At 67.2% G+C, this 461,373-nt stretch carries 404 protein-coding genes, 1 tRNA gene and 6 pseudogenes (2 of these 411 only partly in view); 214 read left to right on the top strand and 197 right to left on the bottom strand.

Going from position 1 to position 461,373, the window contains the following annotated elements; translation table 11 throughout:
• Positions 1 to 653, bottom strand: the 5' portion of a protein-coding gene (locus LU699_RS09735; protein WP_232136803.1) for a LytTR family DNA-binding domain-containing protein. It extends 223 nt beyond the left edge of the window; 653 of the gene's 876 nt are visible here — the first part of the coding sequence; the start codon lies at positions 651 to 653; the stop codon falls past the left edge of the window.
• 154 nt (positions 654 to 807) lie between these two features.
• Between LU699_RS09735 and LU699_RS09730 the strand changes: the two genes are divergently transcribed.
• Positions 808 to 2,049 (top strand): acyltransferase family protein, encoded by a 1,242-nt coding sequence (locus LU699_RS09730; RefSeq protein ID WP_232136802.1) that lies wholly within the window; start codon positions 808 to 810, stop codon positions 2,047 to 2,049.
• A 49-nt stretch (positions 2,050 to 2,098) separates the two neighbouring features.
• Here LU699_RS09730 and LU699_RS09725 read toward each other — a convergent pair whose 3' ends face one another.
• The 3 genes from LU699_RS09725 to LU699_RS18325 all read right to left on the bottom strand — a co-directional run bounded on the left by LU699_RS09725 (position 2,099) and on the right by LU699_RS18325 (position 5,650).
• Entirely contained in the window at positions 2,099 to 2,464 is a 366-nt protein-coding gene (locus LU699_RS09725; protein WP_232136801.1) for a hypothetical protein, read from the bottom strand.
• Positions 2,465 to 2,620: 156 nt separating this feature from the next.
• On the bottom strand, positions 2,621 to 4,510 hold the full coding sequence (gene mnmG, locus LU699_RS09720; protein WP_232136800.1) for a tRNA uridine-5-carboxymethylaminomethyl(34) synthesis enzyme MnmG: 1,890 nt from the start codon (positions 4,508 to 4,510) through the stop codon (positions 2,621 to 2,623).
• Between the two features lie 384 nt (positions 4,511 to 4,894).
• The gene (locus LU699_RS18325; protein WP_269781261.1) at positions 4,895 to 5,650 is read right to left on the bottom strand and encodes a hypothetical protein; all 756 of its coding nucleotides are present in this window, start codon (positions 5,648 to 5,650) and stop codon (positions 4,895 to 4,897) included.
• A 140-nt stretch (positions 5,651 to 5,790) separates the two neighbouring features.
• On the opposite strand from LU699_RS18325, the gene LU699_RS09710 reads away from it, so the two are divergent.
• From LU699_RS09710 to LU699_RS09700, 3 genes are read left to right on the top strand one after another with little or no spacing between them, the layout of a single operon-like run.
• Positions 5,791 to 6,771 (top strand): pyridoxal-phosphate dependent enzyme, encoded by a 981-nt coding sequence (locus LU699_RS09710; RefSeq protein WP_232136799.1) that lies wholly within the window; start codon positions 5,791 to 5,793, stop codon positions 6,769 to 6,771.
• A 16-nt stretch (positions 6,772 to 6,787) separates the two neighbouring features.
• Complete coding sequence (locus LU699_RS09705) at positions 6,788 to 7,414, top strand: YdcF family protein (protein ID WP_232136798.1); 627 nt, start codon at positions 6,788 to 6,790, stop codon at positions 7,412 to 7,414.
• Positions 7,411 to 7,827 carry a ketosteroid isomerase-related protein gene (locus LU699_RS09700; protein ID WP_232136797.1) on the top strand — a complete coding sequence of 139 codons (417 nt, stop codon included), beginning with the start codon at positions 7,411 to 7,413 and terminating at the stop codon, positions 7,825 to 7,827. The genes LU699_RS09705 and LU699_RS09700 overlap by 4 nt, the downstream gene beginning before the upstream one ends.
• 16 nt (positions 7,828 to 7,843) lie before the next feature.
• Here the strand turns inward: LU699_RS09700 and LU699_RS09695 are convergent, their stop codons facing one another.
• The 3 genes from LU699_RS09695 to LU699_RS09685 all read right to left on the bottom strand — a co-directional run bounded on the left by LU699_RS09695 (position 7,844) and on the right by LU699_RS09685 (position 9,766).
• Entirely contained in the window at positions 7,844 to 8,155 is a 312-nt protein-coding gene (locus tag LU699_RS09695; RefSeq protein WP_232136796.1) for a hypothetical protein, read from the bottom strand.
• Positions 8,156 to 8,360: 205 nt separating this feature from the next.
• Entirely contained in the window at positions 8,361 to 8,972 is a 612-nt protein-coding gene (locus LU699_RS09690) for a hypothetical protein (protein ID WP_232136795.1), read from the bottom strand.
• Positions 8,973 to 9,079: 107 nt separating this feature from the next.
• Positions 9,080 to 9,766 (bottom strand): YitT family protein, encoded by a 687-nt coding sequence (locus tag LU699_RS09685; RefSeq protein ID WP_425491159.1) that lies wholly within the window; start codon positions 9,764 to 9,766, stop codon positions 9,080 to 9,082.
• Between the two features lie 205 nt (positions 9,767 to 9,971).
• On the opposite strand from LU699_RS09685, the gene LU699_RS09680 reads away from it, so the two are divergent.
• The 4 genes from LU699_RS09680 to LU699_RS09665 all read left to right on the top strand — a co-directional run bounded on the left by LU699_RS09680 (position 9,972) and on the right by LU699_RS09665 (position 15,493).
• Entirely contained in the window at positions 9,972 to 10,694 is a 723-nt protein-coding gene (locus LU699_RS09680; RefSeq protein WP_232136793.1) for an ABC transporter ATP-binding protein, read from the top strand.
• A complete protein-coding gene (locus tag LU699_RS09675) occupies positions 10,691 to 12,130 on the top strand; it encodes a DUF3526 domain-containing protein (RefSeq protein WP_232136791.1) in 1,440 nt (479 codons plus the stop codon). Before LU699_RS09680 ends, LU699_RS09675 begins: the two co-directional genes overlap by 4 nt.
• Positions 12,127 to 13,386 carry an ABC transporter permease gene (locus LU699_RS09670; RefSeq protein ID WP_232136789.1) on the top strand — a complete coding sequence of 420 codons (1,260 nt, stop codon included), beginning with the start codon at positions 12,127 to 12,129 and terminating at the stop codon, positions 13,384 to 13,386. The genes LU699_RS09675 and LU699_RS09670 overlap by 4 nt, the downstream gene beginning before the upstream one ends.
• A gap of 64 nt (positions 13,387 to 13,450) precedes the next feature.
• The gene (locus LU699_RS09665; RefSeq protein ID WP_232136787.1) at positions 13,451 to 15,493 is read left to right on the top strand and encodes a TonB-dependent receptor; all 2,043 of its coding nucleotides are present in this window, start codon (positions 13,451 to 13,453) and stop codon (positions 15,491 to 15,493) included.
• Here LU699_RS09665 and galE read toward each other — a convergent pair.
• The 3 genes from galE to LU699_RS09650 form a co-directional block, all read right to left on the bottom strand.
• On the bottom strand, positions 15,477 to 16,592 hold the full coding sequence (gene galE / locus LU699_RS09660; RefSeq protein ID WP_232136785.1) for a UDP-glucose 4-epimerase GalE: 1,116 nt from the start codon (positions 16,590 to 16,592) through the stop codon (positions 15,477 to 15,479). The genes LU699_RS09665 and galE overlap by 17 nt on opposite strands.
• On the bottom strand, positions 16,589 to 20,386 hold the full coding sequence (locus LU699_RS09655) for an NAD(P)-binding protein (protein WP_232136784.1): 3,798 nt from the start codon (positions 20,384 to 20,386) through the stop codon (positions 16,589 to 16,591). Before LU699_RS09655 ends, galE begins: the two co-directional genes overlap by 4 nt.
• Positions 20,387 to 20,660: 274 nt before the next feature.
• Positions 20,661 to 21,824 (bottom strand): mandelate racemase/muconate lactonizing enzyme family protein, encoded by a 1,164-nt coding sequence (locus LU699_RS09650; RefSeq protein ID WP_232136783.1) that lies wholly within the window; start codon positions 21,822 to 21,824, stop codon positions 20,661 to 20,663.
• A 192-nt stretch (positions 21,825 to 22,016) separates the two neighbouring features.
• Here LU699_RS09650 and LU699_RS09645 point away from each other — a divergent pair, with 192 nt between their 5' ends.
• Positions 22,017 to 22,919 (top strand): LysR family transcriptional regulator, encoded by a 903-nt coding sequence (locus LU699_RS09645; RefSeq protein WP_232136782.1) that lies wholly within the window; start codon positions 22,017 to 22,019, stop codon positions 22,917 to 22,919.
• 223 nt (positions 22,920 to 23,142) lie between these two features.
• Positions 23,143 to 24,582, top strand: coding sequence for an amino acid permease (locus LU699_RS09640; RefSeq protein ID WP_232136781.1), 1,440 nt, complete (start codon positions 23,143 to 23,145; stop codon positions 24,580 to 24,582).
• Between the two features lie 54 nt (positions 24,583 to 24,636).
• Here the strand turns inward: LU699_RS09640 and bioC are convergent, their stop codons facing one another.
• Genes bioC through bioB form a run of 6 tightly spaced genes read right to left on the bottom strand, consistent with a single transcriptional unit; the run spans position 24,637 to position 29,982 of the window.
• Positions 24,637 to 25,539 carry a malonyl-ACP O-methyltransferase BioC gene (gene bioC, locus LU699_RS09635; RefSeq protein ID WP_232136780.1) on the bottom strand — a complete coding sequence of 301 codons (903 nt, stop codon included), beginning with the start codon at positions 25,537 to 25,539 and terminating at the stop codon, positions 24,637 to 24,639.
• Complete coding sequence (gene bioH, locus LU699_RS09630) at positions 25,536 to 26,297, bottom strand: pimeloyl-ACP methyl ester esterase BioH (RefSeq protein ID WP_232136854.1); 762 nt, start codon at positions 26,295 to 26,297, stop codon at positions 25,536 to 25,538. Before bioH ends, bioC begins: the two co-directional genes overlap by 4 nt.
• A gap of 23 nt (positions 26,298 to 26,320) precedes the next feature.
• Positions 26,321 to 27,325: a multidrug resistance efflux transporter family protein gene (locus LU699_RS09625; protein ID WP_232136779.1), complete on the bottom strand. Its 1,005-nt coding sequence runs from the start codon at positions 27,323 to 27,325 to the stop codon at positions 26,321 to 26,323.
• Positions 27,322 to 28,596 carry an 8-amino-7-oxononanoate synthase gene (gene bioF, locus LU699_RS09620; RefSeq protein ID WP_425491218.1) on the bottom strand — a complete coding sequence of 425 codons (1,275 nt, stop codon included), beginning with the start codon at positions 28,594 to 28,596 and terminating at the stop codon, positions 27,322 to 27,324. Before bioF ends, LU699_RS09625 begins: the two co-directional genes overlap by 4 nt.
• Entirely contained in the window at positions 28,547 to 28,909 is a 363-nt protein-coding gene (locus tag LU699_RS09615; RefSeq protein WP_232136778.1) for a hypothetical protein, read from the bottom strand. The genes bioF and LU699_RS09615 overlap by 50 nt, the downstream gene beginning before the upstream one ends.
• The gene (bioB, locus tag LU699_RS09610; RefSeq protein WP_232580146.1) at positions 28,906 to 29,982 is read right to left on the bottom strand and encodes a biotin synthase BioB; all 1,077 of its coding nucleotides are present in this window, start codon (positions 29,980 to 29,982) and stop codon (positions 28,906 to 28,908) included. Before bioB ends, LU699_RS09615 begins: the two co-directional genes overlap by 4 nt.
• Positions 29,983 to 30,031: 49 nt before the next feature.
• Between bioB and LU699_RS09605 the strand changes: the two genes are divergently transcribed.
• Positions 30,032 to 30,772: a ComF family protein gene (locus LU699_RS09605; RefSeq protein WP_232136775.1), complete on the top strand. Its 741-nt coding sequence runs from the start codon at positions 30,032 to 30,034 to the stop codon at positions 30,770 to 30,772.
• Positions 30,773 to 30,775: 3 nt separating this feature from the next.
• Here the strand turns inward: LU699_RS09605 and LU699_RS09600 are convergent, their stop codons facing one another.
• Both LU699_RS09600 and ubiA read right to left on the bottom strand, forming a co-directional pair.
• The gene (locus tag LU699_RS09600; protein WP_232136773.1) at positions 30,776 to 32,545 is read right to left on the bottom strand and encodes a putative bifunctional diguanylate cyclase/phosphodiesterase; all 1,770 of its coding nucleotides are present in this window, start codon (positions 32,543 to 32,545) and stop codon (positions 30,776 to 30,778) included.
• A gap of 389 nt (positions 32,546 to 32,934) precedes the next feature.
• On the bottom strand, positions 32,935 to 33,903 hold the full coding sequence (gene ubiA, locus LU699_RS09595) for a 4-hydroxybenzoate octaprenyltransferase (protein ID WP_232136772.1): 969 nt from the start codon (positions 33,901 to 33,903) through the stop codon (positions 32,935 to 32,937).
• 694 nt (positions 33,904 to 34,597) lie between these two features.
• Between ubiA and glmS the strand changes: the two genes are divergently transcribed.
• The 21 genes from glmS to LU699_RS09490 all read left to right on the top strand — a co-directional run bounded on the left by glmS (position 34,598) and on the right by LU699_RS09490 (position 60,578).
• Positions 34,598 to 36,430, top strand: coding sequence for a glutamine--fructose-6-phosphate transaminase (isomerizing) (gene glmS, locus LU699_RS09590; protein WP_232580145.1), 1,833 nt, complete (start codon positions 34,598 to 34,600; stop codon positions 36,428 to 36,430).
• 560 nt (positions 36,431 to 36,990) lie between these two features.
• On the top strand, positions 36,991 to 37,785 hold the full coding sequence (locus LU699_RS09585; protein ID WP_232136770.1) for a tyrosine-protein phosphatase: 795 nt from the start codon (positions 36,991 to 36,993) through the stop codon (positions 37,783 to 37,785).
• Positions 37,786 to 37,813: 28 nt separating this feature from the next.
• Positions 37,814 to 38,509, top strand: coding sequence for a polysaccharide biosynthesis/export family protein (locus LU699_RS09580; RefSeq protein WP_232136769.1), 696 nt, complete (start codon positions 37,814 to 37,816; stop codon positions 38,507 to 38,509).
• 29 nt (positions 38,510 to 38,538) lie between these two features.
• The gene (locus LU699_RS09575; RefSeq protein WP_232136768.1) at positions 38,539 to 40,827 is read left to right on the top strand and encodes a GumC family protein; all 2,289 of its coding nucleotides are present in this window, start codon (positions 38,539 to 38,541) and stop codon (positions 40,825 to 40,827) included.
• A 16-nt stretch (positions 40,828 to 40,843) separates the two neighbouring features.
• Positions 40,844 to 42,292 (top strand): DnaJ domain-containing protein, encoded by a 1,449-nt coding sequence (locus tag LU699_RS09570; protein WP_232580144.1) that lies wholly within the window; start codon positions 40,844 to 40,846, stop codon positions 42,290 to 42,292.
• Entirely contained in the window at positions 42,289 to 43,491 is a 1,203-nt protein-coding gene (locus LU699_RS09565; RefSeq protein WP_232136766.1) for a tetratricopeptide repeat protein, read from the top strand. The genes LU699_RS09570 and LU699_RS09565 overlap by 4 nt, the downstream gene beginning before the upstream one ends.
• 401 nt (positions 43,492 to 43,892) lie before the next feature.
• Positions 43,893 to 44,210, top strand: a complete 318-nt coding sequence (locus tag LU699_RS09560; RefSeq protein WP_232136765.1) for a hypothetical protein — start codon at positions 43,893 to 43,895, stop codon at positions 44,208 to 44,210.
• Positions 44,211 to 44,317: 107 nt separating this feature from the next.
• Complete coding sequence (locus LU699_RS09555; RefSeq protein WP_232580143.1) at positions 44,318 to 45,697, top strand: O-antigen ligase family protein; 1,380 nt, start codon at positions 44,318 to 44,320, stop codon at positions 45,695 to 45,697.
• A 52-nt stretch (positions 45,698 to 45,749) separates the two neighbouring features.
• Positions 45,750 to 47,033 carry a Vi polysaccharide biosynthesis UDP-N-acetylglucosamine C-6 dehydrogenase TviB gene (gene tviB / locus LU699_RS09550; RefSeq protein ID WP_232136763.1) on the top strand — a complete coding sequence of 428 codons (1,284 nt, stop codon included), beginning with the start codon at positions 45,750 to 45,752 and terminating at the stop codon, positions 47,031 to 47,033.
• Between the two features lie 34 nt (positions 47,034 to 47,067).
• Positions 47,068 to 48,426, top strand: a complete 1,359-nt coding sequence (locus tag LU699_RS09545) for a UDP-glucose dehydrogenase family protein (protein ID WP_232136762.1) — start codon at positions 47,068 to 47,070, stop codon at positions 48,424 to 48,426.
• Positions 48,426 to 49,433 carry an NAD-dependent epimerase gene (locus tag LU699_RS09540; RefSeq protein ID WP_232136761.1) on the top strand — a complete coding sequence of 336 codons (1,008 nt, stop codon included), beginning with the start codon at positions 48,426 to 48,428 and terminating at the stop codon, positions 49,431 to 49,433. The genes LU699_RS09545 and LU699_RS09540 overlap by 1 nt, the downstream gene beginning before the upstream one ends.
• 2 nt (positions 49,434 to 49,435) lie before the next feature.
• Positions 49,436 to 50,770, top strand: a complete 1,335-nt coding sequence (locus LU699_RS09535; RefSeq protein ID WP_269781260.1) for an oligosaccharide flippase family protein — start codon at positions 49,436 to 49,438, stop codon at positions 50,768 to 50,770.
• A gap of 1 nt (position 50,771) precedes the next feature.
• Entirely contained in the window at positions 50,772 to 51,959 is a 1,188-nt protein-coding gene (locus tag LU699_RS09530) for a polysaccharide pyruvyl transferase family protein (protein WP_232136758.1), read from the top strand.
• A 7-nt stretch (positions 51,960 to 51,966) separates the two neighbouring features.
• On the top strand, positions 51,967 to 53,064 hold the full coding sequence (locus LU699_RS09525) for a glycosyltransferase (RefSeq protein ID WP_327058890.1): 1,098 nt from the start codon (positions 51,967 to 51,969) through the stop codon (positions 53,062 to 53,064).
• 2 nt (positions 53,065 to 53,066) lie between these two features.
• Positions 53,067 to 54,275 carry a glycosyltransferase gene (locus LU699_RS09520; protein WP_232580142.1) on the top strand — a complete coding sequence of 403 codons (1,209 nt, stop codon included), beginning with the start codon at positions 53,067 to 53,069 and terminating at the stop codon, positions 54,273 to 54,275.
• Positions 54,272 to 55,351, top strand: coding sequence for a glycosyltransferase family 4 protein (locus LU699_RS09515; protein ID WP_232136752.1), 1,080 nt, complete (start codon positions 54,272 to 54,274; stop codon positions 55,349 to 55,351). The genes LU699_RS09520 and LU699_RS09515 overlap by 4 nt, the downstream gene beginning before the upstream one ends.
• Complete coding sequence (locus LU699_RS09510; RefSeq protein ID WP_232136750.1) at positions 55,348 to 56,388, top strand: EpsG family protein; 1,041 nt, start codon at positions 55,348 to 55,350, stop codon at positions 56,386 to 56,388. Before LU699_RS09515 ends, LU699_RS09510 begins: the two co-directional genes overlap by 4 nt.
• Positions 56,389 to 56,404: 16 nt before the next feature.
• Positions 56,405 to 57,538 carry a glycosyltransferase family 4 protein gene (locus LU699_RS09505; RefSeq protein ID WP_232136748.1) on the top strand — a complete coding sequence of 378 codons (1,134 nt, stop codon included), beginning with the start codon at positions 56,405 to 56,407 and terminating at the stop codon, positions 57,536 to 57,538.
• A 52-nt stretch (positions 57,539 to 57,590) separates the two neighbouring features.
• Positions 57,591 to 58,088: a VanZ family protein gene (locus tag LU699_RS09500; RefSeq protein WP_232136747.1), complete on the top strand. Its 498-nt coding sequence runs from the start codon at positions 57,591 to 57,593 to the stop codon at positions 58,086 to 58,088.
• 49 nt (positions 58,089 to 58,137) lie between these two features.
• A complete protein-coding gene (locus tag LU699_RS09495) occupies positions 58,138 to 59,253 on the top strand; it encodes an MraY family glycosyltransferase (protein WP_232136745.1) in 1,116 nt (371 codons plus the stop codon).
• 587 nt (positions 59,254 to 59,840) lie between these two features.
• On the top strand, positions 59,841 to 60,578 hold the full coding sequence (locus tag LU699_RS09490; RefSeq protein ID WP_232580141.1) for an XAC0095 family protein: 738 nt from the start codon (positions 59,841 to 59,843) through the stop codon (positions 60,576 to 60,578).
• 798 nt (positions 60,579 to 61,376) lie between these two features.
• Here LU699_RS09490 and LU699_RS09485 read toward each other — a convergent pair.
• The 3 genes from LU699_RS09485 to LU699_RS09475 form a co-directional block, all read right to left on the bottom strand.
• A complete protein-coding gene (locus LU699_RS09485; protein ID WP_232136741.1) occupies positions 61,377 to 61,664 on the bottom strand; it encodes a helix-turn-helix domain-containing protein in 288 nt (95 codons plus the stop codon).
• Positions 61,664 to 62,935 (bottom strand): type II toxin-antitoxin system HipA family toxin, encoded by a 1,272-nt coding sequence (locus LU699_RS09480; RefSeq protein WP_232148230.1) that lies wholly within the window; start codon positions 62,933 to 62,935, stop codon positions 61,664 to 61,666. Before LU699_RS09480 ends, LU699_RS09485 begins: the two co-directional genes overlap by 1 nt.
• Positions 62,936 to 63,009: 74 nt before the next feature.
• On the bottom strand, positions 63,010 to 63,636 hold the full coding sequence (locus LU699_RS09475) for a phosphatase PAP2 family protein (protein ID WP_232136739.1): 627 nt from the start codon (positions 63,634 to 63,636) through the stop codon (positions 63,010 to 63,012).
• A 187-nt stretch (positions 63,637 to 63,823) separates the two neighbouring features.
• On the opposite strand from LU699_RS09475, the gene LU699_RS09470 reads away from it, so the two are divergent.
• Positions 63,824 to 63,900 (top strand) — tRNA-Arg (locus tag LU699_RS09470).
• A 135-nt stretch (positions 63,901 to 64,035) separates the two neighbouring features.
• A complete protein-coding gene (gene crcB / locus LU699_RS09465; protein ID WP_232136738.1) occupies positions 64,036 to 64,431 on the top strand; it encodes a fluoride efflux transporter CrcB in 396 nt (131 codons plus the stop codon).
• 344 nt (positions 64,432 to 64,775) lie between these two features.
• On the opposite strand, the gene LU699_RS09460 is transcribed toward crcB, so the two are convergent.
• From LU699_RS09460 to gpmI, 4 genes are all read right to left on the bottom strand, one after another.
• Positions 64,776 to 66,431: a S41 family peptidase gene (locus LU699_RS09460; protein ID WP_232136737.1), complete on the bottom strand. Its 1,656-nt coding sequence runs from the start codon at positions 66,429 to 66,431 to the stop codon at positions 64,776 to 64,778.
• Positions 66,432 to 66,677: 246 nt separating this feature from the next.
• On the bottom strand, positions 66,678 to 67,067 hold the full coding sequence (locus tag LU699_RS09455) for an endonuclease domain-containing protein (protein ID WP_232136736.1): 390 nt from the start codon (positions 67,065 to 67,067) through the stop codon (positions 66,678 to 66,680).
• Between the two features lie 356 nt (positions 67,068 to 67,423).
• A complete protein-coding gene (locus tag LU699_RS09450) occupies positions 67,424 to 68,671 on the bottom strand; it encodes a murein hydrolase activator EnvC family protein (protein ID WP_232580140.1) in 1,248 nt (415 codons plus the stop codon).
• A gap of 2 nt (positions 68,672 to 68,673) precedes the next feature.
• On the bottom strand, positions 68,674 to 70,224 hold the full coding sequence (gene gpmI / locus LU699_RS09445) for a 2,3-bisphosphoglycerate-independent phosphoglycerate mutase (protein ID WP_232136734.1): 1,551 nt from the start codon (positions 70,222 to 70,224) through the stop codon (positions 68,674 to 68,676).
• Positions 70,225 to 70,328: 104 nt separating this feature from the next.
• On the opposite strand from gpmI, the gene LU699_RS09440 reads away from it, so the two are divergent.
• The 4 genes from LU699_RS09440 (at position 70,329) to LU699_RS09425 (ending at position 74,918) form a co-directional block, all read left to right on the top strand.
• Entirely contained in the window at positions 70,329 to 71,072 is a 744-nt protein-coding gene (locus LU699_RS09440) for a DUF4097 family beta strand repeat-containing protein (RefSeq protein WP_232136732.1), read from the top strand.
• Between the two features lie 813 nt (positions 71,073 to 71,885).
• Positions 71,886 to 73,583: a M28 family metallopeptidase gene (locus LU699_RS09435; RefSeq protein ID WP_232136730.1), complete on the top strand. Its 1,698-nt coding sequence runs from the start codon at positions 71,886 to 71,888 to the stop codon at positions 73,581 to 73,583.
• Positions 73,584 to 73,887: 304 nt separating this feature from the next.
• Positions 73,888 to 74,283, top strand: coding sequence for an MAPEG family protein (locus LU699_RS09430; RefSeq protein ID WP_232136728.1), 396 nt, complete (start codon positions 73,888 to 73,890; stop codon positions 74,281 to 74,283).
• Entirely contained in the window at positions 74,280 to 74,918 is a 639-nt protein-coding gene (locus LU699_RS09425; protein WP_232136726.1) for an HAD-IB family hydrolase, read from the top strand. The genes LU699_RS09430 and LU699_RS09425 overlap by 4 nt, the downstream gene beginning before the upstream one ends.
• A 186-nt stretch (positions 74,919 to 75,104) precedes the next feature.
• On the opposite strand, the gene LU699_RS09420 is transcribed toward LU699_RS09425, so the two are convergent.
• Positions 75,105 to 75,413: a hypothetical protein gene (locus tag LU699_RS09420; RefSeq protein ID WP_232580139.1), complete on the bottom strand. Its 309-nt coding sequence runs from the start codon at positions 75,411 to 75,413 to the stop codon at positions 75,105 to 75,107.
• A 200-nt stretch (positions 75,414 to 75,613) separates the two neighbouring features.
• Here LU699_RS09420 and egtB point away from each other — a divergent pair, with 200 nt between their 5' ends.
• The 5 genes from egtB to LU699_RS09395 all read left to right on the top strand — a co-directional run bounded on the left by egtB (position 75,614) and on the right by LU699_RS09395 (position 79,703).
• Positions 75,614 to 76,915 (top strand): ergothioneine biosynthesis protein EgtB, encoded by a 1,302-nt coding sequence (egtB, locus tag LU699_RS09415; RefSeq protein ID WP_232136723.1) that lies wholly within the window; start codon positions 75,614 to 75,616, stop codon positions 76,913 to 76,915.
• A complete protein-coding gene (gene egtD, locus LU699_RS09410) occupies positions 76,912 to 77,895 on the top strand; it encodes an L-histidine N(alpha)-methyltransferase (protein WP_232136722.1) in 984 nt (327 codons plus the stop codon). The genes egtB and egtD overlap by 4 nt, the downstream gene beginning before the upstream one ends.
• Before the next feature lie 4 nt (positions 77,896 to 77,899).
• Entirely contained in the window at positions 77,900 to 78,175 is a 276-nt protein-coding gene (locus tag LU699_RS09405; protein ID WP_232580138.1) for a DUF3253 domain-containing protein, read from the top strand.
• A gap of 45 nt (positions 78,176 to 78,220) precedes the next feature.
• Positions 78,221 to 78,838, top strand: coding sequence for a DUF938 domain-containing protein (locus LU699_RS09400; RefSeq protein ID WP_232136720.1), 618 nt, complete (start codon positions 78,221 to 78,223; stop codon positions 78,836 to 78,838).
• Positions 78,839 to 79,067: 229 nt separating this feature from the next.
• Entirely contained in the window at positions 79,068 to 79,703 is a 636-nt protein-coding gene (locus LU699_RS09395; protein WP_232136719.1) for a tetratricopeptide repeat protein, read from the top strand.
• A 293-nt stretch (positions 79,704 to 79,996) separates the two neighbouring features.
• Here LU699_RS09395 and LU699_RS09390 read toward each other — a convergent pair whose 3' ends face one another.
• From LU699_RS09390 to LU699_RS09310, 17 genes are all read right to left on the bottom strand, one after another.
• Positions 79,997 to 80,650, bottom strand: a complete 654-nt coding sequence (locus LU699_RS09390) for an ankyrin repeat domain-containing protein (protein WP_232580137.1) — start codon at positions 80,648 to 80,650, stop codon at positions 79,997 to 79,999.
• Positions 80,651 to 80,864: 214 nt separating this feature from the next.
• Positions 80,865 to 82,514: a Tle-like phospholipase domain-containing protein gene (locus tag LU699_RS09385; protein WP_232136717.1), complete on the bottom strand. Its 1,650-nt coding sequence runs from the start codon at positions 82,512 to 82,514 to the stop codon at positions 80,865 to 80,867.
• A gap of 109 nt (positions 82,515 to 82,623) precedes the next feature.
• A complete protein-coding gene (locus LU699_RS09380; RefSeq protein WP_232136715.1) occupies positions 82,624 to 83,286 on the bottom strand; it encodes an ankyrin repeat domain-containing protein in 663 nt (220 codons plus the stop codon).
• A gap of 114 nt (positions 83,287 to 83,400) precedes the next feature.
• Positions 83,401 to 84,963 carry a Tle-like phospholipase domain-containing protein gene (locus LU699_RS09375; protein WP_232136714.1) on the bottom strand — a complete coding sequence of 521 codons (1,563 nt, stop codon included), beginning with the start codon at positions 84,961 to 84,963 and terminating at the stop codon, positions 83,401 to 83,403.
• A 388-nt stretch (positions 84,964 to 85,351) separates the two neighbouring features.
• Positions 85,352 to 86,074: an ankyrin repeat domain-containing protein gene (locus tag LU699_RS09370; protein ID WP_232136713.1), complete on the bottom strand. Its 723-nt coding sequence runs from the start codon at positions 86,072 to 86,074 to the stop codon at positions 85,352 to 85,354.
• A 50-nt stretch (positions 86,075 to 86,124) separates the two neighbouring features.
• Positions 86,125 to 87,066: a Tle-like phospholipase domain-containing protein gene (locus LU699_RS09365; protein WP_232580136.1), complete on the bottom strand. Its 942-nt coding sequence runs from the start codon at positions 87,064 to 87,066 to the stop codon at positions 86,125 to 86,127.
• A 107-nt stretch (positions 87,067 to 87,173) separates the two neighbouring features.
• Positions 87,174 to 88,736 (bottom strand): peptidoglycan-binding protein, encoded by a 1,563-nt coding sequence (locus tag LU699_RS09360; protein WP_232136711.1) that lies wholly within the window; start codon positions 88,734 to 88,736, stop codon positions 87,174 to 87,176.
• Positions 88,737 to 88,818: 82 nt separating this feature from the next.
• Positions 88,819 to 89,469, bottom strand: coding sequence for a hypothetical protein (locus LU699_RS09355; protein WP_425491217.1), 651 nt, complete (start codon positions 89,467 to 89,469; stop codon positions 88,819 to 88,821).
• Positions 89,470 to 89,541: 72 nt separating this feature from the next.
• The gene (locus LU699_RS09350; protein WP_232136709.1) at positions 89,542 to 90,039 is read right to left on the bottom strand and encodes a hypothetical protein; all 498 of its coding nucleotides are present in this window, start codon (positions 90,037 to 90,039) and stop codon (positions 89,542 to 89,544) included.
• Positions 90,040 to 90,360: 321 nt separating this feature from the next.
• On the bottom strand, positions 90,361 to 91,944 hold the full coding sequence (locus LU699_RS09345; RefSeq protein WP_232136707.1) for a serine hydrolase: 1,584 nt from the start codon (positions 91,942 to 91,944) through the stop codon (positions 90,361 to 90,363).
• 32 nt (positions 91,945 to 91,976) lie between these two features.
• Positions 91,977 to 93,092: a YkvI family membrane protein gene (locus LU699_RS09340; RefSeq protein ID WP_232136706.1), complete on the bottom strand. Its 1,116-nt coding sequence runs from the start codon at positions 93,090 to 93,092 to the stop codon at positions 91,977 to 91,979.
• Positions 93,089 to 94,129, bottom strand: coding sequence for an N-acetyltransferase DgcN family protein (locus LU699_RS09335; RefSeq protein ID WP_232136705.1), 1,041 nt, complete (start codon positions 94,127 to 94,129; stop codon positions 93,089 to 93,091). Before LU699_RS09335 ends, LU699_RS09340 begins: the two co-directional genes overlap by 4 nt.
• Positions 94,130 to 94,149: 20 nt before the next feature.
• Positions 94,150 to 96,480, bottom strand: coding sequence for a TonB-dependent receptor (locus tag LU699_RS09330; protein ID WP_232136704.1), 2,331 nt, complete (start codon positions 96,478 to 96,480; stop codon positions 94,150 to 94,152).
• Between the two features lie 102 nt (positions 96,481 to 96,582).
• Positions 96,583 to 98,292 (bottom strand): N-acyl-D-amino-acid deacylase family protein, encoded by a 1,710-nt coding sequence (locus LU699_RS09325; RefSeq protein ID WP_232136703.1) that lies wholly within the window; start codon positions 98,290 to 98,292, stop codon positions 96,583 to 96,585.
• 29 nt (positions 98,293 to 98,321) lie between these two features.
• Positions 98,322 to 99,584: a peptide MFS transporter gene (locus LU699_RS09320; protein ID WP_232136702.1), complete on the bottom strand. Its 1,263-nt coding sequence runs from the start codon at positions 99,582 to 99,584 to the stop codon at positions 98,322 to 98,324.
• Complete coding sequence (locus LU699_RS09315; RefSeq protein ID WP_232136701.1) at positions 99,581 to 100,591, bottom strand: dipeptide epimerase; 1,011 nt, start codon at positions 100,589 to 100,591, stop codon at positions 99,581 to 99,583. Before LU699_RS09315 ends, LU699_RS09320 begins: the two co-directional genes overlap by 4 nt.
• Positions 100,592 to 100,655: 64 nt before the next feature.
• Entirely contained in the window at positions 100,656 to 102,680 is a 2,025-nt protein-coding gene (locus tag LU699_RS09310; protein WP_232580135.1) for a serine hydrolase domain-containing protein, read from the bottom strand.
• A 177-nt stretch (positions 102,681 to 102,857) separates the two neighbouring features.
• Between LU699_RS09310 and LU699_RS09305 the strand changes: the two genes are divergently transcribed.
• From LU699_RS09305 to LU699_RS09285, 5 genes are all read left to right on the top strand, one after another.
• A complete protein-coding gene (locus tag LU699_RS09305) occupies positions 102,858 to 103,562 on the top strand; it encodes a helix-turn-helix domain-containing protein (protein WP_232136699.1) in 705 nt (234 codons plus the stop codon).
• A gap of 160 nt (positions 103,563 to 103,722) precedes the next feature.
• Positions 103,723 to 105,435, top strand: coding sequence for a gamma-glutamyltransferase (gene ggt, locus LU699_RS09300; protein WP_232136697.1), 1,713 nt, complete (start codon positions 103,723 to 103,725; stop codon positions 105,433 to 105,435).
• A gap of 53 nt (positions 105,436 to 105,488) precedes the next feature.
• Positions 105,489 to 106,526, top strand: a complete 1,038-nt coding sequence (locus LU699_RS09295; protein WP_232136696.1) for a hypothetical protein — start codon at positions 105,489 to 105,491, stop codon at positions 106,524 to 106,526.
• Between the two features lie 60 nt (positions 106,527 to 106,586).
• Complete coding sequence (locus tag LU699_RS09290) at positions 106,587 to 107,627, top strand: hypothetical protein (RefSeq protein WP_232136695.1); 1,041 nt, start codon at positions 106,587 to 106,589, stop codon at positions 107,625 to 107,627.
• Positions 107,628 to 107,742: 115 nt separating this feature from the next.
• Positions 107,743 to 108,561 (top strand): hypothetical protein, encoded by an 819-nt coding sequence (locus LU699_RS09285; RefSeq protein ID WP_232136694.1) that lies wholly within the window; start codon positions 107,743 to 107,745, stop codon positions 108,559 to 108,561.
• Between the two features lie 39 nt (positions 108,562 to 108,600).
• On the opposite strand, the gene LU699_RS09280 is transcribed toward LU699_RS09285, so the two are convergent.
• Both LU699_RS09280 and LU699_RS09275 read right to left on the bottom strand, forming a co-directional pair.
• Positions 108,601 to 109,125 (bottom strand): energy transducer TonB, encoded by a 525-nt coding sequence (locus tag LU699_RS09280; protein WP_232136693.1) that lies wholly within the window; start codon positions 109,123 to 109,125, stop codon positions 108,601 to 108,603.
• An 89-nt stretch (positions 109,126 to 109,214) separates the two neighbouring features.
• The gene (locus LU699_RS09275; RefSeq protein ID WP_232136692.1) at positions 109,215 to 110,699 is read right to left on the bottom strand and encodes an AAA family ATPase; all 1,485 of its coding nucleotides are present in this window, start codon (positions 110,697 to 110,699) and stop codon (positions 109,215 to 109,217) included.
• Positions 110,700 to 110,813: 114 nt separating this feature from the next.
• On the opposite strand from LU699_RS09275, the gene LU699_RS09270 reads away from it, so the two are divergent.
• The 13 genes and pseudogenes from LU699_RS09270 (at position 110,814) to LU699_RS09210 (ending at position 121,316) form a co-directional block, all read left to right on the top strand.
• Positions 110,814 to 111,446 carry a ParA family protein gene (locus LU699_RS09270; protein ID WP_232136691.1) on the top strand — a complete coding sequence of 211 codons (633 nt, stop codon included), beginning with the start codon at positions 110,814 to 110,816 and terminating at the stop codon, positions 111,444 to 111,446.
• A 76-nt stretch (positions 111,447 to 111,522) separates the two neighbouring features.
• Positions 111,523 to 111,999 (top strand): SixA phosphatase family protein, encoded by a 477-nt coding sequence (locus LU699_RS09265; RefSeq protein ID WP_232136689.1) that lies wholly within the window; start codon positions 111,523 to 111,525, stop codon positions 111,997 to 111,999.
• Between the two features lie 38 nt (positions 112,000 to 112,037).
• Entirely contained in the window at positions 112,038 to 112,634 is a 597-nt protein-coding gene (locus LU699_RS09260; RefSeq protein WP_232136688.1) for a YceI family protein, read from the top strand.
• Positions 112,634 to 114,580, top strand: coding sequence for a phospholipase D family protein (locus LU699_RS09255; protein ID WP_232136686.1), 1,947 nt, complete (start codon positions 112,634 to 112,636; stop codon positions 114,578 to 114,580). The genes LU699_RS09260 and LU699_RS09255 overlap by 1 nt, the downstream gene beginning before the upstream one ends.
• 357 nt (positions 114,581 to 114,937) lie before the next feature.
• Positions 114,938 to 115,084, top strand: coding sequence for a hypothetical protein (locus tag LU699_RS09250; protein ID WP_232136684.1), 147 nt, complete (start codon positions 114,938 to 114,940; stop codon positions 115,082 to 115,084).
• Positions 115,085 to 115,123: 39 nt separating this feature from the next.
• Positions 115,124 to 115,288, top strand: coding sequence for a hypothetical protein (locus LU699_RS09245; protein WP_232136682.1), 165 nt, complete (start codon positions 115,124 to 115,126; stop codon positions 115,286 to 115,288).
• Positions 115,289 to 115,319: 31 nt separating this feature from the next.
• The gene (locus LU699_RS09240) at positions 115,320 to 115,484 is read left to right on the top strand and encodes a hypothetical protein (RefSeq protein ID WP_232136680.1); all 165 of its coding nucleotides are present in this window, start codon (positions 115,320 to 115,322) and stop codon (positions 115,482 to 115,484) included.
• A 55-nt stretch (positions 115,485 to 115,539) separates the two neighbouring features.
• Positions 115,540 to 115,713, top strand: coding sequence for a hypothetical protein (locus LU699_RS09235; protein WP_232136678.1), 174 nt, complete (start codon positions 115,540 to 115,542; stop codon positions 115,711 to 115,713).
• Between the two features lie 132 nt (positions 115,714 to 115,845).
• Positions 115,846 to 116,262 (top strand): hotdog fold thioesterase, encoded by a 417-nt coding sequence (locus LU699_RS09230; protein WP_232136676.1) that lies wholly within the window; start codon positions 115,846 to 115,848, stop codon positions 116,260 to 116,262.
• Positions 116,263 to 116,350: 88 nt separating this feature from the next.
• Positions 116,351 to 117,154 (top strand): lysophospholipid acyltransferase family protein, encoded by an 804-nt coding sequence (locus LU699_RS09225; protein WP_232136675.1) that lies wholly within the window; start codon positions 116,351 to 116,353, stop codon positions 117,152 to 117,154.
• A gap of 53 nt (positions 117,155 to 117,207) precedes the next feature.
• A pseudogene (locus LU699_RS09220) lies at positions 117,208 to 118,191 on the top strand (YheT family hydrolase); the annotation flags it as partial.
• A 413-nt stretch (positions 118,192 to 118,604) separates the two neighbouring features.
• Positions 118,605 to 120,677 carry a tetratricopeptide repeat protein gene (locus tag LU699_RS09215; protein WP_232136674.1) on the top strand — a complete coding sequence of 691 codons (2,073 nt, stop codon included), beginning with the start codon at positions 118,605 to 118,607 and terminating at the stop codon, positions 120,675 to 120,677.
• 21 nt (positions 120,678 to 120,698) lie between these two features.
• On the top strand, positions 120,699 to 121,316 hold the full coding sequence (locus tag LU699_RS09210; RefSeq protein ID WP_232136673.1) for a YbhB/YbcL family Raf kinase inhibitor-like protein: 618 nt from the start codon (positions 120,699 to 120,701) through the stop codon (positions 121,314 to 121,316).
• A 265-nt stretch (positions 121,317 to 121,581) separates the two neighbouring features.
• Here LU699_RS09210 and LU699_RS09205 read toward each other — a convergent pair whose 3' ends face one another.
• Positions 121,582 to 122,406 carry an META and DUF4377 domain-containing protein gene (locus LU699_RS09205; RefSeq protein ID WP_232136672.1) on the bottom strand — a complete coding sequence of 275 codons (825 nt, stop codon included), beginning with the start codon at positions 122,404 to 122,406 and terminating at the stop codon, positions 121,582 to 121,584.
• 163 nt (positions 122,407 to 122,569) lie between these two features.
• Between LU699_RS09205 and LU699_RS09200 the strand changes: the two genes are divergently transcribed.
• From LU699_RS09200 to LU699_RS09190, 3 genes are all read left to right on the top strand, one after another.
• Positions 122,570 to 122,983, top strand: a complete 414-nt coding sequence (locus tag LU699_RS09200; protein ID WP_232136671.1) for a VOC family protein — start codon at positions 122,570 to 122,572, stop codon at positions 122,981 to 122,983.
• Positions 122,984 to 123,017: 34 nt separating this feature from the next.
• Entirely contained in the window at positions 123,018 to 123,425 is a 408-nt protein-coding gene (locus LU699_RS09195) for a VOC family protein (protein ID WP_232136670.1), read from the top strand.
• A 104-nt stretch (positions 123,426 to 123,529) separates the two neighbouring features.
• On the top strand, positions 123,530 to 124,810 hold the full coding sequence (locus tag LU699_RS09190; protein ID WP_232136669.1) for an RNA polymerase sigma factor: 1,281 nt from the start codon (positions 123,530 to 123,532) through the stop codon (positions 124,808 to 124,810).
• A 178-nt stretch (positions 124,811 to 124,988) separates the two neighbouring features.
• Here LU699_RS09190 and ubiB read toward each other — a convergent pair whose 3' ends face one another.
• From ubiB to oleD, 4 genes are all read right to left on the bottom strand, one after another.
• On the bottom strand, positions 124,989 to 126,677 hold the full coding sequence (ubiB, locus tag LU699_RS09185; RefSeq protein WP_232136668.1) for a ubiquinone biosynthesis regulatory protein kinase UbiB: 1,689 nt from the start codon (positions 126,675 to 126,677) through the stop codon (positions 124,989 to 124,991).
• Complete coding sequence (locus tag LU699_RS09180; protein WP_232136666.1) at positions 126,674 to 127,318, bottom strand: ubiquinone biosynthesis accessory factor UbiJ; 645 nt, start codon at positions 127,316 to 127,318, stop codon at positions 126,674 to 126,676. Before LU699_RS09180 ends, ubiB begins: the two co-directional genes overlap by 4 nt.
• Positions 127,319 to 127,456: 138 nt before the next feature.
• The gene (locus LU699_RS09175) at positions 127,457 to 127,615 is read right to left on the bottom strand and encodes a DUF1328 domain-containing protein (protein ID WP_082387634.1); all 159 of its coding nucleotides are present in this window, start codon (positions 127,613 to 127,615) and stop codon (positions 127,457 to 127,459) included.
• 72 nt (positions 127,616 to 127,687) lie between these two features.
• Entirely contained in the window at positions 127,688 to 128,683 is a 996-nt protein-coding gene (gene oleD, locus LU699_RS09170) for a 2-alkyl-3-oxoalkanoate reductase (protein WP_232136664.1), read from the bottom strand.
• Positions 128,684 to 128,865: 182 nt separating this feature from the next.
• On the opposite strand from oleD, the gene LU699_RS09165 reads away from it, so the two are divergent.
• Entirely contained in the window at positions 128,866 to 129,972 is a 1,107-nt protein-coding gene (locus LU699_RS09165; protein ID WP_232136662.1) for a serine hydrolase domain-containing protein, read from the top strand.
• On the opposite strand, the gene LU699_RS09160 is transcribed toward LU699_RS09165, so the two are convergent.
• Together LU699_RS09160 and oleC are read right to left on the bottom strand one after the other, a co-directional pair.
• Positions 129,956 to 131,539 carry a winged helix-turn-helix transcriptional regulator gene (locus LU699_RS09160; protein ID WP_232136661.1) on the bottom strand — a complete coding sequence of 528 codons (1,584 nt, stop codon included), beginning with the start codon at positions 131,537 to 131,539 and terminating at the stop codon, positions 129,956 to 129,958. The genes LU699_RS09165 and LU699_RS09160 overlap by 17 nt on opposite strands.
• A complete protein-coding gene (gene oleC / locus LU699_RS09155; protein WP_232136660.1) occupies positions 131,529 to 133,193 on the bottom strand; it encodes an olefin beta-lactone synthetase in 1,665 nt (554 codons plus the stop codon). Before oleC ends, LU699_RS09160 begins: the two co-directional genes overlap by 11 nt.
• Before the next feature lie 77 nt (positions 133,194 to 133,270).
• On the opposite strand from oleC, the gene LU699_RS09150 reads away from it, so the two are divergent.
• The 4 genes from LU699_RS09150 (at position 133,271) to LU699_RS09135 (ending at position 135,859) form a co-directional block, all read left to right on the top strand.
• Positions 133,271 to 133,714 (top strand): hypothetical protein, encoded by a 444-nt coding sequence (locus tag LU699_RS09150; RefSeq protein WP_232136659.1) that lies wholly within the window; start codon positions 133,271 to 133,273, stop codon positions 133,712 to 133,714.
• An 88-nt stretch (positions 133,715 to 133,802) separates the two neighbouring features.
• Positions 133,803 to 134,240 (top strand): rhodanese-like domain-containing protein, encoded by a 438-nt coding sequence (locus tag LU699_RS09145; protein WP_232136658.1) that lies wholly within the window; start codon positions 133,803 to 133,805, stop codon positions 134,238 to 134,240.
• A gap of 78 nt (positions 134,241 to 134,318) precedes the next feature.
• Complete coding sequence (gene secB, locus LU699_RS09140; protein WP_232136657.1) at positions 134,319 to 134,846, top strand: protein-export chaperone SecB; 528 nt, start codon at positions 134,319 to 134,321, stop codon at positions 134,844 to 134,846.
• A gap of 2 nt (positions 134,847 to 134,848) precedes the next feature.
• Entirely contained in the window at positions 134,849 to 135,859 is a 1,011-nt protein-coding gene (locus LU699_RS09135) for an NAD(P)H-dependent glycerol-3-phosphate dehydrogenase (RefSeq protein ID WP_232136656.1), read from the top strand.
• Between the two features lie 360 nt (positions 135,860 to 136,219).
• On the opposite strand, the gene LU699_RS09130 is transcribed toward LU699_RS09135, so the two are convergent.
• From LU699_RS09130 to LU699_RS09120, 3 genes are all read right to left on the bottom strand, one after another.
• Positions 136,220 to 136,798 (bottom strand): porin family protein, encoded by a 579-nt coding sequence (locus tag LU699_RS09130; protein ID WP_232136655.1) that lies wholly within the window; start codon positions 136,796 to 136,798, stop codon positions 136,220 to 136,222.
• A gap of 298 nt (positions 136,799 to 137,096) precedes the next feature.
• Positions 137,097 to 137,561 carry a tRNA (cytidine(34)-2'-O)-methyltransferase gene (locus LU699_RS09125; protein ID WP_232136653.1) on the bottom strand — a complete coding sequence of 155 codons (465 nt, stop codon included), beginning with the start codon at positions 137,559 to 137,561 and terminating at the stop codon, positions 137,097 to 137,099.
• 34 nt (positions 137,562 to 137,595) lie between these two features.
• A complete protein-coding gene (locus LU699_RS09120; RefSeq protein WP_232136652.1) occupies positions 137,596 to 138,300 on the bottom strand; it encodes an SDR family oxidoreductase in 705 nt (234 codons plus the stop codon).
• A 467-nt stretch (positions 138,301 to 138,767) separates the two neighbouring features.
• Between LU699_RS09120 and LU699_RS09115 the strand changes: the two genes are divergently transcribed.
• From LU699_RS09115 to LU699_RS09085, 7 genes are all read left to right on the top strand, one after another.
• Positions 138,768 to 141,638 carry a M16 family metallopeptidase gene (locus LU699_RS09115; protein ID WP_232136651.1) on the top strand — a complete coding sequence of 957 codons (2,871 nt, stop codon included), beginning with the start codon at positions 138,768 to 138,770 and terminating at the stop codon, positions 141,636 to 141,638.
• Positions 141,639 to 141,784: 146 nt separating this feature from the next.
• Complete coding sequence (locus LU699_RS09110) at positions 141,785 to 142,096, top strand: DUF4156 domain-containing protein (RefSeq protein WP_232136650.1); 312 nt, start codon at positions 141,785 to 141,787, stop codon at positions 142,094 to 142,096.
• A gap of 121 nt (positions 142,097 to 142,217) precedes the next feature.
• The gene (locus LU699_RS09105; RefSeq protein WP_232136649.1) at positions 142,218 to 143,531 is read left to right on the top strand and encodes a M20 family metallopeptidase; all 1,314 of its coding nucleotides are present in this window, start codon (positions 142,218 to 142,220) and stop codon (positions 143,529 to 143,531) included.
• A 465-nt stretch (positions 143,532 to 143,996) separates the two neighbouring features.
• Entirely contained in the window at positions 143,997 to 144,830 is an 834-nt protein-coding gene (gene queF, locus LU699_RS09100) for an NADPH-dependent 7-cyano-7-deazaguanine reductase QueF (protein WP_232136648.1), read from the top strand.
• Positions 144,831 to 144,908: 78 nt separating this feature from the next.
• On the top strand, positions 144,909 to 145,106 hold the full coding sequence (locus tag LU699_RS09095; protein ID WP_232136647.1) for a LysM peptidoglycan-binding domain-containing protein: 198 nt from the start codon (positions 144,909 to 144,911) through the stop codon (positions 145,104 to 145,106).
• A gap of 25 nt (positions 145,107 to 145,131) precedes the next feature.
• The gene (locus LU699_RS09090) at positions 145,132 to 145,596 is read left to right on the top strand and encodes a hypothetical protein (RefSeq protein WP_232136646.1); all 465 of its coding nucleotides are present in this window, start codon (positions 145,132 to 145,134) and stop codon (positions 145,594 to 145,596) included.
• 272 nt (positions 145,597 to 145,868) lie between these two features.
• Positions 145,869 to 148,100, top strand: coding sequence for an NADP-dependent isocitrate dehydrogenase (locus tag LU699_RS09085; RefSeq protein ID WP_232580134.1), 2,232 nt, complete (start codon positions 145,869 to 145,871; stop codon positions 148,098 to 148,100).
• Positions 148,101 to 148,109: 9 nt separating this feature from the next.
• On the opposite strand, the gene LU699_RS09080 is transcribed toward LU699_RS09085, so the two are convergent.
• From LU699_RS09080 to LU699_RS09055, 6 genes are all read right to left on the bottom strand, one after another.
• Positions 148,110 to 148,343 carry a hypothetical protein gene (locus tag LU699_RS09080; RefSeq protein ID WP_232580133.1) on the bottom strand — a complete coding sequence of 78 codons (234 nt, stop codon included), beginning with the start codon at positions 148,341 to 148,343 and terminating at the stop codon, positions 148,110 to 148,112.
• Between the two features lie 464 nt (positions 148,344 to 148,807).
• On the bottom strand, positions 148,808 to 149,560 hold the full coding sequence (locus LU699_RS09075; RefSeq protein ID WP_232136642.1) for an N-acetylmuramoyl-L-alanine amidase: 753 nt from the start codon (positions 149,558 to 149,560) through the stop codon (positions 148,808 to 148,810).
• A 57-nt stretch (positions 149,561 to 149,617) separates the two neighbouring features.
• Positions 149,618 to 149,878, bottom strand: a complete 261-nt coding sequence (locus LU699_RS09070; RefSeq protein WP_232136640.1) for a hypothetical protein — start codon at positions 149,876 to 149,878, stop codon at positions 149,618 to 149,620.
• Between the two features lie 51 nt (positions 149,879 to 149,929).
• On the bottom strand, positions 149,930 to 150,229 hold the full coding sequence (locus LU699_RS09065) for a hypothetical protein (protein WP_232136638.1): 300 nt from the start codon (positions 150,227 to 150,229) through the stop codon (positions 149,930 to 149,932).
• Between the two features lie 55 nt (positions 150,230 to 150,284).
• A complete protein-coding gene (locus LU699_RS09060; protein WP_232580132.1) occupies positions 150,285 to 152,147 on the bottom strand; it encodes a S8 family peptidase in 1,863 nt (620 codons plus the stop codon).
• A gap of 80 nt (positions 152,148 to 152,227) precedes the next feature.
• Entirely contained in the window at positions 152,228 to 155,941 is a 3,714-nt protein-coding gene (locus LU699_RS09055) for an ESPR-type extended signal peptide-containing protein (protein WP_232136636.1), read from the bottom strand.
• 223 nt (positions 155,942 to 156,164) lie between these two features.
• Here LU699_RS09055 and LU699_RS09050 point away from each other — a divergent pair, with 223 nt between their 5' ends.
• Positions 156,165 to 157,517: a sensor histidine kinase gene (locus tag LU699_RS09050; RefSeq protein ID WP_232136635.1), complete on the top strand. Its 1,353-nt coding sequence runs from the start codon at positions 156,165 to 156,167 to the stop codon at positions 157,515 to 157,517.
• On the opposite strand, the gene LU699_RS09045 is transcribed toward LU699_RS09050, so the two are convergent.
• From LU699_RS09045 to LU699_RS09020, 6 genes are all read right to left on the bottom strand, one after another.
• Entirely contained in the window at positions 157,501 to 158,205 is a 705-nt protein-coding gene (locus LU699_RS09045) for a response regulator transcription factor (RefSeq protein WP_232136634.1), read from the bottom strand. The two genes, LU699_RS09050 and LU699_RS09045, sit on opposite strands and share 17 nt — an antisense overlap.
• Positions 158,206 to 158,365: 160 nt before the next feature.
• Positions 158,366 to 159,742, bottom strand: coding sequence for an ammonium transporter (locus LU699_RS09040; RefSeq protein ID WP_232136633.1), 1,377 nt, complete (start codon positions 159,740 to 159,742; stop codon positions 158,366 to 158,368).
• A 19-nt stretch (positions 159,743 to 159,761) separates the two neighbouring features.
• Positions 159,762 to 160,100, bottom strand: coding sequence for a P-II family nitrogen regulator (locus LU699_RS09035; protein ID WP_159681228.1), 339 nt, complete (start codon positions 160,098 to 160,100; stop codon positions 159,762 to 159,764).
• A 28-nt stretch (positions 160,101 to 160,128) separates the two neighbouring features.
• Complete coding sequence (locus tag LU699_RS09030) at positions 160,129 to 160,833, bottom strand: TorF family putative porin (RefSeq protein ID WP_232136632.1); 705 nt, start codon at positions 160,831 to 160,833, stop codon at positions 160,129 to 160,131.
• A gap of 279 nt (positions 160,834 to 161,112) precedes the next feature.
• Positions 161,113 to 162,522, bottom strand: coding sequence for a type I glutamate--ammonia ligase (glnA, locus tag LU699_RS09025; RefSeq protein ID WP_232136631.1), 1,410 nt, complete (start codon positions 162,520 to 162,522; stop codon positions 161,113 to 161,115).
• Positions 162,523 to 162,687: 165 nt separating this feature from the next.
• A complete protein-coding gene (locus LU699_RS09020; RefSeq protein ID WP_232136629.1) occupies positions 162,688 to 163,161 on the bottom strand; it encodes an Lrp/AsnC family transcriptional regulator in 474 nt (157 codons plus the stop codon).
• Between the two features lie 130 nt (positions 163,162 to 163,291).
• Between LU699_RS09020 and phhA the strand changes: the two genes are divergently transcribed.
• Positions 163,292 to 164,194 carry a phenylalanine 4-monooxygenase gene (gene phhA, locus LU699_RS09015; RefSeq protein ID WP_232136627.1) on the top strand — a complete coding sequence of 301 codons (903 nt, stop codon included), beginning with the start codon at positions 163,292 to 163,294 and terminating at the stop codon, positions 164,192 to 164,194.
• 305 nt (positions 164,195 to 164,499) lie between these two features.
• Here phhA and LU699_RS09010 read toward each other — a convergent pair whose 3' ends face one another.
• The 4 genes from LU699_RS09010 to LU699_RS08995 all read right to left on the bottom strand — a co-directional run bounded on the left by LU699_RS09010 (position 164,500) and on the right by LU699_RS08995 (position 169,089).
• Positions 164,500 to 166,638 carry a TonB-dependent receptor family protein gene (locus tag LU699_RS09010; RefSeq protein WP_232136625.1) on the bottom strand — a complete coding sequence of 713 codons (2,139 nt, stop codon included), beginning with the start codon at positions 166,636 to 166,638 and terminating at the stop codon, positions 164,500 to 164,502.
• A complete protein-coding gene (gene azu / locus LU699_RS09005; RefSeq protein WP_232136624.1) occupies positions 166,638 to 167,093 on the bottom strand; it encodes an azurin in 456 nt (151 codons plus the stop codon). The genes LU699_RS09010 and azu overlap by 1 nt, the downstream gene beginning before the upstream one ends.
• Before the next feature lie 158 nt (positions 167,094 to 167,251).
• Positions 167,252 to 167,890 carry a response regulator gene (locus tag LU699_RS09000; protein WP_232136622.1) on the bottom strand — a complete coding sequence of 213 codons (639 nt, stop codon included), beginning with the start codon at positions 167,888 to 167,890 and terminating at the stop codon, positions 167,252 to 167,254.
• A complete protein-coding gene (locus LU699_RS08995) occupies positions 167,887 to 169,089 on the bottom strand; it encodes a sensor histidine kinase (protein ID WP_232148637.1) in 1,203 nt (400 codons plus the stop codon). Before LU699_RS08995 ends, LU699_RS09000 begins: the two co-directional genes overlap by 4 nt.
• Before the next feature lie 49 nt (positions 169,090 to 169,138).
• On the opposite strand from LU699_RS08995, the gene LU699_RS08990 reads away from it, so the two are divergent.
• Genes LU699_RS08990 through LU699_RS08980 form a run of 3 tightly spaced genes read left to right on the top strand, consistent with a single transcriptional unit; the run spans position 169,139 to position 171,952 of the window.
• The gene (locus LU699_RS08990; RefSeq protein WP_232136620.1) at positions 169,139 to 169,573 is read left to right on the top strand and encodes a DUF2141 domain-containing protein; all 435 of its coding nucleotides are present in this window, start codon (positions 169,139 to 169,141) and stop codon (positions 169,571 to 169,573) included.
• Positions 169,574 to 169,598: 25 nt separating this feature from the next.
• Complete coding sequence (locus tag LU699_RS08985) at positions 169,599 to 171,116, top strand: carotenoid oxygenase family protein (RefSeq protein WP_232136618.1); 1,518 nt, start codon at positions 169,599 to 169,601, stop codon at positions 171,114 to 171,116.
• Positions 171,113 to 171,952 carry a CPBP family intramembrane glutamic endopeptidase gene (locus LU699_RS08980; protein WP_232136617.1) on the top strand — a complete coding sequence of 280 codons (840 nt, stop codon included), beginning with the start codon at positions 171,113 to 171,115 and terminating at the stop codon, positions 171,950 to 171,952. The genes LU699_RS08985 and LU699_RS08980 overlap by 4 nt, the downstream gene beginning before the upstream one ends.
• Here the strand turns inward: LU699_RS08980 and LU699_RS08975 are convergent.
• Positions 171,939 to 173,144: an amino acid aminotransferase gene (locus LU699_RS08975; protein WP_232136615.1), complete on the bottom strand. Its 1,206-nt coding sequence runs from the start codon at positions 173,142 to 173,144 to the stop codon at positions 171,939 to 171,941. The two genes, LU699_RS08980 and LU699_RS08975, sit on opposite strands and share 14 nt — an antisense overlap.
• Before the next feature lie 169 nt (positions 173,145 to 173,313).
• Between LU699_RS08975 and LU699_RS08970 the strand changes: the two genes are divergently transcribed.
• Complete coding sequence (locus tag LU699_RS08970) at positions 173,314 to 174,348, top strand: class 1 fructose-bisphosphatase (RefSeq protein WP_232136613.1); 1,035 nt, start codon at positions 173,314 to 173,316, stop codon at positions 174,346 to 174,348.
• Positions 174,345 to 175,052 (top strand): 2OG-Fe(II) oxygenase, encoded by a 708-nt coding sequence (locus LU699_RS08965; RefSeq protein WP_232136612.1) that lies wholly within the window; start codon positions 174,345 to 174,347, stop codon positions 175,050 to 175,052. Before LU699_RS08970 ends, LU699_RS08965 begins: the two co-directional genes overlap by 4 nt.
• Positions 175,053 to 175,825: 773 nt before the next feature.
• On the opposite strand, the gene LU699_RS08960 is transcribed toward LU699_RS08965, so the two are convergent.
• From LU699_RS08960 to LU699_RS08950, 3 genes are all read right to left on the bottom strand, one after another.
• Positions 175,826 to 176,260 (bottom strand): response regulator, encoded by a 435-nt coding sequence (locus LU699_RS08960; RefSeq protein ID WP_159681218.1) that lies wholly within the window; start codon positions 176,258 to 176,260, stop codon positions 175,826 to 175,828.
• Positions 176,257 to 177,324, bottom strand: a complete 1,068-nt coding sequence (locus LU699_RS08955) for an ATP-binding protein (protein ID WP_232136611.1) — start codon at positions 177,322 to 177,324, stop codon at positions 176,257 to 176,259. Before LU699_RS08955 ends, LU699_RS08960 begins: the two co-directional genes overlap by 4 nt.
• A gap of 81 nt (positions 177,325 to 177,405) precedes the next feature.
• Positions 177,406 to 178,500 (bottom strand): PA0069 family radical SAM protein, encoded by a 1,095-nt coding sequence (locus LU699_RS08950; RefSeq protein ID WP_232148307.1) that lies wholly within the window; start codon positions 178,498 to 178,500, stop codon positions 177,406 to 177,408.
• 197 nt (positions 178,501 to 178,697) lie between these two features.
• Here LU699_RS08950 and LU699_RS08945 point away from each other — a divergent pair, with 197 nt between their 5' ends.
• Positions 178,698 to 180,017, top strand: coding sequence for a sigma-54 interaction domain-containing protein (locus tag LU699_RS08945; RefSeq protein WP_232136609.1), 1,320 nt, complete (start codon positions 178,698 to 178,700; stop codon positions 180,015 to 180,017).
• 192 nt (positions 180,018 to 180,209) lie between these two features.
• Here the strand turns inward: LU699_RS08945 and LU699_RS08940 are convergent, their stop codons facing one another.
• From LU699_RS08940 to LU699_RS08915, 6 genes are all read right to left on the bottom strand, one after another.
• A complete protein-coding gene (locus LU699_RS08940; protein ID WP_327058760.1) occupies positions 180,210 to 181,520 on the bottom strand; it encodes a transporter family protein in 1,311 nt (436 codons plus the stop codon).
• Positions 181,521 to 181,635: 115 nt separating this feature from the next.
• A complete protein-coding gene (locus LU699_RS08935; protein ID WP_232136607.1) occupies positions 181,636 to 182,397 on the bottom strand; it encodes a hypothetical protein in 762 nt (253 codons plus the stop codon).
• Positions 182,398 to 182,410: 13 nt separating this feature from the next.
• Positions 182,411 to 183,106 carry a C39 family peptidase gene (locus tag LU699_RS08930; RefSeq protein WP_232580560.1) on the bottom strand — a complete coding sequence of 232 codons (696 nt, stop codon included), beginning with the start codon at positions 183,104 to 183,106 and terminating at the stop codon, positions 182,411 to 182,413.
• A 184-nt stretch (positions 183,107 to 183,290) separates the two neighbouring features.
• Positions 183,291 to 184,874 (bottom strand): adhesin, encoded by a 1,584-nt coding sequence (locus tag LU699_RS08925; RefSeq protein ID WP_232136605.1) that lies wholly within the window; start codon positions 184,872 to 184,874, stop codon positions 183,291 to 183,293.
• A gap of 53 nt (positions 184,875 to 184,927) precedes the next feature.
• A complete protein-coding gene (locus tag LU699_RS08920) occupies positions 184,928 to 185,545 on the bottom strand; it encodes a hypothetical protein (protein WP_232136850.1) in 618 nt (205 codons plus the stop codon).
• Positions 185,545 to 186,066 (bottom strand): hypothetical protein, encoded by a 522-nt coding sequence (locus LU699_RS08915; RefSeq protein ID WP_232136604.1) that lies wholly within the window; start codon positions 186,064 to 186,066, stop codon positions 185,545 to 185,547. The genes LU699_RS08920 and LU699_RS08915 overlap by 1 nt, the downstream gene beginning before the upstream one ends.
• A gap of 298 nt (positions 186,067 to 186,364) precedes the next feature.
• Here LU699_RS08915 and cls point away from each other — a divergent pair, with 298 nt between their 5' ends.
• From cls to LU699_RS08900, 3 genes are all read left to right on the top strand, one after another.
• Positions 186,365 to 187,807 carry a cardiolipin synthase gene (cls, locus tag LU699_RS08910; protein ID WP_232136603.1) on the top strand — a complete coding sequence of 481 codons (1,443 nt, stop codon included), beginning with the start codon at positions 186,365 to 186,367 and terminating at the stop codon, positions 187,805 to 187,807.
• 509 nt (positions 187,808 to 188,316) lie between these two features.
• On the top strand, positions 188,317 to 188,598 hold the full coding sequence (locus LU699_RS08905; RefSeq protein ID WP_232136602.1) for a hypothetical protein: 282 nt from the start codon (positions 188,317 to 188,319) through the stop codon (positions 188,596 to 188,598).
• Entirely contained in the window at positions 188,595 to 189,356 is a 762-nt protein-coding gene (locus LU699_RS08900) for a pyridoxine 5'-phosphate synthase (protein ID WP_232136601.1), read from the top strand. The genes LU699_RS08905 and LU699_RS08900 overlap by 4 nt, the downstream gene beginning before the upstream one ends.
• A gap of 255 nt (positions 189,357 to 189,611) precedes the next feature.
• Here the strand turns inward: LU699_RS08900 and LU699_RS08895 are convergent, their stop codons facing one another.
• From LU699_RS08895 to dnaA, 10 genes are all read right to left on the bottom strand, one after another.
• Complete coding sequence (locus tag LU699_RS08895; RefSeq protein WP_232136600.1) at positions 189,612 to 190,025, bottom strand: ExbD/TolR family protein; 414 nt, start codon at positions 190,023 to 190,025, stop codon at positions 189,612 to 189,614.
• A gap of 15 nt (positions 190,026 to 190,040) precedes the next feature.
• Positions 190,041 to 190,463, bottom strand: coding sequence for an ExbD/TolR family protein (locus tag LU699_RS08890; protein WP_232136599.1), 423 nt, complete (start codon positions 190,461 to 190,463; stop codon positions 190,041 to 190,043).
• 37 nt (positions 190,464 to 190,500) lie between these two features.
• A complete protein-coding gene (locus LU699_RS08885) occupies positions 190,501 to 191,250 on the bottom strand; it encodes a MotA/TolQ/ExbB proton channel family protein (RefSeq protein WP_425491058.1) in 750 nt (249 codons plus the stop codon).
• A gap of 100 nt (positions 191,251 to 191,350) precedes the next feature.
• Positions 191,351 to 192,016 carry an energy transducer TonB gene (locus LU699_RS08880; protein WP_232136598.1) on the bottom strand — a complete coding sequence of 222 codons (666 nt, stop codon included), beginning with the start codon at positions 192,014 to 192,016 and terminating at the stop codon, positions 191,351 to 191,353.
• Between the two features lie 135 nt (positions 192,017 to 192,151).
• Positions 192,152 to 193,387 carry a tetratricopeptide repeat protein gene (locus tag LU699_RS08875; protein ID WP_232136596.1) on the bottom strand — a complete coding sequence of 412 codons (1,236 nt, stop codon included), beginning with the start codon at positions 193,385 to 193,387 and terminating at the stop codon, positions 192,152 to 192,154.
• 110 nt (positions 193,388 to 193,497) lie between these two features.
• Positions 193,498 to 194,307: a M48 family metallopeptidase gene (locus tag LU699_RS08870; RefSeq protein WP_232136595.1), complete on the bottom strand. Its 810-nt coding sequence runs from the start codon at positions 194,305 to 194,307 to the stop codon at positions 193,498 to 193,500.
• 104 nt (positions 194,308 to 194,411) lie between these two features.
• A complete protein-coding gene (gene gyrB / locus LU699_RS08865) occupies positions 194,412 to 196,850 on the bottom strand; it encodes a DNA topoisomerase (ATP-hydrolyzing) subunit B (protein ID WP_232136594.1) in 2,439 nt (812 codons plus the stop codon).
• Between the two features lie 226 nt (positions 196,851 to 197,076).
• Positions 197,077 to 198,174, bottom strand: a complete 1,098-nt coding sequence (gene recF / locus LU699_RS08860; RefSeq protein WP_425491214.1) for a DNA replication/repair protein RecF — start codon at positions 198,172 to 198,174, stop codon at positions 197,077 to 197,079.
• A 139-nt stretch (positions 198,175 to 198,313) separates the two neighbouring features.
• Positions 198,314 to 199,414, bottom strand: coding sequence for a DNA polymerase III subunit beta (gene dnaN, locus LU699_RS08855; protein ID WP_159681201.1), 1,101 nt, complete (start codon positions 199,412 to 199,414; stop codon positions 198,314 to 198,316).
• 254 nt (positions 199,415 to 199,668) lie between these two features.
• The gene (gene dnaA, locus LU699_RS08850) at positions 199,669 to 201,006 is read right to left on the bottom strand and encodes a chromosomal replication initiator protein DnaA (protein WP_232136593.1); all 1,338 of its coding nucleotides are present in this window, start codon (positions 201,004 to 201,006) and stop codon (positions 199,669 to 199,671) included.
• A 207-nt stretch (positions 201,007 to 201,213) separates the two neighbouring features.
• On the opposite strand from dnaA, the gene rpmH reads away from it, so the two are divergent.
• From rpmH to LU699_RS08825, 5 genes are all read left to right on the top strand, one after another.
• Positions 201,214 to 201,354 (top strand): 50S ribosomal protein L34, encoded by a 141-nt coding sequence (gene rpmH / locus LU699_RS08845; RefSeq protein WP_047138036.1) that lies wholly within the window; start codon positions 201,214 to 201,216, stop codon positions 201,352 to 201,354.
• Positions 201,355 to 201,415: 61 nt separating this feature from the next.
• Positions 201,416 to 201,832, top strand: coding sequence for a ribonuclease P protein component (gene rnpA / locus LU699_RS08840; protein WP_232136592.1), 417 nt, complete (start codon positions 201,416 to 201,418; stop codon positions 201,830 to 201,832).
• Positions 201,833 to 201,845: 13 nt separating this feature from the next.
• A complete protein-coding gene (gene yidC / locus LU699_RS08835) occupies positions 201,846 to 203,558 on the top strand; it encodes a membrane protein insertase YidC (protein WP_232136591.1) in 1,713 nt (570 codons plus the stop codon).
• A gap of 66 nt (positions 203,559 to 203,624) precedes the next feature.
• The gene (mnmE, locus tag LU699_RS08830) at positions 203,625 to 204,962 is read left to right on the top strand and encodes a tRNA uridine-5-carboxymethylaminomethyl(34) synthesis GTPase MnmE (protein ID WP_232136590.1); all 1,338 of its coding nucleotides are present in this window, start codon (positions 203,625 to 203,627) and stop codon (positions 204,960 to 204,962) included.
• A 144-nt stretch (positions 204,963 to 205,106) separates the two neighbouring features.
• Complete coding sequence (locus LU699_RS08825) at positions 205,107 to 206,174, top strand: energy transducer TonB (RefSeq protein ID WP_232136589.1); 1,068 nt, start codon at positions 205,107 to 205,109, stop codon at positions 206,172 to 206,174.
• 617 nt (positions 206,175 to 206,791) lie between these two features.
• Here LU699_RS08825 and LU699_RS08820 read toward each other — a convergent pair.
• The 7 genes from LU699_RS08820 to LU699_RS08790 form a co-directional block, all read right to left on the bottom strand.
• Positions 206,792 to 207,973, bottom strand: coding sequence for an ABC transporter permease (locus LU699_RS08820; protein WP_232136587.1), 1,182 nt, complete (start codon positions 207,971 to 207,973; stop codon positions 206,792 to 206,794).
• Positions 207,970 to 208,716 carry an ABC transporter ATP-binding protein gene (locus LU699_RS08815; protein ID WP_232136586.1) on the bottom strand — a complete coding sequence of 249 codons (747 nt, stop codon included), beginning with the start codon at positions 208,714 to 208,716 and terminating at the stop codon, positions 207,970 to 207,972. The genes LU699_RS08820 and LU699_RS08815 overlap by 4 nt, the downstream gene beginning before the upstream one ends.
• Positions 208,717 to 208,762: 46 nt before the next feature.
• A complete protein-coding gene (locus LU699_RS08810; RefSeq protein WP_232136584.1) occupies positions 208,763 to 210,289 on the bottom strand; it encodes an alpha/beta hydrolase in 1,527 nt (508 codons plus the stop codon).
• Positions 210,286 to 210,486, bottom strand: coding sequence for a helix-turn-helix transcriptional regulator (locus LU699_RS08805; RefSeq protein ID WP_232136582.1), 201 nt, complete (start codon positions 210,484 to 210,486; stop codon positions 210,286 to 210,288). Before LU699_RS08805 ends, LU699_RS08810 begins: the two co-directional genes overlap by 4 nt.
• A 10-nt stretch (positions 210,487 to 210,496) precedes the next feature.
• Positions 210,497 to 211,072, bottom strand: coding sequence for a hypothetical protein (locus LU699_RS08800; protein ID WP_232136581.1), 576 nt, complete (start codon positions 211,070 to 211,072; stop codon positions 210,497 to 210,499).
• A gap of 89 nt (positions 211,073 to 211,161) precedes the next feature.
• Positions 211,162 to 212,361 (bottom strand): site-2 protease family protein, encoded by a 1,200-nt coding sequence (locus LU699_RS08795; RefSeq protein ID WP_232136580.1) that lies wholly within the window; start codon positions 212,359 to 212,361, stop codon positions 211,162 to 211,164.
• A gap of 10 nt (positions 212,362 to 212,371) precedes the next feature.
• Positions 212,372 to 213,121 (bottom strand): ferredoxin--NADP reductase, encoded by a 750-nt coding sequence (locus tag LU699_RS08790; protein ID WP_269781357.1) that lies wholly within the window; start codon positions 213,119 to 213,121, stop codon positions 212,372 to 212,374.
• 228 nt (positions 213,122 to 213,349) lie between these two features.
• Here LU699_RS08790 and LU699_RS08785 point away from each other — a divergent pair, with 228 nt between their 5' ends.
• The 4 genes from LU699_RS08785 (at position 213,350) to LU699_RS08770 (ending at position 216,690) form a co-directional block, all read left to right on the top strand.
• Positions 213,350 to 214,312, top strand: a complete 963-nt coding sequence (locus LU699_RS08785; protein ID WP_232136579.1) for an ABC transporter ATP-binding protein — start codon at positions 213,350 to 213,352, stop codon at positions 214,310 to 214,312.
• On the top strand, positions 214,309 to 215,118 hold the full coding sequence (locus LU699_RS08780; protein WP_232136578.1) for an ABC transporter permease: 810 nt from the start codon (positions 214,309 to 214,311) through the stop codon (positions 215,116 to 215,118). The genes LU699_RS08785 and LU699_RS08780 overlap by 4 nt, the downstream gene beginning before the upstream one ends.
• A 52-nt stretch (positions 215,119 to 215,170) precedes the next feature.
• Positions 215,171 to 216,127 carry a 2-dehydropantoate 2-reductase gene (gene panE / locus LU699_RS08775; protein ID WP_232136577.1) on the top strand — a complete coding sequence of 319 codons (957 nt, stop codon included), beginning with the start codon at positions 215,171 to 215,173 and terminating at the stop codon, positions 216,125 to 216,127.
• Positions 216,128 to 216,192: 65 nt separating this feature from the next.
• Positions 216,193 to 216,690: a hypothetical protein gene (locus tag LU699_RS08770; RefSeq protein WP_232136576.1), complete on the top strand. Its 498-nt coding sequence runs from the start codon at positions 216,193 to 216,195 to the stop codon at positions 216,688 to 216,690.
• 512 nt (positions 216,691 to 217,202) lie between these two features.
• Here LU699_RS08770 and LU699_RS08765 read toward each other — a convergent pair.
• On the bottom strand, positions 217,203 to 219,926 hold the full coding sequence (locus LU699_RS08765; RefSeq protein ID WP_232136575.1) for a M16 family metallopeptidase: 2,724 nt from the start codon (positions 219,924 to 219,926) through the stop codon (positions 217,203 to 217,205).
• 84 nt (positions 219,927 to 220,010) lie between these two features.
• Here LU699_RS08765 and LU699_RS08760 point away from each other — a divergent pair, with 84 nt between their 5' ends.
• From LU699_RS08760 to LU699_RS08670, 19 genes are all read left to right on the top strand, one after another.
• On the top strand, positions 220,011 to 220,700 hold the full coding sequence (locus LU699_RS08760; RefSeq protein WP_232136573.1) for a pseudouridine synthase: 690 nt from the start codon (positions 220,011 to 220,013) through the stop codon (positions 220,698 to 220,700).
• Positions 220,701 to 220,889: 189 nt separating this feature from the next.
• Positions 220,890 to 221,960: a YrzE family protein gene (locus tag LU699_RS08755; protein ID WP_232136572.1), complete on the top strand. Its 1,071-nt coding sequence runs from the start codon at positions 220,890 to 220,892 to the stop codon at positions 221,958 to 221,960.
• 256 nt (positions 221,961 to 222,216) lie between these two features.
• Positions 222,217 to 222,627: an alternative ribosome rescue aminoacyl-tRNA hydrolase ArfB gene (gene arfB / locus LU699_RS08750; RefSeq protein WP_232136571.1), complete on the top strand. Its 411-nt coding sequence runs from the start codon at positions 222,217 to 222,219 to the stop codon at positions 222,625 to 222,627.
• Between the two features lie 32 nt (positions 222,628 to 222,659).
• Positions 222,660 to 223,268: a lysophospholipid acyltransferase family protein gene (locus LU699_RS08745; RefSeq protein ID WP_232136570.1), complete on the top strand. Its 609-nt coding sequence runs from the start codon at positions 222,660 to 222,662 to the stop codon at positions 223,266 to 223,268.
• Between the two features lie 248 nt (positions 223,269 to 223,516).
• Positions 223,517 to 225,673, top strand: coding sequence for a peptidyl-dipeptidase Dcp (dcp, locus tag LU699_RS08740; RefSeq protein ID WP_232580559.1), 2,157 nt, complete (start codon positions 223,517 to 223,519; stop codon positions 225,671 to 225,673).
• Positions 225,674 to 225,975: 302 nt separating this feature from the next.
• Positions 225,976 to 226,455, top strand: a complete 480-nt coding sequence (locus LU699_RS08735) for a hypothetical protein (protein ID WP_232136568.1) — start codon at positions 225,976 to 225,978, stop codon at positions 226,453 to 226,455.
• A 451-nt stretch (positions 226,456 to 226,906) separates the two neighbouring features.
• The gene (locus tag LU699_RS08730; protein WP_232136567.1) at positions 226,907 to 227,563 is read left to right on the top strand and encodes a hypothetical protein; all 657 of its coding nucleotides are present in this window, start codon (positions 226,907 to 226,909) and stop codon (positions 227,561 to 227,563) included.
• A 97-nt stretch (positions 227,564 to 227,660) separates the two neighbouring features.
• Complete coding sequence (locus LU699_RS08725; protein ID WP_232136566.1) at positions 227,661 to 228,572, top strand: restriction endonuclease; 912 nt, start codon at positions 227,661 to 227,663, stop codon at positions 228,570 to 228,572.
• A gap of 87 nt (positions 228,573 to 228,659) precedes the next feature.
• Complete coding sequence (locus LU699_RS08720) at positions 228,660 to 229,127, top strand: hypothetical protein (protein WP_232580558.1); 468 nt, start codon at positions 228,660 to 228,662, stop codon at positions 229,125 to 229,127.
• Positions 229,128 to 229,172: 45 nt separating this feature from the next.
• Positions 229,173 to 229,649, top strand: a complete 477-nt coding sequence (locus LU699_RS08715; protein WP_232580557.1) for a hypothetical protein — start codon at positions 229,173 to 229,175, stop codon at positions 229,647 to 229,649.
• 72 nt (positions 229,650 to 229,721) lie between these two features.
• Positions 229,722 to 230,294 carry a hypothetical protein gene (locus LU699_RS08710; RefSeq protein ID WP_232136562.1) on the top strand — a complete coding sequence of 191 codons (573 nt, stop codon included), beginning with the start codon at positions 229,722 to 229,724 and terminating at the stop codon, positions 230,292 to 230,294.
• Positions 230,295 to 230,637: 343 nt separating this feature from the next.
• The gene (locus tag LU699_RS08705; protein WP_232136561.1) at positions 230,638 to 231,189 is read left to right on the top strand and encodes a hypothetical protein; all 552 of its coding nucleotides are present in this window, start codon (positions 230,638 to 230,640) and stop codon (positions 231,187 to 231,189) included.
• Positions 231,190 to 231,258: 69 nt separating this feature from the next.
• Complete coding sequence (locus LU699_RS08700) at positions 231,259 to 232,041, top strand: S1 family peptidase (RefSeq protein ID WP_232136560.1); 783 nt, start codon at positions 231,259 to 231,261, stop codon at positions 232,039 to 232,041.
• A gap of 390 nt (positions 232,042 to 232,431) precedes the next feature.
• Entirely contained in the window at positions 232,432 to 233,112 is a 681-nt protein-coding gene (locus LU699_RS08695) for an XAC0095 family protein (protein ID WP_232580556.1), read from the top strand.
• A gap of 36 nt (positions 233,113 to 233,148) precedes the next feature.
• Complete coding sequence (locus LU699_RS08690; RefSeq protein WP_232136558.1) at positions 233,149 to 233,568, top strand: hypothetical protein; 420 nt, start codon at positions 233,149 to 233,151, stop codon at positions 233,566 to 233,568.
• A 107-nt stretch (positions 233,569 to 233,675) separates the two neighbouring features.
• Positions 233,676 to 234,017 carry a YciI family protein gene (locus tag LU699_RS08685; RefSeq protein WP_232136557.1) on the top strand — a complete coding sequence of 114 codons (342 nt, stop codon included), beginning with the start codon at positions 233,676 to 233,678 and terminating at the stop codon, positions 234,015 to 234,017.
• Positions 234,018 to 234,338: 321 nt separating this feature from the next.
• The gene (locus tag LU699_RS08680) at positions 234,339 to 234,518 is read left to right on the top strand and encodes a hypothetical protein (RefSeq protein ID WP_232136556.1); all 180 of its coding nucleotides are present in this window, start codon (positions 234,339 to 234,341) and stop codon (positions 234,516 to 234,518) included.
• A 112-nt stretch (positions 234,519 to 234,630) separates the two neighbouring features.
• Entirely contained in the window at positions 234,631 to 235,278 is a 648-nt protein-coding gene (locus tag LU699_RS08675) for a DUF3833 family protein (RefSeq protein ID WP_232136555.1), read from the top strand.
• A gap of 70 nt (positions 235,279 to 235,348) precedes the next feature.
• On the top strand, positions 235,349 to 235,888 hold the full coding sequence (locus tag LU699_RS08670; RefSeq protein ID WP_232136554.1) for a DUF1697 domain-containing protein: 540 nt from the start codon (positions 235,349 to 235,351) through the stop codon (positions 235,886 to 235,888).
• Between the two features lie 54 nt (positions 235,889 to 235,942).
• Here LU699_RS08670 and LU699_RS08665 read toward each other — a convergent pair whose 3' ends face one another.
• From LU699_RS08665 to LU699_RS08655, 3 genes are all read right to left on the bottom strand, one after another.
• Positions 235,943 to 236,620, bottom strand: a complete 678-nt coding sequence (locus LU699_RS08665) for a hypothetical protein (RefSeq protein ID WP_232148349.1) — start codon at positions 236,618 to 236,620, stop codon at positions 235,943 to 235,945.
• Positions 236,621 to 236,673: 53 nt separating this feature from the next.
• Positions 236,674 to 237,330, bottom strand: coding sequence for an energy transducer TonB (locus tag LU699_RS08660; protein ID WP_232136552.1), 657 nt, complete (start codon positions 237,328 to 237,330; stop codon positions 236,674 to 236,676).
• Positions 237,331 to 237,437: 107 nt separating this feature from the next.
• Positions 237,438 to 238,208, bottom strand: coding sequence for a CPBP family intramembrane glutamic endopeptidase (locus tag LU699_RS08655; protein ID WP_232136551.1), 771 nt, complete (start codon positions 238,206 to 238,208; stop codon positions 237,438 to 237,440).
• Between LU699_RS08655 and LU699_RS08650 the strand changes: the two genes are divergently transcribed.
• The 10 genes from LU699_RS08650 (at position 238,198) to LU699_RS08605 (ending at position 247,493) form a co-directional block, all read left to right on the top strand.
• Entirely contained in the window at positions 238,198 to 238,662 is a 465-nt protein-coding gene (locus tag LU699_RS08650; protein WP_232136550.1) for a hypothetical protein, read from the top strand. The genes LU699_RS08655 and LU699_RS08650 overlap by 11 nt on opposite strands.
• Positions 238,659 to 239,054, top strand: coding sequence for a GFA family protein (locus LU699_RS08645; RefSeq protein WP_425491213.1), 396 nt, complete (start codon positions 238,659 to 238,661; stop codon positions 239,052 to 239,054). The genes LU699_RS08650 and LU699_RS08645 overlap by 4 nt, the downstream gene beginning before the upstream one ends.
• Before the next feature lie 567 nt (positions 239,055 to 239,621).
• Entirely contained in the window at positions 239,622 to 240,026 is a 405-nt protein-coding gene (locus tag LU699_RS08640; protein WP_232136549.1) for a hypothetical protein, read from the top strand.
• A 124-nt stretch (positions 240,027 to 240,150) separates the two neighbouring features.
• Positions 240,151 to 240,597, top strand: a complete 447-nt coding sequence (locus LU699_RS08635; RefSeq protein WP_232136548.1) for a hypothetical protein — start codon at positions 240,151 to 240,153, stop codon at positions 240,595 to 240,597.
• 94 nt (positions 240,598 to 240,691) lie between these two features.
• Positions 240,692 to 241,774: a catalase family peroxidase gene (locus LU699_RS08630; RefSeq protein WP_232136547.1), complete on the top strand. Its 1,083-nt coding sequence runs from the start codon at positions 240,692 to 240,694 to the stop codon at positions 241,772 to 241,774.
• The gene (locus LU699_RS08625; protein WP_232136546.1) at positions 241,771 to 242,361 is read left to right on the top strand and encodes a cytochrome b; all 591 of its coding nucleotides are present in this window, start codon (positions 241,771 to 241,773) and stop codon (positions 242,359 to 242,361) included. The genes LU699_RS08630 and LU699_RS08625 overlap by 4 nt, the downstream gene beginning before the upstream one ends.
• A gap of 54 nt (positions 242,362 to 242,415) precedes the next feature.
• Positions 242,416 to 242,835, top strand: a complete 420-nt coding sequence (locus tag LU699_RS08620) for a DUF1801 domain-containing protein (RefSeq protein WP_232136545.1) — start codon at positions 242,416 to 242,418, stop codon at positions 242,833 to 242,835.
• A gap of 109 nt (positions 242,836 to 242,944) precedes the next feature.
• Complete coding sequence (gene htpG / locus LU699_RS08615) at positions 242,945 to 244,846, top strand: molecular chaperone HtpG (RefSeq protein ID WP_232136544.1); 1,902 nt, start codon at positions 242,945 to 242,947, stop codon at positions 244,844 to 244,846.
• Between the two features lie 706 nt (positions 244,847 to 245,552).
• Complete coding sequence (locus LU699_RS08610; protein ID WP_232136543.1) at positions 245,553 to 246,080, top strand: hypothetical protein; 528 nt, start codon at positions 245,553 to 245,555, stop codon at positions 246,078 to 246,080.
• A 24-nt stretch (positions 246,081 to 246,104) separates the two neighbouring features.
• Positions 246,105 to 247,493 (top strand): phospholipase effector Tle1 domain-containing protein, encoded by a 1,389-nt coding sequence (locus LU699_RS08605; protein ID WP_232136542.1) that lies wholly within the window; start codon positions 246,105 to 246,107, stop codon positions 247,491 to 247,493.
• A 174-nt stretch (positions 247,494 to 247,667) separates the two neighbouring features.
• On the opposite strand, the gene LU699_RS08600 is transcribed toward LU699_RS08605, so the two are convergent.
• From LU699_RS08600 to LU699_RS08580, 5 genes are all read right to left on the bottom strand, one after another.
• On the bottom strand, positions 247,668 to 249,134 hold the full coding sequence (locus tag LU699_RS08600) for an efflux transporter outer membrane subunit (protein WP_232136842.1): 1,467 nt from the start codon (positions 249,132 to 249,134) through the stop codon (positions 247,668 to 247,670).
• Positions 249,134 to 249,883, bottom strand: a complete 750-nt coding sequence (locus tag LU699_RS08595; protein ID WP_232136541.1) for an SDR family oxidoreductase — start codon at positions 249,881 to 249,883, stop codon at positions 249,134 to 249,136. The genes LU699_RS08600 and LU699_RS08595 overlap by 1 nt, the downstream gene beginning before the upstream one ends.
• A gap of 85 nt (positions 249,884 to 249,968) precedes the next feature.
• Positions 249,969 to 253,148, bottom strand: a complete 3,180-nt coding sequence (locus tag LU699_RS08590) for an efflux RND transporter permease subunit (RefSeq protein WP_232136540.1) — start codon at positions 253,146 to 253,148, stop codon at positions 249,969 to 249,971.
• 208 nt (positions 253,149 to 253,356) lie between these two features.
• Positions 253,357 to 254,541: an efflux RND transporter periplasmic adaptor subunit gene (locus LU699_RS08585; protein ID WP_232136539.1), complete on the bottom strand. Its 1,185-nt coding sequence runs from the start codon at positions 254,539 to 254,541 to the stop codon at positions 253,357 to 253,359.
• A complete protein-coding gene (locus tag LU699_RS08580; RefSeq protein WP_232580555.1) occupies positions 254,538 to 255,320 on the bottom strand; it encodes an SDR family oxidoreductase in 783 nt (260 codons plus the stop codon). The genes LU699_RS08585 and LU699_RS08580 overlap by 4 nt, the downstream gene beginning before the upstream one ends.
• Before the next feature lie 429 nt (positions 255,321 to 255,749).
• On the opposite strand from LU699_RS08580, the gene LU699_RS08575 reads away from it, so the two are divergent.
• Positions 255,750 to 256,802 (top strand): LysR family transcriptional regulator, encoded by a 1,053-nt coding sequence (locus LU699_RS08575; protein WP_425491059.1) that lies wholly within the window; start codon positions 255,750 to 255,752, stop codon positions 256,800 to 256,802.
• A gap of 602 nt (positions 256,803 to 257,404) precedes the next feature.
• Here the strand turns inward: LU699_RS08575 and LU699_RS08570 are convergent.
• From LU699_RS08570 to LU699_RS08555, 3 genes and pseudogenes are all read right to left on the bottom strand, one after another.
• Complete coding sequence (locus tag LU699_RS08570) at positions 257,405 to 258,427, bottom strand: NADP-dependent oxidoreductase (protein ID WP_232136537.1); 1,023 nt, start codon at positions 258,425 to 258,427, stop codon at positions 257,405 to 257,407.
• Between the two features lie 69 nt (positions 258,428 to 258,496).
• Positions 258,497 to 258,927, bottom strand: a pseudogene (locus LU699_RS18380) (VOC family protein).
• On the bottom strand, positions 258,924 to 259,874 hold the full coding sequence (locus LU699_RS08555) for an aldo/keto reductase (RefSeq protein ID WP_232136533.1): 951 nt from the start codon (positions 259,872 to 259,874) through the stop codon (positions 258,924 to 258,926). Before LU699_RS08555 ends, LU699_RS18380 begins: the two are co-directional and overlap by 4 nt.
• Before the next feature lie 181 nt (positions 259,875 to 260,055).
• Here LU699_RS08555 and LU699_RS08550 point away from each other — a divergent pair, with 181 nt between their 5' ends.
• From LU699_RS08550 to LU699_RS08540, 3 genes are all read left to right on the top strand, one after another.
• Positions 260,056 to 260,910, top strand: coding sequence for a class I SAM-dependent methyltransferase (locus LU699_RS08550; RefSeq protein ID WP_327058887.1), 855 nt, complete (start codon positions 260,056 to 260,058; stop codon positions 260,908 to 260,910).
• Positions 260,911 to 261,011: 101 nt separating this feature from the next.
• Positions 261,012 to 261,548, top strand: a complete 537-nt coding sequence (locus tag LU699_RS08545; RefSeq protein ID WP_232136532.1) for a pseudouridine synthase — start codon at positions 261,012 to 261,014, stop codon at positions 261,546 to 261,548.
• A 118-nt stretch (positions 261,549 to 261,666) separates the two neighbouring features.
• The gene (locus LU699_RS08540; protein WP_232136531.1) at positions 261,667 to 262,812 is read left to right on the top strand and encodes a hybrid sensor histidine kinase/response regulator; all 1,146 of its coding nucleotides are present in this window, start codon (positions 261,667 to 261,669) and stop codon (positions 262,810 to 262,812) included.
• A gap of 76 nt (positions 262,813 to 262,888) precedes the next feature.
• On the opposite strand, the gene LU699_RS08535 is transcribed toward LU699_RS08540, so the two are convergent.
• Entirely contained in the window at positions 262,889 to 263,245 is a 357-nt protein-coding gene (locus tag LU699_RS08535; RefSeq protein WP_232136530.1) for a hypothetical protein, read from the bottom strand.
• A 125-nt stretch (positions 263,246 to 263,370) separates the two neighbouring features.
• Entirely contained in the window at positions 263,371 to 265,923 is a 2,553-nt protein-coding gene (hrpB, locus tag LU699_RS08530; RefSeq protein WP_232136529.1) for an ATP-dependent helicase HrpB, read from the bottom strand.
• Positions 265,924 to 266,015: 92 nt separating this feature from the next.
• Between hrpB and LU699_RS08525 the strand changes: the two genes are divergently transcribed.
• Both LU699_RS08525 and LU699_RS08520 read left to right on the top strand, forming a co-directional pair.
• Positions 266,016 to 267,791 carry an endonuclease gene (locus LU699_RS08525; RefSeq protein WP_232136527.1) on the top strand — a complete coding sequence of 592 codons (1,776 nt, stop codon included), beginning with the start codon at positions 266,016 to 266,018 and terminating at the stop codon, positions 267,789 to 267,791.
• A gap of 146 nt (positions 267,792 to 267,937) precedes the next feature.
• Positions 267,938 to 268,726: a TatD family hydrolase gene (locus LU699_RS08520; RefSeq protein ID WP_232136526.1), complete on the top strand. Its 789-nt coding sequence runs from the start codon at positions 267,938 to 267,940 to the stop codon at positions 268,724 to 268,726.
• 3 nt (positions 268,727 to 268,729) lie between these two features.
• Here LU699_RS08520 and LU699_RS08515 read toward each other — a convergent pair whose 3' ends face one another.
• The 4 genes from LU699_RS08515 to LU699_RS08500 all read right to left on the bottom strand — a co-directional run bounded on the left by LU699_RS08515 (position 268,730) and on the right by LU699_RS08500 (position 271,456).
• Entirely contained in the window at positions 268,730 to 269,524 is a 795-nt protein-coding gene (locus LU699_RS08515; protein WP_232136523.1) for an undecaprenyl-diphosphate phosphatase, read from the bottom strand.
• Positions 269,525 to 269,602: 78 nt separating this feature from the next.
• Entirely contained in the window at positions 269,603 to 270,253 is a 651-nt protein-coding gene (locus LU699_RS08510; RefSeq protein ID WP_232136522.1) for a hypothetical protein, read from the bottom strand.
• A 34-nt stretch (positions 270,254 to 270,287) separates the two neighbouring features.
• Positions 270,288 to 270,947, bottom strand: coding sequence for an orotate phosphoribosyltransferase (gene pyrE, locus LU699_RS08505; RefSeq protein ID WP_232136521.1), 660 nt, complete (start codon positions 270,945 to 270,947; stop codon positions 270,288 to 270,290).
• The gene (locus LU699_RS08500) at positions 270,944 to 271,456 is read right to left on the bottom strand and encodes a GNAT family N-acetyltransferase (RefSeq protein WP_232136520.1); all 513 of its coding nucleotides are present in this window, start codon (positions 271,454 to 271,456) and stop codon (positions 270,944 to 270,946) included. Before LU699_RS08500 ends, pyrE begins: the two co-directional genes overlap by 4 nt.
• Before the next feature lie 374 nt (positions 271,457 to 271,830).
• Between LU699_RS08500 and LU699_RS08495 the strand changes: the two genes are divergently transcribed.
• The 3 genes from LU699_RS08495 (at position 271,831) to LU699_RS08485 (ending at position 274,436) form a co-directional block, all read left to right on the top strand.
• Entirely contained in the window at positions 271,831 to 272,649 is an 819-nt protein-coding gene (locus LU699_RS08495) for an exodeoxyribonuclease III (protein ID WP_232148370.1), read from the top strand.
• Entirely contained in the window at positions 272,646 to 274,040 is a 1,395-nt protein-coding gene (locus LU699_RS08490; protein WP_232136518.1) for an AmpG family muropeptide MFS transporter, read from the top strand. The genes LU699_RS08495 and LU699_RS08490 overlap by 4 nt, the downstream gene beginning before the upstream one ends.
• A 129-nt stretch (positions 274,041 to 274,169) precedes the next feature.
• Complete coding sequence (locus LU699_RS08485) at positions 274,170 to 274,436, top strand: hypothetical protein (RefSeq protein ID WP_232136516.1); 267 nt, start codon at positions 274,170 to 274,172, stop codon at positions 274,434 to 274,436.
• A 156-nt stretch (positions 274,437 to 274,592) separates the two neighbouring features.
• Here LU699_RS08485 and LU699_RS08480 read toward each other — a convergent pair whose 3' ends face one another.
• Positions 274,593 to 275,726, bottom strand: a complete 1,134-nt coding sequence (locus LU699_RS08480; protein ID WP_232136515.1) for an anhydro-N-acetylmuramic acid kinase — start codon at positions 275,724 to 275,726, stop codon at positions 274,593 to 274,595.
• Positions 275,727 to 275,795: 69 nt separating this feature from the next.
• Positions 275,796 to 277,262, bottom strand: a complete 1,467-nt coding sequence (locus LU699_RS08475) for a M23 family metallopeptidase (RefSeq protein WP_232136514.1) — start codon at positions 277,260 to 277,262, stop codon at positions 275,796 to 275,798.
• A 174-nt stretch (positions 277,263 to 277,436) separates the two neighbouring features.
• Between LU699_RS08475 and tyrS the strand changes: the two genes are divergently transcribed.
• Entirely contained in the window at positions 277,437 to 278,654 is a 1,218-nt protein-coding gene (gene tyrS / locus LU699_RS08470; RefSeq protein ID WP_232136513.1) for a tyrosine--tRNA ligase, read from the top strand.
• Between the two features lie 228 nt (positions 278,655 to 278,882).
• On the opposite strand, the gene LU699_RS08465 is transcribed toward tyrS, so the two are convergent.
• Complete coding sequence (locus tag LU699_RS08465; RefSeq protein ID WP_232136512.1) at positions 278,883 to 280,598, bottom strand: M28 family metallopeptidase; 1,716 nt, start codon at positions 280,596 to 280,598, stop codon at positions 278,883 to 278,885.
• Positions 280,599 to 280,700: 102 nt separating this feature from the next.
• Between LU699_RS08465 and LU699_RS08460 the strand changes: the two genes are divergently transcribed.
• A complete protein-coding gene (locus tag LU699_RS08460; protein WP_232136511.1) occupies positions 280,701 to 281,141 on the top strand; it encodes an I78 family peptidase inhibitor in 441 nt (146 codons plus the stop codon).
• Positions 281,142 to 281,228: 87 nt separating this feature from the next.
• Here LU699_RS08460 and LU699_RS08455 read toward each other — a convergent pair whose 3' ends face one another.
• From LU699_RS08455 to LU699_RS08440, 4 genes are all read right to left on the bottom strand, one after another.
• Complete coding sequence (locus tag LU699_RS08455) at positions 281,229 to 281,456, bottom strand: hypothetical protein (RefSeq protein WP_232136510.1); 228 nt, start codon at positions 281,454 to 281,456, stop codon at positions 281,229 to 281,231.
• Positions 281,457 to 281,741: 285 nt separating this feature from the next.
• On the bottom strand, positions 281,742 to 283,007 hold the full coding sequence (locus tag LU699_RS08450; protein WP_232136509.1) for a lytic murein transglycosylase: 1,266 nt from the start codon (positions 283,005 to 283,007) through the stop codon (positions 281,742 to 281,744).
• 88 nt (positions 283,008 to 283,095) lie between these two features.
• Positions 283,096 to 283,494 (bottom strand): YchJ family protein, encoded by a 399-nt coding sequence (locus tag LU699_RS08445; protein WP_232136508.1) that lies wholly within the window; start codon positions 283,492 to 283,494, stop codon positions 283,096 to 283,098.
• 150 nt (positions 283,495 to 283,644) lie between these two features.
• Entirely contained in the window at positions 283,645 to 284,190 is a 546-nt protein-coding gene (locus LU699_RS08440; protein WP_232580554.1) for a winged helix-turn-helix transcriptional regulator, read from the bottom strand.
• Positions 284,191 to 284,252: 62 nt separating this feature from the next.
• On the opposite strand from LU699_RS08440, the gene LU699_RS08435 reads away from it, so the two are divergent.
• Both LU699_RS08435 and LU699_RS08430 read left to right on the top strand, forming a co-directional pair.
• Positions 284,253 to 284,681 carry an ester cyclase gene (locus LU699_RS08435; RefSeq protein ID WP_232136505.1) on the top strand — a complete coding sequence of 143 codons (429 nt, stop codon included), beginning with the start codon at positions 284,253 to 284,255 and terminating at the stop codon, positions 284,679 to 284,681.
• 63 nt (positions 284,682 to 284,744) lie between these two features.
• Positions 284,745 to 285,716: a quinone oxidoreductase family protein gene (locus LU699_RS08430; protein ID WP_232136503.1), complete on the top strand. Its 972-nt coding sequence runs from the start codon at positions 284,745 to 284,747 to the stop codon at positions 285,714 to 285,716.
• Between the two features lie 189 nt (positions 285,717 to 285,905).
• On the opposite strand, the gene radC is transcribed toward LU699_RS08430, so the two are convergent.
• Positions 285,906 to 286,580 (bottom strand): RadC family protein, encoded by a 675-nt coding sequence (radC, locus tag LU699_RS08425; protein ID WP_232136502.1) that lies wholly within the window; start codon positions 286,578 to 286,580, stop codon positions 285,906 to 285,908.
• Positions 286,581 to 286,753: 173 nt separating this feature from the next.
• On the opposite strand from radC, the pseudogene coaBC reads away from it, so the two are divergent.
• The 4 genes and pseudogenes from coaBC to LU699_RS08405 all read left to right on the top strand — a co-directional run bounded on the left by coaBC (position 286,754) and on the right by LU699_RS08405 (position 291,997).
• Positions 286,754 to 287,970, top strand: a pseudogene (coaBC, locus tag LU699_RS08420) (bifunctional phosphopantothenoylcysteine decarboxylase/phosphopantothenate--cysteine ligase CoaBC).
• The gene (gene dut, locus LU699_RS08415) at positions 287,967 to 288,440 is read left to right on the top strand and encodes a dUTP diphosphatase (RefSeq protein ID WP_232136500.1); all 474 of its coding nucleotides are present in this window, start codon (positions 287,967 to 287,969) and stop codon (positions 288,438 to 288,440) included. The pseudogene coaBC and the gene dut overlap by 4 nt, the downstream one beginning before the upstream one ends.
• Positions 288,441 to 288,452: 12 nt before the next feature.
• The gene (locus LU699_RS08410; RefSeq protein WP_232136498.1) at positions 288,453 to 290,789 is read left to right on the top strand and encodes a phosphomannomutase/phosphoglucomutase; all 2,337 of its coding nucleotides are present in this window, start codon (positions 288,453 to 288,455) and stop codon (positions 290,787 to 290,789) included.
• A 332-nt stretch (positions 290,790 to 291,121) separates the two neighbouring features.
• Positions 291,122 to 291,997: a DNA ligase gene (locus LU699_RS08405; protein WP_232136496.1), complete on the top strand. Its 876-nt coding sequence runs from the start codon at positions 291,122 to 291,124 to the stop codon at positions 291,995 to 291,997.
• A gap of 404 nt (positions 291,998 to 292,401) precedes the next feature.
• Here the strand turns inward: LU699_RS08405 and LU699_RS08400 are convergent, their stop codons facing one another.
• The 3 genes from LU699_RS08400 to LU699_RS08390 all read right to left on the bottom strand — a co-directional run bounded on the left by LU699_RS08400 (position 292,402) and on the right by LU699_RS08390 (position 295,892).
• Positions 292,402 to 293,442, bottom strand: a complete 1,041-nt coding sequence (locus tag LU699_RS08400) for a patatin-like phospholipase family protein (protein ID WP_232136495.1) — start codon at positions 293,440 to 293,442, stop codon at positions 292,402 to 292,404.
• A gap of 101 nt (positions 293,443 to 293,543) precedes the next feature.
• Positions 293,544 to 295,238, bottom strand: coding sequence for a M28 family peptidase (locus LU699_RS08395; protein WP_232136493.1), 1,695 nt, complete (start codon positions 295,236 to 295,238; stop codon positions 293,544 to 293,546).
• A 48-nt stretch (positions 295,239 to 295,286) separates the two neighbouring features.
• On the bottom strand, positions 295,287 to 295,892 hold the full coding sequence (locus LU699_RS08390) for a hypothetical protein (protein ID WP_232136491.1): 606 nt from the start codon (positions 295,890 to 295,892) through the stop codon (positions 295,287 to 295,289).
• Between the two features lie 107 nt (positions 295,893 to 295,999).
• Between LU699_RS08390 and LU699_RS08385 the strand changes: the two genes are divergently transcribed.
• Both LU699_RS08385 and LU699_RS08380 read left to right on the top strand, forming a co-directional pair.
• On the top strand, positions 296,000 to 296,737 hold the full coding sequence (locus LU699_RS08385) for an ATP-binding cassette domain-containing protein (protein ID WP_232136489.1): 738 nt from the start codon (positions 296,000 to 296,002) through the stop codon (positions 296,735 to 296,737).
• Between the two features lie 35 nt (positions 296,738 to 296,772).
• Positions 296,773 to 298,209, top strand: a complete 1,437-nt coding sequence (locus LU699_RS08380) for an ABC transporter permease/substrate-binding protein (protein ID WP_232136838.1) — start codon at positions 296,773 to 296,775, stop codon at positions 298,207 to 298,209.
• 6 nt (positions 298,210 to 298,215) lie between these two features.
• Here the strand turns inward: LU699_RS08380 and LU699_RS08375 are convergent, their stop codons facing one another.
• The 3 genes from LU699_RS08375 to ku are packed head-to-tail and all read right to left on the bottom strand — an operon-like array spanning position 298,216 to position 302,439.
• Positions 298,216 to 298,851 (bottom strand): hypothetical protein, encoded by a 636-nt coding sequence (locus LU699_RS08375; protein WP_232136487.1) that lies wholly within the window; start codon positions 298,849 to 298,851, stop codon positions 298,216 to 298,218.
• A gap of 35 nt (positions 298,852 to 298,886) precedes the next feature.
• Entirely contained in the window at positions 298,887 to 301,502 is a 2,616-nt protein-coding gene (gene ligD / locus LU699_RS08370; RefSeq protein ID WP_232136485.1) for a DNA ligase D, read from the bottom strand.
• Position 301,503: 1 nt separating this feature from the next.
• Complete coding sequence (ku, locus tag LU699_RS08365; RefSeq protein WP_232136484.1) at positions 301,504 to 302,439, bottom strand: non-homologous end joining protein Ku; 936 nt, start codon at positions 302,437 to 302,439, stop codon at positions 301,504 to 301,506.
• Positions 302,440 to 302,587: 148 nt separating this feature from the next.
• Here ku and LU699_RS08360 point away from each other — a divergent pair, with 148 nt between their 5' ends.
• The 4 genes from LU699_RS08360 (at position 302,588) to LU699_RS08345 (ending at position 306,413) form a co-directional block, all read left to right on the top strand.
• Positions 302,588 to 302,767: a hypothetical protein gene (locus tag LU699_RS08360; RefSeq protein WP_232136483.1), complete on the top strand. Its 180-nt coding sequence runs from the start codon at positions 302,588 to 302,590 to the stop codon at positions 302,765 to 302,767.
• A 104-nt stretch (positions 302,768 to 302,871) separates the two neighbouring features.
• The gene (gene bglX / locus LU699_RS08355) at positions 302,872 to 305,049 is read left to right on the top strand and encodes a beta-glucosidase BglX (RefSeq protein ID WP_232580553.1); all 2,178 of its coding nucleotides are present in this window, start codon (positions 302,872 to 302,874) and stop codon (positions 305,047 to 305,049) included.
• Positions 305,050 to 305,068: 19 nt separating this feature from the next.
• The gene (locus tag LU699_RS08350) at positions 305,069 to 305,770 is read left to right on the top strand and encodes an alpha/beta fold hydrolase (protein ID WP_232136481.1); all 702 of its coding nucleotides are present in this window, start codon (positions 305,069 to 305,071) and stop codon (positions 305,768 to 305,770) included.
• Between the two features lie 184 nt (positions 305,771 to 305,954).
• On the top strand, positions 305,955 to 306,413 hold the full coding sequence (locus tag LU699_RS08345) for a hypothetical protein (protein WP_232580552.1): 459 nt from the start codon (positions 305,955 to 305,957) through the stop codon (positions 306,411 to 306,413).
• On the opposite strand, the gene LU699_RS08340 is transcribed toward LU699_RS08345, so the two are convergent.
• Positions 306,383 to 307,351 carry a LysR family transcriptional regulator gene (locus LU699_RS08340; RefSeq protein WP_232136480.1) on the bottom strand — a complete coding sequence of 323 codons (969 nt, stop codon included), beginning with the start codon at positions 307,349 to 307,351 and terminating at the stop codon, positions 306,383 to 306,385. The two genes, LU699_RS08345 and LU699_RS08340, sit on opposite strands and share 31 nt — an antisense overlap.
• Positions 307,352 to 307,474: 123 nt before the next feature.
• On the opposite strand from LU699_RS08340, the gene aceB reads away from it, so the two are divergent.
• The 3 genes from aceB to LU699_RS08325 all read left to right on the top strand — a co-directional run bounded on the left by aceB (position 307,475) and on the right by LU699_RS08325 (position 310,920).
• A complete protein-coding gene (aceB, locus tag LU699_RS08335; RefSeq protein WP_425491060.1) occupies positions 307,475 to 309,091 on the top strand; it encodes a malate synthase A in 1,617 nt (538 codons plus the stop codon).
• 74 nt (positions 309,092 to 309,165) lie between these two features.
• A complete protein-coding gene (aceA, locus tag LU699_RS08330; RefSeq protein ID WP_232136479.1) occupies positions 309,166 to 310,497 on the top strand; it encodes an isocitrate lyase in 1,332 nt (443 codons plus the stop codon).
• A 111-nt stretch (positions 310,498 to 310,608) separates the two neighbouring features.
• Positions 310,609 to 310,920 carry a hypothetical protein gene (locus LU699_RS08325; protein WP_232136477.1) on the top strand — a complete coding sequence of 104 codons (312 nt, stop codon included), beginning with the start codon at positions 310,609 to 310,611 and terminating at the stop codon, positions 310,918 to 310,920.
• Between the two features lie 310 nt (positions 310,921 to 311,230).
• Here LU699_RS08325 and LU699_RS08320 read toward each other — a convergent pair whose 3' ends face one another.
• The 4 genes and pseudogenes from LU699_RS08320 to ubiK all read right to left on the bottom strand — a co-directional run bounded on the left by LU699_RS08320 (position 311,231) and on the right by ubiK (position 318,561).
• Positions 311,231 to 311,671: a YbbD-related protein gene (locus LU699_RS08320; protein WP_232136476.1), complete on the bottom strand. Its 441-nt coding sequence runs from the start codon at positions 311,669 to 311,671 to the stop codon at positions 311,231 to 311,233.
• A gap of 17 nt (positions 311,672 to 311,688) precedes the next feature.
• Complete coding sequence (locus LU699_RS08315; protein ID WP_232580551.1) at positions 311,689 to 316,359, bottom strand: RHS repeat-associated core domain-containing protein; 4,671 nt, start codon at positions 316,357 to 316,359, stop codon at positions 311,689 to 311,691.
• Between the two features lie 1,061 nt (positions 316,360 to 317,420).
• A pseudogene (locus LU699_RS08310) lies at positions 317,421 to 318,263 on the bottom strand (YifB family Mg chelatase-like AAA ATPase); the annotation flags it as partial.
• A gap of 10 nt (positions 318,264 to 318,273) precedes the next feature.
• Positions 318,274 to 318,561, bottom strand: a complete 288-nt coding sequence (gene ubiK, locus LU699_RS08305; protein WP_232136473.1) for a ubiquinone biosynthesis accessory factor UbiK — start codon at positions 318,559 to 318,561, stop codon at positions 318,274 to 318,276.
• A 217-nt stretch (positions 318,562 to 318,778) separates the two neighbouring features.
• Between ubiK and LU699_RS08300 the strand changes: the two genes are divergently transcribed.
• Positions 318,779 to 319,117, top strand: a complete 339-nt coding sequence (locus tag LU699_RS08300; protein ID WP_232136472.1) for a P-II family nitrogen regulator — start codon at positions 318,779 to 318,781, stop codon at positions 319,115 to 319,117.
• Positions 319,118 to 319,196: 79 nt separating this feature from the next.
• On the opposite strand, the gene speE is transcribed toward LU699_RS08300, so the two are convergent.
• The gene (gene speE / locus LU699_RS08295) at positions 319,197 to 320,048 is read right to left on the bottom strand and encodes a polyamine aminopropyltransferase (RefSeq protein ID WP_232136471.1); all 852 of its coding nucleotides are present in this window, start codon (positions 320,046 to 320,048) and stop codon (positions 319,197 to 319,199) included.
• A gap of 157 nt (positions 320,049 to 320,205) precedes the next feature.
• On the opposite strand from speE, the gene LU699_RS08290 reads away from it, so the two are divergent.
• Both LU699_RS08290 and speA read left to right on the top strand, forming a co-directional pair.
• A complete protein-coding gene (locus LU699_RS08290; protein ID WP_232580550.1) occupies positions 320,206 to 322,083 on the top strand; it encodes a M48 family metalloprotease in 1,878 nt (625 codons plus the stop codon).
• Between the two features lie 83 nt (positions 322,084 to 322,166).
• On the top strand, positions 322,167 to 324,056 hold the full coding sequence (gene speA / locus LU699_RS08285) for an arginine decarboxylase (RefSeq protein ID WP_232136469.1): 1,890 nt from the start codon (positions 322,167 to 322,169) through the stop codon (positions 324,054 to 324,056).
• Positions 324,057 to 324,068: 12 nt separating this feature from the next.
• Here speA and LU699_RS08280 read toward each other — a convergent pair whose 3' ends face one another.
• A complete protein-coding gene (locus LU699_RS08280) occupies positions 324,069 to 324,512 on the bottom strand; it encodes an EF-hand domain-containing protein (protein WP_232148381.1) in 444 nt (147 codons plus the stop codon).
• 219 nt (positions 324,513 to 324,731) lie between these two features.
• On the opposite strand from LU699_RS08280, the gene LU699_RS08275 reads away from it, so the two are divergent.
• Entirely contained in the window at positions 324,732 to 325,688 is a 957-nt protein-coding gene (locus LU699_RS08275) for an MBL fold metallo-hydrolase (protein ID WP_232136467.1), read from the top strand.
• 405 nt (positions 325,689 to 326,093) lie between these two features.
• Here LU699_RS08275 and LU699_RS08270 read toward each other — a convergent pair whose 3' ends face one another.
• The 6 genes from LU699_RS08270 to argS form a co-directional block, all read right to left on the bottom strand.
• Positions 326,094 to 326,846 (bottom strand): SDR family NAD(P)-dependent oxidoreductase, encoded by a 753-nt coding sequence (locus tag LU699_RS08270; protein ID WP_232136465.1) that lies wholly within the window; start codon positions 326,844 to 326,846, stop codon positions 326,094 to 326,096.
• A gap of 96 nt (positions 326,847 to 326,942) precedes the next feature.
• Positions 326,943 to 327,716 carry a UPF0149 family protein gene (locus LU699_RS08265; protein WP_232136464.1) on the bottom strand — a complete coding sequence of 258 codons (774 nt, stop codon included), beginning with the start codon at positions 327,714 to 327,716 and terminating at the stop codon, positions 326,943 to 326,945.
• A gap of 57 nt (positions 327,717 to 327,773) precedes the next feature.
• Positions 327,774 to 328,337 (bottom strand): methyltransferase family protein, encoded by a 564-nt coding sequence (locus tag LU699_RS08260; RefSeq protein ID WP_232136463.1) that lies wholly within the window; start codon positions 328,335 to 328,337, stop codon positions 327,774 to 327,776.
• Positions 328,338 to 328,376: 39 nt separating this feature from the next.
• The gene (locus LU699_RS08255) at positions 328,377 to 328,748 is read right to left on the bottom strand and encodes a hypothetical protein (protein ID WP_232136462.1); all 372 of its coding nucleotides are present in this window, start codon (positions 328,746 to 328,748) and stop codon (positions 328,377 to 328,379) included.
• Between the two features lie 302 nt (positions 328,749 to 329,050).
• Positions 329,051 to 329,839 carry an SPOR domain-containing protein gene (locus tag LU699_RS08250; protein WP_232136461.1) on the bottom strand — a complete coding sequence of 263 codons (789 nt, stop codon included), beginning with the start codon at positions 329,837 to 329,839 and terminating at the stop codon, positions 329,051 to 329,053.
• Entirely contained in the window at positions 329,839 to 331,539 is a 1,701-nt protein-coding gene (argS, locus tag LU699_RS08245) for an arginine--tRNA ligase (protein WP_232136460.1), read from the bottom strand. Before argS ends, LU699_RS08250 begins: the two co-directional genes overlap by 1 nt.
• 289 nt (positions 331,540 to 331,828) lie before the next feature.
• Here argS and LU699_RS08240 point away from each other — a divergent pair, with 289 nt between their 5' ends.
• Complete coding sequence (locus tag LU699_RS08240) at positions 331,829 to 332,620, top strand: sulfite exporter TauE/SafE family protein (protein WP_232580549.1); 792 nt, start codon at positions 331,829 to 331,831, stop codon at positions 332,618 to 332,620.
• A 19-nt stretch (positions 332,621 to 332,639) separates the two neighbouring features.
• Here LU699_RS08240 and folE read toward each other — a convergent pair whose 3' ends face one another.
• The 3 genes from folE to LU699_RS08225 all read right to left on the bottom strand — a co-directional run bounded on the left by folE (position 332,640) and on the right by LU699_RS08225 (position 335,227).
• Complete coding sequence (gene folE / locus LU699_RS08235) at positions 332,640 to 333,251, bottom strand: GTP cyclohydrolase I FolE (protein ID WP_232136458.1); 612 nt, start codon at positions 333,249 to 333,251, stop codon at positions 332,640 to 332,642.
• Positions 333,252 to 333,317: 66 nt separating this feature from the next.
• Entirely contained in the window at positions 333,318 to 333,692 is a 375-nt protein-coding gene (locus tag LU699_RS08230; protein ID WP_232136457.1) for a hypothetical protein, read from the bottom strand.
• Positions 333,693 to 333,823: 131 nt separating this feature from the next.
• A complete protein-coding gene (locus tag LU699_RS08225) occupies positions 333,824 to 335,227 on the bottom strand; it encodes a serine hydrolase domain-containing protein (protein ID WP_232136455.1) in 1,404 nt (467 codons plus the stop codon).
• A 136-nt stretch (positions 335,228 to 335,363) separates the two neighbouring features.
• Here LU699_RS08225 and LU699_RS08220 point away from each other — a divergent pair, with 136 nt between their 5' ends.
• The 3 genes from LU699_RS08220 (at position 335,364) to dbpA (ending at position 338,781) form a co-directional block, all read left to right on the top strand.
• On the top strand, positions 335,364 to 335,897 hold the full coding sequence (locus LU699_RS08220) for a DUF1190 domain-containing protein (protein ID WP_232136836.1): 534 nt from the start codon (positions 335,364 to 335,366) through the stop codon (positions 335,895 to 335,897).
• A 1-nt stretch (position 335,898) separates the two neighbouring features.
• Positions 335,899 to 337,080: a glutathionylspermidine synthase family protein gene (locus tag LU699_RS08215; protein ID WP_232580548.1), complete on the top strand. Its 1,182-nt coding sequence runs from the start codon at positions 335,899 to 335,901 to the stop codon at positions 337,078 to 337,080.
• A 318-nt stretch (positions 337,081 to 337,398) separates the two neighbouring features.
• On the top strand, positions 337,399 to 338,781 hold the full coding sequence (gene dbpA, locus LU699_RS08210) for an ATP-dependent RNA helicase DbpA (RefSeq protein WP_232136452.1): 1,383 nt from the start codon (positions 337,399 to 337,401) through the stop codon (positions 338,779 to 338,781).
• Positions 338,782 to 338,914: 133 nt separating this feature from the next.
• Here dbpA and LU699_RS08205 read toward each other — a convergent pair whose 3' ends face one another.
• The gene (locus LU699_RS08205) at positions 338,915 to 339,793 is read right to left on the bottom strand and encodes a DUF3800 domain-containing protein (RefSeq protein WP_232580547.1); all 879 of its coding nucleotides are present in this window, start codon (positions 339,791 to 339,793) and stop codon (positions 338,915 to 338,917) included.
• A gap of 80 nt (positions 339,794 to 339,873) precedes the next feature.
• Here LU699_RS08205 and LU699_RS08200 point away from each other — a divergent pair, with 80 nt between their 5' ends.
• Positions 339,874 to 341,103, top strand: a complete 1,230-nt coding sequence (locus tag LU699_RS08200) for a glycosyltransferase (RefSeq protein ID WP_232136449.1) — start codon at positions 339,874 to 339,876, stop codon at positions 341,101 to 341,103.
• Between the two features lie 91 nt (positions 341,104 to 341,194).
• Positions 341,195 to 341,668, top strand: a complete 474-nt coding sequence (locus tag LU699_RS08195) for a hypothetical protein (RefSeq protein ID WP_232136448.1) — start codon at positions 341,195 to 341,197, stop codon at positions 341,666 to 341,668.
• A 178-nt stretch (positions 341,669 to 341,846) separates the two neighbouring features.
• On the opposite strand, the gene LU699_RS08190 is transcribed toward LU699_RS08195, so the two are convergent.
• Positions 341,847 to 342,743 carry a LysR family transcriptional regulator gene (locus tag LU699_RS08190; protein WP_232136447.1) on the bottom strand — a complete coding sequence of 299 codons (897 nt, stop codon included), beginning with the start codon at positions 342,741 to 342,743 and terminating at the stop codon, positions 341,847 to 341,849.
• A gap of 109 nt (positions 342,744 to 342,852) precedes the next feature.
• Between LU699_RS08190 and LU699_RS08185 the strand changes: the two genes are divergently transcribed.
• Genes LU699_RS08185 through LU699_RS08175 form a run of 3 tightly spaced genes read left to right on the top strand, consistent with a single transcriptional unit; the run spans position 342,853 to position 345,551 of the window.
• A complete protein-coding gene (locus tag LU699_RS08185; protein WP_232136446.1) occupies positions 342,853 to 343,590 on the top strand; it encodes an SDR family oxidoreductase in 738 nt (245 codons plus the stop codon).
• Positions 343,590 to 344,096 carry a nuclear transport factor 2 family protein gene (locus tag LU699_RS08180; protein WP_232136444.1) on the top strand — a complete coding sequence of 169 codons (507 nt, stop codon included), beginning with the start codon at positions 343,590 to 343,592 and terminating at the stop codon, positions 344,094 to 344,096. Before LU699_RS08185 ends, LU699_RS08180 begins: the two co-directional genes overlap by 1 nt.
• A 54-nt stretch (positions 344,097 to 344,150) precedes the next feature.
• The gene (locus LU699_RS08175; RefSeq protein WP_232136443.1) at positions 344,151 to 345,551 is read left to right on the top strand and encodes a hypothetical protein; all 1,401 of its coding nucleotides are present in this window, start codon (positions 344,151 to 344,153) and stop codon (positions 345,549 to 345,551) included.
• Positions 345,552 to 345,555: 4 nt separating this feature from the next.
• Here LU699_RS08175 and LU699_RS08170 read toward each other — a convergent pair whose 3' ends face one another.
• Both LU699_RS08170 and LU699_RS08165 read right to left on the bottom strand, forming a co-directional pair.
• Complete coding sequence (locus LU699_RS08170; protein ID WP_232136442.1) at positions 345,556 to 345,948, bottom strand: barstar family protein; 393 nt, start codon at positions 345,946 to 345,948, stop codon at positions 345,556 to 345,558.
• A 112-nt stretch (positions 345,949 to 346,060) separates the two neighbouring features.
• On the bottom strand, positions 346,061 to 346,522 hold the full coding sequence (locus tag LU699_RS08165) for a hypothetical protein (RefSeq protein ID WP_232136441.1): 462 nt from the start codon (positions 346,520 to 346,522) through the stop codon (positions 346,061 to 346,063).
• 166 nt (positions 346,523 to 346,688) lie between these two features.
• Between LU699_RS08165 and LU699_RS08160 the strand changes: the two genes are divergently transcribed.
• Both LU699_RS08160 and LU699_RS08155 read left to right on the top strand, forming a co-directional pair.
• The gene (locus tag LU699_RS08160) at positions 346,689 to 347,834 is read left to right on the top strand and encodes a helix-turn-helix domain-containing protein (protein ID WP_232136440.1); all 1,146 of its coding nucleotides are present in this window, start codon (positions 346,689 to 346,691) and stop codon (positions 347,832 to 347,834) included.
• Between the two features lie 85 nt (positions 347,835 to 347,919).
• Entirely contained in the window at positions 347,920 to 349,431 is a 1,512-nt protein-coding gene (locus LU699_RS08155) for a S41 family peptidase (protein WP_232136439.1), read from the top strand.
• Positions 349,432 to 349,464: 33 nt separating this feature from the next.
• Here LU699_RS08155 and LU699_RS08150 read toward each other — a convergent pair whose 3' ends face one another.
• Positions 349,465 to 350,019: a YdeI/OmpD-associated family protein gene (locus tag LU699_RS08150; RefSeq protein WP_232136438.1), complete on the bottom strand. Its 555-nt coding sequence runs from the start codon at positions 350,017 to 350,019 to the stop codon at positions 349,465 to 349,467.
• A 279-nt stretch (positions 350,020 to 350,298) separates the two neighbouring features.
• On the opposite strand from LU699_RS08150, the gene LU699_RS08145 reads away from it, so the two are divergent.
• From LU699_RS08145 to LU699_RS08135, 3 genes are all read left to right on the top strand, one after another.
• On the top strand, positions 350,299 to 350,439 hold the full coding sequence (locus LU699_RS08145; protein WP_232136437.1) for a hypothetical protein: 141 nt from the start codon (positions 350,299 to 350,301) through the stop codon (positions 350,437 to 350,439).
• A 463-nt stretch (positions 350,440 to 350,902) separates the two neighbouring features.
• Positions 350,903 to 351,664, top strand: a complete 762-nt coding sequence (gene tam, locus LU699_RS08140) for a trans-aconitate 2-methyltransferase (RefSeq protein ID WP_232136436.1) — start codon at positions 350,903 to 350,905, stop codon at positions 351,662 to 351,664.
• 37 nt (positions 351,665 to 351,701) lie between these two features.
• Positions 351,702 to 352,943: a DUF418 domain-containing protein gene (locus LU699_RS08135; protein WP_232136434.1), complete on the top strand. Its 1,242-nt coding sequence runs from the start codon at positions 351,702 to 351,704 to the stop codon at positions 352,941 to 352,943.
• Between the two features lie 127 nt (positions 352,944 to 353,070).
• Here the strand turns inward: LU699_RS08135 and LU699_RS08130 are convergent, their stop codons facing one another.
• Positions 353,071 to 353,367 carry a zinc ribbon domain-containing protein gene (locus LU699_RS08130; protein WP_232136433.1) on the bottom strand — a complete coding sequence of 99 codons (297 nt, stop codon included), beginning with the start codon at positions 353,365 to 353,367 and terminating at the stop codon, positions 353,071 to 353,073.
• Positions 353,368 to 353,539: 172 nt separating this feature from the next.
• Between LU699_RS08130 and LU699_RS08125 the strand changes: the two genes are divergently transcribed.
• Entirely contained in the window at positions 353,540 to 353,986 is a 447-nt protein-coding gene (locus tag LU699_RS08125) for a DUF3597 domain-containing protein (RefSeq protein ID WP_232136432.1), read from the top strand.
• A gap of 88 nt (positions 353,987 to 354,074) precedes the next feature.
• Here the strand turns inward: LU699_RS08125 and LU699_RS08120 are convergent, their stop codons facing one another.
• On the bottom strand, positions 354,075 to 354,707 hold the full coding sequence (locus tag LU699_RS08120; protein WP_232136431.1) for a hypothetical protein: 633 nt from the start codon (positions 354,705 to 354,707) through the stop codon (positions 354,075 to 354,077).
• Positions 354,700 to 356,370 carry a hypothetical protein gene (locus tag LU699_RS08115; protein WP_232136430.1) on the bottom strand — a complete coding sequence of 557 codons (1,671 nt, stop codon included), beginning with the start codon at positions 356,368 to 356,370 and terminating at the stop codon, positions 354,700 to 354,702. Before LU699_RS08115 ends, LU699_RS08120 begins: the two co-directional genes overlap by 8 nt.
• A 278-nt stretch (positions 356,371 to 356,648) precedes the next feature.
• Between LU699_RS08115 and LU699_RS08110 the strand changes: the two genes are divergently transcribed.
• The 3 genes from LU699_RS08110 to LU699_RS08100 all read left to right on the top strand — a co-directional run bounded on the left by LU699_RS08110 (position 356,649) and on the right by LU699_RS08100 (position 359,965).
• Positions 356,649 to 357,518: a type II toxin-antitoxin system RelE/ParE family toxin gene (locus tag LU699_RS08110; protein WP_232136429.1), complete on the top strand. Its 870-nt coding sequence runs from the start codon at positions 356,649 to 356,651 to the stop codon at positions 357,516 to 357,518.
• 71 nt (positions 357,519 to 357,589) lie between these two features.
• The gene (locus LU699_RS08105) at positions 357,590 to 358,789 is read left to right on the top strand and encodes a VWA domain-containing protein (RefSeq protein ID WP_232136428.1); all 1,200 of its coding nucleotides are present in this window, start codon (positions 357,590 to 357,592) and stop codon (positions 358,787 to 358,789) included.
• A 93-nt stretch (positions 358,790 to 358,882) separates the two neighbouring features.
• Positions 358,883 to 359,965: a DUF1615 domain-containing protein gene (locus LU699_RS08100; RefSeq protein ID WP_232136426.1), complete on the top strand. Its 1,083-nt coding sequence runs from the start codon at positions 358,883 to 358,885 to the stop codon at positions 359,963 to 359,965.
• A 177-nt stretch (positions 359,966 to 360,142) separates the two neighbouring features.
• Here the strand turns inward: LU699_RS08100 and LU699_RS08095 are convergent, their stop codons facing one another.
• The 5 genes from LU699_RS08095 to LU699_RS08075 all read right to left on the bottom strand — a co-directional run bounded on the left by LU699_RS08095 (position 360,143) and on the right by LU699_RS08075 (position 367,547).
• Positions 360,143 to 362,350 carry a TonB-dependent receptor gene (locus tag LU699_RS08095; protein WP_232136424.1) on the bottom strand — a complete coding sequence of 736 codons (2,208 nt, stop codon included), beginning with the start codon at positions 362,348 to 362,350 and terminating at the stop codon, positions 360,143 to 360,145.
• Positions 362,351 to 362,403: 53 nt separating this feature from the next.
• Positions 362,404 to 362,583 carry a hypothetical protein gene (locus LU699_RS08090; protein ID WP_232136423.1) on the bottom strand — a complete coding sequence of 60 codons (180 nt, stop codon included), beginning with the start codon at positions 362,581 to 362,583 and terminating at the stop codon, positions 362,404 to 362,406.
• A gap of 11 nt (positions 362,584 to 362,594) precedes the next feature.
• Positions 362,595 to 363,761, bottom strand: a complete 1,167-nt coding sequence (locus LU699_RS08085; RefSeq protein ID WP_232136422.1) for a PepSY-associated TM helix domain-containing protein — start codon at positions 363,759 to 363,761, stop codon at positions 362,595 to 362,597.
• A 187-nt stretch (positions 363,762 to 363,948) separates the two neighbouring features.
• The gene (locus tag LU699_RS08080; protein WP_232136835.1) at positions 363,949 to 364,962 is read right to left on the bottom strand and encodes a zinc-dependent alcohol dehydrogenase family protein; all 1,014 of its coding nucleotides are present in this window, start codon (positions 364,960 to 364,962) and stop codon (positions 363,949 to 363,951) included.
• Positions 364,963 to 365,342: 380 nt separating this feature from the next.
• Positions 365,343 to 367,547 (bottom strand): putative bifunctional diguanylate cyclase/phosphodiesterase, encoded by a 2,205-nt coding sequence (locus LU699_RS08075; RefSeq protein ID WP_232580546.1) that lies wholly within the window; start codon positions 367,545 to 367,547, stop codon positions 365,343 to 365,345.
• Between the two features lie 191 nt (positions 367,548 to 367,738).
• Here LU699_RS08075 and LU699_RS08070 point away from each other — a divergent pair.
• A pseudogene (locus LU699_RS08070) lies at positions 367,739 to 368,314 on the top strand (DUF1615 family protein); the annotation flags it as partial.
• A gap of 238 nt (positions 368,315 to 368,552) precedes the next feature.
• Here LU699_RS08070 and LU699_RS08065 read toward each other — a convergent pair.
• From LU699_RS08065 to LU699_RS08050, 4 genes are all read right to left on the bottom strand, one after another.
• Positions 368,553 to 368,735: a CsbD family protein gene (locus tag LU699_RS08065; protein WP_232580545.1), complete on the bottom strand. Its 183-nt coding sequence runs from the start codon at positions 368,733 to 368,735 to the stop codon at positions 368,553 to 368,555.
• 156 nt (positions 368,736 to 368,891) lie between these two features.
• Positions 368,892 to 369,656: a helix-turn-helix transcriptional regulator gene (locus tag LU699_RS08060; RefSeq protein WP_232580544.1), complete on the bottom strand. Its 765-nt coding sequence runs from the start codon at positions 369,654 to 369,656 to the stop codon at positions 368,892 to 368,894.
• A gap of 81 nt (positions 369,657 to 369,737) precedes the next feature.
• Positions 369,738 to 370,055 (bottom strand): PAS domain-containing protein, encoded by a 318-nt coding sequence (locus LU699_RS08055; RefSeq protein ID WP_232580543.1) that lies wholly within the window; start codon positions 370,053 to 370,055, stop codon positions 369,738 to 369,740.
• Between the two features lie 9 nt (positions 370,056 to 370,064).
• A complete protein-coding gene (locus tag LU699_RS08050) occupies positions 370,065 to 370,391 on the bottom strand; it encodes a PAS domain-containing protein (protein WP_232136419.1) in 327 nt (108 codons plus the stop codon).
• A gap of 246 nt (positions 370,392 to 370,637) precedes the next feature.
• Here LU699_RS08050 and LU699_RS08045 point away from each other — a divergent pair, with 246 nt between their 5' ends.
• Positions 370,638 to 371,690, top strand: a complete 1,053-nt coding sequence (locus LU699_RS08045) for a hypothetical protein (protein ID WP_232136418.1) — start codon at positions 370,638 to 370,640, stop codon at positions 371,688 to 371,690.
• Between the two features lie 226 nt (positions 371,691 to 371,916).
• On the top strand, positions 371,917 to 372,174 hold the full coding sequence (locus LU699_RS08040; protein ID WP_232148425.1) for a hypothetical protein: 258 nt from the start codon (positions 371,917 to 371,919) through the stop codon (positions 372,172 to 372,174).
• 84 nt (positions 372,175 to 372,258) lie between these two features.
• Here LU699_RS08040 and LU699_RS08035 read toward each other — a convergent pair whose 3' ends face one another.
• The 7 genes from LU699_RS08035 to LU699_RS08010 all read right to left on the bottom strand — a co-directional run bounded on the left by LU699_RS08035 (position 372,259) and on the right by LU699_RS08010 (position 378,760).
• The gene (locus LU699_RS08035; RefSeq protein WP_232136416.1) at positions 372,259 to 372,432 is read right to left on the bottom strand and encodes a hypothetical protein; all 174 of its coding nucleotides are present in this window, start codon (positions 372,430 to 372,432) and stop codon (positions 372,259 to 372,261) included.
• 337 nt (positions 372,433 to 372,769) lie between these two features.
• Positions 372,770 to 373,486: an XAC0095 family protein gene (locus LU699_RS08030; protein WP_232136414.1), complete on the bottom strand. Its 717-nt coding sequence runs from the start codon at positions 373,484 to 373,486 to the stop codon at positions 372,770 to 372,772.
• 490 nt (positions 373,487 to 373,976) lie between these two features.
• Positions 373,977 to 375,239, bottom strand: coding sequence for a S8 family serine peptidase (locus LU699_RS08025; protein WP_269781356.1), 1,263 nt, complete (start codon positions 375,237 to 375,239; stop codon positions 373,977 to 373,979).
• Positions 375,157 to 376,401: a S8 family serine peptidase gene (locus tag LU699_RS18320; RefSeq protein ID WP_269781355.1), complete on the bottom strand. Its 1,245-nt coding sequence runs from the start codon at positions 376,399 to 376,401 to the stop codon at positions 375,157 to 375,159. Before LU699_RS18320 ends, LU699_RS08025 begins: the two co-directional genes overlap by 83 nt.
• A 24-nt stretch (positions 376,402 to 376,425) precedes the next feature.
• The gene (locus LU699_RS08020) at positions 376,426 to 377,409 is read right to left on the bottom strand and encodes an AAA family ATPase (protein WP_232136410.1); all 984 of its coding nucleotides are present in this window, start codon (positions 377,407 to 377,409) and stop codon (positions 376,426 to 376,428) included.
• 177 nt (positions 377,410 to 377,586) lie between these two features.
• On the bottom strand, positions 377,587 to 377,880 hold the full coding sequence (locus tag LU699_RS08015; RefSeq protein ID WP_232136409.1) for an excalibur calcium-binding domain-containing protein: 294 nt from the start codon (positions 377,878 to 377,880) through the stop codon (positions 377,587 to 377,589).
• 52 nt (positions 377,881 to 377,932) lie between these two features.
• Positions 377,933 to 378,760, bottom strand: coding sequence for a restriction endonuclease (locus tag LU699_RS08010; protein ID WP_232136408.1), 828 nt, complete (start codon positions 378,758 to 378,760; stop codon positions 377,933 to 377,935).
• Between the two features lie 246 nt (positions 378,761 to 379,006).
• On the opposite strand from LU699_RS08010, the gene LU699_RS08005 reads away from it, so the two are divergent.
• Positions 379,007 to 380,803, top strand: coding sequence for a hypothetical protein (locus tag LU699_RS08005; protein ID WP_232136407.1), 1,797 nt, complete (start codon positions 379,007 to 379,009; stop codon positions 380,801 to 380,803).
• 177 nt (positions 380,804 to 380,980) lie between these two features.
• Here LU699_RS08005 and LU699_RS08000 read toward each other — a convergent pair whose 3' ends face one another.
• Complete coding sequence (locus LU699_RS08000) at positions 380,981 to 381,880, bottom strand: LysR family transcriptional regulator (RefSeq protein WP_232136406.1); 900 nt, start codon at positions 381,878 to 381,880, stop codon at positions 380,981 to 380,983.
• 154 nt (positions 381,881 to 382,034) lie between these two features.
• Between LU699_RS08000 and LU699_RS07995 the strand changes: the two genes are divergently transcribed.
• Together LU699_RS07995 and LU699_RS07990 are read left to right on the top strand one after the other, a co-directional pair.
• Complete coding sequence (locus LU699_RS07995) at positions 382,035 to 383,090, top strand: SDR family oxidoreductase (protein WP_232136405.1); 1,056 nt, start codon at positions 382,035 to 382,037, stop codon at positions 383,088 to 383,090.
• Positions 383,091 to 383,296: 206 nt separating this feature from the next.
• Positions 383,297 to 384,610, top strand: coding sequence for an NTP/NDP exchange transporter (locus LU699_RS07990; protein WP_232136404.1), 1,314 nt, complete (start codon positions 383,297 to 383,299; stop codon positions 384,608 to 384,610).
• A 39-nt stretch (positions 384,611 to 384,649) separates the two neighbouring features.
• Here the strand turns inward: LU699_RS07990 and LU699_RS07985 are convergent, their stop codons facing one another.
• The 5 genes from LU699_RS07985 to LU699_RS07965 all read right to left on the bottom strand — a co-directional run bounded on the left by LU699_RS07985 (position 384,650) and on the right by LU699_RS07965 (position 396,947).
• Positions 384,650 to 384,835, bottom strand: a complete 186-nt coding sequence (locus LU699_RS07985; RefSeq protein WP_232136403.1) for a hypothetical protein — start codon at positions 384,833 to 384,835, stop codon at positions 384,650 to 384,652.
• Between the two features lie 8 nt (positions 384,836 to 384,843).
• Entirely contained in the window at positions 384,844 to 386,943 is a 2,100-nt protein-coding gene (recD, locus tag LU699_RS07980; RefSeq protein ID WP_232136402.1) for an exodeoxyribonuclease V subunit alpha, read from the bottom strand.
• A 322-nt stretch (positions 386,944 to 387,265) separates the two neighbouring features.
• Positions 387,266 to 390,883, bottom strand: coding sequence for a UvrD-helicase domain-containing protein (locus LU699_RS07975; RefSeq protein ID WP_268739076.1), 3,618 nt, complete (start codon positions 390,881 to 390,883; stop codon positions 387,266 to 387,268).
• On the bottom strand, positions 390,880 to 394,260 hold the full coding sequence (gene recC, locus LU699_RS07970; protein ID WP_232136400.1) for an exodeoxyribonuclease V subunit gamma: 3,381 nt from the start codon (positions 394,258 to 394,260) through the stop codon (positions 390,880 to 390,882). Before recC ends, LU699_RS07975 begins: the two co-directional genes overlap by 4 nt.
• A gap of 98 nt (positions 394,261 to 394,358) precedes the next feature.
• Entirely contained in the window at positions 394,359 to 396,947 is a 2,589-nt protein-coding gene (locus LU699_RS07965) for a hypothetical protein (RefSeq protein ID WP_232136398.1), read from the bottom strand.
• Positions 396,948 to 397,230: 283 nt separating this feature from the next.
• Here LU699_RS07965 and LU699_RS07960 point away from each other — a divergent pair, with 283 nt between their 5' ends.
• The 6 genes from LU699_RS07960 to LU699_RS07935 all read left to right on the top strand — a co-directional run bounded on the left by LU699_RS07960 (position 397,231) and on the right by LU699_RS07935 (position 401,468).
• Complete coding sequence (locus LU699_RS07960; protein ID WP_232136397.1) at positions 397,231 to 398,028, top strand: ABC transporter ATP-binding protein; 798 nt, start codon at positions 397,231 to 397,233, stop codon at positions 398,026 to 398,028.
• Positions 398,025 to 398,768: an MlaE family lipid ABC transporter permease subunit gene (locus LU699_RS07955; protein ID WP_232136396.1), complete on the top strand. Its 744-nt coding sequence runs from the start codon at positions 398,025 to 398,027 to the stop codon at positions 398,766 to 398,768. The genes LU699_RS07960 and LU699_RS07955 overlap by 4 nt, the downstream gene beginning before the upstream one ends.
• A 69-nt stretch (positions 398,769 to 398,837) precedes the next feature.
• Positions 398,838 to 399,392, top strand: a complete 555-nt coding sequence (mlaD, locus tag LU699_RS07950; RefSeq protein WP_232136395.1) for an outer membrane lipid asymmetry maintenance protein MlaD — start codon at positions 398,838 to 398,840, stop codon at positions 399,390 to 399,392.
• 5 nt (positions 399,393 to 399,397) lie between these two features.
• Positions 399,398 to 400,060, top strand: a complete 663-nt coding sequence (locus tag LU699_RS07945; RefSeq protein WP_232580563.1) for an MlaC/ttg2D family ABC transporter substrate-binding protein — start codon at positions 399,398 to 399,400, stop codon at positions 400,058 to 400,060.
• A complete protein-coding gene (locus tag LU699_RS07940) occupies positions 400,060 to 400,347 on the top strand; it encodes an STAS domain-containing protein (RefSeq protein ID WP_232136394.1) in 288 nt (95 codons plus the stop codon). Before LU699_RS07945 ends, LU699_RS07940 begins: the two co-directional genes overlap by 1 nt.
• Before the next feature lie 38 nt (positions 400,348 to 400,385).
• Complete coding sequence (locus LU699_RS07935; RefSeq protein ID WP_232136393.1) at positions 400,386 to 401,468, top strand: MlaA family lipoprotein; 1,083 nt, start codon at positions 400,386 to 400,388, stop codon at positions 401,466 to 401,468.
• Positions 401,469 to 401,873: 405 nt separating this feature from the next.
• Here LU699_RS07935 and LU699_RS07930 read toward each other — a convergent pair whose 3' ends face one another.
• Positions 401,874 to 402,419 (bottom strand): glutathione peroxidase, encoded by a 546-nt coding sequence (locus LU699_RS07930; protein ID WP_232136392.1) that lies wholly within the window; start codon positions 402,417 to 402,419, stop codon positions 401,874 to 401,876.
• A 150-nt stretch (positions 402,420 to 402,569) separates the two neighbouring features.
• On the bottom strand, positions 402,570 to 404,021 hold the full coding sequence (locus LU699_RS07925; RefSeq protein ID WP_232136391.1) for a DNA recombination protein RmuC: 1,452 nt from the start codon (positions 404,019 to 404,021) through the stop codon (positions 402,570 to 402,572).
• Positions 404,022 to 404,103: 82 nt separating this feature from the next.
• Between LU699_RS07925 and LU699_RS07920 the strand changes: the two genes are divergently transcribed.
• From LU699_RS07920 to LU699_RS07895, 6 genes are all read left to right on the top strand, one after another.
• Complete coding sequence (locus LU699_RS07920) at positions 404,104 to 404,349, top strand: hypothetical protein (RefSeq protein WP_232580542.1); 246 nt, start codon at positions 404,104 to 404,106, stop codon at positions 404,347 to 404,349.
• A gap of 27 nt (positions 404,350 to 404,376) precedes the next feature.
• Positions 404,377 to 404,613 (top strand): DUF1653 domain-containing protein, encoded by a 237-nt coding sequence (locus LU699_RS07915; protein ID WP_232136389.1) that lies wholly within the window; start codon positions 404,377 to 404,379, stop codon positions 404,611 to 404,613.
• A 93-nt stretch (positions 404,614 to 404,706) separates the two neighbouring features.
• Positions 404,707 to 405,138, top strand: a complete 432-nt coding sequence (locus LU699_RS07910) for a hypothetical protein (protein ID WP_232136388.1) — start codon at positions 404,707 to 404,709, stop codon at positions 405,136 to 405,138.
• Positions 405,135 to 405,533, top strand: a complete 399-nt coding sequence (locus LU699_RS07905; RefSeq protein WP_232136387.1) for a VOC family protein — start codon at positions 405,135 to 405,137, stop codon at positions 405,531 to 405,533. Before LU699_RS07910 ends, LU699_RS07905 begins: the two co-directional genes overlap by 4 nt.
• A gap of 53 nt (positions 405,534 to 405,586) precedes the next feature.
• Positions 405,587 to 406,711 carry an alpha/beta hydrolase family protein gene (locus tag LU699_RS07900; protein ID WP_232580541.1) on the top strand — a complete coding sequence of 375 codons (1,125 nt, stop codon included), beginning with the start codon at positions 405,587 to 405,589 and terminating at the stop codon, positions 406,709 to 406,711.
• Between the two features lie 70 nt (positions 406,712 to 406,781).
• Positions 406,782 to 407,318: a nucleoside 2-deoxyribosyltransferase domain-containing protein gene (locus LU699_RS07895; protein WP_232136385.1), complete on the top strand. Its 537-nt coding sequence runs from the start codon at positions 406,782 to 406,784 to the stop codon at positions 407,316 to 407,318.
• Between the two features lie 21 nt (positions 407,319 to 407,339).
• Here the strand turns inward: LU699_RS07895 and LU699_RS07890 are convergent, their stop codons facing one another.
• Positions 407,340 to 408,488, bottom strand: a complete 1,149-nt coding sequence (locus tag LU699_RS07890) for an aldo/keto reductase (RefSeq protein WP_232136384.1) — start codon at positions 408,486 to 408,488, stop codon at positions 407,340 to 407,342.
• A 148-nt stretch (positions 408,489 to 408,636) separates the two neighbouring features.
• On the opposite strand from LU699_RS07890, the gene LU699_RS07885 reads away from it, so the two are divergent.
• Complete coding sequence (locus LU699_RS07885) at positions 408,637 to 409,299, top strand: LysE family translocator (protein WP_232136383.1); 663 nt, start codon at positions 408,637 to 408,639, stop codon at positions 409,297 to 409,299.
• 27 nt (positions 409,300 to 409,326) lie between these two features.
• Here LU699_RS07885 and LU699_RS07880 read toward each other — a convergent pair whose 3' ends face one another.
• The 5 genes from LU699_RS07880 to LU699_RS07860 form a co-directional block, all read right to left on the bottom strand.
• On the bottom strand, positions 409,327 to 411,300 hold the full coding sequence (locus LU699_RS07880; protein WP_232136382.1) for an alpha/beta hydrolase family protein: 1,974 nt from the start codon (positions 411,298 to 411,300) through the stop codon (positions 409,327 to 409,329).
• Complete coding sequence (locus LU699_RS07875) at positions 411,297 to 412,280, bottom strand: alpha/beta hydrolase (protein ID WP_232136380.1); 984 nt, start codon at positions 412,278 to 412,280, stop codon at positions 411,297 to 411,299. Before LU699_RS07875 ends, LU699_RS07880 begins: the two co-directional genes overlap by 4 nt.
• The gene (locus LU699_RS07870; protein WP_232136378.1) at positions 412,277 to 412,909 is read right to left on the bottom strand and encodes an FMN-binding negative transcriptional regulator; all 633 of its coding nucleotides are present in this window, start codon (positions 412,907 to 412,909) and stop codon (positions 412,277 to 412,279) included. The genes LU699_RS07875 and LU699_RS07870 overlap by 4 nt, the downstream gene beginning before the upstream one ends.
• Positions 412,909 to 414,369, bottom strand: coding sequence for an amidase family protein (locus LU699_RS07865; RefSeq protein ID WP_232136377.1), 1,461 nt, complete (start codon positions 414,367 to 414,369; stop codon positions 412,909 to 412,911). Before LU699_RS07865 ends, LU699_RS07870 begins: the two co-directional genes overlap by 1 nt.
• A gap of 76 nt (positions 414,370 to 414,445) precedes the next feature.
• Positions 414,446 to 416,698, bottom strand: a complete 2,253-nt coding sequence (locus LU699_RS07860) for a TonB-dependent receptor (protein ID WP_232136375.1) — start codon at positions 416,696 to 416,698, stop codon at positions 414,446 to 414,448.
• A 301-nt stretch (positions 416,699 to 416,999) separates the two neighbouring features.
• On the opposite strand from LU699_RS07860, the gene LU699_RS07855 reads away from it, so the two are divergent.
• Positions 417,000 to 417,491 (top strand): Lrp/AsnC family transcriptional regulator, encoded by a 492-nt coding sequence (locus tag LU699_RS07855; RefSeq protein ID WP_232136374.1) that lies wholly within the window; start codon positions 417,000 to 417,002, stop codon positions 417,489 to 417,491.
• Between the two features lie 7 nt (positions 417,492 to 417,498).
• On the opposite strand, the gene LU699_RS07850 is transcribed toward LU699_RS07855, so the two are convergent.
• Both LU699_RS07850 and LU699_RS07845 read right to left on the bottom strand, forming a co-directional pair.
• On the bottom strand, positions 417,499 to 419,604 hold the full coding sequence (locus LU699_RS07850) for an NHL repeat-containing protein (protein WP_232136373.1): 2,106 nt from the start codon (positions 419,602 to 419,604) through the stop codon (positions 417,499 to 417,501).
• 9 nt (positions 419,605 to 419,613) lie between these two features.
• Positions 419,614 to 420,783 (bottom strand): class I SAM-dependent rRNA methyltransferase, encoded by a 1,170-nt coding sequence (locus tag LU699_RS07845; protein WP_232136372.1) that lies wholly within the window; start codon positions 420,781 to 420,783, stop codon positions 419,614 to 419,616.
• A 246-nt stretch (positions 420,784 to 421,029) separates the two neighbouring features.
• Here LU699_RS07845 and LU699_RS07840 point away from each other — a divergent pair, with 246 nt between their 5' ends.
• Positions 421,030 to 421,989, top strand: coding sequence for a TerC family protein (locus tag LU699_RS07840; protein ID WP_232136371.1), 960 nt, complete (start codon positions 421,030 to 421,032; stop codon positions 421,987 to 421,989).
• An 11-nt stretch (positions 421,990 to 422,000) separates the two neighbouring features.
• On the opposite strand, the gene LU699_RS07835 is transcribed toward LU699_RS07840, so the two are convergent.
• On the bottom strand, positions 422,001 to 423,197 hold the full coding sequence (locus LU699_RS07835) for a GGDEF domain-containing protein (protein WP_232136370.1): 1,197 nt from the start codon (positions 423,195 to 423,197) through the stop codon (positions 422,001 to 422,003).
• A gap of 134 nt (positions 423,198 to 423,331) precedes the next feature.
• Here LU699_RS07835 and LU699_RS07830 point away from each other — a divergent pair, with 134 nt between their 5' ends.
• From LU699_RS07830 to LU699_RS07810, 5 genes are all read left to right on the top strand, one after another.
• Positions 423,332 to 424,138: a rhomboid family intramembrane serine protease gene (locus LU699_RS07830; protein ID WP_232136369.1), complete on the top strand. Its 807-nt coding sequence runs from the start codon at positions 423,332 to 423,334 to the stop codon at positions 424,136 to 424,138.
• 125 nt (positions 424,139 to 424,263) lie between these two features.
• Positions 424,264 to 425,346, top strand: a complete 1,083-nt coding sequence (locus tag LU699_RS07825; RefSeq protein ID WP_232136368.1) for a two-component system sensor histidine kinase NtrB — start codon at positions 424,264 to 424,266, stop codon at positions 425,344 to 425,346.
• Positions 425,343 to 426,764 (top strand): nitrogen regulation protein NR(I), encoded by a 1,422-nt coding sequence (gene ntrC / locus LU699_RS07820; RefSeq protein ID WP_232136366.1) that lies wholly within the window; start codon positions 425,343 to 425,345, stop codon positions 426,762 to 426,764. Before LU699_RS07825 ends, ntrC begins: the two co-directional genes overlap by 4 nt.
• A 45-nt stretch (positions 426,765 to 426,809) precedes the next feature.
• Positions 426,810 to 427,361, top strand: a complete 552-nt coding sequence (locus LU699_RS07815; RefSeq protein ID WP_232136365.1) for a superoxide dismutase family protein — start codon at positions 426,810 to 426,812, stop codon at positions 427,359 to 427,361.
• Positions 427,362 to 427,462: 101 nt separating this feature from the next.
• Positions 427,463 to 428,095, top strand: coding sequence for a superoxide dismutase family protein (locus LU699_RS07810; protein WP_232136363.1), 633 nt, complete (start codon positions 427,463 to 427,465; stop codon positions 428,093 to 428,095).
• A 722-nt stretch (positions 428,096 to 428,817) separates the two neighbouring features.
• Here the strand turns inward: LU699_RS07810 and LU699_RS07805 are convergent.
• Positions 428,818 to 429,535: pseudogene (locus LU699_RS07805) on the bottom strand (hypothetical protein); the annotation flags it as partial.
• 92 nt (positions 429,536 to 429,627) lie between these two features.
• Between LU699_RS07805 and LU699_RS07800 the strand changes: the two are divergent.
• Together LU699_RS07800 and LU699_RS07795 are read left to right on the top strand one after the other, a co-directional pair.
• A complete protein-coding gene (locus LU699_RS07800) occupies positions 429,628 to 430,905 on the top strand; it encodes an acetyl-CoA C-acetyltransferase (RefSeq protein WP_232136361.1) in 1,278 nt (425 codons plus the stop codon).
• 17 nt (positions 430,906 to 430,922) lie between these two features.
• Complete coding sequence (locus LU699_RS07795; RefSeq protein WP_232136360.1) at positions 430,923 to 431,498, top strand: hypothetical protein; 576 nt, start codon at positions 430,923 to 430,925, stop codon at positions 431,496 to 431,498.
• A gap of 269 nt (positions 431,499 to 431,767) precedes the next feature.
• On the opposite strand, the gene LU699_RS07790 is transcribed toward LU699_RS07795, so the two are convergent.
• Positions 431,768 to 433,054 carry a heme biosynthesis HemY N-terminal domain-containing protein gene (locus LU699_RS07790; protein WP_232136359.1) on the bottom strand — a complete coding sequence of 429 codons (1,287 nt, stop codon included), beginning with the start codon at positions 433,052 to 433,054 and terminating at the stop codon, positions 431,768 to 431,770.
• Between the two features lie 85 nt (positions 433,055 to 433,139).
• Positions 433,140 to 433,916, bottom strand: coding sequence for a uroporphyrinogen-III synthase (locus tag LU699_RS07785; protein WP_232136358.1), 777 nt, complete (start codon positions 433,914 to 433,916; stop codon positions 433,140 to 433,142).
• Between the two features lie 66 nt (positions 433,917 to 433,982).
• Here LU699_RS07785 and LU699_RS07780 point away from each other — a divergent pair, with 66 nt between their 5' ends.
• Together LU699_RS07780 and LU699_RS07775 are read left to right on the top strand one after the other, a co-directional pair.
• Entirely contained in the window at positions 433,983 to 434,453 is a 471-nt protein-coding gene (locus LU699_RS07780) for a YiiD C-terminal domain-containing protein (RefSeq protein ID WP_232136357.1), read from the top strand.
• Positions 434,454 to 434,589: 136 nt separating this feature from the next.
• Positions 434,590 to 435,024: a YkgJ family cysteine cluster protein gene (locus LU699_RS07775; protein WP_232136356.1), complete on the top strand. Its 435-nt coding sequence runs from the start codon at positions 434,590 to 434,592 to the stop codon at positions 435,022 to 435,024.
• Positions 435,025 to 435,160: 136 nt separating this feature from the next.
• Here the strand turns inward: LU699_RS07775 and LU699_RS07770 are convergent, their stop codons facing one another.
• Positions 435,161 to 436,063: an alpha/beta fold hydrolase gene (locus LU699_RS07770; protein ID WP_232136355.1), complete on the bottom strand. Its 903-nt coding sequence runs from the start codon at positions 436,061 to 436,063 to the stop codon at positions 435,161 to 435,163.
• Between the two features lie 162 nt (positions 436,064 to 436,225).
• Between LU699_RS07770 and LU699_RS07765 the strand changes: the two genes are divergently transcribed.
• A complete protein-coding gene (locus LU699_RS07765; RefSeq protein WP_232136353.1) occupies positions 436,226 to 436,810 on the top strand; it encodes a biliverdin-producing heme oxygenase in 585 nt (194 codons plus the stop codon).
• Entirely contained in the window at positions 436,807 to 438,528 is a 1,722-nt protein-coding gene (locus LU699_RS07760; protein ID WP_232136351.1) for a GAF domain-containing protein, read from the top strand. Before LU699_RS07765 ends, LU699_RS07760 begins: the two co-directional genes overlap by 4 nt.
• 69 nt (positions 438,529 to 438,597) lie before the next feature.
• On the opposite strand, the gene LU699_RS07755 is transcribed toward LU699_RS07760, so the two are convergent.
• The 5 genes from LU699_RS07755 to LU699_RS07735 form a co-directional block, all read right to left on the bottom strand.
• Positions 438,598 to 438,849: a hypothetical protein gene (locus LU699_RS07755; protein ID WP_232136349.1), complete on the bottom strand. Its 252-nt coding sequence runs from the start codon at positions 438,847 to 438,849 to the stop codon at positions 438,598 to 438,600.
• Between the two features lie 42 nt (positions 438,850 to 438,891).
• Positions 438,892 to 439,908, bottom strand: a complete 1,017-nt coding sequence (locus LU699_RS07750; RefSeq protein WP_232136347.1) for a 3-oxoacyl-ACP synthase III — start codon at positions 439,906 to 439,908, stop codon at positions 438,892 to 438,894.
• A 167-nt stretch (positions 439,909 to 440,075) separates the two neighbouring features.
• Positions 440,076 to 441,374 (bottom strand): amidohydrolase, encoded by a 1,299-nt coding sequence (locus LU699_RS07745; RefSeq protein WP_232136346.1) that lies wholly within the window; start codon positions 441,372 to 441,374, stop codon positions 440,076 to 440,078.
• Between the two features lie 112 nt (positions 441,375 to 441,486).
• Positions 441,487 to 443,439 carry a S8 family serine peptidase gene (locus tag LU699_RS07740; RefSeq protein WP_232136345.1) on the bottom strand — a complete coding sequence of 651 codons (1,953 nt, stop codon included), beginning with the start codon at positions 443,437 to 443,439 and terminating at the stop codon, positions 441,487 to 441,489.
• A gap of 47 nt (positions 443,440 to 443,486) precedes the next feature.
• Positions 443,487 to 447,071, bottom strand: a complete 3,585-nt coding sequence (locus LU699_RS07735) for a YadA-like family protein (RefSeq protein WP_232136344.1) — start codon at positions 447,069 to 447,071, stop codon at positions 443,487 to 443,489.
• 163 nt (positions 447,072 to 447,234) lie between these two features.
• Between LU699_RS07735 and LU699_RS07730 the strand changes: the two genes are divergently transcribed.
• Positions 447,235 to 448,599, top strand: a complete 1,365-nt coding sequence (locus LU699_RS07730) for a sensor histidine kinase (protein WP_232136343.1) — start codon at positions 447,235 to 447,237, stop codon at positions 448,597 to 448,599.
• Positions 448,600 to 448,674: 75 nt separating this feature from the next.
• On the opposite strand, the gene LU699_RS07725 is transcribed toward LU699_RS07730, so the two are convergent.
• Complete coding sequence (locus LU699_RS07725; protein ID WP_232136342.1) at positions 448,675 to 449,406, bottom strand: response regulator transcription factor; 732 nt, start codon at positions 449,404 to 449,406, stop codon at positions 448,675 to 448,677.
• A 264-nt stretch (positions 449,407 to 449,670) separates the two neighbouring features.
• On the opposite strand from LU699_RS07725, the gene LU699_RS07720 reads away from it, so the two are divergent.
• From LU699_RS07720 to LU699_RS07685, 8 genes are all read left to right on the top strand, one after another.
• Positions 449,671 to 450,549 (top strand): HpcH/HpaI aldolase/citrate lyase family protein, encoded by an 879-nt coding sequence (locus LU699_RS07720; RefSeq protein WP_232136341.1) that lies wholly within the window; start codon positions 449,671 to 449,673, stop codon positions 450,547 to 450,549.
• Complete coding sequence (locus LU699_RS07715; protein ID WP_232136340.1) at positions 450,546 to 453,023, top strand: sodium:solute symporter; 2,478 nt, start codon at positions 450,546 to 450,548, stop codon at positions 453,021 to 453,023. Before LU699_RS07720 ends, LU699_RS07715 begins: the two co-directional genes overlap by 4 nt.
• 148 nt (positions 453,024 to 453,171) lie before the next feature.
• A complete protein-coding gene (locus LU699_RS07710) occupies positions 453,172 to 454,071 on the top strand; it encodes a LysR family transcriptional regulator (protein ID WP_232136338.1) in 900 nt (299 codons plus the stop codon).
• 258 nt (positions 454,072 to 454,329) lie between these two features.
• Positions 454,330 to 456,555 carry a TonB-dependent receptor gene (locus tag LU699_RS07705; protein ID WP_232136336.1) on the top strand — a complete coding sequence of 742 codons (2,226 nt, stop codon included), beginning with the start codon at positions 454,330 to 454,332 and terminating at the stop codon, positions 456,553 to 456,555.
• A gap of 126 nt (positions 456,556 to 456,681) precedes the next feature.
• A complete protein-coding gene (locus tag LU699_RS07700; RefSeq protein WP_232148508.1) occupies positions 456,682 to 457,923 on the top strand; it encodes a serine hydrolase domain-containing protein in 1,242 nt (413 codons plus the stop codon).
• Positions 457,920 to 458,864, top strand: coding sequence for a ribokinase (locus tag LU699_RS07695; RefSeq protein WP_232136333.1), 945 nt, complete (start codon positions 457,920 to 457,922; stop codon positions 458,862 to 458,864). Before LU699_RS07700 ends, LU699_RS07695 begins: the two co-directional genes overlap by 4 nt.
• A 25-nt stretch (positions 458,865 to 458,889) precedes the next feature.
• Positions 458,890 to 461,112 (top strand): formylglycine-generating enzyme family protein, encoded by a 2,223-nt coding sequence (locus LU699_RS07690; RefSeq protein ID WP_232136332.1) that lies wholly within the window; start codon positions 458,890 to 458,892, stop codon positions 461,110 to 461,112.
• Positions 461,109 to 461,373, top strand: partial view of a glycoside hydrolase family 127 protein gene (locus tag LU699_RS07685; protein ID WP_232136331.1) — the 5' end (the start) only. It continues 1,646 nt past the right edge of the window; the window shows 265 of its 1,911 coding nt (coding positions 1-265); the start codon lies at positions 461,109 to 461,111; its stop codon lies beyond the right edge, outside the window. Before LU699_RS07690 ends, LU699_RS07685 begins: the two co-directional genes overlap by 4 nt.

Raw genomic sequence — 461,373 nt, 5'->3', positions numbered from 1 at the left:
CGCACGTGCAGGTTGGCGTAGTTGCCCGCGGCCTGCACCCACTCGATGTCGTCGGCGGCCACCAGGAATTCGCGGCCGAGCTTGCGGACCAGGAATCGCGAGGGGCGCTCGACCGGCTCCACCGGCGCGCTGTCGTCGTCCGGCGCGGCCAGCAGCGAGGCCTCGCCCTGCAGGCGACGCACCAGCAGACGATAGCCATGCAGCACCACGACGATGCCGAGAAAGGTGCGCGCATCCTTCAGGTATTCGTAGACGAAGGCATCGCCGAAGACATAGCTGCCGCCGTGCCATGCGTAGATCAGCTTGCGGATGGCCACCATCAGTCCGACGTGCAGCGCCGACCAGACCAAGCTCGCCACCGCGTACAGCGGCAGGCGCCGGCGCCAGTTGTCCAGATGCACCGGCCAGCGCGCGGTGAACCACACCATCGCCGGCACCAGCATCAGCAGCGCGACGGCGCTGCTGCCTTCCCAGCTCGCCACTTCCCAAGCGGCGTAGCCCAGCCCGAGGCGCTCGACGTCCATCCAGGTGGTCACGCTGTTGCCCAGCCCGGACAGCAGATAGGTGATGAGCCAGTAGCCGACCTCGACCGGTCGACGGATGGCGAGATAGCGCTCGGCGCCGGTGGGCGGCGCGGGGGAACGTGCGGACATGCCCGCATTCTAGGCAGCCGCCGCGCGTCGGCCCGTCCCATTCGTCCCTGCCGGCCCACGGTTCGTCCCTGGAGACGCGCCCTGAAGCCCTCGGCGGGACCGCGCGTCACTGCGACCCGGCACCGTGGCGGCCCCTTCCGTATCGCAGACCGCCATGGACCGACGCCACGACATCGACGCGCTGCGCGTGATCGCCTTCGCCCTGCTGATCCTCTATCACCTGGGCATGGTCTACGTGGTCGACTGGGGCTTCCACATCAAGAGCCCGACGCTGCTCGGCTGGGTCGAATGGCCGATGGTGCTGATCAACCGCTGGCGGATGTCACTGCTGTTCCTGCTGTCGGGTATCGCGCTGGGTCTGGTGCTGGCGCGGAAATCACCGGGCCGCCTGATCGGCAATCGCAGCTGGCGCCTGCTGTTGCCGCTGGCGTTCGGCATCCTCGCCGTCGTGCCGGTGCAGGCTTGGTGCGAGGCGCGGATGCTCGGGACCTACGACGCCGGCTTCGGCACCTTCCTGTTGCGTTACCTGCAACTGCAGCCGTGGCCGGCCGGCACATTCACCGGCGCCGAGTACGGCTTCACCTGGAATCATCTCTGGTATCTGCCGTACCTGTGGGTCTACACGATGCTCGCGTTGATCGCCTTGCCGGTGCTGCGCGCGATCGGTGGTACACGCATCGCCGGATGGCTGACCACGCGGGGTCGCTGGCTGCTGTGGACGGTGCCGCCGCTGTGGTACCTGTTCGCGCTGATCGTGCTGGCGCCGCGGTTTCCGACGACCCATGCCTTGGCCGGCGACTGGTTCAGCCATGCCAAGTACGTTCCGGTCTTCGCGTTCGGCGTCCTGATCGCATCGCGCGCATCGATGTGGGCCGCACTCGACGCGCGCCGCTGGGTGCTGACGGCGTGCGCGCTGACCGGCGCGTGCGTCTACATGGCATTGCGCGTGATCGGACGCCTGCTCGACAGCGGCGTCCTGTCGCCCGACAGCTTCGACGCCCTGATGCCGCTGTCGGCATGGAAGCTTGTATCGGTCTGCGCACACGCGCTGTATGCGTGGACGGCGCTGCTCGCACTGCTGGCCTGGGGCGCCCGTCTGTTGAACCGGCCGTGGCCGGGTCTGCGCTACGCCAGCGAAGCGGTGTATCCCTGGTACATCCTGCACCAGAGCCTGATCGTGCTCGCCGCGTACTGGCTGATTCCGCTGCGCCTCGGTGCGTTGTGGGAACCGCTGCTCGTGCTGGCTATCACCGTGGCCGGCTGCCTGCTGATCCACGAACTGCTGATCCGGCGCATCCGCTGGCTGCGCCCGCTGTTCGGACTGCCGATGCGCACGCGCGTAATGCCAGCACCACGCACGGAAGGCGTCAGATCGCCAGCGTTGCGTGGCGCCTGAGCATCGGTTGCGTGGCGCCTGAGCATCGGCAGCAGAGGCGCGCGTTGTCTCAGTGAGGCGCCACGCCACGCATGCGGCGCCGGATCCATCCGGCGACACCCGAGATCACTGCAGCCGGAATCGACAGCACCGCCGCATAGAGCACGCCTGCGAGCAGCAACGGCCCAGCGCCTGCCACGGCGATCACGACCGGCACCTGGGCGAAAACCACGATCGGACCCCAGAGCCAGGCGCGTACCGGCATCGCGAATCCGAGGATGGCAGACAGCAGCAGCGCGCCCGGATAGACCAGCGTCCAGTACGCGGCGGCGTCCCAGGGCTCGCCACCGCCCGTCATCCCGGACACGACCGCCCAGTACGCGATGCCAGTGATGGCGGCAATGCACGCGCCGACGAGTACGGGTCTCTTCGTCATTCCTGTCGCCCTTCCTGATCGAAGTCCGTACCAGACCACAGGTGCGCGGAACGTCGGATGATCGACAGACGCAAACGCGGCGTACGCCGCGCACGCGTCGGTGTCGAGACGCACGCGTTGCGGTGCAACGACACGCTGTGGTGCCGCGACGTTTGCTCAGGCCGCGTGCGTGCGCCGTGCACGTTCCAGATGCACCAGCAGCAGCGAAATCGCAGCCGGTGTCATGCCAGGAATGCGCTGCGCCTGACCGACGGTCAGCGGTCGCACCTGCACGAGCTTCTGCGCGAGTTCGGCCGACAGGCCACGCACCTGCGCGTAGTCGAAACTCTCGGCGATCGCCGTGGTCTCCTGGCGCTGCTGGCGTTCGATCTCGACGCGCTGTCGATCGAGGTAACCCGAGTACTTGGCTTCGATCTCGACCTGCTCGGCGACATCAGCTGCCTCGACACCCGGACCGATCGCGGGCACGCGCATCAGATCGGCGTAGCCGAGTTCGGGGCGACGCAGCAGGTCGATGCCGTTGCTCTCGCGGCGCAGTTCGATGCCCAGCGTCGCGAGGACATCGTGGCCGATCGTGTTCCGCGGCGACGCCCACAGGCCGCGCAGACGTGCGGTCTCGCGTTCGACAGATTCACGTCTGGCGTCGAAACGGGCCCAGCGCGCGTCGTCGACGAGACCGAGACTGCGACCGGCTTCGGTCAGGCGCAGATCCGCATTGTCCTCGCGCAACTGCAGCCGGTATTCGGCGCGGCTGGTGAACATGCGGTACGGCTCCTTGGTGCCGTGCGTGATCAGATCGTCGACCAGCACACCGATGTAGGCCTGATCGCGGCGCGGACTCCAGGCATCGAGACCACGCACCTGGCGCGCGGCGTTGACGCCGGCGAGCAGGCCCTGCGCCGCAGCTTCCTCATAGCCGGTGGTGCCGTTGATCTGGCCGGCGAAATACAGACCGGCGACGGCGCGCGTCTCCAGCGTGTTCTTGAGTCCACGCGGATCGAAGAAGTCGTATTCGATCGCGTAGCCGGCGCGGGTGATGTGTGCGTTTTCGAAGCCGGTGATGCTGCGCACGAGCTCCAGCTGCACGTCGAACGGCAGCGAAGTCGAGATGCCGTTGGGATAGATCTCGGCGACATCGAGCCCTTCGGGCTCGACGAAGATCTGGTGGCTGGCCTTGTCGGCGAAGCGCACGACCTTGTCTTCGATCGACGGGCAGTAACGCGGACCGATACCTTCGATCTGGCCCGAGTACATCGGCGAGCGGTGCAGCGCACCGCGGATGATCTCGTGCGTGCGTGCAGTGGTATGCGTGATCCAGCACGGCACCTGGCGAGGATGATCGTCGCGCGTGCCCATGAAGGAGAACACCGGACGCGGATCGTCGCCCGGCTGGATGGTCATCGCGTCGTAGTCGAGCGTGCGACCGTGGATACGCGGCGGCGTGCCGGTCTTCAGACGGTCGACGACGAACGGACGCTCGCGCAGGCGCGCGGCAAGTGTGGCCGCAGGCGGATCGCCCGCGCGGCCGCCGGCCGACTGCGTTTCGCCGATATGGATGCGCCCGGCGAGAAACGTGCCCGCGGTCAGCACCACCGCCGGCGCGTCGAAGCGCAGGCCGGTCTGGGTGATCGCGCCGCGCACGGCGTCGCCTTCGATGACGAGATCATCGACCGCCGACTGGAAGATCGTCAGGCTGGGCTGCGCTTCGACGGCGCGACGCACGAACGCACGGTAGAGGTTGCGGTCGGCCTGGCAGCGCGTCGCGCGTACCGCCGGGCCTTTCGATGCATTGAGCCGACGCCACTGGATGCCTGCCGCGTCCGCCGCGCGCGCCATCACACCGCCGAGCGCGTCGATCTCGCGCACCAGATGGCCCTTGCCGATGCCGCCGATCGCCGGGTTGCAGCTCATCACGCCGATGGTTTCGACGTTGTGGGTGAGCAGCAGCGTGCGGGCGCCGGCGCGCGCGGACGCGAGCGCGGCTTCGGTGCCGGCATGGCCGCCGCCGACGACGATGACGTCGTAGCTGTGGAAGTCGTTGGACATGGAGCGATTATCCGCGAGTTCGGCGGCGCACGTCAGACACCGCGCCACAGTTGGCACAGTTTCTGCGTGGTTGTCGGGGCACCCGCAGCGGCAAGCGTCTGAAAGGGGGGCGCGGCCGGAATTGGAACAGGGCTGGCCAAGTACGCTGCGGGGAAGCACGGGGCCGGATGTCGGGGGACATCCGGCCCCATCTTTTTGTGGCTCGTGAGCGGCGCATCGGGGGAGATGCGCGGATCAAGAGCCGACACCCGGCGGAGGCGGAACAGGGGGGATCCGGTATTCCCCCGCCGGGAGTCGACAGCTGGTGTGACCATTTCGTCGGAAACCGACGCAGCCGGTCACTCGGGGAGTGAGCTTCCTCCGCCACTCCAGCCAGCGCAAGTCCTAAATCGGCTCGACTTCCCGGGGTGTGATCGTGGTCCGCCTTTCGCCGCGCGGACTCGGACGCGACTCGGTACGTGCCGGCTGCGGACGGCTCACGGGCGCGGCCTGCGGCGGACGCTGGAAGTCCGGACGCGGCTGGCCTTCCGGCCGGCCGGGACGCTGGCCACCGGGACGCGAGTCCGGACGCCCCTGCCCATCACCACGCGGCGGACGACCGCTCCAGCCACCACCGGGACGGCCCGGACGACCGGCATCTCCACTGTTCGGCGGACGACCACCAAAGCCGGGACGGTCCGGGCGATCGGGACGACCGATGCCGGGACGATCGGGACGGTCCGGCCTTCCATCGCCCCAGCCGGGACGGTCCGGGCGATTCGGACGACCATCGCCCCAGCCCGGCCGGTCGGGCCGATCCGGGCGTCCATGTCCGTACGGGGGACGATCCGGTCGATGGCCGCCCGGACGACCCGGATAGACCGGGCGCACGATTACCGGTGGCGGCCGGTAATAGCCGCCGCCGTAGCCATAGGGATAGCGGTTCCACGCGTCGTAGCGACCGTAGGGCGCGCCGTAACCGGCGCCGCCGTACCAGCCGTAACCGCGTCCGTAGCCGAGGCTGCCGTAGGGCGCGCCGTAGTGACGGTACGTGGTGCCGGGCGAGCCGTAGTAGTAATCGCCACTGCCGCCGCGGTAGCCGTAGGTCGCACAGCCGGCCAGCGTCATGCAGGCAACGAGCAGAAAAGCCTTGCGGATCATGTCGGTCCACCCCTGTCGATCAGGGGTCCAGAATCCGCCCGCGGCATTGAATCCGCCCTTAAGCGTTTCGACCACGTGCGGGTCGCTTCATCCCGCGTCCGGCCTGTGAATCCCGAGGGTCGCTCCGTTACGCTTGCGCCATGACGGACACGATTTCCCTGCCGACACCGGACGATGTGCTGGCCGCGGCCGCGCGCATCGCCGGCCGCGCGCATCTGACCCCGGTGCTGCGCGCCCGCACGCTGGACGACGCGGCCGGCTGCATGCTGCATTTCAAGGCCGAACATCTGCAGCGCGCGGGCGCGTTCAAGTTCCGCGGCGCCGCCAATGCGGTGTGGTCGCTGGATACCGACGCAGCCGCGCACGGCATGGTGACCCACTCCTCCGGCAATCACGGCGCGGCCCTGGCGCTGGCGTCCGCGTCGCGCGGCCTGGTCTGCCATGTGGTGGTGCCCAATGGCGCGGTGGCGGCAAAACTCGCGGCGATCGCCGGCTACGGCGCCGTGCTGCACCACTGCGCGCCGACGCTCGCCGCGCGCGAGGCGGCCTGCGAACGGCTGCGTGTGCAGACCGGCGCGACGCTGATCCATCCGTACGCACACCACGACGTCATCGCCGGCCAGGGCACGGCGGCGCTGGAACTGCTGCACGCGGCCGGGCCGCTGGACGTACTGGTGGTGCCGGTCGGCGGTGGCGGCCTGGCGTCCGGCACGGCGTTGGCGCTGCAGCACGCGTCGCCGGCCACGCATCTGGTGCTGGCCGAGCCGCGTGGCGCCGACGACACCCTGCGTTCGCTGCAGGCCGGCGCGCGCGTCGACGATCTGGTGCCGGACACCGTCTGCGACGGACTGCGCGGCCTGCTGGGCGCGCCGAACTTCGAGATCCTGCGCGCGCATCGCAGCAGCGACGGCACGCCGGTCGAGGTGATCGCGGTGGACGATGCCGACACCGTGGCGGCGATGCGCCGGATCGCGGTGCACACCAAGCAGCTGGTCGAACCGTCGTCGGCCATCGCGCTGGCGGCCGTGCTCGCCAACCGCTCGCGCTTCGCCGGGCTGCGCGTGGGCCTGGTGCTCAGCGGCGGCAACGTCGATCCCGATCGCCTGCCGTGGCTGTCATGACCGGCGCGCGCAGTCCATGAAGCGCAAACGCGGCCCCATGCGCCGCTTCTTCCGTTTCGTCTTCTGGCTGGTGCTGCTGCTGGCCATCTGGCTGCTGGGCGTGGCCGCGTGGATCGTGCACGTCGGCAATCGCGACGAGGCGGGTCCGGCCGATGCCATCGTCGTACTCGGCGCGGCGGCCTACGACGCGCAACCGTCGCCGGTGTTCGAAGCCCGCATCGATCACGGCCTCGATCTCTATCGCGCCGGCCATGCGAAGACGCTGATCTTCACCGGCGGCTATGGCGGTGCGAAAGCGCGGTTCTCCGAGTCGCAGGTCGCGCGGCGGTATGCGCTGCGCCGGGACATTCCCGAATCGGCGATCCTGATCGAATCGCGTTCGCGCACGACGCTGGAAAACCTCGTCGAGACCCGGCGCCTGCTGCAGGACCATCGCCTGCATCGCGTGATCATCGTCAGCGATCCGCTGCACATGGCGCGCGCGCTGCGTGCCAGCGAACGGCTGGGCATCGACGCGCTCGGTTCGCCGACGCCATCGACCCGCTTCCGCACCTTCCGCACCCAGCGCGAGTTCCTGCTGCGCGAGGTGTACTTCTTCCATCGCGACCTGTGGGACGCGGCCCAGGAGACGCTCCGACAATGACCGGAACCGCACAGACCACCACGCTGCAGCTGGTGGAGGCCTACTACGCCGCGTTCAATGCCAATGATCGCGACGCGATGCTGGCGCTGCTGACCGACGACGTCGCGCACGATCTCAACCAGGGCGCACGCGAAACCGGACGCGCGGCCTTCGTCGCCTTCATGCAGCGCATGGATGCGAGCTATCGCGAGCGGCTGGAAGACATCGTGGTCATGGCGTCGATGGACGGCGCACGCGCCGCTGCCGAGTACGTGGTGCACGGCGCGTACATCGCCGACGACGCCGGCCTGCCGGCCGCGAACGGCCAGCGCTACGTGCTGCCGGGTGGCGCGTTCTTCGACATCCGCGACGGGCGCATCGCGCGCGTCACGAATTACTACAACCTCGAAGACTGGATCGCGCAGGTCGGCTGATTGCACCAACGCGCGCTCACCAGCGCAGGATGAAATGCGCGAATCCGGGGATGTCGTTGGGCGTGTACTCGGCGCGGTATCCACGCGCGGCCAGCATCGCCACCGTCTCGTCGAAGCCCGCGTCGGTCATGCCGCGCACGTCGACGGTCCACTCGAAGGTCCGCGCGCCGTTGAACGGTCGGCTCTGCAATTGCTTGAGAAGATCGCGCACCACCTGACGTGGTGTGCGGACCCGCCCGGCCCGGGCAGGGGGATCTGTCGCGTCTTGCATGAGGCAGCCGCCTTTCGTGATCGTGCGCAGACGCGAATGCCCGCGGTCCGCGGACACGATCAATCGGACTGGACGTACTCCGAACAGTCGGGCTGGATCAGGCGTGAAATACACGCAGGCCTGTTGCGCGTGACACTTCGATCGAAGTGCACCGGATGGCCGACGTGTGAAGAGCGTTCAGTGTACGCGAGCGGTCTCGATCCAGGTATGACGATCAGGTGACGCATCACGCGATCGCCAAGCGCATCACACGCACGTCGAATCAACCGGCCGGTTGCCCATCCGCGACGAGCGTCAGCCCTTCGTTGAGCAACCAGCGCGTGGCCAGCACACGTTGCGGTTGCGGCTGGTCCTTGAGCACGTCGACCATCTGCCGGAACGACAGACAGCGCGCGCGACGACTCGCATCGTCCGTACCGGTCGAAGTCATGCCCAACATGAAACCGTCGTGCAGCAAGGTCGCAGTGATCGCCGCGGAACGCAGCACCTGCTGCGCGATCGCCGGATCGTAGGTCTGCAGTTGTCCCTGCAGACCGCTCATCGCGACATTGGTGAAGGCATTCGCGAAGCGGTTGCGGCTAGCCGGGCCGAGCGTGTCGACGGTGCGCTGGAACGCGGCGAGATCGCGGCGAGCATCAGGTTCGAACAGCGCGCACAGCGCACGCGCTTCCTTGGGCTCGCGCGAGGACTGCAGCACGGCTTGGAAGAGTTCGTCGACCGATTGCGTCGAGGCGCGTCGCAACACGTCGCCACCGGTCGACAGCACCGCGGCCGGGTCGAGACGCGACAGGTCGATTTCGTACTGCTGCGCGGACGCGATGCCCGGCGCGGCGAGGGCAAGACACAGCAGAGGTGCGAGGACGATCCGGCGCATCGATGACTTCCCGTGGGCCCGACGGGCCGATGGATCCGAGTCTAGGCAGAGCAAGCTGAATGTCCGAGGTGGAGGCGCATCCCGTCGTGACCGCAGAAGCGTCGCGCTCAGGCGCCCATGTAGCGCCCGGGACGGTGATTGAACAGCAGCACCAGATTGAGCACCAGGACGCCGAGCGCGGAGTACAGCACCTGCGCGGGCGGCACGATCATCAGCGCGACCAGCATCAGCACGGTGTCGAACCCCATCTGCAGTTTGCCGGCGCTCCAGCCGCGGCTGCGCTGCAGCCAGACCACGACGATGCCCACGCCGCCGAGACTCGCGCGATGGCGGATGAAGGACAGAATGCCCATGCCCACCAATGAACCGCCGAAGATCGCCGAGAACGCGGGGCTCATCGATTCGAACGGCGCCCAGCGCGGAATCGCGTCGGCGACGAAGCCGGTCACGCCGACCGCCAGAAAGGTCTTGAGGGTGAATTCCCAGCCCATGCGCCGCACCGCGATCCAGTAGAACGGCAGGTTGATCAGCACGAACAGCAGACCGAAGTTCCAGCCGCTGGCGTAGTGCACCAGCAGTGACACGCCGGCGATGCCGCCCACCAGCAGGCCGCCGGTGGCCAGGATCGACATGCCCAGCGCGCCGACCAGACTGGCAAGCACCAGGCCCTGCACATCTTCGACCAGCGTGTGCCGCTGCGCCGACGCCTCGGGCGCGGCCACGGCAACGGCCGCTTCGGCTTCGGCGGCATCGTGGGGATCGGGCTGGGACGGTTTAGCGTGGATGGCGGACACGGGCGCGAACGATGGATGTTGCGTTGCAGCATAACCGACTGCCGCAGAAGCGGTCGTCAGGCCGCTCTGGCGCCGTGCAGGCCGTGGCAGCGCCTCGTCTTGATCGCGCCAGATCGATGGCCCCCTGCTGAAGACACGCCCAGCGCGCCTTAAATGTAATATTATTACATGATAGAGTGCGGCCCCGTTCATCGAAGGGCCTGCCGTGACGCCTCCCACCGCCGTCGTCGACATCCATGCGCTCTCCGTTGCGTTCGCGGGCCGCCCGGTCCTCACCGACCTCGAACTCCAGGTCCGGCGCGGCGACATCTACGCCCTGCTGGGCGGCAACGGCGCCGGCAAGTCCACCACGCTGTCGGTGCTCCTCGGCTTTTTGAAGCCGACCTCGGGCACGGTACGCGTCGCCGGTGTGGACCCGGCGCAGGCCCCCGACGCGGCGCGCGCGCAGCTGGCCTATCTGCCGGAGAACGTAGCGCTCTACGAGCATCTCTCCGCTTTCGAGAACGCCGACTATCTGCTGTCGCTGGCAGGCCGGCGCGCAGGGGCCGGGGCGATCCGCGATGCCCTGCGCGCGGCCGGCCTGCAGGAAGCGGCTTGGACGCAGCGGCTGGCCGGATTCTCCAAGGGCATGCGCCAGAAGGTGGCGATCGCGATCGCGTCGATGCGTGAAGTGCCGCTGCTGCTGCTCGACGAGCCGACGTCGGGCCTCGATCCGGGCGCGAGCGCCGATTTCCACACGCTGCTCGAATCGGTCCGCGCACGCGGCACGACGGTACTGATGGTCACCCACGATCTGTTCGGCGCGGTCGAAGTGGCCGATCGCGTCGGCGTGCTCGACCACGGCCGCATCGTGCACGAGGCCGCGCGCGCGCAGTTTGATCTGCCGGCGCTGCACGCGCACTTCTCCGGACGGGCCCGCGCTGCATGAGTGTCGTGGTCGCGGTGATGCGCAACGAACTGCGCGCGATGGCGCGGACCCGGACCGCGGTCGCCGGCATCGTTCTGCTGGCGATGTTGGCCACCGTCGCCACCGTGGTGTCGCTGCACCACATGGCGGACGCCGCGGACTATCGCGAACGGCAACAGGCAGCCGCGCAGGCGGACTTCGATGCGCAACCCGACCGCCATCCGCATCGCGTGGTCCATTACGGCCACTTCGTCTATCGCCTGCCTTCGGCACTCGCGGCCTTCGACGCCGGCGTCGACCCGTTCACCGGCAGCAGCATGTTCCTGGAGGGACATCGCCAGAACACCGCGAACTTCGGCGACGTGATGCAGGGCTCGGTGCTGACGCGCTTCGGCCAGCTCACGCCCGCCTTCGTGCTGCAGATCCTCGCGCCGCTGGTGCTGATCTTTCTCGGCCACGGCGTGCTGGCACAGGAACGCGAGCGCGGCACATTGCGGCAGTTGATGCTGCAGGGCGCGCGCCTGCGCGACATCGTCGCCGGCAAGCTCGCCGCCCTTTCCGTGGCCGCGACGATCTTCATGCTGCCCGCCTTCGCAGGTCTGGCGATCATGGCCGCCAGACCCGGCGCTTCGGTCACCGTGGCCGTCGTGTTGATGCTGGCGTATGCCGCATATCTGGGCATCTGGTGCGTACTGATCATCGCGCTGTCGACGCTGGCCGGTCGGCGCCGCGATGCGTTGCTCGGACTGGTCGGCATCTGGGCGGTCATGGCGTTGCTGGTGCCGCGTCTGGCCACCGACGCGGCGTATGCCGCGTTCCCGCTGCCCGACCGCTTGCAGACCGATGTCGGCATCGCCGCCGATCTGCGCGCGATCGGCGACAGCCACGATCCCGACGATCCCTACTTCGCCGACTTCAGGCGCGGCGTGCTCGAGCGCTACGGCGTCGACCGCATCGAAGACCTGCCGGTGAATTATCGCGGCCTGGTCGCGGTCGAAGGCGAACGCCTGACCTCGGGGCTGTTCGATACCTACGCCGCGCGCAGCGCCGCGATCCAGGATCGCCAGAACACGCGCGTCGCACTGTTCGGCGCATTGAGTCCGGCCATCCCGTTGCGACAGCTGTCGATGGCCGCGGCTGCGACCGACCTGTCCGCGCATCTGCGCTTCCTCGCGCAGGCCGAAGCGCATCGCTACGCGATGGTGCAGCAGCTCAACCAGCTGCAGGCCGACGCCGTGGACTACGCCGACGACACGGCCCGCGATGCCGACGCCGACCGCCGCAAGCGGGTGGACAGCGCGCACTGGCAGGCCATTCCCGAATTCGCGTTCGTGCCCGAACCGGCCGGGCGCCTGCTGCAGACGATGCTGCCTGCGGCCGCGGTGCTGCTGGGCTGGCTGCTGGTCGCCGCCCTGCTGCTGGCGCTGGCGACGCGTCGACTGGGAGCCGCCCGATGACCCTCTGGCGCTACGAATGGACGTTGCTGCTGCGCGCACGTGTTGCCGTCGCCGGACTCGCGCTGCTGGCCGTGCTCACGTGCGCGAGCCTCGTCTCGGGCGTGCAGCGTATGGACAGCCAGCGCGCGGCGATCGAACGGATTCCGGCGCTGCAGCAGACCGATCTGGCGGCGGTGATCGACGGACACGGCGATTCCACCGATGCAGGCCATGCCGCGTACTACACCTTCCATCCCACCTGGAATGCGCCCGCGCCACTCGCGTTCGCGGCGGTGGGCATGCGCGATGTCGCGCCCTATATCCTGCGCGTCCGCGCGCTCGGTCTGGAAGCGCAGATCCACGACGGCGACACGTTCAATCCCGAACTCGCACTGGCAGGCCGCTTCGACTTCGCCTTCCTGCTGACGTTCCTGCTGCCGGTATTCGTGATCGTGCTGTTCCACGACCTGCGTTCGACCGAGGCCGAGTCCGGGCGCGAACGGATGCTGCGTGCGCTGCCGCATCCGCTGCCGCGGATCTACGCGCGCCGTGCGGTGGTCCGCGGCGTCGCGCTGCTTGCGTGTGTCGTGCCGCTGTTCGTGGGCTTCGCGCTGCACCAGGGCGTGTCAGCCGGACTGATCGCCGCGGTCGTCGGACTGACCATTGCCTACACCGTGTTCTGGATCGCACTGGCGTTGCTCGTCGCGCGGCGCAGCTGGTCGTCGTCGACGAACGCGGCGGCGCTGATCACGGTGTGGGCGACCATCGCGCTCGTCCTGCCTGCGCTGTCGCATGTGGCGATCGAACGCACGATCCGCGTCGACCAGGGCGCGGAAATCGCACGCGCGCAACGCGAAGCCGTGAACCACGCCTGGGACATTCCACGCGAGATCACGATGCAGCGTTTCTACGCGCACTATCCCGAGTGGCAGGACTCGCCGCCGCTCGGCGACGGCTTCCACTACAAGTGGTATCTCGCCTTCCACCAGAACGGCGACGACAGCGTGGCCGACCGGGCCGCGGCTTACCGGGACGGGATCGAGCGACGCTCGGATGCGGCCGCGCGTCTGGGTTGGGCGCTGCCGCCGGTTGGCATGCAAGCCGTGCTGACGCGATGGGCCGGTACCGACATGCGCGCCCACCTCGCCTACCAGGACCGTATCCGCGCGTATCACGGCCGCCTGCGCCACTTCTATTACGGCTATCTGTTCCGCGACGTGCCGTTCACCGCGGACGACTATCCGCGCGCGCCCGATTTCGCCCCGGATCACCGCTGACCCACGACGTCTTCCCGTTCCCTGACCGGCACGCCGCCGGCACCTGCACGAGTCCCCGCACGCCATGAACGTCCATCTGCTCGCCGCCGCCGTCGCCGCGGTCCTCACCGCGCCCGTCGCCCATGCCCAATCGCAGGGCGCCACCACCACGATGGGGCCGGTGCACGTGCACCAGGCGCGCGGCCAGCTGACCGCCCACGAGGTGCTGACATCGGTCGACGTGCTCGGCGCCGAGCAGATCGAAGACAAGACGGTGACGCAGAGTTGGGAACTGCTCGGGCAGATGCCCGGCATGCAGCTGACCGAAACGCGCCAGGGCGCGGAGTCCGGCAAGGTGAGCTTTCGCGCATTCAATGGCGAGGGCTATCTCAATGCCATCAAGACGCTGATCGACGGCATTCCGAGCAACGTCAACAGCGGCAACCAGCGCTTCATCGATATGCTGTTTCCGCTGGAGATCGACTACATCGAAGTCGTGCGCGGCACCAACGATCCGCGTTACGGCCTGCACAACATCGGCGGCAACATCAATTTCGGCACGCGCCAGGGCGGCGAGTACACCGATGCGCGCTTGACCTACGGCAGCTTCGACACGCGCGAAGCGCAGATCGCGGTGGGCCGCGAGAGCGGCGGCTTCGCGCAGAACTATTTCATCGGCGTGCAGGCCTCGGACGGCTATCGCGACCACGATGCGTCGGAAAAGTATTCGCTGGGCGGCAAGTGGTTCTACGGCAGCCTCGACGACGGCATGCGCATCGGCGTGACCGCGCGCGCCTATCGTCAGGAAGCCGAGGAACCCGGCTTCATGACCGCCGAGGAACTGGCCGCCGACCGGCGCAGTTCCGACCGCCGCAATGCCAACGATGGCGACGACCGCGAGATGCGCCAGATCGGCGTGCACATGGATCTGAAGCTTGCCGAGAATCTCGTGCTCGGCAGCAAGCTCTACTACAACCGCTACGAAGACGACCGCCGCGTCACCTTCAGCGATCTGCCCACCGGCAATGCGCCGCGGCAGCGCCGCATCTGGGACGAGAAGCAGACCGGCATGCTCGCCACGCTGACCTGGGTCGCCAGCGACACGCTCACCCTCGAAAGCGGCGCCAACTACGAGCAGCAACGCAACGGCTACACGCGACAGCGCTTCAACTACGCCGAGCCGACCGACTTCGACGCGCCACCCGCGCGCGTGCAGAACGACGACTTCCACAGCTTCGACAACACCGGCGCCTACGTGCAGGCGATCTGGCAGCCGGTCGACGCTCTTAAGATCGTGCCGGCCTATCGCGTCGACCGCTTCGATGGCGCGACCCAGCTGCCCGGTGGCGTGCGTGCGCCGCTGCAGGACTACGGCACCATCGGCCAGCCCAAGCTCAGCGTGGTCTATGCCCTGTCGCCGGACACCAATCTCTACGCGAACTGGGGCCGCACCTTCCAGGTGCTGACCGGCTCCACGCCGCCCGCGTACCTGACGCCGGGCCAGATGGCGATGCAGCCTTCGACCAACACCGGCATGGAAGCTGGTCTACGCTTTGCGCCGTTCGCCGGCAGCCAGGCGCGCATCGCGGTGTGGCAGCAGGACGCCGAAAACGAGGTCTCCAACATGCCCGCTACCGGCACGACCGTGGTGCTGGGCAAGACCCGCCGCCGCGGCGTGGATGCACAGATCGATGCGCAGCTGGGCGAGCGGTGGACGCTGCGCGCCTCACACGCGTATCAGGAAGCGAAGATCGAACGCGACGGCCGCGCCGCCGGTCTGTCGATCGAAGGCAACGAAGTCGCGGCAACCCCGCGCACGGTCAGCAACCTCGGCGTGGACTACCGCGCCACCGATGCGCTCGCGTTCGGACTGCAGGCACGCGCGCAGGGCGATTACTACCTCGAAGAGCGCAACGTGACGGAGAAGTTCGGCAAGTTCGCCGTGCTCGATCTGAGCGCGAAGTACCAGATCACTCCACGCCTGAGCGTCGACTTCCAGGTCAAGAATCTGACCGACCGCGCATACGCCTACGCCTGGTACGACAGCTTCTTCTGGGACACCGCGCAGCCGATGTTCTCGCCGGCGCCGGGCCGCAGCGCCTTCGTGTCTCTCAGCCTGCGGCTGTGACCTGCGGCGCTGGAACGTGGGTCGGCGCCGCCAGCATTAGTTCTGGAGCCACGCCATCTGCGACATGGCGGTAGGCGTCGGCGCACATCTCACCGAGACCACGCTTCGCGTGCCATTGCAGCGTGTCGCGCGCAGCCTGGGGGTCGGCGTAGAAGCAGGCAACATCGCCCGGTCGTCGCTCGACGATCGTGTACGGCAGCTCGCACCCGCTGGCCGCCGCATACGCGCCGACGAGATCGAGCACCGAGGTGCCGACGCCGGTGCCGATGTTGAAAACGCGATGCCCTGGCGCCGACAGCACGCAATCGAGCGCGGCGACGTGCGCCTCGGCCAGGTCCACGACGTGCACGTAGTCGCGCACGCAGGTGCCGTCGGGCGTCGGGTAATCGCCGCCGAACACGCGGAGACGCTTCAGCGTGCCGTTCGCGACACGGCCCAGATACGGGACGAGATTCTCGGGCTCACCCAATGGCGAATCACCGAGTTGCCCGCTGCCGTGCGCGCCAATCGGATTGAAGTAGCGCAGTGACACGACACTCGCGCGACCGTCGCTCGCACATACGTCGGCCAGCATCAGTTCCACCATCATCTTGCTGCGGCCATAGGCACTTTCGGGTCGCAGTGGATGGTCTTCGCGCAGCGGCAAGCTGTCGGGCTCGCCGTAGACCGTCGCCGACGAACTGAAGACGACGCGCGGATCGCCCTGGCGCGCGAGCGCCTGCACCAGCGCGATGGAACCGGCGACGTTGATCGCGTAGTAGCGCAGCGGATCACGCGACGACTCGCCCACGGACTTGACGCCCGCGAAGTGGATCGCCGCGGCGGGCCGGTAGCGCGCGACGATGGCATCGAGCCATCCTGGCGCGAGGATGTCGCCTTGCTCGAACAGCGGCCGCTCACCGGACACGGATTCGATCGCGTCGAGTACTGCAACATTGCTGTTGCTCAGATCATCGACCACGAGCACGCGGAAACCCGCCTGCTGCAGGCACACGCAGGTGTGCGAACCGATGTAGCCCGTGCCACCGGTGACCAGGATCAGTCGCGAAGCGTCCACAACCGGGCCGGGCGCGACTGCGCCCGGCCCGACGGCGTTCAAGTCGCTCTCGCTTCGCTGCGTGTCTCTTCCAGCCGTGCCGACTGCGCTGCGCGGCGACCGGCAAGAAACGCATGATCGGAGTTGTAGTACTCCCACTCGCTGTAGCGGCCGGCGAGGATCACATCGTGCGCGAGCAGCCAGGCGCGGATGGTCTCCACGTTCGCGGCGCGCGCATGGTCGTAGAGCACGTAGGCGTAGGGCATGTCGACGATGGACGCGGTGAGGATCGGATCGTCGGCGCCGATCATGCCGACCTCGATGCACTCGGCGATGCAGCGATCGATCAAGGCGTCGCCATCGACCGGCAGCGGCTTGGTCGGCGAGTAGGTGATCTCGCAGGTCAGGCCGAACCCGCCGGCCGGATTGTTGTGCGGACTCGCGTTGCCCTGCACGAAGATGCGATGGAAGATCGTGTGCTCGGGATAGTAGATCCAATGCTTGTCGGTCAGGTCTGCGCGGCCGACGCCGATGTTCACGCAGCGCACCGAGATGTGGCGCAAGCCGGCGGCCGCAACGCGCACACGTTCCGGCGCTTCGTCGCCGAGCAGCGTCACCAGCTGCGGCAACGGCAGCGTGCTGACCAGACGCTTCCAGCGCAGGCGATGCCCATCCGACAACGTGACCTGCCGCTTCGTCACCGAGACGCCGGTGATCGTCTTGCCGAGCATCAGCGTGCTTTCCAGATGCGGCAGGAAGCCGTCCATCAACGCCTGGAAACCGCCACGCAGTGGATAGCCGAAGCGCGCATTCGGGCCGACCGGCGCCATGACCGGTTCGAGTGCGCCTTCGATCATCTCGTCGAGATTCGGCATCGGCACGCGCCCGCCGAGCCACGACGTTTCCATCTCGCGCGGCGGCACGGTCCACAGCTTGGTGTTGTAAGGCACGGCGAAATGCTTGGCGACGCCGGCGCCCCAGACCTGGAAGATGAACTCCTCGAAGTTCGCCGGTGCGCGATGCGCCAGCGTCGCGACCTTGCCGCTGGTCGCATGGTCCTTCGGATCGGCGCCGTGCATCGACGCAGCGCTGTCGGGGACCGCGCCGTCGGCGCAGCAGTCCGTCAGTGCCGTGTCGCTGCTCTTCTGCGCGACGACAGGCGCCGCGACGCGCGTCGACCCATCGAGCGCGCCGAAGCGCGCTTCGATCGCGCCGACCAGACATTCCTTGAGCACTGCCGGCGGCAGGCCATGCAGCGCACCCTGGAACGGATAGCGCGTGTGCACGCCCTTGCTGAAAACCCAGGCCTCGCGGTTCTGCCAGTGCAGGTTGTCGCCCAGCAGCACTTCGTAGAGCGCCAGCACGTCCGGATCATTGGAGAACATGATGTGGCCGGCGTAATCGAACTTGAAGCCCTGGTCGTCGATCGAACGACACCAGCCGCCGACGGTCTCCTCGCGTTCCACGAGCACGCTGCCTTTGCCGTAGTGATACGCGGCCGACAGCCCTGTCGGACCTGCACCAAGGATCAGGCAATCCACCGGCGGTTCCGGCAATGCGACGACGCGCTGCCCGTCGAGATACGCACGTGCGCGCGGATTAAGGCCGGTCGTCGCGGCCGTGCGCATCAGCTGCGCCATCGCTTCGGCCGTGCTGTCCCAGGACGCCGCACCGGTCAATGCATCCTGCGCTTCGATCCGTGCCTGCATCGCGTCGCGCGTCTCAGCGAGCGCGCGCTCGCAGGCCTGGATGAAGCCGGCATGGTCGCGGGCGATGGTCACGCCCGAGGCATACAACCGCTCGACATCACGCACCGCCGTGCTCACCACCGGCTTGCGCGCGGCCATGTATTCCAGCGTCTTGGTCGGACTGATGAAAGCCGTCGCGTCGTTGAGGGCGAACGGCAGCAGACAGACGTCCCAAGCGGCCACCGCTGCCGGCAAATCGGCATAGGCGCGCTGGCCGTGGTAGTGCAGATTCTGCGCACGCGGCAACGTCGCCGGATCGATCTTGACCACCGGACCGACCAGATCGATCTGCCAGTCCGGATGTGCGCGTGCCAACGCGTCGATCAGCTGCAGATCCAGACGCTCGTCTATGACGCCGAAGAAGCCCACGCGCACCGGCGCGCCTGCTTCGCGCAGCGATACGTCGCGACGGCCCTGCGCGAAGTGCGCCACATCCACGCTGCTCGGGAAGCAGTGCGCGCCCGGATTGGTGACCGCCTTCGCATCCTGCAGCGCAGGCCCGCCAGTGAACACGAGGTCGGCGACTTCCAGCAGCGTGCGTTCGCGATGCATCAGACGCTCGGTTGCATTCTGGAATGCACTCAGCTGGTCCATACAGTCGTAGATCACCGACACCGGCTCGAGCTTCTGCACCAGCGGCAACGCCATCGGCGTGTAGAGCCACACGCCCATGTCGGCCTGCCCGTGCTCGGCCAGCCACGCCTGCAGCAGGTCGTCGAGCACCGAGAACTGCGCGTCGGCGAAACCGGGCTCGGCGATCTGCGTATGCGGACGCAACACGGTCACGCCGCTGCAGGGATGCGAGACCTCCAGCCACGCAGCACGGTCGGCATCGAAGACGGGCTCTTCGAAGAACACCACGTCCCAGCGCTGGGCCAGACGCGAGAGCAGGTGCTGCGGACGCTGGTAGACGAAATCCCAACGCAGGTGGGAGAACACGAGGAGCTGGCGCATGGGCTGGGTTCCACTGGAAGGAGGGAGCGAGCGTTGGAGCAGACGTCGGGCATTCGCATAGGCGCGCGCATAGGCACGCGCGAGCACCGGCGGTCGATGGGGGTTGTCGGGGTCGGCATCCCACAGACCGCTGCGGTGCCAATGCGTGCCGTCTTCCCAGTCGGGACGATCGACGACCGGATAGAGACAGACGCCTTCGATGTCGGCGCCGTCTTCGCGTGCGATGCGGATCTGCGTCGCGACTTCGCCCAGCCAGCGTGCGCGGCCGTGACCGAAGTGACTGGTCTCGCTGACCGTCATCGGCAGGCGGTAGCGTTCGTGCGCTTGGCGCAGCAGTCGCGACAGCGGCACACGACGTGGATGCGCGTCGTGCCAGTCCAGCAGCGTGTCCTGCCCGACCTGCCACTGGTTGCCGTGGTAGTAGTTGATGCCGAGCAGATCCACGCAGGCCGGCGATCCGCCGAGCGAGCGTTGCGCGCATCCGGTCAGCATGTCCAGCACTTCGAACTGCGAGGCGTGGGTACGCGTCGCCTCGTCGACCAGATCGGGTCGATCCGCTGGCGCCGCGACATGCACCAGCGGCTCCACCCACATCATGCGGGCGGTCGGGTCGACATCGAGAATCGCGGCGCGCCCGGCAAGCGCTGCGCGCACCAGTCGACGCTTGAACGCGGGCGCCTCGTCGGCGCGGTCGCCGGTGTGCGGATGGAACAGGCCGGTCGCGGTCACGCCCCAGCTGAGGAACGAGATTTCGTTGATCGGCGTGTAGATGCGCGGCGCAGACGATGGGTACTGCACCAGCACGTCGGCTACAGCGGCGCAGAAGCGCGCGAACCGGCGGATGAATCGTTCGTCGTCGGCCGCGAGCAGATCCACGTGTGCCGGCACGCCGTAATGCATCAGCGTCCAGCGGATGCTCAGCCCGTGTCGCGCGGCCGCCTGCGCACGTGCATGCACGCTGTCGAAATCGAAGCCGATCGCGTGTTCACTGATGCGCCAGCCGACGCTTTCGCGCACCGCATCGAATCCCATCCGGCGCAGACGCCGGTAGTCGAGATCGAGCCGCGCCAGATGACCGCTGTCGTGCGCCATCGACACCGCGACGCCGCGACCGTTGATGTGATCCGCGCCCTCGAAACCGCCTATCCAGCGCACGCGCGACCTCCTGGCCGGATGCCGTCGAACAGTGGACAAGGAGAGCGGTGCCGCTCAGGCCCGGAGTACGGGCGGAGTACGCATAACAACCAAGACTGTTGGATCGGTGCTGGCGCGAAGCTGCGCGCGGCGCCGTGCGGTGGGCGTGAGTTGGGCGATGTTTCCACACAACCCGCTGCGCCGGTGCTTGCGTGAACACTTCAGGCACCGTCGCGCGTCGGTTACGCCGGTATCGACGGCTGCCGCACCGACGACCGTCGAGTTGCAGACGCCGTTATTCGGCCAATTCGCGCATGACCCGGATGAGGTCGGACTTGCCCTCGAAACCGATGCCCGGCAGTTCCGGCATCACGATATGGCCGTCCTGCACGCGCACGCCGTCCGGAAAGCCGCCATACGGCTGGAACAGATCCGGATAGCTCTCGTTGCCGCCGAGCCCGAGTCCCGCTGCAATGTTGAGTGACATCTGGTGACCGCCATGCGGAATGCAGCGCGCGGGCGACCAGCCGAACTGTTCCAGGACATCCAGCGTGCGCAGATACTCGACCAGACCGTAGGACAGGGCGCAGTCGAACTGCAGGTAATCGCGGTCCGGACGCATGCCGCCGTAGCGCAGCAGATTGCGCGCGTCCTGGTGCGAGAACAGGTTTTCGCCGGTCGCCATGGCGCCGGGATAGAACTCCGACAGCGCGGCCTGCAACGCATAGTCGAGCGGATCGCCGCCTTCCTCGTACCAGAACAGCGGATAGTCGCGCAGCATCTTCGCGTAGGCGATGCCGGTCTCCAGATCGAAACGACCGTTGGCATCCACCGCCAGCTGCGCGTCACTGCCGATTTCCTGCAGCACCGACTCGATCCGCGCGCGGTCCTCGTCGATCGATGCGCCGCCGATCTTCATCTTGACCACGGTGTAGCCGCGGTCGAGATAGCTGCGCATTTCCTTGCGCAGCGCACTGTTGTCCTTGCCCGGATAGTAGTAACCGCCAGCGGCATACACGAACACGCGCGGGTTGGCCTCGACACCCTTCTGCTCGGCGAGCAGACGGAACAGCGGCTTGCCGGCGATCTTGGCGGTCGCGTCCCAGATCGCCATGTCCAGCGTGCCGACGGCGACCGAGCGCTCGCCGTGGCCGCCGGGCTTTTGGTTCGACATCATCGCCGCCCAGACCTTGCCGGGATCGAGGTTGTCGCCAGTGTCGGCGAGCAGCGAATCGGGCTCGGCATGCAGGATGCGATCGCGGAAACGTTCGCGGATCAGACCACCTTGGCCGTAACGTCCGTTGGAATTGAAGCCGTATCCGACCACGCGGCGACCGTCACGCACCTGGTCGGTGACCACCGCCACGAGGCTCGCGGTCATCCTGCTGAAATCGATGTACGCGTTGCGGATGGGCGAAGCGATCGGCTTGGTGATTTCGACGACGTCAGTGATGCGCATGATCTGTCCTGTTGAAATGCATGGGGTGGGCTCGAAGACCGGTTCTGTGGCGCGAGCGTCGGCGTGGTTCGCCGTTGGACCTGCGTAACAGTGCTGCGCTTGATGCCGATCCCTATATCGAGGTCGAGACTAGGCGGTATATGCAGCGGTCTTCCAATGCCAATCCGGTTGCACTGATGCACAATCGGCATCATGGAGCTCAACTGGATCGAAGACTGCCTCGCCTTGGCGGACACCCTCAACTTCCGCCGCGCGGCTGAAATCCGTCATCTCACGCAACCGGCTTTCAGCCGTCGCATCCGTTCGTTGGAAGCGGGGGTGGGCACCCCTTTGTTCGAACGGTCGCGACAGGGCGTGCACCTCACACCAGCCGGTATGGCGTTCCGCGAACGCGCGGGTGCGCTCTCGCGTTCGATCCATGCGGCACGCAACGAAGCACTGGATATCGCAGGCCTGCGCCGGCCGCCGCTGGTCTTCATCTCGACCCACGCGCTGTCTTTCACCTTCTTTCCGTCGTGGATCCACAAGGCGCATCACGACCCGCGACTGGGCGCGTTCCAGCTGGTATCGGACACGCTGCGCGCCAGCGAACGCCTCATGCTCGAGGACGGCGCGCAGTTCATGCTCTGCCACCATCACCCGCGCATGCGGTTGCTGCTCGACTCGACACGTTTCACATCCGTCGTTGTCGGCCGCGATGTCCTGCAGCCCTTCAGCGCGCCGGATGCGACAGGCCGTCCGATCTGGAAGCTGCGCGCCACGGGCAAGGCCATTCCGGTGCTGTCCTACAGCGATGATTCCGGACTCGGGCGCATCCTGGCCAGTGACGCGCAACTCGCGTCGTTACGGTCGCGGTTCGCGGTGAAGTTCACGTCCGATCTCGCGGCGACGTTGCGGCAGATGTGCAAAGCAGGCGATGGCATCGCCTGGCTGCCACGCACGCTGGTCGAAGAGGATCTGCACACCGGTGCACTGGTCGAGGCCTCATCGAAAACAGTCCACGCGATTCCAGTCGATATCTGCCTGTTCCGCAATCGCGCGCAGCTCGGGGCAGAGGCGGAGAGACTATGGGTGGCGTTGAGTGCTGCGGATTGATTGACGCGACTCCACGTCTCGGCCGCCACGATCCAGCCTGCCCCCGCTTCCATCCACTCGTGCAGCCGCGTACCCGGTCCAGGCGGGGCGCGATCTCCAGTTCTGATGCCAGTGGCGGATGGCGCGCCCGGGGAAATCCGCGCCTCCGGTCTGCCGCGCCGCATCTCGCCAAGCCCCCGGCGATGGCACAGACTACGCGCCTCACCTCGACCGGTTGATCGACATGCAGGCTTGGCTGCGACGCAAGGACATCAACCGGATCACCGAGCATGAGGAGGGTCGTCGACTGGTCCGCACGCTCGGCTGGCCGCACCTGATCGCGCTCGGTATCGGCGCCATCGTCGGCACCGGCATCTACACGCTGATCGGCGTCGGCGCCGACAAGGCCGGGCCCGCGGTGCTGCTGTCTTTCATGATCGCGGGCGTGGTCTGCGCCTGCGCCGCGCTGGCCTACGCCGAGCTGTCGACGATGATACCGGCGGCCGGCAGCGCCTACACCTACAGCTATGCGGTGCTCGGCGAGGCGATCGCCTGGGTCGTGGGCTGGAGCCTGATTCTCGAGTACTCGCTGGTGGTGAGCACCGTCGCAGTCGGGTGGTCCGGCTACTTCGTCGGCTTTCTCGAATGGCTGCAGACGAACTTCGGCTGGAACGTCACCCTGCCTGCGGCGCTGGCCGCGGGGCCGCATGCCGGCGGCGTGCTCAACGTGCCGGCCATCGTCATCACGTTCGCGGTTGCCGGTCTGCTGATCGCGGGCACGCGCGAGAGCGCCACGCTCAACGCGATCCTGGTGGTATTCAAGCTGATTGCGCTCGGCGTGTTCATTGCGGTTGCGCTGCCGGCGTTCGATGCGGCCAACCTCGAACCCTTCATGCCGTTCGGTTTTTCGAAGTCGCTCGGCGCAGATGGCGTCGAGCGCGGGGTCATGGCGGCGGCCGCCATCATCTTCTTCGCGTTCTACGGCTTCGATGCGATCTCCACCGCGGCCGAGGAAACCAAGAACCCCGGACGCGACCTGTCGATCGGCATCGTCGGCTCGATGGTCGGCTGCACCATCATCTACATGCTGGTCGCGCTGGCTGCGGTCGGTGCGATGAGCTTTGCGGTGTTCGGCAAGAGCGCCGAGCCGCTGGCGCTGATCATGCGCGAGCTGGGCCATCCCACCGCTGCGCTCGCGATCGGCGTGGTCGCGATCATCGCGCTTCCCACCGTGCTGCTCGCGTTCTTCTACGGCCAGAGCCGCATCTTCTTCGTCATGTCGCGCGATGGTCTGCTGCCGCGTGGCCTGTCGAAGGTCAACCCGCGCACCGGCACGCCGGTGGCGATCACGCTGTTCACCGCGGTGCTGGTCGCCGCGCTCGCGGGTGTGGCGCGGCTGGACGAAATCGCCGCGCTCGCCAATGCCGGCACGCTGGCCGCGTTCACTGCGGTGGCCGTCTGTCTGCTGGTCTTGCGCCACCGCGATCCCGACCGTCCGCGCGTGTTCCGCACGCCACTGGCGTGGGTGGTGGGACCGGTCGCGATCCTCGGCTGTCTGTACCTGTTCTGGAGCCTGCCGTCGCGCACGCAGCTGTGGTTCCTGGCGTGGAACGTGCTCGGCGTCGTGGTGTATCTGATCTACTCGCGCCGCAACAGCGTGCTGGCGAAGGGCGGCGTGGCATAACGCCTCACGCCGGGGTCCCGCGATCGCGCCGCTGGCCGATCGCGGGTCGCCGACTCAGTCGGTCTTGCGTCGCCGCACCGGAATCGCCGCCGCATCGAAGCGCGCCAGTTCTTCCGCGCCTTCGCGGATCGGCGCACCGTGCGGCGGCGACCACGCCATCGCGGTGATCCACTCCCAGCTGGCCGGCAGGCCCTCGGCCGTGCGGAACTGTTCGTAGTGCGACGCGGCGGCAGCGAAGCGCGCGCGCCCCGTCAGCGCGCGACGCCGTTCGGCGAGCGCGTTGGTCGCACCGATCGCACGCTGCTCGCGCATCAGCGCGGTCATGTCCGGATGCCAGTGCACGGCGACATCGCGGTCGACGACGGGATTGCGGAAGCCCGCGCGCATCAGCGCGTCGCCGAATTCTGCGATCGAGGCGAACGGGCTGACGTGCGGCTGCGCGTCGGCGACGCCGAAGGACTCGCGCAGTTCGATCAGCGTCTGCGGCCCGAACGTCGACACCAGCAGAAGGCCGTCCGGCTTGAGCACGCGACGGAAGCCCGCGAACGTCGACGGCAGGTCTTCCACCCACTGCAGGCACAGATTGGAGAACAGCACGTCGACGCTGTTGTCGGCGAACGGCAGCAGGCGCAGATCGGCGCACACGCGGTCGACGGGCTTCTGCAGGCCAAGACGATCGCGCCAACCGGTGCGCACCGGCGCCTGCTGCAGCATCGACAGGGAGAGATCGACCGCGACGATGCGCGACTTCGGCCAACGCTGCCGCATCGCCAGCGCGGCATGCGCCGGACCACTTCCGACATCGAGCACGACGCCCGGCACGCGGTCGTCGAGATACTCCAGCGATTCGAGCAACTGCGCTTCCACGCCGCGTTGCAGGGCGGCGGCGCCGGCATAACTCGTCGATGCGCGCGAGAACGCGCGGCGGACCTGGCGGGGATCGAAAATCGGTTTCATGGTGCGTTGAGAAACTCGAGCAGCCGCGCGGCGACCGCGTCGGCGTGGGTCAGGAATGGCGCGTGCCCGGCATGCGCGACGGTGTGGGCGACGGCGCCGTTTGCGAGTGCGGCCGCGGCGTCCATCGCGCGTGGATCGACGAGGCGGTCGCGACGGCCGGACATCCACAGGCTGGGCACCACCAACGCGGGCAGATGTGCGCGCAGATCGGATTTTTCCAGCAGGCCGAGACCATCGGCGAGCACATGCGCAGCCGGCTCGCCGCGCGCGAACACTTCGGCGCGCAGCGCGCGCAGTTCGCTGCGCGCATCGTCGGAACCGAACGCCTCCAGCGCGATGAAGCGGTCCAGCGTGCCGCGGTAGTCGCTGCGCAGACCCTTCGCGAAATCGCGGAAGATCTCCGGCGACATGCCATGCGTCCAGTCGGTGCCGCGCACGAAACGCGGGCTCGCGCACAGCATCACCAGCGCGGGCACGCGATCGGGATGCAGCGCGGCGGCCTGCAATGCGATCAGACCACCGAGCGACCAGCCGAGCCACGGTGCGGGTGGTAGCACATCGACCAGTGCATCGACGACGGGATCGATCGCCAGCGGCAAGGTGCTGTCGCGGCTCAGGCCGTGGCCCGGCAGGTCGACGAGATACAGCGTGCGCTGCGACTCGAGGCGCTCACGCAATGCAGCGAACACGCCGCCATGCATCGCCCAGCCGTGCAGCAGCACCAGCGGTGCGCCCGTGCCGGCCACTTCGATGTGCAGGCCGTGCGGATTGTCCAATGTGTTCATGCGCCCTTGTCTCCACGCAACGCCTTCGTTCGACGCGCGCTGCCGGCCGCGGGACGTGCGACGACGATCGCGAACGCCACGATGCCCAGCGTCACCACCACCGCGCCGATCAATGCGCGGCCCTGCGGCCACGCCTCCTGCAGGAACAGCGCACCGAGGAACGCCGCGAACAGCAACTCGGCCGCCTGCATCGCCTCGGCGGCGCCCAGCGCGACCGGGTTGTGGCGGACCATGCCGGTCGCCTGGAAGAACAGGATGGTCGCGATCACGCCCGCGCTCAGCGCCACGCCTGCGGCCAGCCACACCTGCGACATCGACGGTGTGCCGGCCTCATGCCAGGCGAACGCCGCGACCAGCAGCCACAGCGGCTGGCTGGCGAGCGTGAGGCCGAACACGCGCTGGGTGGCGTTGAGGTCCTCGCCGGTGCGTTCGAGATGCAGCAGCAACAACCGATTGCCGAGCGGATACGCGACCGCCGCGGTCAGCACGCAGAGCAATGCGATCCAGCCCGCACGATCGAGCCCGGGGCTCCCGTGACCGAACTGCATCAGCAGGACGCCGACGAGGATCGCTGCGGCGATGCCGAGTGCGGCAGGCGGCACGCGGCGGCGCGCATCGCGATACAGCAGCGGCGCGCACAGCATGCCGGCGATCACCGTGAACTGGAAACTGCCGGCGACCAGCCACGCCGGCCCGCTAGACGCCGCGAACGAGAGCATGCAGTAGAACAGCAGGAAGCCGATCGCACTGCAGCGCAGCCACCCCCAGGGATGCGCGGCGATCGCGCGCAGCACCGGCTTCGCACCGCCCTGCAACGGCATCAGCGGCAGCAACAGCGGCAGGGTGATGAAGTAGCGCAGGCACGCCGTCCACGCCCAGTGGCCACCGCCGCTCGCGCTGGCGCGGTTCAGCACATACGTCATGGTGAAGAACAACGCGGATGCGAGTGCGATCCCGACCGCGAACAATGCGCGGCGGGCGTCGTGTTGCGGATCGATCATGGTGTCGAGACGGCGGGTGCGGCTGCAGATGCCTGCGGCAATGCATCGCGCGCGGCGGCGAGTGCATCGACCAGCGCATCGACGTCGGCATCGGCATGCGCGGCGCTGAGCGTGACGCGCAGGCGTGCCTGGCCTTCCGGCACGGTGGGCGGGCGGATGGCAACGACCCAGAACCCGGCCGCGTCCAGCGCGCGTGACAGTGCCAGCGCCGTTGCGTTGTCGCCGCAGCGCAGCGGCTGGATCGGCGTGTCGGACGGCATCAGATCGAGACCACGACGCTGCGCGCGAACGCGGAAGCGTTGCACCAGTGCGGTCAACCGTTCGCGGCGCCAGTGTTCCTGACGCGCGATCCGCACCGCGGCTAGCGCGGCGCCGGCGATCGCAGGTGGCAGCGCGGTCGTGTAGACGTAGGGACGCGCGGTCTCGGCGAGATGGCCGATCAGATCGGCATCGCCCGCCAGCACCGCACCGCAACCGCCGAGCGCCTTGCCCAGCGTGACCAGCTGTAGCGGCACCGCGTCGATGTCGAGCCGCGCATCGGCGACGCTGCCGCGGCCGTCGGGACCGAGCACGCCCACACCGTGTGCATCGTCGACGTACAGCAGCGCCTGCTGCACGCGCGCGACGATCGCCAGTTCGCGCAGCGGCGCGACATCACCGTCCATGCTGAAGACACCGTCGGTCGCGAGCACCGCGGCGCCGTCGGGCACGGTGCGCAGCTGGCGCAACGCACCCTGTGCATCGGCATGCGGATAGCGGCGCAGACGACAGCCGGCGAGCCGCGCGGCATCGATCAGGCTGGCGTGGTTCAAGCGGTCCTGCACGCAGGCATCGCCTTCGCCGAGCAGTCCTTGCAGCACCGCGAGATTCGCAGCGAAACCGCTGCCGAACAGCAACGCGGCGGGCACCTGCAGCCAGTCTGCGATCTCGCGTTCCAATGCGTCGTGCAGGGCGTGATGGCCGCTGACCAGATGCGAGCCGCCACTGCCGGCGCCGTGCAAGGCCGCAGCATCCTGCAGCGCGCCGGACACCTGGTAGTGCGAAGCGAGGCCGAGGTAATCGTTGCCGCAGAAGTTCAGCAGCCAGCGCGCGTCGCGGCCGGCGTCGAGCACTTCGCAGCGCATGCCGTCGCGACGCGCGACCGTGCGCCGGACGCGACGCGCCTGCGCCTGCGTACGGGCATCGCGTGCGTTGCGCGCACGCGTGCGCAGATCGGGCCGCTCAGGCGCCACGGCCGGCCCAGATCGCCAGTGCGCCCATTGCGATCGCAGGCAGAAGCACCAGTCCGTTGATCGCCACACCGATGCGAGCTGGGCGATCGAGCTGCATCTGCTCGGCTTGGCGCGCATCGGCAACGCTCTTCTGCGCGAGTGCCAGTACCGAGACGAACAACAATCCGGCGAAGCCGAAGTGCACGCCTGCATCGCGGAAGTAGAGCAGAACGCCCCACGCAAGCACTGCAACTGCACCGAGCCGGAGAACCGCTGGCACCTTCGCTTCGCCCGCGCGCAGCGCAAGCGCGAATCCGCTCAGGCCCACCAGCGCCAGCAGCACCAGATAGGCCCAGGCGAACCACGGAATCATGCGGCGAAGCTCCGCGGGTGCTGCGGCAGTTCGATGATGTCGACGTGGGCGGTGCCGGGGTGATCGTGATGCTCGGCGTCCACATGCACCTGCATCGGCCGCAGGCCCAGACGCGCGAACAGCGCCATGTCGCGCTCGGTATCCGGATTGCCGGTGGTCAGCAGCTGCTCGCCGTAGAAGATCGAGTTGGCGCCGGCGAGGAAACACATCGCCTGCAGCTCGTCGCTCATGTCCTGACGGCCGGCCGACAACCGCACCATCGAACGCGGCATCAGGATGCGTGCGACCGCGATCGTGCGGACGAAATCGAAAGGGTCGATTTCCGCGGTGCCGTGCAGCGGCGTGCCTTCGACCTGCACCAGACGATTGATCGGCACCGAGTCCGGATGCGAGGGCAGATTCGCCAGCGTGCGCAGCAGGCCGGCGCGCTGGCGCCCGGTCTCGCCCATGCCGACGATGCCGCCGCAGCAGGTCTTGAGGCCCGCATCGCGCACGTGCTCGAGCGTGGTCAGGCGATCCTGGATCTCGCGGGTCTGGATGATCGAGTCGTAGAACTCGGGATCCGTATCGAGATTGTGGTTGTAGTAGTCGAGGCCCGCGTCCTTCAGCGCGCGCGCCTGGTCGCCGGTCAGCATGCCGAGCGTCGCGCAGGTCTCCAGACCCAGCGCCTTCACCTCGCGGATCATCGCCGCGACCTTCGGCACATCGCGATCCTTGGGTGAGCGCCAGGCGGCGCCCATGCAGAAGCGCGTGGCGCCGGCGGCCTTGGCCTGACGGGCATTCTCCAGCACCGCGTCGGTCTCCATCAGCTTCGTCGCCTGCACGCCGGTGTGATAGCGCTGCGCCTGCGGGCAGTAGCTGCAGTCCTCGGGGCAACCGCCGGTCTTGACCGACAGCAGCGTGCTGACCTGGACCTCGGCCGGATCGAAATGCTGGCGGTGGACGCTGGCGGCGCGGAACAGCAGTTCGGGCATCGGCAGCGCGAACAGCGCTTCGATCTCGCTGCGCGACCAGTCGTGACGAAGGGGAATGGGCTGGCCGGCGGCTTCGCGGGCGTGGCTGACAACGGACATGGCGATCTACCGACGGTGACGGCGGGACAAGCCCGGCAGTCTGGAAAGCATGCCCGGCGCTGTCAACCAGAATCCACCCGGCCCGGTTGACGGGCGTTGGCGTCACTGGCTTCGCAGCCTGCTGCATACCGCGCTGCCCGGCCGCTGTCTGGTGTGTCGCGAGCCCGGCGCAGCGGGCCGCGATCTCTGCCCGGCCTGCACCGCCGCGCTGCCCTGGATGCCGCATGCCTGCGCGCGCTGCGCGCAGCCGCTGCCCACGCTCGATCCGGTCTGCGGCGCCTGCCTGCGTCGCCCGCCGCCTCTGGACACGGTGATCGCCGCATTCGATTACGGATTCCCCGTCGACCGGCTGCTGCCGCGCTTCAAGTTCCATCGCGATCTCGCCGCCGGTGCCCTGCTCGGCGACTGTCTGGCCCGCGCGACGTCAGGTGCGGCGCGCCCCGCTGCGCTGGTGCCGATCCCCCTGCACACCGCGCGACTGCGCGCGCGCGGCTACGACCAGGCGCTGGAACTCGCGCGCATGCTGGCGCGACGTCACGACCTGCCGCTGCGCACCGATCTCCTGCGGCGCGTCCGCGCGACCGCGCCCCAGTCGCGGCTCGATGCGAAAGCGCGGCGACGGAATCTGCGCAATGCGTTCGCGGTCCAGCGCATGCCCAAAATGCCTGCACACGTCGTGCTGGTCGACGACGTCATGACCACCGGCGCGACGCTGCACGCCGCCGCGATTGCGCTCCGACGCAACGGCGTACAGCGCGTGGAGGCATGGGTCTGCGCGCGCGTGCGATAGGAGTCACGACGTGCTGGCAGGCGTCGACACGCGCTCGATCAGGAACCTCCGCAGGTCCTGCGAACTGCACGGCCGGCTGATCAGATAGCCCTGCGCCTCATTGCATTTCCAGCGGCGCAGCAGTGCCAGCTGCGCCTCGGTCTCGACGCCCTCGCCCACCGTGCGCAGGCCGAGCTCCGCGCCCAGCATCACCAGCGTGCGCACCAGGCGCGCGCGACGCCCGTCGGCTTCCATGCCGTCGATCAGCGAGCGGTCGATCTTGATCGCTGTCGCGGGCAGCGCATTGAGATAGGCGAAGTTGCTGTAGCCGGAACCGAAATCCTCGAGCGCGATCGAGAAGCCCAGGGTGCGCAAGGTCTGCAGCTGCGACACCACGGCCTCGCCCTGCAGCCAGTGGCCTTCGGTGATCTCGAATTCGATCCGGTCGGGCTCCACGCCGTACTGCTCGGTCAGCGCGAATGCGCGTTCGACGATGCGGCCGTCCTCGAGGTCCGCGCCCGCGAGATTGATCGACACGCCGATGCGGTGCCCGAGTGCATCCCAGTCCGCCAGTTGCCGCAGTGCCTGCTGGATCACCCACTGGCTGACGCGCGGCATCAGGGTGGTGGTCTCGATGATCGGCAGGAACTCGTTCGGCCCGACGGCTCCGAGCGTCGGATGCTCCCAGCGCAGCAGCGCCTCGACCCATGCCACCTGGCCGGTCGCCAGGTCCAGCCGGGGCTGGTACGCAAGATGGAACTGCTGCTCATGCAGCGCCGCGTCGACCTGCGTCGCGAGCGTGTGCTGCCGACGCAGACTCGCATCGCGTGCTGCTTCGTAATGCGACCATGGCACGCCGCGTTCGACGGCGGCATGCAGCGCGGTCACCGCCATACGCATCGCATCGTCCTCGCTGTCGCCATCGAAGGGCGCGAGACCGGCGTGGAAGCTCGCGGCCATGTCGAGACCGTGCGTGTGTACCGGCATCGTCACCCGCTTGCGCATGGCCGATAGCAGGCCGAGCAGGCCATCGCCATCTTCGTCCGACAGGAAGAACGCAAAGCGCGCCACGCCCACGTGGTACAGCGGTGCGTCGACGGGCAGCAGGTCCGCGATCCGGAACGCCGCCTGCCGCACGATGGACTCGGCAGGCCCCGGACCCAGTGCCTGGGTCAGTCGATTGGACGCACCCGACTCCAGTACGTCGATGACCACCAGCTGCATGCTGCCCAGCATCGACCGACGTTTGCGTATCGCGAGATCGGCCGACATCTGCTGCCGGTTCGGCAGGCCGGTGATCGGGTCGCGCCGACCGATCATCCGCAGCAGCTGGATCTGGTTCACGGCGAGATCGGCGAGCGTGCGCAGCGCGATGTGCTGCGCGTCCGACAGGCGCCGCGGTTCGAAATCCACGACGCACAAGGTGCCGACACTCACGCCGGTCGAGAGTGTCAGCGGCGCGCCCGCGTAGAAGCGCATGCCGTCTTCGGTGACGGTGCGGAAATTCGCGAAGCGCGTGTCCTGCGAAAGGTCCTCGACCTCGAACACGCCCTGCGACTCGATCGCCACCGCGCACACCGAGATCTCGCGTTCCGTTGCCTTGAGATCCGTGCCCACGGTCGAGATGAAACGCTGTTCGAACTCCTCGACGACCGTGATCAGCACCATCGGCGCGCCCAGCGCCTGCGCGGCCAGTTGCGTGATGCGATCGAGATCCGGTGCGCCCTGCAGTCCCAGCAGATCGAGACTGCGGATCAATGCCAGGCGGTCCGCCTCGTGTTCGATGTGTGCCATCCGTCCGCTTCCCTGTCCTGACGTCGAATCTGCGCAACCGTCTGTCGTGACGAGATGACGGATGCGACATCACGCGGATGCCCGGCGACCGCCGCCATCCCGGCCGCGATCACCACGTCCGTCGAAGGCCCCCTGTCCCCCAGCCCTGACTCGCCTGCCGAGCTTGCCACGACAGGGCGCGCGCCGCGACCGGCGGGGCGTGACAGGGCCGTTTCGAAGATTCTGGGCAGGCCTGGTGCCCTACGGAAGCATGCTTCGATTCGTGAGTAGCGAGCCGTGAGCGGGAGATCGGAGAGGACATCGCGTCGCGCGCGATTTGTGTTGCTGATGCGTGACCCGCTGTACGGCGCACTCGCGACACGCGACGTTCGCGCCAGCGGCCCGATCCGTCAGCGCATCAACACCGTCATCGGCGGCAAGGCGTAATGCGCCGCGATGCCGGCGAAAATCGTCATGCCGACCCAGTGGTTGTGCAGGAACACGCGGAAGCAGGCGTCGCGATCCCGAAATCGCGCGACGAAGAATTCCCAGACGACGAGCAGTGCGGCGATCGCAAGACCAAGCCAGTAGTTCGGTCCGAGCCCCGCCTCACGTCCGACCAGCGCGAGCGCCGCGAACGCCAGCGTGTAGAGCAGGCCCTGCGCGACCAGATCGAGATCGCCGAACAGGATCGCCGTCGACTTCGCACCGGCGCGGATGTCGTCTTCGCGGTCGACCATCGCGTACCAGGTGTCGTAGCCCGTGGTCCAGAAGATGTTGGCCACGAACAGCACCCAGCCGATCGGCGGCACCGTGCCCTGCACGGCCGCGAACGCCATCGGAATCGCCCAGCCGAACGAGATGCCCAGATACACCTGCGGCAGGTAGGTGTGGCGCTTGAGATAGGGATAACTCGCCGCGAGAAAAATGCCGACGACGCTCATCGCGACCGTCAGCCAGTTCATCGTCAGCACCAGCGCGAACGCGACCAGCATCAGCACTGCGAACAGGAGCAAGGCCTCGCGTCCACGCACCGCGCCGCTTGCGAGTGGCCGGTCCTTGGTGCGTTCGACATGCGGGTCGAGCCAGCGATCGGCGTAATCGTTGATCACGCAGCCCGCAGAGCGCGTCAGCCAGACGCCGGCACTGAACACGAACAGCGTCCACAGCGGCGGCACGCCCTCGGCTGCGATCCACAGCGCCCACCATGTCGGCCACAGCAGCAGCAACCACCCAATCGGCCGATCCCCGCGAACCAGCGCCCAGTACTGCCGCAGGCGCTCGCGCCAGCGTGGGACTTCGGGTAGCGCCCAGTACTGCCGCAGGCGCTCGCGCCAGCGTGGGACTTCGGGTTCGGAGAAGCGTTCGTAGTCGTGCATACGACGAGAGGATATCAGCGACAAGCCACCTGACTGGCAGAGTCAGAACGCCCCTGACAATCAGCATCCGCAGTCCCAGCGCACCTCGCTACTGGAGATCTCGACGCGGCGGTTCAACGCCAGGCATTCCACCAGCGCATTGGACGATACGTCTCTACGGCCAACGACTTCTTCGGCTGAAATGGCTGTACCCCGCACACTGGGTGCAACCCCGACTTTCACAACCGGTTGGGCACGGCGCGAAGACAGACCCACGGCGCAGGTCGTACTTCCGATGCTGTCGGCATAGCCGCTCATCTTGATGTGCTGCATTTGGCAGGCGGCGCTCGCTCTACCGATCAGCACCCCCAGCTGGCCTCATGGTTCCCATGGCTGAGGGGAATGCTTCGGAGCGGGCGGATTGATCAGCGCCCGCGAGCGCTAGGAATACCGTTACCTGCGGTCGCCGCGTTGCCGTGGTCGAAACGCGGCAGGACGCTGTCTCCCGCGGGAAAGGCCAAGATTCGCTCGACTGAAGGAAGCAGTCGATATCGATTCGACACACTCAATCCGACTGGTCGAAGACTCCGGAGCCCAACGAGGCCTCACGCTGAGACGGTGTCAGCCCCCAACGAACATCATGTAACCAATCGATTGGCCGCATTCACATAACCTCCATACACTACGCCACCCTCAGGAAGAGAAGCGTTGCCTCATGTGCGGAATTATTGGTGCGATCTCGGGTCGCGACGTCGTCCCCGTCATCGTTGAGGGCCTGAAGAGACTTGAATACCGCGGTTACGATTCGGCCGGTATTGCGGTGGTGATCGATGGTGCAGTCCGCCGCGTGCGCCGTACCGGGCGCGTGGTCGAGATGGAAGCGGCCGCCGCTGCTGACGGTCTGAAGGCCCAGCTGGGCATCGGCCACACGCGCTGGGCCACCCACGGCGGCGTGACCGAGACCAATGCGCATCCGCACATCAGCCATGACAGTCTGGCGCTGGTGCACAACGGCATCATTGAGAACCACGAGGCGCAGCGCGAGCGACTGACCGAGCTTGGTTACGTGTTCGAGTCGCAGACCGATACCGAGGTCATCGCGCACCTGATCCACCATCACCAGACGCAGGGCCTCGATCTGCTGGCCGCGCTGCAGGCGTCCGTGAAGGAACTCGAGGGCGCGTACGCGCTAACGGTGATCGACAAGACCGATCCGGACCGCATGGTCGTCGCCCGCATGGGCTGCCCGCTGCTGGTGGGTCTGGGTGACGGAGAGAACTTCGTCGCCTCCGATGTCTCGGCGATCCTGCAGGCGACGCGCCGCGTGATCTTCCTCGAAGAGGGCGATACCGCGGTACTCACGCGTGAGGGCGTGCAGGTATTCGATGGTGAGGGCGCGGCCATCACCCGCGACGAACACCTGTCGGATGTCTCGCTGGCGTCGCTGGAACTCGGCCCCTACCGCCACTTCATGCAGAAGGAAATCCACGAACAGCCGCGCGCGCTTGCCGACACCATTGAGGCGATCATCGATGCGGCCGCGTTCGAACCGACGCTGTTCGGCAAGGATGCCGGCGATGTGCTGCGCGAAATCGAAGGCGTGCAGATTCTCGCCTGCGGCACCAGCTTCTATGCAGGCTCGGTCGCGCGTTACTGGATCGAAGCCATCAGCGGCCTGCCGTGCTCGGTCGAAATCGCCAGCGAGTACCGCTACCGCAGCGCGGTCGCCAACCCGAAGCACCTGATCGTCACGATCTCGCAGTCGGGCGAAACGCTCGACACGATGGAAGCACTCAAGTACGCCAAATCGCTCGGGCATACGCACACGCTTTCGATCTGCAACGTGCCGGAAAGCGCGATCCCGCGTGCCAGCGGGCTGGTGTTCTACACCCGCGCCGGCGCTGAGATCGGCGTGGCATCGACCAAGGCGTTCACCACGCAGCTGGTCGGTCTGTTCGCGCTGGCGGTCACGCTGGCCAAGCTCAACGGCCGCTTGAGCGAAGCGCAGGAAGCTGGCTACATCGAAGATCTGCGCCAATTGCCGGGCAGCGTGCAGCACGCGCTGAACCTCGAACCGCAGATCACCTCCTGGGCGGAGAAGTTCACGCCCAAGCACCATGCCCTGTTCCTGGGCCGCGGCGTGCACTACCCGATCGCGCTCGAAGGCGCGCTCAAGCTCAAGGAGATCTCCTACATCCACGCCGAGGCGTATCCGGCCGGTGAGCTCAAGCACGGCCCGCTGGCGCTCGTGGATACGGACATGCCGGTGGTGGTGATCGCGCCCAAGGACGCGCTGCTGGAGAAAGTGAAGTCGAACATGCAGGAAGTGCGCGCGCGCGGCGGCGAGCTGTTCGTGTTCACCGATGCGGACAGCAACTTCAGCGCCTCGGAAGGCGTGCACGTGATCCGCACCCCGCGGCACATCGGCGTGCTCAGCCCCATCGTGCACACGATCCCCGTGCAGCTGCTGGCCTACCACACCGCCCTGGTGCGCGGCACCGACGTCGACAAGCCGCGCAACCTGGCGAAGTCGGTCACCGTCGAATAAAGAAACCGAATGCAGGCCCCGGGTCACGCTCGAGTTAATCCCGCGCCACCCGGTTCCGGCCATCTTGGCGTGCGCAGCCGTGCACGCCGCGCGGTCCACCGCCAAGTCGCAAAAGTCCGGCCGTGGGTTCGTCAGGCGCCGCGCCCGCGGCCGGTTTTCTGGGCGTCAAGATTCGATTAGAGCCCGGTGGTCCCGGCGCCGGGCTTGGCCAAGCCCGGGTGAATTGCGCAGTGCCCCGGGGCTGGCAGCACCCGGACCATGTCTCGATCCGGGGCGGGCCCTGGTGGCGCCGCGGATTATGCGGCCCTGCCAGTTTCCCCATTAATCATTCAGGCGAACCGGGCTTGGAATCGTCCCCGCGCAGACAGAACTGTGGCATCAGTCCAATCACCTCAGACGGGCTTGCGCTAGACTCATCGCCTAAGTGTGACCCGAACCGTCGCGAAACCTGGGCACCGTGGTCAGGTCCGGTTTCGAACGCGCTCCGTTTAGCGTTATTGATGGCTGAGTCCTTACATCGCTCTACTCATCAGCACCGCGCTCTGGACGCTTCTCCGCCCATGTTCGATCTGCATTGTCATCTGCTACCGGGCATCGACGATGGCGCGGTGGACTTGGAGATGTCACTGACCATGGCGCGGATGGCCGTCGATGACGGCATCCTCGTCACCGCCTGCACCCCGCACATCTATCCGGGCCTGTACGAGAACACCGGGCCCGCGATCCGCGACGCAATCGTGGCCCTGCAGGCCGTGCTGGATCAGGAAGGCATTGCGTTACGACTGGTCGAAGGCGCCGACGTGCATCTCGACCATCACCTCGTCAGGGGCATCCAGTCCGGTCATATCCCGACGCTCGCCGGCTCACGCTATCTGCTGTTCGAGCCTCCACACCATGTCGCCCCGCCGCGTTTTGAAGAGTCGCTCTTCGAGTTGATGGCGGCGGGATACATCCCGGTGATCACGCACCCCGAGCGATTGAGCTGGGTCGAGCAGCACTACAGCACCTTTACCCGGGCGGCTGACCGCGGCGTCTTCATCCAGATCACGGCCGGCGCGTTGACCGGGCGATATGGGAAAAGACCGAAGTACTGGGCGGACCGGTTCGTTGGCGAAGGCTACGCCCACATCCTGGCGACGGACGCGCACCACCCCAGGCGCCGCCCGCCTTTTCTAGCTGAAGCCCGGGAGGCGGCAGCGCGGCTCGTAGGCGCGGAGGAAGCGGAGCATCTGGTCTCGACCCGGCCAGGCGGGATCATCCAGAATGCTGCGCCGGGTACACTGCCGCCCCTCCCCGCAGCGACCGTCCGCACGTCTCCGGGTTTCTGGAGCCGGCTACTGGGCTCTGCCCGATGACTCATATCGCACGTTGGAGACGCCTGCAATGAACAAAATCTGGTCCTGGATCATGCTCGGCGCGCTGTGTGCGCTGCTCAGCGCGTGCGCCTCTTCTTCGAAGCATGCCAATCAGGGTGTGGATCTGCCGCCACCCGACACCACCACCGCCTCCGGCGCTTACGAGGGTGGCTCGGACTATCGAGTGGGCGCCCAGGATCTCCTGGAAATCAGCGTGTTCGGCGTGCAGGACCTGAACCGCCAGGCCCGGGTCAACTCCAACGGCCAGATCACGCTGCCGCTTCTGGGCGCGGTGATGGCGGGTGGCCGGACGATTCCGGAGCTGGAAGCCGAGTTGGCCAAGCGTTACGCGGAAGGTTTCCTGCAGAACCCGCAGGTGACGATCTTCGTCAAGGAATACACCAGCCAGCGCGTCACGCTCGAAGGTGCGCTCAAGAAGCCCGGCATCTACCCGCTGACCGGCAAGACAACGTTGCTGCAGGCGATCGCGATGGCCGAGGGCATGGCCGAGATGGCTGATCTTCAAGGCGTGATCCTGTTCCGCCAGGTCGATGGCGAGCGCAAGGGTGCAGCATTCGATATCGCGGCAGTGCGGCGCGGCGAGATGATGGATCCTCAGATCTACGGCGATGACATCATCGTGGTTGAGCACTCGGGCAGCCGCTCCGCGTTCCGCGAATTCCTCCGGACTGTTCCGGCATGGGCCTTGTTCCTCACGCTCTGATCAGCGGCACGTTACGGACGACCTTTTCAATGCATGACGACAACCTCCCGACGCCCGCCGGTGGCGAGAACGACGACCGCCGCGCACCTGTGCCTCGGGATCACGCGCAGCTTCCGGCGCATGCGGGAAGCCGCGAACTGGCCCTGGAATTCGACGCCAAGCCGGCCGCGGATGACGAGATCGACCTGCTTGCCTACTGGCGCATGCTGGTCAAGCGCCGGTGGCTGGTCCTCGGGGTGCTGGGCTCGGTGGTCGCCCTCGCGCTGCTAATCACCCTGATGACGCCGCCGGTCTACCGCGCCACTGCAACGCTGCAGATCGATCGGGAATCGGTGCAGGCGATGTTCGTGGAGGGCGTCAACAATGGCGAAGCCTCCACGCCCGACTTTTTGACCACCCAGTACGAGCTGCTGAAGAGCCGTGCGCTCGCGGAACGTGTTGCAAACGAATTGCGCATCGACAGCGCGACGGTCGATCGCCTCGGATCGAGCAGCTGGCTGCAGCGCGCGAAGGATTCGCTGCGGCAAAAGCCGGCAGCACCGGAAGGCGGCGTGGATGCGCCTGTCGATGCCGAGGCCGAGAACACCGCGGCGACTGGCAGTCTGCCGCAGGCCGTTGCCGTGGTGAGGGACGGGCTGGTCGTCGAGCCGATCCGCAATTCTCGACTTGTGCGGATCCATTTCGACTCCACCCTGCCCGCGTTTTCGGCGCGCGTGGTCAATGCACTGGCAGATGGTTTCATCGCCTCCTCCATCGAACGCAAGTTTGATGCCTCGTCCTATGCGGGCCGTTACCTCGAAGAGCAGCTGGCGTTGGCGAAGGGGCGTCTCGAGGAATCCGAGCGCGCGCTCGTGTCGTTCGCGACCAAGGAAAACCTGTTCAGCGGCGGCGAAGGCAATGTGTCGCTTGAAGGGCAGAACCTCAGCACGCTCAACACCGCACTGGCCGCCGCGCAGGATCAGCGGATCCAGGCGCAGGCGATGTGGAACCAGGTCAGCGGAGGCGGGTCGTTGCCCTCCGCCGCCATGGGCGCGTCCATCGTCAATGTGTTGCAGCAGCAGCGGGCCCAGTTGACCGGGCAGTACCAGCAGCAGCTGCAGACCTACAAGCCCGAATATCCGACGATGCTGGCGCTTAAGCAGCAGATCGACGAGGTCGAACGCCAGATCCGTGAGGAGCGCGCGTCGGTGCGCGATTCAATCCGCGCGGAATACGACGCCGCACGCACCCGCGAATCCATGCTGGTCGCCCAGCTCAATACGCTGCGCACCCAGGCGCTGGACGTGGACAACCGGTCCATCGACTACAACATCCTGCGCCGCGAAGTCGACACCAACCGTCAGCTCTATGACGGCCTGCTGCAGCGCTACAAGGAAATCGGCGTGGCCGGCGGCGTCAGCAGCAACAACATATCGATCGTCGACCGCGCCAACGTGCCGACCAGCCGGTTCAAGCCCAACCTGCCGCTCAACCTGGCGATCGGCCTGACTCTGGGCCTGATTCTGGGCGTGCTGCTGGCCTTCGTGCTCGAGTTCCTCGACGACACCCTCAAGACGCCGGAAGACCTCGAACAGCATCTCCGTCTGGCGGTACTGGGCGTGGTGCCGCATCTGCGCAAGCAGAGCATCGAGGCGGCGATTGCCGATCAGCGCTCGGCCTTCTCCGAGAGTTACCGCTCGGTGCGCACCGCGCTGCAGTTCTCCACCGACCGCGGCGTGCCGAAGGTGCTGCTGGTCACCAGCCCGAGCGCCGCGGAGGGCAAGTCCACGACCGCCCTCACGCTGGCGCGCAACTTCGCCCAGCTCGGCAAGCGCGTCCTGCTGATCGAAGCGGATCTTCGCAACCCGTCTCTGCACCGCGCCATTGGTGTCCGTGCCGAGATGGGTTTGTCGAGTCTGCTGTCCGGCGCAGCCAATATCCAGCAGGTGATTATGGAGACAGACGACGATCGACTGAATGTCGTGCTTGCCGGTCCCTTGCCGCCCAATCCAGCGGAACTGTTGGCCGGCAGCAGGCTGCTCTCGATGCTTTCAGTCGCGGGCGAAAAGTACGACCAGGTGATCATCGACGGCCCGCCCGTGCTGGGTATCGCCGACGCGCCGATCCTGTCGAGTCTTGTCAGCGGCACGCTGCTGGTCACCAAGTCCGGAAAGACCCGAATCAAGACCGCGCAGATCGCGCTCAAGCGCCTGTCGGCCGCGCGCGCCCGCGTCATCGGCGGCCTGCTGACGCACTACAACGCGAACGCGGCGGGATACGGATACGACTACGAGTCGTATTACTCGTACGGCACCACGCCCAAGCTCGGCAAGGACTAGCAGGAGCGCGGTCAGGATGACGACAGGGGGCGACGCACTGGATCTGGCGCTGGGCATCCTGCGGGCACCGGCGCGTCGCGAGGCTGCGTGGGTGCGTCCGCTGCCGGACGGCATGACCGAGCTTCTGTCGATTGCATCGGGATCCCCCGCCGCGCTGCGGGCCGCGTCTGCCCGCACAGGGTCCGCGGCAGCCGAACTGCAGGAAGCCGCGCGATTCTTCGTGCAACAGGTCCTGTTGATCGCCGACGCCGACGCCTACCGCGTGCTGGGTGTGACACCGGGCGCAAGCAAGACACTGGTTCGTGACCATCACCGGCTGCTGCTCCGCTGGCTGCATCCTGATCGTGACGGCGACGGACAGTGGGATTCTACGCTGTCATTCCGGGTCAACTGGGCCTGGCGGCACCTGCGAAACGACGCCGCGCGTCGCGCTTACGACGGGCATTCCGCGGGGCCGCATCACGAAGCCGGAGAGGCGGTCGACGGCGGCTGGCGCTCGCCGCTTGCGGCTATTCCCATCCAGGAAGTCCACCAGTTGACCCGTCCCCCGCGGACCGGCGTCTCGGTGCCGGCCCCGGTGTGGATGATTACGCTCGCATGCGTGCTGCTGGGCGGACTGGTGCTGCAGCGCGAATGGAAACCCGACCCCGCGTTTGATGAGGATTTCGCGCCCGCGGTTGCTCGGGTGACGGTCGCAGATGACCAGGCTGCAGAACCCAGCACGTCCGGGAACCCAGCCGACTGCGTGCCGGTGCCGGGCAACAATTTCTGTCAGGCCCTCGTCGCGAGGCGTGCGTCCCCGCAGCCCGTCGCGCTTGAACTCCCGGAGCCGCAGCTGGCTGCCGCGGCCGAAGAATCACTGGCCCCTGTGCAGTTGCCTGTCTTCCAGAACGTCGAAGAGACCCCGCTCGCAGCACTCGACACGCGAGGCACGACGCCGGTGTTCGAGCGCCCCGTCCCAACGACGCCCCGGAATAGGGAACGTGCGCTCCAGGCTTCGTATCCTCCGATGCCCCCTGCAACCGCGCAGCCTGCGGCGACGCCGGAACCTTACGAGGGGATGCGGGTTCACCATTTGCGTCCTGACCCTGCGGCGCAGACGTCAAGCCAGGACGAAGCGCTGCTGGCGCTGCTGCAGGAAGCGGAAGCCGCGATCGCCCAGATCACGCGTTACCTGGCGGCCAGCGACATGCCGCTGCCGCCGGTGTGGAGCAACGTCGATACCCAGGTCGAAGCGACCGTGCTCCGTCAGGCGCTGCATGCGCGGCTCCAAGGGGGCGGCCGTCGCCGCATGGCATTGCATGGCCCGCAGTGGCGCATTGATTCGGAGCGCGCAGTGCTCGACAGCGGTTACAGCATCGATGGCTGGCGCAGCGCCAACGAAGACGGCCGTCTGTACGTCGAACTCCAGCGACGTGAACACCAGTGGCTGGCAACGGCCCTGCATCTGGAGCCGGCACTTTGACGGTCTGGCGTTGGTTAATCCTGCTGTGCGTGGTCGCGCTGCTGACCTGGGCCGGCAGCGGCATGATTGCGTTGCATCGGAGCACACCGGCCGCTGCGCAGCTGGACGCTGCGCAGCGGCAGCTTCGGGACGGTGATCTCGAACAGGCGGCGGACACCGCGCGGCAGGTGCTGTCGCGCGAGCCCTCACAAGGCCGGGCGTTCGGCATCCTGGCGCGTGCACTCGAGGCGGAAGGAAGTGATGCGCAGCGCGTGGCCCGCTACGAAACCGCATCGCGTCGCGCCCCTCGCGATGCACAGATCCGTGCGTGGCTGGCCGCACACGAACTGCAGGACGGCGACATTGCGCACGCGATCACGCAGATCGATGCGCTTCTGACCATCGCACCGGGCAGCCGCCGCGATGTATTGGCGGCAACAGCGCAGCTCGCACAGGATCCGGCATTCGCCGAGGCGCTGGCGGACCACCTTGCCGATCGCCCACAGTGGCGCACCGCGGTTCTGCGCGCAGTGGTGGCGCAGAAAACTCCGGCTGCCTCGGACAACCTGCATGGCGCATTGCATGCCCGCGGAGATCTGACACCCGCAGAGACGGCGCGCTGGATCGACGGCATGCTCGCCGAGGGCCGATGGGGCAGCGCGTATGCCCGCTGGATCGGCAGCCTGCCGCAGACAAACACCCGTGTGCCTGCGTTGTACAACGGCGACTTCGACACATTCCCCACGTCGGCCGGCTTCGATTGGCGTGTGCGCCCGACGACCGGAGTGGTGTTCGACCGGATCATCGGGCCCGGATCGGGGCATGCCGCACGGCTGACATTCCTGGGGCGGCCCGTCGCGCGCGCGGGGCTGGAACATCCACTTTTACTGGCACCCGGCACGTACCGGCTGGATCTGATGACGCGTGCGCCGGATCTGCAGGCCGATCAGGGCCTGGACTGGGCGCTCACATGCGCCGACGGGCGCACGCGTATCGGCAACGGCGCGCGTATGCGGCGTTCCGCGACCTGGGTGAAGGCATCGCTGCAGTTCGATGTGCCCGACACCGGGTGCGAGGGGCAATGGCTGCGTCTGATCAACCCCGCGCCGCGTGGCGTTGCGCAGACCCTGCGCGGCGAACTGCAGCTGGCCGCGCTCACGGTCACGCTGCAGGCTTCGACTGGAGTGGACGACGCTCAGGCGACGCCAGCGACTCCGTGACCGCGAATCGCGAATCGCGAATCGCAATCTTTTGCAAGGTATGCATTTCCGGCACGCATTCATCCATATTCGTGCAGGCAGTGCGCACCCGTGCTTGTGCTTCAGGTTTCTGACCATGTGTGATGTGAGGAAGATTTCATTTCTGTGAACTAAATCCATGAAATTCAGTGCATTGCAGCCGTGAATTCGCTTGCAGTGTGATCATCGCGCGTCTAAGCTTCACTATCCCGCACACCACTTGCGCAGCGCATTACGCGCCAGCCCGGTGTCACCAGCCCAGGATGGTCGTTATGAAGCTTTCTTCACCCTTGCTTGCAACCGCGATTGCGTTCGCTTCGTTCTCGCCTGCTGTTTTCGCGCAGGAAGAAGGCGTCACGCTCCGTGTCACCAGCGGTAGCGCCATGACGAGCCAGGGTGGCGATTTCGTCACCGCCGCGTCGGGCACGATGCTCGAGCCCGGTTCGCGCGTGATGCTCGCCGAGAATTCCACCGCCACCCTCGTCTACAGCAATGGCTGCACGCAGCCGCTGACCGCTGCGGGCGTCTACGGCGTGCCGGCCACCTGCGTGCCGACCGCAACCGCACGTGGTGCGACCGCAACCGGCGTCGACGTCAAGGGTGCCCTGATCGTCGCAGGCACCGGCGCCATCGTTGCAGCCGGCCTGGCCAGCATGGATGATGTGGACGCGCGTCCGCCGCCGGCGCCCATCAGCCGCTAAGCAACACGCGATACCTGCAGCCGCTTGCGGGTGCATTCCAGACGGGACGGGTGAATCACCCGTCCCGTTTCTGTTTCAGAAATCCACTCTCCGGAATCCGACCCGACATGCAGGATGAGACCCTCGCCCTGGACGGCAGGTCACGCATCAACCTGGCTCTTGCGGGGTTGCTGCTGGTGATGGCTGTCGTGACCGGCGGCAGTTCCCAGCAAGCCGGAACGGGCGTGATGCTGCTGCAGCTTGCGTCGCTGCCGGCCATCGCCTGGGTGATCGGGCAACGCCTTGCCATGCAGGGTGGTCGCTGGCCGCCACTTTGGACGGCGCTGATCCTGGCCCTGCTCGCCATTCCGCTGCTGCAGCTGTTGCCCATGCCGGCTGGGTTCGTGATGAGCGATGGCCGCGCACTGCTGCAACAGGATCTCGCGCAGGTGGGCGTGGCACTGCCTGCGCGCTGGACATTGGCGCCCGACGCGACACGGGCCAGCTTCTTCGCCCTGCTGCCTGCCGTTGCCATCTTCGGCCTGGTCTTCTTCTTGCCGTCCGGCGCGCAACGCGCGTTGCTCTGGGGCATCGTCGCGCTGGCGATGGCCAGCCTGTTGCTCGGCATCCTGCAGCTGGGCGCGCCGCAGGAAAGTGCGCTCAATCCCTACCCGCAATGGCAGCCGGCAATGAGCGGCTTCTTCGCCAATCCCAACCACCAGGCGACCTTGCTGGTGATCGCGGCCACGCTGGTCAGCGCGCCGCTCGTATCGGCACTGAAAACAACTGCCGGACCCGGCGCGCGACGCCGCGGCGTCACGATCGCGATTTCGGTGTTCGTGCTGCTGATGGCGATGACAGCGCTGCCGCTGACCGGTTCGCGCGCGGGCGTCATCCTCTGCGTGCTGGCATGCGCGCTGGTCGTCGGCCTCCATGGCGCTGGTTCAAGAGGTGCAAACCGTCGACGCCTGCTGCTGCTCGCAAGCACTGTGGCCGTGAGCCTCGGCCTGTTCGCCGCGCTTCGCTGGATGCAGGTGGACGCGGTGGACGAACTCCGCTCGCCCCTGCGCGCAGCCACTGTGGACATTGCGATGGGGCACGCGCCAGCAGGCAGCGGCATGGGTAGCTATGTCGGTGTGTTCGAGCAGGAAGCCCCGCCCGCCATGCTGATGGGCAGCTACGTCAATCATGCACACAACGAATATGTGCAGTGGCTGCTGGAAGCAGGCCTGCCGGCATTGCTGGTCATGGCCCTCGGTGCCTGCGCACTGGCGTGGAGCGCCCGCGCGATCTGGAGGCTGCCGGCGCACAGGCGCAGCGCCGCGCTGCCAGCGTTCGTCGCCCTGCTTGCAGTGCTGGGCCACTCCTTCGTGGATTACCCGCTGCGCACGCCCGCGCTGCTCGCGGTGATGGCCGCACTTGCAGCGATCGTGGCGAAGGCTGCACACGCGGCGGGTACGACGCCAGCCGCCCGCCGGAGTCACACATTGCCAATCAAGGCGCCATAATCTTCATCTTCGCTTCACGCGCATTCATCGCGCTTCCTCCCCTGGAAAATACATGACGACCCTTGCATCGGACGCAACCGCTATCGCTGTTGTCGGCCTTGGCTATGTAGGCCTGCCGCTGGCCGTGGAATTCGGCAAGCAGTACGCCACTGCCGGTTTCGACATCAATGCCGCGCGCGTGGCCGAGCTGCGCGAAGGCCGCGACAGCACACTCGAAGTGGAGCCCGACCTGCTGGCCAGCGCCACGCAACTGGGCTTCACCAGCGAGCTGGAAGGCATCCGCCATTGCAACGTGTACGTGGTCACCGTGCCCACGCCCATCGACAGCGCCCGCCGCCCGGATCTCACGCCGCTGCGCAAGGCCAGTGAAGCACTGGGCCAGGTGCTGAAGGTCGGTGACACCGTGGTGTACGAATCCACGGTGTATCCCGGTTGCACCGAAGAGGTGTGCGTGCCGATCCTGGAGCAGGTGAGCGGCCTGAAGTTCAACGTCGATTTCTTCTGCGGCTATTCGCCCGAGCGCATCAACCCCGGCGACAAGGAACACCGCGTCACCACCATCATGAAAGTGACGTCCGGTTCCACACCCGAAGCCGCGGATTTTGTGGACGCCCTGTACGCCAGCATCATCACGGCCGGCACCCACAAGGCCAGCAGCATCAAAGTGGCAGAGGCCGCCAAGGTCATCGAGAACACCCAGCGCGACCTCAACATCGCACTGGTCAATGACCTGGCCATCCTGTTCAACAAGCTCGGCATCGACACGCTGGAAGTGCTGGAAGCGGCCGGCACCAAGTGGAACTTCCTGCCGTTCCGCCCGGGCCTCGTGGGCGGTCACTGCATCAGCGTGGACCCCTACTACCTCACCCACAAAGCGCAGGAAGTGGGCCACCACCCGGATGTCATCCTCGCCGGCCGTCGTACGAATGACGGCATGGGCGCGTACGTCGCGGGCGAAGTGATCCGCCTGATGGTGCGCAAGGGCATCAACCCGGTGCAGGCCCGCATTCTGGTTCTTGGACTCGCGTTCAAGGAGAACTGCCCCGACCTGCGCAACACGCGTGTGGTGGACATCATCGATGCGCTGAAGGGCTACAACGCCCGCGTCGATATCTGCGACCCGTGGGTGGATGCGGAAGAGGCACGACATGAGTACGCGCTGGATCTGATCGAGACTCCTCAAGCTGGCGAGTATGACGCGGTCGTTATCGCGGTCGGACACCAACAGTTCCGCGAGCTTGGTGCCGAGGGCATCCGCGCCTTTGGCAGGCCGGAGAGCGTGTTGTACGACGTGAAGTATGTACTGCCGCGCGATGCCGTAGACGGTCGCCTCTGATCAGCGTTTCTCTCTTTCCTGGCGACAGTACTCAATGAAAGTCACCATTTTTGGTACCGGCTATGTCGGCCTTGTCACCGGCAGCTGCTTGGCAGAAGTCGGACATGAAGTTATTTGCGTTGATATCGACGAGGTCAAGGTTCAAGGCCTGAATCGCGGCATGATCCCGATCTACGAGCCAGGCCTTCAGCCTATGGTCAAGGCCAACCGTGAGGCGGGGCGTCTTCGTTTCACCACCGATGCTGCTGAAGCAATCGCCCATGGCGAGACCCTCTTCATCGCGGTAGGCACGCCCCCGGATGAAGACGGCAGTGCCGATCTTCAGTATGTGCTGACGGTCGCGCGCACAATCGGTCGACATATCGACCGACCGGTGGTGGTGGTCAACAAGTCCACCGTGCCGGTTGGTACTGCGGACCAGGTACGCGTCGCCATCGAATCGGAACTGACGGCACGTCAGGTTGAGCTCCAATTCTCAGTCGCATCCAATCCGGAATTTCTCAAGGAAGGCGATGCGATCAACGATTGCATGCGACCTGATCGCATCGTGATCGGCTCTGACAGCGCCGAGGCAATAGACCGAATGCGACGGCTTTACGCGCCATTCAACCGCAACCATGAGCGCATCGTGGTAATGGATGTGCGATCCGCAGAGCTGACCAAGTACGCGGCCAACGCGATGTTGGCAACCAAGATCAGCTTCATGAACGAAATGGCGAACATCGCAGAGCGAGTGGGCGCAGACATCGAACATGTGCGTCAAGGCATCGGTTCGGACCCACGTATCGGCTGGCACTTCATTTACCCTGGCGCCGGCTACGGAGGTTCGTGCTTTCCGAAGGATGTGCAGGCGCTTGCCCGCACCGCCCGCCAGCATCACTACGACGCTCGCCTGCTCGACGCGGTAGAAGCAGTCAACGAATCCCAGAAGGAGCATCTGTTTGAGCTCATCCAACGCCATTACAGCGGCAGCGTGACCGGCAAAACGTTTGCCATCTGGGGCTTGGCCTTCAAGCCCAACACCGACGACATGCGCGCGGCCTCCAGTCGCACGCTTCTTCGCCAACTGTGGGCGGCCGGTGCCACGGTGCGCGCTTTTGATCCCGAAGCGCGTACCGAGGCTGCGCATATCTTCGGCACTCGCGACGACCTGACACTCTGCGAAACGGCCGCAGACGCTCTACAAGGCGCCGATGCGCTAGTGGTCGTCACCGAGTGGAAGCAGTTTCGGAGTCCTGACCTCTCAACGCTGAAATCAGCATTGGCCGACGCGGTGGTTTTCGACGGCCGCAACCTCTGTGAACCTGCTGAAATGGAAGCAGCCGGCATCGCCTATTTTGGAATCGGGCGTGGACGTTCGCTTTCCAGCACAAAGAACATGGGACACGCGTAATGAAGATTCTTGTAACCGGAACCGCGGGGTTCATCGGTTCGCATGTGGCCATGCGTTTACTAGACCGTGGAGACGAAGTCATTGGCTTCGACAACATGTCGGACTACTACGATGTCACGCTGAAGCAGGCGCGACTGGCGCGCTTTGCGGACAATCCGCGGTACACCCATATCGCCGCAGACCTCGCAGACCGAGAGGCCGTTGAAGCGGCATTTGCAACGCATAAGCCGCAACGCGTGATCAATCTGGCCGCACAGGCGGGTGTGCGGTATGCCGCCACGAACCCACACGTTTACGTAAGCAGCAACGTCACCGGATTTCTGCACATTTTAGAAGGTTGCCGCCACCATGGCGTCGAGCATCTTGTGTTCGCATCGACCAGCTCGGTTTACGGCGCCAATACGAAGATGCCTTTCTCCGAGCATCAATCGACCGAACACCCGCTGACCCTGTACGCAGCGAGCAAGAAGGCAAACGAGCAGATGGCGCATAGCTATTCGCATCTGTACGGCGTTCCAAGTACCGGTCTGCGATTTTTTACGGTTTACGGGCCCTGGGGACGTCCCGACATGGCCTTATTCCTCTTCACAAAAGCGATCTTGGCCGGAGAGCCAATCAAGGTTTTCAATCACGGCCGCCACAAGCGGAGCTTTACCTATGTGGACGATATTGTGGAAGGAGTGATCCGCACGCTGGATCAGTCACCGACCGGCAACTCTGAATGGGACGGCCGAAGGCCTGACCCGGCGAGCAGTAATGCGCCGTACCGGATATACAACATTGGTAACGAACAACCGGTGGAACTGCTGCGTTACATTGAGTTACTCGAGCAGTCATTGGGCCGCAAGGCAAAAATGGAAATGTTTCCACTGCAGGCAGGTGACGTGCCCGACACCGAGGCTGACGTATCGGAGTTGATCAAAAATGTCGGATACCGGCCGCGCGTTGCGGTAGACGTTGGGGTGACTAACTTTGTCGACTGGTATCGGCACTACTACGGCACCTAAAGGTGACCTTAAACCACTACTTTAGAGGCAGCGGGCTCCGCGCCGTCATTTTACGCGGACTCACTGGCAGCGCGGGCTTACGCGTTGTCGGAATGGGATTCGCCCTGCTCGTGGGCATCCAACTTGCCAGAGGCATGGGACCCCAAGGCTACGGGATTTACGGGCTCGCGATGTCCATCGTCGCGATTCTGATGGTGCCAACAGAATTTGGCCTGCCTCAGCTCGTCGTTCGCGAAACTGCCGCGAGTGCGGCAAGGAGCCGCTGGGGAGATATCCGGGGGATAATCAACTGGTCTCGCGACGCTTCGCTGATTAGCTCGGTTCTAGTTGCAGTTCTAGTTATAATCGTGTTGGTTGCCGGTGGTAGATACATCGATCAGCCACTCTCGGAAGCGCTGTTAGTGGGCTTACTGATGATCCCCTGTGTAGCGCTCACCAAGACTCGTGGAGCAGCGCTTCGAGGACTTAAACACATTGTCAAAGGGCAGATTCCCGACACAGTACTGCGACCTGGAACACAGTCACTGATCCTCTTCTTCGCAGCGAGCCTAGCGCTCACTTTGACACCCGCCTTGGCCATGCTGACCGGCGTAGTCGGCGCTGCTTTCGCATACCTTGCAAGCAACATTATGCTCCGGCGAGCCCTTCCATCGGAAGCGAAGTCCGCCCAGCGGGTAATTCGGGCCAAAGAATGGCGCTCGAGTTGCATTCCCATGGCCATGACCGAAGCCATGCGCATCCTTCAGGGACATCTTGCGGTTCTCGTGCTCGGATTGCTGGCTGCAGCTGAGTCGATCGGAATTTACAAGGTTGCCACTGCTATCGCTCTTGTCGTTACCACTCCGACCGCAATCTTCGTAAGCGTGGCGGCACCTCTAATTTCCTCACTTCATACGAGCGAAGATCGCATTCGATTGCAAAGGCTGCTCTCTTGGACCACAGCTGGGATGGTCGGGTGTACGGCCCTACTATCTGCACCATTCTTTTTTGCTGCCCCGGTCGCGATCAACCTAATTTTCGGCGGCGATTTCGTTGAAGCTGCCATTCCGCTACAGATTCTTTGCGCTGGCGCGCTACTGACAGCCAGCGCAGGAACAGCGGGAACCTTACTTAATATGACGGGGCATGAGATCTGCGTACGGCGAGCATCTCTTCAATCATTGGTTCTACTTCTTGCCCTTCTACCACCGCTCATTTGGTATGGCGGACCGAGCGGCGCCGCTTGCGCGACCGTCATCGCAAGTCTGTTGTGGCGCGCTCGAATGGTAAGAGACTGCCGAAGAATAATCGGCTTAGATCCTGGTTTATCTGGCTATATAAGGCTAAAGGACAAGTAGCGTGGAACTTGTAATCGTCGGAGAGTTCGACAGCGACAATGTGGGTGACCAGCTTATCGGCGAAGGGCACGCTGCAATTTTCTCCAGCCATGGCAACGTTAGGATTCTACCCTTAGAGCCGACAAGAAAGACCGTCGACTTGCATAATCGCTCTGGCGCAAGAATATCACGTGCCGGTAATTTTAAGTCGTTGCACCGGACTCTATACCAAAGCAGCACCCTCTATCGACACATGGTCGAGACTTGTGAGCAGATTATTAGGTGGAAAGCATATCGAATGCATTCGGAGAATACGATCGCCGATGCAGATATGCTTATCGTCGGTGGCGGTCAGTTGCTATCTGATGGCACCCTGCGAATGCTCTACCGAATTTACCACCTCACGGAAGTGGCTCAAGCGCGAGGAATACCAGTCGTGGTATTTGGTACTGGGCTAACGCCCGGACGCACTTTCGTGTCTCGAAGAATTTTAATCTGCGTGTTGAGAAATCTCGGGAGCACAAACTACTTCCGCGATAGCGCTTCAATGAGTGCTGCGCGCCAGGCAGTTCCCAGCATAGCGTTGTCCGCCGAGGCGACGCCAGACTGTGCTATTGCTGGAATTTCCAACCAGCAAGCGATAGATCCCGGCGCGGCACTGGTTGGCATAGCTCCGATGTCGCCAACTATACTCGCCAGACTTGGAGTTTCGACGCATCGAATCGATGAGTGGTGGATTGATATCATAACCCGCCTCGTTATTAATCGTGAGCGCCCAGTTTTATTTTCGACTGGCGTCTCGCTAGATATGGAATATGCCGCCTCACTTCAGAGCCGACTCGCCGAGAAGGGTTTCGATATCGAACTGTTGCGAAAGCCGACACGCCCAGACGAACTCTTGGAAGACCTTCGATCAATGAAGAGAATTCTTGCGCAGCGACTGCACGCATCGATTGCTTACTATGCGCTCGGAGGCCTGCCTGCATCGGCAACTTGGGACACTAAAGTCAATGAGTTCTACAGCAGGATTTCGCTACCGGGAAGAATATTTGAGATTGGCGAGGGAGATCCTGAGGTTATCGCACGCGCGCTAGTTTCGCCTGGTCAGGCTGGAGTGGCACCCTCGGAGCTATCGCGCATTTCCTATAAAGATGGCCGCGATTGCGTCAACCAACTCTCCGCAGTAAACAAAGGAGTCGCCCTTGCGTAGTGCGACGGTGGTAGTGGTGCTGCCTGACTTGCGTCCCGGTGGCGCGGAGAAGCTACACGTGAACCTCGCCAAAGCATGGGGGCGCGAAGGCGTCTCGGTTGAGTTTGTTCTATGCCGCAACGAGGGCGAACTGATCTCTGATCTTCCGCCGGACGTCAAAGTGACCGACTTGGGAGCAGCACGCATGCGCTCTGCTCTTCTCCCCTTGGCCAGATATCTACGTAATAGTAGAGCTGATGTAATACTCGCCGCCATGTGGCCGCTGACAGTGATTGTGCCCGTCGCCGCACGCATTGCTGGTTTTAAAGGGCAGGTGGTTGTAAGCGAACACTCTCCACTGTCCATCGCTTTCAAGGATCGTGGAAGAATGCACAACATTGCGTTGCGGCTTAGCATGCGACTTGCATATCCACTAGCTAACCAGCGAATTGGCGTTTCCAGAGGCGTAGCTGATGATCTTGCCTCATTGTCCGGCCTGCCCCGGAGCAATTTCAGGGTCATTTACAACCCGGCCGCCTTGGGGGTAAGCCTTGGAGTCGGCGAGCAGACTCCAGATCTATTGGCTGGCGCCCCGGGTCCGGTGATAATTTCTGTTGGAACTTTAAAACGTGTTAAACGTTTCGATTTGCTGATCCGCGCATTTTCTGAAATTCCCAGCCATTTCCGCGTAACGCTCTGCATACTTGGTGAGGGGAACGAACGCGCCGCTTTAGAGCAGTTGGCAACAAGTTTGGGGCTTCAAGATCGCGTACTGCTCCCCGGGTTCGTGACTGACCCTGGGCCTTGGTACCGAGCTGCAAGCCTGTTTGCACTTGCGTCTGATTATGAGGGATTCGGCAATGTAATTGTCGAGGCGTTGGAGCAAGGTCTTCCCGTAGTAAGCACAGACTGTCCTTCGGGGCCGCATGAGATTCTTTGCGATGGCAAATATGGGCGCCTCGTGCCGGTTGGAAACGCAGCCGCGCTCTCAGATTCACTAGTTGCAGCCCTCCAAGAGAAGCCTGATCGCGAGCTCCTAAAATCCAGAGCGCGTGATTTTTCTTTGGATAAGATTTCCCGGGAATACCTTAGTTTGATGCTTACCAGCAAGCGATCGATGACGTGATAATGACACCGGGGATCTTATATATTTCATACAGCGGCATGCTGGAGCCACTAGGTCAGTCCCAGGTGCTCGCTTATCAAGAGCGACTTGCATCAAGCTTTACCATCCACTTGGTAAGCTTTGAAAGGGCCGAGGATCTGGATCGTGCGGACGAGCTGAAAGCTGTCGGTCATCGCATGCAGGCGGCAGGCATTCATTGGCATCGTCTCAGCTACCACAAGCGGTTTTCTGCCTTGGCTACCGCGTGGGACATCATCCAGGGCTCGATGCTTGGCCTGAAACTAGTGCGTCGACATGGCTTAAGCGTTGTGCATGCGCGTAGCTACGTTTCATCTGCAATGGCTTTGGTGATTAAGCGGGTTACCAAGATCAAGTACGTCTTTGACATGCGTGGATTCTGGGCCGATGAACGTGTAGACGGCGGATTGTGGCCTCGCAACGGCCGCATGTATCGACTGGCGAAGTGGTTCGAGCGCAGGTTCCTGCTGCGCGCTGACCATGTGGTCTCACTGACCCACGCCGCGGTACGTGAGATGGAGCGCTTCAACTACCTGAAGGGTGCAATGCCACCGGTCACGGTGATTCCCACGTGCGCCGACTTGGCCAAGTTTGTACCCACGTCGCCCCCCCAGGGTAATTTTGTGCTCGGCTATGTAGGCTCAGCCGGCACCTGGTATCTCTTCGACAACGTGGTGACCAGCTTTGTCGAACTGCTGAAGTTGAAACCAGATGCACGGTTCCTGATCATCAACCGCAACGAGCACGACTACATCCGTGAGCGGCTTGCTGCCGGACAAGTGCCAATGGATCGCGTTGAGCTGCGTCCCGCCGACCACGCCAGCGTACCTGCGCAGATGGCGCGCATGCATGCCGGTGTGTTTTTTATCAAGCCCGCGTTCTCAAAGCAGGCGTCCGCGCCCACTAAACTTGGCGAGTTTCTGGGATGTGGAATTCCTTGCCTTGGCAACTCAGGCGTTGGCGACATGGCTGACGTCCTTGAAGGCGAACGTGTCGGGGTTGCTATTGGCGTCTTCGACGTCGCTGCTATCCGGCACGGCGTCGAGCGCATCCTCGCGCTTGTAGATGATCCCGACGTGCGCGATCGTTGCGTGGCAGCCGCAGGGAAGAATTTCTCCCTTGATGAAGGCGTGTCGCGGTACCGCGCCGTTTATCGCTCGCTGTCAGGTCATGACGGGTCCCGAGCGGCATGAGCACACGAGTTCTCGCGCTGCCGAAGTACGACCGGCTGGGCGCCAGCAGTCGGCTACGCACGCTTCAGTTCATTCCGGCGTTGCAGGACAACAGCATCGAACTCGATGTCCGGCCGCTGTTGGATGATGCGTATATCACTGGCCTCTATCGCGGGCGCATTTCAAGGTTAGGCGTGGCGCGCGGCTATGCCTCGAGACTTCGGCAGATCATGCGCGCTGGCTCATACGACGTGGTCTGGACCGAGAAAGAGCTGCTTCCTTGGCTGCCGGATTCTATCGAGCTTTCGTTACTTCCTGCAGAAACGCGGCTTGTGGTCGACTATGACGATGCGGTGTTCCACAGATACGACCAGCACCGTTCGCGGCTTGTTCGAAGGATCTTCGGGCGGAAGATAGATGCGGTCATGCGCCGCGCAGATTTGGTGTTGGTCGGCAACAGTTACTTGGCAGATCGTGCGCTTTCTGCCGGCGCCCGGCGTGTGGAGTGGCTGCCCACTGTGATCGATTTGGACCGCTACCCGCTTCCTCCGCAACGAGAGGGTGCAGGCGAGATCATCATCGGCTGGATAGGGACACCATCGACAGCCCCTTACCTACGCCTTGTGGCTCCGGTTCTGGAACGTCTCCGGGAACGTTATCCGGTGCGTTGCGTTGCCATTGGCGCCCGGTCGGATCAGCTTTTCGGCACACCGTTCGAGGCATGGGAGTGGCAGGAGAATACGGAAGTCGCGATGATCTCCAGTTTTGACATTGGAGTGATGCCCCTTCCCGATGAGCTGTTTGAGCGCGGCAAATGTGGGTACAAGCTGATCCAGTACATGGCCTGCGGCTTGCCGGTGGTCGCCTCTCCTGTAGGCGCCAACTCGACAATTGTTGTTGAGGACATCAACGGCTATCTGGCGGATTCGCACGACCAGTGGGATAGCGCCCTGTCCCGCTTGACCGAGAACTCCGCTTTGCGGCGGCGCCTTGGTCAGGTTGGCCGTCTACAGGTTGAAGAAACCTACAGCCTCCAGGCGCAGGCACCGCGGCTTGCGGACCTGCTCCGGAGCGTTGGAGAAGGTGACCGCACATGATCATGTACTGGTGCATGTTTCTACTGCCTGCCTTGGCTTTGCTCACGCCTCGACGCTTGCCTGCGTCGCAGGCGAAGGTCGCTTGGGTGATCGTGGGCGCCTTCTTCGCACTGATCATCGGCTTCCGATTCGAAGTTGGCTCGGACTGGTTTACCTATCTCAACCACTTCGACATGGTCGCGGCGATGTCCTTCAGGGAGGCGCTCTCCTTCAAGGATCCTGCGTACTACGGCGTCAGCTGGATCGTGAGCAAGCTGGGCGGCGACAAGACCTGGGTGAACTTCGTGTCAGCCATTTGCCTCATGTGGGGCACCGTGGTGTTCTCCAGACGTCAGCCATTGCCTTGGCTGGCGCTGCTGGTTGCGGTGCCTTACATGCTGATCGTGGTTGGTATGGGATATACCCGCCAAGGTGCGGCGCTTGGTCTTGCGTTGCTTGCACTCTCCGCACTTGGAGATGGTCGCTTGAAACGCTTCGTGTTCTTTGCGCTAGCAGGTGCGACGTTTCACAAGTCTGCGGTGCTTCTGCTCCCAATTGCCGGTCTGTCCGCCAGCCGAAACCGCTTGCTGACCGCAGCACTCATGGTGGTTGCAATGATCGGTACCTATTTCCTCCTGATCGAAAGCAGCGCCGATTTTCTATGGCAGACCTATGTCGGTGATCAGAAACAGTCCGAGGGCGGCGCGGTACGGGTCATGATGAACGCAGTTCCAGCCGTGCTTTTCCTGTTGTTCCGCAAGCGGCTTGTTGTCGATGAGGAAGAGCGCAAGCTCTGGATATGGATGTCGCTGTTCGCTTTGGCATGCATCCCCATGCTGGCGTTCGCATCCACTGCGGTGGATCGGATCGCGCTTTACATGATTCCGTTGCAAATGTATGTGTTCTCCCGGTTACCGGGCCTCGCCCGCACCACTGCAACACGCACCCCGTTTGTTCTGGCGATCATTGCCTACTACGCCGCCGTCCAGTTCGTGTGGCTGAATTTCGCCGGACACGCTGGCGACTGGCTGCCTTACCGATTCGCCCCCTTTGTCTAGGCATCCGTCTACCTGCATGAAGATCGTTCTGTTCGCCAACACCGATTGGTATCTATATAACTTTCGTCGCGCCTTGGCGCTTGCGTTGAAGGACCGCGGTTATGACGTGCTGCTGATCTCGCCGCCAGGCCCTTATGGGCAGCAGCTGCAGGCGCTTGGGCTGCGCTGGCTGCCTGTCCCGATGGATCGCCGTAGCCTCAATCCTTTTCGCGAGGCCAGGTTGCTCGTTTGGCTGCACTCCCTTTTCCGCAAGGAGCGCCCCGACCTGGTGCATGGGTTCACGATCAAGTGCGCGATCTACGGTTCTCTCGCCGCACGCCTTGCAGGGGTGCCGGCGCGCGTCAACGCGGTGGCGGGCATGGGCTATGTGTTTACCAGCGCGGATCTGAAAGCCCGTTTGCTCCGCCCCCTCGTAAGGGGCTTGATGCACGCTGCCTTGGGTGGTCGGACTGCGCGGCTGATTCTGCAGAACCCGGATGATGTGGCTCAGCTTGTAGACGCACGCTTGGTCAGCGCGTCCGCCGTTCGGCTGATTCCGAGCTCGGGGGTGGATTGCGCACGCTTCAACCCGCAAAGCCCGGATCGACCAGATGCTGACCAGCGGATACGGGTGGTTCTGGTTGCGCGACTGTTGCGCCATAAAGGCCTGTTCGAGTTCGTGGAAGCATCTCGATTGTTGAGCGCTCGCGGTCGCGCGATCGAATTTGTGCTTGCTGGGACGCCGGACGATGGCAACCCCGACTCGGTCGACGAACAGACCGTACAGGGCTGGGTCAACGCCGGATTGGTGAAATGGCTGGGGCATGTGGATGACGTGTCTCACTTGCTTCGGAGCTGCAACGTCATGGCCCTGCCGAGCTATTACGGTGAGGGTTTACCCCGCTCCCTGATCGAGGCAAGTGCGAGTGGGCTTGCGTTGATCACAACGGATATGCCGGGATGCCGCCAGGCAATCGATGACGGCGTTACGGGGCTGATGATTCCGCCTCGCAATGCTGAAGCGCTCGCGGATGCCATCGAGACTCTGGATGTGGACCGTGCGTTGACAAAGCGCATGGGCGAGGCCGCCCGCCAGAAAGCGCTGGCTGAGTTCGACGAACGACTTGTCATTGACCGCACAATCTCCGTCTACGACGAGCTGCTCCACTGACGCCGGTTCGATTGGGCGGCCTGAAGCTTCGACAGTGCGCAAAAAGGCTTGAATGCAGATGACGAGTTGGCACGCGGCCATCGCTGTCTCAGGAATCGCCGCTGGCGTGGCGCTTTTCTGTGCGCCGGCCGCCTTCGCTCGGATTTCGCTTGCGGTGTCTATCGTAGTTGTCGCTACAGCTCTGGTACTACCGACACCCGCGCTCGTTGCGCTTGCCGGCCGAAGTCGTGTGACGGTGCTGGAGAATATTGCCCGTTCGACGCCTTGGGAGCTCCCCGCGCTGATCCACTTTTTTGCCTTTGCCTGGATTGCGTTGCTCGTTCCCCTTGCGTGCCAGCGTTGTCGCCGCCTGCGGATGGCATCGTTTTTAACTGCACTCGCGGTGGTCGCTGAGTTGATCCAAGGACTTGCACCAGGCCGTACGCCACGTCTGACTGACATCGGGGTCAACCTGCTGGGCGCGACTACAGGATTTGGCCTGGCAGTGTTGATCGCGCAGGTGAAGGTCGGGCTTGGTCGAGATCAGCAGATCCGAGATCGACTGCCATAAATAACGTGTGACCAGCGGTTAGAATCCGTCTTAGAAGGGATCTACCGTAATGATCGAAATTTTGACGCATCTGGACTGGGCAAGCGCGCTGTTCGCACTGGCTTTGACGTGGCTCACGTTGTGGCTGTGCACGCCTCTGGCAAGACGTCTGAACCTGCTGGATCACCCGCAGGGACGAAAGGATCATGAGGTGGCCACGCCGGTCACGGGTGGACTGGCGATGGTCATTGGCGTGGTGGTGGCCGGCCTTGTTTTCGTCCCTGAGATTGGTGACGGCTTCGTTGGCTTTCTGGGCGCCGCGGTGATCCTGCTGGTCATCGGGGTTCTGGACGATTTGTTCGACGTGCGGTGGACCTGGCGCGTACTGGCGCAGGTCAGCGCCGCGCTCGTCATGGTCTATGTGGGCGATGTGCGGGTTGAACAGCTGGGCCCCGCGGTGGGGCTGTCGTCGATGTCGCTGGGCATGCTCTCGGTCCCTTTCACCGTCTTCGCGACGGTGGGCTTGATCAATGCCATCAATATGGTGGATGGCGTCGACGGGCTTGCGGGTAGCCTGGTCTGGGCTGCGCTTCTGATGCTTGCCGCTGCGGCGCTGTATGCGGGCAACGCGCTGATCGCCGACCGGATGATGATTCTGATGGGCGCGATTGCCGCGTTTCTGGCGTTCAACCTGCGGCTGCCCTGGCGCAAGCGCGCGTCGCTGTTCATGGGCAATGCCGGTAGTGCGTTCCTCGGTCTGGTGATCGCGTGGTTCGCATTCCGGTTGACCCAGAACCCGGGGCATCCGGTGAATCCGGTGCTCGCGCTATGGCTTGTGCCCGTGCCGGTGATGGACACGCTGGTGGTGATGCTGCGCCGTGTGTCCGCACGCAAATCCCCTTTCCATGCCGACCGCAACCACATTCACCATCTGATGCTGGAAGCGGGCTTCGGCCACACGCAGGTGGTGTTCGTGCTGGTGGTCTTCAGCCTGTTGTGCGGCCTGGCTGCGGGCAGTGCGATGCGCGCCGACGTGCCGCATCCGGTCCTTCTGCTCGCGTACGTGTTGATGTGCCTTGCGTGGTACCTCCTCACCGCCCGCCGGGAACGCGTGCTGCACGTGATGCGTCGGCTCGCACGCCTGAGCGGCCGAAAGGTGGCGCCTGCGTCGCCACCTGGCGCCTAGCCGGGCCTGGACCGGCATTCCGTTCCAGCAGAACGTTGGTTAATTCTTATCCGGCTTGCATCAACGGATGGAGGCGGATGGTCAGCCTACGAGCACGCTTCGCTTCGAAAGCTTCGCATCGGGTGCCGATTGGCTCGCAGTGCCATGGCCAGAGAACGCTGGACGGCCGAGACCGAGGACACCCTGTACGAGTGGTGCGGCCTGGAAGCCTCGCATTCGGTGCGGCGCCGGGACCACCTCTTAGCTGGAGCGCGTTTGTTCAAGCGTTGTAGTACTCCGCGTCCCCAAGAGTTTCCCTACGCACAGACGCGCAACCTGGCTGCTTGACCTCGCCGCCCGAACTTTGCAGACTCGGTCCCAAGGAGCGTAGAAACTCCTCTGCAAGCGGTCCCCACCTCCGTCAATCTGGTGGGTTTTTTGTGCCCGTGCACCTGCGGGCATGGACCGACGTGATGCCTGCGTCGGGAGGGCGGCTAATACAACACCCTTCGGGGAAATACGCCCGCCGGCTTGCAGCGGTTTCTAACCTCCCGACTTCCCGTCCACCGTTGTGGTGGCCGGGCACTTCATGGAATGAGGAGACGGCAATGACGACGTTCGGTTTGAATGATCAGAGCACGGTGGGCTACTTCCTGCCCGAGGACAGCCAGTTCCGGCTGAAGAAACTGCGCGAGTACGTGGAGTTTCTGTCGCACATTGCGCAGCCGCGCACGGCCAATGAGGACAACGAGTTCATGCCCGATATCCGTGCGGGCGAGGTGGCGATCTGCCTGGAGCTGCTGGCCGAACAGGTGGAACTGGTGCTGGACGAGGTGACATTTCCGGCACAGCGCGAGGCGCGAAAGCCGAAGCCTGTTGCAGGCACGGCCACCGTCGACGTGCAGGATACGGAAGACGACGACGCTGACGACGACGCTGACGATGACGATGACGATGACGATGACGATGACGACGACGACGACGACGACGAAGGCGAGCGTGGGCCGCAGGCGCATGCAGGCGGAGACTTCAGGTTCGGCATGACGCTAGCGCAGGTGGACGCGATCAATCGGCTGATCGAGATGATCCGCGCGCATGGCGACGTCACGTCGGCCAGCCCAGATGCTGATTTCGCAAGCGGAACGCTGGCGATGGTTGGACATGCGATTTTCGATAGCGCGGAGGCCCTGTACACGCTGATGCTGCAGGTGGAGGCGCAGCGCCTGGACCCTCCCGTGGCGCCCTCGAACGTCGTGCGTGAAGCCCGCGTTGTGTATGGCACGGGATTGGCGAGGGAACTGCTGCGATTGAACGTAGGGGCGCGCCAGACGGCAAGCCTGCACTGACAAGGCCGTCGCGGGAGCAGACGCGAAACGTCTGCTCCCGCGGCAACGTTTTGCTCGGTCAGGACAATGTCTGGCGATGGTGTGGTCATCCGAAGTTTATGGCGCGCCATCAAGGGCTTCGGCTGTTCGGCTGCGTCCTAAGAATCTCTGGGCCATTGCGCAACGTGCCGATCTTCTGAAACCAGCGCTTGGTGGGCGGGCGTTTCAGCCCGGCCTGCCTGCGTTATTTCAACGCGGCCGGGGCGAGCGCGGATGAGGACATCGGTGAGGCGCATACGCGCGAGACGCATGTGATTCCGAATGTGCTGCGCGCAGCATTTGGGAGCGACCGACTCTCGGTGTTCGGTGACGACTGGCCGACGCCGAATGGCACCTGCGCGCGATTACGTCCACGTAGAAGATATGGCGCAGGCGCACTGGCAGGCGCTGGCGTACATGGACATCGCATCCGGGCGCACACGCCTTCAATCTGGGCAACGGCCAGGGATTTTCAGTGCGTGAAGCGATTGCGGCAGCGGAAACGGTCAGCCGCGAGGTGCCGTGGGACATGGTGCCGCGGCGCGCGGGTGATCCTGCGGTGCGGGCGGCGGCGAGCGAACTGGCCCGTCGTGAGCTGGGGTGGACGCCGCGCTATCCCTCGCTGCGGGAGATCATCGAAACCCCTGGCACTGACATTGCGATCCGAACTTCTGAGGGTGTTCGTCGCGCTTGGAATGGCAGTGAGGGGTTTCGCGGTGCGCTACCTATCCTGCGGTGGCGCGCGGGGGCAACTGGGCACACGGCCGCTCGGGGGTATGCCTACGTGAGGTCGTTGCGCGGCACGAATCCTGTGCGCAGCCCGAACACGGCGCCGATCGCGTCGAGTGTAGCCGCGGTGGGGTTGCCGGCCCCCGATTCGATCTGTCGCAAGGCCTGCACACTGATGCCCCGGTGACGCGCGAATTCCGGCTGGGTGAGACCGCTGATGTGACGCATGCGGCGCACGCCGTCGGCAATGCCGATGCTGCCGTCGGCCAGGCCCGCGTAGAGGGCTTCGCGCTGGATGCGCGCCTGTTCCGGACCTGGTCTGGACGGGTTGCGGGGCATCAGGGTATGAGCCGTGCAAGCTGATCGGCTTGGCGGTCGATCGAGGCGCGGCATTGCTCGATGATCGCAGCGTCTACGCCAGCGTCGCGCATCGTCAGCGGCAACGCGGCAACGCGGGCGGCGAAGTCGTGCATCGCGCGCGTCACCGGTGCCCGCTCGTCGTCGCGCAGGTCCAGCGCCGCCAGAATGTGCGCCCAGTCGTCGAGGCGCACGTCGGCGGCATCTGCCCACTGGGCCACGCGCGGAATCAGCTCGGGATCCATGAACATGGGCGCGAAGTCGTATAGCGGCGTCAATTGAACGCAGCCGCCGGGCAGCCGCTGCACGGCATGGTTGCGCGCGTGGTTGTCGGTATTGCGCATTGCCTGGTTGAGGACGTCGCGCTGTAGGAACTCGATGGTCTCGGTCCGCGGGTCGCTCACGTGCCGGCGGAGGGCGCGCAGCAGGGTATTCAAACGGACCGGCTGCCCAAAGCCGGTGAGGCCCGCAAGACTGGCGAGGCTTTCCTGGGCGAGGCGCTGTACACCGACCGGTGCGACGCGCCTGTCGAAACGGGGCATCAGCAGCAAGCCGCCCTCCAGCCGGATGGTCTCGGCCCTGTACACACGCAGGCCACATGCGGCGGCGACCTGGAGATAGGCCGCTTCATTGCGTAGAACGGTCTGATCGACGGCACTCCGGCTCCGCGGACCTTTCGCCAGCCAGTGCGCGCGGACCTGCAGGTCGGACAACGCCAGTTCGGCGTACAGCTGGCCCGTCGCGTCCTCTGCAAGCAGATACTTCGGGGCGATGCCCTGCACGCCCGGACTGCCCGCGGTCAACATCGCATGCGTGGCCAAGTGCTCAACGGCGTGCAAGTCGCGGTTTGCCAGCGCCTGTAGCGTAAAGCCGCCGGGCGGCGGCGGATTGCGGCGCACATAGTCGTCGTAGAACGCGACGGCGGTATCGACGCGCAATTGCCCCACCGGGCTGAACGCGCCGGCCTCGATCAGCGGCAGCAGCAGGTGGTCGCTGTCACGCAGGTCGAGCAGTTGCAGCAGCAGCTGACGGCCATGCCCTTGCGGTACGAGATCGAACAAGAAGGCGGGCGTGCCTTTTGCGGCTTGTCCCGGTGGGCTGAATGCGACCGGGCGGGTCATCGACACCGGTACAGGCGTATCCCTGAAGACGTAGTCGTCGAGATAGTCGACCCGTACGCCATCGCCGAACGGCTCGAGCGTGGCTGCTCGCACCCAGCGTCCGTCGAGATGGATTTCGAGATGGCGGGCCATGCGACGAAGTCTACATAGATCTATTTAAATATCAAATAGATCGGTCTAACGGATCTATTATCTATTGAGATGCATCAAAAATTCATTATTGGCCTGTTGACCAGTGACGCCGCTGCACCGCGCGATCCGTGCCGGAAAGCATGGCATCGGCCGCTTCGAACCAGGGCTTCGTGGGAGGACGGTCGATGCCGCTGCGCGACACCAAACACAAGCAGTACGGCCGTCAGCAGGCTGATGCCGCGCCGATCCAACGCATGCGGACACAACACCCGCATGCACAGACACGCTGCAACGCCACCCAGCACCGTGCGCGCGATGACCTCACTGAGCGGGTGCGCGCCAAGCGGAACACGGGACCAGCCGAGGAGTGCAGTGGCCGTTCCCGCAATGAGCAACGTCATGCTCAACGCGTGTAGACGCGTTGGCGCCATGAGCATCAGCAGCGCCGGCCACGCGAGCCATGCGGATACCGTATGGCCGCTGAAGCAGGTGCGGTTCCAACGGCGGATGCCGGTGCCCCAGCCGCAGGAGGCGATCTTGCTGGCGGCGACGAGCGCAAGGCTGGTCGTGATGATCAACGCCCACTGGAACGCGGCGCGGCGTTGGGTTGGGCGTTGTATGGCCAATCCCACGATGGCCGCGACGAGTAGCGGAAGCACGAGGGCGGCGTCGCCAAGGTGGGTGATGCGGGACCAGTTCACGTGGGGATGCGGCTCGGGGCGTTGGGTCGGGTGATGACGATTCTGGTGTGCGGGTGCGACGGGTTTCGCTTTGCTCTACCCATCTTACGGATGTGTTCTGGCGTAAATGAGCGGGCTGTCTGCGGGTGCACGGTTTCGATACAATGCGCGACCGCCCTGCCTGTTGTTCCGGCTCGGCGTGGACGACGCGCCTGTAGCTCAGCCGGATAGAGTAGTGGCTTCCGAAGCCATTGGTCGGGGGTTCGAATCCCTCCAGGCGCACCATTTCTGCGATGTTCCGTGCGGTGGGTTTCCCGCAGTCGAGGACGCGATGCGGCAGATGCTTTCGGTCTCTTTTGCTTCTGCGGCGCGGCATGTCGCCGGCCTTTGCGTGCGCGCATGCCGCGGGGAGCGCGGCCGATGAACCGGTTGGCGTTGATCGCGCTGGGTGGTGCGTTCGGGTCGGTGTGCCGGTATCAGTTGTCGGTGTGGATGCTGCAGTTCGTGGGCGCGACCGCGGAGGCGCCGCCGCGGTTTCCGGTGGGGACGTTCGTTGTGAACCTGCTGGGGTGCCTGGTCGCTGGGCTGCTGGCGGGCGGGATCGCGCGGCATGGCTGGTTCACGCCGGACGTGCGGGCGATGTTGATCGTCGGCGTCATGGGCGGATTCACGACGTTCTCGGCGTTCGGGTTGGAAACGCTGGCGTTGCTGCGCCGTGGGGATGTGGCGATGGCGGCGGTGTACGTGATCGCGAGCGTGGTGCTCGGGGTGTTGCTGGCGGGGTTGGGGTGGTGGGTGGTGGCGCGGGGGAGTTAGTTCGCGCGCTTGTTGCTCGAAGCGGAGTCGCTAGGCCCTATTTGCGCCGGGGCGACGGTAGCGACGTTGGCTTAGCGGCGCCGGGTTCTGCGTTGTTGGCGGTTTTTGATGTGTGCCTCAGGCGGCTGCGGCGGCTGACGCTTCGAGCAACGTCAAAATGGACCCCAGCGTGCGCTGGGGCGACGGGCATAACAGCCGCATTGCCTTTTAATTCTCGTGCGGAGCGCATTGCGAGCCAAGTCGCTGGGCCCCGGCTTTCGCCGGGGCGACGAATGCGTCAGTTGGCAATTACCAGTGGCCCATCGCCCTTCGGGCGTGGCCTGTTGCCTGTTGCCTGTTGCCGATCAGGGTGTCGGCGGTGGGGGCTCGGAGGTCTCGGGCGTTGCGTCGGAATCCGTTGGGTTCTCGGATGTCGACGGGTCCGTTGAGGTCTCAGGTGTTTCAGCCGGCTCTGCTGCGGGGACGGGTTCGGATGTCGGAGCCGGCGTGGTTTTCGGCGTTGTATCCGTCGCAGGCGTCGGCCCGGTAGCAGGCGCAGGCATCGCGGTCGCCGGGGCGACAGCGGGCGGTGTGTCTTCGGCGTGGACCTGGGCGGTCGGCACCCAGGGCTTCTTCAGTTCAGCGAGTGCAGCGTCGATGGGGCCATCGCCGGGCAGGGCTTCGCCGCCGGTGGAGCCGTCTTCTTCGTCGCCCTGCAGGTGGCCCGGCAGGTTGGCTTCGGTGTAGACGGTGGCGGCGCGCGGGGCGTTGGGGTCGGCGGTCTCCGCGCCCTCGGGGCGGAGGGTCGTGTCGGGATCGATGCCGCGGGCCTGGATGGAGCGACCGCTCGGCGTGTAGTAACGCGCGGTGGTGAGCTTGACCGAATCGCCGTTGTCGAGCGGCAGCACGGTCTGTACCGAGCCCTTGCCGAAGGTGCGGCTGCCGATGACGCGGGCGCGATTGTTGTCGCGCAACGCGCCGGCCAGCACTTCGGAGGCGCTGGCCGAGCCGACGTCGACGAGCACGATCACCGGGGCGCCGTCGAGCAGGTCGCCCGGTGTCGCACTGAACTCGGCATCGCTGATCGGGATGCGGCCGCGGGTGCTGACGATCTTGCCGCTGTCGAGCAGGTCGTCGGCGATCTGCACCGCGGAGGTCAGCAGGCCGCCGGGATTGCTGCGCAGGTCGATCACCAGACCGCGCAGCGTGCCGCCGGACTGCTGCTTGAGCTCGCCGACATTGCGCGCGAAGTCGGCGGCGGTCTCGACCTGGAACTGGCTCACGCGCACGTAGCCGTAGCCCGGCTCGAGCATGCGGCTGCGCACGCTGACGACGCGGATGGTTTCGCGATCGACGCGGATCTCGAGCGGTGCGGTCTCGCCATCGCGCAGCACGCCGACGGTGACCGACGTCCCGGGCGCGCCGCGCAGCGGGCCGGCGCCATCGTTGTCGGACGGCGTGAGCGTGCGGCCGTCGACGCTGACGATCACGTCGCCCGCGCGGATGCCGGCCTTCGCGGCGGGCGTGCCGTCGATCGGCGCGATGACGCGCATGCTGCCGTCGCCCAGATACATCACTTCGACGCCGATGCCGTCGTACGCGCCCTCGGTGCCTTCGTCGAAGGCCGTGGCGGTTTCCTTCTGCATGTACACGCTGTGCGGATCGAGATCGAGCAGCAGGCCACGGATTGCCGAGGACATGAGCTTGCTGTCTTCGACCGGCTCGACGTAGGCCTCGCGCACGGCATTGAAGACGCCGACGTAGCGGCGGATCTCCTGCAATGGCACGCGGTTGGAAGCCTGCTCCATCGCGCCGGGATCGTCGCTGGCGGCCACGGGGATCTCGGTGTCGTCCGCGGCCGACGGCGTCTCAGAAGGCGCGGTTGCGGGCGGCGCGGGCGGCGTGGGTTCCGACGCCTCGCCGGGGGCCTGCGCCGGCGTTTCGGCTGAGCGTGGGGTCTGCGCGAACGCGGCTGGCGACAACAGCAGGGACAGGGCCAGCGTCAGTGAACTCACGCGCATGCAGGACTCCGGGGAAAGGCGGGCGAAACGCGCGGTCGCGCGTCGATCGATTATGCGGGCAGGGTGTGTGAATGCGTTAAAGGCGGGCGGGGATGTTCAGTTCTGCGGGTGGGGTGGGTGGCGCGGCGTGTTGGCGAACGGCTGAACTCGCCCGATATGAGTGAACTGCGATTGGCTTCCCTCACCCCAACCCCTCTCCCTGGGGGAGAGGGGCTCGATCTCGCACGTGGCCCGCTGCCGGATCTCTCAACGCAGTTTGGGGTTGTGCTCGAGCCCCTCTCCCTCCGGGAGAGGGGTTGGGGTGAGGGCGACGCTCGCGAGGATGACTTCGAGCACGGATTCCGTGCGCACCAGGGCATCGTGATTCCAGAAACGCAGCATGCGATAGCCGCGGCGTTCCAGGAAACGTGTGCGGCCAGCATCGATGGCATCGTCGTGCTGCGAGCCATCAAGCTCGACGATCAGCATGGCTTCGACACTCAGAAAGTCGACGACGAAAGGCCCGACGGGCTGTTGCCGTCTGAACTTCACCCCGAGGCGCCGGTCGCGCAGGTGGAACCACAGCAAGCGTTCGGCGTCGGTCGATTCGCGGCGGAGGTGGCGCGCGAACTGAAGCTTGGCGGATGTGTATTGCATGCGCCGGACTCCGGGGGATCCAGGTGCAGTGTTGCGGTGCGTGGGTGGCGGGTTCGCTCGGAGGAGGCGGAATGGGGGCGTGGGGGATTGCCGCGGTGTGTCCGCGTACTCCCAAGAGACGGTGCCTCTTGCGCGACTGCCCTCACCCCAACTCCCCGTTCCGCGCCCCAGCTCTCGCGCTGACGCGAGGGCGTTCGTCGACACGCGAGCCAATGGCTCGCCAGCGTGCCGCCTCACCGCAAAGGGATAGGGCTCGTACGGTGCGAGCGTCGGGGTCTTAGCCCCTCTCCCTCTGGGAGAGGGGTTGGGGTGAGGGTGCTTTTGGCAGGCGGCTAGCAGCGCTCAGCCGACACCACTCAGCGCCGCTGCAACCACGTCGTTGGATTCACCGGTGTGCCGTTCTGGCGCAGTTCGAAGTACAGGCCGCTGCGGCCCTGGCCGCCGGAGCTGCCGACGCTGGAGACGGTGTCGCCGCGGCGCACGGCGTTGCCGACGCTCTTGAGCAGGCCGTCGTTGTGCGCGTAGAGGCTCATGTAGCCGTTGCCGTGGTCGACGATCAGCAGCATGCCGTAGCCGGTCATCCATTCGGCGAAGACCACCGTGCCGTCGGCAACGGCTTTCACCGCGGTGCCTGCAGGCGCGCCGATCAGAATGCCGGTGCTGCTGCGGCCGTCGGGCAACTTGCCGCCGTAGGCGGTGAGCAGGCTGCCGCTGACCGGCCAGCCGAGGCCGCCGACCTGCGGTGCGGTCGTGCGGGCTACCTGGGTCGGCGGACGCGGTGGTGGACGCGGACGGCCTGCCGCGGTCGCTTCACGGGCTTCGCGCGCTTCGCGTTCGCGCGCAGCGGCGGCTGCGGCGCGGCGTTCGGCCTCGGCGCGGCGCGCGGCTTCGCGCAGTTGGGTGAGCACGCGTTCCAGCGAGCGGGCATCGCGACCGAGTGCTTTTTCGCGGGCGCTGCGATCGCTGAAGCGCGATTCGATGCCCTTGACCGCTTCGGCGCGCTGGCTGCGATCGCTCTCGACCTTGGCCAGCTGCGCGCGTTGCTCGACCTGCGCGGCTTCGAGTCCCGCGCGGCGGTCCTGGATCGCGGCTTCGATGCCGTCGAGTTCTGCCATTTCCGCGCGCAGTTCGGAGATGCGCGTGCTGCGTTGCTGCTGCAGATAGCGGTGATAGGTCAGCAGGCGTCCGGCATCGGCGACGCGATCCTGCGCGAGCATCAGCTTCAGCGCGGCTTCGTCGCCGACGGTGTAGGCGGCGCGCACCAGCGCGGCGAGTTCTTCGCGGCGCGTCTCTACCGTGGATTCGAGTTCGACCCGGCGTGCCTGCAGTTTCTCCAGCGCGATCTGTTCTTCGGCGAGCTTGATGCGTGTGTCGCGCAACGCGCGCGCGGATGTCGAGACCTGTTCGTCGGCCGCGCGCAGATCGCGCGCCGCTTCGCCGCGCTGGCCTTCGAGTCGACGGCGCTCGGCGGCGACATCGCGCAGTTCCTTGCGCACGCGCTCGAGGCGGCGCTCGGTCTCGCGGCTGTTCTGCCCTGCGGCGTCGAGCACGGGCAGCGCCGCAACGAGCAGCGCGACCAGCAGCAGCGCGCGGCCGCGGGACATGTTCAGCCGGCGGCCTGCAGCAGGCTGCGGCCGGTCATTTCGGCCGGTTGTTCGACGCCGATCAGATCGAGGATCGTCGGCGCGAGATCACGCAGTGCACCGCCGCCGCGCAGCGGCACGTCACGACTGCCGACGTAGATCAGATCCACCGGGCCGACGGTGTGCGAGGTGTGCGGCTCGCCGGTTTCCGGGTCGCGCATCATTTCGACGTTGCCGTGATCGGCGGTGACCAGCAGTTCACCACCCTGCTCACGCACGGCCGCGACGATTTCACCGACCGCGGTGTCCACCGTTTCCACCGCCTTGATCGCCGCTGCCAGCACGCCGGTGTGACCCACCATGTCGGGATTGGCGAAGTTGCAGATCACCACGTCGAAGCGCTGGTCGCGGACGGCCTGCACGAGCTTGGCGCAGACTTCGGGCGCGCTCATCTCCGGCTGCAGGTCGTAGGTCGCGACCTTGGGGCTCGGCACCAGGATGCGGTCCTCGCCCGGATAGGGATCCTCGCGGCCGCCGCTCATGAAGAACGTCACGTGCGCGTACTTCTCGGTCTCGGCGATGCGCAATTGGGTCATGCCGTTCGCGCCGAGCACTTCGCCCAGCGTGTTCGGCAGGCTGTCGGGCGCGAATGCGAGCGGCGCCGGCAGGCGCGCGTCGTACTCGGTCAGGCAGACGAAACGCGCGAGCTGGGGACGACGTGCCTCGAATCCGGCGAATGCGGGATCGACGAAGGCGGCCGTCAGCTGACGCGCGCGGTCGGCGCGGAAGTTCATGAAGACGACCGCGTCGCCGTCGGCCATCGGCGCGGCACCGTCGATGACGGTCGGCAGCACGAATTCGTCGTTCTCGTCGCGCGCATACGCGGCCTGCAGTGCGGCGACCGCATCGGGCGTGTGGTGCGGCGACGTCGCGTCGACGATCGCGTCCCAGGCCAGGCGCACGCGCTCCCAGCGATTGTCGCGGTCCATCGCGTAGTAACGGCCGGACACGCTGGCGACGTGCGCATTGCCGAGCGCGGCGCAGCGGTCCTGCAGCGCGCGCAGGCTGGGTTCGGCCGAACGCGGCGGCATGTCGCGGCCGTCGGTGAACGCATGCACGGCGACGCGGGCGACGCCGCGCTTCGCGGCGAGGTCGAGCATCGCCGCCAGATGCGCTTCGTGGCTGTGCACGCCGCCGGGCGACAGCAGGCCCATGACGTGCAGCGTGCCGCCGTTGCCGCGCACCGCATCGCAGGCGGCCAGCAGTTCGGCGTTGTCGAAGAAGCTGCCGTCCTCGATCGCCGCGTCGATGCGGGTCAGGTCCTGGTAGACGATGCGGCCGGCGCCGATGTTCATGTGGCCGACTTCGGAGTTGCCCATCTGCCCGTCCGGCAGGCCGACGTGGCGGCCCTCGGTGTGGATCAGCGTGGACGGATGCTCGGCCAGCAGACGGCGCCAGTTGGGGATGTCGGCGAGCGCCAGGGCGTTGTCGCGCGGATCGTCGCGGTGCCCCCAGCCATCGAGGATCAGCAGGACGACGGGGCGCGGACGGGGAGAGCTGGCGGCGTGCGGCACGACGATCGACCCAGTGACGAAAGACAGATGCGATTGTAGCGAAGCGGGGGCAAGCTACCTGTCGACGGGTTCCGGCCCGCCCATCCATTCACGAGGTCACGGCCATGTCCCCTGCCCCTGCGCGCTTGCGCTCCGCCCCCCTGCTGCTCGCTGCCGCTCTTGCGCTGGCCACCGGCGCCGCGTTCGCGCAGGAGGACATTTCCAAGGTCAACGGTGGTGTCGAGGCCGAAGCCGGCCAGACCTACCGCGACCTGAGCACGGTCAACGGCGGCATCCGCATCGGCGACGGCGTGAAGGCGCGCGACGTGGAGACCGTCAACGGCGGCATCCGCGCCGGCGACGGCATCGCGGTCGAGGACATGGAAACCGTCAACGGCGGCATCAATGTCGGCGCGCGTGCGCAGGCCAAATCGCTGACCACGGTCAACGGCGCGATCCGCGTCGGCACCGACGCGCAGCTGGGCGGCAACGTCGAGAGCGTCAGCGGCGGCGTGTTCGTCGACCGCGGCGGCCGCATCGACGGCAACGTCTCGACGGTCAACGGCGCGATCGGCATGGTCGGCACCGAGGTCACCGGCGACGTGAAAACGGTCAATGGCGACGTCACCATCGGCACCGGCTCGCACGTGCGCGGCAAGCTGGTGATCGACAAGCCGTCGTCGAACTGGTTCCCGGTGACGATCAGCCGCCGCAACCCGCGCGTGATCATCGGCCCGGATGCGGTGGTCGACGGTCCGCTGGAGTTCAAGCGCGAAGTCACGCTGTACGTGCACACGAGCGCGAAGACCGGCGCGATCAGCGGCGCGACGGCAGTGCCGTACGACAGTGCGCGGGCGCCGCAGGAGTAAGAGGCGTACCGCCGCATCGCCTATCGACTTTCCGCACGCTCGATCGATGCCGCGGCGCGTTGCAGATCGCAGCAAGCAGACACCCCTCCCTCCGGGAGAGAGCCTGCCCCGGACGTGATCCGGGGTCGAAGCGCGTAGCGCTTCGGGTGAGGGCCGAGTTTTACGCATGGAGCTCGAAGAGCACCCTCACCCCAACCCCCGCTCCGCGCCCCGGCCCTCGCACTGGTGCGAGGGCGTTCGTCGACACGCGAGCCAATGGCTCGCAAGCGTGCCGCCTCACCCCAGAGAGAGGGGCTCGAAACCAACAGCAAGAGAGCGGGCAGTTCGAAGTGCGCTGCAACGCAACTAGAGATCCAAGCACCTCTCCCTCCGGGAGAGGTCGAAGCGCGTAGCGCTTCGGGTGAGGGCTGAGTTTTACGCATGGAGCCCGAAAAGCATCCTCACCCCAACCCCCCGCTCCGCGCCCCGGCCCTCGCACTGGCGTGAGGGCGTTCGTCGATACGCGAGCCGATGGCTCGCAAGCGTGCGGCCTCAGCCCAAAGGGAGAGGGCCTTGAATACAGAGCAAGCGGGCGGTTCGAAATGCGCTGCAACGCAACTAGAGATCCAAGCATCTCTCCCTCCGGGAGAGGTCGAAGCGCGTAGCGCTTCGGGTGAGGGCTGAGTTTTAGGCATGGAGCTCGAAGAGCACCCTCACCCCAACCCCTCTCCCCAGAGGGAGAAGGGCTCGAAACCAACAGCTAGAGCCTTCAAAAAGCATCGCCCCCTGAACGCACGTATAGTGCGGCCTCCACGATTTTCCGGAGATTCCAGGATGCGCAAACCCCTTCTGCTGCTGGCGCTGCCGGCTGCGCTGGTGCTCGCCGCGTGTGGCGACAAGACCGCCGCGCCGGATGCGGCCACGCCGCCCGATGCCCAGGCCGCTCATACGTTCTCGCCCGACATCACCGCCGGCGATTTCGGCGAAATGGTGCGCGTGCTGGCGTCCGACGAGTTCGAGGGACGCGCGCCCGGTACCGCCGGCGAAGACAAGACGGTCGAGTACATCAAGGCCCAGTTCGAGCGCATCGGCCTGCAACCCGGCGGCGACAACAACGACTGGTACCAGACGGTGCCGATGGTCGAGACCACGGCCGATCCGTCGACCGTGCTGCGCCTGAGCAACAGCGCCGGCACGCGCGATCTGAAGTTCGGCGACGAGATGGTGATCGGCACCCGCACCGGCCAGCCCGAGATCAACGTCGCCGACAGCGAACTGGTGTTCGTCGGCTACGGCGTCGATGCGCCGGAGCAGAACTGGAATGATTACGCCGGCCTCGATCTCAAGGGCAAGACCGTCGTGATGCTAGTCAACGACCCGGGCTTCCACGCTAACGACGCGACGCTGTTCGACGGCGAGAAGATGACCTATTACGGTCGCTGGACGTACAAGTTCGAAGAAGCCGCGCGCAAGGGTGCGGTGGCCGCGCTGATCATCCACGACACGCCCGGCGCCTCGTACGGCTGGGACGTGGTGAAGAATTCCTGGTCGGGTGCGCAGTTCGATCTGCGCGCCGAGGACGATCCGGAACCGCGCCTGCCGGCGCAGGGCTGGATCACCGGCGACGTCGCCAAGCAGCTGTTCGCCGAGGCCGGTCTCGATCTCGACGAGCAGATCAAGGCCGCCAACACGCGCGGCTTCAAGCCGGTGCCGCTCAACGCGAAGGTCGGCTTCGACCTCAAGAGCACGATCGCCGAGAAGAGCTCGCGCAACGTGATCGGCATCCTGCCGGGCACCGAGGCGCCGGAAGAGGCGATTCTCTATCTCGCGCACTGGGATCACCTGGGCAAGCACGAGGGTGAGGGCGACACGATCTACAACGGCGCGATCGACAATGCGACCGGCGTGGCCGGCATCATCGAGATCGCCGAGAAGTTCGCCACCACCGAACCGAAGCCGAAGCGCTCGCTGGTGTTCCTGGCGGTGACGCTCGAGGAATCGGGCCTGCTGGGCAGCAAGTACTACGTAGCGCAGCCGAGCATCGGCCTGGCGCAGACGGTCGGCGTGATCAACCTCGATGCGATGAGCGTCGCCGGTCCGTCGCGTGACTTCGTGGTCACCGGCAAGGGCAACTCGGAACTCGAGGACATCCTCAAGACCTACGCCGACCAGCAGAACCGCACGCTGGTGGAGGAAGGCAATACGGCCGGCGGTTTCTACTTCCGCTCCGATCACTTCAACTTCGCCAAGGCCGGCGTGCCGGCGCTGTATGCGAAGGGCGGCAACGATCTCGTCGATGGCGGCACCGCCGGTGGCAAGGCCGCGACCGACGACTACGCCAAGCGCTATCACCAGCCCAGCGACGAGTACAACCCGGACTGGAACCTCGAGGGCGTGGTGCAGGATCTCGAAGCGCTGTACGGCGTGGGCCGCACACTGGCCGACGACGGCCAGTGGCCGAACTGGTACGAGGGCAACCCCTTCAAGGCCGCGCGCGACCAGATGCGCAGCGAAGCGGGTGGCGCGCCGTAAGGCGTCGTCAGCGAACACGTGATACGAAAGCGGCGACAGTGATGTCGCCGCTTTTTTTTGGCCCTCCCCTGTCCACGGGGGAGGGTTGGGTGGGGGCGAACCGTCAGCCCCAGGAAGACGCGAAGATCAAGAGCTCGCTTCCGCTCTTGAGAGACGTCACGTCTTGATCGGCACGTTTGCCCCCTCCCAACCCTCCCCCGCCTTGCGGGGGAGGGCTCAATCCGTCGCACCTCGCGCGCTCAGGCAAGACACGATCTGCGTGTGCATGCGATAAGCCACCAATCGCAATCCACGGAACCATCCGATGACGCTCTCCACTGCCTACTGGTGCGTGCTGATCGCCGCGCTGTTGCCCTACTGCTGGGTCGCACTCGCGAAGGCATCGGTGCCGCGCTACGACAACCGCGACCCGCGGGGCTGGATCGCGCGTCAGGAGCATCCGCGGCTGCGGCGCGCCTACAACGCGCATCTCAATGCGCTGGAGGCCTTCGCGCCGTTCGCGGCAGGCGTGGTGCTGTCGCAACTCGCCGGCGTGGCGCACGAGCGCATCGCGATGCTGGGCATCGCATTCGTCACGCTGCGGCTGCTGCACGGCATCGCCTACGTCGCGGATGTCGCCTGGCTGCGCAGTCTCGCGTGGTTCGCGGCGCTCGGCTGCGTGGTCGCGCTGATCGCGCAGGCGGCGCTGTCGATCGCATGAGCGTGCGCGACACGCACGACGCGCGTCCGGTGCTGGCGCTGTTCGATTTCGACGGCACCATCACCACGCGCGAGACATTGCCGGATTTCCTGCGCTTCGCCACGCCGCCGCGGCGCCTGCAGCTCGGCACGCTGCTGTTCGTGCTGCCGGTGCTCGCCTACAAGCTCAAGCTGCTGCCGGTGCACGCGCTGCGCACGCTGCTCGTGCGCTATGCATTCGGCGGTCTGCCGCGCGCTGCCGTCGAAGACGCCGGCCGCCGCTTCGCGACCACGGTGTTGCCTGCGCTGGTGCGGCCGGAGATGCAGGCGCGTCTCGATGCGCATCGCGCGCAGGGCGACACCATAGTCGTCGTGTCCGGTGGCTTCGATGTCTATCTCGCACCGTGGTGCGAAGCGCTGGGGTTGGAACTCGTCTGCTCGTCGCTCGATAGCGACGGTGATCATTTGACCGGTCGCTATGCCGGTGCGCAATGCGTGGCTGACGAAAAGGTCCGGCGGGTGCGCGAGCGCTACGACCTCGCCGCTTATCGCGAAGTCCATGCGCACGGCGACACGCACGAAGATCACGCGCTGCTCGCACTCGCGCACGTGGCGACCTATCGCGGCGCGGCATGGCCGGCGCACGCGTCTGCGTAACGGGCACGCGTTGCGCAATGCCATGCCGGGAGGCGGAAACCGGACAAGAAAAAGCCGCCCGCCCGGGGGAGGGGCGGACGGCAACTGGGACCGGTCGGAGAGAGAGAGTTGCGCCGGGGGGCGCTGACGTCAGCGACGTCAGACCGGTCTCATGGGCACGGCAGGTTTCGCATGGACTCGTGTCGATCAGCTACCGCTGGTCGTGGTGCCCTCACCTTCGACCGGCGGCGTCGCCGGCGGCGTGGTGGTCGGATCGGTCGGCGGCTGCGTCATCGGATCCGTCGGCGGTGGCATGGTCGGGTCGGTGGGCGTCGGCGACATCGGATCGCTCGGCGGCGGATTCATCGGATCCGTCGCGGGATCCACCGGCGGGGTCGCCGTGTCATTCATCGGGGCCGGATCCGTCGGCGTGACATCCGGCGGCGGCGGATCGTTGCTGCAGGCCGTGAACGCGAAGGCCATCGCGGCTGCAAGCGGAAGCGCAATACGTCGCATCGGATAACTCCTTGTGTGGATGTTGATCTGCACTATCGGCGTCTGCGTGTAGTGCCGGCGTCGTTTACACCGTAGAAATTCCGTTATCCGCATCGATTTCTGGCGTCCGTTCAAGGACATGCCGCGCGCGTGAATCGCCGCACGTGTCTGAAAGCGCGCCGACGACAGCACCGTCACGCAACGACACGAAAACTTCGCCGATGTCGCTGCATGCCCCTGTTCCGCCCTCCTCCGGAGTCGGCGATGTCGACGCGCGATGCCGCTGGCTCGCGCAACGCTTCGATGCCGTACGCGGTCGCAGTGCGGCGCTCGCCGCACCGATCAGCGCCGAGGACGCCATGGTGCAGAGCATGGAAGATGCCAGCCCGAGCAAATGGCATCTGGCACACACCACGTGGTTTTTCGAACGTTTCGTGCTGGCCGACGGTGGCCCATACACGCCTTTCGATCCCGCCTGGGATTACCTGTTCAACAGCTACTACCAGAGCGCCGGGCCGATGCACGCGCGACCGCAGCGCGGCGTGCTGTCGCGGCCGACGCTCGCGCAGGTCTCCGATTACCGCGACGCGATCGAGACGCGGATGCGCGCGCGGCTACAGGGCGGTGATCTTGATACGCGGCTGCTCGACATCGTCGAACTCGGTCTGCAGCACGAGCAGCAGCATCAGGAATTGCTGCTGACCGATATCAAGCATGCGTTCTTCAGCAATCCGCTCCATCCCGCCTATCGCGACGATCTGCCGCATGCCGGCGGCAGCACGGCAGCGCTCAGCTGGATCGCGCGACAGGAGTCGATCTTCAAGGTGGGCCATGCCGCATGGCCCGGCGATGCCGGCTTTGCCTACGACAACGAGTCGCCGCGCCATCGCGTGCTGGTGCCCGCGCATGCCCTGGCGAGCCGTCCGGTCAGCAATGCCGAATTCCTCGCTTTCATTGAAGACGGCGGCTACCGCACCGCGGGCGCATGGCTCAGCGCAGGCTGGGATACCGTACGTGCGCGCGGCTGGACGCGACCGCTGTACTGGAATGAGGCCTGCGAAGCGGAGTTTACGCTCGGTGGCTGGCGCGCGCTCGATCCCGAAGCGCCGGTATGCCATCTGAGCTATTACGAGGCGGACGCGTTCGCCCGCTGGGCAGGCGCGCGTCTGCCGACCGAATTCGAGTGGGAACAGGCGGCGGTCTCGTTGCCGGTGGATGGCAACTTCGTCGACAGCGGCCGGTTGCATCCCAGCGCGCCGGCGAACGCATCGACCGGTCTGCAGCAGATGTTCGGCGATGTCTGGGAATGGACGTCCAGCGCCTACACCGCGTACCCCGGCTACCGGCCATGGCCCGGCACGCTGGGCGAGTACAACGGCAAGTTCATGGATGCGCAGTGGGTGCTCCGCGGCGGTAGTTGCGCGACGTCCGCCGACCATGCGCGCGCCAGCTACCGCAACTTCTTTCCCTCCGATGCGCGATGGCAGTTCGCCGGTCTGCGCCTGGCCAAGGATTCCGCATGAATGCCGCCATCGCCCGCGCCCGTGCGCAGGCCGCGCTGACCGATTTGCGCCCGCAACCCGACGACATCGCTGCCGATGCGATCGCCGGACTGTCGCGTGCGCCCAAGACCTTGCCGTCGAAGTATTTCTACGACGCGGAAGGTTCGCGCCTGTTCGAAGCGATCACGCGTCAGCCCGAGTACTACCTCACGCGTGTCGAGCTGGCACTGATGGAAGCGCAGATGCCGTCGATCGCGCAGGCGATCGGCGACGGCGTGCACGTGGTCGAGTTCGGCAGCGGCAGCGGGCGCAAGACCGAACTGCTGCTCGAAGGTCTGGCGGCGCCCGTCGCCTACACGCCGATCGAGATTTCGCGCACTGCGCTGATGGACAGCGTGACCCGCCTCGGTCAGAACTTTCCCGATGTGCAGATGCTGCCGGTGTGCGCGGACTTCACCCGCCCGGTGCCGCTGCCGCGCGCAGAACGGCGTGCGCATCGCACGCTGGTGTTCTTTCCAGGCTCGACGCTCGGCAACTTCTCCGACGACGAAGCCGTGCGTCTGCTGCGCTCGATGCGCGGCACGATGGGCGATGCGGGCTGCGCACTGATCGGCATCGATCTGGACAAGGATCCGGCGATCATCGAAGCCGCCTACAACGACGCGGCTGGCGTCACCGCGGCATTCACCGTGAATCTGCTGACGCGACTCAACCGCGAGATCGACAGCGATTTCGACACCGACGGATTCCGTCATCGTGCGCTGTACGCGCGCGACCGCATGCGGATCGAGACGAGCCTCGTCAGCGAACGGGCGCAGAGCGTGCGCATCGGCGACCACGCGTTCGATTTCGCCGCGGGAGAAGCCATGCACGTCGAGATCAGCCAGAAGTACACCGACGCCTCGTTCTCCGCGCTGGCCGCGCAGGCCGGCCTTCGCGTGACGCATGGCTGGAACGACGACGGCGACAGTTTCGGCCTGCGGCTGCTGCAGCCGGCCTGAGCCGGTGACACACGACGACGCGCGCATCACCACGGACATCCGTGCGCTGCTGGATGCGCGCGCGCCCGACGCATCTATTTGCCCGTCCGACGTGGCACGTCGTCTGTATCCCGAAGATGCATGGCGTGATGCGATGCCGGACGTGCGCCGCGTGGCCTGTGTGCTCGCGGGTGATGGCGTCATCTGCATCACGCAGTCGGATGTCGTGCTGGATCCGGAAGCGCCGATCTCCGGGCCGATCCGCCTGCGGCGCGGTCCCCGCTGGAGCAACGGCGCTTGATCGAGCGAGGCGGCGCGCGCGATCGCGTGCCGTATCGTGTCGCGCATGACGACGCCCCACGACAAACCCTTTTCGCCGTCCTGCGATCGCAATCGCGCGCCGATTCTTGAAGTCCTGCGCACGCAGTTCGAACACCGTCACCAGGTGCTCGAGATCGGCAGCGGCACCGGCCAGCACGCGGTGCATTTCGCCGCGGCGATGCCGTGGTTGCGCTGGCAGACCTCGGAACGCGCTAGGTATCTGTCGGGTATCGCGGCATGGCTCGACGAGGCCGCGTTGCCGAACACCCCGGCGCCCGTGGCGCTTGATGTCACGCAGCCGGACTGGCCGGTGTCCACGGCCACTGACGGCCGGTTCGATGCGGTGTTCACCGCGAACACGCTGCACATCATGGGCTGGCCCGAGGTCGAGGCCTGTTTCGCCGGTCTCGACCGCGTGCTCGCCGACAGCGCGACGCTGGTGGTCTACGGGCCATTCAACGTCGGCGGCAGCTACACCAGCGACAGCAACCGCGATTTCGACGGCTGGCTCAAGGCGCGCGATCCGCGCTCGGGCATCCGCGATTTCGAAGCAGTCGATGCGCTCGCGTTGCGCATCGGCCTGCGTCTGCAGGACGACATCGAGATGCCGTCGAACAATCGCTGTCTCGTATGGCGGCGCTGAGGCGCTGACGGTTTTCCGTATGTGACGAGTTCGGCGTCAGCGCTTCACTGATGCCCTGCCTGATTCCGCTGGCAATCCTTCGCGCCTGATGTCTCGTAGCGCGATGTCGACTGTCAGCGCGGCATCCGTGAACCCGGTCGCGGCGCCTGCCCGCGCGTCGTGGCTACAATCGGACCGGGGATGTCGTGGTCATCCGCACGACACGGAACAGACACACGGGGAAATGGTGATGGGATATTTGCGTGCCGGCTTGTGCGCGCTCGGGCTGCTGTTCGCGTCGACCGTCGATGCACAGACGTTGCCGGCGCCGGCCGAGTTCTATTTCGATGACGATGCGCGGACGGCCTCGCCGATCGTCGCGATCGCCGGCGACGACGACCAGACCCATGCGCGGCTGATGCAACTGATCGAGCGCAACGGGCGCACTGCCGACCAGGCACGCGCGCAGCTGGCCCAGGCGCTGATGCGCAGCGGTCGCGAGGACACCGGCCGCGCGATGTACGCGCAGGCGCTCACGTCGCTGGCAGCGCGCGCGCCCCTGCGTAGTTCGGTGCAGTGGAACTACGGCTGGGATCTGTACCGCGCCGGCCATCACCAGGAAGCGCTGGAACAATGGCGACAGGCGCTGGACGGTCGACTGCTGCGTCCCTCGTGGGCGCCGCCGACGCTGGCCCTCGGACTGTGGTCGACCGACCGTCGCGACGAGGCCGTGCGCTGGTACGCCGCGGCAGTGCGTACCGAACCGACGCTGTGGAGCGATCCGGCGCGCTTTGCAACACTGCTGCCGGATTGGACCGCAGAGGAGCGCGCGACGTTGGCCGAGGTGTTTGCGGCGTGGCGGGCGGCGCCGCCGGCCTGGCCGTAAGCAGTCGCGTGTTGAGCCGGGTTGGCGACTGATCGGACGGAACGTGCGATTCGTCGTCAGCGAGGTGTGGGCCGGAACGGCTCCCAACAACACGACGCCCTCGTCATCCAGCGCCTTTCACCTGGGCGTGCGCAGGCCTTACGCCCAGCTCACAACGTCAATGCTCTAAACCCAAGTCGCTGGATCCCGGCCTACGCCGGGATGACGGTGAAAAGCTCACGCCTTTTCATGCGTACCTGCATGCCCGCGAACGCACTCGTCGAACGCGCCTGCCGCGCAGGGCGACGCGTCGATCAGTGCTTGTCTTCGACCGGAATCTGCCGTGCGACCAGCCATTCGCGCACGGTCTCGCGGTCGCGCTTGGCGTCGGCCGACAGCACCGCTTCGCGCGCGCGGAAGAATGAGGGCTGGAAGGTCACACCGACGCGGTCGCGGGCGGTCGGATCGGCGCCGGCTTCGAGGAAGCGCACCACCCAGCCGGTCGCGTTGATGCGTGCGGCCTTGTGCAGCAGGGTCGCGCCGAACGCGTCGGTCGCATCGGCACGCGCGCCGGCGTCGAGCAGCAAGCGGATGTTCTCGTCGTTGCGCGCTTCGAGTGCGTTGAACAGCGGCGTCTCGCCATTCTTGGTGTTCGGCGTATCGGCGGACGCACCGCCGGCCAGCAACGTCTTCAGATAGCTGGCGTCATCCTGCATGGCCGCCAGATGCACAGCGGTGTTGCCATTGGCCGCGCCGGTGGTCGTGTCCGCGCCGGCATCGAGCAGCGCCTGGAATGCGCGGCGATCGCCGCGCAGGATCGCGGCCTGTAACAGCGGTGAGCCCTGGGTGTCCTTGGCGTTGGGATTGGCGCCATCGGCGATCAGGCGCCGGATCTCTGCGGCATCACCCGCACTCGCGGCGCGCGACAGCGCGGAGGCGGCGGGATCGGAGGCGTGGTCCTGGGTCATGCTCGTTCCTTGTCTGGCGCAGGCGCCGCTGGCGGCGAGCGCCAACACGATGCAGGCGATGAGCCGCCACTGCGGAAATGGCGCGATCGAAGCGACACCCATCATGGCGAGGCCTCCGAAGCGGTACAAGCCATCAGCCTAGCCCGACCGGCAGTCGGGCGTCGTGACAGGGTGCGGAGATCCCGGGCGCGGACACAGTCCGGAATCGCGGCACTCAACGGAACCAGTTGACCGGGTTGAGATTTTCGCCGGCCCAGCGCGCGCCATCGGACAGACGGTCGCCAGTCCAGCTGGCGGCATCGCCGACCGCACGTGCGCCGTCGGCGATGCGGTTGCCAGTCCAGGTCACGCCGTCGACCACGCGGTCGCCGACCCACTGGGCGCCATCACCAGCGCGATCGATGACCCATTCCGCGCCGTCACCGACCTTGTCCAGACCCCACTGCGCGCCATCGCCGACGGTGTCGGCCACGGTGTCGACCGCGCGGCCGGTCCATTCGACGCCACTGGCGACGGCATCGAACGGTGCATCGAAGCCGGTGCGGTCGCCGAGGTCGCGCAGCACGCTGCCGCCGAGATTGGTGATGTTCTCGACCACGTCACCCGCAGTGCCCAAGGTGTTGGAGATCGCATCGCCACCGAGGCCCACGACGCCATCGACCACGTCACCGGCAATGCTGAAGGTGCCGCCGACATAACGGCCATTGCCGTAGTCGTTCTGCACAGCATCGGTGATGCCGCTGACGGCCTCGGTCACCGTGGAGCGGCCATCGGAATACAGACCGCCGATGCCGTTGGCCAGCGAGCCGAGCTGGTTGAGGTTGTGCTCACCGATGTTCTCGAGCGTGCCGAGCGCCAGACCCAGATTGGTGCCCGAACGATCGACCGGTGCCTGCGCCTCGTTCTGGCGCAAAGCTTCGACGTAGGACGGATTGTTACCACCGCCGCCGTGCAGACCGAGCATGTCGAAGCGGCCCATGCCCTCAGGCGGCGCGACGCGCAGCTCGGTGCCGACCGCATTCGGCGGCGACATGCTCAGCACCGGAATCATCGGGATGTCCTGCTGCGCGAGCGTCAGCGGGTCGCCGTCGACGACGTAGCGGCGGATCTGGCCGCTGTCGGCGATCTCGCCGCGCGCGGCATTCGGATTGAAGCCCAGGCCGGTCAGCGTGTTGTTGCTCAGGCCCGAGGAATTGAAAGTCACGCCCGGCACGTCGGTGGCCAGCATCGCGGCCGAGGCGAGCCCGCCGCCCAGCGAGTGCCCGGTGATCGCGACGTTGCCGGTGCCGAAGGTATCGACCGCGATATTCGCCAGCTCCATCGCCTGCGAATACTGCGCGGTCTCCATGCCGAGACCCTGGCCGCCATTCGCGCGCGAATCGCCACCGGCGCCCAGGCCCCAGCTGTCGGTGCCGCGATAGGCGACGACGTACTGGCCGTCGGCGTTCTGGTAGATCGCCGCATCGAAGCCGGTCTGCGCGTCGTGCAACGCGTCCGGCGAGATCGGAATCTGGTTGCCCTGCGCATCGACCAGATGTGTACCGTCGGCGCTGGGCTCGAGACGGTTCCAGCCGGCGGCCTGCAGATCGGCTTCGGCCGCGGTGCCGGTGACGCCATCGGGGCCGGTCAGCGTGTAGCTGTCGTTCGCCATCAAGGCAAATTGCAGATCCTGCTCGGGCTGCGGCGCGGTGCCGCGGACCGAATCGGCGAAACTGCCGTCGCCACGCGGGAAACCGGCGCTGGTATCGACGTTCGCGGGCGTGCGCGGTTGCAGCGCAGACGACGCCTGGATCGCAGGATCGAGCGCGAAATCGCGGAACGGATCGACGGGCGTGTTGTTGCCGGATACCGGGGACAGGCTCATGGCGCGCGCACCTACGGAAACGATAGCCCTGACGATAGGGCGGCCGGGCGGCGCCGGACAGCTGGTGCGGACCCTAGGTGACCGTGCAGGCATTCAGGGCCGCAGCGGCTCAGTACGTCGCGGCGACGTTCGCTTCCAGCGGAACGCCGTTGGCCTTCAGCCAGGCGACGATCTCGCGCCGCTCGGCGCGGGCGCGGTCATTGAGCAGGTTCGCGGGGAAGCCGAAATACTCGTGCTGGAAGGTCACGCCGCGCGAATTCTCCGTCTGCGGACGGGCACCCTTGCGCAGCAGCGCAAGGATGGCCGCGCCACCGTTGGTGCGGCCGGCGACGTGCAGCGGCGTGTCGCCATTGCGATCGGCGAGATTGGGATCCGCGCCCGCATCGAGCAGCACCTCGGCCTGGCCGGCGGTTGGCGACAGCAGCGCCTGCACCAGCGGCGTGGCGCCCGTGTGCGGGTTGGCGACGTCGACATCGCCGCCCCTGGCGATCACCGCGCGCAGGATCGCCGGATCGCCGGAGAACGCCGCCGCATGCACCGGCGAGTCGCCGCGCGCATTGACGCGGTTGGGATCGGCGCCGCCGTCGAGCAACGCATCCACGCTGGCCGCGCGGCGCTGGCGGATCGCCTCCATCAGCAGCGTCTCGCCGTCGCTGCCGGGGGTGTCGGGCGCGACGTGTTCGAGCTGTCGGCGGATCTCGGCGGCATCGCCGCGACGGACGGCGTCGGCCAGTTGCGCCGTCGTCGGCGAATTGAATGCGTCGTTGCTCATGGACGGCTGTGCACACCCTGCGGCGCAGAGGAGAAGGACGATCGAAGACAGGGCGCGGAGGCGGGTCATGTCAGCGCCCGATCATACGCACGGCACATGCGTGGTCCGTGAGTCTCAGCGGCCGAACAGGCCACCGACGAAATTCGTCGCGCCCTGGGCCACCCAGCCCGCGCCGTCGGCCAGGGTCTCGGTCACCTGGCCGGCCACGTCGGTGGTGAACTCGGCGACATCGCCGGCGCCGTCGATCACGGTCGACAGTGCGCTGCCACCCCAGCCGCCGATGTTGCGGTCGACCACACCGGCCAGCTGGTCGGCATAGCCGTCGATGGTGTCGCCGGCGGAATTGAACGCGCCTTCGGCGAAGTCACCGGCCAGGCTGACACCGCCCTGCACGTACTGGCCGTTGGCGAATTCGTTGGCGACCACGTTGTCGATATCGGTGGCGAAGTCATGCACGTTGCGCGCGTAGTCGTCTTTGGTCGCATCGGGCAGCAGGTTCTGCAGATCGCGGCCGGTGGACGAGGGGTTCTGGTAGCCCGCCTGCCACGGCTGCGCTTCGATCATGCCGGCGGTCAGCGCGTTGGGGCTGTGGCTGATGCCGGCATAGGCGACGTTGCCGATCAGACCCGCCAGCGGCATCACCGCGCCGGTCAGCGGATGCCGGGCGATTTCGACACCGGTATTGATGCCTTCGCTCATGCCGGGCGAGAAGCCTTCGATCGGCCCGTAATTGGAGAACATGTTGTGGACGTCCGCAGCCGCCGGGTCGACCACGATCTGCGTGCCCAGCGCATCCGGCGCGACGATGCCGGTCACCCAGCTGTCCTGCACATTGGTCAGCGCATCGCTGGACAGCGAATAGGCGCGGATCTGCCCGTCCTCGGCGCTGTCGCGGGCAGCCTGAGGATCGATGCCCATGCGGTCGAGCGTATTGGGATGGATACCCGACGCATCGAACGTGACGGCGGAAATGCCACTCGCCAGTGAGCCGACGCTGGCGAGACCACCGCCCTGCGAATGGCCGGTGATCGCGAGGTTCGAGGAATTGGCACCGTTGTCGCCGAACACGTTCGCGAACTCGCGCGCGGTGTTGACCGCGGTGAGGCTGAACTTGTCGCCATCGTTGGTCTCGTAGCCGAGGCCCTGGCGGAAATTGTTTTCCCAGTCCGGGCCGCCCTCGGCGGTGCCGCGATAGGACAGCACGTAGTTGCCGGCGCCGTCGGTGTAGACCTCGGCGCGGAATTCCTGATCGTTGGTCGGCACTGCGTCGTTGGCGCCGAGGTACTGCAGGCGCCAGGCCTGCGGATCGGCGACGCCCTGGTCCATCAGCTGCTGGTCGCTGACCGCGTCCCACCCCGGCGGCGGCGCGCCGCGCGTGCCGTAGACGGCGGTGGCGAGCTGCGAGAGGGTCACGTCGAAGGGCTGCGCCTGCGTGCCGCTGGCGACCTCGTCGAGCGTGCTGCCTGCGGGAATCGCATACGGACTGGTGCCGCCCTGCCCCTGGCCCTGCGCGGGCGCGGTGCCCGGCGCTTGCACCTGCGGGTGATAACTGGTGTCCGGGCGATAGGCGCCACTCTGCGGCGGCGGCAGCGGGGGGCTGTACGACTGGAGCGGCGTGTGTTGCGGACGCCAGGTGTCTTGGACGCTACCGATGCCATCGCCAATGGTCAGGGACATGACCGTGCTCCACCCGGGCTTTTGAGGACTCCACGATAACGCGGACGTGAGCGGCTGCCATCTAGGGCGGGTCCTAGGGCGCTGGGGGAGCGTCGGGTGGCTTCGGCAACGCTCCGGACGACACACGCAGGCGCCGCTCCATCGTCGGCGGACCCGGAAAATGCCGAGTCCGACATGTTGTCGAACGTAATGGCCCCGCTTGTTCTCTCACCAACGCCCCTCGTCCCGGACCAGGTCCTGGGCAGGCGCGCTCTCATCGGAAGCGGGTGCAGGATCCTGCAGGCGGCAGCAGCGTCAGTTGCGCCGCCTGAGGCGCAACAGACCCGTATGAGGACTCACGTAATCGAGCAGTGCGACGAAAAGCCGGCTCAACAGCCGCCGACACCCTTCAGTCGGCGCCGGCCTCGATCCGCACCTGATGCGCCTGCAGCCACGCCACGACCGCCTCGCGCTTCGCGCGCGCCGCGTCGTTGAGTCGGGCATCGGGCGTCTTGAAGAAGAAGCGCTGGAAGGTGGCGCCCTGGGCGTTCTTCGCCAGCGGATCGGCGCCCGCGTCCAGCAGGGCCAGCACGTGATCGCCAGCGTTGATCATCGCTGCCTTGTGCAGCGGCGTGTTGCCGGTGCGATCGGCGGCGCCGGGGTTGGCACCGGCCGCGAGGAGCATGCGGAACTGCGCATCGGTACGCGGACCCGTTGCGCCGGCCAGTGGCGTGGCATCGGTTTCGCCGTGTCGGGCATCGGGATCGCCGCGGCGGTCGAGCACGATCTTCAGATACTCGGGATCGTCAGCGATCGCGGCACCATGCACCGCCGTCGCGCCACCGAGCCCTGGCGCGTTCGGATCGGCGCCGGCATCAAGCAGCGCCGTCAACGCGTTCTTGGCCTGGGCCAGCATCGCGATCTGCAGCAGGTTCACGCCCTGGTCGCCGCGCGCGTTGGGATCTGCACCGGCCTGCACCTGCGTGCGCACCGCAGCGGCCTCGTCGTCGGCGACGGCATCGGCCAGCGCAGCCGCGCTGGCATCGGTGAAAGCGGCTCGAGCGTCCATCGCGTCTCCACTGCAGGCGGCGCCGGACAACATCAGCAACAGGCTCAGGACTGCGGCGCGCATGCCCGCATTCTCACACAGCCGCCGCGGGCATCCCGTCGACACGGATCAGATCAGTTCGCCCAGGGCTGCTGCTGCGACAGCGCTTCGATCACTGTGTCCTGCATGTGCTTGGCGATGCTGTGGGAGACGATCGAAATCGGATTGAAACGGTCGAAGCCGGTCAGCGGCGAGGGATCGTCGAGCACGATCTCGTGACCGGGCGCATCGGGTATGTTGTTCACCACCCAGATGTCCTGCTGGGCCTTGGTCAGCGCTTCGCCATCGACGTTGTAACGGCGGATCTGACCGTCGGCGGCGTCGGCCTTGGCGGTTGCGGGATCGAGACCTAGACCTTCGATGGTGCGGTCGTGCACGCCGGCGGCGTTGAAGGTCACCGCAGCGCCATCGACGGCCATCGCGGCAGTCGCGGCCAGTCCGCCGCCGAGCGAATGCCCAGTGATCGCCAGATCGTCGCCGTAGGCGGCGGAGGCGAGTTGCGCCAGCTGCACGGCCTCGTCGTACTGTTCGGAATCCCAGCCCACGCCCTGACGGAAGTTCGCACCAGTCCAGTCCTTCAGATCGTTGGAACCGGCGAATGCCAGCACGTGGTTGCCATCGCCGTCGGTATAGATGCCGGCGCGGAAGCCACTCTGCGGGTTCTCCAGCAGCGCCGGATCGATACCCGCGGCCATCAGGTCCGCATCGCTGACCCGGCTCCAGTCGCCGACCTGCTGCACGGCCGGGTCATAGACCGCGGCTGAGATCTGCATCAGCTCCAGATCGATCGCCTTGGCATCCTGACCACGCACCTGGCTGTCGAACGACGCCGCATTCGCGGCATTGCCGCCCGACGCGAACAAGGCCCCGAGTTGCGGGTGATAGCCGGGTTCGAGCTGGTAGCTGCCGGTGGGCAACGGCGGCGCACCTTGCGACTGCGCACGCAGCGCATCCGGCGGCGGAAACGCCTGCAGGCTCGAAGGCGAGACGCTGGACGACTGGACGCTGAAGCTCATGACCATCCCCACGGAACTGATAGGGCGACCCTAGGCATACCCGGCGCGCGTCGACAGCTGGGGCGGACCCCAGTTCGCGGACCCGTCCCATTCATCGACACAGACGATCAGCGCGCGCAGCCCTGCTCGGGTGCAGCTTCAGGCGCATTCGGCGCCGGTTCGCGCGCCCGCTCGACCTGGACGGCGAAGGTCCGCCCGAATGCGGTCTCCGAGAAATCGTCCAACGCGCCCTTAAGCGTGGCGGGGTCTCCGGACCTGGCGGCTGCAAGCAGCGCTTCGAGTGGAGAAGCCGCCGCGCCCGGCGCATCCACCGCAGTCGACGGCTCGGCCGACTGGTGTCGCGAAACCTGTTCGAGCGCGCCGCGCGTCGCCGGTCCTACGATGCCGTCGACGTCCAGGCCTTGTGCCTGCTGGAACGCGCGCACGGCCTCGGTGGTGCGGGCGCCGAACACACCGTCCACCTGCAGCGCGCGGTCGCGCGCATCAGTGACGCCGAGTCCTGCCAGTGCGGTCTGCAGATCACGGACATCGTCGCCCTGACCACCTTCGCGAAGCAGCGCAACGGCGCTCGCTTCTCCTCGCACCGAGGCCGGTGCGCGATTCCAGAATGCTTCCGGGCTGACGAGCCCGCCCTGCGGATCCCGCAACTGGTAATGCACGTGACGTGCGTACTGCGCCGGGCCATCCGAGCCACGGCCGCCCATGGTGCCGATCGGATCGCCGGCTGCAAGCGTCTGACCTGATTCGACCTGCCGGGCATCGAGATGCAGGATTTCGTGCGAGTACCCCTGCGCATCGCGGATCTTCACGGTGCCGAACGTGCCGCCGGAGAACGTGACCACGCCCGCGACCGGGCTGTGCACCACCGGATGCGTCAGGTTGATCCCGTTCTGCCCACCGACGTAGTTGAAATCCGTGCCACCGTGCGCACGCGCTCCGCGCTCTTCCCCGTAGTGCCCGGTCACGTGCGGCGCGACACCAGCCTGCGGCGGCAGCATCACACGCATGGTCTGCGCGAAGCTGTCCGCCGATGGCGTCTCGATGTCGGCCGCGACCCCACGCGCGGCCGACAGCGACTGGATGCGTTCCGGCGTGATCGCACGCGCCCAATGTTCGAAGCGCAGCGTCCGGTCGTCCAACCCGTTCGGCGGATCGGTCCCGTTGATCGACGCACCAGCCGCGCGTGCATCCTCACGCGCGTCCCGCGGCACGTTCTGCTGCCAGTACCAGGTCGCGATGCGTGATGCATGCTCGGGCTGCGCTGCAAGGTCCGGATTGCCGACCAGATCCAGCGCCAGTGCCTCGCCGGCGGCCGCGTACTGGTTCTTGCCGGTCAGCTGCATGTAGCCGCGCCCGCGATACAGATAGCCATCGCCCGGCTCGGTATTGCCCATACGTCCGCCGTACATCAGTTCGGCGAGTGGTTCGGGGCGACCTGCCAGGGCCTCCAGTCGAGCGGTCTCGAGCACATCCCGACCCTCCCGCAATGCAGAGCGCACATTGCTGCTGATCTGCTCGGCATTGCGCGTATAGCGGAAGCTTTCCTCGAGGCGTTCGAGCCCACCCGATTCGTGGCCGACCTGGGCCATGAAGTTCGCCAGTTCCCGCGGCTGGCTGATGCCGGCTGCATAGGCATCACGCAAGAGCTGTGCTTCGCGTTCTGTGGTCATCGTGCAGTTCCTTCTGCTGGGTGCGTTTCGACGAAGCGTCCGGCTTCGTCACGCTTCGATTGGCCGGAAGTTTGTCGACACATCAATCCAGTGCTGGCGCCGGGGGAAGGCTTGCAGGGTCGAAGTCCGCGAAGTCGATGTCGCCGAAATCCGCGGCCGTCAGTTCCGCTTGTTTCTGCAATTCCGTCTGCGTGTCCGTCACGCCGCGGACCACTTTCGCAAGCTGCCAGGTCGCGCGCTGCGGCACGTAATGGAAGATGTAATCGTAGAACCAGCGTTGGCGCGATCCGCCGGCCATCGCCAGAGTCACGATGCCTGCCTCGATCTGCGCATAGGCATAGGGATCGCCCGCCATGCCCCCACAGCGCTCGCACGGCACGATGCGTGCATTCTCGGCCACCTTCTGCAGATTGCCCGACGCATCACGGGTCAGCAGAACAACTGTGCGGGCCTGACCATCGCCGAGCGATTGGCCGGCGGTCGTAGCCGGCGAGAACACGATCAACGCGTCGGCGCTGCCACGCCCGGTCAGATCACCCCGCACGGTATCGAGCAGGATCGCGCCTTCCGGAACAAAAGCAGTCGGGTCAACTAGACCCGACGATGTCGCTGTTGGCGATGTATCTGCCGCGTGCGTGCGCGAGGCATCCGCACGCGTTGCGTCGTCCTCTGCAGCCTGTGTCGCGGCCTGCCCTTCCTGGTCGGCGCAGCCGGCTAGAAGAACGGAACACAACAGCGCAGACCTCCATGACATGTGCATCGATCCCTCCTTGAAACGGGTAGCTTCGGGTCGCGCGCGGCGACCTCAGATCGACTCGTCGACCACACGCTGCAGTTGCCAGCACGGTGATCGCCCGAACACGTAGCGCTGCTGGTCGCTGGTATCGGGCATGCGGACCTGCACTTCCATGCGGCCGTCCGCGGCCGGGGCGATGTCGTACGTGCGACCGCTGCCGCCGACGAGATCGAGGCGCGGCATCACCGGCCAGCTCACGTCCGCCAGGGCGACGTCTTCCACGACGCGGTGGGGCTCGGGCTCGGCAGCGGTGTCGTAGCGCTCGACGACGAGCGGATCGGCGGTCGTCAGCTCCTGGAATGCGATCTCGCGACCGAAGCGCTCGATGAAGGCGTCGAAGTTGTCGAACGGGCAGGCGGATCCCGGTTCCGTCTTCGCAGCGGCATCTGCAGAGGCGGCACTCGATGCGGGCGCGCAGGCCACCAGTACGAGCGCAAGGCTGACGCACACCACGCGATACGCGTGCTTACGAATCGGAATCGCACCGACGCTGCGCGTTGGATCCACGCGGACTCGCCCTCTGCACCGTGAATCGTCGGGGCCACATGCGGGTTCCTGCCCGTGTACAGCAGCCGTGCACCACTTCCAGGCTTTCAGCGCGACCGCAAGGATTCCTGTCGCTGGATTTCTGCTATCCATTCTTCTGCACTCTTCTGTCGTCGTCACAACCGCAAGCGCGACATCGTCGCCCGGGCCGTTGAGCATCGACGATTTCTGCCGTCGAAACGCGTGCGGAAGTTCTCGGTTCGACAGACGCGCGTGTCGGCGATCAACGCGCCGGCTTGTCCGGCAAACCCGGAAGCGGCCGCATCATGCAGATGTGCAGCGCTACTTCACCGGCTGGGGTTCGAACAGCAGCTCCTGGTAGTCATAGCTGAAATCCGCGGTCGGCGAGATCGCCTGCATTCGGATCTGCGCGACCTTGCCGGTCGCATCCAGCGAGAACGCGACAGATGCCGGCTCGATAGCCGCGTCGTCCCAGTCGACCCGGAATGTGTCGTATTGCCAGTGGGTCAACGTGCCCTGCATGCCCGGCGTCTGGCAGAAATCGATCCGCAACCTGCCGCCTGCTTCGGTGATGCTGATCGGGCCGTACCAGGCGTCGGCGTAGGGTCCGGCGTAGCCGGCCAGCGGCAGCGATGGCCGGGACGACCTGCGGACCTGCGCGCCGGTCGCGTCCAATGCGGCCAATCCGTCGGCGAGGCGCGCCTGGTTCCAAGTGTCGAACGCCGCGACCCAGTCGCGCGGTTCGAAACCGAGGTAATGATCGAGCAGCTCATAGCCCAGCCCTCGCAGGACTTCGACATCTTCCGAATTGATCTGCAGCGAAATGCCGAGGTTGCGCTCGGGCACCAGCACGGTGAACGCCAGCACGCCGAACACCGCGCCACCGTGCTGGACCACTTTGATGCCGCGGTAGTCCTGCACGTTCCATCCCAGGGCGTAACCGGAGAACTGCGGTGTGATGTCGGTGATCGGCGCTGGATAGGGCCGGATGGGCACCGGTACCTGCGGCGTCCACATCTCGTGCGCCGAGGTTTCGCTGTACAACCGGCCGCGGTCGTCGGGCAGCGCGCCGAGTGAGAGCTGGACCTGCAGCCAGCGCGCGAAGTCTTGCGCGCTCCAGGACAAGCCGCCCGCTGCGGCCCCGACCTGGCCCAGCCCTTCGCGTTCCGGCAGCAGCTGTTGCGGACCGAGGCCGCGCAAGCGTGGGTCCAAACGCGCGTGCGGTTGCGCGCGATTCTCGGTCGCGAAGCGATCGTCCTCATGACTGGTGGCGGTGCGCATCTGCAGCGGCACGAAGATGCGCTCGCGCACGAAGGTTTCCCAATCCTGTCCGCTGACCGCTGCCACCACTTCGCCGGCGACGATGTAGAGGATGTTGTCGTAGGCGTAACCGCTGCGGAAACTCGTGGCCGGCCGGATGTGCCGCAGTGCGCGCACGATGTCGGCGCGGCTGCGCGAGGTGCGGGGAATGAACAGCAGGTCGCCGGCGCCGAGGCCCAGGCCACTGCGGTGCAGCAGCAGATCACGCACCGTCATCTCGCGCGTGACCCAGGGGTCGTACATGCGGAAATCGGGCAGATGGTCAATGACCCGATCGTCCCAGCCGAGCTTGCCATCGTCGACGAGGATCGCGAGCGCCGCCGCCGTCACCGCCTTGCCGGTCGAACCGGTCGGGAAGATGGTGTCGGCGTTCACGCGCTCCGGCGCGCCGAGCCGGCGCACGCCATAGCCTTTGGCGTGCACGATCTCGCCGTCCTCGACGATCGCGATCGCCATGCCCGGCACGTCGCGGGATTGCATCGCGGCCTCGACCCGCGCATCGAAACCGGCAGGCGGCGCCGCAGCGGCGGTGAGGACGCACAGCGACAGAAGCGCTCCGGCGATGGCGGGCAGAGGGTTCGGCATGACAGCGTCTCCCGTCCTCGCGGACGTCTCGTTCAAGGCAGGGGGGTCACGTCGATCGACCTGCGGCGCCACAGCAGCCATACGCCCCAGGTCATCAGCGGCAGTACGTAGATCGCCAGGAAATACCAGGTCAGCGTGCCGTAGCCCTTGGCGATCAGGTCGACCAGGCCGACGGCCGTGGCGGCATACACCGCGATCAGCATGACGCCGACCGCAAGCGCCGGACGCAGCGCGCGCGGCATCGGACGCTGCCGCTCCGCCCATGTGTTGGCGACACGTTCGTTGAGGGCGTGCAGCAGCGCGACGCCGGTATCCACCAGCGTCAGCATCACGGCGATCTGGAACACCCACTCGAACCACGGTGCCTGCAATTTCGCCAGCAGGAACGCCGACGGCAGTGCCTCGGCGCCGATCTCCCGGTAGTAGCCCATCATCGCGATGTAGAACACCACGCCCGGCAGCATGCCAAGTGGTCCTGCCAGCGCGCCGGCGGCGAGTGCCTCGCGGCGACGGCCGAAGTGGCGCACGCAGAACAGCACCGCGGGAATGGTGGCGACGTTGTAGCCGGCGTAGGTTACGCCGGCCTTGAACCACCCGGCCTCGACCGGTACCGACGCGAAGTTCGTCCCGATACGGTCGCCGAACGCCACCACTGCCCAGATCACGAACACCACGTAGACCAGATACAGATAGCCAACAGAAGCGACCAGGAATTTTTCGATCGCGGCGCTGCCGCAGAACAGCAGCGCGCCCGTGGCGGCGATCATCGCCAGCGAGCCCGCTACCTTCGGCAGGCCGAACAGGCTGAAGGCGATTTCGCCGGCGGCCGCGCCCATGACCGCCAGGATCACCAGCATCAACAGCACGTAGCCGATCTCGAACGCGAACCAGCCGCGGCCCAGCAGCACCTTGAAGAACGCGCGGTAATCCCAGGCGCGGGCGACGCGGGCCAGCTCGAAGCTGACCATCAGCACGCCGCTCCACACCAGCATGCTGACCGTCATGCCGAGCAGGCCGCCCCAGGGACCGGCCGGCAGGAAGAACTCGACCAGTTCGCGCCCGGTCGCATACCCGCCGGCGATCACCGCCGCCTGGAATACGAAGCCCGGCAGCAGGTAGCGCTGGAACCAGCTGGCCCGGGACGTCATGCGAGGCAGGCGTCGACCAGCCGATCGAAGGCCGCGCCGCCGCGGACCGGATCCGCGACCGGCAGGCCCAGGCGGGCAGCGGTGGATGCGATCGCGTTCTGCGCGTCCGCATCGTCGAGCGCTGCGGTGTTGAGGCTGACGCCCGCGCAGCGGATCGCAGGATTGGTGAGCGCGCCCAGTCGCAGCGCGAGGTCGATGGTCTCCTCGATCGACGGCACCAGATAATGCGCATGGCCGAGCATGCGTTCGCGTCCGACTGCGTGGCAGACGACGATGACGTCCGGCTGGCTGCCGTGCAACAGCGACAGCGATACGCTCGCATAGGCCGGATGCGACAGCGAGCCCTGGCCTTCGACGACATCCCAGTGCGCCGGATCGGCATCGGGCGACAGGAATTCCGCCGCGCCGGCCGCGAAGTCCGCGATCACCGCGTCCATCGGCACACCCGCGCCGGCGATCAGGATGCCGGTCTGCCCGCTGGCGCGGAACGTGGCGTCGAGGCCGCGTTCGCGGAACGCGCGCGCCAGCGACAGGGCGGTGTATTTCTTGCCCAGGGCGCAGTCGGTGCCCACGGTGAGCAGACGCTTGCCGGTGCGCTTTCGGCCGCTGGCGACGGGCAGGTCCGATGGCGGCTCGCGCACGTCGATCAGGCGCCGCCCGTGCGCGATGGCCGCGTTGCGCAGCACGTCGATGCCGGACAGCCGGGCATGCATGCCGCCGACGAGGTCGAGCCCGGCCTGCAAGGCATCGAGCAACGCAGGCACCCAGGCTGGCGGAATCCGCCCGCCGGGGTTGGCGACGCCGATGACCATCGCGCGCGCGCCCCCCGCACGGGCCTGCGCGGGGGTCAGGCGCGGCAGGCCGGTGCTGACCGTCGCGCCCGGACAGGCGAACTCGCCGAGACACCGCTCGGGGGCCCAGTCGCGCAGACCGTACGCGGTCTTCGCGTAGCCGGGTTCGACGGTGTCTCCAAGAAACAGCAGATACGGCTGGGGCAACGCCTCGGGGGCGTGCGGTACGGCGGCGGCGGTGGACATGGGGGCCGGGTCCGTCCGGCTCAGAACCGGACGTCGAGTTCGACGCCGAACATCCGCGGCTGGATCGGTACTGCAGCCAGGTAGGCCAACGTGCCGCTGAGCGCACCGGCCGCAGGCGTCATCGACGAGTAGCCGCCTTCGCCGGTGACGTTGCTGACGTAGGCACGCAGCTCCCAGCGCTCCCGGCCGATGCCGGCGTAGAGATCGAGCGCGCGGTAGCTGTCGAGCCGCAGCGGCGCGGTCACCTCTTCCTGCAACACCGTGGACGGGTCGCCCGGTGCGGTGACGCGCTGGCGCTCGGTGGTGTCGCTCAAGCGCTCTCCGGTGAAGCGCAGCACGCCGCCTACCTGGCCGGACAGGCCCTGCGCGGTCATAAACGCGTACTCGGCGTTCGCCGCCCACGACAGCGTCGGCACGTACGGCATGCGGTCGCCGGCCAGGCCGGTGTTGAGCACGACATCGAACGCGCCCTGCGGAATGACCGTGGCTTCGAAATCGTTCTTCACCCGCGCCTTGGTGTAGGCCGCATTGATGCCGAGCGACAGGGCCTCGGTGGCGCGGAACTGCGAAGCCAGCTCCAGGCCTTCACTGCTCGCCTCGCCGCCGTTGACCAGGCCGCCGATGCCGTTGAACGACGACGCCACCTGGATGTCGTCCCATTCGATGCGGAACGCGGACACGTCGACCTGCACGCGGCGATCGGCGGTCTGCGATTTCAGTCCCAGCTCGTAGCTGGCGAGCATCGACGAGTCCACGCTCGGCGGGATCCCCGGGAGCGCGACGTTCGGGCCGCCCGGCTGGTAGCCGGTGGCGACGCGTGCGTACAGCATCGTGTCCTCGGCGAGCTTGAACTGCGGGCTCAGGCTCCAGGTGAACACGTCTTCGGTCGATTCGCCGGGCGCATCGCCGATCGGCGCGAGGATGCCCTCGCTGACGTTCTGGCTGAACCACTGATCGTTGCGCGCCTGGCGCAAGCCGGCGTCGATCTTGAAGCGCTCACCGAACCGCCACGATGCGTTGGCGAACAGCGCGACTTCCTCGTACGTGCTCGGCAGGCCGATCACCGCCAGGGTGCCGAATGCCGCGTCGAACGGCGCCGGCAGCGGCGAGCCATCGCGCTGGCCCAGCCACGCGACCTGGTTCTGCTGTGCGTCTTCCTTGGTGTAGAACACGCCCGCCATCCACTCGAAGCGGCCGCCGGTCTTGGAACTGAAGCGGAACTCCTGGGTGATCTTGTCGAGGTCGAAGGTGTAGCGCACGTTCGAGCTGCCCGGCTCGGGCAGTCCTAGCAGCAGATCGGCGACTTCGCCGAACTGCACCGTGGTGTCGATCTGGTCCAGCGTCTTGGTCTTCGACCATCCGGTCGCGGAGACGAGATCGGCCCAGCCCAGATCCCAATTCACGCTGAGCGAGGTCAGCGTCAACTCCTTGGAGAACGGTTGGCGCTGCCAGTTCCTGCCTTCGAATTCCCCGCCGAGCGGCGCGTAGGTGTCGGGCTCGAGGGCGACCACGGCCCGGTCGCTGGCGTCGATGCGCTGGTGCAGCACGCCCAGGTCGACATCGACCATGTCGCCGTCCCACGACAACGCCGCGCGTCCCCCGATCTGCTCGCTGTCGTTGATGTCGCGGCGGCCATCGATCGCGTTGTCGGTATAGCCCGGCAATCCGTTGCGCGCGACGCTCATGCGCAGGCCCAGGCGATCTTCCTGCAGCGGCAGGCTGACGCCGACGCGGCCGTTCCAGTCCTGCCCGCCGTCCGATACCGAGCGCAGGCCGACGCCGGCGCGGAACTCTTCATTGACCAGGTCCGGCGCGCGGGTCACGTATTTGAGCAGGCCGCCGATCGCGCCCGCGCCGTACAGCGTGCCCTGCGGTCCGCGCAGCACTTCGACGCGGCTGATGTCGTAGGGCAGCAGGTCCAGCATCAGCGAGCCGGCGCTCTGGTAGATGCCGCTCGAGCCGACAGGCACCTCGTCGATGTAGGTCGCCACCGTCGCGCCCGACGACAGCGTCGAGATACCGCGCAGCGACACCGCGGTCAGGCCGGGGGTGCCGCTGCTCTGCACCTGCATGCCGGGAATCAGCGCCGCGTAATCGGTCAGCGAACTCGCAGCCATGTTCTCCAGCTGGCGTTCGCCGATCACGCTGATCGACGCGCCGACGTCGCGGACGTTCTCGACGCGCTTGTTGGCGGTCACCACCACCGAGTCGAGCGTGACCGCCTCTTCGGCGGCCGTCGTGGCGCGCTCCTGGGCCAGCACGGGGGCGGCGGTGGCGCAGGCCAGCGTGCTGGCGATGGCGAGAGACAACGGTGAGCGGAACCACGGACGTGCGGATCGGAACGCGTGCATCGGTTGTCTCCCCAGACGATTATCCTGATCAGGGATCATGATCCCAATCAGAGAATTGTCAATACGGTTGGAGAAGACTGCAGATCTGGGCGGGGTGGCCTGTCACCGAACGTCGGAGGGACGGCCACGCCAGCCCGGACCCCGCACCACGCGTCCCGGCGTGGCGCCAGTGTGCTCGCCGTCGCGCAGCACCTGCACGCCGTTGACGAACACCTCGCCGACGCCGCTCGCGTACTGCTGGGGTGCGTCGTAGGTCGCGTGGTCGATGATCGCCGCCGGGTCGAACACAACGATGTCGGCGTAGCAGCCAGGCTGCAGACAGCCGCGCTGTTCCAGCTTCCAGTTCGCCGCCGGCAGTCCGGTCAGGCGGTGGATGCCTTCTTCCAGTGACATGAGTCCGCGGTCGCGCACGTAGTGCCCCAGGAAGCGGGCGACGTTGCCGTAGGCGCGGGGATGGGTGCTGGATTTCAGGAACACACCCTCGGGCGCCGAGGATTCCGCGTCCGATCCCAGACTGACCCACGGCTGTTTCAGGCCGAGTTCGACGTTCGCCTCGCTCATCAGGAAGTACGCCGTGCCGATCCGGGAATCGTCCTCGATGATCAAATCGATCGCAGTGTCTTCCGGCGACGTGCCGCGCTCGCGTGCGACATCGGCGAGACTGCGTCCGCTCAACGGCTTGAGCGCCGGATTGTGGAAGTCGAGCAGCAACAATCGGTCGTCGGACCCGGCCAGCAGCCGCAGGTTTTCCCAATCCACGTCCGGGTTGCGCATGTCGGCGAGCACACGTGCGCGGAGCGCGGGGTCGCGCAGACGCGCGATCATCGCGTCGTGGCCACCGGCCTGGACCCATGGCGGCAAGCTCGCGGTCAGGCCGGTGCCACCGGCGGTGTAGGCGTACATGTCGGCGCTGACCTGCAGGCCTTCGGCGCGCGCGGCTTCAATCCGCGCGATGGCCTGCGCCATCTTCGGCCAGTTTTTCTCTCCCGCGGCCTTGAGGTGATACACCCCGGCCCGCTGCCTGGTCGCACGTGCGATGGCGATGGTCTCGTCGAGCGCCTCGAGGAAGCGGTCGGCCTCGCTGCGCATGTGCGAGACATACCCGCCGCCTGATTCCGCGGCCGCCTCCGCCAGGGCGACCAGTTCGGCGGTGTCGGCGAACGTCGCCGGTGGATAGATCAGGGAGCTGCCGACACCGAGCGCGCCCTCGCGCATCGCCTCGCGCACCACGTCCTGCATGCCGGCGAGCTGCGCGGGCGTCGGGGTGACATCGTCCTCGCCGAGTTCGTGGATGCGTACGGTGGTCGCGCCGACGAACGAAGCCACATTCGGAGTGATGCCACGCTCCTCGAGGAACTCGAGATAGCCACCGAACGAGGTCCACGGCATGTCGTAGCGAAGGTCGCCCTGCTGTTTGAGTGCGTCGGCCTTCATGCGCGCATTGACCGGCCCCATCGACCAGCCTTCGCCGAAGATCTCCAGCGTGATGCCCTGCCGGGTGTCGCTCATGCCGCGGCCGTCGACGATCAACGATTCGGTCGCCCAGCTCAGGGTGTTGATAAAGCCCGGGGACACCGCGCGGCCCTGCGCGTCGAGCGTGGTGTCGGCGGCCGCGCCGCTGCCCGGCGGCAGCAGCGCCGCGATACGGTCGCCACGCACGGCCACGTCCACGCGCTGTGGCGGTGCGCCGCTGCCGTCGTAGACCACGCCATTGCGGATCAGCAGGTCGTAGTGCGCTGGCGTGTCGATCACCGGCGCGGCACTGCAGGCAGCGAGGGCGAGCGGCAGCAGGGCGATCGTCAGACGTGGCATGGCAGAACTCCGGTGCGGGATGAAGCGGATCATCGCAGCGCGCGGATCGGGCGATCCAGGCGCCACAGCAAGGCGGCGGCCACGACGGCCAGGCCGGCGAGCAGCAGGAAGAAACCGGAATGACTGGCTTTCGACCACAAAGTGCCGACCAGGCCCGCCAGCAGGCTGCCACTGAATATCGCGAGGAACCACGAGGCCACCGTGGTGGCGCCGAGCTGCGGCGGCGCGAGCCTGGCGAACAGGCCGAGGCCGGTCGGCAGGATGTAGAGCTCGCCGAGCGTCAGTATCACGAAGAACGCGACCAGCCACAGCCAGCCGATGCGGGTGTCGCCAGCGACGGCGGTCACCGCGGCCAGCAGCACGTAGGCACCCGCCACGATCAGCGCGCCGATCGCCATGCGCAGCGCAGGCGCGGTCTCGTGTCCGGCCTCGGCGCGGCGCCGCCAGTGCAGCAGCAGCAACGGCGTCATGCTGATCACCAGTAGCGGATTGAGCGACTGGAACCACGTCATTGGAATGGTGAAGCCTGCGACGACGCGGTCGACGCCGGTGTCGATCAGCAACGGCAGCGTATTGCCGACCTGCTCGTATGCGCCGCGGAAAATGGTCGCGGCGATCCCGACGCCCAGCAACAACAGCCACACCTTGCGATGGTTGCCGCGCGCCTCCTGCGCATCCACCACGCGCGCCACGCCGCGCGCTGGCTCGGGCGGCAGGTAACGGCGGCCGAACACGTAGATCAGCAGACCGATGAACATGCCGATGCCGGCGGCGCCGAAGCCGTAGTGCCAGCCGTAGACCTCGCCCAGCGTGCCGCACACCAGCGGCGCCATGAAGCCGCCGATGTTCAGGCCGACGTAGTAGACGTTGTAGGCGCGGCCCCGGCGGGGATCGTCGGCGGCGTAGAGATCGTTGATCTGGCTCGGCAGGCTCGGCAGGAAAAGGCCGTTGCCGAGCGCGATGGTCGCCAGCGCGATGTAGAACGTCGGCTCGAACGCCATCACGAAATGCCCGAAGGCCATGATGCTGCCCCCGAGAATCACGGCATTGCGCTTGCCCAGCCAGCGGTCGGCGATGGCGCCGCCGAGAATCGGCGTGAAGTACGCCATCGCCGTGTACGCACCGTAGATGAAGGACGCCTTTTCCTGCGCGAACAGCAACTGCTTGGTCATGTAATAGACCAGCAGCGTGCGCATGCCGTAGTAAGAGAACAGTTCCCACATATTGGTCAGGAACAGGATCGTCAGCCCGCGTGGCTGACCGAACCAGGTCTTGTCGGCAACGCTGCTCATGCCGTCGCCGACGGCCCCCAAACCTCGTCACCGCACCAGATGTGGCCATCGGTGTAGCGCACCGACGGCGTGCGGTCCTGCCTGAGGAAGATCGGCCCGTCCAGATCCACCACGTCGCAGAACTGCCCGAGCACGAACGCCGGTGCAGCGGCCAGGCTGGTGCCGCACATGTTGCCCACCATGACCTGCTTGCTCAGCTCGCGCGCGCGGCGCGCCATCAGCAGCCCCTCGGTCAGGCCGCCGCACTTGTCGAGCTTGATGTTGATGACGTCGAAGTGGTGGTGGCGCGCTTCGAGTTCGGCGAGATCGAGAATGCTTTCGTCGGCGGCGAACGGCAGCGCGCGTGCGATACCGTCGAGTTCGTGTTCGCGGTCGCGGACGCAGGGCTGCTCCAGCAGTGCCACGCGCGCCTCCAGCAGGGCCGGCAGCAGTGCCGGCAGCGAGGCGCCGTCATAGCCCTGGTTGGCGTCGACACCGATCCACACCTCCGGGCAGCGCGCACGCGCGGCGCGGACGCGCGCCGTGTCGAGATCCGCGTCGCCGGTCAGCTTCAGCTTCAACGCGCGTGCCTGCGTGTAGGCCGCGGCACGGTCGGCCATGACGGCGGGATCGTCGGCGCCGACGGTGAACGTGGTGAGCAGCGGGCGCACATGCTCCAGGCCCGCGAGGCGCCAGACCGGCACACCGGACTGCCGCGACTCGAGTTCCCACAGCGCCGCGTCGAGCGCATTGCGGGCACCGCCTGCGGGCAGCAGCGTGCGCAACGTCTCGCGATCGAGTCCCGCCTCGATGCGGGGCCGCATCGCCTCCAGCGTGGCCAGCATCGTGTCGGGATGGTCGTGCGTGTAGTAGACGCCGGCGGCTTCGCCGCGTCCGACATGCGCGCCGGCGCGCAGAGTCACGACCGTTGCCGGCATCGCCGAGAACACGTGTCCGGCGATCCGGAACGGCGCGGACAGCGGCAAGGGTTCGTTGTGCAGCTCGAGTTCGACCGGCTGGGCAGTCACGCGTGTTCCTCGTCGGGACAGTGGCGAACGCACCGGCGGCTGATGCCGCCGGTGCATCGGGTCGTCAGTAGTTCGCGCCGAAGCCGATGACGTGCTGGGCGATGCCGATCCACAGCAGGAACAGGCAGGCCAGCGCCAGCAGCACGGCCCATAGCTTGGCCAGCACGCGGCGCCGGCCGCGCAGCACCTGCCACGCATTCCAGACCGCGACCGCCGCGCCGAGCGGCAGCACCACGGTGGCGAACAGCCGCACGGCGATGATCAGGACATCGGTATCCGGGCTGGTCATCGCCAGATTGCTCAGCATGCCGACGACGAGCGCGAGAGCCCCGCCCATCGCCAGCAGCACCAGCAGCGCGGCGATCCGCACCAGGCGATGCGCGCGGGCTTCGGTGCCGGTCAGCCGGTAGGGCGCGCCGTAGTAGCGCCGCACCAGCGCCGAGACCGGCCAGGCCACGACGGTCAGCAGCAGCACGACGAGGCTCGCGACCAGCAACGGCATCGCCAGGGCGCGCCAGGTCGAGACGCGCTCGAACACCATGATCGGCGCGTAGGGCTCCATGGTGAACCGCACGACCTGACCGTCGACGACATCGGCCGCGAGGCGGTCGGTACTGTCTCGGTCCTGCCACACGTACGGCGCCACTTCACGCCACTGCTTCGGTGCGCCGGCGGCGCCCGTGGCCATCGCCACGATGATCGTGCCGTCTTCGTTGGCGGCGACCTTGACCGGTCCCAGCACATTCGCCAGCGACAGGAAATTGCGGTCCGGCCGACGGCTGCTGGTATAGGTGCCCGCGATCAGCTGGGCGTGCACCTTGGCGTCCGCTTCCGGCACGCCGGGCGTCTGTGCGGGCGTGCCCGGCAGGTAGCGGTCGGCGAAGCCACGCGACAGCGCATAGCGGATGTGACCGGTCGCGCCGTCACGTCCCGAACTGTTCATCGACACGAACAGGCCGATCCCGTCGTCGAGGAACAGTTGCAGGTCGCTGTGGAACCACTGCGTGTCGCCGCCGTGCGAGATCGCGCGGTGACCGTTGACCGAGGTTTCGTAGAACCCGAGCATCATGCGGTTGAGCGGTCCGATCGACGCCTGGCCGGTGGAATGCATCTGGCGCGCGGTGTCGGCGTCGAGGATGCGTGCATTCCCGAGTGCGCCGTCCTGCAGATGCGCGATCATGAAGCGCCCCATGTCGGCGCCGGTGGCAGCCAGGCTGCCGGCTGGCGCCAGACTGATGAACTCGTAGGGCTTGGCTTCGCCGTCGGACGCCTTCGAATAGCCCATCGACAAGTTCGCCAGCAGCGGCGCGGGCAGGGGCTGACGGAAGCTCGAATGGGCCATGCCGAGCGGCTGGAAGATATGGCGTTCGATGTAGTCGTCGAACGACTCGCCCGACACGCGCTCGACGATGTAACCGGCCAACGCGGTCGCGTAGTTCGAATAGGCTGGCGTGGCGCCCGGCACATGGATGCGTTCGGGCACCCAGTGCTTCAGGGCATCGCCCAGCGGCGTGATCTCGTCGGGGTCGGCCGTGATCAGCGCGCGGACCTGCTCCTCGAAACCGGTGGTATGGGTCATCGCCTGGCGCAGCGTCACCGGTACACCGTCGCGGGCCGGGATCTTGAAGTCCAGGTACTGATTGACGTCGGCGTCGAGGTCGAGCTTGCCCTGCTCGACCAGCTGCATCACCGCCGTCCAGGTGAAGAGTTTGGACACCGAGCCAGGACGGAAGAGCGTGGCGGCCGGGTCGACCGGCGTGCGTGCGGCGAGGTCGGCATAGCCGTAACCCTTCTGCAGCACGACCTCGCCGTCCTTGACCACTACCACGACGGCGCCCGCAATGTCGCCAGCGGCCAACGCGTAGGGCACGAAGCCATCCAACCAGGCCTCGGCATCCGCGGATGTCAGCGACGGCGCGCCGCCGGGCGCGATTGGCGTCTGCGCATCCGCTGGCGGGGTGTTGACCGGCGTGGCCGGCGTCAGCGGCGCGGTTACGGGCGCGGGCGGAATCGCCGGATCCTGTGCTGCCGCGAGTGCCACACCGGCCGCAAGCAGCCCGGCAAGCAGGAAGGTTGGAATCACGCGCATCGCACTTCCCCGGTTTGTCCTGATTGGCGATATTGATCCCAATCAGAGAATTGTCAACCGTGCCGGAAGTCCCCATATGGTGGGCGATGACGCCGTCGCGAGTACCGCAGCGACTTTCACGGATCGCCCGCTGGGGCGATGATGATCCCGAAACGCATACGAACGGACCTGGTACGGATGACAGCGCAACACCCCACCATCGGCCGCCTGCTGCGCTCGCTGCGCGCGCGCAAAGGCTGGACGCTCAAGCAGATGAGCGAGCATTCCGGCATTCCGCTGTCGACGTTGTCGAAGGTCGAGCACGACCGGCTGACGCTGACCTACGACAAGTTGCTGCAGCTCAGCCAACGTCTTCAGCTGCGCATGTCGGAACTGTTCGCCGAACAGGACGAGGCACCCGAACCGCCGGTCACCGCGCGCCGCAGCATCGGCCGGGTCGATGACGCGATCCGCATCACGACGCCGAATTACGACTACTACTACCTGTGTCCGGAACTGCGTCGCAAGCGCATGATTCCCGTATTGACGCGCGTGCGCGCCAAGACCATCGCCGAGTTCGGCGCGCTCGTGCACCACTCCGGCGAGGAATACATCCACGTGCTCGAAGGCCGCATGGAAGTGCATACCGAGTTCTACGATCCGATCGTGCTCGACACCGGCGAAGGCGTGTACATCGACTCGAACATGGGGCACGCCTATATCGCGGCCGAAGGCTGCGACGAAGTGCTGTTGCTCGGCGTGTGCTCGAGCGCCGACGAGCAGCTGATGGAATCGCTGCTGACGCTGCATGGCGAGGAAGGCGCGGTTGCCACGAAGGTCCGACAACTCGCACCGGCCGCGAAGCCGGCCAGGCGCGCAGCGAAGAAGCCGGCGACGCGTTAGGCCTCGCTGCACGCGCTGGATTTTCGCGGATGCAGGGCACGCCGGCAGAAGCCCTGATCCAGACCCGGGACCGGGCTGCGGCCTTCTTCTGGATGCGATTGCGCATCCCGTCCAGTTGGACAGGCGGTATCGTGTCCGCCTGATCCGACCGGAAATCCAGATGCCCCGTCACACTCGCCTGCTGTCCGTCCTGTTGCTGGTCGCCGTGCCGGCGCTGCCTGCCCTTGCCGCCGACCGCATCACCGGCCAGCCGTTCGCGACCCGCAGCGAGGTGCATGCGCCACACGCGATGGCGGCGACCTCGCATCCGCTGGCGACGCAGATCGCGCTCGACACGATGAAGGCCGGCGGCAGTGCGGTCGATGCGGCGATCGCCGCCAACGCGGCGCTGGGACTGATGGAGCCGACCGGCAACGGCGTCGGCGGTGATCTGTTCGCAATCGTCTGGGACCCGAAGACGAAGCGCCTGTACGGCTACGACGGCTCGGGCCGTTCACCGCAATCGCTCACGCTCGCCGAGTTCCAGCGCCGCGGCCTGAGCGATATTCCTTCGCATGGTCCGTTGCCGGTGACGGTGCCCGGCGCTGTGGACGGCTGGTTCGCACTGCACGGCCGCTTCGGCAAGCGTGCGATGGCCGAGAATCTCGCGCCGACGATCCGCTACGCGCGCGAAGGTCATCCGGTGCATGAAGTCATCGCCTATTACTGGGACCGCTCCGTGCCGCGTCTGGGCAAGTGGCCAGGCTTCACCGAGCAGTTCACGATCGACGGCCGCGCCCCGCACAATGGCGAGACCTGGCGCAACCCGAACCTGGCGAACACGCTGCAGGCGATCGCCGACGGCGGCCGCGATGCGTTCTACAAGGGCGACATCGCGCGCACGATCGGCGATTACTTCGCAGCCAATGACGGCTTTCTCGCCTACGAGGATCTGGCCGCGCACACCGGCAACTGGGTCGAGCCGGTCTCGACGAGCTACCGCGGCGTCGAACTGTGGGAACTGCCGCCGAGCGGACAGGGCATCGCCGCGCTGCAGATCCTCAATCTGCTGGAACCCTACGACCTCAAGTCCTACGGTTTCGGCAGCCCCGAGCACGTGCATCTGTTCGTCGAGGCGAAGAAGCTCGCGTTCGCCGATCGCGCGCGCTGGTATGCCGATCCGGCCTTCCATCCCGCGCCCGTCGAGCGGCTGATCTCCAAGGACTACGCCCGCGAGCGCGGCGCGCTGATTTCGATGGACACGGCGTTGCGCGAAGTGCAGCCGGGTACGCCGAAGCAGCTCGACGAAGGCGACACGATCTATCTGACCACGGCAGACGCCGACGGCATGATGGTCTCGCTGATCCAGTCCAACTACCGCGGCATGGGCAGCGGTATGGCACCGCCGGGTCTGGGCTTCATCCTGCAGGATCGTGGCGAGCAGTTCGTGCTGCGCGAGGACCATCCCAACGGCTACGCGCCGGGCAAGCGTCCGTTCCACACCATCATTCCCGCGTTCGCCACCAAGGACGGCGAGCCGTGGCTGAGCTTCGGGGTGATGGGCGGCGCGATGCAGCCGCAGGGTCACGTGCAGATCCTGATCAACATGCTCGACTTCGGCATGAACCTGCAGGAAGCCGGCGACGCGCCGCGCATCCAGCACGATGGATCGACCGAGCCCACCGGCCAGAACACCGCGATGACCGACGGCGGCGAAGTGGATCTGGAAACCGGCTTCCCCTACGAGACCGTGCGCGCGCTGATGCAGAAGGGCCATTCGGTGCGTTTCTCGCACGGCCCCTACGGCGGCTACCAGGCGATCATGAAGAACCCCTACGGCGGCTGGACCGGTGCCAGCGAATCGCGCAAGGACGGACAGGCCGCGGGCTACTGACGCAAATTCCCGGCCGGTCTATGCTCGCCCCGACACGGACGTTGGAGCGTCACATGCGCGGATGGATGGCAGCAGGACTGGTCGTGCTGGCGATTGCCAGCACACGGACGGATGCGGGCGACGGGGCCGGCAGCAAGATCGACGACTGGTCGCATACGTCGGCCGGCGTTGAAGAATCCCATGCAGCAGACCATCAGGCAGCCGAGCACGCCTATCTGCGACGCACCGCGCGTGCGCTCGCGCGGACAGATCGTCCACGCGAGCTGGCCTTGGCCGCGCTGTTGCATCAGGCCGCCGCACGTCCTGCCCCGCCGCAACCGGGTGACGTCATCGATACCAGCGTGACCCAAACGCGATTCGATGGCATCGCGCGCGATTGGCGCCAGCGCGCCGCAACGCGCGCGGGTGACGATGTAATCGCGAACGTGCTGCTCATCGCGGGCAACGACGGGATCGATCGCTTCTCGCAGGACGCAGCGCAGCGCTGGGCGTATGCGCAACCCGACAACAGCGCACCGTGGTTGCTGCGGATCGACCTCCCGGTCGATGCCATGCTGCAGGCCGCCGCCGGACGCCGGCATTACGATAGCGCGCACTTCCAGACACTACGATGGATGCGCGACGCATTGACCTCGCATCCAGCCGACGCGCAAACGCGCGCATCTAGGGAGGACGGCGCCCCAATGAGCGAGCGCGTCTACGCGACGATGCTGGCGCTTGGCCTGTACAGCGCCAGCGCCGTGCCCGGTTATTCACGCATCGCCGAAGGATGCAGGTCGGCGACACCAGAGCTCCAGGTCGCCTGCAGATCGCTTGCGAGGCAGCTGCTCGAATCGGACACGCTGATCATGCGCAGCATCGGAAGCGCGATTGCATCGCGTCTCGACGCACCGGACCTGGAGGCCACCCGTGCCATCGCCTGGCGGTCACACGCGATGCAGCGCGCGACGCCGTCGGACGGCGAGCGCCAGTTCGCGCACTTGCTCGACGATCCATCGATCCGCACCGAGATCGACTTGCAGGCGCGCATGCTCAGCGATGCAGGCGTCCCGCTCGTGCCGCCGGCGGACTGGACGCTGCCGACGCGCTGAACCACTACGCGGCCACGCGCGCCGTCGCTATGCTGGCCACACCCGGTCCAGAGACATCGCATGATCCGTTTCCTGCTCGCGGCTGCGTGTGCCGTCGCCCTGCTCGTCCCCGTCGCGCAGGCGCAGGCGCCGTACTCACGCTTCGACGAAGCGCCTGTCGCGCAGCAGGACACAGCGGCCGACCAGACCGCCTGGCGCAGCTGGTCGCAGCGCAGCGCCGCCGCACTCGCCGCCACCGGCCAGCCGCGCGAGCTGGCGTTCGCGGCGGTGTTGCGTGGGCTCGCCGATGTGAATCCGGAACAGCTCGACACCGACGCACCCTCGCAGCCGGTGGCGCCGGACGCACAGGCCAGCGCCTGGCGTCGCGACGCTGCAGCGCGCGCGGGCAGCGATGTCCTCGCCAATGCATTGCTCGCTTACGGCGCGGATGAAGCAACGCGCCTGCGCGCCGCGCAACGCTGGCTCGGCGCCGACCCGCAGAATCTCGCGCCGCTGCTGGTGCGTGGTGGCGGCGTCGACGCGTTGCTCGCCGATGCGCGTGTCGCGACGCGTTTCGAACTCGGCATGCTCGAACAGGTGCGCTGGATGCAGGCCGCATTGCTGCGCACGCCGCCGACGCCGTCAGAGCGCGCCGCGCTCGCCGAAGCCGGCGAATTCGTGCCGACCGAACATGCCGCGATCACCGCGATGGGCCTGTGGGCCGCGGTCGCATTCCCGGGCCTCGATCCGCTGATGCAGGGCTGCGACACCGACGCGCTAGGTGCGAATCCCACCCGCGCGCGCGACTGCCGACATGTCGCGGAGATCATGGCCAACGGTTCGGATACCCAGCTCGGCGAAGTGCTCGGCCTGGCCCTGCTCGAACGCCTCGCCACCACGCAGACCGAACGTGCAGGCGTGCAGGCACGCCGCCGCGCGTTCGACTGGCGGATGCTCGAATGGGGCCGCGCCAATGCCGCCCTGCCCCGCGACGGCGCCGGCCAGTTCGTGCGTTTCCTCGCCGACCCGTCGATCCGCACCGAAGCCGACCTCATCGCCCGCGCGTTGCAGGAAGCCGGCATTCCGCTGGAACCGCCAGCCGGCTGGCAGCCGCCGCGCTGAGGCATCCGTCCGCGCCGTTTCGCGCGGCTTCGCATCCCCTGTTCAGCGCAATCGTGCGAGCGCACACTCCCGCCAGCGTCGGCACCGCGCCGGTGCAAGGGGACGGAGCGATTCGATGCGGAACATGCACATTGCCTGCGGCCTGCTGGCCGCGGCGCTGACCATCTGCACCAGCGGCCCGGTCGCCGCGCAGGCGTACAACAGCTTCACCCTCGGCGCGGGATTCACCCCCGATCCGCAGACCGGCTACGGCGAGACCGGCGGCGCGACGCAGGCCTCGCGGTTCGGGCCGCAGTGCAGCGGCGTCATCGACACCACGCCCGACCACACCATCCGCGTGACCTCGCCGCTCGACCTGCGCCTGTCGGTGGAGAGCACCACGGACTCCACGCTGGTCGTCGTGGGTCCCGCCGGCGTGTTCTGCGACGACGACAGCGCCGGCGAGCTCGACGCGCAGGTCGATGCACGCCTGACGCCCGGCGACTACGCCGTCTACGTCGGCCACATCGAGCAGCCCGGCCGCTACACGCTGACCCTCACCGAGGGCAGCGGCGTCGCCGCGACCGGCGGCGGACAGTACGCGAACTTCCAGCTCGGTGCCGGCTTCACGCCTGATCCGCAGATCGGAACCGGCGACACCGGCGGCGGCGTCGAAGCCAGCCGCTACGGCGCGCACTGCACCGGCATGATCGATTCCACGCCCGACCATCGTCTGACGATCACTTCGACAGTGGCGTTGCGCCTCGCCGTCACCAGCACCACCGATTCGAGCCTCGTCGTCACCGGGCCGGGCAAGGTGCTGTGCGACGACGACGGTGCCGGCGCACTCGACGCCGCCGTCGTCGATACCTTCCGTCCGGGCGAGTACGAGATCTACGTCGGCCATCTCGGTCAGTCGGGCACGTACCGGCTGGAGATCAGCGAGACGAACTGAGCGCCGGGTCGCGCCCGTTCGATCGATCGAGTGGGCGCGTCACCCCAACGCGGAGATCGTGCTCATCTGGCCGACATCGTGGTGGGCCACCTTTCGCGACACGCGGCCTCCGCGTTCGGCCGAGAACGTGAACGTATAGCGCAGCCGGATCGGCACGGCATCCACCGCGACGCCTGCGCCGTCGCAACGGGGATCCGAATCCGGATCGATACCAGCGGGGAACGTGCAGATCGCCGCTCCGAAGTAGCGCCAGCTGCGCAGCGTTGCGGTGACTGCATCGACGAATGGCGTCGCGGCAGCGTCGACGGGATCCGCGCAGTCCATATCCTCGCGATCGGCGACGATGTCCTGGACTTCGCCGTCGGCGTCCACGACGAAACTGACGCACAGCCGCAGTTCGCCTTCGAGGCGCGCGTCTACCGGAAACGCCGGATCGGGATCGTGGATCGGCGTCGCCATCAGGAATCGCTGATTCGATTCGACCGCATGCACCTGCGCCATCGGCGGCAGCACCATCGCGCGTTCGACCTGTGCGGTGCGATGGCTGCATGCGGCGAGTGCCATGAACAGGCACGCCGCAATTCCGCAGTGTGCAAGGTGTCGAGTTTTCATCCGGCCTCCTGCCCATCGGGACATCCAGTTCGCGCCGCGATTCAATCCGCCGGCACCGTCCGCTCGCGCGCCCAGCTGCGCAGGGTGTCGACCTGTTCGCGCATCATCACCGACAGCGGGCGCGTGTCGCGCAGGGATTCGACGACCATCGGCTGCGACAGGGGGGCGCCGGCGGCGTGTGCGGCGTAGAGCGCTGCGACGATGGCCTGTTCGATCTCGGCGCCGGAGAAGCCTTCGGCTTCGATCGCGAGCAGTGGCAGATCGAACTCGGCGACGTCGAAGCCGCGCCGCACCAGATGCACGGCGAACACCTCGGCGCGTACATCGGCGGTCGGCAGGTCGACGAAGAAGGTCTCGTCGAAGCGGCCCTTGCGCAGCAGTTCCGGCGGCAGGTCGTGGACCTGGTTGGCGGTCGCGACCAGAAACACCTTCGACTTGCGCTCCGCCATCCACGTCAACAGGAAACCGAGTACGCGACGCGACACGCCGCCGTCGCTGTCGCCGCTCGAGGCCAGGCCTTTTTCGATCTCGTCGATCCACAGTACGCAGGGCGCGAGCTGTTCGGTCGAGGCAATCGCTTCGCGCAGATTGCGCTCGGTCTCGCCGTGGTACTTGTCGTAGAGCGTGCCGAAATCCAGCCGCACCAGCGGCACACCGAAACCGCCGGCAATGGCCTTGGCCAGCAGCGACTTGCCGCAGCCTTGCACGCCGAGCAGCAGCACGCCCTTGGGCGGATCGAGACCGGGCGGCGCGTCGCCTTCGACGAACACGCGACGTCGTTGTTCGACCCAGCGCTTGAGCCGACGCGCACCGGCGACATCGGCAAAGCCGGCGGTGTCGTACTCGTAATGCAGATGCCCGCTCTTGTTGAGCAATTCGAACTTGAGCTTGGCCAGCGCCGGCAGGTCGTCGTGTGCGAGCGCGCCGTCGGCATGGATCAATTGCCGGGTGATCCGTCGCGCGTCGCCGAGCGACAGGCCCTGCAGGTTGCGGACGATCTGGCGCACCGCATCGGCGTCCGCTTCGACTCGCCGTCCACCATGCTCCTGCTGGTAGGCCGCGGCTTCCTCGCGCACCAGTTTCAGCAGCGCGTCGGCATCGGGCAGGCGCGGGCGGAAGCGCACGGCCATGGTTTCGAGATCCGCCGGCAGTTCGACCTTGTGGCCGACCAGCACGATCACGTGCGGCAGGCAATGACGGCGCTGCACCAGATCGCGCAGCTGACGCTGGGTGCCGGCGTAGCCGAGGTAGGGATGGAAATCGAGCAGCAGGTAGATGCCGCGCTGGTCGGCGTCGCGGATCGCGGCGAGCGTGTTGCTGGCATCGGCGGCGGTGTCGGTCTCCGACTCGCCATCGAGATCCACGCGGCGCAGGCCTTCGGTGATCGTCCAGCGGTACAGCGCGCGCCAGACCTGCACCAGCGACTGCCGGAACAGCTCGACCGCGCGCGGTTCGTCGGGCGTTTCGACGACGATCAACGGCGTGTTGGCCCGGATCAGCGCGGCCAGGTCCTGCAGTTCACTCATGGGCGCGGCGCGCTCGCGGTTTGGAACGCCGATGTTAAACGGGTGGCGCGCGCATGCGGTCGCGGGCGTCGCACGGGCGGTGTACGCTCGATGCGAACCGACCCGGAGACTTCGATGAAGACGGTACTGGTGGCCAGTTCCAAGGGTGGCGTGGGCAAGACCACGATCGCCACCCATCTCGCCGCGCACGCCGCGCTGTCGGGCGAGTCGACGGTGCTGGTCGATGCCGATCCGCAGCAGTCGTCCACGCGCTGGGCCGAACGCCGCGCCGGACTGGAGGCAGCCGTGCTGCCGGTCGACGGCAGCGCGCGCCACAAGAAGGTACTGGCCTCGATCCCCGACGGCGCGACCCGGCTGGTCGTCGACGCGCCCGCGGGCGCGATGGCCGACGATCTCGATGCCTATCTGGAGATCGCCGATGCGATCGTCGTGCCGGTGTTGCCGTCGGCGCTCGACATCGATGCGACCGTCGGCTTCCTCAACACGCTGGCCAAGCATCCGCGCATCCGTCGCGGCCAGACCCGCGTGGGCCTGGTCGCCAATCGCCTGCGTCCGCACACCAATGCCTCACAACAGGCGCTCGCCCTGCTGGCGCAGTGGCCGTATCCGGTGGTCGCGCAACTGCGCGACAGCCAGGCCTACGTGATGCTGGTCGGGCTGGGCAAGAGCCTGTTCGACTACCATTCGGCGCAGGTGCGCGACCATCAGGACGACTGGGCGCCACTGCTGAAGTGGGTCCGGAAGTAGGCTGTCCGCCGACGCGTTCACCGCATCCGAACGCTCCGCCCGTCATGAAGTCACAAAACGAGGCCGCCGACCGCCCATGCGCGAATTGATCCTGCTCCGCCACGCACACGCCGATCCCGCCCTGCCGGGGCAAACCGATATCGACCGGCCGCTGTCGGCCGAAGGTCTGGCCGAAGCAGAGGCAGCGGGTCGCTGGCTGCGCGAGAAGCAACTGGTGCCCGACTGCGTGCTGTGTTCGCCGTCGCGTCGAACCCGCGAAACGCTGGAGGCGGTACTCGGCGCGATCGGTTACGTCGACCAGCGCCTCGAACAATCGATCTACGAAGCCACACCCGGCACGCTGGCGACACTGCTCGACGAGCATCGCGACACCGGCCGCCTGTTGCTGGTCGGCCACAACCCCGGTCTGGAACGCCTCGCCGCATTGCTGCACAGCGGCCAGACCGGCGAATACCGCGGCATGCCGCCGGGAGGCATCGCGGTGCTGACGCTGCCGACGGGCGCCGCGGTCGAACCCGCCGTCGCCGAACTGTCGGCGTTCTGGTGGCCGTAGGCGCACCGGCGCCCGCTTCGCTCAACGCTGCTTCGCCCATGGCCCACGCCGCCGGCTCCGTGCTGCGTACGCTGGCAGGTCTGTGCCTATCGGCGGCCTGCGTCGCGCCTGCGTTCGCATCGGCCGACATGCCCGGCCAGACGCTAGCCATGGATCTCAAGCGTTCGGAAATCGGCTTCAGCCTCAAGACCCGCTGGGGTCAGCAGCTCGAAGGCCGCTTCGACGACTGGCGCGGTGACATAACCGTGCTCGCCGATGGCCGCCACCAGGTGCGACTCATCCTGGATGCCGAGAGCGTCGAGATCATCGACAGCCGCGCCTATACCCGGATCACCCGCGGGCCGGGCGTGTTCGACGTCGCGCGCTATCCCGAGGTGCGCTTCGTGTCCGACCCCTTCCCGTCCACGCTGGCACGCGACGGCGGCGAGATGACCGGCATCCTCAGTATCCGCGGCGTGCAGCGACGGGAGACCTTCCGGATCACGCCGTCGCAGTGCGCGCGCCCGGGCCTCGACTGCGATGTGATCGGCGAAGGCGACGTGCGCCGCAGCCAGTACGCAATGGACCGCTGGGGCTACGCGCTGGCCGACCAGGTGCGTTTCACGCTGCGGATCCGCGCACTGGAATCCCGCTGATGCATGCCGTCACCCGCGCCCTGCTGCTGGCCTTGACGCTGGCGACCGCGGCCTGCACCTCGCTGTCGCCGGCCAAACGCGACGCCGCCGCGCATATCGCCGTCGAGGCGCGTTCGACCGAAGTGCTGTGCGATCGCGCCGATGCCTGCGCAGCGCCGTCGCCATTGCGCGACCTCGGCACGCAGGCCGTGGCGCGCAGCACGCCGGCAGCGCCGCAACACTACGCGCTGCTGCTGGAATACGGACAGGACGCGCTGCTGGCGCGGCTGGATCTGATCCGCGGCGCGCAGCGCACGATCGACGTGCAGACCTACATCTTCGACGAGGACGACGCCGGCCATCTCGTGCTCGAGGAACTACTATCGGCCGCGCGTCGCGGCGTGCAGGTGCGGCTGCTGGTCGACCAACTGTCGGCATTGCGCACGGTGGAAACGCTGTCGGCACTCGCCGGTGCGCACACCAACTTCGAGATGCGCATCTACAACCCGGTGCTCGGGCGGGCGCGCATCAGTTATCCGCAGTACGCACTCGCCGCGGCCTGCTGCTGGCGCCGGCTCAACCAGCGCATGCACAGCAAGTCCTTGCTGATCGACGGCGTGGTCGGCATCACCGGCGGCCGCAACTACCAGGACGATTACTTCGACTGGAGCGACAGCTTCAACTTCCGCGATCGCGATGTGCTGATCGCGGGGCCCGTGGTCGAGGCGATGGAGGAGAACTTCGTCGTGTTCTGGCACGCGCCGCTGAGCACGCCCGTCGAGCAGCTGGGCGACGTGGGCCGGCATCTGCTGCGCAGCGGCGTGCCGCCGGTGTCGTTCCAGGATTACCAGCGCCCGCAGCGCGTGGCTGCGATCGTCGAAGACGCCGGCGATGCTGCATTGGTGCGTCAGCGTCTGGTCGATGCCGCATTGCGGGTCGGGCCGGTCGAGTTCATCGGCGACCTGCCGGCCAAGCACCGACGCAACCGCGAGGCGGCCAAGGCCGCGAGTGCGTCGACGCCGCGCCTGCGCGAGCTCATCGAATCGGCGCAGGACGAAGTGCTGCTGCAGACGCCGTATCTGGTGCTGTCGAAACCGGCCGAGCAGATGTTCTTCGATCTGCACGCGCAAACCGACGCGCCGCAGGTCGTGGTGTCGACCAACAGCCTCGCGGCGACCGACTCGTTCATCACCTACGCGCTGTCCTACAAGTACAAGCGCCGGCACCTGCGCGATTTCGGCTTCCAGATCTACGAGTACAAACCGTTTCCGGAAGACGCGCCGATCGATCTCGAGGTCACCGGTGCGGTCGGCATTTCGTGGAACGCCGACGGCAGCGTCAACCTCGACGAGAGCGGCACCGAAGGCGCGGCGACGACACGTGAGGAAGTGATCGCCGCGCGTCCCGCGAGCGCCGCGCCGCTGACACGCGAGTATTCCGCGCTGCGCTACGCCGGCATCGGCGTAAACCGGCGCGTGCCCTTGAACCGCACCGGCCTGCGTATGGGGCTGCACGCGAAATCGCTGGTGGTCGACGAACGCATCGGCGTAGTCGGCACGCACAACTTCGATCCGCGCGGCGACAACCTCAATACCGAGAGCGCCGTGGTCATCGACGATGCGCGCTTCGCGCAGCGGCTGGCCGCGAGCATCCGCCGCGACATGTCGCCGGAGAATTCCTGGACCATTGCGCGGCGCGATCCGCCGCCGGTGTTCTCGGGCGTCGACTATTCGATGGCCAAGGTCTCCGAGCGCTTGCCGATCTTCGATCTGTGGCCGACGCGCTATGCGACCAGTTTCGAGTTCCAGCCCGGGCCCGACTGCCCGGCGCCGTTGCCGCCGGATGCCCCGGGCTTCCGCGAGTGCTACGTCGCGGTCGGCGACTTCCCGGAGGTGAGTCTCGGCTTCCGTAGCCTGCTGACGCGGATCTTCACCGCGTTCGGCGCAGGGCTCGTGCCGATTCTCTGAGGCCGGCTCGGCTCGCACTGCCCACCCGGCGTGGGAGACGGGAGTTCCGCTGCGCTCGACCCGCCCGACGCACTGCATGCCGCCTCGATCCGATGCGGCTTCGACGTTTCATCTCAATCGCCGTTGACTGGCTGGACACGGCCGCGCGCCTGCGCGGACGGCGTTCGCCACGGTCACGTTTCGCGATGCCCAGCCGTCCTGGTTGCAACGAAAGGCCGCTGGAGCGCCATTTACATGAACGCATGATTAACAGATTCGATGAATTCGCGGGATATGACTTCTTGCACGTGGTGTTATCGAACAGTGGTGTTGTAGTCTACCAACACACCGAAGCACAACGACCCCGAGGACCCCGCCATGCAGACCCAGACCACTCCCGCCGCCCCTAATGCCAACGCCGCTCTCGTCCGCCCGTTCGGCCTCGGCTACGGCCGCAGCAGCAGCTACGGCGCCCCGCGCAGCTACAGCAGCGCGCCGGCCCCCGCCCGCTTCCGCGTCGCCTGATCCATCCCGCCTACCACGCATCTCTTCAGGAATCCCGCCATGTCCCGCATGCACGCCATCGTCAACGCCGCCGCCCACCTCGCCCCGCCCGTCGCCCTGCGCCAGGCCCGTCTGTTCGGCCTCGGCTACGGCCGCAGCAGCGGTTACGGCACGCCCCGCAGCTACGCCGCCGCGTCGGTCCCGTCCCGCTTCCGCGTCGCCTGATTCAACGTCCCGCCCATCCAGGAGATCCGCCATGTCCCGCATGCACGCCATCGTCGATGCCGCCGCGCACCTCGTTCCGGCCGTTGCGCCCCGCCCCGCCCGCGAGCCCGGTACCGGCTACGGCACCAGCAGCAGCTACGGCGCTCCGCGCAGCTACGTCACCAACACCAGTCCTTCGCGCTTCCGCATCGCCTGATCCTTTGATCAGCTCCGGCGCCTGAAGCGTTCCCCCGATCCTCAGGAGTTCCGCCATGTTCCGCATCCACGCCATCCGTTCCGCCGATACATTCGTTCCGGTCCCGGCCTGCGTCGCCCAGCCTGCACGCTTCCATGCCCAGGTCCGCGCCGCGCGCAGCCACGCCGACAGCCCGTTCCGTGTCGAAGTCCGCGACAGCGCCATGCCGACGCGCTTCCACATCATCTGATCCGCGCGGGCCATCTGCATCGATCATCCGCGACCGGTACGCGCGCCATCGCGACGCGCCATTCCGCCGGTCGCGCTGCGCGGCGGCCCACAACGGCCTAAGCTGCCGGGTTTCCCCCGGAGCCTTCCCCGCATGTTCCGCAGCGACACTTCGCTCGACCAGCTCAACGCGATGTCCGCCAATACGGCGATTGCCGCGCTGGGCATCGTCTTCACCGAAATCGGCCCGGATTTCCTGCGCGCGACGATGCCCGTCGACAGCCGCACCCATCAGCCGTTCGGACTTCTGCATGGCGGCGCTTCCGCATTGCTGGCCGAAACCCTCGGCAGCAGCGCAGGCGGTCTGTCCGCGCCCGACGGCCACGGCGTCGTCGGCATCGAGATCAACGCCAACCATCTGCGCGGCGTGCGCGCCGGCATCGTGACCGGCACCGCGCGCTCGCTGCATGTCGGACGCAGCACCCAGGTGTGGGAGATCCGCGTCGAAGATGCGGCCGGCAAGCTGGTGTGCATCTCGCGGCTGACGCTCGCGGTGGTGCCGAAACCGTGAGCCGGCATCCACGATCCTGCTGCGCTTGCCGCACGGAGCTTGCACGCGTTCCACGCCGCGAAGGTCCGTGTTTGGGTATCGTGCACCGATGAGTTCTTCTTCCGTTCGCGCCGACGCCGGCGACACGCCGGCGCGCGTGTTGCGTTACTGCGTGCGCGTGCCGGTCCTGCTGTGGCACCTGTGCATCCATCTGCCGATCCTGCTGCTGTCGATGCTGCCGCCGATCGGCCGGCGCCGGCTGCGCAGTGGCGAACGCGTCGACCACCGCATGATCCGCTGGTGGCAGGGCGGGCTGATGTGGGTGTTCGGGTTCCGCATGCATCGCAGCGGCACGCCGTTGCCGGGCGCGGTGCTGTTCGTCGCCAATCACGTGAGCTGGGTCGACATCGTCGCGCTGCACAGCCAGCGCATGGTCGGCTTCGTCGCCAAACGCGAAATCGCCGGCTGGCCGGTGGTCGGTTGGCTGGCCGCGCGCGGCGAGACGATCTTCCACCAGCGCGGCAGCACCGAATCGCTGGGCGGCGTACTCGAAGAGATGGTGGCGCGGCTGCGCGATGGACGTCCGGTCGCGGTGTTCCCGGAAGGGCGTACGCGCGGAGGTGATGCGGTCGGCCCGTTCCATGCGCGCATCTTCCTCGCCGCGGTGGAGACCGATGTCGTGGTGCAGCCGGTGGCGCTGCGCTACGGGCGCCACGGTTCGGCGCAGAGCATCGTCGCCTTCGGCCCGCGCGAATCCTTCTTCGCCAATTTCATCCGCCTGCTCGGTGAGCCTTCGCGCGATGCCGAGGTCGCGTTCCTCGAACCGATCCTGCCGGCCAACGCGGAAGGCCGCCGGCATTTGGCCGAAGTGTCGCGCGAACGCATCGTCACAGCGCTGGACGCACGCGATTGAATCTCCTGCGTCCGTCACCGGAGACGGATGCGGGCGGCCTCGCCGCGGAGGGCATGCGCGTGGTCGGCAGCGAGTACACGCCGCCGTTCTGGCTGCGCAATCCGCATCTGCAGACGGCACTCGGCAGCAGCCAGTGGCGGCGGCGCCGCGGCGCGCAGGCACTCGCCGCGACCGGCGCGGTGACCACCGAACATCTGGTCGACGGCGGCGAAGGCATCCGCCTGCACGGCCTGCACAGCGTGGTGCCCGGCCGCGCGCCGCGCGGCCTCGTGCTGCTGCTGCACGGCTGGGAAGGCAGCAGCGAATCGAGCTACATGCGCCAGACCGCGGCGCAGATGCTGGATCTCGGCTACGCGGTGTTCCGGCTGAATTTCCGCGACCACGGCGACAGTCACCACCTCAACGAAGCGATCTTCCACTCCAACCGCATCGATGAAGTGGTGCATGCAGCGGTCGACATCGCCGCGCGTTTCGATCCCCGCCCGATGCTCGCGGCGGGCTACTCGCTGGGCGGCAATTTCGCGCTGCGGCTCGCGCTACGTGCACCGGCGGCCGGTCTGCAACTGGCCGGCATCGCCGCGGTCTGCCCGGTCATCGACCCGGCGCGCACGATGCTGCAGATGGAGGTGGGCCACCATCAGCTGTATCTGCGCCACTTCGAGCGCACCTGGCGCGCTTCGCTGCGGCGCAAGCGCGATCTGTTTCCCGACCATCTCGACGTCGACGACGCCACGCTGAGCCTGGGCCTGCGCGACCTCACCGACTGGCTGGTGCGCACGCATACCGAATTCGGCACGCTCGACGACTACTTCGACGGTTACTCGGTGGCCGGTGACCGGCTGTCGTCGCTGCAGGTGCCGGTCGACATCCTGATGGCGGCGGATGATCCGGTGATCCCGCTGGACGCGTTCCACGCACTTGCGCTGCCGGCGCATGCGCGGCTGGAGATCAGCCGCTGGGGCGGACACTGCGGCTTTCTGCTCGACCGGCATCTGGACGGATTTGCCGAACGCTGGGTCGCCGCGCGTCTGGATGCGCATGCCGATGCGGCGCGGACCGCGGTGGAGCGCACGCGGCTGGCGACGGCGGTGCATGCAGGTGCGGGTGCGGGTACGCAGAGCGGTTGAATCGTGCGTATCGGTTGAGCGGGCTACGCGCTTTGCGGGTCGTGATCACGCCGCTTCATCCAGAGCACTCGGCTTCCGGCGCGTCGTCTTTTCGTCTCCGTCGGGCGCACGGCGCCGTTGCGTCGTCCCGGCCAGTCCTGGAACGAAGATCAAGATGGGCCCCAGCCTGCGCTGGGGCGACGGGGTGCGGTGTCCGTGCGCATCAGCGGTTGCTCGCGCGTCGCCGTGTTCGGCACCTGTGATCCACGCTTCGAACCCGCCCCACCCCGACCGCTACAATGCCCGGCCTCGCCTTCGGTCGGCTTCGCGCCGGGATATCCAGCATGTCGCAACAGATCTACCAAGCCCTGCGCCGCGGCGCGAATGCCGAAGCCGCCACGCTCGCCCGCCAGGCGCTGGCCGAGGGACACAAGGACACCGATACGCTGAGCGCCGCCGCGCTCGCGTTTCGTGCGACCGGTGAGCGCGAGAGCGCGCTGTCGACGATCGACACCGCGATCGCGCAGATGCCCGACGACGCGGAACTGCATTTCCTGCGCGCCGGCATGCTGCTCGACACGCGCGACCTCGGCGGCGCGCAGGCCGCGCTGGCGCAGACCGTCGCGCTCGATCCCAACCAGTTCGGCGCTTACGTCGTGCAGGCGCAGATGGCGATCGGCCGCAACGATCTCGACGAAGCCGAGCGCCAGACCAAACTCGCTGCGCGCGTCGCACCCGAGCATCCGTGGACGCTGATGCTCGAAGGCGTGCTGGCCTCGCGCCGCAATGACCACGATCGCGCGCTGACGCTGCTGTCGGCGGCATCGAAGGGCGCGCCGGACGATCTGCAGGTGATCAGTGCGCTCGGTTTCGCGTATCTCGCCAAGGGTCACTTCGCGTTCGCCGAGCAATCGTTCCGCCGCCTGATCGAAAAGACCGGTCAGGTGCAGCTGCGCGGCCTGCTCGCGCAGATCGTGCTGCAGCAGGGGCGTCCGGCCGAAGCAGCCGACGAGCTCGCCGTGCTGCTGGCGGATCCCGCGCACGCGACGCCGTCGCTGCAGGCCTTCGCCGGCGAGCTCGAGCTGCAGGCGAAGCGCTTCGATCGCGCCAAGCCGTTGCTGCAGGCCGCGTTCGCCGCGCATCCCGATTCGCACCGCGCGACCAACGGCCTGCTGCTGTTGTGGGAAGCGACCGGCAACACCGAGGAGACGCAGGCCACGCTCGACGGCGCGCTCGAAAAATCCCCGGAGCTGGATCACCTGTGGGTCGCGCGTCTGGCGATGGAAGGGTTCGGCAGCGAAGCGGCGACCGCGATCATCGCGCGCTGGAACGCGGCGCGTCCCGATCATCTGCCGGCGCTGCAGGCGCAGCTCGCACTGGAATCGGGCACCGGCGCGCACGAGGCATCCGAAGCGACCGCGCGCAGGATCACCACGCTGCAGCCCGGCCATGGCAACGCCAACCAGCTGCTGTTCAACCGCCTGCTGGACCGCGATCCCGGCGCGGCCGTCACCTTCGTCGAAGGCCTGCTGCCGGCCGCCAGTCCACAGGCGCGCCTGATGCTGCGCCGCTGGATCGGCACGGCCCAGGACGCGGCGGATCGTCCGGCCGACGCGATCGCGACGTGGCTCGATCTCAATGTCGAGGAAACGGCGCAGGTCGGTCTGCCCCCCGCGCCCACTGCCGCGCCGGCGAGCTGGCCCGAGCTGGCGACCGTCGAGGGCGCACGTGCACCCGCGGTCTTCCTCTACGGCGCGCCGGGCGCGCAGGTCGACCGTATCGCGAACGTGCTGCAGCGCGCGCTGCCCGAATTCCGCGCCGACCGGTTCTCGACCGCGGTCCAGGATCCGTTTCAGGACACCAACGTGCCGGCGCGCCTGGCGGAGGGCGTGTTCACCGCCGAACAGGTCGCCGCCGGCTGGCTGTCGCAGCTGCCCGCGCGTGGCATCGGCGCCAACGGCGCGGTCATCGACTGGATTCCGTTCTGGGACAACGCCTGGCTGCTCGCGCTGCGTCCGCAGTTGCCACAGGCGCGTCTGCTGTTCGCGCTGCGCGATCCGCGCGACATGCTGCTGGAGTGGTTCGCGTACGGCGCGCCGATGGCCTTGCGCATCACCGATGTCGACAGCGCCGCGCAATGGCTGGCCGCGCATCTGTCGCAGATTGCCGATGTGATCGAGCAGGACCTGTTCCCGCACACCGTCGTGCGCACCGATGCGCCTGGCGAGGATCTCGAACGTCTGGCCGCGCGCTTCGCCGAAGCACTCGGCGTGCCCGCGTTCCCGACGCCGCCGCGTGAACTGCTGGGCCCCGACCGCATTCCGGCCGGGCGCTGGCTCGCCTACCGCGAGGCACTGGCGGGCCCGTTCGCCGCGCTGACGCCGGTTGCAGTGCGCCTGGGCTACCGTCAGGACTGATCCTTTTCCAGCGGAGACACCATGCGACTCCAGAGCGACAGTTTCGAGCAGGGCCAGCCGATCGCGGCGACGTTCGCCGTCGGCGCGCCCGACGGCTTCGGCGACAACCGCAACCCGCATCTGGCCTGGGACGATGTGCCCACGGGCACGCGTTCGTTCGCGCTGCTGTGCCTCGATCCCGACGCGCCGACCGACCCGTCACTCGCTGGCAAGGACGGCGTCGAGATTCCGGTCGAACATCCGCGCGGCACCTTCGTGCACTGGGCGGTGGTCGATCTGCCGGCCGATCTGCGCACGATCGCCGAGGGCAGCGCCAGCGACGGCGTGACCAAGGGTGGCAAGCGCAATCCGCCGGGGCCCGACGGCGCGCGCCAGGGACTCAACGACTACACCGGCTGGTTCGCCGGCGATCCGGATCTGGCCGGTGACTGGTTCGGCTACGACGGCCCGTATCCGCCGCCGAACGACCTGCGCACGCACCGCTATTTCTTCCGCCTGTTCGCACTCGATGTCGCCACGCTCGACGTGCCCGAGCGCTTCACCGCCAACGACGTGCTGCGCGTGGTGCAGGGCCATGTGCTGGCCGAGACCACGACCTGGGGCAGCTATGCGCTGCATCCGGAGGCTGCAGCGGTCTGACAAGGCGTATGTCGCGGATCGCTGTCAGCTCGGAGCTTGCGCCGATTCGCGCTTTTCCCTTCCCCCTTTGGGGCTACGTGCCCGCCGGGGTAGAAGGTGCCCGGAGGGCGGATGCGGGTGCTTTTTTCGAGCGTCTTCCTGTAGAGCTCCGCCCCTCACCCGACGCGCTCTGCGCGTCGACCTCTCCCAGAGGGAGAGGTGCCCACCCCGCGAGGGGAGAGGCTGCCGCCTGAAACACGGTCGAACGCGGCCGCCTTACGTCGCCTCAGCGACCCACGCTCTCCGACTCCACCACCATATCCAGCACGTACGCCTGCGACGGCGCATCGGCCGGCGGATCGGCCACGTCGAAACGCTGCACGCGCACGACGTTGCGCACGCCGTCCTCGAAGGTGAAGCCCTCGATGTCCTGATACAGCGGCGTCCATTCGGCATCGCCCGGCGAGCGCACGCCTTCGTCGTCGTACTGCACTTCGCGCGTCTGCAGGCACCGCTGTTCGGGAATCAGCGGGTGGCTGCAAGCGACGCGCTCGGGCGCGATCTCCAGGAAAACCGTCTCGCCCTCGCCGCCGTAGCGGGTGGCCGGCGTGGGCACGCCCTCGAACACGAGCACGTCGCCATTCTCGAGCTGCAGCGTGAGCCGCGGCGGCTCGCCGCCGGTCAGCGCGATGCGATGCGTGCCGGGCAGGCGCTGGCCGATCTCGCGCTCGCGCGCGGTCAGGTGCGCATCGGCGCAGGCCATCATCGTCGAGATCACCTGGTCGACGGTCAGGCGGTCGTCGTCGAGTGCGACGTTCGCGCCCATGCGGTTGCAGGCGTTCGACACGCTCAGACCGCTGTCGGCGAAGTCCAGCTGCAGGGCTTCGCCGTCGCCATCGAGCAGGGCGTCGATGCGCGCGCCACCGCTGCTCGTCGCGTCGATCAACCGCCAGTGATACGCCTCGAGCGTCTTCGCGTGATCGGCGGGCGCGGCGTCGGGAATCGCGTCGGCAGCGGCCTGGGTGGGGGCCGCGGCAGCGCCTTCCGGCGGCGTGGACCCGCCACAGGCGGCCAGGGCGAGCGGCAACAGCAACATCAGGGGGCGGCGCATCGGCGTCTCCTCGGTGCGGAACGGGTCGGGCAGCTTAACGGGCGGGTCCGGAACGCCCCGTGTGCGCGACGTGCATCGCGTGCGTGCAGCGATGTCGATTTCCGGTGCGCCGGTGCGTCGTTCCAACGACACCGCCAGCCGGCGGCCTCTCGAGGACACTCCTATGCGTATCGATCCCTATCTGTACTTCGACGGCACCTGCGCCGAAGCCTTCAAGGCCTACGCCGCACTGCTCGGCGGCGAGGCGACGCTGATGCCCTATGGCGATGCTCCACCCTGCCCCGGCAGTGACGCCACCGCGCCCGAGCGGATCATGCATGCGGGCCTCGCGATCGGTGACCAGTTCCTGATGGCCTCCGACGTGCCGCCGGGCACGCCGCTGCCGGCCGCGCCGCACACGTTCGTCAATCTGGGCGTGGACAGCGACGCGGACGCCGAGCGTATCTTCGCCGCGCTGTCGGACGGCGGCGAGGTCCGTGCGCCGATGGCCGAGACTTTCTTCGCACACCGCTTCGGCATGGTCGTCGACCGGTTCGGCACCGGCTGGATGGTGATGCGCTCCAAACAGGGCTGCTGAATCTCCACCTCGTCCACATCACAGGAACACCGCCATGACCCGTCCCCAGATCTACGTGAATCTCCCGGTCGAAGACCTCGATCGAAGCGTGCGTTTCTTCACCGCGCTCGGCTTCCAGTTCAATCCGCAGTTCACCGACGAGAACGCGACCGCGATGATCATCGGCGACGACAGCTTCGTCATGCTGCTGGTCAAGCCGTTCTTCCAGAGCTTCACGAAGTTGCCGCTGCCACCGCCGGGCCATGTCGGCGCGATCATCGCGCTGTCGCAACCCGATCGCGCCGCGGTCGATGCGATCGTCGCCAAGGCGCGTGCCGCAGGTGGCACGGTCACCGCCGAACCGGTCGATTACGGCTTCATGTACCAGCACGGCTTCGCCGATCCCGATGGCCATCTGTGGGAGGTGATGCACATGGACATGGCCGCGTTCCCGACGGAATGAGCGCGCGGACGTGCACGCCGCCGCCGACCATCGTCCATGCCCGGCGTACCGTGCGCCGCAGTGCGGCTTGCCCGGCCGCGCGCGGGGTGCTGTCATCGCCGCCCATGGACACGGCCACCCTGCACCGCACGATCGAAACCCTCTGGCGCGAGGAAGTGCCGAAGATCATCGGTGGCCTGATGCGGGTGGTGCGCGATCTCGATCTCGCCGAGGAACTGGCGCAGGACGCGCTGGTCGCCGCGCTCGAACGCTGGCCGCAGGACGGCCTGCCCGACAACCCCGGCGCGTGGCTGATGACCACCGCGCGTAACCGCGGCATCGACCGGCTGCGTCGCAGCCGGCGGCTCGACGCGCACCACGCCGAACTCGCACGCGAGATCGAGCAGGCGCAGCGCGAATCCGATGCGCGCGCGCAGGACGCGCTCGACGACGTGATCGGTGACGACGTGCTGCGGCTGATGTTCGTCGCCTGCCATCCGGCGCTGACCGTTGAATCGCAGGTCGCGCTGACGCTGCGCCTGATCGGCGGCCTGACCACCGACGAGATCGCACGCGCGTTTCTGGTGCCCGAAGCGACGATCGCCCAGCGCATCGTGCGCGCCAAGAAAGCCATCGCGAATGCGGGCACGCCGTTCGAAGTGCCGCAGCGCACGGACCTGCCGCCGCGACTGTCGGCGGTGCTGCACGTGCTGTATCTGGTGTTCAACGAAGGCCACGCTGCCAGCAGCGGCGACGACTGGGCGCGCCCCGACCTGTGTGCCGAAGCGCTGCGGCTGGTGCGGGTGCTGGCGGCGCTGATGCCGCGAGAAGCCGAGGTGCATGCGCTGGTCGCACTGATGGCGTTGCTGGCGTCGCGGCTCGATGCGCGTACAGATGTCGACGGTCATCCGGTGCTGTTGCCCGACCAGGACCGCACGCGCTGGAATCACGGCTTGATCGACGCAGGGCTCGCTGCATTGGCGCAGGCGCAGACCGCGCGCGCCACCGCGCCGCCCGGCGGCTACGAACTGCAGGCCGCGATCGCCGCCTGCCACGCGTTCGCGCCCACCTCGGAGGACACCGACTGGGCGCGCATCGCCGCGCTGTACGGCCAACTGCTTGCGCTGACGGGCTCGCCGGTTGTCGCACTCAACCGCGCGGTCGCGATCGGCATGGCCGCCGGCCCCGCGGCGGCATTGCCACTGGTCGATGCATTGGCCGACGACGCCACGCTGGCCGATTACCACCTCCTGCCGGGCGTACGCGGCGATCTGCTGGCGAAGCTCGGGCGGCATGCGGATGCGGCGAGTGCGTTCGAACATGCGGCCTCGCTGGCGCGTAATCCGCGCGAGCGGGACTGGCTCGGTGCGCGTGCGGCTGAGTGTCTGGCACGACACAAAGACTGATGCGCTGCTCTTGAGTCCTCCCCCGCGTGCGGGGGAGGGTTGGGAGGGGGCGAACTCTCCGCATGCATGGAAATTATCGAGGCATCTCTCGATCCAGTGCTCGAGTGAGCGTCGCCAGCGCTGGTGGATTGCCCCCACCCAACCCTCCCCCGTAAAACGAGGGAGGGCTTCAGTGCGCTCAATCCCGCAGATACACCGGTGAGCGCCGCGGCCAGGCCGCCAGCAGCGCCCACAGCCCGCCGACACCGGCGACCCAGGTCGCCACCGGCAGGCCGACGAAACTCGGGCCGCCCGCTTCCAGCGCGTACAGCACCGCAGCGACGATCAGCAGGCCGACGCCGAGGATCGCGGCGACCATGCGTTTCTGCATGCCCTGCATCGTCTGGGTCAACGCCGCGAGATCATCGGAACGCATGCGCAGTTCGTGGCGGCCTTCGACCTGCTGCTTGAGCCAGCCGTGCAGCAGGCGCGGCATATCGGGCGCCTGGGTGATCAGTTCCGGCAGGCGGTCGCGGAATTCGCGGCCCAGACGCTGCGGGCTGTAGCGCTCGACGAGGATGCGTTCCAGCACCGGCCGCGCGACCGCCCAGATGTCGAGCTTCGGGTCGAGCAGACGACCGATGCCCTCGATGCTCAACAGCGTCTTCTGCAGCAGGATCAACTGCGGCTGCAGGGTGAGCTGGTAGCGCTGCGCGGTGCGGAACAGTTTGCCGAGCACTTCGCCGAGCGAGATTTCCGACAGCGGCCGGGTGAAGTACGGCTCGCAGACCGAGCGCACCGCGGCTTCGAGTTCGTCGATGCGGATGTGCCCCGGCATCCAGCCAGCCTGGATGTGCAGTTCGGCGATGCGCCGGTAATCCTGGCGGAAAATCGCCATGAAATTCTCGGCGAGGTAGTACTGATCCTCGCGCGAGAGCTGGCCCATGATCCCGAAATCCAGCGCGATGAAACGCGGATTGGTCTTGCGGTCCGGATCGACCCAGATGTTGCCGGCGTGCGCGTCGGCGTGGAAGAAGTTGTCGCGGAACACCTGCGTGTAGAACACGCGCACGCCCTTGGCCGCGAGCGCCTTGCGGTCGATGCCGGCGGCATCCAACGCGGCGATGTCGTCGCTGGGAATGCCGTAGACGCGTTCGAGCGTGAGCACACGCTGCGTCGTGCGCTCCCACACCGGCGCCGGCACATACAGATCGGGCGAGTCTGCCCAGAACCGCCGCAGCACCGAGGCGTTCGCGCCTTCGCGTTGCAGATCGAGTTCTGCGGCCAGCGTGTTCTCGATCTCGGCCACGACTTCGCGCGGGCGGATCTTGTCGGCATTGGGATGCGTGCGGTCGACCAGCGCGGCGAGGTTCTTCAGCAGCGCGATGTCGGCGGCAATCTGCTTTTCGATCGTCGGCCGCAGCACCTTGACCACGACCTCGCGACGCGGATTGCGATCGTCGGCGGGCAGCGTCGCCGCGTGCACCTGGGCGATCGATGCCGACGCCAGCGGCACGGTGTCGAAAGCCTCGTAGGCCTGCGCGATCGGCATGCCGAGTTCGCGCTCGATGATCGCCTGCGCCTGCGCGCCGTCGAAGGGCAGCACGCGGTCCTGCAGCAGCGCGAGATCGTCGACGATGTCCGGCGGCACCAGATCGCGGCGGGTCGACAGGATCTGCCCGAACTTGACGAAGATCGGCCCGAGTTCCTGCAGCGCCAGACGCAGGCGCGCACCGCGCGACTGCGCGGCGATGTCGGCCGAGGCGCGCGGCACGAACGGACGCGCGAGCTTGAGCCAGCGCTCGGCCGGCGTGTCGTTGAGCAGGTCGTCGAGACGGTAGCGCAGCAGCACGCGGCCGATACGCGAGGCGCGCAGCAGACCCTTCATGCAGCCGGCCCGCGCGACAGGCGCGAGACGCGCGCCGCGAGTCGCTCGACGTCGTCGCGCAACACGTCGACGTCGTCGTTGAACGCTTCGAGTTCGTCGCGGCCGAGCACGTCGCGCGATTCTTCGGTCACGTACTCCACCGCGCTTTCGGTCAACGTACGGCCCAGGCCCTGCGCCTGCTGCAGCGCACTGGCGAACGCGTTGGCGACCTGCACGCCGATCACCTCGCCGAACACGGCGACGAACGGCTTCTGCCAATCCGGATCGAAACGCCCGGCGAGCTTCTGCAGCCGGCGCGCGAGTTCGGCATCGCCCGATACGCGGACCTTGCCGATCGGCGGCGCGTCGTCGCGGCGCAGGAACGGCAGCTGCGACAGCACGCCGGCGATCGTGGTGCGTACGGCGAGATCGGGCTCGACGGCGTCGTCGACCGGACCGACGCGAAGACGCTCACCGTCGACGCGCAGTTCCAGCGCGATCGGAGGCGAAGCGAGGGTCAGCGCGATACGTTGCCCGTCGAGTCCGGCGAGCGCGGTGCGCGTGTCGGCATCGAGTGCGAGCGCCTGGTTGAGCGCCGTTTCCAGCGCGCGTCCGGCGATCGGCTTGAGCGCCGCAAAAGGAGAAGGAAGGAATCCGGCCATAGCCGCATTGTAGCGGTCCATTCCGTGGCGCTACGCGCAATGCGCGAGGGACGTTGGCGCGTGCGAAGGTCGGCGCGCCCCCAAAAGAAAACGCCCGCCGGAAGGCGGGCGTTTCGAATCACGTATCGGGCTGGGACGTTACGGTCCGCGGCCACGCAGCATCGAGATCACGGCCAGGATCAGGAACACAACGAACAGGATCCAGGCGATGTTGGTGGCGGCGCCGGCGACACCACTGAAGCCGAGAACACCGGCAATGATGGCGACGACAAGAAAAATGACTGCATAACGAAGCATGGGTGGTCTCCTGATTCCCGTGAGCGGTTCGGGGGTCACCCTATGCTCGGCGGAGTCGCGATCAGGTGACGGTCAGGTACCTGTCCACGAATCTTTCAGCCGGGTGAGTCCTTCGTGAAGGGTGACCCGCGGGACGTAGCCGAAGTCGCGCGTCGCCGGCGCCATGTCGTACCAGTGCGTCGTGCTCAACTGCTCGGCGAGGAAGCGTGTCATCGGTGGCTCGCCCTTGAGACGCAGCAGCGGCCACACCGATTCGCAGATCGCACCGATCGCATACGCCGCGCCGAAGGGCAGCGTATTGGTGACCTGCGGCGCGCCGGCCGCTGCCAGCAGCGCGTTGACGATCTCGCGCACGGTCGTCGGCTCGCCGTTGCTGATGAAGTACGCGCGACCCGCGCACGCCGTGCCGGGCGCCAGATGGTCGAAGGCATCGAAGTGCGCCTGCGCGGCGTTGTCGATGTAGGTCGTGTCGATGCGGTTCTCGCCGTTCCCGACGAAACGCAGCCGCCCGGCCCGTGCGCGCTCCACCAGACGCGGCAGCAGTTGCTGGTCCCCCGGTCCCCAGATCAGTCGCGGCCGAAGTGCCACCGTCGCGAGGTCCGGCCCGTTCGCCGCGAGCACGGCCTGCTCGGCGATCTTCTTGGTCGTCGCATACGGCGCCTTGAAGTCCTCGCCGTAAGGCACGGTGTCGGCGGTGCCGCCTTCGACCGGATGCGTCGCACGATGGGTCACGCTCGGCGTCGACGTGTAGACCAGCCGGCCGATGCCGTGCGCGCGGCAGGCATCGAGCACGTTCTGCGTGCCGACGACATTGGCCTGGTGATAACTCTCATAGCTGCCCCAGGCGCCGGCCTTGGCCGCGTTGTGGAAGATCGCGTCCATGCCCTGCGCGGCAGCGCGCACGGCGTCCGCATCGGCGAGATCGCCACGGACCTGGCGCACACCGATCGCATCGAGCTCGGGGTAGTGCCCGCGATTGAAGCTGGTGACCTCATGCCCGCGTTCGACGAGGCAGCGGCACAGGGCCTGGCCGAGGAAACCGCCGCCACCGGTGACCAGGATCCGCATTGCCGACTCCACACGCTGCAGGGCCGCACACGATAGCGACGCGGGCCGGGATTGGCGACGCGCCGGCGCTATCGACGGCTGCAAGTGGCTGATCCGCCTGCACTTCAGAATTCTTCATTCGCTTGTCAGGTACTTCATCCGCAGGTGGGATGCAGTGCGGCTCCCTCGACCGGAGTCCGTCCATGCAGTCCTTGTCCCGCCTCGCCCTGTCCGCGCTGCTTGCCCTGTCCGCAGCGCACGTCGCCGCCGCTTCACCCTCGCCCGTCACCGACTGGCCGATCGCCGACGCCGCCGCACGCGGCTGGAAGACCGACCGTCTCGCCGCGCTGGATGCCGCCGTCGCCGGCGGCGAAGCGCCCGATACCACCAGCGTGCTGGTCGTCCATCGCGGCGCGCTGATCCACGAGGCCTATTTCAACGGGGCCGATCGCGACACGCTTCACAACACCCGCTCGCTGACCAAAAGCGTGACCGCGCTGCTGGTCGGCGCGGCCGTCGACCGCGGGATGATCGCCGGCGTCGATGCCCCGGTGCTCGGCTTCTTTCCCGATCGCATGCCGGCCCACCCGGGCGCGTTCAAGACCGCCACGACGGTCGAAGACCTGCTGACGATGAGCGCGCAGTGGGAGTGCGACGACAACAACGAATTCTCGTCCGGCCACGAAGAGCGGATGTACGTCAGCGCCGACTGGATCCAGTTCGCGCTCGATCTGCCGCAGCGCGGCTATCCCGCCTGGACCACGCGGCCGGCCGACAGCCCGCATGGACGCGCCTTCGCCTACTGCACGGCGAATGCGTTCCTGCTCGGTGCGATCGTCGAGCGCGCGAGCGGCCTGTCGCTGGAGCGCTTCGCTGCCGACGTGCTCGAGCGCCCGCTGGGCATCGAGGTCGCGCACTGGCACCGGTCAGCCGACGGCACCGGCATGGGCGGCGGCGGCACGGAATACCGCAGCCGCGATCTTGCGAAGCTCGGACAGCTGATCGTCGATGGCGGTCGCTGGCAGGACCGCCAGGTCGTGTCGGCCGACTGGGTGCGCGCGATGACGCAGGTGCATGCGCAGACGCCGTTCGATGCCGATTACGGCTACCAGATGTGGCGTTTTCCGTTCAAGGCGGGCGCCCGGCAGGTGCACGCCTGGGCGATGTCCGGCAACGGCGGCAACTACGTGTTCGTGGTGCCGGAATCGCAGCTGGTCGTGGTCATCACCCGCACCCGCTACAACCAGCGCGGCATGCATGCAGAGTCGCAGAAGCTGTTTTCCGACTATGTGCTCAGCGCGATGCCGTGACCGCATCGTCGGGCAGCCGACCGGACGCCTGCACCGCAGCACGCTCGGCCGCGAGCGCCGTGTCGATGCGACGCAGTGCGGCATCGAAAGCCGGCGCGGTGCGCAGATCCGCGAACAGCGGCGAGACACGCAGATAGCCGGCATTGCGGAAGCCGGCGGTGATCGCGGCATCAAGTGCATCGAGCGCTGCGGATGTGTCGCCGGCCTGCGACTGCAGCAAAGCGGCGTCGATGCCGTCGAAGGGATCGGTGCCGCTGGCCAGTCCGGCGCGCAATGTGGCGGCGCGTGCGCGCAGCGCGGCGGCATCGGGCGGCGGCTCGACACCGGTGATCCATGCCATCGTTTCCGGCAGGCTGGCCTGCGGTTTGAGCGCACGCGCCTGCTGCACAGCCTCACGGGCCGCGATGTGTTCGCCGCGCAACAGAGCGAGTTCCGCGGCCAGCAGATGCAGGCCGGCGTGCTCGGTGCCGCGCGACATCGCCTGGGTCAACGCGGTCTGCGCCTCGTCGAGACGCCCGTGTTCGTAGAGGAATGTGGGCCAGGCGAGGTTGGAGAACACGTTGTCCGGATACAACTGGAAGCTGCGCCGATAACGCGCCTCGGCCGCGGCGGTATAGCCAAGCAGGTCGAGGTTGGACGCGATCTGCAGTTGCAGGAAGCGCACGGTCTCCGGTGCGCGCACGTCCAGGTTCGCGGCCAGCGCTTCGGCGATGTGGCCCTGTCGTGCCTGCAGATACGCCGCCGATGCGCGGCTGCCGTCGGCAGTGGGATCCAGCTGCACGGCGCGCGTGTAGCCGGCCAGCGCCGCGATGACTTCGCCGCGGCAATCGTGTGCATACGCGAGCGCGGCATGCGCAGCGGAGAATTCCGGCTGTCGCGCGATCACCGCTTCGGCCAGCGCCAGTGCCTGCGTCGCATCCTCGGCATTGCCGCTGTAGAGACACAGGCGTGCGCTGTAGGCGCGGCTCAGGCCGAGCTGCGCGGTGCTGTCGTCCGGTGCTTCCTGGAGGCGTTGCCGGTACAACGCGATCGCGCGTTCGTTGTTCGCGGGCTGGCCGATGGCGGCGTAGTACGCCGCGCGTTCCAGCAAAGGCGAGACGACCGGCGTTTCCGATCGCGGCCACGACCACCAGAGCAGCGCGCCGAGCGTCGACAGCGTCAGCATCAGCAGCACGGCGATGGGCAGTGCATGCGGTCGCCGTTCGAGCTCAACGGCCGTCGGCGTCGCCGGCTCTTCGATCCGCGGTTCGCTGCACAGCTGATAGCCCCGCCCGCGTACCGACCGCAGGTAGCGCGGCTGCCGGCCGTCGTCGCCCAAGGCCTGGCGCAGCAGGCGCACGCGCTGGGTGACGGTTTCCTCGCCCACGTGCGCGGGCGCCCACACGCGTTCGATCAGTTCGTCGAAGCCGACCACACGCGTGCCCTGCCCCAGCAGCACGAGCAGCAGCCGGAAGCTGAGGCCGGACACCTCCAGCACCTGGCCGTCGTCGCGGACCACGCGTTGCCGCGCGACATCGATGCGCAGATCGTCGAGCCGGTATTGGGCAGGCGCGGCGTCAGCCGACACGCGTCGCCGCCCACGCGGCCAGCGTCTCGCGGCCGATCTTGGCGTTGTGGCGGATGTCGACCGGGAAGCCGGGGTGGAACAGCACGCGCTCGATGCGCCCGGTGTGGACGAAGCCTTCGCCGATGTGGCGCAAATCGTCGGCGATGCGCGCGTGTTCCGTCTTGGCGACGCCGGCTTCCAGCTCCACGCACAGCACCGGCGTCTGCGCCCCCTTCGGGCCGACACCGACCAGCGCCGTGCGCTTCACTTCGGGGTGCACGTTGAACACCGGTTCGACCTGTTCGGTGCACAGCGTGCCGCTGCCGGTGACGACGCGATGGCCCTTGCGACCGCAGAACCACAGCCGGCCTTCGGCATCGAAGTAACCGAGGTCGCCCATGCGATGGACGATGCGCGTGCTGCCGTCGGGCAGCGTCTCGGTGATCTTCGCCAGTCGCGTCTGCGCGTCGCGGTTGAAATACGTGTCGGTGGTGCTGGGTCCGGCGACGGTGATCTCGCCGACCTGCGCGCCGGGCACGCACAGCGCGTCCGACCACGTGGGAATCGCGTCGTCATCCACGCGAATGATGCGCACCTCGTTCGGCGGCACCGGTCGGCCGACGCAGGTGCCGGCGCCGTGTTCGGTGCGCGTGCGCAGCGCCAGCAGTTCGCGACCTTCGACGACGGCGACGGGCAGGCATTCGGTGGCGCCGTACGGCGTCCAGAAACGCGCGTCGTCCGGCAGCAGTTCGAGGATTTTCGCGACGGTCTCCGGCGGCACCGGCGCACCGGCCGAGGTGACGCGGCGCAATGTCGGCAGCGGCTTGCCGTACTTCGCGAGCACACCCATCAATGCGGGGGATCCGAACAGCTGGTCGACGCCGAAGCGTTCGATCGCCGCATGCAGCTTGCGCGGATCGGCCTTGGCCGGCCGGGTCGGATCCATGTCCGGAATGATCGAGGTCAGCCCGAGCGCGGGATCGAACAGCGCGAACGGCGGGAACGTCGGCAGGTCGATCCCACCGGCGCCGATGCCGAACGCGTCGCGCAGCATGTCGATCTGCGCGGCGAAATGGCGATGGCGGTAGACCACGCCTTTGGGCACGCCCGTCGAGCCGCTGGTGAACAGGATCGCTGCCACGTCGTCGCCGGCAGTCGCAGCGAGTTGCGGGCCTGCGCCTGCGCCCGCGCGTTCCACATCCGCCAGCGTCGCATCGCTGAGCAGCGCCCAGCGCCCGGTGGTGATGCGCGTGCGCGCCGACTTCGCCCAGCCCAGCAGCGCCCGTGCGAACTGGGCAAGCGGAATGCCGATGAAAGCGTCTGCGCCGGCTTCGTCCAGGCACTGCTTCAGCGCGCGCTTGTCGATGCCCGGATCCACCAGCACCGGCACCGCGCCGGCCTTGAACAGGGCGAACATCAGCAGGAAGAACTCGGGCGTCGGCCGCACCATCAGCACCGTGCGCGTGCCGCGGACGATGCCGCGCGCGGCGAGTCCGGCGGCGATCGCATCGCTGCGCGTATCGAGCGCGCCGTAGGTCAATGCATGCGCGTCTGCGTAGCGACCATCGGGGCCGGGGCAGCGCATCGCGATGCGATCGGGTGCAGCGTTCGCCAGCCGCGGCAACGCGGCGGCGATGTTGACCGTGGCGGCCTGGGCAGAAGTGTCGACATCCATCGCCAAGAGGATACCGGCAGCCGCGCGCGCGCCGGCCGCGGCGGCTACGATGGCGCCTCACGATTCGAGACCCTGCCATGCGCGCGACTTCCGGCCGTCCGTCCCTGTTCCGCCTGTACGTTGCCGCGGCGTTGCTCGCGCTGCTGGTCCTGCTGCCCGGGTGCGCCAGCGCCGGCAAGCAGGGCACTGCGCTCGAGCGCGCGCAATACGCGTGGACCGGCGCGGTGCGCTGGAACGACATGAAGACCGCCTGGCAGCTGGTCGACCCCGAATACCGCACCGCGCATCCGGCCAGCGAGCTCGACTTCGCCCGCTACGAGCAGGTGCAGGTCACCGGCTACCGCGAAACCAGCGCCACCGCGACCAAGGAAGAGGCGATCCGCGAGATCCAGATCGGCGTGATCAACCGCCACACCATGGCCGAGCGCACCGTGCGCTACACCGAGCGCTGGCGCTGGGATGCGGCCGCCGGCACCTGGTGGATCGTCGACGGTCTGCCCGACTTCTGGGCCGGCGAATGACCCCGCCGGGCCGCCATCGGCTGCCCGCCGCCGGGCGGTCGCGGTGGTGTGCGACAATCGCCGCCCGCCGACGCACCGCGATCCATCCGTGAATTTCGAAGAACTTCTGGCCTTCCTGGGCCGCAACCAGATGCTGTCGCTGATCCTCGCCGCATTGACGGTGGCGATCGTCTTCAACGAGATCTCGCGGCTGTTCCGCGGCTTCAAGGTCCTGCGTCCGGCCGAACTGACCGTGCTGGTCAACCGCGACAACGCGCTGGTCGTCGACCTGCGCCCGGCCGCCGACTTCGGCAAGGGCCACATCCCGGGCTCGAAGAACGTGCAGATGAGCCAGTTCGATCCCGAGAGCAAGCAGCTCGCACCTGCCAAGGCCCTGCCGGTGGTGCTGGTCTGCAAGACCGGCAGCACGGCCAGCGACGCCGCCAAGCGCCTGAAGAAGGCCGGCTTCGAGAACGTCTACGTGCTCGACGGCGGCATCGGCGGCTGGCTGCAGGCCGACCTGCCGCTGGCCAAGGGCCGCGGCTGAGCGCAGCAGTACCGTCTTGACGGAGTGCCATAATCGGCAATCCGTCTCACCCAACATTTTTTGCCGGAGTTGATTTACATGTCCGAAGAACAGGCCACCAACGGCGCCAATGGCGCAGCCCCGGCGCAGCCGGCCGGCGCGCAGTTCAGCGTCGAGAAGATCTACGTCAAGGACGTCTCGTTCGAGTCGCCCAAGTCGCCGGCGATCTTCAACGAGCAGGCCCAGCCGCAGCTCAACATGAATCTCAACCAGAGCGTGCAGCGCGTCGGCGACAACGCGTTCGAAGTCGTGCTGGCGATCACCCTGACCTGCACCACGGGCGAGGACAACGCCAACACCGTGTACGTGGCCGAAGTGAAGCAGGCCGGCGTGTTCGGTCTGGCCGGTTTCGACGGCAACACCCTGGACGCGCTGCTCGGCACCCAGTGCCCGAACGTGCTTTACCCGTACGCCCGTCAGCTGATCGGCGAACTGATCCAGGCCGGTGGTTTCCCGCCGTTCCTGCTGCAGCCGATCAACTTCGACGCGCTCTACGCCGAAGGCCTGCGTCAGCGCGGCCAGCCGGGCAACGAACAGCCGACGACCGATCAGATCGGCAACGCCTGAGCGTGACCGATCGCAAGCCCGCGGTCGCGGTGCTGGGCGCGGGCTCCTGGGGGACCGCGCTCGCCTCGCTGATCGCACGCAACGGTCACCCCACCACGCTGTGGGGCCGTAACGCGGAACAGATCGAGGCGATCGACCAGCGCCACGAGAACCCGCGCTATCTGCCGGGCATCCCGTTGCCGCAGAACCTGCGCGCGACCACCGATCTGGCCCATGCCCTCGATGGCGTCGGCCTGATCCTGGTCGTCGTGCCGTCGCACGCCTTCGCCGAAACCCTGGAATTGCTGGCGCCGCTGCGCCCGGCGGGCGTTGGTGTGTCGTGGGCGACCAAGGGTTTCGAACCCGGCTCGGGACGGTTCCTGCATGAAGTCGCGGGCGCCTTGGTTGGTGAGGACGTGCCGCTGGCCGTCGTCACCGGCCCGTCGTTCGCCAAGGAAGTCGCGTCCGGCCTGCCGACCGCGATCACCGTGCAATCGGACGACGCCGACTTCGCGCAGACCGTCGCCGACGTGCTGCACGGCCCGACGTTCCGCGCCTACACCGGCACCGACATGCGCGGCGCCGAACTCGGCGGCGCGATGAAGAACGTGCTCGCCGTCGCCACCGGCGCGGCCGACGGCATGGAGCTGGGCCTCAACGCCCGCACCGGCCTGATCACCCGCGGCCTCAACGAGATGCTGCGCCTCAACCAGGCGATCGGTGGCCGCGCGGAAACCCTGATGGGCCTCGCCGGTCTCGGCGATCTGGTGCTGACCTGTTCCGGCGACCTGTCGCGCAACCGCCGGCTGGGCCTGGCGCTGGGCCGCGGTGAGAAGCTCGAAGACGCGGTCCGCGCGATCGGCCAGGTGGTCGAATCGGTGCAGACCGCCGACGAAGTCATGCGTCTGGCCGAACGCCACGGCATCGAATTGCCGATCGCCAGCAACGTCCGCGCCGTGCTGCATGGCGAAATGACGCCCGCCGAAGGCCTGGCCCGTTTGATGGCGCGCGAGCAGAAGCCCGAGTTTGAATAACGGGCTCTAGGCCTGCCTGATGCGTCTCTGCTGTTGGGCTTCGATCAGCCCCGTGTCTCAGCTGGCGGAAACTCAATACCTCTCCCTTTGGGAGAGGTCGACGCGCGAGTAGCGCGTCGGGTGAGGGCGAGGCCTCGTCAGAAGCGCCAAAAGCGCCCTCATCCGCCGTCCGGGCACCTTCCCCCGTAGGGGGAAGAACAAAGCAGTGGGCGCCGCGAGCTTCCACTGGAATCCGTCGGCCGCTTCTACCCAAAAAAAAAGAACCCGACCATTGCTGGCCGGGTTCTGACGGTTTCCGGGAGAGAGAGACGCGCCGGGGAAGCGCTGGGGACCGGAAACCGCGGGGGAGCGGTGTGGCGCTTACCAGGTCAGACGCGGACCCACGAACCACTGGGTGTCGCCACCCTTGATCAACTTGATGTCACCGGCGACGCCGAAGTTCGGGTTGAACTTCCACTGCGCGCCGAGGCGGCCGTAGAACTCGCTGTCGAAGCCGCTATCGAGATCCTCGTAGCCGGCCAGTGCGTAGCCTTCGAGCGCCGGCAGCAGCGCGGTGCGCGCGCCGACTTCGACCGAATAGCCATCGGCATTGATGCCGCGTCCGAAGTCGAGCTTTTGGTAGGCCACGCGGGTGAGTAGATCGGTGCGCGGCGTCACTTCGTGGTTGTAGCCGACGCCCAGACGCCACTGGTCGCGGTCGAGCGGACTGTTGTCGACGCTCTCGCGGGTGTAGTCGCCGAAGGCGTGGAAATTCGGGAGGAACGCGGCGGAGCCGCGGATCGACCAGCCGTCGGAGTCGACGTCACGGTTGACCGGGGCGATGTCGGACTTGCTGGCCGAATAGCCGCCTTCGACATAGTTGTAGGACAGACCTTCGGCGGCATTCGCAGCGAAGGGGAGCGCTGCGGCGAGGGCTGCGATCGACAGGAGGCGCTTCATTCGGGGTCTCTCTCCAGCCGGGCCCTGCGTGGGGTCCGGCTCTTATCGGTTCTGCTCTGAAAAATGCCGGCCCGGGTGACAGGGAGGGGATGCGCTTCGAGGGGAGGGGAAGCACGGTCACCCGGGCCGGTACCGCGCATTCTCGACCTCCGCGTGCAACCCGCGCTGAATATTGAACTCGCAAGTACAGGAACTTTTGGCGTGGTGTTCAGGTCGTGGTGCAACCGTTTCCAACCTGCTCGCTTCCGGCCTGCAGTCGATGCCGGGGCGGCTGTGCCGGGCGTACGCCGCTGGCGTATTACTGGCCGCCGGCGTATCCGTGCTGGCGCCAGGCTTCGAACACGACCACTGCAACCGCATTCGACAGGTTGAGACTGCGGTTGCCCGGCTGCATCGGCAGGCGCAGGCGCTGGCCATCGGGCACGCGGCCGAGCACTGCGTCCGGGAGGCCGCGGGTCTCGCTGCCGAACAGGAAGGCGTCGCCCGGTGCGAACGCAGGCGCATCGAAGCGGACGCTGTTACGCGTACTCAGTGCGAACAGGCGTGCGGGCTGGATCGCCGCGAGTGCGACATCGAGATCGTCGTGTACCTGCAGCGTCGCGTACTCGTGGTAGTCGAGCCCGGCGCGGCGCAGGTTGCGGTCGTCGAGGTCGAAGCCCAGCGGCCGCACCAGATGCAGCCGCGCGCCGGTGTTGGCGCACAGGCGGATCACGTTGCCGGTGTTGGGCGGAATCTCGGGCGTGTGCAGGATGACGTCGAACATGGGCCGGGCCGGGCTGCGGGCCGGCCATTGTCGGTCACCAGGGCAGCGTCGCGCCGGTCCAGTCGAGGAAGTGGCCGCTGTCGTCGGGGCCGAGGCCATCGATGACCTTGCGCAGACCGGCGACCGAATCCTCGGCCACTTCGCTGGCCTGGGCGCCGCCCATGTCGGTCTGCACCCAGCCCGGATGCAGGGCGACAACGACGATGCCCCGCTCGCGCAGCGCATGCGCCAGCTGCACGGTCGCCATGTTCTGCGCAGCCTTGCTGATCGCGTAGCTCGGCGTGCCGAAGCGCGCGGTATTGGCGATCGAGCCGAGTTGCGAGGACAGATTGGCGACGCGCGCGCCGTCGACGAGCAGCGGTGCCAGCGCCTGGGTCAGCAGCAGCGGGCCGGTGACATTGGTGCGCAGGCTGTCGTCGAGCGTGTCGGCGCGCAGCGTGCCGAAGCGCTCGCCGCTGTGCAGCACGCCGGCGTTGTTGATCAGCACGTCGATGCGCGCGTCCTCGCCCGCGGCCAGTGGCCATTCGCGCACCAGCTCGTCACGCGAGCGGGCGTCGCCGACATCCAGCGGCAGCACCTTCAGATGGCCGGGGTGTTCGGCAGCGAGATTGTTGAGCGCAGTCGCCTTGCCGGGCTGGCGACAGGTCGCGACGACGCGGGCGCCGTCGACCAGCAGCTGACGGACGAATTCGAGGCCGAGGCCGCGGTTGGCGCCGGTGACGAGAGTCCAGTGGGTCATGCGCGTGCCTAGGGAGAACCGGGCTTCGATGCTAGCGGGCGGGTCGTGAGGATTGGACTGGCGAGGCCGCGCAGAGCACTGGCGCATGGCCAGACCAAGGCGGGTCCGCAATCTGCTCCTTTCCCCGCGCGCGCGGGGTGAGAGCGACTCGCTTGCGCTGCACCGCCGCGCGAGTCGATCGAACGACCGGCGCGCTGCGCCGGGCCGGACAGGCCGGGATGGGGGCAAACGCCCGGATCACAGCAGGAACGGATCGCACGCGGTGCAGATGCTTGGAATCCGGACACCCGTCAGCCTGGCCGTCTGCCCCCACCCAACCCTTCCCCGCAGCGCGGGGAAGGGCTTCGATCCGCTGCGACGATCGCCTTGACCGCAAGCTGAGACCCACCATGACCTGCGGCCCGTGCCGAAGGCACTGCGGCTGGCTACGATGCGGGTCCAATCCCGCCCGAACTGCAAGGACCGGCATGTCCGTCGACCGTCTCCGTACCGCTCCGACTCGCCCGCGCGCGGCCCTGCTCGCGCTGGCCACCGGCCTCGCCCTGTCCGGCTTCGCCGCGGCGCCGATGGCGCTTGCCGCACCGCCCGCCCAGGCCGTCGGCGTCGACATTCCGTACGAGACCTTCACCCTGCCCAACGGCCTGCGCGTGGTGGTGCATACCGACCGCAAGGCGCCGATCGTCGCGGTCAACATCTGGTACCACGTCGGCAGCAAGGACGAACCCGCCGGCCGCAGCGGCTTCGCGCACCTGTTCGAGCATCTGATGTTCCAGGCCAGCGAGAACCACGACGGCGAGTTCTTCGATCCCTTCAAGCAGGTCGGCGTGACCGACCAGAACGGCACCACCAACACCGACCGCACGAACTACTTCCAGAACGTGCCGACCACCGCGCTCGACATGGCGCTGTGGATGGAATCGGACCGCATGGGCCACCTGCTCGGCGCGGTCGACCAGGCGGCGCTCGACGAGCAGCGCGGCGTGGTGCAGAACGAGAAGCGCCAGGGCGAGAACCAGCCCTACGGCCAGGTCTGGGACAAGCTCACACGCGCGCTGTACCCCAAGGGCCACCCGTACCACCACGGCGTCATCGGCTCAATGAACGACCTCAACGCGGCCGCGCTCGACGACGTCAAGCAGTGGTTCCGCACCTGGTACGGCCCGAACAACGCGGTGCTGGTGCTGGCCGGCGACATCGACGTGGCCACCGCGCGCCGCAAGGTCGCGCAGTACTTCGGCGACATTCCGGCCGGCCCGACGATGGCGCAGCCCGCTGTCGACGTGGCCAAGCGCAGCGCCGACACCCGCGAGACGATGGAAGACCAGGTGCCGCAGGTGCGCATCTACCGCGCGTGGAACGTCGCCGAACTGGGCACTACCGAAATCGACCACCTGCAGGTGCTGGGCAGCGTGCTAGGTGGCGCCAAGGCCTCGCGTCTCGACCGTCGCCTGCTGCACGACGACCGCCTGGTCGACAACATCAGCGCCGGCGCCTACGGCTCGCAGCTGGGCTCGAACTTCGTCGTGATGGCGACCGTGAAGCAGGGCGTGGACCCGGCGACGGTCGAGAAAGCGATCGACGAGGAACTCGAGCGCCTGATCACCGAAGGCCCGAGCGCCGAGGAACTCGAGCGCGCCAAGACCTCGTTCCGGGCCGGTTTCGTGCGCGGCATCGAGCGCATCGGCGGCTTCGGCGGCAAGGCCGACGCACTGGCCGAATGCACCGTCTACGAGGGCGATCCGGGCTGCTTCCGCGACTCGCTGGCGAACGTCGCCGCGACCACCGCCGAGGACGTCAAGGCGGCCGGCGCGAAGTGGCTCGATGTCGGCAGCCACACCATCACCGTCGTGCCGGGCGCACGCACGCCGCTGGCCGAAGAACCCGCGGTCACGCCCGCGCCGTTCACCCCGCCGGCGCCCGATGCCAAGTACACGACCACGCGCAGCCGCATCGACCGCAGCACCGGGGTGCCGAAGACCGCATCGTTCCCGGAACTCAAGTTCCCGGCGCAGGAGCGCGCGACGCTGTCCAACGGCACCCAGGTGATCCTGGCGCGCCGTCCGGAGATTCCGGTCGTGCAGCTGAGCTACGAGTTCAAGGGCGGTTACACCGCCGACCTGGGCCGCACGCCGGGCACCGCGAGCTTCACGATGAACGTGCTCGACGAAGGCGCCGGCGGCCTGGGCGCGCTCGACTTCGCAGACCGCGTCGAAGCGCTGGGCGCGAGCCTCGGTGCGGGCGCGTCGCTCGACGGCAGCAATGCCTACGTTTCGGCGCTGAAGGAGAACCTCGATCCGTCGCTGGCGCTGTTCGCCGACATGCTGCGTCGCCCGAACTTCGATCAGAAGGAAATCGACCGCATCAAGGCGACGTGGATCGCCGGCATCGCGCAGGAGAAGGCGCGCCCGTCGAGCGTGGCGATGCGCGTGCTGCCGCCGCTGGTCTACGGCGCCGGCCATCCGTATGCGATTCCGTTCACCGGCAGCGGCACGGAAGACGCGATTGCCAAGCTCACGCGCGACGAACTGGTCGCGTTCCACCGCGACTGGGTGCGTCCGGAAGGCGCGACGCTGATCGTCGTCGGCGACACCACGCTGGACGAGATCGTGCCGATGCTGGAGCGGCATTTCGGCGACTGGCGCGGCACCGGCGCGGCGCCGGCGGCCATCGAAGTGGCCGAGGTCGCACGTCCCACCGCACCGCGCGTGTTCCTGATCGACCAGCCCGGCGCGGTACAGGCGAACATCTTCGCCGCGCAGGTGATCCCGCCGACCAACGATGCCTCGTCGACCCGCTTCGACATGGTCAACACCGTGATCGGCGGCGATTTCACCGCGCGTCTGAACATGAACCTGCGCGAGGACAAGCACTGGTCCTACGGCGCGCGCAGCTCGGCCAGCGGCACGCTGGGCCAGCGTCCGTGGATGGCGTCGGCGCCGGTGCAGATCGACAAGACCGCCGAGGCCATGGCCGAGGTCCAGCGTGAGCTGACCGACTTCGCCGATGGCGACCGTCCGGCGACCGCCGCCGAACTCGCCCGCGCCCAGGCGATCCAGACCCTGAGCCTGCCCGGTGCCTACGAGACCGCGTGGTCGGTGATGTCGACGATCGGCGGCAACGTGCGCTTCGGCCGTCCGGACGACTACGTGTTCCAGCGCAAGGCCGAGATCGAATCGATGACGGTGGCCGATCTGGGCGGCGTGGCGACGACGATCGATCCCAAGGCGCTGACCTGGATCGTCGTCGGCGATCTAAAGCAGATCGAGGCGCCGATCCGCGCGCTCGAGCTGGGCGAGGTGCAGGTGCTCGACGCGGACGGCCAGCCGGTCGGACGCTGACACCTGTCCAATGTCCTGCTGCGTTCGCCGGCTGGTGCGCGCAGCAGACTTGAACAGGTTCCGCGGGCGGTGATCGCCCGCTCAGCCGATGCCCGCCACAATGGCGGGTATCGCGTCCTACCCCATCAATCCCCGGAGCATTCCGAATGCGCAAGTCCCTGGCTGTGATGCTGCTGTCCCTGTCCGCCGTCGGCTGCACCTGGGTGCACATGGCGCCGGGCGCGAGCGCGGTGCGCGTGACCAGTGCGGCGCCTGCCGACTGTCAGAAGCGTGGCGAGGTCGAAGTCTCGGTCAAGCACAGCATCGCGTTCGTCGAACGCAACCAGCTGCGCGTGCGCGAGGAACTGGAAACCCTCGCCCGCAACGAGGCGCCCGGCCTCAACGCCGACACGATCACCCCGCTCGGCGAACCCGCCGGCGGCAGCCAGCGCTTCGGCGCCTGGCAGTGCGGACGCTGACCGCGCACGTCGCGATCGATTGAGTCCTGATCTGGAAGCGCGCGCAGGCGCGCTTTCTTCATTGCGCCAGCAGGCCCGCTGATCCACTAGCATCGACCGGTCACCCGTCGAGGATCCGCCGATGCATCGTCTCGCCACCGCGCTGCTCTGCGCCTGCGCCGCCCTGCCCGTTCTGTCGCATGCGCAGGCGTCGCAACGTCCCGAAGTCGCCAGCGCCGCGACCGCGCTGCAGGCCAGGGTCGTCGACTGGCGCCGTGACATCCACCAGCATCCCGAGCTTGGCAACCGGGAGACGCGTACCGCGGCGCTGGTCGCCGAGCATCTGCGTAGCCTCGGCCTCGAACCGAAAACCGGCATCGCGCATACCGGCGTGACCGCCGTGCTCAAGGGCGGCCGCCCCGGCCCGAAGATCGCACTGCGCGCCGACATGGACGCGTTGCCGGTCACCGAACAGACCGGCCTGCCCTTCGCGTCCACCGCGACCACGACCTACCGCGGCGAACCCACCGGCGTCATGCACGCCTGCGGCCACGATGCGCACGTCGCGATCCTGATGGGCGTGGCCGAAGCCCTGGTCGGCATGCGCGAGCAGCTGGCGGGCGAGGTGCTGTTCGTGTTCCAGCCCGCCGAGGAAGGCCCGCCCGACGACGAGGACGGCGGCGCGTCGATGATGCTGGCCGAGGGCATCTTCCGCGACTTCAAACCGGACGCGATCTTCGGCCTGCATGTGTTCTCGACGCTGCAGGCCGGCCAGCTCGGCGTGCGCGGCGGCCCGCTGATGGCCGCGTCGGACCGTTTCAACATCAAGGTCATCGGCCGGCAGACGCACGGCTCGCGGCCCTGGGGCGGCATCGATCCGATCGTCGCCGCGGCCGATCTGATCGGCACCGCGCAGACCATCGTCAGCCGCCGTACCAACATCTCGACGTTGCCGGCAGTGGTGAGCTTCGGCGCGATCAAGGGCGGCATCCGCTACAACATCATTCCCGACAGCGTCGAACTGGTCGGCACGATCCGCACCTTCGACGAAGGCGTGCGCAGCGACATCTTCGCCGACCTCAAGAACGTCGCCGAACACGTGGCCGCCGCGCATGGCGCCACCGTCGAGGCGCACGTGCCCGACTCCACCGGCAACCCCGTCACCGTCAACGACCCTGCCCTGACCACGCGCCTGCTGCCGAGCCTGCAGGCCGTTGCCGGCGCGGAGAACGTCGTCGAAACCCCGCTCAACATGGGCGCCGAAGATTTCGCGTACTACGCGAAGGAAGTGCCGGCGATGTTCTTCTTCGTCGGCGCGACCGCGGCAGGCAAGGACCCGGCGACCGCGCCGAGCAACCATTCGCCGCAGTTCGATCTCGACGAGTCGGCGCTGGATCTCGGGCTGCGCGCGATGCTGCAGGTCAGTCTGGATTATCTGGATGCGGGAGAGAGCTGAGGCGTCTCGGCGCATCGGCGCAAGGCGCGGGACCCCGGCATGCGACGGGGCGACTGCAAAGGCCAGCGCGAACGCGCAGATCGAGCAGCACGGGCTTTGGCGTGAGTGCTTCGTGTTCCGTCACCCGACGCGGGGCCGGAAGCGCCTTTCAACAGCCGAATGGCTGGTCATCCAGTGATTTGGCTCGCAACCTCCACAATCCCACTACCGTCATCCCAGCGAAAGCTGGGATCCATTTTGCTGTTGCCTTCGGCGCGCGATCTTGCGTCGACGCGAAGATCAACATGGACCCCAGCGTGCGCTGGGGTGACGCGCTGGGAATCGAGTCAGACCTGACGGGCTGACGCACTGCCGGCCCGACGCAGCGAGCTTCTGACGCACCGACCGCCTGCCTGCCTGACTGCCATCCCGCCAGCACCGCGCCCCACGCAACGCACGTCATCCCCCCGGCGCTAAAATCCTCGCATGTCCCCCCGAACCCCCATTGCGGCCGCGCCGCCCATTCCGCTCGGCCGCGAGGTCGCCTATCCGCGTCATTACGATCCCGGCCTGCTGTTCCCGATCGCGCGCACGCTTGGTCGCGCCGAGATCGGCATCGGCGCGACGCTGCCCTTCATCGGCCACGACCGCTGGCACGCCTACGAACTGAGCTGGCTGGATACGCGCGGCAAGCCGGTCGTGGCGACGGCGACGATCACCGTGCCGGGCGATTCGCCGCATCTGGTCGAGTCGAAGTCGCTGAAGCTTTATCTCAACTCGCTCAACCACACGCGCTTCGACACGGCCGACGCGGTTCTCGCGCGTGTCATCCAGGACTTGTCGCAGTCCGCCGGCGCGCCTGTCGATGTGGTGTTCGGTCTGCCGGCCATGGACGACATCGCGCACGACGGCGCATCGATCGACAGTCTCGATGTCGAGATCGCGAGCTACGGCCCGCCCGATGCCTCGCTGCTCGCGGCCGACGCTGGCGAGATCGTCGAGGAACGCCTGACCTCGGCGTTGCTGAAGTCGAACTGCCCGGTCACCGGCCAGCCGGACTGGGCGAGCCTGCACATCGCCTATCGCGGGCCGCGCATCGATCGCGCCACGCTTCTGCAGTATCTGGTGTCGTTCCGCGATCACGCCGAATTCCACGAGCAGTGCGTCGAGCGCGTGTTCGTCGACCTGCTGGCGCGCTGCCGGCCGCAGACGCTGTCGGTCGAAGCGCGTTACACGCGGCGCGGCGGGCTGGATATCAATCCATGGCGCGCGACGCCCGGCCATGCGATGCCTGCGCGCCTGCGCGACGAACGGCAGTAGTCGATTGCACGCCCCGCGCGATGGATTCTTAACGCGGGGCGTGGGAGCCTGCGCCGTCGCCTCCACGCACGCCCGGCCATGACTTCTTCCCGCATTCCCGACGCACACCCGATGCGCACCTATGTCGTGCGCAAGGGCGACAGCCTGTCCGGAATCGCCGAATCCGAACTCGGCGCGCAGGACCGCTGGTGCGAGCTGTTCGACGCCAACCGCGACGTGCTCGATGATCCCGATGCCCTCCACGCCGGCCAGGTGCTGCAACTGCCTGCCGCGTGACCGATTTCCGACTCCAGGAGTTTCCATGACCCGACCCGTCGTCCTGACCCTGGCTGCCGCACTCGGCGGCGTGCTGCTGTTTGCCGGCTGCAATCGCGATGCGCCCACCACGGCGCCGCCGCCGGCACCGACCGCGCCCGAACCACCGCCGGCGCCCACACCGCCAGCACCGGCCACGGTCACCAGCGTCGAACTCGGCAACGCCGTCGACGACCAGAACCGCGTGTCGACGCCGGCGTCCGAGTTCGCGACCACCGACACCATCTACGCGTCGGTCGGCACCGAGGGCGAAAGCGCGGCCAAGCTCGCCGCGCGCTGGACGTTCGGCGAAGGCCAGCTGGTCCGCAATACCGAGGCCGATGTCGCCGCCGGCCCGCAGGTCATCGCCTTCGACATCCACCATCCCGAAGGCTGGCCGGTCGGCACCTACAAGCTGGAAATCTCGCTCGACGGCACGGTGGTGGAGACGCGCGAGTTCTCGGTGAAGTAGGCCGCAGCGCGCGCACGACTTCGAACACGAACGCGGCTCCGGCCGCGTTTTTTCGTGGCGGATGGACACGCGCACCATGCTGTCCCGTATGTCTCCACGCGGGCACGCGCCTTCCGCGACCTGCGCAAACGCGCGACAATCGAGGGGCTGTGTCGTCCGCACGCACCGGCCCTCGCCGGCTGATCCGCGGACGCGCCGGTACGCGCGGCCACTGGATGCCGCAACGCGCGCCGGCCACGCATTCCCCCCGTTTCCAGACGAGACACGCCCGCATGTCCGATACGCCGAAGATCCTCTACACGCTCACCGACGAAGCCCCGTACCTGGCGACGCAGTCGCTGCTGCCGATCGTCGAGGCATTCACCAAACCGGCGGGCATCGCGGTCGAAAAGCGCGACATCTCGCTGGCCGGCCGCATCCTGGCGCAGTTTCCGGACGTGCTGACCGACGATCAGAAGATCGGCGACCACCTCGCCGAACTCGGCCAGCTGGCGACCACGCCCGAAGCCAACATCATCAAGCTGCCGAACATCAGTGCGTCGGTGCCGCAGCTGAAAGCGGCGATCAAGGAACTGCAGGGCCAGGGCTACGCGCTGCCGGATTACCCGGACGTGCCGAAGACCGATGAAGAGACCGACATCAAGGCGCGCTTCGACCGTACCAAGGGCAGCGCGGTGAACCCGGTCTTGCGCGAGGGCAACTCCGATCGCCGCGCACCGAAGTCGGTGAAGGCGTTCGCGCGCAAGCATCCGCATCGCATGGGCAAGTGGTCGTCCGATTCGAAGTCGCACGTCGCGCACATGGAAGAAGGCGATTTCTACGGCAGCGAACGCTCCGCGACGTTGGAGAAGGCCGGCGCGCTGAAGATCGAACTCGTCGGCAGCGACGGCGCGACGACCGTGCTCAAGGACGCGGTGAAGGTGCAGGCCGGCGAGATCGTCGATGCCGCGGTGATGTCGTGCAAGGCGCTGTCGAGCTTCATCGAAGCGCAGATCGAAGACGCGAAGGCGCAGGACGTGCTGTTCTCGCTGCACCTCAAGGCGACAATGATGAAGGTCTCCGACCCGATCATGTTCGGCATCGTCGTGCAGGCGTTCTACCGTGACGTGCTGACGAAGTACGCCGATGCGCTGGCGCAGGTCGGCTTCGATGCCAACAACGGCATCGACGATCTGTACGCGCGCATCCAGACCCTGCCGCAGGACCAGCAGGACGCGATCCGCGCCGACATCGACGCGCTCTATGCGACGCGTCCGAAGCTTGCGATGGTCAATTCCGACAAGGGCATCACCAACCTGCACGTGCCGTCCGACGTCATCGTCGACGCCTCGATGCCGGCGATGATCCGCGACTCCGGCGGCATGTGGAACGCCGACGGCAAGCTGCAGGACGCGAAGGCCGTGATCCCGGATCGTTGCTATGCCGACGTGTTCCAGGCGGTCATCGACGACTGCAAGACCCACGGCGCGCTCGATCCGACGACGATGGGCTCGGTGCCCAATGTCGGCCTGATGGCGCAGAAGGCCGAGGAATACGGCAGCCACGACAAGACCTTCCAGATCCCCGGCGACGGCACCGTGCGCGTCACCGATAGCGACGGCAATGTGGTGTTCGAGCAGGCGGTCGAGAGCGGCGACATCTGGCGCATGTGTCAGACCAAGGACGCGCCGATCCAGGACTGGGTGAAGCTCGCCGTGAACCGCGCGCGCCTGTCCGAGACGCCGGCCGTGTTCTGGCTCGACAAGAGCCGCGCGCACGATGCGCAGGTGATCGCCAAGGTCGAGACGTATCTCAAGGATCACGACACCGCCGGTCTCGACCTGCGCGTGCTGCCGCCGGTCGAGGCGACGACGTTCTCGCTCGAGCGCATCCGCAAGGGTGAGGACACGATCTCGGTGACCGGCAACGTGCTGCGCGACTACCTGACCGACCTGTTCCCGATCATGGAGCTGGGCACAAGCGCGAAGATGCTGTCGATCGTGCCACTGATGGCCGGTGGCGGCCTGTTCGAAACCGGCGCGGGTGGCTCGGCGCCGAAGCACGTGCAGCAGTTCGTCGAAGAGAACTACCTGCGCTGGGATTCGCTCGGCGAGTTCCTCGCGCTGGCCGCGTCGCTCGAGCACCTCGGCAACGCCTACGACAATCCGAAGGCCAAAGTGCTGGCCGCCGCGCTCGACGTCGCCAACGGCCGCATCCTCGACGAGAACCGCTCGCCGGCGCGCAAGGTCGGCGAACTCGACAACCGCGGCAGCCACTTCTACCTCGCCCAGTACTGGGCGCAGGCGCTGGCCGACCAGAGCGACGACGCCGACCTGAAGGCGACGTTCGCACCGGTGGCGAAGGCACTGACGGACGGCGAGGCGGCGATCCTGTCCGAGCTCAACGGCGCGCAGGGCAAGCCGGTCGAGATCGGGGGTTACTACCATCCGGATCTGGCAAAGGTGATCGAGGCGATGCGCCCGAGCCAGACGCTCAATGCGGCGATCGATTCGCTCAAGCAGTAAGCGTTCGCTTCAACGTTTGATCGACAGGCCCGCTTCGGCGGGCCTGTTGCGTTGTGGGTTTCGCTTCGCTTTCGACTCGGCGTTGCAGTTGCGTTTGCTGTTGCTGTTGCTGTTGCTGTTGCTGTTGCTGTTGCCGTTGCTGTTGCCGTTGCCGTTGCTGTTGCCGTTGCCGTTGCCGTTGCCGTTGCCGTGGATTTTTTCTGACGGCGCTCCAAACCTACGTACCCGGAGGGCGCCGCACATGGATGTGCGGCGTTTTCCGACCGAGGCAGGATGCCGAGTCGGAAAATCCCGGTGCGTGTGACGCCGCGGGCTTCGGACGTGTCGGGGAGACGTTTTTCTTTGGTTCCGTTTCTTTTGGCGTCCCCCAAAAGAAATGAACTCGGCCGCGTCAGCGGACGAAAGCGTCTGACGTTGCTATTCCGCTTCGCGCTCACGGCGAGAAGCAAGATCAAACGCTTCCACTCACCTTGCGGCGAGCGGGTTCATTTCTTTTGCTGGCCCAAAAGAAACGGAACCAAAGAAAAGGGCCAGCCCCGACGGAGCTCACCCGGCGTGTCACCTGTTCCGGGATTTTCCGACTCGCCATCCTGGCTCGGTCGGAAAACGGCGGGCATCCATGCCCGCCGCCCTACGGGTCTGCGATCACCTGTGCGGCGTCGAGACCTAGGAAGAGCAAGACAACCGCAGAAGCAAGAACAGAACTACTACGGCTGCACGGCTGCATCCGCCGGAATCGTCCACCCCTGCACCAGCGCATAGAGGATCCGCTGATCCTCCACATCCAGCGGCCCTTCGGCCAGCGCGCGGAACCGCAAACGGAACGCCCGCGACGTCGCATCGAGGTCCTCAACCGGATAGCCCACGACCCGCAAGGCCTGCACCACGTCGAAGTCCACCGGCGCCGGCGGTGTGTCGTCGCGCGGCCAGACGCCATAGCCGTGTTGCGCGAGACGCTTCCACGGAAAGTGCACACCGGGATCGACCTTGCGGCCGGGCGCGAGATCGGAGTGGGCGATGAAGTTTTCGGCCGGAATACGCCAGCGCGTCTTCAGATCGTCCAGCAGCACCAGCAGGCTCTCGACCAGTGGTTCGGCGAACGGCACGCGACCGTTGTTGTCGAGCTCGATGCCGATCGAGGCGGAGTTCACGTCCGACACCGCGCCCCAGCTGCCGGCGCCGGCATGCCATGCACGATCGAGATCGGACACGAGTTGGTAGCGCTCGCCATCCTGGCCGATCAGGTAATGCGAACTCACGCGACCGCCGCTGTTGGCGGTGCGCAGCGTGTCGAGACTGCGCTGCACCGAATCCTGCTCGGTGTAATGCAGCACCACCAGCACCGGTCGACGCGCATCGTGATTGGTCGACGGGACCCAGGTGGCGAGCGGATTGCGGGGCGACTGGTGGGCACAGGCCGACAGCAGCAGCGCGGCGAACAGAACGATGAGAATGCGCATGTCCGCATTGCACCCGCTCGGGCACGCGGACGCAAGCCGCGCAGTCATGTCACGCGATCAGCGATCGAGCACGACACGCACGTCGGTGCGGTCGTGTCGATGTTCGAGACGTGCTTCGTACCAGCAGCCGTCGCTGACGAGGCGTTCGCATTTCCAGGACAGGAAATCGAGCGACCAGGAGCCTTGTGCAGCCTGGCTGCGCTGCAGGAATGTCGCTAGGTCGAACACGGCTTCGAGCCGGCGATCCTCGCGTGCGGACCAGTCGGTCCAAGTCAGTAGCCAGTCGTAGTTCGCCGATGGACGTGTCTGTGGTTGCATCGATCGTGTCGCATCGCAGACGCGTTCGCGCTGCGACGGTTCGAGGCGCTATCAGGTTGTCGTGGTTGCACCGCTCTGTGGCGACAGGATCTGGCCTGGATCGCGCACGATGCGCAGCATGTCGATGCCGCTGCGCGTGTCGCGCGTCGCGATCTCGTAACACTCCCCGGTGCGGATCAGTCGCGCACTGGCCCAGGAGACGAACGCGAACTGCCAGTCGGCGTCGGTCATGCCGCTGCGGTAGACGAAATCGGAGAGTGCGACTTCGAGCACTTCGCAGCCATCGTCCGTCGGCCCCCAGTACGGCAGGACCGTCAGCCAGTCGAAACGGTTATCCGGCGGCCTGCGCATGGTCGTGGGCGATGGCCACCCGCGTCGGCACACCGACGCGGGTGGCACTTCCGGTTTACTGGCGTGCGACCAGGGTCATGCCGGCATACGTGCCGGTCAGGCGCACGTGGTAGGTGCCCGCCACCGGCGCGGTGAAACGCACGGTCTCGGTGTTGCTGTTGGCGCGCGTGGAGAAGCCGTCGCGATCGGTTGCTGTCGGCACGCGTCCGGCGGCGACGTACATCGACACGTTGCCGGTGCCGCTGTAGGTCATGAACGACAGCACCTTGCCGGCCTCCGCCTGGAAGCTGTAAACCGCATCTTCGGCGCCATTCGAAAGCCCGCGCAGTTCCACCTTGTTCGACAGCTGCACGGTCGGCGGCACGCAGTTCTCGGTGCACGGCGGCTGGGTGGCGCGGTTGAGCAGTGTCGCCACATCGAGAATGCCGGTACCCATCGGCGTGGAGCCCGGGATCGAGGCCGGGAACGGACGCGCGGTCCGGCGCAGCAGGTCACGCATTTCGCCCCACGCCAGCGGCGTGTCGACGACGCTCTGCACCATCGCCACGGCGGCCGCCACGTGCGGCGAGGCCATCGAAGTGCCGGTAAAGCCGCCCAGGCTGTACTCGCTGGTGGGACGCGTCGTGCCGTTGTTGATGGCCTGGAAGATGTAGCCGTTCGGATCGCCGTCCACCGAGCCACCGCCGCCCGGCGCGGACAGGTCCACGCGCGTGCCCCAGCTCGAGTAGCTCGCCTTGCCGCCGGTAACGCGCGTGGCGCCGACGACGATGACGCCGCTGCACGAACCCATCGTGTACGTGCTCGCATTCGCGTTCGAGTTGCCGGCGGCGACCACGATGATCGCGCCGAGGTTGTTCACCTGGTTGATCGCATCCTGGTAGAGCGTCGGACATGTCTGCGGACCGCCGCTGCCCAGACTCATGTTGAGCACCTCGGCCGGGTTCGGGTTGGTCGGCAGACCTTCCACGGGTGCACCCGCGGCCCAGAGCATGCCGTCGGCGATGTCGCTGCCGAAACCGCCGCACGAGCCCAGCACGCGCACCGGCAGGACCTCGGCGTCGTGCGCCAGGCCTGCGAGCCCGACGCCGTTGTTGGTGACCTGCGCGATGGTGCCGGCCACATGGCTGCCGTGCCAGGAGCTGTCGGCCGGCGGATGCGGCTGACCGCCGAGCGCGACGCAGTAGTTGGCTTCTTCCCAGTCGCCGATGTCCCAGCCGCCCGCAACGCGGCCGTCGGTATCGCGGCGCGACACGCGCTTGTCGGAAATCATGTCGTAGCCCGGCAGCACGTTGGCGGCGAGGTCGACGTGGTTCTCCACGATGCCGGTGTCGAGCACGGCGACGACGACACCTGCGCCGGTCGAGATCTCCCAGCCCTGCTCGGCGCGCACACCGCCGGTCGCATTGTTGAAGTTCCACTGCAGACGCGCGTAGTTGGGATCGTTCGGCGCGGCGGCCGGCAGCGCGCGCGGGCTGCGCGACACGTCGGCGCGCTGGTACAGGCGATCCACTTCGACCTTGAGCACGCCGGGCTCGGCCGACAGCTCGCGCACGAAGCTCGCCTGCTCCGATTCGGTCAGCGCGCGCGAGGCCTGCACGACATGCCAGCCGGGCGCGCCCATGCTGCGCAGCACGCGCGCCGTGGCGGCAGGACGCGCCGCTGCGGTGGTGGTTGCACGCACGGCGGTGGCGAGGCCGGCGCGACGCACCGAAGTGCCGAGTGCGCTGCTCAGTGCGGCGCGACCCGGCGCCGATGCGGCTGTGGTCTTGACCACGAAGCGCTGGCCGCCGAAGCCTGCGGCCGGTGTGGTCGCGAGATCACGGGTGACGGTGCGGTCGAGGCTGGGCTGGGCCGCCTGCGCGGTGCCGGTCAGCAGGATGGCGGCGATCGCGGCGCCGAGTGTGGTCTGGATGCGCATGGAACGTGTCTCCGTCGATGGATGGATGCCCGGATGGGCGAATCAGGAAAGGTGGCGGCGACCTGCGTCGCCGCCGGCACTCACAGGTCGATACCGAAGCCGATGCCGGCAGACTTTTCGTCGCCGCTGAACGCGCCGCCGAGGCTGAAGGACGCACGCTCGCCAACCCGCTTCGCGTAGCCGATCGACAGCGCCTGCTCGCCGCTCTGGAAGCCGGCGCCCACCGCCACGCGACCGCGCGGACTCTGTGTGCCCGCCGCGTTCGTGGCCATGTTCAACATCGCGGCGCTCATCGCGCCCTGCTTGTCGATGCGGCGCTCGGTATCGCTGAAGCGACGTTCCACGTCGCCGCGGTAGACCTCGAACTGGTCGCCCCAGCTGGCGAGACGCTGATCGGTGTAGGCCTTGGACGTTGCGACCGACTGGGTGGCCGTGCTGTCGGCATAGGCCTTGGCCTCGGTCACGCCCGCGCGCACCTGGCCGACGTTGGCCGCGTCGGTCGTCTGCGTGCCGGCGGCGACATTCGTGATCTGGCGCTGCTGCGCGGCGTTGCCCACCGACACCGTGTTCGCCCGATCGGCCACCGCGCCTTGGCCGAGTGCCACGGCACCCTGCGCAGTGACGCTCGCGCCCTGTCCGATCGCGGTGCCGGAGGCAGCGGTGACCGATGCACTCTCGCCGACGGCGACGGCATTGGTGGCGTTCGCCGAGATGCTGCTGTTCGCGCCGACCGCAGTGCTGCCGTCGGCATTCACCCGCGCATTGCCGCCGATCGCGGTGTCGTTGGGACCGTGTGCATAGGCATTGCCGCCGAGCGCCACGCCGTTGTCGCCATTGGCCGCCGCGCCCGCACCGACCGCGACGGCATTGGTGTCAGCACCAACTGTCGCCGGCGCATCACCGCCGACCGCGACGCGATCGTTGGCGCCCCCTTGTTCGACAACCGTTTCCACCCGGTCCATGCGCTGGTTGAGGCGGGTGATCTGGGTGTCGAGAGCGGCGAAGGTCGCAGCGATGCCGACGTAGCCGCTGCCCTGGATCGCATAGGACGGCGTGCTGAGCGTGCCGATCGCCGTCACCGTGGTGCCGCCGCCGAGTGCATCGGCTGCGCTCTGCAGGCCGGCATGCAGCTGGCGACCATTGATCGCGTCGGTGCTCGACGCCGATACCGCACCGTTGGCGAGATTGCCGATCCGCGTGCCATCCGCACCAGCCAGGCGCAGTGATGCCTTGTCGGCGTCGTCGTAGACGACTGCGTTTTCGGCGAGCTCGCCCAGGCCCGAGGTCATCGAGCGGACCTGCGCGAGGTTCACCGCATCGGTGTCCTGCGTGCCGGCGGCGACGTTGGTGATCTGGCGCTCTGCGCCGGCGCGGCCGATCGAGATCGTGTTGGCACGATCAGCGAATGCGTTGGCGCCAAGCGCGACGCTGTCATTGACGATCAGCGGGTTGCCATCAGCGTCAAGCACCGACCAGCCACCAATGACGGCGTCGGGTCCGATCGCGATCGAGCGGCTGCCGTGAACTTCGGCGTTGGTGCCCATCGCGATGCTGTCGACATAAAGGATCGGATCGTTGTCGTTGCTGAAGTAGCCGTTCCACACCGTCGCTTTGCCGATCGCGATGCTGTTGCGGCCCGCCGCCCAGGAACCGGTACCCAACGCCGTACTGTTGACGTTGTTGGCCATCGAGCCTTCGCCCACTGCCGTCGCGCCTTCAGCCAATGCATTGGAGAAGCTGCCCAGGGCCGTGGACCGTGTGGTGCGGGCGTACGCGCCGCCACCCAGTGCCGTGGCCCAGTCACCGGTTGCCTCGGCGCGATCACCGATCGCGGTGGCGTCGTAACCGGTCGCCTGGGTCACGTAGCCGATCGCGATCGAACGGATGCCGCTCGCGTTGGCCAGCCCGCCGATCGCGGTCGCCGCGTATTCGACCGCCTGCGCGCCGGCGCCGATCGCGGTCGACAGACGACCGGACGCGCGGGTGTTCTGCAGGTCGGAACCGGCGTAGTCCGAGCCCAACTGGTCTTCGAGCACATCGGCGATGCCGCCGATCGCGACCGCCGACTTGCCGCTGGTCTCGGTCTGCGCGCCGATCGCGGTGTTGAAGTCGCCGTTCGCCTGTGCACCCGCGCCGAGCGCCGTCGCAGCCAAACCGGTCGCCGAGGTCTGCTGGTTCAACACCACACCGAAGTCGCCGATGCTGCTGTAGTCGAGCTGCAGCATGCCGCCGACCGCGGTCGCCGAGCCGGCGGTCGCCAGGCTGTCCTTGCCGATCGCACTGGCCGTATCGGCCGTTGCCACGGCGCCGCCGCCCAGCGCGGTGCTGCCGTTGCCGGTCGCAGAGGCTGCTTCGCCGGCCGCCGTCGCGTCGTCACCTTCCGCATAGGCGCCCGCATCGCTGTCGGCGCTGCCGGTCGCCTGGAAATGACGCGTCGCGGCGCCAGAGGCGGCCTTGAGCTGGGCGAGGTTCACCGCGTCGGTGTCCTGCGTACCGGCGGCGACGTTGGTGATCTGGCGTTCGGCACCGGTGCGGCCGACCGACACCGTATTCGCCCGATCCGCCAGCGCACCGGCACCCAGCGCGACGCTGCCGTCGATCGGTGCCCACAGTCCACTGTCTTCCTGGATGCCGACGAAGGCATTCGGACCGATCGCCACCGAACGTGAGCCATGCACTTCGGCATCTGTGCCCATCGCGAGGCTGTCGACGTAGAGGATCGGATCGCCTTCACCCCAGAAGTAACCGTTCCACACGGTCGCCTTGCCGATCGCGACGCTGTTGCGGCCCGCAGCCCACGAGCCGTTGCCGATCGCGGTGCTGTTGACGTTGTTGGCCATCGCGCCCTGGCCGACGGCCGTCGAGTTTTCGGCCCATGCGTTGGAGAACGCGCCCAGCGCGGTCGAGCGCAGGCCGTTGGCGCGTGCGCCTGCGCCGTACGCGGTGGCCCAGTCCTGGGTGGCTTCGGTGCGGTCGCCCACTGCGGTGGCGTCGTAACCCGTCGCCTGGGTCACGTAGCCGATCGCGACCGAGCGGATGCCGCTGGCGTTGGCCAGCCCGCCGATCGCGGTCGCCGCGTATTCGACGGCCTGCGCGCCGGCGCCGATCGCGGTCGACAGGCGACCCGAGGCGCGGGTGTTCTGCAGATCGGAACCGGCGAAGTCGGGCCCCATCTGGTCCTCAAGCACGTCCGCAATGCCGCCGATCGCCACCGCCGACTTGCCGGTGGTCTCGGTCTGCGCGCCGATCGCGGTATTGAAGTCGCCGTTCGCCTGCGCGCCAGCACCGAGCGCCGTCGCGGCGAGACCGGTTGCAGAGGTCTGCTGGTCCAGCACGACGCCGAAGTCGCCGATATCGCTGTAGTCCAGGCGCAGCATGCCGCCCACCGCCGTTGCCGAACTGCCGGTCGCGAGACTGTCCTTGCCGACCGCGGTCGCGTCGTCGGCGGTGGCGACCGCGCCGCCGCCCAGCGCGGTGGCACCGTTGCCGATCGCCGATGCGGCTTCGCCGGCCGCGAGCGCGTTGTCGCCCTCGACGTAGGCCCCCGCGTCGCTGTCCGCGCTGCCGCTGGCCTGGAAGTAGCGCGCGACATCGCTTGCATCGACCGCAGCCGGCGCTTCGAACGTCTGCAGCCCCACCGCGGTGGCCTGCGCCATCGCCGTCATCGGCAAGACCAGCGCGAGGCTGCCGATCAGCACGCCGGTCCGGCGGCCACTGCGCGAACGCGCCAGTTCGGAAGCCACGACCATGCGGCCGAGCGTGGCGTTCCAGAGAGTGCGGTAGATGCGATTCATTTCGATGTCTCCAGCAGGCGTGTCGTGAAGGCGCGCGCGGTCGTGCGGCAGGCCTGCGCCCGCCACGTCCGGCGTCCGTGTCTTGGCCCTGTCATCCCGATCGGGTAGGGCAAACCCGTGCAGCGAACGTACGAGCGCGGCAGTCCCCTTGTCACCCGCGTTTTCTCGCCTGAAGATCACCGTTAACTCACCGTCGCCCGCGTGGCGCAGCAGCGCGAACGCCATGCCCAATTCCGTTCTCCGGTGGCTCGACCGGGTGCCGATCGACGACGTGGTCGATCGCCGCAATGCGCGTGTGATCCAGGTCCTGCTGATGTTCCTCGCCGTCACCGTGCCGGCGATGGTCATGTTCGGGCTGGTGGTGACTTGGTCGACCTTGACGCAGGGGCCGCTGCCGGTCGCCCTGATCGTCTCGCTGGGTTTCAGCCTCGCCATCGCGGTGCTCGCCGGTGTCGGCGTGTGGATGATCCGGCGCGGCAGGTTCCGCCCGGCGGTACGCGCCATGCTCGGCATGCTGCTGACGATGCTGTTCGTCAACGCGTTCGCGAACGGCTTCGAACGCCAGCTGCCGGACCAGCTCGCGCAGATGCTGTTGCTGATCCTCAGTGGTCTCGTGCTCGGGCGACGATCGCTCTGGTTCGTGTTCGGCGCATTGCTCGCGGTGGTGGCACTGGGTTCGGTGCGCGATGCGATGGTGCTGTTCGCCGAAACGCCGGGGCGCGCGTTCTACAACGTGCCCTCGACGCTCTTCAGCTATTTCCTGGTCGCGATCCTCACCGACCGCACGACCGAGGCGCTGCGCGAGAGCCTGCGCGAATCGAATGCGCGCGGCGAAGCGCTGGAGCAGGAAATCCGCGAGCGCGAGCGCACGCATGCGCAGCTGATCCACGCCCAGAAGAAGGAAATCACCGAGCGCATGGCCAGCGGCATGGCGCACGACTTCAACAACATCTTCTCGGTCATCGCCGGCTTCTCGGCCGAACGCCACGAGGACGACGGCGGCAGCGATGCGCAGCGCGCTTCGCAGCTGGAAAACAGCCTGGAGTCGGTGGAGGCCTCCGCGCGGCGCGGCATGGCGATCAGCCGCCGCCTGCTGCGCTTCAGCCGTCGCGACGATGCGCAGGCGGAAGTCTTCGATGCCGGCGAAGCGATCGAGACGCTGCAGCCGATGCTGCGCCAGCTGCTCGATGCGCACATCGTGCTGACCTGCACACGCGAGGACGCGCCACTGCCGATCCTGTTCGACCGCAGCCAGTTCGAATTGATGCTGCTCAACCTCGCCTCCAACGCGCGCGATGCGATCGGCGGCAACGGCACGTTCGCCATCGATGCACGCCGCGAACGCGGCGATGTCGTCATCGCACTGCGCGACGACGGCGCGGGCATGCCGGCGGCCGTCGCAGCGCGCGTGTTCGAACCGTTCTTCAGCACCAAGCCTGCCGACAGCGGCACCGGCCTGGGTCTGGCGGTGGTGCACGAGCTGGTGACCAAGGCCAACGGCACCATCGATGTGACCAGCGCACCCGGCGCCGGCACCACGTTCCGGATCGCGCTGCCGCTCAGTCCTGCAGCGTGAGCATGTAACCGCGGCCGCGGACTGCGGTCAGCGGCAGGTCGTCGCCACAGCGCGCCTGGGCCTTGCTGCGCAGGCGGTGGATCATCGAGTCGATGCGGTGCGCATCGAAGTCGTGCACGTGTTCGGTCAGCGCTTCGATCAGCTGCTCGCGCGAGACCAGCTCGCCCGGCGTATCGAACAGGCGCCTGCACAGACGGCGCTCGCTCTGCGTCAGCGCCGCCGAGCCGCCCGACGGCGACAGCAGACACCAGCCGTCTTCACTCATTCGCCAGCTGCGTGCGTGTTCGCGCGCGGGTGCGGGGGTCGTGCCGATGCGGCGCGCAAGACTGTGCAGCGTGGCTGCGAGCAGATCGATCTCAATCGGTTTGGTGAGGTACGCATCGGCGCCTTCGGCCAGACCACGCACGCGGTCGCCGGTCTCGGCGCGGCTGGTCAGCATCACCACGCCGAGCTGCGGACGCGTCTCGCGCAGCGCGCGCGCGAGGCTGAAACCGTCACCGTCGGGCAGGCCTACATCCAGCACCACCAGATCGACCGTCGCCGTCTCCAGGTGTGCGCGTAGACCGGCGATTGTCTCGAATCCGATCGCGTCGAAGCCGAAGCGGTGCAGGCCTGGCAGCAGGATGCGCTCGCGCAACATGGCCTCGTCCTCGAGCACGGCGACGTGCAGTGCGGCGTGCGCGGTCATGGCGGAAAGGGGCCGGTCATCGTGGCCGGCATCCTAGCCCCACCGGCGCGACGGGGACAAACACACACAAAAAAAGCGGGCGCCGGCCTTCCCCGCCGTCGCCCGCTGGCCCCGCTTTCATGGCCGACGTCCGCGCGGCTGCGCGGACGCCGGGTGTCGCTTACTTCTCGTAGGCCGATTCGCCGTGCGAGACGATGTCCAGACCTTCGCGCTCTTCGTCTTCGGTGACGCGCAGACCGACGACGAGCTTGACGATCAGCATCACCACCGCAGTCACCACGGCGCACCACAGCACGGTGAACGCGACACTGATGAACTGCACCCAGACCTGCGTGCCGATTGCGAGATCGACTTCGGTGCCGCCCAGCGACTGCGCGCTGAAGACGCCGGTCAGCAGGGCGCCGACGATGCCGCCGATGCCGTGCACGCCGAACACGTCGAGGCTGTCGTCGGCGCGCAGCAGGCGCTTGAGACCGGTGACGCCCCACACGCACAGCGCGCCTGCGGCCAGACCGATCACCAGTGCGCCCATCGGGCCCACGGTGCCCGCAGCCGGGGTGATGCCGACCAGGCCTGCGATCGCACCCGAAGCCGCGCCCAGTGCCGACGGGCGGCCCTTGGTGAAGGCTTCGACGATGCTCCAGGCGACCACGCCGGCCGAGGTGGCGACCATCGTGTTGAGCATGGCCAGCGACGCGCTGGCATCGGCGGCGAGCGCCGAGCCGGCATTGAAGCCGAACCAGCCCACCCACAGCAGCGACGCACCGATGAAGGTGAACGGCACGCTGTGCGGCTTGATCGCTTCCTTGCCGTAGCCCAGGCGCTTGCCGAGGAAGTACGCACCCACCAGACCGGCGACGCCGGCGTTGATGTGCACCACCGTGCCGCCGGCGAAATCGATCACGCCCTTGTGCGCGAGGAAGCCCGCTTCACCGCTCCACACCATGTGCACCATCGGCAGGTAGGCGAACGTCACCCACAGGATGGAGAACAGCAGCACCGCCGAGAACTTGATGCGCTCGGCGAACGAACCGACGACCAGCGCCGTGGTGATACCGGCGAATGTCGACTGGAACACGATGAACAGGAATTCCGGCAGACCGCCCGCATCCGTCTCCGCGGTGATGCCGCGCAGGAATGCTTTTTCGGTGAACGAACCGAAGAACGCGTTGCCTTCGGTGAACGCCGCGCTGTAGCCGTAGGCCACCCACAGGATGATCACCACCGAGAACACCACCAGCACCTGCATGATCACCGACAGCACGTTCTTCGAACGCACCATGCCGCCGTAGAACAGCGCCAGGCCCGGCACCACCATCAGCAGCACCAGCAGCGTGGAAGTGAGCATCCACGCCACGTTGCCGCTGTCGAACGTCACGGTTTCCGCCGTTTCCACCACGGCCACGGCGGTTTCGGTTGCCGGCAGGTCCTGCGCGAATGCGCTCCCTGCCACGCCGAACCATGCGCACGCACACAACAGCATCAGGCACAGCGCCTGCATCCGGGTCTTCCACCCGCGGGACTCGATCTTTTTCATGTCAGACATCTCCGTGGGGTCAAAGCGCGTCGGCGCCGATTTCGCCGGTGCGGATACGCAGGGCCTGTTCCAGGGCGAGGACGAACACCTTGCCGTCGCCGACCTTGCCGGTGCCCGCCGCTTTGGTGATCGCCTCGATCGCCGCCTCGAACACGTCGTCGCTGACCGCGCATTCGATCTTCAGCTTGGGCAGGAAATCGACGACGTACTCGGCGCCGCGATACAGCTCTGTATGGCCCTTCTGTCGGCCGAAGCCCTTGACCTCGGTGACGGTCAGGCCGGTGACGCCGGCTTCGCCGAGTGCCTCGCGGACCTCGTCGAGCTTGAACGGGCGGATGATCGCGATGATCAGTTTCATGTGGCTCTCCAGATGCGCGCGCGCCGCGTCAGAACGACTTGGTGACGGCGAGGGTGATGGTGTCGTCGGGACCGATCAGGTCGTTGTCGTTGAAGTTCAGTGCGATGTCGAAGCCGTTGTCGAACGACTTGCCCACGCCCGCCGACCAGAACGCGTACGTCGCAGTGCCCGCGCTGCCGGCGACCCACTGCTTGCCCACGGCGCCGTTGAGCGTCCAGCTGGGGGCGAACTCCCAGCCGACGGCGACGTCGAGATTGCTGCTGCCGTCGGAGTCGGGAATGCCGAACAGATCGGTGACGGCGTACGAGTACTTGGCGCTGAGGATGTTCCAGCTCACACCGGCATAGAGCTCGGTGGTGTCGGCCTTGTTGAAGCCGGCGGGGTAGCTGCCCGGATACCAGTAATGCACGGCGCCGACGTCGTAGCCGAAGCCGCTGTCGCCGAAATCGCCGCGGAAGCCGATATAGCCGTCGAGCTCGAGCTGGCTGGAGATGTCGGGATCGGAATCGGACAGCCAGCTGATGCTGCTGCCCCAGGTACCGACGTAGAAACCGCTGTCGTGCGCCCATTCGACACCGCCCTGCAGGGCAGGTTTTTCGTCGGTCTGGGTGACGCCGCGGAACAGGTAATCGCTGGTCAGCGTGATCGAGCCGGAGACTTCCGCGTGCGCGGCACCGGCGGACAGCAGACCTGCGCACAGCAGTGTGGCGAGTGCGTTCTTGCGTGACGACATGACAGGCTCCTCAAATGAATGGAAAGCCCTCCCCGGTCAGTGCGTACTGCGTCTGTTGTTGTTCTTTTCGCAGGCGGAACGTTCGACGCCGGCGCCCCCTGGCTGCCGTCGCCGCGACCGACGCTCTATGGCGTCTGTGCGGCCGCTGTCCAATCCATCGGTTGAATCCCGGACTCCGTGCGCCTGTCGGCGGTGCCGCCCACCGTGGGGGAGGGAGGCGCCGCCGTCGGGCGGTGAAACGCAACGGGGCCGGCCAATGGCCGACCCCGTGGAAGTGCGTCAGATCGCGTAGTACATCTGGTATTCGAGCGGGTGCGTCGCGCCGCGGAACGCGGTGACTTCCTTCATCTTCAGTGCGATGTACGCATCGATGAAGTCGTCGGAGAACACACCGCCGGCCTTGAGGAAGTCGCGGTCCTTGTCGAGCGCGTCGAGCGCCTGGTCCAGCGAGTGGCACACGGTCGGGAAGTTCTTCTCTTCCTCGGGCGGCAGGTCGTAGAGATCCTTGTCGCTCGGGCCGCCCGGATCGATCTGGTTCTTGATGCCGTCCAGACCCGCCATCATCAGCGCGGCGAAGGTCAGGTAGCCGGACTGCATCGGATCGGGGAAGCGCATTTCGATGCGGCGCGCCTTCGGGTTGGCGACGTACGGAATGCGGCACGAGGCCGAACGGTTCGACGCCGAGTAGGCCAGCATCACCGGCGCTTCGAAGCCCGGCACCAGACGCTTGTAGGAGTTGGTCGACGCGTTGGAGAACGCGTTGATCGCACGGGCGTGCTTGAAGATGCCGCCGATGTACCACAGCGCCGTCTGGCTCAGGCCGCCGTAGCCGTCACCGGTGAACAGGTTGGTACCGCCCTTGGCCAGGCTCTGATGCACGTGCATGCCGCTGCCGTTGTCGCCGACGATCGGCTTGGGCATGAAGGTCGCGGTCTTGCCGTTGCGGAAGGCGACGTTCTTGACGATGTACTTCATCGTCTGCAGTTCGTCGGCCTTGGCGACCAGCGAGTTGAAGCGCGTGCCGATCTCGCACTGGCCCGCGTTCGCGACTTCGTGGTGGTGCACTTCGACTTCGATGCCGACCTGTTCCAGCGTCTTGCACATCTCGGCGCGGATGTCGTGCAGCGAGTCGAGCGGCGCGACCGGGAAGTAACCACCCTTGATGCCGGGACGATAGCCGCTGTTGCCGCCTTCGTATTCCTTGCCGGAATTCCACGCCGCTTCTTCAGACTCGATGTGGAAGAAGGTGTGGCCCATCTCGTTCGAGTAGCGCACCGAATCGAAGATGAAGAACTCGGGCTCGGGGCCGAAGAACGCCTGGTCGGCGATGCCGCTGGACTTCAGGAACGCCTCGGCCTGCTTCGCGATGCCGCGCGGATCGCGCTCGTAGGACTGCATCGTGGTCGGATCGAGGATGTCGCAGGTCAGCACCAGCGTCGGATCGGCGGTGAAGGGATCGACGAACGCGGTGGACGCGTCGGGCAGCAGCACCATGTCGGAGTTCTGGATGCCCTTCCAGCCGCTGATCGACGAGCCGTCGAACATCTTGCCGTCCTCGAACAGGCCGGGCTCGATGATCGACTTCGGGAACGTGACGTGGTGCTGCACGCCGCGCATATCGGTGAACCGCAGATCGATGAACTCGATCTTGTGGTCCTTGATCAGCTTTTCGAGATTTTCGGTGGACATCGGAACGACCGCCTTGCGTGTTGATTGTGTCCTGGATGACGCAACGGCCGTGCCAACTCCCCAGGCTCAATCGAATCAATCATTTACATATTCCGCACCGTCCGGCGGCGCCAATTCACCTACGTGATTGGTGCGTTATTCCTACAGACGCACCTTGTTGGTGCGTCAGGTCGGCAGCGGCAAGCCGCGGTCGGCCTTGACCGTGCGCAGCACGAAGCTCGAATTCACGTCGTCGACCGCGGGCTGGTTGAGCAGGCGGTCGAGCAGAAAGCGCGAGAAGTGTTCGAGGTCGCGCACGACCACTTGGAGCAGGTAATCCATGTCGCCGGTCAGTGCATGGCAGGCCACCACTTCTTCCCAGCCGTTGACCAACGCGGCGAAGCCGGCGACCGCGGCGCTGTCGTGGTGCTTGAGCTGCACGCGCACGAAGGCCTGTAGGCCGAGGCCCAGGCGCTCGGCGCTGACGTCGGCGCGATAACCGGCAATCACGCCGTCGCGTTCCAGCCGCTGCACCCGGCGCAGACAGGCCGAGGGCGAGAGATGAATGCGCTCGGCGAGGTCGGCATTGGTCAGCCGGCCGTTGCGCTGCAGCTCGGCCAGGAGCAGCAGGTCGGTGCGATCGAGCTCGGCGGCAGCCATGATCGTTGTCCTGAATTGTGTATCGACGCACGATTATTGCGCGTATGCGGCGTGGACGCGCAATGACGCAAGCCTGTTGCGGCGAAACGGCGCTATCGTCGTGGATCTGATGAATTCCACCGGAGTCGCCATGTCCGCCCAGCCGTCGAACGCCCCGCGCCGCGTCGAGAACCTGCAGACCGACAAGGGCAAGGTGCCGGTCTATGCCACCGGCATCGTCGAGCAGCCGTGGGAGACCTACAGCGCTGACGACCACGCGACCTGGGCGACGCTCTACGCGCGCCAGCGCGAGCTGCTGGTCGGCCGCGCCTGCGACGAATTCCTGCAGGCGCAGGACGCGATGGGCATGACGTTGGACGCGATTCCGAAATTCACCGAGCTCAATGAGGTGCTCGAGACCGCGACCGGCTGGACGCTGCTCGGCGTTGAAGGCCTGCTGCCGGAACTCGACTTCTTTGACCACCTCGCCAACCGCCGCTTTCCGGTGACCTGGTGGATCCGGCGTCCGGACCAGATCGACTACATCGAAGAACCCGACCTGTTCCACGATCTGTTCGGCCACGTGCCGCTGCTGATGAATCCGGTGTTCGCCGATTACATGGAGGCCTACGGCAAGGGCGGCGTCAAAGCGCATGGCATCGGCCCGGACGCGCTGCAGAACCTGACGCGGCTGTACTGGTACACGGTCGAGTTCGGCCTGATCCAGCAGGCCGACGGCCTGCGCATCTTCGGCGCCGGCATCGTGTCGTCGAAGGGCGAATCGATCTACTCGCTGGAGTCCGACGCGCCCAACCGCATCGGCTTCGACCTCGAACGCATCATGCGTACGCGCTACCGCATCGACACCTACCAGAAGACCTATTTCGTCATCGACAGCTTCGAACAGCTGATGGACGCGACCGGCCCGGACTTCACTCCGATCTATGCGCGCCTGGCGCAGCAGGACACGGTGGGCGCAGGCACGGTGCGCGACGAGGATCGCGTGTTCCATCGCGGCACGGGCGAGGGCTGGACGGCGGGTGGCGATGTCTGATTGACGGGTCAGCGTATGCGCTGACTTCCACAGACGCACCACTGCATGACCCGTCGCCCCAGCGCACGCTGGGGCCCATTTTGATCCTGCGTTTCAACACGAAATAGCGGATCGCCGCGAACATGGATCCCAGCTCGACCAGACATGCGTCTGTTGAAAGCCGCTGGGATGACGGACGTGTGCCAATGCATTGAGCGACCAATCGCGCATCCAACGAATTGAAGTCCCGTTGCGTAATTCAACGCATCAAACGAAGACGACGCACTTTTCCGTAGGGTGGGTAGAGCGCAGCGAAACCCATCCCGTCAACGATTCCACGTCCACTGCGCACCCACCATCACCCCACGTCCCGGGCCCGGCTCATAGAACCGGCCGTTGCCCTCGTTGACGATCACCGAGCCGATGTAGGCCTGATCAAGCACGTTGTCGATGCGCACGAAGGTCCGCAACTCGCCGGCATCGAAACGCCAGCGGCGTGCGCCTTCGAGGTGCACGAGTGCGTAGCCGGCCGCGCGGCCGGTCGCGAGATCGTCGACGACCACATCGCCCACGCCCACGCCCACGCCTTCGATCGCCGCGCTCCACGGCCCGCCGGTCCAGTCGAGACGCGCGAACAGCTGCCGCGCCGGCACACCCGGAATCCGCGCGCCGGCCGCGACCGGTGTCGCCGGCACGGTACAGCCCGCACCGGTGCAGACGAGATAGTCGTCGCGGAAGGTCGCATCGAGCCAGGTCGCCGCCACGCTCAGGTCGAGCGACTCACCCAGCGGCTGCCGCAGCGACAGCTCCGCACCCTGGCGGCGTGCGCGGCCGATGTTCTGGAAGCTGCTGCGGCCACCGACATTGCGCGCGACCGCGAGCTCGTCGTCGGTCTCGGCGCGGAACAGCGCCGCGTTGAGCGTGGTGCCCGAACGCGCGCGCCACTTGGTGCCGAGTTCGAGGTTGTCGCTGATCGCCGGCGCCAGATCGAACGCGAAGCCGGCGCCGCCGTCGGCGCGGTAGCCGAGTTCGTTGAAGGTCGGCGTCTCGAAGCCGCGACCGGCCGACAGGTACACGCGCAGGTCGTCATGCGGCGCGAACGTGATGCCTGCGACCGGCGAGGTCTGACGGAACGCGACGCGGCCGCTGTCGTCGGGGTTGGTGGCGGTCACAAAGGCGTCGCGCGAAGTGAACTCCACCTCGCTGTGGCGCACGCCGGCCAGCAGCGACCAGCGCGGCGCGAACGCCCAGTAGGCCTGCGCGAACTGGTCGCGGTTCTCGACGGTGTTGCGCTCGTCGCGGCGCAGGCGGCCGCGTACGCCGAGCGTGTCGCCGACGAAGTTCTCGAAACCCTGCCGGTCCTGGCGCTGGCGATCGGCATTCGCACCCACGGTGAGTTCCAGCGGACGGCCTGCGAGCGCACCTTCCCAGCTCCAGCGCAGATCGAGCCCGCCATAGAGGTTGTCGAGATCGATGACGCCACCCGAGTTCAGCGGATTGGCCTGCGCGCCCGCCGGAATCGGCAGGTACTGCACGACCGCACGTTCGCCGCCGTAGGCCATCGCGCGCAGCGTGTGCGCGTCGCCGATGCCGTGTTCGTAGACCGCGCCGACCTGGGTCTGACGCACGGTCTTGCGCGTATCGAACTGGTTCGCGACCGCGGCGACCTGGCGGGGGTTCTCGCGCACCTGCGCGGCGGTGAGGCCGAGCGGATCCTGCGCGTCGATGTCGACATGGTTGACGACGAGATCGAGCCGGCGCCGGTCGCCGAAATCGAAGCGCAGCTTCGCGTTCGCCGAATCGCGACGCGCGGCGCTGTGGTCACGCCAGCCATCGGTATCGAAACGCGACAGCGCGAGGTTGTAGCCGACCGTCTCCGTGCCGCCCCGCAGCTGCGTCGACAGGCTGGTCGTGTTGTCGCGTCCGTGGCTGGCCTTGAAGCGCCAGGGATCGCCGGGCTGTCCGTCGGCACTCCACAACTGCACGACGCCGCCGGAAGAATTGCCGTACAGCGCCGAGAACGGGCCGCGCATGATTTCGATGCGGTCGCCGCCGACGAGGTTGAAATGCGAGAGCTGGCCCTGGCCGTCGGGCATCGACGCCGGAATGCCGTCGGCGAACAGACGCACGCCGCGCACGCCGAACGTGGAGCGCGCACCGAAGCCGCGGATCGACAGCTGCGTGTCCTGCGCATGGTTCTGCCGATCGCGCGCCAGCAGGCCAGGCACGCCCGACAGCGGCTCGGACGCGACGGTGCCGGCGCGGTTGCTGTCGCCATCGTCGAGGCGGATCGCATCGACCGAGGCCGGCGTATCGAAATCGCTGACGCCGCGCAGCCGCGTCGCATCGACGCGCACGCGTTCGAGCGTGGTGGGGGCATCGTCCGTCGCCTGCGCCTGCGCGAAGCCGGGCGAAAGCAGGATCAGCGACAGCGCGGACGCGAGCACGGTGGGGGCCGCGCGCATCAACCGAACACCAGCTTGCCGCGCATCACGTTCCAGTGGCCAGGGAACGAGCAGAAGAAGGTGTAGTCGCCGCCGCGCGTGAGGCCCGCGGTCCGGAACGTGACCGTGGTCGACTCGCCGCTGCCGATGACTTTCGTGTACGCGATGACGCGCGCGTCGCCCGGCGGCAGATAGCTGTGGGCGAGGCTGCCAAGGCCGCCGGCAATCGCGACCGGGCGGTAATCGGCGGTGCGGGTCAGCACCCAGTTGTGGCCCATCGCCGCGGCCATCTGTCGGCCGGTGTGACGCAGCGTGAGACGCACCTGTGTGCAATCGGCAGCAACGCGGAGTTCACTCCGGTCGAAACGCATCGCATCGCTGCTGCCGATCGTCAGGTCGCAAGTGCGCGCGAGTGCGCCTGTGGCGGGAATCAAGAGCAGCAGCGCGAGCGCGCCGCGCAATGCGCGGTTCGGCATGACATCTCCGTGGGGAAAGCAGGGCGTGCGATGCGACGCATCGCGTCGCGCATTGTCGCAAAGGGCGGCGTGAACGGCCCGGGACGGAATGTCGCAGTGCATGCGCGCGGCGTCGACCTGATGTCATACACCTGTGACCCGCAGCGCGTGCAGGCGCGCTAGATCACCTGCAACGTAATCGCCTTCAACACCGCACGCGTGCGGTCGCGGGTGCCGAGCTTTTCGAGGATCGCCGAGACGTAGTTCTTCACCGTGCCCTCGGCAAGGAACAGGCTGCGCGCGATCTCCTTGTTGGAGTAGCCCCCTGCGAGCAGTCGCAGGATCACGACCTCGCGGTCGGTGAAGGTCTCACGCGGGGCGTTGTCGTCGTGGAAGCGGTAGCGCGCGCGGACCGGTTCGGTGCTGACCGGTTGCAGCAGGGTTTCGCCCGCCGCCACGCGCGCGATCGCGTCGCGCAGATCTTCGGGCGTCGCGTCCTTGAGCAGGAAGCCCTGCGCGCCGGCATCCGTGGCGCGCAGCAGCAGGTCGCTGTCGTCGAAGGTGGTCAGCAGCAGCACCGGTGTCGTGTCGCCACGGGCGCGCAGCGCGGTCAGCGCTTCGATGCCGTCGAGGCCGGGCATGCGGATGTCGCTGAGGATCACGTCAACCGGATGCGATGCGAGCTGCTCGAGCAGCGTCGTGCCCGAATCGGCTTCGAACACGATCACGATGCCGTGGCGTTCGAGCAGCGCGCGCAGGCCGGCGCGGACCAGGGCCTGATCGTCGGCGAGTGCGACGCGCACCGGCGCTGCGCTCATGCCGGCAGCTCCGCGTCGATGCGCATCGCGCCGCTCGCATTGCGCGCCAGGCGTACGCGGCCCTGCAGCCCCGCGAGGCGTTCGCGCATGCCGGCGATGCCGTTGCCTTCGCGCCAGCCGTCGCGCACGCGGCCGTCGTCTTCGATGGTCACGTGCAAGCGCGCGCCCTCGCGATGCAAGGCGACATCGAGCGTGTCGGCATCGGCATGTTTCGCGGCATTGGTCAGCGCTTCCTGCACCAGCCGCAACACGGCTTCGGCGATCGCGGGATCGGACACGCGCACGTCGTCGGCGATGGTGAGCCGCAACCGCGGGCGCGGCATTGGGGCGGCGAGCGCACGCAAGGCGGTGGCGAGATCGAGACCGCCGCTGTCACGCAGCGCCTGCACCACGTTGCGGATGTCGCCGAGCAGTTCGCCCGACAGCTGTTCGGCGATGCGCAGTTGCGGGTTGTCGGCGAACGCCGGCTCGTCGACCAGCGCGCGCAGGTTGAGGCGCATCGCGGTGAGCTTGTGGCCGGCGACATCATGCAGTTCGCGCGCGACGCGCAGGCGTTCCGCGTCGCGGGCGCTGTCGGCGAGCAACGCGCGCGTGGCCAGCAGATCGGCGTTGACGCGCGACAGGGCATCCCGCGTGCGCTCGGCGCTGCGCGCGTAATGCATGCACAGCGCGGCGAAGGCCTGGAAGCCGGCGAAGATCAGCACCGACATCAGCGGCGCGCCGAAGCCGGCGATGTACTTGAGGATCAGGTAGTAGACGGTGTCGACGACGATCAACGCCACGGTGGCCACTCGCGGCGACCAGTCAGAGAACGCGACCGCGACCCAGATCACCAGCAGCACAGGCGCGGTGCCGGGTTTGGGATCGACCGCGATCAGCGCCAGCGCGATCACCGGCAAGGTCACGATCACCACGTGCTCCACACGCCGCAGCCGCGGCGGCCACAGGGAGCGTGATAGGAAGCCCGCCGCGAAGGCACCAAGCAGCAGCCAGGCCGCCGTCTGGCGCGCGGGATCGTAGTAGCGCATCGAGAACGCGACCGCGCCGAGCGTCAGCAACGCAGCGAGATTGAGCGGTTCGAACAGACGGCGGGGCGTGGGCATGGCGCCATGCTGCAAGCCGTCGCCGGTGGCGGCAATGGGCGCGGCGCAGAAAGTGACTTCCGGCACTGCGGATCGATGACCACCGGCAGCTGGCAGCGCCCGGCCGCGCGCCGAGACTGATGCCACACCCACCGAGGACATCGTCATGCGCCGCATCCCCGCTTCCTTCGCCGCTCCCTTCGCTGTGCTCGCCGTTGCGGCCGCACTCGCCGCGCCGGTGCAGGCGGCCGATCTTGACGTGTCCATCCGCGAGGCACGCAGCCAGAGCGGACAGTTCCAGGTCGCGCTGGTCGATGCCGCGGGCTATGCCGGCAGCGCCGCGCCGGTCGCCGCGCGTCTGCTGTCACCGGCGGGCGCGGTCACCCACGTGCGCTTCGACGGCGTGCCGGCCGGCCGCTACGCGCTGATGGTGATCCACGACGAGAACGGCAACGGCAGGCTCGACACCAATCTGGTCGGCATGCCGGTCGAGGGCTACGGCTTCAGCAACAACCCGCGGGTGATGCGCAAGCCGACGTTCGACGAAGCTGCGTTCGATGTCGGCGCGGATGCGCTGGCCCTCGACATCGCGATCCGTTGATCCGCGTTCGCCACCGGAGACCCTGATGGATCGTCGCCGCTTCCTGCGCAACCTGTTGTCGGGCGCCACCGTCGTCGCGCTCGGCCCCGCGCTGCTGCATGGTGCCGATGCGCTGGCCGGCGATCCTGCCGAGTTCTCCGCCGGCCTCGTCGATCGCCCGTATCTCGCCGGCTGGCGTCAGGTGTCGGCCAATGCCTTCGGCCCGACCACGGTGCAGATCGAAGGTCGCCTGCCGGCCAACTTCGCTGGCACGCTGTACCGCAACGGGCCAGCCTGGTTTGAGCGCGACGGCTTCCGCTACGAACACTGGTTCGACGGCGACGGCATGGTGCACGGCTGGCGCTTCGGTGACGGCGCGGTCACCCATCGCGGGCGCATGGTGCAGACGCCGAAGTTCCAGCGCGAACAACGCGCCGGTCGCTTCAACACGATGGCCGCCGGCACCACGGTTCCCGGACAGGTCGCGATCCGCAACAACGACGACGCGAACACCGCCAATACATCGGTGGTGACGATCGGCGGGCGCCTGTTCGCGATGAGCGAGGCCGGTTCGGCGTTCGAGCTCGATCCCGATGCGCTCGACACGATCGGTCCGGTGACCTGGCGCCCGGACCTGCAGGCGCTGCCGTTCTCCGCGAACCCGCTGCGCGATCGCGACGGCAGCTGGTGGAACTTCGGCGCGCTGTCGATGCTGGGCGGCAGCGGCCTGCTGCTGTGGCACATCGGCGCGGATGCGAGCTTGATCGGCGCGCACGTGCTGGAGATGGACGCGCCGGGCTACCTGCATGCATTCGTGCAGACCGACCGGCATCTGGTGTTCCTGTTGATGCCCTACGACTTCACGCCGTCCGGTTCGTTCTTCGAGAGCATGCGGTTCGCACCGCAGCGCGCGTGCACCGTGCTGGTGGTCGAGAAGGCCGCGCCGGATCGCGTCGCGCGCCGTTTCGAAGTCGACTTCGCGATGGCCTATCACTTCGGCGATGCGTTCGAGCGCGCCGGCGAGATCGTCGTGCGCACGGTCCACCATCGCGACGTCGAACACGCACGCTCGCCGCATCGCGCGGCGATGTCCGGTCACGACGGTCCCGCACCTGCGGCGCAGCTGGCCGAACTGCGGCTCGACGTGCACAGCGGCCGCGCACGCTGGGATCTGCTCGGCGTGACCGGCATCGAGTTCCCGCTGTTCGACGCGCGTACGCCCGGCGATCGCAGCGCGCGTCTGTACATGCCGACGACGGAAGGAGAAACAGGCGCGCCGTACTTCAACGCGGTGCAGATGCTCGATCCGGCCAGCGGTCGACGCGACGTGCACCGCTACGGGCGCGACATCCTCGCCGAAGAACACGTGTTCGTTCCGCGCCCCGGCAGCACGCGCCCGGATGACGGCTGGCTGGTCGGCACCGTGCTCGATCCCACCCGCAACCGCAGCGGCATCGCGGTGCTGGATGCGCAGCACATCGCCAACGGCCCGCTCGCGACCGCATGGCTGCCGTATGCGTTTCCGCTGGGATTCCACGGACACTTCGCGCAGACCGGCGCGTGACCCTGCGCCTGTCGCACGGTGGCGAACGGTCCAGGATGCGCATCCTGCACCACAACGCGCACGACACCGCGCCGGCGGCGCCCAGGGCTGGTGCGGTCGGCGCGCTGTCGTGGGTCCTGCTGCTTGCCATCGCGGTATCGGCGCCGTTCCGATCGGGCTGGCTGCAATGGCCGGATGCGCCGGTACTGGCCGGGGTGCCGATCTTCACTGCGCTGATCGAGGGTCTGGGCCCACTGATCGCAGCGTCAGCCCTCGCGTGCTTCTCGGCGCACGCACGACGCCCCGTGACGCTCACCGGAGGCCGACCTGCGCGCGCCATCGCGATGGCGGTCGTGGTGCCGCTCGCGTTCGCCGCGGTCGGCGCAATCAACGGGCACGCCATGAGTGCCGCGCTGATCGGCACGACCACGCTGGTCTATTGCGTCATGGAGGAATCCGCCTGGCGGGGTGCCCTGCACAACCGGCTGTCGGGATACGCGCCGACGCGGCGCGCACTCGTCATCGGCGGCACCTGGTATCTGTGGCACCTCTCGTTCCTCGCGCCGGACACCACGTGGGCGCGGGAGCTGACCGCACTCGGCTGCCTGATGGCCGGGAGCCTGTTGTTGGGTCGGCTGGCGGACCGCAGCAGGTCGATCGTCGTGGTGGCCTGCTTTCATCTGATCGTCAACGTGCTGGCATTCAACACGTTGGCAGCCGCACTGTCAGCACCGCAGCGATTTGCGGTCGCCGCCCTCTGCCTGCTGGCCTGGTGGCCTCTGCTGCACAGCGCGCGACGGCGCGGACCCGCGCGACGTGCGCCGCGCGGGTCCCCCAAAAGACTCAGCCGCGGCTGACGGCTGCGACCGCTTCGGCCACGTAATCCAGATTCTTCAGGCTCAGCGCGGCCACGCAGATGCGCCCCGTGCCGACGGCGTAGATGCCGAACTCGTCGCGCAGGCGATCGACCTGCGGCCGGCTCAGACCCGAGTACGAGAACATGCCGGCCTGTTCGCTGATGAAGGCGAATTCGGGCGCGCCGTTCGCGGCGAGCTTCTCGACCAGGCCCGCACGCAGGGCGTGGATGCGAGTCCGCATCTGGCCCAGTTCCGCTTCCCAGCGCGCGCGCAACTCGGGGCTGCCGAGCACGCCAGCGACCAGGGCGGCGCCGTGCGTCGACGGGCTGGAATAGTTCGCGCGGATGATGCGCTTGATCTGCGACTGCACCGCGCGGCTTTCTTCGGCGGTGCCGGAGACCACGGTCAGCGCGCCGACGCGTTCGCCATAGAGCGAGAACGACTTGGAGTACGAGCTGGCGACGACGAAGGTCGCGATGCCCGACTCGGCCAGCAGGCGGATCGCCGCGGCGTCCTGTTCGATGCCTTGGTCGAAACCCTGGTAGGCGATGTCGATGAAGGGGAACAGGTCGCGCTCGCGCAGCACCTCGATGACCTGGCGCCACTGGTCGACGGTGAGATCGGCGCCGGTCGGGTTGTGGCAGCAGGCGTGCAGCAGCACGACGGTGCCGGCGTCGAGCGTGCGCAGGTCGGCGAGCATGCCGGCGAAGTCGATGCCATGCGTGGCGGCGTCGAAGTAGGTGTAGTCGACGACCTCGAAGCCGACGGCGCCGAACACCGCGCGGTGGTTCTCCCAGCTCGGGTTGCTGATCGCGATGGTCGCGTGCGGCAGCAGTTTCTTCAGCAGATCGGCGCCGGTGCGCAGCGCACCGCTGCCGCCCACGGTCTGCGTGGTGGCGACGCGGCCGGCGGCCAACAGCGGCGAATCCACGCCGAACAGCAGTTCGCGGGTGGCCTTCGTGTAGTCGGGCATGCCGTCGATCGGCAGGTAGCCGCGCGGCTTGGCCTCGGCGGCCAGGCGCTGTTCGACCTCGCGCACAGCGTCGAGCACGGGAATGCGGCCGGCCTCGTCGTAGTAGATGCCGACGCCCAGATTGACCTTGGTGGCACGCGGATCGGCGTTGTAGGCCTCGGTCAGGCCGAGGATGGGATCACCGGGGACGAGTTCGACGTTCGCGAAAAAGGAGGACACGTAAAGACTGCCTGCACGACGGAGGGGAGGGCGCCGGTCGCGCATGTCGCCAGCGACCAAACCCGCCCAGAATACCGGCCCCCGCCCACCGGCGCGATCTTCGCCGTGGGACAGCCATGCCCTTTGGCGCGACAATGCCGGTCTCCCCGACGCCAAGGACCGCCCGCGCATGCCCAGCATTTCCCTGACCCGCCATCTGATCGAGGAACAGCGCTCGGGCCACGTGACCCCGGATCTGCGCCTGCTGCTGGAAGTCGTGGCACGCGCCTGCAAGCGGATCTCGGTGGCCGTGGGCAAGGGCGCGCTGGGCGATGTGCTGGGCGAGGCCGCAGCCGCTGGTGGCGGCGACAGCATCAACGTGCAGGGCGAGGCGCAGAAGAAGCTCGACGTGATCAGCAACGAGATCCTGCTCGAGGCCAACGCCTGGGGCGGCCATCTGGCGGCGTGCGCGTCGGAAGAGATGGAACATTCGCAGCAGATCCCCGACGCCTTCCCGCGCGGCAACTATCTGCTGGTGTTCGATCCCCTCGACGGCAGCTCCAACATCGACATCAACGCCAGCGTCGGCACGATCTTCTCGGTGCTGCGCTGTCCGGAAGGCGTCAGCGCCGCCGAAGACCACGACTTCCTGCAGGCCGGCAGCACCCAGGTCGCCGCCGGCTACTGCCTGTACGGCCCGAGCACGATGCTGGTGCTGACCATCGGCCACGGCACGCACGCGTTCACGCTGGATCGCGAGCAGGGCTCGTTCGTGCTGACGACGGGCCACATGCGCATTCCGGCGCAGACCCGCGAATTCGCGATCAACATGTCCAACCAGCGCCACTGGGAAGCGCCGACGCAGGCCTACGTCAACGATCTACTGGCGGGCAAGGACGGCCCGCGCGCCCAGGACTTCAACATGCGCTGGGTCGCGGCGATGGTGGGCGACGTGCATCGCATCCTGACCCGCGGCGGCATCTTCATCTATCCCTGGGACCGCAAGGACCCGGCCAAGCCCGGCAAGCTGCGGCTGATGTACGAAGCGAACCCGATGGCGATGCTGGTCGAACAGGCCGGCGGCGCCGCGACCAACGGCCGGACGCGCATCCTCGACATCGCCCCGACCTCGTTGCACCAGCGGGTGCCGGTGTTCCTCGGCTCCAAGGACGAAGTGGAGACCGCGACCCGCTACCACCTGCAGCACGACAGCGCCGCGGCATGAGCACGCCCGCCGATTTCATCGAAGTGACGCCCGGCGCGCTGTCGGCCGACGCCTGCGCGGCGATCGTCGCGCGGCTTCGGGCCAGCCCGGACCTGCACGCCGGCGAGATCGGCGGCGGCGTGTATCCCGAACTCAAGCGCAGCCGCGACCTGTCGATCAGCGAACGCGCCGACTGGGCCGACGTGGTGCAGCAGCTCAACGTCGCGGTCTACGCCGGCCTGATGGCCTACCTGCGCAGATATCCGCAGACGTTGATCGCCCCGCTGATGCTGCAGCAACCCGGCAACGACGGCGCGCTGCGCCGGCTGGAAGCCGACGATTTTGCATCAATGGACGACCAGCGTCTCGGCGGCCTGCTGCAGACCTGCCTGCGCCCGGGCACGATCAACCTGCAGTGGTACGCGGCCGGCGAGGGCGGTTACCCCTACTGGCACTGCGAGCTGTACCCGCGCGACGCCAGCGGCGAAACCCTGCACCGCCATCTGCTGTGGACGATCTACCTCAACGACGGCTTCGACGCCGGCGAAACCGAATTCCTGTTCCAGCAACGCAAGATCGCCCCGCGCACGGGTGACCTGCTGATCGCCCCGACCGCCTTCACCCATACCCATCGCGGTAACAGGCCGCAGAACGGTGACAAGTTCATCGCGACCAGCTGGATTCTGTTCCAGCGGGCGGAGGCGTTGTACGGGGGCGGATCTTGATCTGATCACCTCTCCCTCCGGGAGAGGTCGATGCGCACAGCGCGTCGGGTGAGGGTGCAGTTGCTCCGGCTTTGGCTTCCAGCTCTTGATCTAAATCGAGCCGTAAAGCGAGCCGAGCACCGGAGCTTGGCGTGGCCGTAGAGCAGCCCATGTCTGAGCGCAGCGAGTTTGGGCTGCGTGCCGCGTCAGGCGAGGAGCACAGGGCACCGATGCGGCTGTATCGCATCGGCTCGCGTCCGGCGAAGGGACCTTTTGGTTCCTTTTGGGTCCATCCAAAAGGGACTCGCACGCGCAGCGGGCGAAAGCCCTGCACTTGAGTGTGTCTTCGCTCGTCGCTTTGCGACGTTGATATTCGAAGCAAAGAATCAATCGCAGGAGCGAAGATCAAAGACAGGGCTTCCGCGCTGTCGCGCGGCTTACTTTTGTCTTGGCAAAAGTAAGCAAAACCGTCTTCGCCGGACGCGATCCGCCGCGATGAAGCCGCGGCGGTCCCCTGCGCTTCTCGGTCGACGGGGCACGCAGCCCAAACTCGCTGCGCTCAGACATGGGCTGCTCTTCGACCCCGCCGCCCTGCGATGCTCGGCTCGCTTTACGGCTTGATTGAGAGCAGGAGCCAGAGCAATACAAAGCCGAAGCAAAAACCAAGGCGAAAAGCGGTAGCACCTCTATGCCTGGATCTAAGCCCAAGGCGGCACACGGAGCAGGCGCCGCGCGCTAAGCACGCACCTCAGACGAGGCCGACCGCCTCAACGGTCGAAACCCCAGAACCTCAATCACCCCCGCGGGTGATTCAACACCAGCCAGTACAGCCCGATCTGCTTCACCACCTCGACGAACTTCTTGAAGTCCACCGGCTTGCGGATGTAGCTGTTGACGCCCAGCGCGTAGCTGGCTTCGACGTCGAAGGGCTCGGTGCTGGTGGTCAGCACGACGACCGGCAGGCCGCGGGTCGCGGGGTTGGCGCGCAGAGCCTGCAGGACTTCGCGGCCGTCGAGCTTGGGCAGGTTGAGATCGAGCAGCACGATCGACGGCAGGTCGGCTGCGTCGCGCGCCGCGTACTTGCCCTGTGCGAACAGGTAATCGAGCGCTTCGGCGCCGTCGCCGACCACGACCAGCTGGCTGTCGATGGCGGCTTCGGCGAAGGCGATGCGGGTCAGCTCGGCGTCGTCGGGGTTGTCCTCGATCAGCAGGATCGTGTGGTCGCTCATGGCGCGGCTGCGTCCTCGTCCGGCACCGCCGGCAGTTCGATGAAGAAGGTGGTGCCGGCGTCCGGTTCCGATTCCACGCGGATGTGTCCGCCCTGCGCGCGCGCCAGTTGCTGGGCGATGGCCAGGCCGAGGCCATGTCCGGCCCCGTCGTCGGCGCTGTGCAGGCGCCTGAACGGCACGAACAGTCGTTCAGCATAGCGCATGTCGAAACCGCGACCGGCGTCGCGCAGGCGCAGTTGCAGGCGGTCGCCGACGCGTTCGCCTTCGAGCGTGATGCGTACCGTGTCACGCTGCGCGGAGAACTTCCAGGCGTTGTGCAGCAGCTTGCCGAGCAGCTGCTTGAGCGCGTGCTCGTCGCCCCAGGCCCACAGGTCCGGCGCGATCTGGATCTCGGTGGCGCGGCCCGGATCGGTGTCCTGCAGTTCGGCGCAGATCCAGTCGCCGAGCAGGCTGACGTCGACGGCGGCAGCCGCGCGTGGCGGGCGCGAGGCGCGCATGGTTTCGAGCAGGGCGTCGATCAGGCCACCGGCGTGACCCGATGCCTGCTGGATGCGCTGCAGATGGTCGCGGGCGGTCTGCGGATCGGCGGTGCCGTCCTGGGCCAACAGGCGGCGCGCGAACTGTTCGATCGCGCGCACCGGCGCGCGCAGTTCGTGCGAGATGCCGAAGGCCAGGGTTTCCTGCTGGGCTTCGAGGCGCTTCAGCGCGGTGTCGTCGTGCAGCTGCAGCAGCGCGGTGCCGTCGGCCAGCGGGCGCAAAGTCAGGCGCAGATGGCGGCCGGTCGCGTCATCCGGAACGGCGACATCGCGCAGGGTCTCATCGGCAACCGGCAGCTGGGCCAGCGCGGCATCGATGCGCGCGGCAAGCGCCGGCAGACGTTCTCGATGCGCGGCGTGGCCGACCAGCGCGGCGGGGGCCACGCCCCAGAGATCACCCAGCGCCGCATTCGCACGCAGCCAGTTCCCGTCCGCCGCGAGCACGGCGAGGCCGTTCGGCAGCTGGTCGATCAGGTCCACGGAGGCGCCGGCTTCGGCAGCGTTCCGCAGTGGCGCGGCATCGGACATTACGACGGAAGGTCTCGAAGGGACCGCGCAGTGTAGGAGACGCCCGCGTCGATGCGAGGTGCAGACGAGGTGAATGCGTGCCTAGAACAGCTCGCCCTGTGGCGTCTGGGGGCGCAGTGGCGCGAACAGGTCGGTCCGCAGCGGCGGCAGACGCGCGAAGCCGAGCGTGCGTCGCGCCCGGGCGAAGCGGGCGGCGATCAGATCGGCGAACGGCCCTTGCCCGCGCATGCGATGGCCGAAGGTGCTGTCATAGTCGCGCCCGCCATGCAGCTGCTGCAGCAGGCTCATGACGTGGGCGGCGCGCTCGGGGTAGTGCAGCTGCAGCCACTCGCGCCAGACCGCCTTGAGCTCGTTCGGCAACCGCAGCAGCACGTAGCCGGCGCTCCCGGCACCGGCCTCGCGCGCGGCGGCGAGGATCGCTTCGAGTTCCGAGTCGCTGATCGCCGGCACCACAGGCGCCACGATCACGCCGACCGGCACGCCGGCCTCGTGCAGCGCGCGCATCGCCCGCAGCCGCGCGTGCGGGGCGGCGGCGCGCGGCTCCATGCGGGCCGAGAGGCGGTTGTCGAGCGAGGTCACCGAGAAGTGCACCGTGACCAGACCGTCGGCCGCCATCGGCGCCAGCAGGTCGAGGTCGCGCACCACGTTGGCGCTCTTGGTGACGATGCTGAAAGGGTGCCGCGCCTCGGCCATGACCTCGATCAGCGACCGGGTCAGCCCGTAGCGGCGTTCGATCGGCTGGTAGCCGTCGGTATTGATGCCCAGCGCGATCGGCGAACAGACATAGCCAGGGCGGGCGAACTCGGCGCGCAGGCGCTCGGCGGCGTTGGTCTTGGCGAACAGCCGGGTCTCGAAGTCCAGCCCGGGCGACAGGTCCAGATAGGCGTGCGAGGGCCGGGCGAAGCAGTACACGCAGCCATGCTCGCAGCCGCGATACGGATTGACCGACTGCGAGAAGCTGATATCGGGCGAAGTGTTGCGGCTGACGATGCTGCGCGCGCGCTCTTCGGTGACGACGGTCGCCGGCGAGATCGCGTCGTCCTGCAGGCTTTGCAGCGCGTCCCAGCCGTCGTCCTCGGCGATCGCGGATCGCTTTTCGAAACGCCCGGCGACCCACGACGCACTGCCGCGGCCTTTCAGGGCGACGGAAACGGGGGGCGGCGCGCGAGAACTCATGCGGGCAGTGTCGCCGGTGGCCGTCTCAACCCCTGCGACCCGGGCCCACGTGAATACGCGTGCGATGTCTGTCCGCCCCCGGACGCTCCCGGCGTTGGACGGACTGACACTCGGGGCATCGAATGGAGAGGGGGCATGTCTGACCGTTTCGCGCCGGCGTTGGCCGGTCCGTCCGCACGGCTGCGCGGGGCTGCGCCATGGCATCGATGACGGCGCCGCGCGTACAACGCTGCGCGGTCTGGTTCGGCACCCCGGGCCCACGCGAAGAAGCCGTGTTCGCGGCCAGCGGCTGGCACCTGCGCGTGGCCTGTCCGGAAGTCAGCGTCCAAGTCGGCATGCGCGGCGGCGATCAGGTGATCGCGATCGTCGACCTGCGCGGCGCGGATGCGGTGCGCCTGGCCACATTCGAACGGATCCTCGCCGAGCACGCCGACCTGCCGAGCCTGGCGCTGGTCGACGACACCGTCGATGCGAGCGATCCGGTCTGCCTGCGCGTGCTGGCGCGCTGTGGTGGACGCCTGCCGCAGCCGCTCGATCCGCAGCGCCTCGATGCCGCGCTTGCCACCTTGTTGACCAGCCCGCGGCGCGACATCGCCAGCGTCGGCGGCGAGAGCGCGGTGATGCTCGGCGTGCGCGCCCTGCTGCACCGCTACGCCGACGTCGAACTGCCGGTGCTGATCACCGGCGAGTCCGGCACCGGCAAGGAACTCGCGGCGCATGCCCTGCACGATCTGTCCGGCCGGCGCGCGCGTCCGTTCGTGGCGATGAACTGCGGCGCGATCTCGCCGACGCTGGTGCAGTCGGAACTGTTCGGCCACGAACGCGGCGCGTTCACCGGCGCGGCGACGCGGCGCATGGGTCTGTTCGAATCGGCCGATGGCGGCACCGTGTTTCTCGACGAGATCGGTGATCTGCCGCTCGATGCGCAGACCAATCTGCTACGGGTGCTACAGGAAGGCACGATCGAGCGCGTCGGCAGCAATCACGCGATCCGCGTCGACGTGCGCGTGCTCGCCGCGACCCACGTGGATCTGGAAGCGGCGATCGCTGCCGGCCGGTTCCGTCAGGATCTGTACTACCGCCTCGATGTATTGCGGCTGCAACTGCCGCCGCTGCGTGCGCGCGGCGCCGATGTCGAACTGCTCGCGCGCCAGTTCCTGGATGAATTCCGCGCGGGTCATTCCGTGCAGGCGCGCGGTTTCAGCGCGGCCGCGCGGCAATGCCTGCGCCAGCATGCGTGGCCGGGCAATGTGCGCGAACTGCTCAACCGCGTGCGTCGCGCCGCGGTGGTCGCCGAGCACGCGCTGATCGAACCGGCGGACCTGCAACTCGGCGCGAACGCGCAGGTGGTCGCACTCGATCATCATCGCGATCGCACCGAACACGACGCCCTGGTCGACGCGCTGCGCGCGACCGGCTGCAACGTCAGCGCCAGCGCGCGTCGGCTCAGCGTGTCGCGTGTGACGATCTACCGGCTGTGTCGCAAGCACGGCGTGTCGCTCGAGGCGTTCCGCTGACACCACGGACTGTGTGAAGCCGCACCGCAGGATGGGCAGAGCGTAGCGACATCCATCGCGTGGTCGCGATGTCGACGCATACGCCGATCACGCGCGTGCCTGCGATCGATCCGACCGAGGCCTGATCGCGCATAGACGATGGGTTTTGCTGCGCTCTAGCCATCCTATGAAGCGGGCTGCGAAGCACGCGCCCTACAGCGCGTAGGGCACCTTCACCGTCAGATTGAAGTCCGGCGCATCCGGGGTCAGGCCGATACCGAGTACGCCGACGAAGGTCGCGTTCGGTGTCATCGCGTGGGTCACGCCCAGGCTCATCGTCGCGGCATTCGCATCGCTGCCGATGAGCTTCATCCAGTCGGCACCTTCGTAGCGCGTGCGCGCGCGTGCGTTGAGGCGATCGCTGAAGGAGATGCTCAGGCTGGTGCGTTCGTTGAACGCGAACGCGACGCCGGCGCCGAAGTAGAACGCATCGCCCAGCTCGACACGACCGGGATTCGTCGTGTCCGGATTGTTGTCGAGATCGCCGAAGTCCTTGCCGAACGAACGCACGTAACCGACGTTGCCGAACAGGATCGCCGGGTCGGTGGTCTTGACCGCCGACAGGCCCACGGTCGCCTGCCACAGACCGTTGCCGGTGGGCTGTTCCTCGGGCACCGCGAAGCGGATGAAGTTGTCGGAGTCGCGTTCGAGCACGCGCCACGGAATGCCGTAGGGCTCTCGGCCGGTCGGCGCGGTGACGCCTACATTGAGCACGGTCTCCGGCCAGGGGCCGCGTTCGCCGAACAGTTTCCAGTTCGCGCTGGCGCTGATGTCGCCCAGGCCGTGGCCGTCGGTTTCTTCCTGTGCGATCGCTGCCGCAGCACCACCGGCGCCGCCCTTCTGGTAAACGGTCTTGCGCGCGATGTAGGGCACGTCGAGGTTCAAGCTCAGGCGCGGGCTGACGCCCCAGCGCGCAGCGAAGTTGTAGTTCACCGTGTCGGACTCGACGTTCTCGATCGCGATGTTGCCGAGAAAGATCGCGTCCAGCGCGAGGAAGCCGTTGAGCGTGACCTGCTTGCGGTCGTAGCGGTTGTAGCTGATGCCGTTCTCGAGCGTGAGCCGGCGATTGAACAGCGCGGTGCTCTGCTGTTTGACGTCGGCGACGCTGCGCGAGTCGGTGTCCTGGGCGCGCTGCGCGTCTTCGGCGGTGCTGGCGTAGCCTTCGTCGCCGCGCGATGCCGGCGCCGCGGCCGCGTTGGCCGGCAACGGTGGCGGACTGGACGATGCCATCGACGACACCGGCGCAGGCGCGCCCGGTTGCGCCGCCATCTGCGGCGCGTCACGCGGTGCGATGGCCGGTGCCACGCCCGCGACGCGCGCCTGCAGCGCCTGGATCTGCATGTCCAGTTCGCGCAGCCGGCGCACTTCCTGCGCGTAGTCCTGCTTCAGCGACTGCAGCTCCTGCAGCAACTGCTGCATGCGCGCGCGGTCCTCGGCGGTGATCTGCCCGGCGTCCTGCGCCATGCCGATCGACGGGCACAGCAGTGCCAGTCCCAGCGCGAGGGCCAATGGCCGTCGCGCGCATGTCGGTGTCGATTTCAAGGTGCCCCTCCCGCATCGACGCGTGTCTGTGCCTGTTTCAGATGCCGCCGGCACGTGTCATGCCGATCGCCTGGATCAGGTTCTGGTGGATGGTCTGGCTGGACGGCACCGACTGGCGCACGAGATCCAGCTGCAACTGGTTGCCGACCGCCTGGCCGTTGCCGGCGAGCTGGATGCTCTGGCCGATCGAACCTGCATCGATCCACTGCTCGGCGGCGCCCTGACCGGCCACCTGCAGCAGGATCCGTACGCCGCCGTCCTCGAGCGACGCGCGTGCATGCGCGCCGTTGAGCGTCATGTCGGCGACCGTCGTGCTGCTGGTGTTCGCGGCCGCGACGGGAACCTCGCCATCGCGCACCTGCAGCGACATGCCGTTGCGCGCGATGTTGCCATCGCCGGCGACCTGCACGCTCTGCACGAGTCCGCCGACATCGGCGAGGCCGGATGCGTCCACTTCGCCGGTGCCCGCAGTCGCGGCCAGTGCCGGCGTCTGCTCGGTGATGGTGACGCTGGGCTGGAAGCTGACTTCCGGCTTCGCGCCGCGCAGATCGAAGCCCAGCTTCACCGCGCTCTGGATCGATTGGCCGGCACTGGTGACCCAGTTCGACACCATGGTCACGCCGAACCAGGCGACGCGGTTGTCGCCGACGATGTAGCGGCCACGCATCGCGCCGAGTTCGCTATCGGGAATTTCGCGCAGGCCACTGGCGTGCGTCGATGTCGTGTCGTCGCTGGACCACGCCGGCGCGACGCTCGCGCCTAGGGCGATGGCCACCAGCCATGTCGTGTAGTTACGCATCTCATGTCTCCTGTCAGAACAGGTCCGCGTGGCTGAAGCCGAAATCCAGCAGCTCGGCATCGGTCACCGGTCCCTGACGCGCGAACAACCGCTTCGCGCTCGGGCGCTCGACCGGCTGCAGCAGCGCGGTCGAACGGTCGAAGTCACTTCCTATGACGATAAAAATGGCCCGCGACGGCCGCGACTCGAGAAACTCCGCCATCGGCACACTGCGGTTGCCGAGGATCGGGTCGGCGACTTCCGCGTAGTCGCCGCTGATCTGCTTGAGCACGACGAAGTGGCGGAAGCCGCGCACGTCCATCAGCACTAGGCCCGGCACCCGCAGCGCGCGCAGCCGGTCTTCCTCGATGCGATACCCGCGACCGCGCATGCCCAGCGATTCCACGTAGCGCTTGATGTCCAGCAGCGAGAAGCCGCGTGCCTGCACGACTTGCGGATCGGCCAGGCCCATCATTCCTTCGATGACGGTCGCCTCGTCGACATCGAGCCGGTAGGCGAACTTGAGCACCGTCGCCAATGCGGCAGCGCCGCAGCTGTAATCGGTGTGCTGGCGCACGATGTTGCGGTAGCGCGCCTCGCGCATGCTTTCCACGTTGACCGGCATCACCGCGCCATTGGGCAGGATGCCCTGGAAGGCCACGTCGGCCGCCCGCACGGGGCTGGCCAGCGCGAGCAAGGCCACTGCGATGCCGGAAAGACTGCGGATCATTGCGTTCGACTCCTGATGCGCGTTGCGCGCATCGCGTGTCTTCCATTGCCGGACCTGACACCAGCCTCCGGCAATGGAAGCCACGACCTTCGAAAGGAAGGCCCCGCGCCACGGGGCATGTGGCGCGGGGCTTCCGGGAGAAGCCCGGTCTGGGGGCAGACCGGACGTCACACCTCGTGGGCGCTTACTCGCCGCCACCACCGCCCGGAGGCGGGGCCGCTGCGCCCGGCTGCGCGACCGCCATCGACAGGCTGTTGGCCTGCAGATTGCCGGTACCCGCCGCCACGTTCACACCGATGTTGCCCGAGGCCGCGCTGAAGGCGCTGCCCGACAGGCTGGCATCGTTGGTTGCCGCAACCGACACCCACTGGGTCGTGCTGATCTCGCCGCTGAGCGACGCTTCCAGCTCGGTGTAGCCCAGTTCGATGAAGGCCAGTTCGCCGGATTCGGAACCCTCGTAAGAGCCTTCCGAGTCGGTGTCGAACGCCAGTCCGCCGATACCCGGACGGCCCGGATTCTCGATCGCACCCTGGCTGTCGTTGTCGTAGTCCGCATGGCCGATGACCGGGCCGTTCGGATGGTTCTCGCCCTGCCACATGTCGGCGTAGAAGTTCGACTGCTGATAGGCGTTGCCGGTCGACTCTGTGGTGCCGCTGGTGCTGCCTTCGTAGCCGCCGTAGCCGACCGCGATCGAGCCGCCGCTGAGCGTGCCGCTCATCGTCATTTCGGTGCTGTCAGTGAAGGACTCGTAGCTGCCGGCGTTCGACGTCATGTTGCCCGACGAGGCCTGGTTGGAGCTGACGCTGGCCTGCGCATAGGCAGCGGTGGCGACCGAAGCGGCCATCGCGTTCTTCTGCGCATTGTTGTTGCCCGAGGCGATGTTGACGCCGATGTTGCCGGTCGCCGCCGAGAACGCATTGCCGCCGAGGCTGGCCGCGTTGGTCACGCCTTCATTCATCGTGATGTTGCCGCTGCCGGTCTGGTTCACGAACACTTCGGCGTCGGCGAGACCGAACGCGAAGCCCGCGTCGGCGGCCGACAGCGCCGCAGCGTTGTCCTGCACGTTGTTGTCGCCAGCGGCGACGTTGAACAGCAGGTTGCCCGACGCTTCCGAGCCCACGTCGTCGGCGATGCCGGCGGTGTTCTCGACCACTTCGTTGAGGCCGAGGTTGCCGCTGACCGACTGGCGGTTGTCGACGACGGCGATCGCAGCCGAGTCGAGATCGATGCTGCCGGTGATCGTCGGGTCGCCGGTGAAGGCGATGTCCGAGCTCAGCGACAGATCCTTCTCGAGGTTCACCGACACGCCGTGTTCGTTGCGCTCGCGACGCACGTCGGAGCTCACGTTCTCGGTGCGATCGATGTTCTCGTACACCTGGTTGGTGCGGATGCGATGGGCCTCGTCGAGGCTCTGGTCGACCTGCTGGTTGACCTCGCGGTTGAACGCGTCGTTGACGCTGATGTCGTAGGCCTCGGTCAGGCTGCGATCGACGGTCTCGGTCAGGCTCTGGTCCACCGACTGGTTCACGTCGATGTTGTAGGACTCGGTGAGGCTCTGATCGATGGTCTGGGTCCAGTCCTGGGTCTGGTTGACCGTCGTGTTGACCTCGGTATTGGTGTTGGTGACGTTGGTTTCGTAATTGCGGGTGTCGTCGACAGTGATGTCGTGATCGATGACGGTCCAGTCGTAGTAGGTCTGCGCCTGGGCTGTGCCGACACCGGCAGCGCTGACGGCAATCGCCAGCAGGGTGGTCTTGATGGTCTTCATGTCTGTGATCTCTCTCTCGTCTGCTCTCGTGGAGTTCCCGTTGAAGTGCCCGGTCACGGCCCCGCCTGGATCGACATCGCCAGCGTGTTGCCGGTGTCGTTCCCGGATCCCGCGACCTGGTTGAGCTGCAACACACCTTCGAAGCCCTGCAGCGCAGTGGACTCGACGGACGCCACGCGACGATTCGATGTCGCGCCCCCGTGTTCGAAACCGTGCTGTTGCCCCGCCGACGCGAACGCCGCCGACAGCGAGCTGTCGTCGTCGCTTTCGCGTATGCCCTGTTGCGCCAGTGCGAGCGACACCGCGTTGAACGACGCGTTGCCGGCTCCACTGGCCTGATTGATCGATGCGATGCCCGACGCGCCAGCAAGCGTGTTGCCGGCGATGACGGCCGTGGCCGTATCGGGTGAGGTCGCGAAGTCGCGACGGCGCGACTGGCGCACGTCGACATCGGCGATCGCATGCGTGCCGACCGCGATCGCACGCAGGTTCGCCTGCTGGTTGAGATCGCCGGCGGCGACGTTGATCGCGATCGCGCCGGACGCGCCGGTGAACGCGTTGCCGTCCACGCGCGATTGCGTGAGGTAGCCGAGCATCGCCGGGTAGTCGTCCGCGGCGAGCACCGGCGCGGCGGCGAGCAGGCCCAGCGCGAGGCAGGTGGCGATGCGGATCACGGCCCGCCTCCATTCGCCGGCTGGGCGAACGGCATCTGCGACAGCGCGCCGGTGATCTGGCTGCCGATGCCGCGGGTTGCGCCAGTGACCATGCCCGAGACACCGCCGGTCGCGGCGCCGAGCGTGCCGGCGCCCTGGATGCCGCTGGCGTCGCGTGCATTCGCGCCGCCGCCGAGCGTGCCGGTCAACACGCGCGTCACTGGCGCGGCGATACCGCCGTCGCCACGCATCGCGCCCTGCACCTGGTTGCCGGTGTCGAGCGAAAGGAAGTCGGCGTCGCTCAGTTCACCGCCGGGCAGCGACGGCATCAGCTGCCGGTTCGGTGTCGGGTCGACGATCAGGCCGATGCCCGGGGGCGCCTGGCGCACCGCATGGCGGGCGCTGACGTCGCGCAGCAACACCATCTCGCCGGGCGTCGGCTGCACGCCGGCGCGCGCACCGGCGGCGTGCGCCGTGCCTGCGGCCAGTGCGAGGCACGGCAGCAGCAGGATCAGGCCCGTCTGGATTGGATGGCGCATCGTCGTCTCCCGGTTCTTCAGCGAGGGAGTCAACGCAGAGCGCGTGCCAAGTCTTTTTATCCTTGCAGATCAATCGCTTGCATCTTTCGAGGCAGAATGGCGCCGGGGATAGCGTCGCCAGCTGTTACAGCAGCCAAGGGTCGCGGACGCCTTAAACCGCGCCATGGCGCGGCTGCACGGGTGTTGCACGGATGCAACACCCCCGTGTCACACGTCACAGCGCGTTGACGACGACGCGTTCGGCGTAGTGCGCCGCTACCCTGTGCGCGGCGCGATCGGCGCCGTCGTCGAGTCCTCCATGTCCGCAACCCTGCAGCGCGCCTGGGAGTCGTTCGCGACCATGCCGCACCTCGTGACGCTGCTGACCGTGGGCTGGGCGCTGTATCTGGTGGTGCTGGGCATGTGGATCGTGCTGCAGAAGCGCGAGCCGGTCGCGACGCTGAGCTGGCTGCTGGGTCTCGCCCTGCTGCCGTACGTGGGCTTTCTGGTCTATCACGTGTTCGGACCGCAGAAGATCCGCCGCAACCGTCTGCGCCGCAGCCACAGCCGCGCGTCGATGCGCAGCACGCAGATCGAAGCCGAAGAGGGCGAGGCCGCCGAACTCGTTCGACTGGGACAGGCGACGACCGGATTGCCGGCGACATCCTCGGCCGAAGTCGAACTGCTGGTCGACGGCGCGGCGAAGTACACCGCGCTGCTCGCAGACATCGCGCGCGCCGAACACCACGTGCATCTCGAGTACTACATCTACGAACCCGACACGACTGGCGCCGCGCTGCGCGATGCACTGGTCGAACGCGCGCGCGCCGGTGTGCACGTGCGCGTGCTGCTCGACTTCGTGGGCTCGAAGGCCTCGCGCAAGTTCTTCGCTCCGCTGCTCGACGCCGGCGGCGAACTCGCCTGGTTCCATCCGATGCGCTTCGGGCGCATCTGGCGGCGGCCGTGGACCAACCTGCGCACGCATCGCAAGATCGTCGTGATCGACGGCCGCATCGGCTACACCGGCGGCATGAACATCACCGACGAGCAAGACGAGCGCCTGCGCAGCGATGCGTATCGCGATCTGCACATGCGTCTGGTCGGCAAGTCGGTGCGCGTGCTGCAGCTGGTGTTCGCCGAGGACTGGGCCTACGCCACCGGCCGACGCGATTTTCTCGCCGACGTCGAACGGCAGACGCCGCCCGCCGATGCCGGTCCGATCCGCACCCAGGTGCTGACTTCGGGCCCGGATTCGAACTGGGAAGCGATCCATCGCGCGCACGTCGGCGCGATCCACGCCGCGAAACACCGCGTCTGGATGACCACGCCGTACTTCGTGCCTGGCGAGGCCGCGATGATGGCGCTGACCTCGGCCGCACTCGCCGGACTCGACGTGCGCCTGCTGGTGCCGAAGACCAGCGACTCGAAGCTGGTGACGCTGGCCGCGCGTTCCTACTTCGGCCAGCTGCTGGTCGCGGGCGTGAAGATCTACGAGTACCGTTCGCGCCTGCTGCACAGCAAGACGCTGCTGGTCGACGACCATCTCGCCCTGATCGGCAGCGCCAACTTCGACCACCGCAGCTTCCGGCTCAACTTCGAGGTCTCGGTGCTGTTCGACGACCCCGGCATGGCGGCGGCGCTCGCGCAGTACATCGAACGCGAGTTCGCCAATGCCCCGCGCGTCCAGCGCGGCCGCCACCGCCCGCTGCTGAGCGCACGCCTGCCCGAAGCCCTCGCCCGGCTGTGCTCGCCGCTGCTGTAGGGCGACGCTGAAACATTCGTCATTCCCGCGAAGGCGGGAATCCAGCGTTTTTCTGTTGAATGGCTGGCAAGTCACTGGATTCCCGCCTTCGCGGGAATGACGGGCAAAGACGGGGTTGATCGGCCTTGTCCTAGGCTTCTGACCGCGGATCGCTACTATCTGCGGCCGCAAAAAGCGTGAAGCGCAGCGACGGCGATCGTATTCGCCATTCGCGGTGCACAAGGTACGGACGGATCGGGGAACGCCGTCGGCCGCTGGAAAATCGCCGCCCTTGGTTCCGCATCCGCCCGATCACGGCAAGGCCGCGATGCGATTCATTGCGCTTGAACGGTCCTCCGCACCATGACGCCGTGCCCGACGCTTCGAAAAGCCATCACTTGGGACACGCCCGCAAGACGCGCTGCGTCCATCGCGCCAGTGGCGCGTTCGTCGCTGCGGAGTACATGGCAACGCCGGTTCCGGCCGGCGACTGGTTTAGACTCGCGGACACGTCAGGCGGAGCCCGTCCCATGCCCTGGTTGTTCCTGTTGCTCGCGCTCGGCGCGGTCGTCATCGCGTTCACCACCACGTCGGTCCCGCTCGCGGCGATCGCGCTGGTGCTGTCGCTCGTGTTCGTCGTGATCGGTGTGCTCGGCCTGCTGGCGCAACGCGTCGGCAACCAGAGCCGCAGCGAAGCGATGATGGTCGACCCGGCGGAACTGCGTCGTCTGCGCGAACAGGCCGATGCCCGCCGCGCGGCCGCGACATCGCCGGTCGACGATCCGGCCCGCACGCCACCCGCCGGTCCGTGACCCGGCTCAGTGTCAACGTCAACAAGATCGCGGTGCTGCGCAATTCGCGCGGCGGCCGCGATCCCGAGGTCGTGCGCGCGGCACGTGCGTGTCTCGACGCCGGCGCGCACGGCATCACCGTGCATCCGCGGCCCGATGCCCGGCATATCCGCGCGGACGACGTGCGTGCACTGGCAAAACTGACGGCAGAGCGCGGCGTCGAGTTCAACATCGAAGGCAACCCGTTCGCGCCACCGCGCGACGGGTATCCGGGGCTGCTCGCGCTGTGCGAAGACACACGTCCGGCGCAGGTCACCCTGGTGCCCGACGGCGACGCACAGCTCACCTCGGACCACGGCTTCGATTTCGCACGCGAGCGCGACGCGCTGATTCCGCTGGTCGCTGCATTCCGCGATCTCGGCTGCCGCGTCAGCCTGTTCGCCGATGCCGGCGCCGACATCGAAGCCGCGCGCGCCAGCGGCGCCGATCGCATCGAGCTCTACACCGGTCCGTGGGCCGAAGCCTTCGACGCGGGCACGCCGGAAACGGCCCTGCCCGCATTCGTGACGACCGCGCGCCAAGCACACGCCGCGGGACTCGGCGTCAACGCCGGCCATGATCTGAGCCAGGCCAATCTCGGTGCGTTTCTAGCGGCGCTCGGCGGTATCGACGAAGTCTCGATCGGCCACGCGCTGATCGGTGAGGCCTTGTACGACGGCCTCGACACGACGGTACGTCGCTATCTCGCGATCACCGACGCGGTGGCCGCACGCGCCTGATCCACGTGTTCGATCCGATCGCCTGATCGCAACACACCGCTCCCGCTGATTTTCAGCGCAGCGGCTCCACGCCGTCTCTTGATTCCGACAGCAGAACGATGCGCGTCCACGCGCGTCGGATCCATCGCATTCGTGCGTTGACTCCATGTCACGAGTCATGGGATCGCACAAAAAAACGCCGCCCGAGGGCGGCGTTCAAATCACTGCATCGATCACCGGCGCGTGCTGCAGGCCCGCGCCGATGTTTGTCGCGTATTACTGAGCCGCCACGAAGCCGATCTTCTGCATCTGCGCGTTCTTCGCTTCCGCCAACACCTTGGCCAGCACGCCGTAATCGGCGTCGCCGCTGGTGTCGATCTCGAGCGTCGGCTGATTGGTCGGGTCACGCTGGACTTCCGACTCCATCATGTTGCGCAGTGCCGAGACTGGCGTCGGACTGTCGTTCCAGAAGATCTGGCCCGAACCGTCGATGCGCAGCCGGATCGGCTCCGGTGGTTCCACCGGATTCTCCGGCGGCGTCGTCGAACGCTGCGGGAGATCGATGTCGATTGGATAGGAAGCCTTCGGCGCCGTCACCATGAAGATGATCAGCAGCACCAACATCACGTCGCAGAGCGGAATGATGTTGATGTCGGCCATCGGGCCTTCGCCACCGGATGAAAATGCCATGCGTGTTGCTCCGGTTTACCTGTTTTCGACCGTGGCGATGAAGCCAACCTTGCGCATGCCTTGGGCTTGCGCAGTGTTGACGACCTCGTTGACCGTCCGGTACTTCGTCGTCGAGTCGCCACGGATGTTGACCGGCGGCTGCGGCGTCTTCTGGGCCTCGACCGAGAAAGCGCTCTCCAGCAGCTGGAGCGTCACCGGCTCGTCGTTGAGGTAGATGTCACCGGTTTCGGTGACCGCTACCGTCAGCGGCGTCGGGCCTGGTGCGTTTTCCGGCCGCTCGTCGAGGTTAGCTTCCGGCAACTCGACCTGCACCTTGTGCGCCATCAGTGGTGCCGTGACCATGAAGATGATCAGCAGCACCAGCATGACGTCGACAAGCGGGACGATGTTGATCGTGGCGTTGACCTTGTCGTTGCCACCACCTGAGCTGAAAGCCATATCTGAACTCCGTTGTCGCTACTGACGTGCGCGCTTCTTAGACCTTGGCCGGAGCCGGCGTCTCGCCGACGCGCGAACCGGTGGCGAAGAAGTCGTGCAGATCGTGCGCGAAGGTGTCGAGCTTGTTGTTCGTACCGCGGTTCAGACGGACGAAGAAATTGTAGCCGAGCACTGCCGGGATCGCGACGCCCAGACCGATGGCGGTCATGATCAGCGCTTCGCCGACGGGACCAGCCACTGCGCCGATGTCGGCCTGGCCGCTGGCACCGATGCGGATCAGGGCGCGATAGATGCCCCACACCGTACCGAGCAGACCCACGAACGGCGCGGTCGCACCGACGGTGGCGAGAACGGTCAGACCGTCTTCGAGCTTCAGCGATTCGCGGGTCACGGCCTGACGCAGGGCGCGATCGACGAATTCCGAACGGTTGAGCGACTCGACCAGACGCGAACCTTCATGACGCTGGTGATGCGCGGCGGCCTGTGCGGCGTCGAGGGCGACCTTCGAGAAGGGCTCGCTCTTCGGCTGCTCTTCCATGAAGCGGATCGCGTCCTGCGCGTTCGGGGTTTCCCAGAACGTGTTGATCACGCGATCGGTGCTGCCCTTCAGGCGCGCAGCCTTGATGGCGTTGAAAATGATCCAGAAGATCGACATGGCCGACATCACGATCAGAACGATGAGCACGGTCCAGTTGACCGCGTCCATGTGCTCGATCATGTCAGCGAAGCCCATCGACTCCAGACCGGCAGCGTTGGACACAGCGGCGTTGGTGGTTTCCTGCAGCATGACGCTTACCTTCTAGATGTAGTGGTTTGAAGAGTGGAACGTTGACGCGTAAGTGTCGACGTTTCGAAGAACGCCGGTGTATCGGATACAGCGGAATCGATCAGCCGAGGTTGAAGTCGACCGGAACGCGGACGCGACCTGCGGCCGGCTGGCCATTCGACATGGCCGGTGCGAATGACCACTTGCGTGCGGCTTCGATCGCAGCGCGGTCGAGATCACGATTGCGGCTGGACTTCTCGACCGACACGTTGGTGACGTTGCCGTTGGCGTCGACGTCGATGACCAGGATCACCGTGCCCTCGATCTGCGCGCGTGCAGCGGCAGGCGGGTAACGCGGCGGATTCATGTTCTTCGACGAGATGTCGACGCTGGCGCCGATATCGGCAGACGGTGCAGGCGGCGACGGCGGTGCGGGCGGCGGAGCCGGCGTATCCATCGGCGACGGATCGTCGAACACGACCGGCGGCGATTCCGGCGGCGGCGGCACCGGTGTCGGACGCGGCGGGGTCAGTTCCTTGATCGGCGTCGGCTTAGGCGGTTCCGGCGGCGGCGGCGGCGGCGGGGGCGGCGGCGGTGGCGGTTCGATGATCACGACACGCGTGGCCGCTTCTTCCTGCGCTGCAGCGTTCGGCGGATTGACGGGCGCGAGCAGCAGCATGATCGCAGCGGCGTGGAACGCGACCACCATCGTGAAGCCGGCGATGCGGCCCCAGTTCAGGCCCTCGTCTTCGTCGTTCCTGTCGGTCGTCGTCGAGCGTTGCGTCATGCGGAGAACTCTGGTGAGGCCGGGGCCGAAACCCCGGTGGAAAAGTTGAACTGCCAACCTGTTCGGTCGGCAGGAACCCTAAAGCTTATACCAATCCAAGTGGCCAGTACCATCCGTAATTCCGGCAACTTTTTTTTAACGACCCGAGATGATGCGCTCGGCGTCTGTGTTGGATTTCAAGCCCTTTGCAATGGCCTGACGCGCCGCTTCCTTCGCTTCGTCCGCACGCCCTTCCTGGTGCAGCACGCGTGCGAGATTGAGGTACGTATCGCCGTTCTCCGCGAGCGGTGCGGCCTTGCGCCATGCAGCGATCGCAGGTTCGATCTGCTCACTGAAATAGTTTGCCTGACCGAGTGCCGCCATCGTGCGGTAATCCTCCTTGAGGATGTTCTTCTGCAGGCCTTCGTTGATCACCGCGATCGCTTCGCGTTCCTTGTTCTCGCTGTTGAGATACAGCGCGTAGAGGTTGCGGTACTCGCTCTCTTCGGTGAGCTGACCCGCTGCGCGCAGACGCTCGAACACTTCGATCGCCTTGTCGTTCTGATCGGTCTGCAGATACGACACCGCGAGATTGACCTGCGAACGTTTGTCGTCCGGCGTCGCCTGTGCGACCTGTTCGGCGAGACGCGTAGCTTCGGCGCTGTTGCCCGATTCGGCGTAGGACGCCATCAGAATCTGCTGCCACTGCGGATCGACTTCACCGCCCGCATCGACCAGCGGCTTGAGCGTCGCGATCGCCTCCGGATAGCGCTCGAGGCGATAGAGCAGATTGCCCTTGAGCGCCTGGTCCTTGGGATCGGTCGAACCCGACTCGGTGATGTAGCGGTCGAGCGACGCGAGCGCCTGGTCGTACTTGTCGTCCTGCGCCTGCAGCTGCGAGACGATCAGCATCGCCTGGAAGTGGTTGTTGTTGTCGAGACCGCCGGTTTCGATCGCCTGGTTGAGATAGGCGATCGCGCGATCATTGTCCTCGTTGAGGAGCAGCTGGCCGGCGAGCAGGCCCGCCATCGACTTGTCGTAGGTGTTCGCGGCGTCATTGGCGAGGATCTCGTCGGCGACCGGCAGACCCTTCGCCGCGTCGGACGCATTGCTCGCTTCAGAGAGCGTATTGAGCTGTTTGAGCAGACGCTGGCTGGCGGACACGCCCGGCTCCTGGCGGCTGCTGTTGGGATATAGCGCCTCGGCCTTCTGCGGCGCCTGACGCGAGCTGCGGCGCTCGCTGCGATCGGCGCTGCGCGAAGAACGGTCGGCGCGGCTGCTGCGGTCGCTGCCTTCGTCCTGCGCGAGCGCCATCGACGGCGCCGCGAATGCGAGCAGAGCAGTGGTCAGGGCAGCGGCGAGCGCCTGCTGGGACATGCGGGACTTCGACATGGAACACCTCGATTGGCAGGTGGCCCGCGGTACGCCGGGGGCCGGAGTCTGGATACGGCGATTATCGCCCGATGGTTGCGGAGATGCGTGCAGGCGCGAGTGAAACGCGCTCAACCGCAGCGCGGACGTTTGCCTGCGGCCTGCGCCTGCTCGTAGGTCGGTACGAGGCTCGCCGCGCGCGTCTGCAGTTCGCTGATGCGGTTCTCGGGATTGGGATGCGTCGACAGCCACTGCGGCGGACGGCTGCCGCCGCTGGCCGCGATCATGTTCTGCCACAGGCCGACGGCCGCGCGCGGATCGAACCCGGCCTTGGCCATCAGATCCTGACCGACGACGTCCGCCTCGGTCTCCTGCGTGCGCGTGCCGGGCAGCAGGAACGTCGTCTGCAGCGCGGCACCGCCGAGCTGGTTCGCCGACTGCTGCGCGCCTTCGCCGTAGCGCGAGCCCAGCGCAGCGCCCGCGACGCCCAGCAGACCCTGCGCGCCCATCTGGCGGGTGATGCGTTCGTCGTGGTGGTTGGCGTAGACGTGGCCGATCTCGTGCGCGATCACCGCGGCCAGCTGGTCCTGGTTCTGCGCGACCTTGAGGATGCCAGTGTGCACACCGACCTTGCCGCCCGGCAGCGCGAACGCGTTCGGGTTGTCGTCGACGAACACCACCGATTCCCAGTTGAGCTGCTGCCAGTTGGCCGGCAGTTCGCGGACGATGTCGGTGACGATGCAGCGCACATAGGCCTGCTGCTTCGCATCGGTCGAGGCGCGCATCTGGGTCTTGGTCTCGGCGAATGCCTGCTCGCCCATCTGGTTGAGCTGGGCCTGTGAGACGGCGCCGACGTACTGGGTACGTCCGGTCGGGGACGTGGTGGTCGCACAGCCGGCAAGCAACACAGCCGCAGCGAGCGCCGCGATAGGCGTTTTCATGAGGAGACCCCTGTTCAAGAACCCACGTTTTAGAACGACGTGGATTAACGCGCCGTCAACCGCGGCCTCCATACGGAGGCGCACGGTCCGGCGGACACGACGGTTCAGACGTCGAGATTGGCGACCTTGAGCGCGTTGTCGTCGATGAATGCGCGACGCGGCTCGACGACATCGCCCATCAGCGTGCTGAAGATCTCGTCCGCGGCCACCGCGTCTTCGATCCGCACCTGCAGCAGGCGACGGGTGTCCGGGTTCACCGTGGTGTCCCAGAGCTGCTCGGGATTCATTTCGCCAAGACCCTTGAAGCGCTGGATCTGGCGGCCGCGCTTGGCCTCCTCGAGCAACCAGGCCTGCGCCTCGGCAAAGGACTTCACCGGCTGCGCGCGGTTGCCGCGGACGATCTGCGCGCCATCGCGGATCAGGCCGTGCAGCTCGCGCGCGGCCTCGCCGATGGTGCGGAGCTCGCCGCTTTCCAGCGTGGCGAGCGGGACCAACTGCGTGACATCGAGGCCCATGTGCTGGCGGTCGATGGTCAGCACGGGGCCGCGCGCTTCGGTGGCCGGCTGCACCGCGAACTTGAAGCGCGGGCGCCCCAGACCCTTCTGGTTCAGACGAGCCTCGAGCGCACGCAGCGCGGTGTCGATCTCGGCATCGCTACCGGACGCGATCGGCGCGACGTCGAGCAGCAGCTCCATGACGGCCGGATCGTAGCGGTGCGCGTTGCGGGCGATCGTGTCCTTGGCCGCGGCGAAGGTCAGCAGCAGCTTCTCCAGCGCGGCACCTTCGATCGCGGGCTCGCCCACGGCCGGCGTCAGCGCGGCGCCTTCGACGGCGTTGCCGGCGAGGTAGACGTCGAGCGCGGCATCGTCCTTGAGGTAGAGCTCGTTCTTGCCCTGCTTGATCTTGTACAGCGGCGGCAGGCCGATGTAGACGTAGCCGCGCTCGATCAGCTCCGGCATCTGCCGGTAGAAGAACGTCAGCAGCAGCGTGCGGATGTGCGATCCGTCCACATCGGCGTCGGTCATGATGATGATGCGGTGGTAGCGCAGCTTGTCCGGGTTGTACTCGTCCTTGCCGATGCCGGTACCGAGCGCGGTGATCAGCGTGCCGACCTCGGCGCTGGCGAGCATGCGGTCGAAGCGTGCACGCTCGACGTTGAGGATCTTGCCGCGCAGCGGCAGCACCGCCTGGTTCTTGCGGTTGCGTCCCTGCTTGGCGGAGCCGCCCGCCGAGTCACCCTCGACGATGAAGAGTTCCGACAACGCCGGATCCTTCTCCTGGCAGTCGGCCAGCTTGCCCGGCAGGCCGGCGATGTCGAGCGCACCCTTGCGGCGCGTCAGGTCGCGCGCCTTGCGCGCGGCCTCGCGGGCACGGGCGGCGTCGACGATCTTGCCGGCGATCGCGCGGGCTTCGTTCGGGTTCTCGTCGAGGAATTCCTGCAGGCGCTGGCCGAAGGCACTCTCGACCACCGGGCGGACCTCGGAGGACACCAGCTTTTCCTTGGTCTGCGAGGAGAAGCTCGGATCCGGCACCTTGACCGACAGCACCGCGATCATGCCTTCGCGCATGTCGTCGCCCGACAGCGCCACCTTGGCCTGCTTGGCGATGCCGTTGCGTTCGATGTAGTTGGTCAGCGTGCGCGTCAGCGCGGCGCGGAAGCCGATCAGATGGGTGCCGCCATCCTTCTGCGGAATGTTGTTGGTGAAGCAGAACATCGTTTCCTGGTAGGCGTCGGTCCACTGCAGGGCGACGTCGACCGTGATGCCGTTCTGCTCGCCGGTCACCGAGATCACGTTCGGGTGCAGCGGCGTCTTGAGCTGGGCCAGATGCTCGACGAACGAGCGGATGCCGCCTTCGTACTCGAACAGGTCGCGACGGCCGTCGCCGCGCAGGTCGACGAGGTTGATCTTGACGCCGGAATTCAGGAACGACAGCTCGCGCAGGCGGCGGGCCAGGATGTCGTAGTGGAAGGTGACGTCGGAGAACGTCGCCACGGCAGGCCAGAAACGCAGCAGCGTGCCGCGCTTGGTGGACGGCTCGCCGCGCTCGACCGGCGACACCGCCTCGCCCATCGCGTATTCCTGATGGTGGTGAAAGCCGTCACGCCAGATGTCGAGGGTGAGCTTCTCGCTCAGCGCGTTGACCACCGAAACACCGACGCCGTGCAGGCCGCCCGAAACCTTGTAGCTGTTGTCGTCGAACTTACCGCCGGCATGGAGCTGGGTCATGATGACCTCGGCCGCCGAGATCCCTTCTTCCTTGTGGATGTCGACCGGAATACCGCGGCCGTTGTCCGACACCGACACCGAGCCGTCTTCATGGATGGTCACCACGATGTCGTCAGCGTGGCCGGCCAGCGCCTCGTCGATCGAGTTGTCGACGACTTCGAAGACCATGTGGTGCAGGCCGGTGCCGTCGTGCACGTCGCCGATGTACATGCCGGGACGCTTGCGCACGGCCTCGAGGCCACGCAGGACGGTGATTCGGCTGGAATCGTAATCGGAATTGGCGGGGGCGCCGCTGGAGATCGTCTCGTCGCTCATTCGGTTCGCTGTCTGGCCGGGAGCGCGGCATCCGTGCGCGGCGTCCGGAGCACCGGTCGCACGCGGCAGGAATGGGCCGCAAGGGCGGAATTATAGCAGTTCGGGCCCATCTCTCCGGCCGGTGTTCCACGTGGAACACGGCGCGGGCCAAAGGGCCGAAACTGCGTCACGCGATGTTTCACGTGGAACCTGAGCGCACTCGACTGGGCGAACTCAACAGCTGGACTCAAGCCTGGCTGACGACGCCATGTTCCACGTGGAACGTCATCGCGTCTTCGAGCACCTCGACCGGCCAATGCTCCGGACGCTCGGTGCCTGTGATCAACACCTGCGCGCCCGCATCCCGCAAATACGCGAGGACCTGTCGCTGGTGATGTCGATCCAGCTCCGAGGCCAGGTCATCGAGCGCGATCACTGGCCATCGGCCCTCGAATCGGTCGGCGCAGTCCCGGGCCTGCGCGAGCAGACAGCACAGCGCAGACTGTTTGGCCTGGCCGCGCGACAGCAGCGACTGTTCGGGTCGGTCGTCGAAACGGATCCGCCAGTCGGCGCGATGCGGTCCCACGCTGGTATGGCCTGCTGCGCGATCGCGATCGCGGGCCACGATCAGCGCGTCGGCCAATGACAGCTCCTGGCGGCGCCAGCCGGGCAGGAACACCAGCTCCGGCGTGCCGAGGGCCGGCGCCACCTGCGCGGCAACCGCCTGCACCGCGAGCTGCAACCGCTGCAGATACGCCTCGCGCCGGGTATCGAGCTGTAGCGCCGCGTCCGCGAGCTCGTGATCCCATGCATCGAGCTGCGAGCCACCGGCGCCGGACTTCAGTAGGGCATTGCGCTGCCGAAGCGCCCGTGCATAACGGCGCCACTGCTGCAGGAAGTCTTGTTCCACGTGGAACAGTCCCCAATCGAGGAACCGGCGCCGCACTTCGCTGCTGCCGGAGATCAGCGCGTGGCTGCCGGGCTCGAAGGTGACGACCATCAGCGCGGCACACAGATCGCCGAGCTGGGCGACGTCCTCGCCATCCAGGCGGCCGCTCCAGTCCTGACCGGTATGGCGAAGCCCGGCACGGCGAATGCGATCCGGATGCGCAGGATCCTCGCGCCACTCGGCGTAGAGCTCGACCGCGTCGCGCCCGCGCTGCACCAGTCCATCCCGCACCCGTCCGCGGAAGCTGCGGCCGTAGGCCATCAGGTGCAGCCCCTCGAGCACGCTGGTCTTGCCGGCGCCGTTATCGCCCAGCAGCAGATTCAGCCCGGGCCCTGGCCGCAGTGAGGTGGGTTGCAGATTGCGCACGTTGTGGAGGTCGAAGCGGGTGATCTGCACGGAAATCCTACGGGTGGCTTTCTTAGCGCCTGCAGCGACGGGCGCAGTCGCGGGCCGAAACGGAAGACGCCCGGCAAGCCGGGCGTCGTGTTCCACGTGAAACAAGTGTGGGCGACGGGCGCCCAGTCTACCGATGGCGTCAGAGACGCAGCGGCATCACCACGTGACGGCTGCGCTCGTCGGTCGCCTCGCGCACCAACGCAGACGAGTTCGCATCGCGCAGCTTCAGGATCACCTGTTCACCGCGCAACGCAGTCAGCGCATCCAGCAGATAGTTCACGTTGAAGCCGACGGCCAGGTCATCGACCTTGGTGTCGGCCTCGACTTCCTCGTGGGCCTCTTCCTGCTCGGGGTTATGCGCATTGATGCGCACGGTGCCCGGCGAGACTTCCAGCCGCACGCCGCGGTACTTCTCGTTCGACAGGATCGCCACGCGCTGCAGCGCGGCGCGCAGCAGTTCGCGGTCGATCGTGACTTCTCGGTCGGCGCCGATCGGAATCACGGCCTCGTAATCCGGGAAGCGGCCGTCGATCAGCTTGCTGGTGAAGGTCACATCGTCACGCTTGACCCGCAGGTGGTTGCGGCCGAGTTCCAGTTCCAGGGTCTTGTCGCCGCCTTCGAGCAGGCGCTGCAGTTCGGTCACGCCCTTGCGCGGCAGGATGATCTGGCGCTTGGTCTGGACCGCCGTCTCCAGCGTCGTCTCGCACAGCGCGAGGCGGTGACCATCGGTCGCCACGCAGCGCAGGCGGGTATCGCCGAGATCGAACAGCAGGCCGTTGAGGTAGTAGCGGACGTCCTGCTGCGCCATCGCGAACGCGGTGCGCTCGATGAGTTCCTTGAGCGCGGCTTCCGGCACCGCGATGCGGTCAGTGGCTTCGACCTCGTCCACGGACGGGAAGTCGCCTGCCGGCAGGCTCGACAGCGTGAAGCGGCTGCGACCGGCCTGCACGGTGATCTTCTCGCCGGACTGGGAGATCACGACCTTGCTGCCGTCGGGCAGTGCACGAACGATGTCGAACAGCTTGCGCGCCGGAATCGTGGTCTCGCCGTCCTGGGCATCGTCGACCGCACGACGCGAGACCATCTCGACTTCGAGGTCGGTACCGGTCAACGACAGCTGGCCGTCCTGGACCTGGACCAGCAGGTTGGCCAGCACGGGCAGGGTCTGGCGGCGCTCGACGACGTTGACGACCTGGGCCAGCGGCTTGAGCAGTGTTTCGCGTTGGAGACTGAAACGCATGTCGGTGTTATCCCCTTGTCCCGTGCTTTTATAAAAAGGATATAAATCTAAAAATGGTGGTGCTGGGTGAGGCCAAAATCGGTTGGTATCTACTGCAAACCACTGAATCGATTGCGTTTTTCAGACCTCCAAACCCGGTGGACAGTGCGGTGTGGAGTGGTGGATCAAGCTGTGGACAACTTTCGACCCCTCAAGTTGTCCACAGGCTCTCCACCTCCGGTCCCCCTGTTGTGCAGGGCCCGGCGATGCACAGCTTACTCGCTGAGTTTACGGATCAGCTTGTCCCAATCCTCGCGCAGTTTGCCGTCGCTTTCGATCAGCGTGCGGATCTGCCGGCAGGCATGCAGCACGGTGGTGTGGTCGCGGCCCGCGAAGGCCTCGCCGATCTCCGGCAGGCTGTGTTCGGTGAGTTCCTTGGACAGTGCCATCGCCACCTGACGCGGACGCGCCAGCGAGCGCGTACGGCGCTTGGAGAGCAGGTCCTTGATCTGCAGGCCGTAGTAATCGGCCACGACCTTCTGGATGTTGGACATGCTGATCGCCTGCTGCTGGGCGCGCAGCAGGTCGCGCAGCGTCTCCTGGGCGAATTCAACGGTGATCGCCCGGCCCATGAAGTTCGCACGTGCAGCCAGCGTATTGAGCGCGCCCTCGAGATCGCGCACGTTCGAGTGCATCTTCTTGGCCAGCAGGAACGCCACGTCGTCCGGCACCTGGGTGCCGCGTTCGGCGGCCTTGGCCAGCACGATCGCCGCGCGGGTCTCGAAATCGGGCGGATCGATCGCCACCGACAGGCCCCAGGCCAGGCGCGACTTCAGCCGCGGCTCCAGGCCGTCCACCTCACGCGGATAGCGGTCGCAGGTCATGATGATCTGCTGCTTGCTGTCGAACAGCGTGTTGAAGGTGTGGAAGAACTCTTCCTGGGTGCGGTCCTTGCCGGCGAAGAACTGGATGTCGTCGATCAGAAGCGCGTCGATCTGGCGGAACTGGCGCTTGAACTGGTCGGACGTCTTTTCCTGGATCGAGCGGAAGAACGCGCTGTAGAACTCTTCCGAACGCAGATACAGCACGCGCGCACGCGGATTGGCCTGACGCATCGCATTGCCGGCGGCGAACATCAGATGGGTCTTGCCCAGACCCGTGCCACCGTAGAGCAGCAACGGGTTGTGGGCGCGGTCGCCCGGCTTGAGCGCTGCCTGCCAAGCGGCGGCACGTCCCATCTGGTTGCTGCGACCCTCGACGAAGTTGTCGAAGGTGTAGTGACTGTCCATGTTGCCGGCGAAGGCTTCGATCGGCGCGGCGGATTGGGCGCGCGCATCGCCACCCGACAGCGAGGTCGCGGACGGCGGCGCAACCGCACGCGGCAGCGAGCCGACCTGCAGGCTCACATCCTCGACGCCGGCGAAATGCGCCAGCAGCTCACGGATACGCGGCATGTAGCGCGCCTGCACCTCGTCGCGGACGAAGGCATTGGGCGCGTAGAGCACGGTCGAGCGGTCGTCGGCGTGGGCCTGCAAGGGCTTGAGCCAGGTGTGGACATCCTCGGCCGGAAACTCGGCTTCGAGGCGTTGTAGGCAGCGGGGCCAGGCATCCATCATGCGGCGGAATTCGACAAAGCGGGCGCCGCCACGCAGGTGCGCGGCAAGGTCGCCGGGGAAGGGCACGCAGACTATCATGTCGCCGCCCGAGGCCCGGCCCTGCGCGGCCTCCGCCGACGCGACGCACGCACTGGCTTGACCGGCCCCGTACCGGGCCGCTAGAATTTCCGGTTCTATTCGTCACGTTGCCCGAAGGGCTCGACCATGGCTACCAAGCGCACCTATCAGCCCAGCAACCTCAAGCGCAAGCGCGACCACGGTTTCCGTGCCCGCATGGCGACGGCCGACGGCCGCAAGATCCTCGCGCGTCGCCGCGCGAAGGGCCGCAAGGTCCTCTCGGCCTGAAGCCCTCCGGGTCGGTGAGTCGCGTCTCCGCACTCCCGACCCGTTCTGCAGCGCAGCTTCCATGACCGCCGGTGTCCGCTATCCGCGGCACGTGCGTGTGCGCGCGCGTGCGGATTTCGATCGAATCTTCGCCAGTGCGACGCGGACCGCGTCGCCGATGCTGGCCGTGCACCTGTTGTCCGAAGAAGGCCCGGCGCGTCTGGGCCTCGCGGTCTCGCGCAAGGTCGACAAGCGCGCCGTCGGTCGCAACCGGATCAAGCGCGTGCTGCGCGATGCCTTCCGCCTGATGCAGCCCCAGCTGGCGCCGGGCAGCTATGTCGTCGTGGCCCGTCCGGCCGCGGCGCAGGCCGACAATCCCGCCTTGCGCGCTGCCTTCCTCAATGTGTTGCGGCGCGCCCGCGCGTTGCCGCCGTCATCTGCGGCCGGCACAATGCCCGCCTCCCCGATTCCATCCACGCCGGTGTCTTCCGGCGCATGAGCCTGCCTGCCTGATGAACCAGATCCGTACTTTCCTCGTCCTCGCCTGGCTGATGGTGGCCGTGTTGTTGTGGATGGAGTGGGGCAAGGAAAAGACCGCAGCCGCGACCCAGCCGCAGACCAGCGCCGTCCAGGCGTCGCCGTCGGTCACCGTGCCTGGCGCCGCCGCCGGCAGTGCCGCCGTGCCGACCGCGCCCACCGATGCCGCGCCGGTGCCGCCGGCCCCGGGCGCCGCGCCTGTATCCGCTGCTGCCGCACCTGCCGCGCGCCAGGTCGTCGCCCAGACCGATGTGTTGCGGGTGGTGCTCGACGCCGGCAACGTGATCGAAGCCGATCTGCTGGCGTATCCGCAGACCCGCGAAGACGGTGCGCCGCCGGTGCGGATGTTCGACACCGATCCGCTGCATTACTACGCCGCGCAGACCGGCTGGGTCAGCAGCAGCAATGCCGCGCCGAGCCACGAGGGCCAGTTCGTGCCCGAAGGCACCGCGACGTCGGCCGTGCTCGCGCAGGGTGAGAACACCGTCATCGTGCCGTTCGTGTGGACCGGCGCCGACGGCGTGACGATCCGCCGCAGCTTCGTGCTGACCCGCGGCGACTACGCGATCGAAGTCCGCGACGAAATCGTCAATACCGGCACAGCCGCGTGGCAGGGCTTCCCCTACCGCCAGCTGATCCGCACCGCGCCGGCGGTCAAGCGCGGCATGACCAATCCGGAGTCCTACAGCCTGACCGGCGCGACCTGGTTCGGCAGCGACATCGGTTACAGCCGTCGCCAGCTGGGTGACTTCGAGAGCGACGGTCCGCTCAATGCGAAGGACAGCCAGATCTGGATCGCGATGGTCCAGCACCACTTCTTCAGTGCGTGGATTCCGCGTCCCGACGACACCGGCACGATCTCGATGCAGATCGATCGCAGCACCGGTGCGCCGCGCTATCTGATCCGCGAGTTCGGTGCGCCGATCGCAGTCGCCGCTGGCCAGCAGGCTTCGACGACCGCGCGTCTGTGGGTCGGTCCCAAGCAGGTCGACCTGATCCAGGCGCAGGGCGTGCGCGGTCTCGACCGCGTCGTCGACTACAGCCGCTTCTCGATCTTCGCGATGCTCGGCGAAGGCCTGTTCTGGGTGCTGGCCAAGCTGCACGGCCTGATCGGCAACTGGGGCTGGTCGATCATCGGTCTGGTGCTGCTGGTGAAGCTGGCGCTGTATCCGCTGTCGGTCGCGCAGTACAAGTCGATGGCGAAGATGCGCAAGTTCCAGCCGCGCATCGCCCAGCTCAAGGAGCGCTACGGCGACGACAAGCAGAAGTTCCAGCAGGCAATGATGGAGCTCTACAAGAAAGAGAAGATCAACCCGATCGGCGGCTGTCTGCCGGTGCTGCTGCAGATGCCGGTGTTCTTCGCGCTGTACTGGGTGCTGCTCGAGTCGGTGGAACTGCGCCACACGCCGTGGATGCTGTGGATCCAGGATCTGACCGCGCGCGATCCGTACTTCATCCTGCCGGTGCTCAACATCGCGATCATGTGGGCGACGCAGAAGCTCACGCCGATGGTCGGCATGGATCCGATGCAGGCGAAGATCATGCAGTTCATGCCGCTGGTGTTCGGCGCGATCATGATCTTCTTCCCGTCCGGTCTGGTGCTGTACTGGGTCACCAACGGCGGCCTCGGCCTGCTGCAGCAGTGGTGGATGATCCGCCGCTACAGCGAGGCGCCGGCGAAGGCCTGACGGCCGCGCTGACGCGATCTCCACGAGCCCGCCGCATGGCGGGCTCGTGCGTTGAGGAGGAACGACATGACGACATCGACCGAGACCATCGCCGCGATCGCCACTGCGCCCGGCGCCGGCGGCGTCGGCATCGTGCGTCTGTCGGGCCCGGCCTCGCTGTCGATCGCGCGTGCGGTCTGCGGACGCGCCCTGCGCGCGCGGCATGCGCACCACGTCCGCTTCCGCGACAGTGATGGCGCGGTGCTGGACGACGGCCTCGCGCTCGCGTTCCCCGGCCCGGCCAGCTACACAGGCGAGGATGTCGTCGAGCTGCAGGCGCACGGCAGTCCGGTCGTGCTGCAGCAGTTGCTGTCGCGCTGTCGCATGCTCGGCGCGCGGCTCGCCCGGCCCGGTGAGTTCAGCGAACGCGCGTTTCTCAACGGCCGGCTCGATCTCGCGCAGGCCGAAGCCGTCGCCGATCTGATCGCGGCAGGCGACGAACGCGCCGCGCGTGCCGCCCGTCGCGCACTCGACGGCGTGTTCTCCGATCGCTGCGAGTCGCTCGCCGCCGAGCTGCTGCATCTGCGCGTCTACGTCGAAGCGATGATCGATTTCTCCGACGAGCCGATCGACACCCTCGGTGGCGACGAGGTCGCGCGTCGTATCGATGCACTCGCCGTGTCGCTGTCGCAACTGCTGGCGGAGGCCGAACAGGGCCGGCGTCTGCGCGACGGCCTGCATGCGGTGATCGTCGGTCCACCGAATGCCGGCAAGAGTTCGCTGCTCAATGCGCTGGCCGGCGTCGACCGCGCGATCGTCACCGACATCGCCGGCACCACGCGCGATCTGCTGCACGAGACGCTGCGCATCGGCGGGGTCGAACTGACCCTGGTCGATACCGCGGGCCTGCGCAGCGAAGGCGACGCGATCGAGCGCGAAGGCATGCGCCGCGCACGCGCCGAACTGCAGCGCGCCGATCTTGCGCTGGTGGTGCTCGATGCGCGCGATCCGGAGGCGGGTTGGGCATCGGTGGAAGACGCCATTGCCGATGTGGCGGACCGCATCGTCGTGCACAACAAGACCGATCTGCTCGCAGCCGACGCAATGCATTTGCGCGATGCCGTGCAGGTCTCCGCGCGCACCGGCGTCGGCCTCGACACACTGCGCGACGCGCTGCAGTCGCGGCTCGGCGGCGACACCCTCGCAGGCGAAGGCGCGTTCACTGCGCGGCAGCGGCATGTCGACGCATTGCGCGACGCGGCCGACGCGGTCGACGACGCGCGCGGCACGCTGGCCGCGCAACATCTCGAACTCGCCGCCGAATCGTTGCGCGTCGCGCACGATGCGGTCGGCGCGATCACCGGGCGGATCCTGCCCGACGATCTGCTCGGACACATTTTCTCGAGTTTCTGCATCGGCAAATAGCCGGCAACCGCAGCGCCGAACAGGCGACATCGACGGCGATCGGGGCGCCAAGATTCGTGATCGCGTCGACAGCCTGCGCGCCCGGCCAACCCGCAAGCATTGACAAATCGTCTCCGCTGACGCGTTCTACGCACTCTTGCGGACATGCATCCTTGGGGAAAGATGATGGTCTCGAAGATTCCGACGACCCGTCGCGCGTCCAGCGCGCGGCTGGCCGCCGCCGTGGGTCTCGCCTGTGTACTTGCCGCCTGCGGGCGTAGTGACGAGGCCGAAGCGCCTGTCGCCGCCGCGCCGGGCGCGGTCACCGCGCAGGCCAGCCAGCAGGCCGCCGCGCGTCAGCAGGCGGCCGACGATGCGATCGCCGGGCTCTCGGTCGACGAGCTGCGCAGCGCAGGCGCGGCCGCGTACCAGGAAAGCCGGCTGTATGCGCCGGCCGGCGAGAACGCGATGGAGTACTACCTCGCGTTGCGCGAAAAGCAGGCCGGTGACGCCGCCGCATCGAGCGCGCTGATCGACCTGCTGCCGATGAGCGTCATCGCCACCGAGCAAAGCCGCGACCGCGGCGACTACGCCGAAGCGCGTCGTCTGCTCGGCCTGATCGAACGCGCCGACAGCAAGCATCCCGCGCTCGAGCGCCTGCGCGCGAGCATCGCCACGTCCGAGGAACAGGCCGCGGCCCGCGTCGAGCAGCAGAAGCTGACCGCCGAACAGGAAGCCCAGCGCGCGCAGACCGTCGAACGCGAACGCGCAGCGCAACAACAGCAGCAACAGGCCGCCGCCGCGCAGCAGCTCGCGCAGCAGCAGACCGCGACCGACCAGGCGGCCCGCGAAGAGGCGGCCCGTCAGGCCGCCGCCCGTGAAGAAGCCGCGCGCCCGCAGCCGGCCCGCCCCGAACCCGCGCCGCAGGAAACGCCTGCGCCCGCACCTGCGGCACCCGCGCCGGCTGCTGCGCCCGCACAGCTGCGTCCACTGAGCACGCCCGCCCCGCGCTATCCCGCCGACGCCTTACGCGCCGGCACGAGTGGCGAAGTCATGGTCGAATTCACCGTCGGCGTCGACGGCTCGGTCAGCAACGCCCGCGTGGTCCGCGCCGATCCACCGCGCACGTTCGATCGGGAGGCGTTGGCGGCGGTGCGGCGTTGGCGGTTCGAGCCGGTACCGGCGCCGGTGACGACGCGGCGGACGATCGGGTTTGCGCCGACGGCGAATTGATTCGGCGCTCTGCTTTTGCTTTTGCTTCGTCTCCCGCTTTCTGCACCTGCTTTTGCATGAGCGAAACGTGCCGATGCTGATCGCAGACCCGTAGGGCGCCGCACAGGACGTGCGGCGTTTTTCGACCGAGCCAGGATGGCGAGTCGAAAAATCCCGGAACGAATGACTGGCCGGGTTTGCTCCGTCGGGGCTGGCCGTTTTCTTTGGTTCCGTTTCTTTTGGGCCAGCAAAAGAAATGAACCCGCTCGCCGCAAGGCGAGTGGAAGCGTTTGATCTTGCTTCTCGCCGTGAGAGCGAAGCGGAATAGCAACGTCAGACGCTTTCGTCCGCTGACGCGGCCGAGTTCATTTCTTTTGGTGGACGCCAAAAGAAACGGAACCAAAGAAAAACGTCTCCCCGACACGTCCACAGCCCGCGGCTCTTAGCGCACCGGGATTTTCCGACTCGGCATCCTGCCTCGGTCGGAAAACGCCGCCCATCCATGGGCGGCGCCCTCCGGGTACGCAGGTGCATCGCGGCATCACGTACAGCCGCGTCACGCGTTGAGGCGTCTGACGAGTACGCGCAAGAAAAAGCCCGGCAGATGCCGGGCTTTCTTATGAAGGCGAAGGCTGCCGTCAGCCGGCAACTGCCAACTTCTCCTGCCCATAGCGCCACACGGCCAGCAGCCACAGCGCCGCAGCCAATGCCAGGCTCGCCCCCAGATACACACCCCACACTTCCGGCGCGATCGGTTCGGCGCGGATGATCTTCAGCAGCAGCTGGTTCTGTGCGAGGAACGGCACGGCGAACTGCCACAGCTCGGTCTTGATCGGGTTGATCATCAGCACGAAGCTCGGAACCATCGGCAGCAGCATCAGCCAGACGATGTGGCTCTGGGCTTCCTTCATGCTCTTGGCGGTCGCGGCGAGGAAGGTCAGCAGCGACGTGCCGACGAACAGCATCGGCAGCAGCACCAGCAGCATCTTGCCGATCGCGACGAAGCTGACGTCGAGCATCCGCGAGGCGCTCGTGCCCATCTGCGCGCTGATCTTGAAGGCGAGCAGGGTGAGCAGCAGCGAGACCATGCCGATGATGCAGGCGGCGGCGATCTTGCCGCTGACGATCGCGCCGCGCGAGGCGGGGGTGGCCAGCAGCGGTTCCAGCGACTGGCGTTCGCGTTCGCCGGCGGTGGCGTCGAGGATCAGATACGAGCCGCCGATGAAGCTCGACAGGATCAGCAGATACGGCAGAAGGATCGCCAGCAGGATGCCGCGCTTGGCTTCCTCGGTCGCCGTGTCGCGTGTGCCGACTGCAACCGGCTGCACCACCGACGGATCGATGCCGCGGGCGAGCAGGCGCAGGGCGCCGACCTGCTGGCCGTAGGCGGTGATCGCATTCCGCACACGACGCGTCGGCGTCTCGGCGTTGCGGCGCGTGCTGTCGCTGATGATCTCGACCGTCGCCGGACGACCGGCGTGCCAGTCCTCGGCGAAGCTCGCCGGAATCTCGATCGCCACGTCGATGTCCTGGCCGGCGATCGCCGCGTCGAGATCCGCCGGTGCATCGACGGCCTGGATGCCGAGCGTCGCCAGATGCGCGACGAGATTGGGCGCGTGTTCGGCGCCGATCACCGGCACTTCCAGCACGCGGTCCTGTTCGGTCTTCATGCGCTTCTCGGCCATGAAGTTCATGCCCAGCATCAGCAGCGGGTACATCAACGGGCCGAGCAGCAGCGCCATGAACAACGTGCGCCGGTCGCGCGCGATGTCGAGCAGCTCCTTGCGCACCACGCACCACATCCATTTCATGTTGCTCATGCCAGCAGGCCCTCCTCGGAACCGATCGCACTGACGAATGCGTCTTCGAGATTCGGCTTGCCGAAACGCTCGCGCAGTTCGTCGGCGGTGCCGTCGGCGACGACGCGGCCCTTGGCGACGATGACGATGCGATCACACAGCGCGGCGACCTCCTGCATGATGTGGCTGGAGAAGATCACGCAGCGGCCGTCATCGCGCAGCTTGAACAGGAATTCGCGCATCGCGCGCGTGGTCATCACGTCCAGGCCGTTGGTCGGCTCGTCGAGAATCACGTTGCGCGGGTCGTGCACCAGCGCGCGGGCGATCGCGGTCTTGGTGCGCTGGCCCTGGCTGAAGCCTTCGGTCTGGCGGTCGAGAATCTCGCCCATGTCGAGCTGTTCACTGAGCACGCGCGTCCGATCAAGGATTTCCGCCTTCGACAGACCATGCAGCTCGCCGAAGTAGCGGATGTTCTCGCGTGCGGTCAGGCGCTTGTAGACGCCGCGCGCATCGGGCAGCACGCCGAGCACGCGACGCACCGCGGCCGGATCCTGCGCGGCGTCGATGCCGTCGACCAGCACGCGGCCGCTGTCGGGCTTCATCAGCGTGTAGAGCATGCGCAGCGTCGTCGTCTTGCCGGCGCCGTTGGGACCGAGCAGGCCGGTGATGCGGCCGTCCTCGGCGACGAAGTCGACGCCGTCGACGGCCTTGACCGTGCCGGTCTTCGTCTTGAACGCCTTGTGCAGTTGCTGGGCCGTGATCATCGGCGGAGCTCCGGAAGAAAGAGGGAAGTCGACAGGCGCGGCGCGGTCACGGCGACCACCCGTTGAAGCTGATGAATGGCGGCACCGGACGCATCGCATCCAGGCAGGTGGCGTCGAGCGCCTTGGCATCGGTCGATTCGATGAACTGCGCGAGCAGCTTGGGCGCGCAGCCGAGCGCGAACGTGCCGTGGCCCTGACCCTTGAACACCAGATGGCGTCCGTTGGGCAGACCGGCCAGCACGCGCTCGGCATACGCGGGCGGCGTCACCGGGTCGAGTTCACCCGACATCAGCAGCGCGGGCACCTCGGACTGCAGCGCCGCGGTGTGGTTGGCCGGCGGCGTGCCGGTGGGCCAGGTGCGGCAGGCGCCGAAGAACATGCTGGCGACACCGGGACCGAGGATCGTGTCCGCGACGCGGCCGTCTTCGCGGTAGCGGCCCGCGTCTTCGGCGCAGATCACCGACCACTGCATGCCGCGCGTCATCTGTCCGCCCACGTTGCTGTACATGAGTTGCGACAGCGACATCAGCGGACCGTAGCGGCCCTGCGCGGCTTCATCGAGGATCAGCGGCAGCAGCGATGCGGTCTGCGGCGCGTACGAGAACAGGAACGCGAGGCCGGTCACCGTGTCCGGCGTGACCACGCCATCGCGCTGCGCGCCAGTAGTCGGATCGCGATAGGTCACCGGCGCCGGCGTCGTCTGCAGCGTCGACAGCACGCCGCGCAGTTGTGCCTGCAGATCGGTCGGAAAGCGTTCGCGGCAAGCGGCGTCCTGCGCGCACTGCTTCGACTGCAAGCTGAGCGCATCTTCGAAGGTGTGCGCGAACTCGCCGCCGACGACCAGATCGTTCGGCGCCACGCCGTCGAGCACGATGCTGCGCGTGTGCTGCGGATACGCCATCGCATACTGCTGCGCCACGCGCGTGCCGTAGGAGCCCCCGACCAGATTCACCTGTTCGGCGCCGAGCGCGGCGCGCACGGTGTCGAGGTCGCGGATCGCGTTGGCCGTCGTGTAGAAACGCGGATCCGCGCGGTCTTCCAGGCCGGCCAGGCATCGGCCGACGTAGGCGTCGAGCGCGGCGTCGTCGGGCGCGGTCAGTGCATCGAGTTCCATCGCCTCGCCATCGGCATCGGTGCAGGTCAGCGGATTCGAACTGCCGGTGCCGCGCTGGTCGACCAGCACGATGTCGCGCTGGCGGCGCACTTCGCGCAGGCCGTTGTTGATCTGCGCGGCCAGTTCGGTCGCCGCCTGGCCGGGGCCGCCGGCGAGGAAGAACACCGGATCGGCGGTGCCGCCGTCGTTCGAATCCGCCGGCAGCCACGCGATGTTGAGACCGATCTTGCGGCCTTCCGGTGCGTCGGGATTCTCCGGCACTTCGAAGGTCGCGCACTGCGCTTCGACGCGCGTGGCGGCGTTGCCGCCGTCGAGCGTGCAAGCGTGGAACGGGATCTGGCCGAACATGCGCGCCGGTCGCGCGCCGTCGCCATCGGCGGGCGCTGGTGTACCGCCGCTGCAGCCGGCGAGCGTCGCACTCGCGGCCAGCGCCAGCAGGGAAAGCCTCGTTGCTGTCATGGAACGTCCTCGAACAGGAAAATGGATTCGATGGGCTCGGCGAACTCGCGCGCGATCCGGAACGCCAGCGGCAGGCTGGGGTCGTACTTTCCGGTTTCGATCGCGTTGATCGTCTGTCTCGATACATCCAGACGGTCGCCGAGCTGTGCTTGTGACCAGCCGCAGGCCTCGCGCAGTTCGCGCACCCGGCTCTTCATCCGCGCGCGCTCACCGGTAGCGCCGCGCGATGATGGCTTTGGCGATGCCGTAGGTGCCGCACAGCAGCGGAAACACCCACAGCATCGCCGCGCTCGCGGGCACGTCGATGACACGCGCCGCCTGTAGGAATCCGGCGGTCATGTACGCGAACGCGACCAGCGCGGCGGCGATGCAGACCGCTTCGAACTCGATGCGCTGCTGCAGCTCGTCGACGCCGCGGACGAAATGGACCATCGCCCTTAGCACCAGTGCGATCGGCGCGACCGGCATCAGGGCGATCAGCGCGCGCAGCACCGGCGCCTCGACACTGCGCAGCAGCAGCAACGAGACGAACAGCAGCACGGTGTAGGCGCCCATGCCGATGAGGACGTTGCGGGTGTAGCGACGCTGCAGCGCCGCCGGCGCGCCATCGCAGGCCGTTGCACGCCGCGACAGCGACACCACGCCGATGCCCACCGCCGACAGCAGGATCAGGACGCTGGCCCATTCCGGCGCCGTCGGCGCCAGCAGCCGCAAGGCGACTGCCGCAGCGAGCAGAATCAAGGCGACGGCGCGAAGCGAAAGACGGGCGGACGATGCGTCCATGGCGGGACCGTGTGTCAAGTGGGCTTGACACGGAGCATGCGCGGGGCGAATTCCTGTGTCAAGCGTGCTTGACAGGCTGCGCCGTCGCGTCAGATCGCGACGACCGCGGCGTCGCGGGTCTGCGCCAGCACGGCGAGCCGCTCATCGAACACGCGCCGGCTGGCGGCGTCCGGCAACCGGTCCGCGAGTGCGTGCGCCTGTTGCAGATGCGCCGCGAGCGCGTCTGCGTCGCCGTCCAGGGATGCGAGTTCGGCATCGATCCACGCACGATACGGCGACAGGTCCATCAGCCCGCCCTCGCAACGCGCGCGCCAGGCGGCAAGCAGGGCGCGGTCGCCAACCAGCAGCGCCGCATGGCTGGCGAGCGTGACGGCGATGGCGGGCTGGAACACCGCCGGCGCCTTCGGAAATGCGGCGGCCAGCGCCTCGGCTTCCTCGCGCGCAGCGTCGGCATCGCGGCAATCGGAGGCGTGCGACAGACGCAACAGGCGCGCCGTCAGCTCCAGGCCGCTGCTGGCGACGCCGCCGTCCACGACGGGGATCGACGTGGCCGGCCAGTCGCGCGGTCGCACGTCGGCCAGGCTCAGCGCCATCAACTGGTTGATCTGCAACTGCAGCGCGGCATCGGGTGTGCGACGCGCGAGATCGAGCAGGCCGCGGCCATCGGAGCGCCAACCCTCCCGGTGCAGCGGCACCAGATTGCCCAGGCCCATGCACGCGGCGCCGAGCGCCACGCCCAGACCCGCGGCCATCCACCAGGTCGACATCGGCACCCAGGCCACCAGGGCCAGGCACAGCGCAGCCGTCACCAGGTTGGCCAGCGGCCCGCCCAGCAGGAAGACCGTCTGGTCGAGGCGCGACAGGCCGCGTTCGCCGCGGGGCAGCAACGCGGCGAAGCCGCCGATGCCGCGCACGCCACCGCCGTAGCGCCAGCGCCAGCGATCGTCGCTGCCGCGCTCGAACCGGAATGGTCCGACACCGAACCCGATCGCATGCATGCCGCGCGACAGGCCCGCGAGCGCATGTCCGGCCTCGTGCAGCACGATGTGCGGCCACAGCGACAGGAAAAAGCCGGCCAGCAGCGCGAGTCCGGTGCCGGGCGGCAGCGCTTCCAGCGCCGGCAGGCCGAGTCTGGCGACGCCCACGCCGAACAGACCGCCGGCGACAAACAGCGCCAGCGGCCGCAGCGCGCGCCGCCACAGCGGGCGTTTCGCCGACGCCTCGGGCGCGGGCGGCATGAGAGAGGCGAACTGGGGATGCGACGTCGTGGCGCTGTCGGGCGTCGTCATCCGCGACGGGTCACTTGCTGCTGACGTACTTCTCGCGACGAATCAGCGGCACCGGCAGGCCGAAGCCCTTGAGCGCCTCGAACGTCGCGTCGACCATGTTCGGATTGCCGCACAGGTAGGCGATGTCACCGTCGCCCGGTGCGAATTCCTCGAGGAACTGCTGCACATAGCCGTGGCGCACGTCGGCATGCGGCGCGTCCGGCAACTCGCGCGAGAAGCACGGTACGAAGCGGAAGTTCGGATGCCGATCGGCGAATGCGCGGAAGTCGTCGCCGTACAGCAGTTCGGCCGGCGTACGCGCACCCATCAGCAGCACCACCTCGACGCCGCGCTCGGCGATCGCCGTCTCCAGCAGCGGCAGCATCGCCCGGTACGGGGTCACGCCGGTGCCGGTGCCGACCAGCAGATAGCGGCGGTTGGTGTCCTGCGGCATCAGGCAGAAGCGCCCGAACGGGCCGCTGGCCTGCACCGTGCTGCCCAGATCCATGCCCTCGAACAGCGCCGTCGCCGCGCCACCGGGCACATAGCTCACGGCGACCTCGATCGCCTCGCCCGGACCGATCGCGTGATCGTGGATCGTCGCCAGCGAATACGAGCGCTTGGTGGCGGTGCCGTCGGCGTACTCGAAATGGATCTGGATGAACTGCCCGGGGATGAAGTCCAGCGGCTGGCCGTCGGCGCGGACGAAGGACAGGTGGGCGACGGTCGGCGCGACCATGCGCCGCGAGACGAGCTTGATGGGGAACTGCGTGATGGCCACTGCGGGAATTTGTCCGTGATTCGACGAGCGTCCGGCGCGGTCCGCGGCCGGTGGGGCTCCATGCCGCTATGGTAGCGGGTCGGCCCGCCACGGCCGGTGCAGACGCCGCAATGCCGTGTTGCGCACCTGCACGGCCCCACGCGTGCAACGCGCCGTTGCGGCCGGGCCCGTCGGGGCGTCCCTATACTACGGACCCCCGCCGCGCCATCCGCGGCACGAGCGATGGACATGTCCCCGATTCCCCAGGCCGACGCCGCCCTTTCGGTGCGCGATCTGCGCAAGACCTATGACGGTGGTGTCGAGGCGCTCAAGGGCATCTCGCTCGACGTCGCACCCGGTGATTTCTTCGCACTGCTCGGCCCCAACGGCGCCGGCAAGTCGACGCTGATCGGCATCATCTCCTCGCTGGTCAACAAGACCTCGGGCGACGTGCGCCTGTTCGGCACCGACCTGCACACCAACCGCGACGCGGCGATGCGCCTGATCGGCCTGGTGCCGCAGGAACTGAACTTCAACTTCTTCGAAAAGCCCTTCGACATCCTCGTCAACTACGCGGGTTTCTACGGCATCCCGCGCGCCGAGGCGATGGTGCGCGCCGAGGAGGAACTCAAGCGCGCGCAGCTCTGGGACAAGGCGACGACGATGTCGCGCACGCTGTCGGGCGGCATGAAGCGTCGCCTGATGATCGCCCGCGCGATGATGACGCGCCCGCGGCTGCTGATCCTCGACGAACCCACCGCCGGCGTCGACATCGAGATCCGCCGCGGCATGTGGCAGACGCTCAAGGAGATCAACGCCGCCGGCACGACGATCATCCTGACCACGCATTACCTGGAAGAAGCCGAGAGCCTGTGCCGGAACCTCGCGATCATCGACCGCGGCATCATCGTCGAGCAGGGTCCGATGCGCGTGCTGCTGTCCAAGCTCGACGTCGAGGGTTTCATCTTCGACATCGACGGCACGCTGCCCGCCACCCTGCCGCCGATCGAGGGCACCACCCTCATCGCGACCGACGACCACACGCTGGATCTCGACATGCCGCGCGCGATGGATCTCAACCGTGTGTTCGCCACGCTCGACGGAGCCGGCATCCGCGTGCGCTCGATGCGCACCAAGTCCAACCGGCTCGAGGAACTGTTCGTGCGCATGACCGGCCCCAATGCCGCCTCGCAGCAGGAGAAGACGGCATGAGCACGAAGAGCACCGACGTCGCCGCCATCGAAGGCACCGCGCAGCGCCACTGGGTCGCGCTGTACACGATCGCGCGGCGCGAGATCGTCCGCATCCTGCGCATCTGGGGCCAGACCCTCGTGCCGCCGGCGATCACGATGACGCTGTACTTCCTGATCTTCGGCGGCCTGATCGGCGCGCGTGTCGGCGAAATGGACGGCATCCGCTACATGGATTTCATCGTGCCGGGCCTGGTGATGATGAGCGTGATCCAGAACAGCTACGGCAACATCTCGTCGAGTTTCTTCGGCGCGAAGTTCGGCCGCCACGTCGAGGAACTGCTGGTCAGCCCGATGCCGAGCTGGGTGATCCTGGGCGGTTACGTGATCGGCGCGGTGACGCGCGGTCTTGCCGTCGGCGTCATCGTGCTGTGCATCGCGATGCTGTTCACCACCGTGCGCATTCCGCATCCGCTGGTCACCTTCGCCACCGTGCTGCTGGGCGCGACGATCTTCGCGCTGGCCGGTTTCGTCAACGCGGTCTATGCGAAGAAATTCGACGACGTCGCCATCGTGCCGATCTTCATCCTCACCCCGCTGACGTACCTGGGCGGCGTGTTCTATTCGGTCTCGCTGCTGCCCGGCTGGGCCGAAACCGCGACGCATGCCAACCCGATCTTCTACATGGTCAACGCGTTCCGCTACGGCCTGCTCGGCGTCAGCGACGTCTCGCTGGGCGTGTCGTTCGCGCTGATGATCGGCTTCGTCATCGCACTCGGCGCGCTGGCGCTGTGGCTGCTCAAGCGCGGCATCGGTCTGCGCAGCTGAGGTTTATCCGCGCGCGGTGAGCGCCGCGCGCATCCCTGCACAAGGACTGGTCATGCGCATTCTCGTTCTCGGCGCCGGCGGCACCGGCGGTTACTTCGGCGGTCGCCTTGCGCAGGCCGGGGTCGACGTCACCTTCCTCGTGCGTCCCGCACGCGCGGCGCAGCTCGAACGCGACGGTCTGCGCATCCGCAGTGGCCTGGGCGATGCGCAGTTCCCGGTCGCGCACGTCACCGCCGATGCGCTGCCCGCGCTTGCTGCGGAACGGCCGTTCGATCTGGTGCTGCTGAGCTGCAAGGCCTACGACCTCGACAGTTCGATCGACGCGATCGCCCCGGCCGTGACTGCGGACACCGCCGTGCTGCCGATTCTCAACGGCCTGCTGCATTACGCCGCGCTCGACGCACGCTTCGGCGCCGACCGTGTGCTCGGCGGTCTGTGTTTCATCAGCGCGATGAAGGGCGAGGACGGCGAAGTCGTGCATCTGCCGTCGCCGCCGTCGATGACCTTCGGCGAGCGCGATTCCGCGCACAACGGCAGCGCACGGACGCGCGCGCTGGAAGCGGTGTGCGCAGGCGCATCCGGCTTCGATGCCGTGCGCAGCGACAGCTTCATGCAGGCCGCCTGGAACAAGTTCACCTTCCTCGCCGCGCTCGCTGCGGCGACTTGCCTGATGCGCGCCAGCATCGGCCGTATCGTCGACACCGACGGCGGCACTGAATTCCTGTCGGCGCTGCACGAGGAATGTCTCGCAGTTGCCGCCGCGGACGGCCACGCGATTCCGGCCGAAGCCGCGCAGCAGGCGCGTGCTCTGCTGACGAAGCCTGGTTCCACGGTCACCGCCTCGATGCTGCGCGATCTCGAATCCGGTCAGGACGTGGAGGCGCTGCAGATCATTGGCGACCTGCGCGCACGCGCGCATGCGAGCGGTCGCGCGGTGCCGCATCTCGATGCGGCCTGGGTGCATCTGCAGGCCTATCGCTTGCGCCGCGCGACACCGCAGACGCCCTGACGCAGAACGCCTGTCCTTCGCAACGCGTTTGCTAGGCTCGCCGCTCCCCTGATGGAGATGGCCGCATGATGCTTCCCCGTACCCGACGTTTCGCCTGCCTGCTCGTACCCGCGGTGTTCGGCCTCGCCGCCTGTGGCGCCGCGCCGCAGCCCGCGACCGATGACGCAGCGCAGACCCAGCCGGTCGAGGACAGGCAGACCCAGCCATCGGAAGCCGCGCAGGCGCAGATCGAATCGGGCACACCGCCGGTCGACGCCCCTCTGACCGGCGATGCGGCGAGCACCATGCTGACCCAGATCGCCGGCATCGCCGGCGCGATGCACGCCGCCGCGAAGCTGTGCGATCCGAACGTCTCGGACGCACAGCTCAACCAGGCCAAGGATCAGCTGCGCCAGGAATTCACCAAGATGGGCGGCGACGTCGGCACCTTCGACGGCGAGTTCGCGTCCGCACACGAAAAGACCAACGCCCAGTTCACCCAGGCCACGCCGCCGCAGCAGAAGCAGATGTGCGACGAGCTCGAAGCGATGGCCTCGCAGGCACCGCCGCCGCCGGCGGGTTGAGTCAAGAGTGCTCTTTATGCACCTCTCCCTCTGGGAGAGAGCCTGCCCCGGACCTGATCCGGGGTCGACGCGCACGGCGCGTCGGGTGAGGGATGGAAGAGAGGAAGCGTTCACAAGCGCCCTCATCCGCCCTTCGGGCACCTTCTCCCAAAGGGAGAAGGGCTCAACAGAAAGACGCCGCAACTCTCAGCGATGACCGATCAGGCGCTGACCCATCCGCAGCAGTGGATCAGCACCTCTCCCTCTGGGAGAGAGCCTGCCCCGGACCTGATCCGGGGTCGACGCGCACGGTGCGTCGGGTGAGGGCAGGTAGAGAGGTCAATGCCCTCGTAGGATGGGTAGAGCGTCAGCGAAACCCATCAGACGTCGACGTCACACATGACATCGACGCCGGTAGCGGACATACCGACTTCTGAAAGACCGCCTGGATTGCTGTGCAGCGATGGGTTTCGCTTCGCTCTACCCATCCTACGAGGCTGCGTTCTCTTTCCAAGAAAGAACAACAACGCCCCTCAATCCTTGAAGTCCCCACCGATGAATACCGACAACGCCTCCGGCTGCAGATGCCGCTCCATCGCAGCCCGCACGTCTTCCGGGGTCAACGCGCGCAGCTTCTCCTCGAACGCAGCCGAATACGCCATGTCCCGACCGATGTAGAGGTTGCTGTCGAGCATGCCGACGAGTTCGGGATCGTTCGCGCGTGAGGTGCGGCGTGCGCGCAGCATGCCGTCGAGCGCGTCGTCGAGCTCGGCCTGGCTGATGCCTTCGCTGCGGATGCGCTGCAGTTCCTCGCGCACCGCGGTTTCCACCTGCGCCATGTTCTCCGGCGCGGCGATCGCCGATACGCCGAACATGCCGGCATCGTCGAACACGCTGGCCGAGAAATTCGAGCCCACACCGTAGCTCAGGCCTTCGCGCTGGCGGATGCGATCACCCAGCCGCGACTTCATGCCCGAGCCGCCGAGGATGTAGTTGCCGATCAGCAGCGCGGGGTAATCCGCGTGGTCCTGATGCATGCGCAGCGACTGCCGCGCGATCAGCGTCGCGTTGGCCTTGTCGGGCGTGCGCAGTTTCGCGTGCACCGCTTCGCGCGGGACGTATGGCGTCTCGATGCGCGCGAACGGTGTCGGCAACGTCCAGTCGCCGAACAGGTCGTCGAGTCGCGTACGCACCGCGTCCGCGTCGACATCGCCGACCACGGCGATCGTCGCGCCCTCGCCCATGCCGTAGAAATCGCGATGGAAAGCGCGCACGTCGTCGAGCGTGAGGGCTTCGATCAGTGCGATGCGTTCTTCGAACGTCGTCGCGTGATACGGGTGACCCTTCGGAAACGCATTGAAGTGCTGCGACAGCGCTTCGTTCGCGACCGCGCCCGGTTCGCTCATGCTGCTGCGGATGCCGGTCAGCTGCTGGCTGCGCAGCTGGGTGAACTCGCTGTCCGGGAAGCTTGGTCTGCGCAGCACATCGGCGACGAGCTCGAGCAATGCGCCGACGTGTTCGCGATCGGTCGTCGCCGCCACCGTGACCGTGGTCGCGGTGCCGCCGACGCTCAATGTCGAACGCAGCGCCGTCAGCTGCCGCGACAGTGCCGCGCGGTCATGACGTTCGCTGCCGCGCATCAGCAGCGTGCCGGCCAGCTGTCCGGCGGTCGCGCGGTCGTGCAGGCGCTGCGCGTCGCCCAGCCGCAGATTCATGCGGATCTGCACCGAGTTGCCGCGCGTGTCCTTGTCGAGCACTGCGAGCTTCGCGCCGTTCGACAGGGTCGAGCGCTTCGTACGCGCGTCGATGTTCGCGTACGACGGATCGAAGGCTTCGCCGGCGTCGAGCGCAGCGCGCGGTACGAAGTCTTCCAGCGCGGACTCGGCCGTCGGCGCTTCGCTGATCGTCACGCGCTCGACCGCATCGGTCGGCAGGAACTGGCCGGTGGTGCGGTTGTCGCGACGCAGATAGGCCTGCGCGACGCGCGTGACATCGTCCACGGTCACCGCGCCGAGCCGATCGCGTGTGCGCAGCAGCAGACGCCAGTCGCCCTGCGCGATGGCTTCCGACAGCGCCACGCCGATCGCGTTCGGGTCGCGCATCGCGCGCTCGTAGCCGGCGAGCATGCGCTGCTTCGCGTCGTCGACTTCCGCGTCGGTGAACGGCGTCGCGGCCGCGTCTTCCACCAGCGTCAGCAGTTCGGTCTGCAGCGCATCGAGGTCGCTGCCTTCCGGCGCTTCGGCGACGAAGGTCAGATAGCCGGGTTCGTCCATCGCCAGCGCAGATGCCGACGCACCGGTCGCGCGTCCGGGTTCGACCAGGTTGCGATGCAGGCGACCACCGGGTGTGCTGCCCAGGACCTGCGACAACACCGCCACGGCCGCGCTGTCGTCATGACGGCCGGCGGGAATGTGATAGCCAGCGACGAGATACGGCGTGCGTCCCACGCGGCGCACCACCACATGGCGTTCGCCGTCCTGCGCGGGTTCGCGCGTGTAGGTCACCGGAAGCGCGCGCGTCGGTTCGGGCAACGCGCCGAAGCTCTCGCCCACGGTCGCCAGCGCCTGCGCCGGATCGAAGTCGCCGGCGATCACCAGCACCGCGTTGTCGGGCTGGTACCAGGTCCGGTAGAACGCCTGCAGCCGGTCGATCGGCACGTTCTCCACATCGCTGCGCGCACCGATCGTCGAGTTGCCGTAGTTGTGCCACTGGTAGGCCGCACCCATCACCCGCTGCACCAGCGCGCGCACCGGATTGTTCTCGCCCGATTCCATCTCGTTGCGGACGACGGTCATCTCGCTGTCGAGATCCTCGCGCGCGATGCGCGAGTTCACCATGCGGTCGGCTTCCATGCGCAGCACCCAGTCCAGCGTGTCGGCGTCGGTGGAGAAGCTCGCGAAGTAGTTGGTGCGGTCGAGCCACGTGGTGCCGTTGAAGCGCACGCCGCGGCGGCGCATCTCGCCGGGAATGTCGGTGTGCGTCGGCGTGCCCTTGAACACCAGGTGTTCGAGCAGATGCGCCATGCCGGTTTCGCCGTAGCCCTCGTGGCGCGAGCCCACGCGATAGGTCACGTTGACCGTCGTCACCGGCTTGCTGGCGTCGGGAAACAGCACCAGCGCCAAGCCGTTGTCGAACCGGTATTCGCGGATGCCTTCGGCTTCGTGCACCGGTGCATCGAGCTGCGGCGGCGCGGCCCACAGCGGCCATGCGGCGCCGAGCAACAGCACCACGACACAGGCACGCAGACGACGTTGCATGCGGATCCCCCGTTGGAGAAGACGATCGACGAAAATAGCAGATCAGTTGCGGCCGACTGGCGGCGACACGCCAGTGGATTCACGATGATCGAGGTGCGTTACGCGGACGAATGGCTGGCCGTCGTCAACAAGCCGGCGGGCCTGATGGTCCACGACAGCGCGCTCGCGCGCGACGAACACGACTTTCTCGCCGATCGACTGCGCGAACAGTTCGGTCGCCCGCTGTTTCTGATCCATCGGCTCGACCGCGCGACCAGCGGCGGCCTGCTCGTGGCCTTCGACCGCGACACCGCGTCCGCACTCGGCACGCAGTGGATGGCGCGCAGCGTCGACAAGCACTACCTCGCGATCTGCCGCGGCTGGCCGGACGACATCGTCGTCGACCACCCGCTCGATGGCGGCCCCGGCAAGCCGGTGAAGAAGCCCGCGATCACGCGTTTCACCCGACTGGCGACGACCGAGCTGTCGGTGCCGTCGGCGGGTTTCCCGACCTCGCGCTACGCACTGCTGCGCGCCGAACCGATGACCGGCCGCTTCCGCCAGATCCGCCGGCACCTCAAGCATCTGTCGCATCACCTGATCGGCGACACCAGCCACGGCGACGGCCGCCACAACCGCAACTTCCGCATGCTCGGCATCCATCGCATGTTGTTGCACGCCGAGCGCGTGGGCTTCGATCATCCGCAGACGGGCGAACGCCTGGTGGTGGATACGCCGCCGGGCGACGAGTTCGCGAAGGCGTTGCTGTTGTTTCCCGGAATGCCTGCACTCTGAAGCCCTCCCCCGTAAAACGGGAGGGCTCAAAAACACGCTCACGATTGCAGTTGCGGCGAGGTCACCTGCGGTGATCCACCCCGCACCGCAGCCACCTCCCCCTGAACGCTTCAGCCAACCGCAACGCGCTCACGGAAACCTCATCCCACGCCGGAAAGAATCGCCGCCCCATCACCGAGCAATGCCCTCATGACCCTTGTCGCAACCGCCGAACACTACGACGCACGTCGTGCGTCCTGGGGCAGCATCATCGGGGGCGTCGTCACCGTGCTCGCCGTGTCGATCCTGCTGTCGCTGCTCACCACCGCACTCGGTTTCGGCGTCGCCGATCCGATGTCGTCCGATCCGCTCGATGGCGTCGGCGCCGCGTTCGGGATCGGCTCTGCGATCACGCTGCTGATCGCGCTCGCCGCCGGTGGTTTCGTCGCCGGTCGTCTGGCCGGTCGCAGCGGCATGGCGCACGGTTTCCTCGTGTGGGCGACCTCGCTGATCTTCGCGGCCGTGCTCGCGAGCATGGCGATCGGCGGCACCGCGCGTCTGGCCGGCAGCGCCATCGGCGGCGTGTTCTCGGCCGCCGGCAGCGTGGCCTCCGCCGCAGGTTCCGCAGCAGGCGGCGCCGCCAGTGGTCTGGGCGGCGTGGCCGAGCGCATCGGCGCGGAACTCGACATCGACACCGAGCTCGACGGCGAGCGCATCGAGCAGAACGTCGCCGACGTGCTGCGCGACACCGGCGCCGAATCGCTGCAGCCCGAGTACCTGCGTTCGCAGCTCGAAGGCGCACGCGATGACGCCGGCCGTGCGGTCCGCCGTCTGGCCAGCAACCCGAACGAGTTCTCCGCGATCACCGACGAACTGACCGCTGCCCTGCGCACGCGCGTCGAGGCCGTCGGCAAGGACGTCGATCGCGAGGCCGTCGTCAACGCACTGGTCGAGAACACCGACATGACCCGCGCCGAAGCCGAGACCGAAGCCGACCGTCTGATCGCGCGCTTCGAGGAGACCCGTCGCACCGCCAACGAGCGTCTGGCCGCGCTGGAAACCCGCGTCGAAGAAGCCCGTCAGCAGATGACCGAGTTCGAGGCCAAGGCCCGCGAACAGGCCGACAAGGCTGCCGGCGCGATCGCGCGTTCGGCCCTGTGGGCGTTCTTCGCCCTGCTGCTGGGCGCCGCCGCCAGCGCCGGTGCCGGCCTGCTGGGCAGCCGCACCCGTCTGCGCGAAGACACCGTCGTGCACACGCGCAGCACCACGCCGCGCGTTTGACCTTGCTGCCCCTTCCCCCGCGTGCGGGGGAAGGCTGGGATGGGGGCGACCCATCAGATCTCGAATGAAGTTCTATCGCGCGATGCGTCGGTCCATCAGCATCGCCATTCGTTCGCAGCCGGACAGTTCGCCCCCTCCCAACCCTCCCCCGCGACGCAGGGGAGGGCTCGACCAGCAGGCATCGAAACACCACAAACCCTTCGGCCCCATCGCATGCGGTGGGGCCGTCGCATGTCAGCGTCTACAATCGCCGCCGATGTCCACGCCGCCCGCCATTCCAGAAGACGAACTCGTCGAGCGTTTCGTGCGCGCGAGCGGTCCCGGTGGCCAGAACGTCAACAAGGTGTCGACCGCGGTCGAGCTGCGTTTCGACATCGCCGGTTCGCCGTCGCTGCCCGAACACGTCCGCACGCGGTTGCTGGCACGCCGCGACCGGCGCATCACCGAAGCCGGCGTGCTGGTGATCAACGCACAACGCTTCCGCACCCAGGACCGCAACCGCGAAGACGCGCGCGAACGCCTCGCGGCGTTCGTCGCTTTCGGTTACGAAGTGCCCAAGGCGCGCGTGGCGACGAAACCCACGCGCGGCTCCAAGGAGCGGCGGCTGGGGGCCAAACGCGAACGCAGTACCATCAAGCGCGGTCGTGCCACGCGCGACTGGGATTGATCCCGTCACAGTAGGCCCTGCGCCGAGGACGCATGAGTACTTCGAAGTATCCGTTCCTGGTTCCCGTGCCACCGCGCGCTCCGCGTGTCAGGCCCAGCTGCCTCGCACGCTGGATCGGCCGCAGCATCCTGCGTGTCGGTGGCTGGCGCGTCGTCGGTGAATTGCCCGACGTCCCGCGCCTGGTGCTGATCGGCGCGCCGCACTCGTCCAACTGGGACGGCGTCTGGGGCTTCGCCGCCAAGGCCGCGCTGGGCCTCGACATCCGCGTGCTCGGCAAGGATTCGCTGTTCCGCATTCCGGTACTCGGCTGGGCACTGCGCGCGCTCGGCGTGATTCCGGTCGATCGCAGCCGCGCCTCGCGCGTCATCGAACAGGCCGCCGCCGCGATCAATGGCAATGACGCCTTCTGGTACGGCCTCGCGCCCGAGGGCACGCGCAAGCGTGTCGAACGCTGGAAGACCGGTTTCTGGAAGATCGCCAAGGCCGCCAACGTGCCGATCCAGACGCTGTATTTCCATTACCCCGACAAGGTCATCGGCTTCGGCCCGATGTTCCAGCCCAGCGACGATGCCGACGCCGACATGGCGATGATCCGCAACTGGTATGCGCCTTGGATGGGCAAGAACCGCGGCACCGTCTGACCGGGCATCGGCACGGGGCGTGCGGTGCGTAACGCGTCGATGCCCGTGAGCGGGAGCCGCGTGCGCGATGTCGGCCCCGAGGCTGCAGAACCGTACCGGCCGCGCCGCGCCCTCCCGCACCAAAAGCTGAATCGGCCAACCAACGGCACATACCCAAGCGCCCGCGACAGGCGCACGCTGCGCGGCTGGCGGGCCGCGCCCAGCGCGACCGACGTCATCCCTGCGTTGTCTTTCCGGAGTTCCCTCCCATGTTGCGTACGTTGCTCCTGTCTTCCGCGATCGCGCTGGCGCTGTCCGCCTGCGGCGACCGCACCCCTGCCGAGCCCACGATGCCCGCTACCGATACCGCCGCCACCGCCGCGCCTACCGAGAACGCCCTGTTCACCGCCAGCGCGCTGCCGTTCCAGGCCCCGCCCTTCGACAAGCTGAAAGATGCCGACTACCAGCCGGCCATCGAAGAAGGCATGAAGCAGCACCTGGCCGAGATCCGCGCGATCGCCGACAACCCCGAAGCGCCCACCTTCGAGAACACCATCGAAGCCATGGAGCGCAGCGGCGAACTGCTGACCCGCGCGACCAATGTGTTCTTCATGCTCACCGGCGCCAATACCAACCCGGCGCTGCAGACCGCCGAGGAAGCGCTGGCGCCGAAGCTCGCCGAGCACAGCGACGCGATCTATCTCGACCCCGCGCTGTTTGCCCGCGTCGAAACCATCTACGAAGCGCGTGAGTCGCTGACCGATCCGCAGCAGAAGCGTCTGGTCGAGCATTACCAGGAGTCCTTCGTGCGCGCCGGCGCGCAGCTGTCGGAGCGCGAAGACGGCAAGCCGCTGCTGCGCAAGCTCAACATCGAGGAAAGCTCGCTGTCGACGGCGTTCGGCAACAAGCTGCTCGCAGCCGGCAACGCGGGTGGCGTGTTCGTAACCGATGTCGCCGAACTCGACGGTCTGGATGAAGGCGCGATCGCTGCCGCTGCCGATGCCGCCAAGGCCGCCGGTAAAGAAGGCCAGTGGCTGCTGAGCCTGCAGAACACCACGCAGCAGCCGGTGCTCGCCTCGCTGAAGAACCGTGCCCTGCGTGAGCGCGTGCTCGCCGCGTCCACCGGTCGCGCCGAACACGGCGACGCCAACGACACCCGCGCCACCATCCAGCGCCTCGCCGAACTGCGCGCGCAGAAGGCGCAGCTGCTCGGCTTCCCGAACTACGCCGCCTACAGCATCGCCGACCAGATGGCGAAGACCCCGGAAGCCGCGCTGAAACTGCTCACCGACACCGTGCCCGCCGCCACCGCGCGTGCGCGCGCCGAGCTCGCCAAGATCCAGGGCGTGGTCGATGCACAGAACGGCGGCTTCACCGCCGGCGCCGCGGATTGGGATTTCTACGCCGAGCAGGTGCGCAAGGCCGAGTTCGATCTCGACGAGTCGCAGATCAAGCCCTACTTCGAGCTCGACCGCGTGCTCAACGACGGCGTGTTCTTCGCCGCCAACCAGCTCTATGGCATCACCGCCAAGGAGCGGAAGGATATCCCCGTCTACCACCCCGACGTGCGCGTGTTCGACATCTTCGACGCCGACGGCAAGCAGCTTGCCCTGTTCTATCTCGACCCCTTCAAGCGCGACAGCAAGCAGGGCGGCGCGTGGATGGGCAACTTCGTCGAACAGAACGGCCTGACCGGCACGATTCCCGTCGTCTACAACGTCGAGAACTTCACCAAGCCCGCCGCCGGCCAGCCCGCGCTGTTGAGCTTCGACGACGTGACCACCCTGTTCCACGAGTTCGGCCACGCGCTGCACGGCTTCTTCTCGAACACCAAGTACCCGTCCGTCGCCGGCACCAACACCCCGCGCGACTTCGTCGAGTTTCCGTCGCAGTTCAACGAGCACTGGGCACTCGACCCCAAGGTCTTCGCCAACTACGCCAAGCACTACCAGACCGGCGAAGCCATGCCGCAGGAACTGGTCGACAAGATCGTCACCGCGCGCACCTTCAACCAGGGCTACGCGACCACCGAATATCTCTCGGCCGCACTGCTCGACCTCGCCTGGCACACGCTGCCCGCCGGCGACGCCAAGCAGGACGTCGATGCATTCGAGAAGCAGGCGTTGACGCAGTACAAGGTCGACCTCGCCGCCGTGCCCCCGCGCTACCGCACGAGTTACTTCAGCCACATCTGGGGCGGCGGCTACGCGGCCGGCTACTACGCCTACTTCGGCGCCGAAGTTCTCGACCACGACGCCTTCCAGTGGTTCCGCGAGAACGGCGGCCTGACCCGCGAAAACGGCCAGATCTTCCGCGACAAGATCCTGTCGATCGGCCATTCGCAGGATCTCGCCGGGGCGTATCGCGAGTTCCGTGGCAAGGAACCGAGTGTGGAGCCATTGTTGGAGCATCGTGGGTTGAAGTGAAACGCGATGCGTGGCTGCTTGCACTGAGTTGAAGCATGCAGGAAGGCGGCCCTCGGGCCGCCTTTCTTCTGTGCGCGTAGATCGATCCCTGCGTTATGCGACGAAAACGATTGATAACGCGCTGGAGATCGGGATGTCGCATAACGCGGCGTTCGGTTTCGCAGGGCTACAGGCAGGAGCTGCGCAAGCGACTGATCTTCATGAAATTATGCTGCGTGGCAGGAGACCCGCCGACGCGCCATACTTGGTGCAACACCTCGCATCCGGGGTCGAATACTAGTTAGCGCTACAGGGGAGTGTCCATGTACTCACTAGATGCAATCGGAAAATCCATCGCCGGAATGGATGATTATCAGCTTATACAGCGTTGGAAAGACGGACTATTTAGCGATGAGGCCAAGCCTCTCGCGGAAGATGAGTTCCGGAGACGCGGCATAGACTTGGCTGATCCAGTTCCTCGTCCATCTAGCTTTGATGTTGACCTTGCGCCAAAGCCATTTAAACCAAAGTTGTTGCCCATACTATTCGCGGCAATCGCCGGTGCCACGGTTGGGCGCGAACTTGGCGGAGCTTTGGCTGGCGCTATCGGCGCGGCTTTTCTATCGGCAGTAGTCGCATTACTTGGCTGGTATGTCGGCGGTGCTGTTGCCCGCTTCGCCCATAAGCGCAAGCACTTGTTGATCCGCGTACTGATTTGTGTTGCAGGTCTGGTTGCTTGGCTTTATTTGAGTGGCGTTGGAGTGGTGTTTGCACGTCTCATGCGGGGCACGCTTGTCAAGTAGCGCTAACAATTCATTCAAGCCGAACCCGCTTCGCGGCTCGGCTTAATTCAGGCGTTAGGCGGCTGACTAAGTGTCCTAACCAGTGTTGTTCGTGTTTCTACAAGGAGAGAGAAATGTCGTGGCATATCAACAGTTCGGTATTGGTTCAGAGCGACGGAAACAAGACTTGGTGGACCACCGTTTACGACCCGGGCGATGACGTCCCCGTCTCTGGCATTTACCGTTGCCTGGGTTGCAAGAGAGAAATTACATCCAACAAGGATGACCCATTCCCCCCGCAGAACCATCACCAGCACCAAGCCGGTCAAGGCGCTATACGCTGGAAACTCAACGTAAGAACGAACACCAATGGAGATTGAGTTGGTAGGCACGCCGCCTAACAATTCATTCAAGCCGAACCCGCTTTCGCGGGTCGACTTAATTCAAGCGTTAGAGGTCACAGGAGACGTTCATGCCAGATCAGGATGCTCCGGCCGACGATCTTAGGTCGTTCAATGAGCGCACCTTCTCGGAACTTAAGACTGAGCTGTTCAAGCGTCAAGTCTCGAACGCAGAAAACTTCGATAAAGCGATACTTACCTTCTCAAGCGGAGCACTCGCGCTTTCACTTGGCTTTCTTAAAGACTTTGTTTCGCTCGACACGGCGAGTTTGCCTTACGTCCTGTACGCATCATGGTTCTTGTTTGTTTTCTGCATAATTATCACAGTCGCATCCTTCCTTGTCAGTCAGATTGGGATCCAGAAACAGCTTAAGCTTGCCAAGCGTTACTACCTCGACTCTGATGAAAGCGCGCTGCAAGAGAAGAATGGTCCGTTGAAGTTAAGTAATGGACTCAACTGGTTTTCCGGAGCGCTTTTTGGACTGGCTGTTTTTTCAACTGCGGTTTTCGTAGCCACAAATGCTGAGGAGGCTTCAATGACAAGCTCACGGAACAATCCGTCCGACGAAGTTATTTCAAAGATCATTAGCGGCGAGACTAGGATCATAAAAGGAATTACTGCCGCTGAGATTACCCCAAGACCGGCGTCATCTAAACCTGTGCCGACACCTGAAACAACTCCAAGCGAAGAGCCGGGCGCACAAGACACCACAGGTAAGCCTCGATGATGACGGCTTGTGACCTCTAACAATTCATTCAAGCCGAACTTGCTTCGCAAGTCGGCTTAATTCAGGTGTTATGTTGCAACAAACAATCCGGCGACCCATGGCCAAAAAGCTCAGCTTCGAAGCTAAAGAGAAGATGGTGGAGCTCGCCGGAGCTTGCTTTTGGTATTGGGCGGGCTTCTATAGCTTCCTCGACAGCTGCGGCGTTCCAAAGACTGTGCAACGCAAATACCCACGAGAGACATACAATAAATACACAATGATGCGCGCGGTGCTCGAAGACCTCGATCAGGTGGGTAACAGCGATCTAGTCAACGCCATTGCATCCGGCTTCTACCGGCTGAAAGGCCCAATTGATCGGGACCAGCTCGACGAAAAAAAAGCTAAGAGGCTGCTGTCAGAGTTCCACCAAGCCATCGGTGACGATCCGATCGAAGCCGAAATCAAGAAGCGAGAGCACGAGCGAGCAAAAGCCACCCACGCACAGTCAATCGCTGATCGGCGCGCCCAAGGCAAACGCCTTGAAGACTTGAATTCTGAGTTTCTTAATCTCACAACCGCAAGTGATGTCACCCCGCAACAGCGGGGGTTTAAGCTTGAGCTGCTGTTCTTTCAGCTTCTCCACCTGAGTGAGCTTGAACACTCGAAGCCGTATCGCACACCAGGTCGCGAGCAAATTGACGGTCACTTCAAGTACGAGAAGTTTGACTACCTCGTAGAGGTCAAGTGGACGCAAGAGCTCACAAAGCAACCTGACCTGTCAATTTTTGATGGGAAGATACGCGGCAAGGCGCAGAGCACGAGGGGCTTCTTCGTGTCGGCCAACGGATTTGATGATATGGCGGTGCAAAAGTACTCGGGCGACTCGCCCCGGATAATTCTTATGACTGGGGAGGACTTGGCGCTCGTGCTGAGCGGCCGCGTCCTGTTTGCTGATGCGATGCGAGCGAAGCTAGATTCAATCGTTAGACTTGGAACCATTCTTTTTCCGGTCAGAAAGATTGCAACATAACAATCCATTCAAGCCGACGCCGCTTCGCGATGCGGCTTTACTCAAGCGTTATGTGGCACTGGAGTTCGTCACAATCGGAGATTTGCAATGACCAAGTTTCTCGGCGCTGACGGAAAGTACCATCCGGCTGGTTGGTTCCTTGGACAAGACGGCAAGTACCACGCCCCAGGTTCATTTTTGGGCCTTGACGGCCAGTACCACCCTAAAGGCTACCAACTTGGCCTCGACGGCAAGTATCACAAAGCCGGATCAACTCTTGGCATGGACGGGAAGTATCACGAAAATGGTTCTACCCTCGGATTAGATGGCCAATATCACAAGCAAGGAGAGGTTCTTGGGCTGGACGGAAAGTACCACCCCAAGGACTCAGTGCTTGGTCTCGACGGCCAGTACCACCCCAAAGATCACTTTCTCGGCCTTGATGGTCAGTACCATCCCAAGGGAAGCCTCTTGGGCATAGATGGCAAATATCACCCTCTTGGCTACTTCCTTGGCGTGGATGGCGCGTACCATCCGCCTGGCTCCATCCTCGGTGTAGATGGCAAGTACCACTGAGGTGCCACATAACAATTCATTCAACTGTTAGCCACTCTTGACCCAATGTCGCGCTTATCCAACATCATTCACAAGCTTGCCCCGGAGAGAATTCGATTGGCGTGGTCTAGGCGGGCTATCCAGCGCGGCTACGGTAATGCGATCGCTGCGGCACGAAGCGCCAAGAAGTTCAATGAGGTCGCTGAGCTCGAAGGAGCAGAACGATTCGAGATGGAACTGCAGCAGGAGCTGGAGGACAGCTACCTCACGTCAGAGCTACTACGACAATCTAGGCGATTAAGGGTTCCAATTCCTTACATCCGAAGCTCTGACGATACGGAATCAGATATTTGGTATGAGGGGCGGCAAACTGGTGGCCGGTACTTGACCGTTGCAGGTGTCCGCTCTCTTCGGCAGGAGATTCGACAAGAGCTTAAAGATCGCCATGAAAGTAGCTCTCGTTTTCTTGTCTGGATCACAGCACTGACAGGCATCATTGGTTCAATCACCGGTCTTGTCGCAGTTCTTCTGCGTAATGGCTAACATTTCATTCAAGCCGGCGCCGCTTCGCGGAACGGCTTAATTCGCGCGTTAGCGGTCACAGGACACTACTTTATGGATCCACTAACGGCGGCAACTAGCTTCGCGACGATCGTCGGCTTGCTGAGTAATTTCAAGAGTGAACGATCCGGCAATCAACTGTCAGATTTCGTTGAATGGCTGAGAGAAAAGCGCCATGAGGACGTTGCCCTGAGAATTGAGCGCAATCAGGCACTCGCAGTGCAGCTGAAGTCCATACTCGCGCTTAACCACCAAGAGCTTGTGCAACGTCTCGACAGTCTCGATTCAGTTCTTGCCTCTGTAGCATCTCATGTAGGAACTTTTTCAAATCTAGCTACTTCAGTTCGGCCAAGCACTGTTCTGTCAGCTCAAGCAATTTCTATTGTTAAGCAGTTCGTTGCCTCGGGGGCTAACGAATGCTGGGAGCGCAAAGTCCTTGGCCCAGCTGGAACCCGCTACCACTTTATCGGCGGATCCGATGGACTCCAGATCGATGAGCCGCGATTTGTTGAAGATGACCTAGACACTTTGGTTGAATTTGGCATCCTCAGACTCGACTACGGCAGCAAGGGCACTAGAAAGTTCATTATTACTCGCCAGGCCGTACAGCTGGCAAACTCGGCGTGATCGGTGCTGACAGTTCATTCGATCCGATCCTGCTCTGCGGGTCGGATTAATTCTGGCGGTTAGACGACATTGGGAGACAACGTCGCGCGTGAAGCAGTCAAAGCCATGCATCTTCTGTGGCGCTTATGGCAATCAGAGCAAGGAGCATTTCTATCCTGCTTGGTTGGCTGAATTTATTGAATCCGGCAAGGTGCATAACGTCGCGACCCTCGTTACTCAACTTGGGGCTGGCCCTAAGGAAGTCACTGAGCGTTACAGGCGCCAAGGGCACCTAATCTCCAAAACGCTCCGCGTCGTGTGTCGACCGTGCAACAACGGGTGGATGAGTCAACTGGAGTCGGCGGTGAAGCCGCTGCTCGTCATTGCGGTTACGGGGCAGGAGCGTACGCTTGAGATTCCAGACATAACGTTGCTGGCTCAATGGGTATGCCTGAAAACCATGATTTCTGAGCACGCAGATTCAGAGCTGGCTTCCACACCAGCTGCAGATCGCCGGGCCTTCTATGAAGCGCGCGCTATCCCTGGCTATTACCGTATCTATCTAGGCGCGCAGTCCACACAGTCCGTTACGTGGCTATATCGCCACTCGTCGACGATTTCGTTGAGCAGCACCGTTCAACCACCGCTCCTAGACGGCCTGTCCCGCAACGTTCAAACCGTGACTTTCATCCTCGGCCGTTTGGTCTTTCACGTTCTCGCTGCGCGGGTCTCAGGCTTCGAGCTCGATCGGGATCTTTGCTATCCCGGCCTTCAGAAGATCTGGCCCATGCCGCCGTCACCTGTCAGCACGGCTGAGCTAAGGGCACTCGATTCTTCCCAGCTGGCTTTAGTCCGGGAGTCTTTCGAGACATACCTTGCATATCAGCGGCCACGATTCGTAGACAATGTAATCTAGCAATTCGTCCAAGCCGACGCCGCTTCGCGCCGCGGATTAACTCAGCTATTAGGCATTATTCGGAGACATATGAATCGTCTTGTTGCGATTCCATTGCTGCTCGCCTGCATGACCGCAGGTGCGATTGTCGTTCGACACGACGTACCCGATTCCGCCTACCTGGTGCCGGACGCTGCTCTGCCGGCTCTGGTGGACCTCCCGCATGAGAGGCGTGGCGTGCTTGTCGCACCGCGATGGGTCCTCACTGCGGCGCATAGCACCCAGTTGCATCCGATTGCCGAGGTCATGCTCAACGGCGAATGTCTCAAGGTTGAGCAGGTCTTTTTCCATCCCGGCTACAAGCAACTCCCAGAGCAACTGGCGGTACAGGATCCGGAGGGGGCTATCAGATTTCTAGCTGGTCTCGACGACATTGCGCTCATCAAGCTGGCGCTGCCTGTCACGAGGATTAAGCCGGTGGCGCTGTACAGAGGCAACGCCGAGCTCGGAAAGACGGTTGTGCTTTTCGGCAAGGGGGCGACCGGAAACGGCCTGAACGGCGAAATTGCTGGCGCAAATCGCACGAAACTTCGAAGCGCGGAAAACGTCATCTCTGCTGTCGAAGAACGGGCGCTTGTCTACACGTTCGAATCTGGCGCCGCTGCCTTGCCACTTGAGGGCATGCTTGGCAATGGGGACAGCGGCGGCCCAGTGCTCGTCCAGAACGACCACGACTGGGAGCTGGTGGGTTTGGCACGCGGTAGGCTCAGCACAGCAGCGCCGGGGTTTTACGGGCAGCAGAGCCATCAAATTCGGGTGTCGTACTACCTGCCGTGGATCGATGCGACGATGAGCGGCACTCCAGGGTCGTAAGGTCGAAACAGGGGTCCGAGTGCAATTTCGTCCGAGACCGCATCGGCACTTGAAGGGAATTGGGTAGTCGCGTTAAGTGCGACCACATCGGAATGTCTGACCCGCACCATGCAAGTTCTCTGACTTGACCGTCGAGGTCGAGCCGTAGCAGACTCGATCCCAAGGAGCCTAGAAACTCCTCGTACAGCGGTACCCACCTCCGAAAAACCGGTGGGTTTTTTGTGCCCGTCTTCTAGCGGGTGCAACCGACGCGATGCCTGCGTCGGGAGGGCGGCTAATACAACACCCTTCGGGGAAATACGCCCGCCGTCTGTACGCGGTTTCTAGCCTCCCGACTTCCCGTCCACCATTCCGGTGGCCGGGCACTTCATGGATTGAGGAGAGGCGACGATGTCGAAGTTCGAGATGGATGACGAAGATACGGTGGGCTACTTCCTGCCCGAGGACAGCCAGTTCCGGCTGAAGAAGCTGCGCGAGCACATGGATTTCCTGTCGCGTGTGTCGCAGCCGCGCACGGCGAACGAGGACGATGAGTACATCCCGGACATCCGCGCAGGCGAAGTGGCGGTCTGCCTGGAGTTGCTGGGCGAACAGGTGGAACTGGTGCTGGACGAGGTGACGTTCCCGGCGATGCGGAAGGCACGCAAGGCGCGATCTGCGGCCGAGGACACCGAAGGCGACGATGACGATGAGGAAGAAGACGGCGCAGAGGCTGACAAAGCTATCGGCGTGCACGCTGCCGTCGCCGACGCGCCCGTACTGCGCTTCGGTGTGACGCTGGACCAGATCGATGCGCTGAACCGCCTGCTCGAGCTGATTTCGGCGCATGGTGATGTGGTGTCGGCCGGCGAGATGGCGGACTACGCGACGCAGACGATGCCTGTCGTAGGGCACGCGATCTTCGACCACGCGGCCAAGGTGCGCGAGATCCTTCTGCAGGTTGAAGATCAGACGCTTGATCAAAGCTCGGCGCAGAACCGCGTTCGTGAAGCGCCGGCTGTGTACGGCGTTGCGCCTGCGCGCCTACACCTGCAGCACGCCTGCGCCTCGAAGCACGTGCAGTTCCACTAGATCGGGTACGGCGCAGTTCTAGACGTCGAAAGGCAGATGCAGGTGTTCGCGCCTGCTTCTGCTGTCGTCGCACCGGAAGATACGGTGCCAGGTGCACCTGATTGTGGTGGAATCGTCGCGCAAGGCGTCGACTGCGAAGGCGCGACGCTATGCACATCCAGGGATTCCATGAAAACAAGCGCCATACATCGATGTTTTGCATTGCTGGCTGCGGTGACCGTGGCAGGTGCGATTGCGTTCCTCGTCCCCTACATCGCGGGTGCATCGACGTTTGAAGGGAGCGCCGGATACCTGTCGGCACTGCTCTTTCTCCCGGCGCTGTTGCTGGTTGCGTTGCTGATGCGGGCCTGGGGTAAGCGACTTGTTCCGAACACATCGGCCTATCGCGCAACGCTGGTCACTTACGGTGTGCTGTCGATTCCAGCCGTCTTCGTCATCGGCACGCTCCTGTTCTGATGTAGCGCCTGAAACAGGTGTCCGGATGGATGCTCGCGACACGCGTAGATGACGGTGCCAGATTCGCGTCCCGTGGTTACGCCGATCTCCTGAAAGGATGGATCCCGATGGCCAAGTACCTGATCTCCTTCCCTGCCGCCGCGATGGTGGTGCGCGACGTCGAGCTGGAACACGCCAGCCGCGATTCGCATGCGGTCATCGAAGCGGCGAAAGCGGCCGGTGTCTATGTGTTCGGCGGGGGCATCGATGCGGGCGTGCCGGTGGTGCGCGTGTCGGGCGATGGCACCGTTGCTAAAGGCGGCTATCCATCCGGTTCCGAACTCGATGGGGGCTTCGCGGTCCTCGAGCTTCCGTCACGCGACGCAGCGGTGGCGTGGGCCGCGCGGCTTGCAACTGCCTGCCGATGCGATCAGGAACTGCGGGTCTTCCAGTTCGATCCCGCATCGTGAGTCGCACGGCGTAACGGTGCTCGGTGAACTCCGCCTTGCGGGGAGCGTCGCGCGAGGCATGGACCGATCTGCTGCGAAGAATGAAGGCGCGGTTTCACCGATTTCAACGTCGCGACAGAAGAAGACCGCAGGCGCCAGACGTCGGGATGCGCATCGCACCCGCTTGCAAATGCAAAAGACGCATTCGCTTAGACTTCCGGCACTGAATCAAATGGTCCGGATATCTTGAGAATCACGCCTACACCGATCACCGCTGCGCTTGCAGGCATCGTCGCAGGCACGGCGATGTCGGTTTTCTGGTTGCGACTGGCGGACGACACCATGCTGATGGTCGTCGCCTTCCTGCTCGCCGTTGCGCTGCCGGCACACGCGTTCGTTGTGGGCTTCGGGCCGAATCAGACGGTAGGTCGAGGCGCTGTCGACAAGGCCTTCCTCACGCGTGGCGTGGTCTGGCTGCTCTCGGCTGCCCTTGCGATCGGGGTGACGCAGGCGCTCCGGTAACGGGCTCGGGTTTGCTGTTCGAGTTCGTCGCTGATTCACGACGGCGGCGCATCGGGTTTCGCTCGAAACGTCGAGCAACGCGTCAACGGACTTGTCGCACTCGGACTCGGGTGTGGATCTCTTGCGCGGCAAGTGCCTTGGGCTGGCAACGCCGAACGCAATCGGTGGCCGCTTTGCCGCCACAATGCGTGTCCGTTCCGGTCAGGCTTCGAGTATGACGAGAACACTGAAATGGCTGTGCCTTGCACTGCTTGTTGCAGCGACCGTGGCGTGCCCGCTGGCCGATGCGCAGACCCCCGTCGAGTTCACGCCGCGCGCTGGATTCGGGGGGGAGAGCGAGGGTCGCGGTACGCTGAAATTCGTCTTTCGCAAGCCGCGCGCGTTTCACGTCACCAGTCACGGCATCGAACAGAGCGACGGGACGTTCCGTCTGGATCAGACCATCACCTTCGCCGGCGAGCCGCCGCAGTCGCGCTTCTGGGTCATGACACGGACCGCGGCGCATCACTACGCGGCAACGCTCAGCGACGCGGCCGGGCCGGTCGAGGCGTCGGTCTCGGGACCGCGCCTGTCGCTGCGCTACAGGGTGAAGGGACCGGTGTTCATGCATCAGGAACTGGTGCTGTCCGCGGACGGGCGCACGATCGACAACGTGGGCGTGGTCAGACTGCTCGGCATTCCGATCGGCCGTCTCCAAGAGACGATTACGCGCAAGGTGCCCGCGTCTAGTTCAGACGACCCGGTCGATCCGGGCCGGTAACGGTGTCAGTCGCTGCACCGTCCGCTTCACTGCACACTCGCTGACTCCCTGACATTTCCAGGTGACCGCCATGCCTCGTTTCGTCGTTCTGCTCCGTGGCGTCAATGTCGGCAAGGGCAACCGTGTACCGATGGCGGCGTTCAAGCAACTGCTCGAATCCCTGGGCTGTACGCAGGTGCGGACGCTGCTCAACAGCGGCAATGCGGTGGTCACTGCGCCGGTGCGCTCGACGGCGAAGTTCGCGCAGACCATTGCCGATGCGTTGTCCGCGCAGCTGGGCGTGTCGACGCCGGTCATCGTCAAGTCGGCAGCGGAGGTGGACCGCATCGTCAGCGAGAGCCCGATGGCGCCGGCCGAGTCAGAGCATTCGCGGTGTCTGGTGATCTTCGCGCAGGCACCGGAAGCGCTGCGGCTGCTGGACGATCTGCAGCCGCTGGCGGTGTTGCCGGAGCGGCTCGTCGTCACCGACGACGCCGGCTATCTGGAATGTCCGGCCGGCTTGCTGGAGAGCAAGGTCGCGCCCGCGCTTCTGGGCAAGGCAGGTCGCGCATTGACGACCCGCAACTGGGCGACGGTGCTCAAGCTGCGTGCGTTGCTCGATGCGGGGTGATGCAGCTTGTGTGACTGCGGGTTTGCGAATGAACACTCAAGCGTGTGGCGCGCCTCAAAGATGATTGAGGATCATGTTGCCCGTCACGAATGCGAGGAAGCTGACGGTGACGTACGACATCACGAACGAGAACACCCAGTCCTGACGGAGCTGCAGACGCAGCGCTTCGGTTGCAGGCAGTTCGCGTGACTGCATGCGCCTGCGATCGATCTCCAGCAGCGGCATCGCGATCCCGAGTCCGATCGCCATCGGTGCGTACACCACCACCAGCGTGGCGAGGCTGGAGAACGAACTGCGCCCGAAGCTGAAACGGGCGAGGTAGGCGTTCAACGCTTCCTGATGCCCGGGGGGCGCGTAGGCGGCGAGCAGCGATGCCATCGCGAGTGCGTAAAGCGCAACGTACAGCGCGATCTGCAAGCGCGTCTTGCGGACCCGCGGCACCGGCGAAGCGGGTTCGGCGCCGATGACCGGCATGTGGTCGCCGACCTGCAGTTCACCGGACGCCAGCTTGCGACTGATGGCCCAGTAATGCCGGTACACAGCACGATGCACGATCGGAAAGACGACGACGCTCAGCAGCCCGGTCAGCATCGTGTTGAGGATGGCCTCGGCCGACAGCTCCGCCGTGGTGTAGACATTGATCGCGTACACCGCGCCGATCCATGTGAGCAGCAGCACGAAGACCAGCCCCATGCCGAGTGCGTAGATGCCGAGCAGCCGGGTGATCTTCATGGATGGCGCGCTCTGATGCGACGGATGCAGCATGTGCGGACGGGCATCGGGCCTCAATCCATTGCGAATCGCACGGGCACGCGCACCACCGCGAGGCCCTCGTGCTTCGAGGCAGCATCCCGATGGAACCGCCACTTGCGCGCGGCCTCGGTGGCGGACTGGTCGAACGCCGCCTGGCCGCTGCTGGTCTGCACGAGCGCGGCCGCCGCTGCGCCGTCGGGCTCGACCAGGAGGGTCAGGATGACGCGGCCTTCGATGCCGGCGTGGGTCATCGTGGGTGGATACCGCGGTGGATTGCTTCGACGGGACGCTTCGTCGATCGAGACCACGGGCATCGCGCGATCGCCTGTGCCGGGCGCATGGCAGACGGCATCGGGCTTGGCCGCGAGCAGCAGTGTGAAGCCGTAGGACGCGACGCCCTGGGTGTTCGCCTGTTGGATCTCACCCGGTGTGGCCATGGCGCCGCAGTGCGCGGTGGCCATCACGACCAGTGCCCGCTGCTGCATCGCCGCGATGTCCTGCGTGGGCGCGCGGCCGACGGCGCGGCAGCCTTTGGCGTCCTGCTTCAGCGTGAGCGCGTGCATGCGGACATCGGTGAGCGACGCTCTGGCAGGCAGCACGCGGCATCCGTCGCGTTCGATCACGGCGTCCGGCTGCGACGCGCAGCCCGCAAGCCACAGCAGCGCAAGACAAGCCCCCAGTCGACGCATCGCGCGTTCCTCTGCTGATCACCCGGTGTGGGCTGCCGAAGCGTAACCGGCCGGACAACGAATGCGAGGGTGATGTCGCGCGGGTGATCGTGCGGCGTCCGCCCGCTTCAGCGCATGACACTGCTGTTTGCACGAATCCAGAACCAGTGTCGTCCGCGGATGCGCCGGCCGCCGCGGCGTCTTGCGTACGCGAGCGTGACACCGACCGAAAGCGCGATCACCAGCAGCCGCAGGCCGACGGTCCACAGCGGCCCGAGTGCGTTGTCGGCCACCGGGAACACCACCCACCAGGCGTTCATCAGGACATGGAACGCCACCGGCACCCACAGATCGAAATCCCATTCGACGTAGAGCCACGCGAACCACACACCGCCCAGCGCGGTGATGGCGAAGATGCCGGCCGCCTCGACCGCGCTGCCGCCTTGCGACAGATGCGCGGCGCCGAACAGCAGCGCGCCGGTCAACGCCGCCGGCACGAACCCCCAGCCCGCGATGCGGAACAGCAGGCCGAACAACAGGCCGCGATACAGGAGTTCTTCGCCGCAGCCGGGCAGCAGCGCGTGGCGCATCAGTGCATGCGGCGTATCGGCATCGAGTGTCAGCGGCGCTTTGAGTGCGAGTCCCAGTGCCATCGGCGCGGTCAACAGCAGACCGAGCACCAACGCGCGGAGGGGACGGCCGTCGAGGCCGAGCGCACGGGCGGCGTGGCGTGGCCGGGTCAATAATGCCGCTACGCCCAATGCGACGATCCAGTGCGGCAGATAGCCCAGCAGCGCAAGCGCCCATGTGCGCGTCGCGCCGTTCCAGTCGCCGGCAACGGCGCGGAACAGATCGAGATGGAAGTGATCCAGCCACAGGAAGACCGCGATGATCGGCAACGCGGTCCAGCGTCTGATTCGAAATCCGTGGGCAGCTGTGTCAGCAGTGCCGGTGATGATGGGCATTGGCGCGAGATGGCCGGTCGGGGATCGGTTGCCATCCTTGCCTGCCGCGCATGCACGCACAAAGGCCGCAAGTCATGGCGCCGCACTGATGCCGAAAGCCGAGCTGCGTGCGTGTCGACCCGTGACGCCTGGCGCACAATACGAGTCTCGAATTCGATCCGGACGTGTCATGGAACTTGAAGCCCTTCTCATCGCGGCCCTGCGCGAAGCCGGCTACGGCCCGGACGCCATCGGCTCGGCGATGCCTCGGATCATCCGCATCATGCAAGCCGAGGATGTGCGTATCGAGATGGGCCGCAGCCTGTCGCGCAAGGAGCGCGAGTACGTGCGCCTGCAGCTCGAACTGGGCCTCAACGTGTCGGAAGTCGTGGCAGGTCTGCAGAAGTGACCGACGCCTCTGCCGCCGAGCGGCCCGCGATGCAGACGGTCATCGGCACCTGTCACTGCAAGGCCGTCGAATTCGAGGTCGATCTGATCGACGGCTTCGAGAACATCCGCCGCTGCAACTGCTCGATCTGCAGTCGCAAGGGCGCGGTGATGGCCGGCGTGACGCTCGACCGCCTGCGCGTGACCCGCGGCGCCAATGTGCTCAGCCTGTACCAGTGGAACACGAAGATCGCCAAGCACTGGTTCTGCAGCGTCTGCGGCATCTACACCCACCACCAGCGCCGAAGCGCGCCGAACGAATACGGGTTCAATCTGGCGTGTATCGAGGGCGTGGATGTCACGGCCATCGGTGAGATCGGACGCAGCAACGGGGCGGCGCAGAGTCTGGTGTAGCGCCGGGGACCGATGTCGTTCTGGATTGCGACGTGTTCTGTGTCAAAGCCAGCCGAACTTCCTAGGCCAACAAGCGTGCGCGCAAGACGCTTTCCACCCGTTGGGCGCCGACCGATGCATGCCTGATTTCGTGCGAGAAGCACCTCTCCCTCTGGGAGAGGTCGACGCGCATGCGCGTCGGGTGAGGGCGAATCGTTGGCGTCATGGCGTCATGGCGTCATGGCGTCGCCCGTTGCCGGTCGCTTGAATTGCCTGTCCTCCAGGCGGTCGCGAGCGCCCTGTCCCTCACCCCAACCCCTCTCCCGAAGGGAGAGGGGCTAAAAATCTGCCTGAGCCAAGACGGAATGAGCGAGATGGCGCGACGCGCATCGGCGACGTATGTGCACTGTGCAAATCAGGCTTGTTGTCAGTTGAGAACATCGAGAAATGGTGGGGCGGCGCGCACCGAGCATCAATTGCCTGCTTCGACACACCTGCTGAGGGATGACGCCGCATCCCGGTCGATCCTGCCTGCTAGCATCCCCACGCCGTCGCCATTCCGGCGACGCAGCACGCAAGGGGATTGCAATGCGCAATTGGGGAATCGGCGCCGCGTTGGCGCTGGCCGTGGCGGCTTCGGGGTCGGTCGTCGCGCAGGATGGACAGACGCGAGAGGTCCAGTCGAAGGACGGCACGTTCACCGGCGAGATCGTCGGTACGCCCGCCGAAGGCAGCAAGTTCGCGCAGCTCGAAATCGGCATGAGCATGCAGGACGTGCAGGAACTGCTGGATCGCGCGCCGGATCGCTTCCACACCTACGAGTCCGGCAAGCGCTGGATCCCGTTCTACTTCGGTAACGACGCGACGCGCCTGCAGGCGCTGTTTCGCGACGAGGGCTGCCTGATCTTCACGGGCGGCAATGTGTGGGGCGGCGGTGGCAGCGAGCTGATCCAGATCGAAGCCGATCCGTCGGGTGCCTGCTACCAGCCTTGACCGCAGGACCATGGATCGCGATGTCATCGTCATCGCGGTCTGACAGACTGTACGGGCGGATAACCCGCGCGTGCGGTCTGTTTCGATTCGACGCCAGGACGTTTCAGCCCTTCAAGGAAGACACATGACTTCGATACGCATGACGGTAGTGGTTGCCGCACTTTTCGCGACCGGCTGTGTGAGCGGCGTTTCCAACGACCAGGCGCGCTGGCTGCAACCTGCGCAGGCGATCCAGCTCGCCGCCGACGCTGCGCCACGTGGCGCTGCTGGCACCTTCTCGATGCAGGTCAATGCGATCGGTCATCAGGACGGCGCGACCTATCTCAACTCCGAGACCGATTACCGCGACCAGCGCAATCTGACGGTCGCGCTGACGCCTGCGGCGGCACGCCAGCTGGAACTGCGCCTCGGCGAGCCACTCGCCGTCGCACTCGAGCACAAACGCATCCTGGTACAGGGCGCGGCAACGCGAGTGCGGATCAACTTCACCACGGCCGGCCAGCCAACGGGCAAGTACTACTACCAGACCCATGTGCGCGTGACCGACGCGGCGCAGATCCAGCTGCAGTAAGTCGCGCGCGTTGACCGGTCGCGACGATACAGCCTTCACCCGCCCGGCCCCGCAACGGGCGTACGCTCGCCGCGATCCGCCACGAGCCGCGCCCATGTCGCAAGTCCCCGCACCCCGCCGCCGCACCGGTGCCTATGTCGCGATCGCGGCGATCGTGGCCGCCGTCGGCGGTGCCTTCGCCTGGACCGCAGGCTGGCTCACGCCGGACCGGCTCACGTCCGCGCGCATGACCGATGCGATCGAGGCGACATCGACCACGCCGTATCCCGGCTTCCGGCGCGCACATGCCAAGGGCATCTGCGTCGTTGGTCATTTCGAAGGCAATCCGGAAGGCGCCGCGCTCAGCAGCGCAAGTGTGTTCTCCCGGACCGATACGCCAGTGCTCGGGCGCCTGTCGATCGGCGGTGGCTCGCCTTACGGCCTGGACGCGCAGGCGCGCGTACGCAGCATGTCGCTGGTGCTCAAGGGCGCCGACGGCAGCGAGTGGCGCATGGCGATGAACAGTTTTCCGTTCTTCGGTGCGGCGTCGATCGAGACCTTTCTCGAACAGACGCGCGCGTCGGCGCCGGATCCGGCGACCGGCAAGCCGGATCCAGAACGTATGGCCGCGTTCGCCGCGCAGCATTCCGAAGCGCAGCGCTTCGCCGCGTGGGCGAAGTCCGCGCCGTGGTCCGACAGCTTCGCCAACACGCAGTACAACGGCATCCACGCCTACCGCTTCACCGGCAAGGGCGGTGAACGCCTGGTGCGCTGGTCGATGCGTCCGCAGGCGCCGTTCGTCGAGATGACCGCCGCGCAGCGCGAGGCGGCGGAAGGCAATTATCTGCAGGACGAACTGCGTGAGCGGCTTGCGAATGGGCCGTTGCGATGGGACATGGTCGCCACGATCGCTGCCGATGGCGACGATGCCAGCGATCCGAGCACGCCCTGGCCCGATGATCGCGAACAGGTCGTCGTCGGCACCGTCGTGGTGACCGACGCGCAGGACCAGGCGACCGGTGCGTGCCGCGATCTGAACTTCGATCCAACCATCATCCCGACCGGCGTTGCGCTGTCGGACGATCCGATCCTCGCCGCACGCGCAGCCGTGTATGCGCAGTCCTTCGATCGACGCGAGCGCGAGGTCGCGCGCGGCGCCGATGTCGACGGCACACCACCCCCGGAGGCCGCCCGATGAACGCGCCGACCGATCGCCATGATGCATTCGCCCGCGTGCTGCACTGGAGCATGGCGATCCTGATCCTGGCGATGCTGTTCGTCGGTGTGGCGATGGTGTCGTCGATGACGTTGCGCCCGTCGCTGCTGATGCTGCACCGGCCGATCGGCATCGCGCTGCTGGTGCTGGTGATCGTGCGCTTGATCCATCGACTGCGGCGTCGCACGCCCGAGTTGCCGCGCGATCTCCCGCAGTGGCAGCGCGCTGCGGCGCATGCCTCCCATGTTGCGCTGTACGCGTTGATGTTCGCGATGCCGTTGATAGGGTGGGCGATGGTGTCGGCGGCCGGTAATCCGGTCGTGGTGTGGGGCGATCTGCATCTGCCGTCGATCGCGCCGCACGATCCCGCGATCTACAGCGTGTTGCGCGCCGCGCACACGTGGCTGGCGCGCGCGTTGCTCGCGGTGATCCTGCTGCATCTCGCCGCCGCGCTGTATCACGCGTGGGTCCGTCGCGATGGCGTGTACCGCACGATGGCGCCGGTGCCGCTGGGGCCGCGTCCGCACGATGACCGCGTGGCCGCGCGCACGGAGATCGACGCGCCTTGAGCCGCTTGCGACACCTGCTTCGTTAGGCTGGATTCTTTCGACAGGAGTCCAGCCATGGCGAAGACCGCCCGTCCGCGACACAGCACACCGGCCGACACTTCGGTCGCCGTCGATGCCTTTATGGCCGATCTCGATCACCCGCACGTCGACGCCGTGCAACGCCTGCGCGCGCTGGTGCTGGGCGTCGATCCAACGGTCGCGGAAGGCATCAAATGGAACGCGCCGAGCTGGCGCACCACCGAATACTTCGCGACCACGCAGCTGCGCGCGACCTCCGGCATCGGCCTGGTCCTGCACCGCGGCGCCAAAGCGCGTGCACTGCCCGACGGCGGACTCGCGATTGACGATCTCGACGGACTGCTGACCTGGCCATCACCGGATCGCGCACTGCTCGCGTTCGCCAACCGCGACGACATCGAAGCCCGCGCCGACGCGGTGCAGACCCTGCTGCGCCAGTGGATCGCGCACGTTTGAGACGGCGGATCGCCTGCAGACGACCCGGTCGCTGGCGTCGGCGCTTGATTCCGCGCCATCGACACCTATATCCAACATTCGCACCACATCCACACGGACGCCGCACGCAATGACCGCACCCGCCGAAACCCGCAAGTTCGAAGCCGAAGTCGCCCAGGTCCTGCATCTGGTCACGCACTCGCTGTACTCGCACAAGGAGATCTTCCTGCGCGAGCTGATCTCCAACGCCTCGGATGCCTGCGACAAGCTGCGCTTCGAATCGATCGCCAATCCCGACCTTCTGGCGGGCGACGGCGAGCTGCACATCGATGTCAGCTGGGACAAGGCGGCGCGCACGGTGACGATCCGCGACACCGGCATCGGCATGAACCGCGACGACGTGGTCGCCAACATCGGCACCATCGCCAGCTCCGGCACGCGCCGCTTCCTCGAAGCGATGAGCGGCGAGCAGAAGGCCGATGCACGCCTGATCGGCCAGTTTGGTGTCGGTTTCTACTCGGCCTTCGTGGTCGCCGATCGCGTGACCGTGCTGACCCGCCACGCGGGCGCTGCGCCCGACGCCGGTGTGAAGTGGGAAAGCGACGGCCGCGGCGAGTATTCGCTCGAAGACGTCACCCTGCCCGAGCGCGGCACCACCGTCGTGCTGCATCTCAAGGCAGACGAGGACGAGTTCCTCGACGGCTGGAAGCTGCGCTCGCTGGTGACGAAGTACTCCGACCACGTCGCGTTTCCGATCCGCATGCCCAAGGACGCGCTGTCGGCCGCTGAAGGCGAGGACGAGCCGAAGGCCGACGCCGCGCCGGAGTGGGAGACCGCGAACGACGCATCCGCGCTGTGGACCCGCCCGAAATCCGAGATCACCGAAGCGGAATACCAGGGCTTCTACAAGGCGCTCGGCCACGACTTCAACGACGCGGCCGCGTGGACCCACAACCGCGTCGAAGGCAGCCAGAGCTTCACCACGCTGCTGTATCTGCCGTCGCAGCCGCCGTTCGATCTGATGATGGGCGGGCGCGACGAGCGCAAGGGACTGAAGCTCTACATCAAGCGCGTGTTCGTCATGGACGCCGCCGAGGAACTGCTGCCGAATTACCTGCGCTTCGTGCGCGGCGTCGTCGATGCCGACGATCTGCCGCTCAACGTCAGCCGCGAACTGCTGCAGCACAACCGCCAGCTCGACCGCATCAAGGGCGCGTGCGTGAAGCGCGTGCTCGATCTGATCGAGAAGCTCGCGCGCGACGAGCCCGAGAAGTTCACCGCGTTCTACAAGGCCTTCGGCAACACGCTGAAAGAAGGCATCGTCGAAGACGCCAGCAACCGCGAGCGCATCGCCAAGCTGCTGCGCTTCGCGTCGACGAAGGGCGAGGGCGCATCGCAGACCGTGTCGCTCGACGACTACGTCGGCCGCATGCCGGTCGGCCAGGACACCATCTGGTACATCACCGCCGATGGCTACAAGGCCGCTGCCGGCAGTCCGCAGCTCGAAGCCTTCCGCGCGAAGGACATCGAAGTGCTGCTGATGTTCGACCGCATCGACGAATGGATGCTCGGCAGCCTGCACGAGTACGCCGGCAAGTCGATGAAGAACGTCGCCAAGGGCGAACTGCCGCTCGATGAAGCTGACAAGGCGAAGCAGGCCGAAGCCACGACTGCCGCCGCACCGCTGGTCGAGCGCATCAAGGATCTGCTCGGCGACCGCGTCGGCGATGTGCGCGTGTCCGCTCGCCTCACCGATTCGCCGTCCTGCCTCGCGCTCGCCGACTACGAAATGGCCCCGCACCTCGCCCGCCTGCTGCGCGAAGCCGGCCAGGACGTGCCCGAGAGCAAGCCGACGCTCGAGATCAACCCGCAGCACGCGTTGCTGCAGCGGATCGAAAGCGAAGCGGATGATGCGAAGGCGACCGATCTTTCGACGCTGCTGCTGGAGCAGGCCGAGATCGCCGCGGGCGCGCCGCTGCCGGATCCCGCTGCGTTCGTGCAGCGGATGAACCGGGTGCTGTTGGGCGGCTGAGGCAGGCTGCTGAAGCGCATGCAGCCCATCAGTTGCGGCGTCAAGTTTTGAGCCCTCCCCCGCACGCGGGGGAGGGTTGAGTGCGGCACACGTTCCGAGCGCATGAAGCGTGACGCGCGCGAAACTGCCTCGCTGCTTTGCGCGTGCGAAACAACAGCTGCAAGACGCACGCTTATGCTGTGGACGATGAGCCGGATGTCGTCCGGTTGGGCATACAATTTCGTTGTGTTCCACCACGTGTCCGCCCTCACCCCAACCCCTCTACCCCGGTGGGCACGTAGTCCCCGAGGGAGAGCGGCTCAAAGCGTGTACGTCGCGATTCCGAGACGCGCGCGTCGTCTCATAGCCCCTCTCCCCCTGGGAGAGGGGTTGGGGTGAGGGCGCTTTGGCTTGAGGGACACCTCATCGCTTGACCGCATGTCGATGCGCTCATGAACTGCCAGCCCGTCAATCCCCACACCGCGATCCGGTATGCCCCGATTCCAAGCAGCATCGGCTTGCGCCATCCTGTCTGCCTCCGTCCCGCGTCCGTTCGAACCCGCCGGACACATCGGCCAGGTGCCGGGGCGCAGGGCGGAACCGTTCAACGGCAGGGAGCACGATGATGGCCCACAGGATCGGGCGTCCGCCTCGAGAAGGCAGTCCAGCGCAGGGGATCGCGACCGCGATCTTTGCAGCCGCACTCACCACGACAGGATGCCAGGGCATGGCGATGACTCAGGACTCGGTTCCAACCGCATCCGACAGTGCGCAACTCGGCCCATTGACCGAGTGGCCGCTCAGATTTCTGCGGCACAACTTCGGTATCACGACCTACGCGTTGCAGGAATACACGGTGGTCTACGCCGATCGTCCCTACTCGGGCGGGCCTCGCCCTGCGCGAGAGGACGTGCATCCCAACTCGCTCAACGCCTCCGGCGCTGGCCATCTCATGATCCGCAACTTCCCGCCACCCGCGGTGGTGAAGTGGAAGAGCCGGGATGGCACGCCATTGGAAGCGGACGTGGATATCGGCGAGATCTTCAGGGACGAGCTGGTGCTTTACGAGGCACCGCGTGAGGAGATCTCGGATCGCACGCCAATGGTGAACCCGGACATCGTGATGGAAATCAACGACCGCACGATCAATGTCTACATGCGGGCATACCTTTCGCTGAAAGCGCCTCGCATTCCGGACAACCGGTACAGCAATTCCCGAAACGATCTTGTCCTCGCATGGAGCAGGACGTACTGACCCCGATCCACATGGAGGTGGACCATGGGTGGGAACCGACAACCCGATGGCATTGGGGCGGATATCGCGACTGCAGTGCATCTGGCGAGTTTCGATGTCGCCGAGCGTAATCTTGAAGAATTCGCCGCACCGCTCCTGCTCGATGAGAACAGGGTAGAGCAGCGATTATTTGTCGCATCGTTCGACGGCACCGGAAACAGCAAACGGGATCCGGAGAAATTTACCAACGTGGCGCTGATTGATGAGCAGATCCGTAGCCATGCAATGGAGGCAAAGGATCGGCTCGGATACACGCCGATCGAGAGGGGCTACGTCGAGGGCCCAGGCACGCAGGGCGGCATCAGCGGGATGATCGATGCGATGCACGGCGGCAGTTATGAAGCGCGCATCGAGGACATGTATTTCCAGTTCGTTCTTCAATCTCAAAAATGGTTGATCGAGAATTCCGACGCGGACATCCGTATCCTCGCCACCGGCTTCAGCCGGGGCGCTGAGCAAGCCGCCGGATTCACCCGGCTGGTAGAAGAGCGTGGCATCCAGGATCCGACGGACGCAGTGATCAAGCGAAATGCGGATGGCCTGATCGTCGGTCAGGTGATCTACCCGCGTCCACCGTTGCGCGAACCTGGAGGTGTGATCCAGGCCGCTGCGTTATTCGATCCGGTCGGCACCGGCGCACCGCGCCAGAATGACCGGCGCCTCGCGGAGTCCGTCGTGTCCGCGTTCCAGATCACGGCGATGAGCGAGCGGCGCAATCTGTTCCAGGGCACATGGATCACCGACTTCGGCGCCACGTCGGATGGCCGCTTTCTCAACGTCGGCGTCGCGGGTGCGCACAGCGACATCGGTGGCGGCTATCGACGCGATGGGCTCGGAATCCTTGCGGGGAACCTTGGTGTCGATTACCTCAACAGCATGATCCGGCCGCCGCCGCTGGAGAAACGCGCGCTTCCCGACGATCCGGATCGCTACGTGGTCCATCGGTCCGAAGAGCATCTCTCCATCTACGGCACTTCGATCTTCGACAAGGCGGGTGCGCGCGGCATGCGGGATCTGTTGGCACCGCCGTCGCTGTGCCAGATCGATTGCCGCGACGCGATGCCGCGCAACGAGGCGATGGCCGAGGCGCTGGAGTGGCAGCGTGTCGGAATCGGGCCGGTGCAGGGCAATGTGCCGGTGCGCGATGCGGGTCTCGAAAAAGCCGCGTTCGCAAGTGAACTGCTGTCGGCGGCCGCGCGCGAGGACGGGCATGCGATTTCGGAGCGTCTACGCGAGCAGCTGGCGAGTGATGCGGGGCAGACGTGGCTACAGCAAGGATTCGAAGCGCTGGAACAGCAGTCGCGCGAGGTCGCGGCGCGCGGTGGTGCGCACGGCCCGGCGCCAGCGCATCAGGTGGATGGGCCGGCGCTCTAAGCGATTCGGGTTTGCGCGAATGGACACTTCGTCTTCTGCGAAACGAACCTGATCACATCGACAGACTGGCTTCCGCGTCGTCACCCCGGGCAATGCCGGGATGACGATGGTTGCTCTGCCAGGATGACGTGACCCGCCCCTGGAAGAGCGCCAAGAAGTACAGCTGCGAACGCTTCAGCGCACCCCCGCCATCTCACGCGCCGGCAAGGTCTGCGGCCAGCCACCTGCAAGCGCGCGATACAGCGCGACCGCATCCGTCGCAGTGCGCGTACGTCCGGAGGCGAAGGCGTCTTCGGCCTGCAGCTGCGTGCGCTCGGCGTCGAGGACTTCCAGCAGGCTGGTGCCGCCGGCGTCGAAACGCAGGCGGGCGAGCTGGGCGGCGCGGGCGCTGTCGCGGGCGGCGCGTTCGAGTTCGACGTCGGCGTCGTGGGCCCGGTCGAAACGCACCAGGGCATTGCCGGTGTCTTCGAGTGCGCGCAGCACCGTCTGCTGGTAGCGCGCGAGTTCCATCGAGGCGTCGGCGTCAGCCGCGGCGATGCGTGCACGCACGCGACCGATGTCGAGGAACGACCAGTCGATACCCAGCGCGACCAGTCGTGTTTCGCTGTCGCGTCCGAACAGTGCGTCGATGTCGCCGGCCTGGCTGCCGATCAGGCCACCCAGCGTGAGCCGCGGAAACAGATCCGCCGTCGCGACGCCGACGCGCGCGGTCGCCGAGTGCAGGCGATGCTCGGCCGCGGAGACGTCCGGACGCAAACGCAGCACGTCGGCCGGCGTGCCGGGATCGATCGCGCGCGGCACCGCAGGCAATGCACGCGCAACGGTCAGCTGCGCGCGCAATGCATCGGGCGTGCGCCCGGTCAGCACGGCGATACGGTGGGTGGCGACGGCGATCTCGGCTTCCAGCATCGGAATGCGTGCCGCCGTCGACGCGGCCTGCGCCGAAGCGCGTGCGCTGTCGAAATCGCTGTCCTGTCCGGCGTTGCGGCGCGCGTCGACCAGCGCCAGCGTGTGCTGCTGGTTGCCGGCGTTCTCGGTCGCCACGCGGAGCCGTTCCTGCAGGCCACGCAGATCGAGATAGGCCGTCGCGACTTCACCGACGATCGCGACCTGTAAGGCACGCAGATCGTCCGCGCTCGCGGCCACATCGGCGCGTCCGGCCTCGACGCTGCGTCGCACGCGGCCGAACAGGTCGAGTTCCCAGCTGGCGCCGATGCCGACATCGAAGCTGTCGGTGTCGCGTGCATCGCGCGGCACGCCGGGCGCTTGGTCGGCGCTCGCGCGATTGCTGCTGGCGGTCCCGCTGGCATTGATCGTCGGCAGTTGGTCGAAGCGCGTACCGCGCAGCAACGCGTTCGCGCGGTCATAGCGGGAGAGTGCGATGCGCAGGTCGTGATTCGCGAGCAGCGTGTCGTCGACCAGCGCGTTCAACTGCGGGTCGCCGAACGCCTGCCAGAACGCGGTGTCAGCCACGACCGGCGCGGCGGTGGCGGTCGCCGGGTTCGCGGTCGCCGCGGTCGCATCCGGTGCGGCAGTGCCTTCGAAGGTCTGCGGCACGGCCATCGACGGCCGCACGTGCTCGGGGCCGACGGCGCAGGCGGTGAGCAGCGCCGCCGCCAGCACCGTGATCAGTGGACGCATCACCACGGCAGCACCTCGTCGAGATAGAAGTAGCCGCCGGTCGGGCCGGCATCGTCGATCAGCGCCAGACGCACGCTGGTGCGCGCGCCGTCGGCGACTTCGAGTTCGCCGTTCTGTTCGTCGCCCGACTTGTTCATGTCGGTGCGCACGTAACCCGGATGGATCGTGTTGACCTTGATGCCGGCGTCCTTGAGCACGTGCGCCAGATGCACGGTCCAGGCGTTGACTGCGCTCTTGGACACGTTGTAGGCCGGCACGCCCTTGAAGTCGTAGATGAAGGAATCCGGATTCTGATGCTCGCTGATCGAGCCGAGCAGGCTGGACACGTTGACGATGCGGCCGGCTGCCGACTTGTGCAGCAGTGGCAGCAGCGCCTGCGTGGTGGCGATCAGTCCGAACACGTTGGTTTCGAACGTCGCGCGCCAGGTGTCGATCGACTGGCCTGCCGTGCCGAGCTGCGCGTCGTCGAGCCCGATACCGGCGTTGTTGACCAGAATGTCGAGGCGGCCGTGGCGGTCTTCGAGGGTCTTCGCGGCCGCGGCGATGCTCGCGGCATCGGTGACGTCGAGCGCGATGGCCTCGACCGGCAGGCCTTCGGCCTGCAGCTTCAATGCGGCTGCGACAGCGCGGTCACGGTTGCGGCCCGCCAGCAGCGTGTGCACGCCGGCTTCCGCGAGCTGCCGCACGGTTTCCAGACCGATGCCGCGGGTGGCGCCGGTGACGAGGGCGATGCGGTACGAGGTGTTCATGGGTGACTCCTGGCGTGGGGATCCGGGTTGAGGCCGCGCGCGTCGGCGCGGCCTGGATCGAAAAAGGGGATGTGTGCGATGTGGCTCATGCGTGCGTGCTGCTGACGGGTGCGTCGTGCGGCACCGGCTTGTGCGACACCACCGGGGTATTGGCGAGCTTGCGCAGTGCGACGTAGAACACCGGCGTCAGGAACAGGCCGAACAGGGTCACGCCCAACATGCCGGCGAACACGGTGACGCCGGTGATCGAGCGGACTTCCGCACCTGCACCCGTCGACAGCACCAGCGGCACGGTGCCGGCGATGAAGGCGACCGAGGTCATGACGATCGGGCGTAGACGCAGACGGCTGGCTTCCAGCGCGGATTCGACGATGCCCTTGCCCTGCATTTCCAGTTCGCGTGCGAACTCGACGATCAGGATCGCGTTCTTGCACGCCAGGCCCATCAGCACGACCAGCCCCACCTGCACGAACACGTTGTTGTCACCGCCCGCCAGCCACACGCCGAACAGTGCGGACAGCAGCGTCATCGGCACGATCAGGATCACCGCCAGCGGCAGCGACCAGCTCTCATAGAGCGCCGCGAGCACGAGGAACGCCAGCAACACCGCGAGCGGGAACACCACCATCGCCGCACCGCTCTGGTTCGACTGCTGATAGCTCAGGTCGCTCCAGCCGATGCCCATGCCGGCCGGCAGCACCTGTCCGGCGAGTTCGGTGACCTTGGCCATGGCCTCGCCCGACGACAGCACGCGCGGGTCGGCATCGCCTAGCAGGTCGGCCGCGGGATAGCCGTTGAAGCGGATCACCGGATCGGGACCGTAGGTCTGGCGTACGTTGACCATCGAACCCACCGGCACCATCTCGCCCGCGTCATTGCGCGTGCGCAGGTTGGCGATGTCGGTCACCTCGTCGCGGAACTGGCCGTCGGCCTGGGCGATGACCTGCCAGGTGCGACCGAACATGTTGAAGTCGTTGACGTAGGCCGAACCGAGATAGGTCTGCAGCGTGTCGAACAGTTCCGTCAGCGGCACGCCCTGCGCCTTGGCCTTGACCCGATCCACGTCGGCATCGAGCTGCGGCACGTTCGCCTGGTAGCTGCTGATCGGATAGCCCAGGCCCGGCGTCTGCATCGCCGCCCCCTGGAACGCCTGCACGGCGGCCTGCAGTTCGCCGTAGCCCAGACGCGTGCGGTCTTCGACGAACAGCGACCAGCCCGAACCGTTGCCGAGGCCCTGGATGGGCGGCGGCATGAAGGCGAAGGTGAAACCTTCCTGGATCGTCGAGAACTTCTGGTTGAGTTCGGCGGTGATCTCTTCGGCGGTGCGCGAGCGCTCGCTGAAGGGATCGAGGGTGAAGAAGATCACGCCGTTGTTGGGCGTATTGGTGAACTGCAGCGGGTTGAGGCCCGGGAACGCGATCTCGCTGGCGACGCCGTCCACTTCACTGGCGAGCGCGGCCATCTTCTTGAGCACCACGTCGGTGCGTTCGATCGATGCGCCCTCCGGCATCTTCACGCCGGCGATCACGTACAGCTTGTCCTGCACCGGAATGAAGCCGGCCGGCACCACCTTGAACATCACGCCCGCGCCGACCAGCAGCACCGCGTAGACCAGGAACACCGCACCGCGACGGCCCAGCGAACGCGACACCGCACTCTCGTAACGCGCCGAGCTGCGGTTGAAGAAGCGGTTGAACGGACGGAACAGCCAGCCGAACAGGCGATCGATGATGCGCGTCAGGCGATCCTTCGGCGCGCCGTGCGGCTGCAGCAGCTTGGCGGCGAGCGCGGGCGACAGGGTCAACGAGTTGATCGCCGAGATCACCGTCGAGATCGCGATGGTCACCGCGAACTGCTTGTAGAACTGGCCGGTCACGCCGGTGAGGAACGCCATCGGCACGAACACCGCACACAGCACCAGCGCGATCGCGATGATCGGGCCGGAGACCTCCTTCATCGCCAGATGCGCGGCCTCCAATGGCGTGGCGCCGAGTTCGATGTGCCGCTCGACGTTCTCCACCACGACGATCGCGTCGTCGACCACGATGCCGATCGCCAGCACCAGCCCGAACAGGGTCAGCGTGTTGATCGAGTAACCGAGCAGGTACAGCACCGCGAACGTGCCGACGATCGACACCGGCACCGCGAGCAATGGAATGATCGACGCGCGCCAGGTCTGCAGGAACAGGATCACCACCAGCACCACCAGCAGCGTGGCTTCGATCAGCGTCACCACGACCGACTTGATCGAATCGCGCACGAAGATCGTGGTGTCGTAGATCGACTGGATCTGCACGCCCGGCGGCAGCTGCGGGCGCAGCTCCTCCATCTTCGCGACCACGCCGTCGCGGATGTCGAGCGCATTCGCGCCCGGTGCCTGGAAGATGCCGATCGCAGCGGCGTTCTTGCCGTCGAGGCGCGCGCGCAGCGTGTAGTCGCCGGCCGCGAGTTCGATACGCGCGACATCGGCCAGGCGCACCAGCTCACCGTCGGCGCCGGACTTCAGCACGATGTCGCCGAATTCCTGGACGCTCTCCAGTCGACCCTTGGCATTGATCGGCAGCAGGAAATCGCTGCCGTTGGGCATCGGTTCCGCGCCGAGCTGGCCGGCCGAGACCTGCACGTTCTGCTCGCGCACTGCGCGCACCACGTCGCTCGCGGTCATACCGCGCGCCGCGATCTTGTCGGGATCGAGCCACAGCCGCATCGCGTAATCGCCGCCACCGAACAGCTGCGCATCGCCGACGCCGGTGATCTTGGCCATCTCGTCCTTGACGTGCAGCCGCATGTAGTTGCGCAGGTACAGCGAGTCGTAACGGCCGTCTTCCGAGGTCAGATGCACGACCATCAGGAACACCGGCGACTGCTTCTGCGTTGTCACGCCTTGCCGTCGGACATCCTCGGGCAACCGCGCCAGCGCCTGCGCCACGCGGTTCTGCACGCGCACCGCCGCTTCGTCGGCATCGGTGCCGGGCTTGAAGGTCACGGTGAGCTGCAGCACGCCGTCGGAGCCGGCGACGGACTTGACGTACATCATGTCCTCGACGCCGTTGATGGCTTCCTCGAGCGGCGTCGCCACGGTTTCGGCGATCACCTTCGGGTTGGCACCGGGATACACGGTGCGCACGACCACCGAGGGCGGCACGACCTCGGGGTATTCGCCGATCGGCAGCAGCGGGATGGCGATCAGGCCACCTGCGAAGATCAGGATCGACAGCACCGCGGCGAAGATCGGCCGGTCGATGAAGAAGCGGGAGAAGTCCACGGGGAAATCCTTGTGGGCGGCGCGGGGCCGCAGAGAAAAGAACGCGGGAACGGCAAGCACTTCTCCCTCTGGGACAACGTGCCCTCGGGGTAGAAGGTGCCCCGGAGGGGCGGATGAGGGCGGGGTTTCAACGGTGACGCCTCGCCCTCACCCGACGCGCTGCGCGCGTCGACCTCTCCCGAAGGGAGAGGTGTGGGTCAAGCGCGCGTCAGCGCTTCGCGACCGCCTCGATCGGCGCACCACCGCGCATCGCGACGGCCTTCGGCGCAACCGGCATGCCCGGCATGAAGACCTTCTGCACGCCGTTGACGATCACGCGGTCGCCGGCGGCGAGACCCGATTCGACGACGCGCAGGCCTTCGACGACGCGGCCCGGCACGATGTCGCGGCGCTGTGCGGTGTTGTCCTCGCCGACGACGTAGACGAACTTGCGGTCCTGGTCGGTGATCACGGCCTTGTCGTCGATCAGGATCGCCGGGCGCGCGGCCGCGCCTTCCAGCTGCACGCGAGCGAACAGGCCCGGGGTGAAGCGGCGGTCCGGGTTCGGCAGTACGGCGCGGGCGCGCACGGTGCCGGTCGCGGGATCGATCTGGTTGTCGAGGAAGTCGACGGTGCCGGCGTGCGGATAACCGGTCTCGTCGGCCAGACCCACGCGCACCGCGTTGTCGGCATTGGTGCGCTCGCCGGCGCGCGACATCGCCTGGTGGCGCAGATAGGTGCGCTCATCAGTCTCGAAGTAGACGTGCACCGGATCCTGCGAGACCACGGTGGTCAGCATCGACGCATCGGCCTGGGCGAGGTTGCCGGTGGTCAGCATCGCGCGACCGGCGCGACCGGCAACCGGCGCACGCACTTCGGTGAATGCCAGATCCAGTCGTGCGGTTTCGACCGCGGCCTGCGCACCGCGTACCGCGGCTTCGGCTTCGGCGCGACCGGCGCTGCGGGCTTCGAAATCGTCGCGCGAGATCGCGCTGGCATCGATCAGCGACTGTGCGCGGGCATGACGCGTGGTCGCCAGCTGCGCATCGGCGCGGGCACGGGCGAGTTCGGCTTCCGCGCGCTGCAGCGCGGCGCGATACGGACGCGGATCGATGACGAACAGCAGGTCGCCCTGCTTCACTTCATCGCCTTCGGCGTAGGCCACGCGCTGCACGTAACCGCTGACGCGGGGGCGCAGTTCGACGCTTTCGATCGCGGCGATGCGGCCGGTGGCGTCGTTCCAGTCCTGCACCTGTTCCGACAGCACGGCGGCGACGCCGACATCCGGCGGTGGCGGCTGGGTCTGTTCCTGGGCCTGGGTGTCGCAGCCGGCGATGACCAGCGCGACGGCAACGGCGAGACCGGTGCCAGCAAGGGCGCGCCACGCGCGCGGTGTGAGGTGGGAGCGGATCATGAGCGTGATTCCTGGGGGGAGGCGGCGGTGGCGAGGCGACGCAGCAAGGCGCTGGCATCGGTCTGGTGGGAATGGGTGGGTGCGCAGGGGCCGACATCGAGGTCGTCGGACAGACCCGGCGGGCGCACGGCCGCGCCGATCGGGAAGCGCACGAGGGCGACGTCTGCATTCGCGGCGCCATCGACCAGACGCAGCGCGTGGTCGGCGATCGCATCGACATCCGGCCATTGCGCACGCGCATGGGCGGCGTTGGCATCGCAGCGCACCGGCGAATCGACGGCCAGCATCTGCACGCGCACCGGCAGCGTGCGGGCTTCTTCGTGCAGCACCCGCGCGAGCATCCGCAGCGCGGACGCGCCGATCGAGTGATGGCCGTAACCCGACCACGGATGGTCCGCGCCGGGGCCGCCGACCAGCACGTAGCCGGCGCGCGGCTGCGTGGCGAGCAGCGGCAGCAGATGGCGCGCGATCGACAGGTGCGGCAGCAGATCTTCATCAAGGCGGCGACGCAGGAAGTCCGCGGGCGCATCGAGCACACGCTGACTGCCGGCCGCGCCACGGATCGCCGCGATCACCGAACCCGGTGCCGGGCCGGGCAGTGCGCGCAGGCGCGTGGCGAGATCGGCCGCATCACCATCGCTGCGGATATCCGCGAACAGCGTGGTCAGTCCGGCACTGTGCCGGACCGTCAGCTGGTCGAGCGCTTCGGCGTCATTGGCGACCGCGATCGTGCGGCGCCCGGCGGCCAATGCCTGCGCAACCACGCGCGTTCCGACCATCCCGGTGGCGCCCACAATCACCAGAGGCGCCCTGATTGTCCCTTTCATGGGATTTTGTCTCCCGAAAACCGGTCTTCGATCGATGCCGGGGCACTGCGGCGGCGGGCATTGCCGGGCAACCAGGACCACAGCCAGCCCCAGCCGGCATGGCCGGCCTGGAGCCGCTTGGGGGTGGCGATCCGTGCGCTAGACGATTGATTCGGCGGGATTTCCATGCGCAGCCCACGGCGACGCGCGGGGGCGGTCGCAGGGCGTTGCACAGGGGGCGCGGCGGGACGGAGGGCGGACATGGGCGGCGGCGACTCGGGGGATGCCGCAGATCATCCGCCTCGAAAGGGGACTTGATTAGTCCCTATTCGAGGGAATAATTATCCCCGTCACGGTCCAATCCTCCGCGCACCGTGCGCGCGCCCGCTCCAGGAGTTCCACATGGCACACGATCTCAACGAGACCCTGATCTTCGTCAAGGTGGTCGAGCAGGGCAGCTTCATCGCTGCCGCCAATGCGCTTGGCCTGCCCAAGACCACGGTCAGCCGCAAAGTGCAGGAACTCGAACAGCGACTCGGCGCGCGCCTGCTCAACCGCACCACGCGCCGGCTTGGCCTGACCGAGGCCGGCAGCATCTATCACGAGCATTGCCAGCGCATCGCGCGCGGCCTCGAAGACGCCGAAAGCGCCGTCGCGCAGTTGCAGTCCGGCCCGCGCGGCTGGCTGCGTTTCACCGTGCCGTATTCGATCGGCATCACCTGGATCGCGCCGCTGCTCGGCGACTTCCAGGCGCAGTACCCCGAGATCCAGCTCGACATGCACATGGGCAACGAGAAGCTCGACCTGATCGCAGGCGAAGCCGACCTCGCCCTGCGCATCGGCACGCTGCCCGATTCCAACCTCGTCGCGCGCAAGCTCGGCAGCCTGCGCACGCAGGTCTTCGCCAGCCAGTCCTACATCGAACAGCACGGCGAACCGCTGCATCCCGACGACCTGCAGCACCACCGCACCCTGGTGATGCGCAAGAGCCATAACGCGAACAACCGCTTCATCTGGTCGCTCACCGACGGCCGCGCGCTGCGCGATTTCCCGGTGAACCCGCAGCTCGTTGCCAACGATCCCGCCGCGCTGAACTGGGCACTGATCAAGGGCGAAGGCCTGATGCTCACCGGCGATGTGATGGCCAAGGCCTTCGTCGAAGCCGGCATGGCGCAACGCGTGCTCGCCGGCTGGACCGGCCCTGAAGTCGACTTCAACGCCGTCTTCCCCGGCGGCCGACTGGTGTCACCGAAGGTGCGCGCGTTCGTCGATTTCCTGATCGAACGCCTGAACTTCGACGCCGACCACATGCAGACGCTCTGCCAGGTGCAGCAGCAGGCACTGGAAGCGAAGGCGGCGGGCAAGGTGGCGCTTGCGCAGCTGGAGAAGGCGACGCGGCGGGTGGTGGTGCCGGTGGTGGATGTCGAGGAGGAGGTTGTGCCGGTCGGCAGGTAAGTGTGTCGGCACGCGCCGGAGGCGGTGCCTGCTCTGCTCTTCGCTGTTGATCGCCGTAACGCCACCGCGTCTGTATGCAGACCCGTAGGGCGTCGCACATGGATGTGCGGCGTTTTTCGACCGAGCCAGGATGGCGAGTCGAAAAATCCCGGAACGAATGACTGGCCGGATTTGCTCCCTCGGGGCTGGCCCTTTTCTTTGGTTCCGTTTCTTTAGGGCCAGCAAAAGAAATGAACCCGCTCGCCGCAAGGCGAGTGGAAGCGTTTGACGTTGCGTCTCCCGGCGCAGGCAAACGCACAGGCGTAGATCAAACGCTTTCGTCCGCTGACGCGGCCGAGTTCATTTCTTTTGGTTGACGCCAAAAGAAACGAAACCAAAGAAAAACGTCTCCCCGACACGTCCGAAGCCCGCGGCTCTTAGCGCATCTGGATTTTCCGACTCGGCATCCTGCCTCGGTCGGAAAACGCCGGCCATCCATGGCCGACGCCCTCCGGGTAAGTGCGGGTGCGGGTGCGTTACAGAGATCAAAAGCCCGGAGCGCAGAGCGCAGAGCGACAGCGGAAACGCAGAGGCCAGAGCGCCATCGCGCGAGGCGCAAAAAATCAGTCCAGCTTGACCAGCAACTTCCCGAAATTCCGCCCTGCCAACATCCCGATGAATGCCTCCGGCGCGTTCTCCAGACCCTCCACGACATCCTCCCGATACCGCACGCGTCCATCGCGCAACCACTGCCCCATCTCGCGCACGAACTCGGGATAGAGCGCGATGAAGTCGCGCTGGATGAAACCGCGGACGGTCAGGTGGCGGCTCAGGATCGCGCCCATCAGTTGCGGCACGCGGTCGGGGCCGGCGGGCGGAGCGGTGTCGTTGTAGTGGGCGACGAGGCCGCACACCGGAATGCGGGCGAAGTCGTTGAGCAGGGGCAGCACGGCGTCGAACACCTTGCCACCGACGTTCTCGAAGTAGACGTCGATGCCGTCCGGGCACGCAGCCGCGAGCTGCTCGGCGAAGTCGTCGGCGCGGCGGTCGAGGGCGACATCGAAGCCGAGGTCGTCGCGGACGTGCGCGACCTTGTCCGGGCCTCCGGCGATGCCGACGGCGCGTGCGCCGTGGAGTTTCGCGATCTGGCCGACAGTCGCGCCCACCGGTCCGCTCGCCGCGGCGACGACGACGGTTTCGCCGTGCTGCGGCTTGCCGATCTCGTGCAGGCCGGCGTAGGCGGTGAAGCCGGGCATGCCGTGGACGCCGAGTGCGGTCTGCACCGGCAGGCCGGCGGGGCCGAGTTTGCGGCGCAGGCTTTCGCCATCGACGACGGCGTGTGTCTGCCAGCCGGCATGCGCGAGCACCAGATCGCCCGGCGACCAGGCCGGATGCAGCGACTGCACCACTTCCGAGATCGTGCCGCCGTCCATGACCTCACCGATCTCGACCGGCGCGGCGTAGGAGCGACCGGCGTTCATGCGGCCGCGCATGTAGGGGTCGAGCGACAGCCAGCGGTTGCGCAGCAGCACCTGGCCGTTGCGCGGCGCAGGCACCTGGAATGTTTCGACGCGGAAGTCATCGGGTGTCGGCGCGCCGGTCGGGCGCGCGGCGAGGACGATGCGGGTGGCGGTGGAGTCGCTCATCGGGTCGGCCTGTTCGATTGGACACCCTTCATAGCGCACGCGACCGTGCGGCGCCGTCAATCGCCGCGCTCAGCGGCCCTGCGGATCGGGGCGGTGATGCACGTACTCGACCACAGTGCCGTCGGGGTGCACGGCATTGAACGCGGCGCCGGTCGGCACGCGCTGCAAGGGGAAGATGATCTCCGCGCCCGCGGCGACCAGCCGGTCGTAGTAGGGCTGCACATCGTCGACGAGCAGGGTGCCGACCGTCGAGCGGAACGGCGCCAGAGCCGCGTCGATGCCTTCGATCAGCAGGAACGCGCCGACCATCGCCAGGCGCAGGCCGGCTCGGGAAACGGAAAGCCGCCATCGGCCGTCACCCCTTGCAGCTGTTCGTAGAACGCGACTGAAGTCTCGAGTTCGCCGGGTGCCACGAACACGCGAATCATCACCCGCGGCGGCTGCCCGCGCGTGTCGGTGCGCGTGCGCCACAGCGCATCGAAGTCGCGCGCGGTGCTCATCCGGCGCTGGCGCCGTCGAGCGCGGCGATGTCGGACTTCGTCAGCAGCAACGTGCGCGCCGCCGCGAGTTCGCGCAGCTGGGTGATGCTGGTCGCGCTGACGATCGGCGCGGTCACGCCGGGCCGTGCGATCAACCATGCGAGCGCGATCTGGGCCACGGTCGCCGCATGCCGGCACGCGGCATCGTCGAGCGCAGCGAGCACGCGCTTGCCGCGTGCATTGAGGTACTGCTTCACGACCTGCGCGCCGCGCGCGCTGCTCTTCGCCGCGTCGGCCTCGGTGCGGTATTTGCCGCTGAGAAAGCCGCTCGCCAGGGAGTAGTAGCCGATCACGCCGAGCCCGTGCTCGCGCACCAGCGGTTCCAGCGCGGCCTCGTAACCGGCGCGGTCGACGAGGTTGTATTCGGGCTGCAGCGTTTCGTAACGCGGCAGGTGGTGGCGCTTGGCCACGTCGAGTGCTTCGGCCAGACGCGGCGCGATGTAGTTCGACGCGCCGATCGCGCGCACCTTGCCCTGTTCGATCAGGCGCGAGAACGCGCCCAGCGTGTCTTCCAGCGGCACCGACGGGTCGTCCTCGTGCGCCTGGTAGAGATCGATGACATCGGTGCGCAGGCGGCGCAGCGAGTCCTCGCACGCGGCCTGGATGTTGGCCGGCGACAGGCCCCTGCGCTGCGGCCACTTGGCGACCTTGGTGGCGATCACCACCCGCTCGCGCTTGCCGCTCTTCTGCAGCCAGCGGCCGATCAGTGTTTCCGATTCGCCACCCTGGTTGCCGTCGACCCAGGCCGAATACACGTCGGCGGTATCGACGAGATTGAGGCCCAGCGCGACGCATTCGTCGAGCAGCGCATGTGTCGTGGCCTCGTCGGCGCTCCAGCCGAAGACGTTGCCACCGAACGCCAGTGGCGAAACCCTGAGTCCCGAACGTCCGAGTTCGCGTTCCGACATGTGCCGCTCCTGCCTGCAAAAGAATGGCGACAGCATAGGCAGGGCCGACGCGCGACCGACACCGGGGGACACGCAAAGCAGTGTTCCGGCACGACGTCCCGTCGACCCGCAGGACGGGCGACGACGTTCGCCACGCGGCTTGTGGCACCCTTGCGCCACGTCCGCGTCCGGAGTTCCGCCCATGCAACGCAGCTTGTCGTTCTGCGCCGTCGCCCTGATCGCCCTCGCCGGCTGCGCCAGCGCGCCGCAGGTGCCCGCCGATTCGGCCGCCGACCTCGACTCCAGCAATGTCGCCCGCCTCGACAGCGCACTCGCCGGTGACTGGCGCAGCGCCGAGAACCGCGCGCGTGACCAGTACCGTCATCCGCGCGAAACGCTGGCGTTCTTCGGCGTGCGTCCGGAGCAGACCGTCATCGAGATCACCCCCGGCAGCGGCGCGTGGTACGCCGAAGTGCTGGCGCCGTACCTGCGCGACAACGGTCGCTACATCGCGGCGATGGTCGACCCGGCAAGCGCCGCCGAGGGCCGGGGCCGCGATTACCAGACCAGCCAGCGTGACGGTTTGCAGGCCCGCTTCGACGGCGCGCCCGCGCAGTTCGATCGCGCGCGCATGGTGAGCTACGACCCGAAGGCACCGCGCTTCGGCCCGTCGAACTCCGCCGATGTCGTGCTCACCTTCCGCAACGTGCACAACTGGCGTTCGTCCGGTCAGGCCGAGGGCATGTTCAAGGGCTTCTACGACGTGCTGCGCCCGGGCGGCGTGCTGGGCGTGGTCGAACATCGTGCCAAGGCCGACGTGCCCGCCGACGACCGCAGCGGCTATGTCGGGACCGCGCAGGTCATCGCGCTCGCCCAGGCCGCGGGTTTCCGCGTCGACGGCAGCAGCGAGGTCAATGCGAATCCGAAGGACACACGCGACCATGCCGATGGCGTGTGGATGCTGCCGCCGGCCAATCGGCATGCCCCTGCGGACGCGGCAAAGTACGCCGCGATCGGCGAGAGCGACCGGATGACGCTGCGGTTTGTGAAGCCCTGAAAGCCGTGAGGGCTTAAGCGGTCAGACGTCAGCGCTGGACGATCGCGGTCGTCCGGTGCTGGTGTCGGTCGCGGTGCCGTTCCGATCGATCTGCGAATTCCATGCTCGTCGCCTTCAACAAGCCCTACGGCGTGCTCTGCCAGTTCACCGACCGCAGCACGCCGCCGCGTCCGACGCTGGCCGGCTTCGGCCTGCCGCCCGATGTCTACGCCGCCGGGCGCCTCGACCACGACAGCGAAGGCCTGCTGCTGCTGACCGACGACGGCCCGCTGGCCAACCGCATCACCGATCCGCGCCACAAGCTGCCCAAGACCTACCGGGTGCAGGTGGAAGGCACGCCGTCGCCGGACCAGCTGCAGGCGCTGCGCGACGGCGTGACGCTCAACGACGGGCCGACCCGCCCGGCGCAGGTCACGCTGCTCGACCCGCCGCCGGTGCTGTGGCCGCGCGATCCGCCGGTGCGGTTCCGCAAGACCGTGCCCGACGCCTGGCTGGAACTGACCATCCGCGAAGGCCGCAACCGCCAGGTGCGGCGCATGACCGCGGCGGTGGGCCTGCCGACGCTGCGGCTGGTGCGGGTGGCGATCGGCGACTGGTCGCTGGACACGCTGGCGCCCGGCGCCTGGCGGGCGCTTTAAGGGCACAGACGGTCCGGGCGGGGTCCGCAGTCGACCGGCTTTCTGGTAACGTGCCGGGCGGATCGCACGTCTGCGTCGCGTGTCGCCCATTCCCCGTTCGGGGCCACCCCGGAAGCCAATGCCGAACTCTGCAAACGCCAGCGGTCGCATCCTCGTCGTCGATGACCAGCCTGCGAACCTGCGTGTCGTCAGTTCGCTGCTGAGCCGTCACGGCTACGAGGTGCAGACGGCGCCCGACGGCGCCGAAGCGTTGGCGATGCTCGAAGCGCGCCAGCCCGACCTGCTGCTGCTCGACATGCTGATGCCGAACATGGACGGCTTCGCGCTGCTGGCCGAGATCAAGCAGAACCCGGATCTGCTGCGCCTGCCGGTGGTGTTCCTCACCGTCGCCCAGGACCGCGAACTGCTGCTGCGCGCGTTTGACGCCGGCGCGGTCGACTACGTCACCAAGCCCTTCATGCCCGAGGAGCTGCTCGCGCGCGTCAACGCGCACGTCGGCCTCAAGCAGACCCGCGACCGTCTCGAGCGCATCGCGCGCGAGCGCCAGGAGTTGGTGAACCTGGTCGCGCACGATCTGAAGAATCCGCTGTCGAGCATTTGGTTCGCCAGCGACATGCTGGTCAAGAACGAGACCAAGCCCGAGCGCATTCCGCGCTATCACAAGATGATCCACGAGAGCGCCGAAGACGCGCTCGGCTACATCCGTCGCTACCTGGAAACCCAGGACACCTCGCGCAAGGCCGCCGAGGCCGCGCAGTCGACGGGTCTGCGCGATGTGCTGGACTGGATCGTCGCGCGCTACGCCATGCAGTTCGAGGATCGCGGCGTGCAGTTGCAGGCGCGTGCGCCCGATGCCGCGCCGCTGGTCGCGATCGACGGGCTGGTGCTGCGCCAGGTCGCCGAGAACCTGATCACCAACGCGATCAAGTACGCGCCCGACAGCAACGTCGACATCTCGTTGCGCGGCGGCGGCGTGGGCTTCTGGCAGCTGCTGGTCGAAGACCGCGGCCCCGGTATCGCCCGCGACCAGCAGCACGCGCTGTTCCGGCCGTTCCAGCGGCTTGCTCATGCCGGCAAGGACGATGGCCGCTCCAGCGGTCTGGGCCTGTCGTTGGCCAAGCAGATCATCGTCGACCTCGGTGGCCAGCTCTGGTACGAGGACCGCGAAGGCGGCGGCGCGCGCTTCATCATCGAACTGCCGCAGATGTCCGCGGAGGCCGAACGTCCGGCTGCCAACGACGACCCGCAGGACGACCAGACATAAAAAAACGCGGGCCTGAGGCCCGCGTCCGGTCGACCTGCGCCTGGCCGCATGGCCAGCGCACGGGTGATCCTTTGACTCAGTCTTCGCTGTTCGACGCCGCTGCGCCGCGACGCGCGGTGGTGCGCTTGCGGGCCGGTGCACGGGTCGGCTCGATACGGCGCGAGCTGCCTTCGACCGCGCCGCCTTCCTTGCGCTTCTTGTACTGGCGGGCCGCAACCCAGACCAGACCGGCGCCGATCACCGACGCGGCGAGAATCGCAGGATTGCGACGCAGGAAACCGCCCGCCAGCTTGGTGCCGGTGCGTGCCGCGCCGAGCGCGACGCCCGTCTGCAGCCACTTCTCGGCGGAATCGGGAATCGCATGACGCAGGCTGTCGCCTGCCTGGCCGACCAGCGACAGTGCCTTGTCGGACAACGCTTCGAACTTGCTCATGGAATGACCTCGGATGTCCGATGTGGGATGGACGAGTCTTCGTTACGGGCTGTCGAACTGGCGTGAGCGCTGCGGATCGCGGCAGGCTTCGTTTGGCTGACGTTCGGTAAAGGACGTGCGAGGCGTCAGGTGCCGCGCGGTTTCGCGCGATGTGTTGCAGGCGCATTCCACGGATCTTCCGGCCAAGGATGCTTCGGATATCGCCCCTTCATTTCCTTGCGCACTTCGGGATACGTGCGCTCCCAGAAGCCAGCGAGGTCGCGCGTGACCTGCAACGGGCGACCCGCGGGCGACAGCAGATGGATCGTCAGCGGCACGCGGCCATCGGCAACGGTCGGCGTCTTCGCCAGGCCGAACAGTTCCTGCAGCTTGACCGCGAGCACCGGCGGCGCTGGCGTGCCGTCGGCCTCGATCGCGTAGTCGATCGCCCGCGCCATGCCCGACGGCACGGTGATGCGCACCGGCGCCATGCGATCGAGCTGCTGGCGCAGTGACCAGTCCAGCTGGTGCTGCAAAGCATCGGCCAGTGCGTCCGCGCCGAGTGCATCGAGCCGGGTGATGCCGGCGAACGCGGGCCGCAGCCACGCGTCGCGCGTCGCCCGCAGCGCCGCATCCGAGAGATCCGGCAGTGCGAGTTCGGGCATCCACGCGCGCACCGCCTGCACGCGCGCCTGCCATTGCCGCAGACCGTCACGCCACGGCAGCACATCGAGGCCGAGCGCACCGACCGCATCGCTCAGTGCCTGCGCGGCCTGCGCCGGATCGACGCGACCGTTTGCACGTGCGTCGAGCACGATGCCGTCGAATCGGCGTACGCGCTCGCCGACCAGCGCGCGACGCTCGGCGTCCCAGCGCGTCTCGTCGGCATCGGTGAAGCGCTCCGGCCATTGCCGACGCAGCCGCGCCTCGTCGACCGGCGCGCCGCGCAGTAACAGCGCGTCCTTGGTCTCGTGGCGCAATTCGCTGGCGACGATCCACTGTTCGCCGCGCAAGGTGCTGTCGTCGAACAGGCGGGCCATGCGGCCGTTGCTGAGCGTGTAGCGCGCATCGTCGCGCGCGTGGCGATAGCCGATGCGATCGGTAAATGCATGGGCGAGCAGATCGCCGAATACGTGCGCCGGTGCGGACGACGGCGGCGCAGCGTCGAGCTTCAGGCGTCGGCGCCATTGTTTGGCGGCCGCATCGATCGCGGCGAGCGCGCCGCGTTGCGCATCGGCCGGCGTGCGTCCACTGCGGAATGCCGCAAGCGCCTGCCAGCGCGCAGCCACGCCATCCGAGCGCGGCGTGCCCGGCAGTGGCCGCAGCGGATCGCGCGCTTCCAGCAACGCGCACAGATCGCAGGCCAGTGCGCGTTCGCCGGCATCCGCGCCGGCCAGCAGCATCGCCGCGAGGCGTGGATGCGTGCCGAGCGCGAGCATGCGACGCCCGGTCTGCGTGATCGCACCGCGCGTATCCAGCGCATCGAGTCGCTGCAGCAGATCGTGCGCGGCGCCCATCGCGCCGGCGGGCGGTGGATCCGGAAATGCCAACGAGGGATCGCCCCACGCGGCGAGTTCGAGTGCGAGTGCGGCGAGATCGACCTGCGCGATCTCTGGGCGCCGCTGCGGCTCCAGCCGCTGCGATTCCGGCCACAGGCGCAGCGCCACGCCCGATGCGACACGCCCGGCGCGCCCCGCGCGCTGGTCCGCCGACGCCTGCGAGATGGACACGATCTCCAGACGCGAGAAGCCACTGTTGGGATCGAAGCGCGGCTCGCGCGCCTGGCCGCTGTCGACGACGATGCGCACGCCCGGCAGGGTCACGCTGCTCTCGGCGACGTTGGTGGCCAGCACCACACGACGACGGCCATCGGTCGATGGCTGCAGCACATGCGTCTGCGCGTCGACCGGCAGTTCGCCATGCAACACCAGCAGTTCGACATCGCCGGGCAACGCGGCTTCGAGCTGGGCGCGACAGCGTGCGATCTCGCGCTGGCCGGGCAGGAATACCAGCGCATCGCCGGGCTGTGTCGCCAGGGCATCGACGAGCACACGGCGCACCTGGTGTTCGAGCGCCTCGTCGCGCTTCGGCGGTACGTGCGAGACATCGACCGGAAAGCTGCGGCCCGCGCTCGACAGTCGCGGCGCGTCGAGCCACTGCGCGATGCGCGCGCCGTCGAGCGTCGCCGACATCACCACCAGTCGCAGGTCTTCGCGCAGACCGGTCTGCACGTCACGCGCGAGTGCGAGGCCGAGATCGCCGGCGAGATGGCGCTCGTGGAACTCGTCGAACAGCAGCGCGCCGACGTCGCCCAGTTCCGGATCGTCCTGCAGCATCCGCGTCAGGATGCCTTCGGTGACGACCTCGATCCGCGTGCGCGCGCTGATGCGCTGCTCGAAACGGATGCGATAACCGACGAGGCCGCCGACGTCGTCGCCGAGCTGGCGCGCCATGAACGTCGCTGCCGAACGCGCGGCGACGCGCCGCGGTTCCAGCATCACGATCTTCCGGTCGCCCAGCCACGCCGCGTCGCGCAGCGCCAGCGGCACCTGCGTGGTCTTGCCCGCGCCCGGCGGCGCTTCGAGCACCAGGCGCGGATGCACGGCGAGGCTGGAGACGATCTCCGGCAACAACGACGTGATGGGAAAGACGGGAGAGGCGGCGTGCGTCACGGCGCACAGGCTAACGACGTCACGCATCGGCGTCGATGCACGCATGCAAGGGTTTGCCCCGGTATCGGTGGTCATCGTGGCCGATTAGATTCGGCCGCTGCACCGTCACCGGATTTGCCATGCGCGCTCGTCTTCGTCGTCTTCCGCACGTCCTGCTGCTCTGCGGCCTGTCCGCGACCGCGCCCGCCGCGTTCGCCGAGGTCTTCATCAACGAGCTGCATTACGACAACGCGGGCGCGGATGTCGGCGAAGCGGTGGAAATCGTCGCGACCGCGGGCGAAAACCTGTCCGGCTACCGCGTGTGGCTCTACAACGGCAGCAACGCGCCGAATGCGGCGACGACCTACGGCAATGTCGCGGTGCCGGCTGCGCAGACGCGCAACTGCGGCGCGAGCGTCGGCATGGCCACCGTCACCTGGCCGCGCGATGGTCTGCAGAACGGGCCGAACGACGGCATCGCGCTGGTCGACGGCGCCGGGAACGTCGTGCAGTTCATCAGCTACGAAGGCACGATCGTCGCCGGCAACGGCCCCGCCGCCGGACTGACCAGCCAGAACCTGCCGGTGTCGGAGAGTGCGACCGCGCCGGTCGGCACCTCGCTGCAGTTGACCGGCAATGGCAGCACCGCCGCCGACTTCGTCTGGGCGCCGTCGTCGACGCAGACCTTCGGTGCCTGCAACGCCGGCCAGACCTTCGGCGGCAGTGGCGGTGGCAGCGACACCACAGCCCCGTCGATCACTGCGACCTCGCCGGCCAGCGGTGCATCCGATTTCCCGGCAGCCGGCGATCTGTCGGTGTCCTTCAGCGAAGCGGTCACGCTGGCCAACGGCGCATTCGCGCTGCAGTGCGCGACCTCGGGCGCAGTGACGCTCGACCATGCGAGCACCGGCAGCACGTTCGCCATCGGCACCGGCACCGCCTTGCATGCCGGCGAAGCCTGCACGCTGACGGTCAATGCCACTGCGGTCTCCGATGCCGCCGGTCTGTCGCCGGCCGCCAATGCGGTCATCGCGTTCAACGTCGCCAGCAGCGGTGGCGGTGGCGACAGCGGCGACTACTACGCACGCGTCAACACCAGCAGTCCCGGCCAGCTGCGCTGCTCGCTGCACGCGACGATCCGGGGCCACACCTCGTATCCCTACAGCGGCGGCACGACGAACACCTGGACGATCCTCGAAATCGCCGACGAGGATCCGACCGACAGCGGCAAGATCCTCGACGTCTACCGCAACCGCAGCTACGCCAAGGGCAGCGGTCGTGCGGGCACCGGCAGCGGGCTGACCTACAACCGTGAGCACACCTGGCCCAAGTCGCTCGGCTTCCCGTCGACCAGCGGCGACAAGGGTCTGCCGAACGCGCCGCACACCGACGCGCACATGCTCTCTCTCAGCGATACCGACCACAACTCGGCGCGCGGCAACAAACCGCTGGCCGACTGCACGGCTTCGGCCAACTGCAGCGAGCGCGCGACCGAAGCGAACCAGGGCGTCGGCGGTGGCACCGGTCTGTTCCCCGGCAATTCCAACTGGACCAACACCAGCGGCTTCCAGGTCTGGGGCCATCGCAAGGGCGATATCGCACGCGCGGTGCTGTACATGGCGATCCGCTACGAAGGCGGCGCGCATCCGACGACGAGACAGGGCGAGCCCGATCTCGAGCTGACCGACGACCGCAGCCGTATCGTATCGACGTCGGCATCACCGGCCTACATGGGTCTGCTGTCGACGCTGCTGGCTTGGCACCAGGCCGACCCGCCGGACGCCCGCGAGCGCGAACGCAATGAAGTGGTCTACAGCTTCCAGGGCAACCGCAATCCCTTCATCGACCAGCCGCAATGGGCGACACGCGCGCTGTTCGAAAGCACGACGCCGGCGAGTTGCCAGTTGTTGAACTAGGCATCTGCACCTCTCCCTCCGGGAGAGGTCGACGCGCGAAGCGCGTCGGGTGAGGGTTGGGCTCTACAGGCGAATCGAGGGCATGCAGTGGGGGCTTCAAAGCCCGACGTCTACAATGCACGCCCCCACGTTCCCCGCAGTCCGTCATGCAGCTGATCGACATCGGCGCCAACCTCACCCACGACAGCTTCGATCACGATCGCGATGCAGTGCTGCAGCGCGCGCGGGAGGCGGGCGTGACGCGCATGGTGATCACCGGTGCCAGCCGCGAGCATTCGCCCAAGGCGCTCGAACTCGCGCAGGCGCATCCGGGTTTTCTATACGCGACCGCAGGCGTGCATCCGCATCACGCGGTCGAATACACCGCCGAATGCGATGCGGAGATGCGCGCGCTGCTGGCGCATCCGGAAGTCGTCGCGGTCGGCGAGTGCGGTCTGGATTATTTCCGCGATTTCTCGCCGCGACCGGCGCAGCGCAAGGCCTTCGAGCGGCAGCTGCAGATCGCGGTCGACACCGGCAAGCCGCTGTTCCTGCACCAGCGCGATGCGCATGACGATTTCGTTGCGATCATGCGCGAGTTCGAAGGGCAGATCGGCCCAGCGGTCGTGCACTGTTTCACTGCCGGCAAGCGCGAGCTGTTCGAGTGCCTCGACCGCGACTGGCACATCGGCATCACCGGCTGGCTATGCGACGAACGCCGCGGCCAGCATCTGCGCGAACTGGTGCCCAACATTCCGGCGAACCGGCTGATGGTCGAGACCGACGCGCCGTATCTGCTGCCGCGCACGCTCAAGCCGCTGCCGAAAGACCGTCGCAACGAGCCGGCGTTCCTGCCGCACATCGTCGAGGAACTCGCCCGCGATCGCGGCGAGGATGTCGTGGTCACTGCAGACGCGACGACCGCGACGGCGGCCGCGTTCTTCCGGCTGCCGTAAGACTCAGAAGCCCGACGGCATCAACAGCAGCAGACCCGCACCCAGCGCGATGCGATAGATCGCAAAGCCGGTGAAGCGGTGGCGTTTGATGAAACCGAGCAGCCACTTCACGACGATGAAACCGGTGACCATCGCCGCGACGAACGCGATCGCGACATCGCCCCAGGCTTCCTCGCCCAGGCCCTGGTCCATCCACAGTTCCAGGAACGCGTAGGCGCTGGCGGCGAACATCGTCGGGATGCCGACGAGGAACGCGAACTCGGCCGCGGCCGAACGCCGGCTCAGGCCCAGCAGCATCGCGAGGAAGATCGTCGTCGCCGAACGCGAGGTGCCGGGAAACACGCCGGCCACGACCTGCGCCAGACCGACCGCGACGGCCACCGTCCACGTCACATGCGTGTTGTCGCCGCGCTTCTCGGCGAAGTATTCGGCCACCAGCATCCAGATGCCGCCGATGATCAGCGCCCAGGCGACCGGCGTGACGGTCTCCGGCAGTTCCCAGCCGGCCATGCGCACCGGCAGGCCGACCAGCGCGGTGACCGCGAAGGCGACGAACAGCTTCGCCGAATAGTCGCGGTGCTCGCGCTCGCGCAGACCCGTCGTCAGCTGCCAGATGCGCTGGCGGAACACCAGCAGCGTCGCGAGGATCGCGCCGGCCTGGATGACGATGTTGAAGAAGTCCGAGCGCGCGCCGAGCCAGTGCTGGGCGATCAGCAGATGGCCGGTGCTGGAGACGGGCAGGAATTCGGTAAGCCCCTCGATGATGCCGAGGAGCAGAGCGGAGATCGGATCGGACACGGCGTTCATGCGAAGCGGGGGCAAGCCCGCGAGGATACCGGTCGTCGACGCCCGCGCGAACCCGCGCGCGATCCGCGGTCAGTCGCGCGCGGTGGCCGCGGACTGCTTGAGTTCGCGGTAGCGGGTCAGCGCGGCCTGCAGATCACCGCCCAGCGCGGACTGTTCGACCAGCTGCTGGTCGAGGATCGCCAGCTGGCGCTGCAGGTCGGTGTGCTGGCTGCGGATGCTGTCGGTCAGGGGTTTGGCGACGGCCTGGCCGGCCAGTTCGCGCTCGCCGGCCTGACGCAGCAGCGACAGCAGGCTGTTGCGCAGATTGTCGACGCCCATGCGCGAGGTCTTGAGCGCTTCGTCGACCAGCACGATGCGCTCGCCGTAGGCGCGGCGCAGGTCGGCTTCGGTCGCATAGGACTCGACCATCGCCAGTTCCTGGCGCTGGCGCAGGGCCGCGGCTTCGGCGTCGAGCTTGGCCTGCTGCGCGGCCGCAGCGGCGGCGCTGCGTTCCTCGGCGGTCAGTGCGCGGCTCACGTGCGCGGTGGCCATGCCGCTGCGGGCGCTGATCTCGGTACGTTCGGCGTCCACCGCCGACGCCGGCAATGCATCGCCGCACACGCGACGGCCGCCTTCGTTCCAGCAATAGACCTTGCGGTCGGCAGTCGGCTGTTGCGCCAGGGCGCCGGTGGCGATGCAGGCCAGCAGCAGACCGCCCATCAGTCGGATCGAAAGGTGCATGTCGTCCGTCCCCCTGACGGCCCGAAGCGTTGAATCAGCGTGTGGTGTCGCTGCCATGTCGTGCCCGGTAGGCGAGCAGGCGTTCGCGTTCTGCCGCCAGTGTCGCGCTCTGTCCGACAAATGCAAGCAGATCGGACAGCCCGGCGATGGCCACCACCGGCACGTCCTGCTCGCGCGCGACGCGCTGCGCGGCGGACTCCTGGCTGTCTTCGGTGACGCGTTCCTGGCGATCGAGCGCGATGACGATGCCGGCCACCGTGCCGCCGCCCTCGGCGATCTGGCCCAGCGCTTCGCGGATCGCAGTGCCCGCGGTGATCACGTCATCGACGATCAGCACCCGGCGTCCGGCCAGTGGCGCGCCGATCAGCAGGCCGCCTTCGCCATGCGCCTTGGCTTCCTTGCGGTTGAACGCGACCGGCAGGTCGCGGCCGCGGCGCGCGTACTCGCAGGCCAGCGCCGTCGCCAGCGGAATGCCCTTGTAGGCCGGGCCGAACAGCAGGTCGAACTCGACCCCGGCAGCCTCCAGCGCATCGGCATAGCAGCCGGCCAGCGTGGCGATGGCGACACCGGAATCGAAACGCCCGGCGTTGAAGAAATACGGACTGACGCGGCCGGACTTCAGCGTGAACTCGCCGAAGCGCAGTGCGTCGGCCTCGAGGGCGAGCTGCAGGAAACGGGTGCGATGGTCGGTCATGGCGCCCATTGTCCCACGCCGAGTGCGCGCAGCATCAGGTGTTGCGGCCCGCCGCGGCCGCCGCGCACGATCTCCCCGCTGTCGACGAAGCCGGCGCGCTTGTACAGGTGCACGGCGATGACGTTGGCCGCATGCACGTTCAACGCCAGCGTCATCCGTTCGGGATGCCGCAGCGCCAGATCCGCGCAGCACGCGGCGAGCACCGGCAGCCCGAAGCCGCGGCCCTGCCACGCCGCGCCGAGCGCGAACGCGCGCAGCGTGACCAGACGCCGGTCGACGGCCTGTTTCGCGAAGGCCGCGGTCGGGTAGTCGAGGCGATAGAAACCGATGACGACATCACCCAACAGCACCGCCATCGCGTCGCTGTCCGGCGCGGCCATGGCGTTGTCGACATTGAAGACGATGTCGCCCGCGTAGACGGTCTGCGTCGCAGTGAGCAGCAGGCAGCGCGCGGCCTCGGCCTGTGCGGTCGAGGCGATGACGACACACGGCAGCGGGCCCGACGACATCGGCGGAGGATACGCGCCGCGGAGGCTAGGGCCTGTCATCCAATGCCGGATGGTCCGCGCCGCACCCGTGCGTGTCTGCGGCAAGGAAGCGCGAGGAAGTGGACGTCCGTCCACGACCGAGAGATGACGCGGCAGAGGACGCGCACGGACGCGGCCATCCGGGTTGGGCCTTGCCAACCGCCATCCGGCGCCGCGCGGCTCGACCCCCGCCTGCGCGGGGGGCAGGCTCTGACGGCCAGTCAGGCGCTGCGCCACGCAACACCAACTGACGGCTGGCAAGGCCCAGCGCGGACTACCCGGCATTGGATGGCAGGCCCTGGGCGGTCAGCACGAATCCGTTAGGCTTGGCGCCGGTACACGTGGATCCGGTCTGCATGAAAATCGTCAGCTTCAATGCCAATGGCGTGCGCTCCGCCGCGAAAAAGGGCTTCTTCGACTGGTTCGTCGCCCAGGATGCCGACGTGCTGTGCATGCAGGAAACCAAGGCGCAGGAACACCAGCTGGCCGGCGAGTCCGGCCTGCATGCGGACTTCCTGCCCGCCGGCTACAAGGCCTGGTTCCGCGACGCGTCGACCAAGAAGGGCTACAGCGGCGTGGCGATCTACGCGCGGCGCGAACCCGACGAAATCCGCACCTCACTCGGCTGGGCGCCGTTCGACGACGAGGGCCGCTACATCGAAGCGCGCTTCGGCAACCTCAGCGTCGTCTCGTTCTACATTCCGTCGGGTTCGTCGGGCGATCTGCGCCAAGGCTTCAAGTTCGAAGTCATGGACTGGCTCAAGCCGATCCTCGACGAATGGCTGGCCAGCGGCCGCGACTACGTGCTGTGCGGCGACTGGAACATCGTGCGTGCGCGCCACGACATCAAGAACTGGACCAGCAACCAGAAGAATTCCGGCTGCACGCCGCCAGAGCGCGCGTGGCTCAACGCGATGATCGGCGACGCGAGCGGCGACGGCCTGGTCGAGCCGCCCGCGACCGGCTGGCTCGATGCGCTGCGCGTGCTGCGTCCCGATGCGCCCGAATACACCTGGTGGAGCAACCGTGGCGCCGCGCGCGCCAACAATGTGGGGTGGCGGATCGACTACCAGTTCATCACCCCGTCGCTGCGTGACCGCGTGCGCTCGGTCGCCGTGCATCCCGAGCCGCGCTTCTCCGATCACGCCCCGCTGGTCGTGGACTACCGCGCGTGAACGCGCCGGCCGCCGAAGCGAAGCCGCGGCAGAGCTGGCGTACCGTCGTCGCCAACCTGCGTCAGCGCAAGGTACTGGCGATGCTGTTGCTCGGCTTCAGTTCCGGCATTCCGATCTACCTCGTCGGCAATACGCTCGGGTTCTGGATGCGCGAGAACGCGATCGAGCTGTCGACGATCGGTTTCCTGTCGTGGGTCGGGATCGCCTACTCGCTGAAGTTCCTCTGGGCGCCGCTCGTCGACAAGGCCGATGCGCCGCTGTTCGGGCGCTGGCTCGGACGGCGGCGTGGCTGGATGCTGCTGTCGCAGATCGTGGTGGCGGTCGCGCTGGTCGGCATGGTGTTCGTGCAGCCTCGCGAGGATGTCATGACCATCGCCGGGATCGGGTTGGACCGCTTGCTCGTCTTCGGGGGGCTGGCGCTCGCCGTCGCGTTCGCGTCGGCCACGCAGGACATCGTGATCGATGCCTGGCGAATCGAGAGTGCTTCGAGCAACGAGCAGCAGGGCCTGTTGACGTCGACGTCGACGCTCGGTTACCGGGGCGCCCTTCTGATGACCGACGCGCTGATCCTGATCATGGCCGCCCACGTCGGCTGGTCGATCTCGTACCTGTGGATGGCCGCGATGATGGGCGTCGGGGTCGTCGCCGTGATGATCGCGCGTGAACCCGTCGCCAGCGAGGTGGCGGCCAACGCGCAGCCCACGTTGTGGACGGCGCGCGGCCTGTTCGACGCGATCATCGGTCCATTCATCGCGTTCTTTCGCCAGCACGGCACGTTCGCGCTCGTCATGCTGCTGGCGATCTGCCTCTACCGAATGCCCGACTTCGTGATGGGCCCGATGGCCAACCCGTTCTATGCCGATCTGGGGATCGACAAGGAAACCGTCGGCGCGGTGCGGGGTTCGATCGGCCTGGTCGCGACGATTCTCGGCATCGCCGCCGCCGGATTGACCGCGGTGCGTTTCGGGTTCATGCCGACACTGCTCGCGGGCGCGGTACTCGGGCCTGGATCGAACCTCGCCTTCGCCTATCTCGCGCTGCACGGCTCGGATACAGGGGTGTTCACCGCGGCGATGGCGATCGACAACTTCTGCAGTGGATACGCGGGCGTCGCACTGATCGGCTACATGTCCAGCCTGACCAGCATCGGCTACACGGCCACGCAGTACGCCCTGCTCAGTTCGTTCTATGCCCTGGCAGGCAAGGTGCTGAAGGGGTTCTCGGGTGTTTGGGTTGAGCAACTGGCTGTGGGCCGCACGCTGTTGGAAGGTTATGCGCTGTTCTTCACCGGAACCGCGCTGATCGGCATCCCTGCCATCGTGCTGTGCATCGTGCTGTGGCGTCGACCACCGGTGCCGCCCGCCGTGGTCGCAGCACAGACCGGGGTCTAGACGCGCGTCCGCCTGCAGCGTGTTTCGTGATCATTGCCGTGGTTGCGGTGCCCGCACATGTGTTCTCCTTACGGTTCAGACCAGGACGTGCCTCGACAACGACGCGCTCGCCACGGGAGATACAACGGAATGACCGAACTCGTACTCAGGGATCTCGACCCCGCGCTGCTCGAGCGCATCGGCGCCTATGCCGACACGCAGGGCTGGGGCCAGGCACGCACGCTGCGCTTCCTGCTCGAACAGGGCCTGCGCGCCAGCGTCGGTGATGAACGCTCGACCTTCGATCCGGCCGAGGACGGCGTGCTGGCCGCCGCGATCGGCGCGCTGGAACAGATTCCCGACGACACCTTCGCCCTGATCGGCCGCGGTCCCGCGCAGCCTGCAGTGGCCAGCTGAGGCATCGGCCTATTTGTGGCGCGCACGCGCGCTTCCACCGGAATCACGGTTGGGGCGACGCTGACGAGCCAAAAAAAACCACCTTGATCAGCATTGCCTCCGGATGGGTCGAGCGCAGCGACACCCATTACCCGGTATCGCCTGACATATCAGGCCTCAGACCGGATGCACGACCCCGAGCACGCGCGGCCCTGCCGCGCCGGTGACCGACGGCAGATTGCCCGGCCGTCCGAGCACGGTCTGCCGCGCCAGCCACGCGAAGCCCATCGCTTCGACATGATCCGGATCGAGTCCGTGCCCTGCGCTCGATTCCACGACGACGCCCGGTAGCGCCTCGGCCAGCGCGCGCATCAGCGCGCCGTTGTGCACGCCGCCGCCACAGCCGATCACCCGCGCGGTGCCCGGCTGGGTCGACTGCAGGGCATCGACGATCGTGGTCACGCTGAGCGCGAGCAGCGTCGCCTGGACATCGGCGGTGGACGCGTCGCCCTGCAACGCGGCCTCGACCCAGTCGAGATGGAACTGGTCGCGTCCGGTCGACTTCGGCGGCGGCGCCGCGAACCACGGCTCGGCCCGCAGCCGCGCGAGCAGTGCGGCATCGACGCGACCATGCGCGGCGAGCGCGCCATCTCGGTCGAAGGCTTCGCCGGTGTGGCGCAGGCACCACGCATCCATCAGGCCGTTGGCCGGGCCGGTGTCGAAGCCGCGCACCGGACCGCCGTCGCCCGGCAACAGGGTCAGGTTGGCGATGCCGCCAAGATTGAGCACCGCGCGATCTTCGCCGGCGCGCGACAGCAGCGCCGCATGCAAGGCGGGCAACAACGGCGCGCCATGTCCGCCGGCGGCGACATCACGTCGGCGGAAATCGGCGACGGTCGCCACGCCGGTGCGCTCGGCGATGCGCGCGCCGTCGCCGAGCTGCAGGGTGAACGGTGCACGGCCGTCGCCAGCGCGTCCGTAGGGACGATGGCGCAGCGTCTGGCCATGCGAACCGAGCGCGGCGATGTCGGCGGCGCTGAGTCCGGCTTCGGCAATCGCCGCCAGCGCGGCATCGGCGAACGCATCGGCAATCAGGACATCCAGCTCGCCGACATCGTCGAGGGTCAACGATGCGGCCTGCTGACCGAGCGCAACCAGACGCGCGCGCAGCGCGTCGTCCCAGGGATAGGTCGCGCCGAACCGCAGCTCGGCATGCAGCGTGCCGTCGGCGCGATCGTCGAAGCGGACAATCGCCGCGTCGATGCCGTCGGCGCTGGTGCCCGAAATCAGGCCGAGGAACAGATCGGACATGGCGTCAGCGCCGGAGACGAGGAGGGTGCAAACGAAACGCCCGGCGCAGAGCCGGGCGTTTGAGGCGGATCAGCCGCGGCCGTTGCCGGGCCGCGCGGCGTTCGCGACCTGCCGATCGGGATCCGGCTTGGCCGGCACCTGCGCATAGATCACGTTCTCGACTTCGCGGATGCGGGCGAGCGCGGGGCCGGTCTGCTGGCGGAACTGCGCCAGCGCGGCGCCGCTGAGCGGATCGGGCTCGGGCATCGTGTGCTGCAGCGGGTTGCGGTGCGCACCGTTGACGCGGAATTCGTAATGCAGATGCGGGCCGGTCGACAGGCCCGTGGTGCCGACGTAACCGATCACCGTGCCCTGCGCGACGCGCTGGCCCTGACGGATGTTGCCGAAGCGCGACATGTGCGCGTACAGCGTGGTGTGGCCGCGACCGTGGTCGAGCACCACGGTGTTGCCGTAGCCGCCCTGCACGCCGCGGAACTGCACGCGCGCATCGCCGGCGGCCATGATCGGCGTGCCGGTCGGCGCGGCGTAATCGACGCCCTTGTGCATGCGCATCGTGCCCAGCACCGGATGGCGGCGGCTGCCGAAACGCGAGCTCAGGCGCGCGTACTGGATCGGCATGCGGATGAAGCTCTTCTTCAGCGGGCGGCCTTCGGCGTTGTAGTACTCGGCCTTGCCGTCCTGCTCGTAACGGAACGCGCTGAAGGGCTTGCCCTTCGCGGTGAACACCGCCGCCTGCACCGGGCCGCTGCGGATCAGTTCGCCTTCGCGCCAGATCTGCTCGACGACGACGCTGAAGCGGTCGGTCTGGGTGACGTCGGTGTTGAAGTCGATGTCGTACTTGAAGACTTCGTCGGTCAGCGTGTTGATGTTCGCGCCCGACAGGCCCAGCTTGCGCGCCGAGTGGAACAGCGAGCGACCCACTTCACCGCTGATGACGACGTTGCGGATTTCGACCGGACGTTCGACGACTTCCTCGCGGACGGTGTCGCCGGCCAGGCTCAGCTCGACGCGCTCAGTGTCGCTGCGGTCGTAGCGCAATTTGTTGAGCGTGCCGTCGAGGGTGAGGTCGAAGCCCAGCTCGGTGCCCGGACGCATACGCGTCAGCTTGGCCTTGGCGTCGGGCAGTTCGAGGATGCGGTGCATCGTCGAGGCCGGCAGATCGAGATCGGAGAAGATCGAGCCCAGCGTCTGACCGCGTTCGACGGTCACCAGCTGCCAGTTGTCATGGGTCTGCTGCGCCGTGCGCTGCCTGGCGGTCAGTGGCGGCAGTGCCAGCGACATCGTCACCAGGTCGTGCTGCGGCTGCGCATCGCCGCGCATCGCCTGCGAGACGCCGGGCACCAGTGCGACGACCAGGACGCCGAGCGTGGCGAACAGGCTGGCATGGCCCCAGTCGCGGCGCGTCCAGCGACCGGGATACAGCCGCAGGCGCGATGCCTGTTCCTGTTGCCTGTTCCGGGCCGCAGCCTGCAGGTTGTCGTGGAGCACCTGCTGGTGGTGCGCGTCGGCCTGGGGCGGCGGGACGGAAGTCGTCATCGTGGGCGGGTCCGGATGGCGTGAACGGCGTGTCAGCGGGGTAACATAGAGACGTGAGGTCCATGCGTCAAATGCCTGACCGGACTCGAATTTTTGCTCCGTTCACCGGATAACGAAGCCTTAACCTGGCGTGTCCGCATTCACTTTCTAGCCATCCACGAGATCCCCGCACCGATGTCCCTGCAGCCCGCCACCGCTCCCCTCGATCTGATCGCCCGCGGCACGGACGAGATCCTCAAGCGTGACGACCTCGAAGCGCGCCTGAAACTCGGCCGCCCGCTGCGGATCAAGGCCGGCTTCGACCCGACGGCGCCGGACCTGCATCTGGGCCACACGGTGCTGCTCAACAAGCTGCGCCAGTTCCAGGACCTCGGCCACCAAGTGATCTTCCTGATCGGCGACTTCACCGGGATGATCGGCGACCCGTCCGGCAAGAGCGCGACCCGCAAGTCGCTGTCGCGCGAGGACGTGCTGGCCAACGCCGAGACCTACAAGGCGCAGGTGTTCAAGGTGCTGGACGAGTCGAAGACCGAGGTCCGCTTCAATTCCGAATGGTTCGGCACGATGGGCGCGGCCGACATGATCCGCCTCGCGTCCTCGCACACCGTGGCGCGGATGCTCGAGCGTGACGATTTCGCCAAGCGCTACGCCGGCCAGCAGCCGATCGCGATCCACGAATTCCTCTACCCGCTGGTGCAGGGCTACGACTCCGTTGCGCTGCAGGCCGACGTCGAATGCGGCGGCACCGACCAGAAGTTCAACCTGCTGATGGGCCGCGGCCTGCAGGAAAGCCACGGCCAGGCGCCGCAGATCGTGCTGACGATGCCGCTGCTGGTCGGGCTCGACGGGGTCAACAAGATGGGCAAGTCGCTCGGCAACTACATCGGTGTGACCGAACCGGCGATCGACATGGTCAACAAGACCATGAAGATCGGCGACGCGCTGATGTGGGACTGGATCGAACTGCTGAGCTTCGAGATCGGCATCGACGAGGCGAAGGCGCTGAAGGCGCAGGTCGAGGCCGGCACGCTGAACCCGCGCGACGTGAAGTTGCGCCTGGCGCGCGAACTCGCGACGCGCTTCCACGATGCGGACGCGGCCGAGCTCGCGATCCGCGGCTGGCAGGTCGCGATCTCCGGCGAAGGCGACGTGTCGCTGCTGCCGCTGCAGGACGTGACCGTGCCGGCTGAAGGCCTGCGCATCGGTGCGCTGCTGACCGCCGCCGGCATCACGCCGAGCAATTCGGAAGCCAGTCGCAAGTTGAAAGAGCGTGCGGTCAAGGTCGACGGCGCGGTGGTCGACGACGCGGGTCTGGAGTTCAAGCCCGGCTTCGAAGGCGTGCTGCAGGTCGGCAAGCGCAATTTCGCCCGGGTGCGGCTGGTCGCGGGCTGAGGCTGCTTTTCGCTCCCGGCTTGTCCTTCTCCCTCTGGGAGAAGGTGCCCGGAGGGCGGATGAGGGTGCTTCCCCCGCGCGCCGGTAAAGCCCCGACCCTCACCCGACGCGCTCCGCGCGTCGACCCCGGATCAAGTCCGGGGCAGGCTCTCTCCCGGAGGGAGAAGTGTGGGGACCTGCGCCTGTCAGCAACGCGCTTTGCGAGAAGGGGCAGCCCAGAGCCGCGTATCAACGCGCCGGCTCTGCCCGCGCCGCATCACTCGTCACGCGCCGCGCGCTGAACTCGCTGTCCGTATCCCAGGCCGGCCACGTCTCGCCGTTCGCCAGCGCTTCGGCCAGGCGGTAGACCGTGCGCGTGTCGGCGGTCGGGCCGGCCATGTCCCAGCTGTCGTCGAAGGCGTCGCCCGGCTGGTGGTAGCGGTGGGCGAAATAATCGGCGCGTGCGGCCTTGCCGCCAGCGACGCCGCCGTCGAGCTGGTCCATGCCGGGACCGATCGTGATCGCCGGCACGCCGGCCTGGGCGAACGCGAAATGGTCGGCGCGGTAGAACAGGCCGGCCTCGAGATTCGGATCCGGCGACCAGCCACGGCCATCGACCGCGGCGGCCGTGGCGAGATCGCGTTCCAGCGACACGCGGCCTTTGCCCCAGGACGAGATGTCGTGCGTCTCCCCGTCCGGGCTCCACATTTCCATGTTGAGCACCGCCGCCGTGGTCTCCAGCGGACGCAGCGGATTGGCGGCGTAATAGGTCGCGCCGAGCAGGCCGTTCTCTTCCGCCGTCAGCGCGATGAACTGCAGCGTGCGCGCCGGGCGCGGGCCGGCGGCGAAGACGCGGGCGAGTTCGATCATCGAGGCGATCGCGGTGGCGTTGTCGACCGCGCCGTTGATGATCGCGTCGCCGCTGTCGTCGGGTTCGCCCACGCCGAAGCTGTCCCAGTGGCCGGACAGGATCACGGTCTCGTCGGGTCGCGACGCGCCCGGCAGCACGCCGACGACGTTGTGGCTGATCACGCGGTCGCGCTTGACCGCGAACGCGAGATCGAGCGTGGCATCGCCCAACGCGCCGCCCTTGAAACCGTGCTGCTGCGCGCGGCGTTTCTCGGCGTCGAAGTCGAGCCCGGCGTCTTTGAACAGCTGCTCGGCCACGCCGCGCTGGATCCAGCCGCGCATCGGCAGGTGATGCGCTTCGGCGTCGGCGCGAACGATGTCGTACTGCGGGCCTGCGCGGCCGTTGCGCACCGTCGCCCATGGATACGAGGCCGGCTCGGTCTCGTGCACGATCAGCACGCCGGCCGCGCCGCGCTTCGCGGCTTCCTCGTACTTGTAGGTCCAGCGGCCGTACCAGGTCAGCGCGCGTCCGCCGAAGCGGCCGGGCTCGGCGGCCTCGAAATCCGGATCGTTGATCAGCACCACGACGACCTTGCCGGCGACATCGAGCCCGGCGTAATCGTCCCAGTCGAGCTCCGGCGCGGTGATGCCATAGCCGGCGAACACCAGCGGCGTGGCCGACAGGTCGACGCCGGTGCCCGGGCGGAGGGTTTCGACCGCGATGTCGTCGCCATTGGCCAGCGCGCGCGTGGCGCCGCCGACGTGCAGCTGCGCCGTCACCGGACCGTCGATGACGCTGCGTTCCAGCGTGACGGCTTGGGTCCAGCCGCCATCATCGCCGCCGGGTTCCAAGCCCGCTTCCGCGAACTGCGTGCTGATGTAGTCGACCGTCAGGCGCTCGCCTTCGGTGGTCGGCGCGCGGCCTTCGAACTTGTCGGACGCCAGCACCGACAGATGCCGGGCGAGGTTGTCGGACTGGATGCCGCCGCCGGGAATGTCGGCGGCCGCAGGCGCGGCGCTGGACGCGTCCGCATCGGGCGTGGCGGGCGTCGACGGTGTGCAGGCGGCGAGCAGCAGCGCGCAGACGAGGGCGGTCAGACAACGCGGTCGGGACATCGGAAAATCCGTGAACGAGGTGCCGGCCATGATGCCGCAAGTGGCCGAGGGCGCCGCCGATTGGCTACAGTGGCCGCCGGTTCCCCCCTCCAGGAGCACTCGATGATCCGTCGTTTCCGCGTTGCGCCGCCGGTTCTGCTGGCCGCCGCCCTCGTCCCGCTGCTGGCTCTGTCGGCCTGCACGCCCGCGCCTGAAGAAGGCTTCGAAGAAGAACAGCCCGCCGCGACCGCGGCCGATGCCGACACCGGCGCCGGCAGCGCGATCGAAACCGAAACCGCGCAGGCCGAGATCGGCGATACGCCCGAAGCCGCGGCGCCGCCGACCGAAGTGCCGGGCGAAACGCCGTGCGATACCGAAGCGCTGCAGAGCCTGATCGGCACCCAAGGCAGCGAAACGGTCTACGCCAAGGCCGTGCAGGATTCCGGCGCCAAGTCGCACCGCGCGCTGGGCCCGACCGACATGGCGACGATGGATTTCCGCCCCGACCGGCTGAACATCGATCTCGACGCGAGCGGCAAGATCACCGGCTTCCGCTGCGGCTGATTCGGTTCGTCCGCTGCGAATGCCAGAACGCCCGGCTTCGTGCCGGGCGTTCTGCGTTGCGGGCCGCGTACCCGCAGAAGAAGTCGATCAGCGATCGTCGCGCGTGCGCTTGAAGTCCACCGGCTGGCCGTCACGCTCGCTGCTCCAGCGACCGCTGGCATCGCGCTCGCAATCGCGCGACACCGGTTCGCCCGGCTGGCTCGGCCGGCTCATGCACAAGGGATTGCCGTCGACCGCGGCGCTGTTGTCGCGGTACTCGTAGGAGCCGCAGCCCGCGAGCAGCAGGACCGCGCTGGCGATGACCGGAATGCGCATGTGGTGTCTCGATGGCGATGGAGTTTCGACGATCGCAGATCGCGCGAAGCCCCGCAAACACGGCGCATCGGCGGCCTGACCTCGCCGCCATCGCGGTTCGAGGTCGAACGTAGGATGGGTCGAGGGCAGCGAAACCCATCGCACCTGGTTCGAGCGGGTCACGGTCGATCCGCTGCGCGCTCGATCTTGCGATTTTGATCGTCGCGATCGGGGCGCCCGCATGGCAATGATGGGTTTCGCTGCGCTCTACCCATCCTACGAAGTCTCAGTGCCGGTGGCGCGGAATCAGCGGCCCGCTTTCAGCGCATCCAGAATCCGCACGCCGGCGCGGCCGTCGTCGGGAGTCAGGCCGATGCGCCGCTGCTCGGTCTGGATCGCGCGTCGCGTCGCGGTGCCGATCATGCCGTCGACCTCGCCGATCGCATGGCCGCGCGCGAGCAGCTGCGTCTGCAGTTCACGACGCTGCGCGCGCGACAGGCCCGGATCGTCGGTCGGCCACGGCGTCTGCAGGCCGCTGCCGCCACGCAGCCGGTCGGCGAGTGTCGCGATCGCCAGCGCGTAGCTCTCGGCGGCGTTGTAGGAAAAGATCGCGTCGTAGTTGCTGAAGACGATGAAGGCCGGGCCCGCGGCGCCGGTCGGCACGAGAATCGCCGCCTGCGTACTGCCGGCCGGCAACGCACCGCCGTCGACGCGGGCGATGCCGCGTGAGGTCCAGTCGGCGACGGTCCGGCGGCTCGTGCGGCCGGCCTGCGCGGTGTCGAACCCGGCCGGCAGCTTGATCTCGTAACCCCAGGGCTGCCCGGTCTTCCAGCCGGCGCGCGAACGCTTGAGGTAGTTCGCCGTCGACGCGAGCGCATCGGGAATGCTGTCGACCAGATCGCGGCGGCCGTCGCCGTCGAAATCGACCGCGATGCGCGCGTAGGTGCTCGGCATGAACTGCGTGTGCCCGAACGCGCCGGCCCAGGAACCGGTGGTGTCACGGTTCTGCAGATCGCCGTCGTGCATCAGCTTGAGCAGGGCGACGAACTCGCTGCGGAAGAACGGCTGGCGGCGTCCGTTGCAAGCCAGCGTCGCCAGCGACACGCGCAGCGGCCGCTTGCCGGAGATGCGGCCGTAGTCGCTCTCTACGCCCCAGATCGCGACCACGGTCTCAGCGTCGACGCCGTATTGCGCGGCCACGCGATCGAGCAGCGCACGATGCTCGACCAGACGCGCGCGTCCATCGGCCACGCGTTCGTCATCGACGAGACCGGCGAGGTAATCCCACAGCGGCGTGGTGAATTCGGGTTGCGAGTCGAGCAGCGGCAGCACCGTCATGTCCGGCGTCACGTCGGCGAGCGCATCGAACGCCGCCTGCGGAATGCCCGCCTTGGCCGCGTCGCCGCGGATGCCGCTGATGCAGCGCGCGAACGCGGCGGCGTCATAGGTCGGCGCAGCGGCTGGCGCCGGGGTCGCGGGCACCTGCGCGGCAGCACCGCCCGCGCACAGCAACAGGCTGGACAGCGCAAGGCGCGCAGGACTTGAGGAGCGATGCGTCGGAAGACGGGACATGCGGGCGACCTGCGCGTGCGGGGCGACCACTGTGCACGAGCCGGTGTGGCCCGCGCATCCCCGCGCCGGCGTCGGTTTCACGGTGCGCTCAGCCGACGTCGCCATCGACATAGAACCAGCGTCCGTCCTCGCGCACGAAGCGGCTGCGCTCGCGCATGCGCACCACGCTGCCGCCGCCGATGCGGTACTTCGCGACGAACGCCACTTCGGCGTGGTCGGCGTCGATCACGTCGTGCGCCTTGACGTCGAGGCCGAGCCAGACCGGTTGCGGATCGTCGAAGCCGAGATCATCCGGACGCGTAGAGGCGTGCCAGCTCGCGCGCAGATAGTCCGCATCGCGCTGCACATAGACGACGTAGCGCGAGCGCATCAGCGCCTCGGTGTCAGGCGCTGCAGCGCCGTCGTGCAGCGGCTTGCAGCAGTCGGCGTAGGTGCGCGGGCGGCCGCAGGGGCAGGGCGCAGTGGGATCGGTGTTGAATGTCGGCATCGCGCCAGTGTGATGCCGAAGCGCCGAGCGGCCAATGCATGTCTCGGTGTGCGCCGCACTGCGCAGAGCGAGACAGCGCTACGGCCAGGCGGTAGCAGGTACCTGTGATCCGCAACAACGGTCCCGACGTCTGTCTCGGCCCGCCCCTCGTCAGCCTGACTGGCGATCGGAGTCGAACAGACGGCGGGCGGTTTCGACACGCTCGACATTCGCGACCAGCCAGGTGCCCAGCGCCCTGACCGGCACCACCATCTCCTGGCCGAGCGCCGTGAGCGCGTATTCGACGCTGGGCGGCTTGGTTGGATAGACGGTGCGCGTGACGAATCCATCGCGTTCCAGTCCGCGCAATGTGGCCGTCAGCATCTTCTGCGAGATGCCATCCAGCGCGCGGCGCACCTCGCTGAATCGTTTCGGCGCCGCGGCCAGTTCCATCACGACCACGATCGACCACTTGTCTCCCACCCGAGACAGTGCCTCCGAGATACACCGGAGGTCGTTGGTTTCCGAAAGGTGCCCTTGTTCCAAGAAAGTGCCTGCTTGTCGATGGAGCTGCGTTCCCAATATACAGAGGACGCCGCACGGGACCCGGGCGAATTCCCAGACAGGAAGACGATTCGGGGCTATCCCGCGTGCGCCAGGCAACGCGTTTTTCGAGACAGGGCTGCACAGCGCGGCCAGTGCGAAACCGCGATTCATCCACGCGCCCCACGCCCCGGCTTTCCCCGGGCCGGGCGTGCAGATATTCAGGAGAACCAACGATGTCCCAACCAGGTAACGCAACCGCCAACAGCCATCGGGCATTGATCCAGCAGGCGTTCGCACTTCAGAACGCGCACGAGGCCGATGCACTGGCTGCACTCCATGCACCGGATTCGGTGTTCCAGGACATTCCGCTTCAGGCGTTTCCAAACGGCCATGAAGAAATGAAGACGCTGTGGCGCGATACCTGGGCGTCGCTGTCGAACTTCACGATGGACCCGGATTTCATCATCGCCGACGAGACCGGCGGCGCAGCCAGTTTCACGATGAGCGGCACGCACACCGGCGACTTTCCCGGCTATCCGGCAACCGGCAACACCTTCTCGCTCAAGGGCGCGTCCGTCATCCGGATCGTCGACGGAAAAATCGTCGAGTGGATCGATTACTGGTCCACCGGCGACCTGGAGCAGCAGCTTCAAGCGCGCTGACACGCCACGCAGCGATTCCGCGCCGCTATCGAAGCGCCGATACCCGGACAGGGAACACACGCAATGACACGATTGAAAGAAATGCACGCTGTGACGATCGACCGTTTCGGCGGACCCGACGTGCTGACCTATGGACGCCAGCGCCTACCCGATGTCGGGCCGGGCCAGGTGCTGGTCAAGGTGGCCTACGCAGGCGTGGGATCGTGGGATCCGCTCGAGCGGGAAGGCCTGTTCGCGGAACTCACCGGCCAGACCCCGGATTTTCCGTACACCCTGGGTCGGGACGGGTCGGGCACGATCGCCGCGATCGGTGTCGGCGTGGACCGGTTCGCCATCGGGGACGCGGTCTACGCGCTGGGGATCGGGCATTACGCCGAGTACATCGCGCTCGATGCCGATGCGGTGTCCCTGCTGCCGGACGATCTGCCTCTCGATCAGGCCGGCGCGATGCCCATCGTCGCGCTCACTGCATGGCAGGGACTGGCCATCGAGCTGGACGTCGCGCCTGGCGATGCGGTGCTGATCAACGGCGCCAGCGGCGATGTCGGCCATATCGCGGTCCAGCTGGCCAAACGTCTGGGGGCGCGCGTGCTGGCGGTGGCCTCCGGCGAAGACGGCGTCGCCGCGGCCCTCGAACTCGGGGCGGATGTCGCTGTCGACGGCAGAGTCACGGATGTTGCAGCCGCGTCGCGGGCCTTCGCGCCGAAGGGACTGGATGCGGTGCTCGCGGTGGTAGGCGGTGCGAGCCTGTCCGCCGCGATCGGCACGGTCCGCGAGCGCGGCCGCGTCGCGTATCCCGCGGGCATCGATCCCGAGCCCGAACCGCGGGCGGGCCTGGTCTTCCGACACTTCGATCTGACGCTCGATGCGCCAGCGACCAGCAGGGTCAAGATGGAACAGCTCAATGCACTGATTGCTGCAGGACCGTTCGAGGTCAGGATTTCGAGCACGTTCCCGCTGGGGCAGGCCGCGCAGGCACACCAGGCGCTTGCGGCGCATCGCATTGGAAAAGTGATTCTGTCGGTCCCCTCATAAGCTTCGCAGCGATCGATCGCTGTCAGCCTGCGGACGGGCGTTGCGCAATGTGCAGCGCCGGCGGCGAGTCGAAGGCGCGTGCATCTCGCGGTGTTCGTGGGCCCACACGCAGAGCAGAACGTCCGCATTGCGTTGCGAGAAAGGTCGGTCGACGGTCCGGGTGTTTCGATGCCGTCGCGCGGCCGCCGCTCAGACCCAGCCCCGCGCGGCCAGCGATACCGCTGCGCCATCGCCGACGACGAAATGATCGAGCAGCCGTACGTCGACCAGCGACAGCGCCTGCTTGAGCTGCGCGGTGACTGCGCGATCGGCGGCGCTGGGTTCGCGGCTGCCGCTGGGATGGTTGTGGCCCACGATCACAGCCGCCGCGTTGTGCGCCAGCGCGCGGCGCACGACTTCGCGCGGATGCACTTCGGCGCCGTCGATCGTGCCGCGGAACAGTTCCTCGAACGCCAGCGCGCGGTGTCTGCTGTCGAGAAACAGCACCGCGAACACCTCGTGGGCGAAGCCGCGCAGGCGCTGCGAGAAGTAGCGGCCGGCGGCAGTGGGGTCGGTCATCGCCTCGCCGCGCGCGAGGTCGGCGGCGAGCACGCGGTTGCCGAGTTCCAGCGCCGCGGTCAGCGCGCAGGCGCGTGCGGGACCGAGGCCGGGCAGCGCGGCGAGGCCGGCCGCGCCGCGTTCGATCAGCGTGCGCAGTGGCCCGTGCGCTGCGAGCAGTTGTCGCGCGGTCGCCACCGCGTCCTGCCCGCGCAGGCCCGAGCCGAGGAAGATCGCCAGCAGCTCGGCGTCCGACAAGGCGGCCGCGCCTTGGCCCAGCAGTTTCTCGCGCGGCCGTTCGCCGGCCGGCCATTCGCGGATGTGCATGCGGTCTCCAGACAGAACGCCGGTGCGGGGCGTCGCGTCCCAGGGGAAGGATGCGCGCCGCGCCCGGACCGGCGAGGCCTCCATTGCAGCGCGTGCGGGCCCGGCCCGGCAGCGGCTGCGGACATCGCTTCGGGTAAGCTGTCGGCCGGTTTTCCGGTAGGACAACGCCGACGATGGGCGCCGCATCGACCTCGCTGCACGGGCAGCGCATCCTGCTGTGCGTGTGCGGCGGCATCGCCGCATACAAGGCCGCGGACCTGGTCCGTCGTCTGCGCGACGCCGGCGCGCAGGTGCGCGTGGCGATGACCGAGAGTGCGCAGCACTTCGTCTCGACAACCACCTTCCAGGCCGTCTCGCACAACGCCGTGCGGACCACGCTGTGGGATCCGGGTGCGGAAGCCGCGATGGGCCACATCGAACTCGCGCGCTGGGCAACGCGAGTGGTCGTGGCACCGGCGACGGCGAACACGCTCGCCAAGCTCGCGAATGGCTTCGCCGACAATCTCGTGACCACGCTGTGCCTGGCGACGACGGCGCCGCTGACCGTGTGCCCGGCGATGAACCACCGCATGTGGCTGCACCCGGCGACGCAGGCGAACATCGCGCTGCTGCGCGAGCGCGGCGTGCAGGTGATCGGCCCCGAGGACGGTCCGCTGGCCGAGGGCGAATCCGGTCCCGGCCGTCTCGCCGAGCCGCAGGCGATCGTGGCCGCGCTGCCGGTATGAGCACGTTGCTCACCGGGCGCCGCGTGCTGGTCACCGCCGGACCGACGTTCGAAGACTTGGATCCGGTCCGGTTTCTCGGCAACCGCAGCAGCGGCAAGATGGGCTTCGCGATCGCTGCCGCCGCGCAGCGCGCAGGTGCCGACGTGGTGCTGGTCGCCGGCCCCGTGCACCTGCCGACGCCCGAAGGCGTGCAGCGCATCGACGTGCGCTCGGCCGCGCAGATGCATGCCGCCGTGTTCGATGCGCTGCCGGCCGATCTCTACATCGGCGCGGCCGCGGTCGCGGACTTCACCCCGGCGCAGGTCGCACCGTCGAAGATCAAGAAGCGCCCGGGCGAGGACGGCCTCGATCTGCATCTGGTGCGCACCCGCGACATCCTCGCCGACGTCGCAGTGGCCGAACCGCGTCCGCAGCTGGTCGTCGGTTTCGCCGCCGAAACCGACGATGTCGACGTCAATGCGCGCGGCAAGCTCGCTGCCAAGCGCGTCGATCTGATCGCCGCCAATCGCGTCGGCATCGCCGGCAGCGGGTTCGAAGGCGACGACAACACGCTGCTGGTGCACGACGCCGCGGGCCACGTGCAGCTGGGCCCCGCTTCCAAGGCCGAGATCGCCGACCGTCTGGTCGCGCTGGTCGCCGCCCGCCTCACACAGGAACCGCGATGAGTACTGCCGCCACGCACCATGTCCTCGACGTCCGCGTGCTCGACGCGCGCTTCGGTCAGCAGTGGCCGCTGCCGGCCTACGCCACCGACGGCAGCGCCGGTCTCGACCTGCGCGCCGCGCTCGACGAACCGCTGACGTTGCTGCCGGGCGATGTATCGCTGCTGCCGTCGGGCCTGTCGATCCACATCGGCGATTCCGGCCTCTGCGCCGTGGTGCTGCCGCGCTCGGGCCTGGGCCACAAGCACGGCATCGTGCTCGGCAACGGCACCGGCCTGATCGACGCCGACTACCAGGGCCCGCTGATGATCAGCATCTGGAATCGCGGCAAAGACGCCTTCACGATCGAGCCGGGCGACCGGATTGCGCAGCTGGTCATGCTTCCGGTCGTGCGGGCGACCCTGAATGTGGTGGATACTTTCGCCGAAACCACGCGCGGGGCCGGGGGGTTCGGCCATTCCGGCGTGCGCTGACGGGGAATGCAGATGAGCGAGAAGGAACCGCGACAGGCGGGTGCAGTGCTGGCGCAGCTGCGCCAAGCCGCGCCATTGCTGGCCGTGCTGCTGGTGTTGCTGGCGCTGTGGTTCGCCTGGAACGGCTGGCAGCAGCTGCGCGGCGAGCAGCGCACCGCCGCCGCCGAACAGGGACGTGACGCCGCGGTCGCCGCGACGCAGCAGTCGCTCGGCGCGGAACTCAAGCGCATCGACACGCGCATCGCCGATGCCGCCGTGCAGCGCGCGCTGGCGACGGGCGACCTCGCCGCAGCCGGCACCGCACTCGCCGCCGACTGGCCGCAGCTCGAAGCCGCGACCATCGTGCCGGCCGACCTCAAGGATGCTTACGCGGGCCTGGACGCCGGTGGCTTCGGTCGTCTGTCCGCGCTCGAGGCGGCGCTGGTCGAGGACCGCGCCGTGCTCGCGATCGCCCAGATCGACGGCGCGCCGCGCGTGCTGATCGCCGCGCCGGCGCGTGTCGACACGCGCCTGGTCGGTGTCGCCCTCGCACAGCTGCCGATGGCGCTTGCGACCGCCGGTCTCGAAGCCGCGCCGCTGGACGGGGCGACCTATCTCGCGCTCCGTCAGGGCAACCACACGCTCCTTTCGCGCGGCGACGAAGGCCTGTCCAACGTCGCGGCGCGCATGGCCCAGCCGATCCCCGGCACGCCGCTGCGCATCGCCGCCGCCGTGCCGCGTGTCGACACGCCGCTGCTCGGCCTCGGTGCGATTCCGCTGCTCGCCGGCGCAGGTGTGTTTCTGCTGCTCGCGGTGGTGGCGTTCCGCCTGCCGCGCGGCGCCACATCGGTCAGCAGGGTCGAAGACACGACGCCGACGTTCGCCGAAGCGTTGCGTACGCCGGCAGAAGGTGTCGAAGGCGAGGACGGCATCGCGCCGCCGCCTGTGCCAGTGCGCAGCGAGGCGCCGAAAAAGAAGGCCGCGCCGTCGTCGGTAATCCTCGATCCGTCGATCTTCCGCGCCTACGACATCCGCGGCGTGGTCGGCACGACGCTGGACGCGGGCGTCGCCGAACTGATCGGCCAGGCCGTCGGCTCGCTGATGCGCGAACAGGATCTGGCCGACATCGTCGTCGGCCGCGACGGCCGCCTGTCGGGTCCGGATCTCGTCGCCGGTCTGATCGCCGGTCTGCGCAAGGCCGGCCGCAACGTCATCGACATCGGCATGGCGCCGACGCCGCTGATCTACTTCGGCGCGTATCACCTGCGCACCGGTTGCTGCATCTCGGTGACCGGCAGCCACAACCCGCCGGACTACAACGGCTTCAAGATCGTCGTCGGCGGCGAAACGCTGTCGGGCGATGCGATCACCGATCTGCACACGCGCGTCGCCGACGACCGCCTGCACACGGCGCCGCAGCCGGGCGCGGTGTCCGAGCGCGACATCAGCGAGGACTACGTGCGGCGCATCGCCGACGACATCCAGATCGCGCGTCCGCTGAAGATCGTCATCGATGCCGGAAACGGTGTGGCCGGTGAACTCGGTCCGCGTGTGCTGGAGGCGATCGGCGCCGAAGTCGTGCCGCTGTATTGCGACATCGACGGCACGTTCCCGAACCACCATCCCGATCCGAGCGAGCCGCAGAACCTCGAAGACCTGGTGCGCACGGTGCAGCGTTTCGACGCCGATCTGGGCATCGCGTTCGATGGCGACGGCGACCGCCTCGGCGTGGTCACCAAGGACGGCGAGAACATCTTCGCCGACCGCCTGCTGATGCTGTTCGCGGCCGATGTGCTGGAACGCAATCCGGGCGCGATGATCGTCTTCGACGTGAAGTGCACCGGCCGCCTGCCCGGCCATGTACTGCGCCACGGCGGCAGCCCGCTGATGTGGAAGACCGGCCACTCGCTGATCAAGGCCAAGATGCGCGAGACCGGCGCCGAACTGGCAGGCGAGATGAGCGGCCACTTCTTCTTCGCCGAGCGCTGGTACGGCTTCGACGACGGCATCTACGCCGCCGCGCGTCTGCTCGAGATCCTCGCGCTCGACGACGATCCGTCGGCGGTGCTCAAGGCACTGCCCAACGGCATCTCGACACCCGAGATCAAGGTGCTCGCGCCCAACGACGATCCGCACAGCTTCGTCGCCCGCGTGCAGGCCGAATCCGCATTCGACGGCGCGCGCCTGTCGACGATCGACGGCGTGCGCGCCGACTGGCCGGACGGCTGGGGCCTGGTGCGCGCATCGAACACCACGCCGGTGCTGGTGCTGCGCTTCGACGCCGACACCCGCGACGCGCTCGTGCGCATCCAGCAGACCTTCCGCGCGCAGCTGCTGGCGATTGATCCCGATCTGGTGTTGCCCTTCTAAAAGTCGTCGTCCGCCGCAGGCGGAAGACACCTACGTCCCTCTCCCACCGGGAGAGGGGGGGACCATCTGCGAAGCAGATGGTGGGGTGAGGGCGGTCCCCTCGCGGAGCAGATCCATCACGCTACAAAGCGCTTCGACGCTTCACATCCGTCGAACACAAACGATGGGTTTCGCTGCGCTCTACCCATCCTACGAACGCAGCGATGGCGTCTCACGCCCGGAATCCCACGCTGGACTGCGGGCATCGCCGACGGTGTTTTACTTGCCGAGGCGATCCCGCCGCCTCGCGAGCGCATCGCACTCTGGCTGCCCGAATCCACCGGAGTCCGCCGATGCCGCTCCGCCACGCACCCCGAAGTCCATCCGTCGCACTGCTGCTCCTGCTGCTGTGCGCGCTCTCGACGCCGCTGCAGGCCAACACCCCGACGCCGCCGGCGCTGATGCTTGCGCGCGATCTCGGCACCACGCCGATCGACGTGCCGGCCTACTTCGTCAGCGAGAAACTCGATGGCGTGCGCGCCCGCTGGGATGGGCGTGCGCTGTGGACGCGGGGCGGCCATCGCATCGCGACGCCGCCGGGCTTCGTGCAGGGCTGGCCGGACACACCGATGGACGGCGAGCTGTGGATCGCGCGCAACCGGTTCGACGTCGTCAGCGGCATCGCACGCAGCACGCGGCCCGATCCCGCGGCGTGGGAGGCGGTGCGCTTCATGGTGTTCGATCTGCCCGCACATCCGGGACCGTTTGCCGAACGTGTCGCGGCGATGCGGACGCTGGTCGCGCAGACCGCACATCCGCAGCTGCGCATGGTCGAACAGAACCGCGTCGCATCGCGCGCGGCACTCGATGCACGTCTGGCGCAGGTCGTCGCAGCCGGCGGCGAAGGCCTGATGCTGCACCACGCCGATGCGCGCTACGGCGTCGGCCGCAGCAACGCGTTGCTGAAACTCAAGCCGCACGACGATGCCGAAGCCCGCGTGCTCGCGCATGCGCCCGGTAAAGGCAAGTACACCGGCATGCTCGGCGCGCTCGTCGTCGAACATCACGACGGCCGCCAGTTCCGTATCGGCACCGGCTTCACCGATGCGCAACGCGCCGATCCACCGCCCCTCGGCAGCTGGGTCACGTATCGCTACAACGGACTGACGTCGACCGGTCTGCCGCGCTTCACGCGCTTCCTGCGCATCCGCGACGACATGCCCCCCTGAAAAGCGTCATCCGCGCAGCGGATGACACCGACGTCCCTTCCCGTTGGGAGAGGGGGGACCATTTGCGAAGCAAATGGTGGGGTGAGGGTAGGCCCCTCGCGAAAATGCCTGCCTCCGATGTTGCTTGATTACTGCAACGCGATCAGGAAGTCGCTGTGCCACCGCGACGCCAACTTCGATCCTGACGCATCCAAGCTCCACCAATCGTCACCAGGCACGCTTCGGCAAAACGCCGGCAACATTGCAGCAGCGAGGTACCCCGCGAGCGTCAGCCCGCACCCCAACCCCTCTCCCGGAGGGAGAGGGGCTCTTAGGGCGCAATCGGTCGCACTTCGTCGCGCGAAAAACGAGCGCAAACGTGAAATACATTGTCACTAACTACCAACCCCCCAACCACCACCCACTCAGCAGGCGCGTTCCTTCGCGAACGGATTGAGGCGACGCACCCAGCTGTCGCCGCAGTCGATGTCGACCGGTTCCGGTTCCACCGGCTTGACCGGCGTGCGCGCGGCGGCGCGGGCGCGCTCGAGTTCGGCGATCTTCGCGCGGATCTGCGGCATCGCCGCCAGCGCGGCGCGTTCGCCCTGCAGGATCGCCGCGTTGCGCTGCTCGAAACTCGCCGGACCGATGTCGTTGACCTGCGGACGGATCACCACGTCGGCGCGCGCGAGCTCCTGGCGGCCGAGGTTCTGGCCCATGATCGCGATCGACTGGTTGACGATGCCGAGCATGCTGCCGGGCATCGTGCCGCTGGCCTTGCTGGAGATGTCGACCGCGATCACGAGATCGGCGCCGAGCTGCTTGGCCGCGTCCACCGGCACCGGACTGACGACGCCGCCGTCGACGTAATGCCGGTCGCCGATCTTTACCGGCTCGAATACGCCGGGCACGCTGCTCGACGCGCGCACCGCCTGGCCGGTGTTGCCGCGCACAAACACGATGCGGTCGCCGGTTTCCAAGCGCGTTGCGACAGCGGCGAACGGAATGCGCATGCGGTCGAGCGTGCGGTTGCCGACTTCCTGGTTGACGTAGTTCTGCAACGCGACGCCCTGCACCAGACCGCCGGAGAACAGACGCACGTCGCGGATGCTGGACTCGTCGAGCGCGACGGCGCGTTCCTGCATCCGGAAGGGATCCATACCGCTCGCGTACAGCGCGCCGACAACGCTGCCTGCGCTGGTGCCCGCCACGACATCGGCCTTGATGCCGTTGGCCTCGAGCATCTTGATCACGCCGATGTGCGCGAAGCCCTTCGCCGCGCCGCCGCCGAGCGCAAGGCCGATGCGCACCGGTTGCGGGCGCGGTGCGACCGCTGCGGGTGTCGTCGGCTGCACCGCGACCGGCGGCGTCGGACGCACGTCGTCACGACCACAGGCCGCGAGCACGCACAGGCCGGCGACGAGCAGCGCGGTACGCGCATGGCGGAACGGGGTGCGGAGACGCATGCGATGGATGCCGGTTCTGGATTGCAGCCGAGGATACCGGCGTCTCGCCTGTCGGCGGCTGAAGCGTCGCGCGCTTTCGCGCGCGCACGCCTCGCCGCAGATCAACGCGCGGGACGACCGCCGAAACGCGTACCGAAGAAGTCGCCGTCGTTCCAGCGCGGCGGGGCTTCGGCATCGCCAACGATGCGCGTCAGCGCGACCACGACCTGCGCCATGCGCGCGGCGTCGCCGTATTGGATCGGCAGATCCACCTGGTCACAGGGCTGGTGGTAGCAGTTGCGCAGGAACCAGGTCGCCGCGATCTTGGGCTTCTGATTGTCGTTGGCGGGCGCGACGCCGGCATCGAGATACAGCGCGGGAATCCCGGCGCGCACGAAGGCGTACTGGTCGCTGCGCACGAACGCGACTTCTTCCGGGAACGGATCGGGCGAGACCTCGACCCCCACTTCGCTAGCGGCCTGTGTCACCGCGGCCGACAGCGTGGAATGCTCGCTGCCGATCGCGACGATGTCGCGCGTCGGCGCGGTCAGGATCGGCATGTCGATATTGAGATTGGCGACGAGTTTGCCGGCCGACACCGGCGGATGTCGCGCCAGCCATTCGGCGCCGAGCAGGCCCTGCTCCTCCGCGGTGAGCGCAGCGAACAGCGTGCTGCGCGCCGGCGCGGTATCGTCCTCGGCCAGCGTGCGCGCGGCCTCGATCAGGATCGCGACGCCCAGCGCGTTGTCGAGCGCACCGTTGTAGATCGCGTCGCCATCGACCGGCGTGCCGGTGCCGATGTGGTCGAGATGCGCGGTGTGCACGATCGACTCGCCGGCGCGCGTGGTGTCGCGGCCCGGCAGCACGCCGAGCACGTTGCGCGATTCGAGCGTGTCGATACGGGTGCGCGTGCGCAGCGTCAGCGTGCCCGGCAGCGCGAAGGGTTCGAGCGTGCCGGCACGCGCAGCCTCGAACAGTTGCGCGGCCGTACGCGGGCCGTCGGCGAAGACCAGATCGGCGGCGGTCGCGGCCACGCGCATGCTCGCGCGCAACTGCGCCGGCGCATCGACCGGGCGATCGTCGGCATCACGCAGGCGCATCGCCGGACGTCCCGCCTGCGCGACGCTGCGCGTCCACGGCAGGCCGGCTTCATCGTCGACGGTATTGACCAGCACCAGACCGACCGCGCCGCGCGCGACCACCGCTTCGATCTTGGTGTGCAGGCTGGCGTAGTGCGCCTGCGGATTCGGCTCGAAGCCACGCGGCGCGCCGCCGAACACGATGGCGATGCGGCCCTGCAGCTCGACACCGGCAAAGTCGTCGTGGCCGAGTTCCGGCGCGTGGATCGCCTGGCCGACGAACACCGCCGGCGCGGCGACGTCGCCCTCGGCCGCGTTGAAATCCGGCATCGGCAGGAACTGGTCGTTCGGCCGCAGTGCGATCGTGCGGCCGTTGCGCGACACCGAGAGCGTCGCTGCGGCCGGGTCCGCAACCGCGCGCACCAGCGGCACGCGCTGGAACCAGCCACCGTCGTCACCGGCCGGCTGCAGACCACTCTCGGCGAAGCGACGCGCGACGTGCTCGGCGGCGCTGTCGAAACCTAGGGTTCCGGTCTCGCGCCCGGCCATCGCATCGTCGGCCAGCACACGCACGTCGGCCTCGATCCGTTGTCCGGCGGGCGTCTCGTTGGCGACCACGGCGGCCGGCGGCATCGGCGCACCCGGCGCGGTCTGCGCCTGCACCGCCGCGTCGCTGTCGCGACCTCCGCAGGCGACCAGCAACACCGCGCAGGCGACGGTCAGAACGGGACGGGACATGGGCGGCTCCGGTGCGGGAGGGCGACGGTAGCACGCCAGCGCGGTACCTCATTCGGGCATGAAAAGGCCCATGATCACCAGCGCCCAGAGTGCGGCCCCCAGCGCGATCCAGATCCAGTTCGCCCACGTGAAATGCGCATTGCCACTGCCGGCCGGATCGTTGCAGGCGTGATTGGCAGCAGACTGGATTTCCCCCAGCACCCATGCGGCCGGCGCGAGCACCACGATCGACATGAGGTCGGTCGTCGGTGAGCCGATCCCGCCGCCGGCCAGCCGATCGAGGATGTTGCCGGCGATCGCCAGCACCACGTAGCTTGTCGCCAGGCTGCGCGGTGACCAGTGGATATCCCGGCGACCGGGGCCGAGGACGCGCGCGACACGCTCGGTCAGTGCGTGGGTGAAGAAGATCGAGAACACTGCGCGAGGTACCGGCCAGATTGTTTCGCTGCGGCCAGAGGTGTGCCGATAGCGCTGCCAGTGCATGTAGAACCAGTACAGCCCGTAGCCCCCGAATGTGGCGACGTAGAGCACGCAGAACTTCGGGATGGACACGACGTAGAACGTGTGCGCCTGCAGCGCGCCTGCCGGTGATTCGGCGCGTATCTCGCTGGCGGGCGGCGCGTAGAGATTGGGTTCCGGGCGGGTGTCCTGCATCGTTGCGTCCTTGCAATGAGAAGCCTGCATCGTATGTCCGGGCGGAAGCCACGAACAGTCGTCCGATCGCGACACGTCGCCGCCACCGGCTGCGCTACTGTCGGCCCATGTTCGAACTCCACCAGGTGCACCGCCGCTTCGGCGCGACCGTCGGTCTCGACGGCATCGATCTGCGCATTGCGCCGGGCGAAACGACGGCGCTGATCGGCCCGAGTGGGGCCGGCAAGTCGACGCTGCTGCGCCTGCTGATCGGCCTCGAGTGGCCGGATGCCGGCGAAGTGCGGTTCGAGGGCATGGCGCTGCGTCGCGACGCGCTGCTTGCGCACCGGCGGCGCATCGGCTACGTGATCCAGGAAGGCGGGCTGTTTCCGCATCTCGATGCGATCGGCAACGTCGGTCTGCTGCCACGCACCCTGGGCTGGTCGTCGGCGCGCATCACCACGCGTGCGAGCGAACTCGCCGCCCTGTGCCGTCTGCCGGACGATGCCTTGCGACGCTATCCGGCGGAACTGTCGGGCGGTCAGCGGCAGCGCGTGGGCCTGATCCGCGCCTTGATGCTCGACCCCGACGTGCTGTTGCTCGACGAGCCACTGGGCGCGCTCGATCCCATCGTCCGGTTCGACCTGCAGGCCGAGATGCGCGCGCTGTTCGAGCGCCTCGGCAAGACCGTGGTGCTGGTGACCCACGATGTCGCCGAGGCCGCGTGGTTCGCCGACACCATCGTGCTGCTGCGCGACGGACGCATCGTCCAGCAGGGCGCGCCGCGGACGTTGCTCGATGCACCGGCCGAACCGTTCGTGCGCGCCTTCATGACCGCGCAGCGCAGCGTCGAGGACGCCGCGTGAGGTCGGGCGTGCGGTACTCCGTCGCGGCGTTGCTGATGTTCGTGTGTGGCGGTGTGTTCGCCGCGCCGGTCGTCGTCGGTTCGAAGAACTTCACCGAAGGCGTACTGCTCGGCGAGATCGCGACCCAGGCCGGTCGCGAGGCCGGCGCGGATGTGCGGCATCAGCGCCAGCTCGGTGGCACCCGCATCCTGTGGCGCGCGCTGCAGGACGGCAGCATCGACGCCTACGCCGAGTACACCGGCACGCTCGCCGACGAACTGCTGCAGATGCCGGGCGCCGATGTCGCGGCAATGCAGACGGCGCTCGCGCGCGAAGGCCTGGCGATGACCGCACCGCTCGGCTTCGACAACAGCTACGCGCTGGGCATGCGCCGCGCGCACGCGGCCGGACTCGGCATCCGCACGCTGTCGGACCTGCGCGCGCATCCCAAGCTGCGGCTCGGGCTGAGCAACGAGTTTATGTCGCGGGCCGACGGCTGGCCCGGTCTGCGCGACGCGTATGCGCTGCCGCAGTCGCCCGATGGTCTCGATCACGACCTGGCCTATCGCGCACTCGCCAACGGCGCGATCGACGCGACCGATCTCTACCGCACCGACGCCGAGATTCCGTATCACGACCTCGTCGTGTTGCGCGACGACCGCCAGTACTTCCCGTCCTACGCGGCGGTCTATCTCTACCGCAGCGATCTGGCGCAACGCGCGCCGGCGTTGCGCGACGCACTGCATAGACTGGAAGGGCGCATCGATGCGGCAACGATGCAGCGGCTCAACGCACGCGTGAAGCTCGACCGCGAAGTGGAAGCTGCCGTCGCGGCCGACTGGCTGGGGCTGGAAGCGCCCGAGAGCGACGGCCGCGTCGCCCGCATCTGGCAGCGCACGCGCGAGCATCTCGCGCTGGTCGGCATCTCGCTCGGCGCCGCGCTGCTGGTCGCCTTGCCGCTGGGCATTCTCGCCGCGCGTCGACCGCGTCTCGGACAGGCCGTGCTCGCGCTGACCGGTGTGCTGCAGACGCTGCCGTCGCTGGCGGTGTTCGTCTTCATGATTCCGCTGTTCGGCATCGGCGCCGGCCCGGCAATCGCCGCGCTATTTCTCTACAGCCTGCTGCCGATCGTGCGCAACACGCATGCGGGACTGACCGGCATTCCCCTCGAGTTGCGCGAGACCGCCGCGGCGATCGGCCTGCCGGCCGGTACGCGTTTATGGCGCGTCGAGCTGCCGCTCGCCTTGCGCACGATCCTCGCCGGCATCAAGACCGCGGCGGTGATCAATGTCGGCACCGCGACGCTCGGCGCACTGATCGGCGCGGGCGGTTACGGCCAGCCGATCCTGACCGGCATCCGCCTCGACGACATCGGCCTGATCCTCGAAGGCGCCGTGCCGGCGGCGCTGCTCGCGCTGGCGGTGCAGGGCGTGTTCGAGATCGCCGAGCGCGTGCTCACGCCGCGCGGATTGCGATTGGCTGCGCGGCGCTGAAGCGGATCAGAGTGTGCCGGTACGCAGGCCGTCGTAGACGGTCCATGCGGTCGCGCTGATGCCGAGCAGGATCCAGGCGACGTTGTAGATCGTGAAGCGGCGATTGCTGCGCGCATCCGGATCGCCGCACGCGGCGTTCGCCGCCAGCTGCACGCGCAGCAGACACACGCAGTTGACCGGAATCACGATCACGCCGAGCCACTCGAGCCACAGCCACGCGTTCGACAGGTGGAACACGAGCCACGGCCACGCGATCGCGCTGCCGTAGTTGAGCACTTCCATGACGACGAATACGGTGGCCAGCGTCATCGGCCACCAGCGCCGGGTGACGCCGCGCTCGTCCAGCATGCGGTCGATGCGGCGCGCCAGTGCGTGGGCATAGAACAGGCCGAACAGCGCGCGCGGCACCGGCCAGATCGTCTCGTTGCGGCCCATGCGCCAGCGCGACCAGTGCGTCCAGAACCAGAACAGCTGGTAGAGGCCGAGCGTGGCGACGTAGAGCACGACGAACTTCGTCGACGAGACCACGTAGAACGGCGCGTCGCGCATTGGCGCGGATGGCGTGTCGCGGACTTCGGTCGCCGGCGGCGTGTAGGGATCGTGCGGGATGCGCATGGTGTCGTTCGGCGTGGAAGCGGTCATGGACGCGCCGCATGCTACCGGACCGCCCGTGCGCCTCAGTCGACGATGCCGTCGAGCGACTGCCGCAGCGCCATGAAATCGCCCCACGGATGCGCCTTGAGCCGCTTGAGCCGGGCCGGTGCGTTGCGCAGCGTCCAGGCGTCGCCGGATTTGAGCTTGCCGAGATCCTCCCAGCGCAACGGCATCGACACCGGTGCGCCGGCGCGTGCGCGCAGCGAGAACGATGCGACCGCGGTCGCACCGCGGCCATTGCGCAGGTAGTCGACGAAGATCTTCTGCTTGCGGAACTTCTTGGTCGCGGTCGCCACGTACTTGAGCGGATCGAGTTCGGTCATGCCCTGCGCGAACGCATGCGCGAAGGGCTTGACCACGTCCCAGTCGCTGCCCGGGTCCAGCGGCACCACCACGTGCAGACCCTTGCCGCCGGTGGTGCGGACGAAGGATTCGAGCTTGAGCTGCTGCAGCAGCCCGCGCACTTGCCGCGCAGCGGCGACGATCTCGGCCCAGCTCACGCCGTCGCCCGGATCGAGGTCGAACACGATGCGGTCGGCGGTGTCCGGCGCGTCGGCATGCGCGCCCCAGGGATGGAATTCCAGCGCGTTGAACTGCACCAGCTCCATGACCGCGGCGGCGTCGTTGGCGATCAGATAGTCGCTGGCGCCGGCCTCGTCCTTGAGCCGCACCGTTTCGACCAGGCTCATGCCGGCGGTGTGGTGCTTCTGGAAGAAGCAGGGACCGTCGATGCCGCCGGGACAGCGGATCACCGACAGCGGACGCCCGGCGATCTCCGGCAGCAGCCACGGCATCGCCGCGGCGTAGTAGTCGGCGACATCGCGCTTGGTCAGGGCGTCGCTGGGGAACAGCACCTTGTCCGGGCTCGACAGGGTCGGCGGTACGCGTTCGCTGTCGGTATCGCGTTGCGTGCGCTTCTTTGCGGGTGATTTTGCAGCGGCCTTCGAAACGGCCTTTGTGGCCCGCTTGGCAGTCTTCTGCTTCGCCGGCGCCGCGGTGCTCGCCGATCGTTCGCTTGTCTTGGCCATGTCGTTCGCTCCGTCGCGATCGCTGTCGTGCAGATCGTCCACCGACTTGTCGGGCCGCACCGCCTTCAATGACGGCTGGCGCAGCAGGCCGTGGCCGCCGGTACCGCGCGAAAACACCTCGACGACGAAGCGCGGCGCGAACCATTTCGCCGCGCGCAGATCGGTGTCGTTCGGCGTCACGTACACGCTGGGTTCGCTGCGGCCGGCGCGGCCGATGCGCGGGGTGAGTTCGTCGAGCAGGGCATCGCTGAAGCCCGAGCCCACGCGTCCGGCGTAACGCCAGCCGTGCTCGGCATCGGGCCGCGCGAGCAGCAGCGCGCCAAAGCCGCTGCGGCTGCCCTTGGGCGGCGTGTAGCCAACGACTGCATATTCGTCGCTGGCCAGTTCCTTGGTCTTGCGCCAGTCGTCGCCGCGTCCGGGCCGATAGCCGCGATCGCTGCGCTTGGAAATGATGCCTTCGAAGCCGGATTCCGACGCGAGTTCAATCGCGGTGTCGGCGTTGCCTTCGATGTGCGTGCTGAAGGCCAGATGCGCAGGCGGCGCGTCGCCGAGAATGTGCTGCAGCAGCGCCTTGCGTGCGACCAGCGGAACCTCGCTGATGTCGACGCCGTCCACGTGCAGCAGGTCGAACAGCACCAGCGCCAGTGCGCCCTGGCGCTCGCCGGACAGCGTGCCCTGCAGCAGATTGAAATCCTCGCGGCTGCCGCGGCCTGCGATGAGTTCGCCATCGAGCGCCGCCGATTTCAGCCCGAGCCGCGACACCGCCTCGGTGATCTCCGGCACCTTGCCAGTCCACTCCAGCGCATTGCGCGACCAGAGCTGCACCTGACCGCGCGCGACGGTGGCCAGCAGCCGGTAGCCGTCCCATTTGAGTTCGTGCAGCCACGCCTCGCCAGCGGGCGCGGCGTCACCGAGCTTCGCGAGCTGCGGTTCGAACGCGCCGGTCGGCGCCGGCCCGCGCTGCGCACCGGGCAACTTGCGCGCCTCAGCCGCCCAGTCGTGGGCGCGCTGGGTCGGCACGTCGACCTCGGTTTGCTTGCGTTTGCGCGACTTGCCGGTGCCGGCGCGTTTTGCGTCCTCGGCCGGCGGCGCGGGCACATCGGCGAGCAGGTCGTCGGCTTCCAGTTTGCCGGCGTAATCGTCGCGATCCTTGAACAGCAGCCATTGCGGCTGGCGCGCCGGCTTGCCCGAGCGCACGAGGTGCCAGCGTCCCTTGAGCTTGCGGCCGAACAGTTCGAAACGCAGATGGCCCTTGGCCAGCCCCGCTTCGGCATCGCCATCGGCAGCCCACACGCCGGTATCGAACTGCGCGACGTGACCGCCGCCGTACTGGCCCTTCGGGATCTCGCCTTCGAACTCGGCGTAGTCGAGTGGATGGTCCTCCACCTCGACCGCCATGCGCTTCACGTCCGGGTCGTAGCTCGGTCCTTTCGGCACCGCCCAGCTCTTGAGCGCATCGCCGACCTGCAGACGGAAGTCGTAATGGCGCCGGCTGGCGTGGTGCAGCTGCACGACGAAGATCGCGCGGCGTCCGCGTGGCGCGGGTTTGCCCGGTTCCGGTTCGCGGGTCGCGTCGAACTTCCGCTTGCGCCGGTACTCGGTCAGCGACATCTCAGGACGCCTTGCGCGTGGTCTTCTTTGCTGCCTTGGTCGCAGGCGTCTTGGCGGCTTTCTTCGTCGTCTTCTTCGCGGCCTTCTTCGTGGCGGACTTTTTCACCGGCACCTTGTCGCTGCTTCCGGCGGGCGTGCGCGTGTTGTCCTTGAGGCTCTTCTGCAGCAGCGCGACGAAGTCGACGACGTTGGTCGCCGCATCCTCGTGATGGGCTGGCGCGTCGACGACCTTGGTCTTCACGCCCTTGGCCTTGATGCGCTTCTTGATGATGTCCGACAGGCGTTCGCGGAATTCGTCGTGATAAGCGTCCGGCGCCCAGTCGGCGGCCATCGAATCGATCAGCTGCGTCGCCATCTGCACTTCCTTGTCGGCGATGCGATAGCTCGACGCACTGCCGGTCGGCAGCTTGTAGTCGGCGGGATCCACGAGTTCCTGCGGATAGCGCAGCAGCATCAGCACCAGGGCGTCGTCCTCGGGCATCACCGCGCACAGATATTCCCGGGTGCGGATCACGACGCGGGCGATGCCGATCTTGCCGGTCTTCTTCAGCGTCTCGCGCAACAGCACGTAGCCTTTCTCGGCCTTCTTGCCGGGTACCAGGATGTAGGGCTTCTCGTAGAACCGCGTGCCGATGCTGCCGGCATCGACGAAAGCTTCCACGTCGACGGATTCGTGCGATTCCGGCGCGGCCGAGGCGATGTCTTCCTTCTCGATGACGACATAGCTGCCCTTGTCGTACTCGAAGGCCTTGACGATGTCCTTCCACGGCACTTCCTCGCCAGTGTCGGCGTTGACGCGCTCGAACCGGATCGGCTTCTTGTCGCGCGAGTCGAGCATGCGGAAGCTGAGATCGGTCCGGCGCTCGCCCGACATCAGCGAGACCGGGATGTTGAGCAGGCCGAAGGACAGCGAGCCGGACCAGATGGGACGTGCCATGGAAGCCTCCGATGCGCCGGCGCGGGACGGCTGGCCGCATGAACTTCGGAAGCTCGCACCGCTGCCGTGCATCGCGCGTCAACCCGGGGCGCTGAAACGGGCGGCCGGATTCACGCGCGCACGCACGCCACAGGGCCACGGTGACCGCATGCACACGCCCCCGACATCCCCGCCCGATCCCGACGCCGAGCGGCAGCACGTGGAAGAGACCCAGGACGAAGCGCTGGACGAGACCTTCCCGGCCAGTGATCCGGTCTCGCCCTTCATGCCTGCGCGCCGCCCAGTGCCACCGGCTGCGCCCGCACCCACCGTGCACGACCTCGGCTGACCGCGCTGCGGCTGTTCCTGCGCGCCGCGCGCGGCGATACTGGACCCGCCTCCCGGCGTGCGTCCTATAATCGCCGGCTGTAATCGTTTACATGGGATCGATTGATGCGCCTGGATGACCGGCTCGAAGCGCTGCTCGCACGGATGACCCTCGAGGAGAAGATCGGCCAGCTCGGCATTTTTGCCGACATGCTGCGGCCGTTCGCGGCCGACGTGAATCCCGAGATGAACGAGTTGAACGCCGGCGAGCTGCGCGAGCAGATCCGTGCCGGCCGCGTGGGCGCGGTATTCAACGGCGTCGGCGCGGTGCAGGGCCGCGAGTCGCAGCGCATCGCGGTCGAGGAAAGCCGGCTCGGCATCCCGCTGCTGATGGGCGCCGACGTGATCCACGGCATGCGCACCGTATTCCCGATCCCGCTGGGCGAGGCTGCGAGCTTCGAGCCCGACCTGGCCGAGCGCACCGCGCGCGCCGCGGCGATCGAGGCGACCGCCTGCGGCCTGCACTGGACCTTCGCGCCGACGCTCGACATCGCCCGCGACCAGCGCTGGGGCCGCGTGGCCGAAGCCGCGGGCGAAGACGTGGTGCTCGGCAATGCGTTCTCGGCGGCGCGCGTGCGCGGCTTCCAGGGCAGCGATCTGACCGCGGACGATTCGATGCTGGCCACGTCCAAGCACTTCGTCGGCTACGGCGCGGTGATGGGCGGCCTGGACTACAACAGCGTCGAGATTTCCGAGGGCACGCTGCGTGACGTGCATCTGCCGCCGTTCAAGGCCGCACTGGATGCCGGCGCGCTGACGGTGATGAGCGCCTTCAACGACATCAACGGCGTGCCGGCGTCTGCCCACGACGGCCTGCTGACCGATCTGCTGCGCGGCGAATGGGGCTTCAAGGGCTTCGTGGTGTCCGACTACACCGCGGACTTCGAACTCGTCGCGCACGGCTTCGCCGGCGACGACCGCGAGGCGACGAAGCTCTCGTTCACCGCCGGTGTCGACATGAGCATGCAGAGCGGCCTCTACGCCGCGCATCTGCCCGATCTCGTCGCCAGCGGCGAAGTGTCGATGGACGTGATCGACGAGGGCGTGCGCCGCGTGTTCGCGGTCAAGCAGGCGATCGGCCTGTTCGACAATCCGTACCGCTCGCTCGATCCCGACGTCGAAGCCGCGCTCGATCCGAAAGCGCTGCACGGCGACCTCGCGCTCGACGCCGCGCGCCGCTCGATCGTGCTGCTGAAGAACGACGGCGATCTGCTGCCGCTGCGCAAATCCGGTCAGAAGCTCGCGCTGATCGGCCCGTATGCGCGCGACCGCGACAACATCGAAGGCTGCTGGACGCTGTTCGGCGACAAGCGCCTGCACGTCAATCTCGAAGACGGCCTGCGCGCTGCGCTCGATGATGGCGATGCGCTCGATGTCGTCGACGGCAGCGGCATGGAAGACGCGATCGATGGCGGCATCGAGGCCGCGGTCGAGGCCGCGCGCAATGCGGATGTCGTGCTGCTCGCGATCGGTGAACCACAGGGCTTCAGTGGCGAAGCGCAATCACGCACGCAGATCGTCGTGCCGTCCGCGCAGCAGGCGCTGGCCGAGGCCGTGGCCGCCACCGGCACGCCGGTCGTCGTGCTGCTGCGTCATGGCCGCGCACTCGCGCTGCACGGCGCGGTGCACGACGCGCAGGCGATTCTCGCGACCTGGTTCCTCGGCACTGCAACCGGTCCTGCCGTCGCCGAGGTGCTGTTCGGCGACTACAACCCGTCCGCGCGCCTGCCGGTGAGCTTCCCGCGCGATTCCGGCCAGCAGCCGCTCTACTACAACCGCCAGCGCACCGGCCGCCCCGAACTGCCGACGATGTCGGAGTTCAAGAGCCGCTGGCGCGAGATGCCCAACAGCGCGCTGTATCCCTTCGGCCACGGCCTGTCGTACACGCGCTTCGTCTACGGCGATATCGAACTGTCGGCAGACACGCTGGACTGGGACGGCACGCTGACCGTGTCGGTGACGCTGCGCAACGACGGCAGCCGCTTCGGCGAAGAAGTGGTGCAGCTCTACATCCACGACCGCGTCGCCAGCCGCGTGCGTCCGATCCGCGAGCTCAAGGATTTCCGCAAAGTCGCACTGGCGCCGGGCGCGCACACCACGGTGTCGTTCACCCTGCATCGCGACCAGCTCGCCTTCACCACGCGCAGCGGCGCGTTCGCCGCCGAGCCCGGCCTGTTCGACGTGTGGATCGCGCCGGATTCGGAAGCCGGTACGGCCGAGCAGTTCACCCTGCTCAAGGCCTGAGGCGATTGCGCCCGACATCGTGAGCGACCGCGCACCGTTGCTGTTGCTGCCGGGCCTGCTGTGCACGGCCCGGTTGTGGCAGGCGCAGATCGACGCCCTCGACAATGTCGCTGACCCGCGCGTCGCCGACCTCACCCGCGACGACAGCGTCGGCGCGATGGCGGAACGCGCACTGGCTAATGCGCCACCGCGCTTCGCCCTTGCTGCACTGTCGATGGGTGGTTACGTCGCCTTCGAGATCCTGCGCCGCGCGCCCGAACGCGTGACCCGTCTCGCATTGATCGCGACCAGCGCGCGTCCCGATTCTCCGGAACGCGCCGCACAACGCCAACGCGGCATCGACGCGATCGGCCGCGGCCGCTTCGTCGGCGTGACCCGCCAGCTGCTGCCGAGCCTCGTGCATCCATCGCACGTCGACGGTCCGATCGGTGAGATCGTGCAGTCGATGGCGGCTGAGGTCGGCGCGGATGGGTATCTGCGGCAGCAGGCGGCGATTCTCGCGCGTCCGGATTCCGAGCCGCTGCTTGTGCGTATCGAGGTGCCCACTTTGATCGTCGTCGGTGAGGATGATCGGCTGACGCCGCCGGTCGAGGCGGAAGTAATGCACGCGGGCATCGCGGGGTCGACGTTGCATCGACTGGAGGTGTGTGGACATTTGCCGCCGCTCGAACGGGCAGATGAGACATCAGATTTGATGCGGGAATGGCTGGCCGTCCGCTGATCTCGTTGCCGATTCACTAGTGCGGGCTCTGGCCTTGCGACCAGTCCAATCGCGATCCGTGTCTGCTCTTGCCGTCGATGTTCCGTAGCCCATAAGCGACGCGGCGACCGCACACCCGGAGGGCGCCGCCCATGGATGGGCGGCGTTTTCCGACCGAGGCAGGATGCCGAGTCGGAAAATCCCGGTGCGCGACAAGCCGCGGGCTGTGGACGTGTCGGGGAGAAGTTTTTTTTTTTGGTTCCGTTTCTTTTGGCGTCCACCAAAAGAAATGAACTCGGCCGCGTCAGCGGACGAAAGCGTTGGATCTTCGCTTTACGCCTGCGACGAGAAGCAACGTCAGACGCTTCCACTCGCCTTGCGGCGAGCGGGTTCATTTCTTTTGCTGGACGCCAAAAGAAACGGAACCAAAGAAAAGGGCCAGCCCCGATCAAAGCGTCATGGCGCGTTGTTCGTTCCGGGATTTTTCGACTCGCCATCCTGGCTCGGTCGAAAAACGCCGCACATCCATGTGCGGCGCCCTCCGGGTCTGCGTTCAAACCCGGAGCGTCCTGAAAATCAAGATCAACGGCAACGGCAACGGCAACGCAACCGCAACGGCAAACCGAATCCGAGCTACCGCTCCGAATGCCCCGCATCCTCATGATCCCGCCGCACGAACAGATCCGGCTGGATCAGTTCGATGAAAGCGCGCGCCTGCGGTGACAGCACCTTGCCCTTGCGCACGACGACGCCGTAAGAGCGCGCCGGAAACCACGCCGACACCGACCGCGTCGCCAGGCGCGCGCTGTCGCTGTCGTCGAGGCAGATCGAGCTGACGATCGAGATGCCCATGCCCATCGCGACGTACTGCTTGATGACCTCCCAGCCGCCCACTTCCAGCGCCACCGTGTAGGGCACGCGGGCCTGCTGGAAGACCTGGTCGACGAGGCGGTAGGTGATCTGGCGTTTCGGCGGGAGGATCAGGCCGTAGCGGCCGATCTCTTCCAGCGTGAGCGTCTTCGCGCGGGCGAGGGCGTGATCGGGCGGGGTCAGCAGGATCGGGTCGAAGCGGTAGACCGGCGCGTAGCTGAGGTCGCCGGGCACATCGACCATCGAGCCGACCACGAGATCGACGGCGTCGCTGCGCAGCAGGTCGGTGCCGTCGGCGGTGATCGCATCCTGCAGCGTCAGGCGCACGTCCGGGTGCTGGCGGCGGAACAGGTCGACGATGCGCGGCAGCAGGTAGAGGATCGTCGAGCTGTTGGCCGCGACGGTCAGCTCGCCGGCATCGAGCCCGCCCACTTCGCGCCGGAACGCCGCCGGCAGGCCATCCAGCCCTTCGACCAGCGGCATCGCCAATGCGTAGAGCACCTCGCCCTCGCGCGTGGGCACGAGCCGCCGGCCGCTGCGCTCCAGCAACTTGACCCCGAGCTCGCGTTCCAGTGCCTGCAGCTGCAGTGAAATCGCCGGCTGGCTGACGTAGAGCGCCTCCGCAGCCCGCGAGACTGAACCCAATCGCGTGGTTTGACAGAACGCGCGCAGCGGTTTGAGCCGGTCGCTCTTGTACGGAAACCTGAGGTCTGACGGGGACTTGGCGGACATCAGGATGCTCGTATAAGCGCAGCTGATGATAGGCATTGACAGAACTCGGTTGTCAAATAACCGGCTTGGGAGGACGGTCTGCTGCACCGCAATACCGCCGCTGCATGCGAAAGGACCGTTCCCGTGAATGCCGTCATCAAGCCCACTCCGCCCACCGAAGACCCGCGCATCTCCGTGCCTGCCGGCACCCCGGCCGACCTGCTGGACACCGCCGCCCTCGCGTTCCTGACCGATCTGCACGACCGCTTCGACGTCCGCCGGCTGGGCCTGCTGGCCGAACGCCGGAACCGCCAGGCTGCCTTCGATGCCGGCGCGCTGCCGGACTTCCGCACCGCGACACGCAGCATCCGCGAGTCCGAATGGCGCGTCGCGCCATTGCCGGCCGCGCTGCGCGACCGGCGGGTCGAGATCACCGGTCCCGTCGATCCGAAGATGGTCATCAACGCGTTGAATTCCGGCGCGAGCTGCTACATGGCCGACTTCGAGGATTCGACCTCGCCGACCTGGCGCAACCTGCTGACCGGCCAGCGCGCGCTGCGCGACGCGATCGCCGGCACGCTGGAATTCACGTCGGACGCCGGCAAGCACTACGCGCTGAAGCCCGAGGACCAGCGCGCGGTGTTGATCGTGCGTCCGCGTGGCTGGCATCTCGACGAGAAGCACGTGCGCATCGACGGCACGCCGATGTCGGGCGCGCTGTTCGACGCCGGCCTGTTCGCCTTCCACAACGCGCACGCGCTGGCAGCCAAGGACCGCGGCCCGTACTTCTACATTCCCAAGCTGCAGTCGATGGAAGAGGCCCAGCTGTGGGACGACGTGCTGGCCCACATCGAACGCTCGCTGGGGCTGCCGGCCGGGCAGATCCGCGTGACCGTGCTGATCGAAACCTTGCCGGCCGTGTTCGAGATGGACGAGATCCTGTACGCGCTGAAGGACCGCATCGCCGGTCTCAACTGCGGCCGCTGGGACTACATCTTTTCCTACCTCAAGACCTTCCGCCGCCACCGCGACCGTGTGCTGCCGGAGCGCGCGCAGGTCACGATGACCCAGCCGTTCCTGAAGGCATATTCGGAACTGCTGGTGCAGACCTGCCACCGCCGCGGCGCGCACGCGATGGGCGGCATGGCGGCGCAGATCCCGATCGCCGGCGACGACGCAGCGAACAACGCCGCGATGGCGCGCGTGCGCGCGGACAAGCTGCGCGAGGTCACCGCGGGCCATGACGGCACCTGGGTCGCGCATCCGGCACTGATTCCGCTGGCGAAGCAGATCTTCGACGAGCGCATGCGCGGCCCGCACCAGCACGCGATGACGCGCGATGACGTGCTGGTCGACCGCGACGATCTGATCGCACCCTCGATCGGCACGATCAGCCGCGCGGGATTCGACGGCAATGTCGAGGTCTGCGTGCGTTACATCGCCGCCTGGCTCGACGGCAACGGCTGCGTGCCGATCCACCACATGATGGAAGACGCCGCGACCGCCGAGATCGCGCGCGCGCAACTCTGGCAGTGGATCCATTACGCCGACGACGGTCACGCGCCGCTCCATCTCGACGACGGCACCGCGATCGACGACGCGCTACTCGACCGCGTGCTGCTGTCGCTGCCGTCGAAGCTCGCCGGTCAGGACATCCCGGGCGCGGCGCGCGTGCCCGAAGCCATTGCGCTGCTGGAAGACCTGACGCATCGCGACACGCTCGAAGACTTTCTGACGTTGCCGGCGTACGCGCGGCTTTGAGTCGCCGTGAACACCGCCGATCAGACGCGCGTCCAGATCACCCATCCCGAATCCCGCTCCGAAGGAGACCTGCCATGACCACCCGCCAGCAACAGATCGACGCGCTGCAACAGGACTGGACCACCAACCCGCGCTGGAACGGCATCCAGCGGCCGTACTCCGCCGCCGACGTCGTGCGCCTGCGCGGCAGCGTGCAGCCGGAGCACACGCTGGCCAAGCGCGGCGCCGAGAAGCTGTGGGACCTCGTCAACGGCGACGCGAAGAAGGGCTACGTCAACGCCTTCGGCGCGATCAGCGCGGGCCAGGCGATGCAGCAGGCCAAGGCCGGCCTGGAAGCGGTGTATCTGTCCGGCTGGCAGGTCGCCGCCGACGGCAACAGTTCCGAGACGATGTATCCGGACCAGTCGCTGTACGCCTACGACTCGGTGCCGACGATGGTCCGCCGGATCAACAATACCTTCCAGCGCGCCGACGAGATCCAGTGGAAGAACATTGCCGACGGCAAGCTCGACGAGGCTGAGGCGATCGACTTCTTCCTGCCGATCGTCGCCGACGGCGAGGCCGGTTTCGGCGGCGTGCTCAATGCCTATGAACTGATGAAGAACATGCTCGTCGCCGGCGCCTCGGGCGTGCATTTCGAGGACCAGCTGGCCGCGGTCAAGAAGTGCGGCCACATGGGCGGCAAGGTGCTTGTGCCCACGCAGGAGGCCGTGCAGAAGCTGGTCGCCGCGCGACTGGCCGCGGACGTGCTCGGGGTGCCGGCGATCGTGCTCGCGCGCACCGATGCTGAAGCTGCGAATCTGCTCACCTCGGATTTCGACGCCAACGATGCGCCGTTCGTCACCGGTGAGCGCACAGCCGAAGGCTTCTACAAGGTGCGCAACGGCCTGGAGCAGGCGATCAGCCGCGGTGTGGCCTACGCGCCATACGCAGACCTGGTCTGGTGCGAGACCGGCACGCCGGACATCGGCTTTGCCCGCGAGTTCGCCCAGGCGGTGCACGCCAAGCACCCCGGCAAACTGCTCAGCTACAACTGCTCGCCGAGCTTCAACTGGAAGAAGAACCTCGACGACCGCCAGATCGCGAGCTTCCAGGAGGATCTGGCGGCGCTGGGCTACAAGTTCCAGTTCATCACTCTGGCCGGCATCCACATCAACTGGTTCAACAGCTTCCAGTTCGCCCACGACTACGCTCGCGGCGAAGGCATGAAGCATTACGTCGAGCAGGTGCAGGAACGCGAATTCGCTGCGCGCGACAAGGGCTACACCTTCGTCTCGCATCAGCAGGAAGTCGGCGCCGGCTACTTCGACGACGTGACGACGGTGATCCAGGGCGGCGCGTCGAGCGTCACCGCGCTGACGGGTTCGACGGAAGAGGAACAGTTTTACGAGACCAAGGCGGCCTGACGCGCGCGGGTTGGCACCATTGCGACGGCTCTCCGCATTCAGGCGGGAGCCGTTCGCGGTGGCGCGAGAATCGGCATACGCTGCGGTGACCGACCCGTCGAGGTGCGTGCCATGTGGAAGAAGACCGCATTACCGTTGCTTCTTGTTCTCCTGGCGTCCAGTGCGAACGCAACGGATGCACCGGCGTCCCAACGGGACGCGAGCGCAATCCGGACCCAGCAGGCCGACATCCGCCACGATGTCCTGGCAGAAACCCCGCGATACGCCCACCTCGATGCGGCAGCCAGGACTGACCTGCTCGGTCTGCAGGATCGTGTCGATGGTTTGCTCAAGAACGTCGACAGCACGGCGGACCTGTCCGAGCAGCGCCAAATCGAACTGTTCAACGCGCTGGAGGAGAGGAAACCGCTAGAGCTACTCTAGGATGGTCCCTCGCTACGCCCTTGTAGTCTGACTTCGTGATGCCTCACATCGCCATCTGGAAGCGTTTGAACTGCGGCGAGTTAGGGAGCTCGAGTCCAAGAACGCCGTACTCGGCGGACGTACGCCAAACTGGGCTCGACATGAGGGATTTCATCGCCAGTAAGCTCAAGGGCCGGCGCACAAGCGCCAGGCAGTGGGTACCTGATCGACGTGTCAACGCGGCCGTTGCAGTGGGCCCCCGCACTTGGCGGGGGTTCTTGTCTCCCATGCGGGGGAAGACTCGCCTTGAAAGTTCTGCGCTCGCTTCAACTCAGAACTTTACTCGGCTATAGACCAGATTTAATTCCTCGTCATGCGTGACCCAGCGACCGGCACCCACCTCCGGGCAAAGATAGAACTCGCCGGAATAGTCAGACGCACGCAACCGAGCATCACGAGCGAACTGGGGAAACCGCTGCATAACTCGCTCCTCCGTCATTGCCGGCTTATTTGCCTGCTTGCACTGCACCGGCAGGACGAGAACACCGCCACTCGGACGGAAGACTAACCACGACTCATTTGTGTCGATATCGTGTGCCTCTCTAATGTTGACAGCATCTTCAGGCAGCCAAGCGGGCAGCCACTTGGATTCACCAATCGCGTTACTAGCAAGGGCCTGATTGCGATCTACATACTCGGTGCTTGCCACTTCGACGCAACCAGAAAGCACGGAAATAATCACAATCGCCAGGGAAAATTTATGAATGCTCATTAGCGACTCATAGATCATTAGAAGGGGAAGCTCCCGCCAGGACGGTAGCCGCTACACATCCGCGAGCAATTTCCGGTAGGGCTCATTCGCCCACCTGTGCGTCCAAGCAAATTTGCAAATTGATCCGCTGCGGAGTCTGCAGCAGAGTCACCCTTTATGTTTTGATCGAACCACTCTCGTGCATCGCTAACGCACTGGGCGGCAGCAGACCCACCAATGCCTTTCTGCGCTGCTTGGCAGTTTGCCATGCAATGAAAATACTTATCTTGACCAACCCATCCACCGTGCGATCCGCCGACCAAGTAGGTGGCTGACCATTGATCAGCATACTGCTGTCCGAAGTCACCAGTCCCTGCGGCAAATGCAACCGGGAATGCGGCCGGAAATCCCAGCGCCTCTAAAGTCGTATTCACATAATAGCGCCAATTGACGGCATACGCTCCGGTCTCCGTCCTAGCAATCCCAGGGTGGAATTCCTGTAGTCCAAACGGATCAACGAACGAGATCGGATTGCCACCGCCATATGCATAAGTGCTCACCCCGCCCGCCAATCCAATGGGATCGCTCTGAGCATAGCGTCCTATCTCCGGTACATAATCCCTAAAGTAGTTGTAGTTAATATTCGAGTAAGCGTCGTAACGCTGGCCTGGAAATCGCATGCTGAATGAGAAAGCGACGCCGTCATAGTCCGGATCTTGATTTGGAGGACTGTTTCCGAAAGCTTCGCTAGTTAGATCCCAATGCCAAACTCCGACATTCCTAATCGGATGGATCACTGAACGTGGAGTGCCCAGGTGATCGGGTTGCAAATAATGTAAACGATCAAAAGATGTTGCACTTCCCACCAGCAGACCCACCGGCGCCTCGTCAAGCCATATCGCCTGTTGCATGGGCTGGCCAGTAAAATCGTAATCGCCCAACCAGCGACCAGCTTCGTCGTAAATCGTTATAATTTCATCGATGCCTAGATGACTGCGGACACGTTCACCATCCCCGTTAAACGTGTAGTGCCTCGCTGTGCCGCCACCTCTCGCAACGCTACCAAGCCGGTTGGCGGCAGTGTATGTAAAGGATGTTCCTGTGCCGTCGGTCAGTGTGTTCCCGACTGAGTCGTAGGTGCGCGCTACTCCTCCGACCGACGTCAGCCGATTGCTGTCGGCCGGATAAGAGTAGGACTGACTTCCGTTCCCGTTTGCAAAGCTTGTTCGGTTACCCGTCGCATCATAGGTGTATTGCTCAATAGGCGTCTGGGACGTCCCGTCACGGAACGTTGTGAGCCTACCAAGCGGATCGTAATCAAAGCGGGCTTTTGGCGGATCAGCCAGATCAGCAGTGCGCAGCTGCGAAAGATGGCCGGTCGGGTCATAGGTGTAACCCAAGTCCAGTCCGCCCGGGGCCGAGTCCAGGATTAATTGTGGCCTATAGTCCAAGTCGTATGTGCGAGATAGCGTGCGGCCGTTGCCGTAGGTCCAGCCCGCCGAATTGCCGAATGGGTAGTAGCTGGCATCGGTCAGCAGCACCTCGCGCGTGCTGCCGAGAGAGGTCACGCCTATCTCAGTCACCCGACCTTGGACGTCACGCACGTAGTCGATCATCGTGCCATCCGGATACGTAAGCTGCTGTAAGCGGCCGGCCTTGTTATAACCGTAGAGCAGTACGAGGGTCTGGCCATTAGTTACCTGCACCTTGCGCACGAGCTCACCAAAGCGGTCGTAACAATACTGCGTGCTGCCGCTGGCGTCGCTCATCAAGGTCAGCTGGCCAATGGCAAAAATTTCCCCAACAGCGCACTCGGGTTGGACCACGTCATAGCCGTAAGTGACGTCAAGATTGGAAGCGCCCGCGAAGGTGATTCCCGTTACGCGATTGAGTGAATCATAGGTATAGCTGCTGGCTTGCCCGCGCGCATCGACTTGGCCGATTCGGTTGCCGGCGCTGTCATAGGTATAGTTCGACGTGCCGGTATCTGGACTGTTGAGCGAAAGCAGGTCCCCCAATGCGTTGTAGGTGTAATCGGTTACGAGACCTCTCGGGTCGAACACTCTCGTCAAGTTGTCAAGGGGGTCGTATTCGAACTTCGTTTCCGACTCAATGCCGCCGACATCTTGTAGGGTAGATTTCAGGCGATTCAGGGAATCGTAAGCGTGGGCGGTCTGACGACCAAGCGGATCATTGACCGTCAAAAGACTGCCATTCGGGTCGTAGTAAAAATCCGTTGGGTTATCGCTAGCGTCGGCTTGCGTAGCGAGTTGGCCAGCTTGACTGAAAATGCGGGAAAGCGTTCGCCGGAGGGTGCCATTGCTGTCGCGCGTTTCCTCGGCGACACGGTTACCGGCGTTATCCAGCACATAGGCGATGCTGTTGCCATCATTATCGCGGATGGTAGTCAGACGTTGCGCGTCATCGTACTCGTAATCGGTAGAGGCGCCGTCTGGCTGGGTAACACGCTTGATCAAACCGGTAGGCCAATATTCGATGCGGACAATCCGGTCATCGTCTTCAGCGCCGACATCGGTGCCGCGTACCTTGTGTGCTGTAAGCCAGCCGCGGGAGCTGTACTCGAAGTCGGAAACGACCCCTCTGGAATCCTTTATCGACGTATAACGACCACTGCCGTCATAGCTCAGAACTTCTGTAGTTATGCCGAGCGCATCCGTCACTTGCCGCAAGTCGCCCCTGCGGAACTGACACGTGGTGATCGACGTGGAGCACGACGGCGCATCACTAGAATGATATGCATAGGTAGTAATGTCAGACACATCGGTGCGCGGGCCATCGACTGCTTTTAGCAATCCCTCGATTGGACATGGTCCGGCCGGGAGGGCGGCATCAGCCGCGCTACAATAGGCATAAGTTGTGATCCGAGTTTGGCTGGTGGCTAGATCTTTAACGGTCCTCGTGACCGGTTGCATCCGGGCGTTGTAGGTGTAACTTACTTCCCTGTCGTCACTGGTGACTGTCAGCAACTGATTCGTGGCGAGGTCACGACGCTCGCTAACTACGCGTTGCTCAGGTAGGCCCAGTGCTTCAGTCTTGGTGTTCACTACGATAGGCTCACCAGTCAGAACGTCTGTGCCCTGGGTATAGATATGTCCGGTCTGGATGCCCCTTCGATCGGTAACCGAATTCAGGCGACGACGGACGTCGACCGCCGCGTCGTTATAGGAGTAGCCGATAGTTCCCGCACTGTCGGTAACTGACGCCACCTTGGACGAGTCGCCACCTGCATCAGTCATCACGTAGGTGGTCAGCTCGCCTAGCGAATCCGTCACATTGGTGCCGGTCGGCGAGTACGACAACGTAACGCCATCTGCGCCGCTTGCTCGCTGACTGGAGACGACGCGTCCCTTAGAGTCATATGCGAAGGTACTGAAGCGCAGGCCGTTCTCAGCGGTGATGCCTGTCAAGTGGCGCGGGAAGCGTGCATCTTCATAGTGGTAGCTACGCGTGCTGAGATCAGGATAAGAAACGCTCTGGAGCCTTTCATCGCTGTAGCTGTAGACCGCGAGTGGCACGCCACCCATAGAGACGCTTGTGATCAGCGCATCGCCAGAAGTATCCGCGTAATTAAACTGGATTGAGCGCCCTTGCAGAGACGAGACCGTTTCCAACCGGCCGTAGCTGTCGTAGCCATAGATAAGCCCCATGCCGTCGGGAGACATCTTTGAAAGCAGGCGACCGCGATCGTCGAAATGATAGATCATGTCCTGACGATGCAGAGTCCACTGCCCCGAGTCGTCTACGATAGTTCCGCCGCTACTATCGGTGGCACGGTACTCGTTCGCTTCTTGACGAAAAGGCACGATGTAGCCATTGCCTGCTATGAGGCTTATCGAGTTGGGGCCAATTGATAGACGCACTCGGTGCGGGTCCATCCAGCCGGCGCCGTAGCCGCCAGTTGTGTGCGAAACTCCCGAATGGTAGGTGCGTGCCAACTGGACCCAGTCCAAGTCGAAGTCCACTTCAGTCTCGACCTTCTCGCCAGTTTTTACATCGCACGGATTTCCAACTAGACCAGAACTTGCGTCATTGGCGTCGCACTGTGGCGCCTTTGTTTTAATTTTCGCTGTATAGGCGCTCACGCACGCATTGTGCTCGTCGGACCAAAAAGTTATTGGCATCGGCTCGGGAACGCCTGGGATAAATACGATCTTGATCGGGCAATCCAATCGCCTAGTTCTTACAAATGCGCCCCAGACGCTGGTCGTAATAGGCACACAGGGGCTTTCCTGTGTATTGCGGCCCTGTATGTAGGTCTCAGTATATCTACGGTCTTGTGTGAAACCCGGGTAGGAATCAATCCAGTCCCCGTCCGGAACCAGGCTGGCCCCCGGCGGGCAGAAAGTATTAGATTGGTTCAGATCATTCACGGAATAGGCGACCGCTTCTGCCTCAGACGCAAAGGTGAGCTGATCTCCGTAAGTAGTCCAATACTGCCAGTCCGGATCTGATGGCTGAAGTTTGCCCATCCAGTATGTGATTGTGAGCTCACCACTATCAGGAGAGAAGACTTGGTCTCGTATCTCTGTAACGTATTGATACGCAGTGGGTGCCCAATCTATTCCAGGAATAGTGCTGATCGCCCTTTCAGCCTCCTCTTGAGTCTCATATACTCCAAAAACTTGATCTTCCCCGTCATAGAGCGTGAACGTTTGATTACTCTCTTGAGCGAAAGCCGGCGCAGCCATGACGCACGCCGAAGCTGCAATCAGCCGAGACAGGAGGCTTCGTATATTGCAGTTTGGTGAAACGACTCTTGCATTAATGCTCATCCTGAGCGCTCCGTTGCGTGAGGTCGAATTGAAGTAGAAAAAGCGATCTCTATCGATCTAGGACGCAGGCAGCAATGCTTGTGCAGAGTGCGCGCGCGTCCAACAACTACGGACTCACCGTAGTATTGGGAAAGAGTGCTTTTAGGGCTTTAAGCCAAAGTAGAAGCCGAGAGATTAGAGACGTACGGACTCCCGAACGCACTTCTGTAATGATCGCTGCCATGCGAATCCCACTCCTTAACTGACCGAGCTGCCGCACCTCCATATCCGACGGTGCGGGTGGCCTGTCTTCCCCGATGGCTATCTAAACCCCATGCGGGTACGAATTGCAAGCGTTATGAGAGCCTTCAGGCGCAGTTTTTCGTGTCAGGTCCAGGTCCTAGTTGAATGGGCGGGCTGAAGCGTCCTCGTTTCAGTTCGTAATCTCCCGCGTGGACGTGAGCTGGCCTCTCTGTCAAAGAGCTGTGCTGTGAGCACAGTTTCAGCCAGGCTTTCTGATGCCTGTGGTAGTTGGTGGCCCGAGGAGCCGAGACTGGAGGAGCGCTAGACTTACAATGCCCTGCCGGAGAAGGTGCTGCCCGAGCGGGCTCTCAAGAATGAGATCAAGGATGCCCTTCGAACGAAGCGGTAACCAAAGAGTTGAGCTGGCGGCGGATGCGTATAGGCGCTAACTCTGTATGCGCCGCGTTCGGGTCGGACATCGGGCTCAGTGCGAGCATCATGCCGCTTGCGCGGGAGAACAATCGCTGCAGGCGTCGGCCCGTTTGAGCGTCGCGATCATCTGTGCATCCGGGTTTTTTGTACGCATTGGGCCACCTGACTGGGAACGATGCGCCCCTATCTCGCTGAATACCCTCTTCTGGCCGGTCCGGATTACGGGAAGAGATTACAGAAACCTCTAACTGGCGAAAGAGAAGCAGATGTCTACGCCAGTCGCGGTAATTTTTGGAGAGTCGCGTCATTCGCTGGAATTCACAGCCACCGCCGACCAGCGCCACGGCGCTGGCGGTGTGATGCGGATTGCGGAACGGGCGCGTGCGCCAGACGGTCGGGTCCAGTCCGCGTCCACTGACCGACAGCACGGCTGCGGTTTCCAATGCTTCGGCTTCGCTTGCAGGCGGCAGCAGGCCGGGCAGGCGCGACGCGAGCAGTGTCTTGCCGCATCCGGGCGGCCCGACGAGCAAGAGATGATGTCCACCCGCTGCCGCGATCTCCAGCGCGCGGCGCGCCTGCGCCTGCCCACGCACATCGCGCAGATCGATCGTCGGCACGTGGCGCTGCGGTGGCGGGACGGCCTGCGGTAGCGATTTCTGGCCGCCGAGCATCGCGCAGACTTCGAGCAGCGTGCGCGCGGTATGCACGGCGACATCGGAGGCAAGTGCGGCTTCGGCGCCGTTCGCCGCGGGCACCAACAGCGAACGTCCGGTACCGGCGACTGCAAGCGCGGCAGGCAGCGCACCATCGATCGCGCGCAGTTCGCCGGTCAGGCCGAGTTCGCCGACGAACTCCCAGTCGCGCAGCGCGTCGGCGGGAATCTGGCCGCTTGCGGCGAGGATGCCCAGCGCGATCGGCAGATCGAAGCGGCCGCCGCCCTTGGGCAGGTCGGCAGGCGCGAGATTGACGGTGATGCGGCGCGCGGGAAATTCGTATTGCGCGCACTGGATCGCGGCGCGGACCCGGTCCTTGGCTTCGCGTACCGCGGCTTCCGGCAGCCCGACGATCGACATCGACGGCAGTCCGCCGCCGAGATGCACCTCGACCTTGACCTCGGGGGCGCGGATGCCTGCGCGCGCACGTCCGTGCACGAGCGCAAGTCCCATGGTGTGTCCTCTAGTGGGCGGTGCTCGCGTTACCGGTCGATGCGGCGCTCGCCGGCGACGACTGGGCCTCGATCTGGCGCACCTGCGCTTCCAGCGCTTCGAGCTTCTCGCGCGTGCGCAGCAGCACCGCGCGCTGGACTTCGAATTCTTCGCGGGTCACCAGATCCAGCTTGGTCAGGCCCGACTGCAGCACGGCCTTGAAGTTTTCCTGGATCTCTTCTCGGCTCTCGCGCAGGCCTGGCGGCACCAGGCTGCTGAGGCGGCGGGCGAGTTCGTCGACGGAGTTCAGATCGATCATCACGGTGTCCTTGATTGCATGGCCAGACTCGCCCGGCGGGTACATGCATGCCGTCGGCAGCGGCCCTGGGGCGCGGTAGGGGAATCCCGGCGCCTGGCGGGGCGGCACTACAGCATGCGGGTGGGGCCGCGACAAGCCGCGGTTGCCGTGATCGTGTGGGGCGCCGCGTGAGCGTGGCGTATCCTGTCCCCGAATCCATACCGGGGAGGCCCATGCGATGAAAATGGTCATGGCCATCATCAAGCCGTTCAAGCTCGACGACGTGCGCGAAGCGCTCGCCGACGTCGGCGTCAACGGCATCACCGTCACCGAAGTGAAAGGCTTCGGCCGCCAGAAGGGCCACACCGAGCTCTATCGCGGCGCCGAATACGTCGTCGACTTCCTGCCGAAGGTGAAGCTGGAAATCGTGATCACCGACGACATCGTCGACAACGTCGTCGAAGCGATCCTCAAGTCCGCCGGCATGGGCAAGATCGGCGACGGCAAGATCTTCGTCTACGACCTCGAGCGCGCGGTGCGGATCCGGACCGGCGAGCTGGATTCCGACGCGATCTGAGCTTGCACCGCGCCGCAACGCACGAGGCCCCGCAATGCGGGGCCTCGTCGTATCCAGCGGATGCGGCTGACGCGGTGGCTCAGCTCTCGCCCAACGCCTTCGCCACGAACGGCGGCAGCGACTGCGCGCCCTTGTGGATGTCGGCGGTGTAGTACAGCGTCTCGAACGGCTTGGCGCGTGCGTCGGCTTCACGGAAATCGAAGCCTTGGCCCTTGCGCGCCAGCGTGCAGCTCCACCAGCCGGTCGGGTAGCAGGGCTGCGGGAACGGCAGGGTCTGGAATGTGGTGAAGCCGGCCTTGCCCATCTCGGCGCGCATGGCCTGGATCAGTTCCAGCAGCACCAGCGGCGATTCGGACTGCTGGACGAGGATGCCGTCGTCCTTCAGCGCGCGGTGGCAGCTTTCGAAGAACGCCTTGTTGAACAGGCCTTCGGCCGGGCCGACCGGATCGGTCGAATCGACGATCACGATGTCGACACTGCCGGGCGCGCAGTTCGCCATGTAGGCGATGCCGTCGTCGAACAGGATCTCGGCGCGCGGGTCGCCATTGGATTCGCACAGCTCGGGGAAATACTTCTCCGCCATGCGCGTGACCTGCTCGTCGATGTCGCACTGCACGGCCTTCTCGACGCCCGGGTGGCGCAGCACTTCGCGCAGCGTGCCGCAGTCGCCGCCGCCGATGATCACGACGGTCTTCGGCGCGGCGTGAGTGAACAGCGCCGGGTGCGACATCATCTCGTGGTAGAGGAAGTTGTCGCGCGTGGTGACCATCATCGCGCCGTCGATGAGCATGACGTTGCCCCAGTCGGTGCTTTCGTAGATCTCGATCTTCTGGAACGGCGACTGCACCTCGTCGAGCTTCGCGTTGACGCGGAAGCCGATGGCCGAGCCGGCCGTTTCGAAGTTTTCGTAGAGCCAGTTGGGCGCGGTCATGAGGTGTCCTGCAAAGCGGAAGAAGGGAATTCCGGCGGCGGCGTGTAAAGGCGAGGCCCCGCGCGAGGGGCGAAATTGTAGCGAAGTCCAGGTGTCGGCTTCGTGTCCGGGCCGATGCGATACTGCGACGCACCCGCTGCCGACGCCGCCAGAGCCCATGGAAGATCGCCGCGCGGCGCAGGCCGCCACCGACCGCCATCGCGCGCGGGTCCAGCGCCTCGAAACCATCGCCGCCGCCGCCCCGCGCGCATATCTGATCCGGGTCCTGCTGCTGGCACTCGCCGGTTACGGTTTCCTGATCGGGCTGTTGCTGCTGCTCCTGGCCGCGCCGCTCGCGATCGCATGGCGGGTGCTCGTGCAGGGCGTCCGTTTCGAGCCGCAACTGGCGATCGTGCTGCTGATCGCCGTTGCCGGGATCGCCGCGCTGGTGCGCGCGCTGTGGGTGCGCTTCGAGGTGCCGGACGGGCGCTTGCTGGCAGCGGACGAGGCGCCGGCGTTGCAGGCCGAAGTCGAGCGCCTGCGCCAGGCGACCGGTGCACCGCCGCTGGCGGGCATCGTCATCGACACCCAGCTCAATGCCGCCGCAGCCAGCCTGCCGCGCCTGCTCGGTCTCGCCGGGCACCGGCATTACCTGGTGCTGGGTCTGCCGCTGTTGCAGCTGCTCGATCGCGACGAGGCTGCCGCGGTGATCGCACACGAGTTCGGGCATTTCGGCGAGCAGCACGGCCGGCTCGCCGGCTGGCTCTACCGCGTGCGCTTTACCTGGTATCGCGCCGTCGACGGCTTGGCGCGCAGCGGCTTCCTGCTGTCGCTGCCGATCGCGCGTTTCTATGCGTGGTACGCGCCGCTGTTCGACGCGTGGAGTTTCGTGCTCGCGCGGGCGCACGAATTCCGCGCCGACGCAACTGCGGCGCGGGTGGTCAGCCGTGACGCGATGGCCAGTGCGCTGCTGCGCATCGAACACGGCAGCGGGCGCCTGCAGTCGACGCTGTGGCCGCGCGTCCTCGCCCGCGCGCGCGTGCAATCGCATCCGCCGGTGCAGTTGCTCGCCCCGTTGATCGAGGGGCTGCGCGCTGCGCCGCAGCCGGATCCGGCGCGCCTGCTCGCGATTGCCGATCGCGATGTCGATCCCTACGACACGCATCCGGTTCTGGCGCGGCGTCTCAATGCGCTGGGCGCGTCTGCCGTCCTGCGCACGCCCGGCGCACCTGCATCGGTATGGCTCGGCGATGCGCTGGACGCCATCGAACGCGACCTGGACCAGCACTGGCGCACGCAACTGAAGACGGAATGGCAGGCGCTGCACGCCGCGGGTTCGGACGATCGCGCACGTTTCCATGCGCTCGACGCCTTGCCGGAGCGCTCGGCCGAAGAAGCCGTCGAACATGCGCGGCTGTTCCAGACAGTCGAGATCGATCGCGATCCGCTGCCGGTCCTGGCGCGCGCGCATGCCGCGCATCCGGACAGCGCGATGGTCGCGTTCCGTCTCGGACTGCGCCAGCTGCAGGCAGGCGATACTGGCGGCATCAGCCATCTGCGTCAGGCGGTCGCGCGCGATGCAGGCGCGGTCGGACCGGTCGGCGATGCGCTGGCGGCACTGCTGCGCGATCCCGACGTAGATGCCGACACGGCCCGCGAGATCATCGCGCTGCGTGACGAACTCGCGCCACGCGCCGACGATCTGCGTGATCGCGATGCCGTCGTCGATGGCGATGCCCTGCAGCCGCACGATCTCGACACAGCCGCGCTGGGGCGCCTGACCGCCACGCTCGCCCGCCACGAACGTATCGTCAGCGCGTGGCTGGTGCGCAAACAGGTCGCGATGCGCGAACAGTCCGCGCATTACGTGCTGCTGCTGGACTGGCGTGGCTCGATCGCCAGCGAAGCCGCCGGCCTGCGCGCGGTGTCGGAGGCGATGCAGCTGCCGGGCAGCCACACCGTGTTCACCGGCAGCGATGCTGCGGCGCTGGCGAAGCAGGTGCGGCGCCTGTGCGGTACGCCGGTCTATCGACGAGGGAAGGGACAGGCGCTCTGAGCGTGGCTGCGGCCGGTGTCACCACAGGTTCGGCTGCCAGACCCTAGACTATGCGGCCTTCATGCTTGACCGGAATGCCGCCGATGACCGCCTGGTCCACCGACCTCGCCCGCAAGACCTACTCGATCCCGCACTGGAGCGAGGGGTATTTCGACGTCGATGACGCCGGCCGCATCGTGGTGTCGCCGCGCGGCAAGCACGGCCCGTCGATCGCGCTGCCCGAGGCGGTCGACGCCGCGCGCGCGAACGGCGCGCAGCTGCCGATGCTGGTGCGCTTCCCCGACATCCTCGGCGATCGCCTCGCGCGATTGCAGGAGGCTTTCGCGCAGGCCCAGGCCGAGTGGGAGTATCCGGGCGGCTACACGGCCGTCTATCCGATCAAGGTCAACCAGCACCAGGGCGTCGCCGGCACGCTGGCCACGCACCACGGCGACGGCTTTGGGTTGGAAGCGGGCAGCAAGCCGGAGCTGATGGCGGTGCTGGCGCTCTCGCGTCCGGGCGGCCTCGTGGTCTGCAACGGCTACAAGGACCGCGAGTACATCCGCCTCGCGCTGATCGGCCGCAAGCTCGGCCTCGAGACCTTCATCGTCGTCGAGAAGCCGTCCGAGCTCGCGCTGGTGATGGAGGAAGCCGCGGCGCTCGGCGTGAAGCCGGGCCTCGGCGTGCGCATGCGCCTTGCGTCGCTCGGCGCGGGCAAGTGGCAGAACAGCGGCGGCGACAAGGCCAAGTTCGGCCTCAATCCGCGTCAGCTGCTGGACCTGTGGAAGAAGCTGCGTGACGCCGGCATGGCGGACTGCCTGCAGCTGCTGCATTTCCACATGGGCTCGCAGATCTCCAATGTCCGCGACATCTCCAACGGCATGCGTGAGGCGGTGCGTTACTTCGTCGAGCTGACCAAGCTCGGTGCGACGATCAGCCACGTCGATGTCGGCGGTGGTCTCGGTGTCGATTACGAAGGCACGCGTTCGCGCAGCTACAACTCGGTGAACTACGGCATCCGCCAGTACGCCGGTTCGATCGTGCAGCCGCTGGCGCAGGCCTGCGCCGAGCACGGTCTCACCCCGCCGCGCATCGTCACCGAATGCGGCCGCGCGATGACCGCGCACCATGCGGTACTGGTCGCCAACGTGTCCGAAGTCGAACGCGCGCCGGAAGGCCGCGTGCCCGACGTGCATGACGACGAGCCTGCGGTCGTTGCGAACCTGCGTGAACTGCATACCGAACTGACCTCGCGTCCGGCGGTCGAACTCTTCCACGAAGCGCAGCACCAGCATGCGGAAGGCCTGGCGTTGTACGCGCTCGGCCAGATGGACCTGACGCATCGCGCGCGCATCGACGATCTGTTCTATGCGATCGCGCATGCAGTGCGCGCACGGCTCACCTTCGACGAGAAGAGCCACCGCCCGCTGCTCGACGAACTCAACGAGCGTCTGGTCGACAAGTACTTCGTCAACTTCAGCGTGTTCGAATCGATGCCGGACGTCTGGGCGATCGACCAGGTGTTTCCGATCGTGCCGATCGAGCGCCTCGACGAACTGCCCGAGCGTCGCGGCGTGATCGCCGATCTGACCTGCGACTCCGACGGCAAGATCGACATCTACGTCGAGAACGAGGATCTCGATACCTCGTTGCCGCTGCATCCGCTGCGCAAGGGCGAGCAGTACCGTCTCGGCTTCTTCATGGTCGGCGCCTACCAGGAAATCCTCGGCGACATCCACAACCTGTTCGGCGACACCGACGCGGTGGAAGTGAAGATCGAGGGCGATGGCATCACCGTCGTGCAGCAGCGCCGCGGCGACACCACCGACGTGATGCTCGATTACGTGGGCTATCGCCTCGAAGACCTGCGCGCGCGTTACACCGCGCTGGTCGACGATGCCGCGCTGGCGGATGACGAATCGCAGCGGCTCAAGGACGCACTGGAAGCCGGACTCACGGGTTACACGTATCTGGACGACACACCGCTGGAGTGATGCGCCGGGCGGTCAGGGCGCGTCCACGCCATGCAGCTGGCGCGCCTCCTGAAGTGTCACCTGGCCATCCTTGTCGAAGTCGGCCTGCAGCAGAATTGCGGTCTGGACCTGCCGGTAGTTCGCGAGCGTGATACGTCGGTCGCCGTCCATATCGTAGTTGGCGTAGGCGCCCGCAATGACTTTCGCCTGCACGTCTGGCGGCAGTTGCGAGGCGCCTGCGTCAAGTTGTTGCTTGCTCACTTCGGCGTAGCTCCAGATGCCATCGCCGTCGAGGTCGAACTTCCGGAATTCAGTTTCGATCGCGACATCACTCTCGGCAATCGTGATGATGCCGTCGCGATTCGTATCCACGACACGGAACATGTTCTCAACGTGCGCGGCGGCGCGCGGGTCCGCGTGTGCTGGAGACAGGTTGAGCAGCGATATCGCGAGCAATGCGGCGATGTGTCCTTTCATGTGTCCTGCTTCCTTGCATGGTGTTGCGACAACGATAGCAACACGTGCGTCCAGCAGCGGCGTGCCATTGCGTCGGATTTTCTTTCGCTGGCATCGCGGCAATGATCACGGAATGCATCAGGCCGCCGGTGCAACCAATCGAAACCTGCCCCGGGATTATGCTTGCCGGGCATCGTGTCCGGCCCAAAACGGCCGCGTCCCTTTTCCGGAGTTCTGCCCATGCGTTCTGTCCGTCCTGCCCGCGCGCTGCTCGCCATTGCCCTCGCCGCCGTGCTCGCCGCCTGCTCCGAGCCAGCGCCGCCGCCGGCCACTGTCGATGCGCCGCCGCCGCCGATGACGACCGCCGACGCCGCGCCCGCCGCCGACAGCGCCGACGTGCATCGTTTCAAGATCGGCACGCTCGATGCAGCCGTGCTGCGCGATGGCGACATCCGGTTTCCCAATGACGGCAAGACGCTCGGCATCGGCGCGCCGAAGGCCGAAGTCGATGCGCTGCTGACGAAGGCCGGCGAACCCACCGACACCGTGCATCTGAGCGTGCAGGCGTTGCTGGTGCGCAGCGGCGATCGCGTGCTGCTGTTCGACACCGGTGCCGGCGATGCCGACTTCGCCGATGCGGGCCGTCTGCCGGTGTCGTTGCGCGCCGCGGGTGTCGAGCCTGCACAGATCACCGACATCTTCATCAGCCACGCGCATCCCGACCACGTCGGCGGGCTCGTCGATGACGCCGGCCAGGCTGTATTCGCGAATGCGACCGTGCATCTTTCGGCGCCGGAATGGCAGGCGTTGCAGGCCGACGCGTCGAATGCCGCGCTGGCCGCAGCCATCGCACCGCGCGTCGACGCGTTCGCACCTGGCGCCGAAGTCGTGCCGGGCGTCACCGCAGTCGCGGTCGAAGGCCATACGACGGGCCACAGCGCCTACGAGATCGTCGACGGCGACGCGCGCCTGCTCTACATCGGCGACGGTGCGCATCACTTCGCCGTGTCGGTGCAGCGCCCGCAGTGGACGATCGCGTTCGATGGCGATGCGCCGGCCGCCGAGGCCAGCCGCGAAGCTCTGCTGGCGCGCGCGGCCGACAGCGACGTCACCGTGGCCTCGCCGCATTTTCCGTATCCGGGACTGGGCCGGATCGTGCGCCGCGAGGGCAGCTTCGTCTGGGCGCCGCTGCAATAGGCGTGCGCTGCCCGCAGGGTTCCTGCTCACTCGCCCCTGTGCCTCTGATTCGCGCGTGTCTCAGCCAATGCCTGGATGCGCCAGTCGTTCTCCCTCCCCCCGCGCGCGGGGGAGGGCTGGGGCGGGGGCGAACAGCCAGTTGGCGGAAATACCTGGATCCCCCATACCGATCGAACGCGTGGTTTTCGCTACGCGACGCCGTGACCGATTGCCCCCACCCAACCCTCCCCCGCACGCGGGGGAGGGCTTGAGAGAGCGATCGTGCGCCGCGATGGATCATCTCGACCTTCACGATTAAGGTCTGAAGGCACTGGATGACCAGCGCTCCGCGTTGTTGTAGAGCGCTTCCGGTCCGACCAGACATTCGTCTGTTGAAAGCCGCCGGGATGACGATGATTTTGAAGCTCAGGCCTCGCGATGGATCTGGAAGCCCGCGAACGACTGGCTCACCGGCATCACTTCGAGCCGGTTGATGTTGAGGTGCGGCGGCAGGTTCGCGACCCACCACAATGTCTCGGCGATGTCGTCGGCAACGATCGGTTGCGCGCCGGTGTACAGCGTGTCGGATGCCGACTGGTCGCCGCTGGTGCGCACGAGGGTGAACTCGGTTTCGGCCAGGCCCGGCTCGATCGAGGTCACGCGCACGCCGGTGCCGTGCAGATCGCTGCGCAGTCCCAGCGAGAACTGGGTGACGAAGGCCTTCGTGCCGCCGTAGGCGTTGCCGCCGGGATACGGATAGCTGCCGGCGATCGAGCTGACGTTGAGGATCGCGCCGCGGCGTTCGATCAGCGTCGGCAGCAAGGCGTGCGTCAGCGTGACCAGTGCGGTGACGTTGGTGTCGATCATCTGCCGCCACTGCGCGAGGTCGGCGCGCTGCGCGGGCGCGGTGCCGAGCGCGAGACCGGCGTTGTTGACCAGTGCGTCGATGTCGCGGAAGTCCGCCGGCAGCGCATCGAGCGCGGCATGCATCGCGGCTTCATCGCGGATGTCGAACGCGGCGGTGTGCAGGCGCTCGCTGCCGTGCGCATAGACCAGCGCCTGCAACCGCTCGGCGCGACGACCCGTAGCGACCACGCGCCAGCCGCCGGCGAGAAAACGTGCGACGGTTGCTGCGCCGAAACCGGAGGTGCCGCCGGTGATGAGAATGGTGCGGGTCATGACGGGTCTCCTTGGAACGCGGCGCGCCGGCGTGCGGCGCGCGATCGATGCGGCATCAGGCAACGCGGACGCGTGTCGTCAGCGCCGGACTGCGGCTTACTCGGACGCCTGGTCCGCGCAGCACTTCTTGTACTTCTTGCCGCTGCCGCAGCTGCAGGGATCGTTGCGGCCGGGCACGTCGGCGCGCTTGGCCGGCGCCGGGCGGCGGTCGTGCAGACGCTGCAGGTACATGTCGTAAAGCATGTCCGGCAGGTCGTAGGTCAGGTCGAAACGCTCGTCGAGGGTGAGCATCTCCTCGGCCGTCATTTCCGCGTCCGCGAGCTGGGAAGGATCGACGATCGCCAGACGCGTGATCACGCCCAGATCGTTGTCGATCGCCTCGTGGTCTTCCATCCACTTCGCCCACGCGTCTTCGAACTGCGCGGCGCCGCGCAGGAAACCGGCGGCCCAGGCCGCGGCGAACGGGAAGTCCTCGGGAATTCCATCGAGCGCATCGGCGCCGTCGGCCTTGTCTTCGTCGCCCTCGGATTCCGGCGGCAGGCCCAGCAGCGGCATCAGCGATTCGCGATCGTTCTCTTCCGAGGGATCGTGGCGGATGCGCTGTTCGACTTCGGCGGCCAGTCGCGTGATCAGCGCCTCGGCTTCGCGGGTCTGACGTTCGTCGCGGCGCGGCACCTCGCCCGTGCCCCAGATCGCCGGGAACACGGTCGGCAGTTCGACGTCGACCGGACCGACCGCGAGCGCGGACAGGAAACCGTCGAGCATTTCCAGATTGCCGAGGCCGGTTTCGGGATCGGTGCAGCGGTCGAGCAGCACATCCAGCCGGTCGAGTTCGGTGTCGCTGAGGGCGGTCGTGGGCTGGGTGGTCATGCGAAGTCGGCAACGTGCGGGGTGGTACAGCTTACCCGGTGACGTCGCCGCGCCGGCTCACCAGATGCCGGGCAGCAGCCGACGCGTCGTGCGTGCGTATTCGGGATAGTCGACCGGGAACGCCGCCGACAGCGCGGCTTCCTCGATGCGGATGCGCCCGCGCAGCGCGAACCACAACGGCGCGGCAACGACCAGCGGCGCCAGCCAGCTGCCGAGCACGCACAGAAATCCCGAGAAGGTGATCAGTAGACCCGTGTACGAGGGATGGCGCAGCGTCCGGTACGGACCGCTGCGGATCAGTTTGTGATCGGCGGCGATGGCGACATCGACGGTGAAATGTTCGGCGAGCACGCGGATCGCCCACCAGCGGAACAGCATGCCGGCGAGCATCAACGTGCAGCCGCTCCACAGCAGCGCCGGTTGCCACGCGGGTGGCAAGCGCCCCGGTGGCCAGATCGACACGACCAGCGCGACGGTCACGCAGCCGCCGATCACGAGCACCAGACGCGCCAGCGTGCCGGCATCGCGACTGCGATCGGACGCGCGGTGGCGCAGCCCGATCCACAGTTCGCTGCAGCACCACAACAGACTCAATGCCGCGAACACGAGGACACCGGCCATGGCCATGCTCGGGAGACGGGAGCGTCGAGCCTTGCAGACTCAGTGTGATGTCGGAGTGCCGGGCCCGGGTTTCGCCGGCGCTTTGCGTGGCGGCGTTTCGGTGTCGACCGGTTCGCTCGGCACGCGCCGCCTGCCGGTCGTCGACTTGCCGCGTGTGCGTGCCTTCGTCGCGCGATGTTTCTGCAGCATGTCCTCGGCCAGCACCACATCCTCGGACAGGATGCCGGCCGCGCGCGCGATCGCGATGCGTGCCGCCGCCCGGTTCTCGTCCGGATTGGCCTGCAACAACTCGCGGATCGCCTCGCGCACCGACGCCTGCGCGTTGTGCTTCAGCTTCAGATCGCTGCCCTGCTGGAACAGCGCCAGCAGCACGTCGACGACGGGTTTGATCAGTGCCGCTTCGATGGTCATGGCGCCCTTCCTCCCTTGAGCCTCCATTGTCCGCAGGCGGATCGCGTGGGCTGCGATCCGGATGGGACGGGGGGCACGGAATGGGGAGGTGGGGAGGCGGCGGCTGATTCGAAGGGGGCTCAGCCTTAGAACGCGATTAGCGCTTTTGAGCCCCTCTCCCTCTGGGAGAGGGGTTGGGGTGAGGGCAAAACAGCCGCCGGGTGTAGAACGCAAGCACGGGAGCTCTGCCCTCACCCGACGCGCGCTGCGCGTCGACCTCTCCCGGAGGGAGAGGTGTTCAATCACTCGCCAACGGCGGAGTCTTACTGCGCCTTGATCGCCAGCGCCGGCAGGCCGCCGTTGCCGAGCTTCTGCTTGGCCTCCGCCAGATCGGTCGCAGTGCCGTAAGGCCCCATGCGGACGCGATAGACGGTGCGGCCGGCGGCTTCGCCCGATTCCACGCGTGCGGTCAGGCCGAGCAGGGCGATGCGGGCCTTGAGGGCTTCGGCGTCGCCGGACGCGCTGAACGAGCCGGCCTGCAGGATGTAGCGGGCATCGCCAGCCGCGGCAGGCGCGGCGCTGGCTGCGGTGGCCGGCGCGGTGGTCGCCGGCTGCGCGGGTGTCGGGCGCTGTTCCGGCAGCGGCTGCGGACCGGTCGTCGTCGTGCCACCGGCCATGTCGGCGGCGTCGGGATGCTGGGCCTGCAGAGTCTGCTGCTGCGCTTCGGCGCGACGCTGACGCTCGGCTTCGGCACGCGTGCTGGCGGCAAGTTCGGCGTCCGTCATCGGGACCTCCTGCTCGGGCAGCATCGTGTAGAAATCGTAGTCGGTCGACGCGCCCTGCTGGCCGGCTGCGGCACGCGGTCGCTGACCCGCCGGGGTCGGCAGTTCGGGTTCTGCGTCGGCATCGGTAGTGCTGACGGCCGGCTGCGCATCGGGATTCGGGCTCGGCCGGAAGAAGCCGTCCTGCGAATCGGGTTTGAGCAGGCGCGGTACCGCCAGCACGATGCCCAGCGCGAGCACCACACCGATGATCATCCACGCCCAGCCCGGCAGTCCGCCGGAGCTGCCGCCGTTGCGTCGGGCTTGGGTCTTGCCGCGTCGTGCCGCCATTACATCGCCTCCGGGGCCTGCACGCCGAGCAGCGTGAGGCCGTTGCGCAGTACCTGTCGCACTGCAGTGGCCAGCGCCAGACGTGCATCGCGCACGTCGGCGTCATCGACCAGGAACTGGTGATCGTTGTAGTACGTCTGGAAGCCCTGTGCCAGCTCCAGCAGGTAGGTCGCGATCAGGTGGGGTTCAAGCTGCGCGCCCGCGGCGGCGACGATTTCCGGCCAGCGAGACAGGTCGATCAGCACGTCGCGCAGCGCGACGTCCGTCATGTCCGGCAACTGCGCCAGGCCGTTCTGCAGATCGAACGCGAGACCCGCGTCGCCGAGCTTGCGCAGCAGGCCGCAGATGCGCGCGTGCGAGAGCTGCACGTAGTACACCGGGTTGTCGAGCGACTGGCTGCGCGCCAGGTCGATGTCGAACACCAGCTGCGAGTCGGGCTTGCGCGCGACCAGGAACCAGCGCGTCGCATCGCGGCCGGCCTCGTCGATCAGATCGCGCAGCGTCAGGTAGCTGCCGGCGCGCTTGCTGAGCTTCACTTCCTCGCCGCCACGCATCACCGTGACCATCTGGTGCAGCACGTACTCCGGCCAGCCCTGCGGAATGCCAGCATCCAGTGCCTGCAAACCGGCGCGCACACGCGCCAGCGAGCCGTGGTGGTCGGCGCCGAGTTCGGTGATCGCACGCGTGTAGCCGCGCTGCCACTTCGACAGGTGATAGGCCACGTCCGGCACGAAGTAGGTGTAGGTGCCGTCGGACTTGCGCATCACGCGGTCCTTGTCGTCGCCGTAGTCGGTGCTGCGCAGCCACAGCGCGCCGCCTTCCTCGTAGGTGTGGCCGTGAGCGACGAGCTCGCGCACGGTTTCTTCCACCTTGCCGTCCGCATACAGCGACGACTCGAGGAAATACACGTCGAAGCCGACACCGAACGCGGCGAGGTCCTCGTTCTGCTCGCGGCGCAGCCACGCCACGGCGAAACGACGGATCGCGTCGACATCGTCGGCGTCATCGGCGCCTGCAACAGTCACGCCGTCGACTTCGACGGTCGCGCCATCGAGATACGCACGCGCGACATCACCGATGTAATCGCCGTTGTAAGCGTCGGCCGGCCACTGCGCATCGCCGGGCTTGAAGCCCTTGGCGCGCGCGCGGGTCGAGCGGGCGAGATTCTCGATCTGCACGCCGGCGTCGTTGTAATAGAACTCGCGCTTGACGTTCCAACCGTTGGCATCGAGCACACGCGCGATGCAGTCGCCGATCACCGCCGCGCGGCCGTGGCCGACATGCAACGGGCCGGTCGGATTCGCCGACACGTATTCCACGCCCGCGGTCTGCGAGGCGCCGCTGTCGTTGCGGCCGAAGGCATCGCCCTGCGTGTGCACGGCGACCAGCTGGTCGCGCCACGCATTCGCGGTCAGGCGGAAATTGAGGAAGCCCGGGCCCGCGATTTCGACCGAAGCGATCGCATCGTTGACCGGCAGCGCATCGACCAGCGCCTGCGCGATCGCGCGCGGATTCGACTTCGCCGGCTTGGCCAGCAGCATCGCCGCGTTCGTCGACGCGTCGCCATGGCTGCGGTCCTTCGGACGTTCGACGGTGAAGTCGGGCGTGGCGAAGTCGGCAGGCAATGTGCCGGCCGTGCGCAGAGCGGCGACGGCCTGCTCGACGAGCGGCTCGATCAGGGCGCGGAGCTGGGATTTCACGGAAATTCGATCGCGGACAAACGGCCCGCCATTGTACGCGAGGGCTGATGGCGCCCCGGGTTCCGTGATGGACGAACGTGCGAAGCCCTCCCCTGCAACGCGGGGGAGGGTTGGGAGGGGGCCAACGCTCCGATTGCTTCAAGCTGATCCAGCGCGACGAAAGCCGTCGCACGAACCCCGTCGTTCCCACCGCTGACGGTTCGCCCCCACCCAACCCTCCCCCGTAACACGGGGGAGGACTTCAGGGCAGCCGCAATCGCCGCTCACGCCGTATGCTTTGCGCCCCCCGATGTCGGCCGCTCGCGTGGACGCGCTGTTTCCCGAACTGATCTGGCTGGTCTGCGTCGCCTTCATGGCGGGGCTGGTCGATGCCGCGGTCGGCGGCGGCGGTCTGGTGCAGTTGCCGGGGTTGTTCACCGCGCTGCCGCAGCACACGCCCGCGGCGCTGCTGGGCACCAACAAGTTCAGTTCGTTCTTCGGCACCGCTGCCGCCGGTTGGCGCTACGCGCGCAACGTGCGCTTTCCGTGGGCGCCGGTGTTGTTCGCCGCGGCGACCGCGTTCGTGTTCTCGTTCCTCGGCGCCACCGCGGTGACGCTGCTGCCGCGCGACGCCGTGCGGCCATTGATCCTCGCGCTGCTGGTCGCGATGCTGGCCTACACCCTGGTCAAGAAGGATTTCGGCGCGCTGCACCGGCCGCGCGATGTCGGCCGTCGCGAACTCGGGCTGGCGTTGCTGATGGGCGCGGCGATCGGGTTCTACGACGGCCTGTTCGGCCCCGGCACCGGCAGCTTCCTGATCTTTCTGTTCATCCGTTTCTTCGGACTCGACTTCCTGCGCGCCACCGCGGCGTCGAAGATCGTCAACATCGCGACCAATCTGGCCGCGCTGTCGTTCTTCGTGCCCTCGGGCCACGTGTTGCTGGCGTTCGCCGTGCCGATGGCGGTGGCGAACGTGGCCGGCGCATTCGCCGGCACCCGGCTCGCGCTGCGTGGTGGCACGCCGGTGATCCGCAAACTGTTCGTGACCCTGGTGGTCGTACTCATCGCCAAGATGGGCTGGGACACCTTCGCTGGCGCCTGAGCGCCAGCGGACACCCACCTCAGCGGCGGCTGCCGCCGACTTCGATGAAGCGCAGGAACTCGGCGCGGGTGCGCGCGTCCTCGCGGAAGCTGCCGAGCATCGTCGAGGTGATCATGCTCACGCCGCGCTTGTGCACGCCGCGGGTGGTCATGCACTCGTGCGCGCCTTCGACCACCACGCCGACGCCCAGCGGCGCCAGCGTGCGCTGGATGCAGCCGGCGATCTGCGCCGTCATCTTCTCCTGCACCTGGAAGCGCTTGGCATACGCCTCCACCACGCGCGCCAGCTTGCTGATGCCCACGACCTTGCCGGCCGGCAGATAGCCCACGTGGACCTTGCCGATGATCGGCGCCATGTGGTGTTCGCAATGGCTTTCGTACTCGATGTCGCGCAGCACGATCATCTCGTCGTAGCCGGCAACTTCCTCGAACGTCCGCGCCAAGTAGGCATCGGCATCGGTCGCGTAGCCGCTGAACCACTCGGTGTAGGCATCGGCGACACGGCGCGGGGTGTCGAGCAGGCCTTCGCGCGCCGGATCCTCGCCGGCCCAGCGCAGCAGGGTACGGACCGCCGATTCGGCGTCGTCGCGGCTGACGCCGTGGCGGGCGTCGGAATCAGAAGAACGGGTCATGGGCGGGCACCGCGGCAAAGAGCGCCATGGTACCGCGTCGCATTCACCGTATCGGCGACGGACGGGTCAGCCGACCTTGGGGCCGGGCGAATCCAGACCTACATCGACATCGCTGCCGTCGGGCGACATCGACCAGGCGTCCTCGACTGCGCCGCGCGCCTCGATCCAGCCCAGACGCGAGGTGTCGCGTGCGCCCTTCCATTCCTTCTCGAGCTGACGCTCCACTTCATCGAAGCGGCTGCCGGCGTGGCGCTGGCGGCTGTCGCGACCAAACCGGTAGGCCGGGGCGTAATCGTTCCAGTGCCGGCCGGCCGAGTAATACGGCGCCTGGGGCAGGCTGGCCTTGAACTGGGCCTCGAGCGCGTCCTGGCCCTCGGCGGCCGCATCGGCCGGCGTGCGTTGGTCTGGAGAATTGGCGCTGTTGTTGAGGTCATTGGTCATGGCGGGTCCCGCGAGCACGCCAGCGCCGATAAGGCGTATGGGAGGACGTGCTGCTGGGGGCGACGCTAGACCCGCTTCTGTCTGATACCGGTGAAACACCCGTGTTGTGGCCCGTTCGCGCCAGCTGCGATTCAGCGCGGCGGCGTTTCCGCATCGAGACTGGCCAGCACCGCCGCCGTGAATGTCGCCGGATCGAAGCGCTTGCCGGTCGGGTCCTCGCCCCGCCGCACCAGCACCACGCCGCGCGACGGCACCACGATCACGTACTGCCCGCGGTTGCCCATCGCGGCAAAGGTATCGGCCGGCACGCCAGGCGCGCGCTGCATCAGCCACAGGGTCGCGCCGTAGCCGAGATCGCCCTCGGGCTGGGGGCCGGACGGTGTGGTCGCCGCGCGCACCCAGCCTTCGGGCAGCAGGCGCCGGCCGTCGAACACGCCGTCCTGCTGCAGCAGCAGGCCGAAGCGGGCGAGGTCGCGCGCGGTCGACCAGACCTGGCTCGACAGCACGAAGCCGCCGCGCCAGTCGGTCTCGGCCACGGTGCGGGTCATGCCCAGCGGCCAGAACAGGTCGGTGAACGGTCGCGACAGCGCGCGTGCCTCGTCACCGGTCGCCGCACGCAGCGCGTGCACGGCCAGCACGCTGTCGTTGTTGGCGTAGCGGAACTGCGCGCCCGGCGGGTGCGCCAGCGGCCAGCCGGTCGCGGACTCAGCCACGGTGACGCCGCCGAAATACAGCGCGTCGGTGCGGTTGCCGGCGGTGTCGCTGTGCAGGCCGCTGGACATGCGCAGCAGCTGGTCGACGGTGATCGCGGCGCGCGGATCGCCGTTCGCCTGCCATTCGGGCACCGGCGCTGGCTTCGACGGATCGAGCTCGCCGGCCGCCTGCGCCACCCCGATCAGCGCGCCGGCCAGACTCTTGGCCACCGACCAGGTGCGCTGCGCGGTGTGTGGGCCGAAACCGTCGCGATAGCGCTCGGCGACGATGCGCCCGTCCTGCAGCACCAGCACGCCGGTGGTCGCATGGCCTTCGCCGTAATTCGGCGTGTCGAACGCGGCGGCAACTGCAGCTTCGAGCGCGGCTGCGTCGCCGCGTGGCGTTGCGGTCGCGTCGCGTTCGCCGAGCGGCCAGGGCCGATCATCGAGATCCGGTGTCGCGGTATCGAAGCGCGGCAACGTGGCGATCGCATCGACACCCGCGCCGATCGGCAGCTGCGCGCAGCCGAGATTCGGACGCCACGCGGCGATGCGCGGCGGCAGCGCGTCGTCGAACGCGACGGACACCGTGTGCGCGTCGGCATCGACCTCCGCGTCCAGCGCCAGCACGTCAGCCTGGTAATCGGGATAGATGCCGACGAACTCCAGCGCCTGCGCCTGTGCCGGCGTGCGCCCGGCATTGAACTGCACGCTGCACAGCGTCAGCGCCTTGTAGCCGGCGGCGATCGCGCGTGCGTGGGTCGCGCGTTCGCGTTCGGCCGTCGTCTGCGCGGCGGCGGACGTGGTGATGAGCAGCAGCGGCAGCAACAGGGCGAGACGCATCGGCATTCCGGGCAACGGGACTGAACGCCAGTGTAGGCGTCGCGCTTTGCCGCGCGACCTGCGACGGGCATCATGTCCGGCCGGACACACGCAACACACGGAGCAGGACATGACGGACGCCACTGGCACGCGACGCATCAAGCGTTCGAAGACGACGGCCCTGCTGTTGATGGGCACCGCGCCATTGTTGTTCACGGCCTGCCAGCGCACCGCGCCCGTGGAAGTGCAGGACGGCCTCTACACCTCGGTCGAAACCTGCGCGCAGGCGGTCGGCGACACGGCCACCTGCCGCATCGCGTTCGAGCAGGCCAAGCTGCAGTCTGCCGACACCGCGCCGCAGTACAGCAGCCGCGCCGCGTGCGAAGCCGAGTTCCCGGCCGAGGAATGCGTCGAGCAGAAGACCTCGACCGGTCATTCCTTCATCGGTCCGCTGATGGCGGGCTTCTTCCTGTCGCAGATGATGGGCGGCAACCGCGCCGGTCTCGCCCAGCAGACGCCGCAGGCCTCGCCCGCGTTCCGCGACAACCGCCAGGGCTGGCTGCGCCCGAACGGCGCGCCGGGCGCCGGCCGCGCCGGCATGGCGCCGGTGTCGGCGACGCCGGACCGTGCGGTCACCGCGAATCGCGGCGGCTTCGGTCGCTCGGCCAACGGTCGCAGCACCGGCGGCTGAGGTGCGGCGCATCGGAATTGTCGAACGCGGCGACTGGCAGGCGCAGGCCGCCGAGTGCGGCTTCCGGTTCCACACCATCGACGGCGCCCGCTACTGGGATGAGCGCGCGTACTATGCGTTCTCGATGGCGCAGATCGAGCACGACCTCGAAGACCCCAGCGTCGAAGTCCACCAGATGGCGATGGGCCTGGTCGACGAGATCGTCGAGAGCGATGCGCTGATGCAGCGCCTCGCGATTCCGGAGGCTTTCCGCGACTGGATCGCCGAGAGCTGGCGCAAGCGCGAACCGCATCTCTACGGCCGCCTGGATTTCGCCTACGACGGGAATGGGCCGGCCAAGCTCTACGAACTCAATTACGACACGCCGACCTCGCTGTTCGAGGCCGCGTTCTTCCAGTGGCAGTGGCTCGAGGACCAGCGCGCCAGCGGCCGCCTGCCGCGCGACGCCGACCAGTTCAATTCGATCCACGAGGCGTTGGTCGACCGCTTCGCCGAACTCGCCTCAAGCCTGCCGCCGCCGCTGCTGTTCGCCGCCGTGCGCGAATCCGAAGAAGACCAGGGCACGATCGCCTACCTGCGCGACTGCGCATCGCAGGCCGGCCTGCACGGCGCGGCGATCGCGCTCGAAGACATTGGCCTGTCCGAAGACGGCCGCTACACCGATCTCGACAACACGGTGATCGGTTCGCTGTTCAAGCTGTATCCGCTCGAAGACCTGTTCAACGACGACTTCGGCCGCGCGCTGCCCAAATCCGGCCTGCGTCTGATCGAACCGCCGTGGAAGGCCGTGCTGAGCAACAAAGGTCTGCTGCCGTTGCTGTGGGAGCGGCATCGCGGGCATCCGAATCTGCTCGCGGCCGAGTTCGACACCGGCGGCGACCTGCCCGCCGGCTGGGTACGCAAACCGCTGCACTCGCGCGAAGGCGCGAACATCGAACTGCATCTCGCCGACGGCCAGCGCCTGCACAGCGATGGTCCTTACGCCGGCCCGAGCATCCGCCAAGCCGCGCATCCGCTGCCGGCGTTCGATGGACACTACCCGATGGTCGGCAGCTGGATCGTCGGCGATCACGCGTGCGGCATCGGCATCCGCGAAGACGATTCGCCGATCACCCGCGACAGTGCACGCTTCGTGCCGCACGCGATCGTCGAGGCGGATGCACCGGCGACGTTCTACGCCTGAGGCGGGATAGAAACACTCGTTTGCGCTGCGTGTCGCCTCAAGCCGACCTTCGAGGTCAAGGAAATGCGCTTTGACCCTTCCCCCTCTGGGGGAAGGTGCCCGAAGGGCGGATGAGGGTGCTTTTCAACACTTCCGTTTAGTGCCCCAACCCTCACCCGACGCGCTTCGCGCGCCGACCTCTCCCGGAGGGAGAGGTGCTCAGTGGCCGCGCGCTGAAGCATGACGCGAGGCGGATGCACGAGGGGGAGAAGCGTCGCTACCCGCTCGTTCACAAGCCCGTTCCGCCGCTCCCACCCCCACTCCTGCGATCATGTACGCATGACCACGCCTCTCCCGTTCTCCGCACTCGCGCTCGCGCCCGCCCTGTTGCAGGGCGTCGATGCCCTCGGCTACACGTCGATGACCCCGATCCAGGCCGAATCGCTGCCGCCGATCCTCGAAGGCCGCGATGTCATCGCGCAGGCGCCGACCGGCAGCGGCAAGACCGCGGCGTTCGGGCTCGGCCTGCTGCAGAAGATCGACACCGGCCTGATCGAGACCCAGGCGCTGGTGCTGTGCCCGACACGCGAACTCGCAGACCAGGTCGGCAAGCAACTGCGCAAGCTCGCGCTCGGCATTCCGAACCTGAAGCTCTCGCTGCTGTGCGGCGGCATTCCGCTCGGCCCGCAGCTGGCCTCGCTGACGCATCCGCCGCATGTCGTCGTCGGTACGCCGGGGCGCATCCAGGAACTGGCGAAGAAGAAGGCGCTGCACCTGCGTCACGTGCGCACGCTGGTGCTCGACGAAGCCGACCGCATGCTCGACATGGGCTTCGAAGAGTCGATCCGCGACATCGTCAAGCGCGTGCCGCCGACGCGGCAGGGCCTGCTGTTCTCGGCCACGTTCCCGGACGGCATCCGCGATCTCGGCACCGCGATGCTGCGCGAGCCGGTGCAGATCGGCGTCGAAGGTGACGCGCCGGCGCCGAAGATCGAGCAGATCTTCCACGAGGTCGAACCGTCGCGCCGCGCACCGCAGCTGGCCGCGCTGCTGCTGCGCCATCGCCCGGAATCGGCGGTGGTGTTCTGCAACACCCGCGCCGACGTCAACGAGGTCGCCGGCTCGCTCGCGCACTACGGCTTCGATGCACTCGCCCTGCACGGCGACATGGAACAGCGCGACCGCGACGAGGTGCTGGTGCGATTCGCGAACCGCAGCTGCAATGTGCTGGTGGCCAGCGATGTCGCCGCGCGCGGGCTCGATGTCGAGGACATCGGCGCGGTGGTGAACTACGAGCTGCCGCATGACGCCGACACTTATGTGCACCGCATCGGCCGCACCGGTCGCGCAGGTCGTTCTGGGCTGGCGCTGAGTCTGGTCACGCCGCGCGAACTGCCGCGCACCGCGCTCGTCGAAGGACAATTCGGCGCGCCGCTGCGCTGGGAAAAGCTGTTGCCGCTCAGTGGCAAGGGCAGCGATGTGCCGGCCGCGCCGATGGTCACGTTGCGCATCGATGCCGGTCGCACCGACAAGCTGCGCCCAGGCGACATCGTCGGCGCGCTGACCGGCGAGGCCGGCCTGCACAAGGACGCGATCGGCAAGATCGATGTCTTCGCCACGCGCAGCTACGTCGCCATCGCGCGCGGCAAGGTGCAGCAGGCGGTCAATCATCTGCGCGACGGCAAGATCAAGGGCCGCCGCTTCCGCGTGCAGCCGCTTTGATATCGATATTTCTCACGAGATCATGAGAATCTGAGGAATGTCGGATTTGTGCTTGCAAGAACGACTGACGGACTTCTAGACTCCCCAGTCAAGTGGACTGGGGGTTCCCGGTCGGCGCTGGGCCTCGGTGAGTTCACCGGGGCCTTTCGCTTTCTGGGCTCGGATAAATTTTAAGTCCCCAGCCTTCATAGTCGCTGCCCGTGCGTTTTCGTCCTCCACGGCAGAAGAATTTATGTTTGAGCACGTCGAAGGCGCGATTCTCCTGGCCCGGGCGTAGGGTGGAGAGGCCGATCGGCCTGGCGACAAGATCCGCGAGCTGTAGGCCGGACGAGTTGGTCTTCTTGTCGGCCATGATGATCCGGAATGGGAGACGACGGCTCCATCGGTTTTCGCCATCGCAGATGCGACGGAACTCGAGTTCTAGATCGCGATCCTCTTTTGATCCTCTGCATTCCACGACGACGTGTGTCGGGAAATCCTGCTGTCCTTTCTCCGTCATCAATTCGTGGAGAGTCTCCAGACAGAAGCCTAGTGCGAGGTGGTAGGGATTGCTGTCAGCCTGTTGACGTTCACGCAATCTGCGTTTGTCGATGACACAGCTGATCAGAATAAAACGACTCTCTTCGATAATGCCGGTGAGTTCGTCGAGAAACGCATGCTTGTGAGCGCGATCATTGAATTTGAAAGCGCCGGTTTCTTTTCTGATCTCGTGCTCATGCAGAACGATAGAGTCATGACCGAAGTGCCGAAACTTGAAGCGTTCGATCGCCGTGACAACCTTCTCCGTGTAATGCCCTTTGTGAAACACGCAGAACGACAGCACGAAGACGGGATACTGGGCGTCCACCGAAGCAAGCCCGTGATCGCCACTTTCGTCCACATACACGATGTAACTCCCAAACTGCTGTACCTGAGCAGACAAACGCGGCGTGGAAGCCGCTTCTTCTACATGGTCAGGAAGTTGCAGTGAAAGCTGCCCATCTTTAGGTTGATCGTCATTGGTTCCGGCCACATGCAGCTCCTGGGTAACGATGCAGCTCGGAGAGCGCGATCCAGCGTAATCCAGGATGTCTACGAGAGAAAGTATCGCGCATGCGCCTGCTGATCATCACCTATGGCACCGAGGGCGACGCGCGACCGCTCGCCGCGCTTGGTTGCGCGTTGATGCGCGCCGGGCATTCGGTGCATCTGCTCGGCGATGCCGACACGCTTGACAGTGCCCGCGCGCTCGGCGTGCCGGCGACTGCATTGGCCGGCGACATCCGCGGCACGCTGTCGCGAATGCGGGCGATGCGCCAGATCGAACGCGCGCTGATCCGCATCGTCGAGGCGCGAACGCCCGAATGGATGCAGCAGGCGATGGCACTCGGCGCGGGCTGCGATGCAGTGATCGTGTCCGGCCTCACCGCGTTCGTCGGCCTGTCGGTGGCCGAGGCGCTGGGCGTGCCGGCGATCGGCGCGATGATGATTCCGATCAGTCCGACCGCTGCGTTCACCTCGCCGCTGTCGCCGCTGCGTCTGCCGCGCGTGCTCAACCGCAGCTCGCACGCGTTCGTGAACCACATGGTCTGGCGCACGTTCCGCGCGACGACGAATCGCGGCCGTGTGGCGATCGGTGTGCCGCCGCGCACGGCGCTGTGGACCGCGCACCCGGTGCTCTATGGCGTGTCGCCGGCGCTGCTGCCGGACATTGACGACTGGCCGGACGACGCGATCGCCTGCGGGCAGTGGGTGCCGCCGACGACAGACTGGACGCCGCCGGAAGGGCTTCTCGACTGGATCGAGTCCGGACCGCCGCCGGTCTATGCCGGCTTCGGCAGCATGAGCGGCTTCGATGCGCCGCGCGTGCGTGGCGCGCTGCTTGCGGCCGTCGGCGATCGGCGCGTGCTGTTCAATCCCGGCTGGAGCGGCATCGACACCACCGGTCTTCCCGCGAACATCCACGTCATCGGCAGCGTCCCGCACGACTGGCTGCTGCCGCGCTGCGCGCTGGCGATCCACCACGGCGGCTCGGGCACCACGCACTCCGCATGCCGCGCCGGGATTCCGTCGGTGATCCTTCCGTTCGCCGGCGACCAGCCGTTCTGGGCGGGCCGTCTGCGCGCGCTGGGCATCGCCGATCGCGTGCTGTCGGGCCGGCTTCCGTCCGCGTCCGGGCTGCGCGCCGCAATCGCATTCGCCGAGCGTTCCGATACCCGCGCGCGAGCAGCTTCACTCGGTGCCGCGATGCAGTCTGAAGACGGCTGTGCGACGGCGGTGGCGTGGATCGAGCGACGTGTGGGCGGCAGAACTGACGGCAGCCGCACGCCGCACGATCGCTGAACACACGCGCTGTACCTCGGGTCGACCCGAGGTCCGGACGTCCAGTGCTGTGGAGAAAATGAACTTCCCCATTGCACATGGACCGCAGCATATGAGCGACAACGCATCGGGCGTCTCGGGCGCCGACTCTTCGAACGGCGCCAACGACGCGCGCGGCGCTGCGGCTGAAGCCGCCGCCGAGCACGGTCTGGACGCCACCGCCAGCGCTTCCAACGAAGCCGTGTCCGCAGCCGAGACCGGCAAGGCCGCCGCCGCTGCGGGCGACACCTGCACCGCCGAAGCTTCGACGAACCGTGCGGAAGCGGCGGCTGCTGAAGCCGTCGAATCGGCTGCGGCATTGGCCGACATCGCGGCGAACAATCCGACGCCGGCAACCGAAGCGATGGCGGGTTTCGCGGCGAGCTATGCGCAGGCAGCGACCGAAGCCGCGGCGTCCGCGCGCAGTGCGCTCGACGGCATGCAGGCGTCGCAAGGTCTGGGCGCCTGCGTATCGGAAGCGCCGACGTCGCCGACGCAGGGATTGGCGCTGGGCACGATCAACCAGTTGGGCGGGATGTGGTCCTGACGCAGTAATAGCGCGTTCGTTCGACACGGAAAGCTAAAGCCCTTGGCGTCTGGAAATGAGGAGTCGGAGGCTGTCTGCTGCGCGCTCACGTGCTGCGCCCTCACTCGACGCGCGTTGCACGTCGATCTCTCCCGGAGGGAGAGATGTCGGGATCGCCCGGGTTCACCATGTGATCGGCTCAGCCCGCTTCGCGAAATCTGCGCACGTGCTCGATCAGCGCGCGCAGTTTCGGTGGCAGGTTGCGGCGGTCGGGGTAGTACAGAAAAAAGCCGGGGAACGGCGGCAGGTAGTCGTCGAGCAGCGTCACCAGTTCGCCGCGTGCGATCCACGGTGCGAACGTCTCCTCGATGCCGATCGTCAGGCCGCCGCCGGCCAGTGCGGTGCGCACCATCAGCAGCATGTCGTTGGTGGTGACCTGCGGCTGCACGGCGACATCGAAATCCTGGCCGTCCTGCACGAATTCCCAGCGATACGGCGCCACGCCCGGTGCGGGCCGCCAGCCGATGCAGCGGTGCGCGACCAGATCGCGCGGATGCGTCGGGGTGCCGTGTGCTTCCAGATAGCCGGGCGTCGCCACAACGACCTGGCGCACCGGTCCGGTCAGTGGCACCGCGATCATGTCCTGCTCGATGACCTCGCCCAGCCGCACGCCGGCATCGAAGCCTTTGGCGACGATGTCCGATTCGTCGTCGGTCACGGTCACGTCGAGCACGACCTGCGGGTAGGCCTGCGCGAAGCGCGCGACCAGCGGGCCGGCGAGAAAGCGTTCGGCGATCGAGGTCACCGCGACGCGCAGCAGGCCACGCGGTGGGCCATCGTCGAGCGCGTCGTCCAGCGCAGTGCCGATCCGCGCCAGCGGCTGCGCGATCTGTTGATGCAGGCGGTGCCCGGCCTCGGTCAGCCGCACGCTGCGGGTGGAGCGCGTCACCAGCGCGACGCCCAGCCGGTCCTCCAGCTTGCGCATGCCCTGGCTGACGGCCGAGCGGGTGACGCCCAGGCGATCGGCGGCGGCGCGGAAGTTGTCGCTTTCGGCGACCGCGACGAACACGCGCAGCAGGTTGAGGTCGAGATCCATTGGTTAGCGAGTCTAACCACAGCATCCAGCACGGAGGGGATTATCGCGACAGCGGACCGCTCCTACCGTATCTGCACCAGGCCCAGACGCCCAACGCAGGAGCTCTTCAATGCAGCAGGAACTCGCCAATCGCATCGTGCTGATCACCGGCGCCAGCAGCGGCATCGGTGCCGCGACCGCGCGTGAACTCGCCGCCCGTGGCGCCACCGTCGTGCTCGGCGCACGCCGCGTCGATCGTCTCGACGCACTGGTTGCCGACATCACCGCCGCCGGCGGCCGCGCAGAAGCGCGCGCGCTGGATGTGGTGTCGGCGGACGACATGCAGGCCTTCGCCGATCACGCACTCGCTGCGCACGGCCGCATCGATGCCCTCATCAATAACGCCGGCGTGATGCCGCTGTCGCCGTTGTCGGCGCGCAAGCGCGACGAGTGGGACCGCATGATCGACGTCAACATCCGCGGCGTGCTGCACGGCATCGCGGCAGTGCTGCCGGCGATGGAACAGCAGGGCTTCGGCCACGTCATCAACGTCGCCTCGATCGGCGCGCACCAGGTCTTTCCCACCTCGGCCGTGTACTGCGCCACCAAGTACGCGGTGTGGGCGATCTCGGAAGGCCTGCGGCAGGAGACCACCACGCTGCGCGTGACCGTGGTCAGCCCCGGCACCACGACCTCGGAACTCGCTGACACCATCATCCACGCCGGCGCGGCCCAAGGCATGCGCGATTTCCGCCGCATCACGATCGAGCCCGAGGCCATCGCCCGCGCGATCGCGTTCGCGATGACCCAGCCCGGCGACGTCGATGTCAGCGAGCTGATCGTGCGTCCCGTCGCGAGCCCGTACTGATGGCCGCCCGTACGTTGCCGCGCTGCTGCCGGCTCGCCGGCCTCGCGATCGCGATGGGACTCGCGGTGCCGGTGGTGTCCGCGCACGCCGGCGATGCGACGACGCATGTCACGACCCATGACAACGCCGCGCAGGTCCGCGCCGCGTTTGAGGCTTGGCGCCTCGGGCAGGGCAGCGTGTTCGACCTGCTCGCCGACGATGTCGTGTGGACCGTCGCCGGCGAGAGTCCGGTCTCGGGCACGTACCGCACGAAGCAGACGTTCCTCGACGAAGCAGTCGCGCCGATCACCGCCCGACTTGCGACGCCGATCGTGCCGCAGGTGGAGCGCATCGTCGCCGACGGCGCGCATGTCGTCGTGCTGTGGCAGGGCACCGCTGCCGCGCGCGACGGCAGCACGTACCGCAACCACTACGCCTGGCATCTGGAACTCGCCGACGGCCGCATCGTGCGCGTGACCGCCTTCCTCGACACCTGGGCGCTTGCGCAATTGCTCGATCCCACCTGAACACGTGACGCCCCGCGCGGCTACACTCGCCATCCGGATCTGGGGAGACCGCGCATGCAACACGAGACCGACGCCGCACCGCGGCCCGTCGACGGCACGCCGATGCCGGCCACGCCGGGTGGCCGCATCAGCTTCGAGCGTCTGCGCGAGCGCAGCGACGAACTCGAACTGCTGATCTCCGGCCTGCTGGTGTTCGGTCTGTTCACCGTGCCGGGGCGGCTGTTCGATGCGTGGGTGTCCAACACCGTCCACGCCGACGGCATGGCGCAGTACGCGATCTGGTTCGGCTTCGCGGTCGGCGTCGGCGTCAGCTACGCACTGGCGGCCGCGTTCATGACCCACATCGCGATCCGCGGTTACTGGGTCGGCCTGATCGGTCTGAAGGCGACCTTCCCTGACGGCGTGCGCTGGGACCGGCTCACTTCGATGGGCCCGGTGTCGCGCGGCTACCAGCGTGAGCTGATCGGCGACATCGGACAGGCCATCGAACGCGCCGACCGCATGGCATCGATCCTGTTCGCGATGAGCATCCTGATGGCGGTGACCATCGCCGGCATCGGCGTGACCGCGATCGCGTTGATGGTGCTCGGCAGTCTGGCCGGCGCCCTGTTCGGCATGGCCGACCGCGTCGCGCTGATCGTGGGCGTGGTGCTGTACGCGCTGTTCCTCGCCGGCACGCTGGCGATGGTGGTGTGCGAGAAAATGATCGCGCGCCGCGACGCGGCGGGACGTCCCAGCGACGGTCTGCGCCGCCTGTTGCTGCGGCTGCTGCGCCTCTACAGCGTGCTGGTGCCGCAGCGCCTGATCGGGCCGATGCAGCTCACACTGCAGAGCAATCTCAACGGCCGCGCGTTTCTCTTCGTGTACGCATTCGTCATCGGCGGCGCGATGGTGATCGGCGGCCTGCAGGTCATCAATTCGGTGAAGTTTTCGCTGCTGCAGGGCTACGAGGTCATCACCGAAGAGGCCGTCGACCACGGCATGCTCGGCGCCCACTACGAGAACATGCGCGCCGAGCACGACGCCCTGCTGCGCTATCCGATGATCCCGTCGGACCGCATCGCCGAAACGCATCTGCGGTTGTTCATTCCGCACCAGCCACAGCGCGACAACGCACTCGCACGCCGCCTGTGTCCGATGCTGACCGACGGCCGCAACACTGCAGAAGGCGCGGCCGCCACCCGCAACGCCATCGACTGCATGGCCGCCATGTGGACCGTCAGCATCGACGGCGTCGCGATTCCGCTCGACGACTTCGTGCCCATCGAACGTCGCGATCTCGGCATGCGTGGTCTCGTCGGCTACATCCCGCTCGGCGAACGTCAGCCCGGCCGCCACAACCTTGCACTGACGTGGAACGCGGGGGGCGCAGAAGACGGCAAGCAGCGCCGTCGCGAGTACCGCATCCCGTTCTGGTTCATTCCGCAGATCGCCGAGCGCGTGCAGCGGGATTGAGTCGTCAACGCGCGTCGAGCGTGATGTTCGGATGCGCGGCGATGATCTCCAGCACCAGATCGAAGAACGTCGGTCCACTGCCGGCCTCAAGCGCATCGAGGTCGCGCCGGATACGTGCCTTGTCGTAGCGGCCGGGTGTGTCGAGCTTGTCCTGCAGCCAGGCACGTGTGGCGTCGATGCCGAGCGCGTCGCGGCTGTGCGCGAAATCCGTCCAGACCAGCGTCACCGGCGCATCGCCATCGAGCGCGCCGTAGCCGCCGTAGAGCATGTCGTCGAGCGCATCGAGACTGTGGCCGAGCTGCCAGTCGACGCCGGTCATGAACACCCGGTTGATCGCGTCGTAGAAGGACGCGAGATCGTGGATGCGGTTGCCGTCGAGCGTCAGGATGCGGGTCATGGCGGCGGTCGATCCGGGGGCCGGCGATCATCGCATCGACGGTGTCAGCGCCGGTTGATCGCTGCTCGCACGGCCGATGCAAGCCTCGCATCGAATCCCACAATGCGTGCACTCAGTCCTTGTGGAACGTCGGCGGCGGGAACGTCGCGATCTTGGCCTCCTCCACCGCGGCGCGCGCTGCCGTCCAGTCATTTCGCAGGAATGCATGGATCGCGCCGATCTCCGCATCGCTCAGATGCGACAGCTGCTCCCGCGCGACGATGCCCATCAGACTGCCCTGCGCGTACAGATCGCGCCCGTCGCGCGCGACGCCGGTCCGCAGCAGCGTGGTGAACTCGGCCGGCGAATAGCTCTTGGCGAGCACCAGCGGCGGCGCGTTGATGATCTGTTTCGGCGTCTGGTGATGGCAGTTCACGCACCCGACGATGTAGACGAGATGCTCGCCGGACGGCACGGCCGCAACGGGGGCCGCAACCGTTGCGCCCGCGACCGGCACCACCGGTGGCTCGGGCGTACACGACGCCAGCCACGGCGCGCAGCAGAGGGCGAGGGCGCAAAGCCGTGAGCGGGTCATGCCGGGTCCTGTTTTCGAATGCATCCATCGAAAACAGACGTGGACAGCGGGGCGATGCGGCCAGGTCTCACACGCTTGGCGTTCGCGCCGTCGCAGGAAATGGTGGGGGCGATCGGCGATTGCTAGGCTTGCGCCGGCGTCGCGCGATGCCGCACACGGACCCCTGATGACGCACATCCGCCTGGGCACCTGGAGCCTGCTGCTCCTGCTCGCCAGCCTGCACGGCCTGCTGATGGCGGCGCTGCTGTGGCGGCCCCGCGACAACGGCACCGCCAACCGCGTACTCGCCGCGCTGCTGATCGTCATCGTGCTGAAGATCACCCCGTACACGATCGGCTACGCGGGTGTGTACGACGCGTTCCAGTGGCTGACGTTCGCGCCCTTTTACTGGGATCTGGCGATCGGGCCCTGCGTCTGGCTCTATGCGCGCCAGCTCTCGATCACGCGCCTGCCGCGCGGCTGGGCGTGGCATTTCCTGCCGGCGGCACTGCAGGGTGCTTACTACACCGTACAGTTCCTGCGGCCGCTGCCGGACAAGCTGGCGTTCAATGCGGCGGTCCATCATCCATGGGTGCTGCCGGTCGAAACCGCTGCGGTGCAGCTGTCGATGCTCCTTTATCTGGTGCTCGCGTATCGCAGCTTCCGCGGCTACCAGCACTGGCTCGAGCAACACAGCGCCGCGCGCGAGGAGTGGCGGCTGCGTTGGCTGCAGCGTTTCATCGTGGCGATGCTGGCGTGGAGTCTGCTGCGGCTGGGATTCGCGATCGCCGACCGCGTCGTGGGCGGGCTGGGCTACTTTCGCGAGTTCCCGATGTATGTGGCGCTCGCGGCGTTGGTCTATTACCTCGGGTTCGAAGGTTGGCGGCATGCGCGCGATGTGCGCCCGCGCATCGGTGATGCCGGCACGGGACCCGCAGCATCGGATGCGTCGGTCGACACGCCGCCTGTTACGCAGTCGGCCCGGGCGCCCCGCGACTGGGCTGCCCTCGGGGCGCGTATCGAGGCGGCGATCATTGAAGGAAGCTGGTGGCGGGAGCCGACCCTCGACCTCGACGAGCTGGCGCGGCGGGTCGGCAGCAACACCAACTACGTGTCCCGCGCGGTCAACGAAGGTCTCGGGCTGAGCTTCAGCGCCCTGATCAACCGCATGCGGGTCGAGGACGCACAACGCCGGCTGGTCGGCAGCGACGACATCCTCGACATCGGCCTGTCGGTCGGCTTCGGCTCCAAGGCCACCTTCAACCGGGTGTTCCGCGGGTCCACCGGCTGCACGCCCAGCGAGTGGCGGCGCACGCGACGTCCCGATTCCTGAAACGCGTGCAGGCGCTGGCGCGATGAGGCGCCGTGCGGCCGCTGCGGGCCGATGCTCCGACATCGTCTCCTCTGTCGGAACCTCCATGGCGCGCTTCGTACTGCTCCTGTGTTGTCTGTTCGCGTTTCCATTGCCCGTGTCGCTGGCCGCAGCGCCCGACCCGGATCGCGCGCGTCTGGACGATGTCCTGTCGGGCGCCGGCCTCGTCTCCGATGTCGATCGGCTGCAGCGCACCTACACGGCGCTCCATCCCGGCCTGTACCGCTACGCCACGCCCGAAGAAGTGCGGGCGCGCTTCGACGGTCTGCGTCGTGCACTCGCCGGCGGCGCTACGCGTGGCGAGGCCTTCCTGGCGTTTGCGCGTTTCGCGGCCACGATCCGCTGCGGACACACGTTTCCCAACGTCCTCAACCAGCCCGATGCGCTGCAGTCGGCGCTGCTCGGCGGCGCGCAGCGGCTGCCGTTCCACTTCCGCTGGATCGCAGGCCGCATGGTCGTGACCGACGGCCTCGGTATTCCGGATCTGCAACGCGGCGCAGACGTCCTCACCATCGGCGGCGTGCCTGCGCAGGACATGCTGACCGCGCTGCTGCAGGTCGCCCGCGCCGATGGCGGCAACGACGCCAAGCGCATCGCACAAATGCAGGTGCTGGGCTACGACGCCATCGAGATGTTCGATGTCTACCTCCCGCTGCTGTACCCCAAGCTCGGGGAGCGCCCGGTCGTGGTCTGGCGGAATCCCGATGGCACGCGAATCGAGCGCGCATTGCAGGGTTTGACACTCGCCCAGCGCAGCGAGCAGTTAGTGAATCTTTCCGCTGCCTCGCCCGAGGCGCCGGCATGGTCGCTCGACTCGCGCGACCCGGCGCTGGCGGTGCTGCACATGCCGAGCTGGGCCCTGTTCAACAGCACATGGGACTGGCGCGCGTTCATCGACACGTCGTTCGCGCAACTCGATGCAGCCGGCACGCCCGCGCTCGTCATCGATCTGCGCGGCAACGAAGGCGGGCTCGGGATTGGCGAGGTGCTGCTCGCCCATCTCGCGGCCGCACCGATCGAGCTCCCGCGCATCGAACATCGGGTCCGCGTCCGTCGTGTGCCGGACGACCTGCGCGCAGGCCTGTCGACCTGGGACCGCAGCTTCTACGACTGGGGCGACGCCGCGACGCCGCGCGGCGAGAATGATTTCCGCCTGACGCGCTGGCAGCCCGACACTGGCGTCGAACGCATCGTGCCTATCGCGCCGCGCTATACCGGGAAAGTCTTTGTCCTGATCGGTGCCGAGAACAGCTCGGCGACCTTCGAATTCGCGCAGCAGGCCAAAGCCAGCGGGCTGGCCACCCTGGTAGGGCAGGCCACCGGCGGCAACCAGCGCGGCATCAACGGCAGCGCATTCTTCTTCCTGACCCTGCCGCACAGTGGCATCGAGCTGGACCTGCCGCTGGTCGGCCAGTTTCCGCTCGGGCCATTCCCGGGCGGTGCGCCACCGGATGCCGGCATCGAGCCCGATATCCGCGTGGAGCACACGGTGCAGGACATCGTCGAAGGTCGCGATGCGGAAATGGACGCGGTCAGGCGCGCGCTGCGTGCCGGCTGAGATCCCGGATTTCGATGCGCGCTCGGATCGCGGTCAGGACGCGTCCGCCGCCTCCGGCGCGCCCATATTCCCCTTGCTGTACATGCCCGACCGGTCGAAACAGCACGCACGCCGCTTGCCCGAGCCCAGCATGTCGCAGGCGGTCGCCAGGCGCGTCACCCGTGTCTCCGCTTTCTTGCCCGACGTGATCCAGTGGATCCAGTCGCGACGCTGCACCGCGGTCAGCGTCTTCCACTGCGCGTGCGCGGGCGGATGACCGGCGAGCGCCTTGCGCACATCGGCGGGCACGGTCGGCTCGGGTGCTTCGGCCACGGGTGACAGCACGAGGTCGACGGTGTCTCCCGCCGCAAAGCCCGCCGCCTCGCGCAGGCGCTTGTCCACCTTGAACCAGTGGCTGCCCGCGCCGTCGGGCTCGAGCGTCGCCTGGAAAGACTGGCCGGCCAACGTGCCGTCGACGGTGACCATGCTGCGTGTCGGCAGCTGTCCGCTGACGGCGGGCGGCAAGACGATGAACGTCCACGTCGCGGCCTTCGGCGTAGCTGGGCGCAGCAGTCGGGCCTTGCAGCGGATCGGATCGGATGCACGCATGCGGCGACGATAAACCCGCCGCGCGGGCAACGCATGTGGCGGTCGATGCCGGTCGTCTGCGGAGCGCGCGTGACCGCCGGTTCTGGACGCCAATCGGCCGACCCGTCAGGCCGACGGCACGCGCTCACGATGCATGTGCCAGCGGTCTGGCAGGCCATGTCTCGTTCACGTCGACACCCGCCATGGATCGGTCTCGATTTAGATGCGCAAACCGACCTCGCCGTCACTTCCGCGAGAGGACGTTGGCCGGGCGGTGATTCCACCGCGCAGGAGTAGATGATGGCGAACGACCAGAAAGACGCGAAGAAGCCGCAGCAGAAGTCGGGCTCCGGCGCGGGTGACAGCAAGGGCGCAGACTCGCAGAAGAAGGACGGCGGCAAGTCCTCCAGTGGCGGCAAGGGCTCTTCGTCCAAGAAGTAAGGCGCTGGTACAGGCAGTCAGGAAGAACGGCGCCGATGGAGCCGTTTTTTTTTTAGGAGTGCATCAAGATTCTCTCTGTGACGCGTGCTTTAGCCCCTCTCCCCTCGGGAGAGGGGTTGGGGTGAGGGCAAGCGCCGTCGCAACATCCAATTGCCTACCCTTCAACCCACGAAGGTGCCGTGCACAACACAACGCCTACCGAGCGGTGCGATGAACTCGGGGCCGACATCAAGCCCGACTTGTCGATCGCCTCCACACTCGACGTGTCACGACACGGATCAGATACCAGGCACCTCCGTAGGATGGGTAGAACGCAGCGAAACCCATCGGCTTCACTGTGTTCGCTCGCGCGTCGTCGCACGATCCAACGCAGACGCGAAGATCACAATGGATCCCAGCGTGCGCTGGGATGACGAACTGCGGGTTTGTAGACGGCGCCCAACCACCGCGCACGGAGACACGCATGACCTGGTCCGCCACCCAGTACAGCCGCTTCGAAGACGAACGCACGCGCCCGTCTCGCGATCTGGTCGCCGCCATTCCGCGCGACAGCGTCGCGTATGCGGTCGATCTGGGCTGCGGCCCCGGCAACTCCACGCAGGTGCTGGCCGCGCGCTATCCGGACGCGACGATCCTCGGCATCGACAGCGCCGACGACATGATCCGCGCCGCGCGCGAACGTCTGCCGGACATCGCGTTCGCGGTCGCCGACATCGCCAGCTGGCGTGCCGAACGCCCGGTCGATGTGATCCTCGCCAACGCCTCGCTGCAGTGGCTGCCCGATCACGCGCAGCTGTACCCGCAGCTGCTGGCGCAGCTCGCCGACGGCGGCTGCCTCGCCGTGCAGACACCGGACAATCTCGGCGAGCCGCCGCATCGCGTCGCGCAGACGCTCGCCGCATCGCCGCGCTGGCTCCCGCGTATCGGCCATGTGCAGCATCCCGAGCGCCACGACGCCGCGTGGTACCACGCACTGCTGACGCCGCTGTGCAGTCGCGTCGACATCTGGCGCACGACCTATTTCCATCCGTTGGCCGATCACGCCGCCGTCGTCGAATGGTTCAAGGGCTCCGCACTCGGCCCCTACCTCGCGCCGCTGGACGACGCCGAGCGCAGTGAGTTTCTCGATGCCTATCTCGACGGCATCACACGCGCGATGCCCGCACAGGCAGATGGCAGCCTGCTGCTGCCGTTTCCGCGGCTGTTCGTGATCGCGCAGGTCTAGGATGCGGGGCCACTCCGGACCGAATGACCGCGCGCGCATGTTGCACTCGTCAGTCTCCATGGATACCGGCGAGCGACACGATACCCATCGGCTTGCGCAACGCCACACGGTGATCGATGCACTGCGTGGCTTCGCGCTGGTCGGTGTGTGGATGGTCAACCTGCGCTCGTTGAGCTTGTACGAAATGCTCGATGCGCAGCAGAAAGCCGGCCTGCCGAGCAGTACTTTCGACGGATTCGTCCTCGATGCGATGACGGCGCTGGTCGATATCAAGTTCATCACCATCTTCTCGTTGCTGTTCGGGCTCGGCTTCGCGCTGCAGCTCGAACGCGCGCAGGTGCGCGGCGCGGATGTGATGCGCCGCTACGTGCGGCGCCTCCTGGTCCTGCTGGCGATCGGGGCAGTCCACGCGTGGTTCGTCTGGTGGGGCGACATCCTGTTCACCTATGCGCTCGTGGGCCTGCTGATGATTCCCTTCCGACACGCATCCAGCCGGACGTTGATCGTGACCGGCCTGATCGTGGCGATGCTGCCGCCGCTCCTGACGCCCGTCATCCGCCCGCTGCTGCCTGCGCTGGCATCGCAGGCGGACATCTATGCTCGTGCACTCGACGCGTTCGCCGGCACGTCCTGGGCGGATACGCTCACAACCAATATGGCGATGTCGAACTGGGCGCGCCTCTCCAACTGGGCGCTGGTGTGTTTCGTGCTGGGGCGCTTCCTGCTGGGCTACTGGGCGGGTCGTGCTGGGCTGCTGCAGTCTCCCGATCAACATCGTCCGCTGCTGCTGCGCATTCTGATCGGCGCGCTCTTCACCTGGCTGCTGGCGACCGTGTTGTCCAAGATCCAGGCGCCCATGCGTACGACGTGGCCGGCCATCGATGTCGAGGCAGTGCGCATTGCGATCCGCATGCTGTTGCGTGCGGCGCCACTCGCACTGGGCATCGCATACGCCACCGGCTTCGTGCTGATGTTCTGTCGGCCTGGATGGAACCGCCGGCTCGGTGTCTTCGCACCGTTGGGCCGCATGGCGCTGACCAACTACCTCACGCAGAGCCTGCTCGCGATCGGCTTGTTCTACGGAATCGGTCTAGGCCTGGGCGCGCCACATGGGCTGGTCGGCCTGCTGCTGGCGTGGGTCGCGGTGCTGGCCCTGCAACTGTGGTGGAGCCGATGGTGGCTGGACCGGTTCCATTACGGGCCGGTCGAATGGATCTGGCGCTGGTGCACCAACGGGCAGCGCCCGACGCTGCGTCGACGGGACCGTGCCGCCGATTGATGCGGCGCGCCAGGCGCACCGGCGCTGCGACACGCAGCAGACCGCGGTCGGTATGTGAAGCGGTCGACGGTCGGAGCGGCGGTATCAGCACGGCGCCATTCGATGCGCTGCGAGATGCCGCGTGGGTCTAGCGGGACGCGAACTGCGTTGCCGCACACACGTGGTGCGGGAGACAGTCCGCCTGCGACGAAGTCGATGGAAAGCTCGACTGCGGCAGTTCGATGTCGATCGGTTTGCGGAGCATCCATGCAGCGACGAATGCGAACACGAACATCGCGACCAGAAGCAGCACGCATGCACCCAGCAGGATCTTGATGCCACGCGACATCGGCGCCGTGCGCCGGCGCGGGTAGCCGCATTGCGGGCAGGCGATCGCCCGATCACTGATCTCGCGTCCGCATTCCACGCATTGCACCAGCGCCATTCGAATCTTCTCCCCGTGAAGTGGACCGCACCTGCGTGACCCGAAGATCGACGTCGGCGCAGGCCGCCAGACTAACCCCGATCCGAAGCGTCATCCCAACCGCACGATTCTTTCATGCGGCCTTTGCAAACGGCGCCACACACTCGCCGTTCCCTTCAACGGAGTGACCCGCATGGGCCTGTTCTCGAAAATCGCCGACCGCATCTTCGGCCGCAAAGATGCACCCGCGCCGACGTCCAAGCCTGCCGCGCCCGCAAAGCCGGCGGCCGTGATTTTCACCGGCAGCGAGAACGATCCCAAGGTGTCGCCGCCGTCGCACAACCCGACGCCCGCCGCGACAGCGCCCGCGCAGCCGGCAGAGCCGGTCGATGTCGAAGCGGTGCTGACCGCGCTCGCCGCCGAGAAGGGTGGTGCCAGCGACTGGCGCCGTTCGATCGTCGACCTGCTGAAGTTGCTCGATCTCGATTCCAACCTCGAGGCGCGCAAGGAGCTCGCCGCCGAGCTCGACGTCAACGCCGGTGCGCACGGCAGTGCCGAGCAGAACCTCGCGCTGCACAAGGCCGTGATGCGCAAGCTGGCCGAGAACGGCGGCAAGGTCCCGGACGATCTGAAGGACTGACCGCTCGAAGCGGCATGTAGAAAAACGGGCCGGCGCCTCACACGCGCCGGCCCGCTGCGTTTCAGTCAATCCGTACCGCGCGACGCGATCAGCCGCGTCCTGCAGGTTTCACCACTACATCGATCGCGCCATCAGCGCCGCGCGCCGCGCGCACTTCGAACAGCTGGCCGCCTTCGACATCGGTCATGAAGAACTCGACCGCGCCGTCGGTTGCGAACTGCGGCGGATGGAAGCTGTAGCCACCACGCTCGATCGCGCCGCGGTGCGCATCACTGGAGATGTTCGCCGCGGCCTTGGGCACGCGTCCCGGTGGCACGTCTTCGCCGAATGCGGCCACCGCTTCGGCCCACAGCGCCGGGCTTGCTTCGTCGCCGCAGGCGTCGAGGACGCGCGCCAGCGCATCCGCGTCGCCACGGCCGACGACTTCGTCGCCATGCAGCACCGCATAGGTCTTCGTCGAGGCCGACAGCACATTGTTCGAGCGCACGCCCACCAGGCGGCATGCACCTGCGGCCCCGTCCGGCACGTCGGTCACCACGACATCCGCCACCTGCCATCCATTGGCGTCCGCGGCTACTTCGGCCACGCGCTTGCTGGTCTCGTCCATCGTCTCCGCCGTCGATTCGGTTGGGGTGGCCGCGGGCGCAGCCGCCTGCTGCGCGCACCCGGTCGGGGCGACGATCAACAGGCAACAGCCGGCGGCATGGATCAGCTTACGCATTGGTCAGATTGTTCGTGCCATCGGGCCCAGTGGTGACGCCGGCAGACTGTGACAGCTCCGGCGGCAAGGGTGTGCCATTGGTTTCGGCCTCTTTCTTCGCCTGCACCAGCGCGTTGACCTCGGCGCGGGCGTTGTCGACCGTCAGATCGCTGCGCCCGAGAATCGTATTGAGATGATCCACGATCCCCTGCGCATCCGCGCCCTTCGCATCCAGCAGCGCGGCGAGGTGGTCGTAGCTGCCATCCACGTTGACGAAGCCGGCCACGCGGTCGATGACGTCCGCGACCGTCGGCGTGCGACCGTGCTGTGCCTGCGAGCCGACGTAGAACGCGCGGTATTCCTCATGGAACCCGTACGACGAGTTGAGGGACAGACTCTTGTCCCAGTTGCGCATGTGGTTCACCTCATGCACGAAGGTATGGCCGATCACGCGCAGCTCGCCGCCCAGCGTCGACGACATCGACATGTCGACCGGATTGTTGTCGGCGCCGATGTACGCACGATTCATCTGGAACAGGTCGCCCGGTTCGGGCGGCACGGAGCCGTAGGCCGAGGTCTCGCCGAAGTCGAAGCGGTACGGCGCGTCATCGGCCAGGAACAGATCCAGCGTGTTGTCGATGATGGTCATGTCGCCGGCATCGTTCTGCGACAGGTAGGCCACCGCCTTCAACGCGCGCTGGCTGTCGCCCAGATCGAAATCGCGGAACCAGTCCTTGCCGATCAGCTGCCCGAGGTTCTCGACCGAGCGCGAATCGGGATAGTTGCGCACCTGGCTCAGCAACGCGGTGCGCTCGTCGGCGCCGAACTGGTCGCTCGACTGGAAGTCCGCGCTTTCGATCAGCGTCTTGAGCGCGGCCGGCAGATCGGTGTCGCCAGGCGTGCGGTTGGCCAGCGCCTCGGTCACCAGGCGCTGGTCCGCCGGCGACAGCGCCTTGAACTCCGGCGTCTGCAGCAGCGCCGCCTCGCTCAGCGCGGCGGTGCGCTGCGCCGGCGTCATCGCCTGGAACGAGGGATCGCCGACCAGCGTGGCGAGATCACGTGCGACCGACGTCGACGCCCCTGAATCGACGAACGCCTGCGCGACCAGTGCGCGGTCCGCGTCCGACAGCGCCGCGTAGGCCGGCGTGTTCTGCAGCGCGCTCGCCGCCGCGGCACCTTCGGGCGTCAGGCTGCGCAGCAGTTCGCTCGCACGCGTGGTGTCGCCGGACTGCTGCAGCAGCTGCAGGGTGTCTTTCACCTCCTGCGGCACGCCGGGATCGGCGAGCGCGGCGGCAATGTCGGCATCGCCCACGGTGCCATCGCGCGCGGCGGAAAAGGGATTCCAAGCCGAAGACCGCTGCCCGGCCGCGGTGTCGAGCAGGGCGTTGTACGCGCCCGGTCCCGCGAGTTCCTGTGCGGCCGACTGCAAATCGTCGCGGCTGATGCGCCCATCGAATCCGCCGGACCCGTTGGCGGTATCGAGGTAGCGCTGCGAGACCGCGCTGTCGAGCAGGAATTGCGCGGCCTCGCGCAGGTCCTGCGGCGTCGACCCATCGGCGATCAGGGCTTCGAGATCGCTGGTGGTGATCCGCGAGGCGTCGCTGAAGAAGCCGGTGTCGGCAGCGGCGGCGCGATCGTAGTGGGTGAGCAGCGTATTCGTGGCGGAAGACAGGGGATTGGTCATGGCCGGAACCTGGCGCGCGCGGGACGTGGCGTCAGCGTGCAACCTGCCTGTCACGTCGCCCAGTGGGGCCGCCCCTAGGGGCGACGCCTGGTGTTCAGGTGACCACGCGCGCCATCCGCGCCGCCACGCGTTCTGAAGCGCCCTCGGACTGCACCACCGCTGGATCACAGCCCCCGCGTCCCCGCGTTTGCACACCCGCTCGCGTTACGATGCCGGTCCCCACGCCGCACCTCCAGATTCCGCATGAAGGCCCGCACCTCCGACGCATTGCAGGCGGCATGAGCAAGGCGTTCCGCCGTCCGGAGGGACGCGCTCCGTCCCGCAACGAACGTCTGCAGCCGTGGTTCGCCGCGCTCGTCAGCGCGGTGCTGCACGTGCTGTTCGCGTATCTGTTGCTGACCTCGCAGCCCATCGTCTTCAAGACGCCGCAGGGCTCATCGGCCGGCAGCCCGATGGCGGTCGAGTACATCGGCATCACCCCGCCGCAGCCGGTGACCGCGCCGATTGCGAGCCCGCCGCCGCAGACGCCGCCCACCCAGGCCGCGCCCGTGACCTCGCGTGTGGTGACCACGCGCGTCGAGGAAGCCGCCGAACCGGTGCCGCCCGACGAGGTCGCGCCCGTCGAATCCCTCACCGAGGTCCGCCCGCCGCGTCCTGCGCCGCCGGCCCCGGCGACACCGCCGCAACCTGTGCAGTCGCAGGCCGCCGCCAGCCCGCCCGATGCCCAGCATCGCGCGCGCACCTGGGGCCAGCCGCCCGGCATGCTTCCCGAGGCCACCGCGCCGGTGAACGCCGGTCGCGAGCGCACCGCGCAGATCGGCCAGGGCCGCGGCCGCGATTCCACGTCAGACCAGCCCAGTCTCGAAGTCGGCGGCTACCAGGTGGTCTACGACACCACCAGCGAAACCCGCTTGCGCGAATGGCGCGACGAAGGCGTCACCGAACTCTTCATCCCGCTGCCGGGCACCCGCGACTACATGGTCTGCCCGCTGGAAACCGCGCTGCGCCGCGAGTCCAGCGACTGCCGCATGCTCGCCCCGGAAGATCCGGCGATGGCCAACATCCGCGACTCACGCGAAGTCATCGGCTTCCATCGCGTCTACCGCCGCGGCGAAGTCGTCTGGCGCGGGCCGGGGCCGTACCGCTGATTCCCCGCGGTCGTCTTGATCGCGCCGCGACGCCCCGGCCGCACACTGCGCGTCCACACCGGAGACGCCGCATGCCGCGCAACGCCCGCCATCTGCTGGCCCTCGTGATCGCCGCCTGCCTGTCCGCGGGCTGCAGCCGGACCGACACCGCCGACACCGCCGCGTCTTCCGCCACGCCGGACGCACCTGCTGCCGCGGCTACCGACGATCCCGCGCTGCGCAGCTACTACGACGGCCTAGTCGCCACCCACGGCGAAGACATCGCAACCTGCCCGCAGGCCGAGTCGCCGGATGCGCAGGCCTGCGCCGATGAAGACGTCGCCGGCCTGCCCGCCGCACCGCGTCGCGTGCTGCTGATGCTCGATGCCTCCGGCTCGATGGCCGGTCGCCAGGGCGGGGAGACCAAACTCGTGATCGCGCAGGACGCGCTGCTCGACTTCGCGCGCCGCATCGAAGGCGACGCCCAGGTCGCATTACGCGTCTACGGCCATCGCGGCGGCAACCGTGAGCAGGACAAGCCCGAGTCCTGCCGCGCCACCGAACTCGTGCAGCCCTTCGCGCCGCGCGACCCGGCCGCGTTCGAAACCGCCGTGCGTGCGTTCCAGCCCAGCGGTTTCACTCCGATCGCCGCGTCGCTGCAGGCCGCCGCGCGCGACTTCGCCGATGGCGGCGCGAATGCCGACGGCAACGTGGTCTATCTCGTCTCCGACGGCATCGAAACCTGCGACGGCGATCCCGTCGCCGCGGCGCGCGCGCTGCAGGCCAGCGACATCGGCGTGGTCGTCAACGTGATCGGCTTCGATGTCGATGCGCAGGCCGAACAGCAGCTGCGCAGCGTCGCCGAAGCCGGGGGCGGCGAGTATCTGGCCGCGCAGAACCGCGCCGATCTCAATGCGCTGTTGAACCGCCGTCTTGCCGCGATCAGTGCGCGCTTCAACTGCCGCATCGGCGCTGCATCGACCGCGTACAACCGCACGGTCGGCACGCATGCCGAGCGCTACAACTGCCTCGTCGACAAGGCCAGTGCCGAATTCAACGCGATCGTCTCGGCCACATCCGCCGACTACAACACCGGCCGCGCGACCTCGGAGCAGCGCAGCTACGCCAACGACCAGGCCAGCGCCAAGCGCGACGGCATCATCGAGCCCGCCAAGGCCGAGCGCGATGCCACGGTGTCGCGTTCCAGCAACGCGCGCGACGCCGGCGTGGATGCAGCGCAAACCGATCGCGAAGCGGCCACGCAGGACGCGCGCGACGGCGACACGCGGTGATCCTGTCAGCCGCATGACCGCCGCCGCGCGCGATCCGCGCGCACCGCACGGCGTCTGCGACGATGCCGCACCGTTCGCCGCAAAGCGCCTGCCATGACCCGGATCCTGTGTGCCCTGACCGCGCTGTTCCTGCTCGCCGGCTGCGCCAGCCAGGCGCCATTGCAGATGCAGCGCAGCCCCGACGATGTCCGCGCCGAGATCCTGCGCAAGCTGCCGGCCCGCCTCGACGATCGCGCGGGCTGGGCAAACGATGTCTACGTCGCGCTCACCGCGCAGGACATCGCGCCCACCAGCGAACACCTGTGCGCCGTGCTCGCCGTGACCGAACAGGAGAGCACCTACACCGCCGATCCCGCCGTGCCGGGCCTGCCGAAACTCGCACGCACCGAGATCGAGCGCCGCGCCGCCGCGGTGCACGTGCCGGACTTCCTGCTCAACGCCGCGTTGCGTCTCGAATCGCCCGATGGCCGCACGTACGCGCAGCGGCTCGATCGCGTGCGCACCGAGCGCGATCTGAGCGAACTCTACGAAGACTTCATTGCCATGGTGCCGCTGGGCCGGCGTCTGTTCGCCGACCACAACCCGGTGCGCACCGGCGGGCCGATGCAGGTCCGCATCGACTTCGCGCAGACACACGCGGACGGTTATCCATATCCGGTCGAGCGCGACATCCGGCACGAAGTATTCACCCGGCGCGGCGGCCTGTATTTCGGCACCACCCATCTGCTGGGCTATCCCGCGAACTACGACACGCCGCTGTACCGCTTCGCCGATTTCAACGCCGGCTGGTATGCCAGTCGCAATGCGGCCTTCCAGAACGCGGTGACCGAAGCCTCGGGCATCGAACTCGCGCTCGATGGCGACCTGCTGCTGCCCGGTGCGAACCTTGACACCCCCGGCGCCACCGAACGCGCCGTGCGCGCGCTGGGCGGACGTATCGACATGACGGACGCGCAGATCCGCCGCGCGCTGGCGCAGGGCAGCGAACACGGGTTCGAAGACACCGATCTCTACCGCCGCGTCTTCGCACTGGCCGACACCGCCGCCGGACGCGCGCTGCCACGTGCCGTGCTGCCTGGCATCGTGCTCGAAAGCCCCAAGATCACCCGCACCCTGACGACCGCGTGGTTCGCCAACCGCGTCCAGGAACGCTGGGAACGCTGCATGCAGCGCTGAGTCAGGCGCGGCGACACCCAGCCGCGAACGCGATCCCCTGTCCGCGCCGGCTCGCCACGTCGGCATGACGCACCGCGCGCCACTACGCCGACTCACGTTGATCGAAAGCAGGTGCCGGAACACGGACCAGATTGGACTGTCCCGTGATTCCGCCGGACACACGCCACCGCCCACCGGTTAGAAATCGATCGATGCCGACAGCTTGAAGGTGCGTGGCGCGCCCTGCAGCAGATCCGGGCGGAAGCTGTCGAACGCCGATGCCCAATAGCGTTCGTCGGCGATGTTGTCGATGTTGAAGCGCAGCGTCAGCGGATGGTCGCGGACCAGCGTGACGTAGCGCGCGCCGATATCGAATCGCGTCCAGCTGTCGAGATGTGTGGTGTTGGCGAGATTGGCCGCCTGTTCGCCGGTGTGGACCGCGCGGCCGGTCAGGGTCAGCGCGGGCAGGGCGGGCACGTCCCACTCGACGTTGGCGTTGACCAGCAGGTCGGGCACGCCGACGGCGTCGTTGCCCTGGTTCAGACCGCCCACGGTGCGGCGCAGCTCGGTGTCCAGGATCGAGACGCCACCGATCATGCGCAGCCCATCCACCGGCGTGGCTTCGGCGCTGAATTCGATGCCGCGATTGCGCTGTTCGCCGAACGGTCCGAAGCGCAGGGCGTCCAGGGTGGCAGGGTCGGGCTGCAGGAATGCGGTCTCGCGGTCCGTCTGGAACAGCGCGACACCCGCATTGAGGCGCGCGTGGCCGAACTTGACGCCGACCTCGGTCTGACGGGACACGTACGGCTTCAACACCTCGCCGGCATTGCTGACCGGCAGCGGTGCGCCGCCGCCGGGGTTGGCGCCGCTGACCGGCGCGGTACCGCCCTGCACCAGTGACTCGATGCGGTTGGCATACAGCGACACGCCCTCGATGGGCTTGTAGACGACGCCGAAGACCGGGGTCACGTCCTGTTCGTCGTATTCGGCGGTCAGCGCACCGGTCACGTTGGAGTACGAACGCACGTTGATCTTCTGCAACCGCGCGCCGGCGGTCAGCAGCACGCGGTCATCGAGGAAGCCGAGTGTGTCCGACACGAACGCACTGGTCAGGCGCGTCTTCGAGATCGGGAACGGATCGGACAGATCACCACCGACGAACGACACGGTCGACGGCCGCACCGTGTCCACCGGGTTGTACAGATTGGTGGGCATCGCGTCGGCGTAGAACTCGAACGCGTTGCGATTGGTCAGCCAGTTGGCCGACACGCCGACATTGAGTGCGTGGCTGACCGGGCCGGTATCGAGTTGCGTGCGCAGGCCGACGGTCGCCGCCTCGTTGTTGTCGGTGCGCGGGATGAAGGAGCCGCTGACGCTGGCATCGCCGGTGTCCGCATCCAGCAGCGTGAGCGAGCTGTAGACACCGTCCTCGCGGCCGTCGCGCGCACCCAGTGCACCGTAGAGCAGCGTGTGTTCGCCGATGTCCCACTCCGCGCGCAGCTGGCCGAACACGTCGCGCAGCTCGGTGTACTGCCACGGCTGGCCGTAGTTGAGGTCCGCATCCGGCACTCGCGGCACCACGTCGTTGACCGTCACTTTCGGGCGCAGGCGCTCGACGCGGATGTCCTGGTAGGCCAGGTCCAGCGACGCGCGGAAACCGTTGCCGGTGTAGTCCAGCGCCAGGCCGAGCACATCGGACTGGCGGTCCTCGTCGTCGATCGCCACATCGCCGCCGCGGGTGGCGCCATTGACGCGCAGTCCCCACGCCGCATCGCCGCCGACGCGCCGTGCAATGTCGAAACTCGCGCCCGAATGGCCGGGCGAGGTGAAGCCCAGCGTGACCCGATTGAGCGGCGTGTCACCCGCCCGCTTGGGCACCAGGTTCACGCTGCCGCCGATGCCGGAGCCGCCGGGCGCGGCGCCGTTGAGGAATGCGCTGGCGCCGTTGAGCACCTGTACGGATTCGTAGAGCTCAGGCGCAACCAGTTGCCGCGGCAGGATGCCGTACAGGCCGTCGTAGCCGATGTCGTCACCGGCCAGCGCGAAGCCGCGCACGACGAACTGCTCGGCCGCGTTGCCGAAACCGTAGGTGGTGCGCACCGACGGGTCGTTCTCGAGCACCTGCCCCAGCGTCTGCGGCTGCTGATTGAGGATCAACGCCGCGTTGAAGCTGCGGATGCCGAACGGCACGTCCTCCGCCGCCTGCTCGCCGAGCACGCCCACACCGCCCGCGCGGCTGACGCCGGTCTGGTTGCCGCGCTGCGCCGTGACGATCACGCGGTCGAGCATGCGCGCTGCGTCATCGGCACGCGGGGACTGCACATCCTGGGCGAACGCACACGGCGCGGACAGCGATGCTGCGATCAACAGGGCCAGATGGCATCGGCGCGGATGGCGGTGGGACATGGTCAACTCCGGAAAGAAAAAACACGCAGATCGGACAGGGAGAGGTAGGCGGATCACGAACGCCGGGCCGCGCGTGCCCACAGCACCGCCGCCACGGGCGCTGCAAGGCCCAGCCATGCAAGGCCGTCGCGCCAGCCGTCGCCGGTGAGCGCGCTGACCAGTCCGACGAGCCCCGCCACGGCGATCACCGCCGGCACTGCGAAGACGTGGCGCAGCGTGCGGTGCTGTTTCATCGGATGCGGCTTCATTCGGCGCGCCGCAATCTGGGCGACGGCGTCGCTGCGGCGGGCGACAACGCGCGGGCGCGGCGTTTGCCGAGCCACAGGTACAGGCCGGTCACCAGCACGACGATCGTGAACACATCGAGGACCGCCCACAGCAGCTTGAGCGGCAGGCCGCCGTAGTCGCCGAAGTGCAGGGGGCGCGAGAGCGACAGCGCCTTGTAGTACCAGGGCATCGGGCGCGCATCGGTAAACGCACCGGTTTCGGCATCGATCAGCGCGGGGGTGAGCAGCCGCTCGGTCAGCGGCGTGTCGCCCTGGAAGAACACCGCGTAATGATGTTTCGAGCTGAACTTGCCGCCGGGAAACGCAATGAACTGCGGGTTGTTGCCGGGCAGCGCTTCGCGGGCACGCGCCATCGCGCGGTCGAGCGAGCCATAACGCGCCGGCGGCAGCGCCTCGCGCCCTGCGTAGGCGCGGGTCATCTCGCCCAGCTCGCTGCGCTGCCAGGCCTGGTTGATGGGGTCGGCGAGGGTGTGGATGGTGCCGGTGATGCCAACCACCAGGACCCAGGCCACGGTCACCACGCCCAGCAGGTTGTGGTAGTCGAGCCACTTCGCGCGCGCGCTGCGGGAATAGCGCAGCGTGCCGAACGGCAGCTTGCGCGTGAACGGGACATACAGCACCACGCCCGAGACCACGGCCGCGGCGAACAGCAGCCCCATCGCACCCAGGAACAGCATGCCCGGCAGCCCCAGAAACATGTCGGTGTGCAGCTGCAGGATGAAATGCATCACGCCTTCGCCGTCGCTCTCGGCCGCGAAGATCTCGCCGGTCGAACGGTCCAGCTGCAGGATGGTCATGTCGCTGGCGGGCGAATCCGGACGCGGCGCCGTGGTGACCGTCATCGACGGCTGGTCGTTGTCGAACGCCATGAACACCGGCACCTCACCCGGACGTTCCGCCAGTGCGCGGGCCAGCATGTCGTCCAGCGGGCGCAAGCCGGGCGCGTCGCTCGACGAGCCCACGCCAGGCAGACGGAACTGCGGCGCCCCCTCGGTCAGCAGGTCGATCTCGTCATGGAAGATCAACGGCAGCCCGGTGAGGCACAGCATCAACAGGAACAGGGTGCAGACGAGGCTCGTCCACTTGTGCACCCATGCCCAGGCACGGATCGAGCGATTTTGCATGCGGCGGATCTTACATGCGAATTACTCTCATTTACAGCAACAGCGCCTGTGCAGGCGGTGTGGGATCGCAGATTCCGGGCCAGCTCGCCGCGCTGGGAGACAGCCACTGCGTGGGACGCGGCGCTGCGCCGCGCCAAGCGGGGCGCCGGATGGTCCGCAATCCCCGCCGCATTGCACGCCGTCGCGGCTACAGCGCGATCATCACCTTGCCCAGATGTCCCGCCGCAGCGAAATAGCGATACGCCTCGGGCGCCTCGTGAAAGCGGTACGTCTTGCTGACGACGGTCTGGATGTCGTTGGCCTCGATGGCGGCGATCAGGTCGACGAACATGGCGCGACTGCCGTTGGCGATGCCCTGGATGGTCAGGTTCTTCGCGATGAAGGCCAGATAGTCCGGAATGGCAGGGCCCTGGCCGGGGCTGACGCCGATCACGATGATCCGGGCATTGACCGCAGCGGCCGCTATCGACTGACCCATGGTGTCCACACCGCCGGTCTCGAGGACGATGTCGGCACCGGCACCGCCGGTGTGTCGCATCAACTCGGCCGCCCATTGCGGATGCGAGCGGTAGTTGATGGTGATGTCCGCCCCCAGCTGACGGGCGATCTCCAGTTTTTCGTCGCTCGACGAAGTGATGGCCACGCGGGCGCCATGGGTCTTGGCGAGTTTGAGTGCGGCCAGTGACACGCCGCCGGTTCCCAGACACAGCACCAGATCGCTGGCCTTGATGTGCGAGGTCTCCACCAGCGCGTTCCACGCGGTCAGGCCCGCCGACGCCAGTCCGGCCACCTGCGCGTCGGACAGCGCATCGGGCACGCGGATCAGCGAGGCGGCAGGCAGCGCCACCTGCTCGGCCAGCCAGCCATCGTGGGTAATGCCGATGTCATGGCCGAACACGGTGGGGCTGAACTTGCCATCCAACCACGTGGCGAAATGACCGCACACCACGCGGTCTCCAGGCTTGACCTGAGTGACGCCTTCGCCCACCGAAATCACCTCGCCAACGCCTTCGGACATCGGAATGCGCTCGGCCGGCTGCGGGCCGCCGTAGGTGCCGCGAAGGATCTGCACGTCGCGGCTGATCAGGCTGACAAGCCGCGGCGCGACGATCGCCTGTCCGGGCGCTGCAACCGGGTCTGGCCGCGTCGTTGCGGTCAGTGATTCGATACCGGTGCGCGCGCCGAGTTGAAATGCTTTCACTATGTTCTCCAATGACGCGTGGAATCCAAAGCCAACCCACAGGGTGGTGTCTGCGTTGCGGTCATGCAGACGGGTGTCTTTGGCCAACCGCAATCTTAAAGAGCACGCACTGAGCCTTGTGGAAACGTGCGCCTGCGCGCGCCTTGCGTCCCGCCGGACAGCCCGAAGATTGCCCGCACCCTGACGACTGCATGGCTCGCCAATCGCGTGCAGGAACGGTGGGAGCGGTGCATGGCGCGGTGATTGGCGCGCGCCTCCGCTGGGTCGCAAGAAACAAGCGAGCGGGGCCCAGGCAGCTTCAAGACGCTGCGTTGAGTGAAGCTGACGCCGATCGTTGGATCGCGAGCGACGCCGCGGCGATGCCGGGTTGGGTGTTGTGTTCAGAGCGCAGCGGCGTTGCGCTCCAGTTCTGACGAGAACGCTGCCTCGGGCATCGGGCGCCCGAAAAAATAGCCTTGGGCGTGGTGGCACTGGTTGGCCCGCAGGAAATCCAGCTGCGCCCTGGTTTCCACACCTTCCGCGATGACTTCCATGCCGAAACTGTGGCCGAGATAGATCACCGCTTTGACGATCGCCGCATCCTCTGGATCGCTGATGACATCGCGGATGAAGGCGCGGTCGATCTTGAGCCGGCTCACCGGGAACCGCTTGAGCATGCTCAACGAGGCGAAGCCGGTCCCGTAGTCATCGAATGCCAGGCCCACCCCCATTTCGCGCAGGGTCTGCAGCATTTTCAGGGTGGCGCTGTCGTTGCGCATCATCGTGTTCTCGAGCAGCTCCAGCTCCAGTGCCTCGGCCGGCAGGCCGGTGTCCTGCAGCACCCGCTCGACCACGCCCGGCAACTGCCCGAACCGGAGCTGCGATTCGAACAGGTTGACGCCGATGCGGAAATCCGGAATACGCGTCCGCCACGCCTTGGCGTGCAGGCACGCCGTGCGCAGCGTCCACTCCCCGACCGCCGTCGCGATCGGCTTCTGGCTCAACACCTCAAGGAACGAGACCGGCGTCAGCAGGCCGCGTTGCGGATGCCGCCAGCGCAGCAACGCTTCCGCGCCACAGACCCGCCCGTCCCGGGTGTCGACCTGGGTCTGGTAGAACATCTCGAACTCGTCATTCTCGAATGCCTGTCGCAACTCGCGTTCAAAGCCGCGGCGCGCCACTGCCACTTCGCGGAACGCCGGCTCGAACGCCATGTAGCGCCCTTTGCCCGTCGCCTTGGCGCGGTACAGCGCCAGGTCGGCGGCGCCGAGCAACTCATCGGCGCGCTGGCCGTGATCGGGATAGGTCGCAATCCCGATACTCACGCCGATATCGAAGATATGTCCCGGCAGGTCGTAGGGTTGTGCCAGCGCCTGCACCAGGCCGCCGGCAATCGCTTTTGCCGTGCGCATCTCGGTGCCCGCAAGCAGGACCACGAACTCGTCGCCTCCCAGGCGCGCCACCATCAACGCGTCACTGCATTCGGCAAGCAGCCTCGCGGCGACTTCCTTCAGGACGATGTCCCCGGTGGGATGGCCCAGCGTGTCGTTGACCTCCTTGAATCCGTCGAGATCGAGCAACAGCACCGTCACCGGCGTCTGCGCATCGAGCTGCGCGCTGATGCAGGCACGCCAGGCTGCGCGGTTGGGCAACTCGGTCAGCGTGTCAAGCGAGGCCAACCGGTAGAGCCGATCCTCGTTGCGACGTCGCGCCGTGATGTCGCGCACGATGGCGCCGATGCTCGTGGTCCTGCCTTCCCGCCACGACGACAGTGACAGCTCGGCCGGAAACTCGCTGCCATCCCGATGCAGGCCCGATCGCACGATGGTCCTGCCGACGAAACGCAATTCGCCGCCCTGATTCAGGCGTTCAAGTTCATCGAAGTAGGCAGCGCGCCAGCTACCCGGAATCACGCGGCTGCTGGACTGGCCTGTCATCTCCTCGGCGGTGTAACCGAACAGCCGTTCCGCCGCGGCGTTCCAAAATGTGATGCCGCCGCTACCGGTCGAACAGATGATCGCATCGGGCGAGGTGGCAGCAATGTTCTCGAAGCGCGCCTGGCTGACCGCGCGCACGTAGTCCAGCCGCGACAACTCCATGCGGTCCATCACCAGCGCGGCGATATCGGTCAGATTGCGTTGTTCGTCCTCGCCGAATCCGGCGCGCGGCTGGGTGTCGATCAGACACACCGTCCCGATGCGCAGCCCCTCCGGCGTGATCAGCGGCTTACCGGCGTAGAACCGGATGAACGGCGATCCCAGCACCAGCGGATTCGCGGCGAATCGCGGATCGTCAAGCGCATCGGGCACCACCATCACGTCATCTCTGAGAATCGCGTGCGCACAGAACGAAACGTCACGGTGCGTCTCGCAGACATCCAGGCCCACGCGCGCCTTGAACACCTGCCGATCAAGCGCGACCAGCGAGATCAGCACAATCGGAACGCCGAACAGGCGCGATGCCAGCTGCACCAACCGTTCGAACTCCGGCTCGGTTGGCGTATCGAGCACGTTGTAGCCCGCGAGTGCGCTGAGCCGCATCGCCTCGTCGAGTGGAACCGGGGATTCAATGTCTCCCATGACCGCACACCTTGTCGAATGACCCACAGGTTAGTCGCTTCCGCACCATCGGACCGACGCCTCGATCACGTCTCCGACTGGCAGCGCACCCTGCTTACGCAGATGCCGCGAAGCGCACGACGTGTGTATCGCAGCCGTGCCCGTCCGGTGTGCCCGCCAACCCGGAGACCACCGGGACGCACGCATCTGCACGCAACACCGTGCCCGGCGCGGCGGCGCCGGCGCGCATGGACTCACGGTTCCAGGTTCACGCCTCCCCTGACTATCCGTATCCGATCGAGCGTGGCGTCCGCCAGGAAGTGTTTACCCGGCGCGGCGGCCTGTGCTTCGGCACGACGCATCTGCTGGGCTATTCCGCCCGTTACGACACGCCGCTGTACCGCTTCGCCGACTTCAACGCCGGCTGGTACGCCAGCCGCAACGCCGCCTTCCAGAACGCGGTGACCAGAGCCTCGGGCATCGAACTCGCGCTCGATGGCGACCTGCTGCTGCCGGGCGCGAACCTCGAAAACGCCGTCGCCACCGAACGCGCCGTGCGAGCGCTCGGTGGCCGTATCGGCATGGACGACGCGCAGATCCGTCGCGTGTTGCAGCAGGGCGCCGAACTCGATTTCGAAGACACCGGGCTCTACGCCAGCGTGTTCGAACTCGCCGCTGCCGCCGCCAGCACATCGCTGCTGCGCGCCGTGTTTCCGGGCATCGTGCTGGAGAGCCCGAAGATCACCCGCACCCTGACCACCGCGCGATTCGCCAACCGGGTGCAGGAACGCTGGGAGCGGGGCATGAGGCGGTGAGTCGCGCGTCAACATCACGACGTGCAGCGCAGATGCGCCTTTGGCCGGTCCGCGTGACCGGCGGCTTCTGGTGTAGCTGGGGCACGCCCGGGAACGCCTGACGCACGTTCCGCGCGAGCGGAATCCGATCTGGGCTGCCGCACAGGCAGCCGGAAAAAAAGGCGGGACCCGCCGTGGCGTGGTCCCGCCTGCCACCGGACAAAGCGGCGACCAAGTAACGCAAGCTGCCAGCCGTTGGTCAGCCGCCGGTCTTGTCGAGCACCTTGTCGGCCACTTCGCCAACCTTGCGCTGCGCCTTGCCAACGGTCTTCTCCGCCGCGCCCTCGGCTTCGGTCTCGCGTTCGCCGGTTAGCTTGCCGATGGCTTCCTTCACCGAGCCCTTGACCTGCTTGGTGGTGCCTTCGATACGGTTCTTGTCCATGCGTGTCTCCTGGTGGGGATGAAAGACCCGACGGGCGTCCTGCATGGCTGCATGGCAGCACGCCCCGGTGGACATAGAGTGCGTCGCGCGGCGCAGCGCCGACAGTTGCAAATGCACCAGCGGCACTGGTGCATCCGCAGCAAGTCCGTGCGTCGTTCAGCCGCTCTTCTGCGAAGACGAGCCGCTGCCGAAGTAGCCACGCTCGCGCGCCCACACGATCGCCTCAGCGCGACTGTGCACATCGATCTTCGAGTACAGCGACGCAACGTGGTTGCGCACCGTATTGGTGGCCAGCCCGAGGCGCGTGGCGATTTCCTTGTCCGACAGGCCTTCGCACATCAACCCGAGTGCATCGCGTTCGCGCGCGGTGAGGTCGGCCAGGGCGACGGCTTCGGCGCCCGGCGCGTTGCCGCGGCGCACGTTGGCCAGCTTTTCGATCAGCGTCTGGCTGAACCACGACGCGTCCTGCATCACCGTTTCGATCGCGCCCACCAGTTCCATTTCCGAGCGTTTGCGGTCGGTGATGTCGAGCAGCGCCATCAGATGGCAGGGCTGGCCGTGGAGCGTCAACGACTCTGCCGACAGCAGACAGTCGAGCAGTTCGCCCTGCTTGCGATGGATGCGGAGTTCAGTGCTGCGCAATACGCCGCTGTCACGCAGCGCGTCCTGGATGCGGGTATGCGCGGCGCGATCCTCGAACAGGCCGGTCTCGTCCAGCGACTTGCCCAGCAGCTCTTCCGAAGCCAGACCGGTCGTGGTCACGAAGGCTTCGTTGACCTCCATCACCCGCAACGCATCCGCGCTGCAGACCAGCGTCGGCACCGGCGTCATCTGGAACGCCTTGGCGAAGCGTTCCTCGCTCTGGCGCAGCGCGTCCTCGGCCTTGCGTCGCGGCTCCAGGTCCATGAAGGAGAACAGCATGCAGTCCTCCTCGCCCACCTCGATAGGCTGGCCGGCCACGATCACCAGTTTGGTGCCGCCCGCCGGCAGGCTGAGTTCGGCCTACATCTGCGGAATCGTCACCCCCTCGCCGAGTTTCTCGATCGCGGTCTTGCGCGCCTCCGCGCCTTCGAACACATCCAGCTCGTACACCGAGCGTCCGATCACGTCGTCGCGCGCGTAACCGGTCATCTCCATGAAGCCCTGGTTGACCTTGATGTAGCGCAGGTCGTCGAGTCGGCAGATCACCGCCGGTGCGGGGTTGGCGTTGAAGGTCTTCTCGAAGCGCTGCTCGGCGCTGGCCCACTCGGTGATGTCGGCGATGATCAGCACCAGGCAGTCGGGCTCGCCGCGCGCATCGGTCAGCACCAGGCTGCGCACGCGGTGCACCTAGCAGCGGTCGGGATCGGCAGCCGGAATGACCTCCACGATGACGTCGCTGAAGGTCTCGCCCGCGATCACCCGGTCTATCGGATAGTTGCCCGCCTGCAGCGGGTGATTGTTGCGATAGCGCAGCGCGAAGCGCTCGCGGTAGGCGTCGACATCGGCGCCGAGGTCCTCGACCGTCTCCACGCCGTGCAGCTGCAGCGCCGACTCGTTCGCCCACACGATACGGTGATCGGGCTCCACCAGAATCACGCCTTCGCTCAGGCCGGTGATGATCTGCTGCAACTGCTTGCGGTTGGTCTGCGTGGCCAGGCTGGCGTCATCGGTCATCGGAAGCGTCTCGTGGCTGCGCCAGGGCGCGGTCGGTCGGATGGACGCGCATTGTGGCGCCCGCGTCCGGCCAGGCCGCCCACGCCACGCACACATCCGCGTCGTCCGCCCGCCCACCGTCCGCATGCACTAACGCCGCTGGTGCATATGCACGCAGACACCTGCCCCGTGCATCCGGACACTGCGCGCCAGCCGGGCAGTGCGTCCTGCAGTGCCCGCTCCCACAGACGAGATGGTGAGACCGACATGACTTCCACGATGAATCCCAACGACCCGCTCGCGCCCCGGGTGCAGCCCGGCGAAGCGCGCCCGCCCGGCTCCCGCGATGCCCGCGTCGACGCCACCCGCCTACGGCCCGCGCCCGCCATCTCCTGGGCGGCCGTGTTCTCCGGCTGCGTGCTGTCGCTGGTCGCCTATCTGTTTCTGAGCATCCTCGGCACCGCCGTCGGTGCAAGCGCCGTCGATCCCACCGGCGATGCCAATCCGTTGAGCGGCTTCGGCACTGGTGCCGGCATCTGGCTGGTGATGTCCACCATCATCGCGATCTGCCTGGGCGCGCTGGTTGCGGGCCGTTCGGCCCCGGCGCAGGGCGGCCTGCATGGTGTGCTGAGCTGGTCGGTGACCACGCTGGTCACCACGTTCCTGCTGGCCTCGGCGGCCAGCGGCCTCGTCGGCACCGCGTTCGGCGTGGTCGGCAAGGGCCTGTCGCTGGCGGGTCAGGGCGTCGCCGCGGCATCGCCCGGCATCGCGTCGCAGGTCGGCGACGAACTGCGCGACCGCGGCGTGGACCTGGACTGGGACAACCTGCGCGGTGAGTTCGAGACGCTGCTCGCGCAGTCCGGCAAGGCGGAACTGTCACCCGACGCGATCGAGCAGAAGGCCGAAGCCGTCGGCACTGACGGCGAGCAGAGCGCCCGCCAGGCCCTCGAAGACCCCACGCAGTCCGGTGACGCACTGGCCGACTGGTTCGACCGCGCCCGCCGCGAAGGCAGCGCCACACTGGAAGCCGCCGACCGCGACGCGCTGGTCAACATTGTCGTCGCCCGCACCGGCAAGCCCCGTGCCGAAGCCGAGCAAATCGTCGACCGCTACCAGCAGCAGGCGCAGGCGATGGTCGCGCGCATCGACGCACTGAAGGCCGAAGCCGAGCAGAAGGCCCGCGAGGCCAGCGACGCCGCCGCCCGCGGCGTGTCCAAGGCTGCCTGGACGGCGGTCGTGCTGCTGATCCTCGGCGCCGCCATCAGCTGGTTCGCCGGCGCCATCGGCTTCCGTCGCCGCATGCTGCACGCGGCGTACTGAGGTCGAATCCAGAGCCGGCAGTCGAGCAATCGGCTGCCGGCTTTCTGCTGTCTGCGATCCTGCCGTGCGAAGCGGTCGAGTCCACGGCCCGGCGCTGTGCACGCAGCCTGCGATGCAGCTGGACGTGAGCCTGTAAACGTCAGTCGTCGATCACCGCATCCAGGCAATGCGCGTGCAGCGCCGGTGCAAGCCGGCTATCGTGCCGTCCTGATCACGCAGACACCTCATGAAGAAGACCTACGACCCGCCGCTGACCGAGAACTCCAACTCGCCCCTGTTCCGCGTCGACCGGAACATCCGGCTGGCCCATCAGCGCCTGGCGTCCGCGATCGACATGAAGCAGCACCACACCAGCCACAACCTGGCGCAGGAAGTGATCAAGGAAGCGCGCGAGTCGCTGCGCAAGGCGGACCACCAGCGCGAACTCAAGCTCAAGGAGCTCGCGCAGGCAGAGGCCGAATTCCAGGCGCGCCGGCCGCGGTGATTCGCGCGCGGGCGGCATTGACGATCCGTGGCACCCGACGCCACAGACGCGATTGATCCCGGCACCGTTATCGTCCGGATGACCCTAGATCGGCTTTCTTCCCGGACGGAGCGAGATGATCTGGGCGATGGTGACGAAGACGCAAAGCAGCCCGAATACCAGCACCGTGAGATCGCCATCGGCGAAGCCCGCGCCTGATATCAGCTTCTGGCCGAAGTAGTAGATGATCCGCAGCGACAGAAAGCCGAAGAACGCCACGCTGACGTATCCGCACACACGCTGAAACATTGGCAACCCTTTGGGTTCGAGATTGAAGTCTTTGCTGCGGCTCGGTTGAACGGGTGACGCAATTCCATGAAGGCAATCAACTTCTGCACTGGGCGTTGGCTGACAGCAGCGGCTAAAAATGTCCTACCAGTGGAAGAAGAGTGGGCGTTAGACATCCGTGTCCGGCGCGAGTGTTCGAAATGATGCCATAAGTGAACCTGATCCCTTCATTTCAAAGCAGAAGTGACGTCGCGCGTTGACCCTGCTGAGTATTCGCATCTTCCGCCGAGGCAGCGCGGCCTGCGCCGCGCTGCCTCGGCGGCTCCGATCAATGCACGTGCGTCACGCCGCTTCCGTAAGCAGGCGCATCAGGCGCCAAGCGCCGCCCTGCACGCTGCTGTTCGAGCAAGCCTGCAGGCGTGCCGCCAACGCCGCCATACACGGCCGGCATCTCCCGCACCTGCTTGCCAGTACCTGGCTTCGCATCGAGCGTCTGGCGGCTGATCTGCCGGATCATGTCCTTCATCTCGTCCGCGTTATCGAAGATCGCCGCACCGATGACGATGATCGTGCCGTCCGCAAAGTCACCGCCGCCCCCGGCCATCAACAGATCCCCCTGGGCACGCAGCAGATCGAGCAGGCGGTCGGCCTCGTCTAACTGATCCAGCGTCATGCCGAAGGCCGGGGCCTTGTCGACCTTCGCGTCGGTGCCAGCGGACGCGTCGTCCTCGGATTCCGTCTCCGCGTCGGCATCGTCTGCATCCTCGGTGTCATGTTCTACAGCCACCGGCTTGCCTTTGAGCTCCAACCGCGCCGGCCCGGACACCGTGTCCAGTACCTGCTGCACCTGCTCGGCCAGCAATTCCAGACACCCGGCCAACGCGGGGTGGTCGATCTCCGGGCCGTCCTCTTCCTCGTCCACGCGTGGCTCCGCCAGGCGTGACAGGAACTCAATGTGCTGATGCAGTTTGCGCAACCGGAACTCGCCGTCTTCGGACAGGAAGTAACCCAGCTCGCCACGCGCTTTCGTATCGGACTTCGACATCGTCGTCTCCTCATTCCCTGAAGTGCCCGTCCACGGATGTGGACGGGAAGTCGGGAGGTTAGAAACCGCTAACAGTCGGCGGGCGTATTTCCCCGAAGGGTGTTGTATTAGCCGCCCTCCCGACGCAGGCATCGCGTCGGTCCATGCCCGCAAGTACACGGGCACAAAAAACCCACCAGATTGACGGAGGTGGGGACCGCTGTTAGGGGAGTTTCTACGCTCCTTGGGAACGAGTCTGCTACGCGTGGTGCGACGTGGTCAAGTCGAACACAGGTGCGAAGAGGGCGCAGCGCTGTAGGAATTTCCCGCGCCTTGTTACTTCGTAGGCGGCGTCCTCCTCGCCACCGAAGGCTGAGGAATCGAGCACCCTAGATGCGAAAACCGCACTCTGACCCCTGTTCCTCTGTAAGGCTTTCGATCCCGATGCTGTTTCGGCAATGGCGGCATGTGGGGAATGCGCGCATCTAACACTAGCAAGCTTTCGCGAAATTCAGTTTGAGCTCAGGACTGCCCTCTGCTTAGCCTCATCTCGCGCTTGAAGCTGCAGCTCAAGCTTGGTTCGGATTTCAGCGTACAGCTGAGCATGCTCATTGTCTCGGTCCGCTACCGTTACCACTAGTGCATATGGCTCGCTTTCAAGCACGTCTTGATGATTCCATTCGCGATCCTGACGGATCACTACAACAAACCACTTTTCCAAGGGATTGCGCTGCTTAAAGGTCCACTTAGATGATTGGACAGTACCCCGTCCTCTTAATTGAGCCGAAATATCACGATTGGGCGTTGCATCATCATTACGGGCCTCCGCATCTTTTTGCCTATCCTTGTTAAAAAAAGCCTGCACCTCGTCCAGAGATTTTCCTCTGACAAGGCGGTAGCTTATTTGCGTCGCTACATAGTCCAATCTTGTAGTTCGAACGGCAGGAGAGTAAGCCAAAGTAACGCTCAATTCTCTAAGGCCCCTCGCCTTGCGAAGGTATGATGAAGGAAGGGGCAGTTCATAGAACTGGCAAGAGTCCTTCTCAATAGTCTCCTCGCACATCAAAACAACACATTGGTCGGAGGATCGAAATAAATCGCCTTCGTTGACTCTTCCGTACCCGCCGACGTCACGGGATATTTCTCGATTATAAGTTGAGCTTTGGGATTTATATCCCTCACGCATCTCTTCCGGAAAAGTGCTTTCGACCTCGGGGGGGAGCGAGGCATGATTTACCAACATTGCTCGAAGGAGGTCTGCCGACGCTTTCGGATACTCATTGAGTAGCCTACCGGCCAGGTGAGTTATATAAGGGGCAGAAAAGCTAGTGCCACTGATCTCCTTATATAATGTGTTGCCTTGGAACTGATAGTTCATCGTTAGAACCCCCAGCCCGCGCATGTCTGTCCTCCACTGTTGGCTATTAAATTCAATCGGGCAGGCTAGGTTTCCGCCGTGAGCAACTAAATCCGGCTTCAGTGCGCCCTTTACCGACGGCCCGTGTCGCGTGAAGGGCGACGGCTGGTTTTCGGACGCTGGTGAAAGTTGATGAATTTCCGGATAGCGCTGGCTATCATAGGTGGCGTCATGACGAGCGACACTGCCCACCGTGAGGACATTCAGAGCGGGTGCCGGGTCAATAATGACGCTTTGCTCGTTCAAAAGATAATCTGGATACTCTTCACGCCAACTATCTACCGGAACAGGAGGCTCTTCTGATCCCGCAAAAATTTCCGGTTGAGACGATGAATAGAATATTGTGCCTGCGCGCAAGAACGTCGAGAATATAGGCTAGCCCTCGTACGTGTACGCCGTCATAAGGTGCGCTACTGTTTCCCAAGGACAAGTTAAATATCCTACAGCCTAGCCGGACAAAATGTTCTACGGCATCTGTGAGGGTCGATTCTATCGTGGCCTCGTCGTAAACAGCACCGCTGGTAATGGGGCATTTCCGCATCACCTTGCCGTTGTAAAGCCAAATTTGTGGCTTCCAGAAATTACTTCTATCGCACGCCTCTACGTCGCCATACAACGCGATGCCGGCGACTGCAGTGCCGTGGCCGACCTCGTCGAACGAATCCTGATCGGAAACGAAAGACTGGCTTTCTGCAATTGCTGATTTGAGCAACGGGTGATTAGTGTTTATGCCACTATCAAGGATGCAAACGCGAGCAGCGTTGGGGGCTGGGTTAGCAATATTAATCGGAATTTGTGCTATATCCCGATTGAGCTGAGGGTATGAAATGCCAGTCTGTGGGATCAGATCTACAAAGCGTACATCAGCATGGTTAAGTAGCAATCCAGCTTGAGGCTCGCTAACTCTGACGCGATACATAACCAAGCTGTCGAAGTTTAACTTGTGGATAATCGAAATATTCTTATCACCGAGCCATTTCTCAAACATGCTGCAAAGAGTTAGCCGAACAGGGTGGTTAGCCACATGGTGGGGCCAAAGCTCAACATCAAGGCCAAAAATATCGGCTTGAGGAAAGCCTAAATGGCGCAGCGCCCAGCTCTTTCGATCATTGGCCGACCACGCGTCAATGCCTTCGATGGCCTCTAAAATCTGAGCGTAGGTCAGGGTTTGACCAATGATTCCTAGTTTGCTCAGGTGGTTCTGAAATTTAGCAAGGCCCATTTCGTTGGCAAAAACTACACATACCTGCTTGCCTTCTTGACTGATGAACTCTAGGCCATGCTTCTCAAGGTTATCGAAGGACATCGCCCCGTCGTAGCGCAACTTGAGCACAAACGAAGAATTTTCCGCAGAAACGTGTTGCTCGCGAGCGAGAGCAGCAGCTGTGGCGAAGTATCCATTTAGTTTCTGACCGTGCCCAAGAAGGTCGTCGCGCTTCGCGAACTTAGGCGGTTGCTTAGTTCGGCGCTGATTTTTTAGGCTTTCTCGCTCGATGCTTAAATGCTTATAAGTTGCCATTCATCGCTCCCTGATGACTAAAAATTAGTGCTTCCGAAGTCCTTCTCTCACCAGTGCGCTACGCAGCTCTTTGATAGTGAGAAACTCCTGGTTTCTCAGAATCATGCGCTTCACAGCACGTCGAGCAACTCTTTCGACATCGGCGCCGCTTTTTCCTTGAAAATCTTTCAGCAGATCGGCGTCATCCAACTCAAATTGTCGGCGAATTCCTCTTAACTTAAGTTGCAAGAGCGCTGATAGCTGCTTCTGATCAGGAAGCGGGAACTCGATGGCGTCATCAAATCTTCGCCATATTGCTGAATCTAGAAGATTCTCGTGATTTGTCGCTGCCAATATAATACTTTGGCCGTCATAGGAATCCATCATTTGCAGTACGGCGTTCACTACGCGGCGAAGTTCTCCGTGCTCTGTACTATCTCCACGCTCTTTTCCAATTGCATCGAATTCATCAAACAGAACGACCAACTGATGTTTTGCGATGAACTCAAAAACTTTACGCAGATTTGCAGCAGTCTCGCCAAGAAAAGAAGAAACTAGAGCGTCGATCCGTACAATAGCTAAGGGGCGATCTAGCTCAAAAGCGATAATCTCAGCGGCCAGTGTTTTGCCACAGCCTGGAGGGCCAAAGAAAATCACTTTTCCGGAGGGCTTCATCCCGTAGCTCCGTAGTACTTCTGCACGGCGGTGCTCCTCAAGAATCTCCTCGATCATCGCAGCACTGCTCGGGGGAAGAATAATTTCCTCCAAAGATCGTTTGGGGGGTCTGACGTCAAGCAAAGGAACGCCACGTTCTTTGTCAGCAGGTACATCGGCAGATAGCTGAGGGTTTCGGGCTGCTTCAACACGCATGTCCCCGCCATAAAGGATCTGTTCTAAATCATTTGCTAGCAAGTGATGCTGTTTCTGACGCTCCTCATCAATAATGGCCTCGGAAGCGCGTCGAAACGCTGCATGGTCACCAAGAGTTCCAGCTTTAAGAAGCTGCCTGAGTATTTTTCCGTTAGCCATTTGATTTGCCCTGCAAAAAGGTTGCTTTCAGAGCCGCAGAAACATTAAATTTTCGGATTAACCTATTAGGTTAATTTGCTGGCCGTTCCGGCCAGCATATCATGGTTTCAGTTATGCGAGGGGTGGGCGGTTTATTTTCTATATTTGCTAATCGAACTAACGACACTAGCTTCACCACTACCTACACCACTGCGTCTCGCACGGCACCCCATCGTGATCCCCGTCCATCTTGGTATCCGGACAGTTGCGGATGAAAAACGTCGCCTCCTCGCATGAACGCATCTGCGAGCAGTGCTGGCGGCCATCGCAGCTGAAGCTCTGGGCCGGCGTCGGCAGCACCCGCGTGGGCGCGGCGCGTGATGGCGTGGCGGTAGCAGCGATCGGCATCACTGCCACAGGTTCCGGTGCATGGAAATGGCGATAGCCGCCCCACGCGGCGGCGATGAGCAGCAACACGATCAGATAGCGCATGGCGGGTTCTGCCTGGTCGGTGGCGAAGGAAGACGACGACCGCGACGGGCGCTCATCGCGTGCCGCGGCATGCGGGAAATGTGGTGCAGCCCCAGAAGGTGTTGTTGGCGCGATGATTGGTGCGTTCGACCATCGCGCTGCCGCAGCGTGGGCAGTCGGGGGCTGTCGTGACCGTTAGCGTTGCGCTGGTAAAGGCGGGTTCGATGCGGGGCGCGGGCATCGGTGTCGGCACCGGTATGCGGTCTGCGTTCTGCCCCTCGCGGATCATCGCCAGCAGGGTCGCGCCATCGATCAGTTCGATCGGCTTGCCGACCGCGAAGCGCGCGGCGTCTTGGGTAAATCCGCCGACGGTCGCGATACGCACGGCGTGTGCGCCGTGGTGGGCGAGTAGGCCGTACATCTCGCGTACGACATTCACCGGCACCTTCTCGCGGCGCCATTGCTTGCACTGCACCAGCGTGCGCTGGCCGCGCTTGCGCAGGATCAGATCGATGCCGCCGTCGGCGCCGCCTAATCCTGTTTCTTCGACGCTGTAGCCTTGACGACGGAAGGCTTCGCCGACGAGGCGTTCGAAATCGCGCCAGCCGATGGCGGCGAGGCTGTCGAGGCCGGTGCGCGTATCGAGCAGACGGCGGCGCTTGCGCGCGTTGACGAAGGCGACCAGCGCACATAGCGTGCAGGCGGCGAGGAATATCCAGGCGAGCGGTGCGAGCGATGCACTCGCGTTCGCAAGTGCGTTCGCATACGGACCATCCTGCCGCGCGAAGAATGCGGGCACGCCGTGCCGGATGCCGGCATAGCCGATGACGCCGACGATCAGTGCGACCGGCCACGGCAGTTTGATCAAGTCGTCGAAAAAGCCACGACGTCCGCGTCCCATGCGAATCCCCCTTCCCCTGCGGCCGACGATAGCGCGAAGGGCCGATGCGTGAAAGCGGTCACACCTTGTGCGATGCCTGCGCGGTGTTGCGCGTGATCGGATCGAACGTCACCGCCCAGCCACGTTCCTTGCCCCCACCTGAACGCGGGGTCGGTGACCTAGGGCGAACCCGGTATCGGGATCTGTACCGCATCAACAGACTCGGGCTTACGGAACAGGATCCCTTCGCTACCCAGGAGTTGTCGCATGTCGACCGTTGCCACCGATGTCCAGAGCATCGCCAACCTGCTGCGCGAGATCGCCGGAGGCGCTGCCGGCAGCATCGCAGGGGGCGCTGTTCGCGATGCCGCCCTCCCATCCGATTACAGCTCGCCCGACAAGAACGCGCTGCTGGACATGGCCAAGGAGCTGCACTCGGTCGGCGATCGCAAGGGCAAGGACGACTACGACAAGCGCCTGACCGCGCTGGCCAATGACTTCCTGCCTGAGCTCAGCACCGAAGACCGCGGCCGTTTCATCGGCGCGATCCTCGAGAACGACACCGGCGCGACGAAATCCGATTCCTGGCTGCAGGGCGGCCGGCTGGACAAGCTGGTCGACGATGGCCGCATCACCGGTGAACAACGCCAGCAGGTGCTCGAAGCCTTCGGCACGGCGTACACGGCCGGTGAGGCGAACACCGAGAACACCTGGCGCTTCATGGAGATGGATGGCGTCAGCGGCGAGGTGACGGACAAGGCGAATCCGCGACAGACGAGCCTGGGCATCAGCAAGATCGAGAACAACAACACCACCGGCGAGGTGATGGAGCGCTTCCTCAACGGGCTGGGCGAAGGTGACGCGCGCAGCAGCGAGTTCGCCGGGTTCATCGAGCGCTTCACCATCGACCAGCTGCAGGAGGGCACGGTCGGTTCGACGAAGACCGACAGCAACGACCGCGGCGACTACCTCGGCCTGCTGCTCAACGCCGCCGACCACGCCAGCGACAACCACGAAGTGGTGAACAACATCCTGCACGGTGTGGACAGCGAGAAGCGTGCGCAGGCGATCCAGGACGTCAGCTCGGGCTTCAGCAAGGTCACCACCGAGAACGCGTGGCTCAATCGCGAAGACAGCCAGCTGCCCGACAGCTACAACAAGGACCCGATGGAGATCCTGATCCGCGCGGTGGCGAACGACCCGGCCAGCGTGTACGCCGGCGACACGCGCAGCCATGCGGCCGACATGGCCGAGCTGATCCTCGACGAATCGAAGAACAATCCCTGGGGCGAGAACGGCTTCTTCGACGACCAGAACATTCCCAAGACCGGCCGACAGGAGGCCGTGAACGAGCTGGTGATGAACAAGGCCGCCGAGATCTTCGAGTTCAATGGACTGGGCGAATCCGGCATCCACGACGGCAGCAACACCAGCAACGTGGATCGCAACGTGCAGACGATGGCCAACCTCACGCGCCTGACCGGCCTGTCACCGACCAACGAGGCCGCGCCGGACGTGCTGAACTCGCTGACCACACTGTCCGATGGCTGGGCCAAGGACTACCTGGATGCGCGCGAGGCGGGCAACACCGACCGCATGTATCTCTACGAGCACCAGTTGACGCACGCGGTGGCGTCGACTGAGCAGGCCGTGCTCAACGGCTTCGCCGACAAGGCAGAGGACGACGCTGCGCGCCAGGCCGACATGATGAAGATGCTCAACTTCTTCGTCGGCATGGTGCCGTCACCGGGTGGCCTGATGACCGACAACCTCAAGTCGGGCCTCACCAAGGTCTTCGGCGAGAACAGCGGCGTGACCAAGGCCTTCGACAGCGCGTCGGATTCGGTGAGCGGCGTGATCGACGACAACAGCGTCGGCGTGTTCAAGGACAAGATGGTCGAGCTGTTGAGCAAGTCGGATCATCAGGACCAGTACCTGGCGACGTTCCGCGACAACGCCAACGAGTTCATCGAAGCGCAACTGCTGCGCGGTCTGGACGGTGACGGCACTGCCGGCATCCGCGCGGAGATCGTGAAGGAAGCGTCGCAGTTGCTGAGCGCGTAAGCGGGGATCGAGCGGGCCGGTCACGCCGGTCCGCTCCTGTTCCAGCGATGGACGCGACAGACGCGACAGACGCGGAGCGCACCGCAGCGCATTGCGCATCGTCGTCCGCCGATCGACTTCTCTCATGACACGCCGGACGAATCGGACATCCCGAACGCAAGACGCCGTCGTTGATCGCTACGTTGCCGCCGTTTCTTTCAGGAAATCCACGAATGCCCGCAGCGGCGAAGGCATGTGCCGCCGGTCGTTGTAGTAGAGATACGGGCCTTCGAACGCCTGCCACCAGTCTTCCAGCACGGGCAGCAGTTCGCCCCGGTCGAGCGCTGGCCGGAGGTGCTCTTCGAAGGTGTAGATGATCCCCACACCTGCCAGGGCAGCGCCCACTTCCAGATCGTGCGACGAGGACAGCAGCGGGCCCTGCGGCGGCACGCGGATGGTGGTGCCCGCGCGCTCGAATTCCCACACGCCGAGCTTTCCGGTTTCGAAGCGATGGCCGATCAGGCGATGGCCGAGCAGATCGCTCGGGTGCGCCGGCGTGCCGTGCGTCTGCAGATAGCCGGGCGAGGCCGCCGCAACGAAACGCTGCCGCCGCGGGCCGATGGGCACGGCGATCATGTCCTTGGCCAGACTTTCCTCGTAGCGCACGCCGGCGTCGTAGCCGGCGGCGACGATGTCGATGTGGGCGTTGTCCATCGCCACCTCGACGCTCACCCCGGGATACCGCTCCAGAAAGGCGGGAATGAGCCGCGGCAATACGAAGCGTGCAGTCGGCACCGGCACGCTGAGCCGCAGGGTGCCCACCGGTCGCTGGGTGCTGTCGTCGAGATCATTGAAGGCGGCGTCGATCTCGTCCAAGGCTGGACGCAGGCGCTCCAGCAGGCGGGCGCCGGCTTCGGTCGGGGTGACGCTGCGGGTGGTGCGGTTGAGCAACCGCACACCGAGTTCGGCTTCGAGCCGGCGGATGCTGTCGCTGACCGATGAGGCCGACAGACCGCGCCGGTGCGCCGCGACACGGAAGCCGCCGGCCTCGACCACCGCCGCGAACAGGGCGACGTAACTCAGGTTGGGCTGGCGCACGCGTGGGTGTCCCTGTCGGATCGATTGTGCGGCTGACCGTACGCCGCATCCGTCTTTATACGGCTTATCGGCAACGATCAGGCCGTCGACACTCCTGTGACCGCGGCAATCCGGCTTGCCGGCCCGCGCACCACCACATCTAGAGGGTCGCACCATGACGAATATTCGAACGACGCCGCAGTCGAGCGGCGAACGCAACCAGCGCAGCGGGCTGCTGGCTCTGGGCCTGCTGCTGGGTGGCGTGTTCCAGGTCGGCAACGCCGTTGCGCAAACCGAGCCGAAGCCGGACTGGAACACCACCGACATCCCCTCGCAGGCCGGACGCATCTTTCTGGTGACCGGCGGCACCAGCGGCATGGGCTTCGAGGATGCCAAGGCGCTGGCCGGCGCCGGCGCGCGCGTGGTGATTGCAGCCCGCAACCCTGCGCGTGGCGAGGAAGCGATCGCCCGGATCCGGGAAGCGCATCCCGTAGCCGAGGTGCAGTTCGAAGCGGTGGACCTGGCCGATCTCACGTCGGTGCGGGCACTGGGCGCGCGCCTCCAGACCTCGCTGCCGCGCCTGGACGGCCTGATCAACAACGCGGCGATCATGGCGCCGCCCGCGCGTGGCACGTCGGCGGATGGACTCGAGATGCAGTTCGCCACGAATTACGCGGGTCATTTCGTCCTGACCGCTGAACTGCTGCCACTCCTGCGCAAGAGCGATGCGCCGCGTGTGGTCACGCTGTCGAGCATCGCCGTGCACCGCGGCAGCATCGACTTCGAGGACCTGCAGTCCATGCAGCACTACGAGCCGATGACGGTGTACGCACAGTCCAAGCTGGCGTGCCTGATGTTCGCGTTCGAGCTGCAGCGGCGCAGCGATGCAGCCGGCTGGGGTATCCAAAGCATGGCCGCCCATCCGGGCGTGTCGGTGACCGAACTGGTCGAGCGCGGCCCCGGACTCGACAGCGAACAGGGACGCCAGTGGGCCGCGATGCGCGACACATTGCAGACTGCGGCCCAGGGCGCGGTGCCCACGCTGTTCGCCGCGACCGATCCCGCCGCACAGGGTGGCGCGTACTACGGTCCGACCGGCCCGAACGAGATCGCCGGCCCGCTCGGCCTGGCGACCGTGCCTGCCGCTGCCAGTGACGCCGTGGCCGCCGGACGTCTGTGGGTGGCGACCGAAGCGCTCACCGGCACGCGCTTTCCGGCAAGCGTCCGTTGATTGCAGTGGGTAGCTGACGAACGGCCACACCGCAGGCGCGGTTGGCGTTCTGACGCACGTAGCTTTCCGTACAGCACGCACGCAATGCCGTGTGCTGCTGTGCGGGACGCCTGCCTCGTCGCATCCCCGCGAGCCGGACTCTGCCGCAGCTGCGCGCCCCGACCGGTTCGTTCCCTGCGCTAACGCGGGTGCCTCCAGGAATTCCCATGATTCGATATTCAAGCGCCGTATCGCACCGCCGCAAGCCATTGCGGGACCTGTTCAATCTCCGCCATGGAGAGCTCGGTCCGGTGTTGATTGCCGGGCTGTTCTTCTTCTGTGTGCTGACCGCGTTGATGCTGTTGCGTCCGGCGCGTGATGCGCTGGGGATGGCGCGCGGCATCGAAAGCATCCGCTGGCTCTTCATCGGCACGGCAGTGGTCACGCTGGCGGTGAATCCGGTGTTCGGCTGGCTGGTCAGCTGGCTGCGGCGCCTGCAGTTCATCAGCGCAACCTACGGCTTCTTCGTGGCGAGCCTGGTGGGCTTCTGGGCGCTGCTGATGTTCGCACCGGATGCCGTGGGGGAACGCAGCGGGCAGGTGTTCTTCGTCTGGTTCAGCGTGTTCAACCTGTTCGTGACCATGGTGTTCTGGGCGCTGCTGGCCGACCGCTTCACCAGTGATCAGGGCAAGCGCTTCTTCGCGCTGATCTCGATCGGCGGCACGCTGGGCGCGATCTTCGGGCCGTGGCTCACCTCGCAACTGGCCGAGCCGCTGGGCACGCCCAGCCTGCTGCTGGTGGCCGGTGCATTCCTGCTGCTGGCGTTGCTCGCCGCGTGGCTGCTGGTGCGCGTGATGCCCGATCGCGCGGCGGATGCAACAGCCGCTGTCGTCGCTGATGCCGAGCGCATCGGCGGCAGTGCATGGGCGGGCCTGCGTGCGGTCGCGCGTTCGCCGTACCTGAGCGGAATCGCCGGCTACGTGCTGCTGATGACGGTGATGGCGACGCTGGTCTACTTCACCCGCCTGCAGATGGTGGCGGCTGTCGCCGACGGCACCGACGCGCGCGCTGCACTGCTCGGCAGCATCGACATGTGGACGCAGATCGCGGTGCTGGTGCTGCAGCTCACGCTCACGGGGCGGCTGATCCGACGCTTCGGTCTCGGTGTGGCACTGGCGATCCTGCCGGTCGCGACCGCGCTCGGCTTCATCGGCCTGGCGATCTACGGCTCGTTCGTGGTGCTGATCCTGCTCGAAGCGACCAACCGCGCCGTGCAGCGCGGCATCACCCGACCCGCACGCGAAGCGCTGTTCACCGTCGCCAGCCGCGAGGACAAATACAAGGCGAAAGCCTTCATCGACACCTTTATCTACCGCGCCGGCGACGTGGTCGGGGCGCAGACCGAAGGCCTGCTCGGCCGGCTGGGGCTGGCGATGGGCGGCCTGGTCAGCGTGGTGCTGCCACTGGCGCTGATGTGGGCCGCACTGGCGCTGTGGCTGGGGCGTGCGCAAGCGCGTGAGGCGGCAGCAGCGGGGACGTGATGGTCGACGCGCACGGACGCGTGCTGGATATCGGAGCGCTCAGCCGCGAGGACCGCGTGTGCGTTTGCCCAGTGCCTTCTCAGCCGCTTCCAGCTCGCGCAGGTCATCCGCATCCGCTGCGATGGCTTCGGCACTGCGGCGTTTCGCGTCGAAGCGCGGGGCAGACGCGGTAGCCAAGGGCAAGTTGGGCGCGGACGTCCGGGCCTGCGTCAGCCAGACCGACATGACGTGCACTAGAACAACGCGCCCTGGGTCGGAACTTCCGATTCGATCGGCACAGGTGCAGGAGCCGGTGGCGCGTCATCCGCACCCAACCGCCAGCCCAGCCCTGACCAGCGGCTGGCGTGCCGCGCGAGTGCTTCGGTGATGACATCCGCACGCGCGGCGATGTGCAGCGCGCTGCGGGCGCGGGTCATGCCGGTGTAGACGAGTTCGCGCGACAGTACGCGGTTGAAGCGTTCGGGCAGCACCAGCCAGACCTCGTCGAATTCCGAGCCCTGCGCCTTGTGCACGGTCATCGCGAATGCGCTGTCGTGCGCGGGCAATGCGGAGGGATGGAAAGGGCGCGGATGCAGCGGGTCGTCGCCGGGGAACCACGCCATGACCGCGCCGTTGCCGTCGGCGAGACAGATGCCGATATCGCCGTTGAACAGACGATGGCGATAGCTGTTCTCGGTGACCAGCAGCAGGCGGCCGTGGAAGTAGCCGGGCCCCGCACCGCGACGCGTGCTGCCGCCGAGCAGCTCTTCGATACGTGCATTGAGCCCGCGTGCGCCCTGCGGCCCTTCGCGGACTGCGGTGAGGATGCGCATCCGGCCGGCGAGCACGAGCGCCTCGGCCGGATCGGTGGTGTCGGCGAGCGCGGTCCAGTGCGCGAGCAGATGCGCACGATGCGCGGCGAGCGGATCGGACTGGCCTTCGTGGAAGTGCACGCCGGCGAGCTCCCCCGCGCGCAGCAGCGACAGCGCGTTGGACGCATCGCCTTCGCGCACGGCGGTCGCGAGCGGGGCGAGATCGAGGGCTGCGCTCTGGCGGTAGCCGCGTTGCAGGTGGATGCGGCGGCCGGGAAAGTAGTTGGTGGTGCTTGGATGTAACGTCGCCGAATGGTCCGCACTACGTGGTGTCGAGACACGCGTTTGATCTGTGACCGGACCGGCGGCTAAGGAAGCGCTGAGCACGGCCTGTAGCGCATCCATATCGACGGCGCTCGTGGCGCGATCTCCCTTGACGGGCAATCGGGTGTCGATCGTGGGCGATGCGCCGGCAGCAAGCGTCGCAGACATGCGCCAAGCGGGCTCGCCGAAGAGAAAGTTCGATACAGCCTCGTCGCCGATGGGTGACCCGGTGCCGTCCCCGGCCGCACGCAGGATGCCGCTGAGCACGTCACCGGCTTCGACCGAGGGCAGCTGGTCGGGATCGCCGAGCAGCACGAGGCGCGCGCCATCGGCGACGGCTTCGACCAGTTTGGCCATCAGCGGCAGATCGATCATCGAAGCTTCGTCGACGACGACGACATCGAACGGCAGCGGGTTGTCGGCGTGGTGGCGGAAGCGCGGACTGTCGGGAATCGTGCCGAGCAGGCGGTGCAGCGTGGTGCCGGCGGTGGGCAGCGCGTCGAGCAGCATGGCATCGACACCGGCTGCCGCGAGCAACAGCACGGCCTTGCGCACGCTCTCGGCCATGCGCTCGGCAGCGCGGCCGGTCGGTGCGGCGAGTGCGATGCGCGGCAAGGGATGGCCGGCCTGTTGCGCCTGCGCGGTGAGCAGGGCGAGCAGACGGGTGATGGTCGTGGTCTTGCCGGTGCCGGGGCCGCCGGTGACGAGGACCAGGTTGTGACGCAGCGCGACCGCGGCGGCGCGCGCCTGCAGGTCGGCTCCGGTGCGGGCATCGGGAAACAGCTGCGCGAACAGGGGTGCGAGTGCGTCGGTGACGTCCGTTTCCGGAGATTGCGCACCGATGCGGCGCAGGCCGAGCGCGAGGCGGCGTTCGTACTCGCGATAGCGGCGCAGGTAGAGCAGGCCGTGTTCGAACACCAGCGGCGTATCGGCGATGGATTCGATGTCGCCGTCGTCAGGTTGCGAAATCCACGGCGAGGCTTCGAGTGCCGCGCGCCAGGTATCGGGTGCGGGCCAGTCGATGTCGGCGTCGACCAGGCGCTGCGGCGCGGCGGGATCGAAACCGGCGTGACCGTTGGCCACGGCGAGCGAGGCGAGCGCGGCGGCGGCGAGCACGGTGTCGGGCGTCGCGGGATCGAGGCGCCGCAGCGATTGCGCGAGCGCGTTGTCGAGCGTGCGCAGGGCGCCGGCGTCACGGAGGCTTTTGAGGAGGGTCATTGGGGGTAGTTGTCCTGCGACCGGCTGCCCTCACCCCAACCCCTCTCCCAAGGGGAGAGGGGCTCGAATCGTGCGAGCGCGATCAATCCGCGCGCGCTGTCTTCTCTCGCGCGATCAATCAAAGCCCCTCTCCCCCTGGGAGAGGGGTTGGGGTGAGGGCAGACGCCCGCGATGAACGAAACGTCAGCCGCTCGCCACCCCGAAAAAGCACGTGCGTTCAATCCTTCACAGCACTGACCGATCGCCCCCTCCCAACCGTCCCCAGCGCGCGGGGGAGGGCGCTGCTCCTGCACGTGTTCAACATGGATTGCGCGTCCGGCGCTCACGGCACCACCCCCACATCCCGCCCGGCGAACAATCCATCCAACGCATCCACGAGCTCCGGCGCGAAGCGCCACGCCTTCACACCCGGCGCGTCGTCGTGCGTCGCATCCAGTCCGCGGCAGAACAGGTACCGCACGCCGCCGAAGTCGCGCGCGTAGTCGTAACCGTCGCCCAGGCGGAAACGCAGCCAGCGATGCAGCGCGACGGTGTAGATCAGCGCCTGCATGTCGTACTCGCTGTGCGCCATCGCGGCGTCGAGTTGCGCGGGGCCGTAGCCGGAGAGGCGGTTGGTCTTGTAGTCGAGCACGTACCAGCGGCCGTCGTGCACGTAGGTCAGATCGATCAGGCCGGTCATCAAGCCTTCGAGCTGGCGACGCGTGCCGAAGCCGCTGCGGGCGCGCAGGACGTCGTGCCGATGCAGCAGTGCGAGCAGGGCGTCGATGCGCGTCGGTGCGAGGGCGAACTGGAATTCGATTTCCGGGCGACGTGCGGCGGACGGCACGTCGGCGAGACGCACGCCTTCGGGCAGGGTGACAGTCAGCGTCTGGCCGACGAGCGGGGTCAGGACCTCGATGCCGTCTGCGAGATCGGCGTCGGCATAACCAGCGGCGCGCAGGCGCTCGACGATGACATCCGCATCGGCATCGGGCGCCGGCGCACCGGGCGTCCACTCGGACCACTGCACGAAATCGCTGCGTTCGAGCACGTCATGCAGCACCACGCCGAACCGCGCGCCGGCAAAGCGCGGATCGTAGACATCGGTCTCGACCGCGGACTCGGGCAACGCGTCGGGATCGACAGCCGGCTCGTCCAGACCACCCGGCGCGGCTTGGGTAGACGCGCTCGATGCATCGTGACCGGACTCGGCATTCGCCAGCTGGGTGAAGCTATAGACCCACCAGTCGCTCAGCAGCGAGCGCGTGGCGACGCGCGCGGGCGGTACGGCATCTTCGGATTCGGGTGGCAGCCACGGCAGCGATGCGGGCGGCGTCTGCGTGTCGATGCGGAGGGCTGCACCCAGCGCTTCGCCCAGTGCGTCCGGCGTGTCGATCATGTGCGCAATCGCGGCCTTGTCATGGCCGTAGAACTTGCCGCCTGCGAGCCACAGCGCGTGCCGCGCGCGGGTCAGGCCGACGTAGAGCAGGCGCGCGTCTTCGGCGCGCTGGCCGTCCTGCCAGCGCTGCTTCGCGTCGTTCCAGCCCGAGCGCGACGGCAACAGTTTCCAGTGCAGGGCGCGGCCGTCGTCGTCGGCCACGGTGACGTGGCGTCCGGCGTCGCGCGGCTTGCCGCCGATGCCGGCGAACGGCAGGAACACCAGCGGGTACTCGAGGCCCTTGCTCTTGTGCAGCGTGACCACCTGCACCCGGCGCGCGTCGGATTCGAGGCGCAGCAGCTGGCTGTCGTCGTCACTGCTGGCGGACGCGATCGCGCGCGACAGCCAGTCGACCAGGCCGTGCAGACCCAGCGCATGCGCCTGCGCTTCCTGCAGCAGTTCGGCGAGTTGCAGGTAGTTCGTCAGGCGACGCTCGCCATCGAGCAGGCCGAGCAGGCGGCCCGCATGTCCGGCGCAGAGATCGGTGATCAACGCGAGCGGACCGCCGCGTTGCAGACGGTCGCGCCAGCCGAGTGCAGCGAGCTGCCAGCTGCGCAGCGCGTCGCCGTCCTCGTCGAGCGCGGCGACCTGCGTCGCGTCCTCGCCGATCAGCACCGTCGACAGCGCCATGCGCAGGCGGCCATCGTCGGCGCCGTGCAGCAGTGCGAGCAGCAGGGCGTGCACGTCGCGCGCCTCGGCGGTCGCGAACAGGCTCTGCTTGCCGGCCGCAACTGCAGGAATGCCGACCATCGCCAGCGCGGCGCGGATGCGCGTGGCCTCACTGTGCGAGCGCACCAGCACCGCGATGTCGCCGGGCTGCACCGGGCGACCTTCGATCAGGGCCGTGCCTGCGCGCGCATCCCTGAGCACGCGATGGATCTCGGCGACACACGCTTGCGTGGCGAGTTCGCGCGAGCGGCCGGCACTCCAGGGTTTGACCTTGCCTTTGTGGTCCGGCGGCGGGTCGGGCGCCTGCCACACGGTGAGCGCAGGCGCGGGTGCGTCGCCCCGCAGATAGTCGTCGTCGTGACGCACGCCGCCGGGTCCGACTTCGCGGAAACGGATGCGGGCATCGACGAATGGCGGATGTCCTGACGCATCGGCCTGCGCGTACAGCGCCGCGACCGCGCGCAGCACACCGGGGCGCGAGCGGAAGTTCAGCGCGAGCGGCGGTGCGAGTTCGGCCGAGGCCTGCGCGGCGAGATAGGTCTCGACATCGCCGCCGCGGAAGCCGTAGATGGCCTGCTTGGGGTCTCCGATGACGAACAGCGCCGGCGCTCCACTGGCGGCGCCGAACACGCGCTCGAAGATGCGCCACTGGCGCGGATCGGTGTCCTGGAATTCGTCGACCAGCGCGACCCGGTACTGCGCGCGCAACTGCGCGACCAGCGCATCGGCCTGCGGACCGTCGACGGCATCGGCGACGCGGTCGATCAGATCGTCGTAGGTCTGCACGCGCTGCTGCTGCTTGAAGCGATCCACGCGGGCGCGCGCATCATCGCGCAGGCGATGCAGCAATTCGACGCGGCGCGCGTCCTGCCATTCGGCGATCTCGTCGAGCGCATCGAGATACGCGGGAATCGCATCGCAGACCGGCGAGTCCGGTGTGCGTCCGGCGCCGGCCTTGTTGGTCTTTTCCAGCAGCCGCTCGCGATGCAGATGCGGCAGCTTGGCGTGATGGAACGGCGCGTCGTGATTGCCGGCCGCGCACCAGGTGCGCAGATCCGCGAACAGCGCGGTGATCCAGTCGGCCTTGTAGCTGGCGCCATGCAGGATCTTGCTGTCGACGGCCTCGATCAGCGACGCGCGGAAGTCATCGCCGTGCGCATGGAACGCATGCGCGAGCGCCGCCCCCGCAGCGCGCAGACGCGGCGCGGGATCGTTGGGCAGTTCGGACAGTGCAGGACGCAGCACGCGTTCGCGCACCAGCGGCGACAGATCGCCGGCGAGAGCGAGCGGCCCACCCGGCCACAGGCTCAGCAGATCATCGGCCGCATCGGGCTCCACGCCGTGCGAACGCCACAGGTCCGCGGCGATCGCTTCGCGCAAGGTAGTGTCGCTGGCCATCAGCTCCGGCGCGTCGAAGCCCTGACCGGCTTCCAGCGCGTGCTCGCGCAGCACACGCGCGCAGAAGCCGTGGATGGTGAAGATCGCCGCGAGATCGATCTCGTCGGCCGCTGCACGCAGACGCCGCCGCAATGCATCGGCGCTTTCCTCGCCACGCGCGAGATGCTGCGCGAGGACGGTGTGGGTCAGCGCGGCTTCGGGCGAGGCGTCGTCGCCGATGTCGGCCTCGACCAGTGCCTCGGCCATCTTCAGGCGCTTGTGGATGCGGCTGCGCAGTTCCTGCGTTGCGGCCTCGGTGAAGGTCACGGCGAGAATTTCGCCGATGCGCAGGCCGCCTTCGACGACGAGCCGCACGACCAGCGTCGCCAGCGTGAACGTCTTGCCGGTGCCGGCCGAGGCCTCGATGGCGCGCACGCCATCGAGCGGCAGCAGCAGGTAGGGATCGGGGCTGCTCATTCCGATTCCTCCACGTCGAGTTCCGCGGCGATCGTGCGCAGCGCGTCGAGATCGGTGCCGCCGTAGACCATGCCGGAGACGACCGCGTTGAAGACCGTCAGCGCCTGATCGACGAATGCGACCTGCGTCGCCTCGTCGGTAAACGGATCGCGCCCGCGCAGCGCGAGGCGCAGGGCTTCGGTATTGCCCTCGCCCCAGCTGCGGCCGCCGCCGTGCCACTTCTTCGCCGCGTTCTGGAGACCGCGTTCGAGCGTCGGCGCGTTGAACAGCTCCCAGCCGCTGTAGGGCGCGAACGGTAACGGCGCGCGCAGGCCCTGGGCGCGCAGCGCGATCAGCTGTGCGAGCAGAGCTCGGGCCTCGTGGGGTGCCAGCGTGACGCGCGTGTGCGGACCATGGCCTGCATCGCAGCCATCGTGGAACTGCACCAGCGGTGTGTTGAGTCCGGCCGCGCTGGCGAGCAGCCAGTCGAGACCATCGCGGATCGACGAGTTGCCGTTCGGCGCGTCGAAGCGGATGCGCGCGATGCCATGCGGATATACGTCGGCGAGTCGTCCGTGCAGACGCACACCGTCGATGTCAGCTTCGATGCGTGGTGCATCGGCTATCGCATCGCCACGCCAGGCGCCAAAGGCCTCGGCGTAACCGTCGACCTCACGGCGCACCGCGTCGAGCGTGCGACGCCCCAGCGGTCCAGACGGCAGCAGGCCGCGTGCGCGCACCAGGGCCTGCGTGGTCGCATCGTCGTCGCCGCGCAGACGCGCTTCGAACACCGCGCGCTGCAGTTGCTGTTTCGCGAGGCCACGGCCGGGTGCGAGCAGCGGTTCGACATCGCCTTCGAGCGTGTCGACTTCGGCGAGTCGCATGCCGAGCCGCTGGCGCAAGAAGGTCTCGGCCGGCGCCTGCAGGAACCGGCGCAGCGCATCGAGCGATAGCGCGCGGTCCTCGTCTTCGATAGGCGGCAGCACAGTGCCGTCGAACCACGCCGGCAAGGCGATGCGGCGCTGCACGGGTTGCGACGCGGCCTGCCACCACTGTTGCCGGTAGGAGAAGCGACGCGGCTCGTCGCCGGCGCCGAACGCGGCGGGCGCGAACGGTTGCAGCGGGTGATGCACGACGAGGCCGGCTTGCGCATGCGCGTCGGGCGCGTGCTGCGCATCGGCGGCGGCCAGCAGTTCGGTGACCAGCACCGAAGGCTCGCGCACGCTGCGGTCGCGCGGGTCCGCGCCCTGGTAGCTGATGTAGAACACGTCCTGCGCGGCGGCGAACAGCTGCAGGAACAGGAAGCGGTCGTCGTCGCGCGTGCTGCGGTCGCCGATCTGGCGTCGATCGGTACCGAGTTCGGCAGTCAGGCGATTCAAGCCAGCGGCCGAATCGCGACGCGGGAAGTCGCCGTCGTCCATGCCAAGCAGACAGATCGCGCGGAACGGCAGCAGGCGCATCGGCACCATGCGGCCGACGCTGACGCCGCCGGTCAGCAGCGGCGCGCGCGTGTCGGCCTCACCGAGCACTGCGGCGAAATGCGCGCGCACGGCCTCCGACGGCACCGGCGCATCGAAGCCGGCGCGCGTGGCATCGGCGGCGAAGGCATCGATCAGGCTGCGCAGACGATCGAGCGCGCGCTGGGTGGCGGGCGCGGATGGCGGTTTCGGCAGCAGCGCGTCGAGCAGCCGCAGCAGACGATCACGCCAGGCATCGGGCGGCATCGCGTCGCCGAGTTCCTGCGCGTGGCGTGCGAGCACGCGCAGCAGGCGGATCAAGGTGTCGAGCGCATCGAGCGCGCTGCCTTCGAGTTCCGGCAACGGTGCGATGAGGTGCCCGGATGCAGTCGCGATCGGCGCATCGCTGCCGCTGGCATGGCCGAGCAGCAGTCGATCGAGCGCGAACGCCCAGGTGTAGGCATCGTCGGCCGGCGCATCGAGACGCGCGCGATGCGCAGCGTCGATGCCCCAGCGCGCACCGGCTGCGAACAGCCAGGCATGCAACCGCGCGAACGCGCCGGCATCGAGCCCGGCGGATTCGGCCAGCGGCGGACTCGCCAGCAGGTCCAGCGTTTCCTCCAGGCCGAAACGCGCGACCGGCAGCGCGAGCAGGCGCAGGAAGACGTCAGCCAGCGGTTCGCCGGCGAGCGGGCTGGCATCCGCCAGCGCATACGGAATCGAATCCTCGCGGCCGCGACCGCCGAACACCGCATCGAGATACGGGATGTAAGGGTCGATGTCCGGTGCCAGCACGGCGACGTCGCGCGGCTGCAGTGGCGGATCGAAGCGCGGATCCTCAAACAGGGCGCGCAGCTGGTCGTGCAGCACCTGCAGTTCGCGCAGACGCGTGTGGCAGGCATGCACCTGCAGGCTGGGATCGTCGCGTCGCAACGCAGGCAGCCGCGTGCGCGGATCGTCGCCGGTCGGCGCCAGAGGCGGTGACGGCAGTCGCTGGAACAGATCCGACTGCAAACGCCGCAGCAGGCTGCCGTGCAGCGCGCCGCCACCTTCACCGGGATCGGCATCGCTGCGCAGTTCGACATCGGGATGCACGACTTCGTAGCTGCCGAGCACGGCCATGAAATCGCGACCGGCGTGGCCCCAGGCCTGCAGCAATGGATTCTCGGTACGCGCGGCTTCGGCGCCGCCGGCGCGCACGCGCTGCAGATCGCCCCAGTAATCGCGGCTGGGCGAGGGCACGTAGAAATGCAGCGTGCCCACGCGCGCCTGCGTGGCGAGCACGCGCAACACGTCGGGCGAGACGTTGAGCGTGGCGAATGCGAACAGACGCGGTGGCAGGCCGACGGGCAGCGGCGCGTCGGCGCTTTCGAAACGGTCGAGATACTGCTGGATGCGCCGCGCGCGATGTTGGCGACCGCGCGCGATGCGCCGCCACAGGATCGCCTGCGGATCGTCGGCATCGGCGCCCGCCTCCCAGCGCAGCAGCCAGTCGCGGCGCCAGGCCTGGTACTTCTCGAACACCGAGGCGAGTTCGCCGGCCAGCGCCCAGGGCCGCAGCGGATCGACGCTGTCGACATGCGCGCGCAACGCGGCCAGCGCGGGCTGGGCGAGGAAGGCCGGATCGGTCAGCGCGGCATACAGATGCCAGCGCAGCGCCGCGGCGTCGGGTTCGTCGGTCGGCGGGCCGAGATTCGCCGACAGCGCCTTGCCGACGAACTCGCCGGGCGTCACGAATTCCAGATTCGCGGCGACGCCGTGTTCGGCGGCGAGCGTGGCCTGCAGCCAGCGCCGCATCGCGACCTGTGGAATCAGCACCACATCCGGCGCCAGCAAGGACTGCCCGGGCGCCGGCGTGCGCAGCGCGTGCGCCATCAGGCCTGCCAGCACCTCCAGTGCATTGGAGTGGTAGAGGCGGAAGTCGGCTGCGGCGTCAAGCATCGGACCATGATGCCGGAGCGGGCTCTCGCAGCGTGAGACCGTGCGCGAGACGACGTCATCCAACGTCGCCCGCGCTCACGATTCCAGACGCGCGCCGGTCAGAAGTAGCCCAGCACCATGTCGGCCTGCGACTGGCTCAGCGTGCCCGCTTCGACCGCATCGGCCACCGACTCGCGCACGGCGCCGGACCAGGTGTCGCCGTAGCCGCTGGTCAGTTGCGCGAACATCTCCAGACGCTGGTCGCCGCCCTCGGCGAGCAGACGCAGCACCTCGGCGCGATAGGCCGGGTCGTCGTTGTTCTTCAGCAGGTTGCCGATCTCCATTTCCCAACTCATCGAACTGCCACTGCGGTTGTAGTCGGCCAGCGCCAGGTCGCGCTGCTGCGCGGCATCACCGAACAGATCCGGCGACAGTGATTCGGCCAGCGTGGTTGCCTCCGGATAGCTGCCTTCGAGGTAGTTGCGATAGAACGTCGCCGCCTCGCCCGGGTTGCTCGGTGCGTAAGAGGAAATGCCCATCAGATCCCACGCGAAGTTGGGGTTGTCGGCGGCGAGGGCTGCCGCGAAATCCTGTACGTCGCTGCCGCTGATGCCGGCGGCGGCAGCCACTTCGGTGAACTTGCCGGCCAAGCCCGGCGCGCCGCCGATGTCGGGATAGTCGACCAGCAGCGACTGCAGCTGCGCGGGGGTGAGATCGAGGGTTTCGGACATTTCGAACAGCTGCGACGAGGAACTGATCATCTCGTCGACGATCTCCGGATCCACGCCGGCGGCGGTCAGGTATTTCTCCAGCGTCTCGCGACGCTCGTGGCCGTTGATGATCTCGCCGGCGAACGAACCCGCTGCCGAGATCACCGCGCCGATACCCGAGAGGATGAAACCGGCGGGCGCGACCGGGGTAAATTCCAGCGCGCTACCCATCACGCCGAGCACGTCGCCGAACATCGCGATCGCGTAACCGGGATTGCCGTCGGCGGCGTGGTTGAAGCTGTTGACCAGCGACGCCGAGTTGGCGATCAGGCCCAGGCCCGGCGCGAGCTTGGCGGCGAATCCGGCCGCGCCCGCGAAGCGTCCGGCGGCCTGTGCGGCCTCGCCGACCGCGGCCATGCCGCCCATGGTGCCGGCGACCAGACGGGCCGCGTTCTCGCCCGACTGGGCGAAGCCGGCGACCATGTTGACGTAGTCCTCGTTGGTGCCGGCATTGACCGCGCCGACAGCGCCCAGCACCACGCCCGCGCCTGCCACCGCGCGCATGATCGGCGAGACGGTCTGGTACTGGTTGAGATAGCCCTGCATCGCGCTGACGTCGCCACCTGCGGCGGCGTTGAGCAGTTGCGAGCCGATGCGGAAATCGTCGACGCCGGCCTTCGCCGGCCATGCCTGCACGAGGCTCTGCAGCGCGGTCTGGAACTGCGCCGAGGCCGCCGACACGTCGCCGTTGTTGCGTTCGAGCAGCTGCGCCATCGCCGAGGACGCCGCGTCTTCGAGCACCGGACCCGAGAGTTCATCGAAACCGGCGAAGGCTTCGGCCAGCGCCGAGGTCGGGCCGCCAGCGCTGATCTCGGTCAGCAGCGCGATGACTTCCTCGCCGCGTCCGTCCTGCGCCAGCCCGGTCATCGCATCGACGACCTGCTGGGCGACGGCGGGATCGCGCACGGCGGCGTCGAGCACCGCGTCGGTGTTCTGCGTGACGTGGTCGGCGAGCGCGGCGGTGGCCTCTGTCAGCCGCGTGTAGGTGCCGACGTTCTCGGGATCGGTGCGGAAGGCGGTGACGAAGGCAGCCTGCTGCTCGGGCGTCATCGGGCCGGCCTGGGCCAGCAGTCCGCCGAGCTGCTCGTCGAGCTTGGCGACGTCGTCGGCCGCGTCGGTATAGGTGTCGAGCACATTGCCCAGATCGGTGGCCGTGGTGCGGGTCGCGTCGGTGGCACCCACCTGGCCGATGCCGGCGCGGCCGGCCACGTCGGCCCAGCCGGTCTGCTGGTTGCCGAGGGCGCGCACGTCGGTTTCCGACAGCACGCCGCCATCGACCGCCGCGCCGATCGCCAGCGCGAAGGCCTCGCGGCGCGCGTCGGCATCGAAGGAGGCGTTCGCGTTGGTCACCACGTAGCCGCTGTCGTCGCGCTCGTAGAGACCGCCGTACATCGGACTGACCACCTGTTCGAGCACGCCGTCTTCCTTGGCCAGACGCACCAGCTCGGCGAGATAGGCCGGGTCGCCGGCATTGGCGACCATCAGATCGCCCAGTGCGTGCTGGGACATGATCGCCTGGCCTTCGACGCGCTCCGCGTAATCGGTAGCGGCGTCGGCGCGCTGTTCGGTCGATGTACGGCCCGAGGGCTCGGCCGTCGTGGCGGCGGGGCCTGCGCCGGCCTGCTGTTCGTAGGTCTCGCGCACGGCGGCCGGGCTGCGGGTCTGTACCGCGGACAGCACGGCATCGGCGCCGAATACCGGTTCGAGGCGTTGCAGCTGGCCGGCGTCGAGCTGCGCGGCCAGTCCGTTCAACAGGTCAGTGCGTTCGCTGACGCCGAGGTCCGCGACGTCGTCGGTCAGCGTGGCCTGCTGCTCGGGCGTCATCGCGTCGATCGCCGGGCCGGTCGTCGCGGGATCGGCCTGCCGCAGCACGTCGATGGTCGGCGGAGGCGGCGGAGGCGGGGTGTAGTCGCGGGTGGGTTCGACCGGCATGTTCATGGCAACAGATCCTCTCCGCGGGTGTCGCGGCGGCAGCGCGCCATATCTACGCCCGGCCGGTCGGTGCCACAGCTGGGGCGCGCCCTAGCCGGCGCCAGGCGGACGGCGGGGCTTCAGGCAAGTGGACAGGTTCAATCCCCGGGACACATCGCCCCGCTCCCGGGACAATTTCTGTACTCGCCAGTACACCGAATGGGTTAAGATTCAGTTTGTTCACGCCATTCTCTGCGGGTTTCGCGCGTTCTCTGCGCGATCGTCCCCCGACACCACGCCCACGAGCCGAATGCCCGACGCCAACGCCCCCGCCGTGCTGCTGCGCGATGTCCGCCTCGACCGCGGCGGGCGCAGCGTGCTGTCCGGCATCGACCTGTCGGTGCCGCGCGGCAGCGTGACCGCCGTGCTCGGTCCGTCGGGCAGCGGCAAGTCGACGCTGCTGTCCGCGTTGACCGGTGAGCTGGTGCCTGCGGCCGGTACGGTCGAAGTCTTCGGCGAGCCGGTGCCGACCCGCATGCGCGAGCTGCTGGAACTGCGCAAGGGCATCGGCGTGCTGCTGCAGGGCAACGGCCTGCTGACCGATCTGACCGCGGGCGAGAACATCGCGCTGCCGCTGCGTCTGCACACGAAATTGCCGAAGCCGGTGATCGCGCGTCTGGTCGCGATGAAGCTGCAGGCCGTGGGCCTGCGCAACGCCGGCGATCTGTATCCGCGCGAGCTGTCGGGCGGCATGGCCCGCCGCGTCGCCCTGGCGCGCGCGCTGGCGCTCGATCCGCCGCTGATGATCTACGACGAGCCGCTGACCGGGCTGGACCCGATCGCCTCGGGCGTGATCATGAGTCTGATCGGCCGCCTCAACGCCTCGCTCGGGCTGACCAGCATCATCGTCACCCACCATGTGCACGAGACGCTGCCCGTCGCCGACCACGCGATCGTGATCGCCAACGGCCGCATCGTGTTCCAGGGCACGCCGGCCGAGCTCGAGGCCACGACCGATCCGCTGGTGCGCCAGTTCCTGCGCGGCGAGCCGGACGGGCCCATCGCATTCGACCGCGGCGATCTCGCCCGCACGGAGGCTGCACGATGAGCGCCGCGATCCGCTCGCTCGGCCGCGCTGGGCTGTTCTCGTTGTCGGTGCTGCGCGCATCGAAGCCGACCGCCGATTTCTTCTCCGAGCTGGTCCGCGAGATCTACAAGATCGGCGGCCGCAGCCTGCCGATCATCGCCGTCGGCGGCGCCTTCGTCGGCCTGTCGCTGACCTTGCTCGGCTACCGCGCACTGGAAACCTACGGCGCCAGCAACCAGGTCAGCGTGCTGATCGGGCTGGGCCTGTACCGCGAACTCGCGCCGGTGCTGACCGCGCTGCTGTTCGTCGGCCGCGCCGGTAGTTCGATCTCCGCCGAACTCGGCCTGATGCGCGCCACCGACCAGATCACCGCGCTCGGCCTGATGGCGATCGATCCGGTCGCAAAGGTGGTCGCGCCGCGCTTCTGGGCCGCGGTGATCTGCGTGCCGCTGCTGACCGCGTTCTTCTGCAGCCTCGCGCTGTCGGCGAGCTGGTTCCAGGCGGTGCAGGTGCTGGGCATCGACAACGGCATGTTCTGGCAGTCGATGCAGGACGCGGTCGATTTCCGCCACGACTTCCTGACCGCGTTCGTGAAGTCGGCCGTGTTCGGCGGCACCGCCGCGCTGGTCGCCTCGTACGTGGGGTTCCACGCCGAGCCGACGATCGAGGGCACTTCGGTCGCAACGACGCGGGCGGTGGTCAATGCCTCGCTGCTGGTGCTGATGTTCAACTTCGTGATGTCCGCCTTCCTGTTCCGCTGATGTCGGCGACCTGAACTGGATTCCTTCTTTCACCGCCGCACCCGGCGGTCCGCTGCAAAGGTGACACCCATGACAAGCGCCCGTGGTCCCCGTCTCGAACTCGCCGTTGGCGCATTCCTGCTGCTCGCGCTCGCGTCGCTGCTGGTGCTGGCGATCGCGTCGACCAACGGCCAGTTCGGTTTCAGCCGCGGCGGCACGTACGATCTCAACGCCCGCTTCAGCAATCTCGGCCAGCTGCGTCCCAACGCGCCGGTCAAGGTGGGTGGCGTGACCATCGGCCGCGTGACCGGTATCGATCTGGATCCGGTGCGCTTCGACTCGATCGTGTCGATGAAGATCGAAGACCGTTTCAACGAGATCCCGGCCGACACCTCGGCGGCGATCCTCACCGGCGGACTGCTCGGCGAGAGCTACATCGGCCTCTCGGTCGGTGGCGATCTCGAAGTGCTGCAGCCGGGCGAGGAGATCGCCTTCACGTCGCCGGCGGTGGATCTGATGCAGATGGTCGGCAAGTACATGTTCGGTGGCGGCGGCGAAGGTGCCGACGCTGCCACGCCAGCCGCGCCCGAAGCCGGCACCGCGTCGCCCGACGCGTCCCCCAGTGACGAAGGAGTCCTTCCATGATCCGTATGCCCCTGATCCGTCGCGCCCTGCCGCTCGCCCTCGCTGCCGCGCTGGTGCTGCCCGCCGCCGCGTTCGCGCAGGCCCGCCCGGCCGCCGCGCCCGCCGCCAGCACCGCCCAGGCCGGCTCGCCCAGCCAGCTGGTGCTGGGCAACACCGAGCGCGTGCTCAAGACGCTGGAATCGCGCCGCGCCGAGTTCACCCGCGACCGCGGTGCGCTGCAGACCTTCATCAACAGCGAATTCAACACCGTGTTCGACCGCGACTACGCGGCGCGCCAGGTGCTGGGTCGCCACGGCCGCGGTGCGTCGGATGCCGACGTCAAGGCGTTCGGTGACGCGCTGGCCGAGAACCTGATGCGCAAGTACGGTTCGTCGCTGCTGGACTTCAACACCCAGCTGCGCGTGCGCATCAAGTCCGAAGCCCCGCTGCCGCGTGGCCTCGGCGTGCGCGTGTCGAGCGAACTGCTGCGCAGTGGCGGCGAGCCGATTCCGGTCGATTACCTGATGCGCCAGAGCGGCGGCACCTGGAAGGTGTTCGACGTGATGGTCGAAGGCGTGTCGTTCGTGCGCACCTTCCGCGAGCAGTTCGATACGCCGCTGCAGCGCAAGTCGATCCAGGAAGTCGCGCGCGATCTGCGCAGCGGCCAGATCCAGGCGACCGCCGAGTGATGGGCACGGCCGCAGCCTCGGTCCGACGCGATGGCGATGCGCTGGCGTTCGCCGGCGATGTCGTCGCTGCTTCGGTGCCGGCGCTGTGGTCGCAGGCGCAGGCCGGTCGCGCGGGCGCCGCGCGGCTGGACCTGTCCGCCGTCACCACGCTCGACAGCGCCGGCCTCGCACTGCTGGCCGAGCTCGCCGGCGATGGCGCCCTGCGCGTCGACGGCACCCCGCCGGGCCTGGCCGAACTCTGCCGCGCCTACCGTTTGACGCCGACGCTGGCCTACGTGTCCGCGTGACCCTTCTGCCCACCCCGGCCCCCCTCGGGATTCCGACGATGTCGAGCCTTGCCCCGTTCCGTTTCCTGCTGCCGCTGATCGCGTCGGCAGCGCTCGTCGCTTGTGCCGGCAACGGCGCCCCACGGGATCGCGTGCCTTCACCGGTGGCCGAGACGGTCGGTGCGCCCGCGCCCGCGATCGCCGACGTGCCCACCGCCGCGGATGCCGATGCCGCCGATGTGCCGGCCGCGCCCGATACCGGCGTGGTCATCGAGGCCTTCGACGATGCCGCCCGCGTGGCCGGCGACGCCGCGCCTGCCGACGGCACGCCGACCGATGCCGAGCTCGACTACGCCGCGCTCTACGGCGAGCCGGTGTACGACCCGATCTACGATCCCACGCTCCCCGAAGCCGCGCAGATGCCGCGCAGCTACGATCCGTGGGAGCCGCTCAACCGCAAGGTGTTCGCGTTCAACAGCGCGATCGACCGCGGGTTCGCCAAGCCGCTGGCCAAGGTCTACGCGAAGGTCGTACCGCGTCCGGTGCGTCTGGGCGTCACCAACTTCTTCAGCAATCTCGGCCAGCCGGTCAGCGCGCTCAACGCGCTGCTGCAGGGTCGTCCGAAGGCCGCGGGTCAGTCGCTGGGCCGCTTCCTGGTCAACAGCACGCTTGGCATCGGCGGCATCTTCGATCCGGCGACGGATGCGGAGATTCCGAACCAGAGTGCCGACTTCGGACAGACGATGGGCGTCTGGGGCTGGCGCGATTCGCGGTACCTCGAACTGCCGCTGTTCGGCCCGCGTACGCTGCGCGACGGTTTCGGCCTGGTCGGCGATGCCCCGCTGTCGCCGCTGCGTCAGGTCAGCGACGATCCGTGGCGCTACGGTCTGCAGGGCCTGCAGCTGGTCGACCTGCGCACGCGTCTGTTCGCCGTCGACAGCATGCGCGAAGGTGCGACCGACGAATACGCGCTGATCCGCGACGCGTGGATGCAGCGCCGCGCCTACCAGATCGAATCCGTGCGACGCGCCAACCGCGACGACGACGAGGCCGGCCTGCCGGATTACCTCTACGACGACGACGCGATGCCGACCGTCCCGGTCGACGTGATGCCGATGGTGCCGCTGTCGCCGTCGAATTGATGGCTCGGGTGTGTTGAGGTTCTGAGAAAAAGCCCCGCGAAAGCGGGGCTTTTTGTTGTAGCCCTCCCTCGTTTACGGGGGAGGGTTGGGTGGGGGCGAAGCACCCGTTGTCGGCAAATCTGGCGACGCGCGGGTGCATCCCGCGTCTGGGCATTTCGTTAGAACCGAGCGCGCGCGACGTGGCGCTTCGAGAGCGTCGCTGCGAAGAGCACGCCTGCGAAAAGCGGCCCTCACCCCAACCCCTCTCCCAAAGGGAGAGGGGCTCGTTTCATGCACGGCCGCACGCCTTCGAGCCCCTCTCCCTTTGGGAGAGGGGTTGGGGTGAGGGCGCTTCCCGCAGGAAATTCAAAGCAGAGCGCAGCATCAACCCGAACCCTGTCACCGCAGCACCCACACCCGCAACAATCACGCTCCCGCCAACGCCGCCTCCACCGCCGCACGCACGCGCGGATCGTCCGCCTTCACGTCCGGTGCGAACCGGCCCACCACATGCCCGTGGCGGTCGATCAGGAACTTCTCGAAATTCCACAGCACGCCCGGCGCCGGATTCGGCGGGCCGAAGGCGCGCAGCTTCTCGCGCATCGGGCCTTCGCCGGTCGCTTCGGGCTGCGCGGTCGTCAGCGCGGTGTACAGCGGATGGATCGACTCGCCGGTCACCGCGATCTTGGAGAACAGCGGAAAGCTGACGTCGTAGCTCAGGCTGCAGAACTGCTGGATCTCGGCGTCGCTGCCCGGCTCCTGTCCGGCGAAGTCGTTGGCTGGAAAACCCAGCACTTCCAGGCCTGCGTCGCGCTTCTCGCGATACAGCGCTTCGAGACCTTCGTACTGCGGCGTCAGGCCGCACTTGGACGCGACGTTGACGACCAGCAACACCTTGCCGGCATGCGCGCCGAGGGTGGTCGTGTCGCCGTCGATGGTCTTGAGCGGGATGTCGGTCAGCGGTGCGGTCATGGCGGTGCGCTCACGGAGAAGAAGAGGCCCGATGTTAGCGGCCCACGCGTTTCCACAAACTGACGGACCGCCACAACCGCAGCATGGGTCGAGCGCGGCGAAACCCATCACCACGCGAATCACGAACCGCGCGTCATCGCGCGGGAGCGCTTACGGCTCCTGCGACCCCTCGTCGTCCTCGTCGCCCGCCACATCGTCCAGCGCCTCGCCCAGCAGCGCCTGCGCATCGGGCCCCGGCAGCGTCTCCACACCGCGCAGGCGGCGCTCGATCGTGCGGGTCTTGCGGCTGGCCTCGCCGAGGCTCTTGCCGACCGTGGTGATCTGCTTCTCGGCCTTTTCCAGAATGCCGGCGAATTTGCCGAACTCGCTCTTCACCGCGCCCAGCACCTGCCAGACTTCGCTGGAGCGCTTCTCGATCGCCAGCGTGCGGAAGCCCATCTGCAGGCTGTTGAGCAGGGCGGTGAACGTGGTTGGGCCGGCCAGCACCACGCGATGTTCGCGCTGCAGCAGATCGACCAGACCGGCGCGGCGGATTACTTCGGCGTACAGGCCTTCGGTCGGCAGGAACATCACCGCGAAATCGGTCGTGTGCGGCGGGCACACGTATTTGTCGCTGATCGACTTCGCCTGCACGCGAATCGCGCGTTCGAGCTGCGCGGCCGAGCTCTTGAGCGCCTCGACGTCGCCCTTCTCCTGCGCGTCGATCAGGCGTTCGTAATCCTCGCGCGGGAACTTGGCGTCGACCGGCAGCCACACCACCGTGTCGTCGCCGCGACCGGGCAGACGGATCGCGAAGTCCACCGCTTCCGCGCTGTCGGGCTTCACCCGCACGCCGCGCGCGTACTGCTCCATCGTCAGCGTCTGCTCGAGGATGTTCTCCAGCTGCACTTCGCCCCAGCCGCCACGATCCTTGACGTTGGTCAGCACGCGCTTGAGGTCGCCCACCCCGGTCGCCAGCTGCTGCATTTCACCGAGGCCGCGCTGCACCTGTTCCAAGCGCTCGGACACGATCTTGAACGAGGCATCGAGACGCGTATTGAGCGTGGTCTGCAGTTTTTCGTCGACGGTCGCGCGCATCTGGTCGAGCTTGCTGGCGTTGTCGGCCTGCAGGCGCTGCAGCTGCTGTTCCAGCGTCGTGCGCATTTCGCCGATGCGCTGTTCGTTGCGCTGGGTCAGCTCGTTGAGGCGTGCGCCGAGTGCGTCGGCGAAACGCTGCTGCTGCTCGGCGCCTTCGGTGCGCGTCTTGCGCGCGTCTTCGGTCAGCGCCGCGCGCAGCACGCCGAGGCGCTCGTCGGTCGTGCGGGTGAACGTGTCGAGCCGCGCATCGGTGCGGACGGTGAACTCGTCGAGACGCTGGTCGGTGCGCGCGGCGACGGCCTGCAGCTGCGCGCCGAATGCATCGATGCGCTGCGCCTGCGACGCCGCCGAGGCATCGAGCTGCTGGCGCAGTTCGCCGCGGCCGTCGCGCTGTTCCTCGCGCAGCACGCGCTCCAGGGCGTCGCTGCCTTGGCCAGGGCGACGCAGCAGCAGAACGACGAGGAGGCCGGTCGCGATGGCGACGAGCAGCAGGATCAGGGCGAGCAGTACGAGCGTGGCATTCATCCGGTGATTCTAGCGGGCGCCGTCTCAGCGGCTGCGCCTGCATGCGAAACTCGCATCCCGAATGGCACACGAGGCGACGACGATGCAGCGCAACCGTTCGATCGACGAAGCGAAGCGGCGGTTCACCCGGCCGATGGTGATGGTCGGCCGCTGCCTGCTGCTGATCGGCGCGGGCGTGCTGGTTGCGATCCATCTGTTCGCCACCGATGGCGAGGCGCGTGATCTGGGCCGCATCGTCGGCGGCGCCGTGGTGGTGGCCGGTCTGCTCGTCTACGGCTTCGGCCTGCTGAGGTCGACGACCAGACGCGCGCCAAGCGGACGTCGCTGATCCGCGCACTTTTCAACGGAGACACCGATGTCCGATCTGCCTGCATTGCCCGCGCTCGCGCCGGGTCGCTACCGCCATTACAAGGGTCGCGACTACGACGTCATCGGTGTGGCGCGCCACAGCGAAACGCTGGAACCGGTCGTGGTCTACCGGCCGCTGTATGGCGAAGGCGCGCTGTGGGTGCGGCCGCATGCGATGTTCGTCGAAACGGTCGATATCGACGGCATCAAGGTGCCGCGCTTCGCGCGCGTCGACCACGCCTGAGTGCAGCAGATCCTGCATGTCGCGGATGCACCTGCACCGTCGCCGGGCTATCGTGCCGGCGTCAGGACGCGCCGCGTCCGCCGTGGAAGCGCCATGTCGATCCGCCCTCTCGTCTCTTTGGCCGCGCTGGCACTTGCCGGCTGCGAGGGCACCCACGATCTTGCGCGGGATGCGTGCCTGCCGTTGACCGTGCCGACGCAGGTCGTGCTGCAGCAATCAGCGGGCCTGTACGCGATCCGCGACGAACCCGCGCTGTCGCTGCAGACGCTGCCCGTCGACACCACGAACCACGCCTTCAACCGCGTGCGTCTGGTCCGCACACTCGCGCCAGGCGCACAGCTGCGTGTGGAATCGCTGGACCAGACCTGGGGATTCGATTCGGGCCTCGGGCCGATCCGCGCGCATGGCACCACCGACGATGGCGCCGCGTTCGTCTATCACTGGGGCGTCAGCGACCAGATCCAGCCGGCGCCCTGGGAAGCTGCGACGACGCCCGCGCGACGCGCCGTGAGCTGCGCGCGATGAACAGTCCCGCGCCCATCGCCCTGCGCCAGGTCGCCGTCACCGTGTCCGACTTCGACGCCGCGCTCGGCTTCTACCGCGACGTACTGGCCCTCGACTTCCTGTTCCGCGCCGGGCCCGGGCTCGCGTTTCTCGATGCGGGCGGCGTGCGGCTGATGCTGAGTACGCCGCAGGGCGCAGGCGAACCGGGTCGCAACTCGGTACTGTATTTCCACGTACACGACATCGTGCGTGTCTTCGAAGGCTGCGTTGCGAAGGGCGCCGTGGCGGAGCGCGCACCTGCGCTCGCCGCGCGGATTCCCGACCACGATCTGTGGATCGGGTTCCTGCGTGACCCGGACGGCAACCTCGTCGGGCTGATGGAAGAAGTGCGCGAGGCGCCGCCGGCTACCGGCTGACCGCGCCCCGGCGTCGTGCGATGCTCCGCCGCAGGCCCGGGGAGGTTCTGACGATGCGACATCACCTGCTGCGCAACGCCGCACTCGCGGTCGCCATCGCCCTGCTCGCAGGCTGTGCGGGCACGTCCGCGCAACCGCAGGCGCCGATCACGAGCGTGGCACCGGTGGTCGATACCGGCACGCTCGCCGGCTCGCCCTACCGCTTCGAAATTCCGGCCGACTGGAACGGCGAACTCGTCGTGCTGTTGCACGGCTACGAGACGCGCGGTGCGCCGCGTGACACGCCGTGGCCGGCCGATCCCGCGACGGCGATCTTCCTCGCCCGCGGCTATGCGGTCGCCGAAAGCGCCTATGCATCACAAGGCTGGGCGGTTGCCGATGCGATTGCTGACAGCGAACGCCTGCGCGCCCATGTCGCTGCGCGGCACGCGCCGGAACGCAGCTGGCTGCTCGGCATGTCGATGGGCGGCCTGGTCGCACTCGCAAGCCTGGAACAGCACGGCGCGGCCTATGACGGCGCGCTGTCGCTGTGTGGCGTCAATGTGCCGGCAACGCAGGTGTTCGCGGAAACGCTGCGCTCGCTGGTCGCGTTCGATGTCCTGTTTCCCGATGCCGACCTGCCGGGCGGCCGTCTGTCCGATCCCGCGGCACCCCCGCTCGATGATCCGCGCGCCGACCAGGTCGCGTTGATGCAGGCGATCGGCACTGCGCTCGCAGCCAACCCCGACGCCGCCGCTACGCTGGCGCGCGCACTGGAAGTCGCGCCCGATGCGCTCGCCGGCACGCTCAGCCTGCACGTGCTGGTACAGCGCGAAATGATCGCGCGCGCGGGCGGTCTGCCGGTCGGCAATCGCGACACGGTGTACAGCGGCTTCGGCGACGATGCCGCGTTCAACGCAGGCGTGCGTCGCTACACCGCCAGCCCGCAGGCGATGGCCTATCTGGACGACACCACCGAGCTGCGCGGCAACATCGGCAAGCCGCTGGTGCTGCGCTACAACCAGAACGATCCGACGATTCCGCCACGTTGGCAGAGCGTCTATCCCGCGCTCGCAGCAACGGCGGGGCATGCCGACAAGGTGACGGTGCTGCCGCCGGCGGGAGAAGGCCACTGCGGCTTTTCGCCCGAGCAGATCGACGAAGCCTTCGATGTGCTGACCGCGCGGCCGCCACGTTGAGCAATCGGTGACACGAACACGACGGCGGGCGTCTGCGATCATGGCGCGTCCCTGACTGCGTGTGCCCGTGATGTCCCGATGCCTGTTCGTTGCGCTGTGTCTGTTCGCCCTCGCGCCGCTGTCGGCGTCCGCCGCGACGACGATCACCTCACCCGACGCAATTGCCGACGATGCGCGCCAGAAGGTGTTCCTCGCCGGCAGTATCGAAATGGGCCGTGCCGGTGACTGGCAACAGGACGTGCAGGACGCGCTGGCCGATCTCGACGTGGTGCTGCTCAACCCGCGCCGCGCCGACTGGAATCCCGAGTGGCGACCCGAGGCTGACGAGCCCGAGTTCCGCCGTCAGGTGGAATGGGAACTCGACGCGCTGGAGCGCGCCGATCTCGTGCTGATGTATTTCGCACCCGGCACGCAGAGCCCGATCACGCTGCTGGAATTCGGCCTGTACGCCCGCTCGGGCAAGCTGCTGCTCGCCGCGCCGGCGGGCTACTTCCGCAAAGGCAATCTCGACATCACCGCCGAGCGCTACGCGGTGCCGAGGTACGAGACCTTGCCGGCACTGATCGACGCGGTGCGTGCGCGCGTCGCGGCACGTCCGGCGCCGTAGCGCCGGACGCGTTCAACGGTCTCAAGCCGCGTTCGGCACCGGCGCGTTCGCGGTGATGATCTTCGCGGCGCGCAGGTCCGACCACACCGCCGCCGGAATCGCGACCGACATCGATTCGATGTTCGCGGCCACCTGTTCGGCATTGCGCGAGCCCGGCACGATCGCCGAGACCACTTCGGGTGCGTTGGCGAACTGCAGCGCAACGGTGCGCAGATCGACGCCGTGCGCGCGCACGATCTCTTCGGCCTTCGCGCGCTTCTGCTGCGCATCCGGCGGCACCGGCTGCGAGCCGTAGAGGTACCGGTCGCGCCCGGCGAGAAAGCCGGCCAGCAACGGCGAACCGACGATCACCGAGATGCCGCGCGTGGCGAGGTGCGGGAAGGTGTGTTCGAGCGCATTCGTGTGGTCGAGCAGCGAGTACTGGCAGGCGAGGAGGAAGATGTCCGGATCGGCGACCTCGATCGCGCGCATCGCCGGGTCCGGCGTGTTGACGCCCATGCCCCAGGCCTTGATCAGGCCCTCCTCGCGCATCTTCGTCAGTTCCGGGAACGCACCGGTGCGCGCCTGCTCGAAGTACTCGAGCCAGCGCTCGCCCATGTCGCCGTTGTCGGGCGACAGATCGTGCACGAGCACGATGTCGAGCGAATCGATGCCGAGACGCTGCAGGCTGTCCTCGACAGAACGTCGCGTGCCCTCGGCGCTGTAGTCGTAGCGATACGCGAACGGCGGCGGCTCCTTCCAGCTGACCTTCGGCGTCTCCTTCGTCGCGGTCAGCAGGCGGCCGACCTTGCTGGAGATGACGTACTCCTCGCGCGGCTTCTGGCCCAGCACATGGCCGAAGCGACGCTCGGAACGGCCCAGGCCGTACCAGGGCGAGGTGTCGAACAGGCGCATGCCGCCATCCCACGCCGCTTCCAGCGTGGCCTGCGCGTCGTCTTCGGTGACCACTGCCCAGTTGTTGCCGAGCGGCGCACCGCCGAGACCGACACGCGCGGTCGGGCGGTATTTGCGACCGCCCGCGGGATTGGTCGGCAATGGACTGGCGCCACGACGGCCCTGCGTCGGCAGGACATCCCCGGGTGTGGTCTGCGCACTGGCGATCAGCGGCGCGGCGGCGAGGGTGGCAGCGCCGAGCGCGGCGGCGGACAGAAAGGTGCGACGTGAATGCATGGGGATCTCCGGCAGCAGGGAATTGCGACCATCGCCTCCCGGCCGTCTGGCCGCCCTGCGTCGATGCCCGCGACTGCATACCGTGCCAGCCGCGCCGACGAGGCGCCGTGAACCGGCATCGAAACGCGCAGCCCGGTGCCGATCGCGCGTGTCGCCTGCGTATCATTCGCGCTCGATCCGCGGCGGTGACGACATGGGCTGGATGGGCATTTCCGATCTGCCGACCTTCGTGGTCGCGGTGCTCGTGTTCCTCGCGATTCCGGGGCCGGGCACTTTCGCGTTGCTGACCGCGACCGCGCGCGGCGGCGTGCGCGGCGGCTACGCGGCGTTCTTCGGGCTGGCGCTCGGCGACCAGATCCTGCTGTGGCTGGCTGCAGGCGGCGTGGCCGCATTGCTCGCCGCCAATCCGATGCTGTTCCGCGGCGTGCAGTGGCTCGGCGCGGCGTATCTGGTGTGGATCGGCGTGCAGCTGCTGCGCAGTCGCGGCGACGGCTCGGGCATGGTCTCGATGGGCAGCGGCCACTGGTTCCGGCAGGGCCTGCTGATCACGCTGCTCAATCCGAAGGCCGTGCTGTTCTACATGGCGTTCTTTCCGCTGTTCATCGATCCGGCGCAGCACCGCGGCGTCGCGACGTTCGCGACGATGTCGGCGCTGATCTGCGTGCTGGGCCTGCTGTACTGCTCGCTGCTGATCCTCGCCGGACACGCGCTGCGCGCACGCGTCGCCCGCGATCCGCGGATCACCACGTGGCTGCGGCGGATCGCCGGCGCGTGCCTGGTCGGCTTCGGCGTCCGCCTCGCGTTCAACTGAAATGCTTCGGCGCGTGTCGAAACACGCTCAACGCAAGCTGCGATCGAGCCAGTCGACGACGCGCTGCTGCAGATCGATTTCGTGCGCCTGTTCGTGGAACCAGTGCGGGCCGCGCGGGTAGGTCACCAGTTCGACCGGCGTGCCGTTGAAGCGCAAGGCGCGATGGAACATCTGCGCCTGCGACAGCGGCACGCGTGCATCGGCTTCCCCGTGCAGCAGCAGCACCGGCACGCGCACATCCTTCGCGTGATGCACCGGCGACTGCGCGTCGTAGGTGCGCCGTTCGTGCAGCGGATCGCCGAAGTAGCCGGGCAGGTAATCCGGCACGTCGTTGGTCAGCGCCGCGCTGGCGAGATCGAGCACGCCGGCGCCGACGATTGCAGTGCGGAACCGGTCGCTGCGCGCGACCGCCCACGCCGACAGGTAACCGCCGTAACTCCAGCCGCCGATCGCGAGGCGCTTCGGGTCGATCACGCCTTCGGCCTCCAGCAGATCGACGCCGTCGAGCACGTCCTGCAGCGGGCCGTCACCCCAGTCGCCGCGGGCGAGTTCGGCGAACGCACTGCCATGGCCTTCGGAGCCGCGCGGATTCGGCAGCAACACGGCGTACCCGCGCGTGGCGAGCAGCTGCGCCCATTCGTGCCACGAGCCCTGCCAGCCCGACCACCACGCCCACGCCGGTCCGCCGTGGATCTGCACCAGCGTCGGCAGCGGCGTCGCGCCGTCCCAGTCCGACGGCGTGACCAGCAGGCCGCTGATCGCGCGTCCGTCGCGCGACGACGCCCATTCGAGCTCGCGCACGCGCCCGAGCGCCCAGTCCGCGACCTGCGGCTGGTGATCGCTGCGTTGCGCGAGTCGCGTGCCGTCCCAGGTCCACACATTCCCTGGGCTGTCGTCGCGCAGGCCGAGATAGGCGATGCGGCCATCGGCGGATGCGGTAAAGCTGCGATACGGAATCTGCGGCTGCGCGAGTTCGGTGGCCGCGCCGCTCGACGCATCGAGCTGCAACAGCGCGCCGCGGATACCGCGCTGGCCCTGGCCGAGCAGCGTGGTGTCGGTCTGCCAGCGCGCGAGCCACAGCGTGCCGGGCCAGGACTCACCGAGTGCGACCTGCGTGCCGCGCGCGATATTGCGGACGATCGGCGTCGCGACCATGCCGTGCGCACCGAGCCGGCCGTACAGCAGGCGCGTCCCGTCCGGCGACCACTGCAGCGGATGCGCGGACGCGTGCGGTTCCAGCACATCGCCGATGCGGCCGCTGTCGACATCCAGCAGCACGACCGCCGAGTCGTACCAGAAGTCGTTGAGCGTGGTGCCGGTCGAGCGGCGCAGCGCCAGCGTGCGGCCATCGGGCGACCAGGCGAGATCGTGGATCTGCATCCCGGTCGGCGTCAGCACGCGCGCCGCGCCGGTTTCGAGGTCCTGCAGCCAGACACGCGAGAACCGCGTGGGCTGTTCGACGACGACCGCATCGTCCTTGGCCGCGATGCGAGCGGCGTCTGCGTGCGAGGGCGCATCGGTCGCAATCCAGGCAAGGCGGCGGCCATCGGCGGACAGATCGAAGGTGGCGACGTCGGTCGCGGCGCGGGTCAGCAGCGTCGCCTGCGTGCCGTCGGCAGCGACGCGCCAGACCTGGTTCGCGCCGAGTGTCTGCCCGCCCGGCACGGGCCGGTCCGACAGGAACAGCAGCTGCTTGCCGTCGCGCGACCAGCGCGGTTGACGGTCGCTGGCCTCGGCAGGCGTGGGGATTACGCGCGGCGCAGCATCGCCGTCGAAGGCCACGCGCCACAGCTGTGTGCGCGGCGGTTTGCCGTCCGCGCGCGGCGTACCGACGGTGTAGGCGATCTTGCGGCCATCGGGACTGATCTGCGGATCGTCGACCGCGGCCAGCGCGGCGATGTCCTGCGGCGTCGGCACATGCGCGTGGGTTGTGGGTGCCTGCGCGGAAGCGAGCGGCGCCAGCGACAGCAGCGCGCACGACAGCAGCAGAGATCGGATCATGCGGAAGCGTCCTGCGTCACGGCGAGATGGATGCGCAGCCAGCCTGCACCACGCGCGAGTGCGTCGCGCGCGATCTCCGAAGTCGACATCGCCTCGATGAAACTGTGCGGCGTACGCGGATACGCGAGCGCATCGACCTGCACGCCGGCGGCGCGCAGCCGCGTCGCCATCGCCGCGCTCTGCGCCGCCAGAACATCGCGTTCGCCCCACAGCAGCAGCGTCGGCGGCAGATCGTGCAGGCTGGCGTGTGCGGGCACGGCGTAGCCATCGCGGCACGCGGCGGCGTCCGGTCCCAGATACGCGGTCCAGTAAGCCGCCATCTCGTCGGCACTGAGCATGTCGTCGGCGGTGCCGAGCGTGCGTACGGAATCTGCGTCCAGCGCGGTATCGAAAGCGCCGTAGAGCAGCAGCAGCGCGTCGATGCCGCCATGCGCGCCGACATCGCGCAGCCGCAGTGCAGTCGCGAGCGCAAGGTTTGCACCTGCCGAGTCGCCGCCCAGCGCCAGGCGTGTCGCGTCGATGCCGAAGATTTCGGGCTGCTCGCGCAGTGCGCGGATCGCGGCGATGCACTGCTCCAGCGCGACCGGATACGGATGTTCCGGGGCCAGCGCGTAGTCCACGCCGATGACGACGACGCCAGCGCGCTCGGCGAGTTCGCGCATCAGCCGGTCGTGCGTATCGAGACTGAAGAGACACCAGCCGCCACCATGCAGATACACCAGCGCCTGCGCCTGCGCGGCGATGCCCTGCGGTCGATGCACGCGCACGTCAAAACCGTCGGCGCCGTGTGCGATCCGGTGCGCCGTGGTCGTCGCCATCACCGGTCCGCCGGCGCGCCACGGCGTGCGGACGGTCTCCGCGATCGCGCGCTGTTGCGGCCAGTCGAGGCGTCGACCACCGGCGAGGCGCGCGCCTTCGCTGCAGACCGTGTGCACGAAGGTGCGCAGCGCCGGATCCAATGCATCGAGACTCGCGCTCATGCGGGGCGGTCCGCGTCGAAATCGCGCATCCAGGCGACGAGATCGTGTTCGCCGCCGCTGACCAGACCCGCGATCAGTTGCGCGAAATCGTGTGGTGCTTCGTCCTGACCGAGCTTGAAGGTGGCGCGGGTGTCGAGGATCCGTCCGCGCAACGCGGTGACGCCCTGCGCGAGCCGCGCGTAGCGTTCGCCCATTTCCGGCAGCGCCCACGCATTCGGACGCCCGGCCTCCATCGATGTGACCAGCGCGTCGAGTTCGTCAGCGATGTCGGCGTCGGTTTCGCTGCAGTCGACGTGCAACGTGAACGCAGCGGCCGCGTAGTTCCAGCTCGGCGCCTGGGTGCGATCGTCGAGCCAGCTTGGCGACACATAGGCATGCGGCCCGATCACCAGCGCGTACGCGATCGGATCGCGGCGCAGACGCGCGACGTGCGGATTGCGACGCGCGACGTGTCCGCGCAGCGCGACCAGTCGGCCTTCGGCATCGATCTCGGTGCGCAGCGGCAACGGCGTGAACGCGGCATCGTCGCCGCCGGCGGAGACCAGCCATGCGAACGGCTGCGCGTCGAGCAGGCGCAGCACGTCGCCGTCGTGGCGCGGTGCGTATCGGGAATCGCGGGCGTGGCCCATCAGCGTATGTCCTGTGTAGCGGCTACCGAGACCGGCGGCCAACGGTCGCACCAGGGCGCGGCCGATTCCAGTTCGAAGGCGAGGGCAAGCAGTGTGGCTTCGTGTCCGCGATCGGCGGCGAACTGCAGACCGATCGGCAGACCGTCGCGGCTGTGCGCGAGCGGCAGCGAGATCGCCGGCGTGCCGGCCAGATTCTGCAGCGGCGTATACGAGATCCACTCGAACATCGCCGGCATCAGCGCGTCGAACTCACGATCGGGCGCGAGTGTGCCGAGCGTCGGCGGCGGCGTGCGCAGCGTCGGGCACAGCAGCACGTCGTGGCGCGCGTGGAAGTTGGCGAATGCCGCAGGCAGGGCTGCCACCGTCGTCCAGGCCTGTTCGAGTTCGGGCACGCCGCAATGCGTCTCGTGCCAGTGCGCGAGGCCGCGCGTCCACGGTTCGAGCGCACGTTCGGCGAACGCAATGCCGCCCTGTGCGACCGCGAGTTCGACCGCGTCCGCACCGAGCCGCGACCACAAGGTGTACAGCGCGGCCCACACCGCCTCGCCCGGCAGTGGCCAGGCGACCGGCTCGATGTGGTGGCCGAGCGATTCGCACAGGCGCGCCGTGGCATCGAGCGCGGCGGCGACTTCCGGATCGGGCGCGAGCCCGGGCAACGCATCGACGACCAGACCGATGCGCAGACGGCGCGCGTTCGGCCCGGTCACCACGGCGGACGAATCCGGGTGCGCGGCGGCGAAGGCCCACGCGGTATCGCGCACGCTGCGCGACATCAGGCTGTCGGCGACGATCAGGTCTTCGATCGCATGACGCCCGCGTACCGGCACGCAGGCCCCGCGTCCGGGTTTGAGGCCGACGACGCCGCAGGCGGACGCGGGAATCCGGATCGACCCCGCCCCGTCGCTGCCATGCGCCAGCGGCACGATGCCGGCCGCGAGCGCTGCGCCGGCGCCGCCGCTGGAACCGCCGGGCGAGTGCGTCAGCGACCACGGGTTCGCAGTGACCGGGCCGAGCAGCGGTTCGGTGGACCCCATCAGGCCGAACTCGGGCATCGCGCTCTTGCCGATCGCGACGAGACCGGCGGCCTCGAAGCGCCGGACGAAAGGCGAGGCTTCGTCTGCGGTCGCAAGCATGCCGGTGCGGCTGCGCGAACCGCCACGCGTCGGCATGCCGGGCACGCGCAGCGAATCCTTCGGCAGCCACGGCACGCCGGCCAGCGGCGCGGCGGGATCGACGCCGGCGGCATCGAGTGCGCGCGCGTGCCGGCGGGCCGCATCGAACGCGGTATGGCTCAGCGCGCCGAGCACGGGATCGAAATGGCGGGCGCGGAGAATCGCCGCGTCGGTGAGGTCCAGCGCACCCAGCTCGCCGCGTGCGCGCAGCGCGGCCTGGGCGTGGGCGTCCAGCCGGCCGAGCGCGAGCGCATCGGCGTGGCCGGCCGTGGAATCGAACACGGTCATGGGAACAGGAATCTCCGGCCGCTCTGGCGGTCGTGGTCGGGCAACCGGCGCGCGCCGGCGTGTGGATCGCGCATCGTCAGTAATGCCAGTGCACGGTCACGCCGACGGTGCGCGGCCGCACGATGCCCTGGCCGATGCCGTTGACCTCGGACACGCTGCGGGTGATGCCGCGGGTGTCGCCGAGATTGCTGCCGAACAGGGTCAGATCGGTATTGCCGAACGACATGCGGTAGCGCAGGTCGACGGTGTTGTAGTTGCCCTGTTCGTTGCGCGCGGCGCCGGGCACGGCGGAGTTGAGATCGCTGATGCCGCTGCCGATGTACTGGTGGGCCAGCGTCAGCGTCGGCGAAAAGCGCGTGTCGAAGCGGTAGCTCAGCACGTTGCTGACGGTCCAGTCGGCCGAGCCCGGCAGCTGCGAACCGGCGGGCGCGGTGCCGGCGAACAGGATGTCGAGATCCTCGTCGAGGCGCGCCTGCTGCCAGGTCGCGGCCAGCGTCCAGTCGAAGCTGTCGACCGGGCGCCACGTGGTCGCCAGTTCGATGCCGCGGCTGTAGGCCTTGCCGCCGTTGCTGGCGTAGTTGAAGAAGTCCGGCGTCTGCAGGCGCAGCTGGATGTCGCTCCAGTCGACATAGAACAGCGTGGCGTCGATCAGCCAGCGGCCGTCCGCCCAGCTGGTGCGCGTGCCGAGTTCGTAGTTGATCAGGCTGTCACTGATGGAGCCGGCGGGAATCGGAAACGCGCTGAGCCCGGGCGTGTTCGGCTCGCCGAAGCGGAAGCCTTCCGACACCAGCGCGTAGAGCATCAGATCGGCGGACGGCGTCCAGGTCAGCGAGACCTTGGGATTGAGGCCGTCCTCGTCGGTACGCGAGCGGGTGACGATGGGGTCGCCGGGATACGTCGAGAAGCCGACCTGCGTGGTCTGCGCTTCGACGCTCGTGCGGAAGAAGCGGCCGCCGACCGTGGCCTTCCATTGATCGTTGAAGTGGAAGGTGCCTTCGCCGAACACCGCGAGTTCGGAACCGTCGAGATGGCTGTAGAACGCGTTGAACGTGGAGCCGTCGGGTGCGATGACCGCGCCGCTGCCCGGACCGAACAATGACGAGCGGTCGAACGCACCGGCAGCGCCCGCGGCGCCGATGGTCTCGTAGAGATCCTTGTCGGTCTGGAACACCATGCCGCCGACCAGCCATTCCAGGCGCTGGTCGCCGGGCGAGGCCAGACGCAGTTCGAGGCTGCGGCCGGTGCTTTCGCCGCCGGAAGCGATGAACAACGGTGTGTCGAGATCGAGGTCGAGATCGGCGTTGTAGAACACGCGTATCGGGGTGAAATCGAACTGCCAGTCCTGCTGCTTGTGCTGCTGCGACAGCAACGCGGTCAGCGTGGCGAAGCCGAGGTCCTGATCGAGCCGCAGGCTGTGCACGGCGACCTTCGTATCGGTGAACTCGGGAATCGCGGTGTCGCGTTCGAACTCGCCGAGACCGGCGATGCGGTAGCTGTTGTCGTCGGCATCGGTGTTCTGCCACAGGCTCAACCAGCTCAGCGTGGTCGCCTCCGACGGCGTCAGCGTCACCGACAGGCGGCCACCCGCGGTCTGGCTGTCGTTGCTGCCTTCGCGGCCGAGGCCGATGTTGTCGAGATAGCCGGGATCGTCGCGGTACTGCGCGACGGCGCGCACGGCGAGGATGTCGTCGGCGATCGGCAGGTTGACCATCGCCTTGCCGCCGAAGCCGATGTCGGCGTTGCGGGTCTGGCTGGCGGTGGCTTCGACAGCCGCGTCGAAGCCGGTCGGGTCGGCGACGTTGGCGACGTAGTTGATCGCACCACCCATCGACGCCGAACCGAACAGCGTGCCTTGCGGCCCGCGCAGCACTTCGACGCGGTTGATGTCGAAGGCGTCGATGTCGGGAATGACGATGCTGAAGCCCGGCTCGGTCAACGGCACTTCGTTGAGGAAATAGCCGGTCGTCGTCTGGCCCTGCACGTTGCCCGAACTGGTCGCGATGCCGCGCATGACCACGTGCGAGACGCCCGGCTGGTAGCTGTTGAACACCACGCCCGGCGTGCGCTGGATGTAGTCGGCCAGCGACTGCGCGCCCAGATCCTCGAGCTGCTGGCCGGTGACGGCCGAGACCGAACCCGCGATCTCGCGCACCGATTCGTTGCGCTTGCCGGCGGTGACGACGATCGCGTCGAGATCGGTGGTCGAGGCGGGCGAGGCAGGTGTCCCCGGCGCCGCGGTCTGCGCCATCGCCGGTGCGGCGATCAGCGGCGTACACAGACAGACGAGACGGATGGCGTGGGCCAGACGTGCGGTGGTGAGCGGCTTCATGGCGATTCCCGTGGGCGATGGCTGGACTGGGACCAGGCCGCTGCGCTTCGCATGGTGATGCCGAAGCGCGGCGCTGACGTTCGAGTAATAGAAGACGGGCGTAACCGCGTCCAGCAGATTCCACGGAGCGCGTGGATGACTCAAGTGATTGATCGTAAAAGAGCAGCCGTGGTGCGCTGCCGAAGAAGCCACGGAATGCGGCCGCAAATTACGCAGGATCTGCGCCGCCGGCCCCGGAATTCGATACGTTGTAGCGCCGCCGCGGCCCGCCGTGGCCGCCGGAACCGCCCAGGAGCGCCGCATGTCCGCCCGTTCGCCCGACCGCACCGACCTGAAGATCCTCGACGTGCTGCAGCAGGATGCACGGATCACCAACCACGCCCTCGCCGAGCGGGTGGCGCTGTCGCCCAGCGCCTGCCTGGCCCGGGTGCGCGCGCTGGAGCAGCGCGGCCTGATCCGCAGCTATCGCGCCCACGTCGCCGTCGACCGCATCCGCTCGGCGACGATCGTCATGGCGCAGATCAGTTTCCAGAAGCACGCGCTCGAGGAGTTCACCGCGTTCGACCGTTGCATCCTGGCGATGCCGGAGATCGTCGAAGCCAGCCGCGTGTCCGGCGCCTACGACTACATGCTGCGGGTCATCGTGCGCGACGTGCACCACTGGAAGGACATCGCCCGCTCGCTGCTCAGCGGCGACTACGGGGTGGAGAAGATCGTCTCCCACTTCCTGATGGACGAGGTCAAATCCTTCGCCGGCTATCCGCTGACCGACGACGAGCCGGCGCGCGGCTGAGCGCGGATCAGTACAGCCGGATCGGCAGCTCGCGCGTCGCGGTGTTGCCGCTGGCATCGCGCACGGTGGCGCGCAGCAGGTAATCGCCGATGGGCAGGTCCGCCGGATCCCACAGCATCGCTTCGAGACGACCGTCGCGGACGAGATTGTTGACCGCGTAACGGAACCGCGTGCGCGAGGCGCCGTGCACGGTGATGCCGCTGTCGGCGGAGTAGGCAACGCGCACCGCATCGCGATGCGGCGGCATGCGGTCGAAATCGATCGTGAAGCGCGGCACCTCGAAGCCGGGCATCGGGCGGCCGTCGGCGGCCAGCAACTGCCAGCCGAGCGTGTGCAGGCCGAGGCGCCGGCGCGGCAGGTTGCCGTCCACCTGGTCCCAGGCCTCGACGATGATCTGCAGGCCGCCGCCATCGCGCGGCAGGATCACGCGACCGTCTTCGCGTGACGTCATCGGCATGTCGAGCGCGTCGAGCAGCGCGAGATCGTCGATGCGCGGCGCGATGGTGTCGACGAAATTACGGAAGCCCAGCGTCACCGCATTGCGCTGGTAGCCGGACGGTCCGAGGATCAGATGCACGTGCGCCTGCGCGTTGATGGTGCCGATCGCATCGCCGGCGCGGATGTGCGTGCCGCGCGGAATGCGCACGCGCATCGGCCGGCCGTCGTCGCCTGCGATCAGCTGGAACCGTGGATCGAGCACCTCGCCGCGCGGCGTGCGGCCGACGCGCATGTGCATGTAGGCCAGATCGTCGATTGCGAGGTTCTCGGCCTGGTCGCCGAATCCGCTCGCGGCATACGGGCTCGCGACTTTCGCATCGGCGATCGCCAGCACCGGACTGCCCACGTCGCCGCGCACGTCGAAGCCGGCGTGCAGGTGGCTGCGCGATTCACCGCGGAAGTTGCCGCGCACCTCGCCGAGCGTGCCGACGACTTCGTGCCAGCCGTCCTGCGGTGCGAGGGGCCAGCGGCCGCGTGTGTCCGGCAGTGCGGCGTCCGGCGCAGGACCGACCGTGGCGTTGGCGAGATTCTGCTTCGCACCGGCGCGTCGCACCTGCACGATGCGATGCACGCGATACGCCGCGGCATCGGCGACCCACAGCCGGCCGAAACGATCGAACGTGAGACCGGCCGGACGCGCCAGGCGCTGCGCCATGTCGCGACCGGTCAGCACGCGCGCGCGACCGTCGGCTTCGATCTGCAGCACGCGACCCTGTGCGAGTTCGCCGACATAGAGCCGTTGCTGCGCATCGATGGCGATGGACACCGGCGACATCGGCGCGGCATCGGGTTCGTCACCGTGCTGCTCCAGCGTCGTCGTGGCGCCGTCGGGCGCGATGCGCCGGATCGCGTGGTTGCCGGTGTCGGCGATCCACAGTGCACCGTCATCGCCGAGCGCGAGTCCGCCCGGCGTATCGAAGCGCGCCTGCGCGCCGACGCCGTCGACGAAGCCCGGCCGTCCATCGCCGGCCAGCGTGCGCACGGTGCCCGCCTCGATCACGCGGATGCGGTCGTTGAACCCGTCCGCGACGAAGACGCGCCCCGCGGCATCGACGGCCACGCCGGTCGGCGCATGGAAGCGCGCCTGTGCAACGGGACCATCGACGAAACCGGCCTCCCCGGTCCCGGCCAGCGTCGTCACCGTGCCGTCGGGCGCGACGCGCCGGATCGCGTGGTTGCCGGTGTCGGCGACATACAGCGCACCGACCGCGTCGAGGGCGAGACCGGACGGCGTGTGGAAACGCGCATCGGCGCCGCGCCCGTCGACGAAGCCTTCGAGGCTGCCGACGAGCGTGTCGACGCGGCCATCGGGATGCACGCGACGGATGCGGTTCGACGCGCCGCCATCGGCGACGAACGCAGTGCCGTCCGCCGCGACGGCGATGCCGAAGGGATCGTCGAACCGCGCCTCGGAGCGCGTGCCATCGCGCACGCCGCGATGGCCGTCGCCGGCCACGGATTCGATTCGCGCCGGCAGGCCCGCAGGCGGCGGACCGGGATCAGGCCGCTCGGGCGTGCGCCAGTCCCAGACGAAGCTCGCCGCGAGCGCGACCGTCGTCAGCGCGGCGACGCCCCAGATCGCACCGCGCAAGCCGGGCCGCAGCCTCCGCGCCATGCAGCGGGATCAGTCCACGACGCGGCAGAACACCGCCTTGAGGTAACGCGATTCCTGCACGTGCGCCATGAACGGATGATCCGCGCCCGCGCCCGAGACCTTGAGGATCTGGATCGTGCGGTTGGCGTAGAACGCCGCGCGCCGCAGCATGTCGAGGAACTGCTCCTCGCTGACCAGACCGGTGCACGAGAACGTCGCCAGCAGTCCGCCCGGCTTGACCACGCCGAGCGCGAGCTTGTTCATGTCGAGGTACTTCTTCAGCGCCGGGATCACCTGCTCGCGGTCACGGGTCATCTTGGCCGGGTCGAGCACGACGACGTCGTAGGCATCGCCCGCGTTCGATGCATCGCGCAGCCACGGGAAGATGTCGGCCTGCACGAACCTGATGCGCGCATCGTTGAGCCGGGCATTGCCCTTGGCGATCTCGATGACGTCTTCGTCGATGTCGATGCCCACGACTTCGCTGGCGCCACGCACGGCGGCGTACACACCGAACCCGCCGGTGTTGCAGCACAGGTCGAGCACGCGCTTGCCTGCCACCTGGCGGCTCAGCCACTCGCGGTTCTCGCGCTGGTCGGCGAAGAAGCCGGTCTTGTGCGCACCGGCGGGATCGGCGCGGAAGCGCACGCCGTACTCGGTGATGATCGCCGGATCGGCCGGCACGCTGCCGCGGTAGTCGAAACTTTCCTGCTTCTGCACGTGTTCGTCGGCGAAGCTGTGGAAGCGGCAGCCGGGGAACTGTTCGGTCAGCGCTTCGTAGATCCATTCGCGATGGCGGAACATGCCGGCGCTGAAGAATTCGACGACCAGCAGATCGCCGTAGCGGTCCACGACCAGACCCGACAGGCCGTCGCCTTCGCTGTGCACGACGCGCCAGGCATCGGACACGTCATCGAGCTTGAGCACATCGCGGCGCAGCGAGACGGCCTCGGCGATCTTGCGCGAGAACCAGCCGGCGTCGACCGGTACGTCGGGATGCGTTTCGAGGATGCGCACGGCGATGCGCGAATGGCCGTTGTAGAAACCGCGGCCGATCCACTCGCCTTCGACGCCGATGACGTCGACGATGCTGCCGGGCTTGGGGCGCTGCGCCGGCTTCTCGACGAGGCGCTGGAAGATCCACGGGTGGCTGGAACGCCAGGCGTTCTTCAGGTGTACGGTCGGGTAGGGTGTGTTCATCCCTGCGATTTTACCGCGTGCACTTGCCCGTCACGCGCGGTATCCGCAGAATCCGCACCCGAAGGGGAGTAGCTCCCAGCGTGCAGGCCGTCATTTCGAGCAGCGATGCTCCGGTCGCACGGCAGCCCAAGCGGGCTGTGAGCAAGACCTTCGCCGCAATGGCGAAGGCACGTCCCCGGATTCCGGTTCCCGGTTCCCGACGATGTCCGCGCCCTGCGGACCTCCTCCACATGCTCGGGAATCTCGATGGAAACGATTGGCAATGTCTGGTTGTGGGCCGGCTTCGGCGGCCTGGTGGTGATCGCGCTGCTCGTCGACCTGGTGCTGATGCGCCACGGCGGCGCGCACAAGGTCACGTTCAAGGAGGCGCTGTGGTGGAGCCTGGGCTGGGTGGCCCTGGCGCTGCTCTTCAACGCAGGTCTGTGGTGGTACCTGCACGAGACCGCGGGCGCCGCGCTCGCCAATCGCGTGGGCCTGGAATTCCTGACCGGCTATCTGGTCGAGAAGTCGCTCGCGGTCGACAACATCTTCGTGTTCCTGCTGCTCTTCACCTTCTTCGGCGTGCCCGAGGCGCAGCGCCAGCGCGTGCTGATCATCGGCATCCTGCTGGCGCTGGTGCTGCGCGCGGTGCTGATCTTCGTCGGCGCGGCGTTGCTGGCCCAGTTCCACTGGCTGCTGTACGTATTCGGCGCGTTCCTGCTGCTGACCGGCTTCAAGATGTGGTTCGCCGCCGGCAAGGAGCCGGATCTGGAGAACAACGTGGTGCTGCGCTGGATGCGCGGGCATCTGCGGCTCACCGACGGCTACCGCGGCGCGGCGCTGCGCGTGCGCGAAGGCGGCGCTTGGGCCTACACGCCGCTGTTCGTGGTGCTGGTGCTGATCGGCGTGATCGACGTGATCTTCGCGGTCGACAGCATCCCGGCGATCTTCGCGATCACCACCGATCCCTTCATCGTGCTGACGTCTAACGTCTTCGCGGTGTTGGGCCTGCGCGCGATGTTCTTCATGCTCGCCGGCATGGCCGACCGCTTCCACCTGCTGCCCTACGGTCTGGCTGTGGTGCTGGTCTTCATCGGCGCCAAGATGCTGCTGATCGACGTCTACAAGATTCCAGTGCTGTGGTCGCTGGGCGTCGTGGCGGTGATCCTGGCGGTCACGGTGGCGCTGAGTCTGGCGCGACCGCCGAAGCCGGTGACCGGTGGCTGAGGTACGTCCGGTCAGGCCGGCGCGGGCAGGGCGACTTCGACATCGCGATCGATGACGCGGTTGCGGCCCGCGCGCTTGGCCAGATAGAGCCGGCGATCGGCCATCGCCAGCAGTGCGTCGAGGTCCGGCTCCCGGCCCTCGCGCACATGGGCGATGCCGATCGACAGCGTCACCGCCGTGGCCACGCCGTCGACCACCGGCGGATACGCGGCGACCTGCGCGCGCAGACGGTCTGCGCGCTCGGCCGCATCGCCGATGCCGCCACCGGTCAGCAGCATGCAGAACTCGTCGCCGCCGAAGCGGCCGACGACTTCGCCCTCGCGCATCGCGGCCCGCAGACGCGCGGCGACGCTCGCCAATACACCGTCGCCGGCGGCGTGCCCGTGGGCGTCGTTGACGGCCTTGAAGCCGTCGACATCGATCATCAGCAACGCGGCCAGACCGGTGTCGTGCGCACGCGCGAGGCGCCGCTGCGCGAGTTCGAAGAACGCACGCCGGTTGTGGATGCCGGTCAGCGCGTCTTCGGCCGCGAGGCCTTCGAGCCAGCGCTGCTGGCGTTCGAGTTGCAGCAGCAGGAACGCGAACGTCGCGAACACCGGCGCCACCAGGAAATACGCGAGCGCCAGCTGCTGCCCGGGCGTGATGCCGGCGCCGAAGGTCGGGCCGGACTGCGGGTTCCAGCCCTGCTCGGCGAGGCGATAGAGACAGACCAGCGCCGCGCCGACGAACAGCACCACCAGAGCGCGTTCCGGCCATGGCCGCCGCCCGCTGCGGCGCAGCGGCGCGCGCACCGACAGCAGCACCGTCAGCAGCGCGGCGGTCCAGAACATCGCGATGCGTTTTTCGGGCGCCTGGCCGGGCACCAGCAGTGCCAGCAGCAACACCAGCGCCGGTAGATAGACCACCGCCCACGACCACGACGTGCGCGCAGGTGTCGACGGCAGGCTGCGCAACAGCGCACGCAGCATCGCCGCATAGCCGGCGACCAGCAGCGCGCACGCGATCGCCTGCACCGTGCCGCCGAGTACCGAGGCGGGCACAGCGAAGAGCGGCCAGGACAGCGTCTGCAGTGCGAGCCCGACCGTCCATTCGCGCAGGCCGGCACGCTCGCGGATGCGCTGCTCGCGCAGCACCAGCCACGTCATCGCCGCCAGCGAAACCGCCAGCAGCACGAACATCGACAGCAATGTGACGTGCCAGGCATCCACGTCGACACGCGCTCCGTCAGCCGCCCCGGGGCGGGGCCGGGCGATACGGTAGCGTGTGGATGCGGGCCACGTGTCGTGCGCAACGTGAAAAGCGACGCGCGTCACGTCGGCTTGCAACCGCGCGATCCGTCGCCATGCTGGGACACATGCATCTCGACAGTCCCGACGACATCCCCGATTCCGAACTCCAGCGCGCACGCGACAAGCGCCGCCTGTCCAACGCGCTGAAGGCGAGCGTGCTGTTCGTGTTGCTGCTGTGCATCGTGTTCGGCGTGCAGGCGGCGATCGACTGGCGCTTCCTCGCGGTGAAGCCCGGCGAGTGGAGTGGTCTGCTCGGTCTGCTGACCGCACCGCTGCTGCACGGCTCGCCGGAACATCTGATCGCCAATGCCAGCGCATTGCTGCTGCTCGGCTCGCTGGCGCTGGTGGTCTATCCGCGCGCCACGCTGCGCGGCCTGCCGCTGATGTGGCTGGGCTCGGGCCTCGGCGCCTGGTTGATGGGCACGCCCGGCTCGCACCATCTCGGCGCCAGTGGCGTGACCCACGGCCTGATGTTCCTGGTGTTCGTGCTGGGCCTGTTGCGCCGCGACCGGCCGTCGATCGCCGCCGGCATGATCGCCTTCCTGTTCTACGGCGGCATGCTGCTGACGATCCTGCCGCAGGAGCCCGGCGTGTCCTGGCAGTCGCACATGGGCGGCGCGATCGGCGGCGTGCTGGCCGCGTTCTGGTTCCGCTACGCCGATCCCGTCCCGCCGCGCCGGCGCTACAGCTGGGAGATCGAAGAGGAAGAAGCCGCGCGCGCCGAACTCGAACGCCGCGACACCTTCGAGCCGCCCGCGCCGCACGACGTGCCGGTGCTGTGGGAACGGCCGACGGAAGAACCGCGCGGCGTGGTGCTGCGGTTTCCGGATCGGCGCGGTGGGCGCAGCGAGGAGGGCTGAGCTCTGCGGCCGATCTTCGGCGCGGCGACCTTTCCGCTAGAGCCCTCCCCCGCGCGCGGGGAGGGCTTAATCGAACGTGCACCGCAAGCCTGTCGACACCCACCCCAATGCACTACATTGGTGCAATGGCCGACGAAACCCCACCGCCGCAACCCTTCGATGCACTGGTCACGCCGCTGGTCTGGGCCGACGCCGATGGGCGCATCCGCACCTGCAATGTCGCCTTCGCGCGCTGGCTCGGGGTCGGGCGCAAGCGCCTGATCGATCAGCCGCTGGCGGCGCTGGAGGTCGATGGCGAGGTGCTGCGATTGGCCCTGCGCACGCCCAGCGATCCGGCTGACGGCCCGATGCGCGTGCGCCGGCTGGTGCTGGCCTTCCTCGGCGGCGAGCCGCGCTTCGCCGATGCCTGGCTGTCGCGCGAGGCCGATGGCGGGCTATTGCTCGAAGCGCATCCGGTCGATGAATTCCCGGGCGCCGATCCGACGCTCGCGATGCCGCTGGCGCTGTCGGCGGCCTTGCGTGGTCTCGCCCACGAACTGCGCAATCCGCTGGCCGGCCTCAAGGGCGCCGCGCAGTTGCTGGCCCGGCGCGTCAGCGATGGTGAATCACGCGAGCTCGTCGCTCTCGTCGACACCGAAGTCGCGCGTCTCGGCACGCTGGTCGACCAGTTGCTGTCGCCGCGTTCGCCGACGCCGCACCGCGCGCTCAACATCCACGGCGTGCTCGAACAGGTGCTGCGCCTCGCCGAAGCCGACGCCGGCTGGGCGGTGCGCATGCTGCGCGATTACGACCCGAGCTTGCCCGAGTTGTCCGGTGATCCCGACCGTCTCACCCAGGCGATCTGGAATCTCGTGCGCAACGCCATCCAGGCCGGCGCCGCCAATATCACCCTGCGCACCCGCGCCGCGCTCGGCGTGCGCATCGGCGACGAAGTGCATGCGATGGTGCTGCGGCTGGAAGTCGTCGACGACGGCCGCGGCGTGCCGGACGACATGGTCGAGCAGATCTTCCTGCCGCTGGTGTCCGGGCGTCCCGACGGCAGCGGCCTGGGCCTGGCGATGGCGCAGCAGGTCGCGCGCGAACACCGTGGCGCGCTGGTCTACCGCTCGCGCACCGGGCATACCGTTTTCACTTTGCAGCTGCCGTTTCCTGTCGAAGACGACGCGCCCGATGCAGCCGCCATCACCGCGCCGGAGCCCGCCGCATGAGTACGCCCGCCCCGCGCATCTGGGTCGTCGATGACGACCGCTCCGTCCGTTTCGTGCTGGCTACCGCGCTCAGCGAAGCCGGTTACGACGTGTCCGGTTTCGACAGCGCGCAGGCCGTTCGCGATGCGCTGGCCAAGCGGCCGCCGCCGGACATGCTGTTCACCGACGTGCGCATGCCCGGCGATTCGGGCCTGCAACTGCTCGATGGCCTGAAGCAGCAACATCCGCAGCTGCCGGTCGTGGTGATGTCGGCCTACACCGACGTCGCCAGCACCGCCGGTGCGTTCCGCGGCGGCGCGCACGAGTTCCTGTCCAAGCCCTTCGATCTCGACGAGGCCGTCGCACTCGCTGCCCGCGTGCTCGGCGACCACGACACCGCGCCCTACGACGCCCCGCAGCCGACCGGCGACAGCGATGCGCTGGTCGGCGACACCGCCGAAATGCGCCAGCTGTTCCGCGCGATCGGCCGCCTCGCGCAGGCGCCGGTGTCGGTGCTCGTCACCGGCGAAACCGGCACCGGCAAGGAGCTCGTCGCACGCGCGCTGCACCGCGAATCGCCGCGCGCGCGCAAACCGTTCGTCGCACTCAACACCGCGGCCATTCCGGCCGAGCTGCTGGAGAGCGAACTGTTCGGCCACGAGGCCGGCGCGTTCACCGGTGCGTCGCGGCGCTACATCGGCCGCTTCGAACAGGCCGATGGCGGCACGCTGTTCCTCGACGAGATCGGCGACATGCCGGCTTCGCTGCAGACGCGCCTGCTGCGCGTGCTGGCCGAGGACGAATTCTTCCGCGTCGGTGGACGCGAGTTGATCCGCGTCGACGTGCGCGTGATCGCGGCGACGCATCAGGACCTAGAGCGTCTGGTCGCCGAAGGCCGCTTCCGCGCCGACCTGCTGCACCGCCTCGATGTCGTGCGCCTGAAGCTGCCGCCGCTGCGCGATCGCCGCGAGGATGTCGGCCAGCTCGCCGAACGTTTCCTGCAGGCCGCAGCCGAAAAACTCGACGCGCCGCCCAAACGGCTCGGCCGAGCGGCGTTGCAGCGCCTGCGCGAACACGCGTGGCCGGGCAACGTCCGCGAACTGCAGAACCTGTGCTGGCGTCTGGCTGCATTGGCGCCGGCCGATCTGGTCACGCCGCAGGACCTCGACGGCCTGCTGACCGCCAGCACATCGTTGCCGGACGCGACAGAACCGGTGGCGGCAGGCGATTGGGACGACGCCCTGCGCGCGTGGGCCGATACGCGGCTGCGCGCCGGTGACGACGACATCCATGCGCAGGCGCGTGAGCGTCTGGATCGCGCGTTGCTGGAAACCGCGCTGGTGCACACCAGTGGCCGCCGCGCCGAGGCCGCCACGCGTCTGGGCGTCGGCCGCAACACGCTGACCCGCAAACTCGGCGCGCGCCGGCGTCGCAGTTGAATGCCCTTCATCGACGCGCCGTGCGCGCGGGCTAAGGTGGCCGCCATGAACAGCACGACCCGACTTCCGATGCTCGCGGCCGCCGCCGCGATTCTGCTCGCCGGCTGCGCCAGCGCGCCCCGTCCCGCCGCGCAGACCGCGCCATCCGCCGTCACCGCGATCGCCAGCACCGGCACCGCGCAGGGCGCGATCGCCAATCTCGCGTCCGCCTCCGGTTCGCTGGTCAGCGGCCGCGTGGTGCTGTCGCCCGATGTCGGCGGTGTGCGCGTGCGTGGCGAGGTCGGTGGCCTGGTCCGCAACGGCACCCACAACCTGCGCCTGCACACGCGCGGCGACTGCAGCGCGGTCGATGCGATCAGCGCCGGTCCCGAATTCGACGCGCAGTCGGGCGTCCCGTCGCGACAACCGGATTCCGGCGAACGCGGCCGCATCGTCGCCAACGGCAGCGGCGTCGCCACACTCGATCTGCTGCTGCCCGGCGCCGTGCTCGGCGGCGGCGCTGCCAACGACATCGTCGGCCGCGCGCTGCTGATTCTCGGTGCGACCCCCGGCGCGATCAGCGCCCGCGTCGCATGCGGCACCGTCCAGGTCCAGTAAGCATCCGCGGCGCACTCACGCGGCCCAGACCCGGCCGCGGGGATGCTGGCCGCTGCGTCATCGCGCGCCCGCCGCGCCCCACCCGATTCGAGGAGAGCTCCATGCGCACCCACACATTCCTGATGCCGATCCCCGCCGCGCTGGCCCTCGCGCTGGCCGCCTGCGGCGGCGGTGCCGACAACGCGAACACCGGCGACAACGCCGCGGCCGAAGCCGACCGCGCCGCTGAAACCGCCGCCGCGACGCCACCCGCGGCAGCGCCTGCGCCGGACACGATGGCCGCTGCGACCGCCATGGCCGCGCTCCAGCCGACCGCCGGCAACCAGACCGCAGGCGAACTGCGCTTCGCCGTGGTCAACGGTCGCATCGAAGTCACCGGCACCGTCACCGGCCTACCCGCCGGCGGCACGCATGGTTTCCACGTGCACGAGACCGGCGATTGCAGCGCACCGGACGGCAGCAGCGCCGGCGGCCACTTCAACCCGGGCGCCACCGAACATGGCCGCGTCGGCCAGGGTGCACATCACGCCGGCGACAGCGACAACATCACCGCCGGTACCGACGGCACCGCCCAGGTCAGCGGCTGGCTGGAAGGCGCGACCATCGGCGGCGGTGGCGCGGACGACATCGTCGGCAAGGGTGTGATCGTCCACAAGGACGCCGACGACTACGCAACGCAGCCAACCGGCAATGCCGGCGATCGTCTGGCGTGCGGTGTGATCCAGGCGGGCTAAGCGCTGGCGCGACTGCCGCGTAAAGAAAGATCCGGCGCCCGTCTCCTGCTACAGGAGGCGGGCGTTTTCTTTTGGGTCGTCGCGCGTCGGATGCCGCGGCGTCGTCGGCCCGCACCCCGACCCTCTCTCAGGGATAGGGGCTTGAAGCACCGCGCTCAATCAAAGGTCAACGCGCAACCGAACACTGGGGAACTCGACGCCTCTCCCTCAGGGAGAGGCCACGCGCATTGCGCGTCTGGTGAGGGCGGGGCGTTCCCTTTGAATCTGATTCGAAGGATGGGTAGAGCGCAGCGAAACCCATCGAACAGGTTTCAGGCTCGCGGCGTCGTCGGCCCTCACCCCAACCCCTCTCCCCGAGGGAGAGGGGCTCGAAGCAGCGCGTGAGTGTCGACGCGCAACCAGACGCAGGCGACCCAAGCGCCTCTCCCTTTGGGAGAGGCCGGCGCGCATCGCGCGTCGGGTGAGGGCTGGGGCCTTACCACCATCCCGCTCATCAGAGAGACCCGGTACAGCAACGAGCGCTCGACCCCGAACCCAGCCTCAGCGCAACGCCCCCGCCGGATCCTGCCCCGGCGCCACGTGCACGAACACCACCGGCACGCCGTGCGCCTGCAGCACCGCGGACAACTGACGTTGCCGTGCCTCGTACATCGCGAATCCCTTCGCCAGCCGGTCGTCGTCCGACTCGCCCGCCGCACACCGGCGGCGCCAGTCGTCGGGCGCGAGCATCGCGATCCGCACTTCGCCATCGACATGCCGCAGCAGCGGCTCCGGCGGTGCGTCGAGCCACGCCTCGGATTCGGGTGCGAGCAGTGCGGTTTCCAGCACGTCCCACAGCGGGTCAAGGCCCTGGTTGCGGTACTGCAGCGCGGTCATCGCCAGCAGGTCGTGCAGCGTGAGATAGCGCGCGTGTTCGATGCGCGCGCCGAAGGCCTCCTGCGCGCACAGGGCGGTGTCGGCCTGGGCCATGCCGAGGTCGAGCAGCATCGATTCCATGTGCGCCGCGACGGCTTCGGTCGCCGCGGGTTCGCCGACGAACAGATACGGCAGCACGCGCAGGCGGCCGCCCGCGAGTTGCGGATCGGACTGGAACGGCAGCGGCACGGCGCCGCTGGCGTCGGCACCGAAGGCGATGATGCGCGGGCCCTGTCCGGCCTGCGGCGCGCGCACGCGCAGCTCGTCGAGGCGGCGGTGCACCGGCCAGCCTGGACGCAGCAGTTCGGCGGGGTCGAAGTGGGCAGCGGCGAACGACAGGTCGAGGTCGCGCACGCCCGGCACCAGCGCGCCGAGGTCGCGGCCGAGCAGCTTGGCGAGTTCGCCCGCGGCCTGCTGGCCAAGCGCGCCGCGCGCGGGCGTGGAGTCGTCGCTCAGCTCGAGGGCGAGCACGCCAAGTACCTGTGGGACGGGAATTTGTCGGGAAATGTCGGGATCTGCGGTCATTGGCCGTGCACATGCTCAGCGATACACTCGTTCACATTATGCCCGTCCCGTGTCAGGGACAGTCTCACGCAGGTCCTGTCGAGGTCATTCCGATGCTGCTAGGTCGTCCCGTCGCCGTGCTCGGCGGCGTTCGTATTCCGTTCTGCCGCCAGAACACCGCCTATGCGGACGTCGGAAATCTCGGGATGTCGGTGCGCACGCTCGGGGCCCTGGTCGAGAAGTTCGGCCTGCACGGCCAGCAGCTCGGCGAAGTCGCGATGGGCGCGGTGATCAAGCATTCCAGCGACTGGAATCTGGGCCGCGAGGCCGCGCTGTCGTCGGGCCTGTCGCCGCTGACGCCGGGCATCACCCTGCAGCGTGCCTGCGGCACGTCGCTGGATTCGATCATCACGATCGGCAACAAGATCGCCGCCGGCCAGATCGAGTCGGGCATCGGTGGCGGTTCGGACACCACGTCGGACGTGCCGATCGTTTACGGCCGCGCGCTGCGTCGCCGTCTGCTGGCTGCGAATGCGGCGAAGACGCCGAAGGACAAGCTGGCCGCGTTCAAGGGCTTCCGCCTGCGCGAGCTCAAGCCCGATTTCCCGGGCGTTGCCGAGCCGCGCACCGGCAAGTCGATGGGCGAGCACTGCGAGGACATGGCGAAGGAGTGGAACATCGCGCGTGATTCGCAGGACGAACTCGCCGTCGCCTCGCACCACAAGCTGGCCGCCGCCTACGAGCGCGGCTTCTTCGACGATCTGGTGGTGAGTTTCCGCGGCGTCTCGCGCGACAACATCCTGCGTCCCGACACGTCGCTGGCGAAGCTGGCGACGCTGAAGCCGGCGTTCGACAAGGTCTCCGGCCGCGGCACGCTGACCGCCGCGAATTCCACGCCGCTGACCGATGGCGCCTCCGCGTGTCTGCTGGCCAGCGACGAATGGGCCGCGACGCACGGGCATGAAGTGCTGTGCCACATCCGCGACGCACACGTGTCGGCGGTCGATTTCGTGCACGGCGAAGGCCTGCTGATGGCGCCGACCGTTGCGGTCGCCGAAATGCTCGCGCGCAACAACCTCACGCTGCAGGATTTCGACATCTACGAAATCCACGAGGCGTTCGCTGCGCAGGTGCTGTGCACGCTGCGCGCCTGGGAGAGCGAGGACTACTGCCGCACGCGCCTCGGTCTCGACGCGCCGCTCGGCCGTATCGATCCGGCGAAACTCAATCCGGTCGGCTCGTCGCTCGCGGCGGGTCATCCGTTCGCGGCGACCGGTGCGCGCGTCGTCGCCACGGCCGCGAAGCAGCTGAAAGAACGCGGCGGTGGCCGCGCGCTGATCTCGATCTGCACCGCCGGCGGCATGGGCGTCGTCGCGATCCTCGAACGCTGATCGCAGGGAGCGTCGTCATGTCCGTGTTCCGTACTTCGGGCCGCCTCGTCCTGCTCGCCGTCGCCGTGTGCGCGTTCGCCGCGTGCGACAAGAACGAAGCAGAAGCACCGCAGCCGCCGACCGCGTCCGGTCCGCAGCTGGTCTCCGCGCCGCCACCGCGCGATGCCTTGCCGAACTGTCCGCATCTGGCGTCGGCGCTCGGCGGCCTGGTCGACGGTCTCGAGGCCGTCGACGACGCCGGCACCCGGCAGGACACGCCCGAGAGCTACGGCATCAGCTGCGCCTGGCGTGCCCCCGACGACGGCGCGGCGATCGGCGCGATCGTCATCGTCGACAACGAACCGCTGACCGCGCATGACATGCAGCGCGCCGGCATGTATGTCGAGGATCCGCGCGTGGCCGCGCTGGGTGGCTTCGTCGCGATTCCCGATGCGCTGCTCGATGGCAACGCGCCGCTTGGCCCCGTGGGTCCGCAGGTCATCGTCGGGCCGGTCACGGTCACGCTGGCGAGCAACGGGCGTGGGCGTGCGGCGGAGATCACGCTGGATCAGGCGATCGATGGCGCAGTGGCGGTGCACCGCTCGATGCGTTGAAGGTTGGCGGCGCTCTGCGGAGCGCTGTCAGCGTCGTGGACAACGTCCACTTTCAACGCCTGCTCGCTGATCTGTTGCCAGCGCACCTGCCTTGATCGGAGCCGCCTCGGGTCGTCGAGACGGCGCGTCAAAACCAGTTGCTGAAGAGCTCGCGCTCACCCGGGGCGCGTCGCCCGTTCACCCCGGATCAGGTCCGGGGCACGCGTTTTCTTGAAGGCAGAGGTGTCATCCGCGCTCGCCGTCGCAGCGAGTGCCAGACACGTCCGAGATCAGAATCGATCCGTCGGATGCGGCGCTGCGTCTCCGTGCACGTACGGCAGGCCGTGCGCATCACGCGTCTCGGGTTCGATCAGATCGTCGTGCGCTGCGAGCGGCGTTGCCGGCGGAAGCGCGACCACCGGTTCGTTGCGGGCGGCGCGCAGGGCGTTCGCGTAGCACAGGCGTGCGTTGCGATCGTCGCCTTCGGCGGCGTACGCGTCGCCCATCTGCACCCATGCATCGCTGCCGGCGCCCTGGTCGATCGCGCGCTGCAGGTAGTCGCGCGAGTTCGGCCAGTCGCGTTGCATGTGATGCAGGCGCGCGAGGCCGAGCATCACGCCGGGGCTCGACGGATGCGCGTTGAGCCAACGCTCCATGCGCGACTGGCGATGCGCGGGATCGCCGACCTCTAACGATGCGTAGCGCGCAGCGACACGCTCGTCCCAACGCGCATCAAGCGAAGTTTCGAGACTCTTGAGCGCGGCGTGGTTCCAGCCCAGCGCGACCGCGCGATCGGCGTACGCCAGCACCACCGGCGTCTCTGTGCGGATGTGCTTGGGCAGTGCTTCCCAGCGCTCGGCCAGCACGTTGGCATCGGCCGCTTCGTGCAGCGACGCGGCGGCCCAGCGGATCTCGCGGAGTTCGAGCTGCGCTTCCGGCAACGCGTTCTGGCGACGCAGTGCGCCGAGCAGGCCATAGGCTTCGGCGGCATGGCCGGTCATCGCCCAGGCATCGGCGCGTAGCGCCAGACCACGCGGCGGCAGCGGCTGCGCGGCCGGCGTATCGAGCGCGGTCAGCGCATCGATCGGGCGTTCGTCGAGCAGTGCGAGTTCGGCCAGCGCGATGGCGCGCGTCGCCGGATGGCGATCACCGAACTTGTCGAGATGGGCACGCGCGCCGGCATCGTCGCCGCGTCCGATCGCGGCCTGGGTCGCGGCGATGCGTGCGGCGGGCTCGTAATGCGGGTTCTCGTCGGCGGACTGCGCCAGCAGCTTTTCGGCACGGGCGTAATGACCCTGATGCAGCGCATCGAGACCCTCGCCGACGCGGCTCTGCGCCTTGGTCTCGCGGTAGCGGCCCCAGCTGCGGAACGGCAGCAGGATCAACGTGACCAGCAGCCAGACCACGACCATCGCGCCGAGCAGCATAGCGATCGCATTGATGACCGTCGTCGTGTAGTCGACGCCACCGCGGCGGACCAGCACGTAGCCGGGATCGCCCGACATCAGCAGTTGCGCGGCCAGCGCGCCGAGAAGGGCGATGACGATCCAGACCAGCAGGGCTCGGAGCAAGGACATGGCGGAATTCCGGATGGCGCAGGGGATAGATCGCTACGGTGCCAGAGCCCGTCGTGACGGCCCCGTCGCGGGTCCGCGCGTCCATTCAGCTGGCTGGGTGATCCGGTGAGGCTGCCGCCAGCAATGAGGCCGGACGCGCATCCGTCGCCTGTTCGATCCGCGCGAATCCGGCGTCCCGGGCGAGATCGGCAAGTCGCGCGCTGGCGGCGAGCACGCGCGCCTCGCGCAGACGCGCGACTGCCTCGGGCGGCAGCGTGTCAAATGTGCGCTGCAGCGCCTCGCCACTGCTCAGCGGTAGCAGCCACGGCGCGGGCAATGCCATCAACCTGGCGATACGCGTCGGCGATGGTGGTGTCGGCACGCGTGCGTAGACATCGGCGCGGCGCAGATCCGCGCCTGCATCGGAAAGCGTCTGCGCGATCACGCCGCGTCCGCCCGGTGCGGTGACCAGTCCGACGCTGCGACCTTGCACGTCCGCCAGCTCCGGCAGTGACAGCAAACCTTCGCTGTCCATGCGCGCGGGTGCACGAACGCCGACGATGCCGGCACGTTCGAGTGCGGTTGCCGTCCCTGCGCCAACGGCGAGCCAAGATTGCGTGTCGCACGCGACGAGTGTCTGCAGCATGGAGGCCGCAGCGACCGACGGCGGACTTGTGAAGATCACGACATCAGCGGCGAGTGCGTGTCGCAATGCATCGCGCGTACCGGCGTCGTCGAGATGCGCGATGCGCCACGGCGACAGCGCGAACGTGCGCGCGCCGAGACGTGCGGCTTCGCGGCGCAGGCCTGAATGTGCACCGGCCGGCCGTAGCGAGATGACGTAATATCCCGCCAGATGCGGGAAAGCCGGCGCGGCATGCATGCGCCAAGCTTGGTGGCTGCGGTGTTGCGGCGCAAGCCGGACGACCGCACCCCCACAGGATTCCGCATGACGCTCGATGATTCGCTCCGCGCCCTCGAGGCTTATTACGGTTCGATGCCGCCCGTCGCGGCGATGGACGTGTCCGTTGCCGGTTACGACGGCGATTCCCTGCGCCTGCACGCGCCGCTGTCCTCGCACGTCAACGACAAGGGCTCCGCATTCGGCGGCAGTCTGGTGTCGGTGATGACGCTCGCGGCCTGGGGTCTGGTGACGCTGCGCGTGGAACAGGCCGGTCTCGATGCCGAGGTCTACGTGGCCGATTCCACAGTCCGCTACCGCGCGCCGCTGCTCGGCGATCTCGAAGCCGAGGCCACGCTCGACGAGGCCGGCGACTGGTCGACATTCGCGCGCACGCTGCGCGAACGCGGCCGTGCACGCGTCGCACTCACTGCGCGCATCGCGTTGCCTGATGGCAGCACGGCGACCGAAATGCAGGCGCGTTACGTGGCGATCCGGCGGCCGACTGCGAACGCCTGAGGCGGGCGTCCGTTGCGGTACGCGGGTCGGCTGCAAACGGAATCCTGAAGGGCCGCGCCGTGGCACTTGCGCGTTGCATGGCTGACGCCAAGACTCCGCGCTCCTTGTCCGTGTTCGCGATCCCCGGGGTCGTCCCATGCGCCATCCGTGTATGACCTGTGGGGCCTGCTGCAGCCAGTACCGGGTGTCGATGCACTGGATGGACACCGATGCGTCCGGCGGCGTCGTGCCGCATGCGCTCACCGAGACCTTCGGTCCGCATCAGGTCGTGATGCGCGGCACCTGGCAATCGCAACCGCGCTGCGTGGCGCTCGACGCCGAGATCGGCACGTCTTCGCGTTGCACGATCCATGCGGTGCGGCCACAGGCCTGCCGCGATGTGCAGGCGTCGTGGGAATCCGGTGCGGCGAGTCCGCAGTGCGATCGCGCGCGCGTGGCGCATGGACTGCCGGCACTGACGGTTGCCGATTGGGTGTCGACGATCGACGTGGTGCTGGTCGACGCGATCGCGCCCGAGGCGTTGTTCGGTGGCGCGTCGAACTCTTATGCGGGCGCTGTGCCGATCGTCTGATTCCGCATCGGCGATGCGGGTTCACTGGTACGCGTGCTTGATCGACGCGACGGCGTTCGCTGTGCGCCACCCATCCTGCGAAGCACGCGCGGACACCGCGTTGTGTGCCGCCGCAAACCTCTGGACGCATGGCGCCTCAGATCGGATTTGTATCCAGAAACGTGCGGATCGCCGGCACCAGGACCGCGTGCTTGTCTTCGAGCACGTAATGCCCCGCGTCCCCGAACGCCATCACTTCTGCCTGCGGCAACGCCGCGCGGAAGCCGGCGAGGAAGTGGTGGTCGAACACGAAATCCTTCAGGCCCCAACCGATGAAGGCGGGCCGGTCGGCGTACTCGGGCAGACGCTTTCCGGCCGCTTCGAGCAGCGGCCAGGCGCGGTCCTTCGGGCCGAGCGGGATGTCCTGCATGAAACGCACGGTGCTGATGCGGTTGGCCCAGCTGTCGTAGGGCGCGACATACGCAAGGCGCACATCGGCTGGCATGCGCGTCTCGACGCCCTGCCACGAGGCGCCGGCGGAGAACGCATTGACGCCGCGGATGATCCACTCGCCGACGGTGTAGTCGCGGCCGAGCGCGATCTGCCACGGCATCGGCTTCTCGGTCGGCAGCGGGAACGCGGCGGTATTGGTGATCACCAGACGCTTGACCTGCGGCATGTGTTCCAGCGCCCACCCGAAGCCGATCATGCCGCCCCAGTCGTGCACCGCCAGCGTCACCGGGCCGTCGATGCCGAGGTGCGCGAGCAGGGCGCCGATGTCCTCGACGCGCGAGGCCAAGGTGTAGTCGTAGCGCTGCAGCGCGCCCGGCGCATCGTCCGGTTTGTCCGACCAGCCCATGCCGATGTGGTCCGGCACGATGCAGCGGTAGCGGTCGCGCAGGCCCAGTACCAGATGGCGCCAGTAGTAACTCCAGGACGGATTGCCGTGCAGCATCAGCACGATCTCGCCGTCGCGCGGACCCTCGTCGAGGTAATGCATCTGCACGCCGGGGCGCGCTTCGAATCGGTGACCTTCGAACGGGTAATCGGGAAGCTGCACGGGGCGAGGACCAGGGGCTGCGATGAATACGATGCATTGTAAACGGCGGATGCATGTGGGCCCGGAAGCCGCGTGAAAGCCCATCTTCACGGCGCTGAAGGGCCACTGCACTGTGTGCGCTGGGAGACTGTGGCGGGTATGGCATTGGCTTATGCTGGAAAAATGAATACGACTGCACGCAAGCCCGTTACAGACGCTGCAGACCTGCGCCACGTGCTGCGCGCGGGGACGTCGGATCTGCATGCGCGCGTCGATGCATGTTTCGCCGATGGCCTCGGTACGCCGCTCGCCTACGCGCGCTATCTGGTCGGCATGCACCGCTTCGCATCCGACTTCGAGATCGTCATCGGCGCGGTGCCGCAGTCTTCGTACTGGCTGGCGAATGACCTGCGCGATCTGTCGCTGACACCGCTGCCGCCGTCGGGTGTGCGTGCGTATGTCGAATCCGCGGATGAGCGTCTGGGCTGGGAATACGTCATGTCCGGCAGCAGTCTCGGCGCGCGTCATCTGCTGCGCGGCGTGCAGGCGCTGGGCCACGACGAGCGCACCGGTGCGCGCTTCCTCGCTCGCCACGCCGGCGGCGATGCATGGCGCAACGTGCTCGATCGTCTGGTCGCGCGTTCGAACAGCGTGCAGCCCACCACCCATTTAATGCAGGGCGCACGTGATGCGTTTCTGCTGGTCCAGTCGTGTTTCGAACGCAGCTTCGACGCGATCTCTGCCCCTCACGAGGAGCCCGCTGCATGAATCCAGCACTCGAACGCGCACTGCAGGACTGCGCCAACGAACCGATCCATCTGTCGGGCGCCATCCAGCCGCACGGCTATCTGATCAGCTGCCAGTTGCCGGACTGGACCATCCGTCACGTCTCGGCCAACATCGAAACGCTGACCGGCGCGATGCCCGGGGAAATGTTGCGGCATACGCTGCGCGAGTTCCTGACCGACGACCTGATCCAGGCGATTGCCGAGACGATCGGTTTCGGTGAACCCGGTGCTCCGCCGCAGCGTGCGGCGGTCGGCAACATTGGTCCGATGGCGAACCTGTGCGACATCAGCGTCCACGTCGCCGATGGTCTGGTGCACATCGAGATCGAACCGCAGCCGCGCAGCGCCGGCGAGCGTTCGCCGACCGTGGTCGCGCAGACGATGATCGCGCGCGTCGCCGGCAGCGAGGACATCCACGATTTCAACCAGCGCGTCGCAGAACAGGTGCGTCTGCTGACCGGCTACGACCGCGTTATGGTCTACCGCTTCCGTCATGACGACGCCGGCGAAGTCGTCGCCGAATCGCGTGACTCCGCATTAGCGGCCTACATCGGCCTGCGCTATCCGCAATCCGACATTCCGGTGCAGGCGCGCACGCTGTACCTGCGCAACCGCATCCGCGTGATTCCGGACGCGACCTATACACCGGTGCCGATTTTGCCGGACCGCGACGCACATGGCGGCGCTCTCGATCTCGCGCAGATGGCGTTGCGCAGCGTGTCGCCGGTGCATCTGGAATATCTCGCCAACATGGGCGTGGTCGCGTCGATGTCGATCTCGATCGTCGCCGGTGGCCGTCTGTGGGGGTTGATCGCCTGTCACCACCGCACGCCGCGTCGCGTGCCGCCGGGCGTGCGCGCCGCAGCGGATCTGTTCGGCCTGTTCGTGTCGATGCGTATCGCGTCGCGCGAGCAGCAGGATTCGGTGACGCTGGAAGAAAGCGCACGCAGCGTGCGCGACACGCTGGCACTGCGCCTCGACAACGCCGCCGATCCGCGCCTCGCTTTGCAGGGCGAACTCGACCTGTTGAACCGCGCGATCAACTGTGACGGTGTCGGCCTCGTGCAGGCCGGCAATTGGTACAGCGCCGGGCGTGCGCCCGATGAAGCGCGCGTGCCCGGTCTGCTGGACTGGCTGCGCCGCAGCAACACCGGCACCGGCGCGGTCAGCACCGATCGCGCGGCCGACTGGAGCGACGGACGAGACGAGGCCGACGGTCTCGCTGGCGTGCTCGCGCTGCCACTGGATCTCAATCGCGACGAATGGCTGTTCTTCTTCCGCTGCGAGCAGGTGGAAGAAGTGCGCTGGGCGGGCAGTCCCGAAGAACCGTTCCTGGTCGACCACGACGGCAGCAAGATCGGTCCGCGTGCGAGCTTCGCCGCGTGGCACGAAACCGTACGTGGGTGCAGCGCGCCGTGGAGCGACGGCGATCGTCGCGTCGTCGGCCGTCTGCACATGATGCTGCGCGAACGTTACCGTCGCGGCGCGCGCCATGCCGAGCTCGGCGACATCCATGCGCATCGTGTGCGTCTGAATGTCCGCGAGCAGCAGACGCGTCTGCTGCAGCTGTCGGAACTGCTCGACGGTCTGGTGCACGTCAGCCCGCAGGAAGCGTCGCAGTTGTCGGAGCGGATCAACAAGCTCGAGAGCGAGCTGCAGTCGTTGATCGGTACGACGGCGACGGTCAGCGCGAACTGAGCAGCCCTGTCGCAGGCACACGAAAAAGGCGCCCTCGGGCGCCTTTTTCTTGGGTCGCGATCTGCAGAGTCAGTTCGCGGGCAGATCGTGCGCGGTGCGCACCTGCATGATGCGGGCCTGCACGTCCGCATCCACGCCATCGCGTTCGGCGCGATCGAGGATATTGCCGAGCACGCGCGTCTCGTCGGCATCGATGACCTGATCGCGCAGGGCGAGACCCAGCAGATGATCGAGCTCGTCCAGCGACAGGCGGCCGTCGTCGGCGAAAGCCGGAATCGCGGCCAGCGCCAGCTGCAGGTGATCGGGAAGTCGGTGCGGCATCTGGCGTCCTTGCGATGTGCGGTGGTCAGCGGAGCGTAGCGCTTACCACTCCACCTCGGCCATCGTGCAGTTCAGGCCCGAACCGATGCCCAGCAATGCAATGCGGTCGCCCTTCTTCAGACGGCCCAGTTCCTTGAGCTTGCTCAGCACGATCGGCACCGAGGCAGGGCCGATGTTGCCGTGCTCGCCGAAAATCGTGTGGACCTTGCTCGGATCGATGCCGAACGACTGGATGAAGGCGCCGGTGTGCACCTTGCTGACCTGGTGGATCACGAACTGGTCCAGTTCGTCGACCACCCAGCCCATCGCCTCGCGCGCGGCGACGAAGGTCTTTTGGGCGAGCTTCATGCCTTCCATCAGCAGCATGCGGGTGTCGGTGACCATGCGGTCGAGATTGCCGCGGCACAGGGTGTTCCACTCGGTCGCCGAGCGTGTGACGCCGCCCTTGTAGCGCGGAGCGTCGGGCAGCAGGTCGGCGCGTGCGAGCACCATCGCCGCCGAGCCGCAGCCCAGGGTCAGCGTGGCGAGCTCGTTGCGGAAATCCTCTTCCGTCGTTTCCGGACGCAGCAGACGCTCGATGGTCTTCTCGTAGGCGAGGTTCGCGGTCTCGCCATCGACGATCAGCGCGTAGTCGATCTCGCCCAGCTCGATCATGCGGCTGGCGACATCCATGCCGTTGACGAACGCGAGACAGGCATTGGCCAGATCGTAGTTCTGGCAGGTGTCCGGAATCCCGAGGTTGCCGCCAACGATGCTGGCGGTGGACGGCTCGAGGTAATCACGGCTCACCGAGGTGTTGACCAGCAGGCCCAGCTTGCCGACGTCGATGCCGGCGTCGTCCAGCGCCTTGCGGCCGGCCATCGTCGCAGCGTCCGAGGCCTGGACCTCGTCGTCCCACAGGCGACGGGCGTGGATGCCTGCGATGTCCTTGAGCACGTCGGTCTTGATGCCGAGGCGGTCGATGGTCGGCTTCAGCCTTGCATTGATGTCGTCGCTGGTCACGCGGTTCGGCGCATCGACATGGGCGAGGCCGGCGATGGCGACGTTCTTGAAGAGCATGGGCTGGGCGCCGGATCTGGCAAAGGAGCCGCATAGATTACCCGCTTCGGCGGGGTGACGCATGACGGGGGGATCACGCAAAACCCGGTGCACGCCGCAGCGCGACGGGTTTTGCGCCGGTTCCACGCCTTCCGCGGCGCTTGCGTGGAACCGGATCGGGCGACTGCTCAGCCCTGTGGCGCAGCGCCCAGCAGATCCAGCGTCGTGCGCAGCATCGCGCGCACGCCGACCGCCAGCGCAGCCTCGTCGGGCGCGTAATGCGGCGAGTGGTTGATCGGCATCGTCGCCGGATCCTCTCCTGCGGGCGTGGTGCCGACGAAGAAATACGCGCCGGGCACGACGTTGGCGAACTGCGAGAAATCCTCGGCCACCGTCACCAGCGGCATCTCGACGACATTGTCGGCGCCCACAGCAGCCTGCAGCGACGGCAGCACGCGGCGCGCGAGTTCGGGATCGTTGACCGTGGCCGGCGCGTTGTTGACCACATCGAGCTTCGCGGTCGCGCCCGCGGCATGCGCGTAGTCGGTGGCGATGCGCTCGAAGCGCGTGATGACATCCGCGCGCACGGCGTCGTCGTAGGTGCGCAGCGTGCCGACCAGACGCGCGTCGTCGGGAATGATGTTGAAGCGCACGCCGCTCTGGAACTGGCCGGCGGTGAGCACGACCGGCGCGTTCACCGTATTGATCTGCCGCGCGAGCATGCTCTGCGTCGCCAGCAGTACCTGCGCGCCGACGGTGATCGGATCGACGCCATCCCACGGCCGCGACCCATGCGTCTGCTTGCCGGTGATCGTCAGCGACCACTCGTCGGCGCTGGCCAGAGATGGCCCGCTGCGGAAGCCGATCTGTCCGGTCTGCAGGCCCGCCCACACGTGCAGGCCGAGGATCGCGTCCGGCTTCGCATCGTCGAACACGCCTTCGTCGAGCATGCGCTTGGCACCGAAGACTTCGCCGGGCTCCGGCGGACCTTCCTCGGCCGGCTGGAAGATGAAGACCACTTCGCCTGCGAGCTGTTCGCGCATGCCGGCCAGCGCTTCGGCCACGCCCATCAGGATCGCGACGTGCATGTCGTGGCCGCAGGCGTGCATCACACCGACCTCCTGCCCGCGATAGGTCGCGCGCGTGGTCGATGCGAATGGCAGGCCCGTCTGTTCGGTGACGGGCAGCGCGTCCATGTCGGCGCGCAGCGCGATGCGCGGGCCGGGCCTGGCGCCCTTGAGCACGGCGACGACACGGGTCGGGCCGATGCCGGTCCGCGGTTGGAGACCGAGGCTGCGCAGATGCGTCGCGACCACGTCGGCGGTGCGCGTTTCCTGGTTGCCGAGTTCGGGGTGCTGGTGCAGATCGCGACGCCAGTCGACGAGCTTCTGCGTGAGTGCCGCATCGGGCGCGGCTGCCGCGGCCGTGCCAGCACAGGCCAGCGCGACGGCGAGGCCAAGCGGCAGCAAATGGAATCGGATGCGCATCGGGGCGGTCCAGAGGGAGGGCCCGTCATGCTAGCGCCTGCGGCTGATGCCGCAGGCGACTGGAGATGCAGACACGCGCGACGGACCCGCCGCCGCGCGTGTCGCGATGGGCTTACTGGCCCGAGTAGGTCGCGATGACGCTGACGCCCTGATAGCCGCCGGTGCCGCCGACGACGCGCACGAAGTAGCTGTCGTTGAGCGGAATCGTCACCTGCACGCTCTGCGTGGTGCCCGGACGCGAAGAGGTCAGCGCGGCGTTGCTGCCATCGAGCGCCGGCGAACGACCGACACGTACCAGCAGCTTCGCTTGGCCACGACCGCCATAGGTGCGGATCTGCAGGTTGCGCGCACCGGCCGGCACGTCGATGCGATACAGCGTGCCGGCGCCCGCGGCCGCCGAGATGCCGTTGACCGGCACGGTCTTCGCCATGCGGACCGCTGTCGGCTCATCACCACCGGCTGCATTGCCGGCACCGCGCGCGGCGGCCTTGGCGGCATCGAGAATGCCCACGCCGATCTGGCGCAGCGGACGCACCGGGAAGTCGCGCGAGGTCTGGGTCAGGATCTCGCGCATTTCCTGCGGTGTCGGCACCGGACGTCCCGCCTGCATCGCCGCGCTGATCACCAGCGCCGCGACACCGGCCACGTGCGGGGCCGCCATCGAGGTGCCGGCCTGGCCGACGTAGGCCGACTCGCCCGGCGTGGTCAGTCCGCGGTTGCCTGCCGACCACACGAAACCGGTGCGTGCGGTAGGGCCGCTGGTGGCGTCGTTCGGATACACGCCGCCACCCGGCGCCGACAGCGCGATGTTGGCGCCGAAGTTCGAATACACCGCACGCGCGCCGGTGATGCCGGTCGCGGCGACATTGATGACGCCCGGGCAACTGGCCGGCGTGAACGACGAGGCATCGCTGTTGCTGTTGCCGGCAGCGACGACGACGGTCGTGCCGCGCTGGCGGGCCGAGGCGATCGCCTGGCCGTAGGCGCTGTCGGCTTCGCACACGCCGAAACCGCCGAGGCTCATGTTGATGATCTCGGCCGGGTTCTGGTTGGCCGGCACGCCTGGCACGCTGCCGCCCGAGGCCCAGACGATCGCGTCGGCGATGTCGGCCGTGGTGCCGCCGCAATGGCCGAGCACGCGCACCGGCAACACCTTCGCGTCGGGTGCGACGCCGGCCATGCCGACACCGTTGCCGGTGATCTGCGCGATCGTGCCGGCGACATGACTGCCGTGCCAGCTGCTGTTGCTCTGATCGCCGGGGAAGACGCAGCCGCCGTTGTCGGCCAGGAAGCGGTCCTCGGTGGTCCAGTCACCCGTATCCCAGCCGCCGGGTGCGCGGCCATCGGTCGCGCGGCCGGAGTTCAGTGCATCGCTGATGAAGTCGTAACCGGCGTCGGCCAGCGAGGTATCGAGATCGGGGTGGGCCAGGATGCCGGTGTCGAGCACCGCGACCACCACGCCCGCGCCGCGGCCGTACTGCCAGGCGTTGAGGATGTCGATGCCGCCGCGGTTCGCATAGCCCGGATCCGGCGCCAGCGTTTCGAGCGTGCCGTCGGGTGCACGGAAGTGCCACTGCACGTTGAAGCCGGGATCGTTCGGGGTTGCCGCCGTCGCCGCGGGCACCGTGCGCAGACGCTGCCAGTAGCGGTTGGGTTCGACGTGCGCGACCGAGGGGTCGGCAGCAAGCGTGCGCATCAGCGTGTCGAGTTCGCCATCGGACAGACGGCGGTTCGGACGCACCAAGTCGGCGCCGATCGCGAGACGACGCGTCGATGCGAGTGCCGGCGCGGCGGCACGATGCGTGGCATTGAACTGCGACGCCGTGGCCGGTGCGCGCAGGATGCGCTGCATCGTCGCCGCGCCGGTGGTCGCATTGCGGCGTTCGGCGGTGCCGGCCTTGTAAGTCACCAGCAGGCCGTCATAGGCGACGCGCGGTGCTTCGGGATCGGCGGTGGACATCACCGACAGCGGCGCGGCCGGAGATGCGGCGAGGGCGGGTGCGACGACGGCGCCGAGCGCGGCGGCCAGCAGGCCACGGCGGAGAGAACGGGAAGACAGGGACATGGGTGCGATTCCTGGAAGATGGGATGGAAGAAAAGAGGTGCCTGTCGTTACCAGCTGAAGCCCCCGCCGACGCCGACCGAACTTTCGGAGCCGGACATCGAGCCGCCGATCGAGACGCTGGCGCGGTTGTCACGGAATGCGCGCTGGTAGCCGACCGCCAGCGCTTCTTCGCCGCCCTGCTGGCCGACGCCCACGCCGATGCGGTTGGCGCCGGACAGGCCTGCGCTGTTGACCGCCATCTGTGACATCGCCGTGCCCATCGCGCCGATCTTGTCGACGCGACGATCGACACGCTGGAAACGGTCGTCGACGCTGCTGCGGAAGGCATCGAAATCGCTGCGGTTGAGCGCGCGTGCGAAGACGTCGTCGGTGTAGCTGCGCGCGCTGTTGAGCGTGGCGGTATCGCCGGCGGTGGCATGCGCTTTCGCGTCGGCCAGCGTGCGGGTGTCGCCGGCATCGGCGTAGGTGCGGCTGGCGGTCGCGCTGCTCTGCACCTGTCCGACCGTCGCCGCGTCACTCGCGGCCACGCCATCGGCGACGTTCGTCACGCGGCGCTGGTTGCCCGCGCTGCCCACCGACACCGTATTCGCCGCATCGGCGACCGAACCCTGGCCGATCGCGACCGAACCATCGGCGCTCGCGACCGCACCCGCACCGATCGCGGTGCCGCCGCTGCCGGCCTGCGCATTGCTGCCGACCGCGGTGCTGTCCACTGTGGTGGCGACGCTGCCGGTGCCGATCGCCAGACCATCGCCGGTGCCGACCGGCACGGGGCCGCCATTACCGATCGCATCGAAGCGTGCGCGGATCGCATCGAACTGGCTGTCGACGGCGCCAAAGGCAGCGCCGACCGAGCCGAAGCTGCTGCCCTGGATCGTGTACGACGGACCGGTGAAGCCGGTCGCCGTCATCGCCGCGCCGCCGCCCAGCGCCTGCGCGAACGCGGTGCCAACGCCGAACACCTGGCCGCCATTGACCGCCTCCAGACTGCCGGCCGCGAGCGCGCCATCGGCGACATTGCGCAGCGCCGTGCCGCCTGCACCGGCGAACGTCACCGAATCCTTGCTGGCGATGTCGTCGTACTTCACCGCCGACGCATCGAGCACGCCGACGTCGCCGCCGACCGTTGCGATCGCGGTGTCGAGCTGGCCCTTGTTGACCGCATCGGTCGCGAGCACGCCGTCGGCCACGTTGACCAGCTGGCGCTCGCTGCCGACGTCGCCGATCGACACCACGTTGTCACGATCCGATACCGACGACGCGCCCAGCGCGACGCTGTTGATGCCGGTCGCGGTGGCGTTGTAACCAAGTGCGAGGCTGCCGGCTTCCAGCGCGAACGCGCCACTGCCCAGCGCAGTCGCGCCGACGCCGTAGGCTGCCGATGTCGCGCCGACCGCAGTGGCGTATTCGCCGCTGGCGTAGCTGCCGGCGCCCAGCGCGCTGGCTTCGCTGGCGAGTGCCAGCGCATTCGCACCGGCCGCGAGGCTGCGCGTCGCATCCGCGTGGCTGTCGAAGCCGAGCGCAGTCGCGTAATCCGACAGCGCCCACGAGGCCGCGCCGACGGTGGTGCTGCCAAGGCCGTTGGCCTGGGTCGGCACGCCGCCGTTGCTCGCGCCGATCGCGACGCTCTGCTGGCCGGCGGCGAGTGCGCCGTCGCCCATTGCGATGCCGCCGTCGCCCGTTGCGCGCGCATCGCTGCCGAGCGCCAGCGCTGCGAAGCCCGTAGCGTTTGCGTATGCGCCCAGGCTGGTCGCACCGAAGTTGCTGGCCTGCGCGCCGTAGCCGATCGCGATGGCTTCAATTTCAGTTGTCGTCGCTGCACGGCCGATGGCGATCGCGCCATCGGCGTCGGAGAACGCAGTCGCGCCCACCGCCACGGCATCGTTGCCGGTCGCACGCGAGGACCAGCCCAGCGCCGTCGACGTACCGCCGGTGGCCGTCGTCGCCGCACCCAGTGCGATCGATCCGAAGCCGGTGCTCTGCGCGCCGTCCGACTCACCGAAATCGCTGCCGAAGAACGTGCCGCCGATGGCGATCGCGCCGGTGGCGCTGGCGAGCGAACCGTCGCCCATGGCGATGGATGCCGAACTGGTGGAGCGTGCGCGACTGCCGATGGCGACGGCATCGCCGCCACTCGCATCGGCGCGCGGACCGGCCGCGATGGAACGTGCGCCTGCAGCGCTGGCGACATCACTGCCGTCACCCGCGCCATTTGCGGAGAAGTAGGCCTGCGCCTCGCTGCCCGCGGCGATCACCGCGTCGAGCTGGCGCTTGTTGACGGCGTCGGTCGCATCCACGCCGTCGGCGAGATTCACCAATTGGCGTTCTCCATCGACGCTGCCGATGGATACGACGTTGTCGCGATCGGCGACGGACGCCGCACCGAGCGCGACGCTGTTGATGGCGGTCGCGCTGGCGTTGTAGCCGAGTGCGAGGCTGTTTTCCTCGAGCGCGAATGCGCCACTGCCGATCGCGGTCGCACCGATGCCCCAGGCGGCCGATGTCGCGCCGACCGCGGTTGCGTACTCGGCGCTCGCGTAACTGCCGGCACCAAGCGCGCTGGCTTCGCTCGCGAGTGCCAGCGCATTGGCGCCTGCAGCGAGGCTTCGCGTCGCATCCGCATGGCTGTCGAAACCGATCGCGGTCGCGTAATCCGACAGCGCCCAGGACGCCGCGCCGACGGTCGTGCTGCCGAGGCCGTTGGCCTGGGTCGGCACGCCGCCGTTGCTGGCGCCGATCGCCACGCTCTGCTGGCCGGCTGCGAGGGCGCCGTCGCCCATTGCGATGCCGCCGTCACCCGGCGCGCGTGCGTCGCTGCCGAAGGCCAGCGCCGCGAAGCCGCTGGCGTTCGCGTAGGCGCCCAGGCTCATCGCGCCGAAATTGGTTGCACGCGCGCCGTAGCCGATGGCGACGGCTTCGATCTCGTCAGCCGTCGCCGCGCGGCCCATCGCGATCGCGCCATCCGCTTCGGCATAAGCCGTCGCGCCGACGGCGACCGCGTCGTTGCCGGTCGCACGCGAGGACCAGCCCAGTGCCGTCGAGGTGCCGCCGGTGGCCGTCGTCGCCGCGCCCAGCGCGATCGCACCGAAACCGGAGGCCTGCGCGCCGTCGGACTCGCCGAAATCGCTGCCGAAGAACGTGCCGCCGATGGCGATCGCGCCGGTGGCGCTGGCGAGCGAGCTGTCGCCCATGGCGATGGACGCCGAATTGGTGGAGCGTGCGCGACTGCCGATGGCGACGGCATCGCCGCCGCTCGCATCGGCGCGCGGACCGGCTGCGACCGAACGCGCGCCGGTGGCGCTGGCATCGTCGCTGCCGTCCTGTGCACCGTTGACGGCGAAGTAATACGCGGCCGCATCCAGCGAATAGGCCGCGACGACGCGGTCGTACTCGGTTGCATTCACATCGGCATCGGCATCAGCGTCGGGATCGGTGGCCTCGGACGTTGCGGTGTCGCGCGCGTCGTCGGTGGGCGCTGCGTCGGACGCGGCGCTCGCGACGGGCGCGGGCGCTGCCTGTGGCGCGGCGATGGCATGACCCGACAGGGCCAGCAGCAGGGCCGCCGACAGCAGGCCGGGACGCAGCGTGCGCCGGGCATTAGGGCGGGAAGAAGGAGTGCGCGGCGTGGACATCGTCTGGCTTCCGGTTGCGGCGGGATGACGGCGCCGTGACAGGCGCTGGGTCCCCGATCTAAGCCGTTGCGATGGCGGTCGCTCAATGCACCGGAACTCTCCTCCGACTTACACTCGACTCTCATCTGCATTCGGGGCGTCGCCCCCGGGACACGTCATCCCCATGTCGCACGCGTCGCCCCTCGTCGCCCCCGGCCGTCGTCTGGCGGCATGGCTGCGTCGGGTGCCGATCTCCGATCCCGTCGATCGCCGCAATGCGCCCGCGCTGCAGGTGCTGCTGTTGTTCCTCGGCTTCGAGATTCCGCTCAACAAGGGTTATCACCTGCTCAGCGGGCACATCTCGATGACCGGGCCGCGGCTGTTCGTGGATCTCGGCACCGATGTCGCGATCGCCGGCGCGGCGTTCTTCGCGGTCTGGATGATCCGTCGCGGCCGGCTGCGTCAGGGCATCGCCGCGTTCCTGACGATCCTGATGAGTTGCGCGGTCGCGGCGAACATCGCGTTCGGCTACCAGCTGCAGGCCTTCGATCCGTATCCGATGGTGATGCTGACCACGGCCGCGCTGGTGATCGGGCGGCGCGCGCTGTGGATCGTCTACGCCTGCATCCCGGTCGTGTTCGCGCTCGGCATGGCGAGCCCATGGGGCCTCGGCCCGGCACGCAGCGGCGGCGCGTTCCAGAACCTGCCGTCGCTGGCTTTCAGCTACCTGATGATCGCCATCGTGCTCGACCGCACCGTGGCCGCGCTGCGCGAAACCCTGTGGAAGGCGCAACGCAGCGCCCAGCAGTTGCGCGAACAGATGATCGAACGCGAGCGCATGCGCGAACGCATGCTGCACATGCAGAAGATCGAATCGGTCGGCCATCTGGCCAGCGGCGTCTCGCACGATTTCAACAACGTGCTCGGCGCGATCGTCGGCTATACCGCCGAGCGGCACCGCCTGGAGGAACTCGATTTCGATCCCGAGCCGGACGCGCGCCGCATGGGCGATGCGCTCGAAGGCATCGAACTCGCCGCGCAGCGCGGCATCGCGCTCAGCCGCAAGCTGCTGAGCTTCAGCCGGCGCGAACTCGCGGTGCCAGCGCGCTTCGACGCGGCGCAGGCGCTCGCCGATCTGGTGCCGATGCTGCGCCAGCTGTTCGACGGCCGCGTCGATGTCGTGCTCGATCTGCCCGACACGCCGGTGCCAGTGTTCCTCGATCGCAGCCAGCTCGATCTGGTGATGCTCAACTTCGCCGCGAACGCGCGCGATGCAATGCCCGGCGGCGGTCGCTTCGGCGTCACCCTGCGCGATACCGGCGACGGCTGGGCGCGTATTGTCGTCACCGACACCGGTCAGGGCATGCCACCCGAGGTGATGCGTCAGGCCTTCGAACCGTTCTTCACCACCAAGCCGGCCGGCGAAGGCACGGGCCTGGGTCTCGCCGTGGCACGGGAGATGGCGCAGGAAGCGGGCGGCACGTTGACCGTCGACAGCACGCCCGGTCGCGGCACGCGATTCGCCCTGCAGTTGCCGCGCGTCACCTGAGAACCTGTTCAAGGTCCGTCGCGAGCGCCGCCAGCCGGCACGCGCAGCAGGAGATCAAACGGGTTCCGGGCGGGCTCAGCCGCCCGGGCGCAGCACGTAGCCTTCGCCGCGCACCGCATCCAGCGGAAGCGCCAGACCTGTGCGGTCGAGCACCTTGCGCCGCAGGCGGTGCAGCAGCACGTCGAGCCGGTGCGGATCGGCGCCGCTTTCATCGCGGGCGCGACCGGGCGCGGCGTCGAGCATCGCCTCGCGCGTGACCAGCTGGTCGCGCTGCGCCCACAGCGTCTGCAGCACGTGGCGCTCGGACCCGGTCAGCGCCATCGACTGGCCGTTCGGCGCGAACAGGCACCAGCCGTCCGGCTGCAGTTGCCAACCCTCTTCGGTCACCTGCGGCGCGCGCGACAGCCTCCGCGCAAGGCTGAAGATCGTCGCGGCGAGGATGTCGATCTCGACCGGCTTGACCAGATAGGCATCCGCGCCGCCGCTCAGGCCGCGCAGCCGGTCGGGCGGCTCGCCGCGACCACTGAGGATCACGATGCCCAGCCCCGGATGCGCGGCCTGCAGCGACTGGGTGACGGTGAAGCCGTCGCTGTCGGGCAGGCCGATGTCGAGCACCACGATGTCGACCGGCGCCTGCGGCAACAGCGCCGCGAGCGCGGCGGCGGTGCGCAGCGGACGCACGTCGAGACCATGCCGGCGCAGCCCGGGCACCAGCACGCGATCGCGCAGGACGTCGTCGTCCTCGAGCAGGGCGACGCAAAGGGGTCGGTCCGCGCCGGCACGGTCTGGCGATGTTTCGAGGGTCATGGACGGCGGTAGGACGGGCGGTGCGATGGCGATGATCCGGCAGTGCGGGCGGGCCGGATCGGCCTCCCTTGCAGCGCCGTCAGCTTGTGCCCGCGCCCGCGTGCTGGCAAGCGTACGCACGCACGCGACAACGGGATGCAGGCACGCGCCTGTGCAGTGATCAAACTTCCAACACCGCAGGAAAACTATCGTCTGAAACTCCCGGCGGCGACTTTTTCCGCGGTGTCGTTCGCGCACACTGCCTCCCGCAACTCGGGAGGGCCGATGCGCAGCAAATTGTTCGTGCCGGGCGTGCGCCCGGACCTGTTCGGCAAGGCCTGGAAGGGCCAGGCCGATGCGGTCTCGTTCGATCTCGAGGACGCCGTCGCCGACGCGCGCAAGGCCGAAGCGCGCGCCAACGTCGCCGCATTCCTGCAGGCGCAGACGCGCGGCGCGGGCGCGCCGTTGGCGATCGTGCGCACCAATGCGCCGGACTCGCCCGAATACGACGCCGACCTCGCCGCCGTGTTGCCAGCCGCGCCCGACCTGATCAATCTGCCCAAGACCGACAGCGCCGACGACGTGCGCGCGGCGGTCGCGCGGATCGAAGCGCAGGAAGCCGCGCTCGGCATCGCGCCATCGGTCGGACTGCTGCTCAACATCGAAACCCCGCGTGCGCTGCGCAATGCCGCGGCCATCGCCACCGCGCATCCGCGCGTGGCCGGTCTGCAGCTGGGACTCGGCGATCTGTTCGAACCCGGCGGCATCCACCGTGTGCCGGCGCACGTGCAGGCGGTGATGCTGCAGGTCGCACTGGCTGCCGCGGAAGCCGGCGTGTTCGCCTGCGATGGTGCCTGGGCCGACCTCGCCGACGATGCCGGCTTCGAACGCGAGGCGCAGCTCGCGCGGCAGCTGGGCTTCGTCGGCAAGAGCTGCATCCATCCGCGCCAGGTGCCGCTGGCGCACGCGGTCTTCGCCGTCGATGCCGACGAGCTGGCCCGCGCCCATCGCATCGTCAACGGCGCCGCCGATGCACGCCGCGAAGGACGCGCGGTCTGCGTCGTCGACGGTCGCATGATCGATGCGCCCTATCTGCGTCGCGCCGAACGCGTCCTGGCCCACGCCAGTCGTGATGCGCGTGCCCGCGATGCATCGCCGACATGAGTCTTCGCGCCCCGACCGCACGCCGCGAACTCGCGTGCACGCCCGATACCGGAATCACCCGCATGCCGAACCCGTTCCTGCGCCGTCTGCTGCAGACCGCGACCCTGCTGTGCCTGTCGCTGCTCGCGCCGCTGTCCGTGCACGCGCAAAGCCTGACGGCCGTCGACGGTCGCACGCTGCCCGCGCTGCCGTCTCCAGCGAACGTGCAGGCGCTGTTCGTGCTCGACGACCAGCCGCTGGTGCTCGCCGCCGATCGCGCCTGGGTGCTCGCGCAGGATGGCAATGCGTGGCGTCCGGTCGCGATGCCCGACGCACTGCTGGGTGCGTCGATCGTGTCGAGCGCCAGCGGCGCCGGTCGTGCGTTCGTGCTGGCGGGCGCCGATGGACGCGTCGCGCGCCCGGTCGCACTCACGTGGCGCGGTGACACGCTGGTGGCGCAGCCGTTAGCCGCGTTGCCCGAACCGTTGCAGCAGCCGCAGGCTGCAGTGCTCGGCGACACGCTCTATGTCGCCGGCCTTGCCGCCGACGGCAGTGCGCGCCTCGTGACGCTCGCGCTGACTGCGGCGCAGGACGCTGCGACCTGGCGCGCGATGGATGTCTGGCCCGGCGGCGCTGCGCCGGTGACCCTGGCCGCGCAACGCGCGGGTCTGTATCTGACCAGCGCCGATGGACACATGCGCCGCTGGGTCGCCGATGGCGGCTGGAGCGATCGCGGTCGCATGCCGGGCGCGGTGCAGGCGGGCGTCGCCCGGTCCATCGGCCAGGCGCACATCCTGTATCTGGTGCGCAGCGCGCCGGGCGCGGCGGCGGACCTGCGGCTGTTCCACACGATCACCGATTCCTGGGCAGCGCTGCCCGCGACGCTCGCGGGCAATCCGCGTCTGGCCACCGGCTGGCGCAACGGCCTGCTGTGGGCAGACGGCGACGGCGCGCAGCTGCGCCTGCACAGCGAAACCCTGCGTTCGGGCCAGCATCTGCTGCACTGGATCGACTGGCTGGTGATCGTGGTCTATCTGGTCGCGATGCTCGGCATCGGCGGCTATTTCTATCTGCGCGGCCAGAAGGGATCGGAAGCGGAGTTCTTCATGGGCGGCCGCAGCATTCCGTTCTGGGCGGCGGGCGTGAGCCTCTACGCGACCAACACCAGTTCGATCAGCTTCATCGCGATTCCCGCCAAGGCCTACGAGACCAACTGGCAGTACCTGACCAACAATCTGGTCGCGGTGCTGGGCCTGATGTTCGTCGCGGTGTGGATCGTGCCGCTGCTGCGCCGGCTGGATCTGATGTCGGTGTTCTCGTATCTGGAAACGCGCTTCCATCCCGCGATCCGCATGCTCGCCAGCGCGCTGGCGATCCTGATGCAGATCGGCAGCCGGCTCAGCGTGATCCTGTTCCTGCCCGCGCTGGCGATCGCGACGATTACCGGAATCGATGTGGTGTGGAGCATCATGATCATGGGCGGCTTCACCATCATCTACACCGTGATGGGTGGCATGCGCGCGGTGGTGTGGACCGACTTCGTGCAGGTGTTCGTGAAGATGGGCGGCGCGGTGTTCGCGATCATCTTCATCCTGATGTCGCTGGGCAGCGATCTCGACGCGGTGCGCGAAGCGGTCGCCGTGCAGGAGAAGACCAAGCTGCTCGATTTCAGTTTCGATCTGACCAAGGCGACCGTCTGGGGCTTCATTTTCCTCGTCGTGTTCGACGTCGTGCTGACGTTCCCGAAGGACCAGGTGCTGATGCAGCGTTCGCTGGCGACCAAGTCCGACAAGGAAGCCGGCCGCTCGATCTGGGTGTTCGCCGCGATCATGATTCCCGGCGGCTTCGTGTTCTATTCCATCGGCACCGCGCTGTGGATGTACTACCGGCAGAATCCCGAGCGGCTCGATCCGCTGCTGCCGATCGATGCGACCTTCCCGCTCTTCATCGCCGCCGAACTGCCGGTCGGCGTGACCGGCCTGATCATCGCCGGTATCTTCGCCGCGGCGATGTCGACGCTGTCGAGCATCATCAACAGTGTCGCGACATTGCTGTCGGTGGACTTCTACGACCGACTCGCGAAAGCGCCGACCGAGCGCGGCAGCGTGCGCTTCGCCGAATGGATGACCGTCGTCGTCGGCCTGATCGGCATGGCGCTGGCGCTGCTGCTGTCGCGCTTCGACATCCATTCGCTGTTCGACGTGTCGATCGAGCTGGCCGGCCTGCTCGGCGGTGGTTTCGCCGGCGCCTACACGCTGGGCATGTTCACCCGGCGCGCGAACTCGCAGGGCGTGGCGATCGGCATCGGTGCCGCGATCGTGCTCACCACCCTGGCGTGGTCGTTCGACCTGGTGCACCCGTACTTCTATCTCGGCATCTCGATCATGTTGTGCATCGTGATCGGCTATCTGGCGAGCCTGCTGTTCCCGCCGACGCAGCGCTTGCTCGAAGGCCTGACCATCCACGACCGCAAGCCGGCGCTCGAAGCTACCTGATCGCCCGACCCCTGCCGTCCGGCAGGGGCGCGGCGTCACGGGCCGGGCTACTGTCGCGCCACGCCCGGTCCACGGCCGTCCATCGACGGCCCCGCGCGTATCGCCAGGTCACGCGAAGGAGCGCGTGCGCACCGCACGGAGACGATTCTTGGACACCCAGTTCCTCTACACCTTCGTCAACGTCGTCGACCGTGGCTCGATGGCCGCCGCGGCCCGTTTCCTCAACATCACGCCGGCGGCGGTCGCCCAGCAGATCCGCACGCTGGAGCGCGAACTCGGCGTCGGCCTGATCGCGCGCGCCGGGCGCACCGTCTGCGTGACCGAGGAAGGCGCGCGCATCCTGCAGCGCACGCGCGACCTGCTGCGCGATGTGTCCGACCTCCGCAGCGTCGCCAATGACCGCGCAGTCGCCGGCGAACTGCGCCTGGGCGCCTGCCCGACCGCGCTGGCCGGCATGCTGCCCGACGTGCTCGCGCGCATGGTCACCACGCTGCCGCAGATCAACGTCTTCATCAAACCCGGCTATTCGGCCGAGCTCTACACCGAAGTGGAGCAGGGCAACCTCGACGCGGCGATCGTGCTGCAGGCGCCGTTCGCGCTGCCCAAGACCTGCAACTGGGAAGTGCTGCGCGAGGAGCCGCTGGTGGTGCTGGCGCCGCAGCACATGACGCATCGCGATCCGCATGAGCTGCTGTCGAGCGAACCGCTGATCCGTTACGACCGCCACCAGTGGGGCGGCCGCCAGGCCGACGATTACCTGCGCCGCGTCGGCATCACCCCGCGCGAGCGCTTCGAACTCAATGCGCTCAACGCGATCGCGGTGATGGTCGATCGCGGTCTCGGCGTGTCACTGGTGCCCGACTGGGCGCAGCCTTGGCCGGCCGGTGTGCGGCTCGCGCGCATTCCGTTGCCGGAGCCTGCGGAGCCACGTCGCATCGGCATCGTCTGGTCGAATGCCAGCGTACGCAGTCGTCTCGTGACGGCCCTGCGCGAGGAGTGCCGCGCGACCGCGCGTCGCCATGTCGACGAGGCCGCAATGCGCGAGTGATGGATGCTGCATAGCAGCAAACATTTTGTGCGATCGCAGGCAATAAAAACTGTCGTTTGAACATAGGTGCAGGCGGTTCATCCGCACCCTGCGCGCACCTAACCTTCGCCGCAACGTACCGGAAACGCGCGTGGGGAGGCGCCGTTCCATGCGAACCCGTCCTGCCGCATCCATGCGCACACCCAGCGCCACGTCCACCGGCCGTCCGCACCCCGTCATCGGGGGCCCACGCATCGCACAGCCCGAAGAGAACACACCATGATCAAGCCGCTTTCCGCCGCGATCGGTTGCATCCTGCTGGCCGCCGCCGGCGCCGGACACGCGCAGCAGGCCGACAGCGACACGCGCGAGGCTGCCCGTCGCGATGCCAAGACGCTCGACCGCATGGTCGTGACCGGCACGCGCGTGGCGACCTCGATCGACAAGATTCCCGGCGCCATCAGCCTGGTCTCGCAGGAGCAGGTCGCGCACACGCTGGCGTTGACCGAAGACGCAACCGCCGTGCTCGCGCGCACCGTGCCCGGCTATGCCGAATCCTCGCAGGCGATGAGCAATACGGGCGAGACGCTGCGCGGCCGCATCGCGCTGCGCCTGTTCGACGGTATCCCGCAGGGCTCGCCGCTGCGCGAGGGCGGACGCAACGGCACGTTCACCGACATGGGTCTGGTCGGGCGCATCGAGGTCATCAACGGACCGTCGGCATCGGAAGGCATCGGCGCCGCGGGCGGCATCATCAACTACATCTCCAAGGTACCGACGGTCGAGGGCCACGAAACCCAGCTGACCACGCGCTACTCCACGCAGTTCGGCACCGACAGCAGCGGCTGGAAGGTCGGCGTCAATCACGCCTACAAGAACGACGCCTTCGACATGCTGGCCAGCGCGTCGTACATCGACCGTGGCATTTCCTATGACGGCAACGGTCGCCGCATCGGCATGAACACCAGCGGCTCGGTGTCGGATTCCGAAGCGCGCAATCTCTACTTCAAGGGTGGCTGGAATTTCGGCGAAGGCCTCCAGCAGCGTCTGCAGTTCAGCTACAGCGACTTCAAGATCGAAGGCAAGGCGAACTACATCCAGGTCGAAGGCTGCCGCCCGGATCCGGTCGAATGTCCGGAGCCGACCACCAACACATCGGAGCGCGGCTCGATCGCAGGCGCGCTCGCCGAGATCAACGACTTCCGTCAGGCCGCAGTGAAGTACAGCCATGGCGACCTGTTCGGCGGCACGTTCAATGCCGACATCTACTGGGCCGACCAGTCGATGCGCTACCTGCCCGAAGACGGCGATGACCGCCAGCTGGTCAAGGTGGACGACAACTTCGACGAAGCGGATCGCATCTACGACCAGTCCGAAATCGTGTCGAAGAAGCGCGGCCTGCGTACTTCGTGGACGCGCGGAGATCTGTTCTCGGTCGAGGGCCTGCAGCTGCGCACCGGTGTGGATCTGGTGGAGGACGAAGCCGCGCAGCGGCTCGCGATCACCAATCGCCTCTGGGTGCCGCCAATGCAGTATTCGAGCGTCGCGCCGTTCGCACAGCTGACCTGGGACATCGGTCCGGTCACGGTCAGCGGCGGTGTGCGTCATGAGGACGGCAAGCTCGACGTCGACAGCTACACCACCACGCCGTTCCGCAACAGCGTGTTCGTGCAGGGCGGCGGGCTGGAATACTCGGAGACGATGAAGAACATCGGCGCGATCTGGCGCGTCACCGACGAATTCTCCACCTTCGTCAGCTACGGCGAAGGCTTCGGCCTGGCGAACATCGGCATTCCGTTGCGCAACATCAGCGTGCCGAACCAGTCGGTCGACCGCATCGCCGATCTCGATCCGATCATCGTCACCAACCGCGAAGTCGGCTTCAACTGGGCCGGCGCCGATGCGTCCTTCGGCGCGTCGTACTACGACTCGCGCTCGCCGTTCGGTACATCGCTGTCGGTCGATCCGGTGACCAACGACTTCGTGCTCGCACGTGCGCCGGTGCGCATCAAGGGTCTGGAGGCCAACGGCGAATTCCGCTTCAACGAGCAGTGGAAGGTGTCGGGCATCTACTCGCGGATCCGCGGCAAGACCGCGTTCTGGTCGTCGGCGCCGAATGGCGACTACGAAGCCGGTGGACTGAACAAGCCGCTGGGCGTGCTCGACGTCAATCCGGACAAGATCGCCGTGTCGGTCACCTGGAACTTCATCCCGACAGCCGACGTCACGCTGGGCGCGACCACGCTGCTCGATCGCGATCTGTCCGGCAGCGACGTGCGCAGCTTCGACAACCGCAGCTTCAGCTACGTCGAGAACACCGAGGGCTATACGCTGTTCGATCTGGGCGTGAACGTCGACACCGGCCGCTACGGCAAGCTGACGGTCGGCATCGAGAACCTGTTGGACAAGCAGTACATCCTCAGCTGGTCGCAGGTGCCGGGCTTCCAGAACTACTGGGCCGGTCGCGGGCGGATGGTGTCGCTGACCCACACGATCACGTTCTGATCGATGCGATCGGATGAGATGGCCCCGCGTGGTGCGGGGCCTGCGTGCGGGATGCGGGAGATGCAGGTGCAGGCAGCAGACAGGACGCGATCGCGTCGCGCGGACGGTGACGGGCGGCGGCTGTGTGTGCGTCTGCAGGTGATCGCGCTGCTCGCCTGTGCGTGGCTGGCGCCGGCGATGTCGGTGTATGCGGTCAAACCCGCTGCGGCGGATGCGCCCGTCGCACGCTGGCAAGCGCTCGATACGTTCGTCGACGAAGCGGTGGGCCCCGGCGGTTACACCGGCGCCGTGGCGTCGGTGTGGCAGGACGGCCAGGCGCCGCACGTGCATGCCGCCGGCATGCGCGATCTCGCCGGCACCGCACCGATGCGTGAGGACGCGATCTTCCGCATCTACTCGATGACCAAGCCGGTCGTCTCGGTTGCCGTGCTGATGCTGGTCGACAGCGGAGACATCGGACTCGATGACGACATCGCCCGGCATCTGCCCGCGTTTTCGCAGCTGCGGGTGCTGGATGAAAATGGCGCGCAGCGCGCACCGGCCCGCGCGTTGACGATCCGTCATCTACTGACCCACACCTCCGGCATCGCCAACAGCGAGGGCGGGGCGCTGCGTCTGCGCGAGGCGGCGGGCCTGGACGATGCCCCGGATCTGGACGCGTACGTGCAACGGCTCGCCGCCGTGCCGCTGCAGCACGATCCCGGCACCGTGTTCGCCTACGACGGCGCCGCGACGAATGTCCTCTCGCGACTGGTCGAGGTGGTCTCCGGCGAGCCGCTCGACGCATTCCTGCGCACGCGGCTGTTCGTCCCTCTGGGCATGGTCGACACCGGGTTCTCGGTGCCGGCGGAGCAGCGGGTCCGCGTGGTCGACATCACCACGACCGGCGACGACGGCAAACTGCGCATCGCTGAAGGTCCGAGTGCGACGACGCCCGGCGCAGCGCTCAATCCCTACACGAGCGGCGCCGGCGGCTTGTACTCGACCGCGGCGGACTATCTGCGGTTCGCGCGCATGCTGCTCGGGGGCGGCGCGCTCGACGGCACGCGCTATCTGCGCGAGGACACGGTGGCGATGATGGTGTGCAACCAGCTCGGCTTTCTCGATGCGCCGCATACGAGCTTCAGTCCGTACGAAGGATTCGGCTTCGGCGTCTCGGTGCAGCTCGATCCTGCCGCGCGTGGGCGCCTCGGTGCGCCGGGACAGGCGGGCTGGTCCGGCGCGGCGTCGACGTATTTCACGATCGATCCGACGCGCGGCATCGTCGCGATCCTGCTCGCCCAGCATCTGCCGCGCGATGTGGCTGGCGATCCGCCACGACTGGCGACGCCGTTCTACAACCTCGTCCAGCAGGGCGCCGCACCATGAGCGCGGGTCGCGTGCTCGTCGCCGGCTCGGCGAACCTCGATTTCGTCGTGCGCGCCGCGCACATTCCCGCACCCGGAGAAACCGTTCTCGGTCGCGCGTTCCAGACATTCCCCGGCGGCAAGGGCGCCAACCAGGCCGTTGCCGCCGCGCGCGCGGGCGGTGCGGATACGCAGATGCTGCTCGCGCTCGGTGATGACGCGCATGCCGTGCCGGTCGAAGCCTCGCTGCGGGCCGCCGGTGTCGCACTCGATATCCGCCGGCAGACCGCGCACGCGACCGGTGTCGCCTTCATCTGCCTGGCCGACGGCGCGGAGAACGCGATTACCGTTGCGCCGGGCGCCAATGCCGCGCTGGTCGCCGACGACCTGCCCGATCTTGCCGGCGTCGACACGCTGCTGCTGCAGCTGGAGACACCGATCGAAGCCGTCACCGCCTGGGCCACGCGTGCGCGCGAGGCCGGCGTGCGCGTGGTCCTCAACGCCGCGCCGGCGCGCATCCTGCCCGATGCGCTGCTGCGCCAGATTGATGTGCTGATCGTCAACGAAGGCGAGCTGGCGATGATCGCCCACCAGGCCGACGATCTGATCAGCGCCCTGAAAAGCGTGCCGGTGCCGGCCGTCGTGGTCACCCTCGGCGCGGCCGGCTGCATCGCGCGCAAGGGTACGGATCTGCATCTGCAGCCCGCATTTCCGGTCGCGGCGGTGGACACCACCGCTGCGGGCGATACCTTCTGTGGCGTGCTGGTCGCTGCACTCGCGCGCGGCGAGACGCTGGTGGCCGGACTGCGCGCCGCCGCAGCTGCCTCGGCGCTCGCCTGCACCGCGCTCGGTGCGCAGTCGAGCGTGCCTGCGCGCGCCGACGTCGACGCGCTGCTGCGCGGTGATGCCGACCACGCAGGCCTCGATGCACTCGCCGCGCGCTGCGCATCGTCGGCCGCCTGATCCGTTTTTCTTCGAGAGTTTCCCCATGAGTCCGTCCCCCTACCGCACGCTCGACGAGGACCAGCCCGGCGACGGCATGTCCATCGATGCCGACTACGGCCCGGCACCGCGCCGCACCGAGTACAAGTTTTCGCACGTCACCACCGGCCGGTATCTGCCGACACCGGGCAAGGCGCCGGGCTGGCCGTTCGCCGACATCGGCGACTGGATGATCGATGCCAACGGCAGCGCGCAGGACTGGCTGGCCGAACTGCGCGACTGGCGCCGCGAGCACCTCGTGCGCATCGGCTACGACGACGCGAACTACCGCCATCCCGACCTGCAGTGGGCGCAGCAAAATTTCGTGCACGCGCAGATGATGGTCGAGGACCGCTTCTTCTTCGATCCCGACACCGGCACCTACACCGTCGACCGCTATCTCGACGATCTGGTCGCACGCTTCGGCGGCCTCGATTCGGTGCTGATCTGGTACGTGTATCCCAACATCGGCGTCGACGACCGCAACCAGTTCGATCTCGCCCACGACATGCCCGGCGGCCTCGACGGTTTGCGTGAAGCCGTGCAGGCCTTCCAGGCGCGCGGCGTGCGCGTGTTCCTGCCGGCCAAGCCCTGGGACCACGGCACGCGCGATCCCGGCGTCAGCCATTGGGAAGGCCTCGCGGAGATCGTCGTCGCGGTCGGCGCGGACGGCATTAACGGCGACACCTTCAACGGCGTACCGCGCGCGTTCTTCGATGCCTGCCAGCGTCTGGGACGCACCGTGGTGCTGCAGCCCGAATCGACGATCAGCTCGGAAGAGCAGCTGATCTGGAACGTGCAGAGCTGGGGCAAGAAGGCGCCCGACGGGCCGGTGCCGCCGGTGTCGAAGTGGAAGTGGCTCGAACCGCGGCACATGGTGAACTACGAGAACCGCTGGGGCCGCGACCGCACGCACGACCTGCAGTACTGCTTCTTCAACGGCATCGGCTACAACGCCTGGGAAAACATCTGGGGCATCTGGAACCAGTTCTCCCCGCGCGATGCCGAAGTCCTGCGCCGCATCGCGACGATCTATCGCCAGTTCCCCGATCTCGTCGTATCGATGGACTGGGCGCCGTACCAGACCAGCCTGCAGCGCGGGGTGTTCATCAGCCGGTTTCCCGGTGCGGGCCGCACGCTGTGGACGCTGGTCAATCGCAATGCATACGCGGTCGATGGCGAACAGCTCGCGCAGCCGCATGTCGACGGCACGCGTTACTACGACGTCTGGCACGGTCGTGCACTCGCGCCGCGCATCGTCGATGGGCAGGCGTTGTTCGAACTGCCGATGGAAGCGCGCGGGTTCGGCGCGGTGCTCGCTGTAGATGCGGGCAGTGACGTCGAAGGTCTCGACGGCTTCCTCGCGACGATCGCGTCGCAGGCAGAACAGCCGCTCGGCGCGCATTCGGCTGCCTGGCGTGCACTGCCACAGACGCTGGTCGATGTCGCGTCGACCGCGCCGCAGGCCGATGCCCCCGACGGCATGGTCACCGTGCCGGCCGGCAGCTTTCTGTTCCAGGTCGGCGGCATCGAGATCGAGGGCTTCAATTGGTCCGGCGTCGACGTGCAGTACCCGTGGGAAGACAGCCCGCGTCGCCATCACCGGCGGCGCATGGATCTGGCGGCGTTCCACATCGACCGTCATCCGGTCACCAACGCGCAGTTCAAGCAGTTCCTCGATGCGAGCGGCTACGCGCCGCGTGACGCGCACAACTTCCTGCGGCACTGGGTCGACGGCGCGCCGCGCGCCGGCTGGGAGCGCAAGCCGGTGATCTGGGTGTCGCTCGAAGACGCCCGTGCCTACGCCGCGTGGGCCGGCAAGCGCCTGCCGCGCGAATGGGAATGGCAGGTCGCCGCGCAGGGTCACGACGGTCGCCGCTACCCCTGGGGCAACGACTGGCACGACAGCTTCGCGCCGCGGGTCAACCGCGGACGCCGCCTGCAGCCACCGGCCGACGTCGACGCGCATCCGCAGGGTGCATCGCCGTTCGGCGTCGAGGACCTGGTCGGCAACGTCTGGCAGTGGACCGACGAGTTCGCCGATGACCACACGCGCGCAGCCATCCTGCGCGGCGGCAGCAGCTACCAGCCGCAGACCTCGCACTGGTATTTCCCGCAGGCCTATCGCCTCGACCAGCACGGCAAATACCTGCTGATGGCGCCGTGCAAGGACCGTTCCGGGACGATCGGGTTCCGGTGTGTGGTGGACGCAGTCGGGCACGCGCGATGAGCGGTCCGTTGCCGACCGCCGCACGCGACGTGCAACGCGCACCCGCGCCGTCGCAGGTGCGCCTGCGCGGCCTGCTCGGCGACGCGCTCGACGCCAACCGTCGCGGCCGCCTGTCGACGTTCGTCACCGGTCCGGACAGTCCGGCGATCGCGATCTTCGATCCCGCGCATCGCGCGCACAACGATGAAGGCGACTGGTACGGCGAACACGCCGGCAAGTGGCTGTCGGCGGCGGCGAAGGCGGCGGCGCGCAGCGGCGACC

It is taken from the genome of Luteimonas fraxinea (assembly GCF_021233355.1).
GTDB lineage: Bacteria > Pseudomonadota > Gammaproteobacteria > Xanthomonadales > Xanthomonadaceae > Luteimonas > Luteimonas fraxinea.
The sequence above is the reverse complement of the archived record's forward strand: the minus strand, read 5'-3'. Positions and strand labels throughout refer to the sequence as shown.

Coding starts and splice junctions, on each gene's coding strand:
- LU699_RS09365 (WP_232580136.1), bottom strand. CDS start 87,066: ATGAGCTTCAGCGTCCAGTCGTCCAGCGTCTCGCCTTCGAGCCTGCAG.
- LU699_RS08475 (WP_232136514.1), bottom strand. CDS start 277,262: ATGACGACTTCCGTCCCGCCGCCCCAGGCCGACGCGCACCACCAGCAG.
- LU699_RS09435 (WP_232136730.1), top strand. CDS start 71,886: ATGCGCAAACCCCTTCTGCTGCTGGCGCTGCCGGCTGCGCTGGTGCTC.
- LU699_RS08520 (WP_232136526.1), top strand. CDS start 267,938: ATGCAGCTGATCGACATCGGCGCCAACCTCACCCACGACAGCTTCGAT.
- LU699_RS09650 (WP_232136783.1), bottom strand. CDS start 21,824: ATGCGCATCACTGACGTCGTCGAAATCACCAAGCCGATCGCTTCGCCC.
- LU699_RS09580 (WP_232136769.1), top strand. CDS start 37,814: ATGAACAAAATCTGGTCCTGGATCATGCTCGGCGCGCTGTGTGCGCTG.
- LU699_RS09485 (WP_232136741.1), bottom strand. CDS start 61,664: ATGCCCCGCAACCCGTCCAGACCAGGTCCGGAACAGGCGCGCATCCAG.
- LU699_RS08390 (WP_232136491.1), bottom strand. CDS start 295,892: ATGCAGGACACCCGCCCGGAACCCAATCTCTACGCGCCGCCCGCCAGC.
- LU699_RS08340 (WP_232136480.1), bottom strand. CDS start 307,351: ATGTCCGCCAAGTCCCCGTCAGACCTCAGGTTTCCGTACAAGAGCGAC.
- LU699_RS08875 (WP_232136596.1), bottom strand. CDS start 193,387: ATGTCGAAGTCCCGCATGTCCCAGCAGGCGCTCGCCGCTGCCCTGACC.
- gyrB (WP_232136594.1), bottom strand. CDS start 196,850: ATGAGCGACGAGACGATCTCCAGCGGCGCCCCCGCCAATTCCGATTAC.
- LU699_RS09395 (WP_232136719.1), top strand. CDS start 79,068: ATGGGATATTTGCGTGCCGGCTTGTGCGCGCTCGGGCTGCTGTTCGCG.
- LU699_RS07785 (WP_232136358.1), bottom strand. CDS start 433,916: ATGCATGCCGCGCCGGCTTTCCCGCATCTGGCGGGATATTACGTCATC.
- LU699_RS08820 (WP_232136587.1), bottom strand. CDS start 207,973: ATGAGCAACATGAAATGGATGTGGTGCGTGGTGCGCAAGGAGCTGCTC.
- ntrC (WP_232136366.1), top strand. CDS start 425,343: ATGAGTACGCCCGCCCCGCGCATCTGGGTCGTCGATGACGACCGCTCC.
- dcp (WP_232580559.1), top strand. CDS start 223,517: ATGTTGCGTACGTTGCTCCTGTCTTCCGCGATCGCGCTGGCGCTGTCC.
- LU699_RS08525 (WP_232136527.1), top strand. CDS start 266,016: ATGCGCGCTCGTCTTCGTCGTCTTCCGCACGTCCTGCTGCTCTGCGGC.
- LU699_RS08195 (WP_232136448.1), top strand. CDS start 341,195: ATGAGCGACAACGCATCGGGCGTCTCGGGCGCCGACTCTTCGAACGGC.
- LU699_RS08180 (WP_232136444.1), top strand. CDS start 343,590: ATGGCCGCCCGTACGTTGCCGCGCTGCTGCCGGCTCGCCGGCCTCGCG.
- ku (WP_232136484.1), bottom strand. CDS start 302,439: ATGGCACGTCCCATCTGGTCCGGCTCGCTGTCCTTCGGCCTGCTCAAC.
- LU699_RS08985 (WP_232136618.1), top strand. CDS start 169,599: ATGGATCGTCGCCGCTTCCTGCGCAACCTGTTGTCGGGCGCCACCGTC.
- LU699_RS07695 (WP_232136333.1), top strand. CDS start 457,920: ATGAGCGCGGGTCGCGTGCTCGTCGCCGGCTCGGCGAACCTCGATTTC.
- LU699_RS08745 (WP_232136570.1), top strand. CDS start 222,660: ATGAGTACTTCGAAGTATCCGTTCCTGGTTCCCGTGCCACCGCGCGCT.
- LU699_RS08955 (WP_232136611.1), bottom strand. CDS start 177,324: ATGTCCGATGCCGCGCCACTGCGGAACGCTGCCGAAGCCGGCGCCTCC.
- LU699_RS07730 (WP_232136343.1), top strand. CDS start 447,235: ATGTCGCACGCGTCGCCCCTCGTCGCCCCCGGCCGTCGTCTGGCGGCA.
- LU699_RS08550 (WP_327058887.1), top strand. CDS start 260,056: ATGCAACGCAGCTTGTCGTTCTGCGCCGTCGCCCTGATCGCCCTCGCC.
- LU699_RS08275 (WP_232136467.1), top strand. CDS start 324,732: ATGCGTTCTGTCCGTCCTGCCCGCGCGCTGCTCGCCATTGCCCTCGCC.
- LU699_RS09040 (WP_232136633.1), bottom strand. CDS start 159,742: ATGAAAAAGATCGAGTCCCGCGGGTGGAAGACCCGGATGCAGGCGCTG.
- LU699_RS09505 (WP_232136748.1), top strand. CDS start 56,405: ATGAAGATCGTTCTGTTCGCCAACACCGATTGGTATCTATATAACTTT.
- LU699_RS08620 (WP_232136545.1), top strand. CDS start 242,416: ATGGCGAAGACCGCCCGTCCGCGACACAGCACACCGGCCGACACTTCG.
- LU699_RS08120 (WP_232136431.1), bottom strand. CDS start 354,707: ATGCGTAAGCTGATCCATGCCGCCGGCTGTTGCCTGTTGATCGTCGCC.
- glnA (WP_232136631.1), bottom strand. CDS start 162,522: ATGTCCACCGAAAATCTCGAAAAGCTGATCAAGGACCACAAGATCGAG.
- LU699_RS07975 (WP_268739076.1), bottom strand. CDS start 390,883: ATGAGCAGCCCCGATCCCTACCTGCTGCTGCCGCTCGATGGCGTGCGC.
- dut (WP_232136500.1), top strand. CDS start 287,967: ATGAGTACTGCCGCCACGCACCATGTCCTCGACGTCCGCGTGCTCGAC.
- queF (WP_232136648.1), top strand. CDS start 143,997: ATGTCCCCCCGAACCCCCATTGCGGCCGCGCCGCCCATTCCGCTCGGC.
- LU699_RS09545 (WP_232136762.1), top strand. CDS start 47,068: ATGAAAGTCACCATTTTTGGTACCGGCTATGTCGGCCTTGTCACCGGC.
- LU699_RS08500 (WP_232136520.1), bottom strand. CDS start 271,456: ATGTCGTCGGGCCCGCTGCCGTGTGTCGTCATCGCCTCGACCGCACAG.
- LU699_RS08880 (WP_232136598.1), bottom strand. CDS start 192,016: ATGACGCAACGCTCGACGACGACCGACAGGAACGACGAAGACGAGGGC.
- egtB (WP_232136723.1), top strand. CDS start 75,614: ATGTCGCTGCATGCCCCTGTTCCGCCCTCCTCCGGAGTCGGCGATGTC.
- LU699_RS08895 (WP_232136600.1), bottom strand. CDS start 190,025: ATGGCATTTTCATCCGGTGGCGAAGGCCCGATGGCCGACATCAACATC.
- LU699_RS08765 (WP_232136575.1), bottom strand. CDS start 219,926: ATGCAACGTCGTCTGCGTGCCTGTGTCGTGGTGCTGTTGCTCGGCGCC.
- LU699_RS08085 (WP_232136422.1), bottom strand. CDS start 363,761: ATGCAAAATCGCTCGATCCGTGCCTGGGCATGGGTGCACAAGTGGACG.
- speA (WP_232136469.1), top strand. CDS start 322,167: ATGACCGCCTGGTCCACCGACCTCGCCCGCAAGACCTACTCGATCCCG.
- LU699_RS08130 (WP_232136433.1), bottom strand. CDS start 353,367: ATGGCGCTGGTGCAATGCGTGGAATGCGGACGCGAGATCAGTGATCGG.
- LU699_RS08020 (WP_232136410.1), bottom strand. CDS start 377,409: ATGGCTAACGGAAAAATACTCAGGCAGCTTCTTAAAGCTGGAACTCTT.
- LU699_RS09055 (WP_232136636.1), bottom strand. CDS start 155,941: ATGAATCGCATCTACCGCACTCTCTGGAACGCCACGCTCGGCCGCATG.
- LU699_RS08685 (WP_232136557.1), top strand. CDS start 233,676: ATGGCCAAGTACCTGATCTCCTTCCCTGCCGCCGCGATGGTGGTGCGC.
- LU699_RS08535 (WP_232136530.1), bottom strand. CDS start 263,245: ATGAGCAAGTTCGAAGCGTTGTCCGACAAGGCACTGTCGCTGGTCGGC.
- htpG (WP_232136544.1), top strand. CDS start 242,945: ATGACCGCACCCGCCGAAACCCGCAAGTTCGAAGCCGAAGTCGCCCAG.
- LU699_RS08940 (WP_327058760.1), bottom strand. CDS start 181,520: ATGGCGCAGGACGCCGGGCAGATCACCGCCGAGGACCGCGCGCGCATG.
- LU699_RS08935 (WP_232136607.1), bottom strand. CDS start 182,397: ATGCGTAACTACACGACATGGCTGGTGGCCATCGCCCTAGGCGCGAGC.
- LU699_RS07995 (WP_232136405.1), top strand. CDS start 382,035: ATGACGAATATTCGAACGACGCCGCAGTCGAGCGGCGAACGCAACCAG.
- LU699_RS08580 (WP_232580555.1), bottom strand. CDS start 255,320: ATGGTCGGAACGCGCGTGGTTGCGCAGGCATTGGCCGCCGGGCGCCGC.
- mlaD (WP_232136395.1), top strand. CDS start 398,838: ATGACAAGCGCCCGTGGTCCCCGTCTCGAACTCGCCGTTGGCGCATTC.
- LU699_RS07840 (WP_232136371.1), top strand. CDS start 421,030: ATGGAAACGATTGGCAATGTCTGGTTGTGGGCCGGCTTCGGCGGCCTG.
- LU699_RS08460 (WP_232136511.1), top strand. CDS start 280,701: ATGATCCGTCGTTTCCGCGTTGCGCCGCCGGTTCTGCTGGCCGCCGCC.
- LU699_RS09225 (WP_232136675.1), top strand. CDS start 116,351: ATGAGTTCTTCTTCCGTTCGCGCCGACGCCGGCGACACGCCGGCGCGC.
- LU699_RS08965 (WP_232136612.1), top strand. CDS start 174,345: ATGAGCACGCCCGCCGATTTCATCGAAGTGACGCCCGGCGCGCTGTCG.
- LU699_RS07945 (WP_232580563.1), top strand. CDS start 399,398: ATGCCCCTGATCCGTCGCGCCCTGCCGCTCGCCCTCGCTGCCGCGCTG.
- LU699_RS08375 (WP_232136487.1), bottom strand. CDS start 298,851: ATGACCGCTTCCACGCCGAACGACACCATGCGCATCCCGCACGATCCC.
- LU699_RS08405 (WP_232136496.1), top strand. CDS start 291,122: ATGCCGCTCCGCCACGCACCCCGAAGTCCATCCGTCGCACTGCTGCTC.
- LU699_RS08725 (WP_232136566.1), top strand. CDS start 227,661: ATGGCCAAAAAGCTCAGCTTCGAAGCTAAAGAGAAGATGGTGGAGCTC.
- LU699_RS07855 (WP_232136374.1), top strand. CDS start 417,000: ATGTCCGCCCGTTCGCCCGACCGCACCGACCTGAAGATCCTCGACGTG.
- LU699_RS09705 (WP_232136798.1), top strand. CDS start 6,788: ATGAAGCGCAAACGCGGCCCCATGCGCCGCTTCTTCCGTTTCGTCTTC.
- LU699_RS08145 (WP_232136437.1), top strand. CDS start 350,299: ATGGCGAACGACCAGAAAGACGCGAAGAAGCCGCAGCAGAAGTCGGGC.
- LU699_RS08435 (WP_232136505.1), top strand. CDS start 284,253: ATGTCCCAACCAGGTAACGCAACCGCCAACAGCCATCGGGCATTGATC.
- LU699_RS08760 (WP_232136573.1), top strand. CDS start 220,011: ATGATCGAGGTGCGTTACGCGGACGAATGGCTGGCCGTCGTCAACAAG.
- yidC (WP_232136591.1), top strand. CDS start 201,846: ATGAACCAGATCCGTACTTTCCTCGTCCTCGCCTGGCTGATGGTGGCC.
- LU699_RS08625 (WP_232136546.1), top strand. CDS start 241,771: ATGAACGCGCCGACCGATCGCCATGATGCATTCGCCCGCGTGCTGCAC.
- LU699_RS09010 (WP_232136625.1), bottom strand. CDS start 166,638: ATGCGCGCGGCCCCCACCGTGCTCGCGTCCGCGCTGTCGCTGATCCTG.
- LU699_RS08050 (WP_232136419.1), bottom strand. CDS start 370,391: ATGACCGATGACGCCAGCCTGGCCACGCAGACCAACCGCAAGCAGTTG.
- LU699_RS08680 (WP_232136556.1), top strand. CDS start 234,339: ATGCTGATGGTCGTCGCCTTCCTGCTCGCCGTTGCGCTGCCGGCACAC.
- ubiA (WP_232136772.1), bottom strand. CDS start 33,903: ATGCACGACTACGAACGCTTCTCCGAACCCGAAGTCCCACGCTGGCGC.
- tviB (WP_232136763.1), top strand. CDS start 45,750: ATGACGACCCTTGCATCGGACGCAACCGCTATCGCTGTTGTCGGCCTT.
- LU699_RS09455 (WP_232136736.1), bottom strand. CDS start 67,067: ATGCAATACACATCCGCCAAGCTTCAGTTCGCGCGCCACCTCCGCCGC.
- LU699_RS09345 (WP_232136707.1), bottom strand. CDS start 91,944: ATGCCGAACCCTCTGCCCGCCATCGCCGGAGCGCTTCTGTCGCTGTGC.
- hrpB (WP_232136529.1), bottom strand. CDS start 265,923: ATGCGTGACGTCGTTAGCCTGTGCGCCGTGACGCACGCCGCCTCTCCC.
- LU699_RS08105 (WP_232136428.1), top strand. CDS start 357,590: ATGCCGCGCAACGCCCGCCATCTGCTGGCCCTCGTGATCGCCGCCTGC.
- LU699_RS08300 (WP_232136472.1), top strand. CDS start 318,779: ATGAAAATGGTCATGGCCATCATCAAGCCGTTCAAGCTCGACGACGTG.
- LU699_RS08315 (WP_232580551.1), bottom strand. CDS start 316,359: ATGGCTGCGCCGGCTTTCGCTCAAGAGAGTAATCAAACGTTCACGCTC.
- ubiK (WP_232136473.1), bottom strand. CDS start 318,561: ATGATCGATCTGAACTCCGTCGACGAACTCGCCCGCCGCCTCAGCAGC.
- LU699_RS07850 (WP_232136373.1), bottom strand. CDS start 419,604: ATGGCGCGGAGGCTGCGGCCCGGCTTGCGCGGTGCGATCTGGGGCGTC.
- LU699_RS09605 (WP_232136775.1), top strand. CDS start 30,032: ATGCCCGGCGCTGTCAACCAGAATCCACCCGGCCCGGTTGACGGGCGT.
- LU699_RS07815 (WP_232136365.1), top strand. CDS start 426,810: ATGAACAGCACGACCCGACTTCCGATGCTCGCGGCCGCCGCCGCGATT.
- LU699_RS08595 (WP_232136541.1), bottom strand. CDS start 249,883: ATGAACACCTCGTACCGCATCGCCCTCGTCACCGGCGCCACCCGCGGC.
- LU699_RS07930 (WP_232136392.1), bottom strand. CDS start 402,419: ATGACCGCACCGCTGACCGACATCCCGCTCAAGACCATCGACGGCGAC.
- LU699_RS07860 (WP_232136375.1), bottom strand. CDS start 416,698: ATGAAGCCGCTCACCACCGCACGTCTGGCCCACGCCATCCGTCTCGTC.
- LU699_RS09020 (WP_232136629.1), bottom strand. CDS start 163,161: ATGGCTGCCGCCGAGCTCGATCGCACCGACCTGCTGCTCCTGGCCGAG.
- LU699_RS08695 (WP_232580556.1), top strand. CDS start 232,432: ATGTCGAAGTTCGAGATGGATGACGAAGATACGGTGGGCTACTTCCTG.
- arfB (WP_232136571.1), top strand. CDS start 222,217: ATGTCCACGCCGCCCGCCATTCCAGAAGACGAACTCGTCGAGCGTTTC.
- LU699_RS08710 (WP_232136562.1), top strand. CDS start 229,722: ATGGATCCACTAACGGCGGCAACTAGCTTCGCGACGATCGTCGGCTTG.
- folE (WP_232136458.1), bottom strand. CDS start 333,251: ATGACCCGTTCTTCTGATTCCGACGCCCGCCACGGCGTCAGCCGCGAC.
- LU699_RS09200 (WP_232136671.1), top strand. CDS start 122,570: ATGCGTATCGATCCCTATCTGTACTTCGACGGCACCTGCGCCGAAGCC.
- glmS (WP_232580145.1), top strand. CDS start 34,598: ATGTGCGGAATTATTGGTGCGATCTCGGGTCGCGACGTCGTCCCCGTC.
- LU699_RS08720 (WP_232580558.1), top strand. CDS start 228,660: ATGACCAAGTTTCTCGGCGCTGACGGAAAGTACCATCCGGCTGGTTGG.
- LU699_RS07775 (WP_232136356.1), top strand. CDS start 434,590: ATGCGCCATCCGTGTATGACCTGTGGGGCCTGCTGCAGCCAGTACCGG.
- LU699_RS08115 (WP_232136430.1), bottom strand. CDS start 356,370: ATGACCAATCCCCTGTCTTCCGCCACGAATACGCTGCTCACCCACTAC.
- LU699_RS09030 (WP_232136632.1), bottom strand. CDS start 160,833: ATGTCGTCACGCAAGAACGCACTCGCCACACTGCTGTGCGCAGGTCTG.
- LU699_RS09210 (WP_232136673.1), top strand. CDS start 120,699: ATGCGACTCCAGAGCGACAGTTTCGAGCAGGGCCAGCCGATCGCGGCG.
- LU699_RS09460 (WP_232136737.1), bottom strand. CDS start 66,431: ATGCGCGTGAGTTCACTGACGCTGGCCCTGTCCCTGCTGTTGTCGCCA.
- LU699_RS09090 (WP_232136646.1), top strand. CDS start 145,132: ATGACCCGACCCGTCGTCCTGACCCTGGCTGCCGCACTCGGCGGCGTG.
- LU699_RS08485 (WP_232136516.1), top strand. CDS start 274,170: ATGACCGAACTCGTACTCAGGGATCTCGACCCCGCGCTGCTCGAGCGC.
- LU699_RS08290 (WP_232580550.1), top strand. CDS start 320,206: ATGGAAGATCGCCGCGCGGCGCAGGCCGCCACCGACCGCCATCGCGCG.
- LU699_RS08800 (WP_232136581.1), bottom strand. CDS start 211,072: ATGGACGCATCGTCCGCCCGTCTTTCGCTTCGCGCCGTCGCCTTGATT.
- LU699_RS09265 (WP_232136689.1), top strand. CDS start 111,523: ATGCGCGAATTGATCCTGCTCCGCCACGCACACGCCGATCCCGCCCTG.
- LU699_RS07745 (WP_232136346.1), bottom strand. CDS start 441,374: ATGCGCATCCGATTCCATTTGCTGCCGCTTGGCCTCGCCGTCGCGCTG.
- LU699_RS08585 (WP_232136539.1), bottom strand. CDS start 254,541: ATGATCCGCTCCCACCTCACACCGCGCGCGTGGCGCGCCCTTGCTGGC.
- LU699_RS08690 (WP_232136558.1), top strand. CDS start 233,149: ATGCAGGTGTTCGCGCCTGCTTCTGCTGTCGTCGCACCGGAAGATACG.
- LU699_RS08770 (WP_232136576.1), top strand. CDS start 216,193: ATGATGCTTCCCCGTACCCGACGTTTCGCCTGCCTGCTCGTACCCGCG.
- LU699_RS07990 (WP_232136404.1), top strand. CDS start 383,297: ATGATTCGATATTCAAGCGCCGTATCGCACCGCCGCAAGCCATTGCGG.
- LU699_RS08385 (WP_232136489.1), top strand. CDS start 296,000: ATGTTCGAACTCCACCAGGTGCACCGCCGCTTCGGCGCGACCGTCGGT.
- oleC (WP_232136660.1), bottom strand. CDS start 133,193: ATGGATGTCGACACTTCTGCCCAGGCCGCCACGGTCAACATCGCCGCC.
- LU699_RS07905 (WP_232136387.1), top strand. CDS start 405,135: ATGAACAGTCCCGCGCCCATCGCCCTGCGCCAGGTCGCCGTCACCGTG.
- LU699_RS09150 (WP_232136659.1), top strand. CDS start 133,271: ATGCGCGCGACTTCCGGCCGTCCGTCCCTGTTCCGCCTGTACGTTGCC.
- LU699_RS08095 (WP_232136424.1), bottom strand. CDS start 362,350: ATGTCCCACCGCCATCCGCGCCGATGCCATCTGGCCCTGTTGATCGCA.
- LU699_RS08440 (WP_232580554.1), bottom strand. CDS start 284,190: ATGAATCGCGGTTTCGCACTGGCCGCGCTGTGCAGCCCTGTCTCGAAA.
- LU699_RS08200 (WP_232136449.1), top strand. CDS start 339,874: ATGCGCCTGCTGATCATCACCTATGGCACCGAGGGCGACGCGCGACCG.
- LU699_RS08065 (WP_232580545.1), bottom strand. CDS start 368,735: ATGGACAAGAACCGTATCGAAGGCACCACCAAGCAGGTCAAGGGCTCG.
- LU699_RS09275 (WP_232136692.1), bottom strand. CDS start 110,699: ATGAGTGAACTGCAGGACCTGGCCGCGCTGATCCGGGCCAACACGCCG.
- LU699_RS09310 (WP_232580135.1), bottom strand. CDS start 102,680: ATGCGCGTGATTCCAACCTTCCTGCTTGCCGGGCTGCTTGCGGCCGGT.
- LU699_RS08255 (WP_232136462.1), bottom strand. CDS start 328,748: ATGACCATCGAAGCGGCACTGATCAAACCCGTCGTCGACGTGCTGCTG.
- LU699_RS18325 (WP_269781261.1), bottom strand. CDS start 5,650: ATGATCCGCAAGGCTTTTCTGCTCGTTGCCTGCATGACGCTGGCCGGC.
- LU699_RS08930 (WP_232580560.1), bottom strand. CDS start 183,106: ATGATCCGCAGTCTTTCCGGCATCGCAGTGGCCTTGCTCGCGCTGGCC.
- LU699_RS09105 (WP_232136649.1), top strand. CDS start 142,218: ATGCATCGTCTCGCCACCGCGCTGCTCTGCGCCTGCGCCGCCCTGCCC.
- LU699_RS09625 (WP_232136779.1), bottom strand. CDS start 27,325: ATGATCGATCCGCAACACGACGCCCGCCGCGCATTGTTCGCGGTCGGG.
- LU699_RS07940 (WP_232136394.1), top strand. CDS start 400,060: ATGGGCACGGCCGCAGCCTCGGTCCGACGCGATGGCGATGCGCTGGCG.
- LU699_RS08700 (WP_232136560.1), top strand. CDS start 231,259: ATGAATCGTCTTGTTGCGATTCCATTGCTGCTCGCCTGCATGACCGCA.
- dnaA (WP_232136593.1), bottom strand. CDS start 201,006: ATGGATGCCTGGCCCCGCTGCCTACAACGCCTCGAAGCCGAGTTTCCG.
- aceA (WP_232136479.1), top strand. CDS start 309,166: ATGACCACCCGCCAGCAACAGATCGACGCGCTGCAACAGGACTGGACC.
- LU699_RS09075 (WP_232136642.1), bottom strand. CDS start 149,560: ATGCGCATTCTCATCGTTCTGTTCGCCGCGCTGCTGCTGTCGGCCTGT.
- LU699_RS08755 (WP_232136572.1), top strand. CDS start 220,890: ATGACCCTTGTCGCAACCGCCGAACACTACGACGCACGTCGTGCGTCC.
- LU699_RS09120 (WP_232136652.1), bottom strand. CDS start 138,300: ATGACCCACTGGACTCTCGTCACCGGCGCCAACCGCGGCCTCGGCCTC.
- LU699_RS09585 (WP_232136770.1), top strand. CDS start 36,991: ATGTTCGATCTGCATTGTCATCTGCTACCGGGCATCGACGATGGCGCG.
- LU699_RS07800 (WP_232136361.1), top strand. CDS start 429,628: ATGCTGCTAGGTCGTCCCGTCGCCGTGCTCGGCGGCGTTCGTATTCCG.
- LU699_RS09555 (WP_232580143.1), top strand. CDS start 44,318: ATGCAGGATGAGACCCTCGCCCTGGACGGCAGGTCACGCATCAACCTG.
- LU699_RS08640 (WP_232136549.1), top strand. CDS start 239,622: ATGCGCAATTGGGGAATCGGCGCCGCGTTGGCGCTGGCCGTGGCGGCT.
- LU699_RS08395 (WP_232136493.1), bottom strand. CDS start 295,238: ATGTCCCGTCCCGTTCTGACCGTCGCCTGCGCGGTGTTGCTGGTCGCC.
- LU699_RS09575 (WP_232136768.1), top strand. CDS start 38,539: ATGCATGACGACAACCTCCCGACGCCCGCCGGTGGCGAGAACGACGAC.
- LU699_RS08170 (WP_232136442.1), bottom strand. CDS start 345,948: ATGACCCGCATCCTGACGCTCGACGGCAACCGCATCCACGATCTCGCG.
- oleD (WP_232136664.1), bottom strand. CDS start 128,683: ATGCGGATCCTGGTCACCGGTGGCGGCGGTTTCCTCGGCCAGGCCCTG.
- LU699_RS07965 (WP_232136398.1), bottom strand. CDS start 396,947: ATGAACATGCCGGTCGAACCCACCCGCGACTACACCCCGCCTCCGCCG.
- LU699_RS09330 (WP_232136704.1), bottom strand. CDS start 96,480: ATGCACGCGTTCCGATCCGCACGTCCGTGGTTCCGCTCACCGTTGTCT.
- LU699_RS09095 (WP_232136647.1), top strand. CDS start 144,909: ATGACTTCTTCCCGCATTCCCGACGCACACCCGATGCGCACCTATGTC.
- LU699_RS08510 (WP_232136522.1), bottom strand. CDS start 270,253: ATGCACCTTTCGATCCGACTGATGGGCGGTCTGCTGCTGGCCTGCATC.
- LU699_RS08360 (WP_232136483.1), top strand. CDS start 302,588: ATGCACACGCCCCCGACATCCCCGCCCGATCCCGACGCCGAGCGGCAG.
- LU699_RS09130 (WP_232136655.1), bottom strand. CDS start 136,798: ATGAAGCGCCTCCTGTCGATCGCAGCCCTCGCCGCAGCGCTCCCCTTC.
- LU699_RS07810 (WP_232136363.1), top strand. CDS start 427,463: ATGCGCACCCACACATTCCTGATGCCGATCCCCGCCGCGCTGGCCCTC.
- LU699_RS08060 (WP_232580544.1), bottom strand. CDS start 369,656: ATGCTGTTCTCCTTCATGGACCTGGAGCCGCGACGCAAGGCCGAGGAC.
- LU699_RS08190 (WP_232136447.1), bottom strand. CDS start 342,743: ATGGATCTCGACCTCAACCTGCTGCGCGTGTTCGTCGCGGTCGCCGAA.
- LU699_RS09260 (WP_232136688.1), top strand. CDS start 112,038: ATGGCCCACGCCGCCGGCTCCGTGCTGCGTACGCTGGCAGGTCTGTGC.
- LU699_RS08270 (WP_232136465.1), bottom strand. CDS start 326,846: ATGACCCGCACCATTCTCATCACCGGCGGCACCTCCGGTTTCGGCGCA.
- bglX (WP_232580553.1), top strand. CDS start 302,872: ATGCGCCTGGATGACCGGCTCGAAGCGCTGCTCGCACGGATGACCCTC.
- LU699_RS09520 (WP_232580142.1), top strand. CDS start 53,067: ATGACACCGGGGATCTTATATATTTCATACAGCGGCATGCTGGAGCCA.
- LU699_RS08005 (WP_232136407.1), top strand. CDS start 379,007: ATGTCGACCGTTGCCACCGATGTCCAGAGCATCGCCAACCTGCTGCGC.
- LU699_RS09000 (WP_232136622.1), bottom strand. CDS start 167,890: ATGAGCGCAGCGCCGGTGCGCGTCGCACTCGCCGACGATCAGGCCCTG.
- LU699_RS07750 (WP_232136347.1), bottom strand. CDS start 439,908: ATGCTCTTCAAGAACGTCGCCATCGCCGGCCTCGCCCATGTCGATGCG.
- LU699_RS08175 (WP_232136443.1), top strand. CDS start 344,151: ATGCAACACGAGACCGACGCCGCACCGCGGCCCGTCGACGGCACGCCG.
- LU699_RS08400 (WP_232136495.1), bottom strand. CDS start 293,442: ATGCGTCTCCGCACCCCGTTCCGCCATGCGCGTACCGCGCTGCTCGTC.
- LU699_RS07890 (WP_232136384.1), bottom strand. CDS start 408,488: ATGCATTCACGTCGCACCTTTCTGTCCGCCGCCGCGCTCGGCGCTGCC.
- LU699_RS08600 (WP_232136842.1), bottom strand. CDS start 249,134: ATGCGTCCACTGATCACGGTGCTGGCGGCGGCGCTGCTCACCGCCTGC.
- LU699_RS08165 (WP_232136441.1), bottom strand. CDS start 346,522: ATGACCCGCTCACGGCTTTGCGCCCTCGCCCTCTGCTGCGCGCCGTGG.
- LU699_RS09420 (WP_232580139.1), bottom strand. CDS start 75,413: ATGCGACGTATTGCGCTTCCGCTTGCAGCCGCGATGGCCTTCGCGTTC.
- LU699_RS09190 (WP_232136669.1), top strand. CDS start 123,530: ATGGACACGGCCACCCTGCACCGCACGATCGAAACCCTCTGGCGCGAG.
- mnmE (WP_232136590.1), top strand. CDS start 203,625: ATGACGACATCGACCGAGACCATCGCCGCGATCGCCACTGCGCCCGGC.
- LU699_RS09250 (WP_232136684.1), top strand. CDS start 114,938: ATGCAGACCCAGACCACTCCCGCCGCCCCTAATGCCAACGCCGCTCTC.
- LU699_RS08160 (WP_232136440.1), top strand. CDS start 346,689: ATGACGCACATCCGCCTGGGCACCTGGAGCCTGCTGCTCCTGCTCGCC.
- LU699_RS09495 (WP_232136745.1), top strand. CDS start 58,138: ATGATCGAAATTTTGACGCATCTGGACTGGGCAAGCGCGCTGTTCGCA.
- LU699_RS08570 (WP_232136537.1), bottom strand. CDS start 258,427: ATGAGCGACTCCACCGCCACCCGCATCGTCCTCGCCGCGCGCCCGACC.
- LU699_RS08905 (WP_232136602.1), top strand. CDS start 188,317: ATGCCCTGGTTGTTCCTGTTGCTCGCGCTCGGCGCGGTCGTCATCGCG.
- LU699_RS08795 (WP_232136580.1), bottom strand. CDS start 212,361: ATGACGACGCCCGACAGCGCCACGACGTCGCATCCCCAGTTCGCCTCT.
- pyrE (WP_232136521.1), bottom strand. CDS start 270,947: ATGACCGACCATCGCACCCGTTTCCTGCAGCTCGCCCTCGAGGCCGAC.
- LU699_RS09450 (WP_232580140.1), bottom strand. CDS start 68,671: ATGTCCCGCGGCCGCGCGCTGCTGCTGGTCGCGCTGCTCGTTGCGGCG.
- LU699_RS09480 (WP_232148230.1), bottom strand. CDS start 62,935: ATGGCCCGCCATCTCGAAATCCATCTCGACGGACGCTGGGTGCGAGCA.
- LU699_RS07960 (WP_232136397.1), top strand. CDS start 397,231: ATGCCCGACGCCAACGCCCCCGCCGTGCTGCTGCGCGATGTCCGCCTC.
- azu (WP_232136624.1), bottom strand. CDS start 167,093: ATGCCGAACCGCGCATTGCGCGGCGCGCTCGCGCTGCTGCTCTTGATT.
- LU699_RS08325 (WP_232136477.1), top strand. CDS start 310,609: ATGTGGAAGAAGACCGCATTACCGTTGCTTCTTGTTCTCCTGGCGTCC.
- LU699_RS08430 (WP_232136503.1), top strand. CDS start 284,745: ATGACACGATTGAAAGAAATGCACGCTGTGACGATCGACCGTTTCGGC.
- crcB (WP_232136738.1), top strand. CDS start 64,036: ATGAACCGGTTGGCGTTGATCGCGCTGGGTGGTGCGTTCGGGTCGGTG.
- LU699_RS08950 (WP_232148307.1), bottom strand. CDS start 178,500: ATGAGTTCTCGCGCGCCGCCCCCCGTTTCCGTCGCCCTGAAAGGCCGC.
- cls (WP_232136603.1), top strand. CDS start 186,365: ATGTCCGCAACCCTGCAGCGCGCCTGGGAGTCGTTCGCGACCATGCCG.
- secB (WP_232136657.1), top strand. CDS start 134,319: ATGTCCGAAGAACAGGCCACCAACGGCGCCAATGGCGCAGCCCCGGCG.
- LU699_RS08970 (WP_232136613.1), top strand. CDS start 173,314: ATGCCCAGCATTTCCCTGACCCGCCATCTGATCGAGGAACAGCGCTCG.
- LU699_RS07780 (WP_232136357.1), top strand. CDS start 433,983: ATGACGCTCGATGATTCGCTCCGCGCCCTCGAGGCTTATTACGGTTCG.
- LU699_RS08265 (WP_232136464.1), bottom strand. CDS start 327,716: ATGACCACCCAGCCCACGACCGCCCTCAGCGACACCGAACTCGACCGG.
- LU699_RS08185 (WP_232136446.1), top strand. CDS start 342,853: ATGCAGCAGGAACTCGCCAATCGCATCGTGCTGATCACCGGCGCCAGC.
- LU699_RS09280 (WP_232136693.1), bottom strand. CDS start 109,125: ATGGCACTCGCCGCATGCAGCCATCGCACCGCACAGGTCGAACGCGCG.
- LU699_RS08465 (WP_232136512.1), bottom strand. CDS start 280,598: ATGTCCCGACCGCGTTGTCTGACCGCCCTCGTCTGCGCGCTGCTGCTC.
- LU699_RS08545 (WP_232136532.1), top strand. CDS start 261,012: ATGCTCGTCGCCTTCAACAAGCCCTACGGCGTGCTCTGCCAGTTCACC.
- LU699_RS07825 (WP_232136368.1), top strand. CDS start 424,264: ATGGCCGACGAAACCCCACCGCCGCAACCCTTCGATGCACTGGTCACG.
- LU699_RS09340 (WP_232136706.1), bottom strand. CDS start 93,092: ATGACGTCCCGGGCCAGCTGGTTCCAGCGCTACCTGCTGCCGGGCTTC.
- LU699_RS08730 (WP_232136567.1), top strand. CDS start 226,907: ATGCCAGATCAGGATGCTCCGGCCGACGATCTTAGGTCGTTCAATGAG.
- LU699_RS09115 (WP_232136651.1), top strand. CDS start 138,768: ATGTCCGTCGACCGTCTCCGTACCGCTCCGACTCGCCCGCGCGCGGCC.
- LU699_RS08635 (WP_232136548.1), top strand. CDS start 240,151: ATGACTTCGATACGCATGACGGTAGTGGTTGCCGCACTTTTCGCGACC.
- LU699_RS08810 (WP_232136584.1), bottom strand. CDS start 210,289: ATGACAGCAACGAGGCTTTCCCTGCTGGCGCTGGCCGCGAGTGCGACG.
- LU699_RS09235 (WP_232136678.1), top strand. CDS start 115,540: ATGTTCCGCATCCACGCCATCCGTTCCGCCGATACATTCGTTCCGGTC.
- LU699_RS08715 (WP_232580557.1), top strand. CDS start 229,173: ATGTCGCGCTTATCCAACATCATTCACAAGCTTGCCCCGGAGAGAATT.
- LU699_RS09165 (WP_232136662.1), top strand. CDS start 128,866: ATGCAGTCCTTGTCCCGCCTCGCCCTGTCCGCGCTGCTTGCCCTGTCC.
- LU699_RS08735 (WP_232136568.1), top strand. CDS start 225,976: ATGTACTCACTAGATGCAATCGGAAAATCCATCGCCGGAATGGATGAT.
- tyrS (WP_232136513.1), top strand. CDS start 277,437: ATGTCCCTGCAGCCCGCCACCGCTCCCCTCGATCTGATCGCCCGCGGC.
- LU699_RS09240 (WP_232136680.1), top strand. CDS start 115,320: ATGTCCCGCATGCACGCCATCGTCGATGCCGCCGCGCACCTCGTTCCG.
- LU699_RS09490 (WP_232580141.1), top strand. CDS start 59,841: ATGACGACGTTCGGTTTGAATGATCAGAGCACGGTGGGCTACTTCCTG.
- LU699_RS08015 (WP_232136409.1), bottom strand. CDS start 377,880: ATGCGCTATCTGATCGTGTTGCTGCTCATCGCCGCCGCGTGGGGCGGC.
- LU699_RS09325 (WP_232136703.1), bottom strand. CDS start 98,292: ATGCCACGTCTGACGATCGCCCTGCTGCCGCTCGCCCTCGCTGCCTGC.
- phhA (WP_232136627.1), top strand. CDS start 163,292: ATGTCCGCCCAGCCGTCGAACGCCCCGCGCCGCGTCGAGAACCTGCAG.
- LU699_RS07910 (WP_232136388.1), top strand. CDS start 404,707: ATGTCGATCCGCCCTCTCGTCTCTTTGGCCGCGCTGGCACTTGCCGGC.
- LU699_RS09710 (WP_232136799.1), top strand. CDS start 5,791: ATGACGGACACGATTTCCCTGCCGACACCGGACGATGTGCTGGCCGCG.
- LU699_RS08100 (WP_232136426.1), top strand. CDS start 358,883: ATGACCCGGATCCTGTGTGCCCTGACCGCGCTGTTCCTGCTCGCCGGC.
- LU699_RS08960 (WP_159681218.1), bottom strand. CDS start 176,260: ATGAGCGACCACACGATCCTGCTGATCGAGGACAACCCCGACGACGCC.
- LU699_RS07705 (WP_232136336.1), top strand. CDS start 454,330: ATGATCAAGCCGCTTTCCGCCGCGATCGGTTGCATCCTGCTGGCCGCC.
- LU699_RS09375 (WP_232136714.1), bottom strand. CDS start 84,963: ATGTCCCTGACCATTGGCGATGGCATCGGTAGCGTCCAAGACACCTGG.
- LU699_RS08945 (WP_232136609.1), top strand. CDS start 178,698: ATGGCATCGATGACGGCGCCGCGCGTACAACGCTGCGCGGTCTGGTTC.
- egtD (WP_232136722.1), top strand. CDS start 76,912: ATGAATGCCGCCATCGCCCGCGCCCGTGCGCAGGCCGCGCTGACCGAT.
- LU699_RS08240 (WP_232580549.1), top strand. CDS start 331,829: ATGTCGGCCGCTCGCGTGGACGCGCTGTTTCCCGAACTGATCTGGCTG.
- LU699_RS08045 (WP_232136418.1), top strand. CDS start 370,638: ATGACTTCCACGATGAATCCCAACGACCCGCTCGCGCCCCGGGTGCAG.
- LU699_RS08010 (WP_232136408.1), bottom strand. CDS start 378,760: ATGGGACGCGGACGTCGTGGCTTTTTCGACGACTTGATCAAACTGCCG.
- LU699_RS08250 (WP_232136461.1), bottom strand. CDS start 329,839: ATGGCGGCACGACGCGGCAAGACCCAAGCCCGACGCAACGGCGGCAGC.
- LU699_RS09320 (WP_232136702.1), bottom strand. CDS start 99,584: ATGAGCAGCGTTGCCGACAAGACCTGGTTCGGTCAGCCACGCGGGCTG.
- LU699_RS07830 (WP_232136369.1), top strand. CDS start 423,332: ATGCTGGGACACATGCATCTCGACAGTCCCGACGACATCCCCGATTCC.
- LU699_RS07795 (WP_232136360.1), top strand. CDS start 430,923: ATGTCCGTGTTCCGTACTTCGGGCCGCCTCGTCCTGCTCGCCGTCGCC.
- LU699_RS09500 (WP_232136747.1), top strand. CDS start 57,591: ATGCAGATGACGAGTTGGCACGCGGCCATCGCTGTCTCAGGAATCGCC.
- LU699_RS08320 (WP_232136476.1), bottom strand. CDS start 311,671: ATGAGCATTCATAAATTTTCCCTGGCGATTGTGATTATTTCCGTGCTT.
- LU699_RS09270 (WP_232136691.1), top strand. CDS start 110,814: ATGAAGACGGTACTGGTGGCCAGTTCCAAGGGTGGCGTGGGCAAGACC.
- LU699_RS08260 (WP_232136463.1), bottom strand. CDS start 328,337: ATGGCCGGTGTCCTCGTGTTCGCGGCATTGAGTCTGTTGTGGTGCTGC.
- LU699_RS09570 (WP_232580144.1), top strand. CDS start 40,844: ATGACGACAGGGGGCGACGCACTGGATCTGGCGCTGGGCATCCTGCGG.
- LU699_RS08605 (WP_232136542.1), top strand. CDS start 246,105: ATGGGTGGGAACCGACAACCCGATGGCATTGGGGCGGATATCGCGACT.
- LU699_RS09230 (WP_232136676.1), top strand. CDS start 115,846: ATGTTCCGCAGCGACACTTCGCTCGACCAGCTCAACGCGATGTCCGCC.
- panE (WP_232136577.1), top strand. CDS start 215,171: ATGCGCATTCTCGTTCTCGGCGCCGGCGGCACCGGCGGTTACTTCGGC.
- LU699_RS08555 (WP_232136533.1), bottom strand. CDS start 259,874: ATGTCGGAACGCGAACTCGGACGTTCGGGACTCAGGGTTTCGCCACTG.
- LU699_RS09425 (WP_232136726.1), top strand. CDS start 74,280: ATGAGCGTGCGCGACACGCACGACGCGCGTCCGGTGCTGGCGCTGTTC.
- LU699_RS09205 (WP_232136672.1), bottom strand. CDS start 122,406: ATGCGCCGCCCCCTGATGTTGCTGTTGCCGCTCGCCCTGGCCGCCTGT.
- LU699_RS08925 (WP_232136605.1), bottom strand. CDS start 184,874: ATGAAGACCATCAAGACCACCCTGCTGGCGATTGCCGTCAGCGCTGCC.
- LU699_RS08280 (WP_232148381.1), bottom strand. CDS start 324,512: ATGAAAGGACACATCGCCGCATTGCTCGCGATATCGCTGCTCAACCTG.
- mnmG (WP_232136800.1), bottom strand. CDS start 4,510: ATGTCCAACGACTTCCACAGCTACGACGTCATCGTCGTCGGCGGCGGC.
- bioC (WP_232136780.1), bottom strand. CDS start 25,539: ATGAAACCGATTTTCGATCCCCGCCAGGTCCGCCGCGCGTTCTCGCGC.
- LU699_RS08090 (WP_232136423.1), bottom strand. CDS start 362,583: ATGAAACAGCACCGCACGCTGCGCCACGTCTTCGCAGTGCCGGCGGTG.
- ligD (WP_232136485.1), bottom strand. CDS start 301,502: ATGTCGCTGACCGAGTACCGGCGCAAGCGGAAGTTCGACGCGACCCGC.
- LU699_RS08885 (WP_425491058.1), bottom strand. CDS start 191,250: ATGCTGCAGGAAACCACCAACGCCGCTGTGTCCAACGCTGCCGGTCTG.
- LU699_RS09305 (WP_232136699.1), top strand. CDS start 102,858: ATGACAGCGCAACACCCCACCATCGGCCGCCTGCTGCGCTCGCTGCGC.
- LU699_RS07915 (WP_232136389.1), top strand. CDS start 404,377: ATGTCCGATCTGCCTGCATTGCCCGCGCTCGCGCCGGGTCGCTACCGC.
- LU699_RS08230 (WP_232136457.1), bottom strand. CDS start 333,692: ATGACCAATGACCTCAACAACAGCGCCAATTCTCCAGACCAACGCACG.
- LU699_RS09665 (WP_232136787.1), top strand. CDS start 13,451: ATGAACGTCCATCTGCTCGCCGCCGCCGTCGCCGCGGTCCTCACCGCG.
- LU699_RS08540 (WP_232136531.1), top strand. CDS start 261,667: ATGCCGAACTCTGCAAACGCCAGCGGTCGCATCCTCGTCGTCGATGAC.
- LU699_RS09510 (WP_232136750.1), top strand. CDS start 55,348: ATGATCATGTACTGGTGCATGTTTCTACTGCCTGCCTTGGCTTTGCTC.
- LU699_RS09675 (WP_232136791.1), top strand. CDS start 10,691: ATGAGTGTCGTGGTCGCGGTGATGCGCAACGAACTGCGCGCGATGGCG.
- speE (WP_232136471.1), bottom strand. CDS start 320,048: ATGACCGCGCCCAACTGGCTCTACGAAAACTTCGAAACGGCCGGCTCG.
- LU699_RS09400 (WP_232136720.1), top strand. CDS start 78,221: ATGACGACGCCCCACGACAAACCCTTTTCGCCGTCCTGCGATCGCAAT.
- LU699_RS09690 (WP_232136795.1), bottom strand. CDS start 8,972: ATGCGCCGGATCGTCCTCGCACCTCTGCTGTGTCTTGCCCTCGCCGCG.
- LU699_RS09515 (WP_232136752.1), top strand. CDS start 54,272: ATGAGCACACGAGTTCTCGCGCTGCCGAAGTACGACCGGCTGGGCGCC.
- LU699_RS08990 (WP_232136620.1), top strand. CDS start 169,139: ATGCGCCGCATCCCCGCTTCCTTCGCCGCTCCCTTCGCTGTGCTCGCC.
- LU699_RS09245 (WP_232136682.1), top strand. CDS start 115,124: ATGTCCCGCATGCACGCCATCGTCAACGCCGCCGCCCACCTCGCCCCG.
- LU699_RS08915 (WP_232136604.1), bottom strand. CDS start 186,066: ATGCGCCATCCAATCCAGACGGGCCTGATCCTGCTGCTGCCGTGCCTC.
- LU699_RS09045 (WP_232136634.1), bottom strand. CDS start 158,205: ATGACCGCGCACGCCGCACTGCACGTCGCCGTGCTCGAGGACGAGGCC.
- dnaN (WP_159681201.1), bottom strand. CDS start 199,414: ATGCGTTTCAGTCTCCAACGCGAAACACTGCTCAAGCCGCTGGCCCAG.
- LU699_RS08630 (WP_232136547.1), top strand. CDS start 240,692: ATGTCGCAAGTCCCCGCACCCCGCCGCCGCACCGGTGCCTATGTCGCG.
- LU699_RS08670 (WP_232136554.1), top strand. CDS start 235,349: ATGCCTCGTTTCGTCGTTCTGCTCCGTGGCGTCAATGTCGGCAAGGGC.
- LU699_RS09640 (WP_232136781.1), top strand. CDS start 23,143: ATGCAGGCTTGGCTGCGACGCAAGGACATCAACCGGATCACCGAGCAT.
- LU699_RS07920 (WP_232580542.1), top strand. CDS start 404,104: ATGCAGCGCAACCGTTCGATCGACGAAGCGAAGCGGCGGTTCACCCGG.
- LU699_RS08125 (WP_232136432.1), top strand. CDS start 353,540: ATGGGCCTGTTCTCGAAAATCGCCGACCGCATCTTCGGCCGCAAAGAT.
- LU699_RS07720 (WP_232136341.1), top strand. CDS start 449,671: ATGCGCAGCAAATTGTTCGTGCCGGGCGTGCGCCCGGACCTGTTCGGC.
- tam (WP_232136436.1), top strand. CDS start 350,903: ATGACCTGGTCCGCCACCCAGTACAGCCGCTTCGAAGACGAACGCACG.
- LU699_RS09285 (WP_232136694.1), top strand. CDS start 107,743: ATGCGGAACATGCACATTGCCTGCGGCCTGCTGGCCGCGGCGCTGACC.
- rnpA (WP_232136592.1), top strand. CDS start 201,416: ATGACCGCCGGTGTCCGCTATCCGCGGCACGTGCGTGTGCGCGCGCGT.
- LU699_RS07900 (WP_232580541.1), top strand. CDS start 405,587: ATGCGACATCACCTGCTGCGCAACGCCGCACTCGCGGTCGCCATCGCC.
- LU699_RS09725 (WP_232136801.1), bottom strand. CDS start 2,464: ATGACGAAGAGACCCGTACTCGTCGGCGCGTGCATTGCCGCCATCACT.
- LU699_RS09195 (WP_232136670.1), top strand. CDS start 123,018: ATGACCCGTCCCCAGATCTACGTGAATCTCCCGGTCGAAGACCTCGAT.
- LU699_RS07715 (WP_232136340.1), top strand. CDS start 450,546: ATGAGTCTTCGCGCCCCGACCGCACGCCGCGAACTCGCGTGCACGCCC.
- LU699_RS09070 (WP_232136640.1), bottom strand. CDS start 149,878: ATGCAACCACAGACACGTCCATCGGCGAACTACGACTGGCTACTGACT.
- recC (WP_232136400.1), bottom strand. CDS start 394,260: ATGCTTGACGCCGCAGCCGACTTCCGCCTCTACCACTCCAATGCACTG.
- LU699_RS08225 (WP_232136455.1), bottom strand. CDS start 335,227: ATGCGTCTCGCCCTGTTGCTGCCGCTGCTGCTCATCACCACGTCCGCC.
- LU699_RS07955 (WP_232136396.1), top strand. CDS start 398,025: ATGAGCGCCGCGATCCGCTCGCTCGGCCGCGCTGGGCTGTTCTCGTTG.
- LU699_RS08665 (WP_232148349.1), bottom strand. CDS start 236,620: ATGAAGATCACCCGGCTGCTCGGCATCTACGCACTCGGCATGGGGCTG.
- LU699_RS07845 (WP_232136372.1), bottom strand. CDS start 420,783: ATGAACACACCCTACCCGACCGTACACCTGAAGAACGCCTGGCGTTCC.
- LU699_RS09615 (WP_232136778.1), bottom strand. CDS start 28,909: ATGATTCCGTGGTTCGCCTGGGCCTATCTGGTGCTGCTGGCGCTGGTG.
- LU699_RS09440 (WP_232136732.1), top strand. CDS start 70,329: ATGTCCCCTGCCCCTGCGCGCTTGCGCTCCGCCCCCCTGCTGCTCGCT.
- LU699_RS08610 (WP_232136543.1), top strand. CDS start 245,553: ATGGCGATGACTCAGGACTCGGTTCCAACCGCATCCGACAGTGCGCAA.
- LU699_RS09085 (WP_232580134.1), top strand. CDS start 145,869: ATGTCCGATACGCCGAAGATCCTCTACACGCTCACCGACGAAGCCCCG.
- LU699_RS09255 (WP_232136686.1), top strand. CDS start 112,634: ATGCATGCCGTCACCCGCGCCCTGCTGCTGGCCTTGACGCTGGCGACC.
- LU699_RS07690 (WP_232136332.1), top strand. CDS start 458,890: ATGAGTCCGTCCCCCTACCGCACGCTCGACGAGGACCAGCCCGGCGAC.
- LU699_RS09035 (WP_159681228.1), bottom strand. CDS start 160,100: ATGAAACTGATCATCGCGATCATCCGCCCGTTCAAGCTCGACGAGGTC.
- LU699_RS08455 (WP_232136510.1), bottom strand. CDS start 281,456: ATGCGCATTCCGGTCATCGCCAGCGCGGTCCTGCTGCTCGCGGGCTGC.
- LU699_RS07870 (WP_232136378.1), bottom strand. CDS start 412,909: ATGGGCCACGCCCGCGATTCCCGATACGCACCGCGCCACGACGGCGAC.
- LU699_RS09540 (WP_232136761.1), top strand. CDS start 48,426: ATGAAGATTCTTGTAACCGGAACCGCGGGGTTCATCGGTTCGCATGTG.
- LU699_RS09700 (WP_232136797.1), top strand. CDS start 7,411: ATGACCGGAACCGCACAGACCACCACGCTGCAGCTGGTGGAGGCCTAC.
- LU699_RS08135 (WP_232136434.1), top strand. CDS start 351,702: ATGTTGCACTCGTCAGTCTCCATGGATACCGGCGAGCGACACGATACC.
- dbpA (WP_232136452.1), top strand. CDS start 337,399: ATGACCACGCCTCTCCCGTTCTCCGCACTCGCGCTCGCGCCCGCCCTG.
- LU699_RS08870 (WP_232136595.1), bottom strand. CDS start 194,307: ATGAAAACGCCTATCGCGGCGCTCGCTGCGGCTGTGTTGCTTGCCGGC.
- LU699_RS07760 (WP_232136351.1), top strand. CDS start 436,807: ATGAATCCAGCACTCGAACGCGCACTGCAGGACTGCGCCAACGAACCG.
- LU699_RS08380 (WP_232136838.1), top strand. CDS start 296,773: ATGTTCGTGTGTGGCGGTGTGTTCGCCGCGCCGGTCGTCGTCGGTTCG.
- LU699_RS09335 (WP_232136705.1), bottom strand. CDS start 94,129: ATGTCCACCGCCGCCGCCGTACCGCACGCCCCCGAGGCGTTGCCCCAG.
- LU699_RS09670 (WP_232136789.1), top strand. CDS start 12,127: ATGACCCTCTGGCGCTACGAATGGACGTTGCTGCTGCGCGCACGTGTT.
- ubiB (WP_232136668.1), bottom strand. CDS start 126,677: ATGAAGGGTCTGCTGCGCGCCTCGCGTATCGGCCGCGTGCTGCTGCGC.
- LU699_RS09110 (WP_232136650.1), top strand. CDS start 141,785: ATGCGCAAGTCCCTGGCTGTGATGCTGCTGTCCCTGTCCGCCGTCGGC.
- LU699_RS08890 (WP_232136599.1), bottom strand. CDS start 190,463: ATGGCTTTCAGCTCAGGTGGTGGCAACGACAAGGTCAACGCCACGATC.
- LU699_RS08040 (WP_232148425.1), top strand. CDS start 371,917: ATGAAGAAGACCTACGACCCGCCGCTGACCGAGAACTCCAACTCGCCC.
- ggt (WP_232136697.1), top strand. CDS start 103,723: ATGCCCCGTCACACTCGCCTGCTGTCCGTCCTGTTGCTGGTCGCCGTG.
- LU699_RS08030 (WP_232136414.1), bottom strand. CDS start 373,486: ATGTCGAAGTCCGATACGAAAGCGCGTGGCGAGCTGGGTTACTTCCTG.
- LU699_RS08110 (WP_232136429.1), top strand. CDS start 356,649: ATGAGCAAGGCGTTCCGCCGTCCGGAGGGACGCGCTCCGTCCCGCAAC.
- radC (WP_232136502.1), bottom strand. CDS start 286,580: ATGCACATCCGCGAATGGCCGGCCGGCGAACGGCCGCGCGAGAAACTG.
- LU699_RS08155 (WP_232136439.1), top strand. CDS start 347,920: ATGGCGCGCTTCGTACTGCTCCTGTGTTGTCTGTTCGCGTTTCCATTG.
- LU699_RS07765 (WP_232136353.1), top strand. CDS start 436,226: ATGAATACGACTGCACGCAAGCCCGTTACAGACGCTGCAGACCTGCGC.
- LU699_RS07725 (WP_232136342.1), bottom strand. CDS start 449,406: ATGACCCTCGAAACATCGCCAGACCGTGCCGGCGCGGACCGACCCCTT.
- LU699_RS09060 (WP_232580132.1), bottom strand. CDS start 152,147: ATGCGCATCCAGACCACACTCGGCGCCGCGATCGCCGCCATCCTGCTG.
- LU699_RS09215 (WP_232136674.1), top strand. CDS start 118,605: ATGTCGCAACAGATCTACCAAGCCCTGCGCCGCGGCGCGAATGCCGAA.
- LU699_RS08815 (WP_232136586.1), bottom strand. CDS start 208,716: ATGATCACGGCCCAGCAACTGCACAAGGCGTTCAAGACGAAGACCGGC.
- LU699_RS09050 (WP_232136635.1), top strand. CDS start 156,165: ATGCCCAATTCCGTTCTCCGGTGGCTCGACCGGGTGCCGATCGACGAC.
- LU699_RS09645 (WP_232136782.1), top strand. CDS start 22,017: ATGGAGCTCAACTGGATCGAAGACTGCCTCGCCTTGGCGGACACCCTC.
- LU699_RS08450 (WP_232136509.1), bottom strand. CDS start 283,007: ATGTCCCGTCTTCCGACGCATCGCTCCTCAAGTCCTGCGCGCCTTGCG.
- LU699_RS08660 (WP_232136552.1), bottom strand. CDS start 237,330: ATGCGTCGACTGGGGGCTTGTCTTGCGCTGCTGTGGCTTGCGGGCTGC.
- LU699_RS07755 (WP_232136349.1), bottom strand. CDS start 438,849: ATGCCGCACCGACTTCCCGATCACCTGCAGCTGGCGCTGGCCGCGATT.
- LU699_RS08410 (WP_232136498.1), top strand. CDS start 288,453: ATGAGCGAGAAGGAACCGCGACAGGCGGGTGCAGTGCTGGCGCAGCTG.
- LU699_RS07740 (WP_232136345.1), bottom strand. CDS start 443,439: ATGTCCCTGTCTTCCCGTTCTCTCCGCCGTGGCCTGCTGGCCGCCGCG.
- LU699_RS09295 (WP_232136696.1), top strand. CDS start 105,489: ATGCGCGGATGGATGGCAGCAGGACTGGTCGTGCTGGCGATTGCCAGC.
- LU699_RS07895 (WP_232136385.1), top strand. CDS start 406,782: ATGTCCCGATGCCTGTTCGTTGCGCTGTGTCTGTTCGCCCTCGCGCCG.
- LU699_RS07865 (WP_232136377.1), bottom strand. CDS start 414,369: ATGACCGTGTTCGATTCCACGGCCGGCCACGCCGATGCGCTCGCGCTC.
- LU699_RS09430 (WP_232136728.1), top strand. CDS start 73,888: ATGACGCTCTCCACTGCCTACTGGTGCGTGCTGATCGCCGCGCTGTTG.
- LU699_RS07880 (WP_232136382.1), bottom strand. CDS start 411,300: ATGATCCGATCTCTGCTGCTGTCGTGCGCGCTGCTGTCGCTGGCGCCG.
- LU699_RS08445 (WP_232136508.1), bottom strand. CDS start 283,494: ATGCCGACATTCAACACCGATCCCACTGCGCCCTGCCCCTGCGGCCGC.
- LU699_RS09560 (WP_232136765.1), top strand. CDS start 43,893: ATGACGAGCCAGGGTGGCGATTTCGTCACCGCCGCGTCGGGCACGATG.
- LU699_RS07935 (WP_232136393.1), top strand. CDS start 400,386: ATGTCGAGCCTTGCCCCGTTCCGTTTCCTGCTGCCGCTGATCGCGTCG.
- LU699_RS08650 (WP_232136550.1), top strand. CDS start 238,198: ATGATCGGCAACGCGGTCCAGCGTCTGATTCGAAATCCGTGGGCAGCT.
- LU699_RS09380 (WP_232136715.1), bottom strand. CDS start 83,286: ATGAGCAACGACGCATTCAATTCGCCGACGACGGCGCAACTGGCCGAC.
- LU699_RS07735 (WP_232136344.1), bottom strand. CDS start 447,071: ATGTCCACGCCGCGCACTCCTTCTTCCCGCCCTAATGCCCGGCGCACG.
- LU699_RS09080 (WP_232580133.1), bottom strand. CDS start 148,343: ATGTGCGGCGCCCTCCGGGTACGTAGGTTTGGAGCGCCGTCAGAAAAA.
- LU699_RS09730 (WP_232136802.1), top strand. CDS start 808: ATGGACCGACGCCACGACATCGACGCGCTGCGCGTGATCGCCTTCGCC.
- LU699_RS09180 (WP_232136666.1), bottom strand. CDS start 127,318: ATGGCCGGATTCCTTCCTTCTCCTTTTGCGGCGCTCAAGCCGATCGCC.
- LU699_RS08785 (WP_232136579.1), top strand. CDS start 213,350: ATGTCCCCGATTCCCCAGGCCGACGCCGCCCTTTCGGTGCGCGATCTG.
- LU699_RS07875 (WP_232136380.1), bottom strand. CDS start 412,280: ATGAGCGCGAGTCTCGATGCATTGGATCCGGCGCTGCGCACCTTCGTG.
- LU699_RS08150 (WP_232136438.1), bottom strand. CDS start 350,019: ATGCGTGCATCCGATCCGATCCGCTGCAAGGCCCGACTGCTGCGCCCA.
- LU699_RS07925 (WP_232136391.1), bottom strand. CDS start 404,021: ATGAATGCCACGCTCGTACTGCTCGCCCTGATCCTGCTGCTCGTCGCC.
- LU699_RS07790 (WP_232136359.1), bottom strand. CDS start 433,054: ATGTCCTTGCTCCGAGCCCTGCTGGTCTGGATCGTCATCGCCCTTCTC.
- LU699_RS08575 (WP_425491059.1), top strand. CDS start 255,750: ATGGCACACGATCTCAACGAGACCCTGATCTTCGTCAAGGTGGTCGAG.
- LU699_RS08780 (WP_232136578.1), top strand. CDS start 214,309: ATGAGCACGAAGAGCACCGACGTCGCCGCCATCGAAGGCACCGCGCAG.
- LU699_RS08495 (WP_232148370.1), top strand. CDS start 271,831: ATGAAAATCGTCAGCTTCAATGCCAATGGCGTGCGCTCCGCCGCGAAA.
- LU699_RS08825 (WP_232136589.1), top strand. CDS start 205,107: ATGCATCCTTGGGGAAAGATGATGGTCTCGAAGATTCCGACGACCCGT.
- LU699_RS09390 (WP_232580137.1), bottom strand. CDS start 80,650: ATGACCCAGGACCACGCCTCCGATCCCGCCGCCTCCGCGCTGTCGCGC.
- recD (WP_232136402.1), bottom strand. CDS start 386,943: ATGACCCTCCTCAAAAGCCTCCGTGACGCCGGCGCCCTGCGCACGCTC.
- LU699_RS09290 (WP_232136695.1), top strand. CDS start 106,587: ATGATCCGTTTCCTGCTCGCGGCTGCGTGTGCCGTCGCCCTGCTCGTC.
- LU699_RS09370 (WP_232136713.1), bottom strand. CDS start 86,074: ATGCGCGCCGCAGTCCTGAGCCTGTTGCTGATGTTGTCCGGCGCCGCC.
- LU699_RS09175 (WP_082387634.1), bottom strand. CDS start 127,615: ATGCTTCGTTATGCAGTCATTTTTCTTGTCGTCGCCATCATTGCCGGT.
- LU699_RS09385 (WP_232136717.1), bottom strand. CDS start 82,514: ATGAGCCTGTCCCCGGTATCCGGCAACAACACGCCCGTCGATCCGTTC.
- bioB (WP_232580146.1), bottom strand. CDS start 29,982: ATGTCCGTTGTCAGCCACGCCCGCGAAGCCGCCGGCCAGCCCATTCCC.
- rpmH (WP_047138036.1), top strand. CDS start 201,214: ATGGCTACCAAGCGCACCTATCAGCCCAGCAACCTCAAGCGCAAGCGC.
- LU699_RS08480 (WP_232136515.1), bottom strand. CDS start 275,726: ATGTCCGATCTGTTCCTCGGCCTGATTTCGGGCACCAGCGCCGACGGC.
- LU699_RS09065 (WP_232136638.1), bottom strand. CDS start 150,229: ATGCGCAGGCCGCCGGATAACCGTTTCGACTGGCTGACGGTCCTGCCG.
- LU699_RS07985 (WP_232136403.1), bottom strand. CDS start 384,835: ATGTCGGTCTGGCTGACGCAGGCCCGGACGTCCGCGCCCAACTTGCCC.
- LU699_RS08805 (WP_232136582.1), bottom strand. CDS start 210,486: ATGAAGAGCCGGGTGCGCGAACTGCGCGAGGCCTGCGGCTGGTCACAA.
- LU699_RS09125 (WP_232136653.1), bottom strand. CDS start 137,561: ATGTTCGACGTCATCCTGCACACGCCCGAGATTCCGCCCAACACCGGC.
- LU699_RS18320 (WP_269781355.1), bottom strand. CDS start 376,401: ATGGCAACTTATAAGCATTTAAGCATCGAGCGAGAAAGCCTAAAAAAT.
- LU699_RS09360 (WP_232136711.1), bottom strand. CDS start 88,736: ATGACCACAGAACGCGAAGCACAGCTCTTGCGTGATGCCTATGCAGCC.
- LU699_RS09600 (WP_232136773.1), bottom strand. CDS start 32,545: ATGGCACACATCGAACACGAGGCGGACCGCCTGGCATTGATCCGCAGT.